The following is a 438,204-nucleotide window of genomic DNA, read 5'->3' as shown; positions in this document are numbered from 1 at the left end:
CAAGGCCAAGGCGGCTGCGGCGTGAGCGCCCAGCCTCCGCGGCACTTCCTCGATCTCTGGAAGCTGGACGCCGCCGACATCCGCGCCATCCTCGACGACGCCCACGCCCGCAAGGCCGCGCGCAAGGGCTGGCCCAAGGGCCGCGTCGACGCCGACCGTCCGGCTGACGGGCGCACGCTGGCGATGATCTTCGAGAAGAACTCCACGCGCACGCGCTTCTCGTTCGACGCCGCCATGCGCCAGCTCGGCGGGTCCGTGATCATCTCCAACGCCGTCGACATGCAGCTGGGCCGCGGGGAGCCGATCGAGGACACGGCCCGCGTCCTGTCGCGAATGGTGGACGCGGTGATGATCCGCGCCAACGTGCACGAGGACATCGAACGCTTCGCCCTGGCCTCGTCCGTTCCGGTGATCAACGGGCTGTCGGACAAGAGTCACCCGTGCCAGATCCTCGCCGATCTGATGACTCTGGAGGAACACCGCGGTCCGCTGGCGGGGAAGACGATCGCCTGGGTCGGCGACGGCAACAACGTCTGCGCCAGCTTCATCCACGCCGCGCCCAAGCTCGGGTTCAGGCTGAAGATCGCCACGCCCGCCATCTACCATCCTGACCTCGTGGACCTCGCCCGCGCGGCCGAGCAGCAGGGGCTGGTGGAAGCCGGCGACGATCCGCACGAGGCTGTCCGCGGCGCCCACTGCGTGGTCACGGACACCTGGGTGTCCATGGGCGACACCGACCACGACGAGCGGTTCGAGGCGCTGGAGCCCTATCAGGTCGACGAGGCGCTGATGGAGGAGGCCGCGTCCGATGCGGTCTTCCTGCACTGCCTGCCCGCTCACCGTGGGGAAGAGGTGACCGACGCCGTCATCGACGGGCCGCAGAGCCTCATCTGGGACGAGGCCGAAAACCGGCTTCACGCCCAGAAGTCGATCCTGGCGTGGTGCTTCGGCGCGATCTAGCCTGAGACCGTGATCGGGGGATCGATGAAGCTGGCCGCTGTCCTTGCCGCCGCGGTGGCGCTTGCGGCCCCGCAGGCTCGCGCCCAGAGCGCGGAGGATCTCGACGGCATATTCCAGCGCTTCTCGCCCGAGACGCCGGGCTGTGCGGCAGCGCTCGATCGCCCGGGCGAGGCGCCGCTGCTGCGCGCCTGGGGCATGGCCGACCTTGAGCACGGCGTCGCGAACACGCCGGAGACCGTCTTCGAGTCCGGCTCGGTGGCGAAACAGTTCACCGCTGCGGCCATCCTCATCTTGGCGCGTGAAGGCCGGCTGAAGCTCACCGACGACGTCCGGACCTATGTGCCCGAGCTCTGGACCTACGCGACATCAGTCTCGATCGAGCAATTGCTGAACCATACCAGCGGTCTGCGCGACTGGGGCGACGTGGCCCAGCTCGGCGGCTGGCCGCGGACGACGCGCGCCTACACCAACGAGGAAGCGCTCTCGATCGCCTTCCGCCAGCGTGCGCTGAACTATGTCCCGGGCGCCGAGTATTCCTACACCAACACCGGCTACGTCCTGGCCGCCGAGGTGGTGCGGCGCGTGAGCGGGCGGACGCTGGCCCAGTTCAGCCAGGAGCGCATCTTCAAGCCCTTGGGCATGACCCACACCCAGTGGCGCGACGACTTCCGGCGCATCGTCCCGGGCCGGGCGGTGGCTTATCGCGCCGGGCCCTACCAGGAGATGCCGTTCGAGAGCACCTACGGGCACGGCGGCCTGCTGACCACCGTCTCGGACCTGCTCATCTGGAACCGCGCCCTCGCCGAGGACCGCCTGCTGCCGGGTCTTTATTCGGAAATGCAGCGACAGGCGGAGCTGACCGGCGGCCGCAAGATTTCCTACGCCCGCGGACTGTTCGTCGAGCAGAGGCTGGGCCGCAGGGAAGTCGCTCATTCCGGCTCCACGGCGGGCTACCGGACCTGGCTCGCCTATTATCCCGAGACGAGCGTCTCCGTGGCGGTGCTGTGCAATACGGCCGAAGCCGACGCCGTCGGCCTCGGTCGCCGCGTCGCGGACTTCTCCATCGTCCCGCCGGCTGTCGCCGAGGAGGTGGCGTCGCCCACGCCGCCTGCGGAGCTGGAGATCCGGCCGGGCGTCTATCTCGACGAGCGCACCGGACAGGTCGGCCGCATCCTGCGTGAAGGGGGGGCCTTGCGCCTCACCGGAGGGCCCTTGGTCTATGCCGAACGCGAGGCGCGCTATCGCCTCGGCTCCGACTGGATCGTCTTCACGCCCGAGGGCTACGAGCGCCGCTTCGCCAACGGCGACGTGTCGCGGTTCCGCCGTCTGACCGCCTATCCGCACACGCCCACGGAACTCTCGGGCGCCGCCGGCGTGTTCGTCAGCGACGAGGCGCAGGCCGGTCTCCGGCTCAGCTACTGGCAGGGCAAGCTCATCCTCCAGCCCACGGACCGGCCCAGCTATCGCCAGACGCTGGAGGCGCTCGACCGCGACACCTTCCTCGTCCAGGGCGGCGTGGTCCGCTTCATCCGAGACCCCCAGGGCAAGGTCGATGCGCTGCGCTTCACCACCGCCCGGGTGCGCGATCTGCGCTTCAAACGCACGCGCTAATCGCCGCGCTCGAAAACCCGTTCTCGCATCCTATATTGGCGGCCATGTCCAATCCTTCCGTTCCCGACGACCTGGTCGGCGCCTTCCAGATCGAAGGCGAGCCCGTGCGTGGCCGCGTGGCGCGCCTGGGCCCGGCGATCGACGAGATCCTCCGCGGCCACGACTATCCCGAGCCCGTCGCCAATCTGCTGGGCGAGGCCTGCGCCCTCGCGGCCCTCGTGGGTTCCAACCTGAAGTTCGACGGTCGCCTGATCGTGGAGGCCCGCGGCTCCGGGGCCGTCCGCTATCTCGTGGCCGACTACGACACCTCGGGCGGCCTGCGCGGCTACTGCCGGTTCGACGCCGAGGAAGTCGCCGCAGCTTCCACGGGGTTCCAGCGCCCCGGCGCCCGCAGCCTGCTGGGCGAGGGCGTGTTCATCATGACGGTCGACCAGGGCGCGGACATGGACCGCTACCAGGGCATCACCGCCATCGAGGGCGAGACCCTTGCGCTCTGCGCCGAGCAATACTTCGCCCAGTCCGAGCAGACGCCGACCCGTGTCCGTCTTGCGGTCGGTCAGGAGGACGGCAAATGGCGCGCCGGCGGCTTCCTGATCCAGTACATCGCCGAGGACGAGAGCCGCGGCTCCACGCTCGAGGCCTGGGAGCGGACGCAGGCGCTGTTCGAAACGCTCGGCGAGGATGAACTGCTCGACGTCGAACTGAACTCGAACACGCTGCTGTGGCGTCTCTTCCACGAGGACGGCGTCCGTGTGTTCGGCTCGAAGATGCTGCGCGCCTTCTGCCGCTGCTCTCAGGACCGCATCGAGACGGTGCTGAAGTCGTTCCCGGCCGAGGACCGCGAGGGCATGGTCGAGCCCGACGGCAAGATCCACGTCACCTGCGAGTACTGCAGCCGCGTGTACGCCGTCGAGCCGGCGTCGCTGGAGCCCGCCGCCTAGGCGGCGTCCAGCGCCCGCGTCACGTCGCGGATCAGATCCTTCGCGCCCTCCAGGCCGACGCTCATCCGCACCCATCCCTGGGTAAGGCCGATCGCCTGGCGCTCTTCCTCCGGCATCGACCGGTGGGTGGTCGTCGACGGGTGCGTGGCCATCGACTTGGCGTCGCCCAGGTTGTTGGAGATGTCGACGATCTCCAGCGCGTCCAGGAACCGCCAGGCGGCCTCACGACTGCCGAGGTCGAAGGCGATGACGTTGCCGCCGCCGGTCATCTGCTTGGCGATGACCGTCGCCTGCGGGTGGTCCTCGCGGCCGCAATAGCGGACGGCCTTCGCCTTCGAGTGCGCGGCGACTGCATCGGCCACCTTGCCGGCGTTCTCGGTCTGGCGACGCACCCGCAGGTCCATGTGCTCCAGGCCTTTCAGCAGCACCCAGGCGTTGAAGGGCGACAGCGCCGGGCCCGTGTGGCGGTGGATGTCCTTGTAGGCGTCCACCAGAAGCTCCTGCGCGCCGAGGATCGCCCCGCCCAGCACGCGTCCCTGGCCGTCGATGTGCTTGGTGGCCGAATAGACCACCACGTCCGCGCCGAGCTGGAGCGGTTTCTGGAAGACCGGCGTGGCGAACACGTTGTCGACGACCAGCTTCGCCCCGGCCGCCTTCGCCACCTCGGCGACTGCGGCGATGTCGGTGACCTCCAGCAGCGGGTTGGCCGGGCTTTCGACCAGGAAGGCCTTGGTGTTGGGCCTGGCCGCGTTCTTCCATGCCTGGATGTCGGTCGCATCGACGTAGGTGGTCTCGACGCCGAAGCGCGGCATCCATTCCGATAGGATCCAGCGACACGAGCCGAACAGCGCGCGGCCGGCGACGATGTGATCGCCGGCGCGCACCAAGCCCATCAGCGCCAGATGCACCGCCGCCATGCCTGAAGCAGTGGCCTTGCAGGCCTCGGCGCCCTCGATGAGCGCCAGGCGCTGCTCGAACATTTCGGTCGTGGGGTTGCCGAAGCGCTGGTAGATGAAGCCCGGCGCCTCGCCGGCGAAGCGCGCGTCCGCCGCGGCGGCGCTGTCGTAAGAAAAGCTCTGGGTCAGGAACAGGGCTTCCGAGATCTCGCCGTGCTCGGTGCGCATGAGGCCGCCGCGCACCGCCTGGGTTTCGATCTCCCAATCGCGCGGGTCTTCCGCCATCATGGCCTCCATCACCTTCAGAAAAGCTGCGGCCACGAACGCCCTTGCGCCCCCGCGGTCAAGGGCCGGTTGAGCAGGTGGCGGCTCCTTCGGCCTGCTAACCCTTGCCACATCGCCGTTCTCGGCTAAGTCTTCGCCGCCCATGAGCGAACTGACCCGCCCGGGCATCCTGCCCTGCCAATCCATCGAGAGCCTGATCGCCGGTGGCGCGATCGCCTCCGAGAGCCCGTTCGACGCCGATCAGGTGCAGCCCGCAAGCCTCGACCTGCGGCTCGGCGCCAAGGCTTGGCGCGTGCGCGCCTCGTTCCTGCCGGGCCGCCACACGGTCCGCGACCGCATCCGCGACGTCGCGATGCACGAGCTCGACCTCACCAAGGGCGCGGTTCTGGAGCGGGGCTGCGTCTATATCGCCGAGCTGCAGGAGCGGCTCGCCCTTCCGCCCGGTGTGTCTGCGCGGGCGAACCCGAAGAGCTCCACTGGCCGGGTCGACGTCTTCGTGCGCCTGCTCACCGACGCTGGCGGGGCCTTCGATGACGTCTCGGAGGGCTACACCGGTCCCACCTACATCGAGATCGCGCCTCAGACCTTCTCGGTCCTGGTGCGCACAGGCACGCGCCTGAATCAGCTGCGCCTGAAGCGCGGCGCCCCCGAGCGGCTGCGCATCGAGAGCGTCGGCGTCGACCTGACCGGAGAGATCGCCGGCTTTCGCGGCCGTCGACACGCCGGGGTGGTCGACCTCGACCATGTGGATGGCCACGACCCGCGCGACTTCTGGGAGCCGCTTATGCCCCGTGACGGCCAGCTTCTGCTGGATCCCGGCGAGTTCTACATCCTGGCGTCAAAGGAGGCGGTTGAGATCCCGGTGCTGGAGGCGGCGGAGATGACGCCGATCGACCCGTCGGTGGGCGAGTTCCGCGTCCACTACGCGGGCTTCTTCGACCCCGGCTTCGGCACCGACGAGGCCCACGGCAAGGGCTCCAAGGGCGTGCTGGAGGTCCGCAGCCACGAGACGCCGTTCATCCTGGAAGACGGGCAGACCGTCGCTCGTCTCGTCTATGAGCCGCTGACCGAGAAGCCGACCCGGCTCTACGGCGACCTCGGGTCGCATTACCAGCGCCAGGGCCTCAAGCTATCCAAGCACTTCAAGGTTTGGGGCGAGTAGCAGGCGGATACGATCCGCCCGCGAGATCGGGGGGATCTTGGGCTGGATGCGTCGGGTCGCGGGGTTCGCGGCCGCGTTTATCCTGGGGGTAGGAGCGGCGGGAGCGGCGGGGGCCGCTCCCGCGCTCTGGAAGATTTCCGACGCCAATTCCGAGATCTACCTGTTCGGCACGCTGCACGCGCTGTCGCCGGCCGCGAAGTGGCGCACGCCGGCCTATGACGCCGCCTACGCGCGGGCCGACACGGTCTGGTTCGAGGCCGACATGGGCCAGCTCGAGCCGACGCGGATCATGGGCATTCTGCAGCGCTACGGCGTCGATCCGGAGAAGCCGCTGTCGCAGAAGCTCGCCCCCGCCGACGTGGCGGTGCTCGCTCGCCAGGCCGACCTGTCTCGCATCGATCACCTGCGACCCTGGGCGGCGGCCATGATGCTGACCATGCAGCCGGTCACCGGCCGCGGCGCGACGCTGGAGGCCGGCGCGGATCTGTCCATGACCCGGGCGACGCTATCCGGCGGCAAGCGGCTGCGCGCCTTCGAGAGCCTGGAGGACCAGGCCCGCATGTTCGCGAGCCTGCCCGAGACGTCCGAGGTGCAGTACCTCACCGAGGTGATCCGTGAGCGCGCCGCTCCGCGCAATCCGCTCGCCGCCCTCTGGCCGAAGCCCGACCTCGAATCCGCCTGGCTGGCCGGCGATCTGGCGCGGCTGGGCCCCGGGCTGGTGGGCGAGATGAAGACCGAGAACCCCGCGTTCTACGAAGCCCTGCTGAAGCGCCGCAACCAGGCCTGGGCCGGCCAGCTCGCAGACGCCATGGCCGGATCCGGCGTCGAACTCGTCAACGTCGGCGCCCTGCATCTGGTCGGCGAGGACGGCCTCCCGGCCCTCATGACCGCCCGCGGCTTCACGGTCACGCGCGTCCAGTAGCAAGCACGGCTGACATTTTGTCATGTGTGCTTGACATTTTGAAGGTGTCATGTTTCCTTGTCCTGCAGACAAGGAGACTTGCAATGATGAAGACGCGAACCGGCCGGGCGTTGCCGATCCTGGGCCTGATCGGCCTCATGGGCGGCGTCGCGGGCTTCACCCTGGCTCGTCTGGCCGGCTGGAACGTGCCGGCCGAGGCGCGCTGGCTCGTGTTCCTGGCCACGGTCGTGCCGGCCGTGTGGCTGACCCGCCTCTACTGGCTGCGGATCGATGAGGCGGCGCGCGAGGCGCAGAAGACCGCCTGGTTCTGGGGCGGCAGCATCGGCGCCGTCGTGGGCTTCGCGCTGATGATGATGCAAGGCGCCCGGGACCTCACCTTCTGGGGCCTGGTCCCGCCCGACGCCTCTCCCATCGTGTTCGTCCAGGCGGGCGCCTTCGGGGTCGTCCTGGGCCAGCTCGCGGGCTTCTTCATCGGCTGGGCCATCTGGTGGTGGAGGATGCGATGAGCGGCCTCGCCACGAACCTCGCGCTCGTGCTCGCCACCCTGGTCATCGGCCTCTTCTGCGCCGGCTACGCCGCCGCCCAGATCGTGCCGCCCCAGGTCCTGCTGGCTGAGGTGCTGCCATGAAGAACCGCCTCAAGGTGCTGCGCGCCGAGCGCGATTGGAGCCAGGGCGACCTTGCCGAGCGGCTGGGCGTCTCCCGCCAGAGCGTCAACGCCATCGAGACCGGCAAGTACGACCCGTCGCTGCCGCTCGCCTTCCGGATCGCCAAGGTCTTCGGCCTGCCGATCGAAGACATCTTCCAGGACGAGGCGGCCTGAAGCCGGCCCGTCACCGCCAAAGGACTCTCATCATGATCGCCAAGCTTTCCCGGCTCGTCCGCCGGGGCCTCGCCGCCGGCTGCGCGCTGGCCGCCCTCGCCGTGGCCGCGCCTGCGGCCGCCGAACCCGCGGTCTGGGTGCTGAAGGACGCAGACTCCACGATCTACCTGTTCGGTACGGTGCACGTGCTACGGCCGGACACCGACTGGCGGTCCGAGAAGATCACGCGCGCCCTGGGCGAGAGCTCGGAGCTGGTGCTGGAGATTGTCGGCATGGACGATCCCAAGACCGTGGCCCCGCTGCTGCAGACCTATGGCCTGGACCGCCAGAGGCCGCTGTCCTCCAAGCTGGACGCCGACGACCGCGAGAAGCTCGCCGCCGCCGCCAAGGTCCTGGGCATGCCGCCGCAGGCGCTGGAGCCGATGAAGCCCTGGCTCGCCGCCATGACCCTGACCCTCGCGCCGATCGTCAAGGCCGGCTTCGACCCGCAGTCAGGCGTCGAGCTGATCCTCACCAAGGAAGCCAAGGCGGCCGGCAAGCCGCTCGGCGCCCTCGAAACCGCCGAGCAGCAGGTCCGCTTCTTCGCCGACATGCCCGAAGCGACCCAGACGGCCTTCCTGTCGGCCACTCTCGATGATGTCGAAGAGGGCGCGGGCCAGCTCGACCATATGGTTTCAGCCTGGCAGGCAGGCGACGTAAAGGCGCTCGAGGCGGCCTTCATCGAGGAGACCCGCCGCGACTATCCGGCGCTCTACGAGGTGGCCGTGGTGAAGCGGAACCGCGACTGGGCCGACCAGCTCAAGGCCAAGCTGGCCGGGTCCGGAGTCAGCTTCGTGGCCGTCGGCGCCGGCCACCTCGTCGGCCCCGACAGCGTCCAGGCCGAACTCGCCAGGCGCGGGGTGACGGTCGAGCGCCGCTAGTCCAGGGCGCGGGCGGCCTCGCAGAACCCCGCGATGTCGTCCGCGTCGTGATAGATGGAGAGCCCAATCCGCAGGACGTCGTCCCGCACATCGACGACGACGTCCTTCTCCATCAGCGCCTGCTTCCACGCGAGCGCCCTCGGATGACGCAACGCCAGGAAGCGCGCCTGCGGGCCGGCGCGCGGCGGGTTGATCGGGACCGCCTCCGCTAGTCGACCGGCCTCGCCGCCTGCGATCCTCGCCAGCAGCGAAGCCTGCAACGCGCCCACGTGCGCCGCTATCGCCGCGGTTGTCAGCCCCTCGGCGGCCAGCATCCGTCCCGCGGCCACGAACCGGTACAGCCCGGACGGATCGAATGTGGCGCCCAGGAAGCGGCTGGCGTCTCGGGTGTAACCCACCCCGCCCGGCGGGCCCTCCAGGTCGCCGAATTCGGCGTACCAGCCGGTCAGCGCCGGCCGACCGCCGAAGCCCGGTGGAGCGTGGAGGAAGGCCGCGCCTTCGCCCGCCATGGCATACTTGTAGCCGCCGGCGACATAGAACACCCGGTCCGCCAGCGCCGACAGGTCCGTCGGTACCGCCCGGAAGCCGTGATAGCCGTCGACCACCACCCACGGACCCTCCGGCCTCGACAGCTCGGCCAGATCCCAGACGTGGTCGAACACGAGGCCGGTCTTGAAGAAGACGTGGCTCACGAAGATCAGGTCGAAGTCGCCAGCGCGCGCCGCCGCCAAGAACCGGGCCGCGAAGTCCGGCCCCTCGCTGGGGATCAGCGTCAACTCGATCTCGCCCGCCTCGGCCCAGCGCGCCGCCTGACGGCGGAACGAGTGGAACTCCCCGTCCGTCGACAGCACCCGGACCGGCCGTCGCGCTATCGCCGATTTCAGGACCATGAGCAGGGTGTGGGTGTTGGGCGCGAAGACCACGGTTTCGGGCGAGGGGAGGGAAAGCTCCTCCGCCGCCAGCGCCTGGGCCGCCGGATAGACCTGCCCGAGCGCCTTGTCCCACTTGCGGTCGGCCAGCGCGGCGGCGTCCGCCCACGCCTCCATCTGGGCGTCGAACGTCACGTCCGGCCAAAGGTGGTGGCTGTGCGCGGCCAGGTGCAGCCGCCCGGGCGCGGCGGCGATGGCCCTCGCGAACAGGTCCTTCCGCGCCCTCACAGCTTGGTCCTCAAGCTCCAGAGCTCGGGGAAGCAGCGCCGCTGCAGAGTCCTGGCCAGATAGCCCACGCCTTCGGTGCCGCCGGTGCCCGGCCGCCCGCCGATGATCCGCTCCACCGTAAGCACGTGCTTGTGCCGCCAGGTGACAAGGGCGTCGTCCAGGTCCACCAGCTTCTCGGCCAGCTGGTAGAGCTCCCAGTAGCGCTTGGTGTCGCGATAGACCTCGAGCCACGCCGCCTCCACCTCGGACGAGGGCGCATAAGCCTGGGCGAAGTCTCGGTTCAGCACCGCGTCGGGAACGGACAGCCCATGCTTCGGCAACTGGGCGATGGCGACGTCGTACAGGCTGGGCGCTTCCAGCGCCGCCTTGAGCTGCGCCAGCGCCTCGGGCCGTTCGGCATGGAAGCGAAGGAAGCTCTCGTCCTTCAATCCGAGCAGGTATTCCAGCGTCCGGAACTGGTGCGACTGGAAGCCCGAACTGGTCCCGAGGGTCTCGCGGAAGCTCAGGTAGTCTGCCGGCGTCATCGTCGCCAGCACGTCCCAGGAGAGTGTCATGATCGTCTGGATGCGCGAGACCCGCGCCAGCGCCTTGTAGGCCGGCTCCAGGTCGCCCGTCTCGATCAGCCGCTTGGCCAGCCCGACTTCGTGAATGATCTCCTTGAGCCACAGCTCCTTGGTCTGGTGGATGACGATGAACAGCAGTTCGTCGTGACGGTCGCTCAGCGGCTTCTGCGCCACGAGCAGTTCGTCCAGCGCGAGATAACGCGCATAGGTCATGGGTTCCGACATGGCGCGGACCCTAGGCTTCCGCCCGTCCCGATTGAAGCGCCGCTTGCAGCCCCTTGGCCCGCCGCCTCCTCGCCGCTATGTTCCGCCGCCCGGCCAGACTGGCCGCGGGCGCGGGTGTAGTTCAGAGGTAGAACGTCAGCTTCCCAAGCTGAATGTCAGGGGTTCGATTCCCCTCACCCGCTCCAACTTTTCCAACGGCCTTTTCGACGAACGCCGCGGCCCTTGCGACGAACGGCGCCGCCGCGTGCGACGAACGCTGCTAGTGTCCGGACCGGGGAGTTGGATAGGACCGGGTGCGGGGGCGCTGCACTCGCGCGCCGTATTTGCGGGTCGCCTGAAGTTGCGTGTGCTTGTTGTCGACGACGAGCCGCTGGCCGCGGATTGGCTGGCGCGCTGTCTGAAGGATATGCCGGGCGTGGAACTCGTCGGCTCCGCGGCCGACGGCGATGAGGCCATGGAGAAGATCGCGGCGGAGCGGCCGGATCTCGTGCTTCTCGACATCCAGATGCCCGGTCGCAGCGGCCTGTCGGTCGCCCGGGCGCTGGAAAACGGTCCGGAGGTGGTGTTCGTCACCGCCTTCGCCGAACACGCCCCCGAGGCCTTCGAGATCGAGGCCGTCGACTACCTTCTGAAGCCAGTGCAGGTGGATCGCCTGGCCGAGGCCGTCCGCCGGGCGCGCCGCCGGCGGGAGATGCGCGAGGCGTACGAGCGGGTGGAGGCCGCCGCCCGGCCGCAGGAGGCGCCTGGCCCTGAGACCGCGGGCTACGACGAAGAGCTCTGGATCCGCCGGCGCGACGGTTACGTGCGGGTCCGCGTGGACCAGATCCGCCGCATTGAGGCGGCGCGGGACTACGCTCTCATTCACACGGCCACCAAGACCTACATCCTGCGCGCAACCATGTCGGAGCTGGCCGAGAGGCTGGACCCCGCGAAGCTGCTGCGCGTACATCGCTCGGCCTTCGTGCGACCGGACGCCGTCGCGCGCGTCGAGCGGTCGGGCCGCAGCGCCATGCGCCTGCACACCGAGGATGGCGCCGCAGTCGAGGTGGGCGTCAGCTACGTCAAGCGCGTGTCCGAAGCGCTGGGACTGGACTGACGCTTCGCCGCATCCGCGGTCAAATTCGTCGCAAACCTTCACCGTACGGACGACCGTCCTGCCAGCCTGCAACCCAGGGGCGACGCCAGAGAGCGCCGCTTGGGGAATGGCGGAGCGTGCGGCCGCGGGACGGCCGCCGCTTTGCGTGGCTGGAGACCAATCAAGTGAAGAGTTCGACCATCCGGGGCCGCCTGCTGGCCTCGACCCTGTACGCGGGCGCCGCCGCGCTCGGCCTCGTCGCGACCGCCGCCCTGCCGGGCGTGGCCGTGGCCCAGGACTACACCTCGGGCAACCTGTCCGGACGGGTGGAAACCGCCGAGGGCGCTCCCGTCGCCGGCGCCACCGTGACGGTGCGCTCTGGCCAGGGCGTGTCGCGCCAGGCGACGACCGACGCCAACGGCCGCTACCAGATCAACGCCCTGCCGGTGGGGCCCTATTCGGCCGAGATCAGCGGCGCGGCGGGCTCGCTCGCCGACCAGCGCGTCAGCGTCCAGCCGGGCGGCTCGTCGTTCAACTTCACCCTGGGCGGCGGCACGGTCGACGAGCTCGTGGTGACCGGCGCGCGCGCCACCCGCGACTTCGCGCGCACCGACACCGGCCAGGTGTTCGACGTGCCGCAACTCGCCGTGCAGGTGCCGGTCAACCGCAGCATCGCCAACGTCGCCCTGCTGACGCCCGGCGTCTCGCGCCCTGACGCGACCATCGACGCCAGCAGCCGGCGCAACCAGTCGACGCTGGTGGTGGGCGGCACCTCGGCGGCCGAGAGCGTCTATTACATCAACGGCTTGAATGTCACCGACCTGCGCAACCTGCTGGGCTACGCGGACCTGCCGTTCGACGCGATCCAGTCGATCGACGTGAAGACCGGCGGCTACCAGGCCGAGTTCGGCCGCGCCACCGGCGGCGTCGTCAACATCGTCACCAAGTCGGGCTCGAACGAGTGGCACGGCGGGATCACGGCCACCTGGTCGCCGTCCAGCCTGCGCAACGAGGTCCCGGTCGCCCACACCGCCGGCGGCAGCGGCGTCTCTGGCGCGCTTGTCTACAACGACCTCTACAAGCTCGATCAGATCGACACCTCGGTCTATCTGAGCGGTCCGATCCTGAAGGACCGGCTCTTCTTCTTCGGCCTCTACAACGTGCGCCGGACGAAGGAAGACTTCGCCATGAGCTCCCAGGGTCTGACGGGCACGACCCAGTACACCGGCGTGCAGAACATCACGCGCTCGGACAGCCCGCGCTGGCTCACCAAGTTCGACCTCAACATCACCGACCGCCAGCGCCTCGAGGCGACGATCTTCTCGGACGAGAACTCGACCGAGCAGCGCTTCCTCAGCCGCGACATGCGCGTCGGCGTCACCGGCGAAGGTCTCGGCTACGACGAGAAGGCCGGCGGGCTGAACCAGATCTACAAGTACACCGGCGCCTTCACCGACTGGTTCACCCTGTCGGCGCTCTACGGCGAGGTGAAGTCGGACCAGCAGGACGAGGGCGAACTCGTGGGCATTCCGAGGGTCGCCGACCGCCGGGGTTCCTCAGTAGTCTTCCTGACCCCCGCCACCACCCTCGCCTCGCTGCAGCCGGTGGGCGAGGATACGCGCAAGACCTACCGCATCGACGCCGACTTCTACGCCAACTTCTTCGGCTCCCACCACATCCGGGTCGGCTACGACCGCGAGGAGCTGCATTCGTCCGACGTGCACGCCTACAACGGCGGCTATTACATGGACATCTTCCATGGCAGCCCGGATGGCGTCCTGCCGGACCAGGACTATGCCAGCGTGACCTACTTCGGGTCGGGCGGCGAATACGACGCCGAGCAGACGGCGTTCTATCTGCAGGACTCCTGGGATGTCACCGACACCCTGACCGTCCAGGCCGGCGTTCGGCTCGACCAGTACGACTACAAGAACCGCGACGGCCAGAGCTACATCAAGCTCGACGACCAGTACGCGCCGCGTCTCGGCTTCACCTGGGACCCACGCGGCGAGGGCCGCGACAAGGTGTACGGCTCGTTTGGCCGCTACTACCTGCCGATCGCGACCAACACCTCGATCCGCGAGGTCTCGGGCGAGGACTACCACCAGGAGTTCCGCGCGCTGACGCTGAATCCCGACGGCTCGCTGCGCCGCGACGCCAGCGGCGTGCCCATCCTCGGCGCCCGTATCGTGCCCGACGCGATCTACGCCCGGCCGATTTCGCCGGCCCCGGCCGAAGCCACCGCCTCCAACATCAAGCCGATGTACGAGGATGAGTTCGTGCTGGGCTACGAGCACGAGTTCGCCGACGGCTACCTCGACGGCTGGCGCGCCGGCGTGCGCTACGTTAACCGCGACCTGAAGTCGACGATCGAGGACACCGACCTCGGCCGCGGGGGCGTGATCGACCGCTACTGCGCCCGCACCCACGCGGCCGGCTGCAACGTCATCACCTACGACAGCGAGGGCAATCCGCTCACGGCCAACGATCGGTTCACCGGCGCCTACATCCTGTTCAATCCGGGCAGCCGCGCCGATCTTATGCTCGACCTGGGCGCCGGGCCGGGCGGCGGCGCCCTCGCCGCCGTCAACCTGACCGCGGAAGACCTCCAACTCACCAAGGCCAAGCGGAAGTACCAGGCCCTGGAGTTCACCTTCGAGCGTCCGTTCGACGGCCGCTGGATGCTGCAGGGCTCCTATGTGCTCGCCAAGTCCAAAGGAAACTACGAAGGTGCGGTGAAGTCGGACGTCGGTCAGATCGACACCTCGATCACCCAAGACTTCGACGCCTGGTTCCAGCAGGAGGGCTCCTACGGCTACCTGCCCAACGACCGCCGCCACACGCTCAAGCTGTTCGGCTCTTACCAGGTCACGGAACAGCTCCGGGTCGGCGCCAACTTCTACGCCCAGTCGGGTCGCCCGTATGGCTGCCTGGCCTACCATCCGGAAGACCCGTCCGCCGGCGCCACGCCGTCGGCCTGGTACTGCCTGCGAAACGGAACCCGCACGCTCACGCCGCGCGGCTCGCTGGGCCGCACCGGCTGGGTGACGAACACCGACCTGAACATCAGCTACGATATCGTGCCTCAGAAGGACGGTTTCGGCGCCGTCACGGCGGCGGTGGACGTGTTCAACGTCTTCAACGAGCAGACCGTCACTCGGGTGGTCGAGCAGAGCGAGACGACCAACCGGATCGGCCGCCCGATCACCGTGGTCGGCAAGGCGCGCTCCTACCAGAGCCCGCGCAGCGTACGCTTCACCCTGCGCTACGCGTTCTAGCCGAGCATCGCTCACTCCGCGCTGCGCTCGCCCCGGACGCAGCGCGGGATGACGGGAGGGCCGTCCGCCCCGAAGGCGGCCCTCCTGATTCTCGGGGCGCGACAGCAATGCGACGAGCCGCGTCTTTCTTGCGACGAACGATGCGTCTCCACCCTTCTGTCGTGGTAGGGTCGCGCTGGCCGGTCATCGCCGGCGTTGAGGATGCCCTGCGCTTGAAAGACGGCCGCGTGCAAGACCGCCAGGGCATTCGCCTCGCTTGGCAGGCCATGCTCTGGTGCGTCGTGCTCTGGGTGATCAATCAGAGCTTCTATCTGGCGCCCGTGCTGAAGACCCGGGGCATAGACGGGATCACGGGTCTCTACTTCGTCGGCTGCGCCGTCCTTGGCGTGATCTTCTGCTTCAGCATCTTCGCGGGCCAGTGGAAGGCCAGGAACCTGCCGCGCGCGGGGCGGGTCGCCGTCGCCATCGCCTCGACCCTGGCCTCGCTGGTCGGCCACACCATCAGCGATTCCATCCTGTTCATGGCGATGCTGGGCCCGGGCACCGCGGCAGGCGCCAAGCACCAGTACGTGCAGCAGTGGGACCTGGTGATCCTCACGAACTTCACGTCACTGGCCGCCGTGCACGTCATCTTCGCCTGCGCGGTGGCCCTGACCCTTGCGAGCATCCAGGCCGAGGAGCGCGAGCGGAGCCTGGCCGCGGCGCGGGCCGCCGCGCAGGAGGCTCAGCTCGCTGCGCTGCGGTTTCAGGTCAATCCGCATTTCCTCTTCAACGCCCTGAACGCGGTCACTTCGCTCGTGGGCTCCGGCCGGAACGCCGAGGCCGTCGCGGTGGTGAGCCGGCTCTCCAGCTTCTTTCGGGCATCCCTCGGCGTGCCCCCCGGCGCATCGGTGCCGCTCCAGGACGAGCTGGATGTCGTAGGATCCTATCTCGACATCGAGGCCGCTCGTTTCGGCGAGCGCCTAGCGATCGAGATCGAGGCGCCTGAGGCGCTCTACAACGCCCTTGTTCCACACTTCCTGCTTCAGCCGCTCGTGGAGAACGCCATCAAACACGGCGTCGCCGCGTCCAAGCGGCGGGTGACGGTGCGGGTCGCCGTTCGAGCCGAGGCGCGGGCCCTGATACTCACCGTCTCCGATGACGCCGCCGTCCTCGCGGGCGGTCCCGCGCCGGCCGGGACCGGGATCGGGCTGGCCAATGTCGCCGCTCGCCTCGCCGCGCTCTTCGGCGACGACGCATCCGTGACCACACGAGCTCTGGAACCCGGGTTCGAGGCCGAGGTGCGTCTTCCGTTGCGCTATCAGACGATCAGCAAGGCCGCCTGATCGGGAGACGCAACGCTGTCGGCGCTGGTATGCCGGCGATGCGCGAAGTGGACGTTGACGCTCCCGCCGCATCCCCCCAAACCCGCGCCGGTGACGTCCACCCATCAGCACGCGCCGCTCCACCGGCCGCTTCTCGGCATCACCCTGCGTGTCGCCGCCATGGCCTGCATGGCGTTGCTCTCGGCGCTGGTGAAATGGTGCGGCGACCGCGGCGTGCCGGTATTCGAGATCATCTTCTTCCGCAACGCCTTCGCGTTCGTGCCGCTCGGCCTCTACATCTGGCGGACGACGGGGTTCGAGGTGCTCCGAACGAAGCGGCCCTTCGGACATCTCGCGCGCTCGGCGGTGGGCCTGACGGGCATGGTCTGCGGATTCTCGGCGGTGCAGCACCTGCCGCTTACGGAGGCGACGGCGCTGCAGTTCGCCTCGCCGCTGTTCATGACCGCCCTGTCCGCCTTGCTGCTGGCCGAACCGGTCGGCCGCCACCGCTGGGCCGCCGTGATCGTGGGCTTCATCGGCGTGATGATCATGGCGCGGCCCGTTCCGGGACACATGAACGTGGTCGGGGTCACGCTCGGGATCCTCAGCGCGCTGGGCGCCGCCGGGGCCATGGTGGCGATCCGCCAGATCGCGGACACCGAGCGCGGGCCCACGATCGTCTTCTACTTCACCCTGGGCGGCACAGTGGTGGGATTGGCGGGCTTCCTCCTCGGCGGCTGGACCATTCCAGACCTGCAGACCCTTGGTCTCCTGGTGCTCGCCGGGCTGATCGGCGGCGTCGGCCAGCTCTTCCTGACCGAGGCGTTGCGGGCCGCCCCGATCGGAGTGGTCGCGCCGTTCGACTACACCCAGCTCGTGTGGGCGACGCTGCTCGGCCTGCTCATCTGGGGAGAATTGCCCCACCCGGCGACCATCGTCGGAGCGGTCATCGTCGCTGCAAGCGGGGTCTACATCCTGCACAGAGAATTGCGGCGCTTCCGGGCGGCCGCCGGCTGATCTCGTTGACAGACCGTGGTTACGGGAGGACGCTTTCAGCCTCTTTCGGAGCCGGTCCGATGCTGAAGGCCTTCACCTTTCCCGCGGCGGCATCGCTCGCCGTCCTGATGCTCGCAGAGACCGCAACCGCTCAGTCGGTGACGGTGTTGGGCGGGGGCATGGCCCGCCAATGCTCCAACGCAGCGCTTGACGGAGAGTCGGACCGCAAGTTCGAGGCGGTCTGCACGATGGCGATTCAGACGGAGATCCTGTCGAACACCGACCGCGCCGGAACGTATGTGAACCGCGGCGTCCTTCGGCTCCGCCGGAGCGAGTATCTGGATGCGCGCGCGGACTTCGACGTGGCGCTCGGCCTGAAGTCGAACCTCGCCGAGGCTTATGTGAACCGCGGCGCTGCGCTCGTGGGCCAGCGTCGCTACGCGGACGGGCTCGCCGACCTCAACAAGGCGCTGGAACTGGGCGTGGATGAGCCCGAGAAGGCCTACTTCAACCGCGCGCTGGCCCACGAGGGTCTCGATGACATGAAGCAGGCTTACTTCGACTATCGGAAGGCGCTCGAGCTCAGCCCCGAGTGGGAAGCTCCCCGGAAGGAGCTCGCCCGCTTCACGGTGCAGATGCGCTGACGCGGCCAAGCTGGCCATCTCGCGCGAGCATCCCCACATGTCCGTGATGCGCGTCGCCATCCTCATCGCCGCTCTTTCCCTGGCCGGGCCGGCGGGCGCCCAGGTGATGGACGCCCAAGACCGCCTCCGGGCTCAGCAGCAGCTCGACGAACTGCGGGCGCAGCAGCAGCTCCTCCAGCAACAGTCGGTCGCCCAGCACAACGAGCTGATGGCGCTGGATGCACGTCTCCGCACCGAGCAGCAGGCGGCCCGTATCCAGGCCGAGCGCCAGCCGACCCGCCTGCCGCAACTGCCCTATCCCGCGCCGGCGGGAAGCATCGACACGTCCAAGCTGCCCTCGATCCCAGACGCCGCCCTGGCCGAGTCCAACCGGCGGGTTCAGGAGATCTCCAAGAACCGCGACTAGCTCCACTGCGTTAGGCCTCCGGATTTTCTGAGGAGGCGTCTCATGCGCTGGGCTGGCGGCCGGGGCTCCGGCAACATCGAGGACCGTCGAGGTCTGGGGCCGGCCGGCGCCGTGGGTGGGCTGGGGGCCGGCGGCGTGATCCTGGCGCTGATCGGCTACTTCGTCTTCGGCATCGATCCCTCGACGACCACGCAGGTGCTCGGCGGCCAGAATGTGCAGCAGCAGGAAGGCGTCCGTGGCGGTCCTGCCGACGAGGCGGGCCGCTTTGTCGACGTGGTGGCCACCAATGTCGACGATGTCTGGAAGAACCAGATCCAGGGCTATCGGCCGCCCGACGCGGTGGTGTTGTACGACCAGGCGACCGGCACCGGTTGCGGCATGGGCCAGGCGGCGATGGGGCCGTTCTATTGTCCCGCCGACCGCAAGGTCTATCTCGACCTCTCGTTCTGGCAGGAGCTGGAACAGAAGTTTGGGGCCGGCGGCGAGGCGGCACGCGCCTATGTCATCGCCCATGAGATCGGCCATCACGTCCAGAACCTGACCGGCGCGGCCGAACAGGCGCAGCGAATGGGCGCCCGGGGCGCCGAGAGCGGATCGGTCCGGCTTGAACTCCAGGCCGACTGCTACGCCGGCGTCTGGGCGGCGCACGCCGCCGCGGTCTCCGGCGGCCAGATCCAGCTCGATCCGCGCGACATCGAGGACGGACTGCGCGCCGCCGCCGCCGTGGGAGACGACACGCTGCAGCGGAAGTCGCAAGGTCAGGTCGTTCCCGACGCCTTCACCCACGGCTCGTCCGAACAACGGATGCGGTGGTTCCGGGTCGGCGTGCAGGCCGGCGATCCCGCCGCTTGCGACACGTTCCGGGCGGCCAGGCTCTAGCCGACGAAGACGGGCGTGGGCTCGTAGCCCAGACAGACCGCAACGCAGCGGCGCGCCAGCAGGTCGCCGGGGTCGGCGAGGTCGACCTTTACGTCCTCGGGATCCAGCACCAGCGGAACTTCCGTGCAGCCGGCCACCAGCACTTCTGCGCCCGCCTTCACCAACTCGTCGGCGAAGCCCTTCATGATCCGCTTCACGTCCGCCCCGTCGTCGCCCGCCTTGATGCGGTAGAGCGCCTCCATGAAGGCCTCCTGACGCCCAGGCGGCAGGCTGACGAGGCCCATGCCACGCGCCGCCAGGTATTCGCGGTAGAGACGCAACGCCCCCTTGGTGCCGAGAACGCCAGCCCGCAGGGCTCCGCTCTCCTGGGCGGCTTGGGCGCCGAGGTCGATCATGTCGATCAGCGGCAGGCCCGAGGCCCGCTGGATGAGGTCCGCGTGCGCGTGCGCTGTATTGCACGGCATGGCCAGCACTTCGGCGCCGGCCCCACGCAAGGCGCCCGCCATCTCGGCGAGCACGGCGCCCGCGTCGCTTCCCGGCGTGTTGCGATCGGGGACGCGGGGATTGATGTCCGCCAGGACGCGGATGTGGTCCTGATCCCGGTCGGCGGGCGTATAGGCCTGGAGCCTCGCCAGGAACTCCAACGTCGCCGCCGGGCCCATGCCGCCCAGCACGCCGAGCGTCAGGGTGTCGGCCTCGTCCGTCACAGCTTGCCGTCCAGCTCGCCGTGGTAGCCGAACAGGCCCTGGGCGCCGCCGGTGTGCAGGAATACGACGGTCTCTCCGTCGAAGGCGCCCGCGCGGGAAAGGGCGATCAGGCCCTTCATCGCCTTCCCCGTATAGACCGGGTCCAGCAGGATGCCGTCGGCCCGCGCCGCCAGCTTCAGCGCATCGATCACGCCGTCGTTGATGAGGCCATAGCCCTCGCCGACGTAGTCGCAGTCGGCGACCACCATGTCGCGCGTGACCCGCTCCTCGAAGCCCAGCAGGGCTGCGGTTTCCTTGGCCAGCTTGAAGACGTTCTCTTCCTGCTTGTCCTTGGGCGCGCGCACGCCGATGCCCAGCACCGGGATGTCTGCGCCCATCACGGCCAGCCCCGCCACAAGCCCGGCGTGGGTGCCCGCGCTGCCCGTGGCGGTGACGATCCGGTCGATCTCCAGCCCAAGCTCGTTGGCTTGGGCCACCAGCTCAAGCGCGCATTCCGCATAGCCGAGGGCGCCGATCGAGTTGGAGCCCCCGCCGGGGATCACGTAGGGCCGGCCGCCGGCGTCGGCGACTTCCTGGGCCACCTCGGCCAGGGCCTGGTTCATGTCGGTCCCGCCGGGAACGTGGCGGATCTTCGCGCCCAGCAGCTCATCCAGCAGGACGTTTCCCGAGCGATTGTAGTCGATGGCTTCGCTCCCGGTGCGGTGCTCCAGGATCACCTCGCACTTGAGGCCGAAACGGGTGGCCGCCGCCGCGGTCTGGCGGACGTGGTTCGACTGCACCGCGCCTTGCGTGACCAAGGTGTCGGCGTCGTTGGCCAGGGCGTCGCCCAGCAGGAACTCCAGCTTGCGGGTCTTGTTGCCGCCGCCGGCCAGGCCCGTGCAGTCGTCGCGCTTGATCCACAGCGTGGGTCCGCCGCCGCCGGGCGTGACCAGCGCCTCGGTCAGGCCGGGCAGGGGCTCCAGCGGCGTGGGGAGGTGGGCGAAGCGGACGGGGTTATATCGGGCGAAATGCATGTCTCGCCCGTAGCCCCTTCAGCCTAAGGCCGCAATCTCCGCGGCAGGGCTTCGACCTCGGCGGGGCTCGCGCGGACGATGGAATCCACGATGCAGCGGGTGTCCATTCCACCCTTGGCCACGCCGATGTCGAGGTCGAGCGGCCGGCAGACGATCGGCGAGCCCGGCGGCTGCCGCATGATCAGCGGGTCGGACGAGATCGCGCCGGCCAGGCACGCGCCCGCCATGGTCACGCGATAGACCTCCCCGCGGTTCACCCGGATCATCAGCGTCTGCGAGTTGACGATGGTGTGGTTGCGGATGTCGCTGGTGCGGAAACAGTCCGCGCCGGCCAGGGCGGCGCCCGACGGCGGCGGCGGGGGCAACGGCGGGCCCGGCTCCGGCGGCGGATAGGCGCTGCAGGCGCTGAGGCCGAGGGCGATCAGGATGGCGGCGGCGGGCTTCATGGCGTTTCTCCTGGCCGGGTAATCTAGTACGGCTACGCCTGTTCCTCATTCTGTCTTTTGAGCCTTCCCCCTAACGTCGTTCGGGCGTAGCGTTCGCGCCAATCCTCGGGGGGCCGCGCTGGAGCGGCTGAGAGGTGGGTGAGCCCACGACCCGTCGAACCTGATCCGGGTCATGCCGGCGAAGGGAAGGGCCCATTCCAGACCCCAACCCACGCCCGTGATCCGTCCATTCGGAGCCACGCGATGAACAAGCCCGCCGGAACCCTGGAAGCCGCCGCGATCCCTACCGGCGAGCGCCCCGGTTCGAAGAAGGTCTACCAGCCCGGCGTCCTCTGGCCCGACATCCGCGTGCCGTTCCGCGAGGTGGCCGTGCACCCGTCGGCGAAGGAGCCGGCGCTGACGCTGTACGACCCCTCGGGCCCCTACACCGACCCCGCGGTCCGCATCGATATCGACAAGGGCCTGCCCAAGACCCGCGAGCCATGGGTCGTCTCGCGCGGCGACGTGGAGATCGTGGAAAACCCCCGGGCGGTGAAGCCCGAAGACAACGGCTTCGCCAGGGGCGAGCACCTCGCGCCCAAGTTCGCTGCGCCTCGCCGGGTCTATCGCGCCCGCCCGGGCCAGACCGTCACCCAGCTCGAATACGCCCGGCGCGGGATCATCACGCCCGAGATGGAATACGTCGCCATCCGCGAGAACCTGCGGCGCCGGGAGACCGACGCCTTCATCCGTGACGGCGAGGACTTCGGCGCCTCCATCCCGGATTTCGTTACGCCCGAATTCGTCCGCGACGAGATCGCCCGCGGCCGCGCGATCATCCCGGCCAACATCAACCACACCGAGCTCGAGCCGATGATCATCGGCCGCAACTTCCTGGTGAAGATCAACGCCAACATCGGCAACTCGGCCGTCCTCAGCCACGTCTCGGACGAAGTGGACAAGATGGTCTGGGCCATCCGCTGCGGGGCTGACACGGTCATGGACCTGTCCACCGGCCGGAACATCCACAACATCCGCGACTGGATCGTCCGCAACAGCCCCGTGCCGATCGGCACCGTCCCGATCTACCAGGCGCTGGAGAAGGTGGGCGGGGTGGCCGAAGACCTGACCTGGGACGTCTTCCGCGACACTCTCATCGAACAGGCCGAGCAGGGCGTCGACTACTTCACCATCCACGCGGGCGTCCGACTGGCCTATGTCCCGCTGACCGCCAACCGTGTCACCGGGATCGTGTCGCGCGGCGGCTCGATCATGGCCAAGTGGTGCCTGGCGCACCACAAGGAGAACTTCCTCTACGAGCACTTCGAAGAGATCTGCGAGATCATGAAGGCGTATGACGTCTCGTTCTCGCTGGGGGACGGCTTGCGTCCCGGCTCCATTGCCGACGCCAACGATGCGGCGCAGTTCGGCGAGCTGGAGACCCTGGGCGAGCTCACCCAGATCGCGTGGAAGCACAATGTCCAGGTGATGATCGAAGGTCCCGGCCACGTGCCGATGCACAAGATCAAGGCCAACATGGACAAGCAGCTCGCGACGTGCGGCGAGGCGCCGTTCTACACGCTGGGCCCGCTCACCACCGACGTGGCTCCTGGCTACGACCACATCACCTCGGCCATCGGGGCCGCCATGATCGGCTGGTTCGGAACGGCGATGCTCTGCTACGTGACGCCCAAGGAGCACCTGGGCCTGCCGAACCGCGAGGACGTCAAGGTCGGCGTAATGACCTACAAGCTCGCCGCCCACGCCGCCGACCTCGCCAAGGGGCACCCCGCCGCCCGGGCCTGGGACGACGCCGTCTCCCGCGCCCGCTTCGAGTTCCGCTGGGAGGACCAGTTCAACCTCGGCATCGATCCCGAGACCGCCCGCGAGTACCACGACGAGAGCCTGCCGAAGGAGGCGTTCAAGTCCGCCCACTTCTGCTCGATGTGCGGCCCCAAGTTCTGCTCGATGAAGATCAGCCAGGACATACGTGAAGCGGCCCGCGGCCAGAACGACGTCGCGGCCGGCATGGACGAGATGTCGAAGAAATTCCGCGAGACGGGCGGCGAAATCCAGGTGCCGCTCGCACCCGCCGAATAGGGTTCCCATCTAGGCGAGCGTGAACACGCTCCGCCTGCTCAAGGTCCAGACGCCGGCGCTTCGTCTCGGAGCCCGGCGGTTCGGCGCCCACACCTTCGTGGCCGTGCAGGATCGGGCCGGCCGCATCGTCCGCGAGCTGCACGGCATCGCCCGCGGGCCGGGCGGCGCGCAGCTGCCGTTCGTGGGCGGGCTGGCGCCCTTCCGCCGCGAGGTGATCTGGGGCGAGGACTATCCTCACCGCACGGGCTTCTATGACGAGGCCCATCCGCAGGGGCCGCTGTTCGAAGGCCTGGAGGCGCAGGTGGCGGAGAAGCTGGCGGCCGCCGAGGCGGCGCGCGCCGCCGTCAACGCTCAGGCGATGCGTTATCCATGGCCGGCCGTCCGAGGGGGCAATTCCAACAGCTACTACGCGACCCTGCTTGCAGCGATGGGGCTGCAGGACGTCCGGCTGCCCGGCGAGTTGTGGGCGCCGGGGCTCGCGCGGCCGCTGCGCCTCAGGCCCGAATCACCACCATCGAGTTGTCGCGAAGCCGCTCCGGCGGCCGGTGCAGGGTGACGATCTCGTAGTTCAGGCTCGTCTTCTTCAAGTAGCCCAGGAGATCGACCATCATGTCGAAAGCCACGTCCTCAATGATGTAGAAGCCGCCGGGCTTCAGCCGTTGCAGCGAGTTTCGCAGTAGGGTGACCGCGGCCTTGGCCGTATGCAGGCCGTCGTCGATCATCAGATCGAACTTCACGTCGCCCACCTGCTCCCATAGCCGGGCGATCGCTTCTGGGTCGGTCTGGTCGCACTGGAAGGTGCGGATGCGTTCCTCGGTGAACAGGATGTCGCCGTCGATGTCGGCCCCCACGATCTCGGCGTTGGGGAAGTAGTCGCGCCACATACGAAGCGATGCGCCCGGCTTGCCGGCCACGCCCATGCTGGAGATCAGCTCGGGATTGTTGGTGCCAAGCCCGCATTCGAAGACGTTGCGCACGTACTCGCGGCAGTGGCCGAAGAAGCGCTCGTAGAAGTCGGCGTAGGTGTGCGGCGGCCACTTGAACGGACGGCCCTTCATGGAGAAGGAGCCCTTGTCGGTGCCGTAGGTCTCGCACAGCGAGGTCAGGTAGCTGTCGCGCTGGACGTTGTAGTGCACCCTGAAATGCCGGTCGAAGTTGTTCTCCAGCGTGTCGCCCACGGCCGAATGCAGCGTGACGCCGCGGACGTTCATCTTGATAAAATCGGCCATGGCCTGGGTGCTTCCTCGTCGGAGCGCGCAGGGTTAGCGCACTCGTCGCCGGCACGCCAACCGCAGATGTTTCCGGTCGCCGCCTGGCCCGCGCTTAGACCTTCACCGCGCCGGTCGAGAGCTTTTCGAAGACGGACTTGGTGATCTTGACGTAGCCCTTCCTGGGATCGTGGAAGAAGAGCGGGCCCTTGATCTTCGCCGGATCGTACGCGTCGGCGACAAGGTCCATCTTGCGCACCTTGAAGGTCCCCGTCGTGTCGATCGCCGGCAGGATGCGGACGAACAGGGGCTGGGCGTACGGCGGCAGCTCTCGGGCGACGTGCTCGCCCAGGAGCTTGATGTCGAACTCGGGACCGACGACGAGCGCCGCCATACCGGCGCGGCCGTCGGCGCCTTCGACGGCGACGCCGTAGACGGTGGCCTGAGCCACGCCCGGAGCGGCCTGCAGGCGCTCGGCCACCTCGTTGGTCGAGACGTTCTCGCCCTTCCAGCGGAAGGTGTCGCCGATGCGGTCGACGAAATAGAGGTAGCCGTCCGCGTCCATCCGCATCAGGTCGCCGGTGGCGAACCAGGCGTCGCCCTTCTGGAAGACGTCGCGGAGGACCTTCTTCTCGGAGGCTTGACGATCGAGGTAGCCGGAGAACTCGGCCCGGGCGTCACCGCCGATCTTGCCGATGCACTCGCCGATCTGGCCGGGTCCGCACTCGATGCAGAAGCCGTCGGCGCCGCGGACCACCTTCTCCTGTTCGACGTCGAACTGGACGAGGCGGATATTGAAGCGGCTGCGGAGCCACTTGGGAGCGCGGCCGATGGCGCCTTCGCGGCCGTCGAAGTTGAAGAGGCTGACGTTGCCTTCGGTGGAGCCGTAGAACTCGAGGATCTCGGGGATCCGGAAGCGCTGCTTCATCATCGGCCAGATGTCGGGACGCAGGCCGTTGCCGAAGGCCAGGCGGATCTTGTGCCGGGTCTCGTCGGGGACCTCCTCGTGGTTGACGAGGTAGCGGCAGAGCTCGCCGATGTAGACGAACATGGTGCAGCCCTCGGCGACCACCTCGGGCCAGAAGTGGGTCGCCGAAAATTTACGGCGTAAGACGATGGAGCCGCCGTTGAGCAGGGCCGCGCCCAGGGCGCAGAGGCCGCCGGTGGCGTGGTAGAGCGGCAGGGCGACGTAGATGCGGTCCGAGGCCTTGGCGCCCGTGGAGCCGGCGAAGCCGCGCATGTAGAGCTGGGCGCGCATGTGGGTGATGCGGGCGGCCTTGGGCATGCCGGTAGTGCCCGAGGTGAAGATGAGCAGGGCTGTGTCGCCGGCCCGCATGTCCTCGCGCACCGAGCGGTCAGGCGGCAGCTGGCTGCAGCTCTTGAGCGCCTGGACGAGGTCGCGCTGGTCGCCGTGGGCGGGGCCCAGCACCCACTGCTGGAGCGGCTTCTCGATCAGGCCCTTGGCCTGCTGGAAGACGGCCGAGGTCTCGGCGTCGACGATGACGTGGCCCGCGCCCGAGATGTTCAGGCAGTGGGCCAGCGGCAGGCCCGAGAGCTGGTTGTTGATCAGGGCGGTGACGACGCCGACCTTGGAGAGGCCGTACCAGACGGCGAAGTACTCCAGCCGGTTGGGCATGAAGAGCGCCACGGTCTGGCCGCGCCTGAGGTTCAGGCCCTTGGCCCAGTGGGCGTAGCGGTTGGCCATGGCGTCGAGCTCGCCATAGGTGACCGTCCGCCCCTCGAAGGTGATCGCGGGGCGGTCGCGCCAGGCCTCGACCGCGGCCTGCAGGTCGTCGCAGATGAGGTTCGGGCTCTCCTTCGAGATCGACTTCACCCGCTTCAGCGTCCGGGTCAGCCCGCGCAGGAAACGCAACTCGCGCTTGAGCCTGGCCTTAAGGCGCATCAATTCCTCCGACTAGACGTGGGGACGAGCTTGGAGAGGAGCCCCCCGAACGGTCAAGCGAGGGCGTGAGATGCGGATGGCCGCACCCCGTTCATAGACGATGTGCGCGGCGTCGATGCAACAGCCGGGGCGCACTGGGCGTTTTTCCGCGTCACGCCGCAATGTGGCGAATCATTGGCGCGTCCGGCCTTGGCCGCGTCAAGCATATACCCGCGGACTTCCGTCGTTCTGAGGAGGATCAACGGAAACCGCAGAAGAATACGGGAGATCTTGTCGACCGTATTCATGAACAACTCTTCGCCACTATTCCGCCACAGCCCAGCTTGGGCGGCCTCTCCTGGGAACCGTAGCCGCGTACCATCGTTTTGACTTCGCGACACTTTCTGGAGGGACTAGAATGTCCATGGACAACACCGGCTCGGGCTTCGGCCCGACGGGCAATGGGGCCCGCACGCCGGACGAAAACCCCGTCACCGACGCCCCGCTGATGGGCGCGACCCCGATCTGGGAAACCCGCGGCAAGAAGCGCCGCGGGGCGGGCCGCTCGAGCGCGGCCGCCGCCGCGCCGACGGCTCCGGTCGCCGCCGAGCCGCGCAGCTTCGAAGCGGATACGACGCTCGACCGTCCCATGACGACGAGCCCCATGACCGAGACGCGGCCGATGACCGATCCGACGCCGGATCGGCTGCACGAGCCGAGCATGGCCTCGGCCGCGGCGGTGACCGACCCGATGACCGGTCGCCCCGACCTGACCGCGCACGACGACATGACGGCGCGCGACGAGGACGCGGGCCTGGTGGCCCCGATCGGCCGCACCCGCACCGCGACCCCCGCCCGCAAGAGCGGCGCCCCGCTCGCGGCGATCGCCGCCGGCGTGGTGGCCCTGGGCGCGGTGGGCGCCGCCGGCTGGTACGCCACGCGCGGCGACGACGGCGTGGCCGAACTGACGCCGGGCGCCGACAGCCTGACGGTGGCCCAGGCCGACACCTCGACCCAGGCCCTGTCCACCGCTACGCCGCCCATGACCGGCGGCGGCGACCCGACCGCCGCGACCGGCGCGACGGCGGCGGCGACCACAGCTCCGGCCGCGACGCGGACCACCGCGCCGAGCGCGGCGAGCGAGCGCACGGCGAGCATCCGCACCGCGTCGCGGGCCCGTCCCGCCTCGGCGGCGGCGACCGGCGGCGCGAGCAGCGCCGCGGAACAGGGCATCGACGCCAGCGGCACGGCCAGCCTGCCGAGCGGTCCGCAGTCGTACTCGACGCTGAACCCCGGCGCCTCGACCGACACGGGCGGCACGGCCACGACGGGCGCCTCGGGCCTCACCACGGCGCCCTCGACGGTCGACCCGGCCCCGATGCCGAGCACGCCCCCGATCGTCTCGCCCCCGGCCGCCACGACGACCCAGCCGTCGCCCGCGCCGACCGAGACCGCGCCGTCCGGCGTGACGCCGCCGCAGTAACCTTCCGCGTTTCCGTTGGGGCCCCTCGCAAGAGGGGATCAGAGAGGGCGGCGCCCAGCCGGGCGCCGCCCTTTCCATGTCAGGGCTCGAAGCGGAGCGGGATGCGGATCTCGCCGCCGATGGTGGGCAGGCCCTCGTCGGTCCAGGTCGTCAGCCGGAACTTCGGGGCGAGCGACAGGGCCGCGGCGCCGACGCCCGCGCCCGCCGGGTCTTCGGCCGCCACCCGGCAATCGCCGACCGTGCCGGTGGGCTGGACGGTGCAGGCGAGCTGGACGCGCACCGGGGCCTTCAGGGCGAGCGGGAGCATGACGGCCTTCATGTCCTCGGCCGTGGGAAGCCCGGCCCACGACGGCTTGCCGACGACCTTGGGCCCCCCGCCCAGCATCGCCGGATCGAAGACGAACGGGAGGTGCACGGACAGGTTCTTGGCGAGCTTGCGGTCCTCGTCCGTGCGGAGCTCGAGGCGGAACTTGCCGGCCAGCGCCTTGGCGGCCGCGCCGAACCCCTCGCCCTTGGGCAGTTCGGAGATGACGTTGCAGCTCCGCAGCCGGCCTTCCGGCGACATGTTGCAGCCGACCGTGGCGCGTCCGGCGAGCGCCGCGCCGCGCGCCTTCTGCGGATAGGCGTCGACGACGTCGGCATAGGAGGGAGCCTCGATCCAGCCGAGTTCGGCGGGCGCGACGCGCCGGCCGGGCATGATGCTGGGCCGGACGAGCCCCGAGCCCGGGAAGGTGAAGTTGATCGGGATGCTCACCGACGACGGGGTGGGCTTTCCCTTGCGCATCGCAGGCTTCATCGTGAACTGCGGCGTGAGCGCAATCGCGGCGCCGCCGAAGCCCATGCCGGCCGGCTTGTCCCAGAGCGCGATGCAGTCGCTGAGGGTCCCGTGCACGGTCGCGGTGCAGGTGATGATGGCCTGGCCGTCCATGCCGCGGATCAGCGCCTCGCGCGGGAACACGGCGGCGAGATCCTCGGGCGACGGCTTCTTGCGCCAGTCGGGCGGGGTGTCGATCTCGTACCAGTCGTGGACGATCACGGCGCGTTCGGCCGGATAGCGCTTCATGTCGCGCCGGTAGAGCGGCGCGAGGCCCACGAGCGCCTTGCCGAAGCCCTGGCCCGACGGCGTCTCCAGCACCACGCGGCAGTCCTTGAGACGCCCGTCGGGCTCGACGGCGCAGCTCGCCGCGGCCTGGCCGCCGATCTCCTGCTTGCGGGCCGCCTCCGGCCAGGCGGCGTCGCCGGCCTCAGGGCTGGGCCGCTCGGCCCACAGCTCGGACGATGACGGATAGCTCTTGGCCGCGGCGGCCCCCGCGGCGGCCCAGGCGCACAGAAACAAGACGGACCGGATCGCACGCACCGGGGAGCCCTCCACACAAAGCCAGGTCAGAGGGGCACAGGGCGGACCGCCCGCGCAAGCTGCAATCCACGAGCGTGACCCGCGCCACGAGAGCATGGCAGCGGCCAAAAAAACGCCCGGCCTCCCTGGGGGGTAGCCGGGCGAGTACCGTTTCGACCCGACCATTTATGCAACCCCGAGTGGCAGAGTCTCTGCGTCCTGCCGTCTCACGGGAAAATACGGGGTCCGGCGCCGGGCCGCCGGCTCCGATGTGCGCTCCGGTCGCATCGCCTCGCGCGCCGTCATGCGGCATTCACGGGACCTGTCCAACCTGCCAGTCACGCGTCCCGGGGAGTTCCGCATGCCCGAACAGATCACCAAGCAGCTCGTGGCCGAATGGGCGTCGGCGGGCCTGGTGCTGCTCTCGGGCGCGACCGCGGGCCACTATGCGGCGGTCGGCATGAACCTGTTCCAGTGGGGCGGCGCGGCCGCAGCGGTCATCGGCTCGATCAGCGTCGCCGTCGCCGTGCGCATCTGGCCGGCCCCGCAGAAGGCCGAAGCCAAGGCCAAGGCCCGGGACTGATTTCCGGAAGGCCTGAGTCTCCGACTTCGGCGAGGCGACGATAGCCCTCAGGCCCTGACGGCCGCTTTAGGCTGTGATCTGCCCGTGAGCCGACGTTGAGATCGTCTGCGATGGGTGGAAAGGGGACGTTTAACGCCCTAGCTTAGCCATATGGGGAACGTCAGCATCTCGCTCGATCCCGCGGGCCAGGGTTGGGTCAATCTCACCTTGTCCATCGGCAGCCACAGCTTCGTCCTGGATGGGCTTAGCGATACGACGGACGTCTTCGGCGATCTGGTTCGTGCTGCAGTCCATATTGCTGCCGGCGGGTTCGATGCCCAGGCGCGCTTCGACTGCGAACCCGTGGAACTCCGCTTGATGCTGGAGCGGCGCTGGGAGGGCGTGCCCCAACAGCAGGTATTCAGGGTCCGGGTCTTCGAATTTGCCGACTACTACGCGGACAGCCCGCTTGAGACGGGTGAGGAGCTCTTCTGTGTTGCCTGCGATCCGGTGGCGTTTGCAGGCGCCGTGCGCCTCGCTGCAGCGCGGCTCCTGGCGGACGTAGACGCTGAGGGCCACCTGGATTGGTGGGGTCTGCCGTTTCCCTTCCGCGCGTTCTCTGCTCTCGAAGCAGCCCTCGCTGAGCGCCGGCCCGAGGTCCGTTAAAGGTCGGACGGCGACGCTCGACGGTTTGTGGCGCGCCCGCTAGCTTGCCCGCATGCCCAAGCTTGTAAGGTACCTCGTGACCGGCGTGGTAGCGGGCCTCTTGTTCTTCGCCGCGCTCATCGCCTTGATACTCGGCGGCTTGCGAGAGCCTTACGTCTCGATCCTCGTTCTCGGTGGCGGAGCCGCAGTTTTCGTGACCGCGTACCTTCGAGCTTCGCGCGCTCGCCGAGGTCACGACGGCGACGCTTAGGGTGAAGGCCTTGAGGGTCGGAAGCCGAAACGGACTTAGGCGCGTTTCCCCACATTGCAGGCCTGGGCGAGGGTTGAACGAGCCTCCCGATCTCCGCATTGGCCCTGCCCAGCCTGAATCCGCCTGCGTTTCTGGGTGGCCGGGACGGGCCCGGCCATGACGGTGGCGGGGAGGGTTGAGGCGCGTTCCCGAGGGCTCCGCGAGCCCTGACAGATCACCGGGCGGGCGGAGCCTAGCGGATGGCGACGGGGTTCACGACCACCTGGACCGTGCCGGCGAACCGCGGCTGAGCCAGGACGAGGAGGAACTCCTGGGCCCCGTCGGCGACCAGTTCGTCGGTGCGGATGTTCTCCAGCACGTGGACGCCGCGCCTGGCCAGCAGCAGCTGGTGCACGGGAAAGGGTCGCTGCGGGTCCACGTAGGGCAGGGGCTCGAGGGCGATGGTGTCGGCGCCGATGGCGACCACCCCCTGGTCCGCCAGCCAGGCGGCGCCGTCTTCGGCGAGGCCGGGTTCGCTCCGGGAATAGAGCGCCTTGTCGGTCTTCAGCATCTGCATCCAGCCCGTGTGGAGCAGAACGACGTCGCCCTTGCCGACCCGTACGCCCTGGGCCTTCATCGCCGCCTCCAGGTCCTTGCGGCCGAAGGCCTGGCCCGCCTCGAGGCGCGGCTTGCCGAAGTGGCGGGCCATGTCGATCAGCACGCCGCGGGTCACGATGGGAGGGCGGTCGGCGAAGTCGAGCTTGGTGAAGCCGCCGGGCTGGTTGAGGTCCTCGCCCTTCAGCCCATTGTAGTAGGTGTGGTCGATGCCGAGATGGCCGAAGCCGTCCATCTGGGTGCCGATCCCCATGCTGGTGGTCACCTTCTCGTCGTGCGCGGTCACCTTGTTCGCGCCGACCGGGGCGGCGGGCCGGCCGGGAGGCGGCGTGATCTCCACGGTGTACTTCCGGCTCCCGTACGCGGGCGCATCCGCGCTGGTGGGAATGGCGAGCGAGTAGACCTTGCCGGTCTTCACGAGGCCTGCGGCCTTGCGGACGCCTTCGGGCGAGAGGTTGTTCAGGGCGCCCAAGGTGTCGTCCGGTCCCCAGGGCGAGGGCTGCGCCTGGGCGGCGAGCGGCAGGGCCAAGGCGAGGCAAAGGGCGGCGGTTCGTAGCATGGTCTCTCTCCCTGCGGCTGAAGCCGCCTGGCGACAGTGCTAATCAGCCCGCGAATGTCGCTCAAGCGACCGCTGAGCCGACGCGACGCGCCCTCCCGCCCGGATCGATCCCAAAGCGCCGGGCGGGGCGCCCTGCGCCCCCGGCGTCCGCCTGCGCCTGTGGGTGCCGGGACCAGCCCGGCCGAGACGGTGGGTGGCAGACGTTCATGTCTTGTTCTTGACTCGCGCGCATTTGTGGGAGAGTTGGGGCAGCGTGAGGCTCTGCGCCCAAGGCCGGCCCGCGTCTCTTTCCGAGGACATCGCGATCATGGACACGAACCTGCCGGCGCGCGCGCCGGAGCAGGCGCGGACGCGCGCCTATGTGCGCTACGCGAAGGCGCTCATCGACGGACTGCTGAAGCGGATCGCGCAGGGCGAGAGCCTCGCCGCCATCTGCCGGGAGCCGGGGATGCCGTCGCGCAACACGGTGATGCGCTGGGCCCGCGAGCGGCCGACGATCCGGCGGGCGATCGACCGGGCGCGGGCGGCGGCGGGGCAGTTCGGCACGGGCGGGCGCAGCACCTATTGCCCCGTGACGGCGCAGGAGATCTTCCGGCGGGTGTCGGAGGGCGAGAGCCTGAGCTCGGTGTGCCGCGACCCGGCGATGCCGGCGATGTCGACGGTGACGCTGTGGCGCCAGCGGCGGCCGGACTTCGACGACGCCATGCTGCTGGCTCGCGAGACCCAGGCCGAACGGCTGTGCGACACCGGCTGGGACATGGCGCTGGGGGCGGACCCCGAGACCGCCTACGTGACCGAGGTGCGCCTGCGGCAACTGCGCTGGATGACGGCGATGATGGCGCCCCGGCGGTTCGGCCGGTTCAAGGCCCAGGAGGCGCCCGGCCGGCCCGAGATGCCGGCGGTGGGGATCAAGGTGTTCCGGCTGGAGACGCGCCGGTCCGACGGGTGGATGCGGATGGTCACCTTCGCGCCGGACCCGGAGACCAACCAGCCCGAGCGGGTGGACGAAGGCCCGTGGAAGTCGCCGCTGCCGGGGGTGGAGGCGGACTGGGAGGTGGAGGGGTAGCTAGCCCGCCGCTTCCGGGGCGGTGCGGGCCGGGCGGGGCAGGCCGGGGAGGCGCAGGCGCAGCAGGACGCGGAGCATCGGCTTCTCGATCCAGCGATGGGCGGCGAGGCCGGCCAGGGTGGACAGGCCGCAGCCCAGGACCATGACCGTGAGGAACTGGGGCCAGCCGGTGAGCGGCAGCTTGCGCGCCTGCCAGACCACCATGGCCAGGATCAGGGTGTGGAAGAGGTAGATGGCGTAGCTGGCGTCGCCGAGGGCCTCGAGAACCTTCGGGCGGCGGGCGCGCAGGGCGGGCTCGAACGCCAGCGTCCCGGCCACGAGGGCCGCGCTGGAGGCCACGACCCAGACCTTGGGAAGATCGACGAGCGGGGTGGCGTGGACGGCGAGGCCCACGGCGCCGGCGATGGCGAGCGGCCAGGCGCGCGCGAAGCTGATCTTGGTGTGGGCCCAGGCGATCCAGACGCCGGCCAGGAAGGCCAGCAGGATCGGGCCGGTGAAGGCGTGCAGCACGGCGCCCGGCGGATCGAACAGGAAGCCCGCCGTGACCAGGGCCACGATCGCCACGGTGGTGACCGGTACGACGCGCCGGACGGCGAGACCCAGGGCGAAGAGCAGGTAGAAGCCCATCTCGAAGGTGAGCGTCCAGCCGGGCACCAGCACCGGCCAGACGGTATTGGCGTGCATCGGGCTCTCGTGCGGGATCATGCCCAGCGACAGCCAGAGGTGGCCGGCGTCGGGCGTCGGCAGGTCGCGGAAGGCGAGCCAGGCCGCCCAGGTCAGGGTGGCGATCCAGTAGAGCGGGGCGATGCGCACCACGCGGCGGCGCATGAACTCGGCCGGCGCCTCGGTGCGTGCGGCGGCGTACATGATGAAGCCGCTGATCACGAAGAAGATGTCGACGCCGGTGGTGAGATTCCAGCCGACCATCGGGTCGAACATCCACGGCCGCGGGTTGCGGGCATGGTGGACCAGCACCATCAGGCAGGCGATCGCCCGCAGGACCTGGATCGAGACGAGCGTGCCCGAAGAGGCCTTGGGACGGTCCTGAGGAGTTGCGGCGGCCGCGGCGTGCATCGAATCCCCCATAGCACGGCCGCGGCGACATCACAGGCCCGTGATGTCGCAAGCGGGCCGGGCGGGGTCAGTTCCGGTAGCGGTTGGCGAGCCTTTGGACATCCTGGGGGCTGAGCCCGGGCGGCCAGGCGAACTGCATGCGCCAGCGCATCCGCGAGCAGGCCGGGCAGTTCCAGCCCACCTTGCGGGCGGCGTCGACGAGGCGGGTGGCGTAGCCGCCGGCGCGCAACTCCCTGAGCCGGTCGATGACGCGCTCGGGATTGTAGTGCTTCGACCAGGAACAGGCGCCGCAGCACAGCAGCAGGCGGCAGCCGGGGTAGCGGCGGAAGTCCCCGACGCTGGTCTCGGCGGAGGCGGGAATGGGGGTGAACTTCCAGGCGGGGTGGGACGGGATCGACGGGGGCATGGCGAATCGAACAAAAGCAGAACCCATCAACGTTCGCCACCATCGCTGGGTTGCGCGTCGCGCTGCGCCCGCGCCAAAGGTGCGACGCCCGCCGGCCCTCTGTTCGTTCGCCGCACTGCCAGCGGGCGCGAACCGGCCTATATCTGTCGCATGCTGGACAACCAGGCGCCGCTGAAGGGCGCCGCGCTCATCAAGGACGAGGTCAAGCGGCTGCCTGACCGGCCCGGCGTCTATCGCATGATCGGCGAGGACGGCGAGGTGCTGTACGTCGGCAAGGCGCGCTCGCTGAAGAAGCGGGTGCTGCAGTACGCCCAAGGGCGGTTCCACACCCAGCGCATCGCCCACATGGTCGACCTGACGCGGTCGATGGAGTTCGTCACCACGCGGACCGAGACGGATGCGCTGCTGCTCGAGATCAACCTGATCAAGCAGCTGAAGCCGCGCTTCAACGTGCTGCTGCGCGACGACAAGAGCTTCCCCGAGATCGTCATCCGGCGCGACCACGCGGCGCCGCAGCTTCGCAAGCACCGGGGCGCGCATTCGATCAGGGGCGACTACTTCGGGCCGTTCGCCAGCGCCTGGGCGGTGAACCGGACGCTCAACACGCTGCAGAAGGCGTTCCTGCTGCGCTCGTGCTCGGACAGCGTGTACGAGACGCGCACGCGGCCCTGCATGCTGCACCAGATCCGCCGCTGCTCGGCGCCCTGCACCGGGCTGATCAGCCTGGAGGACTACAACGGCCTGGTGGACGAGGCGGGGGCCTTCCTGCGCGGCAAGAGCCGGGCGGTGATGGCGCGCATGGCCAGCGAGATGCAGGCGGCCTCCGAGGACCTGGAATTCGAGCGGGCGGCGCGCCTGCGCGACCGCATCCGGGCGCTGGCGTCGGTCGCCCAGGAGCAGCAGATCAATCCCGAGACGGTGGACGAGGCCGACGTCTTCGCCCTGCACGCCGAGGGCGGCCAGGCGTGCGTGCAGGTGTTCTTCTTCCGCGGCGGTCAGAACTGGGGCAACCGCGCCTACTTCCCGCGCGTGGACCGCTCGGACGAGGACGCCGAGGTGATGAGCGCCTTCCTCGGCCAGTTCTACGACGACAAGCCGATCCCCCGGCTGATCCTGGTCAACCTGCTGCCGTCGGAGTGCGAGCTGCTGTCCGAGGCCCTGGCCCAGAAGGCGGAGCGGCGGGTGGAGATCAGCCAGCCGCAGCGGGGCGAGAAGCGGCAGCTGGTGCAGCACGCGCTCACCAACGCCCGCGAGGCGCTGGGGCGGAAGATGGCCGAGAGTTCGGCGCAGTCGAAGCTGCTGGACGGGGTGTGCGAGGCCTTCGGGCTGGAGGCGCGGCCCGAGCGTATCGAGGTCTACGACAACAGCCACATCATGGGCACCAATGCGGTGGGCGGGATGATCGTGGCCGGCCCCGAGGGCTTCCAGAAGAGCCAGTACCGCAAGTTCAACATCAAGGGATCGGACATCACGCCCGGCGACGACTTCGGGATGATGAAGGAGGTGCTGCGCCGCCGCTTCGGCCGCCTGGTGAAGGAAGAGGAGGAGGGCGCCGAGGCCATCCGCCCGGACCTGGTGCTGATCGACGGCGGCCAGGGGCAGGTCTCGGCGGTGATGGAGATCATGGCCGACCTGGGCGTCGACGATATCCCGGTGGTCGGCGTGGCCAAGGGGCCCGACCGGGACGCAGGGCTTGAGCGGTTCTACATCCCCGGCAAGCCGTACTTCATGCTCGAGCCGAAGAGCCCGGTGCTCTACTACCTGCAGCGCCTGCGCGACGAGGCGCACCGCTTCGCCATCGGCAGCCACCGCACGCGCCGCTCGATGGACCTGAAGAAGAACCCGCTGGACGAGATCGACGGCGTGGGGCCGGGGCGCAAGCGGGCGCTGCTGCACACCTTCGGATCGGCGAGGGGCGTCAGCCGGGCCTCGGTGGCGGACCTGGCCAAGGTGGAGGGCGTGTCGGAGGCGCTGGCGCAGCGGATCTACGACCACTTCCACAAGGCCTAGGTTTTACGGCTAAGCTCGCGGGAACGAACCAGCTCACCGGGCGCTCGATTCTGCCATGAAAGCTCTGCCGAACATCCTGACGTCGCTACGCCTCGTGATGGCGCTCTTCATGTTCGTGGCGCTGGCCGCGGCGGTGGGCGGCATCCCCTACGTGTCCGAGCGGCTGGACGCCCCGCAACAGTTCGCCCTGCAGCGGTGGGCGGTGATCGCCTTCGTCGTCGCGGCGATCACGGACTTCTTCGATGGCTGGCTGGCGCGCAAGCTGGACGCCACCAGCGTCTGGGGCGCCATCCTCGACCCGATCGGCGACAAGGTGCTGGTCTGCGGCGCGGTGCTGGGCCTGCTGGCGGCGGGCGACCAGAAGGCCTGGGTGGCTCTGCCGGCCGGCCTCATCCTGTTCCGCGAATTCACCGTCAGCGCCCTGCGCGAGGTGGGGGCCGGCAAGGGCGTGAAGCTGCCGGTCACCCTGCTCGCCAAGTGGAAGACCACGCTGCAGCTGGTGGCGCTGTCGATGGAGCTGATCGTGCTCGCCTGGGGGGCGTTCAGCCTGCCGGAGGACACGGGCGTGCGGGGCGGATTCGCCGCCGTCGCTCATGGCCTCTTCTGGCTGGCCGCGGTGGTCACGCTGATCACCGGCGCCCAGTACTGGGAGCAGACGCGGAAGGCGCTGACCTAGGCCTGGGCCTTGTTCAGCTGGGCCTCGCGCCAGGCGATCTCCTTCTGGATGATCTCCTCGCTGGCGATGCCGGCGAAGTCCTCGGGCTCGAAGAACGGGCGGATGTCGAGCTCGCCCTCCTGGAACGGCGCCTTCTTTAGCCAGGCGACGGCGTCGTCGAGGTCCTTGACCTGCCAGATCCAGTAGCCGGCGATCAGTTCCTTGGTTTCGGTGAAGGGCCCGTCGAGGACCACCGGGCTGGGCCCGTCGAAGCTGACGCGGACACTCCTGCTCATAGGGTGCAGCCCGGCGCCGTCGACCATCACGCCGGCGGCGATCAGTTCGTCGTTGTAGCGGTCCATCTCGGCCAGCATCTCGGGCGAGGGCATCTTGCCGGCTTCGCTGTCGGGGTTGGCCTTCACGATCACCATGACGCGCATTGTCCGTCTCCTGCTTGGGTCCCTACGACCTTATGCCTCGAGGACGAACCGGGCGCGCCGATCCCGACAATGGCGGCTCAGCACTCCGCGAGATTGACGGCGAGGCCGCCCAGCGAGGTCTCCTTGTAGATGGCGCTCATGTCCTCGCCGGTGCGCTTCATGGTGGCGATGACCTTGTCGAGGCTGACGGTGTGCTGGCCATCGCCGAGGAGCGCGAGGCGGGCGGCGTCGATCGCCTTCACCGCGCCCATGGCGTTGCGCTCGATGCACGGGATCTGGACGAGGCCGCCGATGGGGTCGCAGGTGAGGCCGAGGTTGTGCTCCATGGCGATCTCGGCGGCGTTTTCAATCTGGGCGTTGGTGGCGCCGAGCGCGGCGGCGAGGCCCGCAGCCGCCATCGAGCAGGCGACGCCCACCTCGCCCTGGCAGCCCACCTCGGCGCCCGAGATCGAGGCGCGGGTCTTGTAGAGCGCCCCGATGGCGGCGGCCGTGAGCAGGAACGTCCGCCGGCCCTTGGGCGTGCCCTGGTGGAAGCGGTCGTAGTAGCGGAGCACGGCGGGCAGCAGGCCGGCGGCGCCGTTGGTGGGGGCGGTGACGACGCGGCCGCCGGCGGCGTTCTCCTCGTTCACGGCGAGCGCCCAGAGGTTCACCCAGTCGAGGGCGGCGAGCGGATCGGCGATGCGGCGGTCCGCGTCCTCGACGAGGGCGCGCCAGACCTGGTTGGCGCGGCGCTGGACGTTCAGCCCGCCCGGCAGGATGCCCTCGGCGCGCATGCCCCGGTCGATGCAGGCGTACATCGCCTGGGCGATCTCCTCGACGCCGGCCTCCACCTCTTCCTGCGAGCGGCGGACCTTCTCGTTGGCCAGCATCAGCTCGGCGATGGTCAGGCCCGCCGCCTCGGCCATCTCCAGGAGTTCGGCGCCGGAGGTGAAAGGATAGGGCGTCGGCAGGGCGCGGTCGGGGGCGGCGTTGGCGGCCATCTCGCCCTCGTCGCGGACGAAGCCGCCGCCGATGGAGAAGTAGGTCCGCTCGCCCAGCAGTAGGCCCTGGTCGTCGTACGCGGCGAAGCGGAGCGCATTGGGGTGCTGGGGGAGGCGCGTGCGGCCCTCCCACAGGAGGTCGCGCGCCTCGTCGAAGCCGATTTCACGGCGGCCGGCGAGCGGCAGGCGGCCGGTTTCCCGGATGCGGGCGAGCGCCTGGTCGGCAAGGTCCGGATCCATCGTGCGCGGCTCGAAGCCGGCCAGGCCCAGGATCACCGCCCGGTCCGTGGCGTGGCCGCGGCCGGTCAGCGCCAGCGAGGCGTAGAGCGCGGCCTCGACGCGGGCGACGCGGTCCGCCGCCTCGCCGAGCCAGGCGAGGAAGCGGCAGGCTGCGGTCATCGGGCCCATGGTGTGCGAACTGGAGGGGCCGACCCCCAGCTTGAAGAGGTCGAAGACGCTGACTTGCATTTGAAAACCGTCATCCCGGCCAACGGAGCGGTGTGAGCCGCGGAGGCCGAGCCGGGACCCAGAAGCCGTGCGCGCCGCCCTGGGTCCCGGATCGACCCTGCGGGTCGTCCGGGATGACGCCCTTTTCCTTAGCTCATGGGGTTCGGCGGCGGGGCGGGTTCCGGCAGGGGGATGAACTCGTCGTGGTCGGCGTCAGGGAGCTTCATGCGGCCCGCCTTCCAGTCGGCCTTGGCCTGTTCGAGGCGGTCCTTGGACGAAGACACGAAGTTCCACTCGATGAAGCGCGGGCCGATGGGCTCGCCGCCCAGCAGCATGACCATGGCGGGCGTCACGGCGGTGAAGAGCACCGGCTGGCCGGGTTCGAACACCAGCATCTGGCCGGCCTGGAACTGGCGGCCGTCCACCTCGACGACGCCCTGGGCGACATAAGCCGCACGCTCGGGATACTCGGCCGGAAGCTGCGCCTGGGCGCCGGCGTCCAGCCGCCAGTGGACGTAGAACATCGGCGAGTGGGTCTTCACATTGGCCTTGGCTCCGAAGGCTTCGCCAGCGATCAGGCGGGCCCACAGGCCGTTCGCCTCATGGGTCGGCAGGTCGCCCGCCTCGTGGTGGGCGAAGGCGGGGTCGACCTCCTCGAACTCGACGGGGAGCGCACACCAGGCCTGGATGCCGTGCATCTTTCCGCCCTCGGCGCGCAGGGTCTCGAAACGCTCGGAGTGGGTGATGCCCGAGCCGGCGGTCATCCAGTTGACCTCGCCCGGATGGATGCGCTGGGTGACGCCCACGCTGTCGCGATGGGTGATCTCGCCGTCGAAGAGATAGGTGACGGTCGAGAGGCCGATGTGCGGGTGAGGGCGGACGTCCACAGTGCGCGGGAAGCCGGGCGCGAACTCCACCGGGCCCATGTGGTCGAAGAAGATGAAGGGGCCCACGGTGCGGCGCCTGGCGAAGGGCAGCACGCGGCCGACCTCGAAGCCGCCGAGGTCCTTCCGCCGCTGGTCGATGACGAGCTCGATCATGTTTCCTCCTTTGCCTCCCACGCAAGGCGGGGGAGGGGGACGCGCCCCGCAGAGGGCGTGGGGGAGGGGGCGAGGTCAAGCGCCGCGTTTGCGGCCGCCCCTTCCACCACCCGCTCTCCGGCGGGCGGTCCCTCTTCCCCGTGAACGGGGAAGGTAAAAGCTACCCCTGGGCGCTGACGTAGGGGCTGACGAGGCCGAGGGGGGCGGCGGTGGTGTGCTTCACCGAGCGGATGACGATCCGGCTCTCGATGTTGGAAACGAGGCCCAGCGACAGGATCTTCTCGCGCAGGAAGTCGTCGAAGGCGTGCATGTCACGCGTGACGATGCGCAGCTCATAGTCGGCGGCGCCGGTGACGGTGGCGCACTGGACGACCTCGGAGAGCTTGGCGATCGCCGCCTCGAAGGCGTCGAGGTTTTCCTTGGTCGGCAGCGACAGCTTCACGGTGCAATAGACCTCGAAGCCCAGGCCGAGCTTGTCCCGGTCGAGGATGGTGACGCGACGCTGGATGACGCCCGCATCCTCCAGGCGCTTGATGCGGCGCCAGCAGGGGGATGAGGACAGTCCCACCCGATCGGCGATCTCAGCGACCGACAGGCCGGCGTCGTGCTGGATGAGATCCAGAATCTTGGCATCCACGGCGTCGAGGGCCTCAGACAACTTTTCCTCCTTCTCCCGGCGGTCGATGGCGTCGTTCTTGCCCCGGAACCCCAAGGGCGGGGCATGCTTTTGGTAAGCAATTCCTCGGAACCTATATGATCTTGCAGGGCTGGAGGAAGGCCCGAAAGGAATAAAATTGCGATGCGGCACCTGGATGTGACGCTCGACGACAAATTTCTGCTCACCGAGGGTCGAGTTTTCATCACCGGGGTGCAGACCCTGCTGCGCGTGATGATCGACCAGCATCGGCTGGACCAGGCCGCGGGCCTGAACACGGCGGGATTCGTGTCGGGCTACCGCGGTTCGCCGCTCGGCGGGCTGGACCAGCAGGCCGCGCGCGCCGCCAAGCACCTGAAGGCGGCCGAGGTCACCTTCAAGGAAGGGCTCAACGAAGACCTGGCGGCGACCGCCGTCTGGGGCTCGCAACAGGCCAACCTGTTCCCGGGCGCGCGCTACGACGGCGTTTTCGGCATGTGGTACGGCAAGGCCCCGGGCGTGGACCGCACGGGCGACGCCTTCAAGCATGCCAATTTCGCAGGCGTCTGGCCGAAGGGCGGCGTGCTGGCGGTGGCCGGCGACGATCACTCGTGCAAGTCCTCGACCCTGCCGTCGCAGTCGGAATACGCCTTCCAGGACTTCGAAATGCCGGTGCTTTCGCCGGCGGACGTGCAGGAAGTCCTCGATTACGGCCTGCTGGGCTATGCCATGTCGCGCTTTTCGGGCCTGTGGGTGGGCCTGATCGCGCTGGCCGACACCATGGACTCGGGCGCGACGATCGACGTCGGCTTGGACCGGCACAGGTTCGTCCTGCCGGAGAACTTCCGTATCCCGACCGGCGGCCTGGGCATCCGCCTGAAGGACCAGCCGCTGGACAAGGAGCGCCGGCTCCGCACCCAGAAGATCCCCGCCGCTCTGGCGTTCGCCCGCGCCAACCGCATCGACCGCGTCATGCTGGGCGGCAGCCGCCCCAGGCTCGGCATCGTCTGCCAGGGGCAGGCCTACAAGGACGTCATCGAGGCCTTCGCCGCCATGGGCATCAGCCCGGCCGAAGCGCAGTCGCTGGGGGTCGCGATCTACAAGGTCGGCATGCCCTGGCCGCTGGAGCCGCAGGGGCTGCGGGCGTTCGCCGCCGGCCTCGAAACCCTGATGGTCATTGAGCACAAGCGTCCGCTGATCGAGACCCAGGCCCGCGCGGCCCTCTATGACCTGCCTGCGCACGCGCGCCCGAGGATCATCGGCAAGACCGACGAGAACGGCGGCCCCTTGCTGTCGGAACTGGTGTCCCTGTCGGTGGCCGAGATCGCGCTGGCGATCGCCGACCGCCTGCCCGCCGGCCCGCACATGGACCGGGTGCACGACTACCTGAGCCGGGTGTCGGCCGCCTCGATGGCGGCGGTGACCCTGTCGAGCGACCAGCAGCGCAAGCCGTTCTTCTGCTCGGGCTGCCCGCACAATTCATCGACGCGCCTGCCTGAAGGCAGCCGCGCGCTCGCCGGCATCGGCTGCCACTACATGGCCAGCTTCAACGATCCGTCGACGGACCTGACCAGCCACATGGGCGGCGAGGGCCTGACCTGGGTGGGCGCTGCGCCCTTCACCGAGGAGAAGCACGTCTTCGTCAACCTGGGCGACGGGACGTACAACCATTCGGGCTCTCTGGCGATCCGGGCCTCGGTCGCGGCCAGGTCCAACATCACCTACAAGCTGCTGTTCAACGACGCCGTCGCCATGACCGGCGGGCAACAGGCTGAGAGCGGCTTCACCGTGCCGCAGATCACCCGCCAGCTCGCCTCGGAAGGGGTGAAGAAGGTGGTGGTCGTGGCCGCCGAGCCGGAACGCTACGAGGGCGTCCGCGACCTGGCGCCCGGCGTGGAGGTGTTCCCGCGCACCGACCTGATGAAGGTGCAGCGCGAGCTTCGCGAGACGCCCGGCACGACGGTGCTGATCTACGACCAGGTCTGCGCCACCGAGAAGCGCCGCCGGCGCAAGCGCGGCAAGATGGCCGCCGCCCCGCGCCGGGTGATGATCAATCCGCTGGTCTGCGAAGGCTGTGGCGACTGCTCGCGCACCAGCCACTGCGTGTCGGTGGAGCCGCTGAACACCGAGTTCGGCCGCAAGCGGAAGATCAACCAGTCGACTTGCAACCAGGACTATTCGTGCCTGGACGGCTTCTGCCCGTCGTTCATCACCCTGGAGGGCGCCGAGAACGCGCACCGGGAGACGATGGCGGCGCTGACGGCGGACTCGACGCCGCTGCCGACCTTCGAAGAATTCACCGGCGTGAAGAACATCGTCTTCACCGGGGTGGGCGGAACGGGCGTGACGACCGTGGCCTCGATCCTGGCCATGGCCGCCCACGTCGACGGCCGCTCGGCCAGCGTGGTGGACATGACGGGCCTCGCCCAGAAGGGCGGGGCGGTGTTCAGCCACGTGCGCATCGGCGAAAGCGAAGAGACGACGATCGGCGGCCGGGTGCCGGCGGCTTCGGCCCACGTCCTGATCGCCTGCGACATCCTGGTGGCGGCCGGCGCGGACGCGCTGTCGCTCTACGCCAAGGATCGCACCGTGGCGGTGGGCAACGCCGACTTCTCGCCGACGGCGGACTTCATCACCGACCGCGACGTGCGTTTCGACGCCGACGCCCAGGCCCGCCGCATCGCCGCAGCGGTGAAGAGCTATGACGCGGCCCCGGCGCAGCACCTGGCCGAGACCAACCTCGGCGACGCCATCTACGCCAACATGATCATGCTGGGCTTCGCCTGGCAGAAGGGCGTGATCCCGGTGTCGAGCCGGGCGCTGTACCGCGCCATCCGGCTGAACGGGGTGCAGGCGGAAGAGAACCTGCAGGCGTTCGAGCTGGGCCGGAAGGCGGCGTTCGATCCCGCGAGCCGCGGTCCGCGCGAGGACGACGTGGCGACCCCCGAGACCATGCCGCTCGACGCGCTGATCGCACACCGCGCGGGCGAGCTCGAGACGTACCAGAACAAGGCCTACGCCCAGCGCTACCTGGACCGGGTGCGCAAGGTGCAGACGGCCGAGCGGTCGCTGGGCTCCGAGGCGCTGACGCGGGCGGTCGCGATCAGCCTCTACAAGCTGATGGCCTACAAGGACGAGTACGAGGTCGCCCGACTGCACTCGGACGGCCGCTTCGCCGCCTACAAGGCCGAGACCTTCAAGGGCGGGCGGGCGAAGGTGTGGCTGGCGCCGCCGCTGCTGGCCCGCAAGGGGCGCGACGGGAGGCCGAAGAAGATGGCCTTCCCGGGATGGACGCTGGACGTGGCCTTCCCGGTGCTGGCGAGCCTCAAGGGCCTGCGCGGCACGCCCCTCGACGTGTTCGGCCATACCGCCGAGCGCAAGATGGAGCGCGGGCTGATCACGGACTTCGAGGGTCAGGTCGACCGTCTCGTCGAGGGCCTGTCGAAGGATCGGCTGGCCACGGCGGTGAAGATCGCCGCCGTGCCGCAACAGATCCGCGGCTTCGGCCACGTGAAGGACGCTTCCGTCGGCCCGGCCAAGGCCGAGGCCAAGCGGCTGTGGGCGCAGTGGGAGAAGGCCGACGCCCGGGAGACCGTGACGGCCTAGGCCGTCGGGGCCGGCGCGAGCGACGCGGGGCGCCTCAACGAGGTGCGGTGGAGTCGCGTTGCGAGCCTGTACATTCGGTACGTGGCCCGACGTGGGGCGGGGCTTGGACGCTCCGCTCTCGGGATCAGGGCGCGAACACCTCGATCGCCCGGGGCAGGACGCCCAGCTCCAGCGGCGTCTCGGTGACGATGTCGCCATCGACGTTCACGGGCATGGGGCGGTCGGTGCGGAGGGTCATCGCCCGCGCGGTGGCGGTGCGGACCTCGTCCCAGCGGGCGTGGCGGCCGCGGCGGAACAGGGGCGCGAGGAGCGCGACCTTCCAGAGGCTGCCCGGCTCCAGCGAGTAGAGCATGAGCCGGCCGTCGTCGATCTCGGCGTCCTCGCGCACGGCCACGCCGCCGCCGTGGTAGCGGCCGTTGCCGATGGCGACCTGGTAGCTGCGCGTGTGGAGGACGCCGTCGCCGCCCTCGCCATGGGCTTCGATCTCGGCGTGGAACTGGCGGGCGCGGAGCAGCACCCGGGCGGCGGCGGCGGCGTAGGCGAAGCGGCCCAGCGCACGCTTCTCGCCGTCCTGCAGGCTGCGGGCGATGTCGGCGGCGAGGCCGACGCTGGCGACGTTGAAGAAAGGCCGGCCGTTGGCGGTCCCCAGGTCGATGCGGCGGGTCTTGCCCGCGGCGATGATCCCGGCGGCGCGCAGCGGATCGGCCGGGATCGCCAGGGTGCGGGCGAGGTCGTTGGCGGTGCCGAGCGGCAGGACGCCCAGCGGCTTCTTCGCCTCAATCAGCGCCGGCGCGGCGCCCGCCAGGGTTCCGTCGCCGCCGGCCACGATGATGGCGTCGGCGCTCTGGCCCTCGCGTCGTATGGCCTCGCAACAGGCTTCGACGGAGGCGGTGGGGTTGTCGCGGACCGCGACGCCGGCGTCCGCCAGCCGCGCGATCACCGGCGCCAGCCAGTCGGCCGGCTTCCCGCCGTTGCGGACGAGGAGGGCTGTGCGCGTCACCGGATGCTGAACGGCTCAGCCCGCGAAAAGGCTCGGCTAGAGCCCCTTCGCCGCTTCACGGACGCTGTTCAGGAAGGCCGTGCGGGCCATCGAGCGCTCGCGCTTGGTGGCCTCGGGCCAGGCGGCGTTCAGCACGATGACGATGCGGTCCTCGGGGAAGACCGTGACCGACTGGCCGAAGATGCCGCGGCCTTCGAAGGCGCCGGAGACCGGCATCCACCAGAAGTAACCGTAGCCGCGTTCGGGCGCGCCGTTCTTGATCTGGGGCGAGGTGGCCCGGGCCACGAACTCGGGCGGGACGACCTGCTTGCCCGCCGCCTTGCCGCCATCGAGGATGAACTGGCCCAGGCGGCCGTAGTCGCGGAGCGTCATCGAGATGCAGCAGCCGCCGCGCTCATGGCCGGCGAGGTCGGTGACCCAGACGGCGTCGCGCTCCATGCCGTAGGGCTTCCAGATCTTCTCCGAGGCGTACGCCGACAGGCTCTTGCCGACGGCGTTGGAGACCAGGATGCCGACGAGATCGGTCTCGCCGGTGTTGTAGGTGAACTTCGTGCCCGGCTCGTTGGCGCGGGGCAGCTTGCGCATGTAGCTGACCAGCGGATTGACGCCCGGCTCGACGATCGCCGTGCCGGCCCGGGCCACATCGGAGTTGGGGTCGGTGTAATCCTCGTTCCACTTGACGCCCGAGCTCATCATCAGGAGCTGGCGGACCGTGACGCCGTCGTAGCCGGAGCCCTTGAGCTCGGGGATGTAGTCGGTGACGAGGGCGTCCTCGCCCTTGATCTTGCCGTCGGCGATGGCGGCGCCGACCAGGGTCGAGGTCACCGACTTGGCGACCGAGAAGCTGGTCCAGCGATCCTGCGGCTTGCGGTCGAGGCCGTAGCGTTCGGCGACGATCTTGCCGTCCTTGATGACCAGGAAGCCGGAGACGTCGTTCTGCGCCATGTAGGCGTCGGAGAGCGCGTCGGGGAGCTGCTTGGCGGCCTTGGGCAGGGGATGGACCTTGCCGCCCGCCTTGATGGTGTTGACGCGGTAGGCGGTCTCGATGGCCGGGTACCAGGCCTTCTGCTGCTCGGGGCTCCACTGCAGGATGGAGGGGACGCCGGGCTTGACCGCCTGCTGGGCGGCAGCCGGCGCGGCGAGAAGGGCGGCCGCGGCGGCGGCGAGCAGCAGATGACGCATGGTGTTTCCCCCGAAGTTATGGACCGTAAGGTAGAGGCTGCGCCGACAAAGAGAAGCCCTCGGAAAGGGGGGCGGGGACGGACGGCGGGACATCGGGGCAGAGCCGCCGCCCGTCCCCCTGGCTACGCCGCGAGGCGGGCAGCCAGTTCGGGGTGCGGCAGGGCGGCGGCGCGTTCGGCTTCGAGGGCGCGCTTCAGGGCTTGGTCGCCCGAGCGGCCGGCGGCGGCGATCAGGGTCAGGTCGATGACGTCGCGCTGGGCGTGGCTGCCGCCGAAGCGGGCCGACCGGTTGCGAACGCCGCGGAGCAGCTCGCAGGTGCGGGCGTGGTCGCCTTGGGCGAAGGCGAGGTAGGCCTGGCAGAGCGGCTTGCCGACCTCGCGGGCGAAGTAGGCGTTGTCGCCGGGGCCGGAGATCGCCGCGTCCTGGGCCTCGACCACGGCGCGCGCCTCGTCCATCCGGCCGGCCTTGGCGTGGGCCATGACCGCGTGGCTGTCGACGAAGGCCGATGCGCCGAAGGGCTCGGTGGCGAAGGTGTCCGAAACGACGGTCCAGCGGTCGCCGACGTCCACGCCCAGCATGTCCAGGCGCCAGAGCAGGGCTGCGGCGTCCAGCATGTCGAAGGCGCGGTTGGACGGCTGGCCGAAGATCGGGCCGTCGAACAGGCGCAGCACCTCGTCGGTTTCGCCCAAGCCCAGATGGAAGAGCGCCAGGTGCCACCAGTTGTGCACGGCGAGCGTGCTCTCCGGCTGCCAGGCGGTGTTCTCGCGGGTCATCCAGGCGACGCCCTCGGGGCGGCGGTCCTGCATCTCCAGCACGTGGGCGACGCCGTGCTGGGCCCAGTTGTTGGTCGGCTCCAGTGCGACGGCGGCGCGGCCGGCGGCCTCGGCCTGGGCGTAGAGGCCCGTCTCCTCGTAGCCGAACGACAGCATGCCGAGGACGGCGTGGCGGTCGGGCATGCCCTCCGACCAGGCCGGCAGCGCCCGCGTGATCCGGTCGCGGAGCATGCGGGAATCCCCCAGCAGGAAGTCGAAGGTCTGGCCGGCCTGCAGGGCCAGCACGTCGCGGGGGCAGGCGACGGAGACGTCCTCCAGGATCCTCGCGGCGCCCCGCACCTCGCCCGCCAGCAGGCTGCCGATCGCGGCCAAGTGGCCAAGCTCGCGGCTGTTGGCGTTGAGGTCCTTGGCGGCTTCGAAGGCGGCGACGCCCTGCATGGCGGTCGCGGTGTTCTCGCCGATGAGCGTCATATAGGCCTTCAGCACGTGCGCCATCACGAACCGCGGGCTGTCGGCGATCGCCTCGTCGAGCGGGGCCATGCCGTCGCCGTAGAAGCAGTAGTAGGCGTGCAGCGCCTGTTGGAATTTTTCAGCCGCAAACGCGCTGGCGCCGGACAATTCCAGCCCGTGGTGGTCCCTGACCGACATCTTTCATTCTCCTCGCTTTGGGGCGGTGAGGGGTATTTCTTTCGGCCAATCTGCTCTAGGAGATGCGCGGTCGGTTCGCGCTGTTCGCCGATTTGCGTTATTTTTGAAGCCGCTGAGATCTCTAAGGACACGAAGCGCGGGACGATGGACGGCTCCATCGAGATCAAAACTGTACCGGGAGTGCAGTCCGAGCCCCGGACCAAGGGCGAGCGTACGCGCGAGCGGCTGCTGGACCTCGCCCAGGAAGCCGTGATCCGGAAGGGTTTCGGGGCCACGTCGATCGAGGAGCTGGTGGAGGCCGCCGGCATCACCAAGAGCGGCTTCTTCTACCACTTCAAGGACAAGACCGACCTCGCCCGCCAGCTGGTGGAACGCTACATTGCGCGCAATCAGTCGTTCCTCGACGACATGGCCGAACGGGCGCGCGAGCTGTCCGACGACCCGCTGCACAGCTTCCTGATCTTCCTGAAGTTCTATGCCGAGGCCATGGACGAACTGGTCGACGCCCATCCGGGCTGCATGGTCGCCACGATCACCTTCCAGGACCTGATCTGGGACGGCGCGACCCGGGCCATGACGATCGACAGCGTGAAGGCCTGGCGCGGCCTGTTCCGCGCCTGGCTGGAGGAGATCGCCGCGGTGTATCCGCCGAAGGCGAAGGTCGAACTCGCCGACCTGGCCGACAGCCTTCTGACGCTGACCTACGGCGGCATGACGCTGGCGAAGGCGCTGCAGGACGACCGCGCGATCGGCAAGCAGGCGATGATGTTCCGCGAGACGATCCGGCTCTGTTTCGAGGCTCGGTAGCGCAGCGTTCCGTGTCGCCCCGGTTTTCGCGCAAGCGAAAGACCGGGACCCATAGAGGCCGATGTCGGCCGGTAGGCCGGGGCCGTTCAGCGGAACAGCTTCAAGAATCCGGCGCTTATGGGTCCCGGACGGCCGCTGCGCGGCTTCCGGGATGACAATGCGGGGGGCGGCGGCTACCGAGCATCATGGCCGAGTTCGATTTCGATGCGGTGGTCGTCGGCGCGGGCGCCGTGGGGCTGGCATGCGGCTATGCGCTCAGCCGGCGCGGGCTGACCGTGGCGGTGCTGGAACAGGACGCGGCCATCGGCCAGGGCGTCTCCTCGCGCAATTCCGAGGTCATCCACGGCGGCCTCTACTATCCGACGGGCTCCCTGAAGGCGCGGCTGTGCGTGAGCGGCCGGCGGATGCTGTACGCCTTCCTGGACGCCCACCACGTCGCCTACGACCGCTGCGGCAAGCTGGTGGTGGCCACGACCCAGGACGAGATCCCGCGCCTGGAGGCCATCCTGGAGCAGGCGACGACGAACGACGTCGAGGGGATGCGGATGCTGACGCGCGACGAGGCCCTCGCGCTGGAGCCGGAGCTGTCGTGCGCGGCGGCGCTGATCTCACCGGAGAGCGGCGTGTTCGACAGCCACGGCTACATGCTGGCGCTGCAGGGCGAGATCGAGGCGGCCGGCGGGGCCGTGGTGCTGTCGACGCCCTTCGAGAGCGCCGCCCCGCTGGACGACGGGGGCTTCGAGGTGCGCGCTGGCGGCGCCGAGCCGACCACGCTGACCTGCCGCTATCTGGTGACTGCGCCGGGCCTGTCGGCGCAGGGCGTGGCCGCGCATATCGAGGGCTTCCCGGCCGAGGTGATCCCTGAGGCGCACTACGGCAAGGGCATGTACTTCCGGCTCCAGGGCAAGGCGCCGTTCGCCCGCCTGATCTATCCGCCGCCGATTCCGGGCGCGCTCGGCACCCACTACCGCCGCGACCTGGGCGGGCAGGCGGTGTTCGGGCCGGACCTCTCGTACGTGGACGAGCCGGACTACGTCGTCGATCCGGACGCGGCGGAGGGCTTCTATCGCTACATCCGCAAGTTCTGGCCGGGCCTGCCCGAGGGGTCGCTGGCCCCCGACTACGCCGGCGTGCGACCGAAGATCCACGGGCCCGGGGAGCCGCAGGCCGACTTCCGCATCGACGGCGCCGACGTTCATGGCATCGGCGGGCTGATCACCCTGTTCGGGATCGAGAGCCCCGGCCTCACCTCGTCGATGGCGATCGGCGAGGCGGCGGCGGGGCGGCTCGGGCTTTAGCGCTTGGGCGTCACCTTCAGCACGCGGCCATTGTCGCTGTCGGTGGCGACGTAGAGCGCGCCGTCCGGGCCGACGATGACGTCGCGCAGGCGCTCGCCCACTTCCGCCAGCAGGCGCTCCTCGCCCACCACCTTGTCGCCGTCGAGCACGAGGCGGGTCAGTCGCTTGTCGGCGAGGCCGCCGACAAACAGGCTGCCCTTCCAGGCCGGGAACAGGGCGGCGTCGTAGAAGGCCATGCCTGAGGGCGCGATCACGGGGTCCCAGTAGTAGAGCGGCTGCTCCATGCCCTGCTTCTGGGTGATGCCGCCGGTGATCGGGCCGCCGGCGTATTCCACGCCGTAGGCGATGGTCGGCCAGCCGTAGTCGCGGCCCTTGCGGATGATGTTCAGCTCGTCGCCTCCGCGCGTGCCGTGCTCGACCTCCCAGAGCTCGCCGGTGCGCGGATGGAGGGCGGCGGCCTGGCTGTTGCGGATACCGTAGGCGTAGATCTCGGGCAGGGCGTCCTTGCGGTCGACGAAGGGGTTGTCGCGCGGGATCGAACCGTCGGCGTTGATGCGGATGATCTTGCCCAGAGCCATCTGCAGGTTCTGGGCCTGCATGCGGCCGCTCGTGACCGAGCGCTCGCCTGTGGTGACGAACAGCGTGCCGTCACGGGCGAAGACCAGGCGCGACCCGTAGTGCTTTGTGGAATCCCACGACGGCTTCTGCCGCCAGATCACCTGGACGTTCTCCAGGCGCGGCGGCTGGCTCGTCGCGGAGACGAGGCGGCCGCGGGCGACGGCGGTGTTGGTCTTCCCGTCCGGGTGGACCTCGGCGTAGCTCAGATAGACGAGGCCGTTCTTGCCGTAGGCGGGGTCCAGAGCCACGCCCAGCAGGCCGCCCTGGTCGCGCGGGTCGAGGCCGGACGGAAGGCCCGCGACGGGCTCGGAGAGCTTGCCGCCTTCGAAGACGCGCAGTCGGCCGGGCTTCTCGGTGATCAGCAGCCCGCCGTTCGGCAGGAAGGCCAGGCCCCAGGGCTTCTGCAGACCGGTGACGTAGTCCGAGACCTGGTAGGCCACATTCGACTTCGCCTCGGGCGCGCGGGTCTGGCCGGGGAAGGCCGGCTGCTGGCCAGGCGCGTTGGCGGGTTTGGTCTGGACCGGCGACCCGCCCGGGTTCGCGGCCGGCTGTTGGGCGCTGGTGGGCTGGCCGCACGCGGCAAGGACGAGGGCGGCGGCGGCCGCGGACGTCAGGCGGCCTCGGGTTCGGGCGAAGGTCATCAGGCGGGGGCTCCCAGCAAGGAAACGAGCGCGTCTTCAGGAGAAGCGCCCTCGAGATGAATAAGTGCCCACAGCGCGAAGAACAGCAGCGGCCAGCGGCGGGCGCCTTCGCCGTCGCGCATGACCGTGGCGGCGTCCGGGGCGAGGCGGCGGACGGCCTCGACCTGGCCGATGCGGGCGGCGAGGTCGGCGGCGCGCGGGGCGATCCAGGCGTCGACGGGGACGGTGAAGCCCTGCTTCCTGGCCCAGGGGCGGGCGGCGGGGCAGGCGCGCTCCAGCCACCGGCGCAGCAGCCACTTGCCGAAGCCGCCGCGCACCTTGACGCCGTCGGGCAGCGACCAGGCGAAGCGAGCCACCTCGGGGTCGAGGAAGGGCGTGCGGCCCTCCAGGCCGTGAGCCATCAGGCAGCGGTCGAGCTTCAGCAGCAGGTCGTTCGGCAGCCACGTGGCGATGTCGGCCCACTGCGCCTGCTGCAGCGGGCTCAGGCCGGGCGGAGCCTTGGCGGCGGCGCGCCAGGCGGCGAGGGCTTCTTGATCCGCGCCGCGCGGCTCGGCGGGGCGACCGCCCAGCCAGGCGGGCCGCAGGGCGCGGCGATAGCGGCCGTAGCCGGCGAAGAGTTCGTCGCCGCCCTCGCCGGTGAGCACGACGGTCAGCGTGCCCCGGGCGGCCTCCGCGAGCTTGTAGGTGGGCAGAGTGGCGTAGTCGGCGGTGGGATCGTCCAGCGCCCACGCCACCTGAGGCAGGATCCGCCAGAAATCCTCCTCCCCGAAGCGGGTCTCGCGCCAGTCGAGATCGAGCGCCCGCGCCACCGCCTCGGCCTGCGACCGCTCGTCGGCGGCGCCTTCCGAGTCGAAGCCGCAGGTGAAGGCGGTGACGGGTCGCTCGGCCAGGCGGCGCATCAGCGTGGCGATGGCCGCGGAGTCGATCCCGCCCGAGAGGAAGAGGCCGTAGGGCACGTCCGAGCGCTGGTGGACCCTGACGCTGTCCTCGAGGACCGCGTCGAGCTGGGCGATGAGGTCCCGCTCCTCCCCCGCCCTGGCGGGAGTGGGGGACCGCGAAGCGGCGCTGTGGGCGGACGTCCCCTCCGTCGGCTTCGCCGCCACCTCCCCCGTAGCACGGGGGAGGAGCGGAGCATTCCAGCGCCGCCGCCTGCCGCTGACGATGCGGCCGTCGCGGACTTCGAGGATCTCGCCGGGGGCCAAGCGGCGGAGGCCGCGGAACGGCGTGCGTTCGCCGACCGTGTAGTTGAAGCCGAGCAGCTCGCGGGCGGCGGTTTCGTCGAGTTCGGGCCGCATCATTCCGGCGGCGAAGAAGGCGCGGGGTTCGGAGGCGAAGGCGAGGCCGCCGGCATGCTCCATGATGTAGAGCGGCTTGATGCCGAAGGGGTCGCGGGCGAGGAATGCGCGCCCGTCAGGGCCGATCAGGCAGAGCGCGTACATGCCGCGAAGCCGGTCGAAGGCCGCCTCGCCCTCGCGGGCGTAGAGGTGCAGCAGCGGCTCGAAGTCGGAGCCGGTGGCGGGGTCGAGGCCATGATCCCGCACGAGCTCGACGTAGTTGTAGATCTCGCCGTTGCCGATGACCGTCCCGCCCGAGGCGTGCAGCGGCTGCCAGCCGCATTCCAGGTCGATGATCGAGAGGCGGGCGTGGGCGAGCGCGGCGCCCGGCAGCTGCTCCACCCGCACGCCGTCGGGGCCGCGGTGCTTCAGGGCGTCGATCATCGGCCCGGCGGCCGCATCGCCGCCGACCTGGCCCGCGATGCCGCACATCAGAGGGCTCCGAAATCGGCGAAGAGGGCCTTCCAGCGGCCGACCACGGCGGCCTCCGAGAAATCGGCCTGAACGCGCTTCTCGCCGGCCCGAGTCATGCGCGAGGCGAGCACCGGCTCGGACAGCACCTTGCGGACGGCGTGCGCAAGGGCGTCCGGATCGTCGACGGGCACCAGCAGCCCGTCCTTATCCGGCGTGATCAGCGCCTTCGGCCCCTGGCTCTCGGCGGCGACGACCGGCAGGCCGTGGGCCCAGGCCTGGATGACCACATTGCCCAGCGGCTCGTAGCGCGAGGGGAAGACGCAGACGTCGGCCGCGCGATACAGCGCCGAGGCGTCGGTGCGCCAGCCGAGGAAGCGCACGCGGTCGGCGACGCCGAGCGCCGTCGCCATGCCCTGCAGCTTGGCCTCCAAAGGGCCTGCGCCGGCGATCCAGAGGTAGGCGTCGGGCAGCTTCGTCAGCGCCTGGAGCGAGACGTCGTGAGCCTTCGAGTCGTGGAGGCGGCCCATGCCGAGCAGCAGCGGCGCGCCCGCGGGGGTGTCGAGGCTGGCCCGGTCCAGCCCCGGGACGTCGCTGGGCGCCGTCGCGAAGTTGGGGATGCAGGTGACCTTGCCCGCCGGCCAGCCCTGGCTCACGACCCAGTCGGCGATGTCCTCGGTGTTGGCCACCAGGTGGTCGAAGTTCCGATAGTATTTGAGATTGTAGTAGCCGCCGAGACGGCCGATCCGCGCCCATCCTCCCTTTGGGGGTCCACGCGGCGTGTGGCGGGCGGCGCGGTTCATCCAGGCCAGCGCCACCTTCGTCCCGTGAACGGCGGCGAATCCCGAGGCCGCCGTGCGGGTGATCAGGTCTATGGGACCGCCGAAGGGCAGGGTTCGCACCGGCACGCCCGCGGCCTTGAGCCGCGCCTCCCGCTCCGGGTGGCGCCGGATTGCGGCGGCCTGCGGCACGCCCGCGCGCGCCAGCGCCTCGACCAGGCTTACGAAGTAGGTCTCGGCCCCGCCGTCGCCGGCCGTTCCCAGGAGGTGGAGGACGCTCATCGCGGGCGCGACCGTAGAGCGCAAATCGTCGAAGCCCAAGCGCTTGAAGCGGCGAAGGCGAACCCCTATAAGCCCCACCTCGCTTGAGGCGACCGTGGCTGGGTAGCTCAGCTGGTTAGAGCGGTGGATTCATAACCCACAGGTCGGCGGTTCGAGCCCGCCCCCAGCTACCACGGTCCCCTTGGCTTCCCCCAAGGCTTAGCTGTAGGCGTACCGGATGACCGAGACGTTGCGCCTGACGCCGGCGGAGATCCTGCAGCACGACATCGCCAACGAAGCCGCCGCGGCGCTGACGCCGGGCGTGCTGAAGCAGGGCACGGCGGCGCCGCGTCAGACCGCCGTCGCGGGCCTGGACGGGCACCTGTTCGTGGGCCTCGGCACGAACAACTGGGAGAAGCAGTACGCCGGCCGGGTGAACATCGACGATGCCTGGTTCGCGGCGTGGGCGGCGTTGCTGGCCAAGCGCGAGGCCGAAGCCCAGCGGCGAGGCGTGACCCTGTGCAACCTGATCCTGCCCGAGAAGCAGGTTGTGATGCCGGAGATGCGGTGGCGCCAGCCGCCATCCCCCGACCAGCGGCCGCTGATGCAACTGCTGCGCCGGCTCCCGACTGGAGATTCGATCTACTACGCCGCCGATGACCTGATCGCCGCCAAGACCGCTGCACCCATCTGGGCCCGGCGCAACTCGCACTGGACGGCCTCGGGATGCCTGGTCACGGTCGGCGCGCTCGCTGCGCGGCTCGGCGTCGGTGCGGACATCGAGACCCTGCGATTCGCCTGCCGCCGGGTGCGGACGACGCACGACCTGCCGGTGCACTTCTTCGGGGACCCGCCGCTGGTCGACGCCCTGGAGCTGCTGGCAAACGGACCCTATGTCTTCGAACACCACGCCCGGCAAACGACGGGGCGCAACACCGGGAGCGCCTACGGCATCCACAATCCCGACGCACCGGACCAGCGCCGGTTGGTGATCTTCGGCGACAGTTTCTCGTACGAATTCGGTCTCGGCGCCGCGCTCTCGGCCCTCTTTGCCGAGGTGGCGTTCCACTGGGGCAAGAGCATCCAGTGGGACCGCGTGGAGGCGCTGCGGGCCGACATCGTGATCAGCGAAGCCGCCGAGCGCTTCCTCGTCACCCTGCCGAGCGCCTGAGCCGCCCACGGATCCACCGCCCGCTCGCAGAACGCAGATATTCACACTCGCGATAGTGAGTATTGACTCGCGATGAAGCTGCGTCGCATCTTCCCGTCACGGCAGGCGTCAACGACCGGCCGATAGGGAGGGAAGGCTGATGAAGGCGCTTCTACTGGGCTCGGCGTGCGCCGGGTCGCTGCTCGCCGCCGCGCCGGCGCTGGCTCAATCGACGTCGCAGGAGACCCGCGCCGCGCCCGAGGTGGGCGAGGTGATCGTCACGGCGACCCGCCGCACCGAGCGGCTGCAGGACGTTCCGCTGAGCGTCACCGCCTATTCTCAGGAGGCGCTGACCGCCAAGGGCATCGTGGGCTACGAGGGCCTGGCGGTCGAGACGCCCGGCGTGGTGCTGAACCGGCCGTCGGCCAACTTCAACAACTTCACCGCCCGCGGCATCGCCACCAACGGCTACGGCGCCAACCTGCAGAGCACGGTGGCCGTCTATATCGACGAGCTGCCGATCTCGACGATCGGCAACACCACGGTGCTGGACCCCAACCTGTTCGACGTGGAGCGGGTGGAGTTCCTGCGCGGGCCTCAGGGCACGCTGTTCGGCTCGGGCTCGCTGTCGGGCGCGCTGCGCATCCTGACGAAGCGGCCGGACACCAAGGCGTTCGACGCCGCGGCGTTGGTGGACATCGGCCTGACCGGCGACGACAGCGTGCGCCAGCGCTACAACGCCATGGTCAACGTGCCCCTGGTGCAGGACAAGCTGGCCATCCGCGCCGTGGGCTTCGTGCGCAAGGAAGAGGGCTATGTCGACAACATCGGCCTGGCCGCGAAGAAGAACTCGAACGAGCTCGACGCCTTCGGCGGCCGGGTGGCGCTGCTGTGGGAGCCGACCGACCGGCTGTCGGTCAAGCTCATGGCCTCGTACGAGGACAGCGAGCCGCGGGATTCCTCGCTGATCAATCCGGTCCTGGGCCACGACAAGCGGGCGACCGACCGGCTGGACCTCTTCCAGGGGCAACTGGCCAGCTACAACGCGACGGTCGAGTACCAGTTCGACGGCGCCCAGTTCACCAGCTCCTCGACGCTGTCGGGCTTCGACCAGAAGTTCTTCGTCGACCTGGCGGGCACCTTCCTGCCGGTGGGCGCGACGCCGACGCCGACCAGCATCGCCTTCGGCCTCGACGCGACCGCCTACATGGACACCTTCGTCGAGGAAGTCCGGCTGGCCTCGGACCCCGGCGGCCGGTGGGACTGGACGATCGGCGGCTTCTTCCTCGATCGCCGTCTGGACGTCGACTACAACTACCGCTCGCGTCCGGACTACCTGGCCTTCCGTGGCTTCACCGGCCTGCCGGACGAGTACTACCAGCGCCAGTACAACCACACGAAATCGCAGGAACTCGCCGGCTTCGGCGAGGTGACCTACCGCTTCAGCGACCAGCTCTGGGTGACGGGCGGCCTGCGCTACGGCGGGTTCGAAGCGCAGTCGTTCGTCGAGGGCGGTTACACCAGCAACTACCTGGCCCAGGCGCTGACGCCGGGCAACAACCGGGCGCTGACCGTCACCCAGGTGGCCCCGGTCACCGGCGTGAAGGCCAAGGAGACCGGGCCCTCGTACAAGGTCAGCGTCTCGTACAAGCCCGTGCCGAGCCTCACCACCTACGCCACGCTCTCGACGGGCTTCCGCACGCCGGTGGTCAACGGTTTCGCCGGGCGGCCCAGCGTGGTCAACCCGAACGACATCATCATCCCGGCCGGCGCCGACTCCGACGACCTGACGAACTACGAGATCGGGCTGAAGGGCTGCTTCCTCGGCGGCCGCCTGACCGCCAACGTCGCCGCCTACTGGATCGACTGGAAGAACATCCAGGTGCAGGCCAACCGGGTGTCGGACTCGGTGCAGTTCGCCACCAACATCGGGGCGGCGTTCAGCCGGGGCGTCGAGTTCGAGGTCATCGCCCTGCCGATGGAGGGCCTGACCATCGGCGTGAACGGCGCCTTCAACGAAGCCGAGGTCTCCAAGCTGTCGCCCACGGAGGCGGCTATCTCGGGCGCCGGCGAAGGCGTGCGGCTGGCGTCGCCCAGGTTCCAGGGCTCGGCGAACATCAACTACGGCTGGGACCTGACGCCGGAAGCGCGGGCCAACCTGTCGGCGACCGTCTCGCACGTCGGCAAGTTCCCGGGCATGTTCCCGTACATCCCGGGCCGGCCGGGCGTGCTGCAGCCGACCTATGACTACACCGAGGCCTACACCAACGTGAACGCGGCCTTCGCGGTGGCCTTCGACAAGTGGACGGTGGGGGCCTACGTCGAGAACCTCTTCAACAGCCGCAAGGTCACCTACGTGCACCCGGAAGCCTTCCTGGTGAGCCGATACGCCGAGCAGCGGCCGCGCACGGTGGGCGTGCGCGTCGGCTACGACTTCTAGGCCATGGCGCACCCTCCCCGCGCCGCGGCCGAGGCCGGCGCCCAGCGGCCGCTGAAAGGCGGCGGCTGGGTGCTGGGGATCCTCTGCTTCGTCTATGTGCTGAACTTCCTGGACCGGCAGCTCCTGTCGATCCTGGCCAAGCCGATCCAGGACGAGCTGGGCGTCACCGACGGCCAGCTCGGCCTGATCAGCGGCCTCTACTTCGCTCTGTTCTACTGCCTGATCTCGATCCCGGTCGGCTGGCTGGCGGACCGGACGAACCGGACGCGGGTGCTGGCGGCGGCCTGCGGGCTGTGGAGCGCGGCGACCATGGCCTGCGGCCTGTCGGCCAACTATCCGCAGCTCGTGCTGGCGAGGATGACGGTGGGCATCGGCGAGGCGGGCGGCGTGCCGCCGTCCTACGCCATCATCACCGACTACTTCCCGCCCGGCCGCCGGGGTACGGCGCTGGGCCTCTTCAACCTGGGCCCGCCGATCGGCCAAGCGCTGGGCGTGGCGTTCGGGGCGGCGATCGCGGCGGCCTTCAGCTGGCGGGCGGCCTTCCTGCTGATCGGCGCCGTAGGCTTGGTCACGGCGCTCGTCGTGCTGTTCGGGGTGCGCGAGCCCGAACGCGGCGGCCTGGACCGGGCCGCCGGGGCGCCGAAGCCGGCGCCCGCCCGCTTCTGGCCCACCGTCAGGATGTTCTTCGGCACGCCGGCCCTGTTGCTGGCGGCGCTGGCCAGCGCGGCGACCCAGATCGTCACCTACGGCGCGGGCAACTTCACCACGCTGTTCCTGATGCGCGAGAAGGGCATGACCCTGCCCGACGTGTCGCTCTGGTACGCCATCGTCGTGGCGGTCGGCATGGGCGGTGGGATCTTCGCCTCGGGCCGGGTGATCGACCGCTATACGCGCAGGACCAAGGCCGCCTACGCCCTGGTCCCGGCCTTGACCCTGACCCTGGCGATCACGCCCTACCTGGCGTTTGTCTGGGCGCCCGACTGGCCGCTCGCACTGGTCTTCCTGCTGTTCCCGACCTTCCTGAACTACTTCTACCTCTCGTCGGCCGTGGCCCTGGTGCAGGAGGAGGTGGCGCCGGAGCAGCGGGTGCTGTCGGGGGCGCTGCTGCTGCTGGTGATGAACCTGATCGGCATGGGCGTGGGCCCCACCTTGGTGGGCGCGGTCAGCGACGCGATGAAGGCGACCCATCCCGGCAATTCGCTGCAGCTCGCCTTCTACGCCCTGACGCCGATCTACGCCGTGGCCATCGGCCTGTTCCTGGTCCTGGCGCGGGTGCTGAAGCGCGAGGAGGCGCGGGCGTGAGGGCTCTGCTTGGAGCCGTGCTGGCCCTGGTGCTGGGCGCCCCGGCGCTCGCGGCGGGGCCGGTCGTCCAGGCCCCGGCCGGCGCGGTGCGCGGCGAGGCCGCGGGCGGGCTCGGCGTCTTCAAGGGCATCCCCTACGCCGCGCCGCCCACCGGCCAGCGTCGCTGGAAGCCGCCGGCGCCGCTCGCGCCCTGGACCGGCGTGCGCGAGGCCAGGGACTTCGGCCCGGCTTGCCTGCAGCCACGGATGCCGCCGGGCGGGATCTATTCCAGCGACCTGCCGCAGCTCTCCGAGGACTGCCTGACGCTGAACGTCTGGGCGCCGAAGGACGCCAAGGCCGCGCCGGTGATGGTGTGGATCCACGGCGGTTCGCTGGTCACGGGCTCCAGCCGCGAGAGCATGTACGACGGCGCGGCCCTGGCGAAGCGCGGCATCGTCGTGGTCTCGATCAACTATCGCCTGGGCGTGCTGGGCTACCTGGCGCACCCGGCGCTGTCGGCGGAAAGCCCCGACGGCGTCTCGGGCAACTACGGCCTGCTGGACCAGATCGCGGCGCTCACTTGGGTGAAGCGCAACATCGCAGCCTTCGGCGGCGATCCGGCCAAGGTGACCGTCGCCGGCGAATCCGCGGGCGGCCTGAGCGTCATGTACCTGATGGCCTCGCCGCTGGCGCGGGGGCTGTTCGACAAGGCGATCCTGCAGAGCGCCTACATGATCTCGACGCCCGAGCTGAAGGCGAACCGGTTCGGGCTGGAGCCTGCCGAGGCGGCCGGCGCGCGGCTGGCCCAGCAGATCGGCGCCGCCGACCTGGCGGCGCTGCGGGCGATGGACGGCGTTCAGCTGATCGACAAGGCGCCGAAGACGGGCTTCTTCCCGCTGGGGTCCGTGGACGGCAAGGTGCTGAACCAGCCCGTCGAGGCGTTCGACCGGGGTGAGCAGGCGCCGGTCCCGATCCTGGCCGGGTTCAACGCGGGCGAGATCCGCTCCCTGCGCCGCCTGGCGCCGCCGAAGCCCGCGAGCGCGGCCGACTATGAACGCGAGATCCGCGCGCGGTACGGCGACCTCGCCGACGCGTTCCTGCGGCTCTATCCCGCCACCGACATGGGCGAGAGCATCCTGGCGACCACCCGCGACGCGCTCTACGGCTGGACGGCGGAACGGCTGGTGCGCAAGCAGACCGAGCTCGGCCAGCCCGGCTTCCTCTATCTCTTCGACCACGGCTGGCCCGCGGCCAACGCCCTGGACCTGCACGCCTTCCACGCCGCCGAAATCCCCTACGTCTTCGGCACGCACGACCGGACGCCGACGGGTTGGCCGAAGCCCCCCGCCTCCAGCACGGAGACGCGGCTGACGGAGGCGATCCAGGGCGCCTGGGCGAACTTCGTGAAGACGGGCGCGCCCGGCGGCGGCTGGCGGCCTTACGGCGAGACCCGCGCCTACATGGCCTTCGAGGATGCGCCACGGCCCGCCGAGCGGCTGATGCCCGGCATGTACGAACTGAACGAGGCGGTGGTGCGCCGCCGCCGCGTCGAGGGGAAAACCCCCTGGAACTGGAATGTCGGCGTCGTGTCGCCGCCGCTGCCGCCTGAGCCTCCGGAGCGCCGATGATCGACGGAGCCATGCAGCCCTTCGCGCTGACGCTCGACAAGTTCCTGGAGCACGCTGCGAAGTGGCGGCCGACGGCCGAGGTCGTGACCGCCCGCGAGGACGGAAGCGTCGCGCGGATCGGCTATGCCGAGCTCAAGGCCCGCAGCCAGCGGATCTCGGCGGTGCTGGCGGGCATGGGCGTCGGCGTCGGCGGGCGCGTCGCCACGCTGGCCTGGAACACCCAGGCCCACGTCGAGGCCTGGTACGCGATCATGGGCATGGGCGCGGTGTGCCATACGCTGAACCCGCGCCTGACCGCCGCTCACCTGGCGGCGATGGTGGAGCGCTCGGAGGTCGGAATCCTGGTCGCCGGCGCCGACCTCGTGGGGCTGGCCGAGCAGATCGCCGGGCATGTCCCGCAGGACCTCCTGCTGCTGGTCATCGACGGTCCGGCGATGGGCGATGCGCTCGCGCTGGAGCCGCTGATCGCCGGAGCGTCCGACGGCTACGTGTGGGGCGGGTTCGACGAGACCGCGCCCTGCGGCCTCTGCTTCACGTCGGGCACGACCGGCGCCCCCAAGGGCGTGACCTACACCCACCGCGCCAGCTTTCTGCACACGATGCGGGCGCTGCAGGTGGACACCATGGCGCTGTCGGGCGCGGACGCCGTGCTGACGGTGGTGCCCATGTTCCACGCCAACGCCTGGGGCCTGCCGTTCGCGGCGCCGGCGGTGGGGGCCAAGCTGGTCCTGCCCGGCCGCAACGCGGACGGCGCGAGCCTGGCCAAGCTGATCCTCAAGGAGGGGGTGACGGTGGCCGTGGGCGTACCGACCGTCTGGCTCGGCCTGTTGGAGCATGTGGAGGCCGCGGGGCTGGAGCTGCCGAGCCTGAAGCGGATCATCGTCGGCGGCGCGCCGATGCCGCCCGCCCTGATGGCCCGCCTGGAAGAGCGGCTGGGCGTCATCGTCCAGACCAGCTGGGGCATGACCGAGCTGTCGCCGTCCGGCGTCGTAGCCGCGCCGGGCGATCCGGTTCGCGATCCGGCCCTGTCGGGACGTCCCGCCGTGGGCGTCGACCTGATGGTGGCGGACGCCGAGGGCCGGCCGCTGCCGCAGCAGCGCAACGCCGAGGGCCACCTGCACGTGCGCGGCGCCGCAGTCGTGGAGCGCTATTTCGGCGAGACGGCGAAGGCGACCGACGCGGAGGGCTGGTTCGCCACCGGCGACCTGGCGCGGATCGACGACGACGGAAACCTGGCGATAACCGGCCGGGCCAAGGACCTGATCAAGTCCGGCGGCGAGTGGATCAACCCGGCCGAGATCGAGGCCGTGGTCGGCGCCCTTCCGGAGGTGTCGCTGGCGGCGGTGATCGGGCGGATCGACCCGAAGTGGGGCGAGCGGCCGATCCTGCTGGTCGAACTTCGGGAGCCGGGGGCGAGCGACGCCGCCCTGCTGGAGCCGCTCAAGGGCCGGGTGGCGAGCTGGTGGATTCCGGATGCGATTGTGCGTCTTGAAAGCATGCCGCTCGCTGCAACGGGCAAGATCGACAAGCTGCGGCTGCGGGCCGAGTACGGGGCGGGGACGGCGACTTGACGCTGCCCGCGGCGCGCCCGAAAGAACGGGTCGTGCCCGAGACGCCCAAACCCCGGCGGCCGTCCAAGAAGGCGGAACAGCGCGCCGAGTCGATGGAGCAGATCCTCGATGCGGCCGAGCACCTGTTCGCCCGGCACGGCCTCTATGGCGTCACCTTGAAGGACGTGGCCCAGCGGGTGGGCGTGCACCACACGCTGCTGAACTACTATTTCGAGGACAAGAAGAAGCTGTTCGACGCGGTGTTCGCCAGGCGCGCGGCGGTGACGAGCGAGCTGCGCATGAAGGCGCTGGACGACTACGAGGCGGAGGCGGCGGGCAAGCCCACGGTGGAGGGCGCGCTGCACGCCTTCCTCGACACCGACCTCGACCTCTACATCCAGGGCGGCGAGGGCTGGAAGAACTACGGCGCGCTGGGCGCCCAGGCGGCCAACACCACCGAAGGCGCCGAGCTGATGGACAAGCACTTCGATCCGGTGGTGCTGCGTCTCGTCGACATCCTGAAAAAGGCCCTGCCCGAAGCTCCGGAGGAGGACATCTTCTGGGGCTACCACTTCGTGACCGGCGCCCTGATGGTGACGCTGGGCCGGACGGGGCGCATCGACAAGCTGTCGGACGGACTGTGCAAGTCCGACGACTTCCCGGCCATCAAGCAGCGCATGGCCCGATTCATGGCCGCGGGCTTCCTGGAGATCTGCGAGGCGCGGAAGGCCGCGCGAGGCTAGCGCGCCTCCAGCGCCGCCGAGAGCTTCCGCCACAGCGTCTCGTCGAACGTCTTGTCCGGCGCCGCGGCCCCCAGGCGGACGACCACCAGCTTGCGGCCGGGCGAGACGTAGAGCTTGCGGTCGAGGGCGCCCAGCGCGGCCACCAGATCGGCGGGCGCCGAGGGGATCAGAGGGCCGTCAGCGCGCCGGCCGCCGGGGCGGATCGCATAGGCGCCGCCGTTCAGCCACCAGAGCCGGCCGTAGGCCGGGTTGGCCGCCGATCGCTCGAACAGCGCCGCGAGCTGGGCCTCGGAGACCACCCGCCGGCCGTCCGCGGCCCGGCCGCGGTCGAGGACGAGCTGGCCGAAGCGGGCCACGTCGCGCGGCGTGGTGACGAGCCCGGTAGGGTTGCCGACATCGCCAAGGGCGGCGGGGCGTCGGCGCCAGCCGGTGTCGGACATGCCGGCCGGTCCGGTCAGCCATTCGCGGGTGATCTCGTCGAGCGGCCGGCGGACGGCGGCCTCGAGAACCCTCTTGGTCACCGCATAGACAGGCGTGTTGTAGAAGAAGACGCGCCCGGGCGGCGCGACATAGGCGAACCCCTCGTCCAGGCCCGAGCTCATGGTCAGCACGTCGACAACGCGGATGGCGGCTTCCTGCTCGGGCGTCGCCTTAGACCAGCCGGCGCCGAGGTAGCGCGAAACCGGCTGCCCGACATCGAGCAGACCCTTGTCGACGGCGATCGCAGCCAGCACGGCCACGAAGCTCTTCTGCTGGGAGGCGACGTCCTCGAGCAGAGCGCCCGAGGCGGTGGTCCCGTGGACGAAGGCGGCCTGGAAATTCCCCGCCCCGGGCGGCGCGGGCCAGTTGGCCTCGGCCAGCACCTGTCCCTCGCGGATGACGAGGAAGCCGGTGGTGTTCTGGGATCGGACGTAGTCGAGGACGTCCTGCATCGCCGACTGCGCGAACGCCGGGGCGGCCGCACAGACCATGATCAGGGCCGCCAGAACGCCTGCCGTCTTTCGGATATGCCTCATCTGCCTCGCCCCTTCGCCGGGCGCGATGTTAACGCGCTATAGAGTGAACGTGGGAGGTCCGAAGCGAATGATCCTGTCCCGTCGCGAACTGATGGCGGCCGCGCCGGTCGGCGCGGGCCTTGCGGCCGCAGACCCCGCCGAGCCTTGGGTCGGCGTCGACCCGCGCTGGCTGCAGGCGGCGCTGGAGCGGTATGCGGGGTTCGGCGACAAGGCCTCGGGCGGCGCAGGCGACACCGCCTGCGGCGCGTGGCTGGAGGCTGAGCTGTCGGGGCTCGGCTACGTCTGCCGGCGGCAGGGCTTCGAGGTCCCGACGTTCGAGCCGCGCGCCTCCACGCTGTCCATGGTCGGCGCGCGGGCCTCGGTGATCCCCCAGGCGCATGCCGCGCCGACCGGGCCGCAGGGGGTCACCGGACCGCTTCGGCTGGCGGCGTCTGGCGGCGACCTGAACGGGGCGATCGCGCTGATCGTGCTCCCTTACAAGCGATGGGTCAGCCTCGTGGACCCGCTGGCCGCCCGGCCAATGGCCGAGGCGTTCGCTCGCGGCGCGGCCGCGGCGGTGCTGGTGACGACCGGACCCACCGGAGAGGCGGTGGCGCTGAACGTCTCGACGCGCCGACCAGCCTATGCCCGCCCGGCGGCCATCCTGGCGCCGAAGGATGCGGCGCCCTTCCTCGCCGCGGCGGCCGAGGGGCGGGCGGCGACGTTGATCCTGGACGGGATCGGGGACACGCGACAGGCCTTCAACCTCGTCGGCCGCCGAGACCGGAAAGCGGCGAAAACCGTGGTGATATCGACGCCGCGGTCGGGCTGGTTCGGCTGCGCGGCCGAACGCGGCTCGGGCCTGGTCGTCTGGCTCGCCCTGGCCCACTGGCTGGCGCGGGCCGACCTGGGCGTGAACGTGGAGTTGGCCGCCAACAGCGGTCATGAGTACGAATACCTCGGCGGCGAGCACTATCTCGAGACGCTGGCGCCGAAGCCGGCCGATACGCGGCTTTGGCTGCACATCGGCGCCTGCGCTGCGACGCGTGACTGGCACGAGTTCGGTCCCGTGTTGCGCCCCCTGCCCAGCGCCGACGCCCAGCGGGTGCTGACCGCCACGCCCGATCTGATCGGCGCGGTGCGGCCGGCCTTCGCCGGGATCACTGGCCTTGAGGCGACGCTCGAGGCCAACGCCGCGACGGCGGGCGGCGAACTGACCAATGTCCTGAAGGCGGGCTATCGCAGCGCGATCGGCCTCTATGGCGCGCACCGCTTCTTCCACACCCGCGGCGACGACATGCGCTGCACCTCGGGGGACCTCGTGGCGCCCGTGGCCGGCGCTTTCCGCGCCGCGCTGAGCGCCTGCCTGGCCTGAAAACGGAAAACGCCCCCGGGGGTGGGGTCCCCGGAGGCGTTCCTGTCTTCAGAACAGAGCGGCCGCCTTAGCGGATCAGGCCCGCCCCGAAGAGCTTGGCGACCGAGCCGAGCGCGGCGCCCGACTGGTCACGATCCTTGATCGAGCCGCCGAAGGTGTAGCGGCCGCCGATGCGGAAGGTGTCGCTGTCGAGCTGCAGGTCGTTGGAATCGAAGTGGTCGTAGCCGACCACCACCGAGAACGGCGTGCCCGAGAACTGGTACTCGGCCTCGGCGCCCACGTTCCAGCCGTCGGCGTCGCCCAGGTCGGTGTCGGCCTTCAGGAAGCCGGCCGAGCCCTGGAGCTTGAAGTTGTCGCTCAGGTAGTGACGCAGTTCGCCGCGCACCGCCCAGAAGTCGGTGTCGCCGATGTCGTCGGTGTTGCCGTAGCCGGCCTGGCCGTAGACGGTGGTGTTCGGCGCCAGGTTGAACTGGCCGTCGACGCCCACGCCCCAGATGGTCAGGTCGTCCGAGGTCTCGACGCCGGCGAAGCCGCCGATCAGGCCGTCGCCGACCTTGGTGTTCAGGTGGCCGGTGGCGCCGAAGCTGGTGTCGCCGCCTTCGTAGTCGGTGACCGTGCCGTTGATCGAAGCGCCCAGCGAGCCGGCGTCGAAGCGCACGGCGCCTTCGGCCTGGAACACGTCGCCGTCGACGTCGCCCAGCACGGTGTCGACTTCGGCGCGCGAGTAGTTGGCACCCACGTGACCGATGGTCTGGGCGTTGGCGGCCACAGCCGACCCGAGGAAGGCCACGACGGCGGCCGCGGCGAAGAGGTTCTTTTTCATTGTCAGTCCCAATCAACGTCCGGCGCAGCGCCGGGGGAGGCGGCACCTAGGTAGCGCCGGCGGCAGCCTCAAGGCTTGGCTGTGGCGGCGACGGGCATTGCCGGCCGTCTGTGCCATTCATGCAACAATATTTCTCAGGAGAGCTGATAGCGCGCTGAGATTTGCTCGAAACGGAGCATTACCGAAAAATCATGTTCTCGGAAAAGCGCTCAGGCGGCGGCTTCGCCCCACTCGTTCCAGCCGAGCGGCCGGGGCGTCCTGGGCAGGTACATGGTGTCGGTGCGGACGATCCTGAAGCCTGCGGCGGAAATGGCGTCGGTGACCGGACGGGTGAGATGGCAACCGCCGGCGATGCGTTTCCACATCGGCTCGATGCGCCGCTGCCAGGTCTGGACGCCCGGATCGGGCGCGAGGCCGTGCTCGCAGTAGAGGAAGCGGCCGCCGGGCTTCAACACGCGGCGGGCTTCGGACAGGGCGCGGGCCGGCGTCTGCACCGAGCACAGGGTGAAGGTGCAGACCACGCAGTCGAAGCTGGCGTCCGGGAACGGCAGGGCCTCGGCCGCGCCGTCCTCGACACGGACCTCCAGGCCCGGCGCCCGGGGCGCGGCCTGGGCGACGGCGCGGAGTTCGGGGGCGGGATCGACGCCGGTGACGCTTTCGACCTTAGCCGGGTCGTAGAAGGCGAGGTTCAGGCCCATGCCGATGCCCAGCTCCAGCACCTTGCCGGCGGCCTCGGGAACGACCTTCGCCCTCTGTTTGGCGATGGGCGGCGCCGAGCAGGCGCACTTGAGCAGCTTCGGCAGGACCAGCCGTTCGTAGAGCGACGCCATCTCGTTTCCCCCCTTGTCGAGAGCCGAGCTTAGCGCAGCTCGTAGACCTTGGGCGCCGGGCCCAGCGCGACGGGCCCCAAGGTGGTCTGGCCGGCCTGGAAGTTGATGGTGGCCCTGGCCGCATCGCCCGTGCCCTCCCGGGCCGCGGCGACGGCCGCCGCGGCGTCGGCGCGCTCCTGCGGGATGACGCCGGTCTCGCCCATGGCGCCCAGCGCCCGCGGCCCCTGGCGCAGGGTGACGTCCATGACGCCCGAGAGCCGCCCGTCGGAGCCCACGGTGAGCACGCCGGAGTTCGAGCCCAGGACGGCTTCGCCCGCCGTGACGCCGGCTTGGCGCAGGCTCATGCGGCCTCCGGCTGCGGTCCAGCGGCGGACCGCGTCGGCCCAGTCCGAGCCGTTGAACGACCCGATCTTGGCCAGCGTGGCGTTCCAGACGATCGACACCGGCCGTTCGCCGGCGATGCGGCCGAGCAGGCCCGAGAGACGCGCGCGGCCCTCGTCGACGCGGAAGGAGACCAGGCCCTCGTCCAGCTCCTTGTTGCCGCGGAGGTGGAACTCGACCCGCTTGGCCGCCTCGAGGCCAAACGGCTGGGCGCCGGCGCCGGGCTGGAACCTCAGGTCGACGCCCTCGAAGGAGAGGCGCGGCGGAACCTCGGCGGGATGGGTGAGGCTGGCGCGGATCACCTTGCCCTGCACCTGCACCGGCCCCCCGACGGGACGGACGAACGTCAGACCCTGGGGGGCGGCGACGACCCAGCTGGTCGGCGAGGAGATGCGGGCGTCCGCCTCGAGCCTGGGCGCCTCCAGGCCCCAGCCGGAAGGCTCGCGCACCCGCGGCTCCTCCAGCACGACGGACAGGCGGAATGGATAGCCGCCGATGCCGCGCGACTTCCACGAGACGTCGTAGCCGGCCCGGCGCAGCGTCTCGACGCTCGCGTCCATGCGCGTCCGGGCCTCGCCGCGCGCCCAGAGCCAGCCGGCGGTCCAGCCGACGAAGATCAGGATGGCCAGGACCCACGGGATGATCAGGCCGAGGCGGCGGCGTTTGCGGGGCGAGGGCAGATCGTGCAGAGACATGCGGAAAGGGCGGCTTTCAGCTTCGGGTCGGGATGGCGGACGAACGTTGGGTCTTCGGCTACGGGTCGCTGATGTGGCGGCCGGGCTTCCCTTATCAGGAGCGGCGGGCCGCCACCTTACACGGCCGGCGGCGGGCCTTCTGCATCTATTCGGTCCACCATCGCGGCACCTATGAGCGCCCCGGTCTGGTGCTGGGCCTGGCGCCTGGCGGCGCGACGCGGGGCATGGCGTTCCGGGTCGGCGAGGCGGACTGGGAAGAGACCTACGCCTATCTGAAGGAGCGCGAGCAGCCGACCGAGACCTATATCGAGGCGTCCCGAGCGGTGCGGCTGGCCGACGGCCGGCGCGTGGAGGCGCTGGTCTTCCTGTCGGATGTCGCCCATCCCCAGTGGGCGGGAGCGCTCAGCCTGGAGAAGCAGGCCGAGCTGATCGCCGGCGCGCGGGGGCTGTCGGGCCGCAACGTCGACTACCTGCGCGACCTCGTCGGGCACCTGCGTGAGGAGGGCGTCCGCGACGCCAGCCTGGAGCGGCTGCTGGGGTTGGTGGAGGCGCGGGAGCTCGCGGCCTAGAGGCTCATCAACTCGGTCGACTTCGCCTCGATGCGCTCTTCGAGGAGGCGCATGAACTCGGCCCGCTTGAGGCCGGGCGGGATGGGTTCGAGATATTCGAAGACGATCGTGCCCGGCTTGCGGATGAAGCCGTGGGCCGGCCAGTGCACGCCGGCGTTGGTGGCCACGGGACACACCGGCACGTTCAGCTCGCGGTAGAGCGCCGCGATGCCGGGCTTGTAGTCGGGCGGCGCCCCCGGCGCCTTGCGCGTGCCTTCCGGGAAGATCACCACCTGCTGGCCGCGGGCGAAGCGGTCGGTCCCTTCGCGGATCACCTGGCGCATGGTCTTCGCCTGGCCGCCGCGGTCGATGACGATGCAGCCGGCCTTCTTCGCGTACCAGCCGAACCAGGGGATCCAGGCCAGCTCCTGCTTCATGACGAAGGCGGTGCGCGGCAGCCAGGTGAACTGGGCGAAGACGTCCAGCATGCACTGGTGCTTGGGCGCGACGAGGGCGGCGCCGGTCGGGATGAACTCGCGGCCGCGCACCTCCACGCGGATGCCGCAGATGCGCAGCATGGCCGTGACGCCGCGGCCCCAGAAGTGGAACATGGCGAAGGTCCAGCTTCGCGGCCCCAGCAGGATCGGCGTGGCGCCCACCGCGACGATGGCCGTCCAGAGGTAGAAGAGCGCCACATAGGCGAAGGAGCGGAGCGCGATCACGGAGCGGCCTTCTGCGGCGCCGCGTCGAGCGGGGTCTGGCGGGGCCCCAGGCCCAGCACCGCCTCGCGGCCGAGGATCGCCAGATACTTGCAATACTCCACCACCATCAAGCGCGCGGCCCGGGGGCTGCGCCACCAGCGCCTGGCCTTCAGGGAAGGGGTCGGCACCGGATAGGTCTGCAGGCGCACGCCCGAGCCGTGGAAGACGGCGTTCAGCTCCAGCATGGCGCGGGGCATGTGGTAGTCGGTGGTGACCACGATCAGGCTGGCGTAGCGCATGGCCTGGGCCCAGTCGGCGGTCTCGCGGGCGTTGCCGACGGTGTCGGCGGCGGTGAACCCCAGGTCCACGCAGCAGTCGTAGAGACGGCGGACCGCGCGCGAGACGTTGCGGATGTCCTCGCGGCTGGCCTCGCGGTTGACGCCCGAGACGAGAACCCGCTGGCCGTAGCCGTCCTCCAGCAGCCCGACCGCGGCGGCGATGCGCTCGTTGGAGCCGGCGCCCGTCAGCACCACGATGCCCTGGGCCCGTTCCGGCAGCGGAGCCGGCGTCGACTGCTGGACCCGGGCGGCGTAGGCGAAGAGGCCCGCGAACCAGATCAGCGCCAGGACCAGGAAGGCCGCGACCGACTTCATCGGTCAGAGGCCCCGGATCAATGCGCCGGCCGTCAGGCGCGCGGCGACTGCGGCGACCGCGGCGGCGATCAGCGGGCAGGGCAGCACGGCCAGCAGGTCGAGCCAGGCGATCGGCAGGACGGGCGTCACGCCTCCACCTCCGCCGACGAGCCGCAGCATCGCCCCCAGGCCCGCGGCGGCGGCCGCGCCGATGGCGCCGGAGACCGCCGCGATGCCCGCGAAGCGGAGCTGGAACAGCGCGGCGATGTAGCCGTCCTCGGCGCCGGCGAGGTGCAGCACCTCGACCACGTCCCGGCGCGCGGCGAGGCCGGCGCGGGTGGCGAAGGCGACGACGGCTCCGGCGGCGAGCGCGATCAGCAGGAAGACGCCGGCGCCCGTCCAGCGGACCACGCCCGCGGCGCGGCGGATGTCCTTGATCCAGACCGAATGGTCGTCGACGACGATGTCGAGGCCCTGGGCCCGGAGGGCGATGGTGAGCTGTTCGGCCGTGGCCGGCTGCTCGCGCTCGAGGGTGACGGCGACAAGGCGAGGGACCGGCAGGTCGTCGAGGTCTGTGACATCGCCCAGCCAGGGACGGACGAGCTCGTAGGCCTTCTCCCGCTCCAGGGCGCGCGCCTCGGCGACGCCGCGCACGCCCGCCAGGGTCTCGGCGGCCCGGGCGGCGGCGGCGTCGGGCGTCTCGCCTCCGCTGGCGCGGACGATGACGGTGGCTTCGCCGCGGAGCTGGTTCGCCCAGCCGCCGGCGGCGCGGTCGGCGGCGATCACCCCCAGCGCCGTCAGGCAGGCCAGGAAGCAGAGCACCGCCACCACGAAGATCAGCGCCGGGTCGCGGGCGTCCTTCTCCGGCAGGAAGGGCGCCGGGCGCCAGCGGGCGACGTCGAGCGCATCACTCATGCGGGCCTCCGACGCGCGGGCCTTGCGGGCCGAGGGTCGAGATGCGGCCGCCCTCCAGGTGCAGCACCGGCTTGTTGGCGCGGGCGACGAGGTCCTGGTCGTGGGTGGCGATGACCACCGTCGTGCCGAGCCGGTTCAGCTCGACGAACAGCCGGAAGATGCGCAGCGCCATCTCCTGGTCGACGTTGCCGGTGGGCTCGTCGGCCAGCAGGATCTCGGGACGGTTCACGACGGCGCGGGCGATGGCCAGCCGCTGCTTCTCGCCGCCCGCCAGGGTCGGCGGCAGCGCGCTCATGCGCTTGCCGAGGCCGACCCAGGCCAGCAGTTCGGCGACGTCGTTGCGGTAGTCGGCCGGCTTGTGCCCGGCGATGCGCAGGGGCAGCGCGGCGTTGTCGAAGGCGGAGAGATGGTCGAGCAGCAGCAGGTCCTGGAAGACCACGCCGATCCGCTGGCGGAGCCTCGGCAGCTGGGACGGCCGCAGGCCCTGGGCGGGCTCGCCGAACAGGTGGACGGCGCCGGCGGACGGCTTGGCCGCCAGGTAGATCAGCTTGAGCAGCGAGCTCTTGCCCGCGCCCGACGGCCCGGTGACGAAGTGGAACGAGCCGCGCGGCAGGGCGAAATCCAGACCGGACAGCACCTCGGGGCCGCGCCCATAACGCATGGACACGCCGTCGAAGCGTACGATGTCATCGGCGGCCTCTGGGACCGCTGCGCTGTTCGGCTTTCTGGACATGGGGGCCGAAATCGGCGACCTCGGAGTGAGGGTGCTGGAGCGTCCGATTCGGCGTCATGATACTGACCTGTCCAGAGTGCGCCACCAGCTATTTCGTGGACGATGCGCGCATCCCGCCGGAAGGCCGGGTGGTGAAGTGCTCGTCCTGCGGCGGTCGCTGGCGGGCCGAGCGCGAGACGCCGCCGCCGCCGCCGGCGCCTGAACCCGAGCCCGAGATCCTCGCCGAGGCGGCCCCCGAACCTGCGCCGCCGCTGGACGACATCGTGGCCGAACCGGCTATGGCGGCGCCTGCGGCCGAGGACGTGGAGATCATCGCCGAGCCCGCGCCCGCGCCCGAGACGGGCCTGCGCCCGCGCGCCAGCCGGCCGGCGCCCGCGCCCAAGGCCAAGCCGAAGCGCACCGGCGCCGTCGTCGCCTGGACCGCGCTGGCCGTGGGCGTCGCGGCGCTGGCGGGCGTGGTCGTGTTCCGGGCCCAGATCGTGCGCATGGCGCCGGCCAGCGCCGGAGTCTTCGCCGCGGTGGGCCTGCCCGTGGACCGTCTGGGCCTGACGATCGGCGAGGTGCGTTCGGTGGCCACCCTGCAGGGCGGGCGGCCGGTGCTGTCGATCACCGGTGCGATCCACAACACCCGCGACGAGATGGTGACCGTCCCGGCGCTGCGCGTCAGCATCTTGGACCGGGACGGGAAGCCCGTGGCGGTGAGGATCGCCCGGCCGCTGAATCCCGAGGCGCCGGCGGGGGCCAAGCGCTACTTCGCCATCGCCATCCCCGACCCGCCAGCGGGCTCGGCCAGCCTGGACATCGTCTTCGAGGCGCCGGCGACCCATACCGCCGAGGCCGGACCGGCCGTGGACGCGCACATGGGGCCCGAGCCGATGGAGGCCAAGCCCGCGCCCGAAGCCCACGAGGCCCCCGCCGACCATGGCTGAAACCCATTCGCCCGCCGTCCTCCTCTCGGAAGCCGAGATCGCCGAGCGGGTCGAGGCGCTCGCCCGCGCGATCGCGCCGCGCATCGATGACGAGACGGTCGCCGTCTGCCTCCTGACCGGAGGGCTGTGGTTCTGTTCGGACCTGATGCGGGCGCTCGCCCGGCAGGGCCGGTTCGTGCGCTTCGACGCGCTGTGGCTCGCCTCCTACAAGGACGAGCGGCAGTCGAGCGGACGGTGCGAGGTGCGCGCGGACCTGCAGCGGCCGATCGCCGGCCGCAAGGCGCTGGTGGTGGACGACGTGTTCGACACCGGGCTCTCGCTGTCGGAGGCCGCGCGACTGGTGCGAGATTCCGGCGCCACCGAGGTGCTGACGGCGGTGTTCGCCCGCAAGCCCTGGCCGACCGAGCGCGCCATTCAGCCGGACTTCGTGGGCTGGGAAGCGCCGGCCCGGTTCCTGGTGGGCTACGGCATGGACGCCGCGGGGAAGATGCGCGGCCTGCCCTATGTCGGGGCGCTCGACTAGGCGTCCTCAGCGGCCGCGGGCGATCAGTTCGGTCAGCGCCTCGTCCAGGCCCGGCGCGGCGAAGTCCTGGTTGCCGAGAATGACCACGACGTAGCCGCTGTCGAGATAGATGCGGAACCGGGTGCTGACGCCCGAGAAGATGCCGTCGTGTCCCACGACCTTGCCCGCGGCGGTCGTCTCCACCGTGAAGCCGCCGCCGTAATCGTTGGGCGCGTTGTCGCGCCAGAGCACGGCGCGGGAGGCGTCGGAGACAAGGCGGCCCTCCTGCAGGGCGACGGCGAAGCGATGCAGGTCCTCCACCGTGGCGTAGCCGCCGCCGGCGGGTGTTCCGCGGAAGAGCTGGTTCGGCGTGTTCTCGCGCCAGCCGTACGGCGAGCCGGGCGCCGGGCCATAGCCCATGGCCAGGTTTGGGACCGGCTCGTTCATCGCGAGGTAGCCGGCCGAGCTCATGCCGGACGGGGCGAAGACGTGGTCGCGCACATAGTCGAAGTAGCTCTCGCCGGAGACCTTCTCGATCACCGCGCCCAGCAGGAGCATGCCGGTGTTGCTGTACTGGAACGCCGATCCCGGGGCGAAGGCCGGCCGCTCGTCGCGCACCAGGGGCTTGTAGTCGCCGAGGTCGCTGTAGAGGCGGCGCGAACTGCGGTTCCAGGTCTCGTTCAGGAAGCTGCCGAGGCCGCTGGTGTGGGTGAGCAGGTGGCGCAGCGTGATGGTCCGGCCGACATCGGGCGCGATCCAGGTCTCGTCGAGATGACGGCTGAGCGGATCGTCGAGGGATAGCTTGCCCGCCTCTGCGAGCTGCATCACCGCGACCGCGGTGAACATCTTGTTGATCGAAGCCAGGTTGAAGCGGGTGTCGGGGCGGTTCGGGACGTCGTAGCGGCGGTTGGCGTAACCGCAGGCCTCGGTCGCCAGGACGGTCCGGCCACGCGCGACGAGCACCGCGCCGGAGAAGACCTGGGCCTCGCAACCCCGCCGAACGAGCGCGAGCGCGTCCGTGGCGATCTGCGCGGTCGTGCGGTCACGGGGCGCGGGCGGCGCCCAGAGCGGAGCGGGATCGGGATCGAACTCCGAGACGAGCGCCTCGGCCGTGTCGTCGAAGTCCAGCGTGAGGCCGTGGCGGGCGCCGTAGATGCGGTCGCGCAGCAAGGCCTCGGCACGGCGCGGGCTGACGACCCGCACGTCTTCCAACTCCAGGCCGCCGGTGACCCGACGCTGCTGGGCGAAGAAGTCGATGAAGACCTCGCGTGGGACCGAGGCGGCGTAGGCAGGGTTGGTGTGCCGGGTCCGGAACGCCTCGGCGGGCGCCTCGTCGCTGGCGTTCACCGCGGCGACGTAGGCCTCGGCCCGGCGGTGCGCGACGGCGTCGGTCACGGCGGAGGCGGGCGCCGCCCAGGCCGGCAAGGCGAGGAGGCCCGCGGCCATCAAGACGCAACTGAACAGTCGATCCATGCGCACCCCCGCCGGAAGGTGCGCAGTTCAGTTTACATCTGTCAACTGATCGTCAGGCTAGCCAGGGCGCCGGGGCCTCGCGCGCCAGCATGTCGTCGTAGGTGGGCCGGGGCCTCACGACGGCGAACTCGCCGCCCTTCACCAGCACTTCCGGGACCAGAAGGCGCGAGTTGTACTCGCTGGACATGGCCGCGCCGTAGGCGCCGGCGGTCATGAAAGCCACGAGGTCGCCGGGCGCGAGCGGCGGCAGGGCGCGGTCGCGAGTGAAGGTGTCGCCGGTTTCGCAGACGGGGCCGACGACGTCATAGGGGGCCTGTTCGCCGTCACGCGGACGGACGGCGCGAATGTCGTGGTAGGCGTCGTACATGGCCGGCCGCAGCAGGTCGTTCATGGCGGCGTCCAGCACCAGGAAGCGCCGGCCCTCCGGCCGCTGGTGGACGTGGATCACCTGGGCCAGCAGGACGCCGGCGTTGGCGGCGATCATCCGGCCGGGCTCGAAGGCGAGGCCGACGTCCAGGCCCTTGGTCGACCGCGCGATCATGGCGGCATAGTCGGCGGGCGAGGGGGGCTCGGGCTGGTTGAAGTAGGGCACGCCCAGGCCCCCTCCGAGGTCGAGGCGCTCGACGCGCATGCCTTCGGCCTGAAGCCGCTGGACCAGGCCGCGCATCTTGCCGAAGGCCTCATCCATGGGGGCCAGGTCGGTGATCTGGCTGCCGATGTGGCAGGCGACCCCCACGGGCCGGACGCCGGCCATGTTGGACGCCCTGGCGTAGAGCCGCTCGGCTTCCGAGAAGCTGACGCCGAACTTGTTGTCCGACTTGCCGGTCGAGATCTTCGCGTGGCCGCCGGCGCTGACGTCCGGGTTCACGCGGATGGCGATGCCAGCGCGCTTGCCCAGGCGCTGGGCGACGCGGTCGACCAGTTCCAGCTCAGGCTCGGATTCGACGTTGATCTCGGCGACGCCGGCCTCGAGAGCGAAGGCGACCTCGTGTTCGGTCTTGCCGACGCCGGAGAAGACGATGCGCTCAGGCGGAACGCCGGCGGCGAGCGCCCGGCGGACCTCGCCCTCGGAGACCACGTCGGCGCCCGCGCCCAGCCGGGCCAGGGTGCGGACGACGGAGACGTTGGGGTTGGCCTTCAGCGCGAAGGCGATCAGCGGATCCCGCACGCCCGCGGCGGTCAGGGCGTCGCGCAGCACCGTGAAGTGCCGCTCGAGGGTGGCCGAGGAATAGACATAGACGGGCGTGCCCACGGCCTCGGCGATCCGGGCCAGAGGCACGTCCTCGCAGAAGAGCTCGCCGTCGCGCAGCTCGAAGTGATTCATCGGCGCGGTTGGGCGTAGGGATCCGGCAGGGCGCCCTGCGGCGCGGAGCGGGTCGGGTTCGGCGAGGTGCCCTCGATCGGCAGGGTCCGCGGCGGGGCCGGGTCGGTCGAGCGGTCGCGCGGATCGACGGTGTCGACCGGACGGCTGGGGTCCTGCTTGCGCTGGGCGTCGTCGGCGTCCTTGGTGGTGTTGCGCTCGGCGCCGAACAGCGGGCCGGGACGCTCGAGCTGGCCGACCTTGCCGCAGGCGGAGAGCCCGGCCGCAGCGGTCAGGGCGAGGACGAGGGCGGTGCGGCGCTTGAGGCTCATGCCAGGATTTCCTTCCAACGCTTGATCTGGGCCCGGACCTGATCCGGCGCGGTCCCACCGTAGCTCTTGCGGCTGGCGACGGAAGCCTCCGGCGTCAGCACGTCGTAAATTCCGGCTGTGACGCCCGAGTTCAGCTTCCGAAGCTCGTCGAGCGGCAGCCCCGACAGCTCGACGCCAAGCTCCTCGGCCCGCTTCACGGCCGCCCCGGTGACGTGGTGGGCGTCGCGGAACGGCAGGTTCAGTTCACGCACCAGCCAGTCGGCGAGATCGGTGGCGGTGGAGAAGCCGGATCCCGCGGCCTTGGCCATGTTGGCGAGGTTGGGCTGAAGGTCGGCGACCATGCCGGCCATGGCGAGCAGGGAGAGCTCCAGGGCGTCGAAGGCTTCGAAGGTGGGGACCTTGTCCTCCTGCATGTCCTTCGAATAGGTCAGCGGCAGACCCTTCATCACCACGGCGAGCTGCTGGAAGCTGGCCAGCAGGCGGCCGGCCTTGGCGCGGACCAGCTCGGCGGCGTCCGGGTTCTTCTTCTGCGGCATGATCGACGAGCCGGTCGTGAAGGCGTCGGAGAGCTTCACGAAGCCGAACTGAGGCGTCATCCAGATGACGATCTCCTCCGCCAGCCGCGACAGGTGGATGGCGCAGATGCCGCCGGCGGCCAGCGCCTCGAGGGCGAAGTCGCGGTCGGCGGTGCTGTCGAGCGAATTGGCCGTGGGACGGTCGAACCCCAGGGCCTTGGCCGTCATGTGGCGGTCGATGGGGAACGGCGAGCCGGCGAGCGCGGCGGCGCCCAGCGGGCACTCGTTCATCCGGGCGCGCGCGTCGGCGAAGCGGGAGGCGTCGCGGCCGAACATCTCCACATAGGCCATCAGGTGGTGGCCGAAGGTGACGGGCTGGGCCGGCTGCAGATGGGTGAAGCCCGGCATCACGGCGTCGGCGTGGGCCTCGGCCTTGTCGAGCAGGGCGTTCTGAAGCGCACGGAGCTGACCCACAGTCCGGTCACAGGCGTCGCGGACCCACATCCGGAAATCGACGGCCACCTGGTCGTTGCGCGAACGCGCTGTGTGTAGGCGCCCGGCCGGCGGCCCGATCAGCTCGCGCAGGCGCGCCTCCACGTTCATGTGGATGTCCTCGAACTCGTCGCGGAACGGGAAGGTGCCGGCGGCGATCTCGGCCTCGATGGCGGAGAGGCCCTGCTGGATGGCGGCCTCGTCCTCGCTTGAAATCACGCCCGCGCTGCGCAACATCGCGGCGTGCGCGCGGGAGCCGGCGAGGTCCTGCGCCGCCAGGCGCTTGTCGAAGCCGATGGAGACGTTGATCGCCTGCATCAGCTCGGCGGGCTTGCCGGAAAACCGTCCGCCCCACATAGCTTGGCCAACCGGGGCCTGGCCCGCCGATGCGGCGCCGCGCGCAGGAGAGGAGTCGTCGGTCATATGAGCGAAGGTCCAGGGGCCACGAAGCCCAGAGGCATGATGAGGTGGGCCCTCTGGGGCGCAGCCCTGCTGGGCGTCGCCGCGGTTCTCTACATCATCGCTCAGGCTTCCACCAAGCCGGAGCCGCCGGTCGTTTCGACAGGTCCGAAGGCCGAGACGCCGGCCGCCGCGGGCCTGATGAGCAAGTGGAGCACCGAGGCCGCGGGCCAGCCGCCCACGGACTATGTGTTCTACAACGACGCGGGCAAGCCCACGCGCATCGCAGACTTCAAGGGGAAGGTCGTCGTGATGAACGTCTGGGCGACCTGGTGCGCCCCCTGCAAGATCGAGATGCCGACGCTGGCCAAGCTGCAGGCGGCCTACCGGCGCGAGCCGGTCGAGGTGGTGGCGGTCAGCATCGATTCCGAAAGCGCGGCTGCGGCCGCCAAGCTGTTCATCGCCAGCAACGACCCGCTGAAGTTCTACCACGACCGCGAGATGAAGCTGCCGTTCAAGACGACGCCGCCGATCCCGGGGGCGCCCACCACGATCGTCTATGGCAAGGACGGCCGGGAGATCGGCCGCGTGGCCGGCGAGGCGGACTGGGCCGGCCCGGAGGCGCGCGCCCTGATCGACAGGGCGCTGGCCGCGGACTGAGCCGGGTTCAGGCCGCCTCGACGGCCTTGACGCGCGCGTCCGGCGTCAGCGCGCGCAGGAGGCTGACCAGGGACGAACGGGCTTCGGGCGGCAGGCGCTCGTAGGCGGCGAGCAGTTCGAGCGCGCCCGGCGTGCGCATGCGGGTGAGCAGGTCGAGGTCGCGGGCGGTGTCCTTGTCCGGCCCATCGAACACGTCCATCAGGTCGGTGACCCGGCAGCGGAGCGCCCGGGCGATCAGCACCAGCCGCGAGAACGAGATGCGGTTGGCGCCGTTCTCGTACTTCTGGATCTGCTGGAAACTCACCCCGCACTGGTCGGCGAGCGCCTCCTGGGACATGCCGATCGTCCGGCGGCGGATCCTGACGGCCGCGCCGAGTGCGATGTCCATGGGATCCGGCGCCTTCACAGACGTTGCGGGCATACTACCTCCTTGGGCCCTCGGCCTGAGTGCGACCTTCGAGAACCACGTTATGTGAACTGCGTTTCAGTAAAGGCTCTTGTCGCCGGTCTGAAAAGCCCCGCCCGCCTCCGCAAAAATACGGTGCAACCTGAGCCTTGGTCAGGTGTTCCCACCTCATGCCTGGGGCCGCCAACGACGTCTGGTGGGACGATCTGCGACAGGAAGCCGAGCTTCCGCCGCCGCCCCGTTCGCGCTGGCCGATGGCGGCGGGCGTGCTCGCCGCGGCGGCCGTGGCCGGCGGCGTCGGCTGGTGGCTGGCGAGCCCCAGCAAGACCTATTTCGACAATCCTGCCGTGGCGCCTGCGCCCGCCCAGACGGTGCGCGCCGCCGCCCCGGCCGCCGACGCCGAACAGGTGCGGCGCGCCTATGAGGAATTCCGGCTGGTCTACGCCAACAGCGGCGTCGATGGGTTGAACCGCTTCAACGAGAGCTGCGAGGCTTCGCTCCGGGCCGACGCGCGGATCCTCGACTTCTGCCTGGCCTTCGACCTGTTCTCGGCCACGGTGGGCGCATCCGACGCCGAGGCGGCGGGCAAGGCGCAGGCGCGGCGGATGACGATGGTGCAGACGGCCGCTCCCGGCGCCGATCCCGACGCGCGGCTGTCCGAGGTCCGCGGCTTGATGCGCGACGCCGCCGGGATCAGGACCGCCCAGGCCGAGACTGCGGCCCCGGCCGCTTCCGTGGCGGCCGCGGGCTCCACGCCGGCGGCCCCGGCGCCGGTCCAGATGGCGCGAGCCCCGGCCCCTCGGCCTGAGCCGGCCCGGACCGCCGTCGCGGCGACGCCTGCGCCGGTCCGCGCGGCCAGGACAGTCCCGCCGCGCAAGGCCGCGCCCGCCGGCCAGGCCTGCCGGATGAAGTCGACGCCGGCCGAGCGCCTGATGTGCGCCAACCCGGCCCTGCGGGTGCAGGAGCGGCGGATGAAGGCCGCCTACGAGCGGGCGCTGGCGGCCGGCGCCGACCCGCTGGCCGTGGACGCCGGCCAGGCCCAGTGGCGGGCGGAGCGCAACGCCGCCGACAGCCGCGGCGAGCTGGCCGACCTCTATGCCCGGCGGACCCGCGAACTGAACCAGGCGGCCGAGGCCGCCGCCCGGACGCCGCCCACCTGAACCGCCGGACGCGCGCCGTTAACCACGCCGATTAAGCTCTTGGTGACCGAAGCAACGCCGACTCCCTTTCGTCGGGGCAGCAGCTTTTGAGACCAACCGAGTGATCCGTTCACATCCCCCCTTCGATCACGGCGCGGCGTTGCGCGTGCCCCCGCCGCACGACCAGCGGAGCTGGGCCGTGCTGTGGAGCTGGCTCGGCGACGAGGCCCAGGCCGTGGCCGAGGCCGCGGCCGTGCAGGTGCGCACGCCCGACGGCCCGGTGGTCGCCCATTGCGGCGACTGGATCGTGCTGTCCCATTCGGGCCGCTTCCACGTGGCCCACGCCATGAGGTCCTGCGACGCCTGAGGCGTCGACCGGACCGGACGATCAGCCCGGTGTCGCGAAGTAGCGTTCGAGGGCGGCGCGGTCGCTGTAGCCCATGCGCACGGCCTCGGCGATTTCGGTGGTGGTCGCGCCCAGGGCCTCGGCAAGCTCTTCCAGCTCGGCCGGGTTCTCGATGTTGATCACGTGCGGCTCGGCGGGCGGTTGAGCGTCGGTCATGGCGTTGAAATCGCGCAGGCAGATCGAGCGTTCCCGCGTGGCGGCCCGGGAGGGATTCGAACCCCCGACCTTGGCTTTAGGAAAGCCCTGCTCTATCCGGCTGAGCTACCGGGCCGCACGCGGGCCGGGTCTTAAGGCATGAGACGCGGCGGCGCCAGCGTCCGCTCAGCCCCCTTGGCCGGCCAGGACGAGCAGCCCCACCACGCCGATCACGGCCAATACCACAACGACGATCAGGCTGAGCTTCTCGGGGCCGCGCCGCTGGCTGCGCGGGTCCGCGGTCTCGTCCTCGCGCCGTCCTTCGACCTTCGCCATCGCATCCTCCGGATTCCCGGGAGGAGAACCCCCGCGCGGCGGGGCCGTTCCGGAAACGAAAACGCCCGGCGGTGAGGCCGGGCGTATCCGTGTGCTGGCGCGAGGCGCTTAGGCCGCGGCGGCCGTGGCCTTGACCAGCGACTTGTTGAGCATGGCGATGGCCGCGTCGCGGTCGATCCGCTCGATGGCGGCGACTTCGCGGGCCATGCGGTCCAGCGCCGATTCATAGAGCTGGCGCTCGGAATAGGACTGCTCGGGCTGGTTCTCGGCGCGGTGCAGGTCGCGCACCACTTCGGCGATCGAGATCAGGTCGCCCGAGTTGATCTTGGCTTCGTACTCCTGGGCGCGGCGCGACCACATGGTGCGCTTCACCCGGGCGCGGCCCTTCAGGGTCGTCAGCGCCTTGGAGACCAGGCCCGTGTCGGCCAGCGGGCGCAGGCCCGCCGTCTTGGCCTTCGCCGTCGGCACGCGCAGCGTCATCTTCTCGTGATCGAAGGTGATGACATAGACCTCAAGCTTCAGACCGGCGACTTCCTGGGTTTCGATCCCCTGCACCTGACCCACGCCATGGGCCGGGTAGACCACGTGATCGCCAACCGAGAAATCGTGACCGTTCTTGCTCATCGAGAAAATCCTCTCAAAACCATCTGTCCGGGCGCGAGCCGGAACGCCGACGCGAGCAACCGCCAAGCGACAAAGCCACCCTCTCCGCGAAGGACATCGCGGCGGCGTCATCACTCTGAGCGGAAGTAGACCTCTTAAGACACCCTTCGTCCCGCCGGGGGCGAACCGCCGCGGGACTGTTCCGTGTTGTGACGGGCAGGGGACAAGCCTCACCGCCATGTCGTCCATGACAGTATCACAAAATTCAGCGGAATGAAAGGCTTGGGCCGGCGGGCCTCAGGAACCCAGGCTGTAAGGGATCAGGAGCCGCGGCCAGGCTTCTCGGAGAAGTACTTCTCGAACTTGCCCGTTTCGCGCTCGTACTGCTCCTTGTCGGCGGGCGGTTCGCCCTTGACCGTGATGTTTGGCCAGATGCGCGAGTATTCGGAGTTGATCTTCAGCCACTTGCCGTCGGGGTCGTCCTCGGTGTCGGGCTTGATCGCGTCGACCGGGCACTCGGGCTCGCAGACGCCGCAGTCGATGCATTCGTCCGGATTGATGGCGAGGAAGTTCTCGCCTTCGTAGAAGCAGTCGACGGGGCACACCTCCACGCAGTCCATGAACTTACATTTGATGCAGGGATCCATCACGATGTAGGTCATGGCGCGCAGATACTCCGGGCTGCCCCCCTTCGGGCGCGCGGGTTTTCTAAGCCTGAGGGCGCATTGTCAATGCGTTGGCCGCTTGCGGCGGCCGAGGAATTCTGGAAGCCGGCCCAGCCTTTAGCTGAACACCTGCGAAAGCGGGCGCTTGCCGTCGGCGGCGTCGCGGAGCGAGGCGGTCACGGGCGTCGTCTTCGGCTGCACGCCCAGACTGTCAGCCGGCCTCTAACGACGAGTAGAGCGTCCGCGCCTCCTCCGCCGGGCCGCGGCGTTCGCCGAACGCCTCGACCTGGACCGCGATCAGCCGCCCGCCGAGGGCGAAGACGAGCTGGTCGCCGAGCTTCACGGGCCGGGCCGGCTTGTCGAGGCGGCTCTCCTGGCCGAGGCGCGTGAGGCGCACGCGCCCTTCGTCGATGAACTTCGCCGCCAGCGAACGCGTCTTGAAGAAACGCGCACGCCAGAGCCAGACGTCGGCGCGGCAGGACTCGTCGGTCATGCGACCACCTTGGCCGCCTCGACCTTCTTCCTGCGCCGCGGCCGGCGGCGGCGCGCGGGCGGCGGCTGGTCCTTGAGGGCCGCCAACGCGGCGAAGGGCGAGTGGGCCGGGGCCGCCTTAACGGGCTGGCTGGGCCGGCTTTCGCCCCGCCGACGCCAGGCGAGCGGCTCTCCGGCCTTGGGGCGGTTGGCGGGGGCGAAGCCCAGGCCGCGCAGGATGGCCTCGGTCTCGGACGCGCTCCAGCCCAGCGCCTCGCGGGCCTGATCCGAGAGCACGATTCCGCCGTCCTGCTTCACGCCGGCGCGCATGAGGTCGTCCAGCCGTTCGAGCTGCTCCACCGGCACGGCCAGGCCACGGACCGCGCGCAGGCCGCGCGCCGAGAGCGCCCGGGCGGAGACGCCCGGCGGCAGGGCGACGACGGCGCCGGCGACCGGCTTCCAGTCCGGCGTCTGACGCGCGGCGATGGCCTGGGCGAGCGTCCGGGCCTCGGGCCGCAGCAGCCCGGGCATGAAGAGCGAGTAGGCGCCGATGCGGACGCCGAGGCCGCGGAGCACGCGGCGTTCCACCTGGCTGAGCGCGCGGGTCTCCTCGCGCACCTCGGCGCGGTCCAGCACGCCGCCGGCCTCGATCAGGCGATAGGCGACGCCGCGGGCCAGACCCTTCACCTTGCCGTCGGCGACGGCGGTCTCGAGCTTGCGCAACGGCGCGAGCCTGCGGGCCGCCTCCGCGGCGACGAAGGCCTCCAGGCGGCGCTGGGCGCGCTGGCGGGCGGCGTCGTGGCCGAGCTCGCCCAGCAGCCGGACGCGCGGGCTGAAGGGCTCGCCGCCCGTCACCACCCCGGCCGCCTCGCCCTGCCAAAGGACGACGCCGTCGGGCGTCAGCGCAAAGGCCGTGTCCGGGTCGGCCGCGAGCCTGCCCAGCCGCTTGGCGATCTCAGGGGCGACGGCATGGTTGGCGGCGGCGCGCAGCGCCTTGGTCTCCAGCACCGACTGGCCCTCGGCCGGCTCGAACTGCACGCCCGACAGGCGGCCGACATAGTGACCCTCCACCGTGACCGCGCCGTCGGCCGCGACGCCGGCCAGCATCTCCTCGCGCACGTTCAGCGCCCGCATCAGCGCGCTGGTCCGCCGGTCGACGAACCGGGCCATCAGCTTCTCGTGCAGGGTGTCGGAGAGGCGGTCCTCGAGCTGGCGCGTGCGCCCCTGCCAGCCGGCGGCGTCGTGCAGCCAGTCGGGGCGGTTGGCGACGTAGGCCAGGGTGCGGACGGCCGCCAGCCGCTGGGCCAGGCCGTCGATCTCGCCGTCGGTCCGGTCGAGGTGGGCGTACTGGCGGGCGATCCAGTCCTCGGCGATGCGGCGGCCGCCGCCGGTGAGCTGGAAGAAGAAGTCCTTCACCAGCCGCACGTGCTCGTCGGTGGCGGTCTTGCGGAAGTCGGGCGTCTGGCAGACGTCCCACAGCCGCAGAAGGTTGGTCCTGTCGCGGGCGCGGCGGACGACGTCCGGATCGTCGGCGAGCTGGCGCAGCGTCGTCTCGTCCAGGGCCTCCTTGGCGAGCTTGAGGCCCTCGCGATCGGGTGTCTGGGCCAGCGACTTCATCAGGGCGGCGAGGTTGGCGAAGTCGAGCTTGGAGTTCCGCCACTCGGCGCCGGCGACCGGCTCGAAGTGATGGTTCTCGACAGCCTCGACGAGGTCGGGGTCCATGTCCTCGGCCTCGCCGGTGACGCCGAAGGTCCCGTCCTTCTGGTAGCGACCCGCGCGGCCGGCGATCTGGCCGACCTCCTGCGGATAGAGGTAGCGCGTGCGGCGCCCATCGAACTTCCGCAGGCCGGCGAAGGCCACGTGGTCGACGTCCATGTTGAGGCCCATGCCGATGGCGTCGGTGGCCACCAGGAAGTCGACTTCGCCCGACTGGTAGAGGGCGACCTGGGCGTTGCGCGTCCGGGGACTGAGCGAGCCCATCACGACCGCGGCGCCGCCGCGCTGGCGGCGGATCAGTTCGGCGATGGCGTAGACCTGGTCGGCGCTGAAGGCCACGACGGCCGAGCGGCGGGGGAGGCGGGTGAGCTTCTTCGGGCCCGCGTAGGTGAGGGTGGAGAAGCGGTCCCGGGTCTGGATCTCGGCGTGCGGCAGCAGGCGGCGGACCAGGGGCGCCATCGTGCCGGCGCCCAGCAGCATGGTCTCGCGCGTGCCGCGGGCGTGCAGCAGGCGGTGGGTGAACACATGGCCGCGTTCGGGGTCGGCGCAGAGCTGGATCTCGTCGATCGCCAGGAACTCGACCTCGACCGACAGCGGCATGGCCTCGACGGTGCAGACGAAATACTGCGGCCGGGGCGGGACGATCTTCTCCTCGCCGGTGATCAGCGCCACGGCGCGGGCGCCGCGCAGCTTGACGATGCGGTCGTAGATCTCGCGCGCCAGCAGCCGAAGCGGCAGGCCGATCATGCCGGAGTGGTGGCCCAGCATCCGCTCGACCGCGAGGTGGGTCTTGCCGGTGTTGGTAGGGCCGAGCACCGCGACGAGCCGCGGCGGCGCTGCGCCCGACGGACGGTCGCTCATGGCCTTAAGGTGGGTTGCGGGAAAGAGTCGGGCAAGCGAGGCCTTCGGACGTCGTCGCGAGGTGCAGGGAGACCCCGAGAGCCGGCCAACGCTCTGAACTCCTTACGCCAATACCTGCTGAGCTTCTGACGCGCGAAAGGCTGTTCGGTTGCGCGCCTTAGCAATTGCGCACGGCGTCGTGAGGGCTAGGGTCGCGGCCACGCATCAGTTCGGGGATTTCCGCATGCACGCCTCCCGCCGCCAGATCCTGCTCTCGGCCGCCGCCGCCGGCCTTGTCTCCGCCGCCGCGCCGCTGAGGGCGCTCGCCGCCGCCGGGCCGGTGGACGACCCGAGGCTCTCGGCCCTGCTGGACGCCTTCGTCGACGAGATCCTGCGGGAAAGCCCGCAGACCGCCACGGGCCTCGGGCTGGACAAGGGCAAGTACGCGGGCCTGAAGCGGCAGCTCAGCGACCGGTCGGCCGAGGGCCGGCGGCGCGAGATCGCGCTGTACAAGAGCCTGGGCCAGCGGTTGCGCGGCGTGCCGCGCGCCAGCCTCAAGGGCCGCGACCTCACCCTCTACGACACCGTGCTCTATGCGATGGACGTGGGGGCCGAGGGCGGCCGGTTCGCGTACGGCCAGGACTTTGGCAACCCCTACGTGGTCAGCCAGCAGGACGGCTCGGTGGCCAACACGCCCGAGTTCCTGAACTCGCAGCACCTGATCGCCACCGGCGATGACGCCGAGGCCTATCTGGCGCGCCTCGAGCAGCTCGGCCCGGCCATCGACGCCGAGACCGCGCGGATGAACGACGCCGCGGGCCGGGGCGTGATCCCGCCGACCTTCATCCTCGCCACCACGCTGAAGCAGCTGCAGGACGCCCGCGCGCCGGAGCCGGGCGCCACCCGTCTTGTGGGCTCGCTGGTGGAGCGGACGAAGGCGAAGGGCATCGCCGGCGACTGGCAGGGGCGGGCCACGGCCCTGGTCGCGCAGAAGGTCTATCCGGCCATCGACCGGCAGATCGCCGCCGTGAAGGCGCTGCAGCCGCGGTCGACGAACGACGCCGGCGTGTGGAAGTTCAAGGACGGCGCCGACTACTACCGCTGGGCGCTGAAGTACAACACGACGACCGACCTGACGCCGGCCGAAATCCACGAGATCGGCCTGCGCCAGGGGCGCGAGATCGACGCCATCATGGACGGCATCCTGAAGGCCCAGGGCCTGACGCAGGGCACGGTCGGCGAGCGGATGAGCGCGCTCACCAAGGACCCGCGCTTCCTCTATCCCAACACCGACGAGGGCAAGCGGCAGGTCGTCGCCTACATCCAGGGCAAGGTGGACGAGATCCGTCCGCTGCTGCCGAAGCTGTCGAAGCTGGACCTGAAGGCGCCCGTCGAGGTGCGGCCGGTGCCGAAGGAGATCGAGGCGGGGGCTGCGCTGGGCTACATGAACTTCGCCGCCCTCGATGGCTCGCGGCCGGCGATCTATTACGTGAACCTGTCGGACACCGCGAACTGGCCGCGCTACACGCTCGCCAGCCTGACCATGCATGAGGCGCTGCCGGGCCACGCCTGGCAGGGGGCCTACCTCGCCGAGCGGCACGACCAGATCCACACCATCAGCTCCTTGATGGGCTTCGGCGCCTTTGCGGAGGGCTGGGCGCTCTATGCCGAGCAGCTCGCCGACGAGGCCGGGCTCTACAAGGACGATCCTTTCGGCCGGCTGGGCTACCTGCAGGCGATCCGCTTCCGCTGCGCGCGGCTGGTTGTCGACACCGGCCTGCAGGAGAAACGCTGGACGCGGGAAAAGGCGATCCAGGAACTGGCCGGCGCCACCGGCCGCTCGGTGGGCGCGGCGACCAGCGAGGTCGACCGCTATTGCGCCAGTCCCGGCCAGGCCTGCGCCTACAAGGTCGGCCACAACGAGATCGTCCGCCTGCGCGAGAAGGCCAAGGCGGCGCTGGGGCCAAGGTTCGACCTGCGCGATTACAACGACGCCGTGGTGACCACCGGCGGCACGCCGCTGGCGGTGCTGGAGACGGTGGTCGACCGCTACATTGCCGGCGCGAAGGCGGCTTGATCTTCATCGTCATCCCGGCCGCAGCGAAGCGGAGAGCCGGGACCCAGGAGGTTCTGCAGTGCGGCGGCCCTGGGTCCCGGATAGCCGCTGGCGCGGCTTCCGGGATGACGGCTAATTCGGGATGATCTGCAGCAACCGTTTCACGCAGGCGGCGGAGTTCTTCGCCGCCATGGCCTCCATCTCGGTGAAGGTGACCTGGCTCTCCTCGCCGGCCAGGTCGGACAGCGTGCGGATCACATAGAGCGGCGCGCCCCAGGCTTCGGCGACCTGGGCGACCGCGCCGCTTTCCATGTCGATGGCGTCGGCGCCCAGCTGGGCGCGGAGCTCGTCGCGGGTCTGGCCGCAGTTCAGGAAGTAGTCGGCGGTGGTGATGCCGCCGAGCTGGACCGGATGGCCGAGGGTGGGCGCCACCGCGTCGCGCAGGCGGACGAGCGTCTCGCGCACCTGCTGCGAGACGGATTCCAGCGCCGCCGCCGGCGCCCCGAACGGGATCACGCCCGACCGCGTCGCGGTGAACCGCCCGGCCGTGACGATGCCGTAGTCGTGGATCGCCAGCCGCTCGCCGAACAGCACCGATCCGACCGGCAGCTCGGGGTGCAGGCCGCCGGCGACGCCGGAGAAGATGAGCGTCGTCGCCTCGAAGCGGTCCAGCAGGAGGGTGGCGGCGGAAGCGGCGTTCACCTTGCCGAGGCCGCAGCGGGCCAGCGCCAGGCCGTGGCCGGCCCAGACCTCGAAGGGCCCGTGCGTCTCGCCCGGAACATCGAGGTCGAGCACCGCGCGCAGGGCGGCGAGTTCTTCGGGGGTGGCGCAGAGGATGCCGATCATCGGCGCCCTTCTAAGCCCAGTCGCCGGATCTAGTCCAAGGTCCGGCGATAGCGGGCGACGGCGAGCGCGGTGACGACACAGACGAAGGCCGTGAGCGCGGCGAGCTCGCGCCACTGGTCGCCGAGCGCCTGACCCTTCAGCAGCGAGCCGCGGACCACGCGCAGGAAGTGAGTCACCGGGATCACCTCGCCAATCGCCTGGGCCCAGACGGGCATGCCGCGGAACGGGAACATGAAGCCGGACAGCAGGATCGAGGGCAGGATGTAGAAGAAGCTCATCTGCATCGCCTGGAGCTGCGAGCGGGCGAGGGTCGAGATCAGGAAACCCAGCGCCAGCGAGCCCACGATGAAGAGGGTGACGCCTGCCGAAAGGCCCAGCCAGCCGCCCGCCATCGGCACCTGGAACAGCAGCCTGGCGAGGATCAGGATCAGCGCCGTCTGGATCAGGCCCACCAGCACATAGGGCGCGAGCTTGCCGGCCATCACCTCCAGCGGCTCGAGCGGCGTCGACAGCAGGGTCTCCATCGTGCCGCGCTCGGTCTCGCGGGTGACCGACAGCGCGGTCATCATCACCAGCGTCAGCGACAGGATGATGCCCAAGAGACCGGGCACGATGTTGTAGGCGGTGACGGCTTCCGGATTGTAGCGCCGGTGGACGACCACCTCGAACGGCGGGGCGTCCTGGCCGCGGCCGGCCAGCGCTCCCTTCAGGTCGTGGGCGAGCGCGGCGTCGGGCAGGGCGGCCAGGGCCGCGACGGCGCCGCCGGTGGCGGATGGGTCGGTCGCGTCGGCCTCCACCAGGATCTGCGCCCGGTCGCCCCGCGCCACGCGTCGGCTGAAGTCGCCGGGAATGGTGATGGCGAACTGCACGTCGCCCCGGCGGATCATGGCGTCCAGTTCGGCCGGGCTGCGGGCCTGGGCGACGAAGTCGAAGTAGCGCGAGTTCTTCAGGCTGGCGGTGATCGCGCGCGCATAGCGGCTGTCCTCCTGCACCAGGACGGCGGTCGGCAGGTGGCGCGGCTCGGTGTTGATGGCGTAGCCGAAGAGCGTGAGCTGCACGACTGGGATCATCAGCATCATGGCGTAGGTGATGCGGTCGCGGGTGAGCTGCTTGAACTCCTTGATCATCACCGCGGCCACGCGGCTCCAGGACAGGCCCATCATTGGAAGTTGTCCTGCGATCGGCCCATGAGCTGGATGAAGACGTCCTCCAGCGTCGGCGAGACCTCGGTCCAGCGATAGGGTTCGCGGCGCCACGGCGCGATGGCGGCTTCGAGAGCGGCGCGGTCAGAGCCGCTGACGTGCACGGCGGCCCCGAACGGGGCGGCGGTCTCCACGCCGGGCTTTGCGGCGAGCTCGGCCGACAGCCGGTCGACGCCCGGGCCTTCGCCGTGGAAGGTGATCAGGCCCGAGGCCGCCACCACCTCCTGCGCCGTGCCGCGGGCGATCAGCCGGCCGTAGCTGATGTAGGCGATCTCATGACAGCGCTCGGCCTCGTCCATGTAGTGGGTGGAGACCAGCACCGTCAGGCCCTCGGCGGCCAGGGCGTGGATCTCGTCCCAGAAGGTGCGGCGCGCCTTCGGATCGACGCCGGCCGTCGGCTCGTCCAGCAGCAATAGGCGCGGCTCGTGGAGGGTGGCTGCGGCCAGCGCCAGCCGCTGCTTCCAGCCGCCCGACAGCGTGCCGGCGAGCTGGCTCCGGCGGGCGGCGAGGCCCAGGCGGTCGAGCGCGGCGTCCACCCGCTCGCGCCGGCGGTCCAGGCCATAGACCCGGGCCGTGAACTCCAGGTTCTCGGCGATGGTCAGGTCCTCGTAGAGCGAGAACCGCTGGGTCATGTAGCCGGTGCGGCGCTTCACCTCGTCGGCCTGGGCGATGATGTCGTAGCCGAGGGCCGAGCCCGAGCCCGAGTCCGGCGTCAGCAGGCCGCACAGCATGCGCAGCGTCGTGGTCTTGCCCGAGCCGTTGGGGCCCAGGAAGCCGCAGATGCGGCCTTCCTCCACCTGGATGGCGACGTCCTGGACGACGTGCTTGGACCCGAAGCTCTTGTTCAGGCCGCGGACGTCGATAGCGAGCGTCACTTGAGCGGTCCCGCGAGCGGCTCGACGTCCACCGGTTGGCCGGGATTGAGCCGGACGTTCGGCCGAGCCTCGACGAGGTAGACCAGGCGGTCCCGGGCGTCGCGGCTGTAGATCACCGGCGGCGTGAACTCGGGCCTCGGGCTCACGTACTCGATCCGGGCGGTCAGGCCTTTCGCGCAGCCGTCGCAGGAGAAGCGGACGGTGCGGCCAAGGCGGTAGGCGGCGAGTTCGCGCTCGGGCACGAAGAAGCGCACCTTGATCCGGCCGTCGGGCAGCAGGGACAGGATCGGCTGGTTGGCGGGGGCCCATTCGCCGGCCTGGAAGAAGACGTCCTCCACCCGGGCGGCCTCCGGCGCGCGGGGCGCCACATCGTCGAGCCGGGCCTCGGCGCCGGCCACCGCGGCGCCGGCCTGGGCGACCCTGGCGTCGGCGGCGCGGATCTGGTCTTCCCGCGCGCCCAGCAGAGCGGCGTCGCGCTGGCGCCGCGCGGCGCGGACCTGGGCGTCGGCGGCCTGGGCGGCGGACCGGGCGTCGTCAAGCCGGGCGGGCGCATACCAGCCCTGGCGGACCAGGGGCTCGACGCGGCGCAGGTCGGCGTGGGCGTCGCGGGCTCGGGCCTCGGCGGCGGCGATATTGGCTTCGAAGACGGCGACCTCCACCGGACGCTGGCCCTTGCGGACGTCCTGGGCCTGGGCCTGGGCGGCCGCCTGCTCGGCGCCGGCCTGGTCCCGCTGAGCCTGGAGCTGGGACGGATCGACGACGAACAGCGCCTGGCCGGCCTTCACGGCCTGGCCGCGTACCACATGCATGGCCCTGACCGTGCCGGCCACCGGCGCGGCCAGGTACAGCGGCTCGCCCTCGATGTAGCCCGAGAGCGTGCGGGCGGGCCGGAAGCGGGGCGCCAGGACCAGACCCGCCACGATGGCGGCTCCGAGCGCCAGGAGCACGAGCGGCAGGATGCGGCGGCGTGTCATGGGCGCGCGTCCTCCGCGAGCATGCCGTTGAGCAAGGTGTCGAGGTGTTGGCGCATCAGGGCCGAGAGGTCGAACGGCGGCGCGCCCACGGGTACGAACGTCTCGCGCCAGATCACGCCCACCAGCAGGGGCGAGATGAGTTGCAGGGCGAAGCTTCTCGGATCGCCGGGCTTCACCTCGCCGCGGGCCTGGGCGGCCTGGATGGCGCCGGCGACCGCCCCAAGAGCCTGGGAAACCAGGTCGTCGTGCCAGACCCGGGCGAGCTCGGGGAAATTCCGGGCCTCGCCGATCACCATCTTCACGACGCCGCCCACGGGGGTGGTCTGGACCAAGTGGGTCACATGCTGCGCGAGGCCGCGGACGAGGTCCGGAAACGGCCCGGGGTGGGCGGCGGCCATGGCCTTCACCTGGGCGAGGTTGGGGGCCACGACCTGGCCCACGACGGCGCGGAACAGGTCCTCCTTGGTCTCGAAGTAGAGGTAGAGCGCGCCCTTCGACACGCCGGCCCGGGCGGCGATCTCATCCAGACGTGCGGCGGCGAACCCCCTCTCGGCGAACACGGCCATGGCCGCCTGCACGATCTCGCCCGGGCGGTCAGCCTTGCGCCTGCGGAACTTGGGCTCGCCAGGCAGCATCGCGGCTCCTTGATAACTGACCAGTCAGTCACTAGCTTGAACAGGCGCGCCCCGCAAGCCGGCGTTCGACGAACGGCTTGGCGCCCGGGGCGGCCCGATGCCGCATCGTAAATGCGGGTTTGATGCCCATTTTCCGCCCAGGTCGGGGGCGAAACGATCGGAAACAATCGCCGTGATCACGCGGCGCCCATAAGAAGCAACAGCCGATCCCGAAGCCCGGCGGCAGTCCGGGCGCGGTCGGCGCATCGGTGAAAACAAGGGGTCATCGCGATGACGCACGACTGGCGCGCGCGCCTTTCCGAACTGGCCAACGACCGGCCGCTGCAGGCCGTCACCCTGATCGCCGCAGTGTTGGCCACGGCCGCGGCGGCGGCCCCGGTGCGCACGCCCGAGGGGCCGCGCGCCGCGATCATGACCGCCATGGAACGCGCGAGCGCGCCGATCGTGCAGCCGGTGCAGATGGAGCTGGTGTGGCAGGGCGCCGATGTCGACGGCGACGGCCAGGCCGACTTCGCCAACCCAACCGGCAACGAGCCTCGCGAGCATGACGCCTACGGATCGGGCCAGTTCGGCGCCTCCCGCGATGGCGGCGTCCGCCGCCACGAGGGCGTGGACTTCATCGCCGACGCCGGCCAGGCCGTGGTCGCTCCGATCTCCGGCTATGTGACCAAGATCGGCTACGCCTACGCCGGCGACGGAAACCTGAAGTTCGTCGAGATCACCAATCCGGCGCTGAATCTGGAGGCGCGCGCCTTCTACGTGGACCCCGACGTCGAGGTCGGCGACACGGTCCATGTCGGCCAGCCGATCGGCGAGGCTCATACGCTGCAGCGCAAGTACCCGGGCGGCATGACCAACCACGTGCACCTGGAACTGGTCGACAAGCGCGGCCGGCGCATCGACGCCACCAACGTGATCACGGCCGAATATCGCGCCAAGCCTGACACCTACGCCGCCGACTGATCGCGTCCGTTGACAGGCGGGGTTACAGGCGTAATCTCTCCGTCATGCTTCGTATCTCTCCCGCCGAGAGCCAGATCATGTCCGCCCTTTGGCAGGACGGGCCGATGACGGCCGACGAACTGGTGCGCGGGGTCGGCGAGCCGCAGCAGTGGGGCGAGGCCACCGTCAAGACGCTGATCAACCGGCTGCTCAAGAAGAAGGCCCTGAAGTCCGAGCGGATCGAGGGCCGCACGCGCTACCGTCCGCTGGTTTCGCGGGAAGCCTATGTGACCTCCGAAAGCCAGGGGCTGCTGGACCGCCTCTTCTCCGGACAGGTGGCCCCGCTGGTGGCCCACTTCGCCGAGCACCGGGCGCTGACGCCCGACGACGTCGCTCGGCTGAAGCGCCTGATCGCGGAGCTGGAAGATGGCGATTGACCTCCTCGAGGCCCTGGCCCGCGCGAACGTCGCGGGATCGCTCGTCCTTCTGCTGGTGATGCTGCTCCGCGCTCCGGCGCGGCGGCTGTTCGGCCCGGAAGCAGCCTATCTGCTGTGGGCGGCGCCGGTGGGCGCGGCCCTGCTGAGCCTGGCCCCCTGGCCGTTCGGCGCGCCCTGGCCTGGGGCTGAACAGATGACCTTGAGGCCGCTGGTGGAGCAGGCCTGGGATCACCGCCTGACCCTGGCCGTCTGGCTGGCGGGCGCCGCGGCCACCCTGGCCGTGGCCTGGAAGGCGCAGGCCGCGTTCGAGCGCGACGCCCGCACGGGCCGCGCCGGGCCGGCCGTGTCCGGCGTGCTGACGCCCCGGGTGATCATGCCGGCGGCCGATCCCTATTCCGACGACGAGCGGCGCCTGATCCGGGCGCATGAGCGCGAGCACGTCCTGCGCGGCGATCCCAAGTCCAACGCCCTGGCCGCGGCCCTGCAGGTGGTGTTCTGGTTCAACCCGCTGGTCCACCTGGGCGCGAAGCTGATGCGCGTGGACCAGGAGCTGGCCTGCGACGCCGCGGTGCTGCGGCGCTTCCCGCGGTCGCGGCGGGTGTACGCCGAGGCGCTGCTGAAGACCGAGCTCGCGCGTGCGCCGCTGCCGTTCGGCTGCCACTGGGGAAGCGTCCATCCGCTTGAGCTGCGCCTGGCGACCCTGAAGGGCGGCCGCCGCCGCGAGCTGGCCGGGCTTTGGACCGCCGTAGCCTTCACGCTGTGCGCCAGCACGCTCACCTGGGCCGCCAAGCCCGCCGTCCCCGAGCCGCCGCCGCGCGCCCAACCTGTCGACACCCAGCCCTCGATGTCTGTGCTGCTGATCGACGTCCAGCCGCCCGCGGCGAGTCGCTGACGCCCCAGGCGGACTTGCGAGAACGCCGGCGAAACGAAGCGTGTCCGAATCACCGACTCGTCGCGATTCGGCTTTCGTTCCCTACGAGATCTGGTGGTCTCGGCCAGGCTGGGCCACAAGGCAGGAGCTTCGCCGGATGCGGCGGATCGGCTTTCGCCGCCCCTCGCCTTGACGCCGAAGGGCGCCTTCCTCTATATCGCCCGCTCCCCGCGCGGACGGCTGCCGCCCGCGTGTCCTGAAGTTTTTCCGCGAAGGTTCTTTCGCCATGTCGCGCCGCTGCGAAATCACGGGTGTTGGTCCGATGGTCGGCCACAACGTGAGCCACTCGAACATCAAGACCAAGCGTCGGTTCATGCCGAACCTGACCAAGGTGACTGTCCTGTCGGACGCCCTGGGCCAGAACGTGACCCTGCGCATCACCAATGCGGCGCTCCGCACGGTGGACAACAAGGGCGGCCTGGACGCCGTGCTGCTGAAGGCCCGCGACGAGGTGCTCTCGCCCCGCGCCCTGAAGATCAAGCGCCAGATCAAGGCCAAGCTCGCCGAGCAACCGGCGGCCTAAGAGCCCGACACGAGCTGTCGTTCCGGAAAGGCCGCCCCTCGGGGCGGCCTTTTCATTTCCGGGTCCAGTCGAAGGCCAGCAGCAGGGTCCGTTGATCGGTCTTGTGGCCCTCGAAGCTGCCGAAGTTGTCGTCCGAGACGAGATAGAAGCGCACGCGTCCCGCGGCCTGGGCCACGGCCGCCACGCCCTCGATGTTGTCGACGGTGAGCGGCCGGCGGATCTCCAGCACATCGATCGTGCGGCCGCCGCGGTCGGTCAGGCGCAGGCGGATGACGTTGCCGATCAGCGGCGAGTAGCTGCGGAAGAGATAGGCGCGGCCGCCGCCGGGCAGAGCGTCCATTCCCACCAGTTCGGAGCCTTCCAGGTCCACCTGTCCGTCGGGGACGCATCGCGTCGAAAGCCGGCACAGGAAGAGCTGGCCGGTGTTCTCCAGGCCGACGCGATAGGCGTCCGGGCCGGCCTCGGGCGCGGCCATGGCGGCTTCCATGCCCTTGTTGTGCTTGTAGGCGGTCTGTGGCGCCGGTGCGGCGCGCGGCAGGCCGCCATCGGCCGGGAAGGCCAGGACGCGGTCGTGCTGTTCGAAGGTGGCGATCAGCGTTCCGTCGGCCAGGCGCACGACGCCTTCCGAATCGTATTCTTCCTGCCCGCCGGCGTAGAGGTCGGCGCCCGTGACCTCCTTTAGCGCCGTGATCCGGGCCTGCGAGAGCCCGCTCAACCGGCCTTGGCCGTCGAGCACGATCTGCGCCTCCAGCAGGTCGGACTGGTCGCCCAGCGCCGTGAGCCGTCCGTCCGGCGTCACCTTCAGGTCGGAGAGGCCGCCCAGGCGCGAGGTCTGCTGCGAGGTCAGCGCCAGGCCGCCGGCATAGGTGAAGTTCCCGATGCGGGTGCGCGCGGGATCGGTCGGGTCGAGCGGCACGGGCTGGCCGTCGACCACGATGGCCGTGCCATAGGCGACCGGCGCGGGCGGCAGGCGGGCGGGCGGTCCGTCGACGCAGCTCGCCAGGAGCAGGGCCGCCGCGAGACCCGCGAGACGCCTCAAGCGGTCGCCCTCCGGACTTCCTTGAAACTGGAGCGGCGCGGCCCGCCGGCCTGGGGACCCTGGGTCGTCGGCGGCGGCTGGAGCAGGCCCGCCGTCTTGCGGTTCATAGCCCGGGGCTCTTCCTCGAACAGCTCGGCGAGCTGCTCGACCATGGCGCCGGCCAGTTGCTCGACGTCGACGATGGTGACGGCGCGGCGGTAGTAGCGGGTCACGTCGTGGCCGATGCCGATGGCGATGAGCTGCACCGGGCTCTTGGTCTCGATCTCTGTGATCACCTCGCGCAGGTGCCGCTCGAGGTAGTGGCCCGAGTTCACCGACAGCGTGGAGTCGTCCACCGGCGCGCCGTCCGAGATGACCACCAGGATGCGCCGCGCCTCGGGCCGCCCGATCAGGCGCTGGTGCGCCCACATCAGGGCCTCGCCGTCGATGTTCTCCTTCAGCAGCCCCTCGCGCATCATCAGGCCGAGGTTGCGCCGCGCGCGGCGCCACGGCGCGTCGGCCGCCTTGTAGATGATGTGGCGCAGGTCGTTCAGGCGGCCGGGCTGCGGCGGCTTGCCGGCCTTCAGCCAGTCCTCGCGCGAGCTGCCGCCCTTCCAGGCGCGGGTCGTGAAGCCCAGGATCTCCGTCTTCACCCCGCAGCGCTCCAGCGTGCGCGCCAGGATGTCGGCGCACACCGCGGCCACCATGATCGGCCGGCCCCGCATCGAACCCGAGTTGTCGATCAGGATGGTGACCACCGTGTCCCGGAACTCGGTGTCCTCCTCCTCCTTGAAGGAGAGCGGCGCCGTGGGGTCGATGATCACGCGCGTGAGGCGGGCGACGTCGAGGACGCCTTCCTCCAGGTCGAAGGTCCAGGAGCGGTTCTGCTGCGCCAGCAGCTTGCGCTGCAGCCGGTTGGCCAGGCGCGAGACCACGTTCGACACCGAGGCGAGCTGCTGGTCGAGATAGGCGCGCAGGCGCGACAGCTCCTCGCCGTCGCAGAGCTCCTCGGCGGCGACGATCTCGTCGTGCTCGGTGGTGAAGACCTTGTAGGTGATCGCGCGGTTGTCGCCGGAGGGGTCGGGCCGCGCGGGCTGGTCGCCTTCGCCCATCTCGGGAGGCTCTTCGGCGTCCTGGGCGTCGGGGTCCTCCTGGGCCTCCATCATCTGGCTGTCGGCGTCCTCGGCCTCGCGGCTCTGGGACTGGTCCTCGTCCATGGCCGACTGCTGCGGGCTCTGGCTCTCGCCGTCGCCCTCGTCGTCGCTGTCGGAGGCGTCGGGCTCGCCCTCGTCCTCGCCCTGGTCCTCGTTATCCTCCTGCTCCGGCATGTCGGAGAGGTCGTCGCCCATCTTCAGGTCGCGGATGATGGTGCGGGCGATCCTGGCGAAGGCCTGCTGATCGTCGAGGGCGGCCGCCAGCCGGTCGAGGTCGGCGCCGGCCTTCTCCTCCACCTCGGCCCGGAACATGTCGACGAGGGGCTTGGCGCTGGGCGGCGGCGGCTGGCCTGTCAGCCGCTCGCGGGCCATCAGGGCCACGACCTCGGCCATCGGCGGGTTGGCCAGCGCCTCCACCTGGTTGAACAGCCGCCGCGACCAGGCCTGCTCCATGACCGCCGTCAGGTTCTCGCGCACTCCGCCCATGGCGTTGGAGCCGATGGCCTCGATGCGGGCCTGCTCCAGGCCGTCGTACATGGGCTGGCCCAGGGCCGACTGCGGCCGCGAGCGGGCGTGGGTGGCGGCGTCGTGGTGGGCGATGCGCAGCGCCATCTGGTCGGCGAGGCCGCGGATGCGGGCGGCCTCGGCCGGGTTCAGGTCGCGCGGCGGATGCGGCAGGACGGCCCGGTTGCCCTGAAGCTGCGGGCCCTCGCCGGAATAGACGATCTCCAGGTCGGGCCTTTCGGCCAGCGAGCGGGCGGCGTGGGCCAGCGCGCGCTTGAACGGCTCCAGGGGGCTTTCCGGGTTCTTCGCCATCTCGGGTCCGTCTTAGATCAGGCCTGACCCGGCGGGAAACAAGGAAGTGGCGGGAACATCCAAGGCCAAGCCGTGTTCTGAGCGGCGGGCCGCCTGATGGCCCTTAGTCCTGAGGAGAGAGAGCCATGCTTCGCTGGGCTCTGATCTTCGCGGTGGTCGCCATCGTGGCGGCCGTGCTCGGCTTCGGCGGCATCGCCGGCGCCGCGGCCGGCATCGCGAAGTTCCTGTTCTTCCTGTTCGTGGTCGGCTTCCTGATCTTCCTGGTGCTCGGCGTCATGGCCGGCCGGAAGATGACACGCTAGCGACCGCGGCATCCGCGGAAGAAAGAGCGCCCGCCTCCGTCACCGGAGGCGGGCGTTTTCGTCATTTATGGATTGGATCCCGGATCGGCTGCGCCGTCCGGGATGAGTCGCGACGCGCTCACTTCGCCAGATAGGCCTTCGACTGCTGGCCGACGATGTCCACCAGGTTGCCCATGGCGATGTTGGCGTCGATCAGGTGCAGGCCCCAGTCCTTCAGGATCAGGTCGCCCGTGCCGACGTCGCCGTTGACGTCGTCGGTCCGTGGGTCGGCCGGATCGGCGTTGAGGTGCGCCGACAGGTAGGTGAAGCCGTCCTTCGAGACGCACTCGCCGGTGAAGAAGCCGGGCAGGGCGACGAACGGGGTCTTCGGATTAGGCTTGCCCTTCACCCAGGTGGGCGTGGGGCCGGAGGAACTGGCGATGTTCGCGTCGTTCGAAAGGTAGGCCTTCAGCTCGCCCTTGCCGCCGCCCAAGGCGGCCGGGTTCGTGCAGGCGGCCTGCATGCCCGGGGTCTGGACCTTGCCGAACCGGCTGTTGGCCGGCGGCGGGCTGGTCTCGCGGAAGGTGACGTAGCTGATCGCGCAGCCCGTCTGGGTCGCAGACTTGCAGAGCGGGATGGTCTTGAAGGCGCCTGTGTCCTTGCCGGTCTCGACGCCCAGGTTCGAGCCCAGGATCAGGGCCGAGACGAGCTGCTTCTGGACCGGCTTGCCTTCGACCTCGGCGGGGATCAGCCGCTGCAGCACGCCCGAGCCCTGGGAGTGGCCGATCAGCACCACGCCGCGGCCCTTGTTCTCGTGCGTCAGGTAGTAGTTCCAGGCGTCGACCACGTCCTGATAGCCGGTCTGCCGGGTGGCGGGATCGGTCGAGCCGGGCAGCGGCTGGCCGGTCATCATGGCGCGCAGCCCAGCCAGGGTGAACTGGCGGTACATCGGCGCGTAGATCCGGCACTTCGAGCCGAAGCGGGCGAGCTGCTGCTTCACCACGTTGAGTTCGGCCGGGTCGGCCTTCAGGTCCGACAGCACGCCGGGGTCCGTCGAGACGGTGGGATAGACGTAGAAGCAGTCCACCGGCGCCTTCGGGTCGGCCTTGAAGCTCTCCACCCGGCTCGTGCCGTCGGAGTTGATCACCGTGGTGGTGAGGTCGACGGCGCAGGCGTCGCCCGCCTTGCCGGGGAAGCACAGCCAGTTGGCCTTGTCGGCGTAGTCGGTGCGCGTGGGCGCCGCCGTTTCCGCGCTCGCCGTACCGACGGCGAGCATGAGCCCCATGCCGAGCGCAATGCCGCTCGCGAGCGTCCTGATCACTATGAAAATCCTCCCCAGATCGAATTTGCTTTTCGAAGAATGCGTACGATGATTGCGCGAGGAGGCTTCGCCGTCCAGCGGCGCGCGCATCCAAGAAGAAGACCGGGGGGAACATGTCGGAAAAGCGCAAGGGCCTTGGCGGCCTGATCGGCGCCGCCGTGGGCGGCGGCTTCGTGGGCCTCGTGGGGCTCGCCATCCTTGCGGGCGGCGTCCAGCTCGTGAGCCTGGGCGGCTCGCCCTACTACCTGCTGGCCGGCCTGGCGCTGGTGACGACCGCGGCGTTGCTGGTGCTGCGCCGGCCGCAGGCGGGCCTCCTCTATGCGGCGCTGCTCGTCGCAACCCTGGCCTGGGCGCTGTGGGAGGCTGGCTTCCAGTTCTGGCCGCTGCTGCCTCGCCTGTTCGCGCCGGCGGTGCTGGGCCTGATCGTCGCCCTGACCCTGCTGGCGGTCCCGAAGGGCGCCGGCCGCGGCCGCGCGCTGCTGGCGGTGCTCCTGACATCCGTCGCGACCCTCGCCGTGCTGGGCGCGGCGATCCCGGGCGCGTTCAGCCAGGGCCAGGCCACGGCCGCCAAGGCGCCGCTGCCCCAGCCGCTGCCCGCCGCGAGCGGCGCCGACTGGCGCTACTACGGCCGCGATCCCGGCGGTCAGCGCTACGCGCCCTTCGATCAGATCAACGCCGGCAATGTGAAGGACCTGAAGGTCGCCTGGACCGTGCGCACCGGCGCCAAGCCGATGAAGGGCTCGGAGGACCAGAACACGCCGATGCAGGTCGGCGACACCGTCTATCTGTGCACGCCGACGAATGTGGTGATCGCCGTCGACGCCGACACGGGCGCCCAGCGCTGGCGGGCGGACCCGCAGGCCAAGTCGCACTTCTGGAACCGCTGCCGGGGCGTCGGCTACTACGAGACCGCCGCGGCGCGGGCGCTAACGCCCGGCCAGCCAGCCGCGCTCTGCGACCGGCGGATCATCTCGTCCACCATCGACGCGCGGCTGATCGCCTATGACGCCGCGACCGGCGCCCGCTGCCCCGCCTTCGGCCAGGGCGGCGTCGTCGACCTGAAGGCCGGCATGGGCGAGGTCAGCGGCAACTTCTACTTCCAGACCTCGACGCCCACCGTGGCCGGTGACCGGATCATCATCGGCGGCTGGGTGACCGACAACCAGGAGCTCCAGGAGCCGGCGGGCGTGGTCCGCGCCTTCGACGCCGTCACCGGCGAACTGGTCTGGGCCTGGGACCTGGGCAATCCTGCGATCACCAAGCTGCCGCCCGAGGGCCAGAGCTACACCCGCGGCACGCCCAACGTCTGGTCGACGCCGGCCTTCGACGAGGCCCTTGGGCTGGTCTATCTCCCGACCGGCAACGCCACGCCCGACTACTGGGCCTCGCACCGCTCCGAGGCCTCCGACCGCTACAATTCCTCCGTCGTGGCCCTCGACATCGCCACCGGCCGCGAGCGCTGGCGCTTCCAGACCGTCCACCACGACGTCTGGGACTATGATGTGCCGTCCCAGCCGATGCTGGCCGACGTGCCGGTCGCCGGCGGCGGGACGAAGCCGGCGCTGATCCAGCTCACCAAGCGCGGCCAGGTGTTCGTGCTGGACCGCGCCACCGGCCAGCCGATTCATCGGGTCGTGGAGAAGCCCACGCCGCAGAACCCGGCGCCGGGCGAGTGGGTGACGCCGACCCAGCCCTATTCCGTGGACATGCCGACGGTGGGCCTCACGAAGCTCAGCGAGAAGATGATGTGGGGCTCCACCCCCATCGACCAGATGCTGTGCCGGATCAGCTTCAAGAAGGCGCGCTACGACGGCGACTTCACCCCGCCCGGCGTCGACCGGCCCTCGATCCAGTATCCGGGCAACGGCGGCGGCCAGAACTGGGGCTCGGGCGCCTTCGACGCCCGCCGCGGTCTCCTGATCGTGCCCGAGATGCGGATGCCCCAGACGGTGCAGCTCGTCCCCTCGAAGGAAGAGAAGGTCTCCACCGCCCGGATGACAGACCGCCCGCCGCAGAGCCGCGGCGCGATCCCTTACGAGGCCAAGAACGGCTGGATGCTGGGCGCGCTCTTCACGCCCTGCCTGCAGCCGCCCAGCGGCACCCTGACCGCCATCGACCTGACCACCCGCAAGATCGTCTGGCAGGTCCCGGCCGGCACGGCCGAGACCAGCGGCCCGCTGGGCCTCGCCTCGGGTCTGAAGATCCCGGTGGGGACGTTCGGCCTGGGCGGTCCCGTGACCACGGCCGGCGGCGTCACCTTCCATGCCGCCACCACGGACCCGTACCTGCGGGCCTACGACAACGGCACGGGCAAGCTTCTGTGGCAGGCCAAGCTGCCGGTCGGCGTCGGCGGCACGCCGATGACCTATGTCTCGCCGAAGACGGGCAAGCAGTACGTGGTGGTCTCGGCCGGCGGCGCGCGCCTGACGAAGCAGAAGGGCGATTACGTGATCGCCTATGCGCTGCCTTAGGGGGCGGCACTAGCCCCGGCTTCAGGGTGGAGGGCTCGGACTACCAGGCAAAGTCCGGCACGTGTTGCGCGACGTGCCGCTGCGCCAGCTGCTCAAACACTGCAGCCGTACGACGGAAGTTGTTCGAGTAGGTAATCACATCGATGTCAGTAACCGCGGCGTTCATGTCGCCATGAGCGATCTGATTCCGGCGAGCTACGATGGCATCAATCTCATTCTTGAAAGCATGCTGCGGTTCAATCTCGTGAAAGGCCGACCAACAGTCGATCAGTCCTACAGTCTTGAATAAGTCTTTGATCGCTCCTGTGCCTGGGTTTGCGAAACCCTCGGTGTGAAGCCCCGCGTCGAGGACACCAGGCGTGTGAGCTGTGTCATCAGCGAAGAGTGGCGACGCCGCACACTGCCGCATCATCTGCCATCGACGGGCCTGATCGGCGTTAGTCCAGCGCGCTGCGTCTCCAAGTACCTGTCGGACGCGGATGGCTTCGGGAATCGATGCTGGCGTTTGAGCGCCCGCGTCTACAGCCTCGATGATGTCGGTTACGAGTACCGCTCGATCGAGACGCGCGAAAGTCAGCATGATGGCGTCAAAAACGGCACTATTGATCTGGTTCTCCGGAGTGCCATCAGCATCCACCCGCCTGAATGCATCGTCCGCAAAAACTGAATACGCTTTGAGAATGGTTTCATCAAACGCTTCTCTGTGGGAGGCTATTGTTGCCTCATCGAATTTTCGCCCCGAGTCTAGGTATTTATCTAGATGCCTTGTGAATCCGCTGCGAAATTCCGATCCTCCGAAATGGAATGCCAAGAAACGAAGTATAAGTTCGGCGTCTCTCATTCGCTTATCGGGCGTTTCTGCGTTCCGTATCCTCAAGAAGGTTTCGTTTTTGCAGAGCTCAACGATTAACTTATTGAGGTTGCCGCGATAGGTAGAGTTTCTAAGTTCTTGTCTATTGAGGCTCACGGTCGCTGTATTGAGGCGTTCGAAGACATCAAATCTGATGTCCGGATGCGATTCTTTTAGGATTACGATGCATCGGATCGTTCTGGCTCTAATGAGCCTCTGGTCGGCCGGGGGAAGCTGGTGAAAACGCTTTCGGTTTAGATCTGGCCGAACCTTAAGGCCGCGGAGCGAAAACTGATTGTCCAAGTAACGATAAATGGAGGTGAGGCGTTGTTGTCCGTCCACAACGGCATAGGCACCGTCTTCGATCTCGGCAAAATAGCAAACCGGGATCGGGACATTCAGAATCAGAGATTCAATGAGACGGCTCGCCTTCACATCGTTCCATACGCGACGACGTTGAAATTCGTCTTGTAGAACAATCGAGCCGTCCTCGATCTGCGAATTTATCGAACTTACAATGAAGTCGAACGGATTTGTCTGAAGCTTTCGATCGCGGGGGGGAGTGCTCTCATCGAAGAGCGGGCTCTCTTCCTCGGGCTCGTCCGCGATGGACTCATCATTTTGGAGGTCGGTGTCCGCCTCCACATCCTGCTCGTCGACCATGTGTCCCCCTGTGGGAACAACGATAGCGATCAAGGAAGTCCTAGCGCAAGCCAGCGATGCGTTCGGTCGATGATGTACCTAAGCCACCCGCACCCGGGCGGTGCTTTCCGGCAGGTCCTGGCCGAAGGCGCGCTGGTAGAACTCGGCGACGGTGCCGCGCTCCAGCTCGTCGCACTTGTTCAGGAAGGTCATGCGGAAGGCGAGGCCGATGTCGCCGCCGAAGATCTCGGCGTTCTGGGCCCAGGTTATAACCGTCCGCGGGCTCATGACCGTGGAGATGTCGCCGTTCATGAAGGCGTTCCGCGTCATGTCGGCCACCCGGACCATGGCGGCGATGGTCCGCTTGCCCTCGGCATTGTCGTAGGCCGGCGCCTTGGCCAGCACGATGGCGGCTTCCACGTCGTGGCTCAGGTAGTTGAGCGTGGTGACGATCGACCAGCGGTCCATCTGGCCTTGGTTGATCTGCTGCGTGCCGTGGTAGAGGCCCGTCGTGTCGCCGAGACCAATGGTGTTGGTCGTCGAGAACAGCCGGAAGTGCGGGTTCGGGCGGATGACGCGGTTCTGGTCGAGCAGGGTCAGCTTGCCCTGCGCTTCCAGCACGCGCTGGATCACGAACATCACGTCCGGGCGGCCCGCGTCGTACTCGTCGAAGACCAGCGCGATCGGCCGCTGGATGGCCCAGGGCAGGATGCCTTCGCGGAACTCGGTGACCTGCTTGCCTTCCTTCAGGACGATGGCGTCCTTGCCGACCAGGTCGATCCGGCTGACGTGGCTGTCCAGGTTCACCCGGATCAGCGGCCAGTTGAGGCGGGCGGCCACCTGCTCGATGTGGGTCGACTTGCCGGTGCCGTGATAGCCCTGGACCATCACGCGGCGGTCGAACGCGAAGCCGGCGAGGATCGCGCGCGTGGTTTCCGGATCGAAGCGATACGCCTCATCGAGGTCGGGGACGTGCGGGTCGCGCTCGGAGAACGCCGGGACCTGCATGTCGAAGTCGACGCCGAACGTCTCGCGGGCGTTCACCGTCTTGTCCGGGACGAGGGAGATCAGCTTGTCTTCGGTGGTGTCGAAAGCGGCCATGGCAGCCGATTACTCGCTTGCCCGAGCGGAAGCAAACGGGTGTTTGTAGGGCGAGCGCGCCCGTAAGCCTGAGGCGCGCCGGGAGGTCGTCATGCTGGCCGAAGCCGCGCGGGACTACCGCATCATTTCCGTCAGGCCCGAGCCTTCGGGCTTCGGCGCCGAGATCACCGGGGTCGACCTCGCGCGGCCTCTGGCCCCCGAGGCGCTGGCCGAGGTGAAGGCCGCCTGGGCCAGGCACGCGGTCGTGGCCTTCCCCGACCAGCCGCTGACCCTGGACGAGCTCGAGGCCTTCACCCAGCAGATCGGACCGTTCGGCGAGGATCCGTTCATCAAGCCGATGCCCGGCCATCCCAACGTGCTGGAGCTGCGCCGCGAGCCCGACGAGAAGGCCACCAACTTCGGCGCCGGCTGGCACTCGGACTGGAGCTTCCAGCCCGAGCCGCCGGCGGCGACCATCCTGCGCTCGGAGGTCGTCCCGCCGGTGGGCGGCGACACCCTGTTCTGCGACGCCGCGCGGGCGTGGGAGGCGCTGTCGCCGACCATGCAGCGGATGCTGGAGGGCCTGCGCGCGGTCCACTCCGCCACCCGGGCCTACGGGACCAGGGGCGTCTTCGCCCGCGAGACCGAGAAGCGGACGATGGAGATCATCGTCTCGCCCGACGCCGACAGGAGCCTGACGCACCCGCTGGTCCGCACTCATCCCGTGACCGGCCGGAGGGCGCTGTACGTCTCACCGGTCTATACGACGGGCGTGGAAGGCCTGACGGTGGAGGAAAGCCAGGCGCTGCTGGGCTTCCTGTTCAAGCACATGACCCAGGACGCGTTCGTCTATCGCCACAGGTGGCGCGCTGGCATGGTTCTGATGTGGGACAACCGCTGCACCGCCCACTTCGCCGAAGGCGGCTACGACGGCCACCTGCGGGTCATGCACCGGACGACGGTGGCGGGGGAGCGGCCGGTCTAGTCCTCGTGCTTAGGCTTCGTGAGGACCAACCCCGCCAGGCTCAGCACCGCCGCCGCCACGAGGTAGAGCCCCACCGGCGCGAGGCCGCCGCGGTCGGCCAGGGCCTGGGCGGCCATGGGGGCGAGGCCGCCGCCGATGATGCCGCCGACGTTGAAGGCGATGGACGCGCCCGAGTAGCGCACGCGCGGCGGGAAGAGGCTGGGCAGGTAGGCGCCGAGCGGGCCGTACACGAAGCCCATGGCCAGAAGGGCGAGCGACAGCCACAGCCAGATCAGGGTGAGAGAGCCCGAGCCCATCATCGCGCCCATCGACGCGCCCACGGCCAGCGTGCCGAGGCAGCCGGCGATCAGCACCCGGCGCGGATTGGCCTTGTCGGACCACCAGCCGGCGAGCGCGATGCCCAGCGCCAGGAACAGGATCGCGCCGAGCTGGACGCCTAAGAAGGTCTCGCGGCTGTAGGCGAGGGTGGAGGTGCCGTAGCCCAGCGCGAACGCCGTCGCGAGGTAGAAGATGGCGAAGCAGGCCACGACGGCGAAGGTGCCGCCGATCAGTGCGCCCGGATGCCGCTTGATCACCTCGGCCATCGGGACGTGCGCGGGCGGCGCCTCGGCCAGCGCCTTCCGGAACGCCGGGGTTTCGGTCAGCTTCAGGCGGATCCAGAGGCCGAGGATCACCAGCACGGCGCTGAACAGGAACGGCAGCCGCCAGCCCCAGGCGCGGAAGTCCTCGGCGCTGAGCACGAGGCCGAGGATCAGGAACAGGCCGTTGGCGGCGATGAAGCCCACGGGCGCGCCGAGCTGCGGGAACATGCCGAAGCGCGCCCGCCAGCCGGGCGGGGCGTTCTCCACCGCCAGCAGCGCTGCGCCGCCCCATTCGCCGCCGAGCCCGAAGCCCTGGCCAAAGCGCAACAGGCACAGCAGCGCCGGCGCGATCCAGCCGGCGACGGCGTAGCTCGGCAGGAAGGCGATCAGCAGGGTCGAGAGGCCCATGGTCAGCAGCGAGGCGACCAGCGTCGACTTGCGCCCGATGCGGTCGCCGAAATGGCCGAAGAAGGCCGCGCCCACCGGCCGGGCGAAGAACGCCACCGCGAACGTCGCGTAGCTGCTCATGAGCTGGGCGGACGGGGAGGCCTGCGGGAAGAACAGGTGCGGGAACACCAGCGAGGCCGCCGTCGCATAGATGTAGAAGTCGTAGAACTCGACCGCCGTGCCGACCAGGCTGGCGGTGAGGACGCGGCGCGTCGAGTTGGTGGCCGTCACGCTTGTCTCCCCCTGATGCGCCCCGCTTCGCGCCCGGAAGGCTGGAGGTCAAGCCGCATGGCGCGGCGCGCCGTTTTTGGCTAGCCAAGCGTCATGAGCGACGTCGAGCCCTTCTACGCGATCTCCATCTCAGGCCTTGCCCAGAAGCTGAAGGCCGAGGGCCGCTCCATCATCCACATGGAGTTCGGCCAGCCCTCCACCGGCGCGCCCAAGGCCGCCATCGAGCGGGCGCACGCCATCCTCGACGAGGAGGCCATGGGCTACTGGGAGAGCGCGCCGCTGAAGGCCCGCATCTGCCGCCACTACGCCGAGACCTATGGCGTGGGCGTCGAGCCCAGCCAGATCACGCTGACCTGCGGCGCCTCGCCGGCCCTGGTGCTGGCGCTGTCGGCCACCTTCAAGCCGGGCGACGTGATCGCCATGGCGCGGCCGGGATACGTCGCCTATCGCAACACCGTCCGTGCGCTGCGCATGACGCCGCTGGAGATCGCCTGCGGGCACGAGACGCGCTTCCAGCTCACCGCCGAACAGCTCGCGGCCATCGAGCCCGCGCCGGCGGGGGTGATCCTCGCCAGCCCCGCCAACCCGACCGGCACCGTCATTCCGGGCGACGAGCTGGAGGCTATCGCGAAGGTCTGCCGCGAGCGCGGCATCCGCATCGTCTCGGACGAGATCTACCACGGGCTCAGCTACGCCGAGCCGACCCGCTCAATGCTGGAGTTCGAGCCCACGGCCATCGTCGTGAACAGCTTCTCCAAGTACTTCAGCATGGCCGGCTGGCGGCTGGGCTGGCTGGTCGTGCCGAAGGCGGAGGCGTCGCGGGCGGTGGCCTACATGGGCGCGCTGTTCCTGACCGCCCCGGCGCTCGCGCAGCATGCCGGCCTCGTGGCCATGGACTGCCGCGACGAGCTGGAGGGCCACGTCGCCACCTACCGGCGCAACCGCGAGCTGCTGCTGGCGGCGTTGCCGGACCTCGGCCTGGACGAGATTGCCCCGCCCGACGGCGCCTTCTACATCTGGGCCGACGTGGGCGCGCTCACCGACGACAGCCTGGCCTTCTGCAAGCAGCTCCTGCTGGACACCGGCGTCGCCACCGCGCCCGGCATCGACTTCGACCCCGTCGAGGGTCGCCACTTCATCCGCATGAGCTTCGCCGTCTCCACGCCCGAGATCGAGGAAGCGATCCGCCGGATGGTCCCCTGGTTCGCCGCCCGCCGCGGCGGCCGCCACGTCAGGTCCGTGGACGACCTGGACGCCGCGGCCGGCAAGCTGCGCGCGCCAACCGATTGATATCCTGCCCTTTCGGAGCGGCGAACGGTCGCAGGCATCCGACGGCCGCGGCAAGGTGTGGTTAACCGTGGCGGCCCCCTCTTGCGGCGACAAGTAGGGGGAAACCTATGGCTGACGCATACGCCATCCGCGAACGGCTCGACTTCATCGGTATGGACGCCGACGCGCGGAAGGCGCTGGCTGGACTGAAACCTTTCATCGAGGCCCGTATCACGCCCGCCCTGGAGGGATTTTACGGCCGGGTGCGCACGACCCCTTCGGTGCGCAGGTTCTTCAAGGACGAGAGCCATATCGCCATGGCTCAGGGCCGGCAGGGCGGTCATTGGGGCCTGATCGGAGAGGCGACGTTCGACGACGCCTACGTGAAGGGCGTGCGGACCATCGGCGAAACCCACGCCCGTATCGGCCTGGAGCCGCGCTGGTACATCGCGGGCTATGCGCTGATCCTGGAGCGCCTGCTGAAGGACCTCATCACCGAACGCTGGGGCAAACGCGGCCTCTTCTCGGGCGCGAGCGGGGCGGAGGAAACCTCGGCCGCCATCGGCGCTCTGGTGAAGGCGGTCATGCTGGACATGGACTTCGCCATCTCGATCTACCTCGAGAGCCTGGAGGCCGAGCGCCAGCGGCTGGAGGGCCTGCGCCAGGAAAGCGAACGGCGTCAGTCCGAGATGGTGAGCGCCCTGGCGGCCGCCCTGGCCCGTGTCTCGGCCGGCGATCTGCGCGCGCGCATGGACCTCGAGGTCGCGCCCGAGTTCGAGACGCTGAAGAGCGACTTCAACACCGCCATGGCCACGCTGGAGGGCGCCGTCGGCGCCGCGTCCGCAGCCTCGGCCGAGGTGACGGACGGCGTGGAGCAGATCGGCGCCGCCGCCGACCATCTGTCCCGCCGCACCGAGCAACAGGCGGCGAACCTCGAGGAGATCGCCGCGGCCCTGGAGCAGATCACCGTGGCCGTGACCCGCAGCGCGGAGGGCGCTCAGGCCGCCACCCGCTCGGTGGCCGTCGCCAAGTCCGAAGCCGACGCCTCGGCCGAGATCGTGCGGCAGGCCGGGCATGCGATGGACGAGATCTCGGGCTCGTCGCGGCGCATTTCCGAGATCATCGGGGTGATCGACGAGATCGCCTTCCAGACGAACCTGCTGGCCCTCAACGCGGGGGTCGAGGCGGCGCGGGCCGGCGAGGCCGGCAAGGGCTTCGCGGTGGTGGCTTCCGAGGTGCGGGCCCTGGCGCAACGTTCGGCCGAGGCCGCCAAGGAGATCGAGGCCCTGATCGGCGCTTCGACCCGCCAGGTGCAGACCGGCGTGCAACTGGTCGGCCGTACCGGCGAGGCGCTGACCGCTATCGTCCAGAGGATCGGCTCGATCGACAGCGTGGTCGGCGAGGCGGCGGCTTCGGCGCAGGAGCAGGCCCGCGGCCTCGGCGAGGTCAACGTCGCGGTCGGGCAACTGGATCAGATCACCCAGCAGAACGCGGCCATGGTGGAGGAGACCAGCGCCGCGACCCAGTCGCTGGCCGTACAGGCGGATGGGCTGGCCGAGCGGATGAGCGGGTTCATCGTCAGTCGCGGCGTCGACGCCCAGGCGCGGGGCTTGGCGGCGGCCGCCTGATCGCCCCCAGGACCGCGGCCTTGGGGCGGCCGGCTCCGGCTCAGCCGACGGTGACCGGCAGCTTCAGGTAAACGTGTCCGCGGTCGGTCGGGGGCGGAAGGGCGCCCGCGCGGATGTTCACCTGCAGCGACGGCAGGATCAGCGTCGGGGCCGAGAGCGTCGCATCGCGGGCCTCGCGCATGGCGACGAACTCCGCCTCGCCGACGCCGTCATGGACATGCACGTTCCGGGCGCGCTCCTCGGCGACGGTGGTCTCCCACCTGAACTCGCCGCGACCCGCAGGCAGGTAGTCGTGGCCCACGAAGACGCGGGTTTCCGGCGGCAGCGCCAGGATCTTCCGGATCGATCGGTAGAGGGTCGCAGCGTCCCCGCCAGGGAAGTCGGCCCGCGCAGTCCCGTAGTCGGGCATGAACAGCGTGTCGCCGACGAAGGCCGCATCGCCGATCCTGTAGGTGACGCAGGCGGGGGTGTGCCCGGGCGTGTGCAGGACCGACACGGTCAGAGCGCCCAAGGGTAGGGTGTCGCCCTCGTCGATGAGCACGTCGAACACCCGGCCGTCGGCCGCGACGTCGTCGGCCTCGAACAGCGGAATGAAGGTCTTCTGCACCTCCCGGATATGCCCGCCGATGACCACCTTCGCGCCCGTGGCCTTGCGGATGTAGTCGGCGGCCGAGAGATGGTCGGCATGGGCGTGGGTCTCGAGGACATAGGCCAGGTCCAGCTCGAGCTCCCGTGCGGACGCCAGCAGCCGGTCGGCGGATGTCGTCGAGAGCCTGCCGGCCTTGGGGTCGAAATCGAGGACCGGGTCGATCACGGCGGCGACGCGCGACTGCGGATCCCACACCAGGTGCGTGGCGGTGAAGGTGGCCGGGTCGAAGAAGGTCTGAACGGTGGGGTGCATGACGGAGCCTCCAATTCGCCATCCGATATATGAGTACTTGCTAAATTAGCAATACCTAATACATAGGCGGCATGTTCGATCTCACGCGCTTCGACATTACCCGCTTCGAGGAGAGCGCCGCAGAGGCCGCCAAGCTCCTGCGTGCGCTCGGCAACGAGCGGCGTCTGATGATCCTGTGCCAGTTGGTCGACCGGGAACGCTCGGTCGGCGAACTGCAGCCGCTCGTCGGGCTGTCGCAATCGGCGCTCTCGCAGCACCTGGCGGTGCTGCGCGAGGAGGGCGTCGTGGCGACGCGCCGGGACGGCCAGACCATCTGGTACCGGATCGAAGACCCCGCCGCGATCAAGGTGGTGGCGACGCTGGCCGAGATCTTCTGTCCTCCCGAGATGAAGGCGAAGCCATGACCGCTGCACTGGTCCCCCTCAAACCCCAGGATGTCGCCGCGCGGCTGAAGGCCGGGCGCGCTGTCCTGGTCGACATCCGCGAACCCGACGAGTTCGCGCGACGGCACGTGAAGGGCGCATTGCCGCGCCCGCTGTCGGCGTTCGAAGCCGCACGCCTCAAGATCGAGGCGGGCCAGGACGTGATCTTCACGTGCCGCACCGGGATGCGGACCGCGGCCAACTGCGAGCGCTTGGCCGCTCGGGTGGATGGGCCGGCCTATGTGTTGGAAGGCGGCGTCGACGCCTGGGCTCAGGCCGGCCTGCCCGTGGCGGAGGATCGCAAGGCGCCGCTCGAGATCATGCGCCAGGTGCAGATCGCGGCCGGATCGCTGGTGCTGCTGGGCGTGGCGCTGGGCCTGATGGTCCACCCCGGGTTCTTTGCCCTGGCGGCCTTCGTCGGCGCGGGGCTGACCGTCGCCGGCGCGACCGGCTTCTGCGGCATGGCGCGCCTTCTGGCGATCGCGCCGTGGAACCGGCCGCGGAGCGCGTAGGTGCCTGAGACGCTCCCGATGCTGCTGGCCGGCTTGAGCGGCGCGGTCGTCGGACTGCTTCTGACGATGTTCGGCGGCGGCGGCTCCGTCCTGGCCACGCCGCTCCTGATCTATCTGGTTGGCGTACGCGATCCGCATGTCGCCATCGGCACCTCCGCCGCGGCCGTCTCGGTGAACGCCCTGATGGGCCTGTCCGCCCAGGCGCGGGCCGGGCGCGTGAAGTGGCCCTGCGCGATCGTCTTCGGCATCGCCGGGCTCGTGGGCTCGCTCTCCGGCGCGCATCTGGCCAAACAGGTCGACGGCGCGACGCTGCTCGCCTGGTTCGCCCTGGCCATGGCCCTGGTGGGCGGCTCGATGCTGCTGCCGAGGCGCGGAGAGGGAGATCCTTCGGTGCGGCTCAATCCCGGCCTGGTCGCGCGCCTGGCGCCGGTCGGACTGCTGACCGGCCTCGCCGCTGGATTCTTCGGGATCGGCGGCGGCTTCCTGATCGTGCCCGGCCTGATGGCCGCGACCGGCATGACCCTCGCGCACGCGGCGGCCTCTTCGCTCGTGTCGGTGGCCCTCTTCGGCGCGGCGACGAGCGCCAGCTACGCCGCCTCGGGCCTGGTGGACTGGCCGGTCTTCGCCGCCCTCGTCGCGGGCGGTGCGGCCGGAGCCTTGATCGGCGTGCCCGCCGCGCGGCGGCTGGCCGCCCACGCGGAGGCGGCCCGGCGGCTCTTCGCGCTGATGGTGATCGCGACGGCGGCCTATGTCGCCTGGCGCGCGCTCGCCGGCTAGACCATCCCGGCCTTGCGCAGCGCCTGGTAGGCCTTGATCACCCGCTGCAGCTTGTGCTCGCCCGAGCGGTCGCCGTTGTTGGCGTCGGGGTGCAGGCGGCGGACCAGCTCGGTGTAGCGGGTGCGGATCTTGGCGCTGTCGGCGGCTTCGTCGAGGTCGAGGTCGGCCAGCGCATTGCGCTCGATCTTGCCCAGATGACGGCCTTCGGGCTCCGGCGCCCGGCCGTGCCGGGCATGGCCGCCGAACAGCTCGTGGTAGTCCTTGTAGCCGCCCTTGCTGGCCTGGAACTTGTGGGTGAACGAGGCGGCTTCGCGCGACATGCGGCCGGCCTTCATCTCCCAGGTGGGGCGTCCCCCGGTCTTCAGCTCGTCTTCCTGCCGGCGGCGGATCTCGTCCTCGGAGAGGCCGGCGAAGAAGTTCCAGTTGCGATTGTACTCGGCCGCATGCGGCTGACAGAACCAGTAGTGCTCGTTCAGCATCTCGCGCGACTTGGGCGCGCGCGCGGTCGCCGCCTGGCGACAGCCTGGATGGTCGCACGCCCGCTCCCCGGGCTTCAGGGCGTGCACATCCTCGCCGCGTCTGTCCTCCTCATTCGAGGGCGGACGCACGCGGATGTCGACGAACTTGGGCCTGTATTGAAACGCGCCGGGCATGGGCCAAGTATGGGGGCCAAACACTTCCCTTCAAGAATTGAACAGCGGGCTGATGGGCGCCATAATCGAGGCCATCCGAAACAAGCTGACCGACGCGTTCGAGCCCACCCGGCTCGAGGTCGAGGACGACTCCGCCCGGCATAGCGGACATGCCGGCGCGCGACCGGGCGGCGAGAGCCATTTCAACGTCACCATCGAAGCGGCCGCGTTCGCGGGGACGCCGCGTGTGGCGCGCCAGCGGATGGTCTATCGCGCCCTGGCCGAGGAACTGGCGGGGCCGGTGCACGCGCTCTCCGTCAAGGCGCTGGCGCCGGGCGAGGGTTAGGCGCCACACTGTCCTGCAAGAGCTGCCGGGACGTGCAGCCGAAGGACCAGGAGGGGCGGCGCTTGCGGACCATCATCACCGTCAATGGCGAGGCGCGCACGCACGACCTCGATCCCCGCACGACGCTGCTCGACTACCTGCGCGAGACGCTGCGGCTGACGGGCGCCAAGAAGGGCTGCGACCACGGCCAGTGCGGCGCCTGCACCGTCCTGGTGAACGGCGTGCGGATCAACGCCTGCCTGTCGCTGGCGGTCGCGCATGACGGCGACCAGGTGGTCAGCATCGAAGGGCTGGGCGCGCCCGACAACCTGCATCCGATGCAGCAGGCCTTCCTGAAGCACGACGCCTTCCAGTGCGGCTACTGCACGCCGGGCCAGATCTGCTCGGCCGTGGCCATGCTGGAGGAGGTGGCCGCCGGCTGGCCCAGCCAGGAGACGGCGGACCTGGCCGCGCCGCCGGCGCTCACGCCCGACGAACTCCGCGAGCGGATGAGCGGCAACATCTGCCGCTGCTCGGCCTATCCGCAGATCGTCGCCGCCATCCAGGAGGTGGCCGGATGAGGCCGTTCACCTACGAGCGGGCGACCTCGCCGGAGGCCGCCGTGAAGGCCGCCGCCCAAACGCCGGGCGCCCGCTTCATCGCCGGCGGCACCAACCTCCTCGACCTGATGAAGCTCGACATCGAGCGGCCGGCGCACCTGATCGACGTCTCGCGCCTCCCGCTCTCCCGCATCGAGGCGGCCGATGGGGGCCTGCGGATCGGGGCCTGCGCCACCAACAGCCAGGTGGCGGCCGACGCGGACGTCCGGCGGCGGTATCCGGTGCTTGTCCAGGCCATCGTCGCCGGCGGCTCGCCGCAGCTGCGCAACAAGGCGAGCGTGGCGGGCAACCTGCTGCAACGAACCCGCTGCGCCTACTTCTACGACACGTCGAAGCCCTGCAATAAGCGCCAGCCCGCCTCGGGCTGCGGCGCCCTGGAGGGGCTGAACCGCAACGCCGCCATCCTCGGCCAGATCCACGCCTGTATCGCCACCCACCCGTCCGACATGGCCGTGGCGCTGGCGGCGCTGGACGCCGAGGTCGAGACCTTGTCGCCGTCGGGCGAGGCGCGTCGGTTCGCGCTGACCGATCTGCATCGGCTGCCCGGCGAGACGCCGCATGTCGAAACGCACTTGATCGCTGGCGAGCTGATCACCGCCGTCATCCTGCCGCCGCCGCCGGAAGGTGGGCAGGCGTATCGCAAGGCCCGCGATCGCGCCTCCTACGCCGGCGGCCTGGCCAGCGTCGCCGTCGCCGGCGAGCGGATCGCGCTGGGGATGGTCGCCCACAAGCCCTGGCGGGCGCTGCAGGCCGAAGCGGCGCTCACGGTCGGCGCCTCGCCGGCCGAAGCGATCGGGGAAGAGCTGAAGGACGCCGCAACGGCGGGCCGCAACGACTTCAAGGTGACGCTGACGGCGCGGCTCGCCATCGCCACGATCTCGGAAACCAACGGGGGCGCCGCATGAGCTCGGTCCGCGACTGGGAAGCGCCGAACCCCATCAAGGACGGGAAGGGCGGCGTCTTCGGCAAGCCGGTCGACCGGTACGAGGGCCCGCTGAAGGTCACCGGGACCGCGCCCTACGCCTATGAGGTGGAGCCGCCCGCGCTCGCCGCCTACGGCGTGATGATCGGAGCCGAGATCGCCCGCGGCCGGATCGTCGCCGCGGACATCGCCGAGGCCCGGGCTCAACCGGGCGTGCAGCTTGTCTGGACCCACTTCAACGCGCCGGCCCAGGCGCCGAAGGGCGCCCGCCTGCATCCGCGCAGCACCGCGCCGTCGCGGCCGGCCCTGGAGAACGATCGCGTCGCCCACTTCGGGCAGGTCGTCGGCTTCGTGGTCGCCGACACGCTGGAGCAGGCGAGCGCCGCGGCGCACCTCGTGCGTCTGACCTATGCCGAGGAGCCCCAGGCCTCGGACTTCCAGGCCGCGCTGCCGGAAGCCGCCGATCCGCCCGGCGAACAGGACGTGGAGATCGGCGATTTCGACGGCGGCTTCCAGAGCTCTCCGGTGAAGCTGGACGAAACCTGGACGACCCCGATCCAGAACCACATCCAGATGGAGCCCTGCGCCACCACCGCCTGGTGGGAGGGCGGGACCTGCGTGGTTCACACCTCGGTGCAGATGGTGAAGCCCGCCCAGCACGGCTTGGCCGAGACGCTGGGCATCGACCGCGACGCCGTGCGCCTGCTCACCCGCTACATCGGCGGCGGCTTCGGCGGGAAGGGCCAGACCTACGACGACCTGACGCTGGCGGCGCTGGCGGCGCGCGAGCTGGGCCGGCCGGTGAAGGTCGCCTTCACCCGCCGGCAGATGATGCACGGCACGATCCACCGCCCGGCGACGGTGCAGCGGGTGCGGCTGGGCGCCGACGCCGACGGCCGCCTGAACGCCATGTCGATCGTCTCGTGGACCCACTGCCACCGCGACGGCAGTTTCACCGAGCACGCGTCGAACTTCGCCCGCAGCCTCTATGCGGCGCCCAACCGCCTGACCGGCCACCGCCTGGTGAAGCTGGACCTGCCCGGCGCGGGCCCCATGCGGGCGCCGGGCGAGGCCTCCGGCACGCTGGGCCTCGAGTGCGCCATGGACGAGCTGGCCGAACAGCTCGGCCTTGATCCCATCGAACTGCGCATCCGCAACGAGCCGGAGGTCGACCCCGAGACCGGCAAGCCGTTCTCCATGCGCCAGCTCGTGCGCTGCATGCGCGAGGGCGCGGCCCAGTTCGGCTGGGAGCGGCGCAACCCGAAGCCGGGCCAGGTCCGTGACGGCCGCTGGCTGGTCGGGTTCGGAATGGCGGCGGCGATCCGCGGCAACTTCCTGCTGCCCGCCAAGTGCAGCGTCTCTGTCGACGCCGACGGGATCGTCACCGTCCGCCAGGGCATGACCGACATCGGCACCGGCACCTACACGGTGCTGGCCCAGATCGCCGCCGAGACCCTGGGCGTGCCGCTGGAGAACGTCCGCGTCGAGATCGGCGACAGCGAACTGCCGCCGGCGCCGGGCTCGGGCGGCCAGTTCGGCGCGGCCACGGCCGGCTCGGCGGCCCTGGATGCGGGCATGAACCTGCGGAAGGCGCTGGCCGAACTGGCCGTCGGCGATCCCGGCTCGCCCCTCCATCAGGGCGGCGTGGAGGCGGTCGGCTTCCACGACGGCCTGATCGCCATCGAGAACCGCTCGGAGCCGATCGCCGACCTCGTGCGCCGCGCCGCGCCTCAAGGCCTCACGGCGGAGGGAGAGATCCGTCCGGCGGCCGATGCGCGGAACTGGAGCCAGCACACCTACGGCGCCCATTTCTGCGAGGTCGGCGTCGATCCGGTGACGGGCGAGACCCGCGTCCGGCGGATGCTGGGCGTCTTCGCCGCTGGGCGCATCGTCAACGCCAAGACCGCCAGGAGCCAGCTCACCGGCGGGATGATCTGGGGCGTGGCCTCGGCGATCCACGAGGGCAATGCGGTCGATGTGCGCTACGGGTCGCTGATCAATCAGGACCTGGCGCAGTACGTCGTCCCCGTGCAGGCCGACATGGGCGAGCTGGACGCCGTCATGCTCGACGAGGTGGACGACAAGGCCAACCCGCTGGGCATCAAGGGCGTGGGCGAGCTGGGCAACTCCGGCGCCGGCGCGGCCGTGGCCAACGCCATCTACAACGCCTGCGGCGTGCGGGTGCGGGACTATCCGATCACCCCGGACAAGCTGCTGCCGGGGCTGATCCGCAACGGGTTCTAGGGGCGGGCTGGCGAACGGCCAAGCTCGTTCCTATCTCCGACGCACGAGTCGGAGACGGGACGTGAAGCTGCTGCTTTCCATCATGGCGCTGGCCGGGTCCGTGACCTTCCTGGTCCAGGACCTGGCGATCCGCGCGCTGGATTACCTCTAGGCGCGGGCCGCCGCCTGCCGCAGCTCGCCCAGCACGCGCGCCAGGTCGCCCTCGCGGAACGGCTTCTGCAACACGGGGGTGCCCCGGTCGGCGTCGCGCAGGCCGGCGTCGCCATAGCCGGTGGCGAAGGCAAAGGGCGCGCCGCGCTCGCGCAGCAGATCGGCGAGCGGGAAGATCGGCTGTCCGCCCAGGTTCACGTCCAGGACGGCGCAATCCAGATCGGCGGCGCGGGCGAGATCGATGGCCTCGTCCAGGCGCGAGGCCGGACCCACCACTGTGCAGCCCAGGTCCGCCAACATGTCCTCGATCAGCATCGAGACCATCATCTCGTCCTCGACCACGAGGACCTTGAGGCCCTCCAGGCTCGGCATATCGGTCATACTTGCGGCTCCTGCCCCGGGGCGCCTGTGTGTCGTGTCATTCCGCTAAGCACATGCCGGCGCGATTGAACAGCGCCTGAACGGCCTTCCGGAGCATTGTCCGGAGCCCTCGCCAAAGCCCACACCCGAAAACCCCTCAACCGCGCACAAGAAACGGAAACGGCAAGCTCTGCCGTGGGTTCCCTGCGGACGTTCAGTCCTGGTCGTCCAGCGGCTCGGGCGGCGAGATGACGAGCAGGGTGAGCTGGTTGCCGCGACGTTCGGCGACGCGGAAACGGTGGCGGTGGAAGGCGAAGGTCTCGTCGACCTCGGGGATGCGCTGGCACTCGTGGATCAGCAGACCCGCGACGGTCACCGCCTCGTCGTCGGGCAGCTGCCAGTTCAGGGCGCGGTTGAGGTCGCGGATCGTTACCGAGCCCTCCACGGACACCCAGCCGTCGGCCTGCGGCTTGACGCCGGGCGCGACCACGTCGTGCTCGTCTTCGATTTCGCCGACGATCTCCTCGAGGATGTCCTCGAGCGTCACGAGCCCTTCGAGGGCGCCGTATTCGTCCACCACCAGGGCGAAGTGGTTCTGCCGCTTCAGGAAGGCGGCGAGCTGGTCCTTCAGGCTGGTCGTTTCGGGGATGAACCACGGCGTGCGCAGGATCTGGCTCACCTGGATGGCGTCGATGTCGCCGTCCGCCTTGGCGATCGCCTGCAGCAGGTCCTTCACGTGCAGGACGCCGACGACGTTCTCGGGTTCCTCGCGATAGATCGGGATGCGGGTGTGGCCGCAGTCCAGCGCCTCGGCGAGGATCTCGCGGGAGGCCATGTCGCCGTCGATCATCACGATGGAGCGGCGGTGGACCATCACCTCGGCCACGTCCATCTCGGCCAGGTCGAGCACCCCGCCCAGCATCCAGCGGTCGCCGGTCTCCACCAGGCCTTCGGAGTGGTGGTACTCCACCGCCCCGCGTATCTCCTCATGGGCGGCGAGCACGTCGGCGCCGGCGTCCAGCTTGATGCCGAAGGGCTTCAGCGTCTGGCGGACGATCCACTGGGCGCCGTCGGCGAGCGGGCCGAACACGCGCACCACCCAGGTGGTCGGGATGGACAGCGCGCGAGCGGTGTCGTCGGCCCGGGCGATGGCGATGGTCTTGGGCAGGATCTCCGAGAAGATCACCACCAGCACGGTCATCACCGCCGTCGCGATGGCGGCGCCCAACCAGCCGGGGAAGGCGGCGCCCAGCACCTGGGTGGTGACCACCGAGGCGAAGATGTTGATGACGTTGTTCGAGAGCAGGATCGCCCCGATCATCGTCTCCTGGTTGCCGATCAGCCGGTTGACCCGTCGCGCCGCGCCGTCGCCCTCGCGCTCGAGCTGGTGCATGCGACCGCGGCTGGCGGCGGTCATCGAGGTCTCGGCGGCCGAGATCAGTCCCGACATCGTCAGGAGCAGGATCAGCGTCGGCGCGAGCGCCGCGAGAATGGCCCAGATCACGCGCGGGCTCCTTCGGCGACCAGGAAGCGCCGCACGGCCGCGGCGTCCACGTCCTTGGCCACGAAGGCCTCGCCCAGCGCACGGGCCAGGATGAAGGTCAGGCGGCCGCCCTCGGCCTTCTTGTCCTGCGCCATGTGCGACACGAGCCGGTCGGCGTCGAAGGGGTGGCCCGGCACGTCGTCCATCCGGACGGGCAGACCGGCGTCGGCCACGCCGCGGACGCCGCGCTCGGCGTCCTGGCCGCTGCACAGCCCCTGCTGGCTGGAGAAGCGGAAGGCCAGCGCCATGCCGACGCCCACGGCCTCGCCGTGCAGAAGGGCCGCGCCATAGCCGGTCTCGGCCTCCAGCGCATGCGCGAAGGTGTGCCCCAGGTTCAGCAGGGCGCGGCGGCCCTGCTCACGCTCGTCCTCGGCCACGATCTCGGCCTTCATTTCGACGGAACGCGCGACGGCGTGGGTGAGGGCCGAAGGCTCGCGCGCCAGGACCGCCGCCGCGTTGGCCTCCAGCCATTCGAAGAAGTCGCGGTCGCCCAGCAGGCCGTACTTGATCACCTCGGCGTAGCCCGCGCGCATCTCCCGTTCGGGCAGGGTGGTAAGCACCGAGAGGTCGGCCAGCACCAGCTTCGGCTGGTGGAAGGCGCCGACCAGGTTCTTGCCGCGCGGCGTGTCGATGGCCGTCTTGCCGCCGACCGAGCTGTCGACCTGCGCCAGCAGGGTGGTCGGGATCTGCACGAAGTCGATGCCGCGCTTGTAGATCGCGGCCGCGAAGCCCGCGAGGTCGCCCACCACGCCGCCGCCGAAGGCCGTCACCAGGTCGCCGCGATCCAGCTCCAGCGCCAGCAGGCGGTCGGACACGTCGGCCAGGCCCTCGAAGCTCTTGGTCTGTTCGCCGGGGGGCACGATCACCGGATGCGCCTCGATCCCGGCTCTCGCCAGGGCGGCGGACAGGCGCTTGCCGTGCAGGGCCCACACCGTCTCGTCGCTGACCACCGCTGTGCGGCCGCGCTTCAGGAACGGGCGGATATGCTCGCCGGCGGCGTCCAACAGGCCGTCGCCCACGAGGACCTCATAGGCGCGGTCGCCAAGGCCGACCGGAATGCGTCGGGTCACTGGGCGGGCTCCTGCAGGTCGTCCAAAAGCGCCCGGATGATCTGTTCGACGGTCACATGGTGGGCGACATCGCCCGTCTCCACCGTGATGTCGGCCTCGGCATAGACCGGATAGCGGACCTCAGCCTGGGCCTTCAGAACCTCCAGCGGGTCCTTGCCGGCGAGCAGCGGGCGGGTGTCCTTGCGCCCCACACGACGGGCGAGGGTCTCGAGGTCGGTCTTCAGCCAGACGGATACGGCTTTCGACTTGATGAGGCCGCGGGTCTCGGCGTTCATGAACGCCCCGCCGCCGGTGGCCAGCACGTGGGGCGGTTGGTCGAGCAGCCGCGAGATCACCCGCCGCTCCCCGTCGCGGAAGGCGGCCTCGCCCAGGTCCGCAAAGATGTCCGAGATGGAGCGACCGGCCGCGGCCTCCACCTCGGAGTCGGCGTCGCGGAACGGCAGGCCGAGCGCGCTCGCGAGGCGGCGGCCCACGCTGGACTTGCCGGCGCCCATCAGGCCCACGAGGGCGATGGTGCGGCGGCGGAGCGGTTCGTAGCGGTCCATGAACGGCGGAGCCATACACGAGCGCGCGGCCTCGCGCCAATCCGAGCCGCCATGTAGGCTCTCTCCATGTCGCGTTCGCCTCTCCTCTCCGCATCGCTCGCCCTCGCCCTGACGCTGGCCACACCGGCCCAGGCCCAACCCGTGGAAGTGGCCCCGCTCGCGGCCCCCGACGCCTTTTCGACCGCGGGTCGGGACACGGGCCTTCCGACGAACCTCTGGCAGGGGGCCTCGGCGGCGACCTTGGCCAAGGTCCTGCCGCTGCTCGCGACCAAGCCGCTGTCGCCCGCCGCCGCCCAGCTCGCCCGACGGGTGCTGGCCACGGGGGCGGCCGGGCCGGCCGGCGTCGGCGACGACCCGGCCATGATCGGCCAGCGCGCCAATGCCCTGATCGCGCTCGGCGACCCACAGGCCGCCGCGGCCATCCTGGCCCGCGCGCCCGGCCTGGAACGCAGCGCCGAACTCTCGCAGGCCGCCGCCGAGAGCGCCTTGCTCGCCGGCGACGACGCCCGGGCCTGCGCCATCGCCGAGCGGTTGGGCGAGGGCCGGGGACAGACCTACTGGCTGCGCCTGCGGGCCTACTGCCAGGTTCTGGCGGGCGAAAAGGCGGCCGCACAACTCACCTTCGACCTCGCCCAGACCCAGGCGCGGGACGCCATCTACGGCCGGCTGATGGCGGCGAAGCTCGCGGGCGCGGCCCCGGGCGCGGCCTCGCTGCGCAACGGGCTGGACTACGCGCTGTCCCGCAACCTCGGCCTCGATGTCGCGTCGTCGAAACCCGCGCCGGCTGTCGCGGCGGCGATGGCGCCGGCCGAACCCACCTGGACGGCCCCGGAACCGGACCCCAGCGCCCACGGCTTCATGGCGGCCGCCGACCAGGCTCCGGGCCCCACGCCCTGGACGATGGCGCTGATCCATGGCGCTGGGTCTGCCCAGGGCAAGGAGCGGGCGCGGTACGAAGGCGCGGCCCTGCTGATGGCGGCCCTGTCTCCCGACCTGGGCGTCAGCGAAAACGGCGACCTGGCTGGGTTCTCGGTTCCGGCCGGCAAGGCTCCGGCGGGGCGGACCCTGGCGCTCTCCCGGGCCGTGGCGGCCAAGGCCTCGGGCGAGACGGCCTTGCTCGCCCTGTGGACCGCGGCCGAGGCGGGCGCCGGCGGCGTCGCTCTCGGCGACCGGATCCAGATCGTGCAGGCGCTGCGGCTCGTCGGTCTGGCCGACGAGGCGAACGCCTTCGCCGCCGAGGGGCTCGCCGGACTGAAATGAGCAGGGGCGCCGCCTGGGCCGAGGCCTTCCTCGAGATGATGGCCGTCGAGCGCGCCGCGGCGAAGAACACGCTCACGGCCTATCATCGCGATCTCGCCGACGCGTCCGAGTTCCTGGCGGCGCGCGGGCGCGACCTGTCCCAGGCCGCGGCCGAGGACGTGGAAGCCTATTTCCAGGACCTCGGCGCGCGCGGCCTGTCCGCCGCGACGGCCGCCCGCCGCCGGGCGGCGGTGCGGCAGTTCTATCGCTTCGTGCTGGGCGAGGGCTGGCGCGACGACGACCCTTCGCGCCGCGTGGAGGCGCCGAAGCAGGGGCGGAAGCTGCCCAAGGTGCTCACCCGCGCGGAGATGGATCGGCTGATCGCCGCGGCGTCCGCCCGTGACGGGGCTCAGGGCCTCCGGCTGGCCTGCATGGTGGAGCTGGCCTACGCCTCGGGCCTGCGCATCTCGGAGCTCACCGGCCTCAGCTTGGCCGCCCTCGCACGGGATCCCGCATACCTGATCGTCAGGGGCAAGGGCGGCAAGGAGCGGCTGGCGCCGCTCAACGAGGCGGCCCGGTTGGCGGTGAAGGCCTATCTGGACGCGCGCCCCACGTTCCTGCCGAAAGGCGACAAGGCCAATCCGTGGCTGTTCCCCTCGCGCGGCAAGGGCGGACGCCTCACGCCTCGCCGCTTCGCCCAGTTGCTGGACGAGGCCGCGGCCGACGCGGGCATCGATCCGGCCCGGGTGAGCCCGCACGTGCTGCGGCACGCCTTCGCCACCCATCTGCTGGAGGGCGGCGCGGACCTCAGGGTCGTGCAGAAGCTGCTGGGCCATGCCGACGTGGCCACCACCCAGATCTACACCCACGTCGCCCAGGATCGGCTCACCGAGGTCGTCCGCAGCAAGCACCCGCTGGGCCGCAAATAGAAGAAGAGCCGCCCTGGCGGGCGGCCCTTCGAAGTCAGGCGAGGTTCGGCCTAGCCGGTGATGCGGTAGCGGCCGTCGCCGTCCGGGCAGACGCGGACATAGCGGTAGTCGTTGCCGTAGGTGTCGACCGGCGCCGGGGCCAGGCGACAGCGCTGGCGCGTGTAGTAGCTCTGGTCGTAGGAGCCGTAGCGCCACGAGCGGCTTTCCCGATAGGGCACCGTGTCGTTGTACGTGAAGTACGGGCCGCGGCTGTCGCACTTGTACTTGTCGTTGGCGTTGCCGACGGCGGCGCCGAGGCCGCCGCCCACCAGGGCGCCCAGGACGGCGCCTTCGGTGCGGGCGTTGCGGGCGGCCACGTTCGACCCCAGCACGCCGCCGACGATCGCGCCCAGCACCCCGGCCGTCACGGTCGAGTTGTTGTTGCAGCGGACGTTCGTCGAGGCGTTCGAGCCGTAATAGCCGGCGTAGGGGGCGCTACGGCCCGCATAGGGGCCGCTGCGGTTCCAGTAGGCTTCGTCCCACACCGGGCGCGCATAGCGGCGCTCGTACGAGCCGTAGCCGTAGCGGGCGTCGTAGCGGGCGCGGGCGCGCTCCCAGTCCGCCAGGCGGCGATCGTAGTCGGCGCGGGCGGCGCGATAGTCCTGACGGGCCTCGCGATAGGCCTCGCGGCTGTCCTGGTACTGCTCGCGCTGCGCCTCGTATTCGCGCTGGGCGCGCTGGTAGTCGTCGGTCGGACGATAGTATTGGGCGTAGGCGGGGGCCGCGGTGGCAAGCGCCAGCACCGAAGCCATCCCGATCTTCGTGATCTTGTTCATAGCCAAGTCGCTCCGTTTCTCCTCAAGCTCTCCTCGGGGCGCGGGTGCTGTGTCAGGGCAGCCGCGCCTGCGACGAAGACGCGCCGGTCTGCCTCCGGCCCCCCGAAACGGATGCAGGTCTGGCTCGACCTCGGGCCTTCAAACGATCAGGCGATAACCCGGTTGCACCCGGTATCAGGTTCCGGTCTGCGCGTTGGGGGCCGCCACCGGCTTGCTTTCGGGCGAACCCCTCTGGCGCAGCACGATGGCCAGCACGACCAGTACGGCGGTCGAGAGGAACTCGCTCTGCCAGTTCTGGAAGCTCTCGAACCAGAACTGCGGACTGTGCAGGTGTTCGAGCAGACCGGGCGGGGGCTGTCCGTGCATCTGCGCCTCCTCGGCCGCGAGCTGGGCGCTGTGGGTGAAATGCAGGGTGAACGAGATGAGGAAGAGGACCGCCAAGGCCAGGCCCAGCGACTGGCCGTAGAGCGCCCGCACGAAGCCGCCGGCCTTCACCGGCCACGGGGCGTCGGGCTGGTCGGCGTCGAGCGCGGGGTCGCGATCCTGCGGCGCGGGCTTGTCGGGGTCCTTGGATTCCGGCGACCCGCGCTGGAACAGGAAGGCCGTCAGCGTGACATAGGTCCACATTTGCAGGAACTCGCTCTCCCAGTTCTCGAACAGCGCGGAGAGGAACTGGGCGGAGTGCAGGAACTGGGCGAGGCCGATGAGCGGCATCTGGTGCTCGAACCGCTCCTGGTTCTCGACGCCCAGGCCGGACAACATCTGGCCGACCAGGCTGATCAGGAACAGCGTAAGCAACGCCAGCGTCAGGCCGTTGTCGCGGAGGAACGTCTTCATGGCTGCTGAAGCCTGCAACCACGGCCCCGGTTCCCGGCTTGTTAGGTGGGCGGTTCGCGCCTAGTTTCCGCCGCCTCTGGACGACTTGAGGAAGCCCTTCCCGCATGGCCGCGCACTATCTCGAATTCGAGCGTCCGATCGCCGACCTCGAGGCCAAGATCGAGGAACTCTCGCGGCTGTCGGAGACCGCCGCGGCGGGATCGCTGGACGAAGAGATCGAGGCGCTGCGGGCCCGGGCCCAGGAGATGCGCCGCGAGGCCTACGCCAACCTCGACGCCTGGCAGAAGACCCAGGTGGCGCGCCATCCCGAGCGCCCGCACTTCGTCGACTATGTCGGCGCGCTGATCGAGGACTTCCAGGAGCTGCGCGGCGACCGCGCGTTCGCCGACGACCAGGCGGTGATGGGCGGCCTCGGCCGGTTCCGCGGGATGCCGGTGGTGGTGATGGGCCACGAGAAGGGGCGCGACACCGTGGGCCGGGTGAAGCACAACTTCGGCTACGCCCGGCCCGAGGGCTATCGCAAGGCGATCCGGCTGATGGAACTGGCCGAGCGCTTCAACCTGCCGGTGATCAGCTTCGTCGACACCGCCGGCGCCTACCCGGGTGTGGCGTCCGAGGAGCGCGGGGTCGCCGAGGCGATCGCCCGATCCACCGAGAAGTGCCTGATGCTGGAGACGCCCAATGTGGCGGTGATCACCGGCGAGGGCGGGTCGGGCGGGGCGATCGCCATCGCAGCGTGCAGCAAGGTGCTGATCCTGGAACACGCCATCTATTCGGTGATCGCGCCCGAAGGGGCCAATTCGATCCTGTGGCGCGGCGCGCGCACGGCGGGCGAGGCGGCCAAGGCCATGAAGATCACCGCCCAGGATCTGGAGCGGATGAAGATCGTCGATCGCATCATCCCGGAGCCGGCGGGCGGCGCCCATTCCGATCCCGAAGCCGCGATGCGGGCGGTCGGCGACGCCGTCGAAGACGAGCTGAAGGCCATGTCCCAGCTCGACGCCGCGACCCTGAAGAGCCAGCGCGCCGAGCGCTTCTACGCCATCGGCCGCAGCGGGCTGCAGTAGCGGGCGGACAAGCCGGTTGCCTGACGTCGCGTCCGGCGCTTCAGTGTCGGCCAAACAGATGTTTGGAAGGCGGTTCCCATGGCGCTGAAGACGCGGTTCACCGAGACGTTCGGGATCGAGCATCCCATCGTGCAGGGCGGGATGCAGTGGGTCGGCCGCGCCGAGCTGGTCGCGGCCGTGGCCAACGCCGGCGGCCTGGGCTTCATCACCGCCCTGACCCAGCCGACGCCTGACGACCTGCGTCGCGAGATCGACCGCTGCCGCAAGCTGACGGACAAGCCGTTCGGCGTGAACCTGACGATCCTGCCGGCCATCACGCCTCCGCCCTATGCCGAGTACCGGCAGGCGATCATCGACGGCGGCGTGAAGATCGTCGAGACGGCGGGCTACAAGCCCCAGGAGCACGTCGACCACTTCAAGGAGCACGGGATCAAGGTGATCCATAAGTGCACCGCGGTCCGCCACGCGCTGTCGGCCGAGCGCATGGGCGTCGACGCCATCTCCATCGACGGCCTGGAGTGCGCCGGCCATCCGGGCGAGGACGACGTGGGCGGCCTGATCCTGATCCCCGCCGCCGCCGACAAGGTGAAGATCCCGATGATCGCTTCGGGCGGTTTCGGCGACGCCCGCGGCCTGGTGGCGGCGCTGGCCCTGGGCGCCGACGGCGTCAACATGGGCACCCGCTTCATGTGCACGGTCGAGAGCCCGATCCACCAGAAGGTGAAGGAGCAGATCGTCGCTAATGACGAGCGCCAGACCAACCTGATCTTCCGCACGATGCACAACACCGCACGGGTGGCGAAGAACGCCGTCTCGGACGAGGTCGTGGCCATCGAACGCCGCGGGGGCGCCACGTTCGAGGACGTGAAGGACCTTGTGGCCGGCGCCCGCGGGCGGGTCGTCTACGAGCAGGGCGATCCCGACTACGGCATCTGGTCGGCGGGCCAGGTCCAGGGCCTGATCCATGACATCCCGACCTGCGCCGAGCTGATCTCGCGCATGGTGCGCGAGGCCGAGGAGATCATCACCGGACGGCTCGCCGGGGTTGTAACCCAGCGTTCGATGCAGCCCGCCTGATCGCCGCCGACCGGCGGGTGGAGTCGCTTGTTGGATGCAATCCGGGAACCGCGGTCCGGGAACGGCGTGAGAAGAGGCAGATTTTGCCCCTTTGACGTCATGTCGCTGTGACGTTCCTGTCACACTGACGCCACAACTAGAAGCTTAGCCGTAAAGGTTCGGTCGAGGTGCGTTGACCACCTGCGACCGCACCTCGCCTAGTGCCCCGATAACTAGTTCTAGGGGCATCTACGTGAACACCAGGAATGTGCTGCTCGGTTCGAGCGCTCTGATCAGCGCCGCTGTGCTGGGCCTCGCCGCGCCCGCCGCGGCTCAAACGACGAACAACCCGTCCGCCACGGCCGCGCCGTCGGACGTCGCGGTGGAAGAGATCACCGTCACCGGCTCGCGGATCCGCCGCACCGAGTTCAACTCGGCCCAGCCGGTGACCATCCTGACGACGGACGCCGCGGAACTGCGGGGCGCGGTCAACACCGCCCAGGTTCTCCAGACCCTGCCGGTGGGCGCGACCGCCCAGCAGATCAACGACAACTTCACCGGCTTCGTCACCACCGGCGGCGGCGGCGCCAACACCATTTCGCTGCGCGGGCTGGGCGCCCAGCGCACGCTCGCGCTGATCAACGGCCGCCGGGCGGGGCCCGCCGGCGTCGGCGGCACCGTCGGCCCGTTCGACCTGAACACCATCCCCTCGTCGCTGGTCGACCGGATCGAGATCCTCTCGGGCGGCGCCTCGGCGGTCTACGGCTCGGACGCCGTGGCCGGCGTGGTCAACTTCTTCACCGAAGAGGAGGACGATCGCTGGAAGTTCGAACTGTTCGGCTCCGTGCCGCAGAAGTCCGGCGGTGAGGAGTACCGCGCCAGCGTGAGCAAGGGCTTCAAGTTCGACCGCGGCCACCTGCAGGTGGCGGGCGAGTTCTACAAGAACGAAGGTCTCCGCTTCAAAGACCGCAGCTACCTCGAATGCCCGGTCGACTATGTGTCGAGCCCCGAGACGCGCGAGCGCCTCGATCTGCGCGATCCGGCGACGGGTGACTTCAAGTGCCTGAACACGCTGACGGGCATCTACGTCGTCGGCTCGAACCGGTACATTTCCGACCCGACGGCAGTGGCCAATGGGTTCGACCTGAACGGCTTCCGGCGCGTGAACGCCACCGTCACGGCTCTGAACGGCGACATCAACCCGAACGTCGCGGGCGTCCAGCCGATCTACGCGGCCCTGATCCCGGCCTGCGCCGGTCAGAACGTGCCGGCCAACGTCGACGCCAACTGCTCCGCCGCCCGCCTGGCCTTCGCCCGCGCCAACCAGGCGATCCAGCCGACGGACAGCGCCATCCAGGGCTACCGCCACGCGCGTTCGCCGGTCGAGCGCAAGACCCTGTTCGTCAGCGGCGGCTATGACCTGACCGACAGCGTCCAGGCCTACACCGAGCTGCTCTACAGCAACCGCAAGTCTGAGCAGCGCAGCATCCGGCAGGTCGGTCCGACGATTTCGGCCGCCAACCCGAACAACCCGTTCAACGTCGCGAACAACCCGGCCTACAACAACGGCCCCTACGGCCCCCGCGCGGCATCGAGCGCCGCGCCGATCTTCGTGCTGCCGGTCACGCGCGACCAGGACGTCGACTATTATCGCGGCGTGCTGGGGCTGAAGGGCGAACTGCCGGCAAGCGTGCCCTACATCGGCGAGTGGACCTGGGACCTCTACGGCCAGTACTCGCGCTCGGAAGGCACCTACGGTCAGGACTTCTTCTACCTGGACCGCCTGAACGCCGTCGTCGGCCCGCAGATCTGCAACCAGGCGCTCGTCACGATCTCGGCCAACCAGCCGAACGCGACCTGCCCGACGAACGTCAACCTGTTCAAGACCTCGACCGTCGGCGCGAGCATCCTGACGCCGGAAGAGTACGCCTTCCTCAACGGCTATGAGACGGGCGAGACCACCTACGTGCACAAGTACGTGGAAGGCACGCTGTCGGGCGACCTGTTCGACCTGCCGGCCGGCCCGCTCGGCGTGGCCGTCGGCTTCCACATCCGCAAGGAGTCGATCGACGATCTGCCGGGCTACAACTCGCGCAACAGCAACTACTCCGGCGCGGCGGCCGCCGGCGCGACCAAGGGTAACGACACCGTCAAGGAAGTCTTCGGGGAATTGAACATCCCGCTGCTCCGCGACCTGCCGTTCGCGCACCGGGCGGAGCTGAACCTCTCGGGCCGCGTGTCCGACTACAAGAGCTACGGCACCAGCGAGACGTACCGCATCAACGGCACCTGGAACATCACGCCGGAAGTGGCCCTCCGTGGCTCCACCGGCACGAACTTCCGCGCGCCGGCGCTGTACGAGCTGTACCTGGGCGCCTCGACCAGCTTCCAGGCCCAGAACACCGACCCCTGCTACCAGTTCGGTTCGGACCCGGCGGTCACCGAGCGCCAGCGGGCGAACTGCGCCGCGCAGGGCATCACGCCGAACTCCACCTTCGGCGGCGCGGGCTCGTACACGATCTTCGCGCAAGGCGGCCAAGGCTATCTGAAGGCCGAGAAGTCCGACTCCTGGTCGATCGGCGTCGTCTACTCGCCGGAGTGGGCGGCCCTGAACGTCTCGCTCGACTACTCGGAGATCGAGATCAACGACCAGGTGCAGCGGTTCGGATCGGTGAACATCCTCGAGGAGTGCTACGACTCCCCGAACTTCCCGAACGATCCCTACTGCTCGCTGATCACGCGGAACCTCGATGCGAGCTCGCCGACCTTCGGTGAAGTGCTGACGGTCAACGACGCCTACCTGAACGTGTCGAAGCAGTGGAACCACTCGCTCGACCTGAACATCAACTACCGGCACGAGCTGCCGCGCGACCTCGGCCGCCTGACCTTCGCCGGCCAGTTCACCTGGGTGCTCGAGTGGTACACCCAGCTGACCGAGGAGACCGATCCGGAGAAGAACAACGGCTTCACCGGCTATCCGGACTTCGCGGGCAACGTCAGCCTGGTGTGGGACCTGAACGACAAGTGGACCTTCGCCTGGGCCACCCAGATGTTCGGCAAGACGTCTGACGTGGACGACGCGATCAGCGGCTACGGCACGGACATCATCACCTACCGGGATCAGCCGGGTGGTGGCTACGTGAAGCGCCACATCGAGTTCCACGCCCAGCATGACGTGTCGGTGCGCCGGACCTTCGACAACGACCTCGAGATCACCTTCGGCATCAACAACCTCTTCAACGAAGAGCCGCCGTTCATCTCGACCAGCGGCGCGAGCCGCTTCTCGAACCTGCGCCTGACCTCGCAGTACGACGTCGTCGGCCGCCGCGCCTTCGTGAACCTGAAGAAGGCGTTCTAAGGTCCAGGACGACCCGAGGAGTGTTGAGGGCGGCGGGCTTCGGTCCGCCGCCCTTTTCTTTTGCGGATCAGGCCAGGCCGCGCAGGGTCGCGGTCAGTTCCTCGACCGCGGCCTCGGTGGTCGCCCACGAGCACATGAAGCGCACCGAGCCGTCGAGGAACCGGTAGGCGAACCAGCCCGAGGCGTGGAGGCGCGAGAGCGTGGCGTCGTCCATCTCCACGAAGACGCCATTGGCCTCGACCGGGTGGGTCACGCGGAAGGGCATGGCCTCGGCCAGCTTCCGCGCCATGGCGTTGGCGTGGGCCGCATGGCGGAGGAAGGCGCCCGAGCCCAGCATGCCGATGAAAGGCGCGGCGTAGAAGCGACCCTTGGACGGGAGCTGGCCCGCCTGTTTCAGGCGCGCGTCGAAGCGGCGGGCGAGCTGGCGGTCGAAGATCACGACGGCTTCGGTCGGCGGCATGCCGGCCTTGGTGCCGCCGACGACCAGGACGTCGACGCCCAGGTCCTTGATGGCCTTCAGGTCGAACCCGCGCGCCGCCGCATTAGCCAGGCGCGCGCCGTCCAGATGAACGCCGTAGCCCTTGGCCTTCACAGGTGCGGTCAGGGCCTTCAGTTCGGCGGCGGTATAGACCGTGCCGTATTCGGTGGCGTTGGTGAGCGACAGCGCCGCCGCCGGCTGGCGATAGGAGACGTCGGGCGCCTCCAGGGGCGCCTTCAGCTGGCCAGGGTCGATCTTGCCCGAGGCACCGCCCAGGCGGACCAGGCCGACGCCCTGGCCGAAGAAGCCCGGCGCGCCGGTCTCGTCGGTGCAGACGTGGGCGTGCTCGTGGGCCAGCACCGCTTCGAAGGGCCGCGCCAGCGCCGCCAGCGACACCGCGTTGGCCGCCGTGCCTGAGGCCACGAACCGCACCTCGGCGTCGGCGTCCAGGAGTTCGCGCACGAGGTCGGCGGCCTTGGCGCTGACGGGGTCCGTTCCGTAGCCCGACGTGAAGCCGGTATTGGCGGCGACCAGCGCGTCCAGCGCCTCCGGTGCGGCCGGGGCGGTGTTGTCCGAGGCGAAGTCGTAGCGGGCGTGCGTCATGCCCGCCGTTTAGCGGTCAGACCGTGCGGCCCCAAGCCCGGATCTCGTCCACGAAGAGGTCCGGCTCCTCCATGGCCGCGAAGTGGCCGCCGCGCGGCATGTCTGTCCAGCGGACGATGTTGTAGGCCCGCTCGGCCCAGCTTCGGGGCGGCGCGGTGTAGAGCGGCTCGCCGGGGAAGTTGGCGAAGGCGGTCGGCGTCTCGCAGCGCTCGCCGGGCTTCAGCGCCACGCCGCCTTCCTCGATCAGGCCGCGGTAGTACCAGGCCCCCGTCGTGAAGCTGCCGGTCATCACATAGAGCATGATGTTGGTCAGCAGCCGGTCCTTCGGGAACGCCTCGTCCAGGCTCCTGGCCGACAGGTCTGCCCAGTCGTGGAAGCGCTCGGCGATCCACGCCGCCTGGCCTACCGGGTTGCCCACCGCCATCCAGGCGAGCGACTGGGGCTTGGACGCCTGTAGGCGGAAGTAGGCGCCCATCACGTCCATCATGGCCTGCTGGCGCTGGATCCAGGCGACCTCGGCGTCATCCTTCGGACCGCCCGCCGGGCGGAAGCCGATCATGTTCAGGTGGATGGCCTTTGCGCGGGCGCCGTGGTCGTGCCCGAGCCAGGAGGTTACGAGTCCGCCCCAGTCGCCCCCCTGCGCCAGATAGCTGTCGTAGCCCAGCACCTCGGTCATCAGGCTGTTGAACAGGCGCGCCGTGAGCCGCTGGCCGACGGGTCTCGCCGGCTTCGACGAGAAGCCGAAGCCGGGCAGCGACGGAATCACGAGGTCGAACGCGTCCTCCGCATTGCCGCCGTGGCGGCTCGGGAAGGCGAGCTTCTCGGCGGCCTCCCAGAACTCGTAGTGCGACCCCGGCCAGCCGTGCGTCAGGATCAGCGGCCGCCGCCCGCCCGCCTCGCCGACGAGGTGGACGAAATGGATGTCGAACTCCTCGACCCTGGCCGTGAACTGCGGGAAGCGGTTGAGCTCCGCCATCGCGGCCCGCCAATCGTAGGCCTCGGTCCAGTGGCGGCAGAGCGCCTGCAGGTACCGGGCGTCGCATCCGTACGCCCAGCCGTCGTCCACCTGCGGCGCCGGCGGCCAGGGATAGGCGCGCACCTGCGCCAGCACCGCCTCGACCGCCTTGGCGGTCCAGGCGACTTCGAACGGCGCAGGCTTCGGCATGGCGGCTCCTTGCTTCGTCGCATGAACCTCGACGGATGACGTCGCGGCGGTCAAGCTCGCGCCGGAGTCGGGGGCAGGCGGATGGCCGAAGCGGGCAGCGCGAAGATTTGGCGTCGGCTGGCGGCGGCGGCGGTCGACGGCGTGTTCTTCGTCCTGGCGGCCAGCCTGATGTCGGTCGTGCTCTACAGCGCCACCGACGGCCGGTTCCGGGCCTATGTCTTTCAACCGATCGATCGCTGCGAGGCGGCGGCCAGCATCGCGCCGGGCGTAGCCAGGGCCGCCGTTTCGGCGATCCCCGGCGCGACCGCCCGGGTGGTTTCGGCCACGGCCTGCCGGCGGCTGTTCCTCGGCCTGGAGAGCGGCCGCTTCGTTTCGGTGAACGTCGAGGCCCAGCAGGGCGAGACGGTGATGGGCGCAGCGGTGCTGCAGCCCGTGAACCGCAAGGGCGAGCCGGTGCGCCCGCTGTCGCTGGGCTGGGCCTATCCCTTGGCGTTCGTGCTGTGCATGGCTGTGGGCGAGGGCGTGCTGGGCGGCACGCCGGGCAAGGCCGCGTTGGCCCTGCGGGTGGTCGCCGCGAACGGCGGCCGGCTGGGCTTCGCCCGCGCGCTCGCCCGCAACCTCGTGGTCTATGGCTGGCTCGTCGCCGGAGCGCTCCTGGTGGCGGCCCTGCCGCATCTGGGCCGGGCCGCGCCGGGCGTTATGGCCTTCGCTCGGGAGGTCCGCCTGGCCGAGCTGACCGTCGTCGGCGGGCTGGCGCTCCTGGCGCTGGCCCTGCTGCTCGCCGGCCGGCCGGACCCCGCCTATGACCGCTGGACGAGCGCGAGGGTGGTTCGCGTCTAGGCCGCTCCGGGGCGCAGGCCCCGGCTGATCGCTTGGCCGAGCGCGTGGTGCAGGTCCTTGGCCGTGCCCGGCGGGAGCTTGCCGGCCAGCTCCAGCACGACGCAGCCGTGGGCGGCCGCCCAGAACATCGTGCCCACCTCTTCGGCGTCGCCGGCCAACACGCCGTTGGCGATCAGGTCCTGGACGTAGTCCCTCAGCGTGGCGCGGGCGCGGCGTCCGGCCTCGACCAGCTCTGGATACTCGCCCTCGTCCGGCTGGTTCAGGTCGAACATCAGCTTGTACGTATGCGGATGCTCCAGCGCGAAGGTGACATAGGCGTCGCCCACCGCCGCGCCCTTGCGCCGAGCGTCGCCGTCGGTCTGGTCGCGCGCCTTCTCAAGCGCCTCAGCGAAGCGGTTGAACCCGTTGGTCCGCACGGCTGCGAGGATGTCGTTCTTGTCCTGGAAGTAGCGATAGGGCGTCATCGGCGAGACGCCCAGGGCGGCCGCGAGCTGGCGCATCGTCACCGCGTCCGGCCCCCGCTCGGCGAACAATCGCTCGGCAGCGGTGCACAGGCGTCCGCGGAAGTCGGCGACGTCGGTTTCGGTCAGCACACGAGGCATCGGGACTCACGATCGACAAAGCGCTTGCCAAGGCGTAGACCTTACCTCATAAATTTACAACGTAAGTTGTCGCTAAGGCAGCGGGAGGAACGGCCATGGACGGCGATGCGCGCATCAATCCCTATCTGGCGGGCAACTTCGCGCCGATCCGGTCGGAGGACGACTTCGACCTGACGGTGAAGGGCGAGATCACGCGGGAGCTCCGCGGCGCCCTGTTCCGCATCGGCCCCAATCCTCAGTTCGAGCCGCGCGATCCCAACCACCACTGGTTCGGCGGCGACGGCATGGTCCATGGCTTCTACGTCGAGGACGGCCGCGTCTCTTACCGCAACCGCTACGTCCGCACGCCCAAGTGGGAGCTGGAGCACGAGCACGGCCGATCGCTGTTCGGCTCGTTCGGCAATCCGATGACGACCGATCCGATCGCCCTCGGCAACGAGGGCGGCGTGGCCAACACCAACATCGTCTGGCACGCCGGCCGCCTGCTGGCGCTGGAAGAAGGGCACCACCCCTTCGAGATGGGGCCAAGGGACCTGTCGTCGCTGGGCTATGTCCGGCCCTACGGCGGGCGGGTCACGGCTCACCCGAAGATCGATCCCGTCACGGGCGAGATGGTCTGGTTCGCCTATGGCGTCGGCGACATGCCGCTGTCGGCGGGCATGAGTTACGGCGTCACCGATGCGAACGGGCAGGTCGTCCGTCGCGACGAGTTCCAGGCGCCGTACGCCTCGATGGTCCACGACTTCATGGTCACCGAGAACCACGTGCTGTTCCCGGTCCTGCCGCTGACCGGCAGCCTGGAGCGGGCCATGAACGGCAAGCCGGCCTTCGCCTGGGAGCCGGAGAAGGGCGCCTACGTCGGCGTCATGCGCCGCGACGGCGCGGTGGACGACATCCGCTGGTTCAACACCGAGGCCTGCTACGTCTTCCACCCGCTGAACGCCTGGGAGGAAGGCGGCAAGCTCTTCGCCGACGTCATGCGCTACGACCAGGCGCCGCTGTTCCCCAATGCCGACGGCTCGCCGGGCGGCAAGGCGGCGGCGCGGCTGGTGCGCTGGACCTTCGACCTGGACGGCGACAGCGACGCGATCCGGGAAGAGCCCCTGGACGATCTCGACGGCGAGTTCCCCCGCGTCGATCCCCGCGTCGAAACGCGCAAGCACCGCCACGGCTGGTACGCCGCCGACCCGTCAGGCTCCAAGACCGTCAAACAGACCGCCATCGCCCACATCGACCTGCAGACGGGCCGCCGCCAGGCCTATGAGCTCACCGGCGGCGACATGACCTCCGAGCCCGTCTTTGTGCCTCGTTCGGCCGATGGGCCGGAAGGCGACGGCTGGCTGACGGCGGTGGTCTGGCGGGCGGCCGAGAACCGCTCGGACCTGCTGATCTTCGAGGCGCAGGACGTGGCGAAGGGGCCGGTCGCCACGGCCGAGATGCCGCGCCGCGTGCCCTTCGGTTTTCACGGCAACTGGGCGAGCTTCTAGACTCCGCCGCCGGAACATGGTCCTGCGGACGCCGACCAGACGGGGGAGGGGTCCGATGCGGAAGTGGCTTTGCGGCATGGCTGTCGCGGCGGCGGCCGGGAGCGCCGTGGCGGCGCCTGATCTTTCCGACCGCCGGGACTTCGACTTCGCCGACCGCGGCTTCCTGGGCACGCGTGACGATCCGAAGATCACGGCCGCCGACGGCCGGCTCGTCTGGGATCTCTCGGCCTACGACTTCCTGAAGGGCGATGCGCCGCCCAGCGTGAACCCCAGCCTGTGGCGCCAGTCCCAGCTCCTCGCGAAGAATGGCCTGTTCAAAGTCGCCGACGGCGTCTGGCAGGTGCGCGGCTTCGACCTTGCCAACGCCACCTTCATCGCCGGCAAGAGCGGCTGGATCGTCATCGATCCGCTGACCTCGGCCGAGACCGCGAAGGCCGCCCTGGACCTTGCCAACGCCAGGCTGGGCGCGCGTCCCGTCGTGGCGATCATCTACACCCACAGCCACGTGGACCACTTCGGCGGCGCGCGGGGCATCGTGACCCAGGCGGACCTGGACGCCGGCCGGGTCCAGGTGATCGCTCCGGAAGGCTTCCTGGAGCATGCGGTCAGCGAGAACATCATCGCAGGCCCCGCGATGCAGCGCCGCGCTACCTATCAGTTCGGCAGCTTCCTGCCGAAGGGACCGGCCGGGCAGGTCAACGCCGGCATCGGCATGGCGGTGAGCGCCGGAACCCAGACCCTCGTGCCGCCGAACGTCGACGTCGTGCGCACCGGCCAGACCCTGACCGTCGATGGCGTGCGGATGGAGTTCCAGCTCACGCCGAACACCGAGGCGCCGGCGGAGATGAACATCTACCTGCCGGACCTGAAGGCCCTGTGCCTCGCCGAGAACGCCAACGCCACCATGCACAACGTACTGACGCCGCGCGGGGCGCTGGTGCGCGACGCCAAGGTGTGGGCGGACTCGCTCACGGAGTCCCTGCGCCTCTACGGCGACCGGACCGACGTCGTGTTCACCAGCCACGCCTGGCCGCGGTTCGGCCGCGCCGCGATCGCGGACTACGTCGCCAAGCACCGGGACGCCTACAAATACCTGCACGACCAGACCGTCCGCCTGATGAACGACGGCCTGACGGGGGCCGAGATCGCCAATCGCCTCAAGCTGCCCGAGGTCCTGGACCGGGAATGGTACAACCGTGGCTACTACGGGACGGTCAGCTTCAACAGCCGCGCGGTCTACCAGCGCTACATGGGGTGGTACGACGCCAATCCGGTGAACCTCGCGCCGCTGGAGCCGGCTGACGAGAGCGCCCGCTACGTCGCCGCGATGGGCGGCCCGGCGAAGGTGCTGGCCGAGGCGCGGAAGGCCTTCGAGGCCGGGGACGACCGCTGGGCCGCCACGCTCGCCAATCGCCTGGTGCTGGCGGACGCGAAGGATACGGAGGCCCGCGGCCTGCTGGCCCGCATCTACGAGCGGCAGGCGGCCGGGGCGGAGAGCGCGCTGTGGCGGAACATGTACCTGGCTGGCGCCCACGAACTGCGCGAGGGCGTGCCGAAGGCCGGTGGGCGGGGCGCGTCGTCCGAGCTGGTGCGCAACACGCCGACGGGCATGCTGCTCGACCTGCTGTCGGTCCGGCTCGATCCTGCGAAGTCGAAGGGGCAATCCGCCGTGGTCGACCTCATCTTCCCCGAGCGGAAGGAGCGCTTCCGCGTTTCGGTGCGCAACGACGTGCTGACCTGGGAGGCCGATCCGAAGGGCGACGCCGCCGACGGGGCGGTCACCCTGCCGCGGGCCCAGTTCCTGGCTGCGGCCCTGGCCGGCGCGCCGGCGCCCGCCGGAGCCGAGCCGCTGGGACGTCTGCTCGGATGGCTGTCAGCGCCGCGCGCCGACTTCCCGATCGTTACGCGCTGACGCTTCGTCGGGCTTGCACTCGACCTCGTCGACCAGGCGCTCGCCGCGCCAGACTTCGACGAACGGCGCACCGTCCTCGCAGAGCTCCTCGGCCTGCGCCTTGGCGGCGGCGTCGTTGGGCGCCGTGACCCACACGCCGCTGCGGATCTCACGCCTTTTGTCGAGGCGAAACGCTCGATAGGTCGCCATGTTCAGCCTTTCTCCGAGGCTAAACAGAACGAGCTTGGCGGCAATCCGTTGCCACGCTTCAAGCCGCAGCCACGGCTGCGGCCGAGGATGAGACGCCCTCGGCGCGCGGCGGGACGGGCAGGGCGTGGCCGGCTGCGACCGCGCGTTTCGCTCCCCGTTCAATCTCGCGCAGCAGGTCGTGGACGTAGCGCCCGAAGTCCACCTGGATCGTGTGCCGGGCGGACTTGTAGTAGGGGCCGAGGTGGTCGGCCTCGTCCTTCGCCGTGACCGCCCGCATCTCGTCCGCGGCCGGCGGCCGGTAGCGTCCGGTGAGATAGGCGCCGACCAGCTTCGCCTGCTGTTCGGCGAAGTTCACCAGCGTGGGCAGGGGCTGCGCCAGGCCCATGAAGAACAGGTTGGCGACGCCCGGCTGCATCATTCGCTTGAACAGCGGGAAGCGGTTCTCCGCGTCCGGCAGCAGCGCCGGGTCGGAGAAGAACGGGAAACTGATCCGGTAGCCGGTGGCGTAGACGATGGCGTCCACGTCCTCGACGCTGCCGTCCTCGAAGCGCACCTTCCGGCCGATCAGCTCGGCGATGTTCGGCTTGAACTTCACGTCGCCGCAGCCCGCCCGCGTCAGAAACTCGCCCGATACCGAGGGGTGCGCCTCCAGCGGCTCATGGTCGGGCTTCGGGAGGCCGTAGTCCTCCATCGCGCCGATCGTCTTCTTGATCTTCTTGCGGGCCAGGGCCAGGCCCAGCTTGCGCGGGAACCACGGCGGCAGCGCCGCCTTGTCCGCCGGCTTGCCGTCCATGTACTTCGGCAGCACCCAGACGCCGCGGCGGGCGGCAACCCACAGGGTCCTCGCGATCGGCCGCTGGGCGAGCTCGGAGGCGATGTCCATCGCCGAATTACCCATGCCGACGACCACGATGTTCTTGCCGCGCATGTCCACGGGATCGAAGGGGTCGCGGTACTCGTGGGCGTGGAAGTGCGGCCCGTCGAAATGGCCGGGGTAATCCGGGATGCGCGCGTCCCAGTGGTGGCCGTTGCAGACGATGAGGACGTCGTAGAGCCGCCGCTCCCCGGTCGACAGCGTCACCGACCAGAGCCCGTCGCTCGTCCGCTCGGCGTGCGTCACGGCGGTGTTGAAGGTGATCAGCGGCCGCAGCCCGAAATGGTCCACGTAGTCGTGGAAATACTGCAGGAGCTGGCTGTGGTGCGGGAAGTCCGGCCAGTCGGCGGGGACCGGATAGTCTTCGAAGGCCAGGCGCCACTTCGAGGTGTCGATGTGCAGGCTCTCGTAGCAGGCCGACATCCCGTTGGGGTTCTTGAAGTACCAGTTGCCGCCGATGTCGTCCGACATCTCGAAGCAGTCGAACGGCACGCCCAGGTCCTTCAGGCGCTTGGCCGTCGTGAAACCCGAGCAGCCCGCGCCGATGATGCAGGCCTTGGGCAGGGATGCGCCCATCTGTGACCTCCCGATGTGTTCTTCTTCTGCGGCAAGTCTGACGGGGTTACGCGACGGTCGGCAAGCGCTGGCGGAGAACGCCGATTCCGCGCAATGACGGAGCCCGAAAGGTGGGGTGATGGCGGCGCAGGGGCTCGACGGCGAGTACGACTACATCGTGGTCGGGGCGGGCTCGGCGGGCTGCGTCGTGGCCAATCGTCTCTCGGCCGATCCCAGGAACCGCGTGCTGGTCCTGGAGGCCGGCGGCACGGACGACTGGATCTGGTTCCACGTGCCGGTGGGCTACCTCTTCGCCATCGGCAACCCGCGGTCGGACTGGCTGTTCGAGACCGAGCCCGAACCCGGGCTCAACGGGCGGGCGCTGAAGTATCCGCGCGGAAAGGTGATCGGCGGCTCCTCGGCGATCAACGCCATGATCTCGATGCGGGGCCAGGCCGCCGATTACGACCACTGGCGCCAGCTCGGCCTTAGCGGCTGGGGCTGGCAGGACGTGCTGCCGGTCTTCCGCCGGCTCGACGATCATTTCCTGGGAGACGGCGAGCACCATGGCGTCGGCGGCGAATGGCGGGTGGAGCGTCCGCGGGTCCGCTGGGATGTGCTGGACGCCATCGCCCGCGCCGCGGTCGAGATGGGCGTCCCGGCGACCGAGGATTTCAACACCGGCGACAACACCGGCGTCGGCGCCTTCCACGTGAACCAGCGCCGCGGCCTGCGCTGGTCGGCGGCTCGCGCCTTCCTCAAGCCCGCGCTGAAGCGGCCGAACCTGCGGCTGGAGACCGGCGTCACCGTCGAGCGGGTGCTGATCGAAAACGGCCGCGCGGTGGGGGTCGCCTTCTCCCGCGGCGGGGCGCGCTTCGAAGCCCGCGCCCGCGGGGAGGTGATCCTGTCCGCCGGCGCTATCGGCTCCCCCCAGATCTTGCAACTCTCGGGCGTCGGACCCGGCGAGTGGCTGTCCGAACTCGGGCTGCCGGTTGTCGCCGACCGGCCAGGCGTCGGCCGCAATCTTCAGGACCACCTGCAGCAGCGGGCCATCTACAAGGTCAGCGGCGTGCGCACCCTGAACGCGGTCTACCACTCGCTCCTCGGCCGGGGTCTGATGGGCCTGGAGTACGCCCTCCTGAGGACGGGACCCCTGACCATGGCGCCCTCGCAGCTGGGGCTTTTCACGGTCTCCTCGGCCGAGCACGAGCGGCCGAACATCCAGTTCCACGTCCAGCCTCTGTCGCTGGACCGCTTCGGTGAGCCGCTGCACCGCTTCCCGGCGGTCACCGTGGCGGCCTGCAATCTCAGGCCCACCTCACGCGGCACGGTCCGCCTGCGCTCGCCGGACCCGGCCGATGCGCCGAGGATCGCGCCCAACTACCTGGCCACGCCCGAGGATCGCCGGGTCGCCGCTGACGCCATTCGCGTGACGCGCCGCCTGATGAGCCAGTCGGCGCTGAGGCCCTACCGTCCGGAGGAATACCTGCCGGGGCCGGCGGTCGGCGACGACGACGCGGCCCTGGCCAGGGCGGCCGGCGACATCGGCACCACCATCTTCCACCCCGTGGGCACGGCGAAAATGGGCCTGCCGTCCGACCCGCAGGCCGTTGTGGACGACCGGCTGCGGGTGATGGGGGTGGCGGGTCTGAGGGTGATCGACGCCTCGGTGATGCCGACGATCACGTCGGGCAACACCAACACGCCCACGGTCATGATCGGCGACCGGGGCGCGGGGTTCGTACTGGAGGACAGCCGCGCCTAGGCGGCGCCGGTCGTCAGACCAGCGCGCCGTGGCAGTGCTTGAACTTCTTGCCCGAGCCGCAGGGGCAGGGCTGGTTGCGGCCGGTCTCTTCCCAGCCGTCGGGCAGGGCGGTCACCGGCAGCGCCTGGCGCTGCTCGGCCGAGATGTTGTCGGGGATGAAGCTCGCCGCCTCGTTCTCGCCCGTCAGCGGGTCGAGGTGGACCTCGAACATCTCAGGCGCGTGCTGCTGCGGCGGCTCCTCGAACTGGATCTCGACGTTCATCAGCCAGCGCGTGACCGTCTGGCGCAGGTCCACCAGCAGCTTCTCGAACAGCGAGAAGGCCTCGGTCTTGAACTCGTTCAGCGGATCGCGCTGGCCGTAGCCGCGCAGGCCGATCACGTTGCGCAGGTGGTCCAGGTGCATCAGGTGCTCCCGCCACTGCGTGTCGACCACGTTGAGCAGGAAGCTCTTCTCGACCTGGCGCATGCGCTCGGGGCTTAGGAGCTGCTCGCGCTCGGCGGCGCGGACATCGGCGGCCTTCTGGATCCGCTCCTCGATCTCCTCGTTGGCGATGCCTTCCTCGGCCGCCCAGTCGGCGATCGGGAGGTCGAGGCCCAGGTACTCGCGCACCTGGGCGGTCAGCCCCTGGACGTCCCACTGTTCGGCATAGGCCTTGGGCGGGAGGTGACGTTCGACGAGATCCGAAATGGTGTCGCGGCGGAATTCGAGGATCGCCTCCGAGAGGTCCTGCGCATCCAGGAACTCCTGGCGCTGCTCGAACACGGCCTTGCGCTGATCGTTCACGACGTCGTCGTACTTGAGCAGGTTCTTGCGGATCTCGTAGTTCCGCTGCTCGACGCGCTTCTGGGCCGTGGCGATGGCGCTGTTCAGCCACTTGTGGGTGATCGCCTCGCCTTCCTGGACGCCGAAGGTGCGCATGATCGCGTCCAGCCGGTCGCCGGCGAAGATGCGCAGCAGGTCGTCCTCGCACGACAGGAAGAACTTCGAGTGGCCGGGGTCGCCCTGACGGCCGGTCCGGCCGCGAAGCTGGTTGTCGATCCGGCGGCTCTCGTGGCGCTCGGTGCCCAGCACGAAGAGCCCGCCGGCGGCCAGCGCCTGCTCCTTGAGGTCCTTGATCTCGGCTTCGATCTTCTCGCGTTCGGCGAAGGCCTGCTCAGGCGTCGGCTCCACGCCCAGCGCGCGCTGCTCGTCCCGCCACTTGGCCAGGCGCATGTCGACGTTGCCGCCCAGTTGGATGTCGGTGCCGCGGCCGGCCATGTTGGTGGCGATGGTCACGGCCCCGGGCATGCCGGCGTCGGCCACGATCAAAGCTTCCTGCTCGTGATAGCGGGCGTTCAGCACGTTGTGCGGAATGCCGGTCTGGCTCTTGCCGTCCTTCTCGAAGCGGTGGGCCTTCAGCAGGTCCGAGAGCTGCTCCGACTTCTCGATGGAGACCGTGCCGACCAGAATCGGCTGGCCGCGCAGGTAGCACTCCTCGATCTGCTTGATGATCGCCTGGTTCTTCTCGGCGTTGGTCCGATAGACCTCGTCGTCGTCGTCGATCCGCTGGATCGGCCGGTTGGTCGGGATCTCGGCCACGTCCATCCGGTAGATGTCGAGGAACTCCTGCGCCTCGGTGGCCGCGGTGCCGGTCATGCCCGACAGCTTCGAGTAGAGGCGGAAGTAGTTCTGGATCGTCACCGAGGCCAGGGTCTGGTTCTCGGGCTGGATGACCGCGCCTTCCTTCGCCTCGATGGCCTGGTGCAGGCCCTCGGACAGGCGGCGGCCGTGCATCATGCGGCCGGTGAACTCGTCGATCAGGATCACCTCGCCGGCGCGGACGATGTAGTCCTTGTCGCGGGTGTAGAGGACGTTGGCGCGCAGCGCCTGGTTGACGTGGTGCACCACCGAAACATTGGCCGGGTCGTAGAGGCCAGCGCTGTCCTCGGCGAGGTGGCCGGCGGCCTCGAGGATCTGCTCGATCTTCTCCGAACCTTCTTCGGTGAGGATGACCTGCCGCTGCTTCTCGTCGTGGTCGTAGGTGGTCGGGTCCTGGATCAGTTCTTTGATCAGCAGGTCGATGGTCTTGTAGAACTCGGAGCGATCTTCGGTCGGGCCCGAGATGATCAGGGGCGTCCGCGCCTCGTCGATCAGGATCGAGTCCACCTCGTCGACGATCGCGAAGTTGTGGCCGCGCTGGACCATCTCGCCTTTGTCGTAAACGAGGTTGTCCCGGAGGTAGTCGAAGCCGAACTCGTTGTTCGTGCCGTAGGTGATGTCGCTGTTGTAGGCCGCCTGGCGCTGGCCCTGGCTGAGGCCATGGACGATGACGCCGGTGCTGAGGCCCAGGAAGCGATAGACCTGGCCCATCCACTCGCTGTCGCGCTGGGCGAGGTAGTCGTTGACGGTGATGACGTGCACGCCCTTGCCGGCCAGAGCGTTCAGGTAGGTCGGCGCGGTGGCCACCAGCGTCTTGCCTTCGCCGGTCCGCATTTCGGCGATGCCGCCCTCATGCAGGATCATGCCGCCGACCAGCTGCACGTCGTAATGGCGCTGGCCCAGCACGCGCTTGGCCGCCTCGCGGACCACGGCGAAGGCTTCGTCCATGATCTGGTCGAGGGTCTCGCCCTTGGCGAGGCGCGCCTTGAACTCGTCGGTCTTGGCCCGCAGCTCGGCGTCGGAGAGGCCCTGGATCTTGGGCTCCAGCGCATTGATCTTCAGGACGCGCGCCTGGAAGGCCTTGACCTTGCGGTCGTTGGAGGAGCCGAAGAACCGTTGGAAGATGCTCAAGGGAGATGTCCGATCGTCGGCGGCGTCCAGGGCCCTACGCACGCCGAAAAAGCCGCTCTTTTGGGGCGTGCGTGACTTAAGGACTACCCCCGGCCAAGTCAACGCGGCGGCATGGCCGCACCTCTCGGACGGAGGTGCGGCCCGCGGTTCAGATCAGAACACCTCGAAGAGGCCGGCGCCGCCCATGCCGCCGCCGATGCACATCGAGACGACGACGTGCTTGGCGCCGCGGCGCTTGCCTTCCTGCAGGACGTGGCCCGCCAGACGCGCGCCGGTCATGCCGAAGGGGTGGCCGATGGCGATGGAGCCGCCGTTGACGTTGTACTTCTCCGGATCGATGCCGAGCTTGTCGCGGCTGTAGAGGCACTGGGAGGCGAACGCCTCGTTCAGCTCCCACAGGTCGATGTCGTCGATCTTCAGGCCGTGCCGCTCCAGCAGGCGCGGGATGGCGAAGATCGGGCCGATGCCCATCTCGTCAGGCTCGCAGCCGGCGACGGCCCAGCCCTTGAACACGCCCAGCGGGTTCAGGCCGCGACGCTCGGCTTCCTTGGCTTCCATGACCACCACGGCCGCCGCGCCGTCCGAGAGCTGCGAGGCGTTGCCGGCCGTGATGTACTTGCCGGGGCCGCGCACCGGCTGCAGGCCCGAGAGGCCCTCCAGCGTCGTGTCGGGGCGGTTGCACTCGTCGCGATCGACAACGTAGTCGACGACCGACTCCGCCTTCGTCGCCTTGTCGACCACCTTCATCTTGGTCTTCATCGGGACGATCTCGTCGGCGAACTTGTTCGCCTGCTGGGCAGCGGCCATGCGGCGCTGGCTTTCCAGCGAATACTCGTCCTGGGCCTCGCGGCTCACCTTGTAGCGCTCGGCCACGATGTCGGCGGTGTCGATCATCGGCATGAAGATCGCCGGGTACATCTCGGTCAGCTTCGGATCGAAGTTCTCGACGCTGCCGGGGCCCGGGTTCGGCATGGAGATCGACTCCACGCCGCCGGCGACCACCACGTCGGCGCCGCCGTTGCGGATGTAGTCGGCGCCCATGGCGATCGTCTGCAGGCCGGACGAGCAGAAGCGGTTAACCGTCACGCCCGAGGTGGTGATCGGCAGGCCGGCGAGCAGGCCCGCCTGACGGCCCAGGTTCCCGCCGCCATGGGCGACGTTGCCAAGGAAGACGTCCTCGACCTCGGCCGGGGCGATGCCCGAGCGCTCGACCGCGTGCTTCACGGCGTGAGCGGCCATCGAGACGGTGGGCGTCATGTTGAAGCCGCCGCGGGCGGACTTGGCCAGGCCGGTGCGGGCGTACGAGACGATAACGGCTTCGCGCATTCTAAATGATCCTCCGGGAGAATGGTCGGCGCTTTTAAACGATTGTTCTAACTCGGGGGCAACCTTTGCATCCCGCAGCGGAAATGGCTAGGGACGGCCCGCGCCCGCCCGCGTGCGGCGCCGCTCCGGAAAGACGGGTGATCCTCGCATGGCGGCACAGACCCTCCGCACGGCCGGCCTGGTCCTGGCGCTGAGCGCGGCGCTCGTCGCCTGCGGCCGCGGCGGCGACGGCGACCAGCCGCCCGAGCGCGGCGACGTGGCGGTGGCCCGTGTCGATGGCCGGACGGTCTGGACCTCGGACGTGAAGCGCGAGGCGGTGGCTCAGGGCCTGATCGGCGAGGGGGAGCCGCTGGATCCGTCGTCCGACCTGTTCCGCCGGGTGCTGGACGAGGTGGTCGACCAGAAGCTGCTGGCCGCCGAAGCGTTGAAGCGCAAGCTGGACAAGGACCCGGTCGCCCAGCGCCGCCTGGCCGCCGCCCGCGATCGCATCCTGGGTGACATGCTGGTGGAGGACGTCGTGGCCGACGCCGTCACCGAGAACAACATCCGCGGCCTCTATGAAGAGCAGCAGAAGCTGGCCAAACGCTCGGAGGAGATCCGCGCCCGTCAGATCGTGCTCGCCACCGCCGCCGACGCCGAGGCGGTGAAGAAGCTGCTGGCGGCGGGCGCCTCCTTCGAGGCCCTGGCCATGGAGCGGTCGCGCGACGCCGCGACCCGCTTCAACGGGGGAGACCTCGGCTACTTCACGACCGACGTCATGCCGGAGGCCTACGACACGGCCCTCAAGGACGCCAAGGTCGGCCAGATCGTCGGCCCCTTCGCGGTCGAGACCGGCTTCGCCCTGGTGAAGGTGGAGGATCGCCGCCTGGAGCAGCCGATCACGCTCGAGGCCGCGCGGCCGCAGATCGTGCGCTTCCTCACCTACGACCGCATCCGCGACCTGCTGGAAAAGCTGCGCGGCAAGGCCAAGATCGAGACTCTGGTGAAGCCGCAGGAAGGCGCGCCTCAGGCGCCCCCGCCGGCGGACGCGCCCAAAGCCAAGGGGACCCCCTCATGAGCCGCAAGCCCACGAAATCCGACGCGGCCAAGTCGAAGCCGGCCAGCAAGCCGGTCGAGGTGGTCGGCCAGACCCTGGAGCGCGCCTTCGACCCGCTGACCAGCGCGATCAAGCGCGCGGCCCTGAAGCGCGCCGACAAGCTGGCCCACGCCTTCGATCGCGAGCCGCAGCCCGCGGGTTCGGCCGCTCCCGCCAAGGTGGACAAGTCGGCCATGCCGGTCTCCCCCCTGGCCGTGCCGTTCCCCGAGATGAAGCCGATCGCCGGCGTCCAACTCGCCGTGGGCCGCGCGGGTTTCTACAAGCACGAGCGCGACGACCTGATGGTCATGTCCTTCCCGGACGGCGCCAGCGCCGCGGGCGTCTTCACCCGCCACGGCGTAGGCTCGGCGCCCGTCGACTGGTGCAAGCGCCACCTGGAGGCGACGAAGGGCGAGGGCGCGCGGGCCCTGGTGGTCAACGCCGGCTGCGCCAACTCCTTCACCGGCAAGCCCGGCGCCGACGCCGTCCGCCGCGTCGCCGCCGGCGTGGCCAAGCGGTTCGACTGCCGCCAGCGCGACGTGATGGTGGCGTCCACAGGCGTCATCGGCGTGCTGCTGGACGACGCCAAGATCACCCACCGGCTGCCGGACCTGGAGCAGAAGCTCAGCGCCGACAACTGGGCGGCGGCGGCGCGGGCCATCATGACCACCGACACCTTCCCGAAAGGCTCGTACGCCGAGGCCACGATCGACGGGACGACCGTCCGCATCGGCGGCATCTGCAAGGGCTCGGGCATGATCGCGCCCGACATGGCCACCATGCTGGCCTTCGTGGTCACCGACGCGGCGATCTCGCCGGGCGCGCTGCAGAACCTCTGCAACCTCTACACGCGCAATACCTTCAACGCGGTCACGGTGGACGGCGACCGCTCGACCAATGACACCCTGCTGCTGTTCGCCACCGGCCAGTCCGGCGCGCCGAGGATCAGCCGCGCCGGCGACCGCCGCCTGGCCGACTTCCGCGACAAGCTGGAAGGGGTGCTGATGGACCTCGCCCACCAGCTCGTCCGCGACGGCGAGGGGGCGACCAAGTTCATCAAGATCACGGTGACAGGCGCGGAAACCGCCGCCTCGGCCCGCAAGATCGCCAAGTCGATCGCCGACAGCCCGCTGGTGAAGACCGCCTTCGCCGGCGAGGACGCCAACTGGGGCCGGATCGTCATGGCGGTGGGCAAGGCCGACGAGCCGGTCGACCGGGACTCCATCAGCGTCAGGTTCGGCGACCTCTGGGCCGCCCAGGACGGCCTGATCGCGCCCTCGTACAACGAGGCGAAGATGAGCGCCTACATGAAGAAGCCGGAGCTGGAGGTCACCGTTGACGTGGGCGTCGGCCGCGCCAGCTCCACCGTCTGGACCTGCGACCTCACCAAGCGCTACGTCGAGATCAACGGGGACTATCGGTCGTAGGCCGACGTTCCGCGCCTGAAACGACGAAGGGCCGCCCCCGTCTCCGGCGCGACCCCTCTTCCGTCAGCCTGCGGCTGACACCTTCTCCTGCAAGGGGAGAAGGATGACTACCGATTGCTCCAGACGCCGGAACGATTGCCGCCGCCGCCGGAGCGGTTGCCGCCGCCGCGGCGCGGGCCCTTGAAGGCCGGGCGCTCTGCGCCGCCATTGCCGCCTTCGCGCGCCGGGCCGCCCTCGTGACGGTGGCCGGGCTTGGCCTGGCTGTGGTTGCGGTTCGGCTTCTTCTGATGGCCCTGGCGGTGCGGCTGGGCCGCACGTTCCGAGCGCTCCGGCTTGCCGCCCGTTTCGGGCATCGCCGCCGTGGCGGCGCCCAGGTGACGGTCGTTGCGGCGATCGAAGTTCGGGATCCGCTGGCGGGTCACCTTCTCGATGTCCTTCAGCAGGTTCCGCTCGTCGTCGGCGCAGAACGCCACGGCGGAGCCGTCGGCGCCGGCGCGCGCCGTCCGGCCGATCCGGTGGACATAGGCTTCCGGCACGTTCGGCAGCTCGTACTGGACGACGTGGCTGACCGCGTCGATGTCGATGCCGCGGGCGGCGATGTCGGTGGCCACCAGGGCGCGGACCTCGCCCTTCTTGAACGCCGCCAGCGCCCGCTCGCGCTGGCCCTGGCTCTTGTCGCCGTGGATGGCGGCCGCCTCAACGCCCACCTGCTCCAGGCTGCGGGCCACGCGGTCGGCGCCGCGCTTGGTGCGCGTGAAGACGATGACGCGCTTGAAGCTGGCGTCGTCGAACAGTTCGGCCAGCAGGGCGCGCTTGCGCTGCTGCTCGACGAACAGGACGCGCTGGTTGATCCGTTCCACCGTCGTGGACGGCGGCGTGACCGTCACCTTCAGCGGGTTCGGGTTGAGGATCTCGCCGGTCAGCTTCTCGATCTCGGCCGGCATGGTGGCCGAGAAGAACAGGTTCTGGCGCTGCTTGGGCAGGAACTTCACGATGCGCCGGATCGGCACGATGAAGCCCATGTCCAGCATCTGGTCGGCCTCATCCAGGACGAAGGTCTCCACGCCGTCGAGGACGATGGACTTCTCCTGCAAGTGGTCGATGAGGCGGCCGGGGGTGGCCACCAGAACGTCGACGCCGCCGGCCAGGGCGCGCATCTGCGGCCCATGCTTCACGCCGCCGAACACCACGGCGACCGAGACGCCGATCTGCTTGCCATAGGCCTTGAAGCTCTCGGCGATCTGGGTGGCGAGCTCGCGGGTCGGTGAGAGCACGAGGACGCGGGCGCTGCGGCGCGGGGCCGGCTTCCGGTCCTCGGACAGCCGGTGGAGGATCGGCAGGGCGAAGGCCGCGGTCTTGCCGGTCCCCGTCTGGGCGATGCCCAGCAGGTCGCGGCCGCCCATCACGCCCGGGATCGCCTGGGCCTGGATCGGGGTCGGATTGACGTAGCCTTCGTCGGCCAGCGCCTTGAGCAGCGGCTTGGCCAGGCCAAGGTCAGTGAATTGGGTCAAAGAGGTATCTTTCACGTATGCGCCGAGCGCGCCCAGTCGAACGGTTCGAGGGCGCGGACATCGCGGGTCTATGGGGAAGCGCCCCGCGTGATGGGCGAATCTTATGGGTCGGTTGGCTCAACAGGCTGAGCCTCCTTCTGGAGGCCCCACGCGGCTGGAGCGCCGATAGCGCCGTCTCTTAGGCGCGCAGTGGAGATCGGTGTTCGCGAGCGCGAAGTCAACCCAGCGCAACCATTCGGACACCGCCTGTGGCGGATATGGCGCGGTCGCGCTAAGGCCCGTTCATGACCAAGCCGATGCTCCTGGTGGCCGCCGCCGCCCTGATCGACGTCGACGGCCGGGTGCTGATCTGCCAGCGGCCGGAGGGCAAGCAGCTCGCCGGCCTCTGGGAGTTTCCCGGCGGCAAGGTCGAGCCCGGCGAGACGCCCGAGGCCTGCCTGATCCGCGAGCTGGACGAGGAGCTCGGCATCCGGGTGACGAAGTCGTGCCTCGCGCCCTTCGTCTTCGCCAGCCACGAGTACGAGGGCTTCCATCTGCTGATGCCGCTCTACCTGATCCGCCGCTGGGACGGGCAGCCGAGCGCCAAGGAGCACAAGGCGCTGGCTTGGGTGAAACCGGTGAAGCTGGACGACTATCCGATGCCCCCGGCCGACGCGCCGCTGGTGGCCTGGCTCCGGGACCTGATCTGATGCGGCAAGCTTCGCGGACGCTCTCGGTCGCCACGCCCGGCCAGGGCCTGCACGAGATCACCCGCGAGGTCGCGGCCTTCGTGGCGGGCGAGGACATGACGACAGGCCTGCTCACCGTCTTCTGCCGCCACACCTCGGCGAGCCTGCTGATACAGGAGAACGCCGACCCGGATGTGCGCCGGGATCTGGAGGACTGGGTCGCCCGCGTCGCGCCCGAGAGTCCGTCGTATCGGCACCAGGACGAAGGTCCCGACGACATGCCGGCCCACCTGCGGACCGCCCTGACGACCGTGCAGCTCTCCATACCCCTGACGGGCGGCCGTCTGGCGCTGGGGACCTGGCAGGGGATCTACCTCTTCGAGCACCGCACCCGCCCGCAGCGGCGCGAGCTCGTCCTGCACCTGCTGGGGGAGTAGCGCCCTCCTTCTTCAGCTGGGCGGGGCCCAGCCGGTCAGGGTAATGATCTCGAAGGTCGCGGGAATGCGGCCGTCCGCGTCGCGGAAGCGCTCGAAGTAGATCTCGAACGTCCGCTCCAGCAGCGCCCGGGTCAGCCGCTTCGGGTGCCGTTCGGCCAGCACGCTGGTCTCGCCCATCTGGCGCAGGTCGATGAGCAGCTTGAGCGGGTGTTCGTAGGTGACCGTCACCTTGTCCACGTCCGCCACCGGCATCGAGAAGCCCGCCCGCTGCAGCAGGCTCGCCGCATCCTGGGTGTCGGCGAAGGGCGAGACGCGGCTGCCCGCGCCACCCAGGATCTCGCTCTCGGCGGCCACCAGCGACTGGCGGAGTTCCGTCAGGGTCGTCCCGCCCAGGAACGCCCCGATGAAGAGGCCGTCCGGCTTCAGCGCCCGGCGGGCCTGGATCAGCGCGCCCACGACGTCGTTGGTCCAGTGCAGGCCCAACGTCGAGACGATCAGGTCGAGGCTCCCGTCCGCGAACGGCAGCCGCTCCTCGTCCAGCACGACACGGGGGCCGGCGCGCCCCACCAGCATCCGGTAAGACAGGTCGGCCTCGACCAGGAAGCCCACCCGTTCGGGGGCTTCGCCGCCCCTGAGGGCTTCCCGGAACGCGCCCGCCCGGGCCGAGAGGTCGACGGCCACGGGGAAGTTGCGCATGATCGGCGCCAGGCGCTCGGCCACGTCCTCGGCGGCACGGCGCTGCAGGAAGTCGGCGTTCGCGAACGTCCGGGCCGCGCGGTCCAGGCGTTGGCGGTGCAGGGCGCGGTCGAACAGCTTAGGTGGGGCGGACATGGCCGCGGAACATGGCGACTTCACCCGCCGATGGGAACCGGGCCCGCGGCTGAAAGGCCTCTGGCGCGGCGCGCTCGACCTGGTTTTCCCGCCCCAGACGCTCGATGGCGGCCCGCGGCCGCTGGCTGGCGGCCTCTCGACTACGGCCTGGAGCCGCATCCACTTCCTCGACGGGCCGGTGTGCGACGGCTGCGGCGCGCCGTTCGAATACGACCTCGGCGCCCGTTGCCCCGCTTGTCTGGCCAAGCCGCGCGGGTTCGACCGCGCCCGGGCGGCCTGTCTCTACGACGAGACCTCTCGTGAGCCGATCCTGAAGCTGAAGCATGCCGATCGCACCGATCTCGCCCCGCTGATGGCCCGGTGGCTGTCGCGGGCCGCCTGGGAGCTGATCGATGACGCTGACGCCATCGCCCCCGTCCCGCTGCACCGCCTGCGCCTGCTCTCGCGCCGCTACAACCAGGCGGCCGAGATCGCCCGGGCGCTCAGCCGGCTGACCGGAACGCCCTATCTGCCCGACGCGCTGGTCCGCCGCCGCGGGACCGACAGCCAGGCGGGGAAGTCGGGCTCGGGCCGTCGCCGCAATGTCGCGGGGGCCTTCGAGGTCCCGCCGAGCCGGCGCGGCCGCGTGGCCGGCCTGAGGATACTGCTGGTGGACGACGTGCTGACCACCGGCGCCACCGCGGAAGGCTGCGCGCGAGCCCTGAAGGCGGCGGGCGCCTCGGCTGTCGACCTCGCCGTCGTGGCGAGGGTTAAGCAGGCGGCCGGACTCACCATATGAAATGTATGAAGCTTCAGCGGCAGGTCCCTCGTTAAGGCGCAATGGCAAACGTCACGATCTACACCAAGCCCTACTGTCCCTACTGCATCCGGGCCGTCAGCCTGCTCGAGCAGAAGGGCGTCGAGTTCACCGAGATCGAGGCCGCCTTCGATCCCGAGAAGAAGGCCGAGATGGTCCAGCGGTCGGGTCGCATGACCTTCCCGCAGATCTTCATCGGCGACCGCCACATCGGCGGTTGCGACGACATGATGGCGCTCGAACGCGACGGGAAGCTCGACCCGCTGCTGCAGCAGGCGGCTTAAGCTATACCGGGGCCGATGAAAGTCGGCCTGATCCAGACCCGGACGCCCGCGACGCTCGACGCGGCGTTCGCCCATCTCGCGCCGCTGGTGCGGAAGGCCGCCGCCGGCGGCGCCCGGCTGATCGCCACCCCCGAAGGCTCCAACATCCTCCAGAAGGACAAGGCCAGGCTGTTCGCCCAGCTTCGGCCGCTCGACCAGGACCCCGTGGTCCTGGGCCTGCGCGACCTAGCCCGGGAGCTCGGCGTCTGGATTCTTTGCGGTTCGGCGCTGGTGCTGCGCGACGACGGCAAGGCTGCGAACCGGCAGGTGTCGATCAGCCCGGACGGCCAGGTGCGCGCCACCTACGACAAGCTGCACATGTTCGATGTGGACCTTCCCAGCGGGGAGACGGCGCGGGAGTCCGAGACCTACGAGCCCGGCGACCGAGCGGTGGTCAGCGAGGTGGACGGCCTCCAGCTCGGCCACTCCATCTGCTACGACCTGCGCTTTCCGGCGCTGTACCGCGCGCTGGCGCTGGCGGGCGCGGAGGTTCTGGCGATCCCGGCGGCCTTCACCCGCTCGACCGGGGAGGCGCACTGGGAGGTGCTGATGCGCGCCCGGGCCATCGAGACCGGCAGCTACGTCGTCGCACCGGCCCAGGGCGGCTTCCACGAGGACGGCCGCGGCACCTGGGGCCGCTCCATCGTCGTCGGGCCCTGGGGCGAGGTGATCGCCAGGCTTGACCACGACGAGCCGGGCGTGCTTCTCGCCGACCTCGATCCCGCGGCCGTCGCCAAGGCGCGCGCGGCGATCCCCGCGCTGGCCAATGCGCGGGCCTTCACGGGTCCCTAAATCTAGGCGCGATGATCAAATACGCCCTGACCTGCGAGCATGAACACGCCTTCGAAGGCTGGTTCGGCTCCTCGGCCGACTACGACGACCAGCACGCCCGCGGCCTGCTGGAATGTCCGGTCTGCGCCTCGAAGTCGGTGCGCAAGCAGATCATGGCGCCGGCGCTGGCCGGCGTGCGCAAGACCGCCCAGGACGAGGTTCCGGGCCCGCCCCAGGCGATGATGATGGAGGCCATGAGCCGCATCCGCCGCCACGTCGAGGAGAACTTCGACGACGTCGGCGACGCCTTCGCCAAGGAGGCCCGCGCCATCCACGAGGGACGCTCCGAACAGCGCGGCATCTACGGCCAGGCCTCGCCCAAGGAGGTCCGCGACCTCGTCGAGGACGGCGTCCCCGTCGCGCCCCTGCCGCCCGAACCGCCGAAAAAGACCGAGCTCAACTAGCCCGCGCTTGCCGCGCATCGCCCGTTCGCTGCAATCTGCGATGGCAGCGTTCTGGGGGGAAAGCTCGTCGATGGTGTTCGTACGCATCGTGGCCGCGTTGTTCGTGGCTCTCGTCTGTTCGTCCGCCGCCGCGGCCGCCCCGTTGTCGGCATACGGCAAGCTTCCCACCGTCGAGCAGGTGGTGCTCTCGCCCAGCGGAAAACGCCTCGCGGTGGTGGTGACCGACGGCGAGCGGCGCACCGTCACGGTGAAGGACCTTGAGAGCAGCAGGATCCTGATGGTCGCCGAAGGCGGCGACCAGAAGGTGCGGGACATCATGTTCGCCGGCGAGGATCACGTGCTGGTCGTCGCCTCGGTGACCTCCATTGCCACCGGAGTCAGCGCCGGACGGCGCGAGTGGTTGATGGCGCACGACATGGACCTGAAGGCCGGGAAGGTCCGACGCTTGATGTCGGACGCGGCGGAGTCGATGAACACCATCCACGGCTCGCCAATGGTCCGGTTGGTGGAGGGCAAGCCCCAGGTCTTCATCGAGGGCATCTACTTCGGCAACGGCCGGGGCCGGCTCTCGGTCTATCGGATCAATCTGGATCGCGCCCAGAGCCAGCTCGTCGAGCAGGGCGACGAGGACACCATCGACTGGCTGCTGGGCCCGGACGGCGCGCCGATCGCCCAGGAGATCTACGATCAGCAACATGGCCGCTGGTCGCTCAAGCTCAAGGCCAAGGTGGGCTGGCGCGAGACCGAGGCCATCGAGGCCAAGCTGGAAGCGCCCTACCTGATGGGCCTCGGCCGCGACGGCTCCAGTCTGCTGGTCGGGCGCGACGGCAAGTGGTCCGAGGTCGGCGCGGCCGACGGAGTCTGGGGCGAGGGCGTTCCGGTGACCGACAACCAATCGCCGATCTTCGATCCCGTGACCGGCCGGTGGATCGGCCACTACGCCCTGGTCGGCGACGAGGATCGCTACGTCTTCTTCGATCCCAGGGACGCGCGCGTCTGGAAGGCCGTGCAGGCGGCGTTCCCGGAGGATCGCGTCGAGCCCGTCTCCTGGTCCGACGATCGCCAGAAGATCATCGTCCTCTGCGACTCGCCGACAATGGGGCCGGCCTACGCCCTGGTCGACCTGGCGTCCAAGAAGGCCACGTGGCTCGGCGCGCAGTTCACCGAGCTGAAGGAAGCCGACATCTCGCCCAAGCAGGCGATCCGCTACAAGGCCGCCGACGGGCTGGAGCTGACCGGCTACCTCACCCTGCCGCGCGGCAGGGCCGCCAAGAACCTCCCGCTGGTGGTGTTCCCGCACGGCGGGCCGGCCGCCCGCGACACCCCCGGCTTCGACTGGTGGGCCCAGGGCATGGCGTCCCGCGGCTACGCCGTCCTGCAGGTCAACTTCCGCGGCTCCGACGGCCTGGGCGGCGACCTGCTGAAGGCCGGCTACGGCCAGTGGGGCCGCAAGATGCAGACCGACCTCTCGGACGGCGTCCGCCATCTGGCGGCGCAGGGCGTGATCGACGCCAAGCGGGTGTGCATCGTGGGCGCGAGCTACGGCGGCTACGCGGCGCTGGCCGGGGCGACCCACGATCGCGGCGTGTATCGCTGCGCCGCCTCGGTGGCCGGACCGTCCGACCTGCGCCGCATGGTCGACTGGTCCGGCGATCGCAACGGTATCCGCTCCCGGCGCTACTGGATGCGGTTCATGGGCGCGAAGGACCTGCGCGATCCCGTCCTGGGCGAGATATCGCCGGCCGCCTTCGTCGACAAGGTCGAGATCCCGATCCTGCTGATCCACGGCAAGGACGATACCGTGGTGCCTCCGGTGCAGAGCCAGATCATGGCCGACGCCCTCAAGCGCGCGGGCAAGCCCTACGAGCTCGTGATCCAGCCGGGCGCCGATCACTGGCTAAGCCGCGGCGACACCCGGCTGCAGACCCTGGAGGCGACCGTCGCCTTCCTCGAGAAGCACAACCCGCCGAACTGAGGGCGGCTAGAACGTCGCCTTCAGGCCGACCGACATGACGTAGCCCGCGCCCGAGACGTCGCCGCGCAGGCGGGTCGTCGTGGCCGCCGGGGTGCCGGCGTAGAACGTCGTGTCGTGGTTCACCCGGCTGTCCTCGAAGTGGATGTAGGCGGCGCCCAGGTCCATCGAGATGCGCTCGCTCAGCTTGGCCGTCGCGCCCGCGCCGAAGAGCCAGCGGTCGCCGTCCGGCACCCGGGCCGTGCGCTCCTCGTCCGGCGTGGGCGTCGGGTCGTACTGCACGCCGGCCCGCAGGGTGAGCCGCGGGTTGACGGCATAGTCGAGGCCGACCGCGCCGGTGGTGGTGTCCTCGTAGTTCTGAACCAGGCTCTGGGTCCCGGCGGGCGTCTCCACCTCGATCGCGTCGAACTTGCTCCAGCCCAGGCGCTGCACCTGCGCGTTCAGGGTCAGTCGGTCGGTCAGGGCGTAGCGCACGCCGAGCGTCGCCGCCCACGGAGTCGTGAAGCTGGCCGAGCCTGCGGTATCTGCATTCGCCGCGGCGAGAGGACCGAGCAGGCCCCCCACGAAGACCCGCCCGTCCAGGTCGTGGTTCATCTGCGAGCGATAGCTGGCGCCGACCGTCAGCCGGCCCACATGCGCCTGGCCGCCCACCGTCCAGCCGATGTCCCAGCCGTCTCCGGCGAGCTGCGAGACGCCGTCGGGCAGCAGGGGCGAGAGGTTCGGATAGGCGGTCTGCAGCTTGGCGTCGGCATACTGGGCGTTGACGCTGGCGCCCAGGTCCAGCCAGTCGTTCACCCGCATCGCGCCGGTGAGCTGCAGGTCGGCCGTCGTCAGCCGCGAGGTGAGCGCATCGTAGCGGGCCCAGGAGTTGCGACGGTAGCGCGTCTCGAAGTTGTAGGGCGCGGCGACCGAGAACCCTAGGGCGAAGCGGTCGCCCACTGGGGTGGCGATGGCGAAGTTCGGCGCGACGCCGTCCTGGATCGGGTTCAGGCCGCGGGCCTCGCCGCCGACGGGCACGGTCACGCCGCCGGGATAGGTGATGGTGGAGCCGTCGTTCTCGACCTCGGCGTCGATGAAGATCGCGTGCGCGCCCACATAGGCCTCGCGGCCCGAGCGGGCGATCGCGGCGGGGTTCCACCACAGCGACTCCACGCCCTGGTCGGCGACCTCGCCGGAGTAGGCGCGGCCGACGCCGCGCACCGACTGCTCCTGAAGGTAGAAGCCGCCCGCGTTGGCGATGGCAGGGATGGAAATGAGGGCCGTGCTCGCGAGCGCGAGCGTCAGGGACTTGGGCATGGATCCGACTCCGCAAGCGCCGCGCGAAAGGGAGGGGCGGCGCAATCTGGCGTCGGCTATATTGTTGAGGCGGGTTTTGGTTGCGACCAGGGCGGGACCTGACCCACGTCAATTTCGTCCGGTGCAGGCTCTGGTATGCCTTGTGTGGCTGTAATGTCACACTAAATGCGAGGTCTCGACGATCGCGCTTCAGTGAAAGGCGATCGTTGAATTCCGCCTGAGTAGGGGACGCATGAACATCGACATCTATTCCGACCGCGCCAAGCAGGCGATCCAGTCGGCCCAGAGCCTGGCGCTTGCGCGCCGGCATCAGCAGCTCGCTCCCGAGCACATCCTCAAGGTCCTGCTGGAGGAGAAGGACGGCCTGTCGCGCGCCCTCATCCAGAGCGCCGGCGGCCGACCCGACGCCGCCGACCAGAGCGTCGACGAGCTTCTCGGCAAGCTGCCGAAGGTCGAGGGCGGCTCGGGCCAGCTCTACATGAAGCCCGAGACGGCCCGCGTCTTCGTTGAGGCCGAGGCCGGCGCCAAGGCGGCGGGCGACGCCTTCGTCACCACCGAACGCCTGCTGATCGCCATCGCCAAGGAGGGCGGCGAGGCGGCGAACGTGCTCAAGAAGGCCGGCGCCACCGCCAAGGGCCTGGAGGACGCCGCCAACGCCGTCCGCAAGGGCCGCACCGCCGATAGCGCCTCGGCCGAGGAAGGCTACGACGCGCTGAAGCGCTACGCGCGCGACCTGACCCAGGCCGCCCGCGACGGCAAGCTGGACCCGGTGATCGGGCGCGACGAGGAGATCCGCCGGACGATCCAGGTCCTGTCGCGTCGGACCAAGAACAACCCCGTGCTGATCGGCGAGCCCGGCGTCGGCAAGACCGCCATCGTCGAGGGCCTGGCCCTGCGCATCGTCAACGGCGACGTGCCGGAAAGCCTCAAGGACAAGCAGCTCCACGCCCTCGACATGGGCGCGCTCATCGCCGGCGCGAAGTACCGCGGCGAGTTCGAGGAGCGGCTGAAGGCCGTGCTCAACGAGGTCACCCAGGCTGAGGGCTCGATCGTCCTCTTCATCGACGAGATGCACACCTTGGTAGGCGCCGGGAAGAGCGACGGGGCGATGGACGCCTCGAACCTGCTCAAGCCCGCGCTGGCCCGCGGCGAGCTGCACTGCGTGGGCGCGACCACCCTCGACGAGTACCGCAAGCACGTCGAGAAGGACGCGGCGCTCGCGCGGCGCTTCCAGCCCGTCTTCGTCAGCGAGCCCACGGTCGAGGACACCGTCTCGATCCTGCGCGGCCTGAAGGAAAAATACGAGGTGCACCACGGCGTGCGCATCTCCGACAGCGCCATCGTCGCGGCGGCCACGCTCTCGAACCGCTACATCACCGACCGCTTCCTGCCGGACAAGGCGATCGACCTCGTCGACGAGGCCGCCAGCCGCGTGCGCATGGCCGTGGACAGTAAGCCCGAGGAGCTGGACGAGATCGACCGGCGCGTCGTGCAGCTGAAGATCGAGCGCGAGGCGCTGCAGAAGGAGACCGACGCGGCCTCCAAGGCCCGGCTGGAGAAGCTGGAGGAGGAGCTGCGCGAACTCGAGGCCGAATCCGCTGAGATGACCGCCAAGTGGCGCGCCGAGAAGGAGAAGGTCTCCTCCGCGGCCCAGCTGCGCGAGGGTCTCGACCGGCTGCGCGCCGAGCTCGTCGCCGCCCAGCGCCGCGGCGACCTGCAGCGCGCCTCCGAGATCGCCTACGGCGAGATCCCCGGCCTGGAGAAGCGGCTCGAGGAGGCTGAGACCCAGGCCGAGCAGGACACCGTCTCGCCCGAGGTCGTCGACGCCGAGCAGATCGCCGCCGTCGTCTCGCGCTGGACCGGCGTGCCCGTCGAGAAGATGCTCGAGGGGGAGCGCGAGAAGCTCCTGAAGATGGAAGACGGCCTGCGCCGTCGCGTCGTCGGCCAGGAGGAGGCGCTCGTCGCCGTCTCGGACGCGGTCCGCCGCGCCCGCGCGGGCCTGAAGGACCCGAACCGGCCGATCGGCTCGTTCCTGTTCCTGGGCCCCACCGGGGTCGGCAAGACCGAGCTCACGAAAGCCTTGGCCGAGTTCCTGTTCGACGACGAGTCCGCCGTGACCCGCCTCGACATGAGCGAGTACATGGAGAAGCACTCGGTCAGCCGGATGATCGGCGCGCCTCCGGGCTACGTCGGCTACGACGAGGGCGGGGCGCTGACCGAAAGCGTGCGGCGCCGGCCCTACCAGGTCGTGCTGTTCGACGAGGTCGAGAAGGCCCACCCCGACGTTTTCAACGTGCTGCTGCAGGTGCTGGACGACGGCCGGCTGACCGACGGCCAGGGCCGCACGGTCGACTTCCGCAACACGCTGATCATCATGACCTCGAACCTCGGCTCGGAATTCCTGGCCAATCTCGAGGACGGCGACGACGTGGAGAAGGCCCGGCCGGGTGTGATGGAGGTGGTCCGCCGCCACTTCCGGCCCGAGTTCCTGAACCGGATCGACGAGGTGATCCTCTTCAAGCGCCTCGGCCGGGCGGAGATGGACAACATCGTCCGCATCCAGCTCCAGCGGGTCGAGAAGCTGCTCGCCGACCGTCGGATGTCGATCGCGCTCGACCCCGCCGCCATGCACTGGCTGGGCGACAAGGGATACGACCCCGTCTATGGCGCGCGCCCGCTGAAGCGCGTGATCCAGAAGGAGCTGGTCGATCCCATCGCCCGCAAGCTGCTGGCGGGCGAGCTTGAGGACGGCGCGGTCATCGACGTCCACGCCGGCGGCGAAGGCCTCGAGATCGGCCGCGCCAAGGTGCACTAAGGAAAACGCCCGCCGGGTGGTCCGGCGGGCGTTTCTCTGCTACCGGCTCCAGCACTCCCGGCGGGTCGTGTAGCCGCCGTAATAGCTGTCGTAGCTGCGGCGCAGCTTGCATTTGATCCGCCGGCCGTCGGGGCCGATCATGCCGTTCGGGTCGGGGCCGTAGCGGTCCACGGGCACGCCCGAATAGAAGCTCTGCGGATAGCTGAGCCCCAGCACCGAGCCCAGGACCGAGCCCAGCAGGCCCGCCGAGCCCGAGCCGCCGTAGTAGCGGTTGTCGTAGTAGCCGTTCCCATAGCCGTAGGGCTGCTGGTAGGCGGGCGCCCGGTAGTAACCGTCGTAGTAGGGGCTGTAGGACGGGGCCGGCGGGTAATAGTACCGCTGGGCCAGGGCCTGGCCCGCGACGGCGGCGCCGCCGGCGACCGTCGCGCCGGCCAGCGCAGCGGTAAGCCACTTGCGCATCTTCAACGAACTCCGTTCGGCGCATCCCTCGGGGCGGCTAAAGACCCTGTGCGCCGGACGGGTTCCGAAAGCCCCGCTTGTTCCGGAGGCTAGAAGGTCAGCTGGGTCACGCGGCCGTTGCGGGTCGCCACCCGGCGCATCAGGGCGATGGTCGCCCCCTGCGGCTGGGCGGCAGGCCTGGCGATGGTGATCGCATACCAGGAGCCGTTCGGCAGGCCCTGGAACGAGAACCGGCTGTTCGCGTCGCACGTAGTCCGCTTCACATACGGCCCCGCGTCGCCGGCCGGCGCCGACGGGGTCCGCTTGCGCACTTCCTCGGCCGGCAGGGCGGCGCGTTCGGTGGAGCCGTAGAGCGCCGCCATCCGCCGCCGCGACCAGGGCGTCTCCGGCGTCAGCACCACGCCCGAGCCGGCGCAGGTGTAGGCGCCGCCGCCGTTGCGATAGGCCAGCGCGCCCTGGATGCCGGCCCGGCCCGGGGCCTGCGACCAGGCGAAGTCCGCGGCCGAGAAGCTGGCCGGGCCGCCGGGCGGCGGTCCGGGGCGCATCGGCCGGCCAGGCGGGGGCGGGCCGAGGGTCGGCGCGCAGGCGGAGACGGCGAGCGCGGCCAGGCCGCCCAGGATCGCGGGCGCGGAGTACAGGCTGAAGCGTGTCATTGCGGAGCCAGCATATAGTCCAATGCGGCGAAACCTTGCCAGCGGAGACGCAAGAGCAGCGTTAGTCGAACCGCACCTTGCCGCGGCCGGCCTTCACACTCGACCGCTGCGACTTCGCCTTCAGGCGGCGTTCCTTCGAAGCCTTGGTGGGCTTGGTCTTCTTGCGCGGCGGCGGCGGCGGCCGGGCCGCTTCCTGCACCAGCTCGACGAGGCGCTCGATAGCGGCCTGGCGGTTCAGCTCCTGGGAGCGGTGTTCCTGGGCGACCAGCACCAGGACGCCGTCCATGGTCAGGCGGTTGCCGGCAAGCTCATACAGCCTGGCCCGCACCCGCTCGGGCAGCGAGGGCGAGCCGCGCACGTCGAAGCGCAGCTCGATGGCCGTCGAGACCTTGTTCACGTGCTGCCCGCCCGGCCCCGAGGCGCGCACGGCGCGGAGCTGCACCTCCTCTTCCGGGAGCTGGATGGCGGACGTGACCTCGATCATCGCCGAAGCGTTGCCACGGTTCGCGCCGGCGTGTGAATGGGACGCGCGACGGGCGCGACGTCTTTCCCGCCACGGCCATGGGCGGGTTCCCTTGACCGCCGCGCAAAAAACCGCTTCACAGCCCCGGCTTTGCTGCACTGCCGTTGCGCAGGCGCAGCCGATTTGTCGTATCAGGAGAAACAAACATGCGCGTCTACTACGATCGCGACGCCGACCTGTCCCGCATTCTGGACAAGAAGATCGCCATCGTAGGCTATGGCTCGCAAGGCCGTGCGCATGCGCTGAACCTTACCGACTCCGGCGTGAAGAACGTGGCCGTGGCGCTTCGCCCGGGCTCGTCCACCGCCAAGAAGGTCGAGGCCGACGGCCTGAAGGTGATGACGGTGGCCGAGGCCGCCGCCTGGGCCGACGCCATCATGATCCTCGCGCCCGACGAGTTGCAGGCGCAGATCTACCGCGACGAGATCGCCCCGAACATCCGCGACGGCGCGGCCCTGCTGTTCGCCCACGGCCTCAACGTCCACTTCGGTCTCATCGAGCCGAAGAAGACGGTCGACGTGCTGATGGTGGCGCCCAAGGGCCCCGGCCACACCGTGCGCGGCGAGTACCAGAAGGGCGGCGGCGTGCCGTGCCTGATCGCGGTCCACCACGACGCCACCGGCGGCGCCATGGACTTCGGCCTGGCCTACGCCTCGGCCATCGGCGGCGGCCGCTCGGGCGTCATCGAGACCAACTTCCGCGAAGAGTGCGAGACCGACCTCTTCGGCGAACAGGCCGTGCTCTGCGGCGGCCTCGTGGAGCTGATCCGCGCGGGTTTCGAGACCCTGGTCGAGGCGGGCTACGCTCCCGAGATGGCCTATTTCGAGTGCCTGCACGAGGTGAAGCTGATCGTGGACCTGATCTACGAAGGCGGCATCGCCAACATGAACTACTCGATCTCCAACACGGCCGAGTATGGCGAGTACGTGACCGGCCCGCGCATCGTGACGCCCGAAACCAAGGCCGAGATGAAGCGCGTGCTGGAGGACATCCAGTCGGGCAAGTTCGTCCGCGACTTCATGCAGGAGAACGCGGTCGGCGCGCCGTCCTTCAAGGCGACCCGCCGCCGTGGCGCCGAGCACCAGATCGAGGAAGTCGGCCAGCGCCTGCGCGCCATGATGCCCTGGATCACCAAGAACAAGCTGGTCGACGTCGAGCGCAACTGACCGCGCGCCAGCCCTGAAGACCGAAGGCCCCGGAGCGATCCGGGGCCTTTTTCGCGTCCCCTCTCCCCCGACCCGAAGGGCGAGGGGAGAGGGTAGGGTGAGGGGAGGCGCAGGCTGGACCGCCGCCGCTCCGTGATCCTCGACCAGCCGACATACGCGCCCGCTCGTCCGAGCCGCCCCCCTCACCTCGATCCTCTCCCCTCGCGCTGCGCGTCGGGGGCGAGGAGGCCCCTTCACGCCGCGGCGAAGGCCCCCTCCAGCTCCGCGAGCCGCTGCCGCGCCGCGTCCAGCTCGCCCGGGTGGGTCAGGATGTAGAAGTCGTCGCGCGCCACGCCGGCCAGGATGCGTTCGGCGGCCGCGTCGGCGTCCTGCATCCCCCGCTGCATGACCTCGTCGAACACCGGCCGGATCAGCGCCAGCAGCGCCGGGTCCGCGCCCTCCGCCGTCCGGTACGCCGCGGGCCGGCTGCGGTCGGCGGCGTGGATCCGCGAGACGACGTTGCCGGGGCAGGCGACCGACACCTTCACGCCCGAGCCCACGGCGGCGAGCTCGGCCGCCAGGCTCTCGCTCAGGGCCACCACCGCATGCTTCGAGGTCGCGTAGGGCGCCAGGAACGGCGGCGAGGTCAGCCCGGCCAGAGAGGCGATGTTCAGCACATGGCCTGAGCCCCGTCGCAGCATGTCGGGCGCGAAGGCGCGGACGCCGTTGGCCACGCCCATCAGGTTGACGCCCAGCACCCAGGCCCAGTCCTCGGCCGGCGCCGTCCAGATCGGCCCCAAGAGGCCGCCGACGCCGGCGTTGTTGACCAGCAGGTCGGGCGTGCCGAACCGCCCGGTCACGGCCGCCGCCGCGCGGCTCATCTGGGCCGCGTCGCTGACGTCGACGACGTGGGTCAGAGCCGTCGCGCCGTCAGCCCGCAGGCTCTCGGCCGCCGCCTCCAGCGCCTCGCCCTCGACGTCCAGCAGGCAGAGGAAGACGCCCCGCCGCGCCAGCCCCTTCGCCAGCGCCAGGCCGACGCCGCTGGCCGCGCCGGTGACGACGGCCACATGTCCTTCTTCGATCTGCACAGTCGGAATCCCCGCCTCCGCCGACGGGATCGCGGCGGACGCGGCTATTTATATCCGGGTATAATTCAGCGCAAGCCGGGACTCAGTCGTCCGGCCCCTTGCGCTTCTGCTTCACCCAGGCGCGCATCTGCTTCTGCCGGCCGGCCCACAGCTTCTTGTTCTCCTGGGCCGCGCGCGGGTCCTCGCGGCGGTGCTCGAAGGCGAGCTCGGCCTGCAGCTTCTGGAAACTGGCCCAGCGGTCGGGATCGAGGTCGCCGCTTTCCAGCGCCGCCCGCACCGCGCAGCCCGGTTCGGACCCATGGCTGCAGTCCGAGAAGCGGCACTCGGTCACCAGCGCTTCGACGTCCTCGAACGCCTGCGAGACGCCGCTGTCGGCCTCCCAAAGCCCCAGTTCGCGCATGCCCGGCGTGTCCAGGATCAGGCCGCCGGACGGCAGCAGCACGAGTTCGCGGTGCGTGGTCGTGTGCCGGCCGCGCTCGTCGCCCTCGCGGATCTCGCCGGTGGACATGCGCTCGCTGCCGGCCAGCGCGTTGAGCAGGGTCGACTTGCCCGCCCCGGACATCCCCAGCAGCACCGCGGTCCGGCCGGGTTCGAGGTAGGCGGCCACGGCCTCCAGCCCCTCGCCGCGCTTGGCGGCGATCGGCAGCACGGGCGCATCGCCGGCGATGGTCCGCACCTGCGCCACGAAGGCCGCCACATCCGGCGCCAGGTCCGCCTTGGTCAGAACGATCACCGGCTGGGCGCCGCTCTCGTAGGTGGTCGCCAGGTACCGCTCCAAGCGGCGCAGGTTGAGGTCCGAGTTCAGCGAGGTGACGAGGAAGGCGACGTCCACATTGGCCGCCACCACCTGGGCATGGAGGCCGCGGCCGGCCGCCTTGCGCACGAAGGCGGTGGCCCTCGGCAGCACGTGCTGCACGAACAGCGGCTCGGGCGGCTTCCGGGGTTCGAACGCCACCCAATCGCCGGCGACGGGCCGCGCCATCTCGGCCTGGGACCGCATCAGCCGGCTGGCGGCCTTGGCGTCGGCCTCGCCGTCTTCGGTGATCAGGCGATAGCCGCCGCGTTGCTGGACGACGACGCGTCCGGCCTTCAGCCCCTGCGCCGCATAGGGCGCGAAGTCGTGCTGGAGCCGTTCGCTCCAGCCGTATTGGTCTAGCACTGGGAATGTCCTTGAAGTCGATTGCCGATGAGGCGTCGACCGTGGGGACCCATCCTGATCAGGGTGTCCGGAGCTGCACTCACGCAGCCGTCACGGCGACGCAGCGAAGGGCTGCGTGGACAATGGGCGACACGAGCATCCTCCTCTCAGTTTGCGTGGCCGTCGGTGAGGCGGACCTTGGCGGGCGGCCTGCTTCGCGTCAAGAAGACGGCTGAAGCGAAGGAGTGCGCCCGTGTCCGAAGCCCTGAACGTCGTGATGAACGAGGCCGAACAGCAGTTCCAGGTGAAGCTCGACGGCGAAACCGCCTTCGCCGAGTACCGCCTCGTCGACCACGGCATCATCCTGCCGCACACGGTCGTGCCCGAGAGCTTCGAAGGGAAGGGCGTCGGCTCGGCGCTGGCCAGGACCGCCCTCGGCTACGCCCGCGAGCACGGCCTGAAGGTCATCCCCACCTGCACCTTCATGGCCGGCTACATCAAGAAGCACCCCGAGTGGCACGACGTCGTCCACGACGCCTACAAGGCGCAGCTGGGGATCGGTTAGGGGTGGTAGCGAGCGGCAGCCTCTGCCTAACGGTGCCCGCTGCTTCTGCTATGGCCGATGTGGTAGCCAGTCCAATCCCGCCTCGCGAAAGCCGCGCTGTAGAGTTCGGCGAACGCGCATGATATCGCTCGCGACTTGCTCGAAGTGCTCAGGGGAAGCCTCGGTGGTGACGCCTGCGCCTTTTCCACGGTGAGTCTCGATCGTATATTTGCCGTCTTCTTCGAGATACTGGATTCCATGCACAGCCCGATTACGTTGAACGTCTAAGCCGTCTTGTATTGCCTTTCTTGCCGCGACCAGCGCGGCTGTGGCCTCGTGAGGGGCCTTAAGGTGGCGTGCTAGGGCTATCGCCATATTGAAGCGCGGGAGCATATCAAGCCCGCCAGTCACGATCCTGCCTGTGTCAGCATCGGGCAAGTTAAGTAGACGCCAAATGATGATCGCGAGGTTCAACTCCAAGGCGGACCATTCGGCACAGATCCGCCCTATCAGAGCGTGGTTGATAATGCTCGTTGGGACCACGATAGCCTCAGATGGTGGAAGTGTTGAGCCGGCGCAGGCTGCGCTACTGAGCCGGTAGCGTCTGCCTAATCGACTCTGATGAAATCTAATGAAAAGGGGCGCGAACGAAGCCCGCGCCCCAAAGGCCGCTAATGCGTAGTTAACCGTTACGCCGCGTACTTGATCGGCGTGCCGTTGCCAGCACCCGTGTTAGCCACGAGGTTGATGGCAGCAACACAGTCTTGCTTGTTGTTATAGCCCTCGCCGGAGTTGGCGATCTTGCGATTGTTCGCGGCATAGAGGGTCCAACGCCACTGGCGCTGGACGTCGAGATAGACATAGTAATGCATCGTTCCGATTCCTCTGCTGATGCACAAGGCCGGTTTCTCTTCGAGTACCGGCACGAGGGGGCGGAATGGGCCCTTGAGGTGACAGCTCGCGACCTGGATGATGCGAAGGCTCGGCTGCGAACTCTGCCTTTCGCGCAGTTCAGGGGTGAGGTTGCTGCCTCAGGGGTAGTTCCGGCTGCGAGGCTGTTCCCGCAACCCGCGAATGAGCCGTGATTCCCAAGTTCAGCGAATGGCGTTCGCGCCGCGCCCGGCCAACGTTTTCGTGAAGTATTCGTTGGGAGTTCCGCCCCAGGTGAAGGCGGCAAGCACGTGCCTGCTATTCACGCCCACCGCAGCCCCGCCTCGCCCCGAAGCACCGCCTCCGCCTCGGCCGTGTGCTTGGCCCCGCCGCGGTCGTGCAGCACCAGGGGCGGCAGCAGCTTCAGCGGCGCCTTGCCGGTCTTTACCGCCCGCACCAGCACCCGCTTGGCCGGCTCGTCGGCATATGGGTGAACGGGCCGGATCTGGAACGAGCCGGCCTTGGCGCTGAGCAGGTCCAGCAGGTCGGCGAGGCGGTCGGCGCGGTGGATGACAGTGATGGTCCCGCCCTCGCGCACGGCCTTGGTCAGGAACGGCGTCCAGGCGGCGAGACCCCCCTCGGCCATCCAGGCGTTGGTCTTCTCCGGCGCGGGCGCGCGCAGGGCCGCGGGATCGTCGAAGAACGGCGGGTTGGCGATCACCGCGTCGAAGGGTTCGAGCCCCAGCCTGGAGAAGGGGACGTTCACGTCGCCGGCCAGGATCTCGACGCGCTCCGACAGCCCGTTCAGCGCCACGTTCTGCTCCGCCAGCACGCGGGCGGTCTCGTCGCGCTCGACGCCCACGAAGCGCGCCTCCGGCCGCCGCACCGCCGCCGCCAGCAGGGCGCCGCCGGCGCCGCAGCCGGCCTCGATCACCCGCTGGCCGGGAGCCGCGTCGCACGCCGCCGCCAGCAGGGCCGCGTCGAGGCCCGCCCGGTAGCCGCGCGCCGGCTGCAGGAGGCGCACGCGGCCGTCCAGCAGGCGGTCTTCGGTCGTGGCGTCCATACCCGGCCCTTGCTAGAAGGCGTGACCTACGCGTGTGGGTCGCTTGACCGTGACCTACCGCGTCACCATTGTCCCGGCAAACGGCGCACGGCCGGGGCCCGTACGCCTTCGCCGCTAAGGAATTCGTCGTCTTGGAAGCCGCCCAGGCCATCGCCCGACCCACGCCCTCCATCGATGCGCTGCTGGAGCTGGCCGGGCCCGACATGGCGGCGGTCGACGCCCTGATCCGCGCCCACATGGACAGCCCGGTGCCGGTGATCCCGGCGCTGGCCGACCACCTGATCGCCGGCTCCGCCAAGCGGCTTCGGCCCCTGCTGACAGTGGGCGCGGCCCGCCTCGCCGGCGCCCAGGACGACGCCTGCCTCAAGCTCGCCGCCGCCGTGGAGTTCATCCACACCGCCACCCTGCTGCACGACGACGTGGTGGACAGCTCCGAGCTGCGCCGCGGCCGCGTCGCCGCCCACCTGATCTGGGGGGCGCCGTCCAGCGTGCTCGTCGGCGACTTCCTGTTCGCCCGGGCCTTCGAGCTGATGGTGGGCGCGGGCTCGATGCCGGCGCTGGAAGTGCTGGCCCGCGCCAGTCGCGTCATCTCCGAGGGCGAGGTGCTGCAGCTCACCCGCAGCCACGACCTCGACCTTACCCAGGAGGTCTATATCGAGATCATCGGCGCCAAGACCGCCGAGCTGTTCGCCGCCGCCGCCGAGGCCGGCGCCATCTCGGCCGGCGCCTCGCCCGAGCGCTGCCGGGCGCTCCGCAAGTTCGGCCAGGACCTGGGGCTCGCCTTCCAGCTCGTCGACGACGCGCTGGACTATTCCGGCGATGCCGGGACGCTGGGCAAGAACGCCGGCGACGACTTCCGGGAGGGCAAGGTCACGCTGCCGCTGCTCTACGCCATGGCCCGCACGGGCGCGGCCGAGCGCGACTTCTGGGTCCGCACCGTCGACCGGCGCGAGCAGACCGACGCCGATTTCGAGCGGGTCCGTGGCCTGATGGCCGAGACCCGCGCGCTGGACGACACCCTCGCCCTGGCCGCCCGCTACGCCGAAACGGCCAAGGCCGCGCTGGCCGATTTCCCCTCGAACAGCTGGCGTCCCGCGCTCGAGGATCTGGCCGACTTCTCCGTCCGCCGGAAGGCCTGATCCCGGCCAGAGTCCGCCGCCCGACACTGGAACCAGCCTGCCGCTCAAGCGCTCCCCTGCGTCCCTGGGACGGAGGTTATTTGCGCATGTTTCCTGGAACGAGGCTGGCGCGGCTGGGCGCGTTCAATCCCGAGTTCCCCGACGCCGAGGCCCTGCACATCGGCCTCGCCCGCTGGAACCGCGAGCGCCTGGCGCCGCAGACGCCCAAGTCCGACTGGCTGGCGGACCTGAACCGCGACACCCGCATGTTGCGCCTGGAAGGGACCTTCATCGAGGCCTTCCGCGCGCACATCGCGCCGCTCGTGGAGGACGTGCCGGATGACCCCGAGGGCTTCATCGCCTGGTTCGAGGCGCTCAAGGACAACGGCCCCGGCCAGTACGATCCGCTGTTCGACTGGCTGGCGTCCGAAGCCAGCATGGATCAGGTGAAGTGGTTCCTGACCCAGGAGGCGGCGGGCGAGGCCGGCTTCGACGACCTCGTGGCCTACACCCAGGTGAAGCTGCCCGTGCGGCCCAAGCTGGAGCTCGCCCGCAACTACTGGGACGAGATGGGCCGCGGCAACGAGGGCGGCATGCACGGCCCCATGCTGGACCGCACCATCCAGCTCCTAGGCCTGAAGCCGTCGATCGAAGGCACCTGCTGGCAGGCGCTGGCGCTCGCCAACACCATGACCGCGTTCGCCACCACGCGGCGCTATGTCTACCAGTCCGTGGGCGCGCTGGGCGCGGTGGAGCTGACGGCGCCGACGCGCGTGGGCCTGGTCTCGGAAGGCCTGAAGCGCCTGGGCGTCGAGCCCGCCGGCCGCAAGTACTTCCAGCTCCATGCCCAGCTCGACGTCGAGCACTCCAAGGCCTGGAACGCCGAGGCGCTGATCCCGCTGGTCAGCGAGAACCCGGCCTGCGCGCGCTACATCGCCGAGGGCGCGGTGATGCGCCTGGTGCTGGGCGAGCAGTGCTTCGAGAGCTATCGGGCCCATCTGTGGGCCCACCATCACCCGGTGGTCTACGCCGCCGAGTGATCGCGCCCGGCGCGCGCCGCCAGCCAGGGCATGGCCATTCCGCCCAGGACGCCCAGGAAGCCGAGCGGCGCGATCAGCGCGTACAGCGCCGCGCAGGCGACGCTGAGCAGCCAGCGGCGGTCGTTCAACGTGCCGATCAGGCCTGCGGCCACGGCCGGCGCGATCACCGCCCGATCATAGGCCAGGGCGTAGGGCCCTGAGAGCATCGCCGCGCCCGCCACGGCGGCCAGGCGGGCGGTCACGTCCTGAGTTCGGCGGAAGACGATCCACACCAGCACGGCCATGACAGGAACGAGCAGGTAAGCCGGCCAGCCCGGCAGACCCCAGAGCACGAGCACGCCGTAGGGCGTGGCCGCATCCCCGGCCAGCTCCGGGTCGCTGAACACCAGGTCGTGGAAGCGGCCGAGCGAGCCCACCCATTCGAACCACGGCTGCACGCCGAACGCCGCCGCCGAGAGCGCCATCGTCAGCAGACCTGCGGCGGCGGCCCCCGCCAGGCTCCGCCAGCGGCCCTCGGCCAGGAGACCCAGCGGCGCGAACACCAGCATCTGCGGCTTCACGCAGGCCGCCAGGCCCCACAACACGCCGGCCAGCCAGGGGCGGTTCCTCAGCGCCAGGGCGAACAGCATCAGCGCGCCGACCAGGAAGGTCACCTGCCCGGCATAGACCACCAGGGAGACGGGCGCGAAGACCACGAACCACCAGGGCGCCCGCGCTTTCAGTCCCGCCGCGAGGAAGAGGGCGCCGCTCGCGGCCATCCAGAGGCCGTAGGCCGCCAGGAACGGCAGCCCCGCGAAAGGCGCCAGGATCAGGGCCAGCGTGGGCGGATAGGCGAAGGGCCGAAGCTTGTCCGGCCCGAGCGGCCAGCCCTGCAGCTCGGTGACGTACCGAAAATCGTAGAGCCTCGCCGGATCGGAGAGCGCCACGCGAGCGCCCGTCCAGAGCGGCGCGAAGTCGACGCCGGCGGGCTGCAGGCGCGCGAGGCTCCAGACGTAGGCGCTGGCCAGGGCGAACGCGACCAGCACCCCCAGGAGCAGGGGCCGTCGCGTCTTCGCCAGGGCCTCGTCCCTCACCGGCGGATCAGCCCGGGCTGATCATCTTCTCCGGCCGCACCCACTCGTCGAACTCCTCGTTCGTCAGGTAGCCGCCGCCCACGGCCTCCTCGCGGAGCGTGGTGCCGTTCTTGTGCGCCGCCTTGGCGATCTTGGCGCAGTTGTCGTAGCCGAGCTTGCCGTTCAGAGCGGTGACCAGCATCAGCGACCGCTCGAGGTTCTGCCTGATGTTGTCTTCGCGAGCCTCCGTGCCCGCCACCATGTTGTCGGTGAACGAGATCGCCGCGTCCGACAGCAGCCGGCAGGACTGCAGGAAGTTGTAGGCCATCACAGGGTTGAAGACGTTCAGCTCGAAATGGCCCTGGCTGCCGGCGAAGGCCATGGCCGTCTGGTTGCCCATGATGTGGGCGCAGACCATGGTCAGCGCCTCTGCCTGGGTCGGGTTCACCTTGCCCGGCATGATGGAGGAGCCCGGCTCGTTCTCGGGAAGCGCCAGTTCGCCGAGGCCGGCGCGCGGACCCGAGCCCAGGAAGCGCAGGTCGTTGGCGATCTTGAAGAGCGCGCCAGCCGCGGCGGTCAGAGCGCCGTGGCTGAACACCATGGCGTCGTGCGCCGCCAGGGCCTCGAACTTGTTCGGCGCAGTCACGAAGGGCAGCCGGGTGATGTTGGCGATCTTCTCGGCCACCAGTTCAGCGAAACCCACCGGCGCGTTCAGGCCAGTGCCGACGGCGGTCCCGCCTTGGGCGAGCTCGTAGAGGCCGTAGAGGGTCTCCTTGATCCGCCGCACCGACATGGCGACCTGGTGCGCATAGCCGCCGAACTCCTGGCCCAGGGTCAGAGGCGTCGCGTCCTGGGTGTGGGTGCGGCCGATCTTGATGATGTGGCCGAACGCGTCCGACTTGGTCTTCAGCGCCGCGTGCAGGTGCTCCAGCGCCGGCATCACCGAACGCGCCACCTCTTCCGCCGCGGCGATGTGCATGGCCGTCGGGTAGGTGTCGTTCGACGACTGGCTCATGTTGACGTGATCGTTGGGGTGGACGGGCGTCTTCGAGCCCATCACGCCGCCCATCATCTCGATCGCCCGGTTCGAGATCACCTCGTTGGCGTTCATGTTCGACTGGGTGCCCGAGCCCGTTTGCCACACCACAAGGGGGAAGTGGTCGTCCAGCTTGCCGTCGATCACCTCCTGGGCGGCGGCCACGATGGCGGCGCCGATCTGCGGGTCGAGCTTGCCGAGCTCCATGTTGGCCTCGGCCGCCGCGCGCTTCACGACGCCAAGGGCGCGAATCACCGGCTTGGGCTGCTTCTCCCAGCCGATCTTGAAGTTGCCGAGCGAGCGCTGCGTCTGCGCGCCCCAGTACCGGTCGGCGGCGACTTCGATCGGGCCGAAGGTGTCGGTCTCGGTGCGGGTGGCGCTCACGGCGGATCTCCAATGGAACTGGCCGCGCCGGTTTAGCGAGACGGCGCGAGACTGCAAGGCGCCCGAACGGTAGTTTGAGGGGAATGACCGACGCCCAGACCCCGCAAGGGTGGACCCAGCACGGCAAGGTGCGCGCCCGCGAAGCCGACGGCCTGCTCGAGGTCACGGTCGACGGCCTGACCACCCAGGCCAAGTACTACAAGCCGCTGATCTACGAGTTCTTCCGCAAGGCCTGGCGCGGCTCCCGCCCCGCCTGGGGCGAGTTTTCGGTGGAGATCGGCATGGAGTACGTGGGCGACCCGCCCTGGCTGGACCTCGACAACCTGGCCAAGGCCATCCTCGACGCCATCAAGGGCTACGCCTTCCACGACGACGCCCAGGTCGCCCGCCTGCTGGTGGAGCGCAGGCCCGGTGAGCGCGAGCGCATCACGGTGCTCGTGCGGAAGCTGCGCTAGGCGGCCTCGATCGACGAGACGTGGTTCAGGGCGATCACCCAGCGTCCGTCCACCTTGCGCATCAGCCGGGTGTTGATCCCCTCCTGAGCGCGGCGGCCCCCGCTCAGCTTGTAGCGGCTGATCAGCTGGGCCGCGTCCGGGGCCAGCATCTCGACCCGGATGTCGTGGAAGTGGAGCTCGCCCTGCGAGCCCGGCGCGCCGCCGTAGTCGCGGACGTAGTGGTCCAGCGTGCCCTGCCAGCCGTCCTGGAACTTCCCGCGGGAGACGAAGACGACGCCGGGGTTCAGGAAGCCCGCCATGTAGCCCTGGAAGTCGCCGCGGTTCCACGCGGCCTCCATATCGGCGATCACCTTCCGGATGGCTGCGGCTTCCCTCGCGGCGTCCACCGGGGGGCAGGTCGCCGCGCCAGCCGGGCCGGCCAGGGCCGCGGCGGTCAGGGTCAGCAGGTGTCTGCGGGCGGGACGGGGCATTCAGGTCTCCGGACTGTCGCCCGAACCTCTCCTGCGCCGCGCCCCACGCGCAAGCCTAGTGCCGACTGGGCGTGATCGACCCGGCGGCCTCGCGGCAGGCCGCTTCGCACCGGCGACAGGCCTCGGCGCAGATCCGGCAGTGTTCGTGGCGCTCGGCGTGCTTCTCGCATTCCTCGGCGCACATCCGGCAGGCCTGTTCGCAGGTCTGCAGCATCGACACGATCAGCGCCTCGTTCGAACCGGTCCGGCGCGTCGCCACCTTGCCGGTGGCGGCGCAGATGTCGGCGCAGTCCATGTTCAGGCGGATGCACTGGGTCAGCTCGGCGACCATCTCCTCGCCCAGGCAGGCGTCCGCGCAGCTCGTGCAGACCTGGGCGCAGTCGTAGCATTCCTCGATGCAGCGGATCAGGGCGTCGTTCGTGCTTCCGCGGACGTGTGGATGCGTCGAGATCATCTCGTGGGCATGCATGGGGCTATCCCTCGCTTTTCGTGGATGCGGGTCCAACCCGCCCCGGCGAAGGACGTTCCGCCTTCACGCGGAACTGACGGCGGCCGTCAGGGCCAGGGGCCGTCGGGCTCGCCCACGTGCAGGACCACCTCGTCGCGGGGCCCCGCGCACGCCCAACCCGCGCTCGTGGCGGTCTTCCAGCGGTAGCCGTCCCGCGCGCGCCAACATTGCGGCCCCGGCATCTGCGAGACTTCGGCGGCGCCATAGCCCGCGTGCGCGACGGCGCGCGCGACGTTGTCCATCCGCCGATCGACGTTCCAGGCGTGCAGCCCGGCGCCTGCGCCGGCCAGGATCACCAGGCTCGCCGCGCCGATGGTCAGGGGCAGGCGCGCCCTGGGCCCGCGGGTGTTGTCGAGGGGATTGCCACGCATCATCGCGCCTCCCGTGCAGATGACACTTGTCATCTGGCCATGGGTCGACCGGGGTCGTCAAGCGAAAGCGGTCATGAAAACGGCCGCGCCCGGAGGGTTGGGCGCGGCCGGTACTTCGCGAACCTGTCCGGGGGAAGTTGGGTCGGTTCAGCGATACTGTTGCAGGCGGGTGGTCCGGAGGCCGGCCATCCCGTGGCGATCGATCGAGCGTTGCCAGGACAGGAACTCGTCGCTGGTCAGCGAATACCGCTCGAGGGCGTCCTCCAGCGAGATCAGCCCGCCGCGGACGGCGGCGACGACCTCCGCCTTGCGGCGGATCACCCACCGGCCCGTGTTGGGCGGCGGCAGGTCCTTGATCGTCAGAGGCGCGCCCGTCGGACCGATGACATAGCTCTCGCCCCGACTGTTCGTGCGCAGCTGCTGCGTCTGTTGCAACATGGCTCTTATGGCCTTCCCACCATCACTGTTGATGGCGTCCATACGCCGCGCCCGTTACCGGCCGCTGAATCGCTACAGTAAAGAAACACCTAACCATACACTCCCCCGTGTACCAATTTGATACTATTCTAACCGTTTACGGCGGTTAATCTAAGCTAATGGGAAGTTCTAACGCTTGATGTTGATAAGCTCTTCCAGCATCTGATCGGCAGTCGTGATGATCTTCGAGGATGCTGAGTAGGCTTTCTGAGTGGCGATCAGGCCGGTGAACTCGGCCGACAGGTCGACGGTCGAGGCTTCGAGGCTGGACGGCGAGATCGCGCCCGCGCCGCCGACGCCGGGTTCCTTCACCACCATTTCGCCGGCCGGGATCGTGGGCCGGTAGGCGTTGCCGCTCACCGCCCGCAGAGCGTTGGCGTTGGGGAAGGTCGCGATGCCGATCTTGGCGATCTTGCGGATCTGACTGTTGTCGTAGATCGCCGAGACGATCCCGGACTCGTCGACCTCGATGGCGATGACGTTGCCCACGCCGGCGCCGTCGGTGCTGATCGAGTTCACCGTCGAAGTCGAGGCGTACTGGCTGAGCTTCGTCAGATCGATGTCGAGGCTCTGCGCCGCGAGGCCAAGGCCCGGCGCCCAGCGGGCGCCGGTCGCGGCCGTCGAGGCGCCCAGGTTCAGGCTCTTCAGCGCGTTGCTGGTCGCCGTCATGTTGATGGTGCCGTCAGCATTGAACACCACGTTGCCGGTGGCGAGCTGGCCGGCCGGGTCGGTACCGTTCGGCACGATGTCGGTGGCGGGCACCGCATAGATTTCCGCCCGCCAGGTATTGGCGGCGGTGTCCTTCAGCATCGCCATGGCGACCTTGCGCGACCCGCCGGCGGAGTCGACGACGTTCATCTCGATGACGAAGTCCGGCTTCGTGCCGGTCGCGCCGTTGCTGCTCGAGTACAGCGCCATCGAGTTCGTGGCGGCGTTGTAGCCGGCGAGGCCCGACGAGACGGTCGTGCCCTTGTTCACGTTGGCGCTCACGCCCAGCTCGGTCGTCGGGGCAACGGCTGCGCCGAGGTTCTTCACATTGATCGAGCGCATCGCGTTCAGGTCTGACGGATTCACCGCGAAGGAGCCGTCGGCCTGGATCGGCCAGCCCTGAAGATAGAGGTTGGCGTCGTTCACCAGGAAGCCGTCGGAGTCGACTCCGAACGAGCCCGAGCGGGTGAAGCTGCGCGCATCGGCGGGCGTGAGGCCAAGGCCCTTGCCCGCAACCACGAAGAAGCCGTCGCCCGAGATGGCGAGATCCGTGGTCGAGCCGGAGGCCTGGATCAGGCCCTGCTGGCTGACGAACTGCCGGGTGACGCTCTGCACGCCGCCGGCCGCGTACTTGCCCTTCACCGCCTGGGCGGTGACGACATTGGCGAAGTTCACCTGATTGCGCTTGTAGGCGACCGTGTTGACGTTCGCGATGTTGTCCGAGATGGCCGCGAGCGCCGAGGAGTTGGCCACCAACCCCGAGACGCCTGCGAGCATGGCCGAATTGATGCTCATGGCTTAGTTCCGTTCTTCTCCATTGGGTCCGCTTCCTGCGGAGGGTCGGCTCCTGGAGCCGCCGGTGGAGACGACGTTCTGCCGTCCGGGTTGTGGGTTCAGTCCGCGTCCTCCGTCGGCGGCGGATTCGAGGTGTCGTCCTCGGTCTCCGTCGGCGGCGGCGCGGCTTGCGCCTGTTTGATCGTGACGATGTGGTTCCACAGGACCGGAGCCCCGTTGACCGTGATCAGCGTGTCGCCGTTCGACTGCTCCACGCCCGTCACCACGCCTTCGATCGAGACGGTCGTCGGGATGGTGGCGTAGTCGCTGTCCTTGGCCGTGACGCGCAGGCTGTAGATGCCGTCGGGCATCTTCACATTGTTGGCGTCCTTGCCGTCCCACGTGACCTTGTGGTCGCCGGCTTTCAGCCCCTTGGCTTCCTCGGGCGCGAGGACCTTCACGACCTTGCCCTTGGAATCCAGCACCTCGAGCTTCACGTCGTTGGCGTCGCGCGGCAGGGTGTAGATCCACTCGGCCTTGCCGTTCTGCAGCTTGGCGTCGGTGGTGGCCGCGCGGACCTCCTTGCCGATCAGGCTCACGGCCGTCGCCACCCCGTTGGTCGTGTTGGAGACCAGCGACTTCAGCAGGTCGTTGGTCAGCAGCTGCTGCTCGACCCCCGTCATCTGCACGATCTGCTGGGTGAACTGGTTGGAATCCAGCGGCGACAGCGGGTCCTGGTTCTTGAGCTGCGCAGTGAGCAGCGCCAGGAACGTGTCGAAGCTCTCGGCCAGCCGTGTGCGGCCGATGGCGCTGGCGTCTCCCCCTGTTCCGGATACGGCGTCGACCATGTCAGATCCTCACGTCCACGCCGGCCGTCACGCCGCGCCGCAGCCTCAGTTCGCCCGAGGCGGCGGCGAGGTCGGCCTCGTTCGCCGCGTCCATCGCCTGCTGGAAGGCGCGGCCGCGGAAGCCGCCCTGCTGCTGGCCCTCGCCCCAGTCCTGCCGGGCCTGGCCGCGATCGCCGGCCACGTCGAAAGACAAGCCGCCGGACAGATCGAAGCCGGCCTGTTCCAGCGCCTTGTGCAACTCGCCGGATCGCGTTCTCAGCTCGGCGGCGGCCTGCGGGTTCTCGAAGCTGAGCGAAGCCGTCATCCGGCCGTGGGCGCCGATCTCGACCCGCACGTCGACCTTGCCCAGGCCGACCGGATCGAGCTCCAGGTCGAAGCGCGTGGAGCGGGCCTCCAGCTTCTTGACGATCTGGGCCGCGAGGTTCGCGACGGTCTCGGGCGCGCCGCGAACGGGATGGGCTTGGGGCGCCGCGGCCTGTGAGGCCTGGGTGGTCGCCTTCGTCTCGGCGGTCTGTGGCTGCTCGAGCGCCTCCGGCAGGTCGGCCTTGCGGGCTTCCGGCTGGGGCGTGTCGATCTTCGGCGCCTTGGCCGCCGCGTCGCCCTTGCCCGTGGGCGAGGCGGTCGGGTCGGTCGTGGCGCCGCCGCGGGCGTTCAGGGGCTCCGCCTTGGCGTCCTCGGCCTTGGCGCTGCGCTCCGAGACCGAACCCTTCTTGTCCTTCTCCTTCTTGGAAGGGGACATCTGCGGGGGCGCGTCCGCGGCCTTGGTGATCTCTTCACGCGCGCCCGCCTCGGTCATGACCTCCGGCGTCGGGAGCGCGGCTGCGTCCTCGGTCGGCTGCGGGGCGTCGGGGAGGACCGGTGCGGACGTGCCCGCCTGCGGGTTCAGAGCAGCCGTCGGCGGCGGAGTCTGGGGTGCGGTCGCAGCCGTGGCCGGCGTAGGCGCCGCGACCGGGGGCTGGGCGGCGGTCGTGGTGGCGGGCTTTGGCGCCGAGAGGGCCGCCGTGACGGGCGCATTCGAAGCCGCGGGTTCGGACGGCGCCGCTTCCACGCCGCCGGTCGGCGGCGCAACCTGTGCGGCGGGAGCGGGCGAGGAGGCGGTCGCGGGCGGCGCAGCCGTGGTCTCGGCCGGCGACGCGGCTGGCGCGGGTGCGGGAGCGTTCAGGGCCACGAGCAGGGCGTCAGGCGCAGCCGCGTTCGAATCCGGCTGACCGGCCTCGGGCGGGTTGGGCTCGGCGGGAGCGGCGTCTTCAGGGAGCTCGGCGGCGTCCTCGAAGCTCACGAACATGGCGCCCGCGGCGGGAGCGGTCGCGATCGCCTGAGCCGGCGTCGGGACAGTCCCGCCCGCTGGCACGCCCGCGATGTCGGTTTCGCCGAACAGGGCAGCCAGCAGCGCCTCGAATCCCGCCAGCGGACCCACGGCCTGGCCGCTCCCAGCGCCGGTCAGGCCGGGCAGGACGCTCGTTGCGGGATTGATCGCGGCAGCGGTCATGCGGGAGGTTCGAAAAGCCGTGTGACGAGGTTCAGCGCGTGCTGCGCCGGGTCCATTCGACCGTTCCGGAGCAACCTTCGCGCCAATCGGCCAAGTCTCGGAATTCGTTGCGGAATGCCTTGCGGGTGAAGGGTCCCGGATCGCCCGCCCGCGGCGGAATTTGCCGGGCCGGTGGGGCGTTCCCTGCCGCCCTGGGGAACCGTCTCTCGTTCTGGCGCCGGACTTGCGCTGCTTGTTGCGAGCTCACCGGGCCTAGAAGGGCCCATCCTTGAAATTATTAGGTTTTCCCCGGCGCCTTATGCGCGTGTTCACCCTTCTCCCGGCAGAAACCGCCGGGCCGGGGGGTGAGCCTTTGCCGGGTGGAGCGTTAAGCGATGTCGCTGAGCGTCACTCTGAAGACCGGGGCCTCGGGCCTCAACGCCGCCCAGGCCGCCCTGCGCGCGGTGTCGGACAACATCGCCAACGTCAACACGCCCGGCTACGTCCGCAAGGCGGTGGACCAGCAGCCGCTCGTCGTGGACGGCGTCGGCATGGGCGTCCGCGTCCAGGGCGTGAAGCGCATCACCGACGACTATCTGCAGGCCGCCAGCCTGACCGCGGCGTCGGACTCCAACCGTTGGGCGGCGGTTTCACAGTACCTCGACAACGCTCAGAGCCTGTTCGGCAATCCGTCGAGCGAGACCTTCTTCTTCAACCGCCTCGACGCGATCTTCGGCGCCTTCGCCACGGCCGCCGACGATCCTTCGTCCAGCCTGCTGCGCACCCAGGCGCTGTCGAACGTGCAGGACTTCCTCTCCGAGGCCGATCGGATCAACAGCCAGCTCGACGAACTGGGCGACACGGTCGAGACGAAGATCATCGCAGACGTCGACCGCGCCAACAGCCTGCTGTCGCAGATCAACCAGCTGAACGTCGAGATCAGCCGCGCAAAGCTGGTGAACGCCGACGCGTCGGGCTCGGAGAACATCCAGAGCCAGTTGCTCGACGAACTCTCCACCCTGATGAACGTGCGCGTGAACGGGCGCGAGGCCGGGGGAGTGACGGTGCGCTCCACCGAAGGCGTTCTGCTGGCCGGCGACGGCGTGGCCGCCAAGCTCGCCTATGTCCGTAGCGACACCACACCGGGTTACATCACCGCCCAGCCTTCCGAGGGTTCGCCCGCCCAGCCGATCCAGATCACCAGCGGCGAGATCCGCGGCCTGATGGACCTGCGAGACACCGAGCTGCCGGAGCTGTCAGACCAGCTCGGCGAGTTCCTGACCCGGGCCGCCGACCGCATCAATGCCGCCCACAACGCGGCCGTGGCCTATCCCGCGCCCAACATGCTGACCGGCCGCAACACCGGCCTCGACCTGCCGACCGCGATCAGCGGCTTCAGCGGCAGGACCACGATCGCGGTGATGGACGCCGCCGGCGTGCTCGCGCGGCGGGTCGACATCGACTTCACCGCCGGGACCATGAGCGCCAACGGCGGTCCGGCCGTCGCCTTCACCCCAGCGAACTTTCAGACCACCCTGAACAGCCAGCTCGGCGGCCAGGCCACGGTGAACTTCACCAACGGGGCCATGTCGATCGCTGGCGCGGGGTCCAACACCATCGCCGTCGACGAAGGCACATCGCAGAAGTCCGGCCGCGCGTTCTCCCACTTCTTCGGCCTGAACGACCTGATCCGGAACGACGGGTTCGCCAACTACGACACCGGTCTCACAGGCTCGTCGGCGCACGGCTTCACGGCCGGCCAGCAGATATCGCTCCGCCTTTCGGGCCCCGACGGCCAGCCGCTGCGCGACGTCACCGTCACGGTGCCGGCCGCCGGGACGATGAACGACCTGCTGAACGCCCTCAACAACAGCACGACGGGCGTGGGCCTCTACGGCAGCTTCAGCCTGGACGCGAAGGGGAACCTCAGCTTCCAGGGCTCGGGGCCCTCGGACGCCAAGATCTCGGTGATCAGCGATGCGACGCAACGCGGCGTGGGCGGGCCCTCGATGAGTCAGCTCTTCGGCCTGGGCGCGCTCGAGCGCTCCAGCCGCGCGAGCCGGTTCTACGTCGACCCCACGCTGGAGAGCGATCCCACCAGGTTGGCGTTCGGCAAGCTGGACTTCTCCGGCGGCTTCACCCAGCCGCTGATCCGTCCCGGCGACGGCCGCGGCGCCCTGGCGCTGTCCCAGGCCGGCGACGTGGCCACCGGCTTCCAGGCGGCGGGCTCGCTTGGCGACGTGACCATGACCGTCTCGCGCTATGCCTCGGAGTTCGGTGGCTCGATCGGGCGCAACGCCGCCGCGGCCGAGACCCGCAAGGAGAGCGCCGCCGCGGTGATGACCGAGGCCACGGCGCGCCGGCAGTCGGTCGAGGGCGTGAACCTCGACGAAGAGCTGGTGAACATGACGACCTATCAGCAGGCGTTCAACGCCTCGGCCCGCGTGATCCAGGCGGCCAAGGACCTCTACGACGTCCTGCTGGGCATGCTTTGAGGAGCAGCTAGATGGTGACCCGCGTCTCGACACCCGGCAACTACTCGGCCGTCCTCGCCAACCTGCTGGCCGCCCAGCAGCGCCAGATGTCGGCCGGCGAGAAGGTGGCCACGCAGAAGAACGGCTCGGACCTGAAGGACTACGCGCGCGACGCCGAGATGCTGACGGCAATGCGCTCGCTGAAGACGCGCATCGAGACCTACCAGGACCAGAACACCTTCATCTCCGAGCGCCTGGCCACTCAGGACACCGCCCTGAACCAGGTCGCCGACGCCGCCCTCGACGCCCGCCAGGCGATCGCCGACGCCCTGGCCTCGGGCCGCGTCGACACGCTGATGGAGGACCTGCAGGCCCAGTTCCGCAACGCGGTCGAGGGGATGAACGCCCGCTACGGCGGCAAGTACGTCTTCGCCGGCGGCCAGGTGGACACCCGTCCCGTGACCGCCACCGCCCTCGCCGACCTCACCTCGGGGCCCCCGATCGCGAGCTGGTTCAAGAACGACCAGTTCGTCACCAACGCCAAGGTGGACGAGGCGACCTCGGTCCAGGTGGGCCTGCTGGCCGACGACCTCGGCACGGGCCTGCTCACCGCCTTCCAGACCATCCAAGCCTTCCACCAGGGCGGTTCGGGCCCGTTCACCGGCGCCATGACGGCGGCCCAGCGCACCTTCCTTGAAGGCCAGCTCGCCACGTGGGACGGGATTCGCGAGGACCTGACCAACACCACCGCGCGCAACGGCCTGATGCAGAAGCGGGTCGAGAGCGTCCGCGACGACCTGGAGACCCGCGGCAACCAGCTCGCCGGCATGATGGGCGACATCACCGACGCCGACATGCCTGAGGCCGTGGCCCAGCTCGAGCAGGCGCAGATCGCCGTGCAGGCGGCGGCCCACGTCTTCACCGCGTTGCAGGAAAGCTCCCTGCTCAACGTCCTCAAATAGGGCCGGCCTCGAAAACCCGCGCCTCAGCCGCTACATAGGCGGCGATGAGCGTCTGTAGCGCCCCCGTCGCGATCACCGCCGATCGCCTGTCCGACGGCCTCGTCGAGGCCGCCCGCGACGCCGTGCGCCTGCCGCTCGGGACCCGGATCGTCGCGGCCATGTCCGGCGGCGTGGACTCGACCGTCACCGCGGCCCTGCTGGCGCGCGCCGGCTACGATGTCGTCGGGGTGACCCTGCAGCTCTACGATCACGGGGCGGCCGTCCAGAAGAAGGGCGCCTGCTGCGCCGGCCAGGACATCCACGACGCCCGCACGGCGGCCCAGTCGCTGGGCATCCCGCACTACGTCCTCGACTACGAGAGCCGCTTCCGGCAGCAGGTCATCGACGACTTCGCCGACGCCTACCTCCGCGGCGAGACGCCGATCCCCTGCATCCGCTGCAATCAGACGGTGAAGTTCCGCGACCTGCTGGACGTCGCCCGGGAGCTGGGCGCCGAGGCCATGGCCACCGGCCACTACGTCCGCCGGGAAGAAGGGCCGGCCGGGCCCGAGCTGCATCGGGCCGTCGACCCGGCGCGCGACCAGTCCTACTTCCTGTTCGCCACCACGGCCGAACAGCTCGCCTATCTGCGCTTCCCGCTGGGCGGGATGCCGAAGCCCGCCGTGCGCGCGGCCGCCGCCGAGCTGGGCCTCGCCGTCGCCGACAAGCCCGACAGCCAGGACATCTGCTTCGTGCCCGAGGGCAAGTACACCACCCTCATCGACAAGCTCCGGCCCCAGGGCGCCGAGCCCGGCGAGATCGTCCACCTCGACGGCCGGGTGCTGGGCCGCCACGACGGCGTCACCCGCTACACCATCGGCCAGCGCCGGGGGCTGAACGTCGCCGTCGGCGATCCGCTGTTCGTGGTCAGGATCGACGCCGATACGCGACGGGTGATCGTGGGACCGCGCGAGGCGCTGCTCACCCACGCCCTGTCGCTGAAGGAAACCAACTGGCTGGGCGACGAGGCCTCGATCGAGGCCGCCTGCGACGCCGGCCGGCCGGTGCTGGCCCGCGTCCGCTCGACCCGCGAGCCCGCGGCCGGCCGCCTGGCCCTGGTGGACGGCGTACCCGGCGTCGCCTTCGACGCGCCGGAAGAGGGCGTCGCCCCCGGCCAGGCCTGCGTGCTCTATGCCCCGGAAGCGCCCACCCGCGTCCTCGGCGGCGGCTTCATCGCCAGCACGGCCCGCGACGTCTGACCTTCAGTTTCATGGGCCGGTGAATTATCTAAGGCCCATGACCCAATCCTCCGATCCCGTCGTCATCGCTTCCTACGCCCGCACGCCCATGGGCGGCTTCCAGGGCGTGCTCTCGGGCGTGAAGGCCACCGAGCTCGGCGCCGCCGCCGTGCGCGCCGCCGTCGAGCGCGCCAAGGTCGCCCCCGACGCCGTCGAGCAGATCCTGATGGGCTGCGTGCTGCCGGCTGGCCTCGGCCAGGCCCCCGCCCGCCAGGCGGCGCTGGGCGCGGGCCTGCCGAAGTCGGTGGAGGCCACGACGGTCAACAAGATGTGCGGCTCGGGGCTCCAGGCCGCGATCCTCGCCCACGACGCGCTGGCCGCCGGCACCGCCGACGTCATCGTCGCCGGCGGCATGGAGAGCATGACCGGCGCGCCCTACCTGATGACCAAGCACCGTGGCGGCGCCCGCATCGGCCACGACACCCTGTACGACCACATGTACCTGGACGGCCTGGAAGACGCCTACGAGCCCGGCCGGCTGATGGGCTCCTTCGCCGAGGAGACCGCCCGCCAGTACCAGTTCACCCGGGAGGCCCAGGACGAGTACGCCATCGGCTCGCTCACCAAGGCCCGCGCGGCGGTCGAGGGCGGCGCCTTCAAGGCCGAGATCGTCCCGGTCGAGGTGAAGGATCGCCGCGGCGCGGTCACGCTCGTCGAGCACGACGAGCAGCCGCTGAAGGCCGATCCCGCCAAGATCCCGACCCTGAAGCCCGCCTTCGCCAAGGACGGCACGATCACCGCCGCCAACGCCAGCTCCATCTCCGACGGCGCCGCCGCCCTGGTGATGACCCGCGAGAGCGTCGCGCGGACGCTCGGCATGCAGATCGTCGCCCGCGTCGCCGGCCACGGCGCCCACGCCCACGAGCCCGGCCAGTTCACCACGGCCCCGGTGCCCGCCATGCGCAAGGCGCTGAAGCGCGCCGGCTGGAGCGTCGACGACGTGGACCTGTTCGAGGTCAACGAGGCCTTCGCCGTCGTCGCCATGATCGCCGAGCGCGAACTGGGCCTCGACCGCGCGAAGCTGAACGTCAACGGCGGCGCCTGCGCGCTGGGCCACCCCATCGGCGCCTCCGGCGCCCGCATTCTGGCCACCCTGCTCAGCGCCCTCGAGGCCCGCGGCCGGAAGAAGGGCCTGGCCTCGCTCTGCATCGGCGGCGGCGAGGCGGTGGCGATGGCGGTGGAGCTGGCCTGAAGCCGCCTACCGGACGGGACGGGAGTTCAGCACGTTGAACCGCGCGCCGTCGCCCAGCTCCACCTCGCCCGGCCGCCAGCCGGCGGGGCAGGGTCCTTCCAGGACGCCTTCGATCCGCGTCTGATGGCGGCCATTGGCCTTGGCGAATTCCGAGCCCGCGATCAGGGACGTCGCTGTCATCACGAACCGCCGCTTGAGGTCGCCGGTGACATGGCCGGTCACCTCCTGGCGTCCCATGCTCAGCATGTTGCACTGGTGCTCGAACGACCAGCCGTCGCCATCGCGCCAGCTTCGGTTCGCGGGGCACTCGAAGCGGGCCAGCTCGTCGCCCAGCAGGTTCAGCCGCCGGGCCGCCTGATCGTCCAGGCAAATCCGCATCGTCTTGGTCGTGCCGTCCGCGGTCACCGTCTGACGCCAGAGGCCGGCGGCCCGCATCGGCATGATCTCGTCCGGCGCCGGCGTCTGCGCCGCCTCGCGCTGGCACCCGGCCAGCAACAGCCCGCAAAGCACCAGCCCCGCCTGCCACCGCATCTTGCCTTCCCCCGTGCGACGCCCGAGCCTAGGCGGGAGCCGCCGGCCCCGCGAGGGGTTCTATGTAACCGACGTAACAAGGGAGCGCACGGCCATGGCCGACCTTAGGGACACCGGCGACCGCTACGAGATGGACGAGCAGGGCCTCACCAGCCACGCCGACTACCGGCTGAAGGACGGCGTGCTCTACATCGACTACGTCTTCGCCCCGCCGGCGCTGCGCGGCACGGGCGCCTCCGACCGGCTGATGAAGGCCATCGGCGCCGACGCCCGCGCCAAGGGCCTCACCATCACGCCCATCTGCGGCTACGCGGCCACCTGGCTGCGTCGCTCCAGCGAGTTCCGCGACCTGCTGAGCTGAGTTCGCCCCGTACCTCATCTGGGGGAGGCGGGGCCGCCTGGCCCCATGATTAGGTTTGCTCCCGAGGGAGAGCTGTAGGGTCCGACGCCCCCAAGCTTCGGGCCGCAACGGCCGCCCGCGCCGCGCATGCCCCGATACGCGCGGCGCGGGCATGGCTGGGGCGTCAAGCGCCACGGCGTTCGTGCGGCTTCGTGTCTGTTCGTGGTTATCCGATAACCTTGAGGGGCGCAGTTAATGTCCGGCTGCGTCCGGAGGCCTGCGGTCGGGGCGGAGCTCGCGCGCCCGATGGCCAGGATCTTGACCCTTGCGGCCCGCCGGCCGGCCCCTCGCGCGCCGGCCGAAGACGGGTCGTAGGGTCAGGTCACGCCCGTCCCCTTCTGGGACGGCGTGGCCGCGCCGCCTTACGTGCGGGCGACGATCGCTTCCAGGGTCTGGACGCGGCTGTCCATGTCTTCCACCAGGCGGCGGGCCATGTCGCGGACGCCGGGCGGATAGGCTTCGCCGCCCTCGGCGATCTCGGCGGCCATCTCCTCCACGGCCACGATCTGCGCGGTCAGCGCCTTGATGTGGTCCTTGGCGAGCTGCTTGGCTTCTTGCTGCAGGCGCTTCACGCGCTGCGCGACGGTCTCGGTCTTCGAGACGTTCGGACTGATCTTCAGGTCGTTATCGGCGACCACGCTGAGCGACGGTGACATCCTCAAATACCTCAAATCCCAGACCCAGGTTCCTGGAAGATCCGCGGTCCACGATGGCCCGCTGCGGACGATCCTCCGGCCCTGGCTGTCTCAACTTACGCTCATTGACAGCACAGGTTCCCTGTCTCCCGCATGAACGGCGCCGGTTAAGGCTGTTGCCGGGCCGGGTGGGGATTTGTGGTCACGGTGTGTGGTTAGCGGATGTGACTAACGGTTCGGCAGCGGGGGCCTAGCGCCGCAGTCGAGCCGATCGTCGTCGCCCCAAATTGGCGGTTGGCACGAGGCGATCCGAACTTTTAGCTTATGCGAAACGGTGGGGAGCTGCGCCTTGGATGACGCCAAAGAAGATTTGACTCTCACGCAGACTCTTACCGGACGGCTGCGCAACTTTCCCCTAGCGCCGTCCCCAGAGAACGCGATGTACGGCGTCTATGAGGCTGTTTCGAATAGCTTGCACGCTATTCAGGACCAGGGCGACCCGGCGCGTGGTCAGATCGTGGTTTCAGTGTTCCGTAGTGTCGGCGGTGAAGTGGAAGGCTTCTCAGTAGCCGATACTGGGGTTGGTCTGAACGCCGGGAATTTTTCATCATTCCGCCGAATTGACAGCACGACGAAGGCAGTGCGGGGAGGTAAGCTGATTGAGAACAACCGAGTGAGGCATAACGCTCTCTTCGAGAAGCTCGGAATATCCTGAACTGTCCGCCTTTGGGCGTAAAAGGCGTATCGCCTCTCCATCGACTGAGCTGACACCTTCGGCGAAGCGCGTCGCGCTCGCGTTCTTCGCGCCGGCCCCGCCCGTTCTGCTGGTCGCCGTCCTGGCGGGCCTGCTGGGCCTCGCGAGCGGCGGCGTTGCTGGAGCCAGCTTCGCCGGCCTTGTGACGATGACGGGCGCCTTCCTCGGCTGCGGACCGACCCTCGCCGTGGGCGTGCCGCTCTAGCTGATTCTGCGCAGGAGCGTTCGGGCGACGGAGCAGAGCGCGGGCCTTGTGGGCGCACTGCTGGCCGGTATGTGGCCGCTCGCGACGGCCCCGATGCGGTAAGCGCGGGACGGGCCGCTCGACCGCGGGCGACCGTTCACCCTCTTCGGCGGACTCGGCTTCATTGGCGGCCTCGTCTTCTGGGGCATCCCCGAAGGCGTGCGGCGCTCTCGGGCGGAGGCCTCGAGTAGCGGGCCGGTGGCTGGCTAATCCTCCGTCCGCCCCTCGCCCTCGCGGTCCCGCTCATAGCTCCGCTTCAGCGGGAACGCCGGCAGCCAGGCCTCGCGGCGGATGGTCCAGTTCTCGTAGGTCGGGGTGAACCGGTCCGGGGCGTCGAGGGCGCCTAAGTGCACCTCCACCTCGTCGCCGTAGCGGGCGAAGACCGACGAGCCGCAGCGGGGGCAGAAGTGGCGGCCCTTCCAGTCGCGCGTTTCGCCTTGGACGGTGACCGCCCCCTCAGGGAAGATCGCCGCGGCGAAGAAGAGGGCGCCGTGGTGCTTGCGGCAGTCCAGGCAGTGGCAGACGCCGACGCGATACGGCTCGCCCCGCGCCGTCAGGCGGACGTCGCCGCAGAGGCAGCCGCCGGTGATGGGCTCGGACATGGTGGGGCTCCTGGGGCTGGCCGGTCGGGTTCGGGCTTTTAAGTCCTGGCGGGGAGGTTGGCTCCGCCGTGCGGACGCCTCAAGGCGCGGGCTCCGCCCGGCCTTGACCCGCCCACACCGCGCAGCTTGTGGCCTGCCATGGCGCCGGCGCGGCCCTTGTAGCGGCCCATGGACTTCAGGCTTCATAACCTCCGGTAGGGTGGTGTCGGGGCGAGGGGCTTTGGTGGAGAGAAACGACCGCGACGTGGTGCGGGCCATTCGCCGCGCGATCCGGGGCGACAGGCAATCGCCGTGGCTCGGGATTGCCTTCGGAGCCGTGATCGGGGTGGCGCTCGTTGCCGTGCTGGCGAAGTGCCAGCCTGAGCAAGGGCCGCCTGAGAACCTCAAGGGCGAGGTGTTGGCGGTCGAGGTCGTCGTCTCGAAGTTTGGCCACGTCAGCCTGCGGGTCCGTGCGGACACGCCCGACGGCGTCCGCGTGGTGGCGCTTCCGGCTGAGGCCGTTTGCTGGCCGGGAGACCGCATCGAGCTCCGGAAGCGCGGCGCGGTCTACCAGGCTGGGGCGGGCGACTGCTCACCGGGCAGGCGCCGCCGCGCGACCCCTCATCCGTCAGGCTCGGCCTGACACCGTCTCCCGCAGGGGGAGAAGGAGACGGGACACCGTCATCGCCGCCGGGCGCTCGGCACGGAATTTTTGGCGACTGGCGGGCCCCGTGTTACCCTGAACATAACGGGAACGACCCCGCCGCTCTTTCTCAGGTGAATCCGAAGTCCGCAGGCCGCCGAAGGCCTGTGCGCACGTTCGTACGTCTTCCACACGCCCGCGCGCGTGAAAGTCTCCAGCCATACAGGAATATACTGACGGTTCGGCGCTAGCGCCGGCCGCGGCCCTTGCGGAACTGTTCCTGCTTCTCGGCGCGGGCCTCCGCCCGGACGCGCTTGACCGCGTCGCGGTCGCCGGTCTCGCCTTCGCCGGCCAGGGCGTCGGCGGCGAACTCCAGGTCGAGCAGCTTCAGGCGCTTGATCTCGTCCCGCAGCCGCGCGGCCGTCTCGAACTCCAGGTTGGAGGCCGCCTCGCGCATCTGGTTCTCCAGGTCGCGCAGCGTGGTCTTGAAGTTGTCGCCCATGAAGGGCTTGCCGTCCTCGGCGACGCCGACGGGGACGGTGACGCGGTCCTTCTCGTAGGGGCTGGCGAGGATGTCCTTGATCTGGCTCTTCACGCTCTCGGGCGTGATGCCGTGCTCGAGGTTGTAGGCCTGCTGCTTCTCGCGGCGCCGCTGGGTCTCGGCCATGGCGCGTTCCATGGAGCCGGTGATGTGGTCGGCGTAGAGGACGACCTTGCCCTCCACGTTCCGGGCGGCCCGGCCGATGGTCTGGATCAGCGAGGTCTCCGAGCGCAGGAAGCCCTCCTTGTCGGCGTCGAGGATGCCCACGAAGCCGCACTCCGGGATGTCGAGGCCCTCCCGCAGCAGGTTGATACCGACGAGGATGTCGAAGGCGCCAAGCCGCAGGTCACGGATGATCTCGATCCGCTCCAGGGTGTCGACGTCGGAGTGCATGTAGCGCACGCGCAGGCCCTGCTCGTGCATGTACTCGGTCAGGTCCTCGGCCATCTTCTTGGTGAGCACGGTGACCAGGCTGCGGTAGCCCTTGGCGGCCGTCTGGCGGGCCATGTCGATGACGTCGTCCACCTGGCTGAAGCCGTCCTTGGCGACCGGGCGGACCTCAACCGGCGGGTCGATCAGGCCGGTCGGGCGGATGACCTGCTCGGCGAAGACGCCGCCGGTCCGCTCCATCTCCCAGGAGCCCGGGGTGGCCGACACGTGCACCGTGTCGGGCCGCATGGCGTCCCACTCCTCGAACTTCAGCGGCCGGTTGTCGATCGCCGACGGGAGGCGGAAGCCGTACTCGGCGAGCGTGAACTTCCGGCGGTAGTCGCCCCGGTACATGCCGCCGATCTGGGGCACGGTCTGGTGGCTCTCGTCGACGAACAGCAGGGCGTTGTCGGGGATGTATTCGAAGAACGTCGGCGGCGGCTCGCCCGCCCGGCGGCCGGTGAGATAGCGGCTGTAGTTCTCGATGCCGGCGCACGAGCCCGTGGCCTCGATCATCTCGAGGTCGAAGGTGGTGCGCTGTTCGAGACGCTGCGCTTCGAGGAGCTTGCCGTTGGCGACCAGCCAGTCGAGCCGTTCCTTCAGCTCGATCTTGATCTGGTTGATGGCCTGGCGGAGCGTCGGGCGGGGCGTCACGTAGTGGCTGTTGGCGTAGATCTTCACGCCTTCCAGCTCGGCGGTCTTCTTGCCGGTCAGCGGGTCGAACTCGACGATGGCCTCGATCTCGTCGCCGAAGAGGCTGATGCGCCAGGCGCGGTCCTCGTAGTGGGCCGGGAAGATCTCGATGGTGTCGCCGCGCCGCCGGAACGTGCCGCGCTCGAAGGCCTGGTCGTTGCGCTTGTACTGGAGGGCCACGAGGTCGCCGAGCAGCTTCTTCTCGTCGATGCGGTCGCCGGGCTTCAGCTGGAAGGTCATGGCCGAGTAGGTCTCGACCGAGCCGATGCCGTAGATGCACGAGACCGAGGCCACGACGATGACGTCGTCGCGCTCCAGGATCGCCCGGGTGGCCGAGTGGCGCATCCGGTCGATCTGCTCGTTAATCGACGAGTCCTTCTCGATGTAAGTGTCCGTCCGCGGCACGTAGGCCTCGGGCTGGTAGTAGTCGTAGTACGAGACGAAGAACTCGACCGCGTTCTCGGGGAAGAAGCTCTTGAACTCGGAATAGAGCTGCGCGGCCAGGGTCTTGTTGGGGGCGAGGATCAGCGCGGGGCGCTGCGTCTCCTCGATGACCTTGGCCATGGTGAAGGTCTTGCCCGAGCCGGTGACGCCCAGCAGGACCTGGTCGTGCTCGCGGCCTTCGAGACCGGCCACCAGTTCCTTGATCGCCTGGGGCTGGTCGCCGGCCGGCTGGTAGTTGGAGACCAGCTTGAACTTGCGGCCGCCCTCGCTCTTCTGCGGCCGCTCCGGACGGTGCGGCTTCCACAGGAGCGGCATGGTGTTCTCGTCGTAGTCGAACGCGCCGGACATGTCGGCGACGCCGGCTGCGGCGGGGCTCTGGGCGGCTTTGGGCATGGCGTGAACGTAGGTATTTCGGGGCTGTTTCGCTACCTTAACGCACAGGGCTGCTGACAGGAGAGTGGCAGCAGCGGGAGGGCAGATGATCGCACTGGCTTTGGCGGCGGCGCTGGCGGCGCCCTTGGCGGCTTCGGACTTCCGGCCGCTGGACCCGGAGAACACCCTGGTGATCGAGACGACCAAGGGCCGGGTGGTGGTCGAGATGGCGCCGGCGATGGCGCCCAAGGCGGCTGAGCGGGTGAAGCGGCTGGCGCGGGAGGGCGTCTATGACGGCCTGCAGTTCCACCGGGTGATCGACGGCTTCGTCGCCCAGACCGGCAATCCGAACAACCGGGACGGCGGGACTTCAAAGCATCCGGACCTGCCGCCCGAGTTCCAGTTCCGGGCCCCGGCCGAGGCGGTGAGCGTGGCGGTGGAGCGCAGCGACGGGATCGAGGGCCTGCTGGGCGCCACGCCCTTCGCCGGCGTACGGCAGGCGGACGGCAGGGTGCGAGGCTGGGGCGCCTACTGTCCCGGCGTGGTCGGCATGGGGCGGCAGGCCGATCCGGGGACGGCGAACTCGGAGATCTTCTTCATGCGGGCGCCGGCGCGCAGGCTGGACCACGAGTACACGGTCTGGGGCCGGGTGGTGGACGGGCAGGCGGCGGTGAACGCCGTGGCGGTCGGCGAGCCGCCGAAAGTCCCTGACCTGATGCTCAAGGTGCGGGTGGCCGCCGACCTGCCGGACGCCGAGCGGCCGAAGATCCACGTGGCGGACGCGCGGAGCCCGGGCTTCGCCGCCCGGCTGGCGGCGCTGAAGGCCGAGAAGGGCGCGGCCTTCAGCATTTGCGACGTGGAAATCGCCGTTCGCGCGCCAGGGTAATTCTACGCCTGCGACTCTCCGTCCGGTTGTTGTGTCCGCCGGGCGGGCGTAAGCGGCGCCTTATGAAGTACGAAGTGGTCCAGTCCGACGACCAATGGGTCGTCTCCCGCGACGGCCAGGAACTCGCCCGCTTTGCAGGTCAGGACGAGGCGCTGAACGAGGTGGCCGTGCGGCTGCGGGGCGCCGACGCCGACGCACCCACCGCGCTCTGCATGCGCTACGAGCGCCGCGGCTAGGCCGGCTTCGGCTGCCTCCGGGCCTCGGCGGCGGCGGCGGCCAGACGGCGGGCGGACTCCTCGGCGGCCTCGGGCGTCAGCGACACGGCGATCGACTCTGGCCCCAAGACCACGACTTCGCCCTCGACGGCCTGGGCGTTCATCGCCTCGGTAAGCGGCGCACTGTAAGCATTCATGTTTCGGACCCTGCGCCGCGCACAACACGAGGCGAGGGCATGGCGTTCCCGGCGCCGGCGTGAACTGGCTTGGCCGCACCGCGTTCTTGGACGCGTGAGCCGCATCAATCACTTCCTCGACAGCCTGGACGCCCAGGACATGGCCGCGATCGCGCCGCGCCTCGAACGCGTGACGCTGAAGCGGGACGATGTGCTGACGGAGGCCGGCGCGCCGGTGACCCACGTCCATCTTCCGATCGACTGCATCCTGTCGGTGGTGACGGTGATGCTGGACGGCGCCCAGATCGAGAGCCGCACCATCGGCCGCGAGAGCGGCTACGGCCTGCTCCACGCCCTCGGCTCGAGGATCGCCTACGAGACCATGCTGGTGCAGGTGCCGGGCGACGCCTGGCGGATCGCCACCGCGGAACTGCAGGCCGCGGCGGCGAAGAGCCCCGCGCTGACCCGCGCCATTGTCCAGCACGCCCAGGCAAGCCAGGTTCAGGCGGCCCGCGCGGCGGCGTGCAACGCGCTCCATCCGGCCGAGAGGCGCCTGTGCCGCTGGCTGCTCCTGACCCAGGACCGGCTGGACTCGGACCTCGTACCGCTGACCCAGGAGCATCTGTCGATCATGCTGGGCGTGCAGCGGACGACGGTGACGGGCATCGCCACCCAGCTCCAGAGCCGCGGCGCGATCCGCTATTCCCGCGGCCGCATCCGCATCCTGGACCGCGGCGCGCTCGAGACCTGCGCCTGCGAATGCTACGCGGCCATACAGGACACGGTGCGCCGGGTCCTGGAAGACTGATCCCGCTTGCAGCCGTCCCCTGAACCAGGCCACATCGCGCGTTCTTCTTCCGGAGGGTTGGGGTTGCGGCTGCTGAAGTCCCTGAGCGTGCGGGTGCTGCTGGGCCTGATCCTGGGCCTGGGCATCGGGGCCGTCGCCGCGGCCGGCGGCGACCCGACGGTGGCCAAGGTCATCGAAGGCGTCGAGGCGTTCGGCGGCCTCTGGCTCAACGCGCTGCGGATGACCGTCATCCCCCTGATCTTCGCCATCCTCGTGACGGGGATCGCCCAGGTGTCGGACGCCGCGGCGACGGGGCGGCTGGCGCTCCGGGCGCTGGGCTGGTTCCTGGGGCTGCTGCTGCTGGGCTCGCTTTACAGCATCGTCTTCACCAACGGCCTTCTGGCCCTGTGGCCGGTTTCGCCGGAAGGGGCCATGGCGCTGCGAGCCGGTGCGCCCGGCACGTCGATCGAGTCGGCGACGCCCGACTTCGCCGCCTGGATCCGCAGCCTCGCCCCGTCGAACCCGGTGAAGGCGGCGGCGGAGGACGCCGTGCTGCCGCTGGTGGTGTTCGCGATCTTCACGGGCTTCGCCCTCACCCGCCTGCCGCCCGAGCGCGGCCGGCTGCTCGTCGACATCTTCCAGGCGATCGGCGACGCCATGATCATCATCGTCCGCTGGGTGCTCCTGGCCGGCCCCATCGGCGTCTTCTGCCTGGGTCTGGGCGTCGGACTGCGGGCCGGCGTCGGCGCGGCCGGGACGCTCGGCCACTACATCGCGGTTGTCTCCCTGACCGGCCTCGGCATCACCATCATCGGCTACCTGCTGGCGGTGACCGTCGGGCGCGTGCCGCTCGGCCGCTGGGCGCGGGCCACGGGGCCTGTGCTCGCGACGGCCTTCGCCACCCAGTCGTCGCTCGCCTGCCTGCCGGCGATGATCGAGCGCAGCCGCGACGACCTGGGCGTGCCGCAGCGGATCGCGGGCCTGGTGTTGCCGCTGGCCGTCGCCGTCTTCCGGATGACCAGCCCGGTGATGAACCTGGCCGTGGCGATCTTCGTCGCCCACGTCTACGGACTGGAGCCCACGCCGCTGCAGTACGCCGGCGCGGTGCTGGTGGCGCTCGCGGTCAGCGTCGGCTCGGTGGGCCTGCCGGGGCAGGTCTCGTTCATCATCAGCGTCGGCCCGATATGCCTGGCGCTGGGCCTGCCGATCGAGATCCTGCCGATCCTGCTGGCCGTGGAGGTCGCGCCCGACATCTTCCGCACCCTGGGCAACGTGACCGGGGACATGGCGGTGACCTCCATCCTGGCGCGCGACGCGCCCAAGGCGCCCGAACCGGAAGACGCCTGAGCCGGGCGCCGCTCGGCGCCGGCCGCTACCGGCCGAGAGCGATCCAGATGGCGCAGGCGGCCTGGGCCGCGGCGATCGACCAGAGCAGGCTGCGGAACGGCTCCTTGCGGGTCTTGTGGCGCAGCAGCTGCTGGGCGGCGATCGCGCCCGGCGCGCCGCCCGCGGCGGCCAGCAGCAGCAGGGTGGCCTCGGGCGTCCGGCGCTCGCCCGCGACGGCGGCGCGCTTGTCAGCCGCGAAGGCGAACCAGGTGACGAGACTGGCGACGGCGATCCAAGCGAGGAGCATGCCGCTCGCCTAGCGCGTCGACCGCTAACAAATGATCCCACCCGGAACGGCGTCATGGCTGCCCGGTTGAGCCTCCGCACGGAGGGACGCCATGCGGATCCATCACCTCAACTGCGGCACCGACTGCCCGTTCGGCGGCGCCGTCTTCGACGGACGCAGCAAGGGTCCGCTGGGCCACCTCGTCTGCCACTGCCTGCTGGTGGAGACCGACGCCGGTCTGGTGCTGGTGGACACCGGTTATGGCCTGCGCGACGTGCGCGACCCCTTTCCGCGCCTGAGCCGCCCGCTCGCCGCCATGCTGAACATCCGGCTGCGGGAAGAGGAGACGGCGGTGCGCCAGGTCGAGCGGCTTGGCTTCTCGCCGGCCGACGTCCGCCACATTGTCATCACCCACCTGGACTTCGACCATGCCGGCGGGCTGGAGGACTTCCCCAACGCCACGGTGCACCTCACCCGGACCGAGTTCGAAACCTATCGGACCGAGCGCCGGGGCTTCATCATGAAGAACCGCTACCGGCCGATGCAGGTGGACGAGGTGCGGAACTGGCGGACGTATGACGCCGAGGGCGACGGCTGGTTCGGTTTCGACGCGGTGCGGCAGCTCGACGGGCTGCCGCCGGAGATCCTGCTCATCCCGCTGAAGGGCCACACCTGGGGCCACGCGGGCGTCGCCGTCGACACCGACGACGGCTGGCTGCTGCACGCCGGCGACGCCTACTTCTACCGCGACGAGGTGCGCCGTCCCGACCGGCGCTGCACGCCGGGGCTGCGGGGCTACCAGACCATGATGGAGGTCGACCGCGCCTCACGCCTGGCCAACCAGGGTCGGTTGCGGGCGCTGTCGCTGGACCGCGCCGCGGGCGTCAGGATGATCTGCGCCCACGACGTGGTCGAGTTCGAGGCCTGCGCGGGTGGGCGCCCGCTGGCCGCCTAGACGCCGGGCGGGGTTTCGGCCGGCGGAGCCGGTGGCTCGGCCGGCGCGGGATCGGCGGCCGGGACCTCCGGCTCGGCGCCGCGCAGGGTGGCGGCGGCCAGCAGCGAGCGCTGCTCCAGGGCGGAGGCGGTGGTCTCGCACTTGGCCGGCAGGGCCCAGCTCATCCACTCCTGGGCCTTGCGGGCCTTGGTGACCTCCGGGCCGGCGTTCCAGACACTGCGGCCCTGCTTCACGGCCTCGGCGCCGACGGTGTTGATCGGGCGGACGGACGCCTTCTCGGCGGCGGTGAGAGCCGACTGGAACAGCTTCAGCTTGGCGCGGCCGTCCTTCTGCATGTCGGCATAGACCTTCATGTCGTCCTCGAGCTTCGTCCCGGGCTTCCGGAACTGCTTCTCGATGCGGGTGACTTCGGGGATCACCTCGTCGTGCATGTCGAGGTAGCCGCGCAGCGCGCCGTAGCACCAGGCGACGAACTGGTAGTCCTCGCGCGGGGCGCCCGTGGGCCAGCGGTCTTCCGAGGCTGTGGCCGGCGGCGCGGCCTCGGTCGCGGGCGCGGCGGCCGGAGCATCTTGCGCGAAGAGGGCGAGGGCGATGGCAAGCGGGGTCATGCGGAACCTTGTGGTCAGGAATTTAGTCAGCTTCGCGCCGATCGGGCGGGAACGCCGTAACCGCCACCCCCCGGGGTTTCGATCTCGATCACGTCGCCAAGCTTCACCTTAACGGAGAAGCAGCCGGGAAGTTCACTAGCGCCGCCCGTGGCTTCGATCAAACGCTGCCGGCCGGGCAGGCCGGGTTCGCCCCCCGCCAGGCCTTGCGGCGCGTGTTCGCGGCGCGAGGAGAGCAGGGCCGCGTCCATGGGGGCGAGGAAGCGGATGCGGCGGATCGCGCCGTCGCCGCCCCGGCGTTCGCCCGCGCCGCCCGAGCCCTGGCGGACTCCGAAGGCTTCGACTCGCACCGGGAAGCGGCGCTCCAGGATCTCCGGGTCGGTGAGGCGGGAGTTGGTCATGTGCGTATGCACGGCGGCGGCGCCGTCCGCCTCCGGCGTGGCTCCCGCGCCGCCGCAGATGGTCTCGTAGTACTGCCGGGTCTCGTCGCCGAAGGTGAAGTTGTTCATGGAGCCCTGGGCGTTGGCCATGACGCCCAGCGCCGAATAGAGCGCGTCGACCACGTGCTGGCTGGTCTCGACGTTGCCGGCGACGACGGCGGCCGGCGGGCGGGGATCCAGCATCGAGCCTTCGCGGGTGCGGATCTCCAGCGGCTCCAGGCAGCCGGCGTTCAGCGGGATGTCGTCGTCCACCAGGGTGCGGAAGACGTAGAGCGCTGCGGCGTCGACGATAGCCGAGGGCGCGTTGAAGTTCGAGCCGAGCTGATCGGCGCTGCCGGTGAAGTCCAGAACGGCGGTGCGCGCCGCAGCGTCCACGGTCGTGCGCACGACGATCTCGCCGCCGCCGTCCATCGGCACGCGGGCCTCGCCGTTGGACAGCCGGCCCACGGCGCGGCGCACGGCTTCGGCGGCGTTCTCCTGGACGAAGCCCATGTAGCGGGCGACCGCCTCGGCGCCGAAGGTGCGGATCATGCCGGCGACGGCGGAGGCGCCCGCCTGGCAGGCGGCGACCTGGGCCTTCAGGTCGGCCACGTTGCGGTCCGGCGCGCGCGCGGGGTAACGCCCGGCCGCCAGCGCCTGGCGGACCTCCGCGTCGAGGAAGCGGCCGCCGGTCATGATCGGCAGGGCGTCGAGCAGGACGCCCTCCTCGTCGATCGTCTTCGAGAAGGGCGGCATGGAGCCGGGCTGAACGCCGCCGACGTCCGCATGGTGGCCACGGGCGGCGACGTAGAAGGCGGCTTGGGCGTCGGTCTCGGCCATGAAGACCGGCATCACGACGGTGATGTCGGGCAGGTGGGTGCCGCCGGCGTAGGGGTTGTTGAGCGCGAAGGCGTCTCCGGGCCGAAGCGTCGGATGGCGGTCGCGCACGGCGCGGACGCTGGCGCCCATGGAGCCCAGATGCACCGGCATGTGCGGGGCGTTGGCCACCAGCCCGCCGTCCGCGTCGAAGAGGGCGCAGGAGAAATCCAGCCGCTCCTTGATGTTCACCGAGTGCGCGGTGCGCTCCAGCGCCGCGCCCATGGCCTCGGCCACGCCCATGAAGCGACGATTGAAGAGCTCCAGGGTGACCGGATCAGGTCTGTCGAGCGCGATCGCGGTCTGCGTCGCCGCCCCGGTGCGGGTGAGACGGATCAGGCCGTCGCCCTCGCGGGTGGCCCGCCAGCCGGGCAGCACGGCGACCTGGGTGTCGCTACGGACGACCAAGGCCGGGCCGTCGATGGTCGCCAGGGCCTCGGCGTCGACGACGGGAGCGTCGTGCCACGCGCCTTGGGCGAACACCCTGGCCCGCTCGTCCCGGCGGAAGCCGGGATCGCCGCTCACCTCAGGCGCAGCGGAAGCGCTGCTCGGCTGCGGATTCTCGCCAGTCTGGTCGGAGGTCGAAGTCGCCTCGGCCTCCACCGCCGCGATCAGGATCGTCCGGTGGGTTTCGATGAAGCCGAAGAGGCGCTGGTGGGCGGCTTCGAACTCAGCCTTGGGGTCGGCGAGGGAGACGGGCAGTTCGGCGTCGGCGCCGTCGTAGCGGAGGCGCAGCGTGCGGCGGACTTTGCCCTCAGCGGCGCCCTGGTCGGCGAGATCGCGGCGGACGGCGGCCTCGGCCTGCGCGAGCAGGGCCTCGGCCCGCGCGACGCCGTCGGCGTCCAGCGGCGCCTCCAGACCGGCCTGGCGGAGCGCGGCGACCTGGGCCTGGCCGATGCCCCAGGCGGACAGCACGCTGCCGTACCTGGGGCACAGCACCTCGGCGACGCCGAGAGCCTCGGCGGTCTGGCAGGCGACCTGGCCGGCGGCGCCGCCGAAGGCCACCAGGGCGTGTTGGCGCGGGTCGAAACCGCGCTCGGTGGAGATGCGACGCACCGCCTGGGCCATCTGCTCGACGGCGACCGCGACGAAGCCCTCGGCGGCGGCCTCGACGCTTTCGGCGCCCATGGCCTCGGCCAGTTCGGCGAGTCGCGCGTAGGAGGCGGTGGGATCGAGCGGCCCATCGCCGTTCGGGCCGAAGACGTGCGGGAAGGCGCGGGGGTCGATGCGGCCCAGCACTAGATTGGCGTCGGTGACGGCGGCCGGGCCGCCGCGGCCGTAACAGGCGGGTCCCGGAGCGGCGCCGGCGCTGGCGGGGCCCGCGCGCGCGCGCATGCCGTCGAAGGTGAGCACCGAGCCGCCGCCGGCCGCCACCGTCTCGACGTCCAGCATGGGCGCGCGCAGGCGGGCGCCGGCCACGCGGGCGGTATCGCGCCGCTCCAGCGCGCCGGCGAAGCGGCAGACGTCGGTCGAGGTGCCGCCCATGTCGAAGCCCAGCACGGCCTCGGCGCCGGCCGCGTCCGCCGTGCGGGCGACGCCCACCACGCCGCCGGCGGGGCCCGAAACCACGGCGTCGCGACCGCGGAAGGCCTCGGCCCGGACCAAGCCTCCGGCTGAGGTCATGAAGAACAACGGCGCCCCGGCGACCGCATCGGCCACGCGGCGGACGTAGGCCTGCAGCACCGGCGTCAGGTAGGCGTCGGCGACCGTCGTCTCGGCCCGCGGGATGAAGCGCGGCAGGGGCGAGACCTCGGAGCTCAGCGCCACGAACTCGAAGCCTGCCTCGCGGGCGATCTCGCCGGCGGCCCGCTCGTGCGCCGGGGCCAGGTCGGAATGCAGGAAGGCGATGGCCGCCGACGTGAAGCCCTCGGCGACGGCGCGTTCCAGGGCGGCGCGCAGCGCTTCGGCGTCCAGAGGCGTAACGACCGCGCCGTCGGCGGCCAGCCGCTCGTCGGCCTCGACGACGCCGGCGTAGAGCGGCGCGGGCTTGCGGACGACGAGGGCGAAGAGATCGGGTCGCGCCTGATCGCCGATGGCCAGGGCATCGGCGAAGCCCCGCGTGATGACGAGCAGGGTCTTGGCCCCGCGGCGCTCCAGAAGGGCGTTGGTGGCGACGGTGGTGCCCATCTTGATGGCTTCAACCCGCTCGGCCGGGAACGGTGCGCCGGGGCCGACGCCCAGGATCCGACGCATGGCTTCCACCGCGGCGTCGGGATAGGCCGGCGAAGACGAGAGCAGCTTCAGCGAGGTCTCGGACCCGTCTTCCGCGCGCCCGATGACGTCGGTGAAGGTGCCGCCGCGGTCGATCCAGAAACTGAAGCGCATGTCCAAAACTTAACTCAGGCTGTGATTGTCATGGCGCGGCCATAGTCCTAAGGCTTCCGCTTAGTCACATGAGCTTCTGGCGCAAGATAGCTGGGCTCGCCGTCCGCAAGATCGATGAAGCGGAATGCGATCAATGCCCGCCCGGGCTGCCGGGTGAAGACCCCGCGTTCTCGACGGCGGTGACGGCGCTTGGCGCCAAGCTGGCCAAGGCGGACGGCGAGGCGCAGGCCCACGAGTACGACACCTTCGCCAGCGTCTTCCAGTCCGAGCCCGGCAGCGAGGGCAATGTCCGCCGCCTGTACCAGCTTGCCCGGCAGACGACGCGCGGCTTCGAAAGCTACGCGCGGCGGCTGAAGAAGCGCTACGGCGGCTGTCCTCAGCTCCTGGAGGACGTGCTGGACGGGCTGTTCCACATCGCCGCGTCGGACGGCGTGGTGACCGGGGACGAGCTCAAGTACCTGGAACGGGTCTGCGAACTGTTCGGCCTCTCGCCGCTGACGTTCCGCCGGCTGAAGGCCACCCATCTGGGCGCAGCCAACGACGATCCCTACGCGATCCTGGGCGTCGCGCCGGACGCCTCCGACGAGGCGGTGCGGGCGGCGTGGAAGGCCCAGCTTTCGGAAGCCCATCCCGATCGCGCGCGGGCGCGGGGGCTGCCGGCCGAGTTCATCGAGGTGGCAGAGGTCAAGGCTGCGCAGATCAACGCGGCGTTCGACGAGATTCTGCGCGAACGCAAGGCGATGCGGCTCGAAGGCGCGGCATAAGGCCTTGATGTCGCATCGTTCAGCCCGTGTTGAGGTTGACGGCGGGAACCTCAGGCCCGAGATAATGAGTTACAGGCTTCCTGAAGGCCTAGAGGAAGGTCGATGGTGAACCACTTCCGCACCGGATCCGCGCCCAAGGCGTCCGCGATGAGCAGCCTCGCCGCCATCGGCGCGACGCTCGCCACCGCCGCCGCCCTGGTGGTCGGAGCCATCCTGGCGGTGTTCGCCGCGGCCACTGTGGCGGTGATCGCGGTGATGACGTCGGCGCTCCTCGCCTTCGCGGGTCTGGCGCTCCGCGCGCGGCGCGTCCGCTCCCGCCGCCCGGCCGAGCCGGGGATCATCGAGGCCAAGCACCTCGGCGGCCACCATTGGGTCGCCTACGGCTGGAACGAGCGGTCGTGAGCTGACGCCGTCCCGACGGCGGCGTCCCCCACTGTTGCAGGTCCGCAAAGCTTCGACGCTTGCCACCTGCGCCGATCATGCTAATGCGAGGCGTTATTAATTAAAGGCGTCCCCTGCCTTGAACGCGCCCCTGCCCGACGCGGCCTCTGCGGAGGTCGCCGCCGCCGCCCTTGAGCGCGCCCGCGCGAAGAGGCGGGCCCAGACCCGAGCCGCCGTCCTCCGCCAGGTTGTGCAATGGCACTGGATCAGCGCCGCCGTGTGTCTCGCGGGCATGCTGCTGTTCGCGATCACTGGGATCACCCTCAACCACGCCGGCGACATCAAGGCCGAGCCCAAGACCGTGACGCGCGACGGCGAGTTGCCGGCGGACCTGCTCGGCGCGCTCAAGGCGGCCGAGGCGGCAGGGGGCGACCTGCCGGCGCCGGTGCGCGCCTGGCTGGCGTCGGAGCTGAAGGTGAAGGCGCCCGCCGGCCCGGTGGAATGGTCCCCCGGCGAGGCCTATGTTGCACTGCCCGGCCCGGGTTCGGACGGCTGGGTGACGCTGGAGAGCGCAACCGGCGCCGTCGCCTACGAGCGCACCGAGCGCGGCTGGGTCGCCTACCTCAACGATCTGCACAAGGGCCGCAACACCGGCAAGGCCTGGGCCTGGTTCATCGACATCTTCGCGGTGGCCTGCGTGCTGTTCTCGGTCACCGGTCTCCTGCTGCTGCAGCTCCACGCGCACGCGCGGAAGTCTACGTGGCCGCTGGTCGGCCTGGGGCTTCTGGTTCCCGTCCTTCTCGCCCTGTTCCTGATCCACTGAGGAGAGCGCATGCGCGCCAGGTATCCGATCGTCTTCGCCGCCGCCGGAGCGGCCGCCGCGCCCGCCGCCGCGAACGCCGCCGACCTGACGGTCAGCGTGGAGATCCCGAAGCTGAACGTCGCCGAGTATCACCGGCCCTACGTCTCGCTGTGGATCGAGGGGCCGGACCAGCAGGCCGTGAAGACGCTCGCCGTGTGGTACGACGTCAAGAAGGCGAAGAACGAAGGCGCGACCTGGCTCAAGGACATGCGCACCTGGTGGCGCAAGGCCGGCCGCAGCCTGGCCCTGCCGGCCGACGGGGTCAGCGGTCCGACGAAGGCGCCGGGCAAGCACCAGGTCGTGTTCGGCGCCGCCCAGATGGCCGGGGTCGCTCCGGGCCAATACACCCTCGCCGTCGAGGCGGCCCGCGAGGTGGGCGGCCGCGAGGTGGTCCGCGTACCCTTCGCCTGGCCCGCCAAGGGCGGGCCGAAGTCCGCATCGGCCAAGGGCTCGTCCGAGCTCGGCGCCGTCGCCGTCACCGTCAAACCCTGATCGTCCGGAGAGATCGTCCGATGCCGAAAGCCTTCCGCGCCGCCGCGGCCGCCGCCCTCCTGACCCTCGTGGTCGCCCCCGCCGCGCACGCGCACCGCGCGTGGTTCGCCCCATCCGCCACGGTGCTGTCGGGCCAGGACCCGTGGGTGACGATCGACGGGGCGGTTTCGAACGACCTGTTCTACGCCGACCACGTGCCGATGCGGATGGACGGGGTGAAGGCGCTCGGGCCCGACGGACAGCCGGTCGAGCTGAAGAACGTCTCGACGGGCAAGTACCGGTCGACCTTCGATCTCCAGCTCGCGAAACCCGGCACGTACAAGATCGCCAACGTCACCGAGGGGGCGTTCGCCTCCTACAAGCAGGGCGGCGAGACCAAGCGCTGGCGTGGCCGGGCCGAGGAGGTCGCGACAGCGATCCCGAAGGACGCCACCGAGGTGCAGGTGACGCACAACACCCGCCGTGTGGAGACCTTCGTCACCTCCGGGGCGCCCAACGACGCGGCCCTGAAGCCCACGGGCAAGGGCCTCGAGCTCGAGCCGATCACCCACCCCAACGACCTGGTGGCGAGCGAGCCTTCGAAGTTCAGGCTGCTGAACGACGGCAAGCCCGCCGCCGGCGTGGAGGTGGAGGTCGTGCTGGGCGACACCCGCTATCGCGGCAAGGGCGTGGAGCTGAAGGCGACCACGGGCGCCGACGGGACGTTCCAGGTGACCTGGCCCGAGGCCGGGCTCTACTGGCTGGAGGCCACCGTGCAAGGTCAGGAAGCCAACGGCGGCCGCCGCAGCGCGGGCTATGTCGCCACCCTCGAGGTGATGCCCGACTAGCGATGGTCCGGGTCGCCGTCCCGCTGCACGTGACGCGCGAAACCGCCAGGCCACGCGAGGGGCGGGCGGTGCGGCTGAGCGGTCCGACTATGGGCGTGAGTTGGACGCTGCAGGCGCTGGCGCCCTCGGGCCTCGGCGACGAGGCGATCCGCGAGGCGGTGCAGGGCGCCTGTGACCGCGTCGTCGCGCAGATGAGCGACTGGGAGCCCGAGAGCGACCTCTCGCGCTTCAATGTCGCGCCCGCCGGAACCTGGGTGGCGATCCCGCCGGAATTCGCCACGGTGGCGCGCGCCGCCCTGGACCTGGCCGAGGCCAGCGGCGGGGCTTTCGATCCGGGCCTGGGCGACCTGGTGCGGCTGTGGGGCTTCGGTCCGGCGGGTCCCGTCGATGAGCCGCCCGGCGCGGCGGACCTGGCGGCGGCGCGGGCCGGCTGGCGCGATCTTCGGCTGGAGGACGGCAGGCTCCTGCAACCCGGCGGCGTTCGCCTCGATCTCTCCGGCATCGCCAAGGGCTACGGCGTGGACCTGGCCGCCGAGGCGCTGACCGCGCTGGGCGTTCGCGACTACCTGCTGGAGATCGGCGGCGAGTTGCGCGGCGGCGGGGTGAAGGCCAACGGCGAGCCCTGGTGGGTGCAGGTCGAGCGGCCGCCCGAGGCGCGCCTGGACGAGCCGCCGGTGCTGATCGCCCTGCACGAGCTTTCCGTGGCCACGTCCGGGGACTGGCGGCGGACGTTCACGGCGCAGGGCCGCCGATACAGCCATACCCTCCACCCGCTGCATCGGGCGCCCGTGGCCGAGCCGCCAGCGGCCGTCACCGTTCTGCACGAGGGCTGCATGCAGGCCGATGCGCTGTGCACCGCGCTGACGGTGCTGGGGCCTGACGCCGAAGCGTTCGCCGCGCGGCGCGACGTGGCCGCCCTGTTCCTGTGGCGCACGCCCGACGGCTTCGAGGAACGGATGACGCCCGCCTTCCAGCGGCTGCTCGCCTGAAGCGACGCTTGCCGCGCACGTCCGGCGGCTCTACCGTCGGTTCAAACAAGCGTTGGAGGATGTCCAGATGACGATTGGCGTGATCGCGAAGCTGCCGATCCAGGAAGGCAAGACCGCGGAGTTCGAGGCGTTCTTCAACGAACTGGCCAAGCAGGTCCGCGCCAACGAGCCGGGCAACATCGCCTATCAGCTCACCAAGAGCCGGACCGAACCCAACGTCTACAAGGTGCTGGAGCTCTACAAGGACCAGGACGCGCTGACGCACCACGGCGGCACCGACCACTTCAAGGCCGCCGGTCCGAAGTTCGCCGCCGTGCTCGCCGGCCGGCCCGAGATCGAATACCTCGACGGCGTGGGGTGAACCGCCATGGACCTGGATTTCGCCCCTGAGGACCTCGCCTTCCGCGACGAGGTCCGCGCGTTCATCGCCGAGGCCTACGACGAAGACATGCGCGCGCGCATGGCGCAGTCCAAGAACGGCTACCTCGACAAGGCGAGCCAGGTCCGCTGGCTGAAGCGGCTGGGCGACAAGGGCTGGATCGCGCCCGACTGGCCGGTGGAGTACGGCGGCACCGGCTGGTCGCTCGGCAAGAAGTACATCTTCGACATGGAGATGGCGCTCGCCGGCGCGCCTTCGACCTCGAACATGGGGCTGAAGATGTGCGCGCCCGTGGTGATGGCCTTCGGCACCGACGAGCAGAAGCAGCAGCACCTGCCGAAGATCCTGAGCACCGACGTTTGGTGGTGCCAGGGCTATTCCGAGCCGGGCTCGGGGTCGGACCTCGCATCGCTGGCGCTGAAGGCCGAACGCGACGGCGACCACTACATCCTGAACGGCTCCAAGACCTGGACGACGCTGGCGCAGTGGGCCGACTGGATGTTCTGCCTGGTGCGCACCTCGAACGAGGACATCCGCCAGAAGGGCATCAGCTTCCTGCTGATCGACATGAAGACGCCGGGCATCACCATCCGCCCGATCCCGACGCTGGATGGTCCCGTCGAAGGCGAGCAGGAGATCAACGAGACGTTCTTCGACAACGTCCGGGTGCCGGTCTCCAACCGCATCGGCAAGGAAGGCGAGGGCTGGACCTACGCCAAGTACCTGCTGCAGTTCGAGCGCGGCAACGCCTATGCGCCGGGCCTGCAGAACCAGCTCCGCAAGGTGCGCAAGATCGCCAGCCTGGAGCGGTCGGACCGCGGTGGCTCCATGCTTTCCGACCCCGACTTCCGCCGGAAGCTGGCCGAGGTCGAGATCAAGGTCGAGGCGCTGAACGCCACAGAGCTGCGCATCTTCGCCGGCCGCGCCAACGGCGAGGCCATGGGCGCAGTCTCGTCGATGCTGAAGCTGGAAGGCAGCCAGATGCAGCAGGCGATCACCGAACTGGCCCTGGAGGCGGCGGGGGTCTACGCCCAGCCCTTCGTCCGCGACACCTGGGAGATGCTGCGCCCCGAGGGGAACACGTTCCGCGCCGGCCCGGACTACGCGGCCACCGTGGCGCCCCAGTACTTCAACTATCGCAAGACCTCGATCTACGCCGGCTCGAACGAGATCCAGCACAACATCATGGCCAAGATGGTCCTGGGGTTGTGACGGCGCGGATCCGCTGACACCGGCCTGGCCGCGAGCTGGTCGCCGGTCGGCGGCCCCTGGACATCGAGCGTCCTCCGCTATCAATTAGCCTTCTAAGCATTTGCGGAGGGCGACGGATGGCACTCGAAGGCAAGGTCGCGCTGGTGACGGGCGCCGCCCGGTGGCTGGGCCGGGGCTATGCAGAGGCCTTCGCCGCCCGGGGCGCGGCCGTGATCGTCGCCGACATCAACGCCGAGGGCGCCGAGGCGGTGGCCCGGGACATCTGCAACGCCGGGGGCCGGGCTGCGGCCGTGGCGGTGGACGTCGCCTCGGAGAGCTCCGTCGAGGCGGCCTTCGCCGAAGCCCGCAAGCCGTTTGGCGAAATCTCCATCCTGGTGAACAACGCCGGCGGCCTCTTCGCCCCGACGCAAGCGGCCGAAACCTTCTCCCTGGACCAATGGTCGAAGGCGATCGCCGTCAATTTGACGGGCTCGTGGCTCTGCGCGCGGGCGGCGATCCCGGCCATGAAGGCCGCCCGCTGGGGCCGGATCATCAACATCACCTCGACGACGCTGGACTACGGCCTGCCGACCGAGATGGCGCCGTACATCTCGTCCAAGGGCGGCGTCATGGGGTTGACCCGTGCGCTGGCCCGCGAACTCGGCCGCTTCGACATCACGGTCAACGCCGTGGCGCCCGGGCTGATCCAGCCGAAGGTCGGACGCGAGGGACGCGTCAGCCTGTCGGAGGAGAAGCTGAAGAGCATCTTCGACCTGGTCATCGCCAATCAGTGCATCCCGCGGCAGGGCGAGGTGGCGGATCTCGCCGGCGCCGTCGCCTTCCTGGCTTCGGACGACGCCCGCTTCATCACCGGCCAGGTGCTGAATGTGGACGGAGGATGGGCGCTGAAATAGCCCGCCGCGGCGTCTCCGCCGAGTTGCCATCCGCGGGCAACTGCCTTTTAGTTAGAAATCTAAGTGATGAGCCGCGCGCAAGCGGACACGACCGGGAGGAAGATCATGCCGGGCCACGCGTCCGACTACGGGCTGGAGGCGCTCGCCGCCCGCGCCGAGATCACCGACGTGATCTACCGCTACTGCCACGCCACCGACCGCCGGCAGTGGTGGCTGATGGACACCGTTTTCCACGAGGACGCCAGGTGCCAGCTCTCCGTGATCGGCGGCGACTGGCGTGAATTCGTCCGCCAGGGGGAGGCGCTGCTGAAGCCGGTCGGCGTGACCCATCACCAGGTCGGCAACATCCTGATCGCGCTGGACGGCGATGTCGCCCACACCGAAACCTACCTGACCGCTTTCCATCGCGTGCCGGCCGATGCGCCGCCGGGCGGGCCCTTCGGCGGAACGGGCGAGGCCTATGACGCCGTGTTCGGCGCCCGCTACGTGGATCGCTTCGAGAAGCGCGACGGCGTCTGGAAGATCGCCGAGCGGCAGTCGCGGGCGGAGTATCGCCACTACCGCCCGGTCGCCGAGGGCGGGCTGTCCGAGACGGCGGAGCAGTTCCGCGGACAGTGGGGCGACGCCGATGCGGCGCGGCCGCTGAGCGCGCCCTGGCGAGGCCGCCGGTCCGCCGCGCCCACCCTGGAAGTGCTGGCGGCGCGAGCGGAGATCGCCGACGTGGTCAACCGCTTTGCTCACATGGTCGATCGGCATCAGTGGGAGCTGGCGGACGAGGTCTTCCACCGGGACGCCACGTCGCGCTTCCTCGACTCCGTCCGGACCGTCGACCAGTTCCTGGAGAACGGCCGCAACCTACTGGGCCCTCTCAGCGGGACACTCCACCAGACCGGCAACATGCTGATCGAGGTGGAGGGCGACACCGCCTGGTGCGAGACCTACGTCACCGCATTCCACGCTGTCCCCACGACGGCGCCCAGGGGTGCGTTCTGGGGCGGGCGCGACGAACCCTACGAGGGGATCGCCGGCGGCCGCTACGTCGACCGGCTCGAGCGCCGCGACGGGCGCTGGAAGATCGCCGAGCGCCAGACCCTCGTGGAATGGCGCCACGACCAGCCGGTCCGCGACGGCGGCCTGGGCGGCGTCCCGGCCGAGTTCCGCGGCCAGCGGGGTGACGCCGACGTCGCCCGCCCGGTGGTGGCGCGGTTTCTTGATCGCAAGTGACGGGAGTGTAGCCGATGCCAGGCCGCCTTGAAGGCAAGGTCGCAATCATCACCGGAACCGGCAGCGGCATGGGCCGCGCCGCCGCCCGGCTCTTCGCCCGCGAGGGGGCCAAGGTTGTCGGCTGCGATATCAATCCGGCCGGCGGCCGCACCGCCGACGAGGTCAGCGCCGAGGGCGGCGAGATGGTCTCGCTGCAGCCGGTCGACCTGTCGGTCCCGGAAGGCGCCGAACGCCTGGTCGCCTTCGCCATCGAGCACTACGGCGCCATCGACGTGGTCTACAACAACGCCGCGATGGCCTATTTCGCCATGGTCCCGGACATGGACTACGAGACGTTCAACCGGACCCAGCGCGAGGAGGTGGACATCATCTTCCACCTCTGCCGGGCCGCGTGGCCTCACTTGGTCGCCCGCGGCGGCGGCTCGATCATCAACACCGCGTCGACGGCGGCGAAGAAGGGCTCCACCGCTCAGGGCATGCTGGCGCATTCGGCGGCCAAGGGCGCGGTGACGGCCATGACCCGGCAGTACGCCGCCGAAGGCGGCAAGCATCGCATCCGGGCCAACACCATCTCGCCCGGCATGATCCGCTCGGCCCAGACCGAGCCTCTGATGAAGCAGGAGGGATGGACCGAACGCGCCATCGCCCGGCAGCTCATCAAGCGGATCGGCGAGCCCGAAGACGTGGCGCAGGCGGCTCTGTTCCTGGCCTCGGACGAGAGCGGCTTCATCACCGGAGCCGACATCGCCGTCGACGGCGGCGGCATGGCCAACTGAGGAGCGGACGGATGACCAACCTGGAAATGCTGAAGCGCATCTACGCCAAGGACCGCGAGGTCCTCTGGGGCGCCATGCGCGACGACTTCACCGTCCACTCACCGGGTCAGAACATCCTGGCGGGGACATATGTGGGGCCCGAAGCCTTCAAGGCGCACATCGCCCGCATCCACGCCGAGACCAACAACACCTTCCACGAAGAGCTGCAGGGCACGTACTTTGCCGATGACACCTGGGGGCTCGTCGTCCACCGCATGACCGCCGAGCGGAAGGGCAAGACCCTCGACACCTGGGGTTTCGGCCTCTGGCGGTTCGAAGACGGCAAGCTCACCGACCATTGGGAGAGCGTCGGCGACCAGGCGCACTGGGACGACTTCTGGTCCTGACGTCAGGGCCTCAGGCGGCGTCGCGGACCACGGCCTCGGCGTCGCCCACCACATGCCGCAGCTGGGCCAGGTAGCAGAGCGCCGCGATCACCGCGACGGGCGTCACGCCGAGCATCGCGACCCGGAGGGAGTCGGCGACCCCGTCGGCCGCCAGCAGGTCGCTGAGCAGGCCGATCGCGAGCGGCCCGCCGCCTTGCCCCACGATGTTGAAGGCCAGCATCAGCAGGGCGGTCACCGTCGCCCGCGCGGCCACCGGCGAAAGATTCTGCACCAGGGCCAACGCCGGCGCGACGTAGATCGTCGACAGGATCATCGGCACGACCAGCAGGGCCAGCGCGGTCTGCCAGTCGGGAGCGACGAGCGCCAGGGCCAGGGTGGGCGCGGTGAAGAGCATCGAGAGGCCGGGAATCCAGGCGTAGGCCTTGAGGCTGCGCCGCGAGGCCCAGTTCACCAGCGCCCCGCCGCCTGCGATGCCGATGCCGAAGCAGAGGCCCGCCGCCGGGCCGAACCACTTGGCCACCTCGGTCAGGGGCATGCCCTGGACCCGCATCAGATAGGCGGGGATCCAGGCCAGCATCCCCGTGCTGACGAAGGCCGCAAGCGCACTGGAGACCACCAGCCACCGCAGGGTGGGCCGCGAGATGAAGACGCGGGCCGTGGCGCCCAGCGGCTGCGGCTTCACATGTTCGGCGGCGACAGGGTCGAGACCGCCGCGGGCCGGCTCGCGGACCAGGAGCAGCAGCAGCGCGGCGGCGACCGCGCCGACGCCCGCCACCAGCAGGAAGGCCGTGCGCCAGCCGTATTCCGCGGCCGCCCACCCGCCGAAGCTCGCGCCGACGAAGACGCCGAGCGGCCCATTGGCGGTGAAGAGGCCGAAGATCGCCGGGCGCATCCGAGGCGGATAGTAGTCGGCGAGGATCGACAGAGACGGCGCGGTGCCGCCCGCCTCGCCGACCCCGACGCCGAACCGGGCGAGCGCCAGATGCAGGAACGAGCCCGCGAACGCGCAGGCGCCGGTGAACAGGCTCCAGACCACGCAGCACAGACCGACCAGCCGTACGCGGTTGGTGCGGTCGGCGAGCATGGCCGCGGGCACGCCCATGATCGCGTAGAAGAACGCGAAGGCCAGCCCCGTGAGCAGCCCGAGCTGGGTGTCGGTGAGTCCGAGATCCTGGCGGATGGGCTCGGCGAGCACCGACAGGATCTGCCGGTCCATGAAGTTCGTCGTGCCGACCGCCGTCAGCAGCACAAGGGCGAGGACGCGCCCCGGTCTGACGGAAGCGTTCGCGGCCCCTGGGGCGGCCGTGGCGGAAGACGTCATTGGACCCTCATGATGCTTCCGGCCGCGAAACCTGGAGGTCGGGGCCTTGCGGTTCGGCGGCGGGCCTTGTGAGCCCGCCGCCTCCGGATCAGAACTTCACGCCGGCTTCGATCGAGATGTTGCGACCCGGCTCGACCCAGTAGAGCGCGCGAGTCACCGGCGCGACCGGAGCGGGGAGGCGGAAGGAGCCGCTGGTGGTGATCTCGTCGGTGAGGTTGGTGCCGACCAGGGCGACGTGCCACGGACCGTCCTCGGGGGCGAGTTCGATGCGGCCGTCGAGCTTGGAGTAGCCCTTCTGCAGGCCGTAATCGCGGCTCTGGTCGTCGGAGTTGAAGAACTTGGAGCGGCTGTTGACCGACAGCATCGAGGTCAACTGGAGGCCGTTCGGGAGTTCGGCGACGTACTGCACCCGGATCATGCTGCTCCACTTGGAGATGTTCGGCAGCGGATAGCCCTTCAGGTTGTTGGCCAGCACGCTGGCTGGGACCGTCGGGTTGCACACGGTGATCGGCTGGGTGGCGAGGCACTGGGCGCCCGGGTAGTCGTCGTACTTGACGTCCTGGTAGGCGCCGTTGGCCGTCACGGTGAGGTTCCGCACCGGGCTCCACACCACCGAGGCCTCGACGCCGGTGCTGCTCGCCTTCGCGGCGTTGCCGACGATGTAGCTCTGGATGTTCGAGTTGTAGGTCGAGACCTGCAGGTCCTCGAACTTGGTCTTGTAGACCGCGGCGTTGACCACCAGCGTCCCATCGGCGAGGGTGCTCTTCACGCCGGCCTCGATGTTCTCGGACTTCTCGGGCTTGAAGGTGAAGGTCGCGTTGGTCGTGCCGTAGGTGTTCGACACGAAGCCCCCGGATTTCGAGCCCTGGCCATAGGTGGCGTAGACCATCACCCGTGGCGCGACGTCGTACTGGACGGTGACCGACGGGTCGATGTTGCCTTCGGAGATGTTGTTCCGCGCCGAGGTGATCGGCCGGAACGGGAACGGGCCCAGCAGCGACTTGGTCGTGAAATCGCCGCGCTTCTTCGTGTGCGAATAGCGCAGGCTGCCCAGCAGGCGCAGCTGCTCGGAGATGTTGAAGGTGCCCTGACCGAAGACCGACCAGGATTCGGCCTGCTGCTTGAAGTGGCTGTAGGGCATGAAATTGCCCAGGCCGGCGATCGAGTAGTAGTTGTACTGATCGACCATGTATTGCTGGTTGTCGTAGTAGGCGCCCACGATCCAGTCGAGTGTCTGGTCGCCCGGAGATTGCAGGCGCAGTTCCTGCGACCACTGCTGGAAGCGTTCCGGATAGTTGTTCGACACGGTGTGCGGGAAGACGCCGCCCGCCGGGTTGGTCTGGTCGAAGTCGTTGGTGTGCTTGGCCTTGAAGGTCGAGAAGCCCGTCACGGACACCAGGGTCAGGTCGCCGACCTGCAGGTTGCCGGTGCCGGAGACGTTCCAGGCGAAGGTGTCGAACCCGGCTTCGCCGAGCGGGCCGTCGGTGGTGTAGCGGGTCAGCTTCGGCTGCTGGCCGCCGGTCAGCGGGCCGGCGACGGTGACGTTGCCGCGCTGGACCGACTGGCTGTATTCGACCTTGCCCGTGTAATCGAAGACGTCGTTCGGCGCGTAGCGGAGGATCACCCGGGCCAGGGCCTGTTTGTTGCTCGTCTCCTCGCGGCCGTTCTGGCCGGTGTTCTTCACGTAGCCGTCCTTGTCGAGCAGCTTGGCCGCCACGCGGATGCCCAGGCTGTCGTTGATCGGACCGGAGACGTAGCCCCAGGCTTCGGGACCCTTCTCGTCGAAATTGTACACGCCCGTCACCGCGCCTTCGAACTCGCGGGTTGGCATGGCGGAGATGATGGCGATGGCGCCGGCGGCGGTGTTCTTGCCGAACAGCGCCCCTTGGGGACCGCGCAGCACCTCGACCCGCTGCAGGTCGAAGAACGGGGCCATGAACTGCCGGCTGCGCCCGGCGTAGACGCCGTCGACGTAGAGGCTGACCGCCTGGTCGAAAGAATAGTTCTGCGACGGCGAGCCGAAGCCGCGGATGTAGATCACGTCATTGCCGCCGATGTTGCCGACATTGACGTTCGGCACGCTGAGCTGGCGGAAGGTGTCGGTGTGCAGCGCCTCGATGGCCTCGGCGGACACCACCTCCATGGAGATCGGCACGTCCTGCACGTTCTCGGCGCGCTTCTGGGCCGTCACCACGACCTCGCCGATGCTGGTCCCTGCCTGGTCCGCCGCCAGGGCGGCTGTGGCCAGCGCGCTCGCGAGCGCCGTCGTCACGAATAGAATCCGGGCGTTCATTCCGTTGCCTCCCCTGTGCGCCAGCCCGCGTCTACGCGCGACGTCTGGTCGGTTGTGCGAAGGATCGACGCCTCTGGACCGGCCAATCCTTAGACTTAAAATTAGATATCTAAGTTTCTAAGTCAACGGGGGCGCTTCGGCCCCGCCCTTCCGCCTTTAGAGCGCGTCAGACCTTCACCATCAGCTTGCCGACCTGGGCGCCGCCGAACAGCAGCCGGAGGGCCTCGGGGAACCGCTCCAGTCCGTCCTCGACGTGCTCGCGCGCGACGATCGAGCCGTCGGCCAGCCAGTCCGCCAAGGCGTCGCGGGCTTCCAGGAAGCGGGCGCCGTAGTCGTAAACGGAAAAGCCTTCCATCCGGCCGCGGGTCTCGAGCAGCTTCAGGTGGTTCCTGATGCCGATCCGGCCGACGTCGTTGTAGTGAGCCACGCCCCCGCAAAGCGGGACGCGCGCCTTGAACGCCAGGTGCAGCAGCACCTCGTCGAGCACGGCCCCGCCCACATTGTCGAAGAAGACGTCGACGCCTTTCGGCGCCAGCTCGACGAGCCGCTCGCCGATGCTGCCTTCGCGGTAGTCGATGCAGGCGTCGAAGCCGAGGTCGTCGACGACGTGGGCGCACTTCTCCGCGCCGCCGGCGATCCCGACCACGCGGCACCCCTTCAGCCTGGCGATCTGGCCCGCGACGCCGCCGACAGCGCCCGCGGCGGCGGAAACCACGACGGTTTCCCCAGGCTGCGGACGACCGATGTCGAGCAGCCCGAAATAGGCGGTGAAGCCGGTCATGCCGAGGACGCCGAGATAGCGGGGCAGGGGCGCCAGGTGCGGATCGACCTTCATCAGGCCGGCGGCGGGACCGGTGAAATGGCTCTGGACGCCCAGCAGGCCTTCGATGTGGTCGCCCGGCGCGAAGGCGGACGAACGGCTCTCCAGCACCTCGCCCACCGCCCGTGCTCGCGGCGTGTCCCCGAGCTGCAGCGGCGGCAGATAGGCGCCGCCGGCTTCCATCTGGCTGCGCAGCGAGGGGGAGACCGAGACGTAGCGCACGGCCACCAGCACCTCCCCGTCGCCCGGCGGCGCCACGGCTTCTTCGCGGACCTCCCAGTCCGTTGGCTGCGGCAAGCCCGACGGCCGCGCGCGCAGGCGGATGATGGTCTTTTGCACTCTCGCCTCCATCGATTAGATACCAAAGTATCGGGATGCGGAGCGTTGGCCAGCGCCGGGAGGTCGTCTCCGGTCGGCGTGAAGTGAGGACTCCCAGCCGGCGAGCGTCTAAGAGGCCATGAGATCGGCTCCGGAGCCCGTGTCCTTGCCGAGGATTGCGCAGGTCGACGACATCGCTCGCCGCTTCAGCGGGCCGCTGGCGCGCTACTTCGGCGCACGCGCGCGGCGTGGCGCGGACGTGGACGACCTCGTGCAGGAGGTGTTCCTGCGCCTTGCCCGGCGCGCCGACGACGCACCGGTGGAGATGGTCGAGGGCTATATCTTCACCGTGGCGAACAGCGTGCTCATGGACAGCCACCGGCGGGCTGCCCGCCGCCTGCCGGAGGCGTTCGATCCGACCGGCGAGCTGGCCGGGCGCGGGGCTCCCGAGGAACGTTCCCCAGAGCGCATCGTGCTGGGGCAGGAGGAGCTGGCGGCGGTCGAGCGCGCGCTGCTCGAGCTGCCGGAGCGGACCCGTATCGTCTTCGCCCTGAACCGCTACGAGGAGCACACCTATCAGGAGATCGCCCGAAGCCTCGGCGTCTCGGTGAGCGCGGTCGAGAAGCACATGATCCGGGCCCTCGCCCACCTGGCGCGGCGGAGGCGGGAGCTGTGAGCGTGTCCGCCGACCTGCATGACATTGCGGCCGAGTGGTTCGCGCGCAGCCGCGGCGCCGACTGGAGCGCCGCCGAAGCCGAGCGGATGGAGGCTTGGCTCGCCGCCGATCCGCGCCACCGGGCGAGCTACGACGACGTCGCCGAGGCGTGGGCGGCGAGCCGGGAGATCGCCGCCTCGCCGGCGGTGCGTGGCCTGCGCGGTGAGGCGCTCGCGGCCTTCCGCCGTCCGAAGCGCCGGCGCATGCCGGCCTGGCTGCAGCTCGCCGCGGCGGTGCTGGCCTTCGTCGTGCTGGGCGCCGGCGTCCTGACCGCCACACGTTTCACGAGCCCGACGCCGGATGTGCAGGTCTATCGCACCGACGTCGGAGAGCGGGCGACGGTCACCCTCGCCGACGGATCGCAGGCGACCCTGAACACCGCCAGCGCCTTGGCGGTCGAGTACACGCCCACGCGCCGGGGCCTGAGGCTGATCTCGGGCGAAGCCTGGTTCGACGTGGCGAAGAACCCGTCGCGGCCGTTCGTGGTCACCGCAGGCGCCCACACCGTCACCGCCACCGGGACGTCCTTCGATGTGCGCCTGGGAACGGACCGGCTCGCCGTCGCCGTCTCGGAAGGACGGGTGGTCGTCGCCGCGGCGGACGAGACGCCGTTGACGGCGGTGACGGCGGGGCAGCAGGCGCAGGTCGGCGGCGGGCGCGTCACGCTGTCGAGCGGCGGTCCGCTGGCCGGCGACTGGCGCGGCGGACGGCTGCAGTTCGAAGCGGTGACCTTGGCGCAAGCCGTCGCGGAGATGAACCGCTATCGGCGAACGCCCATCGTGCTCGACGACCCGGGCGTGGGCGCACTGCGGGTCAGCGGGGTGTTCGAGGCCGGTGAGGACTCGGGCTTCCTGGACGCGCTGCCTCTGACGCACCCTGTCCGCGTGACGCCGTCGGCCCAGGCGGTGCATCTGGCCTGGCGCGGCGCGAAGAAAAATCCGTCCGGCCCGTGAGGACTTGCGGCGACGCGGCGTCTTTCAGCTGACGACCACGGGGCCGGGGAGAGCGGAATGCGGATCGGGATCAAGGTTTTGGCGCTGGCGAGCGCAGCGGCGGCGGCCTATGCGGCGCCGGCCTGGGCTCAGGCCGGGCGCGCGTCTTTCGACATTCCGGCGCAAGGGCTGGGCGCGGCGCTCCGGCAGTTCGCCATCCAGTCGGGACGGGAAGTGCTGTTCGATCCGGCGCTCGTGGCCGGCCGGCAGGCGCCCGGGCTGAAGGGCGAGCTGGAAGTGTCGACGGCGCTGGATCGGCTGCTCCAGGGCTCGGGCCTCAGAGCTCAGAACGCCGGCCGCACCCTGGTGATCTCGCCGGCGCCGCAGCGGATCTCCGCGCCGGTCGCCCGCGTCGCTGCGCCCGCCGCGGCCGAGGACGCGCTGCCGGCGGCGGCCGTCGACGAGATCGTCGTGGTGGGCAGCAAGATCGCCGGGGCGGACCTGACGGGCGCCCTGCCGGTGTCGGTGGTCGACCAGGCGCAGATCCAGGCGCAGGGCGTGGCCAGCACCGGCGAACTCGTCGGTCGCCTTCCGCAGAGCGGTGCGCAGGCCTTCAACAGCGGCGTGCAGGGGCCGAACAACGCCCGCGGCGACGTGGCCTCGGCCAACCTGCGGGGCCTGGGCTCGGGCAACACCCTCGTCCTGCTCGACGGCCGGCGGATGGTGCTGCACCCCACCAGCCAGCAGGAGGGCGGCGTCGTCCCGGTGCAGATCGTCAACCTGAACGCTCTGCCGTCGTCGGCGCTCCGGCGGGTCGAAGTGCTGCGCGACGGCGCGAGCGCGCTGTACGGTTCGGACGCGACGGCCGGGGTGCTGAATTTCGTGGTCGACCGCGAGTTCGAGGGCGCGCTGGTGACCGCCCGCTACGGCGCATCCGAAGGCACGAACTTTGAGGAGCAGGACGTCTCGTTCAAGGTCGGTGCGCGGCTGAACGGCGGGCGGACCCACGTGGCTGTGTTCGGTCAGATCTTCCACAACTCCGACATGCCGGGCGCCGACCGCGACTATGCGGCCACCGACGATCTGAGCGGCCGGGTCGAAAGCCAGTACGCGGGCTTCTTCAACCGCACCCAGAGCCAGTCGCCCTGGGCCACCGCGCGCGTGGCGACCCCGATCACCGGCCTCGGGGCGAGCTTCACGACCTTCTTCGTGCAGCCCTGCGGCTTCACCGGATCGCGGGCGCAGACCGCGACGCCGGGCGTCTGCCTCTCCGGCGGCTCGTCCACACTGCCGTCGGCCTTGCGGACCGACGAAGCGCCGGTGCGCACGATGATCCCGCGCACGACCCGCGGCAGCGTCATGGGCGTGTTCGACCACGAGCTGACGGATGATGTGACGCTGTTCGGGGACCTGCTCTACTATCGCGCCAGCGCCTATGCCGAACGCGGCGGGAGCACGCTGCTGACCGACGCGCCGCTCGTGGTGTCGCGCAACAATCTCTACAACCCGTTCGGCTCGGGGCCGGGTCGGCTGCCCGGCTACACCGGCCCGGCCCAGGACGTGACCCTGGTCGGCTACAACGTGCTCGACGTCGGCAATCGCAGCTTCGACGTCGACAATCACCAGTACCGCGGCGTGCTGGGTCTTAAGGGACGGGTGGCCGACTGGCGCTGGGAGACCTCTGGGGTCTGGAGCCGGGCCAAGACCATCGACACGGAGCACAACCGGGTCAGCAACACGGCCCTGCAGGCGGCGCTGTCGAGCGCCGACCCCGCCACCGCCTACAATCCGTTCAACGGCGGCGATCCGGCCAATCCGCGGTTCGGCGACGCGACGTTCAACTCGCCCGCCGTCGTGGACAGGCTGCGGATCGACGTCACCCGCCGGAGCGTGACCAAGCTCGGCGTGCTGAGCGCCGAGGTCTCCAATCCGGCGGCCCTGACCCTGGCGGGGCGCGAGATCGGCGTCGCCTCGGGCGTCGAGTGGCGGTACGAGAGCTACGACGACTACCGTGATCCGCGGGTCAACGGCACGATCAACTACGTCACGCCTTCCGGCGCTCGGACCAGCGACGTGGTGGGAACGAGCCCCACGTTCGATACCCATGGGGACCGCGACGTCTTCTCGGCGTACGCGGAACTGCGCTCGCTGCTGGTGCGGCCGGAGGACGGCGTGCCGCTCATGCGGAGCTTCGAGGTGCAGGCGGCGGCCCGGTACGAACGCTACTCCGACACCGGCGACGAGGTTCTGAAGCCGAAGGTGGCGGCCAGCTGGGGCGTGACCGACTTCCTGAAGCTGCGGGCCTCCTACTCCGAGGCGTTCCGCGCGCCGAACCTGGAGCAGATCAACGCCTCGCCGGCCGTGCGGGTGCAGCAGAACCAGACCGACCTCTACCGCTGCGCGCTCGCCCAGGGCGCGACGACCATCGCCGCCATCAACCGCAGCGCCTGCGCCGGCTTCCGCGGCGATGTCTCCGAGGCGCGCTCGGGGAACGACCGCCTGAAGGCGGAGGACAGCAAGACGGTGAGCGTCGGCCTGGTGCTGACGCCGCTGCGCAACCTCACGCTCACCGCCGACTGGTGGCGGATCAAGCAGAAGGGGCTGGTCGGCGTCCTTTCGACCCAGGACCAGATCAACCTGGACGCCATCGGCCGTCTGGAAGGCGGCGGACCCAACCCGCTCGTCACGCGGAACGCCGCCGGCCAGGTGGCGAACGTCCAGGCGATCTTCCAGAACCTCAACGCCCGGACCGTCGAGGCCGCCGACTTCGGCGTCAGCTACCTCGTGCCCACCGACGGCTTCGGCGATTTCCGCTTGAACGCCGAGATGTCGGTGTTCGGGAAGTTCTATCAGAGCCCGTCGCCCGAAGCGGCGGCCCTGGTGGCGGCAGGCCTGTCCACGGCCGCCGGCGGCTCGCAGATCGGCCTGAACGGCAATCCGCGGACGCGGGCGTCGGCCACCGTGATCTGGACAGGCGGCCCCTGGCAGGCGACCGCCAGTGGCGTCCACCTCTCGCGAATCTATGACACCAGCGCGCTGAACTTCCCGGTGTCCTCGTGGACGACCTTCAACGCCTCGGTCCGCTACGCGGCCCAGGAGGGGCGGCTCGAAGGCGCGTCGGTTCGGGTCGGCGTGAACAACCTGACGGACGAGGCGCCGCCGCTCGCGAACCAGCTCTTCGGCTTCTACACCAGCCTGTACAATCCGCGCGGGCGCTTCTGGTACCTCGAAGTCTCGAAGGCGTTCTGATGTTCGGCAAGCGCCTGCGGTCCTTCGCCGGGACCGTGCTGGCGGCGGCTCTGGCCTTCGGCGGCGCGGCTTCGGCCGCTCCGCCGGCGAAGCCCCGCTTCGACTACATCCTCGACTATCCGTCGATCCACCATCCGGTGATCGCGCGCCGCGGGATGGTGGTCAGCCAGAACGCCGTGGCCTCCCGCGTCGGCGCCGACATCCTGGCCCGCGGCGGCAACGCCGTGGACGCCGCGGTCGCCACGGGCCTCGCGCTCTCCGTCACGCTGCCGCAGGCGGGCAATCTCGGCGGCGGCGGTTTCGCCTTGATCTACGTGGCCCGCGAACGCCGCACCGTGGCGCTCGACTACTACCCGCAGGCGCCGGGCGGCACGACCGCCGACCTGCTGCGCGGAGCGGACGGCAAGCTCGATCCCGACAAGCGCTATTCGCACCTGGGCGTCGGCGTCCCGGGCACGGTGCTGGGCCTCAGCGAGATGCACCGGCGCTACGGCCGGCTGCCCTGGCGCACGGTCGCCCAGCCTGCCGTCGACCTTGCCGCGCGAGGCATTCGCGTGACGGACGAACTGGTCTACGGGCTCGACCTCCAGCGGGAGGGCCTCTCGTTGGACGCGCCCACCCGCAGGAGCCTCTTCAAGTCCGATGGCTCTGGCTACCGGCCCGGCGAGACGCTGAGGCAGCCCGACCTCGCCTGGTCGCTGGGCCAGGTGCGCGACCGGGGCGCCGAGGCCTTCTATGGCGGAGAACTGGGTCGGCGCGTGGTCGCCGGCGTGCAGGCGGGCGGCGGCGTCATGACCATGGCGGACCTGAAGGCCTACCGCGTGCGCTGGTCCGACCCCGTGGGCTGCGACTACCGGGGCGTGCAGATCGCCTATGCGCCGCCGCCGTCCGCCGGCGTCCTGCTGTGCGAGCTGATGAACATCCTCGAGCGGTTCCCGATCGCCGAGTACGGCCAGAACAGCACCGAGGCCCTGCATGTGACCGCCGAGGCGATGAAGCTGGTCTTCGCTGATCGGGCGCGCTTCATGGGCGGCTATCCCCAGTACGCTCCGCCCGTCGCCGGCCTCACCAGCAAGGCCTATGCGGCCGAGCGGGCGAAGGCGATCGATCCGCAGAAGGCCATGCCGGCTCAGGCGATGCCGGGCGACCCGCTGCTGTTCGAAAGCCGCGACACCACCCACTTCACGGTCGCCGACGCCGACGGAAACGTCGTGACCAACACCTACACCCTGGGCTCCTCCTATGGGGCGCACGTGATGGCGCCCGGCACCGGGTTCTTCCTCAACGACGCCATGGCCAACTTCAACTGGAGCAGCGACGAGCCGGCGAACCAGCCGGCGCCCGGCAAGCGAGTGGTGACGACGATCACGCCGGTGATCGCATTCCGGGACGGCAGGCCCTGGCTGGCGTCGGGATCGCCCGGCGGCACCCGGATCATCTCGGCGATGGCGCAGCTTCTGATGAACGTGGTCGACCACAAGCTGAACGTCGCCGAGGCCACCGCCAGGCCCCGGATCTTCCAGGCCGCGAGCGACACGCCGGTGGAGTTCGAGCCGGGGTTCCCGCCGGACATGCTGCGGCTGATGGAGGCGCGCGGCCACAAGACCCGCGGGTCGCTGACCATGGGCTCGACGCAGTCGATCCTGATGGAGGCGGGCGTCTTCTACGGAGGTTCCGACAGCCGCCGACCCGACGCCCTCGCCGTCGGGGTCGACTGAGATCGCGCGCCGTCGCGTCTACTTGCCGAGTTGGCCGCGCACGGCGCCGGCCGGGAACTCGGCGTTGTGGACGTTCACGTAGTACATGGCCGGGTTCTGGAGGATGTCCTTCACGACCGCGGCGTCCGCCGTGGCGCAATCCTTGACCTTGCCGTCCGCGGCCGGCGCCTTCAGCGGGACGACCGGCGGGCCGGCGGCGTCGGGGCCGCCCTTGTGGATGTGGGCCGCCGTCGCGACGGCGATCTTCTCGACCGCCAGCTCATAGCAGACCTGGTTCTGGCCGACGTTGACGCGGAAGCTGGCGTGACCCTGGCCGTCGGGATCTCCGGCCTTCGGCTTCTCGGCGGCGCCGGTCAGATGCGCCGACAGCGGACGCCCGCCCTCGACTTCCTGGGCGTAGGCGGCGATGGCGAACAGGCCGACGGCGGTGGCGACCAGGACGGCCGGGGCGTAGCGGATCACTTGCGACATGGGCGTCTCCCCTGAAGGGTTTCGCCCCACCCCGAACTTGAGCGGCCGAACTGAAGCCCAGACGACAGCCTGCGTCAATCGCAGGTCATGCTCCCGGTCGGCCGCCGCTCCGGCCGCTAGTTGCGGGTCGGGATCACCACGGGCAGGTGCTCGTAGCCCTTCACGAACGAGGAGTAGACCCGCTTGGGCGGACCCACGACCTCGATCCTCGGGAACCGCGCCAGGATCTCTTCCCAGATGATCTTGAGCTGGAGCTCGGCCAGGCGGTTGCCCACGCAGCGGTGGATGCCGAAGCCGAACGACAGATGCTGGCGCACCCGCGGCCGCTCGATCCAGTAGTCGTTCGGCCGCTCGATGACCTCGTCATCACGGTTGCCGGACACGTACCACATGGCGACCTTGTCGCCCGCCTTGATGGTCTTGCCGTTCAGTTCGGTGTCCTGCAGCGCGGTGCGGCGCATGTAGGCCAGCGGCGTTTGCCAGCGGATGGTCTCGGAGACCATGTTGGGGATCATGCCGGGATCGGCGCGCAGGATCCGGTCCTGGTCGGGGTTCTGGTGCAGGGCCAGCACCGAGCCGGAGATGGTGTTCCGCGTGGTGTCGTTGCCGCCGACGATCAGCAGGATCAGGTTCCCCAGGTATTCCATGCGGTCCATGTTCCGCGTGGACTCGCCGTGGGCGAGCATGGAGATGAGGTCGGGTTGCGGCGGAGCGTTCACCCGCTCGTTCCAGAGCCGCATGAAGTAGTCGACGCATTCGAACAGCGTCTGGCGGCGGCGTTCCTCATGCTCGTCGGGATCGGTGGTGCCGAGGATGCCGCTCTCCGGAGCCGAGGTGGCGACGTCCGACCAGTGAGTCAGCTTGCGGCGATCCTCCCAGGGGAAGTCGAACAGCGTCGCCAGGGTCATGGTGGTCAGCTCGATCGACACCTTGTCGACCCAGTCGATCTCCTCGCCGATCGGCAGGTCGTCGAGGATCTTGCCCGCCCGCTCACGGATGATCGGCTCGAGATAGGCCAGGTGGTTCGGGGCCACGATCGGCTGGACCGTCTTGCGCTGCACGTCGTGCTTCGGCTGGTCCATGGCGATGAACATCGGCAGCCGGAAGTCGTCGGCGGGGTCGGGCAGGACGATGGTCGGCTCGGACGAGAAGACGCCGTGGTTCGTGTCCACGGCCATGATGTCGTTGTACTTGGTCACCGACCAGTAGCCGCCGACGTCCTCGTAGGGCGACACCGACCAGTGGACCGGGTCTTCCTTCCGCAGGCGCTCGAAGTAGGGCCACATGGTGTCGGTGCGGAAGAGCTCCGGATCGCCCGGATTGATCTCTTCCAGGGGCATCGAGTAGGCCGCGTCGCGCGCCGCGCGCTGCAGGTCGATCGAGGCGTCGTCCATGGGGGTCCTCCTGCTCGCGCGGGTCATGGCTCGGCGCCCGCGGCTTCCGCTGAGTGAACGATGATCCCGAACGCCCGAGGAGTCAACGAAACATGACGCGGGCGTCAACTTCGACGGGCCGGGGAAGCGGCTAGGCGATGAAGTTCAGCTTCAGGCCAGGCCGCGGCCACGTCGCCTTGAACAACCGACCCGTGGAGGAGGCCGTGATCCAGGCGGTGCACATGTCCGGGCCGCCGAAGCAGATGTTGGTCACCACGAGGTCGGGGAAGGCGAAGTGCTCGGTCGAGCCTGACGGGTCGAAGACCGTGATCCCGCCGTTGATGATCGTCGCCACGCAGACCTTGCCTGACGCCTCGACGGCCAGGCTGTCCAGAAGCTGGTAGCCCGGCAGGTTCGCGACCACGCGGCCGGCCCCGAAGGCGGGACCCTTGGCCAGCTCGCCTGGCGAGGCCACGTCCAGGGCCCACAGGCGGCCAACCATGGTGTCGGCCAGGTAGACGACGGTCTCGTCGGGCGAGAGGCCGATCCCGTTCGGCGAGATCAGATGGTCGCGCTGCCGTGTGATGGAGGAGCCGTCCGCCTTCGCATAGTAGACGGCGCCGAACTTGCGGCCGTCCTCGGTGGAGCAGCCGTGATCGCTGAACCAGAAGCCGCCCGACTTGTCGAAGACGATGTCGTTGGGGCCGACCAGGCGCTTGCCGTCGCAAGTCTCATAGATGGTTTCCAGCTTGCCGGTCTTCAGATCGAAGCGCTGGATCATGCCGCCGGTGTGCGTCGGCGGCGTGGGGCCCGGGATGGTCAGGCCGTCCCGCTCGAGCCAGACGAACGAGCCGCCGTTGTTGGTGATCCAGATCGCCCCGTCGGGCCCGATGGCGGCCCCGTTCGGCCCGCCGCCGGTCTCGACCACGGTCTCCTTCGTGCCGTCGGGCGTGATCCGCGTCAGGCGCTGGCCCTTGATCTCGGTCAGGATCACCGAACCATCGGCCATGGCGATCGGGCCTTCCGGGAACTCCAGCCCTTCGGCGACCAGTTCGACGTCCATCCTCGTCCTCCCAGGTTTTGCCGGACTATAGCCACAGCGGGGCCGGGGAGGTGAAGCCGGAACCGGCGGCCGGCCCTTCGCGGAGACGTCCGCGTCAGAGGCGCTCGAGAACCCGCCAGGTGAAGGGGAAGTCGTCGTCGGGCCCCGCCGGATGGTCCTCGCGAGAGACTTCGCGCCACAGGGTCTCGTCGATGGGCGAAAGGGCGACGTCGCCGACCACCTCGGCATCGACCTCGGTGACGTAGAGGCGGGTCGCCTTCTTCAGCGCCAGCTCGAAGAGCGAGGCGCCGCCGATGATGCAGACCTCGCCGACGCCGTCCTCGGCCGCCTGCTCGCGGGCGATCTGGACCGCCTCCGAGAAGTCCTCGACCACCAGCGCGCCGGGCGCCTGGTAGCTCTGGTCGCGGGTGAGCACGATGTTCGTGCGGCCGGGCAGCGGCTTCTTCGGCAGGCTCTCCCAGGTCTTTCGGCCCATGATCACAGGCTTGCCAAGAGTCGTGCGCTTGAAGAGGGCCAGGTCCGACTTCAGCCGCCAGGGCAAGGCGCCGTCCTTGCCAATCACGCCATTGCGGGCGCGGGCGATGGGGCCGGCGGCGAGGATGATCTGCGACATAGTTCCGGTTTAGCGCGACACCGTCGGGCGCGTCACCGGGCCTGTGCGCGCTCGGCCTTCTGCCGGTCGACCATGGCCTTGACGTCGGCCAGCAGGGCGCGGGCGTCGTAGGCCACGCCGCGAACGACGGTCCAGCGGACCCCGCCCACCGTCTCGATGCGGTTGTCGGCGGAAAGCCGCTGATGGCCCGTGCCGTACAGCGTCTTCAGATTGGCCAGCGGGTTCTCGGGCACGATGACCAGGTCCGCGCTCATGCCCGGCCGCACGATGCCGAAGGTGACGGGCGCCTTCTTCGGCGCGGCCAGGGTGCGGGCGCCGTTGCTGGTCGCCGCCTGGATCACCTCCAGCGGCGTGAAACCCGCCTCCTGCAGGAGCTCCAGCTCCTCGATGTAGCCGAAGCCGTACAGCTTCCAGATGAAGCCTGAGTCCGAGCCGGTGGTCACCCGCCCGCCCATGTTCTTGTAGTCGTTCACCAGCCGCATGAAGCGGCCGTAGAAGTTCCGCCAGGCCACCTCGTTGCCGGTGGTCCAGTCGTAGAAATAGCTGCCGTGGTTGTCCCGGGTGGAGACGAAGAAGTCGTTCAGGCTGGGCAGGGTGTAGGTCTGGTGCCAGTCGGCGTTCTTCGCCCGCATCAGGTCGCGGGAGGCGGCATAGATGGTCATCGTAGGATCGAAGGTGACGCCCGCCGCCTTCTGGGCCTCGAGGTAGCCTACCCAGGCGTCCGAGCCCGGCTCCACCTCGTCCCAGATCTCGGCCGCTTCGCCAAAACGCTTGGCCTCGTCGTAGAAGTTGTAGTCGGCCGGGTACTTCTGCAGCCGCCCCTCCTTCAGCATCGACTCGAAGTGGCCGTAGAAGTGGGTGACGGTTCCCAGGCCCGCCTCGCCGTACTGGCGCGCGTTCAGCGAGGCGACGCCCGGCTGGGCGATGTGGGCCACGGTGCCCAGGCCCTGCTTCCTGGCCTCATCCAGCGCCGCGGTGATCACCTCCGGCGTCTCGTCGTTCCAGCCGAAGAACTTGATGCCGTCGACGCCGTTCTTCGACGCCCATTGCACCCACGCCCGCGCCTTGGCAGGCCCGTCGATGCGGCCGCCCGACCAGCCGGAGCCCAGGGTCTGGTAATTGTAGATGCGAGGCGCGACGATCTCGCCGCGCGCGCTGCGGGCCTTCTCCGAGACGGCGATGTCGTGGGGCGCGAGGCTGACGCCGCGCACCGTGGTGACGCCGTGCGCCAGCCACAGCTTGTAGGCGTATTCCAGGTCGGGCGACTTCTTCGGGTCGCCGCCGTGGACGTGCATGTCGACGAAGCCGGGCAGGGCGTACATGCCGGTAGCGTCGATCTCGTGGACCGCATCGCGCGGCGGCCGCTCGCCTTTCAGCGGCAGGCCGGGCCAGCCGGCCTGGACCACGTCGGTGATCGTGTCGCCCTCAATGACGATGTCGACCGGGCCCCGCGGCGGCGCGCCGGTGCCGTCGATCAGCGTCACGCCGCGGATGACCATCTTGCGATAGGGGCCGAACCCCTCGCCCGGACGTCGGGCGGGCGCGGGGTTCATCGCGGGCTTCGCCGCCGGCGCGCCCGCCGCCGTCTGGCCAGCTGCCGACGGCGCGGCGCCCGTCAGCGCGACCGCCATCGCCGCAGCGCCCAGCCGCGTCATCCAAGCCTGCATGCAGATCCCCCAAATCAGCCGCCGCCGATCCTAAGCGCGCCGGCGCACGGGCGCCAGGAAGCAGAGCTAGTGCGCGGCCGGCTCGAGCCACCTCAGCCATTTGGCCTTAACCGCCGCGTCCGGATCGATGCCGAACCGGCGGCAGTAGAGCAGCAGGAAGCAGAGCACGTCGGCGGCTTCGTCGGCGCGGTCCTGTTCCGTGGCCTCGCCGCGGCTGCGGGACGACAGGCGCAGGTGCGCCTGGGCGAGTTCGCCGAGCTCCTCCTGGAGCTTGAGCAGGAACCAGTCGTCGTCGCGCTGGACGCCGTACTTGGCGGCGTAGATGTCAGCGATCTTCTCGGCGGCGTCCGTGACCTCGTCCAGGGTCAGACGCGGCGCCATGGCTAGACGGCGATCGGCGCCGGGATCGAGGCGTGCGCCTGGTAGCCCTCGAGCTTGAAGTCCTCGTAGTCGAAGCCGAACAGGTCGGTCTTCGGCGCGATCGTCAGGCGGGGCAGGGGCAGCGGCTCGCGGGTGAGCTGCAGCCGGGCCTGATCCAGGTGGTTCATGTAGAGGTGGGCGTCGCCCAGGGTGTGGACGAACTCGCCGGGCTCGTAGCCGGCGACCTGAGCCATCATCAGGGTCAGCAGGGCGTAGCTCGCGATGTTGAACGGCACGCCCAGGAAGACGTCGGCCGAGCGCTGGTAGAGCTGGCAGGACAGGCGCTTCACACCGTCCTTGTCCGGCGCGACGAAGAACTGGAACAGGCAGTGGCAGGGCGGCAGGGCCATGTCCTCGACCTCGGCCGGGTTCCAGGCCGAGACGATGTGGCGGCGGCTGTCGGGATTGGTCTTCAGGCTCTGCACGACGGCGGCGATCTGGTCGATCACGCGGCCGTCGGGCGCGGCCCACGAGCGCCATTGCTTGCCATAGACGGGGCCGAGCTCGCCTTCCGCATCGGCCCATTCGTTCCAGATCGAGACCCCGCGCTCCTGCAGCCAGCGCACGTTGGTGTCGCCGCGCAGGAACCACAGCAGCTCCAGGATGATCGACTTGCGGTGCAGCTTCTTGGTCGTGAGGAGCGGGAAACCCTTCGTCAGGTCGAAGCGCATCTGCCGGCCGAACACGCCAAGGGTGCCCGTGCCCGTGCGGTCGCCGCGCTGGGCGCCGTTGGCCAGGATGTCGGCGAGCAGGTCCAGGTACTGCCGTTCCGGGTGGTCGGCGGCGGCCTGGTAGCGGTCGGCGATGGAGACGGGCGCGTTCATGGCAGATCGAAGTTCGCGCACGAAATGATTCGCGAACAGGCGATTCAAGGCGGGCGTCCACAGGCCGCGGGCGACTGTCCCCACATTACCAACTCACAACTTGGCGTAGCGGAGATCTTTGGGTAAGGGCGGCGGTCCAGTTTTTACGAAGGTATCCGTATGATCGTCTCCGCCCTGGCCGCCCTGGCCCTCTTCGCCGCCCAGGAAGCCGCCCCGGCCGCCGCGCCCGCTGCGGACGCCAGCCCGGCTGCGGCCGCCGCGCCGAAGAAGGTCTGCAAGAAGCAGCCGGAAGTTTCGGGCTCACGCCTCGCCAAGAAGGTCTGCGTCACCGAGAAGCCGAAGGCCGAGGCCGCGCCGGCCGAGACGAAGAGCGCCGAGAAGCCCGCCGCCTGAGGCGTCCGCCGGCTCAGCCGGCGAAGCCGCCCTCGTCCAGGAATTGCTGTTCCTCCGGCGTCGTGACCCGGCCCAGCGCCGGGTTGCGGTGCGGGAAGCGCCCGAAGCGGACGATGATGTCCCGGTGGATCTCGGCCCACTTCAGGGTTTCGGGATCGCCCAGCTCGCGGGCCAGTGCGACGGACCGCTCCTGGTCGGCCGGGTCCTCGGAATGCTCGAACGGCAGCAGGAAGAACTGGCCGAACGGCGCCTCGCACGAGAGATGCCAGCCGTTCGCCACGGCCGCCCTGGCGATCTGGCGGGCCTTGCCGTCGGTGGCGAAGGCGTGGCCCGAGCCGCGGTAGAGGTTGCGGGGGAACTGGTCGAGCAGGATCAGCAGGGCCAGCGCCCCTTCGGCCGTCTCGGACCAGGCGTCGTACTCGCCGCGCGCCGCGGCGTGGTGGGTGGGCTCGAACTTCAGCCGGATCGCCTCGTCGAAGGCCGTGCTGCGGGCGTACCATTTGGACGGCCCCGCATTGCGCCAGAAGCCGATGATGTCGTGCGGCGTCGCGACCAAGCTGTGTATCTCCACTCTGATCCGAACCGGGACAGTTGGGCGGCTGCGCCGCTTCGTTCAAGCGCGGTTCAGCCTGCGTACCGCTAGCTGGCGTTCGAGAGGGAAGCCAGCGGCCTGCCGTTTGCAGGTCGGCGCGAGTGATCACCATGAAGACGAAGACGATGACGGCGATCGCCGTCCTGATGCTGGCGGCGGCGGCCATGCCGGCCGCGGCGCAGGAGCGGGGCGAGGGCGGCCGCCACCGCGGCGGCGAGGGCCGGGCGGAATCCCGTTCCGAGTTCCGCCAGGAGCGCGTCCAGCAGCGCCAGGAACGGATGCAGCAGCGGATGGACCGCGTGCAGGAGCGCGCCCGCGCTGCGGAAGCGAGGCCGGCGCCCCAGGCTGGCGAAGCGGCCCGTGCGCCCGAGGCTGCGCCGGCGCCCCGCGCCCGCCGCGCCGGGGGCGACGGCCAGGACATGTGGCGCAGCGACCGCCAGCGGGGCGACCCGCGCGGCGGGCCCGACATGCGCCGGCCCGGCCGATGGACCGACAACGACGGCGACGACCGGACGAACCTGTCGCCCGCCGATCGCGCCGACCGGGAAGACCGCGACGAGGCCCGCGACGCGCGTCGCTGGAACGGCGGCAATGTCCAGTGGGACGGCCGCCAGATTCGCGATGGGCGGCCGGACGGCCGCCGCGACGGCGACCGCAGCTGGGATCGCGAGGGCCGCCGGGATGGCGACCGCCGCTGGGACGGTGATCGCCGCGACGGGGATCGCGACGGCCGCCGGGATGGCGACCGCCGCTGGGACGGTGATCGCCGCGACGGGGATCGGGGTGATCGCCGCGACCGCGACGGCGACCGCCGCAGCTGGGATGGCCGTTGGAGCCGTGACGATCGCGACCGCTGGGACCGCAACGACCGCGACCGCGACCGTCGCCGCGGAGACCGGCCTTACTGGAGCCAGGGCCGCTATCCGTTCAGCTACCACAGCGCCCGCCGCTACCGCGGGCCCGCGTGGATCGCCCCGTCGGGCTTCTACTTCCGGACCTGGTCGATGGGCGACTACCTGCCCTACGGCTGGTACGGCCCCAGCTACCGCCTGAACGACTGGTGGTCGTATGGCCTGCCCTGGCCGCCCCCGGGCTACGACTGGGTCCGCAATGGGCCCGACGTGCTGCTGGTCGACCGCTTCTCCGGCCGCATCGTCCAGGTGGTCCGGATGGTGTTCTGGTAACTAGAGGTAACCAAGCGCCCGGAGCTCTGCGATCGAGCTCCGGGCGTTCTTGTGATGCACGAACTTGCCGCCGGCCGCCTCCCAGAGGTGGCGGTGCTTGTCGCGGTCGTCGACCAGCACGTCGCCCGGGTGGCAGTGCTCGCGCTTCAGGGCGGCCATGGTGGTGATGACGGGCACGCCAGGGAACCAGCGCTCGGCCCATCGGCGCTTCTGCGGCTCTGCCCAGTTCCCGCGCGGAAGACCGGTGAGGATGATCGGGTCCCGCTCCTTCACCGCCTCGTAGAGCTCGAAGGCGTCGGGCATCGGCTCGAGGTTTTCGAAGAAGTCGGGCGCCGTCGCGAGCCGCTTCCAGAAGAGGCCGGGATTGTAGCGCTTCTCGAAGACCCGAGGGGGCATGCCGAGGATGGCCTCGGCCCCCTTGTCGAAGTCGGCGAGCACGCCGTCGCAGTCGAGGTAGATCTGTTTCCGCATCAGGCGGCAGGAACGCTCAGTGCTCCCGGCAGGCTCCGCAGAGGCCGCGCGCCTCGAGCGTAACCGAGCGCACGGCGTAGCCCGCCCGGGCTGCGGCCTCGAGCTGCGGGCCGAAGTCGGGGTCGAACTCCTGGGCCGCGCCGCAGCAGTCGCAGATCAGGAAGGCGGCGGCATGCCCGCCTTCGATCCGGCAGGGGACGTAGGCGTTCAGGCTCTCGATCCGGTGGGCGAAACCCAGCCGCTCCAGGAATTCGAGTGCGCGATAGACGGTGGGCGGCTTGGCCGGCTCGCCCGTCTCGCCGAATGCCGCGATCAGATCGTAGGCCTTCAGCGGTCCGTCCGAGGCCAGCAGCAGCTCCAGCACCCGCCGCCGCGGCGGCGTCAGCCGCTCCTGGGTCTCGGCGCAGCGCGCCTCGGCGGCGCCCAAGGCTTGCCGCAGCGCCGCGCCCTTCAGCGCGTCATGGCTGTCGTGGTGATGCTCGCAGTGGTGCGACATGGCTCTTCAGCTAACCCGGTTCCGGCGGCGCGGCAACGGCTTGACGACCCGTTATGTTATTTCATAACACTAAAGCCTCCTCGCAAGTGCCGGATCGACAAATGTCTCGCGTTCTCCTCCTGGCCACCGCCGCCGCGGTCGCCTGCGTCTCGCCCGCCTTCGCCCAGACCAAGGAGGTGCAGGAGGTGGTGGTGACCGCCGCGCCCTATGCGGTGACCCTGGATTCCGCCACCACCAGCGTGGACATCCTGAAGCGCGACGAACTGGACCAGGCGCCCGCCGGCGGCCTCGGCGACGTTCTGGCCGGCGTCGCGGGAGTGCGCTCCAGCGCCTTCGGTCCGGGCGCGAGCCGGCCGGTCATCCGGGGCCTGTCCGGCCCCCGCGTCCTGGTGCTGTCGAACGGCCTGGGCCAGGTGGACGCGAGCGCGCTGTCGCCCGACCACGCCGTCGCCACCGACCCGCAGGAGGCCGAGCGGATCGAGGTGCTGCGCGGCCCCTCGGCCCTGGCCTATGGCGGCTCGGCGATCGGGGGCGTGGTCAACATCATCGACGACCGGATCGCCGATGCGCCGATCCGGGGCGTGCAGGGCCGGGTGCTGGCCTCGGGCTCGACGGTAGATAATGGTTGGCAAGCCTCGGGCGCGCTGCGCGCCGGCGTCGGGAACTTCGTGCTGAGCCTCGACGGCGTGCGCCGCGAGACCAAGGACTACGACGTGCCGACCTCGCCCGAGTCCCGGCGTATGACCGAGTCCGAGGGCGAGGCCTGGGGCGGCCCGGTCGACAGCAAGGTCGAGAACACCTTCAGCGAGCTCACCGCCTACGGCGCCGGCCTGTCCTACGTCGGCGAGCGAGGCTACCTCGGCGTGTCCGTGAAGCGCACCGAGACCGACTACGGCGTCCCTGGCCATGCGCATGAGCACGACCACGAAGGAGGTGAGGAAGACCACGAGGAAGGCGCCGTCTCCATCGATCTGAAGCAGACCCGCTACGACCTGCGCGGCGAGTACAGGATCGACCTCGGCCCCTTCGAGAAGGTCCGCTTCGCCGGCGGCTACGCCGATTACACCCACAAGGAGCTGGAAGGCGCCGAGATCGGCACCCAGTTCTTCTCGGAAGGCTGGGAAGGGCGGCTGGAGTTGATCCAGCCCGACCGCAACGGCTGGCAGGGCGCGGTGGGCGTGCAGGCCCTCAAGCGCGACTTCGAGGCCGTGGGCGACGAGGCCTTCGTGCCGCCCACCAAGACCACCGAGTTGGGGGTCTTCACGCTACAGCGCTTCGATCGGGAGGCCTGGGGCGTCGAGGGCGGCCTGCGCCTCGAGACTCGCGAACTCGACAGCACCGTAGGCAAGCGCGACTTCACCGGTATCTCGGGTTCGCTGGGCGGCTTCATCCGTCCCGCCGACGGCTGGTTCTTCGCCCTTAGCGGCTCGCGCACCGAACGGGCGCCGTCGCAGGAGGAAATGTTCGCCGACGGGCCGCACCCGGCGACGCGGTCCTACGAGCGGGGCGACGCCGGTCTGGATTCGGAAGTCTCGTACTCGGTCGACCTGACGGGCCACTACGGTTCGGGCCGATGGAACGTGGACGCGCACTTGTTCGCCGCCAAGTACGACGGCTTCATCGACCTGCGTCCGACGGGCGAAGAGGACGAGGAGGCCCACCTGCCGATCCATCAGTTCGTGCAGACCGACGCCACCTTCTACGGCGCCGAACTCGAAGGCTCGTACCGTCTGTGGGAGGAGGGCGATCGGAGCTTCCGTCTGGAGGCCACGGCCGACTACGTGCACGGCAAGACCGACCTGGGAGCGCCGGCGCGCATTCCGCCGTGGTCGGCCACGGGCCGCGGCGTGTTCGAGGGCGGCTGGTGGACGGGCCAGATCGAGGTGCGCCGCGTCGGCGAGCAGGATCGCGTCGCCGCGTTCGAGCTGCCGACCGACGGCTACACGATGCTGAACGCGTCGCTGTCGTTCCGTCCGCTGAAGGACCAGAACGTCAAGGTCTTCGTCGAGGGGCGGAACCTGACCGACGTCGAGGCGCGCGAGCACGCCTCGTTCCTCAAGGACATCGCTCCCCTGCCGGGACGCAATCTGCGGGTCGGCGTCGGTTACCGCTTCTAGCGCCGGGCGCTCCGCCAAAGAGAAAGGGCCGGCGAGATGCTCGCCGGCCCTTTTCGTGTTCGGTGTCGAAGACGCGTCTAGGCTTCTTCGGTCTCGCCGCCGGGCGCCTCGCCGGCTTCGAAGCTGCGCGGTCGACGGCGACGGCGCGCCGGCTTCTCGCCTTCGGCCGTTTCGGCCTTGGGCTCGGCGCGGGCCTGCAGGAAGGCCGGGGCATGGCTCTCGCCGCCCTCGGCGTCGCGCAGCACAGCGCCGCGCTCCTCGCGGGGCTCGGGACGCGCATCGCCTTGCGGTTCGATCACCGTCAGCGGATCCCGCTCGGGACGGTCGCCACGGTCACGGTTGGGCTCGCGTTCGCGGCGTTCGCCGTCACGACGCTCCTCGCCCTCGCCGCGGGGACGGTCGTCGCGGTCGCGGCGGTCGCGCCAGCGGTCGCGGCGGCCCTGGCGGCCTTCGCCGTCGCGGCGTTCCCCGTCCCGGTTACGGTCGTCGCGACGCTCGCCGTCCCGGTCGCGGTCACGGCCCTGCCATTCGCCGCGATCGCGGTTGCCGTCGCGGTCCCGATCCCGGTCCCGGTTGCGGCCCTCGCCATCGCGATTCTCGCCGCGGCTTTCGCCCTGGGTGTCGTTCTCGTCGGCGGCCTCGGCCTGGGCCTGGACGCCTTCGTCCTCGAAATCGATATCGTAGCCCGAGGCGAACTGGTCACGGCCGAGGATCTCGGCGGCCGGGCGCTGGGGCTGGATCGCGCGCAGCAGGCGGAAGTAGTGCTCGGCGTGCTGCAGGTAGTTCTCGGCCAGAACGCGGTCGCCGGCCGACGTCGCGTCCCGGGCGAGCTGCTGGTACTTCTCGAAGACGTGCTGGGCGTTGCCCCGCACCTTCACGCCATCAGGGCCGTTCGAGTCGAACGCGCGGTTGGCGTTGTGCTGCTGCGGCTTCCCGCCGCCGCCCCCGCCGCCGCGATTGCGTCCGCGCTGACGCTTCATACCCTTGAAATCTCTCATATTCGAAACCGTTCGGCTCTTCCCTGAGCGCCCTATCGGCGGCCTTGGCCTTCGGAAACGGGCGTCCGCCCGGTTCGAGTGTCGATGACGCTTGTTTTTCCCCGTCTTCCGCCCGGAAGCTTGTCAGCGAGAGCTGTCTTGCGAAGCGTCGCGCCTGCCGGGGCTGGCGGGCGTCCCGGTAGGGACGCGTCTGCCTTTACACCGGCGATTTGGGTGGAGACATGCAAGGATGTAGCGACTCAAGCCCTAGTTTCCAAGGGGTTTCTTCGCACCTGCGACGACCCGGTCCCGATCGGCCAGGTCGCGGATGGTGCGGACGTCCTCGGCGCCGGCGGCGCGGAACAGCGCCTCGACGGCCTCCTTCTGGTCGTAGCCGATCTCCACGGCGAAGCGTCCGCCGGGCTTCAGCACCCGCATGATCTCGGGCGCGAGGATCCGATAGGCGTCCAAGCCGTCGGCCCCGCCTTCCAGCGCCAGCCGAGGCTCGAAGTCCTTCACCTCGGGCTCGAGGGTCTCCAGCACGTCCGAGGCGATGTAGGGCGGATTGGAGACCACGAGGTCGAATCCGGCATCGCCCAGGCCGGCGGTCCAGTCGCCGCGCAGAAGGGCGGTGCGGCCGGCGAGACCCAGCGCGGCCGCGTTGTCGCGGGCCACCGCGAGCGCCTCTTCCGAGGCGTCGATGCCAAGCCCCTTGGCGGCTGGCCGCTCGGCCAGCAGGGCCAGCAGGATGGCGCCGGAGCCGACGCCCAGGTCCAGGATCGACCACGGCGCGTGTTCGGGAAATTCGCGTAGCGCGACCTCGACCACCGTCTCGGTGTCCGGGCGGGGCGTCAGCACGTCGGGCGTGACGCGCAGCATGATCTTCCAGAAGCCCTTGCGCCCCAGGATGTGGCTGACCGGCTCGCGCCGTTCGCGGCGCGAGAGGTAGTCGTCGAGCGTGGCCTCCTGCTCGGGCGTCAGCGCGCGGTACGGGTCGGTGACGATGTCGGTGCGCGTGGCGTCGGCGGCGGCCTCCACCAGCAGGCGCGCATCGATCACGGGGCCGGCGAGGCCGGCGGCCTCCAGGCGCTTCTTGGCCTGGCCCCAGGCCTGGACGAGGGTCAGGCCCATGCCGGCTCCTTCGCGGGCTCCTCGCGGGTCGGCGCCGTCGCCGCGTCGCCCACCGAGACGCGCCCGCCGGAGGTCACGTGGACGTAGATTCCGCAGTGCATGTGCCCATAGTTGTCGAACAGGGCCTTCACGACGTCGAGGTCCCGCGCGGCGGTCGTCGGATCGACGTGCGTCGCGGCGCAGCGGACGATCGGCTTGAACACCGAGGCCCGGGCGAAGCCGGTCATCAGCGCCTGGCCGGTCCAGTCGTTCTCCACCCAGGCGGGCCAGCCCTCGACATAGAGGTTGGCGCGGAAGCGCAGGGGATCGATGTCGACGCCCATCTTCTGCGAGAGGTCGCGCACGCTGGCCAGGTTGACGATGGAGACCTCGCCTTTCGGATGGTCGGTGAAGCGGAAGTCGCCAGCGGCCTCGACGACGTTCAGCGGGCCGCGGATCTCGTCGGCGCCCAGCAGGTCCGTGAGCCAGGCCGCGAAGGCGGCGCGGCCGGCGTCGGTCTTGAGCGATCCGGAGAAGGCCGGCGCGCCCGCGGCCTCAGCGTGGAGCAGGCCCGAGGCGTCGTCGTAGCGGGTGCGGGCGGCTGCGACCCTGGCCATGTTCATCAGCACCGTGAACTTGGTCTTCGGCAGGAAGGCCGGAGCGGCCGGGTCGTAGCCCGACGGGCCGTTCTCCACGGCGAAGATGCGGTCGCACGGCACGCCCACGCCGGGGGCGAGGTCGACGTGCTCCAGGCGCTCGGGCGTGAAGCCCTTCACAGGATGGCGGTAGATCGCCGCGACATGGCCGGTCATGCGGCCGCTTGTGGCCAGAAGCCCGCCGGCTGGCAAGGCGGAACGGCGTCGCGCCCCCGGTGTTCAGGCTTGGCTTGAGGGAGAACGGCCGGAGTGGCGTTTCAGGAGGCGAAGCCGGGGAAGATCGCTCGGACGGCCGTGGCGCTGGCGCCCTGGGCCGTGACCGCCGCCGTGGCGGCCGCCTGGCTCTCCACCCAGCCGCGCAAGCTTCCGCCGCCGCCTCCGCCGCCAGAGGCGCCGCCGCCTCCGCCCGGCCTGAGCGAGGCCCTTGTCGCCACGCCCGAGCGGTTCGAGGCGCTGGAGCCGGGCCGGGGCCGTAGCGCGCCCGCGCCCCATGGAATCCCCTGGCGCGGCTGGAAGGACGTGCTCTGGCGGACCTATCGCGAGTTCAATGTCGACAACCTGATGTCGGTGGCCGGCGGCATAACCTTCTTCACCCTGCTGGCGATCTTCCCGGCGCTGGGCGTCTTCGTCTCGCTCTACGGCCTGATCGCCGACGTCGCCGCGGTCGAGAAGCAGATGTCGCAGCTCGCCGTCGTCTTCCCGCCCGAGGCCGTGCGGCTGGTGGGCGAGCAGATGATGCGGCTGGCCACCGAGCGGGGCTTCAACCTCTCGGCCGCCTTCCTCGTCAGCTTCGTGTTCTCGACCTGGACGGCCAATGCGGGGATGAAGGCGCTCTTCCAGGGCCTGAACATCGCCTACGACGAGGTGGAAAAGCGCAACTTCTTCTACCGGACGGCGCTCACCTACGCCTTCACCTTCGCCTTCCTGACCTTCCTCACCGCTGTCACGGCGATCATGGTGGCCCTGCCCATCGTCGCGCGGGCCGCAAGGCTGCCGGACTGGGTGCTGGGCGTCCGTTGGCTGCTGCTCTACGCGGTGGTCGCTGCGTCCTTCGCCTTCGCCTATCGCTATGGGCCGTGCCGCAAGCGCGCGCGATGGACATGGATCTATCCCGGCGCCCTCGCCGCGGCTTTGGTCTGGATGGCCGGCTCCGCGGGCTTCTCCTGGTACGTCAACAACGTGGCCCACGTGCAGGTCACCTACGGCTCCCTGGGGGCCGCCATCGGCTTCATGCTGTGGGTCTGGTTTTCGGTGATCATCGTGCTGACCGGCGCCGAGCTGAATGCTGAGATCGAACACCAGACGGCGATCGACTCCACCGTCGGCCCGCCCAAGCCGATGGGGGAGCGCGGCGCCGCCATGGCCGACACCGTGGGCCTCCCGTTCATCGGCGTGCGCAAGGGCGCCAGCCTGCTGTGGGGCGTGTCGCGGCGGCAGGTGGGCAACCTTGTGCGGCGCGGGCGCAAGCCGCCGCGGCAGGGCTAGGCCAGCTCGTCCTCGAGGGCCGCCAGGCGCGCGGCCTGGTCCTCGGCGATCAAGGGATCGATCACGTCGTCCAGCGCCTCGCCCTCCATGATCTTGGGCAGGTTGTAGAGCGTCAGGTTGATGCGGTGGTCGGTCACCCGCCCTTGAGGGAAGTTGTAGGTGCGGATGCGCTCCGAGCGATCGCCCGAGCCCACCTGGCTCTTGCGGCTTTCCGAGCGGGCCGAGTCCAGCGCCTCGCGCTGCATGTCGTACAGCTTGACCTTCAGCGCCTTCATGGCGCGGGCGCGGTTCTGGTGCTGCGACTTCTCGGAGCTGGTCACAACCACGCCGGTGGGCAGGTGGGTGATGCGCACCGCGGAGTCGGTCTTGTTGACGTGCTGGCCGCCCGCGCCTGACGACCGATAGGTGTCGATGCGCAGGTCCTGGTCGCGGATCTCGATCTCCACGTCCTCGGGTTCGGGCAACACGGCCACGGTCGCGGCCGAGGTGTGGATGCGGCCCTGGGCCTCCGTGGCGGGCACGCGCTGCACCCGATGGACGCCGCTCTCGAACTTCAGGCGGCCGAACACGCCCTCGCCGGTGATCGAGGCGATGATCTCCTTGTAGCCGCCGGCGTCGCCCTCGGAGATCGAGTCGATCTCCACCCGCCAGCCGCGGCTCTGGGCGTAGCGCTGGTACATGCGGAAGAGGTCGCCGGCGAACAGCGCCGCCTCGTCGCCGCCGGTGCCGGCGCGGACTTCGAGGATGGCCGAGGCGTTCTCGTCCTTGTCCTTGGGCGCCAGCAGCAGGGCCACCTCGTGCTCCAGCTGGGGCAGGCGCTCCTTCAGGGCCGCCAGCTCGTCGCGGGCCAGCGCGGCCATCTCGGCGTCGCCGCTGTCGGCCATCTCCTGCAGTTCCGGCGCCTCCGCCCGGGCGCGCTCCAGCGCCTGGACGGCGTCGGCGACCGGCTTCAGCTCGGCGTGCTCCTTCGACAGCCGGACGATCTCGGCGCCGTCGGTGGCCGCGCCCATGCGCGCCTCGATCTCGCGGAAGCGGTCGAGCACCTGGTCGAGCCTGGCCTGGGGGAGTCGCAAAGGTCTGGGGTCCCAAATCCGAAGGGCCGCCTCTGTAGCGGAGCCGCGCCGCAAAGCCAAACTGAGCCATGGGGACGGAACGCCGTTCGTCCCTGGCCGTTTGGGCGGCGTGACCTTGAGGAGACTCTGAAAATGGCAACCGAACGAGTCACCGAGCGCAGCGATGGCCTGACCAACGAGCGCGTGGTGGAGCGCGACGGCGGCGGCACGACCTATGTCGAACGCGGCGGCTCGGGCATGGGCGGCGTGATCATCGGCATCGCCGTGCTTGCGCTCGTGGCGATCGTCGCCTTCTTCCTGCTGCAGTCCAGCCGCAACGACGCAATGCGCACCGACGCGGTCGCGGGCGCAGCCTCGAGCGTGGCCGACAGCGCCAGCAGCGCGGCGGACAGCGTGGGCGATGCGGCCCGCAGCGTGACGCCGAACCCCTAAGCTTCCCGCCCGCCACGGGCGGAAAAGAAAAAGCCCCGGCCGCGAGGCCGGGGCTTTCGCACGTCTGAGGCTTGCGTGGCCTAGGCGCGGACGCCCGAGAGCGGCGCGTTGCCGAAGGCGCCCAGCTTCACGTTGCCGGTCATCTTGTCGCCGTCCACCGTGGCGGTGAAGTCGAGCTGCATCGGCATCGGGCTGGTGATGTTGGCGCTCCAGGTCAGGGTGTTCCCGTCGACCTTGCCGGTGATTTCCTGCGAGCCCATCCGGCCTTCGGTCTTGCCGGTGAAGGTGTCGCCGTTGGTGGTGATCGTGGCGTCCACCTCCTGGGCGCCCATCGGCGTGTTGATCGTGATCTTCCAGTTGCCGTCCGCGGACATGTGTCCCTCCCAAGGAAGTGGCCAAAGAAAACTCGGCCGCCACCTAAGCCCGTCAGACGGCCGGCGGCAAGAGTGACGCAGGCGTCAACTTCCGCACGTCTCCGCTCGCGCAGGATGCCGGACGCCTGCGCGCGGCGCGTACAGGCACGCGGCGGCGAGCTTCTGGGGATCGGGAAGCGCCACCTGACCTGGCCGGTAGTTGACGAGGCCATCCTTGCGGAGCTGTTGCAGGGTGCGGTTCACGTGGACGATGCTGAGACCCAGCACATCGGCCAGCGCCTCCTGCGTCAGCGGCAGGTGGAACACGCCGTCGCCGGCCAGGCCGACGCGCATCAGGCGCTCGTGCAGCTCGAGGAGCAGGTGGCCCATCCGTTCGTAGGCGGTCAGGCGGCCCAGCCGCACGATGTGGTCGGCCATGCGCCCCTCTTCCTCGGCCTGGGCGGCGGCCCAGGCCTGGCGCCACGGGTCGAAACGGCCGGACGGGTCCTTTCGCGCGGTCGCCAACGCCGAGGCGTCCACCGTCTGCGCGGAGGTCAGAGCGATTACGTCGCAGGGTTGTGGCGACCACTCGTCGCCGAGAAGGTCGCCCGGGATGCGTAGGGCGGTGATCTGCCGGCGTCCGTCGCTCATCGTCCGCACCTCGGCGATGAAGCCCGACGCTACGAGGCGCAGGCCGGGTCTGTGCCCGTCGGCGCTCGAGAGCTCGGCGCCGGCCGGGTGGGATTGCGCGTCGGTGGTCGCCTCGCCGAACCGGGCGACGTCGTCCGGCCTTAGCCGGCGCGGCACACAGAACCGGCGCAGTAGAAGATCGAGCGGGGTGGCCCCCGGCCGCAATGCGTTGATCATCGAACCTCCCGTCCGGAAGGTGATAGCCGATGGACCGGAGGCGGGTTTATCTCATGGGTTAAGTTGCGCGAAATTGGACAACCACAGGATGTTCCTGGCGAATTAGCGCACGGGAACCGTCTCTGCTGTGGCGGCTTCCCTCCCGATGGAGACCTTCTACTTCCACTCCTCGGGCGCACTTCCTCACCGTGACGACGAGGGCGTGGAACTGCCGAACCGCGGCGCCGCCGAGGTCGAGGCCTTGCGGGTCGTGGGCGAGCTGTTGAAGGACGGCCAGGGTTGGCTATGGGGCCCGGAGCCGCTCGTGCTTCAGGTCACCGACGCCGATGCCGAGGAAATCCTGCGCGTGGAAGTTTCAGCGCGCAGGACGGCTAGGCGGCCCTGAGGTGCAGATAGCCGTCGTTGAATCCGCAGAGCTCCGCGAGGCCGAGGCGGTCGCGCACTTCGATCGCTGACCGTCCCGGGCCGAGAAGACGCCGCTCGCGCAACTCCTTCAGCACGCGGTTCACGTGCACGGGCGAAAGACCGAGCGCATCGGCCAACTGGATCTGCTTCAAGGGCAGGGCCGCCGCCTGGTTCGGCAGGTCGACCGAGCGGAAGCGCGCGACGGTTTCGCTGACGAGGTGGGCCAGCCTCACAATCGCCTCGCGACGTCCGAGCCCGAACAGCCACTCCCGATAGATCGCCGCGTCGACCAGCGTCTCGCGCCACAGGGCGGCCGCTACCGCGGGCCGGGCGGACATCAAGTCGACCAGGTGATTGTGCGCGATCGAAGCGACGCGGCTTGGCCGCAGCGTGGCCAACCCGTGATCCATCGCGACGGTATGGAGGCTCTGGACGTCGGGCATGTCGCTGGGAACGTGCAGCGAAAGGATCTGTCGGCGGCCGTCGTCGGCGAGCTTGTAGCGACAGGCGAAGCCCTCCAGCAACAGCGTGCAGTGGGCGGGCCGCTCTCCCTGGCGGATCAGGTCGGCGTCGGCGCCCACGTCCCGGACCGTGACGGGAAGGGCGACAAGCGCTGCAAGGTCATCTTCAGAGAGTGCTGTGGTCGTCGCGAGCTTGCTGAGCAGGCGCGCGTGGCCTGGATGGCGGCCGAGAGTAGGCATGGTTCGTGTCCCGGTTCAGGGCGGGAGGCACGAAGTCTCTCAGCGCGGTAGCCCGAAAATTCCCGCGATGGTGGAACTATCGCACGCGCCGCACGGCCGAGCCGAAAACATATGTTAATTCGCCGTCGCTATTCCGCAGCTTGCAGAGCAGCGGCCTTGGCGGCCTCGATCTGGCCCGCCCGCGCTTCGACCAGCTCCACGATGTGATCGACCATGCGGTCGTTGTCCATCTTGTGGTCGGGCCTGCCTGCCAGATACACCATGCCCGAGCCCTTGCCGCCGCCGGTGAACCCGACGTCGGTCATCAGCGCCTCGCCTGGGCCGTTCACCACGCACCCGATGATGGACAGGCTCATGGAGGTGGAGATGTGCGCCAGCCGCTGCTCCAGCTTCTCCACCGTCTCGATGACGTTGAACCCCTGACGCGCGCAGGACGGGCAGGCGATGATGTTCACGCCCCGGTGGCGCAGGCCCAGCGACTTCAGGATGTCGAAGCCGACCTTGATCTCCTCGACGGGGTCGGCGGCGAGGCTGACGCGGATGGTGTCGCCGATCCCTGCCCACAGCAGCGAGCCGATGCCGATGGCGCTCTTCACCGTTCCCGTCCGAAGGGCGCCGGCTTCCGTCACGCCCAGGTGCAGCGGACAGTCGATGGCCTCGGCCAGCTGCTGGTAGGCGGCCACCGTCATGAACGGGTCCGAGGCCTTCACGCTGATCTTGAACTCGTGGAAGTCGTGGTCCTGCAGGATGCGCGCGTGGTTCAGGGCGCTCTCGACCATGGCTTCGGGGCAGGGCTCGCCGTAACGCTCCAGAAGGTCCCGCTCCAGCGAGCCGGCGTTGACGCCGATCCGCATCGAGCAGCCGTGGTCGCGGGCCGCCTGGATCACCTCGCGCACCCGGTCGGGCGAGCCGATGTTGCCGGGATTGATCCGCAGGCAGGCGGCGCCGGCTTCGGCCGCCTCGATGCCGCGGCGATAGTGAAAGTGGATATCGGCCACCAGCGGGACCTTGGCGGCCTTGGCGATCGTCCGGAACGCTGCGGTGGACTCCTCGTCCGGACAGGAGACGCGGACGATGTCGGCGCCGGCCTCTTCGAGCTGGCGGATCTGGCCGATGGTGGCGCCGGCGTCGGCGGTGACCGTGTTGGTCATCGACTGCACGGTGATCGGCGCATCGCCACCTACCTCGACCGAGCCCACGCGGATCTTGCGCGAGGGGCGGCGGTGGATCGCCCGCCAGGGCCGGTGATGGTTGGGGTCTTGCGCGCTCATGGCCGCCGGAAAATAGGGGTTTCGGGCCGCGAGCGAAAGCGCGGGCCGCTCAGCCGGCGGGCGGACGCGGCGCCGCAGGCTGGATCGGGGTCGGCGCGGGCGTCGGCGCGATCGGCCGCGGGGCGACCACCACCGGCGCCGACGGCGCGGCGGCCGCCAGCTTGGAGGCCAGCACCTGACGAGCCGGCAGGACTCCCTTCGACTGGCCGTTCACGAACACCTGGAAGTCGTAGGGCACCGAGACGTCGATCGTCAGGCCCGCGATGTTCGGCACCTTGTACGCCTCGCCGGGCGCAAGCTGGCGGGCGAAATAGACCGAGCCGTCGCCGCCCCGCAGGATCAGGCTGGCGCCCTTCAGCGCCTGGATCGTCACGCTGGAGCCCAGGGCGGGATTGCCGCTGTCGTAGACCTTGCCCTTCGGGCGGAAGGTCGGCGGCAGGGCGGCGAGGTCCACCGGCAGTTCGGTCGGCAGCTCGTTGATGTTGGACGGTGGGGCCAGGTTGCCCTTGCCGTCGGCGCCGGCCTCGGCCAGCCCGGGGGTCTCGTACGGCGGCGGGGTGGTGGATTCCACCGGCGCCGGCAGCGGATCGCCCAGCACGACCGGCCCGGTCTTCTCCTGCGCCAGCAGTTTCCGGGCGACATCCTCCGAGGCTTTCGGGGGCGGCGGAGCGCTGGCGTTCATCGCCCGCTGGGCGACGTTCCACAGCACGATCGCGGCGATGATGATGATGGCGCCGGCGATGAACGCGGCGATGCGCGGATCGCGTTCGTCGGGCACGCCGATCGGCGCGCGCAGCGGCTCGTCCAGCACCGGCTCGTCGGTCTTGAAGCGCTCGACCGCGGCTTCGGGGTCGAGGCCCAGCGCCAGGGCGTAGGCGCGAATGTAGCCGATGGTAAAGGGCCGCGACGGCAGGGCGTCGAGGCGCATGTCCTCCAGGGCGTCGAGATAGGAGCGGCGGACCCGGGTCTTCTCGGCGAGCTCGTCGAGCGTCAGGCCGCGGTCCTGGCGCAGGGCGCGCAGGGCGGCGCCGATCGAGGCGTGCGCGTGCAGCGGGTCTCCGCCGCCGCTCGGCCCGGCCTCGGCAAACTCGGGGAATCCTGCCGTGTCGAGCGGCATGGCGGCTCCGGGGTCCGGCTTGCGCCGTCTTCTGAAGGGGATGACTCGAGAGGAGCGTGGCACGCCAGCCGGATACCGCCAATGCGTTGTTCGGTCACGTCGAAGCGACGGTTTCGCCTAGACGGCCAGATACAGTTTACGCGCCAAGGTTTCGATCTCGTTGCGGACCGAGCCGGCGCCGGATTTGAGCAGGGCCGAGACGCCGCGGCGGGCGGCCTCGCGGTCGCACGACAGCACCATCTGTTTCACCGGGCCGATGCCGGCGGGCGACATGGACAGCCGCTCGAAGCCGAGGGCCACCAGGGTGAACGCCTCCAGCGGGCGCCCGGCCAGTTCGCCGCAAATGCTGACGGGGGTGCCGGTTTCGGCGCAGGCGCGCTGGATCGCCTCCAGGGCCCGCAGCGCCGGCGGCGAGAGCATGTCGTAGCGGTCGGCCACACGCGGGTTCCCGCGATCGGCGGCGAACAGATACTGCATCAGGTCGTTCGTCCCGACGCTGACGAAGTCGGTCATCGGCAGCAGGGCGTCGAGGTGCCAGATCAGCGACGGCGCCTCGATCATCGCCCCCACGTCCAGGCGGGACGGCGCCGGGCGGCCGCGGCGCAGCGCCCAGGCGACCTCGGTGTCGACCAGCGCGCGCGCCGCGCGGAACTCGTCGCAGCTCGCCACCAGCGGGAACATGATGCGCAAGGGCCGCCCGCGCGCGGCGGCGATCAGAGCCCGGAGCTGCATGCGCAGCAGGGCAGGGCGGTCGAGGCCCATGCGGATCGCGCGCCAGCCCAGAGCCGGGTTGTCCTCGCGCTCGGCCTCCAGGTACGGCAGCACCTTGTCGCCGCCGAGGTCCAGGGTTCGGAACGTGACCGGACGGTCTCCGGCGGCGTCCATCACGCGGTCGTAGAGTTGGGTCTGGGCCGTGAGCCTCGGCATCTCTTCCGAGACCATGAACTGGAATTCGGTGCGGAACAGGCCGATGCCCTCGGCGCCGGCCTCGTCCATGGCTTCCAGATCGACGTCCAGGCCGGCGTTCATCAGCAGGGTGATCTTCACCCCGTCCCGGGTGAAGGCCGGCGTATCCCGCAGCTTGGCGAATTCCGCCTTCCGCAGGCGCCGCACGTCGATCCGGGTCTGGATGGCCTTCACCACGTCCGGCCGCGGTCGCAGGTAGGCCTCGCCGCTTTCCGCGTCGACGACGACGCTGTCGCCTTCCGACACCCGGTCGCGGAGGCCGGGAAGACGGCCGACGCAGGGAATGTCCAGCGCGCGGGCGACGATGGCGGCGTGGCTGGCGGAGGAGCCTTCCTCCAGCAGCAGGCCCCGCAGCTTAGTGCGGTCGTATTCCAGGAGGTCGGCGGGCCCGAGGTTCCGCGCGATCAGGATGGCGTTCTCGGGCAGCTCCCTGGCCACGTGGCCGTCGCCGGCTAGGTGGCGCAGCAGCCGGTCGTTCAGGTCCTCCAGGTCGTGCAGCCGCTCGCGCAGGTAGGGGTCGCGGGCCTGACCGAGGCGGGCGCGGTGCTCTGAGCGGACGCGCTCGACCGCGGCCTCGGCGGTGAGGCCGTTCTTCACCGCGTCCTCGAGGCTGCGGTTCCAGCCCCGGTCATGGGCGAACATGCGATAGGTCTCGAGCACCTCGTACGAGGCGTCGACCAGGCCGTGCTGGCCCTCCAGCATCTGGTCGATCTGCTGCTTGAGGGCGGCGAGGGCGGCGGCCAGCCGCTGCTCCTCGGCGGCCACGTCGTCGGACAGGAGCTGGGAGGGCGCGACCGGGGGTTCGTGCAGCACCGCGACGCCATAGGCGAGGCCGTCGGCGAACTTCGAGCCCTTCAGGCGGTCCGGGCGGCGGGGCGCGAGCTCCACGCCCTTCATCTCTTCGATGGTGATCAGCTCGCCCGAGCTGACCATCTCGGCCAGGACCATGGCGATGATCTGCAGGTCCTCGACCTCGTCCTCGGTATAGACGCGGGCGGTGCGGTTCTGGACGACGAGCACGCCGATCGCCCGGCCGCCGCGCAGCAGCGGCACGCCCAGGAAGGCGTGGTAGGGGTCTTCGCCGGTTTCCGGGCGGTAGGAGAACGCCGGGTGCTCGGGCGCGTCGGCCAGGTTCAGCGGCCGGCCCAGGCGCATGATCTCGCCGACCAGGCCTTCGCCCGGCTTCATCCGGGTGACGTGAACGGCGCCCGGGTCGAGGCCCTCGGTGGCGAACAGCTCCATCTCGCCGTTGGCGCGGCGCAGATAGATCGAGCAGACCTCGGCCACCATCGACAGCGCGATGATGCGAACGACCATGTCGAGGCGCGCCTGGGCGGGACCGCCGCCCGCCAGCGCTTCGCGGATCTGCCTCAGCAGACTGCGTTGTCCTCGTATGGCCACGTTCGGCGCCGGCATCTGCGCTGACCCGTCCTCCCGTTCCTCAGGCGGCTGACTACCAGCTTTATCTTTCCGTTCCGAGACGGGAAGAGCCGTTTGCGACGAACCGCGCGCGCTGACGCCTAGATAGGCGCCCGATCGGGAAAGCGTAGCCGCCGGCGCCGACAAAGCCTATGTCAGGCGCCCCGTTTTCCGCAGCGCGAGAATCGAGTGGCCGCCGCCCAACAGCCAGAGCAGGGCCCGACGGGCTGGATCGATCTCCTGGCCGGCGGCCGCCTGCCGCAGTTCGCCCTGATCTGCCTGGGCGTGTGGCTGAACGCCGCCGACGCCCTGGTGACGGCCACCATCATGCCCAGCGTCGGCGCCGATCTCGGCGGCTACGCCTACTTCTCTTGGGCCACCGCCGGCTTCCTGGTGGGCGCGATCCTCGCGGGCGCCAGCGCCGGGCGGCTCTCCGAGCTGTTCGGCCTTCGCAGCGCCACGGCGCTCGCGGGCCTCGTCATGCTCGGCGGCTGCGTGCTGAGCGCGGCGGCCCCCAACGTCGAACTGTTCCTGGCCGGGCGGCTGGTCCAGGGGCTCGGCTCGGGCTGGATCTCGGGCTTCGCCATGGTCGCCATCGCGCTGCTGTTCCCGGAGCGGCATCTGGCGCGCGTGTTCGCCAGCGTCACCTTCATCTGGGGTGTCGCCACCCTGCTGGGCCCGCTGTTCGGGGGCCTGGTCGTGGAGCAGGGGCACTGGCGCGACGTCTTCTGGCTGTTTGCGGCCCAGTCGGCGGTGTTCAGCCTCGCCGCGCTTGTCCTGCTGAAGAAGTCGGGCGGCGGCGCGGGCGGGCCGGGCGTCCCGTGGAGCCAGCTGGGCGTGCTGGGCGTCGGCGTCGCCGCCATCGCGGTGGCGGACGTGATCCACATCCCCATGCTGTCGATCGGCCTCGTGGTGGCGGGCCTGGGCATCCTGGCGCTGGTCGTGGTGATCGACCACCGGGCCAGGGTGCGCCTGCTGCCGCACCGGGCGGGCGACCTCACCACCGTCTGCGGCTCGGGCTATTTCGCCATGTTCGCCCTGACGGCGGCGTCGATGGGGTACGCCATCTATGGCCCGCCCATCCTGCAGCAGCTCAGGGGGTTCAGCCCGCTCTGGGCCGGCTACGCCATCGGCGCGGAGTCGCTGGCCTGGACGCTGTCGGCCCTGGCGGTGGCCGGCGCGACAGGTGTCTGGGACGCGCGGTGGGTGCGCTTCGGAGCCGTACTGCTGGTGGCGAGCCTGGTCGTCCTGCCGCTGACCCTCGCCGACGGACCGCTGACGCTCGCCATACTCGGCGGGGCGCTGATGGGCGCGGCGTTCGGCTTCTCCTGGGCTTTCATGAGCCGGCGCGTGCTGGCGGCGCTGTCGGAGGAGGACAAGGCCATCGGCTCGTCGGCCATCATGGCGGTGCGCCAGGCCGGCGCGGCGGCGGGCGCGACCATCTCGGGCGTGGCGGCAAACCTCACCGGATTCTCGGGCGGGCTCACGGACGCCAGCGCCCGGGCGGCGTCGGTCTGGGTGTTCGTCGCCGTGATCCCGCTGGCGCTGGCCGGCGCCTGGGCGGCCTTCCGGCTGACAGGCGGGGCGGAGAAGGCCTGAGCTAGAGCTGGTCCAGGCCGTAGGCGGCGTGCAGGGCGCGGACCGCCAGCTCGGTGTAGGCGGCGTCGATCAGCACGCTGATCTTGATCTCGGACGTCGAGATCACCTGGATGTTCACGCCCTTGTCGGCCAGCGCCTTGAACATCGACTTGGCGACGCCCGCATGGCTGCGCATGCCCACCCCGATGACCGAGACCTTGGCCACGTCCTCGTCGCAGCGCACGTCCTCGAAGCCCACCTGCGGCTGCACCGCACGGATGAGCTCCATCGCCCGCTGGGCGTCGCGCCGGCCGACGGTGAACTCCATGTTGGCGGTGTCGGCGACGCGGGCGTGGCTCTGGACGATCATGTCCACGTTCACGTTCGCATCGGCCAGCGCGCCGAAGATGGTGGACGACACGCCCGGGTGGTCGGGCAGGCCGAAGAGGCTGATCTTCGCCTCGTCGCGGCTGTAGGCCACGCCGCTCACGATCCGCTTCTCCACGATCTCCTCCTCGTCGCAGACGATAGTTCCCTGGCCGGGCGCTTCGCCGGGCTCGACAAAACTGGAAAGCACCCGGACGGGCACATGATAGGCCATGGCCAGCTCGACCGACCGGGTCTGAAGCACCTTGGCGCCGAGCGAGGCCATCTCCAGCATCTCCTCGTAGGAGATCTTGGCCAGCTTCCTCGCTTTGGACTCGATGCGCGGGTCGGTCGTGTAGACGCCGTCCACGTCCGTATAGATGTCGCAGGCCGCGCCGATCGCCGCGGCGATCGCCACCGCCGAGGTGTCCGAGCCGCCCCGGCCCAGCGTGGCGATGCGGCCGTCGCGGGTGACGCCCTGGAAGCCGGCGATCACCGCCACCTGGCCGTCGTCCAGCGCGGCGCCGAGCTTCTCCGGCGGGATGTCGTCGATGCGGGCCTTGCCATGGGCGTCGTCGGCGATGATCGGCACCTGCCAGCCCAGCCAGGACTGCGCCCGTACGCCCATGTTGCGAAGCGTCATCGCCAGCAGGCCTGCGGTCACCTGCTCGCCCGAGGCCACGACCACATCGTATTCGTCGTCCGACGGCTGGATGCCCTGGGCGGCAGGCCCGGCCCCGTCGGTCCAGGCGACCAGCTCGTTGGTCTTGCCGGCCATGGCCGAGACCACCACGGCCACCTGGTGGCCCGCCTCGACCTCGGCCGCCACGAGCCGCGCGACCCGGCGGATACGCTCCAGGTCCGCGACGGACGTACCGCCGAATTTCATCACCAGCCGGGACATGCGCCTGCGCCCGTCGCCCCCGATTTGTTGCGCTGCGGAAGGATCGGCCTTCTAGCGGCGGTTCCCGGGACCCGCAACGGCAAGAGTCTTCCGTTCCGGGGGCGCGGAGCGGTAGAAGGAGGCATGACTTCCCAAACGTCCGCGCGTTCGAGCATCGATCCTGCCGAGGTCGAGCGGTTCTCGCGCATCGCCGCCGAATGGTGGGACCCGAACGGGAAATTTGCGCCGCTGCACAAATTCAATCCCGTGCGCCTGGCCTTCATCCGTGACCACGCGCTCTATCGCTTCGGCCGCGACGGAGCCGAGCGGCGGCCCTTCGAGGGGCTGCGGCTGCTGGACATCGGCTGCGGCGGCGGGTTGCTGTCGGAGCCGATGGCGCGGCTGGGCTTCCAGGTGACGGCGGTCGACGCGTCGGAGCGCAACATCGCCACCGCCAGCACACACGCCGCTGAGCAGGGGCTTTCCATCGACTATCGCTGCGCCACCGCAGAGGCGCTGCTGGCGGCCGGCGAGCCGCCATTCGACATCATCCTAAACATGGAGGTGATCGAGCACGTCGCCGACCCAGGCGAATATCTCAGGACCTGCGCCCGCCTGCTGAAGCCCGGCGGGCTGATGATCGTGGCCACCCTCAATCGGACGATGAAGGCCCTGGCGCTCGCCGTCGTCGGCGCCGAGTACGTCCTGCGCTGGCTGCCGGCCGGCACGCACGACTGGAAGAAGTTCCTCAAGCCCGACGAGATCCGGGGCTTCCTGGACGGCGAGCCGGTGAGCGTGGACGGGCCCTACGGCGTCGTGTTCAATCCGCTCACCGGGCGATGGAGCGAGTCCGTCGACGCCGACGTGAACTACATGATGACGGTCGTTCGCGACGCGGCCTGATGGGAGTGTCGATGCCATCGCTGCGCGTACTGGGTCATGCATTCCGCGCCTGGCGGCGGAACCTCCGCTGGGCCAAGCACGAGCCCGAGACGCCGTACCTCGCCGACCTGCTGTCGGGGGAGCCGGTCTGCCTGCACGTAGGCGCCAGCGACGGTCGCCACTCCTACGTGATGACCCAGGTGGCCCCGAAGGCCCGCATCTTCGCCTTCGAGCCCTCGGCCTTCGCCTATGAGGTCCTGAAGGTGACCACGGCCTGGCACGGCATCCGTCGCCAGGTGACGCCGATCCACGCCGCCGTGGCCGACAAGCCGGGCGAGCTGCTTCTGGTCACGCCGAAGAAGACCTCCGGCCGGATGGGCCGGGCCTACGCCTATGTGGCCGAGCAGGCGCCGCAAGGCCCCGCCCGACCGGACCTGCAGGACCAGGGCATGGACCTGCAGCCGACGCCCGTCGTGACGCTCGACGGCTTCTGCGCCGAGCGCGGCGTGGAGCACGTGGATTTCATCCGGATGGACATCGAGGGCGCCGAGCTGAAGGCCCTGCAGGGCGCCCTGCAGATCCTCGACCGTGACCGGCCCCATGTTCTGATCGAGATCCATCCGCCGATGCTGGAGGCCCGCTTCGGCGCCTCGGGCGACGAGGTGCTGGAGATCTTCCGCAGCCGCGGCTATCGCATGTTCGCCCTCAACGGCGACCGGCTGGAGGAGCGCACCGACCTCGTCGACGGCGTGCCCTGGAAGGACTACTTCCTCATCCACCCCAGCAAGGCCGGCCGCCTCCCGGACGGGGTTTTCAAGGCGCGGATGGCGGCCTAGGCCCCGGTTCGAGGCTCGCGGGCAGCAGGTTCGCCGCGTGGCGCCGATGCACGGGCGCCGCCGTGTCCGCACAATGCCGCGGAGGCGCAGAACCGACCCTTGAACCGTGCGTTTGCCAAACACAGGTGACGAGCAGATCCGAGTAGGAGGCGAAGCGTGCCGCGCAAACGGCCCAAGGGCGTACTGGCGATGGGATGGGCCTGCATCGAGGCGGCCGCGACGGGCCGGACGGAGCATGCGCCGACTTCGGCGGACTATCCCGAAACGGTGGTGCGCCGGACCAGCTTCATCGCCGGCGGCGGACACCGCTGGCGGATCTCGGCGCTGGAGACCCCCCGCGAGACGCCTCAGCCGTGGAAGATCGTGGTGATCACGGGCGCGCCGTCGTGGGCCGAATACTGGGCCGAGACGCTGTCCGAGCTGCCGCAGGACCGCGAGATGATCGTCGTGGACCGGCCGGGCTATGCGGGATCCGAGCCGCTGCATCCGGTGACGGACATCCGCGTCCAGGCCGAGGCGCTCGCGCCGGTGCTGAACGCCGCCCGCGGCCAGAAGGTGCTGCTGGTGGGCCAGAGCTATGGCGCCGCCATCGCCTCGATCATGGCAGACCAGAACCCTGGAAAGGTGGCGGGCCTCGTCCTGCTGTCGGGCTTCTTCGGCGAGGCGGGTCCCACGGCCAAGTGGCTGCTGGACATGGGGGCCAAGGCCCTCAAGGTGATCCCGCGCGACCTGCGCAACGCCGTCATCGAGGTGACGGGGCAGCGGCCGCAGCTGCGCCATGCCAAGCGGGCGCTGGCGCGGGTGAACGTACCGATCCACATGATCCACGGCGACAAGGACGACTTCGCGCCGCTGGAGGTGGCCGAGCGTCTGGCGGCAGAGACCGTGACGCGCCGGCCGATCCGCATCGTGAAGACCGAAGGCGCCAACCACTTCCTGAACGACGGCCCGGCCGAGCAGCTGATCCAGGCCCTGGAGAGCTGCATTCCGGAGAAGACCGCCTGGACCTTCCGGTGGCCCAAGCTGCCGGCGCTGTGGCCGGCCAGGCTGCCGAGGCCGGAGGGCGTGGTGGCCCAGGTCAGGGCGGCCGGCGCCAAGGCGGGTCAGGCGGCCGGCGCGGCCGTGGGCGGCGTGGCCCCCGGACGAAGCGCGGCGGCCTAGGCGAGCATCGCACCCGTCGCCACCGCGAAGCCGATCACCACAAGCCATGGCGGCAGGCGGGCGACCTGCAGGAAGACGAACGCCGCCGCCAGCAGCGCCCAGTCCGACGGACGCTCGATGGTGGTCAGGAGAACCGGGTCCCAGAGGGCGGCGCCGAGGAGACCCACCACCACCGCGCCGACGCCGGCGAGGGCGCCGCGAGCCCAGGGTTCGCGCTTCAGCCGGTCCCAGAACGGCAGGACGCCCACCACCAGCAGCAGGCTGGGGAGGAAGATGGCGAAGAGCGCGATCAGGCCGCCCACGACGCCGGTGGGGCCGAAACGCTGCGAAGCGCCGACGAAGCCCGCGAAGCTGAACAGCGGCCCGGGCAGAGCCTGGACGAGGCCATAGCCCGCGAGGAAGGTGTCCTGGTCGAGCCAGGCGCGGTCGACGATCTCGCGCTCCAGCAGGGGCAGGACCACGTGCCCGCCGCCGAACACCAGCGCGCCCGTGCGGTAGAAGACGGCCGCGAGGCCGAGGCCGGGATTCTGCGACAGCAGGGCCAGCAGGGGGAGGGCGAGCAGCAGGCCCGCGAAGAGGGTGAGCGCGATGACCGCGCTGCCGGTGTCGACCGGCGGCGGCAGGGCGTCGTCGGCGCTCTCGTCACCGAGGGGCTCGCGGAGCAGGGCGAAGCCGAACGCGCCGCCCGCCAGGATGGCGGCGACCTGGGCCACGGCGCCCTGGGCCACCACCAGGCCCACGGCCGCGCCGATCGCCATGCCGGCCCGGACCGGCCCGCGGGCCAGGCTGCGGGCCATCTGCACCAGCGCCTGCAGCACCACGGCCGCCGCGGCGATCTTCAGGCCGTGGATCCAGCCTGAACCCAGCGCCAGCTCCATCTGCGGGGCCAGCGCGGCGAAGGCGATCATCAGGGTGGCCGCCGGCAGGGTGAAGCCGGCGAAGGCGGCGAGCGCGCCGGCCAGCCCCGCCTGACGCAGGCCGATGGCCATGCCGACCTGGCTGGAGGCCGGGCCCGGCAGGAAATGGCAAAGCGCCAGGAGATCTGCGTAGGCGGCTTCCGAGATCCAGCCGCGGCGCTCGACGAACTCGCGCCGGAAATAGCCGAGGTGCGCCACAGGCCCGCCGAAAGCGGTCAGGCCCTGCTTGAGGAAGGCCAGGAACACGTCGACCGGGGTCACCGCCTTCCGCGGCGCAGCAGCGTCCATCGCCCCCTAGATGGAAGGCCGCGAGCGCCCTGTCGACCCGTTTCGCCGACAAGTCGCTTGGCGGCGTGCGCTGAACGGCGATAAGGCTGGTTCAAACACCAGTATGAAGGGGAGACCGCCATGAAGGCCGCCGTGCTTCGGGAAGTGGGCAAGCCGCTCCAGATCGAGGACGTGCAGATCAGCAAGCCCGGCCCGCACGAGGTGCTGATCCGCACCGCCGCCGCCGGCGTCTGCCACTCGGACCTCCACTTCGTCGAGGGCTCGTACCCGCACCCGCTGCCGGCGGTGCTGGGCCACGAGAGCGCCGGGATCGTCGAGGCGGTCGGTTCGGAAGTCCGGACGGTGAAGCCGGGCGACCATGTGATCACCTGCCTCTCGGCCTTCTGCGGCCACTGCAACCACTGCCTCACCGGGCACATGAGCCTGTGCGTGTCGCCCGACACCAAGCGCGGCAAGGACGAGGAGCCGCGCCTGGCCTCGGCGAACGGGCCGATGATGCAGTACCTGAACCTGTCGTCGTTCGCCGAGCAGATGCTGATCCACGAGCACGCCTGCGTGGCCGTCCGCAAGGACATGCCGCTGGATCGCGCCGCCCTCATCGGCTGCTCGGTGATGACCGGCGTAGGCGCGGTGATGCACACCTCGAACGTGCGCCCGGGCGACACCGTGGCGGTCATCGGCTGCGGCGGCGTGGGCCTGTCGGCGATCAACGGCGCGGCGATCGCCGGAGCCGGCCGGATCATCGCCATCGACATCGTCGCCGGTAAGGAGAACTACGCGAAGGCGTTCGGCGCGACCGACTTCGTCAACGCCTCGGAAGTCGATCCCGTGAAGGCGGTGATCGAGATGACCAAGGGCGGCGTCGAGCACAGCTTCGAGGCGCTCGGCCTGGCGAAGACCGCGGAGCAGGCGTTCAACATGCTGGGCCGCGGTGGCACCGCCAACATCATCGGCATGATCCCGGTGGGCCAGTCGATCAACCTGATGGGCGCCGCGTTCCTGGGCGAGAAGCGCATCCAGGGCTCGCTGATGGGCTCGAACCGTTTCCCCGTGGACATGCCGCGGCTCGTCGACATGTACATGGCTGGCAAGCTGAAGCTGGACGACATGGTCTCGCGCCGGCTGAAGCTGGAGCAGGTCAACGAGGCGTTCGAAGAGATGAAGACGGGCTCGATCGCCCGCTCCGTGATCGTCTTCGACGCCTAGGCCCGTTTCGGCCGCATCACCAGCCAGGGCGTCGGGCAGCCGCGCCATTCCCAGACGGCGAGGAGCTGGTCCAGATGGCCCAGCTCCTTGAGCCACGGCGGCAGCTCGGCCGTCTTGGCCTCCGTGTCCACGCGCGTGATCTCGTGCGTGGGCGCGAAGCGCTCGCACAGGGTCTCCAGCTTGCCGGGACCGTGCGTCTCGACGATCAGGCGCATGCCGGCCAGCGACGGCGCCAGGTCCGGGCGCAGCAGGTCGGTCTCGGCCCCTTCGACATCCATGATCACCAGCGGCCGGCGCTCGGCGAACCGCTCGAAGTCCTCGGGCGCGAAGAGCTCGCCCACCACGACCCGGTCTCCGACGCCGTTGCGGGCTGCGAGCTCGGTGCAGACGGCCCGCGCCTTCGGGTCGACGTCATAGGCATGGATGGTCGCGTCCGGCAGCAGCCGGGCCAGGCCCACGGCGTAGAAGCCTTCGGCGCAGCCCACGTCGATGACGCAGTCGACGCCCTCCTGGCGGAACGCCTCCAGGTGCGGGTGCAACTCGGCCTCGTAGGCGCCCAGCAGGCGCGGCATCAGCGCGCCTTCCGTGGCCCGCGTGACGTACTCCATGCCGGCGAAGAGGCCGGTGAGCACGCGCGGTCCGTGGTGGGCGAGGAAGGTGTTCACCAGCATCTGCTGGCGCCAGAACCCGAGCAGTCGAAGCAATTCGTTGGCATGGCGCGCGTCGGCGTCTTCGGGCCACCCGGCGACGTCGTTCTTCACACACTGGATCGTCGCGGCGGTGAGACGCCCCATCGACGTGTCCCCCTGTCCGCGGCATGGAACGCCGCGAGCTCTGGGGAATCAACGCCTTAAGCTTGGCCTTGGTTGCGAAGGACCGTCAGTCGGCGGAGGCAAGCTGGCGCGGGGCTTCAGCGCCGCCGTTGGCCAGCAGGTGCTGGATGCGGTCCTTCTGAGCCCGGAAACGGGCGAGTTCGGCGCCGGCCAGCACGGTGCCCTGCGGCACCTTCGCGCCGACCGGGTTGACCCGTTGCCCGCGCTGCCAGACCTCGTAGTGCAGGTGCGGGCCGGTCGAGAGGCCGGTCGTGCCGACATAGGCCACCACCTGCCCCTGCCGGACCTGCACGCCGGGCCGGATTCCCTTGGCGTAGCGTGAGAGATGGGCGTAGCCGGTGTCCCAGCCGCCCGTGTGGCGGATCTGCAGCCAGTTGCCGTAGCCGCTCCAGCGGCTCGCCTTGACGACCACGCCGTCCCCGGCGGCCAGCACGGGTGTGCCGTGGCCGGCGCCGAAGTCGACGCCCTTGTGCGCGCGGGCATAGCCCAGGATCGGGTGGCGGCGCAGGCCGAAGTTCGAGGTCATCCGGGCGCCGTCGATCGGGGTGCGCAGGAGGAAGCCTTTGATGTTCTTGCCTGTCTCGTCGAAGTACTCGACGCCGCCGCCGGAGCGCTCGAAGCGGTAGAACTTCACGCCCTTCAGCTCGGCGTACTCCAGCGCGCCCACATCGACCGTGCGGCCGCTCTCGGTGACCTTGCGGTCGAAGACCAGCTTGAAATCGTCACCCGCCTGCATCTCGCGGAAGTCGATCTTGTGGGCGAAGAGCTTGGCGACCTGGCTGACGATCTCGGGCGTCGCCCCCAGCTTGGAGGCGCTTTCGTAGAGCGAACCGCGGATCTCACCGTCGGCGACCGTGACCTCGTCGCGGACCTCTTCCTCAAGGGCGCGCAGGCGAAGAGCGCCGTCGAAGCTGCGGGACAGGGTGAGCGCGCTGGCGGGGCCGGTGCGCATGGACAGGCCGATCAGGCGGGCGGGGCCGCGGTCGGCGCGGGGCCTGGCGATGGCCGCGTCGAACGCCATGCCGGCCTTGATGTGGACGGTGTCCATGGCCTGGCCGAGCGCGGCGACGGCCTGGCGGGCTTCTTCCGGCGCGACGCCCGCCCGCTGGACGGCTTCTTCGAGGGTTTCGCCGCGGAGGACCTTCAGCGGCACGTTTTCCGGGCGGTCCCAGCCGGGCTGGTTGACGGCGGCCTGGGTGAAGGCGGTGTGCTGCAGAGCCGCAACGGCCTCGGGAGCCAGGGGCGGAGCCGACGGAGGGGCGGTGGTGTCGGTAAGTTTCCAGGCGGCGAACAGGGCGATCAGCGCCCCGCCGCCTGCGAGCACGCGCGGCGCAATCCGGAACGAGAACCGTCGCGGGTCGAATTCTGCCATTACGCCCCCGTACTGGCCGATGCAGGGTTAAGGCATCGGCTACGCAAAGCCAAAATTGTCAGTGTCCCCCGCGGAGACCCTCATGCGAGGGCTGCTCCCCGGCGCAATCAATACCGGAAAAGCGCCGAAGCGCCACCGGCCGAATTGTCACGGACTCCTTCAGAGCAGCGTCAGGACCAGTTCCGCTGGGCGGCAGAGCGCGGCGCCCTTCGGCGTCACCACGATAGGGCGATTCACCAGGACCGGGTCGATGATCATGGCGGCGATCAGCGCCTCGTCCGAGGCGGCGGGATCCGACAGGCCGAGCTCGTCGGCGCGAGTGCCCTTCACCCGAAGGATGTCGTGGGCCGAGGCGTCCATGCGCTTCAGGAGGTCCTGCAGGCCTTCCTTCGTCCAGCCGGCCTTGAGGTACTCGACGACCTTGGGCTCGACGCCCTTCTCGCGGAGCAGGGCCAGGGTGTTGCGGGACGTTCCGCAGTTCGGGTTGTGGTAGATGGTGACGTCGGTCATGGCCGGCTGGATAGCCCACTGCGGCGCCGATCACCAAACCAACCGCTGGCTCCCTGTGACGAGGGTCGTGCCGGAATTGCCCCAGGCCATGACGTCCGCCGGCATCGGCGGCAGCGGCTTCGCCCCCGCCGGCCATGTGGGCAGGACGGCCGATGCCCCGACCTGCATCGCGCCGGACTTCGTGGGACGCATGACGAGCTCCATCTGCGGCGCGGCCCAGCGGAGGGTGGTCGGCTTGCCGCCCTTGAGGGCGCCCGTGAGTGGTGCGCCATCGACGCTCACCAGGGCCACGTTGGCGTCAGGCGTCACGCGCAGGCCCAGCGTGGCGCCCGGCGGACCCGCGACGCGCAGCGCGACCGTTCCATCGGGGCGTGAGACGAGCGAGACCGTCGGCGGCGGCAGCGTCACGAAAGGCGCGGGCCCGGCGCGATTGGCGGCGGACCAGTACCAGTGGCGCAGCGGCCTCACCGGCCCGCTCGCCGCCATCGCCGCCTCGGACCACGGGACGCGATCGGGCGTGGTGCTGACGAGGCGGCCCCGGCGGGCGTCGTTGTCGACGTGGTAGATCACCGAGGCCGCCTCGGCCGTCCGGGCATCGTAGGGATCGGCGAAACGCACCCAGGTGGTGACCGCGAGGCCCGCCACCAGGAGGGCCGCGCCGAGGCCGCGGCCGGGCGGCGCGCCGTCGGCCGGCTGGGCCAGCGGCCACAGCACGAGCGCCGCGAGCACCGCCGGCAAGGCCAGCAGCGGCATCAGGTCCATGCTCAGGAACGCGCCGTGGGCGAGGTTGCCGAGCCACGCAAGGACGACCGTCGCGATGAGCGCGAGGAGAGCCAGGCTTGGATAGCCACGCCGCACGCCGAAGTCGGTGGCGGCGGCCGCCAACGCGGCGGCCAACAGCGGCCAGGCGAGGACGTGGGCGGCTGGCGGCGCCAGAACCTGGGCGGCGACGGCGAGCGCCAGCCCCGCCAGCAGCACGCCGGCCCAGCCGGCCGGCCGGCTCACCGGCTTGCCGTAGGCCAGCACGCCCACGATCGCGGCCACGACGCCCACCGCCAAGGCGACGAGGTCCAACCTGCCGAACGCAGAGCAGCCGACGCCGGCCAGCAGCGGCACGAGCGCCACGATGCGGCGTCCCCGCGCGAGCTCGGCCGCCGCAAGGAGCAGGACGCCCACGCCGATCAGTGCGACGGCGGCCTCCCAGCGGCCGACCTGAGCCAACAGGAAGCGCTGCTGCATGAAGCCGAAGCCCGCTCCGGTGGCCTCGCGGGCGAACATGAGGACCACGGCGACGCTGAGGCCGGTGAAGATCAGGGCGCCGGCGCCTCGGCCTACGTCGAGCCAGGAGAAACGCTCCGCCTTGCGGGCGCGCTGGAAGGCGAGCGCGCCGAGCGCCAGGGCGGCGGCGAGCAGCAGCCAGCCGAGCCATGGCGGATAGGCGATCACCAGATCGCCGAAGACCTGGCTGTAGACCAGCGAGGGCGCCTTCCCTGGCAGGGCCGGATCGAAGGCTGCCGCCATCGCGACCGCCTGCACCTGGGTCCCCATGTCCTGCAGCGAACCCTTCTCGAGGTTCGCCGGCGTGGAGTTGGGCGAGTGGTACTGGAACTGGCGGCCGATGAAGGCCCAGTTCATGCCCGGAACGCCCGCCCGCAGCGCCTCGGAGAGGTCTGTGTCGTTCGGCATCTGCTCGTAGATGAAGACGGTGAGGGAGGACGAGGACGGCCGCTCGGCCGTCCGACGCAGCAGCCCGACCAACTCGCCGTTGTCGGAGCTCGTCTGGAACATCTGCACGCGGCCGCCGGCGCCGCGGGTCTCCATGTTGAGGACGAGGCCGATGCGCTTGGCGAGCGGGTCGCGGGCGAAGAAGTGGTCGGCGCCCAGCAGCCCCGCCTCCTCGCCGTCGGTGATCACCACCATCACGTCCCGGGCCGGGACGCCGCGGGCCTTGATGGCGCGGACGATCTCAAGGGCCGCGGCCGTGCCCGCCGCGTCGTCCGCGGCGCCGGGCGAGCCGGGCACGCTGTCATAGTGGGCCATCAGGGCGAGCGCCGGGGCGCTGCGGTCCCGGCCAGGCAGAATGCCGACCAGGTTCTCGACCGGTCCGCCGAAGATCGCGTCGTCCCGCTGCTGCACGCCGACGCCAGGCTGCACCTGGGGCGAGAGGCCCAGGTCGCTCATCCGCCGCATCAGGTGGTCGCGGACACGCCGGTTCTCGGGAGAGCCGATAGGGTGCGGCGCGCGCGCCATCGCCTCGACGTCGACCATGGCGCGCGTGGCGGAGAAGGCGGAGGCGGGCGCATCGACCCCCAGCGGCTCCGGAGGCCGCTCGGCCCGCCAGGCTGCGATGACGCCCACGACCAACGCGACGACCAGCGCGACCAGCCTGCCCATGAACGTCCCCTCCCGACGCGATTTGCCCGGAGGCTAGCTGCTGACGGCGGAAACGAAAACGCCCGCCGGTGAGGGCGGGCGCTCCGTAACTCTCCTCGAACTCTAGATCAGGCGGCGATGACGCCTTCCTGCGGATCGCGCAGAACGTAACCGCGGCCCCAGACTGTTTCGATGTGGTGCTTGCCGTCGGCGGCGGCCGCCAGCTTCTTGCGCAGCTTGCAGATGAAGACGTCGATGATCTTCAGCTCCGGCTCGTCCATTCCGCCGTAGAGATGGTTGAGGAACATCTCCTTCGTGAGCGTCGTGCCCTTCCGAAGCGAGAGCAGCTCCAGCATCTGGTATTCCTTGCCGGTCAGGTGAACGCGGATGCCGTTCACCTCGACCGTCTTGGCGTCCAGGTTGACCGTGATGTCGCCGGTCTTGATGACCGACTGCGCGTGGCCCTTGGAGCGGCGGACCACGGCGTGGATGCGGGCGACCAGCTCGTCCTTGTGGAAGGGCTTGGTCATGTAATCGTCGGCGCCGCCGGTGAAGGTCTTAACCTTCGTCTCGATCTCGGCCGTGCCCGACAGGATCATGATCGGGGTATTGATCTTGCCCACGCGCAGGGTGCGCAGCACGTCCATGCCGGACATATCGGGCAGGTTCAGGTCGAGCAGGATCAGGTCGTAGTCGTAGATCTTGCCGAGATCGACGCCTTCCTCACCCAGGTCGGTGGTATAGACGTTGAAACCCTCGGATTTCAGCATCAGCTCGATGCTTTGCGCGGTGGCGCTGTCGTCCTCGATCAACAGTACGCGCATTCGCCTCTCCTAACGACTACCCGCAAATCCCCGCGAATTCTGAGAATCCGCCCCGAAGCTCGCCGTTAACTTGCCAGCGAGTTAATTTAAGACTGGTTAATGAAACTGGCCCGTCTGACCGAATCGTTAATCTGATTTGAGAATCCGACTCAAGCGCCTCGTTCCGGGCTACGGGTCGCACCCCTGTTGAATCTTTTGTGAGTGGACGCGGGCCTCGAAGCAGGGGTGCGGGAACGACACCTTGGCCTTGGCGGTTCTCCCCGAGGAACCGAGGTAAGGAATGATGCAAGACGCCACTCGAAACACCCTGGCCGAAGGTCGGGCGCCGCTCTGGAGCCGTGAGAACCTGAAGCGGGTGACGGCCGCCGCGCCGATCGTACGCCCGATGGTGAAGTACGTGCCGAAGAACCCCGTCTTCCTGCTCGGGGCCATTGCGGTAGGCGTGGTCGGCACGCTGGCCTGGCGCAACCGCCAGAAGATCGCCGAGCGCGCGCGGCCGTTGATCGACGACGCTGCGGCCCGCGCCCGCCCCATGCTGGAAAGCGCGGCCTCGAAAGGCGAGGCGCTCCGCGACAGACTGCCGCTGGGCCGTCGGTCGGAAACGGACCCGGCCTCGTCGATCTGACGGGAACAGCGCCCGCGACCCGGCTGTTGAGAGGGCGATCCCAGCAGCCGGAGTCGTTACATGCGCGCCAAGCTCAAGCCGCTCGACCAGCAGGTCGTCGTCGTCACAGGCGCGAGCTCGGGCATCGGCCTCGCCGCCGCCCGGGCCTTTGCGAAGGCGGGCGCCGCCGTCGTGCTGGTGGCCCGCAACGAAGAGGCGCTGCGGGAGGCCTGCGCGGAGATCGAGGCCGCCGGCGGCCGGGCGCATGTCGTAACCGCCGACGTCGGCTCTCCTGAAGACATGGCGCGCGTGACCCGCGCGGCGGTCGCCCGCTTCGGCGGGTTCGACACCTGGGTGAACGACGCCGGCGTGGGCATCTACGGCGACAGCCTCGAGGTCAGCCTGGAAGACCACCAGCGGCTGTTCCAGACCAACTACTTCGGCGTCGTCCACGGCTCCCTGGAGGCCGCGCGCCACCTGAAGGAACGACCGGGCGGCGGCGTGATCATCAACATCGGCTCGATCCTGGGCGACATGCCCTCGCCGCTGATGGGACCGTATGTCGCGTCCAAGCACGCGGTGAAGGGATTCACCGACACGCTGCGCATCGATCTGCAGCGGCAGGGCGCACCCGTGCAGGTCAGCCTGATCAAGCCGGCGAGCATCGGGACGCCGTTCCCGGACCACGCCAAGAACTACATGGAGACGGCCGCGCGCGTGCCGCCGCCGGTCTATGCGCCGGAAGTGGTGGCCGATGCGATCCTGCACGCGGCGACGCATCCCGTGCGGGCCCTGACCGTCGGGGGCGCGGGCCGGCAGCTCGTGGCCACCTACCACGCGGCTCCGCGGTTCGCGGACCGGCTGTTCGGCGCGGCGATCCCGAGGCTGTCGATACGGAAGGAGCCGAAGCCCGCCGACGACAGCCTGCATTCGCCATCGCAGGACGGCGAAGCCCGGACCGACGCTTATGGAAGCAGGCCGTTCTCGCTCTACACCCAGGCCCACAAGCAGCCGGGCGTGGTCGTAGGCCTGGCCCTGCTGGGACTCGCGGCCGCATTCGCCTGGCGCAATCGGGAGGCGATCCGCGATGGCGCCGGGCCGCTGATGCGCCAGGGCGTCGAGCGCCTGCCGTGGACCCGCCGGACCGGTACGCCGGGCGGCCTCCAGACGACCCTCCACTGAGGCGCAACTAGGCAGATTCTTCACCCCCTCTTAACGGCGAAGCACCGACTCTCACGCCAGTAGCTGAGGGGCGTTCGTGCAGAGCCTTGTCGCCGCCGTTGAGCGGCTGGATCCCTTGACCGTGTCGGGCCGCGTAGCCGCCGTGAACGGCCTCCTCATCGAGGCCCGCGGCGGGCTGACGCGCCTCGCCGTCGGGGCCCGGGCCGAGATCGTCCGGTACGGCCACGAGCCGCTGGCGGCCGAGGTCGTGGGCTTTCGCGACACCCGCGCGCTGCTGATGCCCTTCGGGCCGGTCGAAGGCGTGGCTCCGGGCGCCGAGATCCGGATCGAGCCGCACGGCTCGGCGGTCCGCCCGACCAAGGCCTGGCTCGGCCGCATCGTCGACGCCTTCGGCGCTCCCATCGATGGCAAGGGGCCGCTGCCCGAGGGACTGGCCGCCTATCCGCTGCGCGCGCCGCCGCCCGCCGCCCACGCCCGCGCCAGGGTTGGCGAGCGCCTGGACCTGGGCGTGCGCGCCATGAACGTCTTCACCACCTGCTGCCGCGGCCAGCGCCTGGGCGTGTTCGCGGGCTCGGGCGTCGGCAAGTCGGTGCTGCTGTCGATGCTGGCCAAGAACGCCGACTGCGACGCGGTCGTGGTGGGCCTGATCGGCGAACGGGGCCGCGAGGTCCGGGAGTTCATCGAGGAGACCCTGGGCGAGGAGGGGCTGAAGCGCGCCATCGTGGTGGTCGCCACCTCGGACGAGCCGGCCCTGAAGCGTCGCCAGGCGGCCTATATGACCATGGCCATCGCCGAATACCTGCGCGACCAGGACCTGGAAGTCCTGTGCCTCATGGACAGCGTCACCCGCTTCGCCATGGCCCAGCGCGAGATTGGGCTGGCGGCGGGCGAGCCGCCGACCACCAAGGGCTATACGCCGACGGTCTTCACCGAGCTGCCGAAGCTGCTGGAGCGCGCCGGGCCGGGGCCGATCCGCCCCGACGGCACGCGGGCGGGGCCGATCACCGGCCTATTCACGGTGCTGGTCGACGGCGACGACCACAACGAGCCGATCGCCGACGCGGTCCGAGGCATCCTGGACGGCCACATCGTCATGGAGCGCGCGATCGCCGAGCGTGGCCGCTTCCCGGCCATCAATGTGCTGAAATCGATTAGCCGGACCATGCCGGGTTGCCAGCAGCCGCACGAGCGCGAAGTCGTCAAACAGGCTCGCCAGGCCCTCTCCGCCTACGCCAACATGGAGGAGCTGATCCGCATCGGCGCCTACCGCGCCGGCGCCGATCCGCTGATCGACCGGGCCATCGAGCTCAACCCGTCGCTGGAGGCCTTCCTGAGCCAGGACCCGCACGACGCCACCGGCCTGGAGGAGAGCTTCGCCGGCCTCGCGATGATCCTGGGCGCCGGCGCTGAGGCCCATGCGGCATGAGCAAGTGGGCCCAGTCTCTGATCAAGCTGGCTTCCTATGAGGTCGAGACCCTGCAGAAGCGCCTCTCGGAGGTCGTGAACCGCCGTATGGCCGCCCAGCAGCGGCTGGCGCGGCTGCTGGTCGAGGCCGAGGCCGAGATGCTCAACGCCGCCCAGGACGATGACGCGGCCATGAGCCTGTCCGCCTACCTCGATGGCCTGCGCGTTCGAAAGGCGACCATCCAAGGCGAGATCGAGACGATCCTCATCGAGGAGACGGGCGCCCGGGACGCCCTCGCCGAAGCGTTCGAGGCGCAGAAGAAGTATGAGCAGGTGGCCGAGTCCGCCCGCATCCTCGAGGTCCGGGAGGCCGGCCGCCGTGAGACGGCCGCCCTGGACGAACTCGGCCTGCGCAAGGCGCGCTAGAAGATCCAGCCGTCCGGCAGCGACGAGAGCTGCACGCCCTGCAGGATCATCCGGCCGTCCGCGACGTCGATGGCCACGCCCTGGTCGGCCTGGCTGACCCAATAGCTCCCGGCCACGTCGACGCGGTCGCCTTCCCAGTAGCTGAAGTCCAGCACGAGATCGGCGTTCGAGCCTTCGAACAGATGGAAGGTGTCCGCTCCCGAACCGCCTGAGATCGTGTCCGATCCGCGGTCGCCAGAAAGCCAGTCGTCGCCCGTCCCGCCGGAGAGGCTGTCGTCGCCCTGGCCGCCGCGGACCACATCGTTGCCCGCTCCGCCGTCGGCGCGGTCGGCGCCGAGGTTGCCCAGCACCACGTCGTGGCCGTCGTCGCCGAACAGGAGGTCGTTGTCCTGACCGCCCACGACCCAGTCGTCGCCGCCGCCGCCCGCCACGGTGTCGTTCCCCGTGTTGCCGTGCAGGTCGTCGAACGCCCAGCCGCCCTGCAGGCTGTCGTCGCCCGCCTGGCCGCGGAGCAGGTTCGCGCCCCCGCCGCCGGACAGCGTGTCGGCGCCGGCGCCGCCGTGGAGCTGGTCGGCCCAGTCGCCGCCGACAAGGTTCTGGCCCCCGCCGCTGCTGGGTCCGGGGCCGGCCGCGGGAGCGCCGGAGAAGGGGGTATCGTAGCCGCCGAACTTGCCGACGTACTGCGACACCGGCGTGCCGTAGGGATCACGGGTGTCCACCGCTCCGCCGCTCTCCAGCCACGACTTCAGGTTCCAGACCCCCACCAGGTGCGAGCCAGCCAGGATGCCCGACGCCGTCACCTGGACCCCGCCGACCCACTGGCCGATGTAGCTGGGCAGGTTCAACGCCGTGGCGTCCTGCCAGACCTTCTGGAACCAGGCGTCCTGCGCGGCGTCCTGGGCCGCCGGGGTGGCGAGGAAGCTTCCCTTGTCCCAGACGCCGAGGTTGTGCGCGGCCTCGGTCCAGCTCCCGACGAAATCCAGCGCGTGGGTCCCGTCGCCGTTGTAGAAGCCGATCGCCTTGAGGGCCTCCTCGCTGAACTGGAAGCGGCCCAGGTAGCCCACGCTGCTCACGAAACTGTAGTTGTTGCCGGACTCGTTCTGCCCCAGCGCGCGGAGCAGGTCCGCGTAGGTTCCAACGCTCATGGTGATCGTCCCTGACTTGGACTTCCCACGCCGTCGCCGCGCGCAAGGCGTCGTGCCGCGCCCTCGGTGAGAGGCGGAAGCTCGAGCTTGCGGTGACTGGCTGTGGGTGACGCCCCCGTTGCCGTTCCCGCCCCAACCAAGGCCTGCGTCGGAGGGCGAGAATGCGGCGCGTTTTAGGTCATCCGCGTTCAGCGGAGCCGTAGCGCGCGTGCAGGAAGATCGGCGGTCAGCGACCCTGGCGGGTGCGTTCGTCCTCGACGTCGCGGCGGAGCACGGCGAGGTCTTCGCTGATCCGGAAGACGGTGACGTAGAATTCGCAGAAGGAGCGCCACAGCAGGACCGCGGCGGCGACGCCCAGCATGCCCACGCCCAGAACGGCCAGAGCGAGCAGGATGCCCAGGATGCTGCCTTCCCGGATGGCGACGCCCACGGTCGCGCCCAGCACGCCGAAAGCCATGATCGCGATGACGCCGAGGCCCGCCCAATAGACCAGGTGGATGACCTGGTTGGTCATCAGCCGCTCGAAGGAGAGCAGGTCCCAGAGGAACTGTCCGCCCGCGCCTTGGGGTCGTTCGAGAGGTCTGCGCATCGAACCTGAGAACCTTTTGACTTGGTCGAACCGCTAGCAGCGCCCGCGGCCGGCTGCAACGGGCGAGAGGCCGCGGCTAGATGGAGCCGACGGTGCGCAGCCGCGCCCGGGCGTGGATTTCGTTCTGGCTCATGACGGGGGTCTGGCCGCGGAAGCGCTCGATGATCGAACGGACATAGGGCCGGACGGCCGGGCTGGTCAGCAGGACGGGCGACTCGCCCGCCAGGGCGGCGCGTTCGAAGCTCTCGCGGACGCCGCGGATGAAATCCTGCAGGCGGGACGGCGCCAGGGCGAGCTGCTTCTCCTCGCCGGCGCCGACGAGGGCCTCGGCGAAGGCGTTCTCCCACTCGCCGGACAGGGTGATGATCGGCAGGGCGCCGTCGTCGCTCCGGTAGGCGTAGCAGAGCTGGCGCGCGAGACGGCCGCGGACCTGCTCCACCAGCAGGGTGATCGAGGCCGTATGCGGCGCGGCCTCGCCGACGCCTTCCAGGATGGCGCCCAGGTCGCGGATGGACACGCGCTCGCGCAGCAGCGCCTGCAGGACGCGCTGGATGGTGGTCGTGCTGACGACCGACGGCACCAGGTCCTCGACCAGCTTCTTCTGATGCTGCGGCAGGTCGGCCAGCAGCTTTTGCACCTCCGCATAGGAGAGCAGGTCGGGCATGTTCTCCTTGAGGATCTCGGTCAGGTGGGTGGTGAGCACCGTGGCCGGGTCGACGATGGTATAGCCGCGGAAGGTCGCCTCCTCGCGCAGGCCGTCGTCTATCCAGGTGGCAGGTAGGCCGAAGGCGGGCTCCTTCACGTGCTCGCCGGGCAGTTCCACCTGGCCGCCGCGCGGGTCCATGGCCATGAGCTGGCCCAGGCGCACCTCGCCGGAGCCCGCCTCCATCTCCTTGATGCGGATGCTGTAGCCCTGGGAGGGTAGGCGCATGTTGTCGAGGATGCGCACGGACGGCATGACGAAGCCGAAGTCGGCGGCCAGGGTCTTTCGCAGCGCCTTGATCTGGTCGGTGAGCCGGCGGCCCTCGAGGTCGTTGATCAGCCCCAGCAATCCGTAGCCCAGCTCGATCTTGATCTCGTCGATGGCGAGCGTCGCGGCGATGGGCTCCTCCTCGTCCGCGGGCAGGTCGGCAAGGATCTCGACCGGAGGCGGTTCGGCGGCCTTCTGCGACCGGCGCCAGGCGAGGACGCCCGCTCCGGTGGAGATCAGGGCGAACGGGATGATCGGCATGCCGGGGATGAAGGCGATGACGCCGGCGGCGGCCGAGACCATCCCCAGGCTGACCGGGTTCATGGCCAGCTGGGCGACCAGCGCCTTGTCGGCCGAGCCCTCGACCCCGGCTTTCGAGACCAGCAGGCCGGCGGCGATCGAAATGATGAGGGCGGGGATCTGGCTGACCAGGCCGTCGCCGATCGTCATGATCGTATAGCTGGACGCCGCCTGGCCCAGCGGCACCTTGTGCTGCAGCACGCCGATCAGGATGCCGCCGATGACGTTGATCGCGACGATGATCAGGCCGGCGATGGCGTCGCCGCGCACGAACTTCGAGGCGCCGTCCATGGCCCCGAAGAAGGTGCTTTCCTGCTCCAGCTCCTTGCGGCGCTTCTTGGCCTCCTCCTGGTCGATCAGGCCCGACGACAGATCGGCGTCGATGGCCATCTGCTTGCCCGGCATGGAGTCCAGGGTGAAACGCGCCGACACTTCGGCGATGCGTCCCGAACCCTTGGTGATGACGACGAAGTTCACCAGCACCAGGATCGCGAAGACGATCACCCCGATGGCGAAGTTGCCGCCCATCATCATGCGGCCGAAGGTTTCGATGACCGCGCCCGCGCCGTGCGCCCCCTCGTGGCCGTGACCCAGGATCAGCCGGGTCGACGCGACGTTGAGGCCCAGGCGGTAGAGCGTGGTGACCAGCAGCACGGTCGGGAAGGCCGTGAACTCCAGCGGCTTCTTGATGAGCAGCGAGGTCATCAGGATCAGGACCGCCGAGGTGATCGAGATCGCCAGCAGCACGTCCAGCAGGAAGGCCGGAACCGGCAGGATCAGCAGGACGACGACGCCGACGATGCCGAGCGCCAGTCCGACCTCGCCGCGCGCCACCCAGCTCCACATCTCCTGCGGAGAGGGCGCGTTCGCCAGTCTGCCGGGAACGCCGGTGTCGGCCATCAACTCAGCCCTTCACGGACGATCCGGCCGACCTCGGCATGGACCGCGTTACGCACGTCCATCGGGACGCTGGTCCCGGTGATATACGCCGCCACGTAGATTCGCGGTCCCCTTGGCGGCCAGAACACCGCCACGTCGTTCGACGAGCCGCGGGCGCCGTTTCCGGTCTTGTCGCCGACGCGCCAGCCGGCGGGCGTGTCCTTGCGCAGGCGCTGCAGTCCCGTCGTCGCGCCGACGAGCCAGCTTTCCAGCCGGCGACGCGAGGCCTGGGTCAGAACCTTTCCGTCGAACAGACGGCCGTAGTCGGCGGCCATGGCGCGCGGCGTGGTGGTGTCGCGCGGGTCGCCGGGCAGGGCCTCGTTAAGCTCGAGCTCGAAGCGGTCCAGGCGTGTGGTCTCGTCGCCGATCGACCGCAGCCATGCGGTGAGGCCGGCCGGCCCGCCGATCGTCCTGAGCAGCAGGTTCGCCGCGGGATTGTCGCTGACCTCGACGATGGCCTTGCAGAGCGCCTCGACGCTGAGCGCGCCGTCCTTGAGGTGCGCCTCGGTGACGGGCGCGTGGCTCAGCATGTCGCCGGGACCGTAGGCGATCATCCGGTCGAGCCGCTCTTCGCCGGCGTCCACCCGGGCCAGCACGCAGGCGGCCAGCAGAGCCTTGAAGGTCGAGCACATCGGGAAGCGTTCGTCGGCGCGGTGCGCGAGCGTCGCCCTGCCGCTCCTGGCGAAGACGCCGAGGCGGCCGCCTTCCAGCCGCCTCTCGAGGGCCGCGAACGGCGCGGCCGGGGCGGCGGCGCCCAGGACGACGGCCGCGCCGCCCGCGAGGACGGCGCGTCTGGGGAGGACCTTGGCGGCCCGTCCGCTCACGCCGCGCTCGCGCCCATCTGCGGCGCCGGCACCGAGACGCCCGCCTCGGTGTATTCCTTCAGCTTGTTGCGGAGCGTCCGGATCGAGATGCCCAGGATGTTGGCGGCATGGGTGCGGTTGCCGAAGCAATGCTCCAGCGTGTCGAGGATGAGCTGCTGCTCCATCGCCGCCACGGTCTGGCCGACGAAGGCGCGCGAGGCGGTCTCGGCCGCCAGCGACGCGGCCTGAGCGGCGCGGACGTGCGGATCGGCGGGGGCCAGCGGCTGACCGTCCGGCAGCCGGATCGCGGTCTCGTCGATCTCCGGGCCGACCGCGAGCAGGACCGCGCGGTGGATGGCGTTCTCCAGCTCGCGGACGTTGCCGGGCCAGCGGTGGGCGGCGAGCCGTCGCTTGGCCTCCGCCGACAGCGGCTTCTCGGTCATGCCGTTGGCGGCGGCGTACTTCTTCACGAAGAACTCGGCCAGGGCGACCACGTCGCCGGGACGCTCCCGCAGCGGCGGCAGGCGCAGGTTCACGACGTTCAGCCGGTAGAGCAGGTCCTCGCGGAAGGTCCCGTCCTTCACCGCCTGGGCAAGGTCTCGGTTCGACGTGGCGAGGATGCGGATGTCCACCTTCACGGGCTTTGTGCCGCCGACGCGGTCGATCTCGCGCTCCTGCAGGGCCCGCAGCAGCTTGGCCTGGAGGCGGGCGTCCATCTCCGAGATTTCGTCCAGCAGCAGGGTGCCGCCATTGGCCTCCTCGAACTTGCCGATCCGACGGGCCACGGCGCCGGTGAAGGCCCCTTTCTCATGGCCGAAGAGTTCGCTCTCCAGCAGGTTCTCGGGGATGGCCGCGCAGTTGACGGAAATGAATGGCTTGGCCGCGCGACGGGACTTCTGGTGGACGTAGCGCGCCACGACTTCCTTGCCCGAGCCGCTCTCCCCGGTGATCAGGATCGAAGCGTCGGAGCCCGAAACCTGGTCGGCGAGCTGGAGCACCTGCTGCATCGCCGGATCGCGGACCACCATCGGACGGTTGTCGTCGGAGACCGCCGACAGCACGGCGGCGATCAGTTCCGCCTCGGGCGGCAGCGGGATGAACTCCTTGGCGCCCGCGCGGATGGCGTCGGCCGCCCGCTTGGGGTCGGCGCCCACGCCGCAGGCCACCACCGGCACGCGGATGCGCTCCGCCTCGTTGGCCAGGATGAGCGCCTCGATGTCGAGCTCGTAGTCGACCATCAGGAGGTCGGCGCCCTGGCCGGCGCGCAGCGCGTGCGTCGCCGCCGCGACCGTCTCCACGTGGCTGACCTTGGCGCCCGCGCTCATCGCCATCTTCACGGCGGTGGAGAGCTGTCCGCTCAGTTTTCCGACGACCAGAAGCCGCATCGGCAATCTCCTTCACACGCGCACGGCCTCAGGCCGCGGCGTCACCGTCCTTGATGATTTCCGTCATGGTCACGCCGAGGCGTTCGTCGACGATCACGACCTCGCCGCGCGCCACCAGGCGGTTGTTCACGTAGATGTCGATCGCCTCGCCGACCTTGCGGTCCAGCTCGAGCACGCTGCCCTGGCCGAGCTGCAGGAGCTGGGCGACCGAGAGCGTCGAGCGTCCCAGCACGGCCGAGATGTTGACGGGGACTTCGAACACCGGGGCGAGATCGCCGGCGCTCTTGTCTTCGTCGACCCCGGCGACGTCGGGCAAGCCGCCCTCTTCGGGACCGAACTCGTCGAGCTTCAGATCGTCTTCGGACATGGTTGCGTTCCTGGGCGTCAGCTTTCGCTGCCGGGGATGAGGGGTTCGGCGTGCAGGCCTTCGGCGGCGAGCGCGGCCTCCAGGGCCTCGGTCACGCGCAGGGCGGCCTGGGCGGGGTCGAACGTCGCCGCCCCGTCGCCGAAATCGAGGGTGAAGGCGTGGCGGCCGAAGCCCGGTGCGGGCTTGACCTGGATCGCGCCGTCGAAGCCCACCGCCCGCGCCGCGTCGTCCAGCACGCCCTGGATGGCCTCGCAGAGCTGGGGCTCGGCGGTGAGCGTGAGCCGCGGCTGGGCCTCGATCTCCCGCGCCAGGGCCGAGAGCGCGGCCTGCACCGGGGCCTCGGGGAAGCGGTCGAGGGCGGCGTCGGCGATGGCGCGGGCGCAGCTGAGCGCCAGGACCGCCGAGCCGGTGCGATGTTCATGGGCCACTTCGGCCAGCTTGGGCAGCGCCTGGGCGCAGGCCATGGAGATCACCGACAGCGCCTGGGCCTGCTGGGCGGCGATGCTGGCCATCGCCTGGGCATGGCCCTCTGCGAAGGCCTGCTGGCGCAGCTGTTCCGCCTCGTCGGCGGTGAAGCTGCGCTTCGGCCGCGGCGCGGCGAAGGCGACGCCGCCGCCGGCGTCGAACTCGGTGTCGAAGGTGAATTTCTCGAGGCCGGACATCAGTACACCAGCTCGTCGTCGCCGCCGGCGCCGGCCAGCATGATCTCGCCCTTGTTGGCGAGGTCCTTGGCCACCTGAACGATCGCCATCTGCGCCTGGTCGACGTCGCGCAGGCGGACGGGGCCCATGGTCTCCATGTCCTCGCGCATGATCTTGGCGGCGCGCTCGGACATGTTGGAGAAGAACATCTCGCGCAGGGCGTCGGACGCGCCCTTCAGCGCCAGGCCCAGCTGGTCCTTCTCGACCGAACGCAGCAGCGTCTGGACGCCGCCTGGATCCAGCTTCGACAGGTCCTCGAAGACGAACATCAGGGCCCGGATGCGCTCGGCGGCCTCGCGGTTGCGCTCTTCCAGGGCGGTGATGAAGCGGGACTCGGTCTGCCGATCGAAGGCGTTGAAGATGTCCGCCATCATCTCGTGGCTGTCGCGCTTCGACGTGCGCGCCAGGTTCGACATGAACTCGGTCCGAAGCGTCTGCTCGATCTTGTCGAGGATCTCCCGCTGGACCGGCTCCATGCGGAGCATGCGCATGACGCACTCGAGCGCGAAGTCCTCGGGCAGGGCGGCGAGCACCCGGGCCGCGTGCTCGGACTTGATCTTGGAGAGCACGACCGCGACGGTCTGCGGGTATTCGTTCTTCAGGTAGTTGGCGAGGACGGCCTCGTTCACGTTGCCGAGCTTGTCCCACATGGTCCGGCCGGCGGGCCCACGGATCTCCTCCATGAGCTGGTCGACCTTCTCCTGCGGCATGATCGAGGTCAGCAGGCGCTGGGTCTGCTCGAACGAACCCATGATCGCGCCGGTCGAGGACATGCCCGACACGAACTCGACCAGCAGCTCTTCCACGACGCTGGAGTGAACGGTGCCCAGGCTGGCCATGGCCTGGGAGATTTCCTTGATCTCGTCCTCGTCCAGCTGCTGCCAGACATGGGCGTGCTCTTCGCCGAGGGCCAGCAGGATCACCGCGGCCTTCTCGGGCCCCGTCAGCTTGGACCCGTCGGCGACACCTTTGCCTTTGCCTCGGACCATGGCGTCAGGCCGTCTCGTGCAGCCAGCCGCGGAGGATCGAGACCGACTCCTCCGGATGCTTCTCGACGAACTCCGAGACGCGCTTCACCGAACTGGCCTTCACCTGACCTTCGATGCGCGCGATGTCGATCTTCTGTTCGAGTTCGCTGTGAGTCGGGCCGGGGAGGGCCAACTGGCCCTCGGCGCCGGGCGGAAGCTGCATCTGCTGGCCATCCACCGTGGTCACCACGCGCGTCACCTGCGGGCCGCCCATCATCGCCATCGGCAGGCCGCCGCCACCGCCGCCGCCGCCGCCCGTGGCGCTCTTCAGCAGCGGGCGGGCCACGAACAGCAGCATCAGGATGCCGACGAGGGCCATCACCCCGATCTCCGCGGCGCGCATGATGTCGTTCTTGTCGAAGCCCATCAGCGGGCTCGCGGCCTCGACGCCGCCGGCTTCGTCCGCCGCGGGGAAGCGGACGTTGATCACGCTCACCTGGTCGCCGCGCTCGGCGTTGAAGCCCACGGCCGTGCGGACGAGTTGCTCGATGCGCTGCATCTCCTCGGCCGTGCGCGGCGTGTAGGCGCCGGGCTTGCCGTCCGCGCCGGCGGCCGTGACGCCGTCCACCGCGACCGCCACCGACAGGCGCTTCACCTGTCCGGGCTCCTGCACCTCGGTGCGGGTGGTCTTGGAGATTTCGTAGTTGGTGGTCGATTCCTGCCGCCCGCTTTGCGAGCCCGTCTGGCCGCCGCCCAGCGCCGCGGCGCCGGGGATATTGGCCGCGACGGACGCCTGGCCCGAACCGTCGTCCTGGTTCTCGCGGCTGTTCTCGTCGGTCGTGGACTCCGAGCGGATCACCTGGCCGTCGGGATCGAAGGTCTCCTGCTGGACCGTGACACGGGCCAGTTCCAGATCAGCGCTGACGTTCACCCGCGCCTTGCCGGGTCCCACGATGCCTTCGATCATGGTCTTCACCTGCTTGGCGATGCGGCCCTCGACCTCCGACTTGCGCCCGTCGGCCTCGGCGGCCATGCCGGTCTCACCGCCGGAGAGCGTCTTGGCGTGCTGGTCCACCACCGTCACCCGGTCGGGACGCATGTTGGGCACCGCGCCGGCGACCAGGTTCTGCATGGCGCGGACCTGTTCGGCGGTGGGCTCACGGCCGCCGACGCCGATATTCACCGAGGCGCTAGGCTGCTCGGCTTCTTCCTCGAACAGCTGGCGTTTGGGCAGGACGAGATGCACGCGGGCCGAGGTGATGCCGTCCAGGCTCCGGATCGTGCGGGCCAGTTCGCCCTCCAGCGCCCGCTGGCGGTTCAGTTGCTGGACGAAATCGGTCTGGCCCAGCGAGTTGGCTTCGTCGAAGATCTCGTAGCCGACCGACCCTGCGGTCGGCAGGCCCTTGGACGACAGCATCAGGCGGGTCGAGGCGACCTCGTCCCGCGGCACCATGATGGTCGAGCCGTCGCCCTTCACCTCGTACTTCACGCCGGCCTGGTCGAGCGCCTGGGTGATCGAACCGGCCTCCTTGAGGTCGAGGTTCGAGTAGAGCAGGGCCTTGGGCTCGCCCAGGTTCATGGTCAGAGCGAAGAGTACGGCGGCGACGCCGGCGCCGATGCCCAGGATCGCGGCCAGGCGGCCGATCCCGAATCTCTGGAGTGCCGCGAGCAACTGGTTCAACGCGGGCGTCCCTTCCCCCAAACAGGCAAGGGCGGCGCGGCCTGCAGATCCCGCCCTCAGCTAGGCAGGATTTACCCAGTTGATGGTAAACGCGGCCTTAAGGGTCGCCGCGTCGCCACGGGTTCCTATGCGCTCCAGGGGGCGAGCAGGCCCCACAGGCCCAGGGCGACGCTGAAGGCCGCGTAGATCACGACCGTCGTCGTGAAGGCGGTCTTGCGCAGCAGGCTCCAGGAATCCACCCGGCGTCCGCCCTGCCAGACGGCGGGTAGGACCACGACGGTCACCAATGTCAGCGCGGCGGCGACCAGGGCGCACGCCGAGGCGGTGATCAGCAGAACGCCCGGCCACGCGTAGAACACCGCAGCGACGTCCGCGGCGCGGATGGCCCAGGCGGCGACGAGGGCGAAGGTCGCGAGCCAGAGACCCGCCTGGATGTTCTGAGCCAGGGCGGCGCGGGCCTGGATCTGGTTCTCACGCACGTCGCGGCGATTGCGGAGAATGGCCCCCAGCAGCGTGGCGACGGCAGCGAGACCCGCCAGCAGCGCCAGGCCGCCCAGCAAGAGCGGGTTCATCCAGAACGCCGCGCGTTGCTTACGGTCGGCGTTGAAGGCGTCCGTGAAGCCGGCGGCGCGGCCGTCCTTCATGATGAAGGCGATGCGGCGATCTCCGTCGGCGGCGATGAAGCGGCCGTCCGCAATCGGTCCTTCCGGGACCCACAGGCGCGGGCCGTCCTGCCCGCTGACGAGCAGGCGGCCCTCAGGCGTGACGCGCACCGACGAGCCGCCGATGAGCAGGTTGACGAAGCCCTCCAGGCCCCCGTGTGCGCGACGGGTGGTGACGTAGTAGCCTTCGAAGGCGCCGGCCATGTCGCGGAGCTGCGACGAGCCTGCCCGCGGGAAGGTGACGGGCGGCGCGTAGAACTGGCGAACGAGCGTCTCGACGAAGCGGTTCGACAGCTTGGAGCCCTCGTCGCTGTTCGTGGTGATGAAGACGCCGAGATCGAGTTCGGGGATGACAACCAGGCTGGAGTGGAAGGAGAGGGTCGCGCCGTTGTGGCCGTAGCCCCGCCGACCGCCCGGCAGGTCATAGACGATGAACCCGTGCGCCCAGCCGTTGATCCCCGGCGCGGTCGCCTGGATGGGTTGGCGGAACGCGCGCGCCGCCTGGGGCCCATAGACAGTGACGCCGTTCCAGCTCCCGTTCCCCAGCAGCATCAGCATGTATCGCGCCATGTCGCCGGCGGTCGAGGAGGCGGCCCCGGCCGGCGCGATCTGGCCGATGTACTCGTACGGCCGCGGCTCGTAGCCGGCGCCGGTCCACCAGTAGCCGGTGGCGACATCGCCGCGCAGCGCCTGCGGCATGGCCGCGGGCAGGCCGCGCCGTTCCGGGCGGGGCTCCCGGAAGGTCGTCCGCTGCATGCCGAGGGGCCCGGTGATCTGCTCCTCGACCAGGGTCTCGAAGGGCTTCCGGTTGAGGTTCGCGACGGCGAGGCCGGCCAGGCCCGTGCCGTAGTTGGAGTAGCTGGACAGCACGCCGGCGGCGCGCACCCGCGCAGGCCGCTCCTGGCGCAGGTAGAGGTCCAGCGGCCGCACCCGGGCGGGATCGCGTTCGAAGAGCTGGCCCAGCGCCCGGTCCTCGAACCCCGGCGAATGCGACATCAGCGTCTTCAGGGTGATCGGCCGCCGGTAGCCCTCGTCGCGGACCCGCACCTTGTCGGGCAGATAGGTGTTGATCGGCCGGTCCAGCGCCAGACGGCCCTTCTCCACCTCCTTCATGGCTAGGATCCAGGTGAAGGTCTTGGAGATCGAGCCGACCCGGAAGAGGGTCCGGTCAGGATCGACGGCCTTGCGCGGGCCGAGACCGGCGAAGCCGTAGCCCTTCTTCAGCGTCACCTGTCCGCCCTGGACGACGGAGACCGCCGCCCCGGCGACATGCTCGCGGGCCATGGCGTCCTTCACCCACCCGTCGACGAACGCCTCGAGTTCGGCGGCGGGGATCGGCTGGTTGGACGCCAGTCTCGCGCCGCTCACCTGCGTCGGCAGCGCGGCCGCCGACGGCGGCGCGCCGGCGATGGTCGGAGCCTGCGGCCTGGCCGCGGCGGCGGGCGCACGGGCCGGGGCCGTCGGCGCGGTCCGGGCTTTCGGCTGGGGTCTTTTGGGGCGCACCTGGCTGTAGGGGATCGGCGCGTCGGGCAGGGCGGCGGCGACCGACTGCGGCGCCTCCTGCGCGGCGGCGCAGTTCGCCCAGGTAAGGGACACGAGCGCCGCCAAGGCGGCCATCAAACCGGTTCGCATGGCCACCGCCCCCAAGCTCCAGCCCCACCCGACCCGCCGGTTGTAGGGCCGACATCGAGTCCTTCAAAGCGGGGCCGTTACGTTCCTCGCCCGGATCAAAAGGCGAAGAGCGGCAGGATCGGCCGCAGGGCGGCGCCGACGAACACCTGCGGCTCGGACGGCGGCTCGACCTTCTCGGCGATCTCGCGCCGGCGCACGCACTCCCGCGTCGCCGTGGCCAGCGCCTGGAAGTCGCGCGTCTGACCGATGGCGCTGAGGAAGCAGTCGTCGAAATAGGGGTACTTGTCGGCCTCTCCGCAGCCGAACGAGGTGCGGTCGCGCCTGGCGGCCGTCAGCACCATGCGGTTGGGACCGGAGAGCTGCGGCACGAACACGCCCGAGAAGCAGGCGGAGATCACCACGACGGTCGGCCGCGCGCCGCAGGTGCGGTCCAGCATCGCGCCCAGCACGCCGGGCGGCAGGATGCGCTTGTCCACCACCGCGCCCTGGGGCGTGCCGTGCGTGGTGATGTAGAAGAGGCAGCCGCCGGCGGCGCGGGGCGCCAGATCCTCCATGGCGGCGTAGATCTGTTCCAACTCGGCCTTACCCGGCGCGGCGTCGCGGTATCGCTCGGGGCGGGTGGAGAACTGGCGCAGGTTGGACGGGTGGAAACCGACACGGGTCAGCGCCTGGGCCACGTCGCGACGGGCGTTGTCGAATGCTTCGGTCGGTCCGCCGCCCGAACCGCGCCAGTCCCCCGCGATGATCACCGCCGTCCAGTCCGCGAAGCTTCCGGCGCGCGCGGGCGCGCCGGAAAGCATCAGCAGCAGACCCGTGATCGCGATGATCAGGCGGGCCGGCGGAAGCATCTTATTTCTTGTAGCTGGCGAACGGCGTGGGGATCGCCGTGCCGGTGGCCTTGGCGAGCAACCGGCCCTCCGGATCGAAGAGCTCGCCCTCGGTGAAAGCGACCTGCCGACCCCACTTCACCACCTTGCCCACCCCGCGGATCTTCCCGGGCATGCCGGGGCGGAAGAAGCTGGTCTTCATCTCCAGCGTCGGGGCGACGGCCGTCATGCCGGAGGCGACCATGCAGGCCACGCTCATGCACTCGTCCAGCATGGCGCAGAGGTAGCCGCCCTGGATCTGCTTCATCGGGTTGAGCAGCAGCTCGGCCTTGGCGTCGAACTCGACCTCGACCGACCGTTCAGCTTGGCTTACCGCCACCATGCGGAAGCCCAGGGTCTGCGAGCCGGTCGGCTGGTTCTTGGAACGCAGGAAGCGCTCCAGGATCGCCTCGTCGGTGAGACCCTTCGGCTCTGCGCTCGCGGCTTCGGACATCCGGCTACTTCTTGCGGAACTGGTCGAGCGAGACGACCTTGGGCTCGTCGTCGCTGCCTTCAGGCTTCGGGGCCGGGGCTTCCGCCTTGGCCTCCACTGGCGCCGGAACGGCCTTCGCCTCGGCCGGCGCGGCGGGCGGCGGCTCGAACTGCAGCAGGAACTGCACGGAGGGATCGTAGAAGCGGGTGACGGCCGCGTAGGGGATGCTCAGGCGCTTGGGCTGCCCCCCGAACTGCAGGGTCACCGAGAAGAACGTCTCGCCCGGCGCAAGGTCCCAGTACTGGTGCTGGAGGACGATGGTCATCTCGTCCGGGTACTTCGACAGGAGGTCGACCGGACCGGAAACCCCGGCCGCGTCCGTCTTGAACGTGATGTAGAAGTGGTGGGCCCCAGGCAGGCCGCCCGGCGCCGCCGCGCGCTTCAGCGCAGCCTTCACGACGCCCCGCAGCGCATCCTGCGCCAGGGCCTCGTAGTTCATCATATCCTGGGCCGGCGGCTCCTGGGCCATGCGGTCTCCGAAAACGCGGGGGAACTCGTTGGCTGAAGGTAGCGTCTGGCCGTCCCGAAGCAAGGCGCGAGGCCGACACACATGCCCGGAATCGTCAGGCTGCTGAAGAGGGAAGGTGGGAGGATTCTGTTGGCAGGCTCCTCCCGGGCCCCGCCTAAGGATCTGAACCCCTAGGGCTTAGGTCGGATTTCTACCGGACCGCATTACGCGGCCAGGCGGACTTCCTCAGCGAAGTTATCGTTCGCATTTAGTTTAAGACCCGGAACGGTGGGTCAAGCCGAGAGAAAGCAACGCCTTTACACGTCTGTCGATGCTGATCGGCCCCGCACTTGCCCGGCGATAACCCGGGGGAAGATTTGGTGGAGCCGCCGGGAATCGCACCCGGGTCCAGTCCGCTTATTTCGCGCGCGTTTATCCCCATAGTCGGGCGAACCCGACGCGATGAATATAGGACGCCCGCGCGGCGATTTGAAGGACCTGCCGTTCACGAAGCGCGGATGGACAGCCGCGTTACGCGGATCGCCGCGGAACCTTCGCCAACGGGTTAGGGCCTCCAGTCGCGGCTCGCTAGCCTCACACGCATCGGATTTTTCAGGAGTTTTCCCGATGCGCAATCTCGCCTACGCCATCCGGCCGCTGGCCAACGACCTGGCGTCGAGCCTGTTTTTCGCCCTGCTGCTCATCGCGGGCCTCGACGCGCGGACGGCCACCGTCGTGGCCATGGGCTTCGGGCTCGCCCATGCCGGCGTGTGGCTGGCGCGCCGCAAGGCGATCGCGCCGTTGCAGTGGGCGAGCCTGGGGCTCGTGCTACTGTTCGGCGCCGCGGCCCTGGTCACCCACGATCCGCGCTTCCTGATGGCCAAGCCGACGCTGGTCTATCTGGTGATCGCCGCGGTGATGCTGAAGCGGGGCTGGATGCTGCGCTACCTGCCGCCCATCGCGGCCGAGCACGGCGCCAGCCTGGCCATCGCGTTCGGCTACGCCTGGGCCGGGCTGATGCTGGCGACGGCTGCGGCGAACCTCGTGGTCGCCGTCTGGTTCAGCAGCGCGTGGGCGCTCTTCAGCGCGGTCTTCCCAATCGGTTCGAAGCTGGCCCTCTTCGCCGTCCAGTTCCTCACCATCCGCCACGTGGTGCGGTCGAAGGTCATCGCCCTGGCGCCGGCGTAGCGGCCTCGACCTCGGGCTGCGGCGCGGGCTCCTGGCCGGGCGGGCGGAACCGGCTTTGGGCGTCCGGCTTGAGCTGGCCGCCGCTCTCGATGAGCTGGCGGTAGGCGGTGCGGGCGGCGCTGAAGTCCGCCCCGCCGCGGAAGACCAGGTCGTAGCGCGGGTCCTGGCCCAGGCTCGCGCCGATCACCGCCTCCAGCACCTCGGCGCCTTCGCCCACCTCCGCCAGGTCGCAGGCGCGGCGCACGGTCCGGGCGCCCTTGGCCGTGAGCAGCGTCAGGTCGTAGGCCACGCCCTCGACGCACACCGCCTCGGCCGCGCCGGCCTCCGCGACCCGCACGTCCCGCGGCGACTTCCAGACCCAGTGATCGCGCAAGCTCCGGAAACGATCCGCCGAGCCCGCAGGCAGCTCTCTGTCAAAGCCCAGGCGGCGGCCGATCCCCGCCTCGCAGCAGGCGAGGCCTGCGCGGCCTTGCACGAACACCCGCTCGTCGCCGCGGACCGAGACGCGGGTCACGGTCTGCCGCACGCTGCCCGTGGGCCGCGTCCAGACCTCGAAGATCATCTCGTCGCCGCGCAGGAGCTGCCACTGCAACGGCATCAGGCCCCAGAGGCGATAGGTCGATGCATCCACGCCGTTGTCGATGGTGGGCAGGCGCTCGCCGCGGCGGACGCGCCGGCCGCCGAATGGATCGGCCTCTTCACCGGCCTTGGGCCACTTGTCGTCCCACCAGGCCTTCGGATCGGGCGCCGGGAACGGCCAAACCTCAGCCTCGTAAGGGGTCGCGTCCTTCGGCGGGCCGATCTCCTGCGGCTTGGCCTTGCGCAGCGGGATCGGGATCAAGAGCTGGGCGTCGGCCGGGGTGGCGAGGGCCAGGACCAGCACGGCGAGGATGGCGCGATGGATCGCGGGCAAGCGGCGTCTCCTGCTCACGCCCCCCGCATTCAAAGAGACTATCGCGCCCCGTCGTTCCTTAGAAGACGTCGACGCCGCGCGAGATCGAGAGCACGCCCGTGCGGGACACCTCGACGAGGCCCAGCGGCCGCATCAGGTCCACGAACTTGTCGATCTTTGAGGGCGCGCCCGTCAGCTCGAAGACGAAGCTCTCGTGCGTGGTGTCGATCACCTTGGCGCGGAAGATGTCGGACACGCGCAGCGCCTCCACGCGCTCGGCGCCGGTCCCCTTCACCTTGACCAGAGCCAGCTCGCGCTCCAGGCCGTTGGGGTCGCGGGTCACGTCCTGGACGTGGCGGGTCGAGACCATCTTCTGGAGCTGAGCCTCGATCTGGGCCAGCACCTGGGGCGTGCCGCGGGTGACGATGGTGATGCGGCTGGTGTGCGCCTTGCGGTCCGTCTCTGCGACGGTCAGGCTCTCGATGTTGTAGCCGCGGGCGGCGAACAGGCCCACGACGCGGTGGAGCACGCCCGGCTCGTTGTCGACCAGCACCGCGAAGGTCGCCAGGCTCTCGGGCGCCTCCTCGTGGGCCAGGTCGTAGACGGAAGCGGGCTGGGCGTCGGACATCGGTCGGGCTCCTTGCGGTGGAGACGAGGTGTCACAGGACGGCGGCCGCCGCAACCGCCGTGGCCTCAGCGCCACAGCCGCCCGGCCAATGCCGCGCCGCATAACCTCGGCCTTGCCCGTCGCCATCGGATCGTGAGAGACGAACCGCGTTCTCAAACGAGAGTCACCGAATGACGACGTGCACTGACATGGCCAGCGAGACCCGCCCCTGGGCGGCGGACGCTGCCGTGCGCGTCGGTTCGGATCCGGGCGCACCGACCACCCTCAACGCCTGACGCGCGGACGCTCCCGGAAGGAGGTCCGCTTGTGACCTCCGGGAGCTTTCGATGTTCATTCCCCTGACGGGCGCGGCCCCGGTTCCGAAACGGACCGCCCCCACGTCCCTTCTGAAACTGGTGGCCGGCGAGTTCGCCGAGGCCGTCGCACGCGTGTGGCCCGAGCCTCACGGCGCGTTCCTGGCCGCGCCCGCCGCGCGCCGGCACCTGGCCTGCTTGGGCTTCGCGCTGGGCGTCGACGTGGCGGGGCTTGCGGCCGCGATCCTGGGGGCCCGCCTGCGCCACGCCATCCCCGCGGTGGTCTGCGAAGCGTCGCCCGGCCTGGAGCGCATGCTGAGCCGCATGGGCGAGATCGCCTTCGACGCCGACGCCTACCGGCTGCTGCTGCGGCTGCTCGTCCGCCCGGCGCCCGCCAAGGTGTTGCGCCACGCCGAAACCGTGGACGTGAGCCTGGTGCGTCGGCTGGCGGGCCTGCCCGAGCCGATGGAGCAGGCGGTGCGGCTCGCCCGGGATCTGACGCCTGAGGCTGTCGCGGTCCTGCGCGAAGCCTATGACGCCCTGGCGCTCCGCGACGGGCGCGCCGCGGCCGAGGCGGCGGCGTCCGGCTGGGCGCGTGCAGGGTCGGCCAAGGCGCTGTTCGCCGTGGTGCGGGATGACCTGACGCCCGAGCCGCCGGCGCCGCCGCACCCGGGCACCGCGCGCCTGCGGCCTCTCGCCACCAAGGCCGAGATCCGCGATGCGGCCCGCCGCTATCGGAACTGCCTGGCCGACCGCACGGCCCACGCCGCCGCGGGCTGGTCGGCCTTCTACGAGTGGGATGGTCCGCCTGGCGTGATCGTGGAGGTCAGCCGGGACCATGTGTTCGGCTGGCGCCTCGACCAGGCGCGTGTCGCGGACAACCGCGCCGTGCCGGAGCCGGTCCGCGACCTGCTCGCCTCCGAGCTCGCTCTGATGGGCATGCACGTCGGCCGCTCGGGCTGGCAGCTCGACCGGCTGCTGAACGAGGACGTGGGTCGCGGCTACCGGTTCTGGGCTGTCGATGAGGACGTGGCCGAGGCGTTCGGCGAGGGGTGATCCCCTTCGCCGAACGCTGCGGCGCCTAGGCCGAGACGCCGGCGACGGTCGCCTCCAGCACCCGCACCAGGTCGGCGGGCGCGAGCCTGGCCTGAAGTCCGCGCTGGCCGCCGTTGACGAACACCTGCGGCCTGGCCAGGGCGGCCTCGTCGAGGACGGTGCGGACGCGCCGCTTCTGGCCGAAGGGGCTCACGCCGCCGACCTTGTAGCCCGTGACGCGCTCGGCCTCGGCCGGCTTCATCATCTCGGCCGACTTGCCGCCCAGCGCCGCCGCCAGCTTCTTCATCGAGACCTCGCGGTCCGACGACAGCACGACGCAGGCGGGCTTGCCGTCCACCAGCACCATCAGCGTCTTGAGGACTTCGCCGGCCGCGACGCCCAGCGCCTCGGCGGCCTGCAGTCCCACACGCTCGGCGTCGGGATCGTAGCCGTAGACGGCAAGCTCGTAGGCGACGCCGCAGGCGTCCAGAAAGCGTGTCGCCGGCGTCGCTCGGCTCATCACCTACTCCATGTTAAGTTGGAACAACTGTCGGTTGCCCGACCGACGGCGCCGCAATGCGCTCTATCTTTCGCCGCCGTCTCGGAGTTCAAGTGCTTAATGGTCAGCGTTGTCCACCAGCGCCTGCGTGTCGCCACGCGGGCCGACCACGAGCGCCTGGAGTCTCGAGCGGATCTCATTGAGCGGGTCTCCACGCCCGCCGGCCGGCGTTCGGTTGTCCAGCGCTTTTGGCGCCTCCATGCCGAGGTCGAGGCGGCGGTCGCGCCCTGGCTGGCGGAGCTGGACGGTCTCGACTTCCAGGATCGCCGGCGGACCGAGCGGCTGAGCGCGGACCTGGAAACCCTCGGCCTCGAGGCGCCGAGCGAACATGCGCACGGGCCGGACGTCGGCTCCCTGGCCGAGGCGCTGGGCCACTTGTACGTGCTGGAGGGATCCACGCTCGGCGGACGCACGATCCGCCGCTCGCTCGACGCCCTGGGCTCGGACATGCACGGGCTCAGCTTCCTCGACCCCTATGGCGAGCGGACCGGCGAACGCTGGCGCGCTTTCCTGGACGTGCTCGACCGCCATGCGGCGACGCCGCAGGCCGTGGAGGCGACGGTGCGCGGCGCCGTCGCCGGCTTCCGGCACGCCGAGCGTCGGATCTGTGAAGGCCAGGCTGCATGAGCGAACCCCTCGACCTCGACGCCTGCGCGCGCGAACCGATCCACATCCCGGGCTCCATCCAACCGCACGGCGTAATGCTGGTGGCCGACGCCACCACCCAGGAGGTGAGCCACGCCGCAGGCGACGTCGCGGGGCGGCTTGGGCTGTCGCGGTGGCTCGGAGAAAGCCTCGGCGCCGTCCTTGGCGATCCGCTGGCCGCGCGCGTGGCTCAGGTCACCCAGTCCTCAGCGCCCGGCGGCTATGCGGGCCGGCTGGTCCGCCAAGGCGGGACTTTCGACGTGCTGGCGCACGTCTCCGGCGACTGGCTGATCGTCGAGCTGGAGCCGGCGGAAGGCGAGGGCCTGCCGGCTGCCGCGCTCCTCGCGCAGCTCGAGGCCGCGGCGGCTGCGTTCGAGCGTGCGCCGAACCTGCAGGCGCTTTGCGATCGCGCCGCCATCGAATTCCGGCGGCTGACCGGCTTCGACCGGGTGATGATCTACCGCTTCCTGGAAGAGGACGCCGGCTCCGTCCTGGCCGAGAGCGCGGCCCAGGACATGCCCTCGTTCCTCAATCATCGCTTCCCCGGATCGGACATCCCGGCCCAGGCGCGCGCGCTCTACGTGCGGAACCTGGTGCGCGTGATCCCCGACGTCAGCTACCACCCGGCGCCGCTCATTCCCGCCTGGAACCGGAGTGAGCCGCTCGACATGAGCGACTGCGCGCTGCGCAGCGTCGCGCCAGTGCATATGCAGTACCTGCGCAACATGGGCGTCGGCGCCTCGGCGTCCATCTCCATCGTTCGGGACGGGACGCTCTGGGGCCTGATCGCCTGTCACCACAGGACGCCGATGGCGATGCCCTATGACATCCGCGCCGGAGCCCGGGCGCTGGCAGGGGGGCTGGCGCGTCAGGTGCGGGCGAAGGAAGAGGCGGAAGGCTATCGCGAGCGGATGCGCCTGCGCGGCCTGGAAGACGAGGCCACGGCCCGCTTCGTGCGGATCGGCGGGCTCGAAGCCCATCTGGACGCGGGTCTGGCCGATCTGAAGCGGATGCTGGACTCCGACGGCGTCGCGGCGCTGCGGGGCGAGACGCTGCACCTGGAGGGCGTGTGTCCTCCGCCCGGGGCGGTGCGTTCGCTTGCCCGATGGGCGTTGGCCGAAGCGCCTGAGCTGGTCGTCACGGATCGCCTGCCCACGGTGTTCCCCGAGGCCGAGGCCTACGCGGCCCAGGCCAGCGGCGTCCTGGGCATGGTGGTGGCTTCGGAGGAGCCCTTCGTCCTGCTCTGGTTCCGCGCCGAGCAGCCCGAGGTCGTCAACTGGGCCGGCAACCCGCACAAGGCCGTCGGGCTCGGCCCAGGCGAGGTGCTGACGCCGCGCTCGTCGTTCGAAGCCTGGCGCGAGACGGTGTGCGGCCGCTCGCGCCGCTGGACCCTGGCGGAGATCGATGCGGTGCTGCGCCTGCGCGAGGCCCTGCTCGAGGCGCGCGGCCGGCGGAGGCTGGTCGACCTGAACCGTCAGCTGGGCCATGCGCTGGACGAGAAGGAAGCGCTGTTGCTGCAGAAGGAGGTGCTGCTGCGCGAGGTGAACCACCGCGTGCAGAACAGCCTGCAGCTGGTCTCCAGTTTCCTCGGCCTGCAGTCGCGGGACGCGGGCGACGCCATGCTGACGACGGCCTTCGACGAGGCGCGCCGCCGCCTGAGCGCGGTGGCCCTGGTGCACCGGCGGCTCTATCGCAGCGATCAGATCGAGACCGTCGACCTCGCCCGCTACTTCGAGGAGCTCATCGCCGACATGGCGTCGTCCATGGGCGAGGAGTGGGACGGCGCCATCCATCTGGACGCGCTGCCCATCCTGGCGCCGACCGATCGGGCGGTGACCCTGGGGCTCGTGGTCACCGAGCTGGTGATCAATGCCAACAAGTACGCCTACGGGGGCGCGGCCGGGCGCATCGAGGTGAGCGTGGGCGAGGCGCGCGGCGTGCTCACCGTCTCGGTCGCCGACCACGGCCGTGGCAAGCACACGCCCCGCGAGGGCTTCGGCAGCCGCATGATGTCGGCGATGGTCCGCCAGCTCGGCGGCGAGATCGCCTATCAGGACAACCGTCCGGGGCTGCGGGCGGTGCTGACCGTGCCGGTCGTCGCCCCGCCCGCCAACGCCCGGGTCTGAGCCGTCAGACGAGCCGCTTGCCGGCGTCGTCGATGATCGAGCCCAGGTCGCGGGCTTCCTCGGCCATGATCATCTCGTTGTGCGCCTTGCCGGACGGGATCATCGGGAAGCAGTTCTCCTCCTTGGTGACGCGGCAGTCGAAGATCACCGGCTTGCGCACGTTGATCATCTCGCGGATCGCATCGTCCAGTTCGTCGGGATGCTCGGCGCGCAGGCCCACGCCGCCGTAGGCCTCCGCCAGCTTCACGAAGTCGGGCAGGCTCGACGAATAGGAATGGCTATAGCGCTCGCCGTGCAGCAGTTGCTGCCACTGGCGAACCATGCCCATCCACTCGTTGTTGAGGATGAAGATCTTGATCGGCAGGTCGTACTGCACCGCCGTGGAGATCTCCTGCATGGTCATCTGCACGCTGGCGTCGCCGCCGATGTCGATGACCAGGCTGTCGGGGTGGGCCATCTGCACGCCGACCGCGGCCGGCAGGCCGTAGCCCATGGTGCCCAGGCCGCCCGAGGTCATCCAGCGGTTCGGCTCCTCGAACCTGTAGAACTGGGCCGCCCACATCTGGTGCTGACCGACCTCGGTGGTGATGTAGGTGTCGCGGTCCTTGGTCAGCTCATACAGGCGCTGGATCGCGTACTGCGGCTTGATGAGCTTGGCGTCGGGTCGGTAGCTGAACGAGTTGCGGGCGCGCCAGCCGTCGATCTCCGCCCACCAGGCCTTCAGCGCCGCCTTGTCGACCGACAGGTTCCGCTGCTTCCAGGCGGCGATCATGTCTTCCAGCACGCTGGCCGCGTCGCCCACGACGCCGATGTCGGTGCGGACATTCTTGCCGATCGACGACGGGTCGATGTCGATGTGGATCTTCTGCGAGGTGGGCGCGAAGGCGTCCAGGCGGCCCGTCACGCGGTCGTCGAAGCGGGCGCCGATGGCCACCATCACGTCGCAATCGTGCATGGCGTTGTTGCTCTCGAAGCTGCCGTGCATGCCGACCATGCCCAGCCACTTCGGATCCGAAGCGGGGAAGGCGCCCAGGCCCATCAGGGTGGACGTGACCGGCGCGCCGGTCAGTTCGGCGAACTCGCGCAGCAGGGCCGCGGCGCGGGGCCCGGCGTTGATGACGCCGCCGCCGGTGTAGAGGATCGGCTTGCGGGCGCGGGCGATCATCGCCATCGCCTCGGCGATCTTGGCCGGCTCGGCCTTCACCCGCGGCGCATAGTTGTGGGCGTGCGTGACCTCCTTCGGCCCCTGGTAGGCGGCCTTGCCGAACTGCACGTCCTTGGGGATGTCGATGACGACGGGGCCCGGCCGGCCCGACGTGGCGATGTGGAAGGCCTCGTGGATGATCCGCGGCAGGTCCTCGACCGACTTCACTAGGTAGTTGTGCTTGGTGCACGGCCGGGTGATGCCGATCGTGTCGCATTCCTGGAAGGCGTCGGTGCCGATCAGGTGCGTAGCCACCTGGCCGGTGATCACGACCATCGGGATCGAGTCCATCAGCGCGTCGACGATGCCGGTGACCGCGTTCGTCGCACCGGGGCCCGAGGTGACCAGGACCACGCCCGGCTTGCCGGTCGAGCGGGCGTAGCCTTCGGCGGCGTGGGTCGCCCCCTGCTCGTGGCGCACCAGCACGTGCTTCAGCCGCGGCTCGTTGAAGAGCGCGTCGTAGATCGGCAGCACCGCGCCGCCGGGGTAGCCGAACAGCACCTCGACGCCCTGGTCGATGAGGGCGCGCACCACCATCTCGGCGCCCGAAATGGTGTCGGCTTCGGCTTCGATCGTCTGATGGGCGGTCATGGTGTGGGCTCTGGCTGTCGGGACAATAAAAAAGGCCCGCGAGGGGCCTGGGAACGAGCGACCGGTCGGTGCTGACGCCTATCGTCAGTCCGTTGTCGGCCGCCCGGAGATTACAAGAAGGTTGCGCATGTAACGACCCTGGAGAGAGTGCCCAGGGAAATGACATGCCGGGATCAGGCCGTCAAGGCAGGTGCCTGCGCAAGAAACTGCCTCCACTGTTCGTCAGGTTCGGCAGCCGTCAGCCGTGGCCAGTCCGCCATCTGGCCGCGCATCCAGGTGAGCTGGCGCTTGGCGTACCGGCGGGTCTCCTGCTGGGCGGCGGCGGTCGCCTCCTCAAGGCTCGTTTCACCCCGCAGGTGGGCGGCCAGCTCGCGGACGCCGACCGCCTTCATGGCGGGCAGGGCGGGGTCGAGGTCGCGGGCCATGAGCGCGCGGACCTCCTCCAGCGCGCCGTCGCGCACCATCGCGTGCAGGCGAGCGTCGCAGCGCGCGTAGAGCGCCTCGCGCGGCGGCTCCAGGGCCACGGCCCGCCACTCGGAGATCGCCGGCTCTCCCGTCTGCTGCAGGTCGCTGAGCGCCCGGCCCGTGGCGGCGAACACCTCCCAGGCGCGGGCGAGGCGCTGGCGGTCTCCGGGGGCGATGCGTTGGGCGGCGGCGGCATCGACCTCGGCCAGACGGCGGCGGAAGGCGTCCTCGCCCAGGCGATCAAAGTCGGCCGCGGCTTCGGCGCGGACCTCCGCCGGCACTTCGGGAATCTCGGCGAGGCCTCGCGTCAGCGCGCGGAAGTAAAGTCCGGTGCCGCCGACCACGACCGCAGGCCGCCCGCGTCCCGCGATCTCCTCCAGCACCTCGGTCGCCGCCCGCAGCCATCGTCCCACCGACCATCCATCCGCCGGATCGACCGTTCCGAACAGGTGATGCGGCGCGCGGGCCGCTTCCTCGGGGCTCGGTCCCGCCGTGACGACGCGCAGGCCGGCGTAGAGCTGCATGGAGTCGGCGTTGACGATCTCCGCGCCGACGGTTTCCGCCAGCCGCAGGGCCAGAGCCGACTTGCCGCTTGCCGTCGGCCCGGCGATCAGCCAGATGCGGGGCGCCATGGAGCTCGTCCTCACCACCGTCACGCCGGCCCAGGCCGGATCCCTCTCCATCGGCTACGCCGAAGCCCTCGCGGACCTCGACGTCGAGATCACCGACTCGGTGATGCTTTCGCCCCAGGCTTCGGACCTGGTCTTCGAGGCTGCCAGCTTGGAAGACGTGCGCAAAGCCCTGACCGCCGCCTTCGCCGACGCGCCCTTCGACTGGTGCGTCCAGCCGGTGGAAGGCCGCCGCAAGCGGCTGCTGGTGGCCGACATGGACTCCACGATCATCAATGTCGAGTGCCTGGATGAACTGGCCGACTTCGCCGGCAAGAAGTCCGAGATCGCCGCCATCACCGAGCGCGCCATGCGCGGCGAGCTGGAGTTCGAGGGCGCGCTGCGCGAGCGCGTCGGGATGCTGAAAGGCCTCTCCACCGGCGCGCTCCAGCAGGCTTACGACGAGCGCGTCCGCCTCAACCCCGGCGCCCGGACCCTGGTGCGGACCATGGCCGAGAACGGCGCCCGATGCGTGCTGGTGTCGGGCGGCTTCACCTTCTTCACCTCGCGGGTGGCGCAGGCTGCCGGCTTCCACGACAACCGCGCAAACACCCTTCTCGAAGGCGAGGGCGCTTTGACCGGCCTCGTCGGCGAGCCGATCCTCGGCCGCGAGGCCAAGCTCGCGGCCTTGAAGGAGGAAGCGGCGACCCTCGCCGTTCCGCTATCCGAGACCCTGGCGATCGGCGACGGCGCCAACGACCTGGCGATGATCGAGGCCGCGGGCCTGGGCGTCGCCTACCGCGCCAAGCCGATCGTGGCGGCCCAGGCTGACGCCAAGGTGGACCACGCCGACCTCACCGCGCTGCTCTACTTCCAGGGCTACCGCGCGGACGAGTTCGTGATCGACTGATGGCCCTGCCGCGCCCCGTCAAGGCCGTCGTCTTCGACATGGACGGCCTGCTGATCGACACCGAGACGGTGGTCTACCGCGCCATGCGGCGGACGGCCGACGGTATCGGCCGTGAGATGCCATTCTCCACCTTCCAGCGAATGGTCGGCCTGCAGCATTCGGCCAGCGACCTGATCCTGATGGACCACTTCGGCGAGGGCTTCGACCTTGCGGCGTGGTCGGCCGAGGTCAGCCGGCACTTCCGTGAGGAGCTGGCCGCGGGCATCGCCCTGAAGGCGGGCGCCCTGGAGATCCTGGACCACCTGGACCAGGCGGGCCTTCCCCGGGCCATCGCCACCTCTTCGGGCCTTGAGAGCGTGCGCCTCAGCCTGGGGCCGCACGGCATCGTGGAGCGCTTCCAAGCCCTCATTACCCGGGACGTCCAGACCCAGGGCAAGCCCCATCCGGAGCCGTTCCTGAAGGCGGCGGCCGCCCTCGACGTCGACCCCGCCGACTGCCTGGCCCTGGAGGACAGCCACAACGGCGTCCGCGCCGCCTCGGCCGCCGGCATGATGACCATCATGGTGCCGGACATGCTCGATCCCACCGAGGAGATGGAGACGCTCTGCGTCCGCATCGCCCGCGACCTGCACGAGGTCCGCGAGCTTCTCGCCGCACAGGCGCGATAGAAGGAGGCTCCCCCGCCAGGCGGGAGAGCCCCAGTTAGACCGGGCGTTGGCTTAGGGCTTCACGCCCGGCTCTGCGGTAAGCAGCTCGGCGTAGGCGAGGCGCAGCTCGCGCGTTTCCAGTCTCTCCACCGCCTGCGCCATGGCCTGCGTGCGGCAGCGCCAGGCCAGGCCCGGCGCCCGAGGCAGCAGCGGGCTTGGCGTGAAGGCGCAGAGGTCGCGCGCCGCGGCGTTCAGCCGGTGGAGCATGGCGCGCGCGCCCGCTGCGGTGGAGAGGTCGAGATCGTCCACAGGCACCCTCGCCATCACGAGAGTCCGCCGGGGCTCGGCGGCGGCGGGCGTGGCGAGGACCAGCACCGCAAGTGCGGCGAGCAGGAAACGCTTCGGCATCACGACCTCCGTGACTACAGATGTAATAATGTCAGATTACATCTGTCATATAGAGAGTCAAGCCGTTGGGGATGCGTGCATCAGGCAAGCGAAGACGGAAGGCTAGCGGCGGCTGGCGCCCGCGCCCGAGGGGCCCCGCTCGAAGTAGCGGAAGAACGCGCTGTCCGGAGAGAGCACCATCGTGGTGTCGCCCTGGGCGAGGCTCGCCTCATACGCCTGCATCGAACGCCAGAACGCGGCGAACGACGGGTCCCGCCCGAAGCTCTGGGCGAAGATGCGCGTCCGCTGGGCGTCGCCCTCGCCTCGGATGGTCTCACCCTGCTCCTGAGCCTGAGCCAGGGTGACGGTGACCTCCCGATCGGCCTGGGCGATGATCTCGCGCTTTTGCTGCTCGCCCTCGGCGCGGATGCGCGCGGCGTCCTGCTGACGCGACGTCTGCATGCGCCGGAAGACGTTGGGCTGGTTTTCGTCCGGCAGGTCCGCGCGACGGATCCGCACATCGATCACCTGGATGCCGAAGCGCGAGGCCTGGGCGCGCCGGGCGACGTCGACGCGAGCCAACTGCATGAGCCGGCCCCGGCCGCCGGAGATGATCTCCGTCTGCGGCGCCGAGCCCAGCACCTGCCGAAGCGAGGAGTTCACCAGCCGCTCGATCCGGTCCGTGGCCGTCCGCTCGTCGCGGAGGCTTCGGTAGAACGCCAGCGGATCCGAGATGCGGTAGCGGACGAAGGCGTCGACCACGAGCCGCTGCTGGTCCGCCGTGATGATCTCTTCCTGCTGGCTCTCTAGGGCGAGGTTGCGGCGGTCGAACTTGATCACGTTCTCCCAGAAGGGGAGCTTGGCGTTCAGTCCGGCGCCGGGGCGGCCGGGCGCATTGATCACCCGCACCGGCTCGCCGAAGCGCAGCACCAGCGCCTGCTCGCGCTGGTCGACGATGAAGAGCGTGTTGGCCAGGACCACGAGGATCCCGGCGCCCAAGATCAGATAGGTCCAGAGGCGACGGCTCATTGGGCGACCCTGCCCTGCGCCGACGTGGGCGACTGGACCTCGGGCGACGCCGTGGCCGCCGAGGACCTTGGACGGAAGATGTCGGGCGGCAGGATGATCGGCGCGGTCGCGCCATCGCCGTCGATGATCACCTTGTTGGAGCGCTGGAGCACCCGCTGCATGGTTTCGATGTAGATCCGGTCGCGCGTCGCCCCGGGGGCCCGGCGATACTCGTTGAGGATGGCGTTGAAGCGCGATGCGTCGCCGGTGGCTTCCCGCACCGCCTGCTCGCGATAGGCCTGGGCCGACTGGGTGATGCGCGCGGCGTCGCCCTTGGCCTCGTTGATCACGCGGTTGCGGTAGGCGTTGGCCTCGTTGACGGCCGATTCCTGGTCCTGCTGGGCGCTGACCACGTCGAGGAACGCGGAGCGCACCTGCTGAGGCGGATTGGCGTTGCGGATCTGCACCTCGTCCACGCGGACCCCCGCGCCCCAGCTGTCCAGCGTGCGCTGCATCAGTTCCGCGGCCTCAAGCTGCACCTGGCCGCGGCGGGTGGTCAGGATGTCGAGGAGGGACGTCCGGCCGACGACCTCGCGCATGGCGCTCTCGGCCACGGCCTTCACCGAGCCTTCGGGATCGCGGATGGTGAAGACGAAACGGTCGGCGTCGGAAACCCGCCAGGTGACGCTGAACTGCAGATCGATGATGTTCTCGTCGCCGGTGAGCATCAGGCTCTCCTGCGGCGCCGCGCCGGCGCTGGCGCCGCCCACGTCCAGCCGCTGGAGGCTGGTGACCGGCACCTTCTGAACCCGCTCGATCGGCGTCGGCAGGTGATAGCGCAGGCCGGGACCTTCGTTGCGCGAATAGGCGCCGAGGGTGGTGACGACGGCCTCCTCGTTCGACTGCACCACATAGATGCCCGAGAGGGCCCACAGGCCGAAGGCGGCGCCGACGATGGCCGCGATCGCGCCGGGGCGGACGCCGCCGCCGCCGGGCCCGCCCATGAAGTCGCGCATCCGCCGGCCCAGCCGGTCGAACCCGGCGTTGAGGTCGGGGCCGTCAGGGCGGCGGCCGTCGCCGCCGTTGCGCGGACGCCGGGGCGGCGGGGTGTTGCGGTCGCCGTCGCCCGACGGGGGCGAGCCCCAGGGACCGGGATTGGCGTTGTCGTTCCAGGGCATCAGCCGGGGTCACGTACTCGGTTGGAGGGCCTTAGCGGTCTTCTTGCTTAAAGCCCGGGGCCGGCTTGTAAACCGGGCGGGCTTGTAAACCGGCGCTGTCAGCCGGATATGAGACCCCTTCCAGACCAAAGCAAGACAAAGCGGCATGATCCAACCAGCCGGTCCAGACAGAGCGGTGGTCCTCAAGGCGCTCGACGCCGTGGAGGATCCGAAGTCGGGCCAAGGCCTGGCCGCGGCCGGCCTGGTGCGCGGCCTGGTGATCCGCGGGAGCCGCGCGGCGTTCATGCTGGAGGTCCCCGCCGACGACATCGAGCTCTATCGCGGCGTCCGCGAGGCGGCCGAGCGGGCGCTGGCCGGCGTCGCCGGCGTCGAGACGGCGCAGGTGGTGCTGACCGCCGAGACCGCCGCACCGCAGCTCAAGACCGCCCCGTCACGCAAGGCGCGGGTCGCCGATGATCCGCAGGCGCGCCTCTCGCCGATGACCGAGGCCGAGCGGCCGGCTCATGTGCGGAAGGTCATCGCGGTGGCCAGCGGCAAGGGCGGCGTGGGCAAGTCGACCGTCTCGGTGAACCTCGCGGCGGCCTTTGCGAAGATCGGCCTGCGCGCCGGCCTCTTGGACGCCGACATCTACGGCCCCTCCGCGCCGCACATGCTGGGCGCCGACGGGGAGCCCACCTTCGACGCCGAGAAGCGCCTGAACCCGCTGGAAGCCTGGGGCGTGAAGGTCATGTCGATCGGCTTCATCGTCGAGGAGGGACAGGCCAACATCTGGCGGGGGCCGATGGCGTCTTCGGCCCTGCGCAGCCTGATGAACTCGAACTGGGGAACCGCGGCCGAGCCGCTGGACGTCCTGGTGGTGGACCTGCCGCCCGGCACCGGCGACATCCAGCTCACCCTGGTCCAGAAGCTGAAGCTCGACGGCGTGGTCGTGGTCTCCACGCCCCAGGAGATCGCCCTCATCGACGCGCGCCGCGCGGCCGCCATGTTCGGCAAGACCGGCACGCCGATCCTGGGCGTGGTCGAGAACATGGCCTGGTTCGAAGGGCCGGACGGCTCGCGCACCGCCATCTTCGGCGAGGGCGGGGCGGCCGAGGAGGCGCGGCGCCTGGGCGTGCCGCTGCTGGCCCAGATCCCCATCGAGACCGCGCTTCGCCAGGCCTGCGACGACGGCCGGCCGCTGGTGGCGACCACGCCCGATACGCCCGCCGCCTGGGCCTTCCTGCAGATGGCCGAGAAGCTGAGGCCCTAGGCCTTCGGGACCACGACCATGTCGTCGCCGGTCAGCGAGCCCAGCCCCGGCGCCTCGGCGTAGGCCGCGTCCCGTTCGTCGAGCTGGCGGCGGATCTCGGCATGGCGCTCGGGCGTCAGCTTGTAGCCGAGGAAGCAGAAGCCGGCGGCCATCGAGAGCACGATCGGCCCGATGATGTAGACCAGCTCCAGGGTGCGGATCGCCTCCGGCGAGTTCACCGCGCCCTCGGCGGCCTGATAGCCCAGCGCCGCCAGCAGAACGAAGGTGAGGGCCGATAGGCCCGAGGCGATCTTCGTCGTGCCGATGGTCATCGCATACATCATGCCCATCCATTCGCGACCGTTCGCCAGGCGCAGCTCGTCGGCGATGTCGCCCGTCAGCGCCCGGATCATCACCAGGAAGCCGGCCGCCATAGCGCCGACCAGGAACATGCCGGGCGCAAAGGCCCAGAAATTCCCCGCCGGCAGGAACGGCACGATGATCAGCCCAAGCGAATAGACGGTGGTGGTAACCATCAGCGCCCGGTGCTTGCCGATACGGTTGCCGAGCCACGCCACGAACGGCGCGCCGGCGAAGCCCGCGGCCACATAGATCATCAGCAGGGTGTTGGCGGCGACCACGCCGAAGCCGCGGCTGTCCTGGAAGTAGAAGAGGTAGAGCGCCGCCATCCAGCCCGGCGCGGCCGTCGCGGCGAAGTCGGCGCCCAGCAGGCGCAGCACGTTCCCATGCTTCAGGAGGGTGAGGTAGTCGCGGAAGGCGAACTTCTTGCCCGTCTCAACCGTGATCGGCTCGCGCGTGGTGGCCAGCACCAGCAGCGCCGTGACGGGCAGGGCGGCGATGATGAACCAGACCATGGCCCGCACGCCCTCGGCGTCGGAGGCCCCCTGCTGCTGCATCAGGATCGGGATGACGAGGACCGCCACGGCGCCCGCAACGCCCAGGCCGATCACCGCGCCGAACACGCGGTTGCGCTGTTCGTAGGTCGGCCCCAGCACGCCGCCCCAGGCGAGGTGCGAGAGATAGACCATCGAGTAGCCGATGTAGGTGAAGAGCAGGATTCCAGAAAGCGCGAGCTGGGTTGTGCCCACGTCCGCCTGCAGCATCAGCCACAGCCCGAACATCATCACCGGCACGCCCGCCACCAGCCAGACGCGATAGCGGCCGAACCGTGTCCGGGTCCGGTCCATCGCCATGCCAAGCAGGACGTCGATGGGGATGTCGATCAGCCGGACCATCGCGAAGGCCGCGCCGACCACAGCCAAAGACAGGCCGACGTGCGTCGCGAAATAGCGCGGCAGATGCACCGCGATGGCGATCACCAGGGCCTGGATCGGAATGCTGGCGCTGGCGAAGGCCAGCACGGTAAGCGGACTGAGATGGCCGGCCGAGGTTCCAGACTTCGCCTTCGTCACCAACCATCCTCCTCGACACGGCGTCTCTGCCGGACGCGCCCGTTCAGGTTACGCGCGATCGGTCAGCCGCACGCAAGCTCAAACAGATTACGGTCGCGAAACGGGCGCGGATGTGGCGGAAACGAAAGAGGCCCGCCTCTCGCGAGACGGGCCTCCCAATCTCATGGCTCGCCGAAGCGGGGCTTAGCCGCCCTGCATCTTGCGGAAGAACTTCGCGGTCTGCTCGCCGCCGTTCATGTAGGCCTGCTGGCCGGCCGCGTCGGCGATCTTGGCGAAGTTGTCCCGGACCTGTTCGACGGTGGCCTCGTGGCCGAGGTACAGGCCCTCGGTTTCGACGATCCGGGCCACCGCGAAGGCGCCGGCGCCGGCGGTCAGCACCGTGCCCGTCGGGGCTTCGTCCGAGCACAGGAAGACCACGCCCGGCGTCACGTACTCGGGCTTCAGCTGCTCCAGCACCTGGGGCGGCATCAGGTTCTCGGTCATCCGCGTGGCGGCCACCGGGCTGATGGCGTTGACGTGGATGTTGTTCTTCTGGCCCTCGAGCTTCAGGGTGTTCATGAAGCCCACGAGACCCAGCTTGGCCGCGCCGTAGTTCGCCTGGCCGAAGTTGCCGTACAGGCCGGTCGACGAGGTGGTGACGACGATCCGGCCGTAGTTCTGCTGGCGCATGATCTCCCAGACGGCCTTCGCGGGCTTCACCGTGCCCATCAGGTGGACGTCGACCACCACCTGGAAGTCGGGCAGCTCCATCTTGGCGAAGGTCTTGTCCCGCAGGATGCCGGCGTTGGCGACCAGGATGTCGATCCGGCCCCAGGCGTCCATGGCGTCCTTGACCATCCGCGCCACGCCGGCGTCATCGGTCACCGACGAGCCGTTGGCGATCGCTTCGCCGCCCAGCGCCTTGATCTCTTCCACGACCTTGTTGGCCGCGTCAGAACCGCCGCCCGAGCCGTCGACCGAACCGCCGAGATCGTTGACGACGACCTTCGCGCCGCGCCGAGCGAGCTCCAGGGCGTGCTGGCGGCCGAGGCCCCCGCCTGCGCCCGTGACGATGGCCACTTTGCCGTCGAAGCGGATGTCCGCCATTTGCATGTCCCTCTTGAACAGGTGTTCGCAATTCGGCGCGCGTTGTGCGGCGCGGCGAAGAGGGCGTCAAGCTGACGTGCAGTGCGGTGTAATCGGTAAAAAGGAGGCCTCCCCCGTCACCAGGACGGACGGGGGAGGCGGGCGCGCGGGGGTCAGGGTGCTTGGGGAACCTAGCCCTGCGGCGCCGTCGGGGTGCGCTCGGGCCCTTGGGCCTGTTGCTGACGCATGAACTTAACGAGGACGCGCTGACCGATCAGGAACGGCGCGCCCGAGCTGTCGACCACCACCTCGACCACGCGGTCGTCGGTGCGCTCGTTCGGGTCGTCGGACTGCAGCTTGCGGGCGCCGAACACCGCCGCGCGGCGCAGGACGCGGCCGTTGAACGTCTTGGTCGGGTCGCTCTCGGGCGACATGGTCACCGTCTGGCCGACCGCCACATAGGGCAGGGCGCCTTCGGCGATCTCGGCGCGGACGATGCGGCCGGCCCGGGGCTCCAGGTCGAACATGTTGGAGACGTTCAGCGTCGAGGCGCCGGCGCCGGGATTGGCGTAGCGGCGGACGATCCGGCCGTCGGCCGGGGCGCGGATGATGCTGAGCTCCTGGTCGTAGCGGGCCTCGTTCAGGCGCGCCTCGGCGGTGGCGACCACCGCCTGCTGGGCCATGATCCGGGCCTGGGCCTCGCGCACGCCGTCGCGGGCCTGGTCGAGCTTCTGCGCGGCCACGAAGTTGGAAGGCGCGAGGCCTTGCATCCGGCGTTCCTCACGCTGCGCGGCGGAGAGCTGCACCTCGAGCAGGGCCAGCGCGGCGCGGGCCTGGCGGACTTCGGCCGCCGCGCGCTCGGACTGCAGGCGCGGCTCGTCGTCCTCGAGGCGGGCCAGGATCTGGCCCTTCACCACGTCGTCGCCCTCCTGGGCCAGCACGTCGCGCACGACGCCGGCGCGGCGGGCGGCCACCTGGATGATCCCGCCCTCCACGTCGGCCTTGCCGTTGGCGACGGCGGCGAAGGGGCTGGGCTTCACCTCGGCGGCGGCCTTGGCCTCAGCCTCTTTCTTGGCCTTGGCCTGGCTGGACACGAACATGAAGCCGCCGCCGCCGAGCACGAGGACGAGGACGGCGATCCAGACGAAGCGGTTACGGAAAAGGGCGGGCATGGCTCTCTAGGCTCCAACGAGCTCGGGTTCGGGGCGGGGGTCGGCGACGGGCGCGGCGGCCGGAGCGGCGCGACGGTCTTCGAGGATGTTCCCGTCTTCCAGGTGGATGATGCGGTCGGCGTAGGCTTCCAGGCGCGGGTCGTGGGTCACGCAGATCACGGCGGCGCCGTGCTGCTTGGCGGCGCGCTGCAGCAGGCGGATGACGATCTGGCCGTTCTCGCCGTCGAGGGCCGAGGTCGGCTCGTCGGCGAAGACCAGGCGCGGGTCCTTGGCGAGGGCGCGGGCGATGGCCACCCGCTGCTTCTCGCCCCCCGACATTTCGGCGGGACGCGAGTTGAGCCGCTTGCCAAGGCCGACTTCCTCGAGCGCCAGGGTCGCCTTCTCGCGGGCGACCGCCTTCGGGTGGCCCTGGTACTTCAGGATGATCTCGACCTGCTGCAGCGCGGTCAGCGCCGAGAACAGGTTGAAGCCCTGGAAGATGAAGCCGCAGTGGTCGAGGCGAAAGCGGTCCAGCTTGCCCGAGCGGAGGTTCCAGATGTCGCTGTCGAGGGCGCGGACGCTGCCTTCGTCGGGCTTCAGCAGCCCCGACAGTGCGGCCACCAGCGTCGACTTGCCCGAGCCCGACGGGCCCATGACCATGGTCACCTCGCCGTGCGCGGCGTCGAAGTCGACCCGCTTCAGCACCTCGATGTGCGTGCGGCCCGTCTTGAAGCGCTTGTAGACGCCGTGCGCCTGGATGGCGGTCTTGTTCGAGCTCATCGCAGCAGGTCCGCAGGTTGGCTCTTCTTCAGGACGCCCAGGGCCAGCAGGCCGGACGCGCCAGAGATCACGAGCAGCAGGGTCGAGACGCCGATCACCCAGGGCGCCGGGAAGCCCATGGGCATCCCGCCGTTCTTGGCCAGGAGGTAGACGCCGAAGGTGAAGAGGCCCGTGGCGGCAAGGCCGACGACGCCCACCCACACCGACAGCTCCATGACGATCATCCGGAGCGAACCCATGGAGACGCCCAGCGCCCGGAGGCTCGCGAACTCCTTGATCGAGGACAGGATCGCGCCGCGCAGCGTCTGCGAGGTGATGCCGACCCCGATCAGGAAGCCCAGGAAGACCGAGAAGCCGATGAAGATGCCGATGATCTGCTCCGACATCAGGGCGCCCTCGTTGGCGGCGCGCAGCTCCTCCCGGGTCCAGGCGCGGTAAGCGCCCTTGGCGGTGGCGTTGAGCTGGTCGCGCACGATCACCGCCCGCGACGGATCCTTGATCCGCACCATCAGGGGCCCGGTCTTGGACTGGTCCTTGTTGAAGCCGAGCAGGCGGATGGTGTCGCGCGAGGCCACCACCGCGGCGTTGTTGATGTTCGGATACCCGTCGAGGATCGCCCGCACGCGGACGGTCTTGCCGTTGAGCGAGGCGGAGTCGCCCAGCTTCACGCCCAGCCGCTTGAGCTGGCTGCGGTCGATGGCGACGGCATAGGGCTCCATCAGCGCGAGCCGCGTCGCCTCGGTATAGTCGATCGGCAGGGTCACGGCGCCCGGCCGGGTGTCGACCATGTTGACGTCGACATAGGTGGTGACGGCCTTGCCGCCGTCCTTGGGCTGGTTCACCCAGCGGCCGCCTTCGATATCCCAGGCGGCCACCTCGGTGATCTCGGGATGCAGGTACATCTGCGGCTGCAGGCGCGCCGGCAGGCTGCCGCCGCCGGAGTTGATCAGGCTCTCCATCTTGGCCGGCAGGATCATCAGGTCGGCGCGGCTGCGCTCGAGCGTGGCGGTCACGCCCTTTACGATGCCGACGAACATGCCGACCTGCGCCAGGATCAGCAGCCCCGAGAACGCGAGCGCGACCACGGCGGCGGTGTAGCGCCGCCACTCGTAGATCAGTGTGGCCAAGGCCAGCGACATGGCGGATCCGCCCCTTCCCAAGCTCGGCGCGAATGTCGCGCTTCACGTGAGAAAGAGGCCGCCGCAACCGTGGCCGGATGCGGGCGGGCCGATTAAACCTTCGTAATGCGGCGCCGGGGATTGCCGGAGCTCATCCGCCGCCCCAGATTCAAGCGCGCGGCGGCGCCGCTTCCCCACATCGCGAAGGAGCTTCCCATGCAGACCCGCAAGCTCGGAACTCAAGGTCTCGAGGTCTCGGCCATCGGCTTCGGCTGCATGGGCCTCTCCGGCGTCTACAACGCGCCCCTCGACGAGGCGCAGGCGACGGCGGTCCTGCGGCGCGCGCTGGATCTCGGGATAACCTTCTTCGACACCGCCGAGATCTACGGCATGACCACCAACGAGGTGCTGGTCGGCCAAGGCCTGGGGGACGCCCGCGGCAAGGTCCAGATCGCCACCAAGTTCGGCTTCGACCTGGAGGCGGCCCGCGCGGCCGGTCGTCCGACCGGCACCAACAGCCGCCCGGAGAACATTCGCGCCGTCGCCGACGCCTCTCTGAAGCGGCTGGGGGTGGACGTGATCGACCTCTTCTACCAGCACCGGGTCGATCCCAACGTGCCGATCGAGGATGTCGCCGGCGCGGTGGGCGAGCTCGTGAAGGCGGGCAAGGTCCGCTACTTCGGCCTCTCGGAAGCCGGCCCCGAGACCATCCGCCGGGCGCATGCCGTGCATCCGGTCAGCGCGCTGCAGTCCGAGTATTCGCTGTGGACCCGCGATCCGGAGAAGACCGTTCTGCCGGTGACCCGTGAACTCGGCATCGGCTTCGTGCCCTACAGCCCGCTGGGCCGCGGCTTCCTGGCCGGCGCGGTGACCGGCAAGGACGCCCTCGCCGAGAACGACTTCCGCCGCTTCATGCCGCGCTTCCGCGACGGCGCGCTGGAGAAGAACCTCTCGCTCGTGGAGACGCTGACCGGCCTCGCCCGCGAGAAGGGCGTCACGCCGGCCCAGCTCGCGCTGGCCTGGCTGCTGTCGCGGGCGCCGGACATCGTGCCGATCCCCGGCACGACCAAGCCCTCGCGGCTCGAGGAGAACGTCGGCGCGGTCGACGTCGTGCTCTCGGCCGACGACCTCGCCGCCATCGAGGCGGCGGTGCCGGAGACCGCCGTGGAAGGCGCCCGCTACGACGAGCGCGGCCTCTCCATGGTCAACCTCTAGGGTTCCGGGGCGCCGAGCCGGCTTGCGTCGCGGGCCGTCTGGCGTCTTCTATCGTCCGATGGCCGCCTGACTCGGGAAGCTCCCCGGGGCCGGCGGCGCATCGGGGGGTGCATGTTCAGTCTCGCGAACGCCCAGAGTCTGGTCGGTGTGGCGCTGGTCCTCGGCCTCTGCTGGGCCATCTCTGAGAACCGCCGCAGGTTCCCCTGGAAGCTCGCCGTCGGCGCGATCCTCGTGCAGGGCGTGCTGGTGCTGGCCCTCTTCGGCCTGCCGGCCCTGCGCGTCGCCCTCCAGGGCGTCGGCCAGGCGGTGGACGGCCTCGCCGCCTCGACCCAGGCCGGCGTCGCCTTCGTGTTCGGCTTCCTGGCCGGCACGCCGAACCAGCCCTATCCGCTGACCGACCCCGGCTCGATGTTCGTCTTCGCCTTCCGCGTGCTGCCGGTGATCCTGGTGGTCTGCGCGCTGGCGGCGCTCCTCTGGCACTGGCGCATCCTCGTCTGGGTCACGCGGGGTTTCGGCGTCGTCTTCGAACGCACCATGGGCCTGCGCGGCCCGCCCGCGCTGGCGACTGCCGCCACCGTCTTCATGGGCCAGGTGGAAGGCCCGATCTTCATTCGCAGCTACCTCGCGGGGCTCTCGCGGTCGGAACTGTTCATGCTGATCGCGGTCGGCATGGCCTGCGTCTCGGGCTCGACGATGGTGGCCTACGCCACGATCCTGAAGGACGTCCTGCCGAACGCCGCCGCGCACGTGCTGACCGCCTCCATCGTCTCGGCGCCGGCGGGCGTCCTACTGGCCCGGGTCATCGTGCCGCGCGACCCCGACGTGGAGCAGGCCCAGGCCTACGACCCCGCCGCCGCCAAGCGCTACGAGAGCTCCATCGACGCCCTGATCAAGGGCACCACCGACGGCCTGCAGATCGTGCTGAACGTCGGCGCGACGCTCATCGTCTTCGTGGCCCTCATCGCCATGGTGAACCTGATCCTGGGAGCCTTCCCCGACATCGCCGGCGGCCCCTTGTCGGTCGAGCGGATCCTCGGCTTCATCTTCGCGCCCCTGGCCTGGGCCATCGGCGTGCCGTGGCACGACGCCTCCACCGCCGGTTCGCTGCTGGGCGTGAAGCTGGTGCTGACCGAGTTCACCGCCTTCATCCGGATGGGCGCCATTCCGGTGACCGAGATGGACGAGCGTTCGCGCGTGCTGATGACCTATGCGCTGTGCGGCTTCGCCAACGTCGCCTCCGTGGGCATCAACCTTGCGGGCTATTCGGTGCTCGTGCCCGAACGGCGCAACGAAGTGGTGGGCATGGTCTGGAAAGCGATGTTCGCCGGCTTCCTCGCCACCTGCCTTACCGCCTCCATCGTGGGCCTCCTGCCGACCAACCTGTTCGGCTGATGCAGGCGCGACTTCCGAGCTTGACCGGAAAGTGACCGGGCGTACTCTTTTGGGCTGAAGGCCAAAGGGAGGTCCGCCATGAAGCTTTACGACACGCCGCTTGCGCCCAATCCGCGCCGGGTCCGCTGGTTCATGGCGGAGAAGGGCATCGACGACCTGGAGGTCGTGGTGCTCAACCTCATGGAAGGCCAGCACAAGACGCCGGAGTATCTCTCCAAGGCGGGCCTCGCGAACGTCCCGATGCTCGAGCTGGACGACGGGACCTGCATCACCGAGTCGATCGCCATCTGTCGCTACCTCGAGAGCCGCTATCCGGAGCCGAACCTGTTCGGCCGCACGCCCGAAGAGGTCGCCGTGATCGAGATGTGGATGCGCCGGGCCGAGATGCTGGTCGCGACGCCGATGATGCTGGGCGTGCGCCATACCCATCCCATGATGGGCAAGCTGGAGCAGCAGAACGCCGAGGTGGGGCAGTACAACCTTGACGCCAGCCTCCGCGCCCTGAAGGTGCTGGACCGCCGCCTGGCCGATCAGGAGTGGCTGGCCGTCGACCGCCTGAGCATCGCCGACATCGTCGCCTTCACCGGCCTCGACTTCGGCCGGCTGATCAAGGTGGGGCCGCCGGAAGAGCTGAAGAACGTCGGCCGCTGGCATGCGGCGATGAGGGATCGCCCCGCCGCCGCCGCCGGCATGCCGCAGCGGGCGGCCTGAGGCGAACCGGCGTCCGGCGTCACGCCGGGCGCTTGCCGACCTTCTTCAGCACCGCCGAAAAGCTCATCATCGGATCGCCGCCGCGGGTGGCGTTCACGATCAGCCCCCGCATGAAGATCATGCTGCGGCCGGCCTTCACGACCTCGCCGGTGCACTCGATCAGGTCGCCGATCCCGGCCGAGCCCACGAACTCGCCGTTGAAGGTCGCCGTCACCGCCATGCTGTTCTCCAGCGCGTCGCGGGCCAGCACGAAGAGGGCGAAGTCGGCGAAGGTCATCATGCACCCGCCGTGCAGGAACATGCCCCCGTTCATGTGCTTCTTCTCGGCGCGGAAGGCGCAGACGCGCCCCGTCGGCCGGTCCTGGAAATAGAAGGGCCCCGCGAGGTCTTCGTAAGGATCGCCGCCAGGATAGTAGGACCACCCGGCCCACTCGCCTTCCGTCACCTGCGCCAGGTGCGAGGTGTAGTTGTGCTCTTCGTCGCCGCCGTCCATCGCCCCTCGACCTCGTTCCGAACCGTTTGCAGACCGAACTTTCAAACACTAGTTTGCCGGCCCGCTTACAAGCCTTCCGAGGAGCCAGGATGCAAGGCCGGACCGTCTATCTCTGCACGGGCGCCCGCACGCCCATCGGGCGCTACGGCGGCGCGCTGGCCAAGGTGCGGGCCGACGACCTGGCGGCCCACCCGCTGAAGGTGCTGATGGAGCGCCTGCCCAACCTCGACTGGGAAGCGGTGGACGAGGTGATCTACGGCTGCGTCAACCAGGCCGGCGAGGACAACCGCAACGTCGCGCGCATGGCGCTGCTGCTGGCGGGCCTGCCCGACCGCACGCCCGGCATCACCGTCAACCGCCTCTGCGCCTCGGGCCTGGACGCGACGATCGCCGGCGCCCGGCAGATCGCGGTGGGCGAGGCCGATCTCGTCATCACCGGCGGTGTGGAGAGCATGACCCGCTCGCCATTCGTCATGGGCAAGGCCGACAGCGCGTTCTCGCGCAGCGCCGAGATCTTCGACACCACCATCGGCTGGCGGTTCGTGAACCCGAAGATGCAGAAGGATTACGGCGTCGACTCCATGCCGGAGACCGCGGAGAACGTCGCCACCGACTACCAGATCGAACGTGAGGCGCAGGACGCCTTCGCCTTTCGGAGCCAGCAGCGTGTCGGCGCCGCCCGGGCGCGCGGCTTCTTCGACGGCGAGATCGCGCCGATCACCATCAAGGACCGCAAGGGCGACGTCGTGGTCAGCCAGGACGAGCATCCGCGGCCCGAGACCACCCTCGAGGCGCTGCAGTCGCTGAAGCCCATCGTCCGCCCGGACGGCACCGTCACCGCCGGCAACGCCTCCGGCGTCAACGACGGCGCGGCGGCCCTGGTGCTGGCGTCGGAAGAAGCCGTGAGGAAGTACGGCCTTGAGCCCCTGGCCCGGATCGAGGGCGGCGCGTCCGGCGGCGTCGCGCCGCGGATCATGGGCGTGGGCCCGATCCCGGCGGTCGAGCGGCTGACCGGCCGGCTGGGCGTCAGCGCCCGTGACTTCGACGTGGTCGAGCTGAACGAGGCCTTCGCGGCGCAAGGCCTGGCCTGCACCCGCTCGTGGGGCCTGCCCGACGACGCCGAGCACGTGAACCCGCACGGCGGCGCCATCGCAATCGGCCACCCCCTGGGCGCGTCCGGCGCGCGGCTGGCGCTCACCGCTGCACGGGCGATGAAGGAACGCGGCGGCGAGCGCGCGCTGGCCACCATGTGCGTGGGCGTGGGCCAGGGCTCGGCTCTGGCGCTCGCCAGGGCATGACGCGGGCGGCGGCCGTCCTGCTGGCGGCGCTCGCCGCCACGCCCGCCGCGGCCGAGGTCCGGTCGCAGGTCACGGCCGACGGCGCGCTGCGCCTGTGGGCCGGCGAACGGGTGACGGTCCGCTTCGACGCCGACGGGAGGCCGGAACTGGTGTCCGTCGTCCCGGCTCCCGAGTCCGACGTCCTGCCGCCCAAGCCGGGGCAGGGGAAATTCGACGACCCGCCGCAGGGCGTGGCGATCTTCCTCGTCGGCCGCGAGCGCGACCGCCTCTGGCTGAAGACCGAGAGCGGCCTGGCCCGCGCCTTCGACCTGCGGGCTCAGCTGCTCAGCGGTCCTGCCGCCCGGCCCGACATGCGCCCCGTCAGCGCGTGCACGATCCTGCCGCTGCTCACCGACTATCAGGACTGGCCGGCCAGTGGCGCCGCCGGCGTGCAGCTGTATGAGGTACGCATGCGGGACACCAATGCGGTGACCTGCACCAATCCCGCCCGGCATCCGGGAGCCAAGTAAGCGTGATGATCCTCTCCACCCTCCTCGCCCTCGCCGTGGCCGCGCCGGCTGAGCCCGTTGCGACCGCGCCCAAGGCTCCCGCCGCCAAGGCCGCGCCGACGCAGCCGCTGAGCTTCAAGCCCGAGACCATGGTCGACGGCGAGACCCTGCAGATCGTGCTGGGCCAGCGGGCGCTGTTCCGCCTGGACGACCAGGGGCAGCCGGTGCTGTTCAAGGTCGAGAAGGGCCAGCTCGCCGCGGCGCACCCCGACGGGACCGTGACCGAGACCTTCGCCCCGCCGCCCGAGGGCCAGATCGCCGCCGCCCTGGACGGTTCGGCCGAGAAGCGGGCCACGGTCCTGAAGATCTGGAACCGCACCGGCAAGCCGCTCGACTACCGGGCGATGGCGCTGATCCTGGGGAAGGACAAGACGCTGAACCCGTCGCCCGCGCCCGTCTCCTGTTCGCTGCCCCCGCGTAGCGTGCATATCGAAACCTGGCGCGCGCCGATCGTCGCCGTCGGCCTGGGCCGCTTCAAGGAAGCGGTCGTCACCAAAGCCTGCCAATAGGGGGAACCGCCACATGGCGCTCGACGCCGAGACCCGCGACCAGCTCATCGACACCGTCCGCCGCTTCGTCACCGAACGGCTGCGCCCGCTCGAGGCCAAGGTGGCGGAAGACGACGCCATGCCCGACGACGTCGTCGAGGAGATGAAGGGCCTGGGTCTCTTCGGCCTCTCGATCCCCGAGGAGTACGGCGGCCTCGGCCTCTCCATGGAGGACGAGTGCCTGGTGGTCATCGAACTGGGCCGCACCAGCCCCGCCTTCCGCTCGACCTTCGGCACCAACGTGGGCATCGGCTCGCAGGCGCTGGTGATGTTCGGCACCGAGGATCAGAAGCAGAAGTACCTGCCGGGGATCGCGTCCGGCGAGATCATCACCTCGTTCGCCCTGACCGAACCTGAGGCCGGTTCGGATTCCGCCTCGGTCCAGACCCGCGCGGCGCGCGACGGCGATCACTACGTGCTGAACGGCGCCAAACGCTACATCACCAACGCCAACAAGGCCGACCTCTTCACGGTGATGGCCCGCACCGATGCGTCGAAGCCCGGCGCCGGCGGCGTATCCGCCTTTCTCGTGCCGCGGAACACGCCCGGTCTCAGCGTCGGCAAGCCCGAGAAGAAGATGGGCCAGCAGGGCGCCCACGTCTGCGACGTCGTCTTCGACAACGTCCGCGTGCCCGCCGAGAACCTGATCGGAGCCGAGGGCGAGGGCTTCAAGGTGGCCATGCAGGTGCTGGACAAGGGGCGGCTGCACATCTCCGCCCTGTGCGTCGGCGTCGCCGAGCGGCTGATCGCCGACAGCGTGGCCTATGCCGCCGAGCGCAAGCAGTTCGGCCAAGCGCTGTCGGGCTTCCAGCTCGTCCAGGGGATGATCGCCGACTGCAAGACCGAGGCGCTGGCCGCCCGGGCCCTAACGCTCGAGACCGCCCGCCGTCGCGACGCCGGCCAGAACGTCACCATGGAAGGCGCGGCGGCCAAGTACTTCGCCTCCGAGATGGTCGGGCGCGTGGCCGACAAGGCGGTGCAGATCTTCGGCGGCGCCGGCTACATCACCGAATACGGCATCGAGCGCTTCTACCGCGACGTGCGCATCTTCCGGATCTACGAAGGCACAAGCCAGATCCAGCAGGTGATCATCGCCCGCGAGACCATGAAGCGGGGCGGGTGATGAGCCAGGAGGTCGAGAACGCCATCTTCGACCTGCTGGGCAAGGTCGCGCCTGGGAAGTCGGTCTCGCCCGAGGACGTGGCCAAGGCGGTGGACCCCGCAGGCTGGCGGCGCGAGCTCGGCAAGGTGAAGCCGGTGGCCGTCGGTCTGGCGCGCGCCGACCGTCTGCGGATCCTGCGCCACAACAAGCCCGTGAACCCCGAGAAGTTCAAAGGCGTCTGGCGCATGCGGCTTCCGATGGAGGGCGACCAGATCCCCGCCGCCATCGCCGACACCGACGGGGACGAATAGGCGTTCCTGCCGCCATGACGCGCCTCGCCGCCCTCCTGGTCTCGCTGTTCCTGCTCGGCGCCTGCTCGAGCATGGCGGTGCAGGCGCCGGCCCAGCCGCCGGCCGGCTATCGCGGGCCCTACATCGGCGGCGACGTGGTCGCGAGCTTCGACGGGGCGCTGCTCGGCCTTCGCAAATGGGAGGCGCAGGGCGAACCCTGGGCGGTGATCGTCGCACTCCACGGCATGAACGACTACTCCAACGCCTTCCACCTGGCGGCGCCGTGGTGGGCGGAGCAGGGGGTTACGACCTACGCCTATGACCAGCGCGGCTTCGGCCGCTCCCCCGGCCGCGGCATCTGGGCCGGGGAAGAGCTGATGATGGAGGATCTGCGGACAGTCGTGGCGCTGGCCCGGGCCAGGCATCCAAACGCGCTGATCGCCGTCGCGGGCGAGAGCATGGGCGGCGCGCTGGCCGCCGCGGCGTTCGCCAGCGACCGCCCGCCCGCCGCCGATCGGCTGGTCCTGCTGGCGCCGGCCGTCTGGGGTTGGCGCGACCAGCCGCTGCCGAACAAGACCCTGCTGTGGCTGGCGGCCAACTTCACCGCCTCGAAGGTCTACACCCCGCCGCGCTGGCTCACCTCCAAGATCACGCCAACCGACAACCGCGCGGAACTGATCGCCATGGGCCGCGACCCGCTGATGATCTGGGGCGCCCGTTCCGACACCCTCTATGGGCTCGTGGGGCTGATGGACGACGGCGCCGACAGCGTGGGCGAGGTCCGCGCGCCGACGCTCTACCTGTACGGCGCCAAGGACCAGATCATCCCGAAGAACGCCGCCTTCCGGGCCGCCGCGGCGCTGAAACCCGGCCAGCGGACGGCCTATTACGCCAACGGCCACCACCTGCTGACCCGCGACCTCCAGGGACCGGTGGTCTGGGCCGACATCCTTGCTTTCCTCAGGGACAAGGACGCTCCTCTTCCCTCCGGCGCGCCGCCCATCCCGACGACGGCCGCGGTCCCGAAAGGAGCCGAACGCCACGCTGCGGGGTTGTGAGGTGTGTCGCCAGGGCGTAGAGGCTGGCGCGAAAACATTGCGTCTCAAGGCAAAGAGTGCGGCATGACCTTGTTCGATTCTCCGGCTTTCGAGGGCCATGAAGGCGTCCACGCCTTCTTCGACGAGAAAACCGGCCTGAAGAGCATCATCGCCGTCCACTCCACCGCCCGAGGCCCGGCCGCCGGCGGCTGCCGCATGTGGCCCTACGCCAGCGCCGAGGACGCGCTGACCGACGCGCTGAAGCTGTCGCGCGCCATGTCCTACAAGAACGCCATGGCCGACCTGGAACTGGGCGGCGGCAAGAGCGTGATCATTGGCGACAGCCGCACCCAGAAGACCCCCGCGCTGTTCGAGGCCTTCGGCGCCGCCGTCGAGGCCGTGGGCGGCCGCTACTGGACCGCGGAGGATGTCGGCGTCTCGCCCGCCGACCTGATGCACGCCCGCAAGCACACCCGCTACGTCGCAGGCCTCGAAGGCCACCCGGCCGCCTCGGGCGATCCGAGCCCGGTTACGGCCGAAGGCATCTTCCGCGGCGTACGGCTCTGCGTCCGCCGGGCGCTGGGCCGCGACCTCAACGGCGTGACCGTCGCCATCCAGGGCGTAGGCCACGTCGGCGCCTACCTCGCCGAGAAGCTGCACGCGGCCGGCGCCAAGCTGATCATCGCCGACGTGAACCGCGAGGCGGTGGACCGCGTCGCCGCGGCCACTGGCGCCCAGGCCGTCGCGCCTTCGGCCATCTTCGACGTGCCCGCCGACGTCTTCGCCCCCTGCGCCCTGGGCGGCGCGGTCAGCGTCGACACCCTGGCCCGCCTGCAGGTCCGGGTGATCGCCGGCGGCGCCAACAACCAGCTCGCCGACGCCGAGGCCGGCCGCGCTCTCTTCCAGCGCGGCATCCTCTACGCGCCGGACTACGTCATCAACGGCGGCGGCATCATCAACGTCGCCGGCGAGATCCGCGCCCTCGAGCGCGACGAGGCCTTCGATCCGGCCTGGGTCGACGCCAAGCTCGACCGCCTCGCCCAGACCCTCGAGGAGGTGCTGGAGCAGGCTGCCCACGAACGCCGCCCGACGCACGAGGTCGCGAACGAAATCGCCCGCGCCCGCATCGCCGGCGCCGCCGAGAAGCGCCAGGCGGCCTAGGCCAGCTCGATCTCCATGTGGGCGCCCTGCTCGACGGCGGCGGGGTCCATCCACATGACTTCCAGCACGTGGCCGTCCGGGTCCTGGAAGCTGACCCCGTACATGAAGCCGTGGTCTTGGGCCGGCATCCACTCGGAGCCGCCGTTGGCCAGGGCCTTCTGCAGGAAGCCGTCCACTTCCTCGCGGCCGCTGGCCGAGAGGCAGATCAGGGCCTCCTTGTCCTTCGACACGTCGGCGATCCCGCCCTTCAGGAACTGGCTGAAGTGGTCGTGGGTCAGCATCATGAAGACGATGTTCTCTTCGATGACGACGGCGGCCGACTGGTCGCTGGTGAACTGCGGGTTCAGCTCGAAGCCGAGGCCCGTGTAGAAGCGCTTCGTCGCTTCCAGGTCCTTCACCGGCAGGTTCACGAAGATCATCCGCATGGCGGTCCTCCCTAGGGCGCGGCGTGCGCTTGCCACCCTAGGACGAGCGGCCCCCTCAAATCCCGACAAAGTTCGGTGACGTTTCTGTCGAAGCGCTTACGACACCGGCGCGGCCCGGCTGGAGCGGGCGAGGGGGATGAGGAAGTCGTCCAGGGTCGGCGGGCCCAGGTCGGGCGGGATCGAGGCCTCGATCTCGCAAACCACGCCCTCCGGTCGGTACTCGATGGTCACCTTGCCCTGCAGGTCGGCGCTCAGGCCGCGTTCGATGAGGCGGGTGCCGAAGCCGGTGCGGCGGGGCGGCTCCACGGGCGGACCGCCGCTTTCGCGCCACGACAGGCGGAGCCGGGTTGCGCCGTCTTCCTCTTGCAGATCCCAGTGCAGGTCCACCCGACCGGCGGCGGTGGAGAGGGCGCCGTACTTGGCGGCGTTGGTCGTGAGCTCGTGCAGGGCGAGCGCGATGGCGATAGCGGTCCGCGGCGGCAGGCGCACCGGCGGCCCCCCGAGCCGGAAGCGCGCATCGCCCTCGGTCTGGTAGGGCTCGGCCGCCTGCTGGACGATCTCCCGCAGGTCCGCCCCCGACCACTGCTCGTCGGTGAGCACGTCGTGCGCCTTGCTGAGCGCAAGGATGCGGTTGGTGAGCGTCTCCCGCACCGGGCCCGGCACGGCGACCCCGCGCAGGCTGAGCGCGATGATCGACTGCACCGTGGCCAGCGTGTTCTTCACGCGGTGGTTCAGCTCGTTGACCATCAGCCGCAGCCGTTCCTGGTCCTGAAGCTGGCGCGAGACGTCGGTGTTGGTGCCGAACCAGCGGACGATCTTGCCGGCCTCGTCGCGCAGGGGCGTCACGCGGGTCAGGAACGGGCGGTAGACGCCGTCGGCCCCGCGGATGGGGAAGGTCATCTCGAAGGGCTCGCCCGTCGCCAGCGAGTGGCGCCAGCGGGATTCCACCGCCAGGATGCTGGCGGGGTCCAGGACGGCCGCCCATCCCCAGCCTGCCAAGGTCGGGTGGTCGACGCCCGTGTATTCGTACCAGCGTGGATTGTACCAGAAGACGCTGCCGTCGGGGCCGGCCATCCAGCACAGGATCGGGATGTTCTCGGCCAGCGTGCGGAAGTGAGCCTCGGCCGTGCGGATGGCGTCGATGCGCTCGCGCGCTTCGTACTGGCGCCGCCGGCCGCGCAGGGCGGTTTCGATGACGCTGACCAGCGTCGTCGGATGGAACGGCCGCTCGAGGAAGGTGACGTTGCCCAGCGCCTGGCTGATCCGGCCGGCGGCGGGATTGCGCTCCAGGCCGCCGCCGCGCCGGGACAGGACGACGATTGGGAAATCGGACCAGCTCGGCTGCTCGTCGATCCAGCGCGCCAGGCTGACGTAATCCTGTTCGAGCAGCGATTCCTCGACGATCAGGGCGACGCCGGCGCCGTCGTCCAGCTCCGAGACCAGGCAGGGCAGGTCGCGGCAGACGACGCCCTCGAGTCCGGCCTCTTGCAGGATCGCTGCGGCGACCTGCGCATCCCGGCCGAGCGGCGCGAGGATGAGCGCCCGCTCGGATCCTGAGGCCAGGCGGCCCGTCATTTGGCGGCGCCGATCAGGCCATGCTGCGGTCCGACGAAGTCCGGGACGCCTCGGAGGATGCCCTGGAACTCGGTCAGCGGGGGCCCGACCGAGATTCCCTCGTCGCCGATCTGATACTCGCGGATCGTCTTCTCGTGCTGTCCGCCGCGCTTCTTGATCACCGACACGGCGCGCCGCACCGAGCCCCGCGCCTCGAAGTATCTGAGCAGCAGGACGGTGTCGGCCAGATAGGTCACGTCCACCGGCGACTTCATGTCCCCGACGAGGCCGTGCTGGGCGACGGTGAGGAAGGTGTTGGCCCCCTGGCGGTTCAGGAACTGCAGCAGCTCGTGCATGTGCAGGAGCAGGTAGTGCTCCTCGGGCATGGCCGCCTGATAGCCGTTGAGGCTGTCGATGACGATGGTGCGGACCTGGTGCTTCTCCACGCAGTTGCGCACCCGCGCCGAAAATTCGCCGGGGGACAGCTCGGCCGCGTCGATCTGTTCGATCAGCAGATCGCCCTTGTCGACCAGGGCCTGCAGGTCCATGCCAAGGTGGCGGGTCCGCGCGAACAGGAAGCCCAGTTCCTCGTCGAACACGAAGAGGGCGGTGCGCTCGCCTCGCCGGATCGCCGACATGGCGAAGCAGAGCGTCAGCAGGGACTTGCCGGTGCCGGCGGGCCCCAGGATCAGCGCGCTGGAGCCGCGCTCCAGGCCGCCGCCGAGCAGCTCGTCCAGGCCCTCGACGCCGCTGCTGAGCTGATGGCGATCGAAGCTGGTCTTGTGCTCGGCCGAAACCAGCCGCGGATAGACCTCCAGGCCGCCGGTCTTGATCGTGAAGTCGTGGTAGCCGCCCCGGAACTTGCGTCCCCGGTACTTGATGATGCGCAGCCGCCGGCGCTCGGCGCCATACTCGGGCGCGAGCTCTTCCAGGCGCAGCACGCCGTGCGCCACGCTGTGGACGGTCTTGTCGGGGGAATCGGCGGTCAGGTCGTCCAGCAGCAGCACGGTCGCGCCGTGCTTGGCGAAGTAGTGCTTCAGCGCGAGCACCTGGCGGCGGTAGCGCAGCGAACTCTGGGCCAGCAGCCGGATCTCCGAGAGGCTGTCGATCACCACCCGCGAAGGCTTGAGGCGCTCGAAGGCCTTGAAGATCAGGCGCGTCGTCTCGCCCAACTCCAGGTCGGACGAATAGAGCAGGCTCTGCTGCTGCTGTTCGTCCAGCAGCGCCTCGGGCGGCGTGAGTTCGAAGATGTCGACGCCGTTCAGGTCCCAGCCGTGGTTGGCCGCGCCCTCGCGCAGCTCCGCCTCCGTCTCGGACAGGGTCACGTAGAGCGTGGTCTCGCCGCGCGCCGCGCCCTCAATCAGGAAGCTCAGCGCCGCTGTCGTCTTGCCGGTGCCGGGACTTCCCTCGAACAGGAAGACCCTGTTGGTGGCCAGGCCCCCCGCCAGGATGGCGTCGAGGCCTTCGATGCCCGTAGAGACCTGAGGGGCCTCGGTCGCGGATTTCGTCATTCGGCGGTCTTCAGGTCAGGGTCGGCCCCGCGGGGTTGATGACATGCCTAGAGCCCGGGGTTCGTCGGCTAGGCGACCCTTAAACACGGCCAAGCTTTGAAAGTTTCACCGCCTCGTGCGGGGGTCCTGCACCGCCACCAGCAGGATCAGCAGGGCGGCCGCAAGGAAGCCCAGGGACGCGCCGAACACCACGGTGTAGCCGAAGGCCTCGGCCACGAGGCCGCCGACGAGCGGTCCGGCGGTGGCGGTGATGCTCTCGGCCGTGGCCGAGACGGCGATGCGCATCGGCAGGTCCTCGCGGGCGCCGAACTCCAGGATCATCGTCTGCGCGGCCATCATGTAGCCCGACAGGGCCGCGCCCAGACCCGCGAAGGCCGCGAAGGTCGCGGCGACCTCGTGCACGTTCATCAGCAGCAGGGTGGCCCCGATCCAGGCCACGATCGAGACGATCAGCACCAGCCGGAACCCGGTCTTGTCGCCGAGATAGCCCCAGACCAGGTTCGAGAGCGTGTCGGCGCCCAGGAAGGCGAAGGACAGCAGGCCCAGCGTCGCGCCGTCCGTGCCGACCGTGCGGCCGACGTAGAGGATGTAGAACGGCGTGGCGATCCGGGCCGACGTGGCCAGCATCTGCACCAGCAGGAAGAAGGCGTAGGCTCGGTCCTGGGCGATCAGGGCCGGGAATTCGCGCAGCCGGTCGCGGAAGCGCGACTGCGGCCGCAGCGTCGGGGGCTCAGGCTCCTTCAGCAAGAGCTGCAACGCCCAGAGCCCGGCGCTGGTGAGCAGGAAAGCGAAGGCGAAGGTGGTCGAATAGCCGTTGCCGAACAGGTTCGGCCCGATGAACCAGCGGCCGGCGGCATAGGCCAGAACGGCGGCGATCAGCCCGCCGGTGGCGTTCCGCCAAGCCTGCAGCCGGCCGCGACGGCTGATCGGGATCACCTTGGACATCAGCAGCGAGAAGACCACCCGCTGCGCGCCCATGAAGACGCCGAACATGAAGATGAAGAACAGCAGCGCCCAGACCAGCGGCTGCCCCGACAGCAGCCAGCCGGCGATGGCCATGCCGAGGATCGCGAGCCGGCCCAGGCTGCCCATCAGGACAGCCGCGGGCATCACCGTCTTTCGGTGCTCGACCTTGGTCGCCCCGAAAATCGGCGAGATCACCCCGCCCACCTGCTGGAGCGCGAGGCCCAGGCCGACGATGGCGTTGGAGCCGGAGACCGCGTGCAGGTAGGCCGGCAGGAAAGTCGGCGCGTTGACCAGCCGGAAGCCGGTCATGCCCAGCATGCCGTGCAGATAGTTGCCGAGGTAGTTGCGCTTCAGGTTATCCCAGACGAACCGCTCATAGGCCGCTTCCCGCGCGGCGAGATCGTCCTCGGGAGCCTCGTCGGTCGGCGAGGGGTCGTCCGGCAGGTCCCTGGCGTTCAATCCTCATGGCCGCGCGCTCGGCTGGCGGCGGCTCCCTTTTCGAAGAACCGGAATGGTCCCTGCCGGTCTAGCAGAGTCCGGCGGCCTCGTCAGGGTGTCCGTTCACCTGCCGGGCCGCGGCGTGAAGCTGCGCGGCTCGCGCGACTTCACCGGCTTTTCGGGCGGTTTCTGGCCGTGCTGGGGGCTGGCGGCCGACTTGGGGATGCAGAAGCCGACGAGGGTGTCCTGCTGCTGGAGACCGTGGGTCATGGCGACGTCCTTCGCGCCGGCCCACTCTACCTAGGCTGCGGCCGAGAGCGAGTCCGCCGGCCGCACATCCACGTGAACGGTGAGCGTGGCTTCGCCGCCGTCGCCCAGGATCGCGCCTGAGATCGGCGCCGCTTCGGAGGGGAGGCGCGCCACGGCCACGGGGATCAGGTCTTCGCTCTCGGCGAGGCCGTTCGTCGGATCGAACTCGGTCCAGCCCAGGTCGGGCAGGAAGACCTCGCACCAGGCGTGCGTCGCGCCTGCGCCCCGCACGTCTGTGTGGCCGGGCGAGAAGAGGTAGCCGGTGACGAAGCGGGCGGCGTAGCCCAGCCGCCGCAGCGCCTCGACCATCAGCCAGGCGAAGTCGCGGCAGGTGCCCGAGCCCAGCTGCACGGTAAAATGCGGCTCCTGCGCGGCGCCCAGGTCGCGGGCCTTGTACTCGAACTCGTCGCGGATCGAACGGTTGAGCCGCATCAGGAAATCCAGCGCCGGCTCGTGCGGGCTGCCGACGCGCGCGCGCAGCCACTTCAGCAGGATCCCGTCGGGGTCCTCCGTCGCCGGCTCGACGAATGGCGCCAGCACCGGGCGGTCCGTCGGCGAGTAGACGATCGGCGTCGCCGTCTGCGGATCGCGGACGGGAATGTCCGCCAGCGGGGCGGGGAACCGCTCGATGATGAGCTCGCTGATGATCGACAGCGCCGTGCTCTCGCCGGCGGGCGTGAAGGTGCAGACCGAATTGCCGAGCGCGTCGTAGAGCCAGCGGGTGTCGCCGGGGGGCGAGACCGTCATCACGGCCTCGGCGACGCGGATGGCGTGGCTGTCGCGCGGCCGCAGCAGCAGCCGGTGCGGCGCGAAGCCCACCGGGCGCTCATAGGTGTAGAGCGTCTCGTGACGAATGCGCAGCCGGGTCATGGGGGCGGAACCGGTTTGTCGCACGTCAGTTCCACCCAGCCGTGCTGGACAGAACAAAAGTGGAACTCTAGGGTGCGTTCATGGCGGTACTCGACCTCAAGCGCAAGCTCGCCATCCTTTCCGATGCGGCCAAGTACGACGCGTCCTGCGCCTCCTCCGGGAGCGTGAAGCGCGATTCCGTGGGCGGGAAGGGTGTCGGATCCACGGACGGCGGCATGGGCATCTGCCATGCCTATGCGCCGGACGGCCGGTGCATCAGCCTGCTGAAGATCCTGCTGACCAACTTCTGCATCTACGACTGCGCCTACTGCGTGAACCGGGTCAGCTCGAACACGCCCCGCGCCCGCTTCTCGGCCGAGGAAGTCGTCGACCTCACGCTGGGCTTCTACAAGCGCAACTACATCGAGGGGCTGTTCCTCTCCTCGGGCATCATCCGCAGCGCAGACTACACCATGGAGCAGATGGTGCGGGTGGCGAAGCTGCTTCGCGAGGTCCACGACTTTCGCGGCTACATCCACCTGAAGGTGATCCCCGAGGCGTCGCCGGCCCTGGTGAACGAGGCGGGCCTCTACGCCGACCGGCTCTCCATCAACATCGAGCTGCCAAAAGACGAAAGCCTCGCCGCCTTCGCGCCGGAGAAGGACCTCGCGGGCATCAAGAAGGCGATGGGGGCGGTGCGCGTGGGCGTCGACGCCGCGAAGGAGCCGGCGCGCAAGGCGCGGCCGCCGAAGTTCGCCCCCGCCGGCCAGTCGACCCAGATGATCGTCGGAGCCGACGGCGCCTCCGACGGCGAGATCCTCAAGCGCTCCGAGACGCTGTACGGCGCCTACCGGCTCCGGCGGGTCTACTACTCGGCCTTCTCGCCGATCCCGGATTCGACCGCCCGCCTGCCGCTGCAGCGGCCGCCGCTGGTGCGCGAACACCGGCTCTACCAGGCGGACTGGCTGATGCGCTTCTACGGCTTCGACCGCGCGGAGATCATCGGCGAAGGCGAGGACCTCGACCTCACGGTCGACCCCAAGCTGGCGTGGGCGCTCCGGAACCGCGGCGACTTCCCCGTCGACCTGAACGCCGCCGAGCGCGAGCGCCTGCTGCGGGTGCCGGGCCTCGGCGTCCGCGCCTGCGACCGTATCCTCGACCTGCGGCGGCACAAGCGCATCACGCTCGAGGATCTGAAGCGCCTCTCCCGCGGCGTGGCCAAGCTGAAGCCCTTCGTCGTCACCGACGACTGGCGGCCTGGCGCGCTTATCGACGCGGCCGACCTGAAGGCGCGGCTCGCCCCGCCGCCGAAGCAGCTGGAGCTCTTCTGATGCAGGTCGTTCGGCTGGCGTCCGAAACCGATCTCGCCGGTTGGCGCGCCGCCGCCCGCAACCTGCGCGCCGCGGGCGTGCCTCCGGAAGCCGCCATCTGGACGGTCGACGGCGACGCCAGCCTCTTCGCGGGGGAAGCGGGCCCCGCGCCGACGCCCGGCGACCGCCCCTTCACCGTTCCGCGCGAGTTCGTCGACCTGGCCGGGCAGGTGATCCTGCACCGCTCGGACGAGCGGTTCTCGCTGCTCTACCGGCTGCTCTGGCGCCTGCAGGGCGAGCCGAGCCTGATGAAGATCTCGACCGACCCTGACGTCGACAAGGCGCGGCTGTTCGCCCGCGCGGTTTCCAAGGCCTTCCACAAGATGAAGGCCTTCGTCCGCTTCCGGACGGCGGGGGACGAGCAGGGCGAAGCCTACGTCGCCTGGTTCGAGCCTGCCCATCGGGTGACCGAGGCGACGTCGCCCTTCTTCGTGAAGCGGTTCGCCAACATGCGGTGGTCCATCCTGACACCCGACGTCTGCGCCCATTGGGACACTGAGACCCTGACGTTCACGCCCGGCGCCGACCCCGCCGACGCGCCCCAGGCCGACGCGCTGGAGGATTACTGGCGCACCTACTACGCCTCGATCTTCAATCCTGCCCGGCTGAAGGTGGCCGCGATGCAGAAGGAGATGCCCAAGCGCTACTGGCGGAACCTGCCGGAAGCCGGGCTCATTCCGGAATTGATCGCCAAAGCCGAGGCGAGGACGAGCGAGATGGTCCGCCAAGCCCCGTCAGAACCCGAGCGCCGCATCGTGAAGGCCGCCGTGCGCGCCAGCCGCGACGCGCCCTACGACGGCCAGGCTCCGGGCAGCCTCGCCGAGATCGCCGCCGGCGTGCAGGTTTGCCGGCGCTGCGATCTGTGGCGCGACGCGACTCAGGGCGTTCCGGGCGAAGGGCCCAGGCAGGCCCGGCTGATGTTCGTCGGCGAGCAGCCGGGGGACCAGGAGGACCTGGCCGGCCATCCATTCGTCGGGCCTGCGGGGCAGGTTCTGGACAAGGCTCTTGCGGAGGCCGGCGTCCCGCGCGCCGAGACCTTCGTCACCAACGCGGTCAAGCACTTCAAGCACGAGCTGCGCGGCAAGCGGCGCATCCACCAGACGCCGAACGCCGGCGAGGTCAGCGCCTGCCGCTGGTGGCTGGATCACGAACGCAGCATCGTCCGGCCGCGCGTGGTCGTGGCCCTCGGCGCCACCGCCGGGCTCTCGGTCTTCGGCAAGCCCACCCCAATCGCCAAGTTCCGCCAGCAGGCGCTGCAGCTCCCCGACCAGGCCCAGGGCGTGGTCACCTATCACCCGTCGTACCTGCTGCGCGTGCCCGACGCCGAGGCCAAGGCGAAGGCCTACGCCATGTTCGTCGAGGATTTGAAGTTCGCCTGGACGCTGGCCGCCTGAGGAGCTTGCCATGACCGACCCCACGCCCACCCATATCGACGAGCGCGACCCCGGCAAGCCGTCGGGGCTCTCGATCCGTGAGGAGGCCGACCGCGAGATCGACGCCTACGACGACCTCGCCAACCTGGTGCTGCTACTGCCCGAGGACCGCTGGGCCGAGTTCGTGCGCGACATCGCCGGCGAGGCCGACGAAGCCGCCGGCGAAGTCCGCTATCGCGGCGTGCTGTTCCGCCGGGCGCCGGTCACGGCCGTAGTGGCGCAGGAGGGCTTCTAGACCGAGCCCTAGGCCAGGAAGCCCGCTTCGGCGAAGTCCAGCATCCGCTTCAGCAGCGCCGCCACGTCGCCCTCGCGCGTCGCGCCCCCGGACAGGTGGTGCAGCCGGTCGAACTCGGCGAAGCGGTTGTTGTGGACCATGCCCAGCACGAAGTGCAGCCGCCAGTAGACGTCTTCCTTCGGCAGGTCGGGCCGCGCGGCCAGCAGCGCCTCGGCGAAGCGGGCGAGGTGGCTGACGTCGTTGCGCAGCACCTCGCGCATCTCCTCCGTGCCCTCGGACCGGGCGCGGATGATGAACTGGAGCGAGATGCGGCGTTCGTTGTCCGGCGCCGACCAGCGCAGCGGCGGGGCGAAATAGGCCTCGAGGATCTCGCGCACGGGCGGGCGGCCACCGTGCCGCGCGGCGGCCTCGTGCAGCTGCTTGGCGCGCTCGCGGTTCAGCTCGGCGGTGCGGCGCTTGAAGATCTCGAAGAGCAGCGCGTCCTTGGAGCCGAAGTGATAGTTCACAGACGCGAGGTTCACGCCGGCCTCGGCCGTGATGTCGCGCACCGAGACGTTCTGGAAGCCGTGCAGGGCGAAGAGCCGCTCGGCGGCGTTGAACACCGCCGCCTTGGTGGCGGCCTGGGCCTCCTCCGTGTCGGGGGCGTCCTGGATCAGGGGATCGTTCATGGGAATCCCTTAAGCATCCCGGAAGCTTAGGTCGATCCGGCGCAACCGCACACCCTTAAGCTTCGGCGCCCGTGCCTAGCGCGCGAGCTCCTTCATCGCCTTTTCCAGGCCCTCTATGGTCAGCGGGAACATCCGCTCGCCGACGAGCTGCTTCAGCACGCCGATCGAGGGCGTGTAGTCCCAGTGCCGCTCGGCGGTGGGGTTCAGCCACACCACATGTTCGTAGATCTGGGTGACGCGGTCGATCCAGACGGCGCCGGCCTCCTCGTTCCAGTGCTCCACCGACCCGCCCGGATAGGTGATCTCGTAGGGGCTCATGGTCGCGTCGCCGACGAAGATGATCTTGTAGTCGTGCGGGAACTTGTGGAGCACGTCCCAGGTCGGAATCTTCTCGGCGTGGCGGCGCCGGTTGTCCTTCCACACCGCCTCGTAGAGGCAGTTGTGGAAGTAGTAGAACTCCATGTTCTTGAACTCGGTGCGCGCGGCGCTGAACAGCTCCTCGCAGACCTTGATGTGGCTATCCATCGAGCCGCCGATGTCGAAGAAGATCAGGACGCTGATCTTGTTTCGGCGCTCGGGACGCAGGTGGATGTCGAGATAGCCCTTCTCGGCGGTGCCCTTGATGGTGCCGTCGAGGTCCAGCTCCTCCGGCGCCCCGTCGCGGACCCATTTGCGCAGGCGGCGCAGGGCGACCTTGATGTTGCGCGTGCCGAGCTCGACCTGGTCGTCCAGGTTCTTGTACTCGCGCTGGTCCCAGACCTTCACCGCCTTGCCGTGGCGGCTCTTGTCCTGGCCGATGCGGACGCCCTCGGGATTGTAGCCGTTGGCGCCAAAGGGCGAGGTGCCGCCGGTGCCGATCATCTTGTTGCCGCCCTCGTGGCGCTCCTTCTGCTCCCGGATGCGCTCGGCCAGCGCCTCCATCAGCTTGTCGAAGCCGCCCATGGCCTCGATCTGCGCCTTCTCCTCCTCGGTGAGGAACTTTTCGGACAGCTTCTTCAGCCATTCGGCGGGGATGTCGGCGGCCAGGCCCTCGTCGACGCTCTCCAGGCCCTTGAAGACGTGGCCGAACACCCGGTCGAACTTGTCGAGGTTCTTCTCGTCCTTCACCAGGGCGGCGCGCGACAGGTAGTAGAAGTCGTCCACCGAACGGTCGATGACGCCCTTGTCCAGGCCCTCCATGAGGGCGAGGTACTCCTTCAGCGTCACGGGCACGCGGGCCTCGCGGAGCTCGGTGAAGAAGCGCATGAACATCGGGGAGCCGGCCTTCGAACGTCCGTTTGAACGCCGAGGATGGGGCTCCGGGTCCCCGATGTCTAGTATGCCGAGCGCCCGCTAGCCCTTCTCGCTGTCCAGCATGGCCATCATGGGCGTCGCATAGCGGTCGCCGGCCACGGCGCCCTTCGGCGCGGCGGCCTCGAAGGCGGCGAAGGCCCCCGCGTCCAGCTTGGCGTCAAGCGCGCCCAGCGCCTCGACCAGCCGGTCACGGCGCCGCGCGCCCACCAGCGGGATGATGTCCTCGCCGCGCGACGCCACCCAGGCGATGGCCGCCTGGGCCGGCGTCACCCCGGCCGCCTCGGCCGCCGTCCGCAGCGCCTCGGCGAGTTTTAGGTTCTTCTCCAGGTTCTCGCCCTGGAAGCGGGGGGCGTGGGCCCGGAAGTCCCGGCCCGTCGGCGCCGCGGTCATGTGGCCGCCGATCAGCCCGCGCGACAGGACGCCATAGGCGGTGATGGCGATCCCCAGCTCGCGGCAGGTCTGCAGCACGCCGTCCTCGATGCCCCGCGACAGCAGGCTGTACTCGATCTGCAGATCGGTGATCGGATGGACGGCGGCGGCCCGGCGGATGGTCTCCGATCCCACCTCCGAAAGGCCGATGTGGCGCACGTAGCCCGCCTGCACCATCTCGGCGATGGCGCCGATCGTGTCTTCGATCGGCACGTTCGGATCGAGCCGCGAGGGCCGGTAGACGTCGATGTGGTCCACGTCCAGGCGGCGCAGGGAGTAGGCCAGCGCGCTCTTGGTGGCGATCGGCCGCGCGTCATAGCCCAGGAAGGCGCCGTCGGGCGCGCGCAGGCCGCCGAACTTCACGCTCAGCACCAGGTCGTCGCGGCGGTGGCGCTTCAGCGCCTCGCCGATCAGCATCTCGTTGTGGCCCATGCCGTAGAAGTCGCCGGTGTCGAGCAGGGTGATCCCGGCCTCCACCGCCGCGTCGATGGTCGCCAGGCTCTCGGCCCGATCGGCCGGCCCGTACATGTCGGACATGCCCATGCAGCCCAGGCCCAGGGCCGAGACTTCGGGGCCGGTCTTGCCAAGCTTGCGCGTCTGCATTGTTCGCCTCCTTGCGTTCGCAGCCTCAAAGCTAGGCCTGGGCAATCCCCTCGATAATCGGCATTGTTCCACACGGACTGTGCGGAAATCCGAACAATGGAAAAGCTCGATCTCGACGCGTTGGCCGCCTTCGCCGCAATCGCGCGCCACCGTAACTTCCGTCGGGCGGCCCTGGAGCGCGGGGTCTCGGCCTCGACCCTCAGCGCGGCGCTGCGCGAGTTAGAGGCGCGGATGGGGGTCCGCCTGTTGAACCGCACCACCCGCAGCGTGGCCCTGACGGAGGCGGGCGCGGCCCTGCTGTCGCGCCTGCAGCCGGCGCTGGCCGAGATCGGCGAGGCCGTATCGGAGGCGCGGTCGGCCCAGGCCGAACCCTCCGGCTCGCTCCGGATCAATGCGCCGCAGCCGGCGGTGGACCTGGTGCTGGCCCCGTTGATCGCCCTCTTCCTGAAGGCCTATCCGGCGGTGCGCGTCGAGGTGGTCACCGAGACGGCGCTGGTCGACATCGTCGCCCAAGGCTTCGACGCCGGCGTCCGCTGGGGGGAGAGCCTGGCCCTGGACATGGTGGCGGTGCCGCTCGGCGGGCCGCAGCGCTTCGCCGTCGTAGGCTCGCCCGAGCTGATCGCCCGCGTCGGGCGGCCGGAACATCCGCGCGACCTGCTGCAGATGCCGTGCCTGAAGGTCCGCTTTCCCAGCGGAGCCGAGCCGCCGTGGGAGTTCGAGCGGGCCGGCGAGACGGTGCGGCTTTCGCCGCCCGGTCGGCTGGTGTCGAGCAACACCGCCGTCCTCATGCACGGCGCGCTGGAGGGGCTGGGCTTCGTCTCGGCGTTCGACGGCTATGTGCAGTCGTATGTGGACCGGGGAAAGCTGGTCGAGGTTCTGGCCGACTGGTCCGAGGTCTTCCCGGGACCCTATCTCTACTACCCCAGCCGCCGGACGCTGCCGTCGCCGCTGCGGGCGTTCGTCGATTTCGTGCAGGCCAGCCGCAAGGCCTAGTTGTGCGCGTCGAGCTCGCGCAGCTTGCGCCAGACGGTCATGCGCGAGACGCCGAGGCGCCGGGCGATCTCGACCGGGCCCACGCCCGCGCGCTTGAGGGCCCGGATCTGCTGAACCTCGGCGGGACTGCCGCGGCGGCCGCGGGCGCCCTCGGGCTCCAGCGCGCCGACGGCCTGCAGCACGGCGCGCAGCGCCCGGCCGCCTTCGCCCTGGCTGCTGATTTCGGCGTCGGCCACGTACAGCGTTGCGCCGCGGGCCTCCAGCCGCGCCACGATGTCCAGCAAGGCATGGCTGGTGGTCGCCAGCTCCTCCAGCCGATTGACGACGAGCTGGTCGCCGGCCCCGATGAAGTCGAGGATCGAGATGAGCACCGGAGCCGTCGGCCCCTCGGCCAGAGCCGCCTCCGTGCGCACGACCTGGCAGCCCAGAGCTTCCAGCGCTCGGATCTGCTCGTTCGCGTCCTCGTCGCCCAGTCGAACGTAGCCGATCTTGAGCATGCCGCCCGCCCCTTGAGCACTCCGCCACTCGCAGTTGCAGAGTCCCAGAACCGGCCGTCAAAGTGAAGGCGCCGCTACGTTAAATCGGAGCAATATTCTCCCGGGCCGACGGAGATTACCGGATATTTATGTTCGGCGAACGACAACTATGGCAGAAATGCGGCAAAATTTTCTGCGCTCTTCTTCAGGATGAACTCTGCATCCACGGTTGAGCCCACGACGAAACCATAGTCGCCCACCTTCTCGAACCCGCGCCGGGCGTAGAACCGCTGCGCTCCGTGGTTCTCCGACCAGACCCCGATCCAGACGTTCCGCGGTCCGTCCGCCTGCAGCCAGGCGATCGTCTCGTCGAAAAGGCGTTTGCCGAGCCCGCCGCCCTGCCACGCTTTCAGGAAGTAGATGCGCTTCAGCTCGCCGCAGTCCGGCGTGACGTCAGGGTGCGGCAGGTTGCATGGGCCGGCGAGCGCATAGCCCACCGCCTGGCCGTCCACCTCGACGATCCACGACGCCTTGGCGGGGTCCGCGAGATCGGCTCGCGTCCGCTCCAGTCCATAGGCTTCCGCCAGGAACGCTTCGAGGTCGGCGGCCGGATAGAGGTGGCCGAAGGTGTCGGTGAACGTCCTGGTCCCAAGCGCCGACAGCGTCTTGGCGTCCGCGGACCCGGCGCGCCGGATCACGGGTTCAGTCATGTCGCCCCCCTGCGCGGCGGCCATGCGGACCGCCTCATTTCGAACTCAAGGGCGCCTTGCGATAGGATGCCCCCATGGACGTCGCGCTTTATACCCACGTGGACATGCTGGACCACCGTCCGGGCGACGGCCACCCGGAGCGGCCGGAGCGCCTGCGGGCGGTGATCGACGCCCTGAGCGACGCCACCGACCTGGCGCTGATCCCCAACGACGCCCCACTGGCCGAGGAGGCCGATCTCGCCCGCGTGCACGACCCGGCGCATCTGGAACGGATCTTCCGCCTGGCGCCCACGGAGGAGGTCCATGTCCTGGACGAGGACACCTACATGTCGGCGGGCAGTCTCGTCGCCGCCCGCCGTGCGGCGGGGGCGGCGGTGAAGGCCGTGCGGGATGTGGCGACCGGGCGCGTCCAGCGGGCGTTCTGCGCCGTCCGGCCGCCGGGACACCATGCCGAGCCGGGCCTGCCGATGGGGTTCTGCATCTTCTCCAACGTCGCCGTCGCCGCGAAGGCCGCCCAGGCGGCCGGGCTGAAGCGGATCGCCGTGGTCGACTTCGACATCCACCACGGCAACGGGACCCAGGCGGCGTTCGCCGGCCAGGACGGGCTGTTCCTCGCCTCTATCCAGCAATGGCCGATGTGGCCGGGGACCGGACACCCGTCCGAGAACGTCGCCGGCAACATCGCCAATGCGGTGACCCCGCCGGGCGCCCCGGCCGAGGTCTGGCGCCAGGCGTTCGAGGGACTGCTGGACCAGGTGGACGCTTTCGCGCCGGACCTGATCATCGTCTCGGCCGGCTTCGACGCCCATCGGCGCGACCCGATCGGCGGGGCGGGCCAGAGCCTGGAGGAGGCGGACTTCGCCTGGGCCACCCGCGCCATCGTCTCGGTCGCCGAACGCCGCGCCAAGGGTCGGGTTGTGTCGTCGCTCGAGGGCGGGTACGACCTCGAAGCTCTGGGCCGCTCCGCGCTTGCGCACGTGAGGGCCCTGGCGGACGGGTGAGGGGCTTTCAGTTGCGCGTTGGCGCCAACGGCAAAGGCGTGCGGGTCTGATGGATAAGACCCCCAAAGGGGAAACCCGCGTCGACGACCCCCAGGCGAAACCCGCCGCGATCCGTCATGGCGCGATCATCCTGGCCCGTCACGGCGAGCCCGCGCTGTCGCGCAAGGTGCGCCTGAGGGCGGCCGAGTACCGCGAGTTCTGGGCCAATTACGAGATCCTCGGCCTGCTGCCCGGCCAGACGCCGCCGAAGCAACTCCTCAGCTTCGTGGAGTCCTGCGGCGCGCTGGTCTCCTCGACCCGCCTGCGCTCGATCGAGAGCGCCCAGGCGTTGGCCAAGGACCGTGTCTTCGACCGGCACGATGTCCTGATCGAGGCGCCGCTGCCGCCGCCGAACTGGCCCGACTGGATTCGCATGTCCCCGTCCATGTGGGGGTTCTTCGCCCGCCTCTGGTGGTGGTTCTTCGACCATCACGAGGGCCAGGAAACCCGGTCCCAGGCGGAGGAGCGCGCCGACCGCGCCGCCGCCATGCTGATCGGGCTGGCCGCCGGGGGCGAGAACGTGGTGGTCCTCGCCCACGGCTTCTTCAACTTCATGATCGGCCGCAGCCTGCGGAAGCTCGGCTGGAAGCTCGTGCAGAGCGAAGGCTACAAGTACTGGTCCATGCGCCGCTTCGAGCGCGCCTAGGCCTTCAGCCGGCTCCAGGGCCCGGTGATGGCGATGGTCGTGCCCGGGAAGTAGATGTTCACGAAGCAGGTCGAGCCGTCGGGCGAGAAGCAGACGCCGGCCAGTTCCGTGTTCGGCGCATTCTGAACCGCCGGCTTCGCGGCGTTACGGCCCACGGTGTAGATCTGCCCCTTTGGCGTGACCGCCTTCAGCATGTTGTAGCCGGCGTACTTGTCCTCGCAGAGGAACAGGTGGCCGTTCGGCGCGATGGCCACGTTGTCGGGCATCGAGATGCGCTGCTTGTCGGTGCTCTCGAAGAACAGCTCGATCTCGCCCGGACGGTCCTTCTCGCCCGGCTTGCCCTCCTGCGCGCTCGGCCGATAGCGCATGATCTGGCCGTCGCGCGTCGGCCCGCCGCTCGTGCAGGTGAAGTAGAGCTCGCCGTCGCCGAAATAGATGCCCTCGCCGCGCGCGAAATAGGCCGCGCCCTTGCCGTGGCCGCGATGGCGCAGGTCGTTGTGCGGATTGTCGACGCCGTCCATGTCGATCCAGACCGCCTTCTTGCGGTCGCCCACTTTCCAGAAGGGCTTGTCCCAGTTGCGCGGGTCGGCCGCCGCGCCCTCGCGGAAGCCCAGGGCCTGCAGCCGCCCGCCGGCATGCAGCCTGGCGGGGTCGTTCGGCAGGTACCGGTAGAACAGGCAGAAGCCGTCCGAGAAGTCCTCGGTCAGATAGACCACGCCGGTCCGCGGATCGGTGGCCGTGGCCTCGTGCTTGAAGCGGCCCATGCCCGTGATCGGGACGGGATCGGCCAGGCCGCGCAGGTCGGCCGGCACCTCGAACACCCAGCCGTGGTCCTTGGCCCCGACCTCGCCCGCGCGATATTCGGTCTCCTCGCACGACAGCCACGTCCGCCGAGGCGTGCGTCCGCCCGCGCAGTTCACCGTGGTCCCCGCAAGGCTCAGGTGGTGGGTGACGAGGCGCTGCTGCTTCAGGTCCCAGACCAGCGTCGTCGTGCCGCCGTCCATCGGCAGCCCCGAGGGGATGCGGTCGTAGGCCTGGTCGGCGCCGACCTTCGCGGCCAGGGCGCCGTCCTTGCCGAAGGCGGAGCGGTCGGGTTCGGACGGCCGCTGCTCGTGGTTTCGCACCAGGATGACGCGGTTGGGGTCGCTCGCGTCGGGGAAGCAGGCCATGCCGTCCGCCTTGCCCGGCGTCAGCAGCCCGTCGTCCATCGGCTGGCCGACCTGCGAGACCACCTTGTAGGAGAAGCCTTCGGGCAGGTCGAAGACGCCGGCCGGATCGGGGACCAGGGGCCCGTAGCCGGTGATGTCGTCCCGGTAGTCGCCGACGGATTGGGCGGCCGCGCGGGACAGGCCGGCGAAGGCGGCGGAGGTTGCGGCGAGCGCGAGGAAGCTGCGGCGGCTGACGGACATGATCTTCGGATTGCACCCCTGAAGCCCGCGAGCTATCCGCCGATCATTGCAGGCCTATGACGGCGTCGCGGGACGGACAAGCCTTAGCGGGTGGACCGGCCGGAGCGCCAGTTCTAGGTTCGCCGCACGCCTGGAGAGCGACCTCATGTCCGAGCCCGCCGACATCGCCGCCATGAGCTTCGAGCAGGCGCTCGCCGAACTCGAGCAGATCGTCGGACGGCTGGAGTCCGGCCAGGCGCCGCTCGAGGACTCCATCCGCATGTACGAGCGCGGCGCGGCGCTGAAGGCCCACTGCGAGGCGCGCCTCGAGGCCGCCCGCCTGCGCGTCGAGAAGATCGTCTCGGGCGCGGGCGGCGCTCTGAACGCCGAGCCCGCCGAGTTCGGCTGATGGAGCTGGCCCGGCGCGTGGCCGAGGCCGCCGACCTCGTGACGGTGGCGCTCGACGAACTCCTGCCCCGGGCCGACGGGCCCGAGAGCCGGCTGACTGAGGCCATGCGCTATGCCGTCCTCGGGCCGGGCAAGCGCCTGCGCACCTTCTTCGCCCTCGAGACGGGCCGGATGTTCGATCTGGACGATCGGCCAGTGCTGCGCTCGGCCTGCGCGCTGGAGTGCATCCACGCCTACAGCCTGGTGCACGACGACCTGCCCTGCATGGACGACGACGACGTCCGCCGAGGCCGGCCCACGGTGCACAAGGCGTATGACGAGGCCACGGCCGTGCTGGCCGGCGACGCCCTCCAGACCGCGGCCTTTGAGATCCTTTCCCACCCTGACACCCATCCGGATGGGACGATCCGCAGCGAACTGGTCATGCGCCTGGCGGTGGCGTCGGGCGCGCGGGGCATGGCCGGCGGCCAGATGATCGACATTCTGGGGGTTCGCGAGGACCTGGGCGGCGTCGCCCGCATGCAGCGGCTGAAGACGGGGGCCTTGATCGCCTGCGCCTTCGAGCTGCCGCTTGTGCTCGCCCGCGCCAAGGAGGCCGAACGCCACGCGCTGATGGGGTTCGCCCACGACCTCGGCCTCGCCTACCAGATCGTCGACGACCTGCTGGACGCCGAGGGCGACGCCGAGGAGATGGGCAAGGCGGCGCAGAAGGACGCCGGCAAGGGCAAGGCCAACTTCGTCACCCTGCTGGGCGTCGACGCCGCCCGGGAACGTCTCGGTCTGCTTGAAAAGCAGACGAAATCTCACCTGGATCCGTTCGGGGAACGGGCCGATTTCCTGCGGGCCAGCGTCGATTTCGTGCTAGAGCGCCGGCAGTAATCCGGAAAAAGCTGCCCGCGTTCCCCATGCCTCCTGCAACGCCTCTCCTCGACACCGTCCATGCGCCCGCCGACACGCGTGGGCTGTCCATTCCGCAGCTCCGCCAGCTTGCCGACGAGGTGCGGGCCGAGACCATCGACGCTGTGTCTCAGACGGGCGGACACCTGGGCGCGGGCCTGGGCGTAGTCGAGCTGACGGTGGCCCTGCACCACGTCTACGAGACGCCGAAGGACATCCTGATCTGGGACGTCGGCCACCAGGCTTATCCGCACAAGATCCTCACGGGGCGCCGGGATCGCATCCGCACCCTGCGCCAGGGCGGCGGGCTCTCGGGCTTCACCAAGCGGGCGGAGAGCGAATACGACCCCTTCGGGGCGGCGCACGCCGCCACCTCGATCTCCGCGGCGCTCGGCTTCTGCGCGGCCCGCGATGCGGCCGGCCGCGACAATAAGGTGGTGGCGGTCATCGGCGACGGCTCGATGAGCGCCGGCATGGCCTACGAGGCCATGAACACCGCCTACGACACGACGAAGCAGCTCACCGTCATCCTCAACGACAACGACATGTCGATCGCCCCGCCGGTGGGCGGCATGAGCGCCTACATGGCCAGGCTCGTGTCGGGCGGCGGCTACCAGTCGCTGCGCAACATCGGCAAGGCGGTGTCGAAGGCCTTCCCACGGCCGATCCAGGAAGCCGCCCGCAAGGCCGAGGAATTCGCCCGCGGCATGGTCACCGGCGGCACGTTCTTCGAGGAGCTGGGCTTCTACTACGTGGGCCCGATCGACGGCCACGACATGGACGCCCTGGTCCACGTCCTGCAGAACGCGCGGAAGATCGACGACAAGCCGGTCCTCGTCCACGTCGTCACTCAGAAGGGCAAGGGCTACGCCCCGGCCGAAAACGCCGCCGACAAGTACCACGGCGTGGTCAAGTTCGACGTCGTCACGGGCCAGCAGGCCAAGCCCGCCCAGGCCGGCGCGCCCAGCTACACCAAGGTCTTCGCCCAGGAGCTGATCAAGCACGCCGAGCGCGACGACAAGATCGTGGCCATCACCGCGGCCATGCCGTCGGGCACCGGCCTCGACCTGTTCGGCCAGACGTTCCCCGACCGCACCTTCGACGTCGGCATCGCCGAGCAGCATGCGGTGACCTTCGCCGCCGGCCTCGCCGCCGACGGCATGAAGCCCTTCGCGGCGATCTATTCGACCTTCCTGCAGCGCGGCTACGACCAGGTCGTCCACGACGTGGCGATCCAGGGCCTGCCCGTGCGCTTCGCCATCGACCGCGCCGGGCTCGTGGGCGCCGACGGCCCGACCCACGCCGGCTCCTTCGACGTGGGCTACCTCGGCCAGCTTCCCGGTATGGTCCTCATGGGCCCGTCCGACGAGGCTGAGCTCGCCCGCGCCATCGCCACCGCCGTGGCCATCGACGACCGCCCTTCGGCCTTCCGCTATCCGCGCGGCGAGGGCACAGGTGTCGAGATCCCGCCGCTCGCCGACCCGCTGGAGATCGGCAAGGGCCGCATCGTGCGCGAGGGGTCGGCGGTCGCCATCCTCTCCTTCGGCACGCGTCTCACCGAGAGCCTGCGCGCCGCCGACCTGCTGGCCGCCCGTGGCCTCTCGGCCACCGTGGCCGACGCCCGCTTCGCCAAGCCGTTGGACCTCGACCTCCTGCTCAGGCTCGCCCGCGAACACGAGGCCCTGATCACCGTGGAAGAGGGCGCGATGGGCGGCTTCGGCGCGTTCGTCCTGCATGCGCTGGCCGAGCACGGCGCGCTGGACCGCGGCCTCAAGATCCGGACGCTCACGCTGCCGGACATCTTCCAGGATCAGGACAAGCCCGAGCTCATGTACGCCCAGGCCGGTCTCGACGCCGACGGCATCGTCCGCGCCGCCCTGGGCGCGCTGGGCATCGACAACGCCTCAGCCAAGGGCCGGCGGGCCTAAGCCCCGCGGCAGCTCTCCACGAACCTGCGGCCCTGGTCGTCGGCCGCGGGAAGCTGCGTCCGGCGCCCGCCCACGCGCACGCTCAGCGCGTCGCCATGCCGGAACCGCTCCAGGGCGGGATCCGTGGCGGGCGTCGCGGCCTCGATCAGGTAGCCGCCGGTCATCATGTCGGGCTGGGCTTCCGCCCGGCGCTTGGACGACGCGCGTCCTGCCTGCAGGGTCAGGGCCGGGGCGGCGCGCGCCTCATGCTCGACCAGCGTCACCAGCACTTCGCCCGACCGGGGCTGGCAGGCCAGCATGACGATGACGTTGTCGGTGCCCATCTCGCCGTAGGCGAGCTTGTTCTCGTCCGGGCTCTCGGTGAGGCCCCAGCTCATGGAGGGCCCCTCGGCGACCGGCGTCACCGGATGGGCGCAGGCCGTGACGGCGACGGCGGCGAACAGACTGAAAAGGCTACGGCGGCGCATGACGCTCCCTCCATGGGTTAACGCCAGCGCCGCCGCATTGATCCCGATCAGGTTTAGAAGGGCGAGAACCGCTCGATCAGCGACTGGCCGGCCGGCACTTTCTGCACGCGGCTGATGTCGCCGCGGCCGCCGTAGCTGATGCGCGCCTCCGCGATCTGGGTGTGGCGGATGGTGTTCGCCGCGCTGATGTCCTCGGGGCGCACGACGCCCGCCACGGTGAGCTGGCGGATGTCGGTATTGGTGCGCACCTCCTGGGTGCCCTGAATCGTCATGTTGCCGTTCGGCAGGACGCCGGTGACCACCGCGGCGATGGTCAGGCTGATCTTCTCGGCCCGGTTCACCGCGCCCGCGCCCGTGTTGGCGAACTTGGAACTGGTCTCGATGGCGTTCGACGGGTCGTATTCGCCGGGCAGGATCTTGCCCAGGCTGCTCTCCAGGCCCAGCAGGTGCGGGATGCCGGCCGTCGCGCCCGAGCTGCGCGAGCTGGTGGTGGAGTTGATGGTCTTGGCGCTGTCGTCGATGTCGATCTGCACCGTCAGGATGTCGCCCACCCGGCCGGCCCGCTGGTCGGCGAAGAAGGTGCGCGCGCCCACCCGCCACAGCGAGTTGGCGCTGGCCGGCTGCGGCACGGGCTCGCGCACCGAAACCAGCGGGACGACCTGCTGCTGCACGCCCACGATGGCGGCGGGATAGCCTACAGGGGCCAGCTCGGGGCCGCGCACCGCTTCGGTCACGGTCGAGCAGGCCGCCAGCGGCGCGAGGGCGAGGAGGGCGAGGGGCGCGAGGGCACGGATACGCATGATGGCTTCCTTCAGCGGAGCGCGACGCGGGTGGAGCGGTTGAGCAGTTTCATCTGGTCGGCGGCGGGTCCGACCGCGGCCTGGCCAGGCCCGGTGACGACCGCCTGGACGACCTTCTTCGACGACACGTTCTGGACGTTGATGGTCTCGCCCACGCCGCCGCCGGTCATGGCCTTGGCCTGCAGCGCCAGGCTGATCCCGTCGGCGTCGTAGGTCAGGGTGACGATCTCGCCGGCCTTGACGACCTCGACGGCGGCGACGTCCCGTCCGGCGACCGCCGCGCCCATCCGCAGCGAACGCTTGGCGGCCAGGCCCACGACCACGTCCGGATCGGCCGGAGCATCGGCCGGCGCTGCGGCCGCCTTGCCCCAGACCAGGTCGGCCGGCTGGATCGTCTCGCCCGCCATGATGTTGCGGGCCCAGGTCAGCACCTGGACGTTGCCGCGCTGGGCCGCGGGCGTCCCGCCGCGAACCACGATCTGACGGAGGCCCTGGGCGTTGGCCCAGTCCAGCCCCGCCCGTCGGGCCGCGATCTGCACGGCGGCCGCGCTCAGCATCATCGTCTGGCCCGTGCGGGCCGCCAGCGGCGTGCCGGCCGCGGCGCCCGCGCCGTCGAACAGGTCGCCCAGGGTGACGATTCCGTCGGCGTCGGCGACGTCGGTCTTCAGCGTCACCGGCTGGCCGGCCAGGGCTGGGGAGACCATCAACCCCAACGCCGTCATCCCGGCCGCAGCGAAGCGGAGCGCCGGGACCCAGGGGCCGAGCGCGGTGCGTCCGTCCTGGGTCCCGGATCGGCCTTCGGCCGTCCGGGATGACAGGCTGTTTCCGGAGCGGGTCATCACGCCTTCACCTGGTTGGCCGTGGCCAGCATGTTGTCGGCGGTGGAGATGACCTTGGAGTTCATCTCGTAGGCCCGTTGCGCGACGATCAGGGCGGTGATTTCCGAGACCGCGTCGACGTTCGAGGCTTCGGTGTAGCCCTGGATCAGGCCGCCGACGCCGTTCTCGCCCGGCACGCCGGTGGTGGGCGCGCCCGAGGCGGCGGTTTCCATGAACAGGTTCGAGCCCATGGCCTTCAGGCCGCCCTCGTTCAGGAAGGTGGCGAGCTCAAGCTGACCCACGACCGCCGGCGCCGTCTGGCCGGCCTGGGTCACCTGCACCTGACCGCTCTTGGAGATCGCCACGTCGACCGCGTCCTGCGGGATCGTGATGCCCGGCTGGATCTGGTAGCCGTCCTGGGTGACGAGCTGGCCCTGGTCGTTGACCGCCAGGTTGCCGGCCCGCGTGTAGGCCGTCTCGCCGGAGGGCAGCAGCACCTGCAGGTAGCCGGTGCCGTCGATGGCCATGTCCAGCTTGTTGTCGGTGCGGGTCATTGTGCCCTGGGTCATGATCCGATAGACGCTGCCGGCCTTCACGCCCGCGCCCACCTGCACGCCCGTCGGCACGATGGTGCCCTGGTCGGACGACTGCACGCCGGCGGCTTCGAAGGTCTGGTAGAGCAGGTCCTGGAACTCGGCGCGCTGACGCTTGAAGCCCACCGTGTTCATGTTGGCGATGTTGTTCGAGATGACCTCGACGTTCAGCTGCTGAGCGGCCATGCCGGTGGCCGCGGTGCGGAGCGCTTGCATCGGTCGCTATCCCCTTACTGGACCCGGCCCAGGCGCTCGACGGAGCGGCGCGAGAGGTCGGCTTCGGAATCGATCATCTTGGCGGTGGACTCGTAGGCTCGGCTCACCTCGACCATGCGGGTGATCTCCAGGATCGCCTGCACGTTGGAGCCTTCCAGCATCCCCTGCCGAAGGACGGCTTCGGTGGCCGGCTGGGCGGTCAGGTTCGAGGTGTTGCGGTACTGGTTGTCGCCGGTCTTCTCGAGGGCGGCGAGGCTCTCGAAGGTGAACACGCCTACCTTGCCGATGCGCTCGTTCCCCTGGCTGACCACGCCGTCCTTGGCGATGGAGGCCGGGCCCTTTTCCGGGTCGATGGTGATCTCGCCGCCGCCCTCGTCCAGCACCGGCTGTCCGTTCTGGGTGACCAGTCGGCCGACCTCGTCGGTGCGGAAGCGGCCGTCGCGGGTGTAGCGCTCGCCGTCGTCGCCCTGCACGCGGAAGAAGCCCTGGCCCTCGATAGCCAGGTCGAACTGGCCGCCGGTCTGCCGCAGGGCGCCCTGGCCGAAGTCGCGGGCCACGCCGTCGGCCGAGACGAACTTCACGGGCTTCGGCCCGCCCAGCGTCATGGCCGGCGCCTGCGCGTCGGTCTTCTTCAGCAGCGATTCGACCTTGAACCCGGTGGTGTCCAGGTTGGCGATGTTGTTGGCGATGATGTCCATCTCCTTGCGGAGCACCATCTGGCGGGACAGTCCGATGTAGGTCGCGTTGTCCATCTTAACCGGCAAGCCTTGCAGGGCATGGTTTTCAGCCGTTCGTGCTGCAAGGTTTGGGCCAGTCTGAAAGTCCAGCAAATTCAACGGACAATAAAGTTAACGGGCGCCGGGCGGCGGAAAATGCCGGGCAGGCTTGGCCGTCGTTAAGGTCCGTTAAAAACCGGTTCTTAACCAAACCGGGGTCACACGTGTGCGGGACAGGATTCTAAGGAACGCGCGCGTGGCCAAGGACAAGGTCAAGGAGGCCCCGGAAGGCGAGGCTCCCGCCGAGGGCGAGGAGGGCGAAGCGCCGGCCAAGAAGAAGCTGCCGCTCAAGCTTCTGATCATCGGCGGCGTGGCCGCCGTCCTGGTGCTGGGCGGCGGCGGGACCGCGGCCTTCATGTTCCTCGCGCCCAAGCCCGACGAGGCCGCCGCCCATGGCGAGGCCAAGGCGAAGAAGAAGGAAAAGAAGAAGGAAGAGAAGGGCGAGAAGGGCAAGGAAGGCGAGAAGGGCGCGGCGGTCGTCCGCGAGGGGCCCGACGGCGTCGTCTTCTACACCATGCCCGACGTCGTGGTGAACATGCAGACCGCCGACGGCCGGCCCACCTTCCTGAAGCTGAAGCTCACCCTCGAACTGCCCGACCACGAGGCGGTCGAGACGCTGGATCCGAACATGCCGAGGCTCCAGGACATGTTCCAGAGCTTCCTGCGCGAGCTTCGCCCCGAGGACCTGTCGGGCAGCCAGGGCAGCTATCAGCTGCGCATGGAGATCCTGCGCCGGGTGAACCTCGTGATCGCCCCCTCCAAGGCCAACGCCGTCCTGATCGAGGAGATGCTGATCAACTAGGGCCGCAAGGCCCTGGGCGAGACGCGCCAGTCCCATGAGTGAAGACGCAGACCTTCCCGCCGAACCCGAAGCCGCCGCCGGCGGCGAGGCCGGCTGGACGGAGCCCAAGGGCGGCCCCGACGGCCTGATCGGCTCGGAGCGCATCCTCAATCAGGACGAGATCGACAGCCTGCTGGGCTTCGACCTCTCCGACGACGAGGTCTCCGAGCGCACCGGCATCCGGGCGATCATCAACTCCGCGCTCGTCAGCTACGAGCGCCTGCCGATGCTGGAGATCGTCTTCGACCGCCTGGTGCGGTTGATGACCACCTCCCTGCGGAACTTCACGTCCGACAACGTCGAGGTCAGCCTCGACAACATCAGCTCGATCCGCTTCGGCGACTATCTGAACTCGATCCCGCTGCCGGCGATCCTGTCGGTGTTCCGGGCCGAGGAGCTGAACAACTACGGCCTGCTGACGGTCGACTCGAACCTGATCTACTCGATCGTCGACGTGCTGCTGGGCGGGCGCCGCGGCACGGCGGCCATGCGCATCGAGGGCCGGCCCTACACCACCATCGAGCGCGTGCTGGTCCAGCGGATGGTCGAGGTCGTCCTCGCCGACGCCCGCGAGGCCTTCGAGCCGCTGACCCCGGTCAGCTTCACCCTCGACCGGCTGGAGACGAACCCGCGCTTCGCCGCCATCGCCCGTCCTGCCAATGCGGCGATCCTGGTGAAGCTGCGCATCGACATGGAAGACCGCGGCGGCCGCATCGAGCTGCTGCTGCCCTACGCCACCCTCGAGCCCATCCGGAAGATGCTGCTGCAGCAGTTCATGGGCGAGAAGTTCGGCCGCGACAACATCTGGGAAAGCCACCTCGCCACCGAGCTCTGGACCACCAGCATGGAGGTCCGCGCCGTGCTCGACGAGCAGCAGATCCCGCTCCAGCGCGTCCTCGACCTGAAGGTCGGCGACACCCTGATGCTGAACGCCACGCCCGACAGCCTGATCGAGCTGCGGGCCGGGGCCATCCCGCTCACCCGCGGCCGCATGGGCCGCCGCAACGCCCACATCGCCGTCCGGGTGGAAGCGCCGCTTTCGCCTCACGCCCGCCAAGCCGTCACGAGGACCCAATGAGCCTGATCGGCCTGATCATGAACCTCGTGCTCGCCGGCCTGCTGCTGGCGGCCCTGTCGATGGGCGTGCGGCTGAACCGCCGGCTCAAGGCGCTGCGCGACAGCCAGGACGGCTTCGCCACAGCCGTGGCCGAACTGAACGCGGCGGCGAGCCGCGCCGAGCAGGGGCTCGCCGACCTGCGGGCCGCCACCGACGAGGCCACCGACGAGCTGGCCGACCGGATCGAGAAGGGCCGGGCGCTCGCCGCCAGGCTGGAACGGCTGATGGCCTCCGCGCCCGATCGGGTCCGGGACGCGCCTGAGGAGGGCGACCTCGGCCGCGACGCCGAGCGCCGCCTTGGCGCGCTGCTGGCCGCCGCCCGGGAGGCCCGGACCAAACCCGAGCGCCTGGTGCGAGAGCAGCCGAAGGTCGCCCCGCGGCCGGCGCCCCGGTCGCCGCACGATCCCGACGCCGACCTTTTCGAAGACGAGCCCCTGACCCTCGACGCGCCGTTCGGAGGCCGCCGGTGAAATCCATGCCCCGCATCCTGCCGCTGGTCGGCCTCGCCGCCGGCGGCGTCCTCGCCATCAATGCGCTCGCCGGCGCCCGCGATCTGCCGGGCATGCTGTCCGGCGCCCGCGCTTTCGCCGAGGAGGCCGTGAAGGGCGAGCCCAAGGACAAAAAGGCCGACGAAAAGGCCGAGACCGGCGAGGCCAAGGACGCTGCGGCTCCTGGCCTGCCGCCGCCGACCCTTCAACCGAAGGCCGTCTGTGCGCCCACCGCCGCCGAGCTCGCCAAGCAGGCGGGCTTGTCCCCGGCCGAGCTGCAGGTGCTCCAGAGCCTGGGGGAACGCCGTGGCGTGCTCGACGCCCGCGAGAACGACCTGAACACCCAGCTCGCCCTGATGGCCGCCGCCGAGGCCAAGCTGGACGCCAAGATCAAGGCGCTGACCGGCTTGAAGGGCGAGGTCCAGGGCCTGCTCACCCAGGCCGACGCCAAGCAGGCCGCCGAGATCGATCGCCTCGTGAAGGTGTTCGAGGGCATGAAGGCCAAGGACGCCGCTCCGCGCCTCGCGGCGCTGGACGACGCGGTCCGGCTGCCCATCGCCGCGCGAATGAAGGAGCGTTCGCTCTCCGCCATCGTCGCCCAGATGCCCTCGGCCGAAGCCAAGAAGCTGACCGAGGGCCTCGCCAAGCGGTTCACCGACGCCCAGGCCGCCGCGCTCCGGGCCCAGCAGCTCGCCCAGAACACGGCCGAGCCGCCTGCGGCGGAGCCGGCCGCCGCGCCGCCCGCAAAGGCTGCAGCCCAGCCGCGCCGTCAGCCCGCGCGCACGCCGCCACGCAAGGCTGCGCCCGCCAACCAGCAGGCCGCCAAGCCCGAAGCCGCGCCCCCGGCCGCCGCGGCGGCGCCGAGCGCCGCTCCTCCGGCCAAGGCCGGGTAGCCGATGAGCCTGCGCCAGGCCCTCCGTTCCGGCGTCGCCGCCGCCTGCATCGCCTCCGTGGCGGCGCCGGCGAGCGCCGTTGCGCCTGCGGTGGACGCCCTGGCCAAGGGCCCCCTGGACGTCCGCGTCGCCCAGGCCGAGACGTTCTCGCGCATCGAGTTCCACTGGAAAGGTCAGGCGGCGGTCTCATCGGCGCGCGACGGCCAGCAACTCACCCTGACCTTCAGCCGCGACGCCGACCCGGATATCTCCCGTCTGCGCACTTCGCCGCCGCGCTGGGTGAAGACCGCCGAGAAGCGCCACGCCGGCGGCAAGCTGCAGCTCGTCATCACGCTCGCCGACGACGCCGACGCGAAGGTCGGCTCCGCCGACGGTGCGTCCTACGTCAATATCTTCGAGAAGCCGCCCGCCGCGGAGGCCCCGGCCGAAGTGGCGCAGGCCGAGCCGGAGCCGCCCCGTCCGAACCCGCTGCCGCCGGGCGGCGTGGTCAAGATGGGCGTGCGGGTCGCGTCCGGTCAGGCGCAGCTCTCGTTCGACTGGGCCAACCCGGCCGGCGCCGCCGTCTTCCGCCGCGGCTCGGCAGTCTGGGTGGTGTTCGATGCGCCGGCCAGGCTTGACGTCTCGGCCGCGCCGAAGGGCCTGAAGCAGTTCGGCGCCGTCCAGGCGTTCCGCGGGCCCGACTACGCCGCCCTGCGCATCGAGACGCCGGCCGAGACCCCGATCTTCGCCACCGCCGTCGGCAACACCTGGACCATCAGCTTCGGTCCGGGCGGCCAGGCCCAGCCGGGCATCGTCCGCGTCGGCCGCGACGCGGCCGGCGGTCCGCCCGTGGTGAAGGCGCCTGTCGCCGGCGCCACGCGCGTCGTGCGCTTCAACGATCCGGTCGTCGGCGACGTGGTGACGGCGGTGACGGCCCTCGGCCCGGCCAAGGGCCTGCCCAGCCGCCGCGACTATGTCCAGATGGCGCTGCTGCCCTCGATCCAGGGCCTGGCCGTCGAGAGCTTCGTCGAAGACCTCGACGTGCAGCGCGACGGCGACATCGTCCGCATCGGCCGGCCCCAGGGTCTGACGCTGTCGCCCGCCTGGGCCGTCCGCGACCGCGAGCAGGCCGATCTCGGCGCGCCCAAGCCCGCCGTCATGCCGGCCCTGATCTCCGAGGAATGGGCGCAGACGGGCGAGCACGGCTTCCTCGCGCGCTACAATTCGCTGATGTCGGCCGCGGCGGGCGAGGCCGCCAACGAGGACCGCCAGGCGCCGGTCGCCGCCCGGATGGCCTTGGCCCGCTTCCTCGTCGGTTCCGAGCTGTCGTTCGAAGCCATCGGCGTCCTCAACAACCTCGCCCGCGAGCATCCCGAGATGCTCGACGATCCGGAGTTCCGCGGCCTGCGCGGCGTCGCCCGCGTGCTGGCCCGCCGCTACAAGGAAGCCGAGGCCGACCTCTCGGCCCCGCCGCTCGCCGACGATCCCTCCAGCGCCATGTGGCGCTCCTACGTGGCGACCCAGCTCGCCCGCTGGCCGGACGCCCGCACCGAATTCGGCAAGGGCGCGGAGTCGTTCGCCCTGTTCTCTCCGGCCTGGAAGGCGCGCTTCGCCCGGTCCGAGGCCCAGGCCTCGCTCTACCAGGGCGATCTGGTCGGCGCCGAGGCGCGCATCAAGCTGGCGCTCGCGGAAAAGGCCGGCGCCTCCGAAGAGCTGCAGAGCCGCCTGCTGCAGGCCCGCATCATCGAACTGCAGGGCCACAAGGACCGGGCGCTCAGGATCTACACCGCCATCGCCCGTGCGCCGGTCGACGCCATCGCCGCGCCCGCCCTGCTGCGCGCCACCCAGATCAAGCTGGAAACCGGACAGCTGACGCCGCTCCAGGCGGCCACGGTGTTCGACAACCTGCGCTATCGCTGGCGTGGCGACGCCACCGAGCTCGAGACCATCCGCGCGCTGGGCAATCTCTACCTCGGCCAGGGCCGCTACCGCGAGGCGCTGGAGGCGCTGCGCACCGCCGGCGGCCGGCTGCCCGACCTGCCCGAGGCGCTGCAGCTCCAGGCCGACCTCTCGGCCGCCTTCCGCGCCCTGTTCCTGGACGGCATGGCCGACGGGCTGGAGCCCGTACAGGCGCTGGCCCTGTTCTATGACTTCAAGGAGCTCACGCCCATCGGCGCCGACGGCGACCTGATGGTCCGCAAGCTGGTGCGCCGCCTCGTCGACGTCGACCTCCTGCCCCAGGCCGCCGAGCTCCTGAAGTACCAGGCCGAGAACCGTCTCGAGGGCGTGGCCAAGGCCCAGGTGTCAACGGACCTGGCGCTCATCTACCTGATGGACCGAAAGCCGGAGGCGGCGATCCAGGCGATCAACGCCTCGCGCACCACCGTCCTGCCCAACGCCCTGAGCAGCGAGCGCCGCCTGATCGAGGCCCGCGCCTGGGCCGCCGTGGGCCGCCACGAAAGCGCGCTGGAGATCATCGAGCGCGACGCCTCCAAGGAGGCCCAGGACCTGCGCGCCGAGGTCACCTGGAAGCAGAAGAACTGGGCCGCCGCGGGGCCGCTGTTCGAGAAGGGCCTGGGCGACCGCTGGAAGAAGCCCGACGCGTTGACCGCCGAAGAGGAGGGCAAGCTGCTCCGCGCCGGCGTCGCCTACAGCCTGGCCGGCGACGAGGCCGCGCTTCAGCGGCTGGAGCGCCAGTACGCCGGCTTCTACGACAAGGCGAGCAATCCCGAGGCCCTGAAGATCGCGCTGTCGGGCGAGCCTTCGGGCCGGCTCAGCGTCGGCGACTTCGGCCGCGTCTCCGCCGACAACGAGGCCTTCGCCGGCTGGGTCGCCAAGATGAAGGAGCGCTTCAAGACGCGGCCTTCGCCCAGCGGCAAGCCGGCCGCTCCCGCCGCCGCCACCAAGGCCGCCACGACCTAGCGCTCCTCCCCTGCGAAGCGGGGGAGGGGGACCACGAAGTGGTGGAGGGGGCGTCTTCGGAGGATGGGCTCTACGCCCCCTCCGTCGCATTCGCGACACCTCCCCCGCTTCGCAGGGGAGGAGCTGGGGCGCCTACCCCCCCGCGCCGCGCTGGAAGCTCTCCACCAGGCTGCCGCAGACTAGCCGCCAGCCGTCGACGAGCACGAAGAAGATCAGCTTGAAGGGCAGGCTGACCACCGCCGGCGGCAGCATCATCATGCCCATGCTCATCAGCACGCTGGCGACCACCAGGTCGATGACCAGGAAGGGCACGAACAGCAGGAAGCCGATCTCGAAGGCGCGCTTCAGCTCGCTGATCATGAACGCGGGCGTCACCACGCGCAGCGGCACGGCCTCGGCGGTGGCGGGGCGGGGGATCTTCGACAGCCGGATGAAGAGGCCGAGGTCGTCTTCGTCCACCTGGCTCAGCATGAAGGTCTTCACCGGCCCGCCGGCCCGGTCGAACGCCTCGGGAAGCTCCATCTGCTGGTCGAGGAGCGGCTTCACGCCCTCCTGGTACGACCGCTCGAAGGTCGGTCCCATGACGATCGCGGTCAGGAACAGGGCCAGGGAGATGATCACGGCGTTGGGCGGGCTCTGCTGCACCCCCAGCGCCGTGCGCAGCAGGCTGAGCACCACCACGATGCGCACGAAGGAGGTGGTCATGATCACGATGGAGGGCGCCAGCGACAGGACCGTGAGCAGCCCCACGAGCTGCACGACCCGCTCGGTCAGGCCGGCGCCCGTGCCGAGGTCGATGTTCACCGCCTGGGCCGCCGCCGCGGCCGGGAACACCAGCGCCGCGACCGTGGCGATGACCGACAGCCCCGCGGCCTTGCGCCAGTCCTCGGCGGGGAGGGCGCGGACCGCCTTGAAGAGGTCGCCCAGCATCAGCGGCCGCCCGTCTTGGACTTCAGCTCGCCCAGCATCCGGCCCTCGCCCAGCAGCAGCAGCCGCTCCTCACCGTCGCAGTCGACGATCAGCAGGCGCCGCGCGGGATCGATCACCAGCGTCTCCACCACCTTGAGCCGGCGTTCCTTGCGCTGGGGTTGGCCGAAGCGGGCGAGGGCGTTCGGCCCATAGCGGCGCAGCGCCAGCGCGCCCAGGCCCACGAGGCCCAGGGTGAAGGCCAGCGCGAAGACGGCTTGGATGAAGTCGAGGAAACCCATGGGCGCTTCTGCGGCAGGAGGTGCTTTGTGGCCCCATGACGCCCCGAGTCTCTTAAGAGCCGATTAACCCTGTTTATTCACCATCTTCCGCATGGACTTGGCCCAGATTCCGCTCTTCGCGATGCTCCGCGGCCGGCTCGGCCATCTGTCGGAACGCCAGCGGGTGATCGCGCAGAACGTCGCCAATGCCGACACGCCCGGCTACGTCGCCCAGGACGTCAAGCCCTTCGGCTTCCAGGCCGCGATGCAGGCGCAGGGCGGCGGCGCCCGCGCCACGATGATGGCGGCCACCCAGGCCGGCCACATGCAACCGAAGTCCGAACGCCGGACGGCCGCGGCCGCCAAGGCGGTGGCCGCACCCGGCTCCGAGACCACGCTGAACGGCAACGCCGTGGTGCTCGAGGAGGAGATGCTGAAGATGACCGAGGCGCGGATGAATTACGACGCCGCCATCGGCTTCTACCAGAAGTCCATGAACATCCTCCGGATGGCCACCCGGCCGCCGGGCCGCGGCTGAAGGAGCCCTGACCGATGGCTGTCCGCTCCATGGCCGGGATCGCCCAGGCGATCGCCGCCTCCGCCCTCCGGGCCCAGCAGGCGCGCATGCGTATCATCGCCGAGAACCTGGCGAACGCGAACTCCACGTCCAAGACCCCCGGCGGCGACCCCTACCGCCGCCAGGCGCCCGTCTTCGAGCCGGCCAAGGTGGGCGGCGGGCAGGGCGTCCGCATGGCCAAGGTCGAGGCCGACCAGACCGAGTTCCGTACCGAGTACAACCCGGGCCATCCTTCGGCCGACGCCAAGGGCTATGTGAAGCTGCCGAACGTGAATTCTCTCGTCGAGGCGATGGACATGCGCGAGGCCCAGCGCGCCTACGAGGCCAACCTCAACGTCATCGAGACCGCGCGCGCCATGGAGGCCCGCACCCTCGACCTGCTCAAGAAGTAGGAGGCCTTAAACCGTGATCACGCCGCTCGCCGCCGCCAAGGCCTACGCCGCCGCCCAGAAGGGCATGTCGCTGGACGCCGGCTCCGAGGCCTCGGCGCCCGCCGCCGGTCCCGGCTTCGGCGACATCCTCAAGGCGGCGATGGGCGACGCGGTCCACGCCTCCAGGAACGCTGAGACCCAGATGGCCGCCCAGGTCCAGGGCAAGGCCGAGCTGATCGACGTGGTCACCGCCATCTCCGCCGCCGAGGCCAGCCTGGAGACGGTCATGGCCGTCCGCGACCAGGTGATCAACGCCTATCAGGAAATCATGCGGATGCCGATCTGAGCGCGAAGCGACCCATCCCCGCGAAAGGGATTCAGTCGCTCCGCACGTCGTCCCCTACTTGATGACGGCGCACGCCACGCGCGCGCCCGCGCCGCCGATCGGCTGGGTCGTGTGGTCGTCGGCGTTGGCGTGGATCAGAACCGCCGAGCCGTCCGCGTCGCGGAGCGCCTTCAGCGTCGTCAGGGTCGTATAGACCTCGGCGGCCGCCGCGCCGTCGGCGCCGGCGTGGATGTTCGGCAGGTCGCCCGTCTCGTTGGCCTGCGGGTTCAGCAGGCCGTGGACGCCCTTGGCCTCGCCGTGGCGGGTGTGTGCGCCGGCCGTCGTGAAGTCCGACTTCGAGCAATCCGCCTTCTCGTGGAAGTGCAGGCCGTGCCAGCCCGGCGACAGGCCCTTGGCCTCCACCCGCATCACCACGCCCTTCGGCGCCTCCGTCAGGGTCACGGAGCCCACCGTCTGGCCGGCCCCGTTCTTCAGTTCGGTGGTGACGGTTTCGCCCTGAGCGGACCAGGCGGGGGCGGCGCCCGCTAGGGCGGCGGCGGCGATGGCGATGGCGAACAGTCGGGACATTCGGGAACTCCTTGCACCTGGGGCGTCAGTCATAACGCGCCGGCGGCGGGACCGGGAATGCCGAACCGTGCTAGCGCTTGCGGCGATGCAGCCGGTGATCGAACTTGCCGCCGTCTCCAGGCGCTACGGCGGCCTGGCCGCTCTCGACGCGGTCAGCCTCGCGGTCGCGGCGGGCGAGTTCGTGGCGCTCGTGGGCGGCTCCGGGTCGGGCAAGACCACTCTGCTGAAGACGATCAACGGCCTGGTCCAACCGGACGAAGGCCGTGTGACCGTGCTGGGGCAGGACGCGACCACCGCCTCGCAGGCGCTGCGCCGGCGGATCGGCTACGCCTTCCAGGACGTCGGCCTGTTCCCGCATCGGACGGTGGCCGAGAACATCGCCGTGACGCCCGGCCTGCTGGGGTGGTCGGCCGAGCGCGTCGCCGCGCGGGTCGCCGAACTTCTGGAGCTGATCAGCCTGCCGTTATCCGTGCGCGACCGCCTGCCGGCCGAGCTCTCGGGCGGTCAGCGCCAGCGGGTGGGCCTCGCCCGCGCGCTGGCCGGCGAGCCGCCCCTGGTGCTGATGGACGAGCCCTTCGGCGCCCTCGATCCCGTCACCCGCGACGCGCTCGGCGGCGACTACCGCGCCCTGCACGAACGTCTCGGGCTCACGACCGTCATGGTCACCCACGACATGGCCGAGGCCGCCCTGCTGGCGGACCGCGTCGTGATGCTGAACGCCGGCCGCATCGTCGCCGACGGCGCGCCGGCCGAGCTGCTGGCCGGGACCGCCGATCCGGAGGTGCGGTCGCTGCTCGAAGCGCCGCTGCGCCAGGCCCGCCGCCTGGAGGCCCGGTTCGGAGCATGACCTCACGGTTCGCCGCCGCCTTCGAACGCCTGCCGGAGTACCTGGGCTGGCACGTGCTGCTGAGCGGCAGCGCTCTGGTCCTGGGCGTCGCCGTCAGCCTGCCGCTGGCGATCGCCGCCACCCGCAGCGCCCGCCTGCGCTGGCCGCTCCTGGCGCTGGCGAGCCTGATCCAGACGATACCGAGCCTTGCGCTGCTTGCGCTGTTCTATCCGCTGCTGCTGGCGCTGTCGGCCCTGAGCCTGGCGGCCCTGGGCGTCGGCTTCTCCGCCCTGGGCTTCCTGCCGTCGCTGCTGGCGCTGACGCTCTATTCCGTGCTGCCGATCCTCAGGAACACCGTCGCCGGCATCGGCGGCGTCGACCCTGCGGTCCGCGAGGCGGCGGACGCGCTGGGCATGACCTCGCGCCAGAAGCTCATCCAGGTGGAGCTGCCGCTCGCCGCGCCCGTCATCATGGCCGGCGTGCGGACCGCCGCCGTCTGGACCATCGGCGCGGCGACGCTGTCGACGCCCGTCGGCCAGACCAGCCTCGGCAACTACATCTTCGCCGGCCTCCAGACCGAGAACTGGGTGTTCGTCCTCTTCGGCTGCGGCGCCTCCGCCGCCCTGGCTCTGGCCGCCGATCAGCTCCTGGGCCTCGCCGAGGCGGGGCTGCGCCTGCGCCGCCGCGGGCTGGTCGCCGCCGGCCTCGGCGGCCTGCTCGTGGGTGCGGCGCTCGCGCTGCTGCCGCTCGCGGGCTTCGGCAAGCCCGTGGCCTACGTGGTGGGCGCCAAGAACTTCTCCGAGCAGTACATCCTCGCCGAGCTGATGGCCGAGCGGCTCGAACGCGGCGGCGCCCGCGTCGCGCGCAAGGAGGACCTGGGTTCGGCCGTCGCCTACCGCGCGCTCGCGGCCGGCGAACTGGACGTCTACGTCGACTACTCGGGAACGCTGTGGACCAACGTCCTGCGCCGCACCGACAATCCGGGCCGCCAGGCGGTGCTCGACCAGCTCACAGCCGAGCTCGATCGCCGCGACGGGGTCCGGGTTCTGGGCTCGCTGGGGTTCGAGAACGCCTACGCCTTCGCCATGCGCGCCGACCGGGCCCGCGAGCTGGGCATAGGCTCCATCGCCGACCTGGCGCGCCGGGCGCCCGCCCTGGCGCTGGGCTCCGACCTGGAGTTCCTGTCCCGGCCCGAATGGAAGGCCGTCGAGGGCGCCTATGGCCTGAAGTTCCGCAGCGCCACGGCCTACCAGCCCACCTTCATGTACCGGGCGCTCGCCGGCGGGGAGGCGGACGTCATCTCGGCCTTCTCGTCCGACGGTCGGATCGCCGCGGACAACCTCGTGACGCTCGCCGATCCCAAGGGCGCGATCCCACCCTACGACGCCGTCGTGCTGATCTCGCCCAAGCGGCGGGACGACCCACGCCTGCTGGCGGCGCTGCGCCCGCTGATCGGCAGGATCCCCGTCGAGGCCATGCGCGCCGCCAACTACACCGTCGACCGGGACCAGGGCAAAGCCACGCCTGCCGAAGCCGCCCGGAGGCTGGAATCCGAGCTGGGTCTCTAGGCAATTCCTGCCCACCGGTAGCCGTTCGTTAACCATGCCGGACCGACTCTGCCGCCAGCGGATTCTCCGCGGTTCGAGCGTGTGTGGGCGGGGGATTCGATGAACGGCGCCGAAGTCCTGGATGTCGGGCGCGAGGCCATCTGGCTGACCATCCAGCTTTCCGCGCCCGTGCTGATCGTGGGCCTGATCGTCGGCGTGGGCATCGGCCTGCTGCAGGCGCTCACCCAGATCCAGGAAGCGACGCTGGTCTATGCGCCGAAGATCGTCGCGATCTTCGTCTCGCTGCTCATCTTCCTGCCGCTGATGGGGGCGCTCATGAGCGGCTTCATGCAGCATATCGCCGCCCGCATCGCGGCCATGTGAGCGGGGGCGCGGCCGCCCCCATGGAATCCCCCTGATGGAGTCCTACGCCACAGCCCAGCAGGTGTTCGCCGGCGGCCTGGTCTTCGCGCGGCTGGGGGCGATCATCATGCTGCTGCCGGGCCTGGGCGAGACCTTCATCCCGCCCCGCATCCGGCTGTCGTTCTCGCTGGCTATGGCGCTGATGCTGTTCCCGGTGCTCGGCGCCGCCGCGCCGCCGCTTCCCGGCACGGTCAGCGGCATGGCCGGACAGGTGATCCAGCAGATCTTCATCGGCCTGATGATCGGCGGCATCCTACGGATCTTCATGATGTCGCTGTCGACTGCGGGCGAGCTCGTGTCGCTGGGGACGACGCTGTCGTTCGCCCAGACCGCGAACCCCATGCAGGCCCAGCCCTCGCCCACGCTCGCCACCTTCCTGGGGCTGATGGGGGTGGTGCTGATCATGTCCACCGACCTGCACCACATGTTCCTGGCCGCCATCGTGCGGTCCTTCAGCCTGTTCCCGTTCGGTCGTGACGTGCCGATCGCCGACGCCGGGCAGCTCGCCATCCAAACGGTCAGCAAGTCCTTCGCGCTCGGCCTCCAGCTTGCGGCGCCGGTGCTGGTCTTCTCTCTGATCTTCAACGTGGCGGTGGGCCTCGTCGGCCGCATCATGCCGCAGTTCCAGGTGTTCTTCGTCGCCACCCCGCTGATCGTCCTGCTGGGGCTGGCCGTCTTCGCGCTCAGCCTGGGAACCATCGGCCTCGTCTGGGTCGAGCGGTACCGTGAACTGGTGGGGGCCTTCCTCGGCCGATGAGTGAAGACGCCGCCTCCAAGACAGAAGAACCGACACCGCGAAAACTATCCCAGGCGCGGGAGAAGGGGGACGTTCCCAAGACCCCGGACCTGTCGCCCTTCGCCATCCTCGCCGGCGTCTCGGCGGCGATCATCTTCGCCGGCGACTGGCTGGCCCGCGGCCTGACCGAGAACCTCGTGCCCTATCTGGCCCATCCGCACGAGATCGTCGTGGACGGTCAGGGCGGGGTGGGCGTCATCCGGCATGCGGTGCTGGCCGCGGCGCCGACGCTGGCGCTGGTTTTCGGCGTGGCCTCGATCTGCGGGATCGCCGGAAACCTCTCGCAGACCGGCTTCATGTTCTCGGGCGAGAAGCTGAAGCCCGACCTCTCGAAGTTCAACCTGCTGAAGGGCCTGCAGAAGCTGTTCGGCCCCGACGGCCTCATGCAGTTCGCCAAGTCGGTGCTGAAGGTCTGCGTCACCGGCGCGCTGGGCTGGTGGATCCTCAAGCCCTTCATCCCCCAGCTCGCCAACCTCGCGGCCCTCGATCCGATGGCCATGCTGCCCTTCGCCGTCGACATCCTGAAGCGCCTGCTGTTCGCAGTGGCCGCGCTCTCCCTGGCCGTCGCCGGCGCCGACTGGCTCTGGCAGCGCCAGCGCTTCATGAAGCGCATGCGGATGAGCAAGGAGGAGGTGAAGGAGGACTTCAAGCAGACCGAGGGCGATCCTCACGTGAAGGCGCGCCAGAAGCAGATCCAGTTCGAGCGCGCCAAGCGCCGGATGATGCAGGCCGTGCCCGACGCCACCGTGGTGATCATGAACCCGACCCACTACGCCGTGGCGCTGAAGTACGACGAGGGTGCCTCAGGGGCGCCGCTCTGCGTGGCCAAGGGCCTGGACAGCCTCGCCCTGAAGATCCGCGCCATCGCCGAGGAAGCCGGCGTCCCCGTCATCGAGGACCCGCCGCTGGCCCGCGCCCTCTACGCCGCCGTCGAGGTCGACGACATGATCCCGCCGGCCCACTATGAGGCGGTGGCCAAGATCATCGGCTTCATCCTCAACGCCGCGAACGGCCGCCGCCGTGCGGCCGCTAAGCCCTTGTGACACAATGCCGATGACCGAATCGCCGCCGGAGGCCGCCTTTGGCGGCCGACATGTGGAAAAACCGGAGGCCGCCTTGGCCGAGCCGTCCAATCCGAAGGGCCGCTTCGACCCCCTGACCGGGGCCGCCGTGGTGTTCTTCCTGCTGGCCGTGGCCTTCGCCGCGGCGCCGGCGGTGGACGCCGGCCCGGCCACCCTGGCCAGCATGATGCTGCTGATCGGCCTGGCGGGCGTGTCCTGCCTCGGCCTCTTCGTGCTGCGCACCGGCGCCGACACGCCGGCCGAGACGGACCAGGGGGCCGAGGCTTTCCTCCAGGCCCTGGACGAGCCCGCCGCCATCGCCTCGCCCGACGGCAAGCTGTCCGCGGCCAACGCCGCCTGGCGCACGGCCATGGGGCCGACGATGCGGCTGCCGAAGAACGGCGCGGCCGCCGCCAGCCTGTTCGGCGCCCTCGCCGCCGCGCGCCGCGGGGAACTGGGCCGCGCCCTGCTGAAGGTCGCGGGCGAGGAGCGCAAGGCGCTGATCTCGCCGGTGGGGCCCCGTCGCTACCTCGTCCGCCTGACCGGCTCCGGCGGCGTGCTCGCTCTTCCCTCGGCGGCGATGGAGGTGCTGAACGCCTTCTCGGGGGCCAAGGCCCCGCCGCCCAAGGTGCTGGACGCCTTCGCCGCCGCCTCGCCGTTCGGCGCCGCCCTGCTCGAGGGCGAGGACCCGTTCCTGTCGACCATCGTCGAGGCCAACCCGGCCCTGAAGGCCGTCGCCGGCGACTGGGAGGTCGGCCAGCCCTTCGGTGCGCTCATCGAGCCCGCCAGCCGCGAGGACGCCGCCCGGCGCCTCGCCGACGGCAAGGCCCCGCTGGAAGTCCGGCTGGCGTGCGATACCGCCCGGATCGCGCACCTGTACCTCTCCAAGAGCGACGGCCGCTGGGTGGCCTACCTCGTCGATGTCTCCGAGCAGAAGCAGATCGAGCTGCAGCTCGCCCAGAGCCAGAAGATGCAGGCCATTGGCCAGCTGGCCGGCGGCGTGGCGCACGACTTCAACAACCTGCTCACCGCCATCCTGATGCAGCTCGACGTGCTGGCCACCCGCCACCCGGTGGGCGACCCCTCGTACGAGGGGCTGAACGAGATCAAGCAGACGTCGATGCGGGCCGCGGACCTTGTCCGCAAGCTGCTGGCCTTCTCGCGCAAGCAGACCGTCCAGCGCGAGATCCTCGACGTCGGCGAGATGATCTCGGAGTCCGAGGTGCTGCTGCGCCGCCTGCTGCCGGAAGACATCAAGCTGGTCACCGACTACGGCCGCAACCTGCCGCACGTCCGGGCCGACCGTGGCCAGCTCGACACCGCCATCATGAACCTGGTGGTCAACGCCCGCGACGCGATCCGCAGCCACGGCGGCAGCCGCATCAAGATCAAGACCGGCCGGGTCAGCCAGGAAGAGGCGCGCAACCTCGGCTATCCGACGGCCCAGGGCGACCAGGCGCTGATCCAGGTGTCGGACGACGGCCCCGGCATCGCGCCCGAGGCGCTGGACAAGATCTTCGACCCCTTCTTCACCACCAAGCCGGTGGGCGAGGGGACGGGCCTGGGCCTCGCCACCGTGTACGGGATCGTCAAGCAGTCCGACGGCTGGATCTCGGTCGACAGCCGTCCAGGCAAGGGCGCGGCCTTCCGCATCTTCCTGCCGGTGCATGTGCCGGTGGTCGAGGTCGCCCCGCCGCCCGAGCCTGTGGCCAAGCCCAAGCGCCCGGCGGCGCGCGACCTGTCCGGCGCCGGCCGCATCCTGTTCGTCGAGGACGAGGACGCCGTCCGCGGCGTCGCGGCCAAGCTGCTCCGCGCCCGCGGCTACGAGGTGATGGAGGCGGCCAGCGGCGAGGAGGCCCTTGAGATCGCCGAAACCCACGCGGGCGAGATCGACCTGATGATCTCCGACGTGGTGATGCCGGGCATGCAGGGCCCGGAGCTTCTGAAGCAGGCCCGATCCTACCTGGGCTCGGCCCCGGTGATGTTCATCTCGGGCTACGCCGAGAGCGAGTTCTCGGACCTGCTGGAGGGCGAGAGCAATATCTCGTTCCTGCCCAAGCCCATCGACATCAAGACCCTCGCCGAGCGGGTGAAGCAGGAGCTCCAGAAGGCTGCGTGAGCCGGCGCGCCCGTGGCAAGCGGCAGCATCCGCGCCAACGGGCTTGCCTCGCCGGGCGGGCGCCTCCAAAGATCGCCGCTCCATGGGATTGAAGAGCGCCGGCCTGCAGGACCGGCGCCCGCTACGCTGGATGGGTTACGCCGCATGTCCGCTACTGCCGAAGCTCGCCTGGGACTGGTGAAGGTCTTCGACCTCGCCGCGAAGGCCGCAGCGGAGGATCGGGTCGAGGAAGCCGAGCGCCTCTACCGCCTGCTGATGAAAGGCGGCCCGACGCCCGAGGTGTACCGCAACCTCGCCGTCCTGCTCGATCGCCACGAACGCTACGACGAGGCCGAACAGCTGCTGCGCGAGGCGCACGCGCGCTGGCCGGAGGATCGCCCGACCGCCTGGTTCCTCGGCATCGCGCTCCTGGCGCGGGGCGCCTGGGAGGAGGCCTGGCCGCTCTACCACCAGCAGGAGACCCGCGGCTCGTGGGCGCCGCGCCTCAGCTACCCCGAGTGGGAAGGCGGCCCGGTCAAGTCACTGCTCGTGCTGCCCGACCAGGGCCTGGGCGACCAGATCCAGTTCGCCCGCTTCATCCCGGTCCTCGTCCAGCGGGGCATCGCGGTGACGCTCTTCTGCCAGCCCAAGCTGGCCCGGCTTTTTGCGGGTCTTGGCGCCAAGGTGCTGCCGGCGGAAGGCTCGGCCAGCGTCCCCCGCCACGACGCCTGGACCATCCTGTCGGCCCTGCCGTGGCGCCTCGGCGTCACGCCCGAAACGATCCCGAACGCGCCCTATCTCCCGGGCAAGTCGGGCGGTTCCGGCATCGGCGTCGCCGTGCGCGGCAACCCGATCCACACCCGCGACCGCTGGCGCTCGCTGCCGCCTGACATGGCCGCCGAGCTCCTCGCGCTGCCCGGCGCGCGCAGCCTGCACCCCGAGGATACGGGCGCGCAGGACATGGAGGACACCCGCCGCATCGTCGCCGACCTGGAGCGGGTCATCACCGTCGACACCGCCGTGGCCCACCTCGCGGGCGCCATGGGCAAGCCGGTGTGGCTGCTGTCTCCGGCGGCGGCCGACTGGCGCTGGCTGCGCGGGCGCACCGACAGCCCCTGGTACCCGACCCTGCGGATCTTCCGCCAGCACCGGCCGGGCGACTGGAAGAGCGCACTCGACGACGTGCGCCGCGCCCTCGCCGAAGAAGGCTCCGCCGCGTGAGCCAGACGGCGCTCACCGCCCAGCAGGCGTTCGATCTGGCGCTGGAGAAGAGCCGCGCCGGCGAGCTGGAAACAGCTGAACAGCTCTTTAGGACCGTGCTCACCGCCAGCCGTCACCCGGGCGTGTTCACCAACCTCGCCGTCAACCTGGTCCGCCAGGGGCGGCTCGACGACGCCGAGGCGGCGTTCCAGGAGGGGCTGGCCGGACACCCCCACGACGTCGAGCTCAACTGGCAGCTGGGGCTGCTCCATCTGCTGCGCGGCCGCTACGCCGAGGGCTGGCCGCGTTACGAAGGCCGCCCCGCCCGCCGCCACTGGAGCCAGTCCCTGAGCTTCCCCGAATGGCAGGGCGAGCCGGTCCAAAGCCTGCTCGTGCTTCCCGAACAGGGGTTGGGCGACCAGATCCAGTTCGCCCGCTACGTGCCGGGCCTCGTCGCGCGGGGCGTCAAGGTGACGCTCTACTGCAGCCCCGCGCTCGTGCGACTGTTCTCCGGCCTGGGCGCCGACGTGCGCGCCGCCGAGGGTGCGGTCGACATCCAGCGCCACGACGCCTGGTGCATGGCGGGCTCGCTTCCGTACCGGACCCAGACGACGCTCGAGACGATCCCCAGCGCGCCCTACCTGCCGGGCGGCTTCGGCGGCGGGACAGGCGTCGGGGTGGCCCTGTCCGGCAATCCCGGCCACAAGGACGACGCCAACCGTTCGCTGCCGCTAGAACTGGCGGCCGAGGTGCGCGCCTGGCCGGGCGTCGTCAGCCTTGCGCCCGAGGACACGCGCGCCCGCGATTTCGAGGACACCCGCGGGATCATGGAGGGGCTCGACCTCGTCGTCAGCGTCGACACGGCCGTGGCCCACCTGGCGGGCGCGATGGGTAAGCCGTGCTGGCTGCTGCTGCCGTTCTCGCCCGACTGGCGCTGGATGACCGAGCGCACCGACAGCCCCTGGTATCCCTCGATCCGCATCTTCCGCCAGCCTCGCCGCGGCGACTGGCGGAGCGTGCTGGACGCGGTGAAGGCCGAGCTCGACGCGCGGACGCCGTCTTAAGGCCGGCTGACAGCGCATGCAGTCTTCCGCGGGTGGCGGCCGGCCGCCATCGTAGTAGCGTCGGCTCCAGCAAGGAGCCGCCGATGAGCCAAGCCCTGAACATCCGCCGCGTCGCCGGCGCCCTCGGCGCCGAGATCTCGGGCGTCGATCTCTCGCGGCCGCTTTCCGACGACACGGTGGCCGGGATCCGCCGCGCCCTGGTGGAGCACCAGGTGATCTTCTTCCGCGATCAGGATCTGACGCCGGCCCAGCAGACCGCCTTCGGCGCCCGCTTCGGCCCGCTGAACGTCCACCCGTTCGTCCAGGGCATGGCCGGTCAGCCCGAAGTCATGGAGATCATCAAGGAGCCGTCCGATCGCGTGAACTTCGGCGGCGGCTGGCACTCGGACATGAGCTTCCTGGAGCGGCCCTCCATCGGCTCGATCCTCTATGCGATCGAGATCCCTGAGTTCGGCGGCGATACCCTGTTCGCCAGCCAGGCCGCCGCTTTCGAGGCCCTGTCGCCCGGCCTGCAGAAGACGCTGGAGGGGCTGAACGCCGTCCATTCCGCCAGCCGCGAATACTCGTCCCAAGGCCACTCAGCCCAGAAGCGCGGCTCGATGCAGGTGGCCGAGGCGGACGGCTACGTGGGCGAGTTCGTCCACCCGATGGTGCTGGTTCACCCCGAGACCGGCCGCAAGGCGCTCTACGTCAATCCCGCCTTCACCCTGCGCATCGAGGGGTGGAAGACCCGGGAGTCCAAGGCCCTGCTCGACTTCCTGTTCGAGCACTCGCGCTATGAGGCCTTCACCTGCCGCTTCCAGTGGCGCGAGGGCTCGGTCGCCTTCTGGGACAACCGCTCCGTCTGGCACTTCGCGCTGAACGACTACCCGGGTCAGCGCCGCCACATGCGCCGCGTGACGGTGGACCCGTGGCCGGTGGGCGCCGTGGCGGCGAAAACAGACGAGGCGGTCGCCTGATCGCTCCTCCCCCGCGACGCAGGGGAGGTGGCCCGAAGGGCCGGAGGGGGTGTCCTTCCGCGGGGCCACGCGCCCCCACCGTCTCGCCGCGCTTCGGCGGCGATCCACCTCCCCCGCGACGCGGGGGAGGAGCGGGGTCAGAGGCCGAGACGCTTCAGCACGCCTTGGGCCGCCGCCAGCCCCGTCGCGAAGCTCGCCTGCAGCAGGTAGCCGCCGGTGGGCGCTTCCCAGTCCAGCATCTCTCCGGCCACGAAGACGCCCGGGCGAGACCTCAGCATCAGGTCGCCGTCCACGGCGTCCAGCCGCACGCCGCCGGCCGAGGAGATGGCGCGGTCCAGTCCCTGCACGCCGGAGAGCTTTAGCGGCGCGGCCTTGATGGCGCGGGCCAGCGCCCCGGGTTCGGACGGCAGGTCCTTGCCGTGCGCCTCGCGCAGCAGGTTGGTTTCGAGGGGCGAGAGCTTCAGCGCCTTGCGCAGGTGGTTCGACAGGCTCTGCGCGCCGCGCGGCTTCGCCAGCCGCCCCGTGAGCGCGCCCACGCTCATGTCCGGCCGCAGGTCGACCTCCACCACGGTGGAGCCCTCGGCCGCGATCGCGTCCCGCAGCTCGGCCGACAGCGCATAGACCGCGCCGCCCTCGAGCCCGTAGCGGCTCACCACCGCCTCGCCGCGGACGGTGCGGCCCCGGTGGGTGAGCGCGATCCCCTTCAGCGGCTGGCCGGCGAAGCCCTGCATCACCGCGCTCCAGGCCACGTCCACGCCCATGTTGGCCGGTCGGAAGGGCGCGACGTCGTCCGCCAGGAACCGCGCCCAGCCGCCGTCCGTCCCGAGTTTCGGCCAGGACGCCCCGCCCAGCGCCAGGATCGCCGCGTCCGGCCGCACCTCCTCGTCGCCCAGCAGCAGCGCGCCGTCGGCGGTCCAGCCCCGCCAGTCGGAGCGCGTCCGCACCTCGACTCCCAGCCACGCCAGCCGCGCCAGCCAGGCGCGCAGCAGCGGCGAGGCCTTCAGCGCCCTCGGGAACACGCGGCCTGAGGATCCGACGAACGTCTCCTGGCCGAGGCCTTCGGCCCAGGCGACCAGCGCGGCTGGTGGAAACCGCTCCAGGTGCGGCCGCAACCACTCGGCGGCCGCCCCATAGCGTGCGACGAACGCCTCGAAGTCCTCGGAATGGGTCAGGTTCAGGCCGCCGCGGCCGGCCATCAGGAACTTGCGCGCGACCGACGGCATCCGGTCGAAGACCGTCACCGTCACCCCTGCGCCCGCCAGCCGCTCGGCGGCGAAGAGCCCGGCGGGCCCCGCGCCGACGATCACGACCTGAGCGGGCATCGGGCGTTAGCGGTTCGCCATGGCGATCAGCGCCGCCAGGCCCACGCCCATGCCGCGCAGGCTCTCCGGCTTGGCCACGTCGATCCACTCATCGGGCGCGTGCGCCCGGCCGCCCTTGCCGCCCGAGCCGATGGTGACGGCCGGGATGCCCAGGCTGATCGGCATGTTGGAGTCGGTCGAGCTCGCGCCCAGGATCGGCTGGTAGCCCGCCGCCCGCACCGCCGCGGAGGTGATCTGCACGATCTCGGCGTCCTCGCGGGTCTTGCCCGTCGGCCGGTCGCCGATCAGCTTGACCTCGGCGCTGATCTTGCCGGGCGCGGTCGAGCGCGCCGCGTTCTCGGCGGCGACCGCCTCGTCGACGATCTGCTTGAACTTCGCGTCCACCTTGGCGAGCTCGTCGGGGCTCTCAGAGCGCATGTCGACCTCCAGCCAGATCGCTTCGGGGATCGAGTTCACGCTGGTGCCGCCGCCGACCACGCTCGTCGCATAGGTGGTCTTCGGGGTCTTCGGAACCTCGAGCTTGTTCATCGCCACCACGGCGTTCCCCATGGCCGCCATCGGGTTGACGATGCCGAACGCGCCATAGCTGTGGCCGCCCGGGCCCTTGAAGGTGACGCGGTAGCGCCTGGAGCCGACGGCGCCCGAGACCACCCGGTCGGGGCTGGTCCCGTCCATCGAGAAGAAGGCCGCGACCCGGTCCTTGTAGCGTCCCTTGGTGAAGATGTGCCGCACGCCGCGCAGGTCGCCGGGGCCTTCCTCGCCGACGTTGCCAACGAAGAGGATGTCGCGCTTGGTCTTGATCTTGGCCGCGTCCAGCGCCCGGATATAACCCAGCAGCACCGCCAGCGAGTGGGTGTCGTCGCCGACGCCCGGCGCGAAGAGCTTGGTGCCTTCGCGGCGGACCTTCACATTGGTGCCTTCGGGAAAGACGGTGTCGAGGTGGGCGGCGATCACCACCACCTTGCCGCCGGCTGGGCCGGTCCCGCGGCGCAGGCCCATGACGTTGCCCTCGGCGTCCATCTCGATGTCGGTTAGGCCGTGGGCCTTCAGCATCTCGATGTAGGTCTGGGCGCGCTTCTCCTCCTTGAAGGGCGGCGCCTCGATCTCGGTGAGCGCGATGGTGTCGGCGACGATCCGCTCGTGCTGCGCGTCCAGCGTCGCCATCGCGGCCTTGAAGTCGGCCGAATTGCGAATCTGCTGGATGGTCCTGTCCGCCTGCGCCGGCGTCACCTGGGCGAGTGCGCCCGTCGCGACCGATACGGAAAGAACGGCGGCCAGTCCCAGCCCCGAAACGCGTAACATCGTGATGGAATCCTTGCCTTTGAGCGCGGGCATATCAGCCGATCCCACCGGCTTTTCCTAGGGCGCGCGGCAAGGTCATGCCGCATTACCTGGAATTAATGCGCGCTTTCGTGCGCGTTCGCTTGCCCGGTCGGCGCCGCGGCCTCTAAGCCTTCACGTCTCAGGTTACGAGAATGGGGAGGCGCGCGTGCACAACCGACGCCAGCTGATGATCGCCGCGGGGGGCCTCGCGGCGCTCGCCGCCACCCGGGCCTACGCCCAGTCCGCGCCCTCCGGGGCCGAGGCCCAGCTCGCCCGCCTGCTGGACGAGATCTTCAAGGAGACGCTCGACGACAGCCCTGAGCTGGTCACCTCGCTCGGCCTCGACAAGGGCGAGCGCGCGGCGGCCAAGGCCCGGCTGCACGACGCCTCCCTTGCCGAAATCGCGCGCCAGAAGGCCAAGAACACCGACCAGCTCCGTCGCCTGAAGGCGATCGACCGCAAGCAGCTCTCGGGCATGGCCGCGGTCAACTACGACACCCTGCTGTTCGAGCTGGAGACCACCGAGGAGGGCAACCGCCGCTTCGCCTACCCAGCCGGCGGCAGCCCCTATGTGCTCGCCCAGATCTGCGGCTCCTGGCAGGAGGTGCCCGACTTCCTCGACAGCCAGCACACCGTCGAGACCCGCGCCGACGCCGAGGCCTACATCGCCCGCCTGGAGGCCTTCGCCGCCAACATGGACGCCGAGGTCGAGCGCGTCCGCCATGACGTGGGCCTGGGCGTGATCCCGCCCGACTTCGCCATCAACGGCGCCCTGGCCGGCATGAAGGTGCTGCGCCAGCCGGCCGAAAAGTCGACCCTCGTCACCTCGCTCGTGACCAAGGCCAAGGCTAAGGGCGTCGCCGGCGATTGGCAGACGGCCGCCACGAAGGCCTACGAGGGCAAGGTGATCCCGGCCCTCGATCGCCAGATGGCGCTGCTGGAGAGCCTGAAGCCCCGCGCGACCCACGACGCGGGCGTCTGGAAGCTGACGGACGGCGAGGCCTACTACGCCCACATGCTGAAGGCCCAGACGACCACCGCCATCTCGCCGGACGAGGTGCACAAGCTGGGCCGCGACGTGACCGCCGAGCTGTCGGCGCGGGCCGACGTCCTCTTCAAGCAGCTCGGCTATACGAAGGGCACCGTCGGCGAGCGCTACATCGCCCTCTACGAGAGCAAACAGGGCGTCTATCCCAACACCGACGAGGGCAAGGCCAGGATCATCGCCGACCTCAATCAGGTGGTGAAGACGATCACCGCCCGACTGCCGGAACAGTTCGGCACGCTGCCCAAGGCGCCGCTGGAGATCCGGCGCATCCCGCCGGCCACCGAGGGCGGCGCGTCCACCCACTACGAGGGGCCCAGCCTCGATGGCTCGCGCCCGGGCGTCTACTGGCTGAACCTGCGCGACACGGCCGAGAGCCCGTATTGGTTCCTGCCGACCACGACCTACCACGAGGGCCTGCCGGGCCATCACATGCAGATCTCGATGCAGCTCGAAGCCGACCTGCCGATGATCCGCCGGGTCATGGGCTTCGGCGCTTACGCCGAGGGCTGGGCGCTCTATTCCGAGCAGGTCGTCCAGGAGATGGGCCTCTACAAGGGCGAGCCGCTGAACGAGCTGGGCTACATCCACGACGCCCTGCTGCGCTCGGCGCGTCTCGTCACCGACTCCGGCCTGCACCACCTCAAGTGGACGCGCGAGAAGGCCATCGCCGAGATGCGCGCCATCGAGGGCGATCCCGAGCCGCTCGCCGCCCAGGAGATCGAGCGCTACTCGGTCTGGCCGGGCCAGGCGTGCAGCTACATGGTCGGCAAGGTCACGATCCTGCGCCTGCGCGAGAAGGCGAAGAAGGAACTCGGGCCCAAGTACGACCCGCGCAAGTTCCACGACGCCGTCCTGCTGTCGGGCTCCATGCCGCTGACCGCGCTGGAGAACGTCGTCGACCTCTACATCGCCCGGACCAAAGCCTGATGGACCGCAGAAGCTTCCTCGCCGCCACGGCCGCTGCGGCCATGGCGCCCGCCCTCGCGCGGGCGCAGACCCGCACGCCCGAGGACGCCAGGCTCCGCGTGCTCTTCGACGACATCTTCGAGGAGATCCTCAACCAGTCGCCCGAGACGGTGACGCGCCTGGGCCTGCACAAGGACCGCCGGGTCGAGCAGAAGGCGATGCTGGACGCCCAGTCCATCGCCAGCCTCGAGGCCGACAAGGCTCGCAACGCCCGCAACCTCAAGCTGCTCAGGACCATCGACCGGGCCAAGCTCAGCGACCACGAGGTCCCGCACTACGACGCGGTGATGTTCACCACCGCCGCCAACGACGAGGCGAACGGGCGGTACGTCTACGGCAACGGCGGCGCCGGCCAGCCCTACGTCCTGTCCCAGCTCACCGGCAGCTATCAGGACATCCCCGATTTCCTCGGCACCCAGCACACCATCGAGACCAAGGCCGACGCCGACGCCTACCTCTCGCGCCTGGAAGTCTTCGCCTCGGTGATGGACGAGGAGACCGAGCGCGCCCGCCGGGACGTCGGCCTGGGCGTCGTCCCGCCCGACTTCGTGCTGGAGCGCGCGCTGCATCAGATGGGCAATCTGAAGGTCGATCCGGCCGCCTCGCCGCTGGTCACCTCGGTCGCCACCCGGGCCAGGGAGAAGGGCGTCCCCGGCGACTACGCCGCCCCCGCCGCGAAAATCTATTCCGACAAGGTGGTCCCCGCCCTGGACCGCCAGATCGCGCTCCTCAAGTCGCTCCAGCCCAGGGCCGTGCATGACGCCGGCTGCTGGCGCCTGCCCGACGGCGAGGCCTATTACCGCGACGCGCTCCGCAGCTCGACCACGACGACGCTGACGCCCAAGGAGATCCACGAGCTCGGCCTGGAGCAGGCCAAGGCGCTGTCGGCCCGGGCCGAGGTCATCCTGCGCGGCCAGGGCCTGACCCAAGGGTCGGTCGGCGAGCGCATCCAGCACCTCTTCAAGGACCCGAAGCAGCTCTATCCGAACACCGACGAGGCCAAGGAACAGCTTATCGCCGACCTGAACCGGCTCGTCCGCGACATGCAGCCCCGCCTGTCGCAGATGTTCGGCCAGCTCCCGAAGGCCCCCGTCGAGATCCGCCGGGTGCCCAAGTTCATCGAGGCCGGCGCCCCAGGCGGCTACTACAACCGGCCAGCCCTCGACGGCTCGCGGCCCGGCATCTACTGGATCAATCTCCGCGACAGCGCCGAGAACCCGCGCTGGACGCTCAAGACGCTCACCTACCACGAGGCGATCCCGGGCCATCACCTGCAGCGCTCGCTGCAGCAGGAGGCCGACCTGCCGATGCTCCGCCGCATCGCCGGCTTCTCGCCCTACTCCGAGGGCTGGGCGCTCTATTCCGAGCAGGTCGCGCTGGAGATGGGCGTCTACAAGGACGACCCGCTGGGCGAACTGGGCCAGATCCAGGCCTCGCTGTTCCGCGCGGCGCGCCTCGTCGTCGACACCGGCCTGCACGACATGCGCTGGAGCCGCGAGAAGGCGATCGCGACCATGACCTCCATCGACGGCTCGCCGGCCAGCTCGGCCGCCACCGAGATCGAGCGCTACTGCGTCTGGCCTGGCCAGGCCTGCAGCTACATGGTCGGCAAGCTCACCTGGCTGCGCCTGCGCGAGAAGGCCAAGGCGGCCCTCGGCGGCCGCTTCGACATCCGCAAGTTCCACGACGCCGCCCTGCTCTCGGGCGCCATGCCGCTCACCGTGCTGGAAAGCGTCGTCGACCGCCACATCGCAGCGTCCAAAGCATAACGATCACCGTCATCCCGGCCGCAGCGAAGCGGATAGCCGGGACCCAGGGGCCGTGCGCACTGCAGAACCTCCTGGGTCCCGGATCGGCCTTCGGCCGTCCGGGATGACGGGCATGGGAGAACCAGGATGACCCTTCACCGCCGTCACTTCCTCGCCGCCTCGACGGCCGCCGTCCTCACGCCGGCGCTCAGCCACGCTCAAGGATTGGAAGACGCCAGGCTCCGCGCCCAGCTCGATGCCATGTTCGAGACCCTGGTCGACGAAAGCCCCGAGTTCGCCACCCAGCTCGGCCTCGACAACGGCCGCCGCGCCGCGCTGAAGGCCGAGCTCGACGACAACTCGCTGGCCGACAAGGCTCGTCGCCTCGAGCAGACGCGCGGCTGGGTGAAGGCGCTGAAGACCATCGACCGGTCCAAGCTGTCCGACAGCGCGAAGATCGATCTCGACACGGTCCTCTACGTCCAGGAGCGGGCGGTCTATTCCGGCGACCGCTACAAGTTCGGGAGCGTCGGCCGAAACTACAGCCCGTTCGTGGTCAGCCAGCGGACCGGCTCGTACCAGGACATCCCCGACTTCCTCGACAGCAGCCACAAGGTCGCCAATGCGCAGGACGCCGAGGCGAACCTGTCGCGCATCCGCGCCTTCGCCCGGCAGATGGATCAGGACCTGGAGCGCCTGAACCACGACGTGGCCATGGGCGCCGTCCTGCCGGAGTTCGCCGTGCCGCTGGCCATCGGCCAGATGAAGGCGCTCCGCGATCAGCCGGCCGCCCAGACGGTGCTGGTCACCTCCCTGGTCAAGAAGACGAAGGACGCCAGCATCCCCGGCGACTGGGGCGCGCGCGCCGAGAAGATCGTCCAGGCCGAGGTGTTCCCGGCGCTCGACCGCCAGATCGCCGCCATGGAGGCCCTCAAGGGCAAGGCGCGGCCCGACACCGGCGCCTGGGCGCTGCCGGACGGCGAGGCCTACTATGCCGATGCGGTGAAGAGCTCGACCACCACCGACTACACGCCGGAGCAGGTCCATCAGATGGGCCTCGACCAGGTGGCCGAGTACACCGCCCAGATCGACGCCATCCTGAAGTCGCAGGGCATGACGCAGGGCACGGTCGGCCAGCGGCTCGCCGCGCTCAACAACGACCCCAAGCAGCTCTATCCGAACACCGACGAGGGCCGCGCCCAGATCCTGGCCGACCTGAACAAGCAGATCGCCGACATCTACAAGGACCTGCCGAAGGCCTTCCGCACCATGCCCAAGGCGCCGGTGGAGGTCCGCCGGGTGCCGGTGTTCATCCAGGACGGCGCGTCCAACGGCTACTACCAGTCGCCGGCGCTCGACGGCTCGCGGCCGGGCGCCTTCTACATCAACCTGAAGACCACCGCCGACTGGCCCCGCTACAACCTGCCGACGCTCACCTATCACGAGGCGGCGCCCGGCCATCACATGCAGATCGCCATCGCCCAGGAGAACAAGGCGATCCCGATCCTGCGCCGCACCGGCTTCGGCAACTCGGCCTATTCCGAGGGGTGGGGGCTCTACGCCGAGCAGGTCGCCGACGAGATGGGCGTCTATGCGAACGACCCGCTGGGCCGCGCCGGCTACCTGCAGTCGTTCCTGTTCCGCGCCGCCCGCCTGGTCGTCGACACCGGCATCCACCACAAGCGTTGGACGCGCGCCCAGGCCACCCAGTACATGGTCGACACCATCGGCTATCCGGCGACCCGCTCGCAGCGCGAGGTGGAGCGCTACTTCGTCAGTCCCGGCCAGGCCAACACCTACAAGGTCGGCCACACCGTCTGGGTGAAGGTGCGCGAGGACGCCCGCAAGAAGCTCGGCCCGAAGTTCCAGATCGCCGACTTCCACGACGCGGCGCTGCTCTACGGCAACATGCCCATGACGGTGCTGCAACGGCACATCGCCGACTGGGCGGCCCAGAGAGCCTAGAGGGCGGGCCTAGAACCAGCCGGCGTCCTTCAGCGCCGGCGCCTGGCTGCGGCTGACCGGGACGACGAGCCCGCCCCGCAGCCGCGCCTCGCCCGCGCCCCTGCGCCAGCGGACGTCCTCGATGGCGTCCGCGGCCACCCACCATGACCGGTGCGTCCGGAAGCCCGGCGCCTCCGACAGCTCGGCCAGGGCGTCGGCGAACCGCGCCGTCACCAGCTCGGCGCCGGCATCGGTGTGGACCCGCAGGTAGTGGTCCTCGGCCTCGACCGCGATCAGCGCCGCGGTCCGCCGCTTGGCCGACAGCCGCTGCCGGAAGACGAGCGTCGGGTCGGGTCCATCGCCCGCCGGGGCCGGGGCGGGCTCCAGCTTCGCCAGGACGAGCTGGCGCAGCGCGGTGACGGCCATGGCCAGCAGATAGACCTGGAACGCCAGCCCGGGCAGGTCGAAGACCGCAAGGGGCGCGCCGAACATCAGGTGCGCCACGATGACCACCAGTCCCATGATCGGCGGCGTCATCAGCACGCTCACCGCCGCCAGCCTGGGCCAGAAGCCGTTCAGCCGCCGCCGCACCGCCTCGTCGATGGCGATGCCGAACAGGCCGCCGCCGACGATCAGGATCAGCCAGTAGGCCATGCGCTCGGCGAGCGGCCGCTCCGCCGTCTCGTAGGGGCCGAGGAACGCCACCACCATGCCCGCGGCCACCAGCAGCGAAAGCTCCGTCGCCAGATGTCGGACCAGGGTCGGGGAGGGGGCGGAGGCGACTCGCTTCACAGCCCGACTGTGCCACCGGCGCCGTTCGCGCAGAATTGGCGCCGTTCGCGGATTTGGCTCTTCCGACGCCCGCAAACCTCGGCAGGTTCGCCTCCATTCGACCAGAGGGGCCGATCGATGAAGACCGTTCTCGCCAAGACCGCCTGGGGGCTCGCAGCCTTCCTGAGCGTCGCCGTGGCGCTGTTCTCGTACCGTTATGTGATCTCCGCGGGCCTGCTGGCTCCCAACGTCATGGCGAACCTCATGGCCAGGCCCTGGATCGCCGTGCACGCCGCCGGCGCGTCGACCGCCCTGCTGGTCGGCGCCTTCCAGTTCCTGCCGGGCGTCCGCCGCAGGACGTCGCTGCACCGCTGGCTTGGCCGCATCTACGCCGCCGGCTGTCTGGTCGGCGGGGTTGCGGCCCTCATACTCGCGCCCACCACCACTGCGGGCCCGCTCGCCACCGTGGGCTTCGGCCTGCTGGGCGTCATCTGGATCCATGTCACCGTCCAGGGCTGGCGCACCGCGCGCGCCCGCCGCTTCGACGAGCATCGGCGCTGGATGATCCGCTCCTTCGCGCTCACCTTCGGCGCCGTCACCCTGCGCATCTACCTGCCGATCGGCCCGCTGCTCGGCCTGGACTTCATGCAGACCTATGTCCTGGTCTCGTGGCTGTCGTGGGTTCCGAACCTGGCGATCGCCGAGGCCTGGCTCCGGCGGAATGGCGGGAACCGGTCGCTGCTGACAACCCCTGTCAGCAGCCGGGCGTAGGATCGCGTGCGGTTGGCGAACCCCGCTTATGGAGCGACCCCGATGTCCGACGAACTCGTCTTCTACACGAACCCCATGTCCCGTGGCCGGATCATCCGCTGGATGCTGGAGGAGGTCGGCCAGCCCTATACGACGAAGATCGTCAACTGGGGCGAGAACAAGAGCCCCGAGTACCTGGCGGTCAATCCGATGGGCAAGGTGCCGACGATCGTCCATGGCGGCGTGGTGGTGACCGAATGCGCTGCGATCATCGCCTATCTCGCCGACGCCTTCCCGCAGGCGGGCCTGGCCCCGCCGCCCAGCTCCAAGCTGCGCGGCCCCTATTACCGCTGGCTGTTCTTCGGCGCAGGCCCGATCGAACAGGCCGTCTCCACCAAGTTCCTCGGCGTCGAGCCGAACGAGGAGCAGAAGGGGATGGTCGGCTTCGGCAGCATGCAGGACGTCCTCGACACCCTCGAAGGCGCCCTGAAGGACCGCGAGTACCTGGTGGGCGACAGCTTCACGGCCGCCGACCTCTACATCGCCTCGCACCTCGGCTGGGGCATGCAGTTCGGCACGCTCGAGAAGCGGCCGGTGTTCGAGGCCTACGTCGCCCGCTGCACCGCGCGCCCGGCCGACAAGCGCGCCGTCGAGATCGACGACGCCCTTATCCCCCAGCCCGAGCCGGCTGAATAAGGTCCCAGCCCATCCCGTAGAGGTCCTCGAAGACCGCGACGGTCCCGTACGGCTCTCGTCGCGGCGCCTCGCGGAAACGCACCCCGGCCGCGATCATCCTGCGATGGTCGCGGTCGAAGTCGTCCGTCTCGAGGAACAGGAAGACGCGGCCGCCGGCCTGCTTGCCGACCATGTCGGCCTGGTCGCCTGTCGCCTTCGCCAGCAGCAGGCCCGTCTGGCCGCCCGCCGGCCGCACCACCACCCAGCGCTTGCCGCCGCCCATGTCGGTGTCTTCCACCAGCTCGAAGCCGAGCTTCCCGACAAAGAACGCGATCGCCTCGTCGTAATCGCGAACGAGGTAGCTGAGCTGGGCGAGATGCATGAGTCGCAGCTTAGCTCCTCCCCCGTGCAACGGGGGAGGGGGACCACGAAGTGGTGGAGGGGGCGTCGCCGGCGCACTGCGGCCGTAACGCCCCCTCCGTCAGCTTCGCTGACACCTCCCCCGCGTCGCGGGGGAGGAGCGAGGCCCGCCCCTTACGCCCCTTCGCGCGCCAGCTTGCCGGCTTCCTCGGCCAGCCGGCCGTGCAGTTCGCTCATGTGGTCGAAGTCGGCCTCGAAGGCGCCGAGGCCCTGGGTCAGGCCCCGGAGCTCGGCGATCAGGTCCTGCCGCTCGCTCTGAGGCAGGTAGGCCTCGATCCGCTCCCAGCCCCGCCAGTCTTCCCGGGGCCCGAGGCCCAGGATCTGCCCGCGCCGGGCCGTCAGCGCCGAGGTGACGTTCGAGGCGGCCGGCGAGGGCGAATAGACCACCAGCTTCTCGATCGGCTCCAGCAGGGTCGTGCCGGCCTGCTTCATCGCCTCCTCGATGGCCAGGCGGCCGACGGTCCGGAACGCCATTTCCGAGGAGTCGACGCTATGGGTCTGGCCGTCGATCAGCGTCACCTCGAGGTCCGTCACCGGATAGCCGGAAGGGCCCTTGGCGAGGCCGTCGCGGACGCCGTCCTCCACCGCCGGCACCCACTGCCGGGGCACCGCCCCGCCGACGATCTTCGAGACGAAGACGAAGCCCGACCCGCGGGGCAGGGGTCTCGCTTCGATCGTCACGTCGGCGAACTGGCCGTGGCCGCCCGACTGCTTCTTGTGCCGCGACCGCTGGGTGACGGCCTGGCGCAGGGTCTCGCGGTAGGGCGTCTTCGGCTGCTCGGTGTCGATCTCGACGCCGTAGCGGCGCTTCAGCCGCTCCAGCGCCAGCCGCACATGGCCCTCGCCCTGGCCGGCCAGCAGGATCTGCCGCGCCTCGGGGTCGTGGGTCAGCGAAAGGCCGCGATCCTCCTCGGTCAGCTTCGACAGCGCGCCCGACAGCCGCACGTCGTCGTTGCGGTTCCTGGCGACCAGGGCCACGGCGAACAGCGGCCGCCTGGACCTGCCGTCGGCCTTCCCGCTCTGTGGCTGGCCCGTGGTCGACAGGATCTGGCCGGCGAGGGCCTCCTCGACCTTGCCGATGGCGCAGATGTCGCCAACCGGCGCCTGCGCGATCTTCTTCAGCGCCGCGCCCTGCACCGAGAACAGCCCGCCCGCCCGGCGCTTCTGGCCGTCGGGCAGCACGAACTCGGCGCCGTCGGACAGTCTGGCCCCGAACGTCCGCGCATAGGCGAGCTTGCCGGACTGCCCGGCGTAGGCGGCCTTCAGCACATAGGCGCCCTCGGTGATGCCGATCCGCTCGGCGGCCTGCGAGGTCGGCGGCGCCTCGTGGCGCAGCGCCTTCAGCAGGCGGGTGACTCCGAAGCCGTTGGCGGCCGAGCCGAAGAACACCGGCACGATCAGGCCCTGGTTCATCTCCCGCACGAGGTCGGCGAACACCGCGTCGCGGGTGGGCATGACGTCGGAGAGCAGCTGCTCCAGCAGCTCGTCGTCGAAGTCGGCGATCTGCTCCAGCATGTGGAAGCGGGCCTCGGCCTCGGCGTCGCGCAGGTCCTCGGGGATCTCCGCCTGCAAAGGCTCGCCCGGCCGATAGACGAAGCACCGCTCCAGCGCGAGGTCGATGAAGCCCGAGACCTTGTCGCCGTCCCAGGTGGGGATCTGCCGCGCCACCAGCGGGGCCGACGACACGGGCGCCAGGGCCTCCAGCAGCTCCTGCAGGCTGCCGCGCGCCTGGTCCATCTTGTTGATGAAGAGCGCGTGCGGCACGCCCAGCCGTTCCAGCTCCCGCAGCGTCGGCTGCAGGAGCACCGCCTTGGCCGGGTCGGGCTCGGCCACCACGACGGCCAGGTCCACCGCCGGCAGGGCGGCGTCGAGCTCGGCGCAGAATTCCAGTGATCCGGGGCAGTCGACGACCACGTATCGGTCGCCCATGAAGTCGAAGCCCGCCAGGTTCAGCTCGACGGAATGGCCGCGGGCCTTGGCCTCGGGGCTGCTGTCGCCCACCTCGCCGCGTCGGTCGGCGGCGCCGGTGGCCTGCAGCAAGGCCTCCATCAGGGCGGTCTTGCCGGCGCTTGTGGGGCCCACGAGCGCGAGCGCCCGAACGGACCCCTTTTCCTGGATTGCCATGGTCGCATCTCCCAGCATCAGGAGCGTCTTGGACGCTCCCGATGTCCCCCGGGTGCGAGCCCGTCCAAGGCGCGATGATGGGCGGCCGACGACCAGTCTGGGCTGGCCGACGCCGCCCGATGGCAGAACCCTACGCCTGAGTTTTCGCGGGCGCCGTTCCCGAGTTCGTGATCGACTTACCGCGCGAGCGCCGGCCGCATGCCCGGCGGCTTGATACGCGTCTCCGGCTCGTCGGCGGCGGCGCCGTAGAACCAGCCCTGGGCGTAGTCCACCCCGGCCAGACGGACGGCGCGCTCGGCCTCGGCGGTTTCGACCATCTCCGCCAGCGTCTTCACGCCCAGCTCCCGGCACATGTTGACGAGGTGCCGGATGAAGGTGCTCTCCCGGCCGCCGTGCTGCAGCTCGCGGATGTAGCGACCGTCGATCTTGAGGATGTCGATGGTGAGCTGCTGCAGATAGGCCAGCGACGCCGCGCCGGCTCCGAAGTCGTCGAGGCAAACCTCGCAGCCGGCGGCCCGCAACGCTTGCAGCCTTCGATCGGCGGCGGCCAGGTCGTCGATGGCCGCGCTCTCGGTGATCTCGAGGATCAGCCGGTCCTTGATCCCGGGTCGGGCCTTCAGCATCCCCTCGGCCCGGGCCACGAAGGCGTCCGAGCCGATCGTGCGGCCCGAGATGTTCACCGCCAGCGAAACCTTCGGCTGGGCCTCCAGCACGTCCAGCGCCTCCTCCAGGATCGCCAGGTCCAGAGGCTCGATCAGGTCCATCTCCTCGGCCGCCCGGATCGTCGGGAAGGGGCTCGCCGTCTCGCCGAACCGCACGAGGACTTCATGATGGCTCACGCGGCCGTCCATCAGGCGCACCACGGGCTGGTAGGTCAGGCGGAACTGCCGCTCGCGGATGGTGGCGCCCAGCGCCCGGGCGTCGTCCAGCGCGCCTTCCAGCGCCCCTTCGAGCGCCGCACCCAAGCTTTCGGGGCAGGCTGCGCTCAGGCCGTCCTCCACGAAGCTGTTCAGGGCGAAGCGAAGGGCCTTGATGGCCTGTTTCGAGCCGTCGACGCCGCTCATGGCGACAAGCCCGGCCTCGGCGGCCACCGGGGCCTTGATCAGCTTCGCCAGCCGCGCCTGCAGGCCCCGGGCGTCGTCGCCCTTGGCGCGCACCAGCGCGAAGCGGTCCTCGCCCAGCTCCGTCGCCGCCTCGCCGCGATGGGCCAGCGAGCGCAGCACGCCCGAGAGCTGCTCGGTCAGCGCCCCACGCTCGTCGTCGTTGGCCGCCTCCAGCGCCTGGGACAGGCCGGCGAGCTCCACGAGCGCCAGTTCCAGGCCCGGATCGTCGGCCAGCTTGGCGGCCATCACCTCGAAGTCCGCGCGGCTCAGCAGGCCCTCGCCGGCCGCGCCGCCGGCGCGCGCGAGGGCGCAGGAGATGGCGCCGTCGTTCTGCGGCAGTCGGAACGCCGAGAGGCTGGCGCGTCGCGGGGCTTTCGCAGGATCGGTCGCCAGGCTGACCAGCAGCGGCCCGGCCCGCGACCCCGCCTCCAGGCCGTCGAACAGCGCCGCGACCATCGCGTGGTCGCGACCGTCCACGAACTGCCGCCAGGTGCGTCCGACCAGGGAGCCTTCGGCTTCGCCGGACAGCGTCTCGCTGGCGCCGAGCGCGAACGCGATCCGCCCGTCCGCGCCGATCTCCATCAGGAGGTCGGCCCCGGCGAAGGCGAAGCCGAGCATCCGATGCGACATCAACTCCAAGTGGTCGGAATCCTTCGCGAATGGGGCGGGATCTTAAGCGCGCGCGGCTTAAGCCCCGGTTTCGCAAGGTGGTTGACGGAAGGTTGCTGCCTGCCTCAGGCGGCGGCTCGGCCGCGACGCGGCTTCAGCATGCGCTGGCGGTCCTTCAGCACGGCGTACAGGCGCTCGCGCTGGTGCTCGCCGCCCGGCAGCAGGCTGCGGCTGTTGTGGATCTCGACGTCGTGGGCGGCTTCCCTCGCCACCGCCTCCATCGCCTGGGGATCGACGCGCCAGAGGAGGTCCACCAGGTCGTGGACCAATAGCTCGAGGGTCGCCACCCGCGCGACCAGGTCCCGGCGACTGGTGCGGATATCCTCGGCGGGCGGCATCGCTGGCATCCATCCTTGGGTTACGCTTACGATCCCGGCATGCTGCGTACGCACATCTTAAGGTTTCAATATCGCGCGCCGGCCTCAGCTCCCGGTTTCAGGGGCGGCGCATGAACGGGCTTCCGGAACGGCCCACCGCGCGCGTCGTCCTGCTCGATCGCCAGGATCGCATCCTGCTGATGAAGGGCCGCCTGCCGTCGCGGCCGCAAGGCGAGGGCGCCTGGTTCACCGTCGGCGGCGGCGTGGAGCCCGGCGAGACGATGGCCGAGGCCGCGATCCGGGAAATTCGCGAGGAGACGGGCATCCTCGACTTCGACCTGGGTCCGGTGCTCTGGCGCCGCGAAGGCGTCATGCGGCTGCCGACGCCGACGCTGCTGCGCGAGTGCTACTTCCTGGCCCGCTGCGAGGGCGCCGAACCGGACCGCGCCGGCTGGAACGCGCTCGAGCGTGAGCTGATCGACGACATCCGCTGGTGGCGGCGGCAGGAGCTGCTGACCACGCCGGACCGCGTGTTCCCGCCCGGTCTCGCCCACCTCCTCGAGGACGTGATCGCCGGCCGCCTGCCGGCCGAGCCCGCCGTCCTTCCGTGGATGTGACTGTCGTCCTATCGTCAAGCGCACCCGGTACAGGATCGCCATGCTCAGCCTGATCTTCGCCGCAGCCCTCGCCGGCGTCTCGGCCATCCCCGCCGACTGCGACCTGGAACGGCCCTCCGGCGCCGGCGGCTGCACCCGCGCCGCCGTCGACGCCCTGCCGATGAACGCCCTGCAGGCGATCGGCACCCACAACTCGTACAAGCTGGCGATCGCGCCCAACGAGATGGCCATAGTGCGCGCGGCCGACCCGCGGCAGGCCGACGCCCTTGACTACAGCCACCCGCCTCTCGACGCCCAGCTCGACGCGGGCGCGCGCCAGCTCGAGATCGACATCGCCAATGATCCGCAGGGCGGCCTCTACGCCACGCCGCTCGGCTACCGCATGGCCGGGGCCAAGGCCGAGCCCTACGACCTCACCCCGCTCAAGGCCGCAGGCCTGAAGGTGCTGCACGCCGCCGACGTCGACTACCGCTCGAGCTGCCCGACCTTCGCCGCCTGCCTGAAGACGGTCCGCGCCTGGTCGCAGGCCCATCCCGACCACGTCCCGATCCTGATCCTGCTGAACCTCAAGGAGGGCGGGCTGAAGCTGCCAGGCGCGGTCCAGTCGCCGCCGTTCGACGCTGCGGCCATGGACGCCATCGACGCCGAGATCCGCGACGTCTTCCCGGACGCCGCCCTGATCACACCCGACAAGGTCCAGGGCCGCCATCCCACGCTGCGGGAGGCGGTGGCCGCCGGCGCGTGGCCGAGGCTGAAGGACGCCCGCGGCAAGGTGATGATCGCCTGCGACTGCCCGGCCGGTCAGGTCGCCCTCTACCGCGGCGCCCGGAAGTCGCTGGAGGGCCGCGTCGCCTTCGTGAACGTCGAGGAGACCTCGCCGGCCGCCGCCTACATCACCCTGAACGAGCCGCTCGAACAGGCCGCCCGTATCGCGGCCGCGGTGAAGGCCGGCCTCATCGTCCGCACCCGCGCCGACGCCGACACCTGGGAGGCCCGGTCGAACGACCGCCGCCGTCAGGACGCGGCCTTCGCTTCGGGCGCCCAGTACGTCTCCACCGACTACATGAGGGCCGATCCGCGGCTCGGCCCCTACACGGCCCGCTTGCCGGGCGGCGGGGTCGCGCGGCTCACGCCGGCGCGCTAGACGGGCGGCGTCTCCAGCGCGTCGACCTCGAGTTCGGAGTCCGCGACAGCGGCCGGATCTTCCGCGCTCGGCTGCGCCGCGACAGCCGCAGCGCCGGCCGGGTCGACGACGGGAAGCGGGGACGCCTGGGCCGTCGCGGCCGTGTCCGTGCTGGCGGCTGGAGCTTCGGGCGAGGCGGCGACCTCGACCGGCTGGAGGCCAGGCGCGGTGCCCGGCGGCGGCTCGGGCAGGCGCGGCGGGGGCGCGGCCTGGGCCTGCATCACCGGGACCTCTGCGGGCGGGGCGTCCGTCTTGTCCTTGTCGCCGTCCTTCTTGTCGTCGTTCATCACGGCCTTGCCGATCTGCTTGCCGACGAAGCTGCCGGCGATCTTGCCGATCGGGCCGCCGGCCGCGCCGGCCAGGCCGCCGATGATCCCGCCGACGGTGCTGCCGGCCTTCTCCTTGGTGACGAGCTTCTTCTTTTTCTTCTTGCTCCCGTCGACCTCGGCCGGGGCGACCTCGGTCGCCGGAGCAGGAGCCGGTCCGCCGAGAACGGGTTCCGCCGTGGCGTCGGCGGCCGGCGGCGGGGTCGCGGCGTGCGAAGGCGGCGGGGCGGGCGCGCCCAGCACAGGTCCGCCCTCGACGGGGAACTCGGACGGCGGCGGGAGCTGCGCCCACGCGCTTGCCGGGGCGATCATCGCCCCGCAGATGGCGGTGGTCAGCATGAGACGCATTGCGGTCTCCTCGAAGCGCGGTCCCTCGCAGTCGAGGGCTCTCAACGCCTTGGGAGGGCCAGCGTTTCAGCTTGGCCTTGGGCCGCATCCGCGAGCCGGAAGCCCTGCGGCCAAAGAAAAAGGGGGCCGAAGGCCGCATCGGTGCGGCCCCGACCCCCTCTGTTCTCATCGATCCCCGGGCGGACCCAGGGCTCGCCGTCTTAGCCGGTGACCTTCAGGTTCGTCGCCGAGGTCTTGCCCGACCGACGGTCCTGCTCGAGGTCGAAGTTGACCGTCTGGCCTTCGTTCAGGCCCGACAGGCCGGCCTGCTCGACCGCCGAGATGTGGACGAAGATGTCCTGGCCGCCGCCGTCCGGCTTGATGAAGCCGAAGCCCTTGGTGGGGTTGAACCACTTCACCGAACCCGAGCCCGAGCCGGCCGGTTCGCCGCGCGAACGCTCGCCGCCGCCGAAGCCGCCGCGACCGCCGCCGCCGCCGTAGCCGCCGCCACCGTAGCCGCCGCCGCGGTCACCGTAGCCGCCGCCGCCGCCGTAGCCGCCGCGATCGCCGCGGTCGCCGAAGCCGCCGCCCGACCGACGCGGAGCCGGCGCGCCTTGCGCCGTCACCACGATCGAAGTCGCGGCCAGCTTGCCGGAACGCCGATCCTGCTCGAGTTCGTACTCGACCTGGTCGCCTTCGTTCAGGGCGTCGAGCCCCGCCTGGGCCACCGCCGAGATGTGAACGAAAATATCTTGTCCGCCGTCATCGGGCTGGATGAAACCGAAGCCCTTGGCCGTGTTGAACCACTTGACCGTGCCGCTCGCCATTCGCCGTAACCTACCGAGATAGAAGAGTCTGCGCCGCCGCCCAGGGTGACGCCCGGCCAATCCACGCGACGGGCCGTGTCGACGTTGTAGCTGTGGAAACCCGGCGTGCCTAGCGCCCAAGGGCGGGACCCGTGACATGGGTCTGCAAACAGCCTATCTAGCGCGCCCTTTCGGGCACAGGTGGAGTTGACGGCCTCGTGCAGAGCCTTTGCGTCTATTGCGGATCGTCGCCGGGCAAGGATCCCCGGTTCATGGAAGCGGCGGTCGACGCCGGGACCCTCATCGCCAGGGCGGGCCTGACGCTGGTCTACGGCGGCGGCCGCGTCGGCCTGATGGGCGCGGTGGCCGACGCGGCGCTCGCGGCCGGCGGCAAGGTGGTGGGCGTCATGCCGGCCGACCTCGTCAGCCAGGAGATCGCCCACACCGGCCTCACCGAACTCGTGGTGGTGAACTCCATGCACGAGCGGAAGTGGAAGATGGCCGAGCTCGCCGGCGGCTTCCTCTGCCTGCCGGGCGGCCCCGGCACCTTCGAGGAGATCTTCGAGCAGTGGACCTGGGCCCTGCTGGGCTTCCACGCCAAGCCCTGCGGCTTCGTCAATGTCGGCGGCTACTACGAGCTGCTGCGCCAGACGGTGCAGAACATGGCCGACAACGGTTTCATCGCCCAGCAGTACGTCGACATGCTGATCTATGCCGACACCACCGCCGAGGCCATCGAGCGCTTCCAGGCCTACGTCCCCCCGCCGCCCAAGTGGGGCGTGGCCCCCGTCGAGCAGCGCTACTAGGGCCGGATCGCGTCGCCGGGGGCGTGCACCACGCCGCCTCCGGATCCTGCGCCGGGGACCCACGTCTCCGCCAGCAGCGCCACGCGCACCTCCAGCGGGTGCCTGCCGCGCGCCGGCCAGTAGCAGCCCAGCGGCAGGGGCGTCGCCGCCAGCTGGGTCTTCAGGAGCGTGCCGGCGTACAGTCGGCGTGACTTCGGCCGGCTCAGCATCACCGCGGCGTCGCAGGCCAGTTCCTGGTCCAGCCGCAGCAGCCTGGCCGCCAGGTGGACCAGCGGATTGAACCAGAAGAGGCACTCGGCGGCGGCGACGAAGGCGACGGCGCGCGGGTCCTTTCGGGCGACGTGCGTCCGCTCGTGTGCGCGGATCAGTTCCAGTTCCTCGGCGCTGAAGCGGCCGTCATCCGCCGGCATGACGATCCTGGGCGAGATGAACCCCACGACCGCCGGACCCGCCCGGCCGGCCCGCAACTCGGCCTCGAACCGACGCTGGGCCAGGGCGAAGGCCGCGCCGCTCGCCACGACCCCGGCAAGCCAGGCGCCGAGGCCAAGCCTCGCCGTCGCCGGCGAAGCGAACGGCGGCGCCGCCTCCGCGGTCAGGGTCACGAAGAACAGGGCGAAGCCCGCCAGCGTAACCGTCGGCGGTATCAGCCACAGGTGATAGGCCGCCTGGGCGCCGTAACGCCGCCGCACCGGCAGCCGCAGCGCGACGACCAGCAGGATGGCCGCGGCGCCCGCGAGGTTCGCCTGCAGGCCCGCCGCGGCGAGCGTCAGCACGGGGTCCGGCCCGAGGATTGCGCGCAGCACTTCACCCATGGCCTCAGCCCTCCGTCCCACGCCCGGCCATCATGTTACATCTGTAGCCTTGGGCGCAGGCTACAAGCGTAAACCGACCTGTCAAGCCAATCGGTGGCCGCGTCCGGGCCGACGCGCTAGCCTCGCCGCGAGGGGAGGGGCCATGACCGAAGCAGCCACCGGCCATCACGGCCGCATCGGCGTCCTGGGCGCGACCGCGCTCGTCGCCGGCAGCATGATCGGCTCGGGCGTGTATCTCCTGCCCGCCACCCTCGGCGCGGTGGGGTCGATCTCGATCCTGGGCTGGATCGCGGCCACCGCCGCGGCGCTGGCCATCGCCGGCCTCTTCGCCTGGCTGGGCCCGGCGGCGCCGGAGGCGCGCGGCCTGGCGGGCTATGTCCAGGCGGGCCTCGGCCGTCTCTTCGGCGTCCAGACCACCGTCGTCTACTGGAGCCTCTGCTGGTTCGGCAACGTGGCCATCGCGCTCGCCGTGGCGGGCTACGCCGGCTTCCTTGTCCCGGCGCTGGCCGGGGAGGGCGCCCGGCTGGCCACGACGCTGGCCGTCATCTGGGTCGCCGTGGCGGCCAGCTGGATCGGCCCGCGCACCGTCGCCCGGATCGAGGGCTGGACGCTGGCGCTCGGCCTGCTGCCGGTGCTGCTCGCCGCCACCGCCGGCTGGATCTGGTTCAGGCCCGAGGTCTTCGCCGCCTCCTGGAACCCGCAGGCGCTCAGCATCCCCGCCGCCGTCCAGCAGTCCGGCCTCAACGCGTTCTGGGCCTTCCTGGGCCTTGAGTGCGCCGCCGCCACGGCGGGCGTCGTCCGCGATCCGGCCCGCAACGTGCCCCGCGCCACCCTGTTCGGGGTCCTGGCCGCCGCCCTGATCTACGTCGCCGCCTGCGCCGCGTTGATGGGGCTGATGCCCGCCGCCGAACTCGCGACGTCGGAGGCGCCCTTCGCCGACGCCGCCCGGGTGGGCCTGGGCCTGGGGGGCGGGGCGATCATCGCCTTCTGCGCCTTCCTGCGCACCTCCGGCTGCCTCACCGGCTGGACCCTGGTCGCCGCCGAGACCACCCGCAGCGCCGCCGATGAGGGCGCCTTCCTCCCGTTCTTCCGCACGCACCCCGGCGGGCGGGCTTCGGCGGTCAACCTGCTGGCGGTCGGCGCCCTGATGAGCCTGGTGGCCGTGATGACGGCCACGCCCAGCCTGGGCGAACAGTTCGGCGTCCTGATCAACGTCGCCGTTCTGCTCAGCCTCTACGCCTACATCCTGGCCGCCCTGTCGCTGATCCGCCTGTCGCGCCGGTTCACGCCGGGCAAGCGGGTCGCCGCCATCGTCACCGCGGCCGTCGCCATCGCCTGTTCGGCCGCCCTCATCGCCACGGGCAAGCCCATCGAACTGGCCTACAGCCTGATCCCGATCCTGGCCGGCGCGGCCCTGTATCTTCCCCTCCGGCGGCGCTAGAACGGACCGTCGGATTGGAGGGCCGCCCATGATGCTTCCGGTCGAATTCTATCGCGGTGACGAGGCGCTGAAGGCCGACCGCGCCCGCATCCTGCGCCGCACGTGGCAGTTCGTCGGCCACGTCTCGATGCTCCAGGCCAAGGGCGACTACATCGCCGACGTCGTCGGCGGCGCCCCCGTGGTCGTGGTGCGCGACGATGACGGCCTCAAGGCCTTCCACAACGTCTGCCGCCACCGCGCCGGCGGCCTCGTCGCCGATGGGGCCGGCAACTGCGGCGAGCAGTTCGTCTGCCGATACCACGGCTGGCGCTACCGGCTGGACGGCCGCCTGCGCAGCGCCACCGACTTCGGTCCCGCCGAGGGTTTCGACCCGCGCAACTTCAGCCTCTATCCGATCCGGGTCGACACCTGGCGCGGCATGGTCTTCGTCAACCTGGACATGGCCGCCGCGCCTCTGGCCGATATGATGGCCCCGCTGGACCGCCGCTGGGCCGCCGATCTCCCCGAGTACGGCCTCACCGAGCAGCGCACGCACCACATCGCCTGCAACTGGAAGACCTACGTCGAGAACTACCTCGAGGGCTATCACCTGCCGATGGTCCACCCGGAGTTCGACGACGACATCGTGGTCTCGGACTATTCGGTCGAGATCGAGGGCGACCTCTGCTTCCACGCCGCGCCTGCCCGCGACGGCAGCGTCAACGCCGGCCTCTGGGCCTGGATGTGGCCGAACCTCGCCATCAACACCTACCGCCACGGCTACATGGTCGAGCGGATGACGGCCACGGGCCCGGAGAGCACCCGCCTCGACTACTTCTACTTCTTCGATCCGTCGAAAATGGTCGAGCTCGCCGAGATGTTCGTCGTCTCCGACCGCGTCACCGCCCAGGACAAGGACATCTGCGAGATGGTCCAGCGGAACCTGGACGCCGGCGTCTATCGCCCCGGCGTGCTGTCGCCCAAGCACGAGGCCGGCATCGCCTGGTTCCAGGCGCGCGTGGCCGCGAGCCACGACGGTCCCACCCCGCTCGCCGCCGTCTCCTGAGTATCCGAATGAAGCTTTCCGCCGTCCTCGCCGGCCTGGCGCTCGCCGCCTGCGCCGTCACGTCCGCTGTCGCCGCGCCCGAACTCACCACCCAGGACTACCTGATCCGGGATTTCCGGTTCCGCACCGGCGAGACGCTCCCGGAGCTTCGCCTGCGCTACCACACCCTGGGCCAGCCGCACCGCAACGCGAGGGGCGAGATCGACAACGCCGTCATGGTGCTGCACGGCACCGGCGGTTCGGGGAAACAGTTCCTGGCGCCTCAGTTCGCCGACGTCCTGTTCAGGTCGGGCGGCCTGCTCGACCCGGCCGGGTATTTCATCATCCTGCCCGACAACATCGGCCACGGCGGCTCGTCCAAGCCCTCGGACGGCCTGCGGGCGAAGTTCCCGCGCTACGACTATGCGGACATGGTGGAGGCCCAGCACCGCCTCGTCACCGAGAAGCTGGGCGTGAAGCAGCTCCGCCTGATCATGGGGACGTCCATGGGCTGCATGCACGGCTTCATGTGGGCCGAGCAGTGGCCGCAGGCCGCCAAGGCCCTGATGCCCATGGCCTGCCAGCCGGTGGAGATCGCCGGCCGCAACCGCGTCTGGCGCCAGATGGCCATGACCGCCATTACCTCGGACCCCGCCTACAAGGGCGGCGACTACCAGACCCCGCCCGAGCAGGGCCTCCGCGCCGCCACCATGCTGCTCCTGCTGGCCGGCTCGTCGCCCATCCCCTGGCAGCAGCAGATGCCCACCGGCGCAGCCGCCGACGCCTGGCTGGCCCAGGAGCTGCCCCGCCGGGTGGCGACCATGGACGCCAACGACTTCGTCTGGCAGGTCGCCAGCTCGCGCACCTACGATCCGTCGCGGGATCTCGAGAAGATCACCGCGCCCATGACCTGGGTGAACTCGGCCGACGACTTCATCAACCCGCCCGAGCTCGGCATCGCGGAAGCGGCCGCCCGGCGCCTGAAGACCACGCGCTTCGTCCTGCTGCCCGCCAGCGACAAGACCCGCGGCCACGGCAGCCACACCTGGGCTGTCCTCTGGCAGGACGAACTGGCCGACCTGCTCAAGCGGTCGGAGTAGGGGCTAGTCCTCGAACCCACGGAACACCGCGGCCTCAGCGACGGACTTCCGCTCCGACACCACCGCATTGGCCGGGAAGGTCTCGTCCGGCCAGCCCAGGGCGACGGCCTTCATGATCACCTGGTCGTCAGGGATGCCGGCGTGCTCCCGCACCACCGGCGACTGCATGATCCCCTGGCTGTTGATCACGCAGCCCAGGCCCCGCGACCAGGCGGCGTTGACCAGGCAGTTGGTTACGGCGCCGCAGTCGAACGGCGTGTCGTCGCTGCTGGCCAATACCCGGTCGTAGGTGATGATCACGCACACCGGCGCGTCGAACTGGCGAAAGCCGCGCAGCACCCAGTCCTGCCGGGCGGCCGTGTCCTCGCGGGCGATGCCCATCGCCGCGAACAGCTGCTTGGCCACGCCGATCTGCCGCTCCCGGTGGACCCCCGCGAACGCCTCGCCGGTGCGGAACTCGCGGCTGTGCGGCACGCCGGCCAGGTTGCGCTCGGTGTTGCCGGCCCGGATGCGGTCCAGCGGCTCGCCGGTCAGCACGTAGAAGTTCCACGGCTGGGTGTTCATCGAGGAGGGCGCCCGCATGGCCAGCGCCAGGATCTCCTCGATGAGCGCGCGCGGAACCGGTTCGGGCTTGTAGCCGCGGATGCTGCGGCGGCCGAGGATGACGTCGTCGAATTCCATGGACCCGCTCTTAAGGGCGTTTCCGCGACGGCAGCAAACCGCCGCCCATCGACATCCCGCGCGGGCGCGGCCACGAAGGGCACGTGAGCGACTCCCCGCCCGATTCCGCCGCGCCGTACACGCTCGCCTTCCTCACCAACGAGTGGGAGTGGAAGCAGGACCTCGACGCCGACGGCTTCGAAGCCGCCAAGGCCGCCGCCCGCGAGGCGCTCGAGACGGTGGTCCGCGAGGAGAAGCCCGAACTCGCCTGCGTCACCCTGCTGGAGGGCGGCGTCCGCATCGGCGTCTGGGACTGGGTGCTGCAACGCCCCTACTGGACGCCGCTCTAGCGCCTCTTGCCGCTAGGGGGCGAGATAGTCCGCCAGCTCGTCCGGCTCGCCCCGCGGGAAGGCCGCCTGCAGGTGCCCGAGGAAGGCGGCCACCCTTGCGCTGAGCAGGCGCCGTGACGGGTAGAGCGCCCAGAGCGCGATCTCCGGCCCGTCCACGTCACCCCAGTGCGCCAGTCGGCCCGCCGCGAGGTCGTGGCTTACGAGCGAGATCGGCAACCGCCCCGCGCCGACGCCGGCCCGCACCGCGTCGCGCACCATCATCAGCGACGACAGCGCCAGCACCGGCTCCACTATGATCCGCCGCGGGCCCTCGGGCGTGACCACGTCCCAGGCCGTCTCCGGCCCCGCCGCGCCGCGCACCACCGCCGGGACGGCCGCGCCGTCCCCGGGCGGTGCGGCCGCGGGACTGGCCACGACGACCAGCCGGTCCCGCAGGAAGATCCGCCCGACCAGGCTCTCGTCCGGATCGGGATTGACCCGGATCGCGAGGTCGTAGCCTTCCTCCACCAGGTCGACGGGCCGGTCGTCGGTCGTCACCTCCAGCCGCACCTCCGGGAATTTCAGCGCGAACTCGGCGGCCAGCCGTCCCATGGCCGTCTGCGAGAACAGCAGCGGCGCACTGATCCTCAGACGGCCCCGCGCCCGCTCGCTGCCCGAGGCGATCGCCATCGCCGCCTCGTCCAGTTCGGTCAGCAGCACGCCGGTCCGTTCGAACAGCGCGCGGCCCTCTTCGGTCAGCTTCAGCGTCCGGCCGCCGCGCTCGAACAGGCGCAGCCCCAGCCCAGCCTCCAGCTCGGCCACCCGCCGGGAAAGCGTGGCCTTTGGGCGCCCGGCCGCCCGCGCGGCCCGGCCGAAGCCTCCGTGCCGGGCCACGAGGTTGAAGTCGGCGAGGGCGAGCAGGTCCATCTGTTCCACCAATGAGACGGTGCGTTCAGATATAGCGTCTATTGGCGCGCATGTGGATCGATCATCTCTCCGGTGTCTTCAGACCCCAACCGGAGTGATCCCCATGACTATCCTCGTCACCGGCGCCACCGGCCGCGTCGGCCGCCACCTCGTCCAGCAACTCGTCGCCCGCGGCGCCCCGGTGCGCGCGCTCGTCCGCGATCCCGCCAACGCCGACCTCCCGGCCGGCGTGGAGATCGTCCAGGGCGACCTCCTCGACCTGCCGGCCCTTCGCGCCGCCTTCGACGGCGTCCGGACCCTGTTCCTGCTGAATGCGGTGGCCGGCGACGAATTCACCCAGGCTCTGATCGCGCTCAACGTCGCCCGCGAGGCCGGGGTCGAGCGGCTGGTGTACCTGTCGGTGATGCACGCCGACCGCTGGGTGAACGTGCCCCACTTCGCGGTGAAGTCCGGCGCCGAGCGGATGATCGAGCAGACGGGCTTCGGCGCCACGATCCTGCGCCCGGCCTACTTCATGGACAACGAGCACATGATCAAGGAGGCGATCCTGGGCTACGGCGTCTATCCCATGCCGATCGGCGGCACGGGCCTCGCCATGATCGACGCGCGCGACATCGCCGAGATCGCCGCCGTCGAGCTGATCCGCCGCCACGAGGCGCCCGGCAAGCTGCCGACCGAAATCTTCAATCTGGTGGGGCCTGAGACCCTGACCGGATTCGGGGTGGCCGACATCTGGTCGGACGTGTTGGGCCGTCCCATTGCCTATGGCGGCGACGACCCGAACGGCTTCGAGCAGAACCTCGCCCAATTGATGCCGGGCTGGATGGCCTACGAGATGCGCCTGATGGCCGAACGCTATGTCAGCGACGGCATGCGCCCCGAGCCTGGCGACGTGGAACGGCTCACGGCGCTGCTGGGCCGGCCGTTGCACACCTATCGCGCGTTCGCGACTGAGATCGCCGCTGCGGCGACGCCGGCCTGATCGCGGGCTAGGCGGACGCCCGCGCGGCGTCCGCCGCCTCGAACTGTCTCACCTGCTCGGCGGCGGCCTTCTTGAAGGCGGGCCGGTCCGTGATCCTGGCCACATAGGCCTCGGTCGCCGGCCGGTCGCCGAAGCCGCGAACCTTCGGGACCCGCAGTACGTCTGCCATCAGCAGGTCGGCGACCGTGAAGCGGCCGGCCGCCAGCCACTCACGCTCAGCCAACACCTGCTCCACGTGCGCCAGGCGTTGGGTCATCCAGCCGGTCAGGCCGTTCTGCGGATCGCCGCTGATGTTGAGGAACCACCACGGGACGGTGACCATCTCCAGCGAGTTCAGCGCCGCCACCGTCCACTGCAGCGTCTCGGCCTCGCCCTCCGCATCGCGCGGCATCAGCGCCTCGCTCTTTCGGGCCAGGTGCAGCAGGCAGGCCCCGCTCTCGAAGATCTGCACGCCGCCGTCGTCGAGGAACGGGACCTGGCCGAACGGTTGGCGCGTGAAATGCTCGGCCCCGCGATCGGCGAACGGAACCGTCCGCACCCCGTACGGCAGACCGGCTTCCTCGCAGGCCCAGCGCAGCCGCACGTCGCGAACGAAGCCGCGGGGCCCTTCCGGAACCCAGTCGTAGGTCCAGATGATCAGCTCGCCCATCGCCGTCGGCCCTTCGTTGTGCGTGCCCAGCCTGCCGCCGCCCTTCGGTCTTTGGCAACGCCGTGTTGAGCCGGAACCGCTGCTGGCGTGTTATCCTCGCAGCCAATCAGGGAGGCCCTGCATGAAGCTCTCCGAGGACGACCGCGACCGGCTCGCGCTGCACTCCGCCTTCGCCGTCCACCAGATCGCCCGCTGGATCGCCACGCGCCAGGACGTGCCCAACGACATCCGCGAGCGCCTGCGCGGCCACATCTCGGCGCTGGAAGGCGTGCTGGTCACCAACGGCCACGACTGGATCAAGGACGAGATCGAGGCGACCGAACAGGCGCTCAGCTAGTCCTACCGGACGAAGCTGGCCCCGTTGGCGTCAAGGACCGCGCCGGTCATCGAGGCCGGCGCCTCGAGCGCCAGATAGGCGGCGATGCCGGCGATCTCCTCGGGCGTGGCCACGCGGCCCAGCGGGATGTCCGCGGCCCGGGCGGCCAGGTCGTCGCCGGCCATCCCGGTCATCACGAAGCCCGGGCAGACGGCGAAGGCCAGGATCTCCTCGCCCGCATAGCTCCGGGCGATCGACTTGGTCATGCCCACCATGCCGGCCTTCGAGGCCGCATAGTGCCAGTGCTCCGGGCTGTCGCCGCGATAGGCCGCACGGCTGGCGATGTTGACGATCCGGCCGCCGCTTCCACGCTCGTGGAAGTGCAGCACGGCGCGTCGGCAGAGGTCGGCGGAGGCCTGCAGGTTGATCTGCATCGTCCGTCCCCATGCCGCCCGCCATTCGTCGGCGGGCGCATCCACCGCGACGCCCTCGAACACGCCGGCGTTGTTGACCAGCACGTCGATCCGCCCGTCCAGGGCCTCCAGCGCCTTGTCCCACAGCGCGTCGGCCGCCCCGGCCTGGCCGAGGTCGGCGCCGATCACGCCTTGCCCGTCGCCGCGGCCGTGGCCCACGACCTGCGCGCCCTTGGCCTCGAGGGCGGGCACGATGGCCGCCCCGATGCCCCGCGTCGAGCCGGTGACGAGAATGTGGGCGGGCATGGGCATCTCCAGAACGACCGTCATCCCGGCCGTAGCAAAGCGGAGAGCCGGGACCCAGGGGCTTCTGCAGCGCGTCCGTCCTGGGTCCCGGATCGCCTGCGGCGTCCAGGATGACGATGGAGGCCGGGTCTAGACCGTCGTCGACGTCGGCCGGACGATGATCTCGTTCACGTCCACCTCGGCCGGCTGCTCGATGGCGAACCGCACGGCGCGCGCGATGGCCTCGGCCGGGATCGCCTTCTTGCGGTACTCGTCGATGAAGGCCGCCGTCTCGGCATGGGTGATGGTGTGGGCCAGCTCCGACTCCGTCACCCCCGGCGACACCACCGTCACCCGCACCTTGTCGGTCTCCTGACGCAGCGCCTCCGAGATCACCCGCACGCTGAACTTGGTCGCGCAGTAGACCGCCGCCGTCGCCAGGATCTGGTGCCCGGCGGTCGAGGCGATGTTGATGATCTGGCCCGAGCCCTGCTGCTCCATCACCGGCAGGGCCGCGGCGATCCCGTGCAGCACGCCGCGGATGTTCACGTCGATCATCTGGTCCCACTCGTCGACCTTCAGGGCCGACAGCGGCGAGAGCGGCATGACGCCGGCGTTGTTGACCATCACGTCGATCCGGCCGAACCGCTCGCGGGCGGCGTCGACGAAGGCCTGGACGCTTTGCCTTGAGGTCACGTCCAGCCCGAGCGCCAGCGCCGTTCCGCCGGCCGCCTCGATCTCGGCCTTGAGGGCTTCCAGCCGCTCCACGCGCCGCGCGCCGATCACCACCGTGGCGCCGGCCGCGGCCAGCTCACGGGCCGTGGCCTCGCCGATGCCGCTCGAAGCGCCCGTCACCAGCACCACCTTATTCGCAACTCCAGTCATCGCCGTCTCCTCTTCGATTTGGCGACGACAGGTGTGCGCTTCCTGGAGGATCGTGCGTTAGACCAGTCCTCCGCCGTTCTTGCACGATCCTGCAGAAGGAGGGCGGCAGGGTTGCGCCTCGCGCGCCCGCATGAGAGGCCTGCGTCATGCAAAACTTCGCCGAGATCATCGCCCGCCACGCCCAGCCGGACGGCATGGTCGACATGCCCATTCATGGGCTCGCGCTGTTCCACAGTTCGGCCCCGACCCAGGCCGTGCCGGTGCTGCACAAGCCGGCGGTCTGCATTATCGCGCAAGGCGCCAAGATGGCGACCGTGGGCGAGGAGACCTTCCGCTACGACGCCGCCACCCACCTGGTGGTCTCGGTGGACCTGCCGCTGACGGGGCGCGTGGTCGAGGCCTCCCCCGATCGGCCCTACCTCTGCGTCCGCATCGACCTCGAGCCCACGCTGCTCAGCGAGCTCATGCTGCAGCCGCTCCCTCCGGCGGGGGCCGAGAGCTCACGCGGCCTGCACCTCAGCCGCACCACGCCCGAACTCGTCGACGCCACGGCCCGTCTGGTGGCGCTGCTGGACGCGCCCGCGGACGCCGCCGTGCTGGCGCCCCTCATCCGGCGCGAGATCCACTACCGCCTGCTCACCGGCGACCAGGCCGGCATCGTCCGTCAGATCGGCGCCCCCGACAGCCGGCTCGCCCAGGTCAGCCGCGCCATCGCCTGGATCCGCGAGAACTTCGACCGGCCGTTCAGCATCGAGGCCGTCGCCCGCGCCGCCGGCATGAGCGCCTCGGCCCTGCACCAGCACTTCAAGGCGATCACCACCATGAGCCCGCTGCAGTACCAGAAGCAGATCCGCCTGCAGGAGGCCCGCCGGCTGATGATCGGCGAGGCCCGCGACGCCCAGGCCGCCGCCTTCGAGGTCGGCTACGAAAGCCCCTCGCAGTTCTCCCGCGAGTACGCCCGCCTGTTCGGCGCGCCGCCGGCCCGCGACGCCGCCCGCCTCAGGGCCGAGGCGCCGGCCTTCGCCTAATCGGCGATGCCCAGGACCGTCTTCAGGAACTGCACCTCGACGGTCCGCACCGCCTCCTGGTTGGCCTTCTTGTAGATGCCGTGGCCCTCGTCCTTGGCCAGCACGTACCAGACCTCGGTGCCCTGGGCCCGCAGCTTGGCGACCATCTGCTCGGATTCCGAGCGCGGCACCCTGGGGTCGTTGGCGCCCTGGAAGACCATCATCGGCTTCTTCATCCGGTCGCTCATCCGGATCGGCGCGATCCTGTCGAACACCGCCCGCATCTTCGGGTCGCGCTCGTCGCCGTACTCGGCCCGGCGCAGGTCGCGGCGGTAGCCCTCAGTATTCTGCAGGAAGGTCACCCAGTCCGAGATGCCGTAGAGGTCGATCGCGCCGGCGATCCGGTCGTTGTAGTGGCCGGCCACCGCCAGCACCATGTAGCCGCCGTACGACTGGCCGACGACCGCCACGCGGCTGGCGTCCAGGTCGGGCTGCTTGGCCACCCAGTCCAGCAGGGCGCCGATGTCCTTCACCGAGTCCTCGCGCTTCTCGGCGTTGTCGAGCCCGATGTAGGTCTTGCCGTAGCCGCTCGAGCCGCGCACGTTCGGGATGATCACCGCCGCGCCCAGCTCGTTCACCCACGACTGCCGGCGGGGATTGAAGTTCGGCTGCTCCTGGCCCTCCGGCCCGCCGTGGATCTGGATCACCACCGGCAGCTTCTTGCCGCCCGAGGCCTTCTGGGCCGCATCCTTCGGCCGATAGATGAACGCCGGGATCGTCCGCTTGTCGAAGGTCGGGTAGCGGAAGAGCGTCGGCTCCACGAGGGCCGCGGCGTCCAGCCCGCCCAGCTCGCTCTCGGTCCAGCGCACCAGCGCGCCGCCCGCCAGCTCATAGCTCCAGACATCGCCCGAGCTCGTCGACGTCGACAGCGACAGCCCCAGCTTGGCGCCGTCCGGCGAGAACTTCAGACCCGTCAGCACGCCCATCGGCAGCTTCGGCCCGGCGAGTTCCCTACCGCTGGCGATGTCGCGCAGCACGACCTTGGAGTAGCCCTCCTCGTTCACCGCATAGGCGATCACCTTGCCGTCCGGTGAGACGTCGAAGGCCTCGGCGCCCCACTTCGCGCCGGGGTCGAGGTCGCGGACCTTGCCCGTGGCGACGTCGATCACCACCGGCCGCGCCACCTCCGAGCCGTCGTCCGACAGCGTCACGATGCTGCGGCCGCCGTCCACGAACGCCCCGCCCTGGTAGGCGATCTTGCGGCCCTGCGGGCCGACCGGCGAAAGCTTGCCCGTGGCCACGTCCAGCACGAACAGCTCGCTGTGGGTCGCCGAGTTGTAGCGCGCCGCCAGGATCTTCGCGCCGTCGGCGCTGATGTCCTCCGGGCTGATCGCCCCCGTGCCCTCGTGCACGGTCCGCCGCCCCGCCGGATTGGCCGGATCGGCGACGACGATGTCGTAGTTCGGGTCGCCCGGCGTCACCTGGCTCCAGGCCACGAGCTTGCCATCCTTCGAGAACTTGAAGCCCTGGTTGCGCGTCTTCGGCGCCGTCAGCTGCGCCTCGCGGCCAGAGAGGTCGCGGATGAAGGCCTGGTAGTACTCCGCCCCGCCCGTATCGATCGGATAGAGGTAGCGCTCGCTCCCGGGCTGGACGATCGCGCTGCTCACCGGCTCGTTGAAGAAGGTGAGCTGGGTCCGCGCCGCGCCCGGCGCCTTCACCCGGTGGATCTGCTGGGTGTCGCCGAACCGCGTGCCGATCAGCATCGAGCCGTCCGGCAGCCAGTCCTCGAACACCGCCGAGCGGGCGTTGTAGTAGGGGGCGATGGCGGCCTTCAGGGCCGGCGGCGTCGCCGGCACGCCCTCATAGACGATCTGGCCTTCCTCGCGCTTCGGCGTCTGGGCGGAGGCGCCCGCGACCATCATCAGAGCAACGGCCGTTCCGGCCAGCAACGCACGCGACAGCATCTTCCTGGAAGCCCCCAAACAGAACTGAGCCGCGACCGAAGCGCGGCCCGGCCGCGCCGTCAATCCGCAGTCGTGATACCGCTGCTCTCACAACGAGAGAGTCGGGGAGGGCTCATATGAAACCGCAGGATCTTCTGCCGAGGCTGGTGCTGGCCGCCGCGATCGTGGGGGGCGTGGCCTACGTCTTCACCTGGGACGGCGCGACCTCCGAGGCCGTCTCCACCGCCGTGAAGGGCACGGGCGTCGGCCTGCTCGCCGTCTACTGCGCCATGCTGGCCCGCGAGCTCGACGGCTGGCTGATCGCCGTCGTCATGCTGCTGGGCATGCTGGGCGACGTGCTGCTGAACGCCGTCGGCCTGACGACCGGCGCGCTCGCCTTCCTGGCCGGCCACGTGGTGGCGATCATCCTCTATCGCCGCAACGCCCGCGCGCCGCTCACGCCCCGCACCATTCTCGCCACAGCCCTTTTCGCCGCCGCCGTCGTCGCCTTCGCCGCCTGGCTGCCGCAGGACGCAGCGCAGGCCCCGGGCATCGGCCTCTATTCCGCGGGACTGGCGCTCATGGCCGCCACCGCCTGGCTCAGCCGCTTCCCGCGCGGGCTCGTGGGCCTGGGCGCGCTGCTTTTCCTCGTCTCCGACCTGCTGATCTTCGCCCGCATCGGCCCGCTCCGCGGCCAGCCCCTCGTCGGCTACGGCGTCTGGGGCCTCTACTTCGCGGCCCAGCTCATGATCGCGCTCGGCGTCACCCGCACCCTGGCCCAGCGCGGCTGAGGAGGCTGCGGGCGATCACCGGGCGACCATGTCGGGCCGGAGCCACCGGCAGCTGAGCAGGAAACAGGCCCCCGCCAGGGCGTAGAGCGCCGAGGTGGCGAGCATGGCCTGTTGCAGGCTCTGTGGGTGGGCGATGGCGCAGGCCGCAGCCGATGCGGGCTCAAGCGCCGCCCGCGCGGCGCCTTCGCAGGCCTTCCGGGTGAGCTCCGCCGCGCCGAGGTCGGCGACCTGCAGGTCGAAGATGAGGTCGCTGAGCGCGCCGATGAACAGCGGGCCAAGTCCGTAGCCCAGCAGGTTGATGACGAAGAGCATCACGGCCGTGGAGACCGCGCGGACCTGGCTGGAGACCACGCCTTGTCCGATGGTGTACTGGGCCGCGAGGTAGCCGTACTTGATGGCGCCCCCGGCGCAGAGACCGAACAGACAGGCCCAGAGGTTGTCGGTGGTGAAGGCCCAGACGTAGAGCGGCACGCTGGCGATGAGCCCGAACCCCGGCAGCCAGGCGATGGCGTTGGGATGACGCCGGCCCAGCCGCTCGGCGAGCCAGCCCGTCGTCAGGGTCCCGACCGCCGAGGCCGCTGCGACCGGAGCGTTGATGAGCACGGCCGCGTCGCCGGCCGAGAGGCCGAAGCTCCGGTTGATGAACAGGGACTGGAACGAGGCGATGCCATAGCCGCAGAAGGCGGCCATCGTCGCGCCGGCGGTCATCGCCCAGAATGAAGGCTTGGAGGCGAGTTCGCGCAGTCCGTCGCGGAACCGCGGCCGCTCCCGCCGGGGCGCGCCCGGGGGATCGCTGAAGCCCCGCGGCGGCTCCCGGACCGTCAGCTTGAAGACCGCCGCCACGAGCAGGCCGGGCAGACCCACGACGAGGAAGGCGGTGCGCCAGCCGAAAGCGTCCGTGACGGGACCTCCGATCAGGTTGGCGAGCATGCCGCCGAGGGTGACGCCCATCGCGTAGTAGCCGAGCGCCGTCGAACGCCGGCTGGGCGGATAGTAGTCTGCGATGAGGGAGTTGGCGGGCGGCGTGCACCCGGCCTCGCCGATGCCGACGCCCACCCGGCACGCCAGCAGAATCCAGAAGGCGCCGATGGTGATCGAGCCGATGGCGACGGGCGCGGCGAGGCCGCACAGCGCCGTCATCAGCGACCAGAGCGCCACGCACACGGTCATGATCCACACCCGGTGGCGCGTTTCGGCGAACTGGGCCAGCGGGATGCCGACGACTGTGTAGAGCAGGGCGAAGCCGAAGCCGGTCAGAAGGCCGAAAGCGGTGTCGGAAATGCCGAGTTCCGGCTTCATCTGCGGCGCGACCACGGCCAGCAGCCCCCGGTCGATGAAGTTCAGGATGTACACGAGCAGCAGCGCATTGATCACGTAGCTGCGGTAGCGCCGGGACCCGAACCCGTGCAGGTGGCCTTCGACCGGGGCGTCAGGCTTGCCCATCAGCCGAGGCCGCGCTCGCCCGCAACGTCCGTATGAACATGGAGGACGTCGAGCAGCCTCTGCGGCTGGTGCGGGAAGCGGGCAGGCAGGGCCGACAGGTTGGAAGTTGTCATGACAGGTCCAGATCCTGCGACGCCGGGTTCCAGCGCCTTCGTCCCGACCCTCCGATAGTTTTGACAAAGAGTCCAGATTGGAACTAGATCATATCGCGTCGTTGAGCGACGGGAGGATCTGGGCATGCGCAAGCGTCTTTGGCTGGGCGGGGCCACGCTGGCCGCAATGCTGACCGCGCTCGCGCCGGCAGGCGCCGCCGCGCAGGCGCCGGCGCTGCAGATCACGCCGTTGAAGCCGCTTCCGCCCGCAGGCCGGTTCGACGCGGCCGTGTTCGCCGGGGCCGCGCGCGTCCAGCCCAAGGTCGTCGCCTGGCGGCGGGACATCCATCAGCATCCCGAGCTGGGCAATCGCGAGTTCCGCACCGCGGATCTGGCGGCTGCGCATCTGCGCAAGCTTGGCTTCGAGGTCCGCACGGGCGTCGCCAAGACCGGCGTCGTCGGCGTGCTGAAGGGCGGGCGGCCCGGCGGCGTGGTGGCCCTTCGGGCCGACATGGACGCCCTGCCCGTGGCCGAGCAGACGGGCGCGCCCTACGCGTCCAAGGCCACCGCCGAGTACAACGGCCAGACGGTGCCGGTCATGCACGCCTGCGGCCACGACGCGCATGTGGCGATCCTTATGGGGGCGGCCGAGGTGCTGGCGGGCATGCGCGACCAGATCCCCGGAACCGTGGTGGTGATGTTCCAGCCGGCGGAGGAGGGACCCCCGCCGGGCGAGGACGGGGGCGCCTCCCTCATGGTCCGCGAAGGGGCGATGCAGAACCCGAAGCCCGGCGCCGTGTTCGGGCTGCACGTGGCGCCCGGGCCGGCCGGCGCGCTCTTCTGGCGGCCCGGTCCGATGATGGCCGCCGACGACGCCTTCGAGATCAAGCTTCAGGGGCGGCAGACCCACGGGGCCAACCCGTGGTCCGGCATCGACATCGTGTCGATGGCCGCCGAGATCGTGCAGGCCTTCAACCAGATTGCGGCCCGGCAATTGAAGGTGACCCGTTCGCCGACGATCCTGACGGTCGCCTCCATCCACGGCGGCTTGCGGTACAACATCATCCCCGAGGACCTGACCATGGTGGGGACCTTGCGCTCCTTCGACCCGGAGGTGCGCAAGGAGGCCATCGCGAAAGCCGAAAAGGCCGTGGCCGGAATCGCTGAACGCTATGGCGGCGGGGGCAAGATCGTCTGGGGACCGGCTACGCCCGTCACGCTGAACGACCCGGACCTGACCGCCCGGATGAAGCCCACCCTGGTCCGGGCCGCCCGCGGCCTGGTGAAGGACGACATCGACTTCATCACCGGCGCCGAGGACTTCTCGTTCTACCAGCAGCAGGCGCCGGGCCTGTTCTACGATCTCGGCATCGGCAACCCGCCCGGGCCCAACCATTCGCCGATGTTCAACGTCATGGACGAGAGCGTCCTCGAGGTCGGTGTCCGGGCCCAGGCGCTCACCGCCCTGGACTATCTTTACAGCGTGGCCGTCGCCCGGTGATCGGCGGCCGCGCCGCGCCGCCAACGCCGGGTCAAGCGGATTTCGCCTCCGGCCGCAGATAGATCGACTGCTTCGGACGGGCGAACACGCGCCGCATCATCGGCTCGAAGGCCTCGAGCGGCATCGACTCGTAGCCCGGGTCGAAGCTGTTCTGGTCGTACTGGTGGCAGAACTCCGCGCAGTGCACGAAGTGAGGATGGCCGCGGTACTGCTCGCGCAGATCGCGGTCCAGGCCCAGATGGTGGAAGAAGTAGTAGCCCTGGAAGACGCCGTGCTTGTCGAGCATCCAGTGGTTCGCTTCCGAGACGTAGGGCTTGAGAATCACGGCGCCGATCTCGGCGTGGTTGGCGGGACCCATCAGGTCGCCGATGTCGTGCAGCAGCGCGCAGACGACATATTCCTCGTCGCGGCCGTCCTTGTGAGCCCGTGTCGCCGTCTGCAGGCTGTGCTCCAGCCGTGTCACGGCGTAGCCGTCCAGGCCGCCCTCCAGCATGCGCAGTTGGCCGAGCAGCCGGTCGGTCAGGCCGGCGCGGAACGTGGCCGCGTGCCGGACGATCTCGGCCCACTGCTCCGGCGTCCCTTCGGTCATGGCGTGGAAGCTGGTCTTCTCGGCGTCGTCGTAGGCCATCAGGCGTCCTCCTCGTGCAGGCCGTAACCCTATCGCGTTTTCGGAGCCGGGAATGTCACCGACGCGTCAATTGGGCTGGGCCGTCGTGGAGAGCGGCGGCCGCCTCGAGTCGGGCCTGGTCCCGCACTTCGATCGCCCCATAGCCGAGAGCGATGGCGCCGCGGTCGCGGAGGCTCCGAAGCTGGACGGCCACCGCCTGGCGGGAGACCCCCAGCATGCTCGCCACGTCTTCCTGGCGCACGTACAGGCGGCCGGAGCCGTCACGCCGCCGCGCCTTGCGTGCGAGGCTGAGCAGGGCGTAGGCGACCTGCGCCCCAAGGGGCTGCATCAGAGCGCGCGCCGCGAAGGCGACCGCGGCCCGATGATGCCGGGCCGCGAGGGTGGCCAGCGCGCGCAGGATTTCAGGCTCCTCCCGCATCAGCCGCTCCGCCTCGTCCTGCCGCACATGGGCGATCCGCGTGGGACCCGAACAGATGGCCTCGTTCAGGCGAGGCTGGCGATCGAGCGTCGAGATCTCGCCGAACCAGTCACCCGCCTCGGCCAGATGGTTTAGCAGCGGCTGTCCGGCGGCGGAATGGAGGATGAGCCGAACCTGCCCGTCGATGACGCCGAATAGGCCGTCAGGCGGATCCCCGGCCCGGAACACCGCCTCGCCGTCTTTCAGTTCGCGCAGCCGGGCGGCCGAGGCCAGCCGAGCCCGGGTCTTCAACGGCAGATCGGCGATCCACGCGCCCTGCAGGAGCCTTTCGGCGTCGCCTGAGGTCAAGCTTGCGGGCATCGGGCTGGCGTCCAAAGGGAGCAACATTACTGACATGTCTGAATGCGCCTTATGCCGTGAAAAGCACAACCGTTGACGACATTTCTGCCGATGCTAGCATGTTAGCATTAGACGGGGAGGTGGGGATGAGAGCGTTTCTGAAGGCGGTCGTGGTGTGGGCGGCGCTCGCGTCGCCGGTTGTTTCGGCTCCGGCTCCTGCGGTCGGCACGCTGTTCGAGGTCACGAGCGCACAGAGCCGGTCCATCAGTCCCGAGAACCTGACCGGCGAAAAGGGCGGCGGCGGCCGAACCGAGGTGAAGGACGGCAGTTCCGGCTACGCCGCGGCCGAACTTGGCAAGGGGTGGAAGGTCAACCCCCTCATCAACGTCGCGCCGGGCTCGACCTTCGTCCTCGGTGAGGCGGCCGGCCCGGGGATGATCAATCACATCTGGATGACGCTTGGCGGTCAGGCGGAGTACCGCTCCGCGATCCTCAGGATCTACTGGGACGGCGAGACCACCCCTTCCGTCGAGGTTCCGGTCGGCGACTTCTTCGCCTCGGGCTGGGGGCGGGGGACGGAGCCGGTGATCGATTCGGCGGTCGTGGCCGTGCTTCCGGGCAGCGGCTTCAACAGCTTCTGGCAGATGCCGTTCCGCAAGCGCTTCCGCATGACGCTCGAGAACCGCAGCGCCAAGCCGCTCCGGATCTACTACCAGATCAACTACGCCCTCCAGCCGGTCTCCCAGACGGCGGGCTACTTCCACGCCCAGTTCCGGATGGTGGACCGGCTGAAGGCCAAGGACGTCTATACGATCCTCGATGGCGTTCGCGGCCGCGGCCACTACGTGGGGACGTATCTCGGCCATGCGGCCTTCAGTCCGGGGTGGTGGGGCGAGGGCGAGGTCAAGTTCTACCTCGATGGGGATCGCGACTATCCGACGATCGCCGGCACGGGCGAGGAGGACTACTTCCTCGGGTCGTACATCTACGTGAAGCGCAATGCCGAGGGGCGGCCGCACGAGGTGAACTACTCGTCTGCCTACGCCGGCTTCTACGGCCTGCGTCCGGCCGAGGTGAACGCCGACTATTTCCGCCCGGACGGCGAGCGCCGGTACGGGCAGTACCGCTGGCATGTGCTGGATCCCATCCGCTTCCAGAAGGACCTGAAGGTCACCATCCAGAGCCTGGGTTGGCAGGGCGCCGCTCTGGGCCGCGAGGCCGGCAACGGACGCTACCTCCCGCTGCAGGACGGCCTGGCGTCGGTCGCCTACTGGTACCAGGTCGAGCCACACGCCCCGTTCCCCCGTCTGCCGAGCGACGCCGAGATGGCGATCAAGCCCCTGAAGGGGGCGCTCACGGCGCCGCCGAACGGACGCCCCGGCGCATTCTAGGCCAGATGTTAGACAAAGAGTCCAAGATGGAATAACGTTCCATCTTCTTCAGGTGCGGCGGCGAGGGCAGGGTGATGATGGTGCAGTTCGGCGCGCGCGGCCCAGGCCGCCTGCTCCTGGCGCTGGTGACGATCCTGGCCCTGACCGCGGGTTCCGGCTCGGCCCGCCCGCGGGTCGACGAGCTCTATCGGCTGAGCGACGCCGAAACCCGCTCGATCAGTCCGGAGAACCTGACGGGCGCCAAGGGCGGCGGCTCCCGCACGCCCCTCGAGAAGGGCAGCGCGCGCACCGAGGCGACGGATCTCGGGTTCGGCTGGAAGGTGAACCCGTTCATCGTCATCAAACCCGGCGAGCGGGTGGTGCTCGGCGAGGCCAACGGGCCGGGCGTCATCAACCACATCTGGCTGACGGTGGGCGGCAAGGGCTCCTATCGCTCGATGATCCTGCGCATCTACTGGGACGGCGAGGCGACGCCTTCCGTGGAGGCTCCGGTGGGCGACTTCTTCGCCTCGGCCTTCGGCAAGGAATCGACCTGGCTGATCGACTCGGCTGTGGTGGCGGTCAATCCGGAGAGCGGCCTCAACAGCTTCTGGCAGATGCCGTTCCGCAAGCGCTTCCGCATGGAGCTCGAGAACCGCTCCCAGCATACCAACGAAGTTTACTATCAGATCGACTACGCGCTGCAGAAGGTGCCGGCCGACGCGGCCTACTTCCACGCCCAGTTCCGGATGCTGGACCGGCTGAAGCCGAAGGAGCTCTACACCATCGTCGACGGGATCAGGGGGCGGGGCCACTACGTCGGGACCTACCTGACCCACAACGCCTTCAGCCCCGGCTGGTGGGGCGAGGGCGAGGTCAAGGTCTACCTCGACGGGGACAAGGACTTCCCAACCCTCAACTACACCGGCGAGGAGGACTACTTCCTCGGCTCCTACGGCTACCGCCACCGGGGCGCGGGCAAGCTGGAGGAGACCGACTACTCCACCGCCTACGCCGGCTTCCACGCCCACAACAAGACCGACCTGGCCACCCAGTACTACATGGCCGACCGCGAGCGGCGGATCGCCCAGTACCGCTGGCACATCCTCGACCCGATCCACTTCCGCTCGGACCTGAAGATCACCCTGCAGGGGCTGGGCTGGAAGTCGCCGACCCGTTACCGGCTGCTCGAGGACGGCTATTCGTCGGTGGCCTTCTGGTACCAGGCCGAACCCCACGCCCCGTTCCCCAAGCTGCCCGACGACGCGGCCCTGCAGTTCAAGCCGCTCGTGGAGCCGCCCAGGCCGGCGTTCGTCACCGGCGGGCCGCTGACCCTGGATTCGCCCATCGAGGCGATCATGATGAGCTGGGAAGGCCGCCAGCTGCTCAATCGCGAGCTGCCCACCCTCGGCACGCATCCGTCCTACGACCAGTTCAAGGGCATGCGCCTGAAGGACCTGCAGCCGCTCTCCGAAGGCGTCATCACCGACCAGGCGCTCGCCAACATCGACGCCGGCCTCAAGGCCATGGCGCGGAAGCGCTGAGCCTGAGACGGTGAGCGCGCCGCGCGAAGGCCTGGGCCCCTTCCTCGCCACACTGCTGGTGGCCGGGAGCATGATCGGGTCGGGCGTTTATCTGCTGCCGGCCAGCCTGGGGGAGATCGGGTCGATCAGCATCCTGGCCTGGCTGGCGGCGATCGCCGCGGCCCTGCTGTTCGCCGGGGTGTTCGCCTGGCTGTCCGTCCTGGGGCGCGATGGCGGGCAGGGCTTCATCGGCAGCATCGCGGCGGCGTTCGGCCCCCGGACCGCCTTCGTCGCCGCGGCGCTCTATTGGCTGCAGGGCGTGTTGGGCAATGTGGCGCTCGCCCTGGCTGTGACCGGATACCTCAGCGCCGTGTTCCCGGTCCTGGCCCAGATGCACTACGCCACGGCCTGCACGCTCGCCGTCGTCTGGCTGTTCGTGGGCCTGAACCTGTTCGGTCCGCGGATCGTGGCTCACCTGGAGGGCTGGACCCTTCTCGCCGGCCTGGCCCCAGTGCTGGCGGCGGCGATCTTCGGTTGGTTCTACTTCGACCCCGACGTGTTCCGGGCCTCCTGGAACGTCTCCGGCCGCCCCGCCGCCGAAGTGCTGCCGGGCGCGGTCGTCCTTGTCCTGTGGGCTTTCCTGGGACTGGAGAGCGCCTGCGTCGCCGCCGGTCTGCTGCGCGATCCGACGCGCACGGCGCCGATCGCCACCCTCTGCGGCGTGCTGGTCGCCGCCGTGGTCTACCTGGCCGCATGCACCGCGCTGACCGGCATCCTACCGGCCCAGGCGCTGGCCGCTTCGCCCGCCCCCTTCGCCGACGCCGCCCAACGGATGGCGGGCGGCTCGCTGGCGCTTGCGGTCGCCTTGTGCGCGGCGGTCAAGGCGGCGGGAACCCTGGGCGGGTGGGTGATGCTCACGTCCGCGGCGGGGAGCCTCGCCGTCGGCATCGAGACGGAACCCGAGCCGGCCCGCCCGCCCTCGGTCGGCAACTTCCTGGCGAACGGCGCTCTGCTCACGGCGATCATCGTCCTGATCGCCGAGCCGTCGATCGGGCGTCAGTTCACGATGGTCATCAACGCCGCCGTCGTCGTCATGCTCTGCGTCTATGCGATCGCCGGCGCCGCGCTCGTGCGCGCAAGCGATCGGTCGGTCCCGGCAAGGCGGTGGGCTCGGGCCCTTGGCGGCGGGGCGGTGGTCGTGGTCGGCCTCGTCCTCTCCAGCCAGGGCGCGGCGATGCTGGGCCTCGCAGCGGCGGCCGTGATCGCCGCCTTCGGGGCGGGCGCCGTTCTGGCGCTCCGGCGTCGGCGGGAGGCCAGAGCCGCGACCTGATGCGGGCCGGGACTCCGCCCGCCCGGATAACGCCGTGCTTTGGTGTTGACAAATATTCCAACTTAGACGAATTCAAAACAACCATAACCAGGGGAGGCTGTGATGGAACGGCGACGCGGGCGGATGGCCCATCTCATGTGCGGCGCGGCGATCTCGGTGCTGGCGCTGCCATGCGCCGCATGGGCGCAAGGCGCTGCGACCGGCGGCGGCGAGATCGAGGGGATCATCGTCACGGCTCAGAAGCGGGCGGAGAACCTTCAGGACGTGCCGCTCAGCATCCAGGCGCTGGGCGAGGAGAAGATCGAACGCCTGAACGCCAAGGACTTCGTGGACGTCGCCCGTCACCTGCCCAGCGTCTCGATCCGTCACATCGTGCCGGGCGTGGGCAACATCTTCATCCGCGGCATCTCGAGCGGCCCTGACGGCGGCGCCTCGGGCTCGCTGCCCAGCGTCGGTGTCTATCTCGACGAACAGCCCGTCACCACGATCCAGGGCACGCTCGACATCCAGATGTTCGACATCGCCCGGGTGGAAGCCCTGGCGGGCCCGCAGGGCACCCTCTACGGCGCCAGCTCCCAGTCGGGGACGCTGCGGATCATCACCAACAAGCCCGAACCGGGCGTCTTCCGCGGCCGCCTCGAAACCGAAGGCAACGCGACGTTCAAAGGCGGCCTGGGCTACTCGCTGGCCGGCATGCTCAACGTGCCGCTCGCCGAACGCGTCACGCTGCGCGCGGTGGCGTGGAATCGCCTGGACGCCGGCTACATCGACAACGTCCACGCGACCCGCTTCTACCGGACGTCGGGGGTGACCATCGACAACGCCGCGCTTGCGGACAAGGACTTCAACGACGTCGAGGTTTCAGGCGCGCGCGCGGCCTTGCGGGTCGACCTGGACGACAACTGGACCGTCACGCCGGGCTTCATGATCCAGAAGACCGAGGCCGACGGCAACGGCTACCAGATCCTGGGCCGGGACCTCGAGACCGAACGCTTCTTCCGCGACCACCGCGACGACACCTACTGGCAGGCGGCCCTGACGATCCAGGGCAAGGTGGGCGACCTCGACGTCACCTACGCGGGCGCCTACCTGAACCGGAAGTTCAACACCCACTTCGACTATTCGGACTATTCCTACTTCTACGACACGCTCTTCGGCGCGGGCGCGCTGTGGGTCAACGACGCCGGGACCCCCATCGACCCGTCGCAAACCACGCACTCGGTGAGCCGCTACACGCGTGACAGCCACGAGATCCGGGTGGCGACGCCGCAGGAGCATCGCCTGCGCGCCGTGGGCGGGCTGTTCTATCAGGAGCAGCGGCACGAGCTGCAGAGCCAGTACAGCATCAAGGGCCTCGGCTCGGCGATCTCGGTCTCCGGCTGGCCGAACACCCAGTGGCTCACCGACCAGCAGCGGACGGACCGCGACTACGCCGCCTTCGGCGAGATCTCGTTCGACGTGCTGCCGCGGCTGACGCTGACCGCCGGCGGGCGCCTGTTCGAAGCCAAGCAGCATCTCGTGGGCTTCTTCGGCCTGCGCTCCAGCGAGCGGAACTGCACCGGTCCCACGATCTATGGCGACGGCCCGTGCACCAACGTCAACCGCAGGGCCAAGGGCGACGGCTTCTCGCCGCGCTTCAACGCCACGTGGAAGATCGACGACGACCGGATGGTCTACGTGACCTATTCGGAGGGCTTCCGTCCCGGCGGCATCAACCGGGCGCCGGTCTCCGCCCCTTACGAGCCGGATTACCTCAAGAACTACGAGGCCGGGTGGAAGACCACCTGGGCCGACGGGCGGGTGCGTTTCAACGGCGCGGTCTTCTCGGACAAGTGGGACGACTTCCAGCTCTTCGTGCAGACCACCGCCAACATCGCCGAGGTCCGCAACGTCGGCCAGGCGCGGGTCCGGGGCCTGGAGACCGACTTCGCCGTGCAGCTGATGGACGGCCTGACCGTCAGCGGGGCCGCCTCGTTCCTCGACGCCGAGCTGCTCGAGAACTACTGCGGTCGCATCGACGCCAACGGCAACCCGATCGTGACGTGCGCCTCGCCGATTGCGCTCGAAGGCTCGCGCCTGCCCTTCTCGGCCAAGTTCAAGGGCTCGCTGTCCGTGCGCTACGAGTGGACGATGAACGAGGCCGACATGTTCGTGGAGGCCACGGGGGCGCACCAGGGTTCGAACTGGAGCAGCCTCAGGATCAGCGACCGCATCCGCCAGGGCATCAGTCCCGGGTTCGAAACCCTGGACCTGAGCGCCGGAGCGGCCTGGGACACGTGGCGGCTGAGCGTCTACGCCCGGAACGTTTTCGACAGCCGCGGCGAACTCGCCCGCCTCACCTCCTGTCCGGTGGCGGTGTGCTCCCGCATCTACCAGGTGCCGATCCGACCGCGTAACGTCGGCATCAAGCTGGGATACGAGTTCTAGGAGGCCCGCGACGGACCGAATCCTCCCCACGATCCGTTCAGCGCAGGACGCGCCCGCAGCCGACACGGCTGCGGGCGTTGCCGCGCGCCTGCGTGAGCTGCTGGTCCGCGAGCCGGGGCATCCTCATGCCTGGCGGCGCCTGGGCGATGCGCTCTGGGTCGCCGGCGACCGGGACGCCGCCTCGGAGGCCTACCTGCGCCAGGTCGAGGCGGCTGCGGGCGACCCGGAGATGGTGGCCGCCGCCCAGGCGCTCGCCGCCGGGCGCATCGAGGAGGCCGAGGCCCGGATCCGCGCGATCCTGAAGGCGCGGCCCACCGAAGTCGCGGCGATCCGCATGCTCGCGGAGCTGGCGATCCGCATCGAGCGGCTGCCGGAGGCCGAGGCGCTGCTCGACCGCGCGCTGGAGCTTGCGCCCGGGTTCGACGCCGCCCGTTACAACCGCGCGGTCGCCCGTCATCGTCAGGGGCGCTCGGCGGCCGCGCGGGAGGACATCGAGCGACTGCTCGCCGCCGCGCCCGACAATCTGGGTTACCTTTCGACACGCGCCGCCATCCTCAGCCGCGCCGGCGACTACGACGCGGCGATCGCCGACTACGAGCGCCTCCTGACCCACGAGGCTCCGGGCCGCGACGCCAGGCTGTGGCTCAGCCGCGGCCATGCCCTGAAGACCGTCGGACGCAGCGCCGAAACCATCGCCTCCTACCAGCGCGCCCTGGCGCTGCGCCCGACGCTCGGCGAGGCGTGGTGGAGCCTGGCGAACCTCAAGACCTATCGCTTCACGTCGGACGAGACGCACGCCATGCAGGCGGCTCTCACGGATCCCGCGGCGACTGACGACGATCGCCTGCAACTGCACTTCGCCCTCGGCCGGGCGATGGAGACCCAGGACCGCAACGCCGAGGCCTTCGATCACTACGCCCGCGGCAACGCCATGCGCCACGCCCAGCTCCCGTACGACGCCGACGCCACGAGCGCGCACGTGGCGGAGGTGCGCGCGCGCTTCGACGCCGCCGCGGCGGCCTCGCGAAGCGGCTCGGGAGAGCCGGCGGACGATCCGATCTTCATCGTCGGCCTGCCGAGGTCCGGCTCCACCCTGCTCGAGCAGATCCTGGCGAGCCATCCCGACGTGGAAGGCACGATGGAGCTCCCGGACATCACCGCCATCGCCGGCGAGCTCCAGGCCCAGGCCTCGCGGCAGGGCCGCACCTATGTCGACGAAATGCTGGCCCTCGATCAGGCGCAGCTGTCCGAGCTCGGGCGTCGCTATCTGGCGGACACCCGGCCCCATCGCCGCCTGGGCGCGCGCCGCTTCATCGACAAGATGCCGAACAACTGGCTGCACGTGGCCCTGATCCACCTGATTCTGCCGAACGCGCGGATCGTGGACGCGCGGCGCCATCCGCTGGACTGCGGCGTGTCGTGCTTCGTCCAGCATTTCGCCCGGGGCCAGGCCTTCGCCTACGATCTGAAGGACATCGGCCGCTACTATGCGGACTACGTGACCCTCATGGCGCATGTCGACGAAGTCCTGCCGGGGCGGGTGCATCGCGTGTTCCACGAGCGCCTGGTGGCCGAGCCGGAGGCCGAGATCCGCGCCCTGCTGGACGCCTGCGGCCTCGATTTCCATCCAGGCTGCCTGGAGTTCCACCGCAACGCGCGGCCGGTGCGGACCGCCAGCGCCGAGCAGGTTCGCCGGCCGCTGTCTTCCGACGGGATCGGCCGGTGGCGGCGGTTCGAGCCGTGGCTGGCGCCCCTGCGCGAAGGCCTGGGCTCCGCGCTCGACGAGTATCCCGCCTGAAGGCCGGCTAGGGAGCCGCCGCCTCGGCAGGCCGGCGACCGTCCTCGACCCACGTGCGGAGGCTGTTCAATCCGTTGCGCAGCTCGTCGCGCGTGAAGCCGCAATGATCGTAGCCCTGCCCGCCGATCGGCAGCGGCGCCTTCACGGGCGGCGCGACGAACTGGACGAGATGGGCGTCGTTGCGCGCCTTCCGGACGATGCGTCCCAGGCCTTCCGCCTGGGCATAAGGCACCAGCGAGTCGATGCGGTTGTGGATCGTCACCAGGGGCGTGCGGAAGCGGCCCGTGACCTGCTTCCAGCGCCGGGCCTGCGCGACCGCCGCCGGGTCGGCGGTGAACCGCTGCACGTCGCGATTGAACGCCGCCTGCTCGCGCTCGGTCATCTCGGCCGAGCGGTAGACCTTGCCGACGTTGCCGTAGATCTGTCCGCCGAAGGTCGCTCGCATGTCGTCCGCGCCGAACGACAGGAGCATCAATGGGTAGAAGAAGGAGGCCAGCTCGGGCTCGAACCCGCCGATCGAGGCGACCTGCCGGATGATGCGGGCCTCGGGTCCGTCCGGAGCCTTCTCCGCCGCCTGGAAGAGGGCGGCGATGGGCGCGGTGAGGCGCGTGACCTGCTCCCGCTGGAAGGTGAGATAGGCGACGCCGGGCGGTGGGAGGATCGGCATCGCCGAGCGGGTCGCGTCCTGTCCGCCGGGAAGTGCGTACGGGGTGCCCCGGGTCAGCACGATGTAGGCCGCCCGCATATCCGTCAGCTGCTCGAGTTCACGCTCCCACCCGTCGGTGACGCCGCATTGCGCGAAGGCGCCGTCGAAGGCGTCCGGACGCTCCTCGATCATGGCGAGGACGATGTTGCCGCCCATGGAGGCGCCGCTGGCATAGATCCGCTTCGCGCCGAGGTCCTTCATCAGGTCGCGCAGCCGCAGCGTGCTGACCGCGCCGGCTTCGACGGCCATCCCGGCCTTCTCGTACGAACTGTGCCCGGCGGCGAGCCCGTCTTCATAGGCGATCGACATGATCCCGCTGCCGCCGGAGAAGGGGCTTGACGGGTCCTGATGGACCTCCAGCGGGGTGCCGGGCAGGGTGTAGCCATGGGCGTGGAGCAGCGCCTCGCCTTTCCACTCCGCGGGGATCGCCAGCGCGAACTGCCGGCCCGCCAGCCGGCCGTTGAGGATCAGGCCGCCGCGCGGCCCGGCCTTTGCGGTCAGATCGGTGACCCCCAGGGCCCGCGCGCGTTCGATCAGCGTCGCCTGGGCGGCGCTCGGCTGAAAGGCCTGGGACGGGCTTGCGACCGTCTCGGCCCGGGCAGGCGCTTCGGCGATCGCCGCCGCAAGGATCAGGGAGCAGGCGGTCGAGGCCGCCGATCTGAAGAGCTTCGACAAGGCAGGTCCTCTCACGCGTTGAGGCTGCGCCAGGCCAGTTCCGCGATGGCCGCGTCCTGTGCGCCGATGCCGGTCAGGTCCGCGATCGCCATGGCGTCGGCCGGCAGCCGCGCAGGGGGCTGGGCGAGCGCCTCCCCGATCTCGGTCATTCCCCCTGGCGGCGCCACGCCGGCGCTGTCGCCGTACGCCGCGCACTGGGTTCGGGAGTCCACGAAGAGGTAGTCGGCGGCGCGGACCAGTTCGGGCGCCAGTTCGCGCTTTCCGGAGGCGTCGGCGCCCACCGCGACGATCCGCAGACCGGGGCGCCCCGCCTGCAGGCCGATGAGGGGGGCGCGGGCCGGAGTCGTCGTCACGATGAGGTCGGCTTGGCTGCAAAGCGCCGCCAGATCCTCCACCGCATGGGCGACTTCGCCCTCGGCGCGCAGCCGGCCGGCAAGGTCCTCCGCCCGCGCCGCCGAACGCGCCCAGATGCGGATGTCGCGGGCCCCGGTGCAGCGCTTCACCCACCGCGCCTGGAGCGCGGCCTGGGTTCCGGCGCCCACCACGCCGATGGTGGTGGTCTCGTCAGGCGCGATCAGCCGCGCAGCGATCCCCCCGGCCACAGCGGTCCTGAGATCGGTGAGGGCCCCGTCGTCGGAGAGCACCCCCAGCGGCGCGCCGGTCTCGGCGTCGAAGACCAGCATGAGGCCGTTGCTGGAGGGCAGGCCCCGGGCCGGGTTTTCGTAGAAGCTGCTCGCCATCTTGATCGCGAAGAGCTGCCGGCCGTCGATGTGCGCGCCCTTCACGTGCACGTCGCCCGGCGGCCGATCGAATCTCAGGTGGCCGACCGCGATCGACTGCACGCGCCCCGCGGAGTGATCCCGGAACGCCTGGGCGATCGTCTCGACGGCCTGGTCCGGATCAATCGCCGCGAGGATGGCGTCCTTGCCGAACCATTTCACGCCGACTTCGAATCCTGCCGGAGCGCGCCGAGCTCGTTGTAGACGGTGGCGCGGCTGACGCCGAGAATCCGGGCGACATAGGCCGGAGCCCGGCGCGCTTCGAAGGCGCCGATGCCCTGCAGGCCGCGGATCAGTTCCCGCCGCGACGGCCGGTCGATCTCGGAGATCTGCACCTTCCGTTCCGCGCACCAGTCGGTGACGAACCGGTTGATGCGCTCGTGCCAGTCGTGGACGAACAGCGCGCGGACCCCTTCGTCCTGCGGCGGTGCGCCCAGGAAGCCGTCCAGCGCCCGGCGCACCTGGTCGAAGCTGGAGACGTCGACGTTGATGCACATCAGCCCGATCGGCGCGCCGGCGTCCCGCAGCACCACCGAGACGCACTTCATGCGCCGGCCGTCCCAGTTGGTCTTCTCGTAGGGGCCGATCACCTGCTGCTTCGGATCGAAGTTCAGATCCTCCAGCTGCGAGGGATCGCCGGGGGTGCGCCGCGACTGGGGATTGGCGATATAGGCGACGGACTCGCTGGCGAGGTCGTGGATCGCCACCTCGACAAACGGCGCGAACAGCGCCGCAATGCCCTCTGCGACCGCGAAACTGGGTTCCAGCGCCGGGGTGTAAGCCTGGTTATCGGTCAGCTCGGGCATACCGTCTCCCGGTTGAATTTGACAGTCCGTCTATTCTGGAAATAGCATGCAACCTGACCGGGGGCAATGGGGCGCCGGCAACTCCGGCCCGGGGCGTTCAGGGTGTCTACATCACTGAATATGCACGATTTATCCGCCGGTGTCTTGCCGCGCCTTGCGTCCTCTGCGCGTGACGCCGCCACACGTCTCAGAACGCGAACACCTCCGAGCCCCCTCAGTCACAGCCTCGGCCTGTCGGACCGGTACGGTTGCAGGGTGCTGCTGAAGTGCGAGCATCTTCTGCCCACGGGATCCTTCAAGTTCCGGGGCGGCTTCACCAAGCTGTCGCGTCTGGGCGAAGACGATCGCCGGCGCGGCGTCGTCGCCGCCTCCACCGGCAACCACGGGATGGCGCTGGCCGCGGCGGGCCGGGAGCTCGGCGTTCCGGTGACGGTCCATGCGCCCCGGGCGGCCTCGCCCGCGAAGCTGCAGGCCATGACGGCGCAGGGCGCCCGGCTTGTCCTGCACGACGGCGATTCCCTGGTCGCCGAGGTCGCCGCTCGGGCCGCCGCCGAACGGGAGGGCCTCTGCTACGTCTCCCCGTACAACGATCTCGACGTGATCGCGGGCCAGGGAACGCTGGCGGTGGAATTGCTGGAGCAGAGTCCCGACCTCGACGCAGTGGTGGTGTCGGTGGGCGGCGGCGGACTGTTGAGCGGCGTCGGCGCCGTTCTCGCGAGCGAGCGGCCGCAGGTGGAGCTGATCGGCGCCTGGCCGGCGAACGCGCCCAGCCTGCTGCGCAGCATGGCCGCGGGTCAGGCGATCGAGGTGGAGGAGGGGCCAACCTTGTCCGACGCCACCGCCGGCGGCGTCGAGCCCGGCGCCGTGACCATCGGGCTGGCGCAGGCCCTGGCGCCCACCTGCGTGGAGATTGACGAGCCTCGCATCGCCGCGGGCATGCGGGCGATCGCCGAGCATGAACACTGGATGGTGGAGGGCGCCGCGGGTCTCGCTCTGGCGGGCCTGGAGGCCTGCGCCGGGCGGCTCGCAGGCCGCACGGTCGCGGTCGTGGTGTGCGGACGCAACATCACCCTTCCGCGGTTCCTCGAGGCGATGGGGCGCGGCGAGGCCTAGCTGCGGCATCGCTAACATGTAAGGTGGAATAGTCGTCCGCAAAAACCACTAGAACATCCGCGCTCGACGTGGCACTAACATGTCAATGACGGGGGCCGAACAAAATCCGGATCGCGCGGACGCGGTGTCGCCGCATCCCGACGCGCGGCCTGCCGCCCCGGTCTTGGAGGCCGTCGATCTGCGCAAGAGCTTCGGCCCCACGCCGGTCCTGCGCGGGGTCTCGCTCCAGCTTCGCCCGGGCGAGGTGCTGGCGCTGATGGGCCTCAACGGCGCCGGCAAGAGCACGCTCATGAACATCCTCTGCGGCGCCATCCGGCCGGACGCGGGGAGCCTGCGGGTGTGCGGGCGCGAGCTCGTGATGCGCGGCCCGGCCGACGCGCATGGCGCGGGCCTGGCGATGGTCCATCAGGAGTTGCAGCTCGCGCCCGAGATGACCATCGCCGAGAACATCTTCCTCGGCCGCGAGCCGGTTCGTCGGGGCCTCATCGATCGACGGGCGATGAACGCCGCGGCGAGGGACCTCCTTGCGCGCCTCGGCGTCTCCCGGGCGCCGTCCGAACGCGTGGGATCGCTGTCGATCGGCGAGCGGCAGCTGGTGGAGATCGCGAAAGCCCTCGCCACCGGCGCGCGGGTGCTGATCCTGGACGAGCCGACGGCGGCGCTCTCCGCCGCCGAGGCCGACACCCTCCTGAACCTCGTCGCGGGGCTGAGGGCCGAGGGCGCGGCCTTCATCTTCACCTCCCACCGCCTGGACGAGGTGCTCGCCGTCGCCTCGCACATCCTTGTTCTCCGCGACGGCCGCGTCGTGCGCGACGCGCCGGCGGGCGAGGTGTCCCGGGCCGAGCTCATCCGCGACATGGCCGGGCGCGAGATCGCCGAACCGGATGCGCGCGGCGACCGACGGGACCTGGCGGTCCCCGGCGGCGAAGTCCGCCTCGAGATCTCCGACCTGGCGCGGCGCGGCTCGGGCCCCAGGCCGAAGCTCGAGGGCGTGGCGCTGCGCCTCCACGCCGGCGAGGTGCTCGGCCTTGCGGGCCTCATGGGGTCGGGGCGCACCGAACTGCTCGAGGTGGTGGCGGGCGTCGCCGGTCGGGACTGGAGCGGCGACATGCGCCTGCGCGGCGGGCGCTATCGCCCGCGCGATCCGCGCGACGCCATCGCCGCGGGCATGGCCTATGTGACCGAGGACCGCAAGGCGACCGGCCTGGTGCTCGGCGGATCGATCGCCGGCAACATCGCGCTGGGCTCCTTGGATCGCCTCAGCCGCCTGGGCTGGGTGTCGGGGGGCGGCGAGGCGAAGCTCGCCGAGGAGATGATGCGGCGCCTTTCGGTGCGGGCCACCGGCCCCGGCCAATGCGTCGGCGAGCTTTCCGGCGGCAACCAGCAGAAGGTCGTCATGGCCAAGTGGCTGGCCCGCCGACCCGACCTCCTGCTGCTCGACGAGCCGACGCGCGGGGTCGACGTGGGCGCCAAGTCGGCCTTCTACGGCCTGCTCGAGGAGCTCTCGGCCGCCGGCGTGGCGACCTTGCTGGCGAGTTCCGACTGGCCCGAGCTGCTCGCGCTTTCGCACCGGATCCTGGTGCTGCGGGACGGGCGGCCGACGGCGCTGTTCGGCCGGGGCGAGGCCAACGCCGAGATCCTGCTGGACTATGCTTCGGCTGGCGGCCCCGTGCAGCCGGCCTTCGAATCTCGGGAGGCGGCGTGATGGACGTGCGCGGCGGACGCGTGCTCGCCATGGTGGGCGCGACCAAACTCTACTGGGGCATGCTCCTGGTGGTGGCCGCCGGCGCGGCGATCTCGCCGCTCGATTCCGCCGGCGCGAACATCTTCCTGAGCCTGCCCAACCTCACCGACGTCCTGCGTCAGGTCTCGATCACCGGCATCATCGCGGTGGGCATGACCTTCGTGATCCTCAGCGGCGGGATCGACCTTTCCGTCGGCTCGCTGATGGCGCTCGGCTGCACCCTGACCGCCATGCTGCTGACCCAGGACGGCTGGCACGGGGGCGCCGTCGTCGGCGTCGGCGCGGGCGCCATCGTGGTCGGCGCCGGCGTCTATGCCGCCACGGCGGTCCGGCTGGCGGCGCATCTTCCCCGATGGGCCGCTCATCTGGCCGGGGCCGCGCTCGGGGCGCTCGCCGCCGTCGGGCTCGGCGTCTGGATCGGTCCGGCGCTGACCGGCGGGCTCGGCGTCGCGCAGACCCTCGTCCTCGTCCTCTCCACCGGGCTCCTCGTCGGCGCGCTGAACGGGGCGGTGGTGGCCGTCGGGCGGCTGCAGCCGTTCATCGCCACCCTTGCGACCATGGTGGCGGTCCTGGGCATTGCGCGGCTCACCGCCGGCGCCGACCAGTCCGTCTATCCCGTCTATACGGGCAGCAACGCGTCGCCGACCTTCGAACTCTTCCGGGCGAGTCTGTTCGGGGTCCCGGCCCCGGGACTGATCTTCCTGGCCGTCACCGCGGCCGCCTGGGTCCTCCTCAACCGCTTCCGCTTCGGCCGCGAGGTGTACGCCATCGGCGGCAACGAGCAGGCGGCCCGGCTGGCGGGCATCGCCGTGGGCCGCGCCAAGATCCTGGTCTACGCCATCTCGGGGCTGCTGGCCGCCCTGGCGGGCCTGCTCTATGCGGCCCAGTACCGGCAGGGCAAACCCGACGCCGGGGTCGGTCTGGAGCTGGACGCCATCGCCGCCGTCGTGATCGGCGGCGCCAGCCTCGCGGGCGGGAAGGGCGGCGTGCTGGGCACGCTGGCGGGCGTCCTGATCTTCGGGCTGCTCACCAACATCTTCCAGCTCTGCAACATCGACAGCAATGCGCAGCTCGTCCTGAAGGGCGCGATCATCATCGCCGCCGTCGCCCTCCAGCAGGGCCGGATGCCGGGGCCGCGCCGGTCAGGAGACACCGCGTGATGGACAGACGGTCTTTCGCTTTGGCGTTCGGCGCGGGCCTGGCGGGCCTGACGCTCAGCGGCTGCGGTCGCAAGTCGGACGGCGCGCGCTGGAGGCTGGGCTTCAGCCAGGTGACCACCACCGAGCCGTGGCGGGTGCTCTTCAATCGCGAGATGCGCGAGGCGGCGGCGAAGCATCCCGAGCTGCAGCTGGTGATCGCCGACGGTCAGGATCGGACCGAGAAGCAGGTCTCCGACATCGAGGCTTTCGTCCGCCAGCGCGTCGATCTGATCCTGGTGTCGCCGAAGGAGAGCGCCGGCCTCACCGGCGCCGTGGACGCGGCCGCCGCGGCCGGCATCCCCGTCATCGTGCTCGACCGCGGTGTCGACACCGACGCCTATCGGCAGTTCATCGGCTCCGACAACCTGAAGATCGGCCGGATGGCGGGCGCCTACGCCGTCGATCTGCTGGGCGGCAAGGGCCGCGCCCAGGGCCGCATCGTCGAGATCTGGGGCGGCATGGCCTCGACGCCCGCGCAGGAGCGGCACAAGGGCTTCGCCGAAGCCATCGACGCCGAGCCCGGCGTGACCCGCGTGGTCGACCGGCAGGACGCCGACTGGAAGCAGGACCGCGCCTACAACATCATGGCCTCGGCCCTGAAGGCGCATCCGCGCATCGATCTCGTCTACGGCCACAACGATCCGATGGCCTACGGCGCCTATCTGGCGGCCAAGGACGCCGGGCGACAGGACGAGATCCGCTTCATCGGCATCGACGGTCTGCCCGACGAGGGCGCCAAGTGGGTGAAGGACGGCGCCCTGACCGCCACCTTCGTCTACGAGCCGCCCGGCGCCGAGGCCATCGAGCAGTCGCTGCGCATCCTGAAGGGCGAGCCGGCGCCGAAGCGGATCGAGCTCGGCACCGAGGTCGTGGACGCCCGGACCGTCGACGCCTTCCTGGCGGCCCGGGCCTAGGGATGTCCGAGGCGGTGCGTCACCTGCGCCTGCACGCCAGCGACAACGTCGTCGTCGCGCTCTCGCCGTTCGCGCCGGGCGAGATGGTCGAGGGCGTGACGGTGCGCACCGCCATTCCCGCCGGCCACAAGCTCGCCACGCGGGACCTGTCGCCCGGCGATCCCGTGGTGAAGTACGCGAACACCATCGCGGTGGCGACGGCGCCCATCGCCGCCGGCGACCACGTGCATGTGCATAACGCCGCCATGCCGGGCGCCTTGGGACCGCGGCGCGCGCTCGTCGGCGCGGCGGCGGCCCGGGAGGCTGTGACGCCGCGCACCTTCCCCGGCATCCGGCGCCCCGATGGTCGGGTGGCGACCCGCAACTTCGTGGGCGTCGTCACCACCGTGAACTGTTCGGCGACGGTGGCCCGCGCCATCGCGGACCGCTACCGCGGCGAGGCGCTCCGCCGCTGGCCCGGCGTGGACGGGGTCGTGGCGCTCACCCACGCCTACGGCTGCGCCATGGGACGCGACAGCGAGGGCATCCGCACGCTCCGCCGCACGCTCGCCGGCTACGCCCGCCATCCGAATTTCGCCGGCGTCCTGCTGCTGGGGCTGGGCTGCGAGAGCAACGAACTCTCCGCGCTGGCGCAGGCCTGCCAGGGCGTGGCCCACCTGCGGACCATGGACGTGCAGTCGACGGGCGGGACGCTCGAGACCATCGCGGCGGGAAGCCGGGCGATCGAGGAACTGCTCGACATCGCCGCGGGCGCGGTGCGGACGCCCGAGCCGCTCTCGCACCTCGCGCTCGGGCTGCAGTGCGGCGGCTCCGACGCCTTCTCCGGCGTCACCGCCAATCCCGCGCTGGGCGCCGCGGCCGATCTGCTGGTCGCGCATGGGGCCACGGTCATCCTCAGCGAAACCCCCGAGATCTACGGCGCCGAGCATCTGCTCAAGGCGCGGGCGGCGAAGCCCGAGGTCGCGGACGCCCTGGACGACCGCATCGCCTGGTGGACCGCGCACGCGGCTGCCGACGGCGGCTCGCTCAACGACAATCCCTCGGCCGGAAATATCGCCGGCGGCATCACCACCATCCTCGAGAAGTCCCTCGGCGCTGTCGCAAAGGGCGGCAGCTCTCCCCTCGAGGCGGTGATCGAGTACGCCCAGCCCCTGCCGACCCGGGGTCTCGTCTTCATGGACAGCCCGGGATACGACCCGATGTCGGCGACGGGCCAGGTCGCCTCGGGCGCCAACCTGATCGCCTTCACCACCGGCCGGGGTTCGACCTTCGGCTGCAAGCCCGCGCCCAGCCTGAAGCTCGCCACCAATTCCGACCTCCATCGCCGCATGCCGGGCGATATCGACGTGAACTGCGGCGACATTCTCGAGGCCGGGGTGTCCATCGCCGACAAGGGCCGGGAGATCTTCGAGGCCCTGATCGAGATGGCCAGCGGCGTCCCGAGCGCCAGCGAACGCCACGGTTTCGGGGACGCGGAATTCACGCCGTGGGTCCCCGGCGTCATCACCTGATCGGAGCCGTCAATGAAGCCTCTCCTGATCGGCGGCGCCTGGGTCGATGCGCCGGCCGCCGCTCCCAACATCAATCCGTCCGACACCCGCGACATCGTGGATGAATACGGCCAGGCCGACGCCGCCCTGGCGGCCGATGCGGTCGCCGCCGCCGCGGCCGCCTTCCCGGGCTGGGCGCAGGCCTCGATCCAGCGGCGGAGCGAAATTCTCGACGCCGCCGGCTCGGAGCTGGTCGCGCGGGCAGGCGAACTCGGCCGGCTGTTGGCGCGCGAGGAGGGCAAAACCCTGCCGGAAGGCGTCGCGGAAGCGACCCGGGCCGGCCAGATCTTCAAGTTCTTTGCGGGCGAGGCGCTGCGGGTCTACGGCGACGCCCAGCGGTCGGTGCGGCCGGGCGTCGAGGTCGCCGTGACCCGCGAGCCGCTCGGGGTGACGGCCCTCATCACGCCCTGGAACTTCCCGCTGGCCATCCCCGCGTGGAAAACCGCCGCGGCGCTGGCGTATGGCAACACCGTGGTGCTCAAGCCGGCCGACCTTACTCCCGGCTGCGCCTGGGCGCTGGCCGACATCCTCCAGAGGGCCGGCGCGCCGCCCGGCGTGTTCAACCTGGTCATGGGCCGGGGCGCGGTGATCGGCTCGGCGCTGGTGGAGGATTCTCGCGTCGAGGCCGTGAGCTTCACCGGGTCCACCGCCACCGGGGCGCGGATCGGCGCGGCGTGCATGGCCCGCAACGCTCGGGTCCAGCTGGAGATGGGCGGCAAGAACCCGCTGGTGGTCCTCGACGACGCCGACGTGGAGCTGGCGGCCGACTGCGCCGTGAACGGCGCCTTCTACTCCACCGGCCAGCGCTGCACCGCCTCGTCCCGCCTGATCGTCACGGAAGGAATCCACGATCGGTTCGTGGCCGCGGTGGCGGCGCGGCTGGAGCGGCTGGTGGTCGGCCATGCGCTCGAGGACGGCGTGCAGATCGGGCCGGTGGTGGATGGCCGGCAACTCGATCAGGACTGCGAGTATGTCGAGATCGGACGCAAGGAGGGCGCGCGGCTGCTCATGGGCGGCGAGCGCCTCCAGCGGTCGACGCCGGGCCACTACCTGTCCCCGGCGCTGTTCGTGGACGTCGACAACCGCATGCGGATCGCCCGGGAGGAAATCTTCGGGCCCGTTGCGGCCGTCATCCGGGTGCGGGACTTCGAGGAAGCCCTCGCCGTGGCCAACGACACGCCCTTCGGCCTGTCGGCGGGCATCTGCACGCAGTCGCTGAAGTTCGCGACGGCGTTCCGTGAGCAGGCCAAGGTCGGGATGGTGATGGTGAACCTGCCCACCGCCGGCGTCGATCCCCACGTCCCCTTCGGCGGCCGCAAGGCGTCCAGCTTCGGCCCTCGGGAGCAGGGGCGCCATGCGGCGGAGTTCTATACCGCGGTGAAGACCGCCTACGTCTTCGCAGGCTGAGCAGGAGCGGCTCGCGCGGCGTCCTGCTGCTCGAGCGCGCTCCACAGCGCCGCCGGCAGCGGCGCCTCGAAACCCTTGCTGTTGCGGCTCACCTCGTCGGCGGTCTGCCCGCCGGGGATCACGCTGATCACCGCCGCATGCCGGAGCGGGAACTGCAGGGCCGCATCGGCCAGGCGAACGCCGAACTCCCGGCAGATGGCTTCGAGAGCACGCACGCGCGCGAGGATCTCGGGCGGCGCCGGGGCGTAGTCGAAGCGGGCGCCCGGCACGGCCCCCGTGGCCAGCACGCCGCTGTTGTAGGGTCCGCCGACGACGACCCCGACGCCGCGAGCCTGGCAGGCCGGCAGGAGTTCGGCGGCGGCGCTGCGGTCCAGGAGCGTGAACCGCCCGGCCAGCAGGAACACGTCGGGGTCCGCCGCCTCCAGCAGGATTTCGCAGGGACGGCAGGCGTTGACGCCCGCGCCGATCGCACCCACCGCCCCGGTCCGGCGCAGCTCGTCCAGGGCCCGCCAGCCGCCACGGTCCAGCAGCTCGCGGATGCGCGCCTCGGCGGCCGCCTCCGAGCCGTGGGTGTGGGCGTCCACGTCGTGGACGTAGAGGATGTCGATCCGGTCGAGGCCCAGCCGCTGCAGGCTCCCCTCGAACGCGCGCATCACGCCTTCGTAGGTGTAGTCGAACCGGACGCGGACCGGGGGCACGTCCACATAGATGCCGGCGTCCTGCATTCCGGGCGGGCAGGGCTCCAGCACGCGGCCCACCTTCGAGGAGACCACGAACGCCGCCCGCGGCTGACCTCGCAGGAGGCGGCCGAGCCGGATCTCCGAAAGCCCGTGGCCGTAGAGGGGCGCGGTGTCGAAATAGCGGATACCGGCCGACCAGGCGGCGGAGAGCGCGGCCTCGGCCTCGGCCTCGGTGAGCGCCCGGTTCATGTTGCCGATCGGGGCGGCCCCGAAGCCGAGCGTGGTCAGGGCGGGCAGCCTCGGCGCGCGGGCAAGGCGCCGCGTCGGCAGGGTCACCGGACCCCCTCGGCGTCGCCCGAACGCAGCTGCGCCTCCACCGCCTCGGTCACCTTGTTGAGGTGCGTGCGCATGGCCGCGCCGGCCAGCTCGGGATCGCCCGCCCGGATCGCCTCCACCAGCCAGCGATGCTCGCGCAAGGTGTCCTGCGGGCGCTCGCCCTTCGGCAGCACGAGCCGGCGCATGCGGTCGAGCGGCGCGCGGGCCGACTCCAGGAAGCGCGTGACGCGTGCGAGGCCGAGGGCCTCGAAGATCAGGGCGTGGAGCGCCTCGTCCAGTTCGTAGAATCGCTGAAGGTCGCCGCCGGCGAGCGCCGCCTCCTGCTCGTCGATGTTCGACGCCAGGGCTTCGCCGAGCGCCGGGCTCTTCAGGGCCGCGGCGCGGCGACAGGCTTCGACTTCCAGGCCCGTGCGGATGAACAGGCCTTCGCGCACGTCCGCCGCGCGGATCTCCGCAACGAAGCTCCCGTGTTGCGGGAAGACGTCGACAAGCCCTTCTTCGGCGAGACGGGCGATCGCCTCGCTCACCGGTGCGCGGGAGACCGCGAACTCCGCGGCGATGTCTTCCTTCCGCAGCGGCGCGCCCGGCGCGAGCTCCAGGTCGCGGATGCGACGGCGAAGCGTGAGATAGACGCGGTCTGCCTTGAGAAGATCGCGAGCCTGGGTCTGCAGCGTCATGCGTACATCCATCGCTGGAATGTTAGTTCCTGTCAAACGGACGGGCGCGACGCGGCTCGTGTCTCAGCGCTAGATGCAAAGCGCCGCCTGCGCACACCCAAGAGTGTGATCTAGCACATTCTGGAATGCTAGGTCGCGGCTCCTGCAGCCAAGCTCGGGCTTGCTGCTTGCAGCGGCCTCGGCTACACCCGTCACTAACATGTTTGTTCCTGGTATGTCACAGCTCCTGGGATCGAAGGCGGACGTCCGCTGCGGCGCGCGTCCGGCAGTGCTGGCGTCATGCTGAAGGGCGTCGATCCTCTGCTCGGCCCGGATCTCCTGGGCGTTCTGCGGGCCATGGGGCACGGCGATGAACTGGCCATCGTCGACGCGAACTTTCCCGCGGCGGCGCGGGCACGGCGGCTCTGCCGCAGCGAAGGCGTCGACGCCGTTCGGATGCTGCAGGCGGTCGTCTCGGTCCTGCCGCTCGACGATTTCGAGCCGGTGGCGGTCTGGCGCATGGCCACGGTGAATCCGGCGGACGATCCCCCCGCCATCGCCGCGGCGTTCGAATCGACCCTGCGCGCGGCGGGCTATGGCGCGCCGGTCGGGTTTCTCGAACGCGAGGCCTTCTATAACCGCGCCGGGGCGGCCTTCGCCGTGGCGGCCACGGGCGAGACGCGGCTCTACGGCAACCTGATCCTGAGGAAAGGGGTGATCCGACCCGCCGGGGATCGCCATGCGGATTGACGCGCACCAGCATTTCTGGCGGCCCGCTCGAGGCGACTACGGCTGGCTTGACGATGCGCCCTCGAGCATCGTGCGCGACGTCCTGCCCGCGGACCTGGCGCCGCTTCTCGCCGCCACGAAGATGGACCGGACCATCCTGGTCCAGGCTGCGCCCAGCGAGGCCGAGACCACGTTCCTGCTGGGCTTGATGGCCACGGCTCCGTTCGTGGCGGGCGTGGTCGGCTGGATCGACTTCGAGGCGGAGGATGCGGCCGCCAGGGTCCGGGCCGCATCCGAACGCACCGGCCTGGTGGGCCTCCGTCCGATGGTGCAGGATCTCGCCGACGACCGCTGGCTGGCCCGCGGGGACCTCGATCCGGTGTTCGATGCGCTGGAGGAGACCGGCCTGTGCTTCGACGCCCTGGTCCGTCCTCGGCACCTGCCCGCGCTTTATGAGCGGATGCGCCGGCATCCGCGTCTGCGCGCGGTGATCGATCACGGGGCCAAGCCCGACATCGCCGGCGGGGCGCTGACGGCCTGGCGCAGCTGGATCGCCTGCATCGCCGATGAGACCAAGGCCTGCTGCAAGCTCTCGGGCCTGGTCACCGAGGCGGCGCCTGGCTGGGACGACGCGGTGCTGCGGCCCTACGTCGATGTTCTGGTGGAGGCCTTCGGGGCCGAGCGCCTGATGTGGGGCAGCGACTGGCCGGTGCTCAACCTCAACGGCGACTATCTCGCGTGGTCGGCCGCCGCCGACCGGCTGCTGGCCGGCCTGTCGCCCGCCGACCTGGCGCGGGTCCGCGGGGGGACCGCGGCCGCCTTCTATGGGGTGACCTGATGAACCTGGACCCGAACGACCTCCTGCCCGACGACGCCGCGGCGGCCGTCCTCGTCGGCCGCGTATGGCGCCCGGAACCGCCGTCGGGACCCGTGCTCGTGACGGTTCGCGACGGCGCCCTTTGGGACATCGGCGCGTTGGCGCCTACGATGGCCGACCTGCTGGACCTGCCCGATGTCGCCGCGCGGGTGCGTGACGCGCCGGCCCGCCGTCTCGCGAGCTTGTATGCGGTGGCGGCCGCGACGGCGGGGGAGGGCGAGGGGCCTGTGCTTCTGGCGCCTTGCGACCTTCAGGCCGTGAAGGCGGCCGGCGTGACGTTCGCCGACAGCATGCTCGAGCGCGTTATCGAGGAGCGGGCCGGCGGCTCCGCCGAAGACGCGGCCGCCCTGCGCGACGACCTCACCCGCAACCTCGGAGACGGATGGGCCCGGGTGAAGCCCGGGTCGCCGGAGTCGGCCCGCCTGAAGGAGGTCCTGCAGGCCCAGGGCCTCTGGTCCCAGTACCTGGAGGTCGGCCTCGGCCCCGACGCGGAGATCTTCACCAAGGCCCAGCCCATGGCGGCGGTAGGCTGCGGCGCCGAAGTCGGGGTGCGGCCGGACTCCGTCTGGAACAATCCCGAGCCGGAGGTGGTGCTGGCGTGCGACTCCGCCGGACGACCGGTCGGCGCGACCCTCGGCAACGACGTCAACCTCCGCGACTTCGAGGGCCGCAGCGCGCTGCTGCTCGGGAAGGCCAAGGACAACAACGCGTCCTGCGCCATCGGCCCCTTCATCCGCCTTTTCGACGCCGGCTTCGACATGGACGCGGTCCGCACGGCCGAGCTCGAACTCACGGTGGTCGGCGCCGACGGCTTCCGCCTCGAAGGCGCCAGCAACATGGGGCGGATCAGCCGCGATCCGCTGGAGCTGGTGGCCCAGACCTTCGGACGTCACCATCAATATCCCGACGGCGCGATGCTGTTCCTGGGCACGCTGTTCACGCCGACCCAGGATCGCGAGGCGCCCGGCCGCGGCTTCACCCACAAGGCCGGCGACGTCGTCCGCATCCGCTCGCCGCGCTTCGGCGCCTTGATCAACCGCGTCGTGGCCACCGACGCCGCGCCGCCATGGACCTTCGGCGTCCGGGCTCTCTACCGGACCTTGGCGGCGCAGGCCGCGGCGGCGTCGCCGCCCGCTTGAGGTCCATCGTTCCTCCAGGCCGGGGCGTCGAGCACGGTCCTGTCCCTGCCGCCCGGCTTCGGCCGGGCGGCCTTTTTCGCTGGCACCCGATCACGGCGTGCCGGGCGTCAGCAGTCCCGGCAGGACCAGGCGCTCCTGGGCGTCCAGCTGCGACTTGCGGAAGCCGCGCACCACCCGCACATCGCGGCCGATGTCCAGGAGGGCGTCGCCTTCGGGCGTGTAGGCGGGCCAGGTCACGCCGGGGCCGCAGTCGGGCCTGCCCGCCTTGGCGAAGCTCACCCAGCAGCGGTGCATCTGCGCGGCCTTGGCGCGATCCTCGTCGCTGATGGCCTTGGCCGGCGAGGTGCGGGGATCGAACCAGTCGAACACGAAGTCGATCTCGTCGGCGTGCCAGGCGGTGGGCCGCGGCCGCAGCCGCGTGGCCACATAGCTGAAATAGTAGAGCCACGACGGTTGTCCCGAGGCCGCTCGCGCGGCGATCCAGCGGGCGGGTGCGCCCATGTGGCGATCGGCGAAGTTGGCGCGCGCCAGCACGGTCTCGCCGGCCGCCGCCTCCTCGGGATAGGCCGCGCGGATCTCGGGCGTGACCTGCGTCGCCAGGTGCGGCCGCGAGGGGCTCATCAGCACGTCCTCGCCGGAGTTCCAGCCGATGATCAGCGGCACGTCCGGCATTCGGCCCGCGGCGAAGGTCTGGGTAGGCGTCTCGCGCACCAGAACGCCGTCCACGAAGGGGGAGAATTCGCAGCAGGCCTTGGCAATGAGATCGTCCGCCGGGACGGCGCGAAGCTGATCGGCGGTGGGCGCCTCCAGTCCCAGGGCCGAGGCGATGGTCTTGCCCTGCTCCAGCTTCTCGGACAGGCCCGTCGGCCGGAACCAGCCCGCGCCGGACTGGACGATGGCGCGGCGGAAGAGGCCGCGCGTTTCCGGCGCCGCCATCAGGAACTGGACGCTGACGCCGCCGGCGCTCTCCCCGAACAGCGTGACGTTGTCCGGATCGCCTCCGAAGGCGGCGATGTTGCGGCGGACCCACTTCAGGGCGGCGATCTGGTCCATCAGGCCGTAGTTGCCCGCGGCCCCGCCCGGTCCGGCTTCCCCGGCCAGCGACGGATGGGCGAAGGCGCCCAGCGGGCCCAGCCGGTAGTTGACGCCCACGAGGATCACGCCGTCGCGGGCGAAGGCGGCCCCGCTCGTCACCCAGCCCGCGCCGGTGCGGTGCGATCCCCCATGGATCCAGACCATCACCGGGGCCTTCCGGGCGCGCGGCGGCGCGAACACCGTGAGCTGCAGGCAGTCCTCGTCCGTCCCGCCGCTGATCCCGCCCAGGTTCGGACGACCGTTGCCGGGGACGGGCTGCGGACAGGCCGGACCGGCCAGGCTCGTATCGCGCACGCCTCGCCAGGGTTCGGCGGCGGCGGGGGCGCGCCAGCGGCGTTGGCCGGTCGGCGGCGCGGCGTAGGGGATGCTGTAGAAGGTCGAGGCGCCGCCTTCCACGACGCCGCGCACGAGGCCGCTCTCGGTGCGGACGATCGGGGCCTCGGCGCGCGCCGGCGCGGCCGAGCCGATCCCCAGAGCCATGGCGACGGCGCCCGCGGCGCCCAGCCGCGTGATCTTGGCGATGAACGGACGCATCGGGACCTCGTTGGATAGAATGTCCAACTTAGACGAAGTTGCTGGAACGACCGCGGCAATCTCCCGTGGGGGGCGGTCTCGGTGCCTTCGGCGCACCGCCCACGGCGCCGATTGCCTCTCGTGGATCGCGAGGGCTCATCGTCAGGTGCGAGCCCAGGAGCGTGGACGTTGGCATGAAGATCGGAACCGGCATGGCCGTCGCGGCGACCCTCGCGACCTTGGGCGCTTGGACGGCCGCGACCGCTGGCGCCGCGCCATCTGCGGAGGGCGCTCCTTTCTCGAAGGAGCAGGCAGAGGCGGGGCGCCAGCTCTACGAGACCCAGTGCGTGGAGTGCCACGCGGCCGACCTTTCCGGGGCCAAGGGCACGCCCCTGCGTGGCGAGGCCTTCCAGAGCAAGTGGCATGGCCAGACGATCCGATCCCTCTACGCCAAGATCCGGGCGACCATGCCGCCCGAGGATCCCGGCTCCCTTTCGGAAAGCGAGACGCTGGCGATCACCGCCTATCTGCTCAGCCACCAGGAGAAAGGTCTGAGCGGCGAGCCCGCGACGAGCGCGGCTGATCTCGGTGAGCGGCGTCTGGTCCTCCGCTGAAACGCCTCCGGCCGCTTGATCCTCCGCGTGCGGCGGAGCGGCCGCCCCAGCGCGGGCCAGCGATCACAACAGGTTTGAAGCCGCGGCGACGCGGCCATCCGGGGACCTTGACGATGCGACGACAAACGATGGGCCGAAGCCTGAAGCCGGTGACGCTGGCCGCGCTGATGGCGCTCGTGGCGGCTTCCGCCGCGGCCGCTCGGCCGCGGGTCGACGAGCTCTACCGTCTGAGCGACGCCGAAACCCGCTCGATCAGTCCCGAAAACCTCACCGGCGCCAAGGGCGGCGGCTCCCGCACGCCCCTCGAGAAGGGCAGCGCGACTACGGCTGCGACCGACCTCGGCTTCGGCTGGAAGGTCAATCCCTACATCGTCATCCCGGCGGGCGGACGGGTGGTGCTCGGCGAGGCTGAGGGTCCCGGCGTCATCAACCACATCTGGCTGACCGCGGGCGGCCGCGCGAGCTACCGCTCGATGATCCTGCGCATCTATTGGGACGGCGAGGCGACGCCTTCGGTGGAGGCTCCTTTGGGCGACTTCTTCGCCTCGGCCTTCGGCAAGGAATCGACCTGGCTGATCGACTCGGCGGTGGTGGCGGTCAATCCGGAGAGCGGCCTCAACAGCTTCTGGCAGATGCCGTTCCGCAAACGCTTCCGCATGGAGCTCGAGAACCGGTCGTCCCGCCCGAACAGCCTCTACTATCAGATCGACTACGCGCTGCAGAAGGTGCCGGCCGACGCGGCCTACTTCCACGCCCAGTTCCGGATGCTGGACCGGCTGAAGCCGAAGGAGCTCTACACCATCGTCGACGGGATCAGGGGGCGGGGCCACTACGTCGGGACCTACCTGACCCACAACGCCTTCAGTCCCGGCTGGTGGGGCGAGGGCGAGGTCAAGGTCTACCTCGACGGGGACCAGGACTTCCCGACCCTCAACTACACCGGCGAGGAGGACTACTTCCTCGGCTCCTACGGCTACCGCCACCGGGGCGCGGGCAAGCTGGAGGAGACCGACTACTCCACCGCCTACGCCGGCTTCCACGCCCACAACAAGACCGACCTGGCCACCCAGTACTACATGGCCGACCGCGAACGGCGGATCGCCCAGTACCGCTGGCACATCCTCGACCCGATCCACTTCCGCTCGGACCTGAAGATCACCCTGCAGGGGCTGGGCTGGAAATCGCCGACCCGCTACCGGCTGCTCGAGGACGGCTATTCGTCAGTGGCCTTCTGGTACCAGGCCGAACCCCACGCCCCGTTCCCCAAGCTGCCCGACGACGCCGCCCTGCAGTTCAAGCCGCTCGTGGAGCCGCCCAGGCCGGCCTTCGTCACCGGCGGGCCGCTGACCCTGGATTCGCCCATCGAGGCGATCATGATGAGCTGGGAGGGCCGCCAGCTGCTCAATCGCGAGCTGCCCACCCTCGGCACGCATCCGTCCTACGACCAGTTCAAGGGCATGCGCCTGAAGGACCTGCAGCCGCTCTCCGAAGGCGTCATCACCGACCAGGCGCTCGCCAACATCGACGCCGGCCTCAAGGCCATGGTCCCCCGGCCGCGATAGGGCGAAAACGCTGGTAGCGCGCCGCGACGTCGGCTAGTCTGACGGTTGGTCGAAACTGGAAATTCTGTATGGCGCGGCGCCTCGGCCAGCTGCCGTCAAGGCGTCCTCGCCTCCAGGCGGCGGCGACGTTCCGTCTTGGCTCAGAAGCCTGGGATGGGCCGCAGGCGACGGCGCGCCATCGCCATGGCGTCAGGCGTGCGGGCGCCCAGCCGCCGCTGGCGTGCGATCTCCCGTTCGGTGAAGTCAGGCGCCCGGCGCGCTGGGGCGAGCCGCAGCACCTGGTTCAGCAGTTCGGCGATGTCGGCGTCGGAGAGATGACCGTAGGCCGGCATGACGCTCCGCACGGTTCGGCCATCCACGACGACGGGCCCCGTCAGACCATGGAGCAGCACGCCGGCGACGTAGGCGCGGCCTTCGGTCGTGCTGGCGGCGGCGCCCAAACGGCCGGCAAGTCGCGGAGCGCCGGGCCCGCCGGCGCCCTTCGCCCCGTGACAGCCGCCGCAGGTGAGCGCGTACTCTGCGGCAGAGGCCGGCGTCGCGGCGACCAGCAACGAGGCGAGCAGGCCGACGGTGCGGCCGGTGCGGCGATCCATGGCGTCGGCGAACCTCTCTTGCGCCCGAAGGCGGCGGCGGCCGTCACAGTGGTCGTGCGCACGGGAAGCGCGAAGACGCCTTTAAGGTCCGGGCCGGTGCGTACGGCGCACCGCAGCCCTGCAGGAGCGGCGGACACCACAGGGGGAATTCATGAACCAATTCGCCGGCGGCTCGCCGGGTCACGATCGCCTCGAACTGCCGCCCTTCGCGGCCCTGCGCGCCTTCGAGGCGGTGGGGCGCTGTGGGGGGATAAGGAAGGCCGCCGTGGCCCTGTCCATCGACCACACCGTCGTAAGTCGGCACCTGCGCACGCTCGAGGCCTGGCTCGGCGTGACGCTGTACGACCGAAGCGCCGGGCTGACGGACGCGGGCCGGAGCTACTATGAGCGGGTGTCGCGGGCGATCCATGACATGGCGACCGCCACCGCCGAAACCATCGTCGGCAAGGAGCTGGCGCGGCTGAAGATCTGCTGCGTCCCGGGCTTCGGCTTCCAGTGGCTGGCAGGGCGGCTGGCCGGCTTTCGCGCCCGACATCCTGAGGTGGAGCTGGAGTTCCACCCGACGGACCAGATCCCCGACCTGCTGCGGCATGAAGCCGATATCGACATCCGCTACGCCTCCGACGCCCGTCCTCAGGCGCTGCCGGCGTCCATCCGCAGTCACGAGTTCGCCCGCTCCCGGGCCGTGGCGGTCGCAAGTCCCGACTACCTCGCCAGGGTGCCGCCGGTCCGGGAGCCGCGCGACCTGCTCGGCGTGACGCTGGTGCATGAGGAGAGCAACACGCAGTGGCGGGCCTTCCTCGCCGCCAACGGCGTCGAGGTTCCGGCCGAGCTGAGCGGCCCGCGGATGTGGCATGCGCACGCGACGCTCGAAGCGGCCCGCAGCGCCGAAGGCGTGGTGCTCACCAATCGCTTTCTCCTGCGCGACGACCTCCGGCAGGGACGGCTCGTGCTGGTCGGGCCTCCCGAGGCCGGCGGCTTCGCCCAGAGCCTCGGCGGGTACCGGCTGATGGCCTCGCAAACCCGCTGGCGGCAGCCGACGGTGGAGGCCTTCCGCCGCTGGCTGGCGGCGGAGGTGGAACGCGACACCTCCAGCGCGTCGTAGGGCCGGTCAGGCCGCGGGGGCGAGGAGATGCCCGTAGGTCCCGAGGAAGCCGTCGACCGCGTCAACGTAGCGATCGAGATCCTCCGCCTCGACGGCCAGGGACAGCGCCACGAAACCGCGACGGGCCGTGTAGAGGCCTTCGCCGAGGAGGTGATGGAACAGCAGGTCGCGGGCCTTCATGTCGCCCGCCTGGATGTCGGCGACGCGTCGGATGGGCGCGGCCGTGACGTGGGCGTTCATCAGCGATCCGAGCCCGGTGAACTGCATCGGCGCGTTGCGCGCCCGGCAGACCTCGTTCAGCCGCACACGGAGCTGGTCCCCACGGGCGTTGAGCGTCTCGGCGGCGGCGGGGGTGTAGACTTCGGTCAGCCCCGCGAGTCCCGCGGCCATCGAGATGACGTTGTTGTTGAAGGTGCCGGCGTGCGGCAGCGCGTCGGCGCGGCGCGGATCGAAGAGCGCCATGATGTCGGCGCGCCCGCCGAAGGCGCCGAACGACGACCCGCCGCCGAGGTACTTGCCCAGCGTGGTGATGTCCGCCTGGACGCCCACGAGCGGCTGCAGGCCGCCCGGGCCCAGGCGCGACGTCATCACCTCGTCGAAGATGAGCACCGCGCCGATGCGCGTGGCCTCCGCCCGCAGCATCGCGAGGAACTCCGGCGTCGCCGGCAGGCATCCTCCGGAGCCCATCATGGGCTCGACGATGATGGCGGCCACGTCGTCCGCCGCCTCGCCGATCGCTTCGGCCGCGCCGTCCACATCGTTGTAGTCCACCAGGACATAGGGGAAGGGCGCGTTCAGCGGCGAGGCGGGGTAGCTCAGCGTCATGGCGCCGCCGTGGTAGCCGCCGCGCGCGGCGACCACCCGCGAGCGTCCCGTGAAAGCCTTCGCGAGGCCCACCGCCATCAGGTTCGCCTCGGTGCCGGAGTTCGTGAAGCGGACGAGATCGATGGACGGGAAGCGCTCGACGATCGCGTGCGCAAGCTGCTCCTCGACGAGGTTGTGCCCGCTGAGGCTCAGGCCTGCGTCGAGCGCCCGTCGGATCGCGGCGAGGATCGCGGGGTGGGAATGGCCGTAGATGCCCGCCGTGTATTCTCCGAGCAGGTTCACGTAGGCGTGGCCGTCGAGGTCCCACAGGCGGCTCCCTTCGCCGCGCGCCATGGTCAGCGGGAAGGGCGGATAGTGGAGCACCGTGCGGGTGTTCCCTCCGGGCATCGCTCGGGCTGCGCGCTCCACCTGGGCCAGGCTGCGGGGGTTGCGGCCTTGATACGCTGCGTGGGCGGCGGCGAGCGCGGCCTCGATGTCGGTGACGGGCGACGACGACAGGGCGGGACTGTCCATCCGGAAGCGTACGCCTCTTCTTCTGACCGATTGCACAGGTCGGGCGCGCCCGAACGGGGTGTTCCCAGGCCCGGCAGATGGCGTCGCTCCCGCTCCGGTCGGAAGCTGCGAAAAATGCTCGTCCCGGTGGGCTGCGAGCACCGCACACGCATCGAGGTGGTGTTCTGGGCGCACCGCCGCGGTCGGGATTTGCAGCGCCCCGCCGCCGCGGGACGGCGCCACCTTGGCGACGCTCGGCGACATGGCTGAGGACGCGAGGGAGGGGGGCCGTATGCACTGCGAGGTTCGACGCAGGACGCTTCTGGCGCTGATGGGCGGCGCGGCCGCGTGGCTGGCGGGAACGGCGGCGGGGGCGGCCGAGGTCGTCGAGTGGCCCTATTACGCGGCCGATCCGGGCTACACCCGCTATTCGCCGGCCAATCTCATCACGCCGCGCAACGTGAAGGGCCTGAAGGTGCTCTGGACCCGGCCCGGCGTGGACCCCGCGTTCATGGCGAAGCATCCGGACGCGGAGGCGGGCAAGTACTTCCAGGCGACGCCGCTGATGATCGGCGGCGTGCTCTATGCTCAGAACGCCCTGGGCCTGGTGGAGGCCTTCGACGCGGAGACCGGCCGCACGATCTGGACGCAGGAGCCGCCTTCGACGGCGCTCAGCGACGTGGCGGGCGCGGCCAAGCGCGGGGTGGCGTTCTGGACGGACGGGACACAGAAGCGGATCATCAGCTTCCGGAGCGGCTGGCTCTATTCCCTCGACGCGGCGACCGGGAAGCCGGACCCATCCTTCGGAGAGGGCGGCCGGATTTCGCTCGTGCGCCTCGGCGGCGGCCGCTTCAGCGTCAGCGGTCCCCCCACCGTGGCCAAGGATCTCGTCATCGTCGGCGGGTCCGGTTCGGCGCCGGGGAACGCCGACTACTACCGCCGCATCGCGGGCATCCCGGAGAGCGTGCGCGCCTATGACGTGCGGACCGGCCGGCGGGTCTGGGAATTCAGTCCCGTTCCCGCGGAAGGTGATCCCGCCCGCGCCACCTGGGGCGGCGACTCCGCCCGCGTCGCCGGCAGCATGGGCTCTTATGGGATGATCAGCTACGACCCGGAGCTCGGCTACGCCTATTTCGCCTTCACCGCGGTGAACCCGACCTCCGACGGCACCTGGCGGCCGGGCGACAATCTCTATGCCGACACGCTGATCGCCGTCGAGGCGGCGACCGGCCGCAAGATCTGGCACCAGCAGCTCGTGCGACACGACCTCTGGGACTACGACGTGGCTGCGGCGCCGGTCCTGGGCTACGCGCAGGCGGGCGGCAAGCGGATACCGACCGTCATGGCCACCGGGAAGGTGCCGCTCCTGTTCACCTTCGACAGGCGCACGGGCGAGCCGGTCTGGAAGATCGAGGAGCGCCCCGTTCCGGCGTCGACGGTGCCGGGCGAGCAGGCTGCGCCGACACAGCCGTTTCCCAGCAAGCCCGCGCCCCTGGACCGCGTTGGCATCGGCGAGGACGACCTGATCGATTTCACGCCCGAGCTTCGCCGCGAAGCGCTCGAGATCTTCCGCAAGTACACGCCCGGGCCGATCTATACGCCGCCCAGTCCGGTCTCGGCGACCAACCTCGGCACGCTGACGCTTCCCGGTGTCGATGGCGGCGGCAACTGGAACACCGGGGCGTTCGATCCTGAGACCGGCGTCTACTTCGGCGCCACCCTGACCGCGGTCGCGAGCTACGGCGTGGAGAAGGCTTCGGTCGCCGGCGAAGCGCCGTACAAGGCGGTGGTCAAGTACATCGTCGACGGGCCGCGCGGCCTGCCCCTGGTGAAGCCGCCGTATGGCCGTATCACCGCCGTGGACATGCGCACCGGCGATTTCCGCTGGGTGGCGACGATCGGCGAGGGGCCTCGCGATCATCCCGCGCTCAAGGGGCTGAAGCTGCCCCGCCTGGGGATCCCGTCGCGTGTCGCGGTCGCGGTGACCAAGAGCCTGGTCTTCGCGGGCCAGAGCAGCGACGCGGTCAATCTGGCCGAGATCCAGAAGGGCTATGCGCCCAAGTTCAACGCCTACGACAAGGCGACGGGCCGCGTGCTGGCGGAGGTCGATCTGCCGGCCGGCTCCGGCACGACCGGCGCGCCCATCACCTACGTGGTCAACGGCAAGCAGATCGTGCTCGTCGCGGTCGGCGGCCGCAACGCCACGCCGCAGTGGGTGGCGATGGGTCTCTGACCGATGAAGGGCGGGCGACGCCCGCCTCCGGCCCCGTTCGGCGCGCGGCTTTCCCGCGACGCCAGGAGAAGGCGATGAGCCCCTTGCAGCATGATACCCCGGCCGGCGTCGACGAACTGGCCAAGACGCTCGGATCGCGACATCTCACCATGATCGCCATCGGCGGCATCATCGGCGCAGGGCTGTTCGTCGGCAGCAGCGCCGCCATCGCCCACACCGGTCCTGCGATCCTGATCAGCTACGCGCTGGCGGGCGCGATCATCTTCCTGGTGATGCGGATGCTGGCGGAAATGGTTTCCGCCTCGCCCAAGAACCGGATCTTCACCGAGTGCATCCGCGACGGGCTGGGCCCCTGGGCAGGGTTCATGAGCGGCTGGCTCTACTGGCTAGCCTGGATGGTGACCATCGCCATCGAGGCGATCATCGCCGCCCAGCTGATCCGGCCGTTCGTACCCCTCCCGATCTGGCTGACGGGCTTTGTGATCATCTCCGTGATGGTCGCCACCAACCTGTGGTCGGCCCGCGCCTTCGGCGAGTTCGAGGTGCTCTTCTCGGCGATCAAGGTGGGGGCGATCATCCTCTTCATCCTGCTCGGGGCGGCCTATCTGTCGGGCCTCGCCCCGCTCCCGGGCGCAGGCGGCGGCTTGCAGACCCTGTGGAACGGCGAGGGCGGCTTCCTGCCATTCGGTCCCGTGTCGATCCTGACCGGCGTCGTGACGGTCATGTTCTCCATGCTCGGAGCCGAGATCGCCACGGTGGCGGCGGCCGAGTCCTCGCTCGGGCAGCGCGCGGTGGGGCGGATCGCCGCCTCGCTGGTCGTCCGCATCCTGCTGTTCTACGTCGGCTCCGTCGCGGTCATCCTGAGCATCGTGCCCTGGTCCGAGATCCCCGTGGGCTCGTCGCCGTTCGTGGCGGCTCTCAGCGTGATGCGGGTCCCCGGGGCCGGGCTGATCATGAACGTGATCGTGCTGGTGGCCGTGTTGTCTTGCCTGAACTCGGGCCTCTACGCGAACTCTCGGGTTCTGTTCATCCTCGCGGATCACAAGGACGCGCCGGCGGGCCTGGTCGCCCTGAACCGGCGCAAGGTCCCGGCCCGAGCGATCCTGCTCGGCGGCGCCTTCGGCTACCTCGGCGTGCTGGCGTCGGTGTTCTCGCCGACCGTCGTCTTCGCCTTCCTGGTCAATTCCGTGGGCGCGCTGACCTTCTTCAACTACCTGTTGCTCGGCCTGGCGCATATCCGGACGCGGCGCCGGCTGGAAGCCTCGCGGGCCGAGATGCCGGTGAAGATGTGGCTCTTCCCATGGCTGAGCTACGCCACCCTCGCCGCCATCGTCGGCATCCTGCTCCTTATGACGACCTCGCCGAAGCACGCCGCCGAAGTGATCGGCAGCCTGAGCACCGTCGCCGTCGTCGCGGTGACGTACCTCGTCCGGCAGGCGGTTCGCCGTCGCCGGGCGCAGGTGGCCGTCCCCGGCTGACGCCTCCTCCCCAGCGAAGCCGGCGTGCGCGCCGCGGCCTGCCGCGGCGCGCCTTTTTCTGTGTGTCCACCGTGGCGTCGAGTGGTGCAGGGGACGCACCACGCGCAGCAAGGAAGCCAACTTGTGGGCGCCGCCGCCTCCGACGGAAATGCCCTCAGGCGAGATGCGCGCACCCCTACCGAGGTCGCCGCCGCCGCAGGAGGGGGAAGATGGTCAAAGCAACGAGCGTCCTGTTGGGCGGTGTCTGCGCGGCCGCGCTGTCGAGCGCGACGGCCGCGGCTCAAGGCTCTGCGAGCGAGATCGGCGAGGTGGTGGTCACCGCCACCCGGCGTGCAGAGCGTCTCAGCGACGTTCCGGTGAGCGCCGCCGCCGTGACCGCCGAGACCATCGACCGCAAGGGGATGCGATCGTTCGAGGACATCGCGCGCCTGACGCCCGGCGTCGACTTCTCGCGCGGCTCGAACCTGATCTCCATCCGCGGGATCAGCACCTCGGCCGGAGCGGCGACCACGGGCGTCTACATCGACGAGACGCCGATCCAGACGCGCAACATCGGCACCGGCCGGACCAACGGCTCGCCTCAACTGTTCGATGTCGAGCGCGTCGAGGTGCTGCGGGGACCGCAGGGGACGCTCTTCGGGGCCGGCTCCATGGGCGGAACCGTCCGCTTCATCACGCCCCAGCCCAGCTTGACGGGCTTCAGCTACTACGGGCGGGCGGAAGCCAACGATGTCACGGACGGCGACACGGGCTACGAGGTGGGCGCCGCCGTCGGCGGGCCGATCGTGCAGGACCGCCTCGGGATGCGGGTCAGCGCCTGGTACCGGAAGCAGGCCGGCTGGATCGACCGTATCGACTACCTGAACAGCACCAAGGACGCGCCCATCGTCCTGGACGAGGACTCCAACTGGCAGGAGAACGTGATCCTGCGGGGCGCCTTGCGCTGGGAGCCGGTGGAAGGCCTGGTGGTCAAGCCGTCGGTCCTTTTCCAGGAGACGCACGTCAACAACCAGCCGGTGCTGTCCTCCGGCGTGTGGGAATCCTTCAGCGACGTGAAGAAGGGGCTGTACCGCTCCGGCAATCGGCTGAGTTCGCCCGGCGACGACCGCTACGTGCTTCCGGCTCTCGAGCTCGAGCACGACTTTGGACCCGTCACCCTGATCTCGAACACGTCCTACTTCCGGCGCAATCAGAAGACCGTGGCCGACTACACGACGTATCTCGGCGCCACGACCGGGTTCATCGGCGCGACGGGTCCGCTCTTCCAGCGCCTGCCGAACTACTACGCCTACGCCGACATCGTGAACCGGCAGCGGAACTTCACCCAGGAAGTCCGGCTGCAGTCCAACGGCGACGATCGGCTTCGCTGGGTGGCGGGCGTGTTCTACCAGAAGAACAAGCAGCGCAGCTTCGAGAACATCCACGATCCGCTGATCGAGCCGTTCACGCGGCTGTTCTACAACCAGACTGTCCTGCAGCGGTATCTGGTGCCGGTCATCGCCCCCGACCTCCGCCTGTTCGCGCAGCGCGATTCCACCGATGAGCAGCTGGCGGTGTTCGGCGACCTGACGCTCCAGGTCACGGAAGAGCTCAGCGTGAACGGCGGCCTCCGCTATGCGGACATGGACTTCAAGTTCCACTCGCTGCAGGAGGGGCCGACCCAGCGCGGCCGCACCGAGTTCGACGGTGCGATCGGCGAGAAGCCGCTGACGCCCAAGTTCAACGTCACCTACCAGCCCGCGGAGAACCACATGTTCTACGCGACGGCGGCGAAGGGCTATCGCGCCGGCGGCAGCGTGAGACCCGCGCCCGCCGTCACCTGCGCCGCCGACTTCGCCCTGCTGGGCGTCACAAGCCTTCCGCCCACCTTCAAGTCGGACTCGGTCTGGAGCTACGAGCTCGGCGCGAAGAACAATCTCCTCGACAACCGCCTGCGGGTCGCCGCCAGCGTCTACCACGTGGACTGGAGCGACATCCAAACGGCGATCAGCCTGCCGTCCTGCGGCTTCAACTATGTCGCCAACGCAGGCACGGCGCGCAGCCGCGGCTTCGATGTCCAGGCCGACCTGCAGGTCACCGATCAGCTGCAGCTCAGCCTGGCCGTCGGGCACAACAAGGCCAAGTACACCTCCACCGTGGACGGGCCCGGCGCGACCGCGGGCGGACCGCGCCGGATCATCGTCGCCGACGGCGATACCTTGGGCGGACCGCCGTGGACCATCGCGCTGTCGGCCGACTACCAGTTCGAGGCGTTCGGCGTGCCGGCCTATGTGCGGGGCGACACCTCCTACGCCGCGCGCAACAAGGGGCTGCTGCCGAACCAGGACCCGCGGACCACCTCCTACGACGCCACGGCGATCCAGCCGCCCGCCACCTATCTGACCAACGTGCGGGCCGGCGTCGAAGTGGGCGAGTGGGACCTCTCGGTGTTCGCCGACAACCTGTTCGACAGCCACCCGGTGCTCGCCCGAGGGCGCGAGTCGCGCACCTCGCAGCTCTTCTTCCTGCAGACCTTCCGGCCGCGCACGGTCGGGTTCACCGCCACGATCCGGCGATAGGGGGTCAGGATGGCAGGCCGACCGCCAATGCGCCGCTCCGGCGGCGCGGCCGCCGGCGCCCTGGCGCTGGTCCTGGCGCTGTGGACCGGCGGGAGCGCCCACGCGCTCCCGCTGCCGCAGGACACCCTGGCCCGGGTCACGTCCCTGACGGGGAACGCCTATCCAGAGCTTGAAGCGCTCTATCAGGATCTTCACCGCAATCCCGAGGTCGCCTTCCAGGAAACCCGCACGGCCGAGATCCTCGCCAGGCGGATGGAGGCGCTGGGCTTCGACGTCACCCGGGGCGTCGGGGGGACGGGTTTCGTGGCCATCCTCCGCAACGGCGCGGGCCCGACGGTCATGGTCCGGACGGAGATGGACGGCCTGCCGATGGAGGAGAAGACGGGGCTCCCCTACGCCAGCAAGGCGACGGGCGTCTTCCAGGGCAAGGAGACCCCGACCGCCCACGCCTGCGGCCATGACATCCACATGGCCAGCTGGATCGGCGCCGCCAAGGTGCTTACCCAGCTCAAGGACCGTTGGTCCGGGACCCTGATGTTCGTCGCCCAGCCGGCCGAGGAAGGCGGGCACGGCGCCGAGGCCATGCTCAAGGACGGGATCTTCAAGCGCTTCCCCAAGCCGGATCGGGGATTCGCGCTGCACGTGGGGCCTTCGCCCGCGGGGCAGGTCGTCCTGAAGGACGGGCAGCTGGCCGCCACGGCGGAATTCGTGAACCTGACCTTCAAGGGACGAGGCGCTCACGGTTCGCGGCCGGACGAAGCGATCGATCCGATCATGATCGCGAGCGCCTTCGTCACCAATGTGCAGCCGGTCGTGAGCCGCCAGCGAGAGCCGAACACCCACGGCGTCATCTCCGTGGGCAGCTTCAATGCGGGCTCGACCACCAACATCATCCCCGAAGAGGCGGTTCTCCAACTCACCTTGCGCGCGCTGAACGCCACTGAGATGGAGCGGCTGAAGGCGGGCGTTCGCCGCACCGCCGAGCACGTCGCCGCCATGAACCTTGCGCCGCCGCCGGTTCTGACGTTCCGGAGCGGCGGCCCGCCGCTGACCAATGACCGGGCGGTGGTGGCGCAGGTGACGCCTGCGCTGCGCCAGGCGTTCGGCGACGCCTTCAGGTTCATTCCCGCGGAGGTCCCCGCGACCGGCGGCGCCGACGACTACACCCATTTCGTCGAGGCGGGCGTCCCGTCCGCCTACATCCGGATTGGCGGCGCGGACCCCGCCGTCCTGGCCGCGGCCAGGGCGCGCGGCGAGCCGGCTCCAGCCAACCACTCCCCATTCTTCGCCCCCCTGCCGGAGCCCAGCATCAAGACCGGCGTGCGAGTGCTCTCGGTCGCCGTTCTGGATGCGTTGAAGGTCCGGAAGCCTTAGGCGTGGACACGCTTCTCTACAGCGACAACACGGTCCCCATCGCGCCTGAGATCCTGGAGGCGATCGTCGCGGCCAATGCGGGTCATGTCCGCGGCTACGGCGACGACCACTGGTCGGCCGCGGCGCGTCAGGCGTTCGCCGCGTTCTTCGAGCGGGAGGTGGAGGTCTCGCTCGTCGCCACCGGAACGGCCGCGAACGCCCTGGCGCTCGCCTCGGTCTGCCCGCCGTACGGGGCGGTGATCTGCAGCGACCTCGCCCACATCCACACCGAGGAATGCGGGGCCCCCGAAATGTTCACGGCCGGGTGCAAGATGCTTCCCATTCCAACGGCCGGAACGGCGAGGCTTACGGCGCAGGCCGTGGCGGACACGATCGCCGCTTCGGGCGTCGGCCTGAGCAAGTGCGCCCAGGCGAGCATGGTGAGTCTCAGCCAATGCACCGAACGCGGCGGCGTCTACAGCCTGGACGAGGTGCGCGCGATCGCCGACGCGGCGCACGCGCGGGGACTGAAGGTGCACATGGACGGCGCCCGGCTGGGTTGCGCGCTCGCCAGTCTGCGGTGCTCCCCGGCCGAGGCCACCTGGCGGGCGGGCGTGGATGTCCTGTCGTTCGGCGCCACGAAGAGCGGCGCGATGGCCGCCGAGGCCGTGGTGTACTTCGATCCGGAGGCGGCGGCCGCGGCCCGCTACCGCCAGAAGCGCGCCGGCCAGACGCCATCCAAGATGCGCTACTTCGCCGTGCAATGGAGCGCCTACCTCGGCGACGATCTGTGGCTCCGGCACGCGCGCCACGCCAATGCCGCCGCTGCTGACCTGGCTGTGCGGCTTGCCGCGCTTCCGGGCGTGAGCCTTGCGGCCCCGGTCGAGGCCAATGAGGTGTTCGTGCGCCTCCCCCCTCGGGCGGTTCAGGCCGCCGCCACGGCGCCGGGGGAGGCTGTCTTCCGGGTCGCCGCCGACGTGCTTCGGTTCGTCACCGCCTGGGACACCGGCCCGCAACATATCGCGGCGGCGGTCGCTCGAGTGCGCTCAAGTCTTGGAGGGGCGGATGCGTAGCGGCCCCGCGGTCGCGACGCCATGACCGCCCTTCGCCCCGCGCTGACCAGGGGGCCGGTGCTGATGCTGGCGGCTCTGGCGTCGGGCGTCGCCGCGGGCGCCTGGGCTGCGGGCTCCGACCTGGCGGCGGCAGGGAGCGTCACGTCGGCGGCGGCCTTCGTCGGCGGCGCCTGGATCGATGCGCTCAGGATGACGATCGCGCCGCTCGTCTTTGCGCTCGTGGTGACCGGGTTGAACACCGCTGGCGGACTGGGGGCCGGGACATTCGGGGCCAAGGCGCTGGGCCTGTTCCTCGGCCTGCTTGCCGGCGCGGCGGCCTTGGCCGCGCTCATCGTGCCGAACCTGCTCGCCGCTCTGCCGCCGCCCGCGCTGCCGCCGCTGGCCGGACTGGACGAAGCGCCAGCCGTCGCCGCGCCGACCGCGCTCGGATCCGCCGCGGCGCTCGTTCGGGGCCTGATCCCCGCCAACCCGATACGCGCCGCGGCCGATGGCGCGATGGCGCCGCTCGTCGTGTTCGCGCTGATCTTCGGCTTCGCAGCCCAGCACGTGGCGGCGGTCCACAGGGATCGGGTGGTGGGCCTCTTCGACGCCATCGCCCAGATTCTCCTGAAGATCGTCCGCGGCGTGCTCTGGACGGCGCCGGTCGGCGTCTTCGCCCTGGCGGTCTCTGTCGGCGCCAAGGCCGGCTTCGCCGTCGCGGGCGCGCTCGCCTACTACGTGGTCCTGGTGTGCGGCGTCTGCCTGGCGATCACGGCCGCGGTATATGCCGCCGCCGCCGCCTGGGCCCGCCGTCCCCTGGGCGCCTATGCCCGCGCGATGGCGCCGGCGCAGCTGATCGCCTTCAGCACCCAGTCGTCTCTGGCGGCTATGCCGGCGGTCCTGGTCGGCGCGGAGAGGCTGCGGCTGTCGGCGGGGGTGGTCAAAGTGCTTCCGCCGCTGGCCGTGACGGTGTTCCGCATCACCGCGCCGGCCGCCAATGTCACAGGCGCGCTCTATCTGGCCGCGGCTCTCGGCGTCGTTACGTCGCCGGCCCAGGTGGCCGCGGCCGCCGCCATCGCCGTCGTGACCAGCTTCTCCAGCGTGGGGCTCCCCGTCCAGATCTCGTACCTGGCCATGCTGGGGCCGATCTGCGCGGTGTTGGGAGTCCCGTTCCACTGGCTGCCGCTCTTGCTGGCCGTGGAACCGCTGGTCGACACCTGCCGGACCCTGGGCAACGTCACCGGCCAGTTCGCCTCGATCTGCTTCCTCGGCCGCCGCGAAGATCCGGCCCCGGCGTAGGATAAGCGCCCGCAAGAACGCCGCGTCCGCTTCTGACGTACCCCGCTTCTACACCTCGTTCTCATCGATGCGGACGGGCAGGGCTCGTCCCCGTCGGACAGAGACCGCCGCCGGCCTCGCTTCCGTTCGAAGCGACGGAACATCTTGCGAACCCGGAACGAACCGGGTACGCATGAGTCCTCGGCGCGGGTTTGAGTTCGACGGCCGGGTTGGCGGAATCGTGGGATAGAGAGGGCTCGGAAATGACTCAGTCGGCGTTGAGGCTCGTGGGCAAAGAAGACGGTGAAAAGCAGCGCGCTCTGGAAGCGGCGCTCGCACAGATCGACAGGGCCTTCGGCAAGGGCTCGGTGATGAAGCTGGGCGACAAGGGCAAGGTCGTCGAGATCGAGTCCGTGTCCACCGGCTCGCTCGGCCTCGACATGGCGCTGGGCATCGGCGGCCTGCCCAAGGGCCGGATCATCGAGATCTACGGCCCGGAAAGCTCGGGCAAGACGACGCTGGCCCTGCACGTGGTGTCCGAGGTCCAGAAGGCCGGCGGCACCGCCGCCTTCGTCGACGCCGAACACGCGCTGGACCCGTCCTACGCCCACAAGCTGGGCGTCAACCTGGACGACCTGCTGGTCGCCCAGCCCGACACCGGCGAACAGGCGCTCGAGATCACCGACACGCTGGTCCGCTCCAACGCCGTCGACGTCATCGTCGTCGACTCGGTGGCCGCGCTGACCCCGCGGGCGGAAATCGAAGGCGAGATGGGCGACAGCCTGCCGGGCCTTCAGGCGCGTCTGATGAGCCAGGCGCTGCGCAAGCTCACCGCCTCGATCTCCAAGGCCAAGACCCTGGTCATCTTCATCAACCAGATCCGCATGAAGATCGGCGTCATGTACGGCAGCCCCGAGACCACCACGGGCGGCAACGCGCTGAAGTTCTACGCCTCGGTCCGCCTCGACATCCGCCGCACCGGCTCGGTCAAGATCCGCGACGAGATCGTCGGCAACAACGTCCGCGTGAAGGTGGTCAAGAACAAGGTCGCCCCGCCGTTCCGCGAGGTCGAGTTCGACATCATGTACGGCGAGGGCATCTCCAAGCTGGGCGAGATCATCGACCTGGGCGTGAAGGCCGGGGTGGTCGAGAAGTCGGGCTCCTGGTTCTCCTTCAACTCCCAGCGCATCGGCCAGGGCCGGGACAATGTGCGCGAGTTCCTGAAGCAGAACCCCGACATCGCCGCCCAGATCGAAGCCAAGGTCCGCGGCTCCAAGACCAAGATCGAGGAAGAGCTCCTCGTCGGCCCGACGGAAGGCGAAGCCGACGACGCCGACGGCTCGCTGTAGCCGAACCGCACTTCACCCTGTCATCCCGGAAGCCGCAAAGCGGCTATCCGGGACCCAGCGGGTGCAGAGCGCTTCCAAGTTTCCTCTGAAGCCAGAGCCTGCGCCGGCGTCGGGCCTCCCCGCCAACCCGGCCCGCCGCCACCCACCCTGCGCGCAAGCTCGAAGCGACAGAGGCCGGACGCCTGGGGAGAGCTCCCCCGGGCGTTCTTTCTTTTGCCCGCCTCTTTCCCGTCATCCCGGATAGCCTGCGGCGTCCGGGATGACGGCGAAAACCTCAGCCCCTACAGCCGCCGCTCCATCGCATAGTTGTGGATCGCCACCCCGCGCACCTCGAAGTCGCGCCGCCGCTCCACCGTAAAGCCCTTCCGCGCGAACAGCCCCCGCGCCAGCTCGCTGGCCTCCACGTACAGCCGCGGCATCCCCGCCGCCCGCGCGCCGTCCAGCAGCGCGTCCAGCAGGGCCGAGGCCACGCCCTTTCCCGCCGCGTCCGGCCGGCAGTACAGGTGGTCCACATGCCCGTCCGGCTCCAGGTCGCAGTACCCCAGCACCGCCCCGTCCGCGCCCGCGGCCACCCAGGTCATCCGCCCATCCGCCGCCCGCCGCCGCACCACCTCAGGGTCGACAGGCACGGGCGCCCACGCCGCCACCTGCTCGGCCGAATACCGCCTCGCCCCGATCTCCCGTGCCGAGTCGAAATAAAGCCGCGCCATCTCCGGCGCGTCGGCAGGGTCGTAGGGCCGGATGCTGAAGGCGAGGGCGGTCATGGCCAAGGTTCTAGCCGATCCGGCGCTCGGGGCGAGGCCGCTCGCCGGCTATTTGAGCTGGCTATCCTTGCTGCCGCGTCGGTTGATCGTGGCGTGCACGACCTGGCGATCTCGCGCGGATTGGCAGGCGATGCAGGTGGTCACGCCAGGCAGGGCCTCACGTCGCCGCGCAGGGATTTCCTCGCCGCACTCGACACACTCCAGCGTGCCTTCGCCTCGCGGGAGACGCGCGCGGGCGCCTTGGACGCCATCGATGATGGTGTCGTGAATCTGATCCAGCACCGCGCCCTCATGCGCCCAACCGGTGGCCATTCCGTCCGAATCTCCTCTTGCGACAGACGCCACATAGGACGCGCTCGCTGCCATCCAAGCGCAGCCTGAGGGCCGGGATCTGCGCGCTCACCGGGCGCGGGACCGAGACCTTCGACCAGCTGGCCGGCTGCGCCGTGGACGTGATGTCCGCCGTGGAGAGCTTCAACCACGAACGGATACGAACCCGCACGAACGGGGTTGGTCGTCGTTCAAGCGATCTGAGCGAATAGACCGCGCGCCTGAACGCGGCCTCCTGCCCGACGCGCCGGCGTCCCGGGCCGGCGCCGCATGCGCCGATCCGTTCGTGTGGGTTCGTGTCCGTTCGTGGTTCCCCAAGAAGGCTCCCACGCCCCCCGCGCTTTCCCTTCACCCCCGTCTTCGCGTAAACGAACCGCGCCCCCACATGTGGGGGCCGAAGTTCCTGTTTTCCCAAGACGAGCCCATGCCCAGCCTCAACGAGATCCGCGCGCAGTTCCTGGAGTTCTTCCAGAGCAAGGGGCACACGATCGTCCCGTCGGCTCCGCTGGTGCCGCAGAACGACCCGACCCTGCTGTTCGTCAACGCGGGCATGGTGCCGTTCAAGAACTACTTCACCGGCGCCGAGACGCCGCCCTATCCGCGCGCGGCCAGTTCGCAGAAGGCGGTCCGCGCCGGCGGCAAGCACAACGACCTCGACAACGTCGGCTACACCGCCCGCCACCACACCTTCTTCGAGATGCTGGGCAACTTCTCGTTCGGCGACTACTTCAAGGAAGACGCCATCAGCCACGCCTGGGAGCTGCTCACCAAGGTGTGGGGCCTGCCCCCTGAGAAGCTGCTGGTCACCGTCTATCACACCGACGACGAGGCGGCCGACCTCTGGAAGAAGATCGCGGGCCTGCCCGACGAGAAGATCATCCGCATCGCCACCTCGGACAACTTCTGGTCCATGGGCGACACCGGCCCCTGCGGCCCGTGCTCGGAGATCTTCTACGACCACGGCGACCACATCCCCGGCGGCCCGCCCGGCAGCCCCGACGAGGACGGCGACCGGTTCGTCGAGATCTGGAACCTCGTCTTCATGCAGTTCGAGCAGTTCGCCGACGGCACGCGGACGCCGCTGCCGAAGCCCTCGATCGACACCGGCGCGGGCCTGGAGCGCGTGGCCGCCGTGCTGCAGGGCGTTCACGACAACTACGACGTCGACCTGTTCAAGGACCTGATCGCCTCGATCAAGGCCGAGCTCGGCGCGCCGGAGTCGGAAACCACGCCCTCGCACCGCGTCATCGCCGACCACCTGCGCTCGTCCAGCTTCCTGATCGCCGACGGCGTGCTGCCCTCGAACGAGGGCCGCGGCTACGTGCTGCGCCGGATCATGCGCCGCGCCATGCGCCACGCCCACCTTTTGGGCGCCGAGACGCCGCTGATGCACCGCGTGGCGCCCACGCTGGTGAAGCTGATGGGCGACGCCTATCCCGACCTGCGCCGCGCCGAGGCCAGCATCGTCCACACCCTGAAGGACGAGGAGGAGCGGTTCCGCCGCACCCTGGGCCGCGGCATGGCCCTTCTCGAGGAAGCGACCGCCGGCCTGAAGGAAGGCGACGTGCTCTCGGGCGAGACCGCGTTCAAGCTCTACGACACCTACGGCTTCCCGCTGGACCTCACCCAGGACGCGGTCCGCGCCATGGGGCTGACCGTCAACCTCGACGAGTTCGACGCCGCCATGACCCGCCAGCGCGAGATGGCGCGCGAGGCCTGGACCGGCTCGGGCCAGGTGGCGGCGGCGGCCGAATGGTTCGCCATCCGCGAGCGCCTCGGCCAGACCGACTTCGTGGGCTACGACAACACCGAGGCGACGGCTGAGCTGCTGGTGCTGGTGAAGGACGGCCAGGAGGTGCTTGAGGCGGGCGCCGGCGAGACCGTCCAGGCGCTGTTCGACCGCACGCCCTTCTACGCCGAGAGCGGCGGCCAGGCCGGCGACAAGGGCGAGGTCGAGTGGGACGGCGCCGGAGGCAAGGGGCGCGGGCGTGTCCTCGACGTCCAGAAGCAGGCCGGCGACCTCCACGTCCACGATGTCGAGATCCTCGAGGGCACGCTGGCGCCCGGCGCCCGCGTCCACCTGATCGTCGACGCCCAGAACCGCACGACCACCCGCGCCAACCACTCGGCGACCCACCTGCTGCACGCCGCCCTGCGCAACGTGCTGGGGCCGCACGTGACCCAGAAGGGCCAGATGGTCGACGGCGAGCGCATCCGCTTCGACTTCAGCCACGGCCAGCCGCTGACGGCCGACGAGATCGATCGCATCGAGGCCGAGGTGAATGCGGTGGTGCGCCAGAACCTCGCCGCCGAGACCAAGAACATGAAGCCCGCCGAAGCCATCGAGGCCGGCGCCATGGCCCTGTTCGGCGAGAAGTACGGCGACACCGTGCGCGTGCTGACGCTGGGCAAGGCGCTGACGGGCGAGGGCGACTATTCCGTCGAGCTGTGCGGCGGCACCCACGTCGCGCGCACCGGCGACATCGCGCTCTTCAAGATTGTGTCCGAGCAGGGCATCGCCGCCGGCGTCCGCCGGATCGAGGCCCTGACCGGCGAGGCGGCCCGCCGCTACCTGCTGGAGCAGGCGGCCGTGTCCAAGTCGCTGGCCGAGCAGTTCAAGGCCCCCGTGTCCGAGGTGCTGGCCCGCGTGGAAGGGCTGCAGGCCCAGGCCCGCAAGCTGGAGAAGGAGCTGGCCGACGCCAAGCGCCAGCTGGCCATGGGCGGCGGCGGCGGGGCTGCGGCCGGCCCCGAGGACATCGGCGGCGTGAAGGTGCTGGCCCGCGTCATGGACGGCGTCGGCGGCAAGGACCTGCGCCCCATCGCCGAGGAGTTCAAGAAGCAGCTCCCCGACGGCGTCATCGCGCTGGTCGGCGTGGCCGAGGGCAAGGCGGCCGTGACGGTGGCCCTCACCGGCTCGGCGACCGCGAAGTTCAACGCCGGCGAGCTCGCCAAGGCCGCGGTGCTGGCCATGGGCGGCCAGGGCGCAGGCGGCCGTCCCGACTTCGCCCAGGGCGGCGCGCCGGACGGCTCCAAGGCCCAGGAAGGCCTCGACGCCATCAAGGCGGCGCTGGCGGGCTGACGCCGCGAAGCGGCAAGAAGAAACCGCGGAAAACGCGGAGCAACGCGGAATTGCACCCGTCCTTCCGCGCTCTTCCGCGTTTTCCGCGGTCAAAAAGAAAAGGGCCCCCGCTTTCGCGGAGGCCCTCTTAACGTCGACAGTGGCTGCGCCTTAGGCCGCCAGCGCCTTGTCCAGGTTCGCGGCCACCTTGTCGATGAAGCCCTCGGTGGTCAGCCAGCCTTGCGTGTCGCCGACCAGCAGGGCCAGGTCCTTGGTCATCGAGCCGCTCTCGACGGTGTCGACGCAGACCTGCTCCAGCGTCTTGGCGAAGCGGGCGAGCTCGGCGTTGCCGTCCAGCTTGGCGCGGTGCTCCAGGCCCCGGGTCCAGGCGAAGATCGAAGCGATCGAGTTGGTCGAGGTGCTCTCGCCGCGCTGGTGCTGGCGGTAGTGGCGGGTGACGGTGCCGTGGGCGGCTTCCGCCTCCAGCGTCCGGCCGTCCGGCGTCACCAGCACCGAGGTCATCAGGCCCAGCGAGCCGAAGCCCTGGGCGACCTGGTCCGACTGCACGTCGCCGTCGTAGTTCTTGCACGCCCAGATGAAGGCGCCCGACCACTTCAGCGCCGAGGCCACCATGTCGTCGATCAGGCGGTGCTCGTAGACCAGGCCGGCTTCCTTGTACTGGGCCGCGTACTCGGCCTCGAAGATCTCGGCGAAGATGTCCTTGAAGCGCCCGTCGTAGGCCTTGAGGATCGTGTTCTTCGTCGACAGGTACACCGGGTACTTGCGGTTCAGGCCGTAGGCGAAGCAGGCGTGGGCGAACTCCCGGATGCTTTCATCCAGGTTGTACATGCCCATGGCGACGCCGCCGCCGGGGAAGTCGAACACGTCGTGCTCGATCTTCTGGCCGTCCTCGCCTTCCCACTTGATCGTCAGCTTGCCCTTGCCGGGCACGACGAAGTCGGTGGCCTTGTACTGGTCGCCGAAGGCGTGGCGGCCGACGATGATCGGTTGGGTCCAGCCGGGGATCAGGCGCGGCACGTTCTTGCAGATGATCGGCTCGCGGAAGACGACGCCGCCCAGGATGTTGCGGATCGTGCCGTTCGGCGACTTCCACATCTTCTTGAGGTTGAATTCCTTCACGCGCGCTTCGTCGGGCGTGATGGTCGCGCACTTGATGCCGACGCCGTACTTCTTGATCGCCTCGGCCGCCTCGACCGTCACCTTGTCGTCGGTCGCGTCGCGGTGCTCGATGCCCAGGTCGTAGTACTCGAGCGGCACGTCCACGAACGGGAAGATCAGCTTGTCCTTGATGAGCTTCCAGATGATGCGGGTCATCTCGTCCCCGTCCAGATCGACGACAGGGTTGGCGACTTTGATCTTGGCCATGAGGGGAAGGCGCTCCGGACGGGAATTCGAATGTGGGGGCCGTATAGCCGCCTCACGCAGGGACCGCAAAGGCCTGAAGGCCTCCGGGGGCGCGCCTAACCGACGCTGCCCCGCGCCAGCGCCGTCAGATCGGCGAGCAGCCTTGCCCGGCCCGGCCCGTCCAGCCTGAGCCCCGTCGCGAAGATCGCCAGCGCATAGGCCCGCCGGCCGGGCAGGACGAACACGCCGACGTCGGCCAGCGCCGGCGTGATCCCGAGATCGGGTCTGGCCGTCGAGACGATGTGCGCCCGGCCCTGTCCACGGCGGATCATCCGGAACAGCCGGCGCCCCGCCGCGCCGGAAACCAGCTCTCCGCCGCCCAGCATGCCCAGGAAGTCGAGCATGCCCGTCGGCGTGGCGGTGTCCCGCGGATCGGCCATGTAGCGCTGCATGGCCGCCAGCCGCGCCGCCTGCGGCTGCATCGCGAGCGCCTGGGCGAACACGCCCTCCGTGCGCCACTCCGGCCGGAACGAGGGCAGGCCATGGCGCTCCACCATCACCTCCCGGGCATAGCGGTCGACGCGGATGGACCGCACGCGCTTGGCGTCCAGCCACGCGGTCACCGCGCCGGGGCCGCCGATCCGTTTCATCAGCACGTCGGCCGCCGTGCTGTCGCCGTCGAGCGCCGCCTGCATCAGCTCGCCCGCCGTGAAGTCGCGCCGCGCCGGCCACGCCTGGCCGATCGCCGAGGGCGGCGGCGAGAGCTGCTGCTCGTCCAGCACCAGCCGCTCGTCGGGCCGCAGCCGCCCCGCTTCCATCTCGGCCGTGACCGCCGCCGCCAGGGGCAGCGCGAAGGCGGCCGCCAGGGGGAAAGGCCGGTCGCCGGCGAAGCTGAAGTGCTCGCCGCTCTCCAGGTTGGTGAGGCCCATGCCCAGCGCCGCCGGCCGCACCCGCGCCGCGATCGCGGCCACGCCTGCGTTCAGCCGGTCCATGTCCAGCCGGGGCGTCGTCGACGCCGTCAGGGGCTCGTCGTTGCAACCCGCCAGCAGTCCCGCGCAGGCCCCACCGGCCAGCACGCGCCGACGGCTTGGGGTTGCGTTCCTGCGGGCGTCCTTCTCTAAACGCGGCATGTCCGAAGCTTCGCCTACCGTTCCTGTCGTCATCCTGAACGCGCCACAGCTCGCGGAGAACATCGGCAGCGTGGCGAGGGTGATGGCGAACTTCGGCCTCTCCGAGCTCCGGCTGGTCAATCCGCGGGACGGCTGGCCGCAGGAGCGGGCCTGGGCCTCGGCGTCCGGGGCCGACTGGCCGCTGAACGGCGCCCGGGTGTTCGCAAGCGTCGCCGAGGCCATCGCCGACCTGACGCTGGTGTTCGCCACGACGGCGAGGCCGCGGGAGTTGACCCTGCCGGTCATCACCCCCCGCCAGGGCGCGGCCGAGCTTCACGCCGCCGCCGCCGAGGGCCAGCGCACCGGCCTGCTGTTCGGCGGCGAGCGGGCGGGCCTCGAGACCCAGGACATCGCGCTGTGCCAGGCGGTGGTGACCATCCCGATCGATCCGCGCTTCCGCTCGCTGAACCTCGCCCAGGCCGTCGCCATCAACGCCTACGAGTGGCAGGCCACCGCCGCCGACCGGCCGCCGCCCAACTTCCGCGAGGGGCCGGGCCCCGCCACCGGCGAGGCCCTGCTCGGCCTCTACGAGCACCTGGAGCGCGAGCTGGAGACCGCCGGCTTCTTCCATCCGCCCGAGAAGACGCCCAACATGATCCAGAACCTGCGCTCGGCGCTGGGCAAGGCCCGGTTCACCGACCAGGAGGTCCGCACCCTGCGCGGGGTCGTGACCGCGCTCAGCCGCGGCCGGGGCAAGGTGCTGGAGAAGATCGCGAAGAAGGAAAAGGGGGAGCCGAAATGAACCGTCGAGACCTGCTGCTGGCCGCCGGAGCGGCCGGCCTGGCGCCGCGCCTGGCGAACGCCCAGCCCGCGCCCGGCCTGCGCGCCGCCGCCCGCGAGGCCTGGCTCTACGGCCTGCCGCTGATCGAGATGGCCGGCACCCGCGCGCGCGCCTTCGCGGGCTTGAACCCCGGCGTGAACCGTTTCGGCCACGCCCGCCGCCTCGCCGGGCCGGAGAGCCGCGCCGTCACCGCGCCCAACAACGACACCCTCTACTCCAGCGCCTGGCTCGACCTCACCCAGGGCCCCGTGACGCTGACCATCCCGCCGACCGGCGACCGCTACATCTCGGTGGCGGCCATGAACATGTTCACGGACAACGACGCGGTGCTCGGCACGCGCACGACCGGCCGGAACGGAGGCCGCTTCACCCTGGTCGGCCCCGGCCAGGCCGGCGGCGGACCCGACGTCGTCCGCATCGCCACGCCGCACGCCTGGCTGCTCGCCCGCACGCTGGTCGACGGCGAGGCCGACCTGCCGGCGGTGCACAAGGTGCAGGCTGGGCTCACCCTGGAGGGCCCGACCGGCCAGGCCCTGTCCGCCGCCTGGCCCAAGGTTCCGGGCCGCCAGGCGCCGGCGCTGGACTACTTCGATGGCGTGGCCGCCATGCTGAAGGCCGATCCGCCGCCTGCCACCGACGGGGCGTTCTTCGCCCGGGTCGCGCCGCTGGGCCTCACCGCCGCCGGCCAGTTCGACCGGAGCCGCTTCTCCGGCGCCCAGGTGGCCGAGATCGAGGCCGGGGTCGCCGAGGCCAAGGCCGCCCTGCGCAGCGCCGGCCCCATCGGCGCGGGCGCCGGCCGCCTGGTCGACGGCTGGACCTATCCGCCCAACACGCTCGGCTTCTACAACCAGGCCTACGCCTTCCGCGCCGCCGTGGCGCTGGGCGGGCTCGCGGCGCTGCCGCCGGCCGAGGCCATGTACATGCACCCCGAGGGCGACACCGGGCGGATGTTCACCGGCGCGGGGCCCTACCGCCTGCACTTCCCGGCCGGCAAGCTGCCGCCCGTCGACGGCTTCTGGTCGCTGACCATGTACGAGGGCACGCCCGACGGGCAGTTCTTCCTCGTGGAGAACCCGGCCAGGCGCTACGCCATCGGCGACCGCACGCCGGGCCTGACCCGGAACGCGGATGGCTCTCTGGACATCTGGATCGCCCGCGACGATCCGGGCGGCGCCCGCACCGCCAACTGGCTGCCCGCGCCCAAGACCGGTCCCTTCACGATGAGCCTGCGGGCCTACCTGCCGCGGCAGGAATTGATCGACGGCCGCTGGCGTGCGCCCAAGGTCCAGGCGGTCGCACGCTAGCGGGGAGGGACCGGCGGCGGATCGTCCGGGCTTCCCGGGTAGGCAAGACCGCTCCGCCCCAGCTAGGGTCGTCCCGAATCTCCAGTTTGGGGTCGAGGGGCATGGGGGCGAAGGAAGCGGGCGAGGCGGCCGGCGGGCAGGAGCTGGCGTGCTGGACCCTGTGGCGCAAGCTCAAGAACGAGTTCTCCGCCTGGAGCTTCATGCCGTCGTGGTTCTACACGCCCGGGTCCTACGGCTACATCGGCGTGGATTTCCTCAGCGGCTTCCGCCGCAACCGCTCGACCCAGCGCGCCTTCGCGCTGCTGGAGGACGTCGACGCCAGGACCTTCGACGCCGTCGCCGCCCTGGCCGCGCTGAACGCGCGCCGCCAGGAACAGATGATGCGCGCGGTGGTCATCAGCTACCTGACGGTGCCGGTCACGGTGACCGCCCTGGTCGCCGAGATCCTGGGCGACGACCTCGCGAGCCTCGTGCGCGAGCACATGTTCGACGGCCTGGTCCTGGCCCTGTCCCTGGCGATCGGGCCCGTGGCCTACCTGATCAGCAACTGGCGCGCCCGCCAGATCGTCGGCGTGCTGGAACTGATCCGGATCGAACGCGACGCCCGCGCCTGACCTGCGGCAGAGCTGGGTGTCGTCTCCCGGACCGATTTGATAAGGCTCGCAGCTGTCCGGGCCGCCTTGCCCCGCCTCCAGGCGCGCTCCGGCTCGGCGCCCGCCACAGAACTAGGAAACCCGATGAGCTTCTCGCTGCACGCCGCGACCATCCCGCCCTACCTGCAGATCCTGGGCTCGGTCGCTCGCCTCGTGGACCGCGCGGAGACCTGGTGCGCCGAGACCAACACGCCGGCCGAGGAGGTCATTGGCGCGCGCCTGATCGCCGACATGCTGCCCTTCACCTATCAGGTGAAGTCCACCGCCGAGCATTCCATCGGCGCCGTCCACAGCGTCCGTGAAGGCTTCGCCACGCCCAGCCTGGCGCCCCCGCCGGCCACCTTCGCCGAGCTTCGCGACAAGGTCGCCGCCGCCCGCGCGGACCTGGCGGCCCTGGACCCCGCCGAGATCGACGGCTTCGTCGGCAAGCCGGTCCGCTTCGAGTTCAAGGGCCTGAAGCGCGACTTCACGGCCGAGAACTTCCTCATCGGCTATGCGCTGCCGAACTTCTACTTCCACGCCGTGACGGCGTACGACCTGCTGCGGGCGCGCGGCGTGCAACTGGGCAAGCGCGACTTCCTGGGCGACCTGCCCGCGATCTCCGCCTGATCCAGGCGGCGGGCTCGCCGTGCGTCGGGAGCGGCCGCCGTGCGCCCTCCGGCGCCCGGCGCCCTACTGGGCCCCAGGCTCGCCGGCGCCGTCGTCTTCTCGCACCTCGGCCGCGCCGATGAAGGCGACGCCCGCCTCGTCCAGCACCCACATGCCGACGAAGGTCGGGTCCCGCGGATCGAGCTCGGCGTCGATCTGGTCGCCCTCATAGAGGCTGACGTTGCTGTAGTCGAAGTCGAGGGCGAGCTGCGCGGCCAGGCCCAGCATCTCGTCCGCCATCCGGCGCGAGTACCCGACCGCTTCGCTCTCGTTGCCGAAATCGTCGGCCAGCGTGTTGATCTCGGCCTCGTCGCTGCCTTGCGCCGCGCTGGTGGTGACGATGGTGTAGGCGGGCATGGGCGTCTCTCTGGCTGGGGGAAGCGTCCACCTAGCCCATTCCGCGCCCGAGCGGGGGGAGAAAGTGCGGGAGCGATGCCGCGGGCGTCGGCGGAAGGATGGCGCCGCCCTGCGAGGGCCACCGTGTCGAGGTCGGACGCGCGGAAGGCCTGAGATGCGCCAGCATCTGAATCTCCTTATTGTCATCCAAGGAGATCGCGAGAACCCAGCGGGCCAGCGC

418 protein-coding genes, 3 tRNA genes, 1 other RNA gene, 2 pseudogenes and 1 riboswitch (1 of these 425 only partly in view) are annotated in these 438,204 nt (G+C 70.2%); of the genes and pseudogenes, 217 read left to right on the top strand and 207 right to left on the bottom strand.

Annotation, left to right across the window (positions count from 1 at the left end; genetic code table 11):
• The 4 genes in view from ACO2Q0_RS17395 to ACO2Q0_RS17380 are tightly spaced (at most 44 nt apart) and all read left to right on the top strand, a layout consistent with a single transcriptional unit that may run on beyond the window.
• Positions 1-25, top strand: the 3' portion of a protein-coding gene (locus tag ACO2Q0_RS17395) for an aspartate aminotransferase family protein (protein ID WP_423352851.1). 1,160 nt of this gene lie to the left of the window's left edge; the window shows 25 of its 1,185 coding nt (coding positions 1,161-1,185); its start codon lies off the left edge, out of view; the stop codon is at positions 23-25.
• Entirely contained in the window at positions 22-960 is a 939-nt protein-coding gene (gene argF / locus ACO2Q0_RS17390) for an ornithine carbamoyltransferase (RefSeq protein ID WP_423352781.1), read from the top strand. The genes ACO2Q0_RS17395 and argF overlap by 4 nt, the downstream gene beginning before the upstream one ends.
• A gap of 24 nt (positions 961-984) precedes the next feature.
• Positions 985-2,571 (top strand): serine hydrolase domain-containing protein, encoded by a 1,587-nt coding sequence (locus ACO2Q0_RS17385; RefSeq protein WP_423352780.1) that lies wholly within the window; start codon positions 985-987, stop codon positions 2,569-2,571.
• A 44-nt stretch (positions 2,572-2,615) separates the two neighbouring features.
• Positions 2,616-3,512 carry an Hsp33 family molecular chaperone gene (locus tag ACO2Q0_RS17380; RefSeq protein ID WP_423352779.1) on the top strand — a complete coding sequence of 299 codons (897 nt, stop codon included), beginning with the start codon at positions 2,616-2,618 and terminating at the stop codon, positions 3,510-3,512.
• On the opposite strand, the gene metZ is transcribed toward ACO2Q0_RS17380, so the two are convergent.
• Positions 3,509-4,693, bottom strand: coding sequence for an O-succinylhomoserine sulfhydrylase (gene metZ, locus ACO2Q0_RS17375; RefSeq protein ID WP_423352850.1), 1,185 nt, complete (start codon positions 4,691-4,693; stop codon positions 3,509-3,511). The genes ACO2Q0_RS17380 and metZ overlap by 4 nt on opposite strands.
• A 142-nt stretch (positions 4,694-4,835) precedes the next feature.
• Between metZ and ACO2Q0_RS17370 the strand changes: the two genes are divergently transcribed.
• From ACO2Q0_RS17370 to ACO2Q0_RS17345, 6 genes are all read left to right on the top strand, one after another.
• Entirely contained in the window at positions 4,836-5,855 is a 1,020-nt protein-coding gene (locus ACO2Q0_RS17370; RefSeq protein ID WP_423352778.1) for a 2'-deoxycytidine 5'-triphosphate deaminase, read from the top strand.
• Between the two features lie 46 nt (positions 5,856-5,901).
• The gene (locus ACO2Q0_RS17365; protein ID WP_423352777.1) at positions 5,902-6,777 is read left to right on the top strand and encodes a TraB/GumN family protein; all 876 of its coding nucleotides are present in this window, start codon (positions 5,902-5,904) and stop codon (positions 6,775-6,777) included.
• Positions 6,778-6,863: 86 nt separating this feature from the next.
• Positions 6,864-7,283 carry a hypothetical protein gene (locus ACO2Q0_RS17360; protein WP_423352776.1) on the top strand — a complete coding sequence of 140 codons (420 nt, stop codon included), beginning with the start codon at positions 6,864-6,866 and terminating at the stop codon, positions 7,281-7,283.
• The gene (locus tag ACO2Q0_RS17355; RefSeq protein ID WP_423352775.1) at positions 7,280-7,405 is read left to right on the top strand and encodes a hypothetical protein; all 126 of its coding nucleotides are present in this window, start codon (positions 7,280-7,282) and stop codon (positions 7,403-7,405) included. The genes ACO2Q0_RS17360 and ACO2Q0_RS17355 overlap by 4 nt, the downstream gene beginning before the upstream one ends.
• Positions 7,402-7,599, top strand: coding sequence for a helix-turn-helix transcriptional regulator (locus ACO2Q0_RS17350; protein ID WP_423352774.1), 198 nt, complete (start codon positions 7,402-7,404; stop codon positions 7,597-7,599). The genes ACO2Q0_RS17355 and ACO2Q0_RS17350 overlap by 4 nt, the downstream gene beginning before the upstream one ends.
• 32 nt (positions 7,600-7,631) lie before the next feature.
• Complete coding sequence (locus tag ACO2Q0_RS17345) at positions 7,632-8,519, top strand: TraB/GumN family protein (RefSeq protein WP_423352773.1); 888 nt, start codon at positions 7,632-7,634, stop codon at positions 8,517-8,519.
• Here ACO2Q0_RS17345 and ACO2Q0_RS17340 read toward each other — a convergent pair.
• Entirely contained in the window at positions 8,516-9,697 is a 1,182-nt protein-coding gene (locus tag ACO2Q0_RS17340) for a class V aminotransferase (RefSeq protein WP_423352849.1), read from the bottom strand. The two genes, ACO2Q0_RS17345 and ACO2Q0_RS17340, sit on opposite strands and share 4 nt — an antisense overlap.
• Positions 9,673-10,464, bottom strand: a complete 792-nt coding sequence (locus ACO2Q0_RS17335) for a tryptophan 2,3-dioxygenase (protein WP_423352772.1) — start codon at positions 10,462-10,464, stop codon at positions 9,673-9,675. Before ACO2Q0_RS17335 ends, ACO2Q0_RS17340 begins: the two co-directional genes overlap by 25 nt.
• A 110-nt stretch (positions 10,465-10,574) precedes the next feature.
• Between ACO2Q0_RS17335 and ACO2Q0_RS17330 the strand changes: the two genes are divergently transcribed.
• The 8 genes from ACO2Q0_RS17330 to ypfJ all read left to right on the top strand — a co-directional run bounded on the left by ACO2Q0_RS17330 (position 10,575) and on the right by ypfJ (position 19,046).
• Positions 10,575-10,649, top strand: a tRNA-Gly gene (locus ACO2Q0_RS17330).
• Positions 10,650-10,810: 161 nt separating this feature from the next.
• On the top strand, positions 10,811-11,560 hold the full coding sequence (locus ACO2Q0_RS17325; RefSeq protein WP_423352848.1) for a LytR/AlgR family response regulator transcription factor: 750 nt from the start codon (positions 10,811-10,813) through the stop codon (positions 11,558-11,560).
• 164 nt (positions 11,561-11,724) lie between these two features.
• Positions 11,725-14,817 carry a TonB-dependent receptor gene (locus ACO2Q0_RS17320; protein ID WP_423352771.1) on the top strand — a complete coding sequence of 1,031 codons (3,093 nt, stop codon included), beginning with the start codon at positions 11,725-11,727 and terminating at the stop codon, positions 14,815-14,817.
• A 227-nt stretch (positions 14,818-15,044) separates the two neighbouring features.
• Complete coding sequence (locus tag ACO2Q0_RS17315; protein ID WP_423352770.1) at positions 15,045-16,142, top strand: sensor histidine kinase; 1,098 nt, start codon at positions 15,045-15,047, stop codon at positions 16,140-16,142.
• A 90-nt stretch (positions 16,143-16,232) separates the two neighbouring features.
• On the top strand, positions 16,233-17,138 hold the full coding sequence (locus tag ACO2Q0_RS17310; protein WP_423352769.1) for a DMT family transporter: 906 nt from the start codon (positions 16,233-16,235) through the stop codon (positions 17,136-17,138).
• Positions 17,139-17,197: 59 nt separating this feature from the next.
• Complete coding sequence (locus tag ACO2Q0_RS17305; RefSeq protein WP_423352768.1) at positions 17,198-17,761, top strand: tetratricopeptide repeat protein; 564 nt, start codon at positions 17,198-17,200, stop codon at positions 17,759-17,761.
• A 37-nt stretch (positions 17,762-17,798) separates the two neighbouring features.
• A complete protein-coding gene (locus tag ACO2Q0_RS17300) occupies positions 17,799-18,167 on the top strand; it encodes a hypothetical protein (protein ID WP_423352767.1) in 369 nt (122 codons plus the stop codon).
• Between the two features lie 42 nt (positions 18,168-18,209).
• Complete coding sequence (gene ypfJ / locus ACO2Q0_RS17295) at positions 18,210-19,046, top strand: KPN_02809 family neutral zinc metallopeptidase (RefSeq protein ID WP_423352766.1); 837 nt, start codon at positions 18,210-18,212, stop codon at positions 19,044-19,046.
• Here ypfJ and ACO2Q0_RS17290 read toward each other — a convergent pair.
• From ACO2Q0_RS17290 to ACO2Q0_RS17280, 3 genes are read right to left on the bottom strand one after another with little or no spacing between them, the layout of a single operon-like run.
• On the bottom strand, positions 19,043-19,753 hold the full coding sequence (locus ACO2Q0_RS17290; RefSeq protein ID WP_423352765.1) for an aspartate/glutamate racemase family protein: 711 nt from the start codon (positions 19,751-19,753) through the stop codon (positions 19,043-19,045). The two genes, ypfJ and ACO2Q0_RS17290, sit on opposite strands and share 4 nt — an antisense overlap.
• Positions 19,750-20,766: a D-cysteine desulfhydrase gene (locus tag ACO2Q0_RS17285; RefSeq protein ID WP_423352764.1), complete on the bottom strand. Its 1,017-nt coding sequence runs from the start codon at positions 20,764-20,766 to the stop codon at positions 19,750-19,752. Before ACO2Q0_RS17285 ends, ACO2Q0_RS17290 begins: the two co-directional genes overlap by 4 nt.
• Before the next feature lie 23 nt (positions 20,767-20,789).
• A complete protein-coding gene (locus ACO2Q0_RS17280) occupies positions 20,790-21,212 on the bottom strand; it encodes a hypothetical protein (protein ID WP_423352763.1) in 423 nt (140 codons plus the stop codon).
• A 96-nt stretch (positions 21,213-21,308) separates the two neighbouring features.
• A riboswitch (TPP riboswitch) is annotated at positions 21,309-21,416 on the top strand.
• Between the two features lie 39 nt (positions 21,417-21,455).
• On the opposite strand from ACO2Q0_RS17280, the gene thiC reads away from it, so the two are divergent.
• Both thiC and ACO2Q0_RS17270 read left to right on the top strand, forming a co-directional pair.
• A complete protein-coding gene (gene thiC, locus ACO2Q0_RS17275; RefSeq protein ID WP_423352762.1) occupies positions 21,456-23,291 on the top strand; it encodes a phosphomethylpyrimidine synthase ThiC in 1,836 nt (611 codons plus the stop codon).
• Positions 23,292-23,310: 19 nt separating this feature from the next.
• Positions 23,311-23,847: a hypothetical protein gene (locus ACO2Q0_RS17270; protein ID WP_423352761.1), complete on the top strand. Its 537-nt coding sequence runs from the start codon at positions 23,311-23,313 to the stop codon at positions 23,845-23,847.
• Here the strand turns inward: ACO2Q0_RS17270 and ACO2Q0_RS17265 are convergent.
• Together ACO2Q0_RS17265 and ACO2Q0_RS17260 are read right to left on the bottom strand one after the other, a co-directional pair.
• The gene (locus tag ACO2Q0_RS17265; RefSeq protein WP_423352760.1) at positions 23,786-24,520 is read right to left on the bottom strand and encodes a hypothetical protein; all 735 of its coding nucleotides are present in this window, start codon (positions 24,518-24,520) and stop codon (positions 23,786-23,788) included. The two genes, ACO2Q0_RS17270 and ACO2Q0_RS17265, sit on opposite strands and share 62 nt — an antisense overlap.
• A 94-nt stretch (positions 24,521-24,614) precedes the next feature.
• Complete coding sequence (locus ACO2Q0_RS17260) at positions 24,615-26,402, bottom strand: long-chain-acyl-CoA synthetase (protein WP_423352759.1); 1,788 nt, start codon at positions 26,400-26,402, stop codon at positions 24,615-24,617.
• A 397-nt stretch (positions 26,403-26,799) separates the two neighbouring features.
• Here ACO2Q0_RS17260 and ACO2Q0_RS17255 point away from each other — a divergent pair, with 397 nt between their 5' ends.
• Positions 26,800-27,864, top strand: a complete 1,065-nt coding sequence (locus ACO2Q0_RS17255; protein WP_423352758.1) for a hypothetical protein — start codon at positions 26,800-26,802, stop codon at positions 27,862-27,864.
• 79 nt (positions 27,865-27,943) lie between these two features.
• On the opposite strand, the gene ACO2Q0_RS17250 is transcribed toward ACO2Q0_RS17255, so the two are convergent.
• Positions 27,944-29,200, bottom strand: a complete 1,257-nt coding sequence (locus ACO2Q0_RS17250; RefSeq protein WP_423352757.1) for an energy transducer TonB — start codon at positions 29,198-29,200, stop codon at positions 27,944-27,946.
• A gap of 361 nt (positions 29,201-29,561) precedes the next feature.
• Here ACO2Q0_RS17250 and ACO2Q0_RS17245 point away from each other — a divergent pair, with 361 nt between their 5' ends.
• Both ACO2Q0_RS17245 and ACO2Q0_RS17240 read left to right on the top strand, forming a co-directional pair.
• Positions 29,562-29,783, top strand: a complete 222-nt coding sequence (locus ACO2Q0_RS17245; RefSeq protein ID WP_423352756.1) for a hypothetical protein — start codon at positions 29,562-29,564, stop codon at positions 29,781-29,783.
• A gap of 150 nt (positions 29,784-29,933) precedes the next feature.
• A complete protein-coding gene (locus ACO2Q0_RS17240) occupies positions 29,934-30,428 on the top strand; it encodes a hypothetical protein (RefSeq protein ID WP_423352755.1) in 495 nt (164 codons plus the stop codon).
• 482 nt (positions 30,429-30,910) lie between these two features.
• On the opposite strand, the gene ACO2Q0_RS17235 is transcribed toward ACO2Q0_RS17240, so the two are convergent.
• Positions 30,911-31,831 carry a cyclase family protein gene (locus ACO2Q0_RS17235; RefSeq protein WP_423352754.1) on the bottom strand — a complete coding sequence of 307 codons (921 nt, stop codon included), beginning with the start codon at positions 31,829-31,831 and terminating at the stop codon, positions 30,911-30,913.
• Between the two features lie 253 nt (positions 31,832-32,084).
• On the opposite strand from ACO2Q0_RS17235, the gene ACO2Q0_RS17230 reads away from it, so the two are divergent.
• Complete coding sequence (locus tag ACO2Q0_RS17230) at positions 32,085-32,897, top strand: hypothetical protein (RefSeq protein WP_423352753.1); 813 nt, start codon at positions 32,085-32,087, stop codon at positions 32,895-32,897.
• Here ACO2Q0_RS17230 and ACO2Q0_RS17225 read toward each other — a convergent pair whose 3' ends face one another.
• Both ACO2Q0_RS17225 and ACO2Q0_RS17220 read right to left on the bottom strand, forming a co-directional pair.
• A complete protein-coding gene (locus tag ACO2Q0_RS17225) occupies positions 32,898-33,971 on the bottom strand; it encodes an acyltransferase family protein (RefSeq protein WP_423352752.1) in 1,074 nt (357 codons plus the stop codon).
• 67 nt (positions 33,972-34,038) lie between these two features.
• On the bottom strand, positions 34,039-34,377 hold the full coding sequence (locus tag ACO2Q0_RS17220; protein WP_423352751.1) for a hypothetical protein: 339 nt from the start codon (positions 34,375-34,377) through the stop codon (positions 34,039-34,041).
• Positions 34,378-34,527: 150 nt separating this feature from the next.
• On the opposite strand from ACO2Q0_RS17220, the gene uvrC reads away from it, so the two are divergent.
• Together uvrC and pgsA are read left to right on the top strand one after the other, a co-directional pair.
• Positions 34,528-36,387 (top strand): excinuclease ABC subunit UvrC, encoded by a 1,860-nt coding sequence (uvrC, locus tag ACO2Q0_RS17215; RefSeq protein ID WP_423352750.1) that lies wholly within the window; start codon positions 34,528-34,530, stop codon positions 36,385-36,387.
• Between the two features lie 55 nt (positions 36,388-36,442).
• Positions 36,443-37,063: a CDP-diacylglycerol--glycerol-3-phosphate 3-phosphatidyltransferase gene (gene pgsA / locus ACO2Q0_RS17210; RefSeq protein WP_423352749.1), complete on the top strand. Its 621-nt coding sequence runs from the start codon at positions 36,443-36,445 to the stop codon at positions 37,061-37,063.
• Here the strand turns inward: pgsA and ACO2Q0_RS17205 are convergent.
• From ACO2Q0_RS17205 to ACO2Q0_RS17190, 4 genes are all read right to left on the bottom strand, one after another.
• Positions 37,060-37,482: a YciI family protein gene (locus ACO2Q0_RS17205; RefSeq protein ID WP_423352748.1), complete on the bottom strand. Its 423-nt coding sequence runs from the start codon at positions 37,480-37,482 to the stop codon at positions 37,060-37,062. The two genes, pgsA and ACO2Q0_RS17205, sit on opposite strands and share 4 nt — an antisense overlap.
• A gap of 77 nt (positions 37,483-37,559) precedes the next feature.
• Positions 37,560-38,930 carry an L-serine ammonia-lyase gene (locus tag ACO2Q0_RS17200; protein ID WP_423352747.1) on the bottom strand — a complete coding sequence of 457 codons (1,371 nt, stop codon included), beginning with the start codon at positions 38,928-38,930 and terminating at the stop codon, positions 37,560-37,562.
• 128 nt (positions 38,931-39,058) lie between these two features.
• A complete protein-coding gene (locus ACO2Q0_RS17195; RefSeq protein ID WP_423352746.1) occupies positions 39,059-39,949 on the bottom strand; it encodes a pirin family protein in 891 nt (296 codons plus the stop codon).
• A gap of 160 nt (positions 39,950-40,109) precedes the next feature.
• A complete protein-coding gene (locus ACO2Q0_RS17190; protein ID WP_423352745.1) occupies positions 40,110-40,607 on the bottom strand; it encodes an Lrp/AsnC family transcriptional regulator in 498 nt (165 codons plus the stop codon).
• A gap of 141 nt (positions 40,608-40,748) precedes the next feature.
• Here ACO2Q0_RS17190 and ACO2Q0_RS17185 point away from each other — a divergent pair, with 141 nt between their 5' ends.
• Complete coding sequence (locus ACO2Q0_RS17185; RefSeq protein WP_423352744.1) at positions 40,749-44,189, top strand: indolepyruvate ferredoxin oxidoreductase family protein; 3,441 nt, start codon at positions 40,749-40,751, stop codon at positions 44,187-44,189.
• 124 nt (positions 44,190-44,313) lie between these two features.
• On the opposite strand, the gene ACO2Q0_RS17180 is transcribed toward ACO2Q0_RS17185, so the two are convergent.
• The 3 genes from ACO2Q0_RS17180 to ACO2Q0_RS17170 all read right to left on the bottom strand — a co-directional run bounded on the left by ACO2Q0_RS17180 (position 44,314) and on the right by ACO2Q0_RS17170 (position 47,792).
• Positions 44,314-45,189: a lipid kinase gene (locus ACO2Q0_RS17180; RefSeq protein WP_423352743.1), complete on the bottom strand. Its 876-nt coding sequence runs from the start codon at positions 45,187-45,189 to the stop codon at positions 44,314-44,316.
• A gap of 36 nt (positions 45,190-45,225) precedes the next feature.
• The gene (locus tag ACO2Q0_RS17175; RefSeq protein WP_423352742.1) at positions 45,226-46,371 is read right to left on the bottom strand and encodes a serine hydrolase domain-containing protein; all 1,146 of its coding nucleotides are present in this window, start codon (positions 46,369-46,371) and stop codon (positions 45,226-45,228) included.
• Between the two features lie 122 nt (positions 46,372-46,493).
• Entirely contained in the window at positions 46,494-47,792 is a 1,299-nt protein-coding gene (locus tag ACO2Q0_RS17170; protein ID WP_423352741.1) for a tetratricopeptide repeat protein, read from the bottom strand.
• A 144-nt stretch (positions 47,793-47,936) separates the two neighbouring features.
• Here ACO2Q0_RS17170 and ACO2Q0_RS17165 point away from each other — a divergent pair, with 144 nt between their 5' ends.
• A complete protein-coding gene (locus ACO2Q0_RS17165) occupies positions 47,937-48,599 on the top strand; it encodes a TetR/AcrR family transcriptional regulator (protein WP_423352740.1) in 663 nt (220 codons plus the stop codon).
• A gap of 185 nt (positions 48,600-48,784) precedes the next feature.
• Entirely contained in the window at positions 48,785-49,897 is a 1,113-nt protein-coding gene (locus ACO2Q0_RS17160) for an NAD(P)/FAD-dependent oxidoreductase (protein ID WP_423352739.1), read from the top strand.
• Here ACO2Q0_RS17160 and ACO2Q0_RS17155 read toward each other — a convergent pair.
• From ACO2Q0_RS17155 to ACO2Q0_RS17145, 3 genes are read right to left on the bottom strand one after another with little or no spacing between them, the layout of a single operon-like run.
• The gene (locus ACO2Q0_RS17155; protein ID WP_423352738.1) at positions 49,894-51,156 is read right to left on the bottom strand and encodes a PQQ-dependent sugar dehydrogenase; all 1,263 of its coding nucleotides are present in this window, start codon (positions 51,154-51,156) and stop codon (positions 49,894-49,896) included. The two genes, ACO2Q0_RS17160 and ACO2Q0_RS17155, sit on opposite strands and share 4 nt — an antisense overlap.
• Positions 51,156-52,922: an asparagine synthase (glutamine-hydrolyzing) gene (asnB, locus tag ACO2Q0_RS17150; RefSeq protein WP_423352737.1), complete on the bottom strand. Its 1,767-nt coding sequence runs from the start codon at positions 52,920-52,922 to the stop codon at positions 51,156-51,158. Before asnB ends, ACO2Q0_RS17155 begins: the two co-directional genes overlap by 1 nt.
• Entirely contained in the window at positions 52,922-53,962 is a 1,041-nt protein-coding gene (locus ACO2Q0_RS17145) for a glycosyltransferase (RefSeq protein ID WP_423352736.1), read from the bottom strand. The genes asnB and ACO2Q0_RS17145 overlap by 1 nt, the downstream gene beginning before the upstream one ends.
• 96 nt (positions 53,963-54,058) lie before the next feature.
• Here ACO2Q0_RS17145 and ACO2Q0_RS17140 point away from each other — a divergent pair.
• The 7 genes from ACO2Q0_RS17140 (at position 54,059) to ACO2Q0_RS17110 (ending at position 62,733) form a co-directional block, all read left to right on the top strand.
• A tRNA-Met gene (locus tag ACO2Q0_RS17140) sits at positions 54,059-54,135 on the top strand.
• Positions 54,136-54,179: 44 nt separating this feature from the next.
• Entirely contained in the window at positions 54,180-55,112 is a 933-nt protein-coding gene (locus ACO2Q0_RS17135) for an alginate O-acetyltransferase AlgX-related protein (RefSeq protein WP_423352735.1), read from the top strand.
• Between the two features lie 139 nt (positions 55,113-55,251).
• Positions 55,252-57,531 carry a TonB-dependent receptor gene (locus ACO2Q0_RS17130; RefSeq protein WP_423352734.1) on the top strand — a complete coding sequence of 760 codons (2,280 nt, stop codon included), beginning with the start codon at positions 55,252-55,254 and terminating at the stop codon, positions 57,529-57,531.
• A 3-nt stretch (positions 57,532-57,534) separates the two neighbouring features.
• Entirely contained in the window at positions 57,535-58,833 is a 1,299-nt protein-coding gene (locus ACO2Q0_RS17125) for a spinster family MFS transporter (RefSeq protein ID WP_423352733.1), read from the top strand.
• Positions 58,830-60,440 carry a carboxylesterase/lipase family protein gene (locus ACO2Q0_RS17120; RefSeq protein ID WP_423352732.1) on the top strand — a complete coding sequence of 537 codons (1,611 nt, stop codon included), beginning with the start codon at positions 58,830-58,832 and terminating at the stop codon, positions 60,438-60,440. The genes ACO2Q0_RS17125 and ACO2Q0_RS17120 overlap by 4 nt, the downstream gene beginning before the upstream one ends.
• Positions 60,437-62,011, top strand: a complete 1,575-nt coding sequence (locus ACO2Q0_RS17115) for an AMP-binding protein (RefSeq protein ID WP_423352731.1) — start codon at positions 60,437-60,439, stop codon at positions 62,009-62,011. Before ACO2Q0_RS17120 ends, ACO2Q0_RS17115 begins: the two co-directional genes overlap by 4 nt.
• A 32-nt stretch (positions 62,012-62,043) precedes the next feature.
• On the top strand, positions 62,044-62,733 hold the full coding sequence (locus tag ACO2Q0_RS17110) for a TetR/AcrR family transcriptional regulator (protein WP_423352730.1): 690 nt from the start codon (positions 62,044-62,046) through the stop codon (positions 62,731-62,733).
• Here the strand turns inward: ACO2Q0_RS17110 and ACO2Q0_RS17105 are convergent.
• The gene (locus ACO2Q0_RS17105; protein WP_423352729.1) at positions 62,730-63,749 is read right to left on the bottom strand and encodes a serine hydrolase domain-containing protein; all 1,020 of its coding nucleotides are present in this window, start codon (positions 63,747-63,749) and stop codon (positions 62,730-62,732) included. The genes ACO2Q0_RS17110 and ACO2Q0_RS17105 overlap by 4 nt on opposite strands.
• Before the next feature lie 67 nt (positions 63,750-63,816).
• On the opposite strand from ACO2Q0_RS17105, the gene ACO2Q0_RS17100 reads away from it, so the two are divergent.
• Positions 63,817-65,103, top strand: a complete 1,287-nt coding sequence (locus tag ACO2Q0_RS17100; protein WP_423352728.1) for a hypothetical protein — start codon at positions 63,817-63,819, stop codon at positions 65,101-65,103.
• Positions 65,104-65,170: 67 nt separating this feature from the next.
• Here ACO2Q0_RS17100 and ACO2Q0_RS17095 read toward each other — a convergent pair whose 3' ends face one another.
• The 3 genes from ACO2Q0_RS17095 to ACO2Q0_RS17085 form a co-directional block, all read right to left on the bottom strand.
• Positions 65,171-65,926, bottom strand: a complete 756-nt coding sequence (locus ACO2Q0_RS17095; RefSeq protein WP_423352727.1) for a porin — start codon at positions 65,924-65,926, stop codon at positions 65,171-65,173.
• 209 nt (positions 65,927-66,135) lie between these two features.
• Complete coding sequence (locus ACO2Q0_RS17090) at positions 66,136-66,756, bottom strand: class I SAM-dependent methyltransferase (protein ID WP_423352726.1); 621 nt, start codon at positions 66,754-66,756, stop codon at positions 66,136-66,138.
• Between the two features lie 29 nt (positions 66,757-66,785).
• Entirely contained in the window at positions 66,786-67,832 is a 1,047-nt protein-coding gene (locus ACO2Q0_RS17085) for a DUF2125 domain-containing protein (RefSeq protein WP_423352725.1), read from the bottom strand.
• 32 nt (positions 67,833-67,864) lie between these two features.
• On the opposite strand from ACO2Q0_RS17085, the gene ACO2Q0_RS17080 reads away from it, so the two are divergent.
• On the top strand, positions 67,865-68,401 hold the full coding sequence (locus tag ACO2Q0_RS17080; protein WP_423352724.1) for a gamma-glutamylcyclotransferase: 537 nt from the start codon (positions 67,865-67,867) through the stop codon (positions 68,399-68,401).
• On the opposite strand, the gene ACO2Q0_RS17075 is transcribed toward ACO2Q0_RS17080, so the two are convergent.
• The 4 genes from ACO2Q0_RS17075 to ACO2Q0_RS17060 are packed head-to-tail and all read right to left on the bottom strand — an operon-like array spanning position 68,398 to position 71,361.
• Positions 68,398-69,102: a lysophospholipid acyltransferase family protein gene (locus ACO2Q0_RS17075; RefSeq protein WP_423352723.1), complete on the bottom strand. Its 705-nt coding sequence runs from the start codon at positions 69,100-69,102 to the stop codon at positions 68,398-68,400. The genes ACO2Q0_RS17080 and ACO2Q0_RS17075 overlap by 4 nt on opposite strands.
• Positions 69,099-69,734, bottom strand: coding sequence for a YdcF family protein (locus tag ACO2Q0_RS17070; RefSeq protein ID WP_423352722.1), 636 nt, complete (start codon positions 69,732-69,734; stop codon positions 69,099-69,101). Before ACO2Q0_RS17070 ends, ACO2Q0_RS17075 begins: the two co-directional genes overlap by 4 nt.
• A 3-nt stretch (positions 69,735-69,737) precedes the next feature.
• Positions 69,738-70,628, bottom strand: coding sequence for a cell division protein FtsX (locus ACO2Q0_RS17065; RefSeq protein ID WP_423352721.1), 891 nt, complete (start codon positions 70,626-70,628; stop codon positions 69,738-69,740).
• The gene (locus tag ACO2Q0_RS17060; RefSeq protein ID WP_423352720.1) at positions 70,621-71,361 is read right to left on the bottom strand and encodes a cell division ATP-binding protein FtsE; all 741 of its coding nucleotides are present in this window, start codon (positions 71,359-71,361) and stop codon (positions 70,621-70,623) included. The genes ACO2Q0_RS17065 and ACO2Q0_RS17060 overlap by 8 nt, the downstream gene beginning before the upstream one ends.
• Before the next feature lie 56 nt (positions 71,362-71,417).
• Here ACO2Q0_RS17060 and ACO2Q0_RS17055 point away from each other — a divergent pair, with 56 nt between their 5' ends.
• Together ACO2Q0_RS17055 and ACO2Q0_RS17050 are read left to right on the top strand one after the other, a co-directional pair.
• Positions 71,418-72,290 (top strand): DUF3426 domain-containing protein, encoded by an 873-nt coding sequence (locus ACO2Q0_RS17055; RefSeq protein WP_423352719.1) that lies wholly within the window; start codon positions 71,418-71,420, stop codon positions 72,288-72,290.
• The gene (locus ACO2Q0_RS17050; protein WP_423352718.1) at positions 72,283-72,813 is read left to right on the top strand and encodes a phosphoribosyltransferase; all 531 of its coding nucleotides are present in this window, start codon (positions 72,283-72,285) and stop codon (positions 72,811-72,813) included. Before ACO2Q0_RS17055 ends, ACO2Q0_RS17050 begins: the two co-directional genes overlap by 8 nt.
• A gap of 6 nt (positions 72,814-72,819) precedes the next feature.
• Here ACO2Q0_RS17050 and ACO2Q0_RS17045 read toward each other — a convergent pair whose 3' ends face one another.
• The 4 genes from ACO2Q0_RS17045 to argH form a co-directional block, all read right to left on the bottom strand.
• The gene (locus tag ACO2Q0_RS17045) at positions 72,820-74,187 is read right to left on the bottom strand and encodes a serine hydrolase domain-containing protein (protein WP_423352717.1); all 1,368 of its coding nucleotides are present in this window, start codon (positions 74,185-74,187) and stop codon (positions 72,820-72,822) included.
• Positions 74,188-74,317: 130 nt separating this feature from the next.
• Entirely contained in the window at positions 74,318-75,589 is a 1,272-nt protein-coding gene (gene lysA / locus ACO2Q0_RS17040) for a diaminopimelate decarboxylase (protein WP_423352716.1), read from the bottom strand.
• On the bottom strand, positions 75,586-75,897 hold the full coding sequence (locus tag ACO2Q0_RS17035; RefSeq protein ID WP_423352715.1) for a hypothetical protein: 312 nt from the start codon (positions 75,895-75,897) through the stop codon (positions 75,586-75,588). The genes lysA and ACO2Q0_RS17035 overlap by 4 nt, the downstream gene beginning before the upstream one ends.
• Entirely contained in the window at positions 75,894-77,327 is a 1,434-nt protein-coding gene (gene argH, locus ACO2Q0_RS17030; RefSeq protein ID WP_423352714.1) for an argininosuccinate lyase, read from the bottom strand. The genes ACO2Q0_RS17035 and argH overlap by 4 nt, the downstream gene beginning before the upstream one ends.
• Before the next feature lie 39 nt (positions 77,328-77,366).
• On the opposite strand from argH, the gene ACO2Q0_RS17025 reads away from it, so the two are divergent.
• The gene (locus ACO2Q0_RS17025) at positions 77,367-77,963 is read left to right on the top strand and encodes a TlpA family protein disulfide reductase (protein ID WP_423352713.1); all 597 of its coding nucleotides are present in this window, start codon (positions 77,367-77,369) and stop codon (positions 77,961-77,963) included.
• A 7-nt stretch (positions 77,964-77,970) separates the two neighbouring features.
• Here ACO2Q0_RS17025 and ACO2Q0_RS17020 read toward each other — a convergent pair whose 3' ends face one another.
• Positions 77,971-78,384, bottom strand: coding sequence for a helix-turn-helix domain-containing protein (locus tag ACO2Q0_RS17020; RefSeq protein ID WP_423352712.1), 414 nt, complete (start codon positions 78,382-78,384; stop codon positions 77,971-77,973).
• A 155-nt stretch (positions 78,385-78,539) separates the two neighbouring features.
• Between ACO2Q0_RS17020 and ACO2Q0_RS17015 the strand changes: the two genes are divergently transcribed.
• Positions 78,540-79,529, top strand: a complete 990-nt coding sequence (locus tag ACO2Q0_RS17015) for a hypothetical protein (protein WP_423352711.1) — start codon at positions 78,540-78,542, stop codon at positions 79,527-79,529.
• A gap of 100 nt (positions 79,530-79,629) precedes the next feature.
• Positions 79,630-79,875, top strand: coding sequence for a hypothetical protein (locus tag ACO2Q0_RS17010; RefSeq protein ID WP_423352710.1), 246 nt, complete (start codon positions 79,630-79,632; stop codon positions 79,873-79,875).
• A gap of 21 nt (positions 79,876-79,896) precedes the next feature.
• On the opposite strand, the gene ACO2Q0_RS17005 is transcribed toward ACO2Q0_RS17010, so the two are convergent.
• From ACO2Q0_RS17005 to ACO2Q0_RS16975, 7 genes are all read right to left on the bottom strand, one after another.
• Positions 79,897-80,070 (bottom strand): hypothetical protein, encoded by a 174-nt coding sequence (locus ACO2Q0_RS17005; protein WP_423352709.1) that lies wholly within the window; start codon positions 80,068-80,070, stop codon positions 79,897-79,899.
• A gap of 38 nt (positions 80,071-80,108) precedes the next feature.
• A tRNA-Arg gene (locus ACO2Q0_RS17000) sits at positions 80,109-80,185 on the bottom strand.
• A gap of 50 nt (positions 80,186-80,235) precedes the next feature.
• Complete coding sequence (locus ACO2Q0_RS16995) at positions 80,236-80,385, bottom strand: hypothetical protein (protein ID WP_423352708.1); 150 nt, start codon at positions 80,383-80,385, stop codon at positions 80,236-80,238.
• Positions 80,386-80,493: 108 nt separating this feature from the next.
• Positions 80,494-81,009, bottom strand: a complete 516-nt coding sequence (locus ACO2Q0_RS16990; RefSeq protein WP_423352707.1) for a CarD family transcriptional regulator — start codon at positions 81,007-81,009, stop codon at positions 80,494-80,496.
• 299 nt (positions 81,010-81,308) lie between these two features.
• Entirely contained in the window at positions 81,309-81,650 is a 342-nt protein-coding gene (gene fdxA / locus ACO2Q0_RS16985) for a ferredoxin FdxA (protein WP_423352706.1), read from the bottom strand.
• A 214-nt stretch (positions 81,651-81,864) separates the two neighbouring features.
• Entirely contained in the window at positions 81,865-82,146 is a 282-nt protein-coding gene (locus tag ACO2Q0_RS16980) for an RNA-binding S4 domain-containing protein (protein ID WP_423352705.1), read from the bottom strand.
• Entirely contained in the window at positions 82,143-84,701 is a 2,559-nt protein-coding gene (locus ACO2Q0_RS16975) for a helicase-related protein (RefSeq protein WP_423352704.1), read from the bottom strand. The genes ACO2Q0_RS16980 and ACO2Q0_RS16975 overlap by 4 nt, the downstream gene beginning before the upstream one ends.
• A gap of 223 nt (positions 84,702-84,924) precedes the next feature.
• On the opposite strand from ACO2Q0_RS16975, the gene ACO2Q0_RS16970 reads away from it, so the two are divergent.
• Positions 84,925-86,757, top strand: coding sequence for a DUF885 domain-containing protein (locus tag ACO2Q0_RS16970; RefSeq protein ID WP_423352703.1), 1,833 nt, complete (start codon positions 84,925-84,927; stop codon positions 86,755-86,757).
• A 111-nt stretch (positions 86,758-86,868) separates the two neighbouring features.
• Here the strand turns inward: ACO2Q0_RS16970 and mtnN are convergent, their stop codons facing one another.
• Genes mtnN through ACO2Q0_RS16945 form a run of 5 tightly spaced genes read right to left on the bottom strand, consistent with a single transcriptional unit; the run spans position 86,869 to position 91,268 of the window.
• Positions 86,869-87,582, bottom strand: a complete 714-nt coding sequence (gene mtnN, locus ACO2Q0_RS16965) for a 5'-methylthioadenosine/S-adenosylhomocysteine nucleosidase (RefSeq protein ID WP_423352702.1) — start codon at positions 87,580-87,582, stop codon at positions 86,869-86,871.
• 29 nt (positions 87,583-87,611) lie between these two features.
• The gene (locus ACO2Q0_RS16960) at positions 87,612-88,745 is read right to left on the bottom strand and encodes an ABC transporter permease (protein WP_423352701.1); all 1,134 of its coding nucleotides are present in this window, start codon (positions 88,743-88,745) and stop codon (positions 87,612-87,614) included.
• Positions 88,742-89,659, bottom strand: a complete 918-nt coding sequence (locus tag ACO2Q0_RS16955; protein ID WP_423352700.1) for an ABC transporter ATP-binding protein — start codon at positions 89,657-89,659, stop codon at positions 88,742-88,744. Before ACO2Q0_RS16955 ends, ACO2Q0_RS16960 begins: the two co-directional genes overlap by 4 nt.
• Positions 89,656-90,633 carry an HlyD family secretion protein gene (locus tag ACO2Q0_RS16950; protein ID WP_423352699.1) on the bottom strand — a complete coding sequence of 326 codons (978 nt, stop codon included), beginning with the start codon at positions 90,631-90,633 and terminating at the stop codon, positions 89,656-89,658. Before ACO2Q0_RS16950 ends, ACO2Q0_RS16955 begins: the two co-directional genes overlap by 4 nt.
• The gene (locus ACO2Q0_RS16945) at positions 90,630-91,268 is read right to left on the bottom strand and encodes a TetR/AcrR family transcriptional regulator (RefSeq protein WP_423352698.1); all 639 of its coding nucleotides are present in this window, start codon (positions 91,266-91,268) and stop codon (positions 90,630-90,632) included. Before ACO2Q0_RS16945 ends, ACO2Q0_RS16950 begins: the two co-directional genes overlap by 4 nt.
• A 270-nt stretch (positions 91,269-91,538) precedes the next feature.
• Between ACO2Q0_RS16945 and ACO2Q0_RS16940 the strand changes: the two genes are divergently transcribed.
• The 4 genes from ACO2Q0_RS16940 (at position 91,539) to rpmB (ending at position 94,101) form a co-directional block, all read left to right on the top strand.
• Complete coding sequence (locus ACO2Q0_RS16940; protein WP_423352697.1) at positions 91,539-92,231, top strand: M23 family metallopeptidase; 693 nt, start codon at positions 91,539-91,541, stop codon at positions 92,229-92,231.
• A 44-nt stretch (positions 92,232-92,275) separates the two neighbouring features.
• Positions 92,276-92,647 (top strand): BlaI/MecI/CopY family transcriptional regulator, encoded by a 372-nt coding sequence (locus ACO2Q0_RS16935; RefSeq protein ID WP_423352696.1) that lies wholly within the window; start codon positions 92,276-92,278, stop codon positions 92,645-92,647.
• A complete protein-coding gene (locus ACO2Q0_RS16930) occupies positions 92,637-93,539 on the top strand; it encodes a M56 family metallopeptidase (protein ID WP_423352695.1) in 903 nt (300 codons plus the stop codon). Before ACO2Q0_RS16935 ends, ACO2Q0_RS16930 begins: the two co-directional genes overlap by 11 nt.
• Positions 93,540-93,804: 265 nt before the next feature.
• On the top strand, positions 93,805-94,101 hold the full coding sequence (gene rpmB / locus ACO2Q0_RS16925) for a 50S ribosomal protein L28 (RefSeq protein WP_423352694.1): 297 nt from the start codon (positions 93,805-93,807) through the stop codon (positions 94,099-94,101).
• Positions 94,102-94,153: 52 nt separating this feature from the next.
• Here the strand turns inward: rpmB and ACO2Q0_RS16920 are convergent, their stop codons facing one another.
• Positions 94,154-95,140, bottom strand: a complete 987-nt coding sequence (locus ACO2Q0_RS16920; RefSeq protein WP_423352693.1) for an esterase-like activity of phytase family protein — start codon at positions 95,138-95,140, stop codon at positions 94,154-94,156.
• A complete protein-coding gene (gene cobT / locus ACO2Q0_RS16915) occupies positions 95,137-97,089 on the bottom strand; it encodes a cobaltochelatase subunit CobT (protein WP_423352692.1) in 1,953 nt (650 codons plus the stop codon). Before cobT ends, ACO2Q0_RS16920 begins: the two co-directional genes overlap by 4 nt.
• Before the next feature lie 125 nt (positions 97,090-97,214).
• Here cobT and ACO2Q0_RS16910 point away from each other — a divergent pair, with 125 nt between their 5' ends.
• The gene (locus tag ACO2Q0_RS16910; protein WP_423352691.1) at positions 97,215-97,391 is read left to right on the top strand and encodes a DUF1328 family protein; all 177 of its coding nucleotides are present in this window, start codon (positions 97,215-97,217) and stop codon (positions 97,389-97,391) included.
• A 118-nt stretch (positions 97,392-97,509) separates the two neighbouring features.
• On the opposite strand, the gene ACO2Q0_RS16905 is transcribed toward ACO2Q0_RS16910, so the two are convergent.
• Positions 97,510-98,691, bottom strand: coding sequence for a DUF3089 domain-containing protein (locus tag ACO2Q0_RS16905; RefSeq protein WP_423352690.1), 1,182 nt, complete (start codon positions 98,689-98,691; stop codon positions 97,510-97,512).
• A gap of 113 nt (positions 98,692-98,804) precedes the next feature.
• On the opposite strand from ACO2Q0_RS16905, the gene ACO2Q0_RS16900 reads away from it, so the two are divergent.
• Positions 98,805-101,162 carry a membrane-bound PQQ-dependent dehydrogenase, glucose/quinate/shikimate family gene (locus tag ACO2Q0_RS16900; RefSeq protein WP_423352689.1) on the top strand — a complete coding sequence of 786 codons (2,358 nt, stop codon included), beginning with the start codon at positions 98,805-98,807 and terminating at the stop codon, positions 101,160-101,162.
• Positions 101,163-101,202: 40 nt separating this feature from the next.
• Here the strand turns inward: ACO2Q0_RS16900 and ACO2Q0_RS16895 are convergent, their stop codons facing one another.
• Positions 101,203-102,675, bottom strand: coding sequence for a GmrSD restriction endonuclease domain-containing protein (locus tag ACO2Q0_RS16895; RefSeq protein WP_423352688.1), 1,473 nt, complete (start codon positions 102,673-102,675; stop codon positions 101,203-101,205).
• 78 nt (positions 102,676-102,753) lie between these two features.
• Complete coding sequence (cobS, locus tag ACO2Q0_RS16890) at positions 102,754-103,755, bottom strand: cobaltochelatase subunit CobS (RefSeq protein ID WP_423352687.1); 1,002 nt, start codon at positions 103,753-103,755, stop codon at positions 102,754-102,756.
• Between the two features lie 91 nt (positions 103,756-103,846).
• On the opposite strand from cobS, the gene ACO2Q0_RS16885 reads away from it, so the two are divergent.
• Positions 103,847-104,719 carry a TauD/TfdA dioxygenase family protein gene (locus tag ACO2Q0_RS16885; RefSeq protein ID WP_423352686.1) on the top strand — a complete coding sequence of 291 codons (873 nt, stop codon included), beginning with the start codon at positions 103,847-103,849 and terminating at the stop codon, positions 104,717-104,719.
• On the opposite strand, the gene ACO2Q0_RS16880 is transcribed toward ACO2Q0_RS16885, so the two are convergent.
• On the bottom strand, positions 104,716-105,978 hold the full coding sequence (locus ACO2Q0_RS16880) for an MFS transporter (protein WP_423352685.1): 1,263 nt from the start codon (positions 105,976-105,978) through the stop codon (positions 104,716-104,718). The two genes, ACO2Q0_RS16885 and ACO2Q0_RS16880, sit on opposite strands and share 4 nt — an antisense overlap.
• A 93-nt stretch (positions 105,979-106,071) precedes the next feature.
• On the opposite strand from ACO2Q0_RS16880, the gene ACO2Q0_RS16875 reads away from it, so the two are divergent.
• Together ACO2Q0_RS16875 and ACO2Q0_RS16870 are read left to right on the top strand one after the other, a co-directional pair.
• A complete protein-coding gene (locus ACO2Q0_RS16875; protein ID WP_423352684.1) occupies positions 106,072-107,268 on the top strand; it encodes a pyridoxal phosphate-dependent aminotransferase in 1,197 nt (398 codons plus the stop codon).
• A gap of 107 nt (positions 107,269-107,375) precedes the next feature.
• Positions 107,376-108,875, top strand: coding sequence for a globin-coupled sensor protein (locus ACO2Q0_RS16870; RefSeq protein WP_423352683.1), 1,500 nt, complete (start codon positions 107,376-107,378; stop codon positions 108,873-108,875).
• A 40-nt stretch (positions 108,876-108,915) separates the two neighbouring features.
• Here the strand turns inward: ACO2Q0_RS16870 and ACO2Q0_RS16865 are convergent, their stop codons facing one another.
• Complete coding sequence (locus ACO2Q0_RS16865) at positions 108,916-109,776, bottom strand: MBL fold metallo-hydrolase (protein WP_423352682.1); 861 nt, start codon at positions 109,774-109,776, stop codon at positions 108,916-108,918.
• Between the two features lie 71 nt (positions 109,777-109,847).
• Here ACO2Q0_RS16865 and ACO2Q0_RS16860 point away from each other — a divergent pair, with 71 nt between their 5' ends.
• Genes ACO2Q0_RS16860 through ACO2Q0_RS16850 form a run of 3 tightly spaced genes read left to right on the top strand, consistent with a single transcriptional unit; the run spans position 109,848 to position 111,487 of the window.
• Complete coding sequence (locus ACO2Q0_RS16860; RefSeq protein WP_423352681.1) at positions 109,848-110,180, top strand: ArsR/SmtB family transcription factor; 333 nt, start codon at positions 109,848-109,850, stop codon at positions 110,178-110,180.
• Positions 110,177-110,710 (top strand): rhodanese family protein, encoded by a 534-nt coding sequence (locus tag ACO2Q0_RS16855; protein ID WP_423352680.1) that lies wholly within the window; start codon positions 110,177-110,179, stop codon positions 110,708-110,710. Before ACO2Q0_RS16860 ends, ACO2Q0_RS16855 begins: the two co-directional genes overlap by 4 nt.
• An 18-nt stretch (positions 110,711-110,728) precedes the next feature.
• Positions 110,729-111,487, top strand: coding sequence for a sulfite exporter TauE/SafE family protein (locus tag ACO2Q0_RS16850; protein ID WP_423352847.1), 759 nt, complete (start codon positions 110,729-110,731; stop codon positions 111,485-111,487).
• Here ACO2Q0_RS16850 and ACO2Q0_RS16845 read toward each other — a convergent pair.
• The gene (locus tag ACO2Q0_RS16845; RefSeq protein ID WP_423352679.1) at positions 111,484-112,140 is read right to left on the bottom strand and encodes a J domain-containing protein; all 657 of its coding nucleotides are present in this window, start codon (positions 112,138-112,140) and stop codon (positions 111,484-111,486) included. The two genes, ACO2Q0_RS16850 and ACO2Q0_RS16845, sit on opposite strands and share 4 nt — an antisense overlap.
• 52 nt (positions 112,141-112,192) lie before the next feature.
• Between ACO2Q0_RS16845 and ACO2Q0_RS16840 the strand changes: the two genes are divergently transcribed.
• The 4 genes from ACO2Q0_RS16840 to ACO2Q0_RS16825 all read left to right on the top strand — a co-directional run bounded on the left by ACO2Q0_RS16840 (position 112,193) and on the right by ACO2Q0_RS16825 (position 116,230).
• Complete coding sequence (locus ACO2Q0_RS16840; protein ID WP_423352678.1) at positions 112,193-112,465, top strand: BolA family protein; 273 nt, start codon at positions 112,193-112,195, stop codon at positions 112,463-112,465.
• Between the two features lie 62 nt (positions 112,466-112,527).
• Complete coding sequence (locus ACO2Q0_RS16835) at positions 112,528-113,025, top strand: 2Fe-2S iron-sulfur cluster-binding protein (RefSeq protein ID WP_423352677.1); 498 nt, start codon at positions 112,528-112,530, stop codon at positions 113,023-113,025.
• On the top strand, positions 113,022-113,969 hold the full coding sequence (locus ACO2Q0_RS16830; RefSeq protein ID WP_423352676.1) for an FAD binding domain-containing protein: 948 nt from the start codon (positions 113,022-113,024) through the stop codon (positions 113,967-113,969). The genes ACO2Q0_RS16835 and ACO2Q0_RS16830 overlap by 4 nt, the downstream gene beginning before the upstream one ends.
• Positions 113,966-116,230: a molybdopterin cofactor-binding domain-containing protein gene (locus ACO2Q0_RS16825; RefSeq protein ID WP_423352675.1), complete on the top strand. Its 2,265-nt coding sequence runs from the start codon at positions 113,966-113,968 to the stop codon at positions 116,228-116,230. Before ACO2Q0_RS16830 ends, ACO2Q0_RS16825 begins: the two co-directional genes overlap by 4 nt.
• 147 nt (positions 116,231-116,377) lie before the next feature.
• Here ACO2Q0_RS16825 and ACO2Q0_RS16820 read toward each other — a convergent pair whose 3' ends face one another.
• From ACO2Q0_RS16820 to ACO2Q0_RS16805, 4 genes are all read right to left on the bottom strand, one after another.
• Entirely contained in the window at positions 116,378-116,752 is a 375-nt protein-coding gene (locus tag ACO2Q0_RS16820) for a response regulator (protein WP_423352846.1), read from the bottom strand.
• Positions 116,753-116,954: 202 nt separating this feature from the next.
• Positions 116,955-118,244, bottom strand: a complete 1,290-nt coding sequence (locus ACO2Q0_RS16815; RefSeq protein ID WP_423352674.1) for an HlyC/CorC family transporter — start codon at positions 118,242-118,244, stop codon at positions 116,955-116,957.
• Positions 118,241-119,353, bottom strand: coding sequence for a 3-dehydroquinate synthase (gene aroB / locus ACO2Q0_RS16810; protein WP_423352673.1), 1,113 nt, complete (start codon positions 119,351-119,353; stop codon positions 118,241-118,243). The genes ACO2Q0_RS16815 and aroB overlap by 4 nt, the downstream gene beginning before the upstream one ends.
• Complete coding sequence (locus ACO2Q0_RS16805; protein ID WP_423352672.1) at positions 119,350-119,913, bottom strand: shikimate kinase; 564 nt, start codon at positions 119,911-119,913, stop codon at positions 119,350-119,352. Before ACO2Q0_RS16805 ends, aroB begins: the two co-directional genes overlap by 4 nt.
• Positions 119,914-119,964: 51 nt before the next feature.
• Here ACO2Q0_RS16805 and ACO2Q0_RS16800 point away from each other — a divergent pair, with 51 nt between their 5' ends.
• On the top strand, positions 119,965-121,158 hold the full coding sequence (locus tag ACO2Q0_RS16800; RefSeq protein WP_423352671.1) for a hypothetical protein: 1,194 nt from the start codon (positions 119,965-119,967) through the stop codon (positions 121,156-121,158).
• Complete coding sequence (locus ACO2Q0_RS16795; protein ID WP_423352670.1) at positions 121,155-122,066, top strand: site-specific tyrosine recombinase XerD; 912 nt, start codon at positions 121,155-121,157, stop codon at positions 122,064-122,066. Before ACO2Q0_RS16800 ends, ACO2Q0_RS16795 begins: the two co-directional genes overlap by 4 nt.
• A gap of 50 nt (positions 122,067-122,116) precedes the next feature.
• Here ACO2Q0_RS16795 and ACO2Q0_RS16790 read toward each other — a convergent pair whose 3' ends face one another.
• Both ACO2Q0_RS16790 and ACO2Q0_RS16785 read right to left on the bottom strand, forming a co-directional pair.
• Entirely contained in the window at positions 122,117-122,881 is a 765-nt protein-coding gene (locus ACO2Q0_RS16790; protein ID WP_423352669.1) for a glycine zipper 2TM domain-containing protein, read from the bottom strand.
• A gap of 174 nt (positions 122,882-123,055) precedes the next feature.
• Positions 123,056-123,718, bottom strand: a complete 663-nt coding sequence (locus tag ACO2Q0_RS16785; RefSeq protein ID WP_423352668.1) for a DUF6766 family protein — start codon at positions 123,716-123,718, stop codon at positions 123,056-123,058.
• 104 nt (positions 123,719-123,822) lie between these two features.
• Here ACO2Q0_RS16785 and ACO2Q0_RS16780 point away from each other — a divergent pair, with 104 nt between their 5' ends.
• The 3 genes from ACO2Q0_RS16780 to ACO2Q0_RS16770 all read left to right on the top strand — a co-directional run bounded on the left by ACO2Q0_RS16780 (position 123,823) and on the right by ACO2Q0_RS16770 (position 129,199).
• On the top strand, positions 123,823-124,785 hold the full coding sequence (locus ACO2Q0_RS16780) for an acetyl-CoA carboxylase carboxyltransferase subunit alpha (RefSeq protein ID WP_423352667.1): 963 nt from the start codon (positions 123,823-123,825) through the stop codon (positions 124,783-124,785).
• A gap of 78 nt (positions 124,786-124,863) precedes the next feature.
• Positions 124,864-125,862: an NAD(P)H-dependent flavin oxidoreductase gene (locus ACO2Q0_RS16775; protein WP_423352666.1), complete on the top strand. Its 999-nt coding sequence runs from the start codon at positions 124,864-124,866 to the stop codon at positions 125,860-125,862.
• Between the two features lie 232 nt (positions 125,863-126,094).
• Positions 126,095-129,199, top strand: a complete 3,105-nt coding sequence (locus ACO2Q0_RS16770) for a TonB-dependent receptor plug domain-containing protein (protein WP_423352665.1) — start codon at positions 126,095-126,097, stop codon at positions 129,197-129,199.
• A 67-nt stretch (positions 129,200-129,266) separates the two neighbouring features.
• On the opposite strand, the gene ACO2Q0_RS16765 is transcribed toward ACO2Q0_RS16770, so the two are convergent.
• A complete protein-coding gene (locus ACO2Q0_RS16765) occupies positions 129,267-130,280 on the bottom strand; it encodes a threonine aldolase family protein (protein WP_423352664.1) in 1,014 nt (337 codons plus the stop codon).
• Between the two features lie 16 nt (positions 130,281-130,296).
• Positions 130,297-131,445, bottom strand: coding sequence for an epoxide hydrolase family protein (locus ACO2Q0_RS16760; RefSeq protein ID WP_423352663.1), 1,149 nt, complete (start codon positions 131,443-131,445; stop codon positions 130,297-130,299).
• Positions 131,446-131,526: 81 nt separating this feature from the next.
• Here ACO2Q0_RS16760 and ACO2Q0_RS16755 point away from each other — a divergent pair, with 81 nt between their 5' ends.
• Positions 131,527-132,285 (top strand): RDD family protein, encoded by a 759-nt coding sequence (locus ACO2Q0_RS16755; protein WP_423352662.1) that lies wholly within the window; start codon positions 131,527-131,529, stop codon positions 132,283-132,285.
• Here the strand turns inward: ACO2Q0_RS16755 and ACO2Q0_RS16750 are convergent.
• Positions 132,282-132,887, bottom strand: a complete 606-nt coding sequence (locus ACO2Q0_RS16750) for a TetR/AcrR family transcriptional regulator (protein ID WP_423352661.1) — start codon at positions 132,885-132,887, stop codon at positions 132,282-132,284. The two genes, ACO2Q0_RS16755 and ACO2Q0_RS16750, sit on opposite strands and share 4 nt — an antisense overlap.
• A 95-nt stretch (positions 132,888-132,982) precedes the next feature.
• On the opposite strand from ACO2Q0_RS16750, the gene ACO2Q0_RS16745 reads away from it, so the two are divergent.
• Positions 132,983-134,374, top strand: coding sequence for a carotenoid oxygenase family protein (locus ACO2Q0_RS16745; RefSeq protein ID WP_423352660.1), 1,392 nt, complete (start codon positions 132,983-132,985; stop codon positions 134,372-134,374).
• 55 nt (positions 134,375-134,429) lie between these two features.
• Entirely contained in the window at positions 134,430-136,286 is a 1,857-nt protein-coding gene (locus ACO2Q0_RS16740) for an alkyl/aryl-sulfatase (RefSeq protein WP_423352659.1), read from the top strand.
• On the opposite strand, the gene ACO2Q0_RS16735 is transcribed toward ACO2Q0_RS16740, so the two are convergent.
• On the bottom strand, positions 136,248-136,475 hold the full coding sequence (locus ACO2Q0_RS16735) for a hypothetical protein (RefSeq protein WP_423352658.1): 228 nt from the start codon (positions 136,473-136,475) through the stop codon (positions 136,248-136,250). The two genes, ACO2Q0_RS16740 and ACO2Q0_RS16735, sit on opposite strands and share 39 nt — an antisense overlap.
• 58 nt (positions 136,476-136,533) lie before the next feature.
• A complete protein-coding gene (locus ACO2Q0_RS16730; RefSeq protein ID WP_423352657.1) occupies positions 136,534-137,925 on the bottom strand; it encodes a flavin-containing monooxygenase in 1,392 nt (463 codons plus the stop codon).
• A gap of 118 nt (positions 137,926-138,043) precedes the next feature.
• Between ACO2Q0_RS16730 and ACO2Q0_RS16725 the strand changes: the two genes are divergently transcribed.
• Entirely contained in the window at positions 138,044-139,669 is a 1,626-nt protein-coding gene (locus ACO2Q0_RS16725) for a GMC family oxidoreductase (RefSeq protein ID WP_423352656.1), read from the top strand.
• A gap of 13 nt (positions 139,670-139,682) precedes the next feature.
• Here ACO2Q0_RS16725 and secA read toward each other — a convergent pair whose 3' ends face one another.
• A complete protein-coding gene (gene secA, locus ACO2Q0_RS16720; protein ID WP_423352655.1) occupies positions 139,683-142,439 on the bottom strand; it encodes a preprotein translocase subunit SecA in 2,757 nt (918 codons plus the stop codon).
• Positions 142,440-142,592: 153 nt separating this feature from the next.
• Positions 142,593-143,765, bottom strand: coding sequence for an acetyl-CoA C-acyltransferase (locus ACO2Q0_RS16715; protein WP_423352654.1), 1,173 nt, complete (start codon positions 143,763-143,765; stop codon positions 142,593-142,595).
• Between the two features lie 148 nt (positions 143,766-143,913).
• Here ACO2Q0_RS16715 and ACO2Q0_RS16710 point away from each other — a divergent pair, with 148 nt between their 5' ends.
• Positions 143,914-144,822 (top strand): peptidylprolyl isomerase, encoded by a 909-nt coding sequence (locus ACO2Q0_RS16710; protein ID WP_423352653.1) that lies wholly within the window; start codon positions 143,914-143,916, stop codon positions 144,820-144,822.
• Positions 144,819-146,267, top strand: a complete 1,449-nt coding sequence (gene argJ, locus ACO2Q0_RS16705) for a bifunctional glutamate N-acetyltransferase/amino-acid acetyltransferase ArgJ (protein WP_423352652.1) — start codon at positions 144,819-144,821, stop codon at positions 146,265-146,267. Before ACO2Q0_RS16710 ends, argJ begins: the two co-directional genes overlap by 4 nt.
• A gap of 107 nt (positions 146,268-146,374) precedes the next feature.
• On the opposite strand, the gene ACO2Q0_RS16700 is transcribed toward argJ, so the two are convergent.
• The gene (locus tag ACO2Q0_RS16700) at positions 146,375-147,778 is read right to left on the bottom strand and encodes a DEAD/DEAH box helicase (protein WP_423352651.1); all 1,404 of its coding nucleotides are present in this window, start codon (positions 147,776-147,778) and stop codon (positions 146,375-146,377) included.
• 284 nt (positions 147,779-148,062) lie between these two features.
• Between ACO2Q0_RS16700 and mutT the strand changes: the two genes are divergently transcribed.
• Together mutT and ACO2Q0_RS16690 are read left to right on the top strand one after the other, a co-directional pair.
• On the top strand, positions 148,063-148,467 hold the full coding sequence (gene mutT / locus ACO2Q0_RS16695; protein WP_423352650.1) for an 8-oxo-dGTP diphosphatase MutT: 405 nt from the start codon (positions 148,063-148,065) through the stop codon (positions 148,465-148,467).
• Positions 148,467-148,883 (top strand): secondary thiamine-phosphate synthase enzyme YjbQ, encoded by a 417-nt coding sequence (locus tag ACO2Q0_RS16690; RefSeq protein WP_423352649.1) that lies wholly within the window; start codon positions 148,467-148,469, stop codon positions 148,881-148,883. Before mutT ends, ACO2Q0_RS16690 begins: the two co-directional genes overlap by 1 nt.
• Positions 148,884-148,895: 12 nt before the next feature.
• On the opposite strand, the gene ACO2Q0_RS16685 is transcribed toward ACO2Q0_RS16690, so the two are convergent.
• A complete protein-coding gene (locus tag ACO2Q0_RS16685; RefSeq protein ID WP_423352648.1) occupies positions 148,896-149,714 on the bottom strand; it encodes a methyltransferase domain-containing protein in 819 nt (272 codons plus the stop codon).
• Here ACO2Q0_RS16685 and ACO2Q0_RS16680 point away from each other — a divergent pair.
• The 5 genes from ACO2Q0_RS16680 to ACO2Q0_RS16660 are packed head-to-tail and all read left to right on the top strand — an operon-like array spanning position 149,713 to position 154,043.
• Positions 149,713-150,492, top strand: a complete 780-nt coding sequence (locus ACO2Q0_RS16680; protein WP_423352647.1) for a ComF family protein — start codon at positions 149,713-149,715, stop codon at positions 150,490-150,492. The two genes, ACO2Q0_RS16685 and ACO2Q0_RS16680, sit on opposite strands and share 2 nt — an antisense overlap.
• 41 nt (positions 150,493-150,533) lie before the next feature.
• On the top strand, positions 150,534-150,794 hold the full coding sequence (gene grxC, locus ACO2Q0_RS16675; protein WP_423352646.1) for a glutaredoxin 3: 261 nt from the start codon (positions 150,534-150,536) through the stop codon (positions 150,792-150,794).
• A 15-nt stretch (positions 150,795-150,809) separates the two neighbouring features.
• Complete coding sequence (locus ACO2Q0_RS16670; protein ID WP_423352645.1) at positions 150,810-151,625, top strand: carbon-nitrogen hydrolase family protein; 816 nt, start codon at positions 150,810-150,812, stop codon at positions 151,623-151,625.
• A gap of 11 nt (positions 151,626-151,636) precedes the next feature.
• On the top strand, positions 151,637-152,068 hold the full coding sequence (locus tag ACO2Q0_RS16665; RefSeq protein ID WP_423352644.1) for a DUF1178 family protein: 432 nt from the start codon (positions 151,637-151,639) through the stop codon (positions 152,066-152,068).
• Between the two features lie 40 nt (positions 152,069-152,108).
• Positions 152,109-154,043, top strand: coding sequence for an alpha/beta hydrolase family protein (locus tag ACO2Q0_RS16660; protein WP_423352643.1), 1,935 nt, complete (start codon positions 152,109-152,111; stop codon positions 154,041-154,043).
• A 6-nt stretch (positions 154,044-154,049) separates the two neighbouring features.
• Here the strand turns inward: ACO2Q0_RS16660 and ACO2Q0_RS16655 are convergent, their stop codons facing one another.
• On the bottom strand, positions 154,050-155,336 hold the full coding sequence (locus tag ACO2Q0_RS16655) for an OmpP1/FadL family transporter (protein ID WP_423352642.1): 1,287 nt from the start codon (positions 155,334-155,336) through the stop codon (positions 154,050-154,052).
• Between the two features lie 232 nt (positions 155,337-155,568).
• Here ACO2Q0_RS16655 and clpB point away from each other — a divergent pair, with 232 nt between their 5' ends.
• On the top strand, positions 155,569-158,151 hold the full coding sequence (gene clpB, locus ACO2Q0_RS16650; RefSeq protein WP_423352641.1) for an ATP-dependent chaperone ClpB: 2,583 nt from the start codon (positions 155,569-155,571) through the stop codon (positions 158,149-158,151).
• A 39-nt stretch (positions 158,152-158,190) separates the two neighbouring features.
• Here the strand turns inward: clpB and ACO2Q0_RS16645 are convergent, their stop codons facing one another.
• The 3 genes from ACO2Q0_RS16645 to arfB form a co-directional block, all read right to left on the bottom strand.
• Complete coding sequence (locus tag ACO2Q0_RS16645) at positions 158,191-158,610, bottom strand: hypothetical protein (RefSeq protein WP_423352640.1); 420 nt, start codon at positions 158,608-158,610, stop codon at positions 158,191-158,193.
• An 89-nt stretch (positions 158,611-158,699) separates the two neighbouring features.
• Positions 158,700-159,263, bottom strand: coding sequence for a hypothetical protein (locus ACO2Q0_RS16640; protein ID WP_423352639.1), 564 nt, complete (start codon positions 159,261-159,263; stop codon positions 158,700-158,702).
• Positions 159,264-159,324: 61 nt separating this feature from the next.
• The gene (gene arfB, locus ACO2Q0_RS16635; RefSeq protein ID WP_423352638.1) at positions 159,325-159,747 is read right to left on the bottom strand and encodes an alternative ribosome rescue aminoacyl-tRNA hydrolase ArfB; all 423 of its coding nucleotides are present in this window, start codon (positions 159,745-159,747) and stop codon (positions 159,325-159,327) included.
• Between the two features lie 185 nt (positions 159,748-159,932).
• Between arfB and ilvC the strand changes: the two genes are divergently transcribed.
• Positions 159,933-160,952 carry a ketol-acid reductoisomerase gene (gene ilvC, locus ACO2Q0_RS16630; protein ID WP_423352637.1) on the top strand — a complete coding sequence of 340 codons (1,020 nt, stop codon included), beginning with the start codon at positions 159,933-159,935 and terminating at the stop codon, positions 160,950-160,952.
• 233 nt (positions 160,953-161,185) lie between these two features.
• On the opposite strand, the gene ACO2Q0_RS16625 is transcribed toward ilvC, so the two are convergent.
• Positions 161,186-162,019, bottom strand: a complete 834-nt coding sequence (locus tag ACO2Q0_RS16625; protein ID WP_423352636.1) for an SDR family NAD(P)-dependent oxidoreductase — start codon at positions 162,017-162,019, stop codon at positions 161,186-161,188.
• A gap of 82 nt (positions 162,020-162,101) precedes the next feature.
• The gene (rsgA, locus tag ACO2Q0_RS16620) at positions 162,102-163,178 is read right to left on the bottom strand and encodes a ribosome small subunit-dependent GTPase A (protein ID WP_423352635.1); all 1,077 of its coding nucleotides are present in this window, start codon (positions 163,176-163,178) and stop codon (positions 162,102-162,104) included.
• A gap of 232 nt (positions 163,179-163,410) precedes the next feature.
• Here rsgA and ACO2Q0_RS16615 point away from each other — a divergent pair, with 232 nt between their 5' ends.
• Positions 163,411-163,722: a GNAT family N-acetyltransferase gene (locus tag ACO2Q0_RS16615; RefSeq protein WP_423352634.1), complete on the top strand. Its 312-nt coding sequence runs from the start codon at positions 163,411-163,413 to the stop codon at positions 163,720-163,722.
• Positions 163,723-163,770: 48 nt separating this feature from the next.
• Here ACO2Q0_RS16615 and ACO2Q0_RS16610 read toward each other — a convergent pair whose 3' ends face one another.
• The 3 genes from ACO2Q0_RS16610 to ACO2Q0_RS16600 all read right to left on the bottom strand — a co-directional run bounded on the left by ACO2Q0_RS16610 (position 163,771) and on the right by ACO2Q0_RS16600 (position 165,634).
• Positions 163,771-164,175 (bottom strand): hypothetical protein, encoded by a 405-nt coding sequence (locus ACO2Q0_RS16610; RefSeq protein WP_423352633.1) that lies wholly within the window; start codon positions 164,173-164,175, stop codon positions 163,771-163,773.
• 215 nt (positions 164,176-164,390) lie between these two features.
• Positions 164,391-164,573, bottom strand: a complete 183-nt coding sequence (locus tag ACO2Q0_RS16605; RefSeq protein ID WP_423352632.1) for a YegP family protein — start codon at positions 164,571-164,573, stop codon at positions 164,391-164,393.
• A 320-nt stretch (positions 164,574-164,893) separates the two neighbouring features.
• The gene (locus ACO2Q0_RS16600) at positions 164,894-165,634 is read right to left on the bottom strand and encodes a methyltransferase (protein WP_423352631.1); all 741 of its coding nucleotides are present in this window, start codon (positions 165,632-165,634) and stop codon (positions 164,894-164,896) included.
• A 170-nt stretch (positions 165,635-165,804) separates the two neighbouring features.
• Between ACO2Q0_RS16600 and ACO2Q0_RS16595 the strand changes: the two genes are divergently transcribed.
• The gene (locus tag ACO2Q0_RS16595; RefSeq protein WP_423352845.1) at positions 165,805-166,773 is read left to right on the top strand and encodes a polyprenyl synthetase family protein; all 969 of its coding nucleotides are present in this window, start codon (positions 165,805-165,807) and stop codon (positions 166,771-166,773) included.
• Between the two features lie 86 nt (positions 166,774-166,859).
• Positions 166,860-167,792 carry an iron-containing redox enzyme family protein gene (locus ACO2Q0_RS16590; RefSeq protein WP_423352630.1) on the top strand — a complete coding sequence of 311 codons (933 nt, stop codon included), beginning with the start codon at positions 166,860-166,862 and terminating at the stop codon, positions 167,790-167,792.
• Here ACO2Q0_RS16590 and ACO2Q0_RS16585 read toward each other — a convergent pair.
• Positions 167,777-168,865, bottom strand: coding sequence for a glycosyltransferase family 87 protein (locus ACO2Q0_RS16585; RefSeq protein ID WP_423352629.1), 1,089 nt, complete (start codon positions 168,863-168,865; stop codon positions 167,777-167,779). The genes ACO2Q0_RS16590 and ACO2Q0_RS16585 overlap by 16 nt on opposite strands.
• A gap of 7 nt (positions 168,866-168,872) precedes the next feature.
• Positions 168,873-170,264, bottom strand: coding sequence for a class II fumarate hydratase (fumC, locus tag ACO2Q0_RS16580; RefSeq protein WP_423352628.1), 1,392 nt, complete (start codon positions 170,262-170,264; stop codon positions 168,873-168,875).
• 83 nt (positions 170,265-170,347) lie between these two features.
• Between fumC and ACO2Q0_RS16575 the strand changes: the two genes are divergently transcribed.
• Entirely contained in the window at positions 170,348-170,719 is a 372-nt protein-coding gene (locus ACO2Q0_RS16575) for a RusA family crossover junction endodeoxyribonuclease (RefSeq protein ID WP_423352627.1), read from the top strand.
• On the opposite strand, the gene ACO2Q0_RS16570 is transcribed toward ACO2Q0_RS16575, so the two are convergent.
• The 7 genes from ACO2Q0_RS16570 to ACO2Q0_RS16540 all read right to left on the bottom strand — a co-directional run bounded on the left by ACO2Q0_RS16570 (position 170,716) and on the right by ACO2Q0_RS16540 (position 176,364).
• Positions 170,716-171,189, bottom strand: a complete 474-nt coding sequence (locus tag ACO2Q0_RS16570; RefSeq protein ID WP_423352626.1) for a YybH family protein — start codon at positions 171,187-171,189, stop codon at positions 170,716-170,718. The genes ACO2Q0_RS16575 and ACO2Q0_RS16570 overlap by 4 nt on opposite strands.
• A 55-nt stretch (positions 171,190-171,244) precedes the next feature.
• A complete protein-coding gene (locus ACO2Q0_RS16565; protein WP_423352625.1) occupies positions 171,245-171,658 on the bottom strand; it encodes a four-helix bundle copper-binding protein in 414 nt (137 codons plus the stop codon).
• A gap of 86 nt (positions 171,659-171,744) precedes the next feature.
• Complete coding sequence (locus ACO2Q0_RS16560) at positions 171,745-172,068, bottom strand: hypothetical protein (protein ID WP_423352624.1); 324 nt, start codon at positions 172,066-172,068, stop codon at positions 171,745-171,747.
• Between the two features lie 147 nt (positions 172,069-172,215).
• Entirely contained in the window at positions 172,216-172,506 is a 291-nt protein-coding gene (locus ACO2Q0_RS16555; RefSeq protein WP_257837393.1) for a DUF1153 domain-containing protein, read from the bottom strand.
• A 168-nt stretch (positions 172,507-172,674) separates the two neighbouring features.
• On the bottom strand, positions 172,675-174,048 hold the full coding sequence (locus ACO2Q0_RS16550; RefSeq protein ID WP_423352623.1) for a flagellar hook protein FlgE: 1,374 nt from the start codon (positions 174,046-174,048) through the stop codon (positions 172,675-172,677).
• 98 nt (positions 174,049-174,146) lie between these two features.
• Positions 174,147-174,875, bottom strand: coding sequence for a flagellar hook assembly protein FlgD (locus ACO2Q0_RS16545; RefSeq protein WP_423352622.1), 729 nt, complete (start codon positions 174,873-174,875; stop codon positions 174,147-174,149).
• Between the two features lies 1 nt (position 174,876).
• Entirely contained in the window at positions 174,877-176,364 is a 1,488-nt protein-coding gene (locus tag ACO2Q0_RS16540) for a flagellar hook-length control protein FliK (protein WP_423352621.1), read from the bottom strand.
• 374 nt (positions 176,365-176,738) lie between these two features.
• Here ACO2Q0_RS16540 and flgK point away from each other — a divergent pair, with 374 nt between their 5' ends.
• Genes flgK through ACO2Q0_RS16520 form a run of 4 tightly spaced genes read left to right on the top strand, consistent with a single transcriptional unit; the run spans position 176,739 to position 182,248 of the window.
• Positions 176,739-178,838, top strand: a complete 2,100-nt coding sequence (flgK, locus tag ACO2Q0_RS16535; protein ID WP_423352620.1) for a flagellar hook-associated protein FlgK — start codon at positions 176,739-176,741, stop codon at positions 178,836-178,838.
• An 11-nt stretch (positions 178,839-178,849) separates the two neighbouring features.
• On the top strand, positions 178,850-179,779 hold the full coding sequence (locus tag ACO2Q0_RS16530) for a flagellin (RefSeq protein ID WP_423352619.1): 930 nt from the start codon (positions 178,850-178,852) through the stop codon (positions 179,777-179,779).
• Positions 179,780-179,823: 44 nt separating this feature from the next.
• Positions 179,824-181,017, top strand: coding sequence for a tRNA 2-thiouridine(34) synthase MnmA (mnmA, locus tag ACO2Q0_RS16525; RefSeq protein ID WP_423352618.1), 1,194 nt, complete (start codon positions 179,824-179,826; stop codon positions 181,015-181,017).
• Positions 181,018-181,054: 37 nt separating this feature from the next.
• Positions 181,055-182,248 (top strand): acetyl-CoA C-acyltransferase, encoded by a 1,194-nt coding sequence (locus tag ACO2Q0_RS16520; protein ID WP_423352617.1) that lies wholly within the window; start codon positions 181,055-181,057, stop codon positions 182,246-182,248.
• A 6-nt stretch (positions 182,249-182,254) separates the two neighbouring features.
• Here ACO2Q0_RS16520 and ACO2Q0_RS16515 read toward each other — a convergent pair whose 3' ends face one another.
• Positions 182,255-182,779, bottom strand: a complete 525-nt coding sequence (locus ACO2Q0_RS16515) for a DUF3617 domain-containing protein (RefSeq protein WP_423352616.1) — start codon at positions 182,777-182,779, stop codon at positions 182,255-182,257.
• A gap of 94 nt (positions 182,780-182,873) precedes the next feature.
• On the opposite strand from ACO2Q0_RS16515, the gene ACO2Q0_RS16510 reads away from it, so the two are divergent.
• A complete protein-coding gene (locus ACO2Q0_RS16510; RefSeq protein WP_423352615.1) occupies positions 182,874-183,140 on the top strand; it encodes a GNAT family N-acetyltransferase in 267 nt (88 codons plus the stop codon).
• Between the two features lie 401 nt (positions 183,141-183,541).
• Here ACO2Q0_RS16510 and ACO2Q0_RS16505 read toward each other — a convergent pair whose 3' ends face one another.
• The gene (locus tag ACO2Q0_RS16505) at positions 183,542-183,835 is read right to left on the bottom strand and encodes a hypothetical protein (protein WP_423352614.1); all 294 of its coding nucleotides are present in this window, start codon (positions 183,833-183,835) and stop codon (positions 183,542-183,544) included.
• A 328-nt stretch (positions 183,836-184,163) separates the two neighbouring features.
• On the opposite strand from ACO2Q0_RS16505, the gene ACO2Q0_RS16500 reads away from it, so the two are divergent.
• The gene (locus ACO2Q0_RS16500; RefSeq protein ID WP_423352613.1) at positions 184,164-184,529 is read left to right on the top strand and encodes a hypothetical protein; all 366 of its coding nucleotides are present in this window, start codon (positions 184,164-184,166) and stop codon (positions 184,527-184,529) included.
• Between the two features lie 489 nt (positions 184,530-185,018).
• Here ACO2Q0_RS16500 and ACO2Q0_RS16495 read toward each other — a convergent pair whose 3' ends face one another.
• Positions 185,019-185,414 carry a GFA family protein gene (locus ACO2Q0_RS16495; protein WP_423352612.1) on the bottom strand — a complete coding sequence of 132 codons (396 nt, stop codon included), beginning with the start codon at positions 185,412-185,414 and terminating at the stop codon, positions 185,019-185,021.
• Positions 185,415-185,739: 325 nt separating this feature from the next.
• On the opposite strand from ACO2Q0_RS16495, the gene ACO2Q0_RS16490 reads away from it, so the two are divergent.
• Positions 185,740-186,036, top strand: coding sequence for a hypothetical protein (locus ACO2Q0_RS16490; RefSeq protein WP_423352611.1), 297 nt, complete (start codon positions 185,740-185,742; stop codon positions 186,034-186,036).
• A gap of 247 nt (positions 186,037-186,283) precedes the next feature.
• Here the strand turns inward: ACO2Q0_RS16490 and uvrB are convergent, their stop codons facing one another.
• The gene (gene uvrB, locus ACO2Q0_RS16485; RefSeq protein ID WP_423352610.1) at positions 186,284-188,536 is read right to left on the bottom strand and encodes an excinuclease ABC subunit UvrB; all 2,253 of its coding nucleotides are present in this window, start codon (positions 188,534-188,536) and stop codon (positions 186,284-186,286) included.
• Positions 188,537-188,621: 85 nt separating this feature from the next.
• On the opposite strand from uvrB, the gene ACO2Q0_RS16480 reads away from it, so the two are divergent.
• The gene (locus ACO2Q0_RS16480; RefSeq protein ID WP_423352609.1) at positions 188,622-189,401 is read left to right on the top strand and encodes a peptidylprolyl isomerase; all 780 of its coding nucleotides are present in this window, start codon (positions 188,622-188,624) and stop codon (positions 189,399-189,401) included.
• A 62-nt stretch (positions 189,402-189,463) separates the two neighbouring features.
• Positions 189,464-189,637 carry a hypothetical protein gene (locus ACO2Q0_RS16475; protein WP_423352608.1) on the top strand — a complete coding sequence of 58 codons (174 nt, stop codon included), beginning with the start codon at positions 189,464-189,466 and terminating at the stop codon, positions 189,635-189,637.
• Here the strand turns inward: ACO2Q0_RS16475 and ACO2Q0_RS16470 are convergent.
• On the bottom strand, positions 189,634-189,813 hold the full coding sequence (locus tag ACO2Q0_RS16470) for a hypothetical protein (protein ID WP_423352607.1): 180 nt from the start codon (positions 189,811-189,813) through the stop codon (positions 189,634-189,636). The two genes, ACO2Q0_RS16475 and ACO2Q0_RS16470, sit on opposite strands and share 4 nt — an antisense overlap.
• Before the next feature lie 94 nt (positions 189,814-189,907).
• Between ACO2Q0_RS16470 and ACO2Q0_RS16465 the strand changes: the two genes are divergently transcribed.
• Both ACO2Q0_RS16465 and ACO2Q0_RS16460 read left to right on the top strand, forming a co-directional pair.
• A complete protein-coding gene (locus ACO2Q0_RS16465; protein WP_423352606.1) occupies positions 189,908-190,600 on the top strand; it encodes a Crp/Fnr family transcriptional regulator in 693 nt (230 codons plus the stop codon).
• A 63-nt stretch (positions 190,601-190,663) separates the two neighbouring features.
• The gene (locus tag ACO2Q0_RS16460; protein ID WP_423352605.1) at positions 190,664-191,926 is read left to right on the top strand and encodes a dicarboxylate/amino acid:cation symporter; all 1,263 of its coding nucleotides are present in this window, start codon (positions 190,664-190,666) and stop codon (positions 191,924-191,926) included.
• A 25-nt stretch (positions 191,927-191,951) separates the two neighbouring features.
• On the opposite strand, the gene ACO2Q0_RS16455 is transcribed toward ACO2Q0_RS16460, so the two are convergent.
• Positions 191,952-192,212 carry a DUF1294 domain-containing protein gene (locus tag ACO2Q0_RS16455; protein WP_423352604.1) on the bottom strand — a complete coding sequence of 87 codons (261 nt, stop codon included), beginning with the start codon at positions 192,210-192,212 and terminating at the stop codon, positions 191,952-191,954.
• A 91-nt stretch (positions 192,213-192,303) separates the two neighbouring features.
• Here ACO2Q0_RS16455 and ACO2Q0_RS16450 point away from each other — a divergent pair, with 91 nt between their 5' ends.
• Entirely contained in the window at positions 192,304-193,146 is an 843-nt protein-coding gene (locus tag ACO2Q0_RS16450) for an MBL fold metallo-hydrolase (RefSeq protein WP_423352603.1), read from the top strand.
• Here the strand turns inward: ACO2Q0_RS16450 and ACO2Q0_RS16445 are convergent.
• Entirely contained in the window at positions 193,143-193,754 is a 612-nt protein-coding gene (locus ACO2Q0_RS16445; protein WP_423352602.1) for a hypothetical protein, read from the bottom strand. The two genes, ACO2Q0_RS16450 and ACO2Q0_RS16445, sit on opposite strands and share 4 nt — an antisense overlap.
• Positions 193,755-193,780: 26 nt before the next feature.
• Positions 193,781-197,371: a hydantoinase B/oxoprolinase family protein gene (locus ACO2Q0_RS16440; RefSeq protein ID WP_423352601.1), complete on the bottom strand. Its 3,591-nt coding sequence runs from the start codon at positions 197,369-197,371 to the stop codon at positions 193,781-193,783.
• A 68-nt stretch (positions 197,372-197,439) separates the two neighbouring features.
• Between ACO2Q0_RS16440 and ACO2Q0_RS16435 the strand changes: the two genes are divergently transcribed.
• From ACO2Q0_RS16435 to ACO2Q0_RS16380, 12 genes are all read left to right on the top strand, one after another.
• Positions 197,440-198,135 (top strand): TerB family tellurite resistance protein, encoded by a 696-nt coding sequence (locus ACO2Q0_RS16435; protein WP_423352600.1) that lies wholly within the window; start codon positions 197,440-197,442, stop codon positions 198,133-198,135.
• A gap of 147 nt (positions 198,136-198,282) precedes the next feature.
• A complete protein-coding gene (locus ACO2Q0_RS16430) occupies positions 198,283-198,537 on the top strand; it encodes a hypothetical protein (RefSeq protein WP_423352599.1) in 255 nt (84 codons plus the stop codon).
• A 118-nt stretch (positions 198,538-198,655) separates the two neighbouring features.
• The gene (locus ACO2Q0_RS16425) at positions 198,656-199,339 is read left to right on the top strand and encodes a PepSY-associated TM helix domain-containing protein (RefSeq protein ID WP_423352598.1); all 684 of its coding nucleotides are present in this window, start codon (positions 198,656-198,658) and stop codon (positions 199,337-199,339) included.
• A 9-nt stretch (positions 199,340-199,348) separates the two neighbouring features.
• Complete coding sequence (locus ACO2Q0_RS16420; protein ID WP_423352597.1) at positions 199,349-199,870, top strand: DUF2271 domain-containing protein; 522 nt, start codon at positions 199,349-199,351, stop codon at positions 199,868-199,870.
• A 20-nt stretch (positions 199,871-199,890) separates the two neighbouring features.
• Entirely contained in the window at positions 199,891-200,697 is an 807-nt protein-coding gene (locus ACO2Q0_RS16415; protein WP_423352596.1) for a DUF4198 domain-containing protein, read from the top strand.
• 2 nt (positions 200,698-200,699) lie between these two features.
• Entirely contained in the window at positions 200,700-201,686 is a 987-nt protein-coding gene (locus ACO2Q0_RS16410; protein WP_423352595.1) for an FAD:protein FMN transferase, read from the top strand.
• Positions 201,687-201,753: 67 nt separating this feature from the next.
• Positions 201,754-202,047, top strand: a complete 294-nt coding sequence (locus ACO2Q0_RS16405; protein ID WP_423352594.1) for a putative quinol monooxygenase — start codon at positions 201,754-201,756, stop codon at positions 202,045-202,047.
• A 6-nt stretch (positions 202,048-202,053) separates the two neighbouring features.
• Positions 202,054-203,277: an acyl-CoA dehydrogenase family protein gene (locus ACO2Q0_RS16400; RefSeq protein WP_423352593.1), complete on the top strand. Its 1,224-nt coding sequence runs from the start codon at positions 202,054-202,056 to the stop codon at positions 203,275-203,277.
• 116 nt (positions 203,278-203,393) lie between these two features.
• Complete coding sequence (locus ACO2Q0_RS16395; RefSeq protein WP_423352592.1) at positions 203,394-204,170, top strand: SDR family NAD(P)-dependent oxidoreductase; 777 nt, start codon at positions 203,394-203,396, stop codon at positions 204,168-204,170.
• Between the two features lie 105 nt (positions 204,171-204,275).
• Positions 204,276-205,394 (top strand): nuclear transport factor 2 family protein, encoded by a 1,119-nt coding sequence (locus tag ACO2Q0_RS16390; RefSeq protein ID WP_423352591.1) that lies wholly within the window; start codon positions 204,276-204,278, stop codon positions 205,392-205,394.
• A 14-nt stretch (positions 205,395-205,408) separates the two neighbouring features.
• A complete protein-coding gene (locus ACO2Q0_RS16385; protein ID WP_423352590.1) occupies positions 205,409-206,170 on the top strand; it encodes an SDR family NAD(P)-dependent oxidoreductase in 762 nt (253 codons plus the stop codon).
• An 11-nt stretch (positions 206,171-206,181) separates the two neighbouring features.
• On the top strand, positions 206,182-206,556 hold the full coding sequence (locus tag ACO2Q0_RS16380; RefSeq protein WP_423352589.1) for a nuclear transport factor 2 family protein: 375 nt from the start codon (positions 206,182-206,184) through the stop codon (positions 206,554-206,556).
• A 10-nt stretch (positions 206,557-206,566) separates the two neighbouring features.
• Here ACO2Q0_RS16380 and ACO2Q0_RS16375 read toward each other — a convergent pair whose 3' ends face one another.
• The 3 genes from ACO2Q0_RS16375 to ACO2Q0_RS16365 all read right to left on the bottom strand — a co-directional run bounded on the left by ACO2Q0_RS16375 (position 206,567) and on the right by ACO2Q0_RS16365 (position 211,329).
• Complete coding sequence (locus ACO2Q0_RS16375) at positions 206,567-207,877, bottom strand: spinster family MFS transporter (RefSeq protein ID WP_423352588.1); 1,311 nt, start codon at positions 207,875-207,877, stop codon at positions 206,567-206,569.
• An 88-nt stretch (positions 207,878-207,965) separates the two neighbouring features.
• Positions 207,966-210,170 carry a TonB-dependent receptor gene (locus tag ACO2Q0_RS16370; RefSeq protein WP_423352587.1) on the bottom strand — a complete coding sequence of 735 codons (2,205 nt, stop codon included), beginning with the start codon at positions 210,168-210,170 and terminating at the stop codon, positions 207,966-207,968.
• A 166-nt stretch (positions 210,171-210,336) separates the two neighbouring features.
• Complete coding sequence (locus ACO2Q0_RS16365; RefSeq protein ID WP_423352586.1) at positions 210,337-211,329, bottom strand: NADP-dependent oxidoreductase; 993 nt, start codon at positions 211,327-211,329, stop codon at positions 210,337-210,339.
• Positions 211,330-211,447: 118 nt separating this feature from the next.
• Here ACO2Q0_RS16365 and ACO2Q0_RS16360 point away from each other — a divergent pair, with 118 nt between their 5' ends.
• Genes ACO2Q0_RS16360 through ggt form a run of 4 tightly spaced genes read left to right on the top strand, consistent with a single transcriptional unit; the run spans position 211,448 to position 217,922 of the window.
• On the top strand, positions 211,448-211,984 hold the full coding sequence (locus ACO2Q0_RS16360) for an RNA polymerase sigma factor (RefSeq protein ID WP_423352585.1): 537 nt from the start codon (positions 211,448-211,450) through the stop codon (positions 211,982-211,984).
• 2 nt (positions 211,985-211,986) lie between these two features.
• A complete protein-coding gene (locus ACO2Q0_RS16355) occupies positions 211,987-212,976 on the top strand; it encodes a FecR family protein (RefSeq protein WP_423352584.1) in 990 nt (329 codons plus the stop codon).
• Positions 212,977-213,033: 57 nt separating this feature from the next.
• On the top strand, positions 213,034-216,204 hold the full coding sequence (locus tag ACO2Q0_RS16350; RefSeq protein WP_423352583.1) for a TonB-dependent receptor: 3,171 nt from the start codon (positions 213,034-213,036) through the stop codon (positions 216,202-216,204).
• Positions 216,204-217,922, top strand: coding sequence for a gamma-glutamyltransferase (ggt, locus tag ACO2Q0_RS16345; protein ID WP_423352582.1), 1,719 nt, complete (start codon positions 216,204-216,206; stop codon positions 217,920-217,922). Before ACO2Q0_RS16350 ends, ggt begins: the two co-directional genes overlap by 1 nt.
• Positions 217,923-217,940: 18 nt before the next feature.
• Here the strand turns inward: ggt and ACO2Q0_RS16340 are convergent, their stop codons facing one another.
• From ACO2Q0_RS16340 to ACO2Q0_RS16310, 7 genes are all read right to left on the bottom strand, one after another.
• On the bottom strand, positions 217,941-218,393 hold the full coding sequence (locus tag ACO2Q0_RS16340) for a CHRD domain-containing protein (RefSeq protein ID WP_423352581.1): 453 nt from the start codon (positions 218,391-218,393) through the stop codon (positions 217,941-217,943).
• Positions 218,394-218,509: 116 nt separating this feature from the next.
• Positions 218,510-219,787 carry a cytochrome P450 gene (locus ACO2Q0_RS16335; RefSeq protein WP_423352580.1) on the bottom strand — a complete coding sequence of 426 codons (1,278 nt, stop codon included), beginning with the start codon at positions 219,785-219,787 and terminating at the stop codon, positions 218,510-218,512.
• Positions 219,788-219,917: 130 nt separating this feature from the next.
• Positions 219,918-220,829, bottom strand: a complete 912-nt coding sequence (locus ACO2Q0_RS16330) for an SMP-30/gluconolactonase/LRE family protein (RefSeq protein ID WP_423352579.1) — start codon at positions 220,827-220,829, stop codon at positions 219,918-219,920.
• A 94-nt stretch (positions 220,830-220,923) separates the two neighbouring features.
• Entirely contained in the window at positions 220,924-221,442 is a 519-nt protein-coding gene (locus ACO2Q0_RS16325; protein ID WP_423352578.1) for a dihydrofolate reductase, read from the bottom strand.
• A gap of 32 nt (positions 221,443-221,474) precedes the next feature.
• Positions 221,475-223,109: an amidohydrolase family protein gene (locus ACO2Q0_RS16320; RefSeq protein ID WP_423352577.1), complete on the bottom strand. Its 1,635-nt coding sequence runs from the start codon at positions 223,107-223,109 to the stop codon at positions 221,475-221,477.
• Positions 223,110-223,175: 66 nt separating this feature from the next.
• Positions 223,176-223,490, bottom strand: coding sequence for a phosphoribosyl-ATP pyrophosphohydrolase (locus ACO2Q0_RS16315; protein ID WP_423352576.1), 315 nt, complete (start codon positions 223,488-223,490; stop codon positions 223,176-223,178).
• Between the two features lie 2 nt (positions 223,491-223,492).
• Positions 223,493-224,353, bottom strand: coding sequence for a thymidylate synthase (locus tag ACO2Q0_RS16310; RefSeq protein WP_423352575.1), 861 nt, complete (start codon positions 224,351-224,353; stop codon positions 223,493-223,495).
• Positions 224,354-224,512: 159 nt separating this feature from the next.
• On the opposite strand from ACO2Q0_RS16310, the gene ACO2Q0_RS16305 reads away from it, so the two are divergent.
• Positions 224,513-224,746: a hypothetical protein gene (locus ACO2Q0_RS16305; RefSeq protein WP_423352574.1), complete on the top strand. Its 234-nt coding sequence runs from the start codon at positions 224,513-224,515 to the stop codon at positions 224,744-224,746.
• A gap of 13 nt (positions 224,747-224,759) precedes the next feature.
• On the opposite strand, the gene ACO2Q0_RS16300 is transcribed toward ACO2Q0_RS16305, so the two are convergent.
• On the bottom strand, positions 224,760-225,302 hold the full coding sequence (locus ACO2Q0_RS16300; protein ID WP_423352573.1) for a DUF924 family protein: 543 nt from the start codon (positions 225,300-225,302) through the stop codon (positions 224,760-224,762).
• A gap of 146 nt (positions 225,303-225,448) precedes the next feature.
• Here ACO2Q0_RS16300 and ACO2Q0_RS16295 point away from each other — a divergent pair, with 146 nt between their 5' ends.
• Entirely contained in the window at positions 225,449-226,522 is a 1,074-nt protein-coding gene (locus tag ACO2Q0_RS16295; RefSeq protein ID WP_423352572.1) for an RcnB family protein, read from the top strand.
• On the opposite strand, the gene ACO2Q0_RS16290 is transcribed toward ACO2Q0_RS16295, so the two are convergent.
• Together ACO2Q0_RS16290 and ACO2Q0_RS16285 are read right to left on the bottom strand one after the other, a co-directional pair.
• On the bottom strand, positions 226,523-226,993 hold the full coding sequence (locus tag ACO2Q0_RS16290) for a 5' nucleotidase, NT5C type (RefSeq protein WP_423352571.1): 471 nt from the start codon (positions 226,991-226,993) through the stop codon (positions 226,523-226,525).
• A 16-nt stretch (positions 226,994-227,009) separates the two neighbouring features.
• Positions 227,010-227,489, bottom strand: a complete 480-nt coding sequence (locus ACO2Q0_RS16285; RefSeq protein ID WP_423352570.1) for a Fur family transcriptional regulator — start codon at positions 227,487-227,489, stop codon at positions 227,010-227,012.
• Positions 227,490-227,590: 101 nt separating this feature from the next.
• On the opposite strand from ACO2Q0_RS16285, the gene ACO2Q0_RS16280 reads away from it, so the two are divergent.
• The gene (locus ACO2Q0_RS16280) at positions 227,591-229,606 is read left to right on the top strand and encodes a TonB-dependent receptor (RefSeq protein WP_423352569.1); all 2,016 of its coding nucleotides are present in this window, start codon (positions 227,591-227,593) and stop codon (positions 229,604-229,606) included.
• Positions 229,607-229,683: 77 nt separating this feature from the next.
• Here the strand turns inward: ACO2Q0_RS16280 and ACO2Q0_RS16275 are convergent, their stop codons facing one another.
• The 3 genes from ACO2Q0_RS16275 to ACO2Q0_RS16265 form a co-directional block, all read right to left on the bottom strand.
• On the bottom strand, positions 229,684-230,586 hold the full coding sequence (locus ACO2Q0_RS16275) for a DUF4167 domain-containing protein (RefSeq protein WP_423352568.1): 903 nt from the start codon (positions 230,584-230,586) through the stop codon (positions 229,684-229,686).
• 264 nt (positions 230,587-230,850) lie between these two features.
• Complete coding sequence (gene prmC / locus ACO2Q0_RS16270) at positions 230,851-231,714, bottom strand: peptide chain release factor N(5)-glutamine methyltransferase (protein WP_423352567.1); 864 nt, start codon at positions 231,712-231,714, stop codon at positions 230,851-230,853.
• Complete coding sequence (locus tag ACO2Q0_RS16265) at positions 231,705-232,505, bottom strand: MOSC domain-containing protein (RefSeq protein ID WP_423352566.1); 801 nt, start codon at positions 232,503-232,505, stop codon at positions 231,705-231,707. Before ACO2Q0_RS16265 ends, prmC begins: the two co-directional genes overlap by 10 nt.
• A 93-nt stretch (positions 232,506-232,598) precedes the next feature.
• On the opposite strand from ACO2Q0_RS16265, the gene ACO2Q0_RS16260 reads away from it, so the two are divergent.
• Positions 232,599-233,834 (top strand): YihY/virulence factor BrkB family protein, encoded by a 1,236-nt coding sequence (locus ACO2Q0_RS16260; protein WP_423352565.1) that lies wholly within the window; start codon positions 232,599-232,601, stop codon positions 233,832-233,834.
• On the opposite strand, the gene prfA is transcribed toward ACO2Q0_RS16260, so the two are convergent.
• On the bottom strand, positions 233,831-234,907 hold the full coding sequence (prfA, locus tag ACO2Q0_RS16255) for a peptide chain release factor 1 (RefSeq protein ID WP_423352564.1): 1,077 nt from the start codon (positions 234,905-234,907) through the stop codon (positions 233,831-233,833). The two genes, ACO2Q0_RS16260 and prfA, sit on opposite strands and share 4 nt — an antisense overlap.
• Positions 234,908-235,039: 132 nt before the next feature.
• Between prfA and ACO2Q0_RS16250 the strand changes: the two genes are divergently transcribed.
• Positions 235,040-235,339 (top strand): hypothetical protein, encoded by a 300-nt coding sequence (locus tag ACO2Q0_RS16250; RefSeq protein WP_423352563.1) that lies wholly within the window; start codon positions 235,040-235,042, stop codon positions 235,337-235,339.
• An 80-nt stretch (positions 235,340-235,419) separates the two neighbouring features.
• Here ACO2Q0_RS16250 and ACO2Q0_RS16245 read toward each other — a convergent pair whose 3' ends face one another.
• Positions 235,420-235,713 (bottom strand): hypothetical protein, encoded by a 294-nt coding sequence (locus tag ACO2Q0_RS16245; protein WP_423352562.1) that lies wholly within the window; start codon positions 235,711-235,713, stop codon positions 235,420-235,422.
• A gap of 84 nt (positions 235,714-235,797) precedes the next feature.
• Positions 235,798-236,559, bottom strand: coding sequence for a Crp/Fnr family transcriptional regulator (locus ACO2Q0_RS16240; RefSeq protein WP_423352561.1), 762 nt, complete (start codon positions 236,557-236,559; stop codon positions 235,798-235,800).
• A gap of 127 nt (positions 236,560-236,686) precedes the next feature.
• Here ACO2Q0_RS16240 and ACO2Q0_RS16235 point away from each other — a divergent pair, with 127 nt between their 5' ends.
• Positions 236,687-236,944, top strand: a complete 258-nt coding sequence (locus ACO2Q0_RS16235) for a DUF6894 family protein (RefSeq protein ID WP_423352560.1) — start codon at positions 236,687-236,689, stop codon at positions 236,942-236,944.
• Here ACO2Q0_RS16235 and ACO2Q0_RS16230 read toward each other — a convergent pair.
• The 4 genes from ACO2Q0_RS16230 to ptsP form a co-directional block, all read right to left on the bottom strand.
• Positions 236,931-237,665, bottom strand: a complete 735-nt coding sequence (locus ACO2Q0_RS16230) for a Crp/Fnr family transcriptional regulator (RefSeq protein WP_423352559.1) — start codon at positions 237,663-237,665, stop codon at positions 236,931-236,933. The two genes, ACO2Q0_RS16235 and ACO2Q0_RS16230, sit on opposite strands and share 14 nt — an antisense overlap.
• A gap of 128 nt (positions 237,666-237,793) precedes the next feature.
• Positions 237,794-238,936, bottom strand: a complete 1,143-nt coding sequence (ispG, locus tag ACO2Q0_RS16225) for a flavodoxin-dependent (E)-4-hydroxy-3-methylbut-2-enyl-diphosphate synthase (RefSeq protein ID WP_423352558.1) — start codon at positions 238,934-238,936, stop codon at positions 237,794-237,796.
• A gap of 49 nt (positions 238,937-238,985) precedes the next feature.
• Positions 238,986-240,053, bottom strand: a complete 1,068-nt coding sequence (locus ACO2Q0_RS16220) for a helix-turn-helix domain-containing protein (RefSeq protein ID WP_423352557.1) — start codon at positions 240,051-240,053, stop codon at positions 238,986-238,988.
• A gap of 117 nt (positions 240,054-240,170) precedes the next feature.
• On the bottom strand, positions 240,171-242,435 hold the full coding sequence (gene ptsP / locus ACO2Q0_RS16215; RefSeq protein ID WP_423352556.1) for a phosphoenolpyruvate--protein phosphotransferase: 2,265 nt from the start codon (positions 242,433-242,435) through the stop codon (positions 240,171-240,173).
• Between the two features lie 192 nt (positions 242,436-242,627).
• On the opposite strand from ptsP, the gene ACO2Q0_RS16210 reads away from it, so the two are divergent.
• A complete protein-coding gene (locus tag ACO2Q0_RS16210; protein ID WP_423352555.1) occupies positions 242,628-244,037 on the top strand; it encodes an MFS transporter in 1,410 nt (469 codons plus the stop codon).
• A gap of 1 nt (position 244,038) precedes the next feature.
• Here ACO2Q0_RS16210 and ACO2Q0_RS16205 read toward each other — a convergent pair whose 3' ends face one another.
• Positions 244,039-245,286 carry an aspartate kinase gene (locus tag ACO2Q0_RS16205; protein WP_423352554.1) on the bottom strand — a complete coding sequence of 416 codons (1,248 nt, stop codon included), beginning with the start codon at positions 245,284-245,286 and terminating at the stop codon, positions 244,039-244,041.
• Positions 245,287-245,409: 123 nt separating this feature from the next.
• On the opposite strand from ACO2Q0_RS16205, the gene ubiG reads away from it, so the two are divergent.
• From ubiG to ACO2Q0_RS16190, 3 genes are all read left to right on the top strand, one after another.
• Positions 245,410-246,168, top strand: coding sequence for a bifunctional 2-polyprenyl-6-hydroxyphenol methylase/3-demethylubiquinol 3-O-methyltransferase UbiG (gene ubiG / locus ACO2Q0_RS16200; protein WP_423352553.1), 759 nt, complete (start codon positions 245,410-245,412; stop codon positions 246,166-246,168).
• Positions 246,169-246,179: 11 nt separating this feature from the next.
• Positions 246,180-246,983 (top strand): FkbM family methyltransferase, encoded by an 804-nt coding sequence (locus ACO2Q0_RS16195; protein WP_423352552.1) that lies wholly within the window; start codon positions 246,180-246,182, stop codon positions 246,981-246,983.
• 156 nt (positions 246,984-247,139) lie between these two features.
• Entirely contained in the window at positions 247,140-248,144 is a 1,005-nt protein-coding gene (locus ACO2Q0_RS16190) for an alpha/beta fold hydrolase (protein ID WP_423352551.1), read from the top strand.
• Here ACO2Q0_RS16190 and chrA read toward each other — a convergent pair.
• The gene (gene chrA, locus ACO2Q0_RS16185; protein ID WP_423352550.1) at positions 248,141-249,349 is read right to left on the bottom strand and encodes a chromate efflux transporter; all 1,209 of its coding nucleotides are present in this window, start codon (positions 249,347-249,349) and stop codon (positions 248,141-248,143) included. The genes ACO2Q0_RS16190 and chrA overlap by 4 nt on opposite strands.
• Before the next feature lie 120 nt (positions 249,350-249,469).
• Here chrA and ACO2Q0_RS16180 point away from each other — a divergent pair, with 120 nt between their 5' ends.
• Positions 249,470-250,555: a Zn-dependent alcohol dehydrogenase gene (locus tag ACO2Q0_RS16180; protein ID WP_423352549.1), complete on the top strand. Its 1,086-nt coding sequence runs from the start codon at positions 249,470-249,472 to the stop codon at positions 250,553-250,555.
• Here the strand turns inward: ACO2Q0_RS16180 and ACO2Q0_RS16175 are convergent.
• From ACO2Q0_RS16175 to ctrA, 5 genes are all read right to left on the bottom strand, one after another.
• On the bottom strand, positions 250,552-251,349 hold the full coding sequence (locus ACO2Q0_RS16175; protein WP_423352548.1) for a 50S ribosomal protein L11 methyltransferase: 798 nt from the start codon (positions 251,347-251,349) through the stop codon (positions 250,552-250,554). The two genes, ACO2Q0_RS16180 and ACO2Q0_RS16175, sit on opposite strands and share 4 nt — an antisense overlap.
• Positions 251,350-251,434: 85 nt before the next feature.
• Positions 251,435-252,760, bottom strand: coding sequence for a peptidoglycan DD-metalloendopeptidase family protein (locus tag ACO2Q0_RS16170; protein ID WP_423352547.1), 1,326 nt, complete (start codon positions 252,758-252,760; stop codon positions 251,435-251,437).
• A gap of 159 nt (positions 252,761-252,919) precedes the next feature.
• Complete coding sequence (arsC, locus tag ACO2Q0_RS16165; RefSeq protein WP_423352546.1) at positions 252,920-253,270, bottom strand: arsenate reductase (glutaredoxin); 351 nt, start codon at positions 253,268-253,270, stop codon at positions 252,920-252,922.
• Positions 253,271-253,300: 30 nt separating this feature from the next.
• On the bottom strand, positions 253,301-255,664 hold the full coding sequence (locus ACO2Q0_RS16160) for a M20/M25/M40 family metallo-hydrolase (RefSeq protein WP_423352545.1): 2,364 nt from the start codon (positions 255,662-255,664) through the stop codon (positions 253,301-253,303).
• Positions 255,665-255,771: 107 nt separating this feature from the next.
• Positions 255,772-256,467, bottom strand: a complete 696-nt coding sequence (ctrA, locus tag ACO2Q0_RS16155; RefSeq protein ID WP_012521413.1) for a response regulator transcription factor CtrA — start codon at positions 256,465-256,467, stop codon at positions 255,772-255,774.
• A gap of 283 nt (positions 256,468-256,750) precedes the next feature.
• On the opposite strand from ctrA, the gene ACO2Q0_RS16150 reads away from it, so the two are divergent.
• From ACO2Q0_RS16150 to ACO2Q0_RS16135, 4 genes are all read left to right on the top strand, one after another.
• Complete coding sequence (locus ACO2Q0_RS16150) at positions 256,751-257,092, top strand: hypothetical protein (protein ID WP_423352544.1); 342 nt, start codon at positions 256,751-256,753, stop codon at positions 257,090-257,092.
• A gap of 60 nt (positions 257,093-257,152) precedes the next feature.
• Positions 257,153-258,253, top strand: a complete 1,101-nt coding sequence (locus ACO2Q0_RS16145) for an SDR family oxidoreductase (RefSeq protein ID WP_423352543.1) — start codon at positions 257,153-257,155, stop codon at positions 258,251-258,253.
• A 76-nt stretch (positions 258,254-258,329) separates the two neighbouring features.
• The gene (gene fliI / locus ACO2Q0_RS16140; RefSeq protein WP_423352542.1) at positions 258,330-259,679 is read left to right on the top strand and encodes a flagellar protein export ATPase FliI; all 1,350 of its coding nucleotides are present in this window, start codon (positions 258,330-258,332) and stop codon (positions 259,677-259,679) included.
• Positions 259,676-260,083, top strand: coding sequence for a flagellar export protein FliJ (locus ACO2Q0_RS16135; RefSeq protein WP_423352541.1), 408 nt, complete (start codon positions 259,676-259,678; stop codon positions 260,081-260,083). The genes fliI and ACO2Q0_RS16135 overlap by 4 nt, the downstream gene beginning before the upstream one ends.
• On the opposite strand, the gene ACO2Q0_RS16130 is transcribed toward ACO2Q0_RS16135, so the two are convergent.
• The 14 genes from ACO2Q0_RS16130 to ssrA all read right to left on the bottom strand — a co-directional run bounded on the left by ACO2Q0_RS16130 (position 260,080) and on the right by ssrA (position 274,530).
• On the bottom strand, positions 260,080-261,228 hold the full coding sequence (locus ACO2Q0_RS16130) for a calcium-binding protein (RefSeq protein ID WP_423352540.1): 1,149 nt from the start codon (positions 261,226-261,228) through the stop codon (positions 260,080-260,082). The genes ACO2Q0_RS16135 and ACO2Q0_RS16130 overlap by 4 nt on opposite strands.
• Before the next feature lie 226 nt (positions 261,229-261,454).
• A complete protein-coding gene (locus tag ACO2Q0_RS16125) occupies positions 261,455-261,817 on the bottom strand; it encodes a DUF4282 domain-containing protein (RefSeq protein ID WP_423352539.1) in 363 nt (120 codons plus the stop codon).
• 76 nt (positions 261,818-261,893) lie between these two features.
• On the bottom strand, positions 261,894-263,933 hold the full coding sequence (flhA, locus tag ACO2Q0_RS16120) for a flagellar biosynthesis protein FlhA (protein WP_423352844.1): 2,040 nt from the start codon (positions 263,931-263,933) through the stop codon (positions 261,894-261,896).
• A gap of 53 nt (positions 263,934-263,986) precedes the next feature.
• Positions 263,987-264,850, bottom strand: coding sequence for a class A beta-lactamase (gene bla / locus ACO2Q0_RS16115; RefSeq protein ID WP_423352538.1), 864 nt, complete (start codon positions 264,848-264,850; stop codon positions 263,987-263,989).
• On the bottom strand, positions 264,847-266,214 hold the full coding sequence (locus ACO2Q0_RS16110) for a sigma-54 interaction domain-containing protein (protein WP_423352537.1): 1,368 nt from the start codon (positions 266,212-266,214) through the stop codon (positions 264,847-264,849). Before ACO2Q0_RS16110 ends, bla begins: the two co-directional genes overlap by 4 nt.
• 28 nt (positions 266,215-266,242) lie before the next feature.
• The gene (gene fliN / locus ACO2Q0_RS16105) at positions 266,243-266,581 is read right to left on the bottom strand and encodes a flagellar motor switch protein FliN (protein WP_423352536.1); all 339 of its coding nucleotides are present in this window, start codon (positions 266,579-266,581) and stop codon (positions 266,243-266,245) included.
• A 17-nt stretch (positions 266,582-266,598) separates the two neighbouring features.
• Positions 266,599-267,243, bottom strand: coding sequence for a flagellar assembly protein FliH (locus tag ACO2Q0_RS16100; RefSeq protein WP_423352535.1), 645 nt, complete (start codon positions 267,241-267,243; stop codon positions 266,599-266,601).
• Complete coding sequence (gene fliG / locus ACO2Q0_RS16095) at positions 267,243-268,271, bottom strand: flagellar motor switch protein FliG (protein ID WP_423352534.1); 1,029 nt, start codon at positions 268,269-268,271, stop codon at positions 267,243-267,245. Before fliG ends, ACO2Q0_RS16100 begins: the two co-directional genes overlap by 1 nt.
• A gap of 4 nt (positions 268,272-268,275) precedes the next feature.
• Complete coding sequence (fliF, locus tag ACO2Q0_RS16090) at positions 268,276-269,931, bottom strand: flagellar basal-body MS-ring/collar protein FliF (protein WP_423352533.1); 1,656 nt, start codon at positions 269,929-269,931, stop codon at positions 268,276-268,278.
• Positions 269,932-270,056: 125 nt separating this feature from the next.
• Complete coding sequence (locus ACO2Q0_RS16085) at positions 270,057-272,210, bottom strand: serine hydrolase domain-containing protein (protein WP_423352532.1); 2,154 nt, start codon at positions 272,208-272,210, stop codon at positions 270,057-270,059.
• A 110-nt stretch (positions 272,211-272,320) separates the two neighbouring features.
• Positions 272,321-273,073 carry a C13 family peptidase gene (locus tag ACO2Q0_RS16080; RefSeq protein ID WP_423352531.1) on the bottom strand — a complete coding sequence of 251 codons (753 nt, stop codon included), beginning with the start codon at positions 273,071-273,073 and terminating at the stop codon, positions 272,321-272,323.
• Between the two features lies 1 nt (position 273,074).
• Positions 273,075-273,545, bottom strand: coding sequence for a PaaI family thioesterase (locus ACO2Q0_RS16075; RefSeq protein WP_423352530.1), 471 nt, complete (start codon positions 273,543-273,545; stop codon positions 273,075-273,077).
• 4 nt (positions 273,546-273,549) lie between these two features.
• On the bottom strand, positions 273,550-274,053 hold the full coding sequence (locus tag ACO2Q0_RS16070) for an SspB family protein (protein WP_423352529.1): 504 nt from the start codon (positions 274,051-274,053) through the stop codon (positions 273,550-273,552).
• 114 nt (positions 274,054-274,167) lie between these two features.
• Positions 274,168-274,530, bottom strand: a transfer-messenger RNA (tmRNA) gene (gene ssrA, locus ACO2Q0_RS16065).
• 129 nt (positions 274,531-274,659) lie between these two features.
• Between ssrA and ACO2Q0_RS16060 the strand changes: the two genes are divergently transcribed.
• Complete coding sequence (locus tag ACO2Q0_RS16060; RefSeq protein WP_423352528.1) at positions 274,660-275,220, top strand: inner membrane-spanning protein YciB; 561 nt, start codon at positions 274,660-274,662, stop codon at positions 275,218-275,220.
• Here the strand turns inward: ACO2Q0_RS16060 and ACO2Q0_RS16055 are convergent.
• Together ACO2Q0_RS16055 and ilvN are read right to left on the bottom strand one after the other, a co-directional pair.
• A complete protein-coding gene (locus ACO2Q0_RS16055) occupies positions 275,198-276,133 on the bottom strand; it encodes a hypothetical protein (protein ID WP_423352527.1) in 936 nt (311 codons plus the stop codon). The genes ACO2Q0_RS16060 and ACO2Q0_RS16055 overlap by 23 nt on opposite strands.
• A 58-nt stretch (positions 276,134-276,191) precedes the next feature.
• Positions 276,192-276,740 (bottom strand): acetolactate synthase small subunit, encoded by a 549-nt coding sequence (ilvN, locus tag ACO2Q0_RS16050; RefSeq protein ID WP_423352526.1) that lies wholly within the window; start codon positions 276,738-276,740, stop codon positions 276,192-276,194.
• Between the two features lie 326 nt (positions 276,741-277,066).
• Here ilvN and ACO2Q0_RS16045 point away from each other — a divergent pair, with 326 nt between their 5' ends.
• A complete protein-coding gene (locus ACO2Q0_RS16045) occupies positions 277,067-278,089 on the top strand; it encodes a hypothetical protein (protein WP_423352525.1) in 1,023 nt (340 codons plus the stop codon).
• 25 nt (positions 278,090-278,114) lie between these two features.
• Here ACO2Q0_RS16045 and ybaK read toward each other — a convergent pair whose 3' ends face one another.
• On the bottom strand, positions 278,115-278,588 hold the full coding sequence (gene ybaK, locus ACO2Q0_RS16040; RefSeq protein ID WP_423352524.1) for a Cys-tRNA(Pro) deacylase: 474 nt from the start codon (positions 278,586-278,588) through the stop codon (positions 278,115-278,117).
• Positions 278,589-278,687: 99 nt separating this feature from the next.
• Between ybaK and ACO2Q0_RS16035 the strand changes: the two genes are divergently transcribed.
• Positions 278,688-279,254 carry a biliverdin-producing heme oxygenase gene (locus tag ACO2Q0_RS16035; RefSeq protein WP_423352523.1) on the top strand — a complete coding sequence of 189 codons (567 nt, stop codon included), beginning with the start codon at positions 278,688-278,690 and terminating at the stop codon, positions 279,252-279,254.
• Positions 279,251-281,398, top strand: a complete 2,148-nt coding sequence (locus tag ACO2Q0_RS16030; protein WP_423352522.1) for a histidine kinase dimerization/phosphoacceptor domain -containing protein — start codon at positions 279,251-279,253, stop codon at positions 281,396-281,398. The genes ACO2Q0_RS16035 and ACO2Q0_RS16030 overlap by 4 nt, the downstream gene beginning before the upstream one ends.
• 4 nt (positions 281,399-281,402) lie before the next feature.
• Here the strand turns inward: ACO2Q0_RS16030 and ACO2Q0_RS16025 are convergent, their stop codons facing one another.
• Both ACO2Q0_RS16025 and miaA read right to left on the bottom strand, forming a co-directional pair.
• Positions 281,403-283,193: an acetolactate synthase 3 large subunit gene (locus tag ACO2Q0_RS16025; RefSeq protein WP_423352521.1), complete on the bottom strand. Its 1,791-nt coding sequence runs from the start codon at positions 283,191-283,193 to the stop codon at positions 281,403-281,405.
• Positions 283,194-283,366: 173 nt separating this feature from the next.
• Positions 283,367-284,290: a tRNA (adenosine(37)-N6)-dimethylallyltransferase MiaA gene (gene miaA / locus ACO2Q0_RS16020; RefSeq protein ID WP_423352520.1), complete on the bottom strand. Its 924-nt coding sequence runs from the start codon at positions 284,288-284,290 to the stop codon at positions 283,367-283,369.
• Here miaA and serB point away from each other — a divergent pair.
• Positions 284,289-285,176, top strand: coding sequence for a phosphoserine phosphatase SerB (gene serB, locus ACO2Q0_RS16015; RefSeq protein ID WP_423352519.1), 888 nt, complete (start codon positions 284,289-284,291; stop codon positions 285,174-285,176). The two genes, miaA and serB, sit on opposite strands and share 2 nt — an antisense overlap.
• Positions 285,176-285,844 carry an HAD family hydrolase gene (locus tag ACO2Q0_RS16010; RefSeq protein ID WP_423352518.1) on the top strand — a complete coding sequence of 223 codons (669 nt, stop codon included), beginning with the start codon at positions 285,176-285,178 and terminating at the stop codon, positions 285,842-285,844. Before serB ends, ACO2Q0_RS16010 begins: the two co-directional genes overlap by 1 nt.
• Before the next feature lie 51 nt (positions 285,845-285,895).
• On the opposite strand, the gene ACO2Q0_RS16005 is transcribed toward ACO2Q0_RS16010, so the two are convergent.
• The 3 genes from ACO2Q0_RS16005 to hflK form a co-directional block, all read right to left on the bottom strand.
• Positions 285,896-286,231, bottom strand: a complete 336-nt coding sequence (locus tag ACO2Q0_RS16005) for a UrcA family protein (RefSeq protein WP_423352517.1) — start codon at positions 286,229-286,231, stop codon at positions 285,896-285,898.
• Between the two features lie 102 nt (positions 286,232-286,333).
• Positions 286,334-287,239 carry a protease modulator HflC gene (gene hflC, locus ACO2Q0_RS16000; RefSeq protein WP_423352516.1) on the bottom strand — a complete coding sequence of 302 codons (906 nt, stop codon included), beginning with the start codon at positions 287,237-287,239 and terminating at the stop codon, positions 286,334-286,336.
• Positions 287,236-288,396 (bottom strand): FtsH protease activity modulator HflK, encoded by a 1,161-nt coding sequence (gene hflK, locus ACO2Q0_RS15995; RefSeq protein ID WP_423352515.1) that lies wholly within the window; start codon positions 288,394-288,396, stop codon positions 287,236-287,238. Before hflK ends, hflC begins: the two co-directional genes overlap by 4 nt.
• Positions 288,397-288,541: 145 nt before the next feature.
• On the opposite strand from hflK, the gene ACO2Q0_RS15990 reads away from it, so the two are divergent.
• Positions 288,542-289,645, top strand: a complete 1,104-nt coding sequence (locus ACO2Q0_RS15990) for an Mrp/NBP35 family ATP-binding protein (RefSeq protein WP_423352514.1) — start codon at positions 288,542-288,544, stop codon at positions 289,643-289,645.
• Here ACO2Q0_RS15990 and ACO2Q0_RS15985 read toward each other — a convergent pair.
• From ACO2Q0_RS15985 to ACO2Q0_RS15965, 5 genes are all read right to left on the bottom strand, one after another.
• Positions 289,642-291,057, bottom strand: a complete 1,416-nt coding sequence (locus ACO2Q0_RS15985; RefSeq protein WP_423352513.1) for an MFS transporter — start codon at positions 291,055-291,057, stop codon at positions 289,642-289,644. The genes ACO2Q0_RS15990 and ACO2Q0_RS15985 overlap by 4 nt on opposite strands.
• A 183-nt stretch (positions 291,058-291,240) precedes the next feature.
• The gene (locus ACO2Q0_RS15980; RefSeq protein ID WP_423352512.1) at positions 291,241-292,143 is read right to left on the bottom strand and encodes an SDR family NAD(P)-dependent oxidoreductase; all 903 of its coding nucleotides are present in this window, start codon (positions 292,141-292,143) and stop codon (positions 291,241-291,243) included.
• Between the two features lie 170 nt (positions 292,144-292,313).
• Positions 292,314-293,294 carry an efflux RND transporter periplasmic adaptor subunit gene (locus tag ACO2Q0_RS15975; RefSeq protein WP_423352511.1) on the bottom strand — a complete coding sequence of 327 codons (981 nt, stop codon included), beginning with the start codon at positions 293,292-293,294 and terminating at the stop codon, positions 292,314-292,316.
• A 6-nt stretch (positions 293,295-293,300) separates the two neighbouring features.
• Complete coding sequence (locus ACO2Q0_RS15970) at positions 293,301-294,053, bottom strand: ABC transporter ATP-binding protein (RefSeq protein ID WP_423352510.1); 753 nt, start codon at positions 294,051-294,053, stop codon at positions 293,301-293,303.
• The gene (locus ACO2Q0_RS15965; protein ID WP_423352509.1) at positions 294,050-295,192 is read right to left on the bottom strand and encodes an ABC transporter permease; all 1,143 of its coding nucleotides are present in this window, start codon (positions 295,190-295,192) and stop codon (positions 294,050-294,052) included. Before ACO2Q0_RS15965 ends, ACO2Q0_RS15970 begins: the two co-directional genes overlap by 4 nt.
• Before the next feature lie 195 nt (positions 295,193-295,387).
• On the opposite strand from ACO2Q0_RS15965, the gene ACO2Q0_RS15960 reads away from it, so the two are divergent.
• From ACO2Q0_RS15960 to ACO2Q0_RS15950, 3 genes are all read left to right on the top strand, one after another.
• Positions 295,388-296,386, top strand: a complete 999-nt coding sequence (locus ACO2Q0_RS15960) for an aldo/keto reductase (protein WP_423352508.1) — start codon at positions 295,388-295,390, stop codon at positions 296,384-296,386.
• Between the two features lie 111 nt (positions 296,387-296,497).
• Complete coding sequence (locus tag ACO2Q0_RS15955) at positions 296,498-297,778, top strand: NupC/NupG family nucleoside CNT transporter (RefSeq protein ID WP_423352507.1); 1,281 nt, start codon at positions 296,498-296,500, stop codon at positions 297,776-297,778.
• Between the two features lie 78 nt (positions 297,779-297,856).
• Entirely contained in the window at positions 297,857-298,489 is a 633-nt protein-coding gene (locus tag ACO2Q0_RS15950) for a glutathione S-transferase family protein (protein ID WP_423352506.1), read from the top strand.
• A gap of 19 nt (positions 298,490-298,508) precedes the next feature.
• Here ACO2Q0_RS15950 and ACO2Q0_RS15945 read toward each other — a convergent pair whose 3' ends face one another.
• Positions 298,509-298,982, bottom strand: coding sequence for a PaaI family thioesterase (locus ACO2Q0_RS15945; protein WP_423352505.1), 474 nt, complete (start codon positions 298,980-298,982; stop codon positions 298,509-298,511).
• A gap of 89 nt (positions 298,983-299,071) precedes the next feature.
• Here ACO2Q0_RS15945 and pcaF point away from each other — a divergent pair, with 89 nt between their 5' ends.
• From pcaF to ACO2Q0_RS15910, 7 genes are all read left to right on the top strand, one after another.
• Positions 299,072-300,280, top strand: a complete 1,209-nt coding sequence (pcaF, locus tag ACO2Q0_RS15940; RefSeq protein ID WP_423352504.1) for a 3-oxoadipyl-CoA thiolase — start codon at positions 299,072-299,074, stop codon at positions 300,278-300,280.
• Positions 300,277-300,789 (top strand): hypothetical protein, encoded by a 513-nt coding sequence (locus ACO2Q0_RS15935; protein ID WP_423352503.1) that lies wholly within the window; start codon positions 300,277-300,279, stop codon positions 300,787-300,789. Before pcaF ends, ACO2Q0_RS15935 begins: the two co-directional genes overlap by 4 nt.
• A 5-nt stretch (positions 300,790-300,794) precedes the next feature.
• Positions 300,795-301,337 (top strand): hypothetical protein, encoded by a 543-nt coding sequence (locus ACO2Q0_RS15930; protein WP_423352502.1) that lies wholly within the window; start codon positions 300,795-300,797, stop codon positions 301,335-301,337.
• Positions 301,338-301,350: 13 nt separating this feature from the next.
• Positions 301,351-302,499: an acyl-CoA dehydrogenase family protein gene (locus ACO2Q0_RS15925; RefSeq protein WP_423352501.1), complete on the top strand. Its 1,149-nt coding sequence runs from the start codon at positions 301,351-301,353 to the stop codon at positions 302,497-302,499.
• A complete protein-coding gene (locus ACO2Q0_RS15920; RefSeq protein WP_423352500.1) occupies positions 302,499-302,789 on the top strand; it encodes a DUF3253 domain-containing protein in 291 nt (96 codons plus the stop codon). Before ACO2Q0_RS15925 ends, ACO2Q0_RS15920 begins: the two co-directional genes overlap by 1 nt.
• 14 nt (positions 302,790-302,803) lie before the next feature.
• Complete coding sequence (locus ACO2Q0_RS15915) at positions 302,804-303,826, top strand: alpha/beta fold hydrolase (protein WP_423352499.1); 1,023 nt, start codon at positions 302,804-302,806, stop codon at positions 303,824-303,826.
• 63 nt (positions 303,827-303,889) lie between these two features.
• Complete coding sequence (locus ACO2Q0_RS15910; RefSeq protein WP_423352498.1) at positions 303,890-304,966, top strand: Glu/Leu/Phe/Val dehydrogenase dimerization domain-containing protein; 1,077 nt, start codon at positions 303,890-303,892, stop codon at positions 304,964-304,966.
• Here ACO2Q0_RS15910 and ACO2Q0_RS15905 read toward each other — a convergent pair.
• The 6 genes from ACO2Q0_RS15905 to ACO2Q0_RS15880 all read right to left on the bottom strand — a co-directional run bounded on the left by ACO2Q0_RS15905 (position 304,963) and on the right by ACO2Q0_RS15880 (position 311,039).
• Complete coding sequence (locus ACO2Q0_RS15905) at positions 304,963-305,391, bottom strand: VOC family protein (protein ID WP_423352497.1); 429 nt, start codon at positions 305,389-305,391, stop codon at positions 304,963-304,965. The two genes, ACO2Q0_RS15910 and ACO2Q0_RS15905, sit on opposite strands and share 4 nt — an antisense overlap.
• A gap of 96 nt (positions 305,392-305,487) precedes the next feature.
• Positions 305,488-306,966 carry a sensor histidine kinase gene (locus ACO2Q0_RS15900; RefSeq protein WP_423352496.1) on the bottom strand — a complete coding sequence of 493 codons (1,479 nt, stop codon included), beginning with the start codon at positions 306,964-306,966 and terminating at the stop codon, positions 305,488-305,490.
• Positions 306,963-308,456 carry an ATPase domain-containing protein gene (locus ACO2Q0_RS15895; RefSeq protein WP_423352495.1) on the bottom strand — a complete coding sequence of 498 codons (1,494 nt, stop codon included), beginning with the start codon at positions 308,454-308,456 and terminating at the stop codon, positions 306,963-306,965. The genes ACO2Q0_RS15900 and ACO2Q0_RS15895 overlap by 4 nt, the downstream gene beginning before the upstream one ends.
• A gap of 105 nt (positions 308,457-308,561) precedes the next feature.
• Complete coding sequence (locus tag ACO2Q0_RS15890) at positions 308,562-309,881, bottom strand: MFS transporter (protein WP_423352494.1); 1,320 nt, start codon at positions 309,879-309,881, stop codon at positions 308,562-308,564.
• A 102-nt stretch (positions 309,882-309,983) separates the two neighbouring features.
• Positions 309,984-310,130 (bottom strand): hypothetical protein, encoded by a 147-nt coding sequence (locus ACO2Q0_RS15885; RefSeq protein WP_423352493.1) that lies wholly within the window; start codon positions 310,128-310,130, stop codon positions 309,984-309,986.
• Positions 310,131-310,160: 30 nt separating this feature from the next.
• Positions 310,161-311,039, bottom strand: coding sequence for a transglutaminase family protein (locus ACO2Q0_RS15880; RefSeq protein WP_423352492.1), 879 nt, complete (start codon positions 311,037-311,039; stop codon positions 310,161-310,163).
• Between the two features lie 80 nt (positions 311,040-311,119).
• Between ACO2Q0_RS15880 and ACO2Q0_RS15875 the strand changes: the two genes are divergently transcribed.
• Genes ACO2Q0_RS15875 through ACO2Q0_RS15865 form a run of 3 tightly spaced genes read left to right on the top strand, consistent with a single transcriptional unit; the run spans position 311,120 to position 314,056 of the window.
• Positions 311,120-312,349, top strand: a complete 1,230-nt coding sequence (locus ACO2Q0_RS15875; RefSeq protein WP_423352491.1) for a putative DNA modification/repair radical SAM protein — start codon at positions 311,120-311,122, stop codon at positions 312,347-312,349.
• Entirely contained in the window at positions 312,349-313,782 is a 1,434-nt protein-coding gene (locus tag ACO2Q0_RS15870) for a UdgX family uracil-DNA binding protein (RefSeq protein WP_423352490.1), read from the top strand. The genes ACO2Q0_RS15875 and ACO2Q0_RS15870 overlap by 1 nt, the downstream gene beginning before the upstream one ends.
• Positions 313,783-313,792: 10 nt before the next feature.
• On the top strand, positions 313,793-314,056 hold the full coding sequence (locus ACO2Q0_RS15865) for a hypothetical protein (RefSeq protein WP_423352489.1): 264 nt from the start codon (positions 313,793-313,795) through the stop codon (positions 314,054-314,056).
• 8 nt (positions 314,057-314,064) lie between these two features.
• On the opposite strand, the gene ACO2Q0_RS15860 is transcribed toward ACO2Q0_RS15865, so the two are convergent.
• The 3 genes from ACO2Q0_RS15860 to ACO2Q0_RS15850 all read right to left on the bottom strand — a co-directional run bounded on the left by ACO2Q0_RS15860 (position 314,065) and on the right by ACO2Q0_RS15850 (position 317,049).
• Entirely contained in the window at positions 314,065-314,724 is a 660-nt protein-coding gene (locus ACO2Q0_RS15860; protein WP_423352488.1) for a TetR/AcrR family transcriptional regulator, read from the bottom strand.
• 75 nt (positions 314,725-314,799) lie between these two features.
• Complete coding sequence (locus ACO2Q0_RS15855; protein WP_423352487.1) at positions 314,800-315,975, bottom strand: vWA domain-containing protein; 1,176 nt, start codon at positions 315,973-315,975, stop codon at positions 314,800-314,802.
• Between the two features lie 81 nt (positions 315,976-316,056).
• Positions 316,057-317,049: an aldo/keto reductase gene (locus tag ACO2Q0_RS15850; protein WP_423352486.1), complete on the bottom strand. Its 993-nt coding sequence runs from the start codon at positions 317,047-317,049 to the stop codon at positions 316,057-316,059.
• Between the two features lie 96 nt (positions 317,050-317,145).
• Here ACO2Q0_RS15850 and ACO2Q0_RS15845 point away from each other — a divergent pair, with 96 nt between their 5' ends.
• Positions 317,146-318,042: a LysR substrate-binding domain-containing protein gene (locus ACO2Q0_RS15845; protein WP_423352485.1), complete on the top strand. Its 897-nt coding sequence runs from the start codon at positions 317,146-317,148 to the stop codon at positions 318,040-318,042.
• Here ACO2Q0_RS15845 and ACO2Q0_RS15840 read toward each other — a convergent pair.
• Together ACO2Q0_RS15840 and ACO2Q0_RS15835 are read right to left on the bottom strand one after the other, a co-directional pair.
• A complete protein-coding gene (locus ACO2Q0_RS15840; RefSeq protein WP_423352484.1) occupies positions 318,039-318,539 on the bottom strand; it encodes a recombinase family protein in 501 nt (166 codons plus the stop codon). The genes ACO2Q0_RS15845 and ACO2Q0_RS15840 overlap by 4 nt on opposite strands.
• Positions 318,540-318,685: 146 nt before the next feature.
• Positions 318,686-319,228 (bottom strand): GNAT family N-acetyltransferase, encoded by a 543-nt coding sequence (locus ACO2Q0_RS15835; protein WP_423352483.1) that lies wholly within the window; start codon positions 319,226-319,228, stop codon positions 318,686-318,688.
• 74 nt (positions 319,229-319,302) lie between these two features.
• Between ACO2Q0_RS15835 and ACO2Q0_RS15830 the strand changes: the two genes are divergently transcribed.
• Both ACO2Q0_RS15830 and ACO2Q0_RS15825 read left to right on the top strand, forming a co-directional pair.
• Entirely contained in the window at positions 319,303-320,229 is a 927-nt protein-coding gene (locus tag ACO2Q0_RS15830) for a histone deacetylase family protein (RefSeq protein WP_423352482.1), read from the top strand.
• A 49-nt stretch (positions 320,230-320,278) separates the two neighbouring features.
• Entirely contained in the window at positions 320,279-320,914 is a 636-nt protein-coding gene (locus ACO2Q0_RS15825; RefSeq protein ID WP_423352481.1) for a histidine phosphatase family protein, read from the top strand.
• Here the strand turns inward: ACO2Q0_RS15825 and ACO2Q0_RS15820 are convergent.
• Positions 320,911-322,323 (bottom strand): alkaline phosphatase PhoX, encoded by a 1,413-nt coding sequence (locus ACO2Q0_RS15820; protein WP_423352480.1) that lies wholly within the window; start codon positions 322,321-322,323, stop codon positions 320,911-320,913. The genes ACO2Q0_RS15825 and ACO2Q0_RS15820 overlap by 4 nt on opposite strands.
• A gap of 145 nt (positions 322,324-322,468) precedes the next feature.
• Here ACO2Q0_RS15820 and ACO2Q0_RS15815 point away from each other — a divergent pair, with 145 nt between their 5' ends.
• From ACO2Q0_RS15815 to dxs, 3 genes are read left to right on the top strand one after another with little or no spacing between them, the layout of a single operon-like run.
• Positions 322,469-322,711, top strand: coding sequence for an exodeoxyribonuclease VII small subunit (locus tag ACO2Q0_RS15815; protein ID WP_423352479.1), 243 nt, complete (start codon positions 322,469-322,471; stop codon positions 322,709-322,711).
• Positions 322,708-323,589 (top strand): polyprenyl synthetase family protein, encoded by an 882-nt coding sequence (locus ACO2Q0_RS15810; protein WP_423352843.1) that lies wholly within the window; start codon positions 322,708-322,710, stop codon positions 323,587-323,589. The genes ACO2Q0_RS15815 and ACO2Q0_RS15810 overlap by 4 nt, the downstream gene beginning before the upstream one ends.
• 26 nt (positions 323,590-323,615) lie before the next feature.
• On the top strand, positions 323,616-325,535 hold the full coding sequence (dxs, locus tag ACO2Q0_RS15805) for a 1-deoxy-D-xylulose-5-phosphate synthase (protein ID WP_423352478.1): 1,920 nt from the start codon (positions 323,616-323,618) through the stop codon (positions 325,533-325,535).
• On the opposite strand, the gene ACO2Q0_RS15800 is transcribed toward dxs, so the two are convergent.
• The 5 genes from ACO2Q0_RS15800 to flgF form a co-directional block, all read right to left on the bottom strand.
• Entirely contained in the window at positions 325,532-326,002 is a 471-nt protein-coding gene (locus ACO2Q0_RS15800; protein WP_423352477.1) for a hypothetical protein, read from the bottom strand. The genes dxs and ACO2Q0_RS15800 overlap by 4 nt on opposite strands.
• A gap of 53 nt (positions 326,003-326,055) precedes the next feature.
• Positions 326,056-326,802, bottom strand: coding sequence for a flagellar basal body L-ring protein FlgH (gene flgH, locus ACO2Q0_RS15795; RefSeq protein ID WP_423352476.1), 747 nt, complete (start codon positions 326,800-326,802; stop codon positions 326,056-326,058).
• Positions 326,803-326,813: 11 nt separating this feature from the next.
• A complete protein-coding gene (gene flgA, locus ACO2Q0_RS15790; RefSeq protein ID WP_423352842.1) occupies positions 326,814-327,524 on the bottom strand; it encodes a flagellar basal body P-ring formation chaperone FlgA in 711 nt (236 codons plus the stop codon).
• Between the two features lie 116 nt (positions 327,525-327,640).
• Entirely contained in the window at positions 327,641-328,429 is a 789-nt protein-coding gene (flgG, locus tag ACO2Q0_RS15785; RefSeq protein WP_423352475.1) for a flagellar basal-body rod protein FlgG, read from the bottom strand.
• 14 nt (positions 328,430-328,443) lie between these two features.
• The gene (flgF, locus tag ACO2Q0_RS15780; protein WP_423352474.1) at positions 328,444-329,181 is read right to left on the bottom strand and encodes a flagellar basal-body rod protein FlgF; all 738 of its coding nucleotides are present in this window, start codon (positions 329,179-329,181) and stop codon (positions 328,444-328,446) included.
• A 220-nt stretch (positions 329,182-329,401) separates the two neighbouring features.
• Between flgF and ACO2Q0_RS15775 the strand changes: the two genes are divergently transcribed.
• Genes ACO2Q0_RS15775 through ACO2Q0_RS15755 form a run of 5 tightly spaced genes read left to right on the top strand, consistent with a single transcriptional unit; the run spans position 329,402 to position 335,445 of the window.
• Positions 329,402-330,007, top strand: coding sequence for a flagellar basal body-associated FliL family protein (locus tag ACO2Q0_RS15775; protein ID WP_423352473.1), 606 nt, complete (start codon positions 329,402-329,404; stop codon positions 330,005-330,007).
• Positions 330,008-330,041: 34 nt separating this feature from the next.
• Positions 330,042-331,124, top strand: coding sequence for a flagellar motor switch protein FliM (fliM, locus tag ACO2Q0_RS15770; RefSeq protein ID WP_423352472.1), 1,083 nt, complete (start codon positions 330,042-330,044; stop codon positions 331,122-331,124).
• Complete coding sequence (locus ACO2Q0_RS15765) at positions 331,121-331,633, top strand: DUF6468 domain-containing protein (protein ID WP_423352471.1); 513 nt, start codon at positions 331,121-331,123, stop codon at positions 331,631-331,633. Before fliM ends, ACO2Q0_RS15765 begins: the two co-directional genes overlap by 4 nt.
• Positions 331,634-331,638: 5 nt before the next feature.
• Positions 331,639-332,544, top strand: coding sequence for a MotE family protein (locus tag ACO2Q0_RS15760; protein WP_423352470.1), 906 nt, complete (start codon positions 331,639-331,641; stop codon positions 332,542-332,544).
• Between the two features lie 3 nt (positions 332,545-332,547).
• Complete coding sequence (locus tag ACO2Q0_RS15755; protein WP_423352469.1) at positions 332,548-335,445, top strand: endoglucanase; 2,898 nt, start codon at positions 332,548-332,550, stop codon at positions 335,443-335,445.
• Positions 335,446-335,577: 132 nt separating this feature from the next.
• Here the strand turns inward: ACO2Q0_RS15755 and fliP are convergent, their stop codons facing one another.
• Together fliP and ACO2Q0_RS15745 are read right to left on the bottom strand one after the other, a co-directional pair.
• The gene (gene fliP / locus ACO2Q0_RS15750) at positions 335,578-336,375 is read right to left on the bottom strand and encodes a flagellar type III secretion system pore protein FliP (RefSeq protein WP_423352468.1); all 798 of its coding nucleotides are present in this window, start codon (positions 336,373-336,375) and stop codon (positions 335,578-335,580) included.
• A complete protein-coding gene (locus tag ACO2Q0_RS15745) occupies positions 336,375-336,653 on the bottom strand; it encodes a flagellar biosynthetic protein FliO (RefSeq protein WP_423352467.1) in 279 nt (92 codons plus the stop codon). Before ACO2Q0_RS15745 ends, fliP begins: the two co-directional genes overlap by 1 nt.
• A gap of 91 nt (positions 336,654-336,744) precedes the next feature.
• On the opposite strand from ACO2Q0_RS15745, the gene flgB reads away from it, so the two are divergent.
• Genes flgB through fliE form a run of 3 tightly spaced genes read left to right on the top strand, consistent with a single transcriptional unit; the run spans position 336,745 to position 337,926 of the window.
• Complete coding sequence (flgB, locus tag ACO2Q0_RS15740; RefSeq protein ID WP_423352466.1) at positions 336,745-337,170, top strand: flagellar basal body rod protein FlgB; 426 nt, start codon at positions 336,745-336,747, stop codon at positions 337,168-337,170.
• A gap of 14 nt (positions 337,171-337,184) precedes the next feature.
• On the top strand, positions 337,185-337,601 hold the full coding sequence (gene flgC, locus ACO2Q0_RS15735) for a flagellar basal body rod protein FlgC (RefSeq protein ID WP_423352465.1): 417 nt from the start codon (positions 337,185-337,187) through the stop codon (positions 337,599-337,601).
• Between the two features lie 13 nt (positions 337,602-337,614).
• Entirely contained in the window at positions 337,615-337,926 is a 312-nt protein-coding gene (fliE, locus tag ACO2Q0_RS15730) for a flagellar hook-basal body complex protein FliE (protein ID WP_423352464.1), read from the top strand.
• A gap of 54 nt (positions 337,927-337,980) precedes the next feature.
• Here the strand turns inward: fliE and ACO2Q0_RS15725 are convergent, their stop codons facing one another.
• Positions 337,981-338,493 carry a superoxide dismutase family protein gene (locus tag ACO2Q0_RS15725; protein WP_423352463.1) on the bottom strand — a complete coding sequence of 171 codons (513 nt, stop codon included), beginning with the start codon at positions 338,491-338,493 and terminating at the stop codon, positions 337,981-337,983.
• A 67-nt stretch (positions 338,494-338,560) separates the two neighbouring features.
• Between ACO2Q0_RS15725 and ACO2Q0_RS15720 the strand changes: the two genes are divergently transcribed.
• The 9 genes from ACO2Q0_RS15720 to ACO2Q0_RS15680 all read left to right on the top strand — a co-directional run bounded on the left by ACO2Q0_RS15720 (position 338,561) and on the right by ACO2Q0_RS15680 (position 348,467).
• Positions 338,561-339,340, top strand: a complete 780-nt coding sequence (locus ACO2Q0_RS15720) for an ATP-binding cassette domain-containing protein (RefSeq protein ID WP_423352462.1) — start codon at positions 338,561-338,563, stop codon at positions 339,338-339,340.
• Positions 339,337-340,887 carry a glycine betaine ABC transporter substrate-binding protein gene (locus ACO2Q0_RS15715; RefSeq protein ID WP_423352461.1) on the top strand — a complete coding sequence of 517 codons (1,551 nt, stop codon included), beginning with the start codon at positions 339,337-339,339 and terminating at the stop codon, positions 340,885-340,887. Before ACO2Q0_RS15720 ends, ACO2Q0_RS15715 begins: the two co-directional genes overlap by 4 nt.
• Positions 340,888-340,986: 99 nt before the next feature.
• Positions 340,987-341,250 carry a flagellar biosynthesis protein FliQ gene (gene fliQ, locus ACO2Q0_RS15710; protein ID WP_423352460.1) on the top strand — a complete coding sequence of 88 codons (264 nt, stop codon included), beginning with the start codon at positions 340,987-340,989 and terminating at the stop codon, positions 341,248-341,250.
• 34 nt (positions 341,251-341,284) lie between these two features.
• On the top strand, positions 341,285-342,046 hold the full coding sequence (fliR, locus tag ACO2Q0_RS15705; RefSeq protein ID WP_423352459.1) for a flagellar biosynthetic protein FliR: 762 nt from the start codon (positions 341,285-341,287) through the stop codon (positions 342,044-342,046).
• On the top strand, positions 342,043-343,128 hold the full coding sequence (gene flhB / locus ACO2Q0_RS15700) for a flagellar biosynthesis protein FlhB (RefSeq protein WP_423352458.1): 1,086 nt from the start codon (positions 342,043-342,045) through the stop codon (positions 343,126-343,128). The genes fliR and flhB overlap by 4 nt, the downstream gene beginning before the upstream one ends.
• A gap of 10 nt (positions 343,129-343,138) precedes the next feature.
• Positions 343,139-345,265, top strand: coding sequence for a cell cycle histidine kinase CckA (cckA, locus tag ACO2Q0_RS15695; protein WP_423352841.1), 2,127 nt, complete (start codon positions 343,139-343,141; stop codon positions 345,263-345,265).
• Positions 345,266-345,409: 144 nt separating this feature from the next.
• Positions 345,410-346,465: a hypothetical protein gene (locus ACO2Q0_RS15690; RefSeq protein WP_423352457.1), complete on the top strand. Its 1,056-nt coding sequence runs from the start codon at positions 345,410-345,412 to the stop codon at positions 346,463-346,465.
• Entirely contained in the window at positions 346,462-347,508 is a 1,047-nt protein-coding gene (locus tag ACO2Q0_RS15685; protein ID WP_423352456.1) for a tetratricopeptide repeat protein, read from the top strand. Before ACO2Q0_RS15690 ends, ACO2Q0_RS15685 begins: the two co-directional genes overlap by 4 nt.
• Positions 347,509-347,591: 83 nt before the next feature.
• Positions 347,592-348,467 carry a TauD/TfdA dioxygenase family protein gene (locus ACO2Q0_RS15680; RefSeq protein ID WP_423352455.1) on the top strand — a complete coding sequence of 292 codons (876 nt, stop codon included), beginning with the start codon at positions 347,592-347,594 and terminating at the stop codon, positions 348,465-348,467.
• A gap of 137 nt (positions 348,468-348,604) precedes the next feature.
• Here the strand turns inward: ACO2Q0_RS15680 and ACO2Q0_RS15675 are convergent, their stop codons facing one another.
• Positions 348,605-349,789, bottom strand: coding sequence for a TIGR03862 family flavoprotein (locus ACO2Q0_RS15675; protein ID WP_423352454.1), 1,185 nt, complete (start codon positions 349,787-349,789; stop codon positions 348,605-348,607).
• Between the two features lie 6 nt (positions 349,790-349,795).
• Positions 349,796-351,091, bottom strand: coding sequence for a M20/M25/M40 family metallo-hydrolase (locus tag ACO2Q0_RS15670; protein WP_423352453.1), 1,296 nt, complete (start codon positions 351,089-351,091; stop codon positions 349,796-349,798).
• A gap of 208 nt (positions 351,092-351,299) precedes the next feature.
• Here ACO2Q0_RS15670 and ACO2Q0_RS15665 point away from each other — a divergent pair, with 208 nt between their 5' ends.
• The 3 genes from ACO2Q0_RS15665 to ACO2Q0_RS15655 all read left to right on the top strand — a co-directional run bounded on the left by ACO2Q0_RS15665 (position 351,300) and on the right by ACO2Q0_RS15655 (position 356,839).
• Positions 351,300-353,087 carry a DUF885 domain-containing protein gene (locus tag ACO2Q0_RS15665; protein ID WP_423352840.1) on the top strand — a complete coding sequence of 596 codons (1,788 nt, stop codon included), beginning with the start codon at positions 351,300-351,302 and terminating at the stop codon, positions 353,085-353,087.
• Positions 353,087-354,895, top strand: coding sequence for a DUF885 domain-containing protein (locus ACO2Q0_RS15660; RefSeq protein WP_423352452.1), 1,809 nt, complete (start codon positions 353,087-353,089; stop codon positions 354,893-354,895). Before ACO2Q0_RS15665 ends, ACO2Q0_RS15660 begins: the two co-directional genes overlap by 1 nt.
• 126 nt (positions 354,896-355,021) lie before the next feature.
• Positions 355,022-356,839, top strand: coding sequence for a DUF885 domain-containing protein (locus tag ACO2Q0_RS15655; RefSeq protein WP_423352451.1), 1,818 nt, complete (start codon positions 355,022-355,024; stop codon positions 356,837-356,839).
• A gap of 9 nt (positions 356,840-356,848) precedes the next feature.
• Here the strand turns inward: ACO2Q0_RS15655 and ACO2Q0_RS15650 are convergent, their stop codons facing one another.
• Positions 356,849-357,610: a LytTR family DNA-binding domain-containing protein gene (locus ACO2Q0_RS15650; RefSeq protein WP_423352450.1), complete on the bottom strand. Its 762-nt coding sequence runs from the start codon at positions 357,608-357,610 to the stop codon at positions 356,849-356,851.
• A gap of 117 nt (positions 357,611-357,727) precedes the next feature.
• On the opposite strand from ACO2Q0_RS15650, the gene ACO2Q0_RS15645 reads away from it, so the two are divergent.
• Together ACO2Q0_RS15645 and ACO2Q0_RS15640 are read left to right on the top strand one after the other, a co-directional pair.
• Positions 357,728-358,360, top strand: a complete 633-nt coding sequence (locus tag ACO2Q0_RS15645) for a DUF2306 domain-containing protein (protein ID WP_423352449.1) — start codon at positions 357,728-357,730, stop codon at positions 358,358-358,360.
• Positions 358,361-358,402: 42 nt separating this feature from the next.
• The gene (locus tag ACO2Q0_RS15640; RefSeq protein WP_423352448.1) at positions 358,403-359,035 is read left to right on the top strand and encodes a glutathione S-transferase family protein; all 633 of its coding nucleotides are present in this window, start codon (positions 358,403-358,405) and stop codon (positions 359,033-359,035) included.
• Here ACO2Q0_RS15640 and ACO2Q0_RS15635 read toward each other — a convergent pair.
• The 4 genes from ACO2Q0_RS15635 to ACO2Q0_RS15620 all read right to left on the bottom strand — a co-directional run bounded on the left by ACO2Q0_RS15635 (position 359,007) and on the right by ACO2Q0_RS15620 (position 363,668).
• On the bottom strand, positions 359,007-359,396 hold the full coding sequence (locus ACO2Q0_RS15635) for a VOC family protein (protein WP_423352447.1): 390 nt from the start codon (positions 359,394-359,396) through the stop codon (positions 359,007-359,009). The two genes, ACO2Q0_RS15640 and ACO2Q0_RS15635, sit on opposite strands and share 29 nt — an antisense overlap.
• Positions 359,397-359,548: 152 nt before the next feature.
• Positions 359,549-361,558, bottom strand: a complete 2,010-nt coding sequence (locus ACO2Q0_RS15630; protein WP_423352446.1) for an elongation factor G — start codon at positions 361,556-361,558, stop codon at positions 359,549-359,551.
• A gap of 176 nt (positions 361,559-361,734) precedes the next feature.
• Entirely contained in the window at positions 361,735-363,291 is a 1,557-nt protein-coding gene (locus tag ACO2Q0_RS15625; protein ID WP_423352445.1) for an EAL domain-containing protein, read from the bottom strand.
• Positions 363,292-363,395: 104 nt separating this feature from the next.
• On the bottom strand, positions 363,396-363,668 hold the full coding sequence (locus ACO2Q0_RS15620) for a hypothetical protein (protein ID WP_423352444.1): 273 nt from the start codon (positions 363,666-363,668) through the stop codon (positions 363,396-363,398).
• A 110-nt stretch (positions 363,669-363,778) separates the two neighbouring features.
• On the opposite strand from ACO2Q0_RS15620, the gene ACO2Q0_RS15615 reads away from it, so the two are divergent.
• Both ACO2Q0_RS15615 and ACO2Q0_RS15610 read left to right on the top strand, forming a co-directional pair.
• Positions 363,779-364,264, top strand: coding sequence for an NUDIX hydrolase (locus ACO2Q0_RS15615; protein WP_423352443.1), 486 nt, complete (start codon positions 363,779-363,781; stop codon positions 364,262-364,264).
• Between the two features lie 40 nt (positions 364,265-364,304).
• On the top strand, positions 364,305-365,408 hold the full coding sequence (locus ACO2Q0_RS15610) for a Ca2+-dependent phosphoinositide-specific phospholipase C (protein ID WP_423352442.1): 1,104 nt from the start codon (positions 364,305-364,307) through the stop codon (positions 365,406-365,408).
• Here ACO2Q0_RS15610 and ACO2Q0_RS15605 read toward each other — a convergent pair.
• From ACO2Q0_RS15605 to ACO2Q0_RS15595, 3 genes and pseudogenes are all read right to left on the bottom strand, one after another.
• A complete protein-coding gene (locus tag ACO2Q0_RS15605) occupies positions 365,405-366,121 on the bottom strand; it encodes a hypothetical protein (protein ID WP_423352441.1) in 717 nt (238 codons plus the stop codon). The two genes, ACO2Q0_RS15610 and ACO2Q0_RS15605, sit on opposite strands and share 4 nt — an antisense overlap.
• Before the next feature lie 200 nt (positions 366,122-366,321).
• Complete coding sequence (locus ACO2Q0_RS15600) at positions 366,322-366,519, bottom strand: cold-shock protein (protein WP_240606517.1); 198 nt, start codon at positions 366,517-366,519, stop codon at positions 366,322-366,324.
• A 219-nt stretch (positions 366,520-366,738) separates the two neighbouring features.
• Positions 366,739-366,927: pseudogene (locus ACO2Q0_RS15595) on the bottom strand (cold-shock protein); the annotation flags it as partial.
• 197 nt (positions 366,928-367,124) lie between these two features.
• On the opposite strand from ACO2Q0_RS15595, the gene ACO2Q0_RS15590 reads away from it, so the two are divergent.
• Positions 367,125-367,712, top strand: a complete 588-nt coding sequence (locus ACO2Q0_RS15590) for a TIGR00730 family Rossman fold protein (protein WP_423352440.1) — start codon at positions 367,125-367,127, stop codon at positions 367,710-367,712.
• Here ACO2Q0_RS15590 and ACO2Q0_RS15585 read toward each other — a convergent pair.
• Positions 367,709-368,524 (bottom strand): M56 family metallopeptidase, encoded by an 816-nt coding sequence (locus ACO2Q0_RS15585; RefSeq protein ID WP_423352439.1) that lies wholly within the window; start codon positions 368,522-368,524, stop codon positions 367,709-367,711. The genes ACO2Q0_RS15590 and ACO2Q0_RS15585 overlap by 4 nt on opposite strands.
• A gap of 142 nt (positions 368,525-368,666) precedes the next feature.
• Between ACO2Q0_RS15585 and ACO2Q0_RS15580 the strand changes: the two genes are divergently transcribed.
• The 3 genes from ACO2Q0_RS15580 to ACO2Q0_RS15570 are packed head-to-tail and all read left to right on the top strand — an operon-like array spanning position 368,667 to position 372,089.
• Entirely contained in the window at positions 368,667-369,965 is a 1,299-nt protein-coding gene (locus ACO2Q0_RS15580) for an amino acid permease (RefSeq protein ID WP_423352438.1), read from the top strand.
• 28 nt (positions 369,966-369,993) lie between these two features.
• On the top strand, positions 369,994-371,010 hold the full coding sequence (locus tag ACO2Q0_RS15575; RefSeq protein ID WP_423352437.1) for an aromatic ring-hydroxylating oxygenase subunit alpha: 1,017 nt from the start codon (positions 369,994-369,996) through the stop codon (positions 371,008-371,010).
• Positions 371,011-371,018: 8 nt separating this feature from the next.
• Entirely contained in the window at positions 371,019-372,089 is a 1,071-nt protein-coding gene (locus ACO2Q0_RS15570) for an alpha/beta fold hydrolase (protein WP_423352436.1), read from the top strand.
• 3 nt (positions 372,090-372,092) lie between these two features.
• On the opposite strand, the gene ACO2Q0_RS15565 is transcribed toward ACO2Q0_RS15570, so the two are convergent.
• Positions 372,093-372,770 (bottom strand): nitroreductase, encoded by a 678-nt coding sequence (locus ACO2Q0_RS15565; protein WP_423352435.1) that lies wholly within the window; start codon positions 372,768-372,770, stop codon positions 372,093-372,095.
• An 83-nt stretch (positions 372,771-372,853) separates the two neighbouring features.
• Between ACO2Q0_RS15565 and ACO2Q0_RS15560 the strand changes: the two genes are divergently transcribed.
• Complete coding sequence (locus ACO2Q0_RS15560) at positions 372,854-373,099, top strand: hypothetical protein (protein ID WP_423352434.1); 246 nt, start codon at positions 372,854-372,856, stop codon at positions 373,097-373,099.
• A gap of 12 nt (positions 373,100-373,111) precedes the next feature.
• Here the strand turns inward: ACO2Q0_RS15560 and ACO2Q0_RS15555 are convergent, their stop codons facing one another.
• Positions 373,112-374,005, bottom strand: coding sequence for a LysR family transcriptional regulator (locus ACO2Q0_RS15555; protein WP_423352433.1), 894 nt, complete (start codon positions 374,003-374,005; stop codon positions 373,112-373,114).
• A 103-nt stretch (positions 374,006-374,108) separates the two neighbouring features.
• Here ACO2Q0_RS15555 and ACO2Q0_RS15550 point away from each other — a divergent pair, with 103 nt between their 5' ends.
• Positions 374,109-374,987 (top strand): SDR family oxidoreductase, encoded by an 879-nt coding sequence (locus ACO2Q0_RS15550; protein WP_423352432.1) that lies wholly within the window; start codon positions 374,109-374,111, stop codon positions 374,985-374,987.
• A 7-nt stretch (positions 374,988-374,994) separates the two neighbouring features.
• Here ACO2Q0_RS15550 and ACO2Q0_RS15545 read toward each other — a convergent pair whose 3' ends face one another.
• Positions 374,995-375,636, bottom strand: a complete 642-nt coding sequence (locus ACO2Q0_RS15545) for a glutathione S-transferase family protein (protein ID WP_423352431.1) — start codon at positions 375,634-375,636, stop codon at positions 374,995-374,997.
• Between the two features lie 121 nt (positions 375,637-375,757).
• On the opposite strand from ACO2Q0_RS15545, the gene ACO2Q0_RS15540 reads away from it, so the two are divergent.
• A complete protein-coding gene (locus ACO2Q0_RS15540) occupies positions 375,758-375,973 on the top strand; it encodes a hypothetical protein (protein ID WP_423352430.1) in 216 nt (71 codons plus the stop codon).
• Between the two features lie 2 nt (positions 375,974-375,975).
• Here ACO2Q0_RS15540 and ACO2Q0_RS15535 read toward each other — a convergent pair whose 3' ends face one another.
• Positions 375,976-376,671, bottom strand: coding sequence for an SDR family NAD(P)-dependent oxidoreductase (locus ACO2Q0_RS15535; protein WP_423352429.1), 696 nt, complete (start codon positions 376,669-376,671; stop codon positions 375,976-375,978).
• A 129-nt stretch (positions 376,672-376,800) separates the two neighbouring features.
• Positions 376,801-377,535, bottom strand: coding sequence for an SDR family oxidoreductase (locus tag ACO2Q0_RS15530; RefSeq protein ID WP_423352428.1), 735 nt, complete (start codon positions 377,533-377,535; stop codon positions 376,801-376,803).
• A gap of 146 nt (positions 377,536-377,681) precedes the next feature.
• On the opposite strand from ACO2Q0_RS15530, the gene ACO2Q0_RS15525 reads away from it, so the two are divergent.
• The gene (locus tag ACO2Q0_RS15525; RefSeq protein WP_423352427.1) at positions 377,682-378,563 is read left to right on the top strand and encodes an AraC family transcriptional regulator N-terminal domain-containing protein; all 882 of its coding nucleotides are present in this window, start codon (positions 377,682-377,684) and stop codon (positions 378,561-378,563) included.
• Here ACO2Q0_RS15525 and ACO2Q0_RS15520 read toward each other — a convergent pair.
• The gene (locus tag ACO2Q0_RS15520) at positions 378,560-380,506 is read right to left on the bottom strand and encodes a S9 family peptidase (RefSeq protein ID WP_423352426.1); all 1,947 of its coding nucleotides are present in this window, start codon (positions 380,504-380,506) and stop codon (positions 378,560-378,562) included. The genes ACO2Q0_RS15525 and ACO2Q0_RS15520 overlap by 4 nt on opposite strands.
• Positions 380,507-380,622: 116 nt before the next feature.
• On the opposite strand from ACO2Q0_RS15520, the gene ACO2Q0_RS15515 reads away from it, so the two are divergent.
• A complete protein-coding gene (locus ACO2Q0_RS15515) occupies positions 380,623-381,276 on the top strand; it encodes a lysoplasmalogenase family protein (protein WP_423352425.1) in 654 nt (217 codons plus the stop codon).
• Positions 381,277-381,291: 15 nt separating this feature from the next.
• Here ACO2Q0_RS15515 and ACO2Q0_RS15510 read toward each other — a convergent pair whose 3' ends face one another.
• Positions 381,292-382,719, bottom strand: coding sequence for a spinster family MFS transporter (locus ACO2Q0_RS15510; RefSeq protein ID WP_423352424.1), 1,428 nt, complete (start codon positions 382,717-382,719; stop codon positions 381,292-381,294).
• Positions 382,720-382,956: 237 nt separating this feature from the next.
• On the opposite strand from ACO2Q0_RS15510, the gene ACO2Q0_RS15505 reads away from it, so the two are divergent.
• A complete protein-coding gene (locus ACO2Q0_RS15505; protein ID WP_423352423.1) occupies positions 382,957-384,312 on the top strand; it encodes an amidohydrolase in 1,356 nt (451 codons plus the stop codon).
• Between the two features lie 31 nt (positions 384,313-384,343).
• Here the strand turns inward: ACO2Q0_RS15505 and ACO2Q0_RS15500 are convergent, their stop codons facing one another.
• Complete coding sequence (locus ACO2Q0_RS15500) at positions 384,344-384,940, bottom strand: HD domain-containing protein (protein WP_423352422.1); 597 nt, start codon at positions 384,938-384,940, stop codon at positions 384,344-384,346.
• Positions 384,941-384,995: 55 nt separating this feature from the next.
• On the bottom strand, positions 384,996-385,706 hold the full coding sequence (locus ACO2Q0_RS15495) for a Crp/Fnr family transcriptional regulator (protein WP_423352421.1): 711 nt from the start codon (positions 385,704-385,706) through the stop codon (positions 384,996-384,998).
• 137 nt (positions 385,707-385,843) lie between these two features.
• Between ACO2Q0_RS15495 and ACO2Q0_RS15490 the strand changes: the two genes are divergently transcribed.
• From ACO2Q0_RS15490 to ACO2Q0_RS15465, 6 genes and pseudogenes are all read left to right on the top strand, one after another.
• Positions 385,844-387,088, top strand: coding sequence for a glycoside hydrolase family 172 protein (locus tag ACO2Q0_RS15490; protein WP_423352420.1), 1,245 nt, complete (start codon positions 385,844-385,846; stop codon positions 387,086-387,088).
• A 74-nt stretch (positions 387,089-387,162) separates the two neighbouring features.
• A complete protein-coding gene (locus tag ACO2Q0_RS15485) occupies positions 387,163-388,611 on the top strand; it encodes a glycoside hydrolase family 172 protein (RefSeq protein ID WP_423352419.1) in 1,449 nt (482 codons plus the stop codon).
• A 10-nt stretch (positions 388,612-388,621) separates the two neighbouring features.
• Positions 388,622-389,920, top strand: a complete 1,299-nt coding sequence (locus ACO2Q0_RS15480) for an amino acid permease (RefSeq protein ID WP_423352418.1) — start codon at positions 388,622-388,624, stop codon at positions 389,918-389,920.
• A gap of 102 nt (positions 389,921-390,022) precedes the next feature.
• A complete protein-coding gene (locus ACO2Q0_RS15475; protein ID WP_423352417.1) occupies positions 390,023-392,347 on the top strand; it encodes a TonB-dependent receptor in 2,325 nt (774 codons plus the stop codon).
• A 19-nt stretch (positions 392,348-392,366) separates the two neighbouring features.
• Positions 392,367-392,561 (top strand): annotated as a pseudogene (locus ACO2Q0_RS15470) (hypothetical protein); the annotation flags it as partial.
• Positions 392,562-392,576: 15 nt separating this feature from the next.
• A complete protein-coding gene (locus ACO2Q0_RS15465; protein WP_423352416.1) occupies positions 392,577-394,145 on the top strand; it encodes a sulfotransferase in 1,569 nt (522 codons plus the stop codon).
• Between the two features lie 7 nt (positions 394,146-394,152).
• On the opposite strand, the gene ACO2Q0_RS15460 is transcribed toward ACO2Q0_RS15465, so the two are convergent.
• Genes ACO2Q0_RS15460 through ACO2Q0_RS15450 form a run of 3 tightly spaced genes read right to left on the bottom strand, consistent with a single transcriptional unit; the run spans position 394,153 to position 397,111 of the window.
• A complete protein-coding gene (locus ACO2Q0_RS15460) occupies positions 394,153-395,526 on the bottom strand; it encodes an alpha/beta hydrolase family protein (protein WP_423352415.1) in 1,374 nt (457 codons plus the stop codon).
• A gap of 11 nt (positions 395,527-395,537) precedes the next feature.
• Positions 395,538-396,467, bottom strand: coding sequence for a hypothetical protein (locus tag ACO2Q0_RS15455; RefSeq protein WP_423352414.1), 930 nt, complete (start codon positions 396,465-396,467; stop codon positions 395,538-395,540).
• Positions 396,464-397,111 carry a helix-turn-helix transcriptional regulator gene (locus tag ACO2Q0_RS15450; RefSeq protein WP_423352413.1) on the bottom strand — a complete coding sequence of 216 codons (648 nt, stop codon included), beginning with the start codon at positions 397,109-397,111 and terminating at the stop codon, positions 396,464-396,466. The genes ACO2Q0_RS15455 and ACO2Q0_RS15450 overlap by 4 nt, the downstream gene beginning before the upstream one ends.
• A gap of 66 nt (positions 397,112-397,177) precedes the next feature.
• Here ACO2Q0_RS15450 and ACO2Q0_RS15445 point away from each other — a divergent pair, with 66 nt between their 5' ends.
• From ACO2Q0_RS15445 to ACO2Q0_RS15420, 6 genes are all read left to right on the top strand, one after another.
• The gene (locus tag ACO2Q0_RS15445; protein WP_423352412.1) at positions 397,178-398,224 is read left to right on the top strand and encodes a threonine/serine dehydratase; all 1,047 of its coding nucleotides are present in this window, start codon (positions 397,178-397,180) and stop codon (positions 398,222-398,224) included.
• A gap of 163 nt (positions 398,225-398,387) precedes the next feature.
• Positions 398,388-399,929, top strand: coding sequence for a sugar ABC transporter ATP-binding protein (locus ACO2Q0_RS15440; RefSeq protein ID WP_423352411.1), 1,542 nt, complete (start codon positions 398,388-398,390; stop codon positions 399,927-399,929).
• The gene (locus ACO2Q0_RS15435) at positions 399,929-401,128 is read left to right on the top strand and encodes an ABC transporter permease (protein WP_423352410.1); all 1,200 of its coding nucleotides are present in this window, start codon (positions 399,929-399,931) and stop codon (positions 401,126-401,128) included. Before ACO2Q0_RS15440 ends, ACO2Q0_RS15435 begins: the two co-directional genes overlap by 1 nt.
• Positions 401,128-402,081: a substrate-binding domain-containing protein gene (locus tag ACO2Q0_RS15430; RefSeq protein WP_423352409.1), complete on the top strand. Its 954-nt coding sequence runs from the start codon at positions 401,128-401,130 to the stop codon at positions 402,079-402,081. The genes ACO2Q0_RS15435 and ACO2Q0_RS15430 overlap by 1 nt, the downstream gene beginning before the upstream one ends.
• 2 nt (positions 402,082-402,083) lie before the next feature.
• Complete coding sequence (locus tag ACO2Q0_RS15425; RefSeq protein ID WP_423352408.1) at positions 402,084-403,592, top strand: UxaA family hydrolase; 1,509 nt, start codon at positions 402,084-402,086, stop codon at positions 403,590-403,592.
• 12 nt (positions 403,593-403,604) lie between these two features.
• Entirely contained in the window at positions 403,605-405,038 is a 1,434-nt protein-coding gene (locus ACO2Q0_RS15420) for an aldehyde dehydrogenase family protein (protein ID WP_423352407.1), read from the top strand.
• Here ACO2Q0_RS15420 and ACO2Q0_RS15415 read toward each other — a convergent pair.
• Positions 405,020-406,054, bottom strand: a complete 1,035-nt coding sequence (locus ACO2Q0_RS15415) for an aldo/keto reductase (protein ID WP_423352406.1) — start codon at positions 406,052-406,054, stop codon at positions 405,020-405,022. The genes ACO2Q0_RS15420 and ACO2Q0_RS15415 overlap by 19 nt on opposite strands.
• The gene (locus ACO2Q0_RS15410) at positions 406,051-406,731 is read right to left on the bottom strand and encodes a GntR family transcriptional regulator (RefSeq protein WP_423352405.1); all 681 of its coding nucleotides are present in this window, start codon (positions 406,729-406,731) and stop codon (positions 406,051-406,053) included. The genes ACO2Q0_RS15415 and ACO2Q0_RS15410 overlap by 4 nt, the downstream gene beginning before the upstream one ends.
• Before the next feature lie 279 nt (positions 406,732-407,010).
• On the opposite strand from ACO2Q0_RS15410, the gene ACO2Q0_RS15405 reads away from it, so the two are divergent.
• Genes ACO2Q0_RS15405 through ACO2Q0_RS15395 form a run of 3 tightly spaced genes read left to right on the top strand, consistent with a single transcriptional unit; the run spans position 407,011 to position 409,455 of the window.
• Positions 407,011-407,460: an RbsD/FucU family protein gene (locus tag ACO2Q0_RS15405; protein WP_423352404.1), complete on the top strand. Its 450-nt coding sequence runs from the start codon at positions 407,011-407,013 to the stop codon at positions 407,458-407,460.
• Positions 407,450-408,277, top strand: coding sequence for an amidohydrolase family protein (locus ACO2Q0_RS15400; RefSeq protein ID WP_423352403.1), 828 nt, complete (start codon positions 407,450-407,452; stop codon positions 408,275-408,277). Before ACO2Q0_RS15405 ends, ACO2Q0_RS15400 begins: the two co-directional genes overlap by 11 nt.
• Positions 408,277-409,455, top strand: a complete 1,179-nt coding sequence (locus ACO2Q0_RS15395; RefSeq protein WP_423352402.1) for a fumarylacetoacetate hydrolase family protein — start codon at positions 408,277-408,279, stop codon at positions 409,453-409,455. The genes ACO2Q0_RS15400 and ACO2Q0_RS15395 overlap by 1 nt, the downstream gene beginning before the upstream one ends.
• 90 nt (positions 409,456-409,545) lie before the next feature.
• On the opposite strand, the gene ACO2Q0_RS15390 is transcribed toward ACO2Q0_RS15395, so the two are convergent.
• Positions 409,546-411,084, bottom strand: coding sequence for a carboxylesterase/lipase family protein (locus ACO2Q0_RS15390; protein WP_423352401.1), 1,539 nt, complete (start codon positions 411,082-411,084; stop codon positions 409,546-409,548).
• A 173-nt stretch (positions 411,085-411,257) separates the two neighbouring features.
• Here ACO2Q0_RS15390 and ACO2Q0_RS15385 point away from each other — a divergent pair, with 173 nt between their 5' ends.
• Together ACO2Q0_RS15385 and ACO2Q0_RS15380 are read left to right on the top strand one after the other, a co-directional pair.
• Complete coding sequence (locus ACO2Q0_RS15385) at positions 411,258-411,677, top strand: c-type cytochrome (RefSeq protein WP_423352400.1); 420 nt, start codon at positions 411,258-411,260, stop codon at positions 411,675-411,677.
• Between the two features lie 128 nt (positions 411,678-411,805).
• Positions 411,806-413,239: a glycoside hydrolase family 172 protein gene (locus ACO2Q0_RS15380; protein ID WP_423352399.1), complete on the top strand. Its 1,434-nt coding sequence runs from the start codon at positions 411,806-411,808 to the stop codon at positions 413,237-413,239.
• Positions 413,240-413,379: 140 nt separating this feature from the next.
• On the opposite strand, the gene ACO2Q0_RS15375 is transcribed toward ACO2Q0_RS15380, so the two are convergent.
• Positions 413,380-413,832 carry a c-type cytochrome gene (locus ACO2Q0_RS15375; RefSeq protein WP_423352398.1) on the bottom strand — a complete coding sequence of 151 codons (453 nt, stop codon included), beginning with the start codon at positions 413,830-413,832 and terminating at the stop codon, positions 413,380-413,382.
• A 151-nt stretch (positions 413,833-413,983) separates the two neighbouring features.
• Here ACO2Q0_RS15375 and ACO2Q0_RS15370 point away from each other — a divergent pair, with 151 nt between their 5' ends.
• Entirely contained in the window at positions 413,984-414,937 is a 954-nt protein-coding gene (locus ACO2Q0_RS15370; protein ID WP_423352397.1) for a LysR substrate-binding domain-containing protein, read from the top strand.
• 6 nt (positions 414,938-414,943) lie between these two features.
• Here the strand turns inward: ACO2Q0_RS15370 and ACO2Q0_RS15365 are convergent, their stop codons facing one another.
• Entirely contained in the window at positions 414,944-416,275 is a 1,332-nt protein-coding gene (locus tag ACO2Q0_RS15365; RefSeq protein ID WP_423352396.1) for an aspartate aminotransferase family protein, read from the bottom strand.
• A gap of 271 nt (positions 416,276-416,546) precedes the next feature.
• Here ACO2Q0_RS15365 and ACO2Q0_RS15360 point away from each other — a divergent pair, with 271 nt between their 5' ends.
• The 7 genes from ACO2Q0_RS15360 to recA all read left to right on the top strand — a co-directional run bounded on the left by ACO2Q0_RS15360 (position 416,547) and on the right by recA (position 427,555).
• Positions 416,547-418,487 (top strand): PQQ-binding-like beta-propeller repeat protein, encoded by a 1,941-nt coding sequence (locus ACO2Q0_RS15360; protein ID WP_423352395.1) that lies wholly within the window; start codon positions 416,547-416,549, stop codon positions 418,485-418,487.
• A 74-nt stretch (positions 418,488-418,561) separates the two neighbouring features.
• A complete protein-coding gene (locus tag ACO2Q0_RS15355) occupies positions 418,562-419,965 on the top strand; it encodes an amino acid permease (RefSeq protein WP_423352394.1) in 1,404 nt (467 codons plus the stop codon).
• A 209-nt stretch (positions 419,966-420,174) separates the two neighbouring features.
• Complete coding sequence (locus tag ACO2Q0_RS15350) at positions 420,175-422,523, top strand: TonB-dependent receptor (RefSeq protein ID WP_423352393.1); 2,349 nt, start codon at positions 420,175-420,177, stop codon at positions 422,521-422,523.
• Positions 422,524-422,550: 27 nt separating this feature from the next.
• Positions 422,551-423,897 (top strand): amidohydrolase, encoded by a 1,347-nt coding sequence (locus tag ACO2Q0_RS15345; RefSeq protein WP_423352392.1) that lies wholly within the window; start codon positions 422,551-422,553, stop codon positions 423,895-423,897.
• Between the two features lie 2 nt (positions 423,898-423,899).
• The gene (locus ACO2Q0_RS15340) at positions 423,900-424,949 is read left to right on the top strand and encodes a threonine aldolase family protein (RefSeq protein WP_423352391.1); all 1,050 of its coding nucleotides are present in this window, start codon (positions 423,900-423,902) and stop codon (positions 424,947-424,949) included.
• Between the two features lie 21 nt (positions 424,950-424,970).
• Entirely contained in the window at positions 424,971-426,227 is a 1,257-nt protein-coding gene (locus tag ACO2Q0_RS15335) for a dicarboxylate/amino acid:cation symporter (protein ID WP_423352390.1), read from the top strand.
• A gap of 242 nt (positions 426,228-426,469) precedes the next feature.
• Entirely contained in the window at positions 426,470-427,555 is a 1,086-nt protein-coding gene (gene recA, locus ACO2Q0_RS15330; RefSeq protein WP_423352389.1) for a recombinase RecA, read from the top strand.
• Between the two features lie 281 nt (positions 427,556-427,836).
• Here the strand turns inward: recA and ACO2Q0_RS15325 are convergent, their stop codons facing one another.
• Positions 427,837-428,319, bottom strand: a complete 483-nt coding sequence (locus tag ACO2Q0_RS15325; RefSeq protein ID WP_423352388.1) for a GNAT family N-acetyltransferase — start codon at positions 428,317-428,319, stop codon at positions 427,837-427,839.
• A 48-nt stretch (positions 428,320-428,367) separates the two neighbouring features.
• Positions 428,368-428,631 carry a DksA/TraR family C4-type zinc finger protein gene (locus ACO2Q0_RS15320; protein ID WP_423352387.1) on the bottom strand — a complete coding sequence of 88 codons (264 nt, stop codon included), beginning with the start codon at positions 428,629-428,631 and terminating at the stop codon, positions 428,368-428,370.
• 442 nt (positions 428,632-429,073) lie between these two features.
• On the opposite strand from ACO2Q0_RS15320, the gene alaS reads away from it, so the two are divergent.
• The gene (gene alaS, locus ACO2Q0_RS15315) at positions 429,074-431,728 is read left to right on the top strand and encodes an alanine--tRNA ligase (RefSeq protein WP_423352386.1); all 2,655 of its coding nucleotides are present in this window, start codon (positions 429,074-429,076) and stop codon (positions 431,726-431,728) included.
• Positions 431,729-431,878: 150 nt separating this feature from the next.
• Here the strand turns inward: alaS and ACO2Q0_RS15310 are convergent, their stop codons facing one another.
• Together ACO2Q0_RS15310 and ACO2Q0_RS15305 are read right to left on the bottom strand one after the other, a co-directional pair.
• Positions 431,879-433,093 carry an NADP-dependent isocitrate dehydrogenase gene (locus tag ACO2Q0_RS15310; RefSeq protein ID WP_423352385.1) on the bottom strand — a complete coding sequence of 405 codons (1,215 nt, stop codon included), beginning with the start codon at positions 433,091-433,093 and terminating at the stop codon, positions 431,879-431,881.
• A 95-nt stretch (positions 433,094-433,188) separates the two neighbouring features.
• Entirely contained in the window at positions 433,189-434,148 is a 960-nt protein-coding gene (locus tag ACO2Q0_RS15305) for a serine hydrolase (protein ID WP_423352384.1), read from the bottom strand.
• A 52-nt stretch (positions 434,149-434,200) separates the two neighbouring features.
• On the opposite strand from ACO2Q0_RS15305, the gene ACO2Q0_RS15300 reads away from it, so the two are divergent.
• The 4 genes from ACO2Q0_RS15300 (at position 434,201) to ACO2Q0_RS15285 (ending at position 437,588) form a co-directional block, all read left to right on the top strand.
• A complete protein-coding gene (locus ACO2Q0_RS15300) occupies positions 434,201-434,983 on the top strand; it encodes an RNA methyltransferase (RefSeq protein WP_423352383.1) in 783 nt (260 codons plus the stop codon).
• Positions 434,980-436,326: a DUF1254 domain-containing protein gene (locus ACO2Q0_RS15295; protein WP_423352382.1), complete on the top strand. Its 1,347-nt coding sequence runs from the start codon at positions 434,980-434,982 to the stop codon at positions 436,324-436,326. Before ACO2Q0_RS15300 ends, ACO2Q0_RS15295 begins: the two co-directional genes overlap by 4 nt.
• Positions 436,327-436,427: 101 nt before the next feature.
• On the top strand, positions 436,428-436,940 hold the full coding sequence (locus tag ACO2Q0_RS15290) for a hypothetical protein (protein WP_423352381.1): 513 nt from the start codon (positions 436,428-436,430) through the stop codon (positions 436,938-436,940).
• A 123-nt stretch (positions 436,941-437,063) separates the two neighbouring features.
• On the top strand, positions 437,064-437,588 hold the full coding sequence (locus ACO2Q0_RS15285; protein WP_423352380.1) for a DUF1993 domain-containing protein: 525 nt from the start codon (positions 437,064-437,066) through the stop codon (positions 437,586-437,588).
• Between the two features lie 63 nt (positions 437,589-437,651).
• Here the strand turns inward: ACO2Q0_RS15285 and ACO2Q0_RS15280 are convergent, their stop codons facing one another.
• Positions 437,652-437,984 (bottom strand): hypothetical protein, encoded by a 333-nt coding sequence (locus ACO2Q0_RS15280; RefSeq protein WP_423352379.1) that lies wholly within the window; start codon positions 437,982-437,984, stop codon positions 437,652-437,654.
• Positions 437,985-438,204 lie beyond the last annotated feature (220 nt).

Origin of the sequence: Phenylobacterium sp. VNQ135 (genome assembly GCF_049445735.1) — a bacterium.
GTDB lineage: Bacteria > Pseudomonadota > Alphaproteobacteria > Caulobacterales > Caulobacteraceae > Phenylobacterium.
Note: the sequence above shows the minus strand (reverse complement) of the source record. Positions and strands in the feature narration are given on the sequence as shown.

Excerpts from the sequence above, each read along its gene's own strand:
- ACO2Q0_RS15465 (WP_423352416.1), top strand. The coding sequence starts at position 392,577 with ATGGTGGCCGCCGCCCAGGCGCTCGCCGCCGGGCGCATCGAGGAGGCC.
- ACO2Q0_RS15405 (WP_423352404.1), top strand. The coding sequence starts at position 407,011 with ATGCTGAAGGGCGTCGATCCTCTGCTCGGCCCGGATCTCCTGGGCGTT.
- ACO2Q0_RS16315 (WP_423352576.1), bottom strand. The coding sequence starts at position 223,490 with ATGGCGCCGCGTCTGACCCTGGACGAGGTCACGGACGCCGCCGAGAAG.
- fliP (WP_423352468.1), bottom strand. The coding sequence starts at position 336,375 with ATGCTGGGCGACCTCTTCAAGGCGGTCCGCGCCCTCCCCGCCGAGGAC.
- ACO2Q0_RS15580 (WP_423352438.1), top strand. The coding sequence starts at position 368,667 with ATGACCGAAGCAGCCACCGGCCATCACGGCCGCATCGGCGTCCTGGGC.
- ACO2Q0_RS15280 (WP_423352379.1), bottom strand. The coding sequence starts at position 437,984 with ATGCCCGCCTACACCATCGTCACCACCAGCGCGGCGCAAGGCAGCGAC.
- ACO2Q0_RS17020 (WP_423352712.1), bottom strand. The coding sequence starts at position 78,384 with ATGCCCGCAACGTCTGTGAAGGCGCCGGATCCCATGGACATCGCACTC.
- ACO2Q0_RS15635 (WP_423352447.1), bottom strand. The coding sequence starts at position 359,396 with ATGCATCTCGCCCAGCTCAGCTACCTCGTTCGCGATTACGACGAGGCG.
- ACO2Q0_RS17380 (WP_423352779.1), top strand. The coding sequence starts at position 2,616 with ATGTCCAATCCTTCCGTTCCCGACGACCTGGTCGGCGCCTTCCAGATC.
- ACO2Q0_RS16665 (WP_423352644.1), top strand. The coding sequence starts at position 151,637 with ATGATCAAATACGCCCTGACCTGCGAGCATGAACACGCCTTCGAAGGC.
- ACO2Q0_RS15820 (WP_423352480.1), bottom strand. The coding sequence starts at position 322,323 with ATGTCCGTCAGCCGCCGCAGCTTCCTCGCGCTCGCCGCAACCTCCGCC.
- ACO2Q0_RS16135 (WP_423352541.1), top strand. The coding sequence starts at position 259,676 with ATGAGCAAGTGGGCCCAGTCTCTGATCAAGCTGGCTTCCTATGAGGTC.
- ilvC (WP_423352637.1), top strand. The coding sequence starts at position 159,933 with ATGCGCGTCTACTACGATCGCGACGCCGACCTGTCCCGCATTCTGGAC.
- ACO2Q0_RS16380 (WP_423352589.1), top strand. The coding sequence starts at position 206,182 with ATGACCAACCTGGAAATGCTGAAGCGCATCTACGCCAAGGACCGCGAG.
- ACO2Q0_RS16755 (WP_423352662.1), top strand. The coding sequence starts at position 131,527 with ATGGCCGAAGCGGGCAGCGCGAAGATTTGGCGTCGGCTGGCGGCGGCG.
- ACO2Q0_RS16850 (WP_423352847.1), top strand. The coding sequence starts at position 110,729 with ATGCTGCTGGCCGGCTTGAGCGGCGCGGTCGTCGGACTGCTTCTGACG.
- ACO2Q0_RS16150 (WP_423352544.1), top strand. The coding sequence starts at position 256,751 with ATGCAAGACGCCACTCGAAACACCCTGGCCGAAGGTCGGGCGCCGCTC.
- ACO2Q0_RS17170 (WP_423352741.1), bottom strand. The coding sequence starts at position 47,792 with ATGTCGGTCAGGGACCACCACGGGCTGGAATTGTCCGGCGCCAGCGCG.
- ACO2Q0_RS15285 (WP_423352380.1), top strand. The coding sequence starts at position 437,064 with ATGAGCTTCTCGCTGCACGCCGCGACCATCCCGCCCTACCTGCAGATC.
- ACO2Q0_RS15905 (WP_423352497.1), bottom strand. The coding sequence starts at position 305,391 with ATGCGGATGATCTTCGTGAACCTGCCGGTGAAGGACCTGGAAGCGACG.
- ACO2Q0_RS15965 (WP_423352509.1), bottom strand. The coding sequence starts at position 295,192 with ATGTCGCTGGCCTTGGCCACACTGATCTACGAGTGGCGGCGCTACACC.
- ACO2Q0_RS16175 (WP_423352548.1), bottom strand. The coding sequence starts at position 251,349 with ATGGGGCGTCTCACCGCCGCGACGATCCAGTGTGTGAAGAACGACGTC.
- ACO2Q0_RS16375 (WP_423352588.1), bottom strand. The coding sequence starts at position 207,877 with ATGACGTCTTCCGCCACGGCCGCCCCAGGGGCCGCGAACGCTTCCGTC.
- flgB (WP_423352466.1), top strand. The coding sequence starts at position 336,745 with ATGGACTTGGCCCAGATTCCGCTCTTCGCGATGCTCCGCGGCCGGCTC.
- ACO2Q0_RS16560 (WP_423352624.1), bottom strand. The coding sequence starts at position 172,068 with ATGCGTGGCAATCCCCTCGACAACACCCGCGGGCCCAGGGCGCGCCTG.
- ACO2Q0_RS16710 (WP_423352653.1), top strand. The coding sequence starts at position 143,914 with ATGGCGGCACAGACCCTCCGCACGGCCGGCCTGGTCCTGGCGCTGAGC.
- ACO2Q0_RS15290 (WP_423352381.1), top strand. The coding sequence starts at position 436,428 with ATGGGGGCGAAGGAAGCGGGCGAGGCGGCCGGCGGGCAGGAGCTGGCG.
- ACO2Q0_RS15630 (WP_423352446.1), bottom strand. The coding sequence starts at position 361,558 with ATGGCAATCCAGGAAAAGGGGTCCGTTCGGGCGCTCGCGCTCGTGGGC.
- ACO2Q0_RS16440 (WP_423352601.1), bottom strand. The coding sequence starts at position 197,371 with ATGCGCTTCAGTTTCTGGATCGACCGCGGCGGCACCTTCACCGACGTC.
- ACO2Q0_RS17115 (WP_423352731.1), top strand. The coding sequence starts at position 60,437 with ATGATCGACGGAGCCATGCAGCCCTTCGCGCTGACGCTCGACAAGTTC.
- ACO2Q0_RS15300 (WP_423352383.1), top strand. The coding sequence starts at position 434,201 with ATGTCCGAAGCTTCGCCTACCGTTCCTGTCGTCATCCTGAACGCGCCA.
- ACO2Q0_RS16865 (WP_423352682.1), bottom strand. The coding sequence starts at position 109,776 with ATGCACCCCACCGTTCAGACCTTCTTCGACCCGGCCACCTTCACCGCC.
- ACO2Q0_RS16130 (WP_423352540.1), bottom strand. The coding sequence starts at position 261,228 with ATGAGCGTTGGAACCTACGCGGACCTGCTCCGCGCGCTGGGGCAGAAC.
- ACO2Q0_RS15625 (WP_423352445.1), bottom strand. The coding sequence starts at position 363,291 with ATGTCGCATCGGATGCTCGGCTTCGCCTTCGCCGGGGCCGACCTCCTG.
- ACO2Q0_RS16960 (WP_423352701.1), bottom strand. The coding sequence starts at position 88,745 with ATGATGGGCCTGTCCTGGAGCCGCGTGGCCGCGGTGATGATCAAGGAG.
- ACO2Q0_RS15835 (WP_423352483.1), bottom strand. The coding sequence starts at position 319,228 with ATGACTGAACCCGTGATCCGGCGCGCCGGGTCCGCGGACGCCAAGACG.
- ACO2Q0_RS17200 (WP_423352747.1), bottom strand. The coding sequence starts at position 38,930 with ATGCAAGTCAGCGTCTTCGACCTCTTCAAGCTGGGGGTCGGCCCCTCC.
- ACO2Q0_RS16430 (WP_423352599.1), top strand. The coding sequence starts at position 198,283 with ATGAGCAGCCTCGCCGCCATCGGCGCGACGCTCGCCACCGCCGCCGCC.
- ACO2Q0_RS17245 (WP_423352756.1), top strand. The coding sequence starts at position 29,562 with ATGCCCGAACAGATCACCAAGCAGCTCGTGGCCGAATGGGCGTCGGCG.
- ACO2Q0_RS15715 (WP_423352461.1), top strand. The coding sequence starts at position 339,337 with ATGACCTCACGGTTCGCCGCCGCCTTCGAACGCCTGCCGGAGTACCTG.
- ACO2Q0_RS17205 (WP_423352748.1), bottom strand. The coding sequence starts at position 37,482 with ATGCGCGTCATGGTGATCGTGAAGGCCAACCCCGACAGCGAAGCCGGC.
- ACO2Q0_RS16575 (WP_423352627.1), top strand. The coding sequence starts at position 170,348 with ATGACCGACGCCCAGACCCCGCAAGGGTGGACCCAGCACGGCAAGGTG.
- ACO2Q0_RS15475 (WP_423352417.1), top strand. The coding sequence starts at position 390,023 with ATGGAACGGCGACGCGGGCGGATGGCCCATCTCATGTGCGGCGCGGCG.
- ACO2Q0_RS16405 (WP_423352594.1), top strand. The coding sequence starts at position 201,754 with ATGACGATTGGCGTGATCGCGAAGCTGCCGATCCAGGAAGGCAAGACC.
- ypfJ (WP_423352766.1), top strand. The coding sequence starts at position 18,210 with ATGCGCTGGGCTGGCGGCCGGGGCTCCGGCAACATCGAGGACCGTCGA.
- ybaK (WP_423352524.1), bottom strand. The coding sequence starts at position 278,588 with ATGAGCCGAGCGACGCCGGCGACACGCTTTCTGGACGCCTGCGGCGTC.
- ACO2Q0_RS15390 (WP_423352401.1), bottom strand. The coding sequence starts at position 411,084 with ATGCGTCCGTTCATCGCCAAGATCACGCGGCTGGGCGCCGCGGGCGCC.
- ACO2Q0_RS16990 (WP_423352707.1), bottom strand. The coding sequence starts at position 81,009 with ATGAGCAAGAACGGTCACGATTTCTCGGTTGGCGATCACGTGGTCTAC.
- ACO2Q0_RS17055 (WP_423352719.1), top strand. The coding sequence starts at position 71,418 with ATGATACTGACCTGTCCAGAGTGCGCCACCAGCTATTTCGTGGACGAT.
- ACO2Q0_RS15935 (WP_423352503.1), top strand. The coding sequence starts at position 300,277 with ATGACGCGGGCGGCGGCCGTCCTGCTGGCGGCGCTCGCCGCCACGCCC.
- ACO2Q0_RS16205 (WP_423352554.1), bottom strand. The coding sequence starts at position 245,286 with ATGTCCCGGCTGGTGATGAAATTCGGCGGTACGTCCGTCGCGGACCTG.
- miaA (WP_423352520.1), bottom strand. The coding sequence starts at position 284,290 with ATGGCGCCCCGCATCTGGCTGATCGCCGGGCCGACGGCAAGCGGCAAG.
- ACO2Q0_RS17360 (WP_423352776.1), top strand. The coding sequence starts at position 6,864 with ATGAAGACGCGAACCGGCCGGGCGTTGCCGATCCTGGGCCTGATCGGC.
- ACO2Q0_RS17285 (WP_423352764.1), bottom strand. The coding sequence starts at position 20,766 with ATGCATTTCGCCCGATATAACCCCGTCCGCTTCGCCCACCTCCCCACG.
- ACO2Q0_RS17050 (WP_423352718.1), top strand. The coding sequence starts at position 72,283 with ATGGCTGAAACCCATTCGCCCGCCGTCCTCCTCTCGGAAGCCGAGATC.
- ACO2Q0_RS16515 (WP_423352616.1), bottom strand. The coding sequence starts at position 182,779 with ATGCGGTGGCAGGCGGGGCTGGTGCTTTGCGGGCTGTTGCTGGCCGGG.
- ACO2Q0_RS15605 (WP_423352441.1), bottom strand. The coding sequence starts at position 366,121 with ATGCGTCTCATGCTGACCACCGCCATCTGCGGGGCGATGATCGCCCCG.
- thiC (WP_423352762.1), top strand. The coding sequence starts at position 21,456 with ATGAACAAGCCCGCCGGAACCCTGGAAGCCGCCGCGATCCCTACCGGC.
- ACO2Q0_RS16825 (WP_423352675.1), top strand. The coding sequence starts at position 113,966 with ATGAGCTCGGTCCGCGACTGGGAAGCGCCGAACCCCATCAAGGACGGG.
- ACO2Q0_RS16335 (WP_423352580.1), bottom strand. The coding sequence starts at position 219,787 with ATGGACGACGCCTCGATCGACCTGCAGCGCGCGGCGCGCGACGCGGCC.
- ptsP (WP_423352556.1), bottom strand. The coding sequence starts at position 242,435 with ATGCCGGCGCCGAACGTGGCCATACGAGGACAACGCAGTCTGCTGAGG.
- ACO2Q0_RS16025 (WP_423352521.1), bottom strand. The coding sequence starts at position 283,193 with ATGACCGCCCATCAGACGATCGAAGCCGAAGCCGACACCATTTCGGGC.
- ACO2Q0_RS15420 (WP_423352407.1), top strand. The coding sequence starts at position 403,605 with ATGAAGCCTCTCCTGATCGGCGGCGCCTGGGTCGATGCGCCGGCCGCC.
- flgC (WP_423352465.1), top strand. The coding sequence starts at position 337,185 with ATGGCTGTCCGCTCCATGGCCGGGATCGCCCAGGCGATCGCCGCCTCC.
- ACO2Q0_RS16600 (WP_423352631.1), bottom strand. The coding sequence starts at position 165,634 with ATGGACGCCACGACCGAAGACCGCCTGCTGGACGGCCGCGTGCGCCTC.
- ACO2Q0_RS17370 (WP_423352778.1), top strand. The coding sequence starts at position 4,836 with ATGAGCGAACTGACCCGCCCGGGCATCCTGCCCTGCCAATCCATCGAG.
- ACO2Q0_RS16780 (WP_423352667.1), top strand. The coding sequence starts at position 123,823 with ATGGCCGCGCACTATCTCGAATTCGAGCGTCCGATCGCCGACCTCGAG.
- ACO2Q0_RS16285 (WP_423352570.1), bottom strand. The coding sequence starts at position 227,489 with ATGTCGCACCACTGCGAGCATCACCACGACAGCCATGACGCGCTGAAG.
- flhA (WP_423352844.1), bottom strand. The coding sequence starts at position 263,933 with ATGTGGAGCTGGGTGGCGCGCGGCGAGGTCGGACTGGCGCTCGGCATC.
- ACO2Q0_RS16935 (WP_423352696.1), top strand. The coding sequence starts at position 92,276 with ATGCTTCGTATCTCTCCCGCCGAGAGCCAGATCATGTCCGCCCTTTGG.
- ispG (WP_423352558.1), bottom strand. The coding sequence starts at position 238,936 with ATGAGCGCGCAAGACCCCAACCATCACCGGCCCTGGCGGGCGATCCAC.
- ACO2Q0_RS16970 (WP_423352703.1), top strand. The coding sequence starts at position 84,925 with ATGCACGCCTCCCGCCGCCAGATCCTGCTCTCGGCCGCCGCCGCCGGC.
- fdxA (WP_423352706.1), bottom strand. The coding sequence starts at position 81,650 with ATGACCTACATCGTGATGGATCCCTGCATCAAATGTAAGTTCATGGAC.
- ACO2Q0_RS16975 (WP_423352704.1), bottom strand. The coding sequence starts at position 84,701 with ATGAGCGACCGTCCGTCGGGCGCAGCGCCGCCGCGGCTCGTCGCGGTG.
- ACO2Q0_RS15960 (WP_423352508.1), top strand. The coding sequence starts at position 295,388 with ATGCAGACCCGCAAGCTCGGAACTCAAGGTCTCGAGGTCTCGGCCATC.
- ACO2Q0_RS16370 (WP_423352587.1), bottom strand. The coding sequence starts at position 210,170 with ATGAACGCCCGGATTCTATTCGTGACGACGGCGCTCGCGAGCGCGCTG.
- ACO2Q0_RS15445 (WP_423352412.1), top strand. The coding sequence starts at position 397,178 with ATGGGGCGCCGGCAACTCCGGCCCGGGGCGTTCAGGGTGTCTACATCA.
- ACO2Q0_RS17195 (WP_423352746.1), bottom strand. The coding sequence starts at position 39,949 with ATGATCGAGCTCGTCATCGACCAGCGGCGGAAGGACCTCGGCGGCTTC.
- argH (WP_423352714.1), bottom strand. The coding sequence starts at position 77,327 with ATGACCGACGACTCCTCTCCTGCGCGCGGCGCCGCATCGGCGGGCCAG.
- ACO2Q0_RS15355 (WP_423352394.1), top strand. The coding sequence starts at position 418,562 with ATGAGCCCCTTGCAGCATGATACCCCGGCCGGCGTCGACGAACTGGCC.
- ACO2Q0_RS17175 (WP_423352742.1), bottom strand. The coding sequence starts at position 46,371 with ATGCGTCATCTGCTGCTCGCCGCCGCCGCGGCCGCCCTTCTCGCCGCG.
- ACO2Q0_RS16450 (WP_423352603.1), top strand. The coding sequence starts at position 192,304 with ATGCGGATCCATCACCTCAACTGCGGCACCGACTGCCCGTTCGGCGGC.
- ACO2Q0_RS17220 (WP_423352751.1), bottom strand. The coding sequence starts at position 34,377 with ATGCCCCCGTCGATCCCGTCCCACCCCGCCTGGAAGTTCACCCCCATT.
- ACO2Q0_RS16045 (WP_423352525.1), top strand. The coding sequence starts at position 277,067 with ATGTTCATTCCCCTGACGGGCGCGGCCCCGGTTCCGAAACGGACCGCC.
- arfB (WP_423352638.1), bottom strand. The coding sequence starts at position 159,747 with ATGATCGAGGTCACGTCCGCCATCCAGCTCCCGGAAGAGGAGGTGCAG.
- ACO2Q0_RS17365 (WP_423352777.1), top strand. The coding sequence starts at position 5,902 with ATGCGTCGGGTCGCGGGGTTCGCGGCCGCGTTTATCCTGGGGGTAGGA.
- ACO2Q0_RS17265 (WP_423352760.1), bottom strand. The coding sequence starts at position 24,520 with ATGGCCGATTTTATCAAGATGAACGTCCGCGGCGTCACGCTGCATTCG.
- ACO2Q0_RS15845 (WP_423352485.1), top strand. The coding sequence starts at position 317,146 with ATGGAAAAGCTCGATCTCGACGCGTTGGCCGCCTTCGCCGCAATCGCG.
- ACO2Q0_RS15485 (WP_423352419.1), top strand. The coding sequence starts at position 387,163 with ATGATGGTGCAGTTCGGCGCGCGCGGCCCAGGCCGCCTGCTCCTGGCG.
- ACO2Q0_RS17305 (WP_423352768.1), top strand. The coding sequence starts at position 17,198 with ATGCTGAAGGCCTTCACCTTTCCCGCGGCGGCATCGCTCGCCGTCCTG.
- ACO2Q0_RS16070 (WP_423352529.1), bottom strand. The coding sequence starts at position 274,053 with ATGGCCCAGGAGCCGCCGGCCCAGGATATGATGAACTACGAGGCCCTG.
- ACO2Q0_RS16830 (WP_423352676.1), top strand. The coding sequence starts at position 113,022 with ATGAGGCCGTTCACCTACGAGCGGGCGACCTCGCCGGAGGCCGCCGTG.
- ACO2Q0_RS15515 (WP_423352425.1), top strand. The coding sequence starts at position 380,623 with ATGAAACCGCAGGATCTTCTGCCGAGGCTGGTGCTGGCCGCCGCGATC.
- ACO2Q0_RS15450 (WP_423352413.1), bottom strand. The coding sequence starts at position 397,111 with ATGCCCGAGCTGACCGATAACCAGGCTTACACCCCGGCGCTGGAACCC.
- hflK (WP_423352515.1), bottom strand. The coding sequence starts at position 288,396 with ATGCCCTGGAACGACAACGCCAATCCCGGTCCCTGGGGCTCGCCCCCG.
- cobT (WP_423352692.1), bottom strand. The coding sequence starts at position 97,089 with ATGGCGAAGAACCCGGAAAGCCCCCTGGAGCCGTTCAAGCGCGCGCTG.
- ACO2Q0_RS15490 (WP_423352420.1), top strand. The coding sequence starts at position 385,844 with ATGAGAGCGTTTCTGAAGGCGGTCGTGGTGTGGGCGGCGCTCGCGTCG.
- ACO2Q0_RS15545 (WP_423352431.1), bottom strand. The coding sequence starts at position 375,636 with ATGGGCGAGCTGATCATCTGGACCTACGACTGGGTTCCGGAAGGGCCC.
- fliN (WP_423352536.1), bottom strand. The coding sequence starts at position 266,581 with ATGTCCGAAGACGATCTGAAGCTCGACGAGTTCGGTCCCGAAGAGGGC.
- ACO2Q0_RS16030 (WP_423352522.1), top strand. The coding sequence starts at position 279,251 with ATGAGCGAACCCCTCGACCTCGACGCCTGCGCGCGCGAACCGATCCAC.
- ACO2Q0_RS16540 (WP_423352621.1), bottom strand. The coding sequence starts at position 176,364 with ATGACCGCTGCCGCGATCAATCCCGCAACGAGCGTCCTGCCCGGCCTG.
- ACO2Q0_RS17350 (WP_423352774.1), top strand. The coding sequence starts at position 7,402 with ATGAAGAACCGCCTCAAGGTGCTGCGCGCCGAGCGCGATTGGAGCCAG.
- ACO2Q0_RS17105 (WP_423352729.1), bottom strand. The coding sequence starts at position 63,749 with ATGAGGCATATCCGAAAGACGGCAGGCGTTCTGGCGGCCCTGATCATG.
- ACO2Q0_RS16290 (WP_423352571.1), bottom strand. The coding sequence starts at position 226,993 with ATGCGGAAACAGATCTACCTCGACTGCGACGGCGTGCTCGCCGACTTC.
- ACO2Q0_RS15850 (WP_423352486.1), bottom strand. The coding sequence starts at position 317,049 with ATGCAGACGCGCAAGCTTGGCAAGACCGGCCCCGAAGTCTCGGCCCTG.
- ACO2Q0_RS15655 (WP_423352451.1), top strand. The coding sequence starts at position 355,022 with ATGACCCTTCACCGCCGTCACTTCCTCGCCGCCTCGACGGCCGCCGTC.
- ACO2Q0_RS15320 (WP_423352387.1), bottom strand. The coding sequence starts at position 428,631 with ATGGCCACCGGTTGGGCGCATGAGGGCGCGGTGCTGGATCAGATTCAC.
- ACO2Q0_RS17125 (WP_423352733.1), top strand. The coding sequence starts at position 57,535 with ATGGCGCACCCTCCCCGCGCCGCGGCCGAGGCCGGCGCCCAGCGGCCG.
- hflC (WP_423352516.1), bottom strand. The coding sequence starts at position 287,239 with ATGAGCCGTCGCCTCTGGACCTATCTGATCTTGGGCGCCGGGATCCTC.
- cckA (WP_423352841.1), top strand. The coding sequence starts at position 343,139 with ATGACCGAATCGCCGCCGGAGGCCGCCTTTGGCGGCCGACATGTGGAA.
- ACO2Q0_RS16900 (WP_423352689.1), top strand. The coding sequence starts at position 98,805 with ATGTCGGAAAAGCGCAAGGGCCTTGGCGGCCTGATCGGCGCCGCCGTG.
- ACO2Q0_RS16800 (WP_423352671.1), top strand. The coding sequence starts at position 119,965 with ATGTCGCGTTCGCCTCTCCTCTCCGCATCGCTCGCCCTCGCCCTGACG.
- ACO2Q0_RS16280 (WP_423352569.1), top strand. The coding sequence starts at position 227,591 with ATGTCTCGCGTTCTCCTCCTGGCCACCGCCGCCGCGGTCGCCTGCGTC.
- ACO2Q0_RS17165 (WP_423352740.1), top strand. The coding sequence starts at position 47,937 with ATGGACGGCTCCATCGAGATCAAAACTGTACCGGGAGTGCAGTCCGAG.
- ACO2Q0_RS16565 (WP_423352625.1), bottom strand. The coding sequence starts at position 171,658 with ATGCATGCCCACGAGATGATCTCGACGCATCCACACGTCCGCGGAAGC.
- ACO2Q0_RS16995 (WP_423352708.1), bottom strand. The coding sequence starts at position 80,385 with ATGGCGAAGGTCGAAGGACGGCGCGAGGACGAGACCGCGGACCCGCGC.
- ACO2Q0_RS16110 (WP_423352537.1), bottom strand. The coding sequence starts at position 266,214 with ATGCGGCTTCTGGTCGTCGGAAAACTGAGCGGACAGCTCTCCACCGCC.
- ACO2Q0_RS16035 (WP_423352523.1), top strand. The coding sequence starts at position 278,688 with ATGGTCAGCGTTGTCCACCAGCGCCTGCGTGTCGCCACGCGGGCCGAC.
- ACO2Q0_RS15335 (WP_423352390.1), top strand. The coding sequence starts at position 424,971 with ATGACCGCCCTTCGCCCCGCGCTGACCAGGGGGCCGGTGCTGATGCTG.
- ACO2Q0_RS16775 (WP_423352666.1), top strand. The coding sequence starts at position 124,864 with ATGGCGCTGAAGACGCGGTTCACCGAGACGTTCGGGATCGAGCATCCC.
- ACO2Q0_RS16555 (WP_257837393.1), bottom strand. The coding sequence starts at position 172,506 with ATGTTGCAACAGACGCAGCAGCTGCGCACGAACAGTCGGGGCGAGAGC.
- ACO2Q0_RS16480 (WP_423352609.1), top strand. The coding sequence starts at position 188,622 with ATGATCGCACTGGCTTTGGCGGCGGCGCTGGCGGCGCCCTTGGCGGCT.
- argJ (WP_423352652.1), top strand. The coding sequence starts at position 144,819 with ATGAGCCGCAAGCCCACGAAATCCGACGCGGCCAAGTCGAAGCCGGCC.
- flgF (WP_423352474.1), bottom strand. The coding sequence starts at position 329,181 with ATGGACAACGCGACCTACATCGGACTGTCCCGCCAGATGGTGCTCCGC.
- ACO2Q0_RS15570 (WP_423352436.1), top strand. The coding sequence starts at position 371,019 with ATGAAGCTTTCCGCCGTCCTCGCCGGCCTGGCGCTCGCCGCCTGCGCC.
- ACO2Q0_RS17260 (WP_423352759.1), bottom strand. The coding sequence starts at position 26,402 with ATGCGCCTTAAGGCCAGGCTCAAGCGCGAGTTGCGTTTCCTGCGCGGG.
- ACO2Q0_RS16945 (WP_423352698.1), bottom strand. The coding sequence starts at position 91,268 with ATGCTGCCTGGCGAGCCCAAGTTCCGCAGGCGCAAGGCTGACCGCCCG.
- ACO2Q0_RS16340 (WP_423352581.1), bottom strand. The coding sequence starts at position 218,393 with ATGTCGCAAGTGATCCGCTACGCCCCGGCCGTCCTGGTCGCCACCGCC.
- ACO2Q0_RS16005 (WP_423352517.1), bottom strand. The coding sequence starts at position 286,231 with ATGCCGAAGCGTTTCCTGCTCGCCGCACTTGCGGTGCTGGTCCTCGCC.
- ACO2Q0_RS16075 (WP_423352530.1), bottom strand. The coding sequence starts at position 273,545 with ATGTCCGAAGCCGCGAGCGCAGAGCCGAAGGGTCTCACCGACGAGGCG.
- ACO2Q0_RS15915 (WP_423352499.1), top strand. The coding sequence starts at position 302,804 with ATGACGCGCCTCGCCGCCCTCCTGGTCTCGCTGTTCCTGCTCGGCGCC.
- ACO2Q0_RS15540 (WP_423352430.1), top strand. The coding sequence starts at position 375,758 with ATGAAGCTCTCCGAGGACGACCGCGACCGGCTCGCGCTGCACTCCGCC.
- ACO2Q0_RS16530 (WP_423352619.1), top strand. The coding sequence starts at position 178,850 with ATGGTGACCCGCGTCTCGACACCCGGCAACTACTCGGCCGTCCTCGCC.
- cobS (WP_423352687.1), bottom strand. The coding sequence starts at position 103,755 with ATGGCCGCTTTCGACACCACCGAAGACAAGCTGATCTCCCTCGTCCCG.
- ACO2Q0_RS15860 (WP_423352488.1), bottom strand. The coding sequence starts at position 314,724 with ATGAACGATCCCCTGATCCAGGACGCCCCCGACACGGAGGAGGCCCAG.
- ACO2Q0_RS15865 (WP_423352489.1), top strand. The coding sequence starts at position 313,793 with ATGACCGACCCCACGCCCACCCATATCGACGAGCGCGACCCCGGCAAG.
- ACO2Q0_RS17005 (WP_423352709.1), bottom strand. The coding sequence starts at position 80,070 with ATGACCGACGCTCAACCGCCCGCCGAGCCGCACGTGATCAACATCGAG.
- ACO2Q0_RS16360 (WP_423352585.1), top strand. The coding sequence starts at position 211,448 with ATGAGATCGGCTCCGGAGCCCGTGTCCTTGCCGAGGATTGCGCAGGTC.
- flgA (WP_423352842.1), bottom strand. The coding sequence starts at position 327,524 with ATGACGGCGTTGGGGTTGATGGTCTCCCCAGCCCTGGCCGGCCAGCCG.
- flgH (WP_423352476.1), bottom strand. The coding sequence starts at position 326,802 with ATGCGTATCCGTGCCCTCGCGCCCCTCGCCCTCCTCGCCCTCGCGCCG.
- ACO2Q0_RS15670 (WP_423352453.1), bottom strand. The coding sequence starts at position 351,091 with ATGTTACGCGTTTCGGGGCTGGGACTGGCCGCCGTTCTTTCCGTATCG.
- ACO2Q0_RS17155 (WP_423352738.1), bottom strand. The coding sequence starts at position 51,156 with ATGACCTTCGCCCGAACCCGAGGCCGCCTGACGTCCGCGGCCGCCGCC.
- ACO2Q0_RS16655 (WP_423352642.1), bottom strand. The coding sequence starts at position 155,336 with ATGCCCAAGTCCCTGACGCTCGCGCTCGCGAGCACGGCCCTCATTTCC.
- ACO2Q0_RS16725 (WP_423352656.1), top strand. The coding sequence starts at position 138,044 with ATGGCGGCGCAGGGGCTCGACGGCGAGTACGACTACATCGTGGTCGGG.
- ACO2Q0_RS15500 (WP_423352422.1), bottom strand. The coding sequence starts at position 384,940 with ATGGCCTACGACGACGCCGAGAAGACCAGCTTCCACGCCATGACCGAA.
- ACO2Q0_RS15950 (WP_423352506.1), top strand. The coding sequence starts at position 297,857 with ATGAAGCTTTACGACACGCCGCTTGCGCCCAATCCGCGCCGGGTCCGC.
- ACO2Q0_RS15400 (WP_423352403.1), top strand. The coding sequence starts at position 407,450 with ATGCGGATTGACGCGCACCAGCATTTCTGGCGGCCCGCTCGAGGCGAC.
- ACO2Q0_RS16510 (WP_423352615.1), top strand. The coding sequence starts at position 182,874 with ATGGCCGACCTTAGGGACACCGGCGACCGCTACGAGATGGACGAGCAG.
- ACO2Q0_RS15840 (WP_423352484.1), bottom strand. The coding sequence starts at position 318,539 with ATGCTCAAGATCGGCTACGTTCGACTGGGCGACGAGGACGCGAACGAG.
- ilvN (WP_423352526.1), bottom strand. The coding sequence starts at position 276,740 with ATGTCCGACGCCCAGCCCGCTTCCGTCTACGACCTGGCCCACGAGGAG.
- ACO2Q0_RS16415 (WP_423352596.1), top strand. The coding sequence starts at position 199,891 with ATGCCGAAAGCCTTCCGCGCCGCCGCGGCCGCCGCCCTCCTGACCCTC.
- ACO2Q0_RS17300 (WP_423352767.1), top strand. The coding sequence starts at position 17,799 with ATGTCCGTGATGCGCGTCGCCATCCTCATCGCCGCTCTTTCCCTGGCC.
- ACO2Q0_RS16445 (WP_423352602.1), bottom strand. The coding sequence starts at position 193,754 with ATGACCCCGCTTGCCATCGCCCTCGCCCTCTTCGCGCAAGATGCTCCG.
- ACO2Q0_RS16910 (WP_423352691.1), top strand. The coding sequence starts at position 97,215 with ATGCTTCGCTGGGCTCTGATCTTCGCGGTGGTCGCCATCGTGGCGGCC.
- prmC (WP_423352567.1), bottom strand. The coding sequence starts at position 231,714 with ATGGGCCTGACCCTCGTCCAGGCCTGGGGCCAGGCCAAGAAGCGCCTG.
- ACO2Q0_RS16545 (WP_423352622.1), bottom strand. The coding sequence starts at position 174,875 with ATGGTCGACGCCGTATCCGGAACAGGGGGAGACGCCAGCGCCATCGGC.
- ACO2Q0_RS15310 (WP_423352385.1), bottom strand. The coding sequence starts at position 433,093 with ATGGCCAAGATCAAAGTCGCCAACCCTGTCGTCGATCTGGACGGGGAC.
- ACO2Q0_RS15360 (WP_423352395.1), top strand. The coding sequence starts at position 416,547 with ATGCACTGCGAGGTTCGACGCAGGACGCTTCTGGCGCTGATGGGCGGC.
- ACO2Q0_RS15975 (WP_423352511.1), bottom strand. The coding sequence starts at position 293,294 with ATGCCCGCCCTTTTCCGTAACCGCTTCGTCTGGATCGCCGTCCTCGTC.
- ACO2Q0_RS16690 (WP_423352649.1), top strand. The coding sequence starts at position 148,467 with ATGCGGCAAGCTTCGCGGACGCTCTCGGTCGCCACGCCCGGCCAGGGC.
- ACO2Q0_RS15880 (WP_423352492.1), bottom strand. The coding sequence starts at position 311,039 with ATGACCCGGCTGCGCATTCGTCACGAGACGCTCTACACCTATGAGCGC.
- ACO2Q0_RS15855 (WP_423352487.1), bottom strand. The coding sequence starts at position 315,975 with ATGTTCATGCGCTTCTTCACCGAGCTCCGCGAGGCCCGCGTGCCCGTG.
- ACO2Q0_RS16180 (WP_423352549.1), top strand. The coding sequence starts at position 249,470 with ATGAAGGCCGCCGTGCTTCGGGAAGTGGGCAAGCCGCTCCAGATCGAG.
- pcaF (WP_423352504.1), top strand. The coding sequence starts at position 299,072 with ATGCAAGGCCGGACCGTCTATCTCTGCACGGGCGCCCGCACGCCCATC.
- ACO2Q0_RS16785 (WP_423352668.1), bottom strand. The coding sequence starts at position 123,718 with ATGAAGACGTTCCTCCGCGACAACGGCCTGACGCTGGCGTTGCTTACG.
- ACO2Q0_RS15520 (WP_423352426.1), bottom strand. The coding sequence starts at position 380,506 with ATGCTGTCGCGTGCGTTGCTGGCCGGAACGGCCGTTGCTCTGATGATG.
- ACO2Q0_RS16435 (WP_423352600.1), top strand. The coding sequence starts at position 197,440 with ATGAGCTTCTGGCGCAAGATAGCTGGGCTCGCCGTCCGCAAGATCGAT.
- metZ (WP_423352850.1), bottom strand. The coding sequence starts at position 4,693 with ATGGCGGAAGACCCGCGCGATTGGGAGATCGAAACCCAGGCGGTGCGC.
- ACO2Q0_RS15725 (WP_423352463.1), bottom strand. The coding sequence starts at position 338,493 with ATGTCCCGACTGTTCGCCATCGCCATCGCCGCCGCCGCCCTAGCGGGC.
- ACO2Q0_RS15990 (WP_423352514.1), top strand. The coding sequence starts at position 288,542 with ATGATCCAACCAGCCGGTCCAGACAGAGCGGTGGTCCTCAAGGCGCTC.
- ACO2Q0_RS16590 (WP_423352630.1), top strand. The coding sequence starts at position 166,860 with ATGTTTCCTGGAACGAGGCTGGCGCGGCTGGGCGCGTTCAATCCCGAG.
- ACO2Q0_RS16570 (WP_423352626.1), bottom strand. The coding sequence starts at position 171,189 with ATGCCCCGTCCCGCCCGCAGACACCTGCTGACCCTGACCGCCGCGGCC.
- ACO2Q0_RS17035 (WP_423352715.1), bottom strand. The coding sequence starts at position 75,897 with ATGAGCCTCAAGCGCCGCACCGCCCTCGTCCTCGCCCTGACCGCTGCG.
- ACO2Q0_RS16385 (WP_423352590.1), top strand. The coding sequence starts at position 205,409 with ATGCCAGGCCGCCTTGAAGGCAAGGTCGCAATCATCACCGGAACCGGC.
- ACO2Q0_RS17015 (WP_423352711.1), top strand. The coding sequence starts at position 78,540 with ATGCCTGGGGCCGCCAACGACGTCTGGTGGGACGATCTGCGACAGGAA.
- ACO2Q0_RS16520 (WP_423352617.1), top strand. The coding sequence starts at position 181,055 with ATGACCCAATCCTCCGATCCCGTCGTCATCGCTTCCTACGCCCGCACG.
- ACO2Q0_RS15575 (WP_423352437.1), top strand. The coding sequence starts at position 369,994 with ATGATGCTTCCGGTCGAATTCTATCGCGGTGACGAGGCGCTGAAGGCC.
- ACO2Q0_RS16550 (WP_423352623.1), bottom strand. The coding sequence starts at position 174,048 with ATGAGCATCAATTCGGCCATGCTCGCAGGCGTCTCGGGGTTGGTGGCC.
- grxC (WP_423352646.1), top strand. The coding sequence starts at position 150,534 with ATGGCAAACGTCACGATCTACACCAAGCCCTACTGTCCCTACTGCATC.
- ACO2Q0_RS17235 (WP_423352754.1), bottom strand. The coding sequence starts at position 31,831 with ATGCTACGAACCGCCGCCCTTTGCCTCGCCTTGGCCCTGCCGCTCGCC.
- ACO2Q0_RS16320 (WP_423352577.1), bottom strand. The coding sequence starts at position 223,109 with ATGCAGGCTTGGATGACGCGGCTGGGCGCTGCGGCGATGGCGGTCGCG.
- ACO2Q0_RS16735 (WP_423352658.1), bottom strand. The coding sequence starts at position 136,475 with ATGGCGACCTATCGAGCGTTTCGCCTCGACAAAAGGCGTGAGATCCGC.
- ACO2Q0_RS16060 (WP_423352528.1), top strand. The coding sequence starts at position 274,660 with ATGCGCAATCTCGCCTACGCCATCCGGCCGCTGGCCAACGACCTGGCG.
- ACO2Q0_RS16240 (WP_423352561.1), bottom strand. The coding sequence starts at position 236,559 with ATGATCAACGCATTGCGGCCGGGGGCCACCCCGCTCGATCTTCTACTG.
- ACO2Q0_RS15745 (WP_423352467.1), bottom strand. The coding sequence starts at position 336,653 with ATGGGTTTCCTCGACTTCATCCAAGCCGTCTTCGCGCTGGCCTTCACC.
- ACO2Q0_RS16730 (WP_423352657.1), bottom strand. The coding sequence starts at position 137,925 with ATGGGCGCATCCCTGCCCAAGGCCTGCATCATCGGCGCGGGCTGCTCG.
- ACO2Q0_RS15380 (WP_423352399.1), top strand. The coding sequence starts at position 411,806 with ATGGGCCGAAGCCTGAAGCCGGTGACGCTGGCCGCGCTGATGGCGCTC.
- ACO2Q0_RS15535 (WP_423352429.1), bottom strand. The coding sequence starts at position 376,671 with ATGCCCGCCCACATTCTCGTCACCGGCTCGACGCGGGGCATCGGGGCG.
- ACO2Q0_RS16660 (WP_423352643.1), top strand. The coding sequence starts at position 152,109 with ATGGCAGCGTTCTGGGGGGAAAGCTCGTCGATGGTGTTCGTACGCATC.
- ACO2Q0_RS16640 (WP_423352639.1), bottom strand. The coding sequence starts at position 159,263 with ATGACACGCTTCAGCCTGTACTCCGCGCCCGCGATCCTGGGCGGCCTG.
- mutT (WP_423352650.1), top strand. The coding sequence starts at position 148,063 with ATGACCAAGCCGATGCTCCTGGTGGCCGCCGCCGCCCTGATCGACGTC.
- ACO2Q0_RS15325 (WP_423352388.1), bottom strand. The coding sequence starts at position 428,319 with ATGACCGCCCTCGCCTTCAGCATCCGGCCCTACGACCCTGCCGACGCG.
- ACO2Q0_RS15870 (WP_423352490.1), top strand. The coding sequence starts at position 312,349 with ATGCAGGTCGTTCGGCTGGCGTCCGAAACCGATCTCGCCGGTTGGCGC.
- ACO2Q0_RS16715 (WP_423352654.1), bottom strand. The coding sequence starts at position 143,765 with ATGCGCGAAGCCGTTATCGTCTCGTACGCCCGCACCGGCCTGGCCAAG.
- ggt (WP_423352582.1), top strand. The coding sequence starts at position 216,204 with ATGTTCGGCAAGCGCCTGCGGTCCTTCGCCGGGACCGTGCTGGCGGCG.
- ACO2Q0_RS16080 (WP_423352531.1), bottom strand. The coding sequence starts at position 273,073 with ATGCTTCCGCCGGCCCGCCTGATCATCGCGATCACGGGTCTGCTGCTG.
- ACO2Q0_RS16250 (WP_423352563.1), top strand. The coding sequence starts at position 235,040 with ATGGCAACCGAACGAGTCACCGAGCGCAGCGATGGCCTGACCAACGAG.
- ACO2Q0_RS16685 (WP_423352648.1), bottom strand. The coding sequence starts at position 149,714 with ATGTCCGCCCCACCTAAGCTGTTCGACCGCGCCCTGCACCGCCAACGC.
- ACO2Q0_RS16350 (WP_423352583.1), top strand. The coding sequence starts at position 213,034 with ATGCGGATCGGGATCAAGGTTTTGGCGCTGGCGAGCGCAGCGGCGGCG.
- mnmA (WP_423352618.1), top strand. The coding sequence starts at position 179,824 with ATGAGCGTCTGTAGCGCCCCCGTCGCGATCACCGCCGATCGCCTGTCC.
- ACO2Q0_RS16750 (WP_423352661.1), bottom strand. The coding sequence starts at position 132,887 with ATGCCTCGTGTGCTGACCGAAACCGACGTCGCCGACTTCCGCGGACGC.
- ACO2Q0_RS15350 (WP_423352393.1), top strand. The coding sequence starts at position 420,175 with ATGGTCAAAGCAACGAGCGTCCTGTTGGGCGGTGTCTGCGCGGCCGCG.
- serB (WP_423352519.1), top strand. The coding sequence starts at position 284,289 with ATGGAGCTCGTCCTCACCACCGTCACGCCGGCCCAGGCCGGATCCCTC.
- ACO2Q0_RS16100 (WP_423352535.1), bottom strand. The coding sequence starts at position 267,243 with ATGTCCGGCCTCGAGAAATTCACCTTCGACACCGAGTTCGACGCCGGC.
- ACO2Q0_RS16145 (WP_423352543.1), top strand. The coding sequence starts at position 257,153 with ATGCGCGCCAAGCTCAAGCCGCTCGACCAGCAGGTCGTCGTCGTCACA.
- ACO2Q0_RS15875 (WP_423352491.1), top strand. The coding sequence starts at position 311,120 with ATGGCGGTACTCGACCTCAAGCGCAAGCTCGCCATCCTTTCCGATGCG.
- ACO2Q0_RS15800 (WP_423352477.1), bottom strand. The coding sequence starts at position 326,002 with ATGCGCCGCCGTAGCCTTTTCAGTCTGTTCGCCGCCGTCGCCGTCACG.
- ACO2Q0_RS16400 (WP_423352593.1), top strand. The coding sequence starts at position 202,054 with ATGGACCTGGATTTCGCCCCTGAGGACCTCGCCTTCCGCGACGAGGTC.
- ACO2Q0_RS16330 (WP_423352579.1), bottom strand. The coding sequence starts at position 220,829 with ATGGACGTCGAACTGGTCGCCGAAGGGCTGGAGTTCCCGGAAGGCCCG.
- fliR (WP_423352459.1), top strand. The coding sequence starts at position 341,285 with ATGGAGTCCTACGCCACAGCCCAGCAGGTGTTCGCCGGCGGCCTGGTC.
- ACO2Q0_RS16275 (WP_423352568.1), bottom strand. The coding sequence starts at position 230,586 with ATGAAGCGTCAGCGCGGACGCAATCGCGGCGGCGGGGGCGGCGGCGGG.
- ACO2Q0_RS17385 (WP_423352780.1), top strand. The coding sequence starts at position 985 with ATGAAGCTGGCCGCTGTCCTTGCCGCCGCGGTGGCGCTTGCGGCCCCG.
- ACO2Q0_RS16760 (WP_423352663.1), bottom strand. The coding sequence starts at position 131,445 with ATGCCGAAGCCTGCGCCGTTCGAAGTCGCCTGGACCGCCAAGGCGGTC.
- ACO2Q0_RS15825 (WP_423352481.1), top strand. The coding sequence starts at position 320,279 with ATGGATAAGACCCCCAAAGGGGAAACCCGCGTCGACGACCCCCAGGCG.
- ACO2Q0_RS15510 (WP_423352424.1), bottom strand. The coding sequence starts at position 382,719 with ATGGGCAAGCCTGACGCCCCGGTCGAAGGCCACCTGCACGGGTTCGGG.
- ACO2Q0_RS16845 (WP_423352679.1), bottom strand. The coding sequence starts at position 112,140 with ATGCCCGGCGCGTTTCAATACAGGCCCAAGTTCGTCGACATCCGCGTG.
- ACO2Q0_RS15370 (WP_423352397.1), top strand. The coding sequence starts at position 413,984 with ATGAACCAATTCGCCGGCGGCTCGCCGGGTCACGATCGCCTCGAACTG.
- ACO2Q0_RS17185 (WP_423352744.1), top strand. The coding sequence starts at position 40,749 with ATGCGGCACCTGGATGTGACGCTCGACGACAAATTTCTGCTCACCGAG.
- ACO2Q0_RS15955 (WP_423352507.1), top strand. The coding sequence starts at position 296,498 with ATGTTCAGTCTCGCGAACGCCCAGAGTCTGGTCGGTGTGGCGCTGGTC.
- ctrA (WP_012521413.1), bottom strand. The coding sequence starts at position 256,467 with ATGCGCGTACTGTTGATCGAGGACGACAGCGCCACCGCGCAAAGCATC.
- ACO2Q0_RS16195 (WP_423352552.1), top strand. The coding sequence starts at position 246,180 with ATGCCATCGCTGCGCGTACTGGGTCATGCATTCCGCGCCTGGCGGCGG.
- ACO2Q0_RS15345 (WP_423352392.1), top strand. The coding sequence starts at position 422,551 with ATGCGCCGCTCCGGCGGCGCGGCCGCCGGCGCCCTGGCGCTGGTCCTG.
- ACO2Q0_RS15435 (WP_423352410.1), top strand. The coding sequence starts at position 399,929 with ATGGACGTGCGCGGCGGACGCGTGCTCGCCATGGTGGGCGCGACCAAA.
- ACO2Q0_RS17090 (WP_423352726.1), bottom strand. The coding sequence starts at position 66,756 with ATGGCGTCGCTCTACGAACGGCTGGTCCTGCCGAAGCTGCTCAAGTGC.
- ACO2Q0_RS15295 (WP_423352382.1), top strand. The coding sequence starts at position 434,980 with ATGAACCGTCGAGACCTGCTGCTGGCCGCCGGAGCGGCCGGCCTGGCG.
- ACO2Q0_RS15395 (WP_423352402.1), top strand. The coding sequence starts at position 408,277 with ATGAACCTGGACCCGAACGACCTCCTGCCCGACGACGCCGCGGCGGCC.
- ACO2Q0_RS16820 (WP_423352846.1), bottom strand. The coding sequence starts at position 116,752 with ATGCCGAGCCTGGAGGGCCTCAAGGTCCTCGTGGTCGAGGACGAGATG.
- ACO2Q0_RS16310 (WP_423352575.1), bottom strand. The coding sequence starts at position 224,353 with ATGAACGCGCCCGTCTCCATCGCCGACCGCTACCAGGCCGCCGCCGAC.
- ACO2Q0_RS16940 (WP_423352697.1), top strand. The coding sequence starts at position 91,539 with ATGACGCACGACTGGCGCGCGCGCCTTTCCGAACTGGCCAACGACCGG.
- ACO2Q0_RS17070 (WP_423352722.1), bottom strand. The coding sequence starts at position 69,734 with ATGAAGTCGGTCGCGGCCTTCCTGGTCCTGGCGCTGATCTGGTTCGCG.
- ACO2Q0_RS16010 (WP_423352518.1), top strand. The coding sequence starts at position 285,176 with ATGGCCCTGCCGCGCCCCGTCAAGGCCGTCGTCTTCGACATGGACGGC.
- ACO2Q0_RS16680 (WP_423352647.1), top strand. The coding sequence starts at position 149,713 with ATGGCCGCGGAACATGGCGACTTCACCCGCCGATGGGAACCGGGCCCG.
- ACO2Q0_RS15690 (WP_423352457.1), top strand. The coding sequence starts at position 345,410 with ATGTCCGCTACTGCCGAAGCTCGCCTGGGACTGGTGAAGGTCTTCGAC.
- ACO2Q0_RS17130 (WP_423352734.1), top strand. The coding sequence starts at position 55,252 with ATGAAGGCGCTTCTACTGGGCTCGGCGTGCGCCGGGTCGCTGCTCGCC.
- dxs (WP_423352478.1), top strand. The coding sequence starts at position 323,616 with ATGCCTCCTGCAACGCCTCTCCTCGACACCGTCCATGCGCCCGCCGAC.
- ACO2Q0_RS16170 (WP_423352547.1), bottom strand. The coding sequence starts at position 252,760 with ATGGCAGAATTCGACCCGCGACGGTTCTCGTTCCGGATTGCGCCGCGC.
- ACO2Q0_RS17280 (WP_423352763.1), bottom strand. The coding sequence starts at position 21,212 with ATGAAGCCCGCCGCCGCCATCCTGATCGCCCTCGGCCTCAGCGCCTGC.
- ACO2Q0_RS15980 (WP_423352512.1), bottom strand. The coding sequence starts at position 292,143 with ATGGCGGACATCCGCTTCGACGGCAAAGTGGCCATCGTCACGGGCGCA.
- ACO2Q0_RS15550 (WP_423352432.1), top strand. The coding sequence starts at position 374,109 with ATGACTATCCTCGTCACCGGCGCCACCGGCCGCGTCGGCCGCCACCTC.
- fliM (WP_423352472.1), top strand. The coding sequence starts at position 330,042 with ATGAGTGAAGACGCAGACCTTCCCGCCGAACCCGAAGCCGCCGCCGGC.
- ACO2Q0_RS16790 (WP_423352669.1), bottom strand. The coding sequence starts at position 122,881 with ATGAACAAGATCACGAAGATCGGGATGGCTTCGGTGCTGGCGCTTGCC.
- ACO2Q0_RS15430 (WP_423352409.1), top strand. The coding sequence starts at position 401,128 with ATGGACAGACGGTCTTTCGCTTTGGCGTTCGGCGCGGGCCTGGCGGGC.
- ACO2Q0_RS16220 (WP_423352557.1), bottom strand. The coding sequence starts at position 240,053 with ATGCCGCTCGACACGGCAGGATTCCCCGAGTTTGCCGAGGCCGGGCCG.
- clpB (WP_423352641.1), top strand. The coding sequence starts at position 155,569 with ATGAACATCGACATCTATTCCGACCGCGCCAAGCAGGCGATCCAGTCG.
- ACO2Q0_RS15530 (WP_423352428.1), bottom strand. The coding sequence starts at position 377,535 with ATGACTGGAGTTGCGAATAAGGTGGTGCTGGTGACGGGCGCTTCGAGC.
- ACO2Q0_RS16605 (WP_423352632.1), bottom strand. The coding sequence starts at position 164,573 with ATGCATTACTATGTCTATCTCGACGTCCAGCGCCAGTGGCGTTGGACC.
- ACO2Q0_RS17060 (WP_423352720.1), bottom strand. The coding sequence starts at position 71,361 with ATGTCCAGAAAGCCGAACAGCGCAGCGGTCCCAGAGGCCGCCGATGAC.
- recA (WP_423352389.1), top strand. The coding sequence starts at position 426,470 with ATGACTCAGTCGGCGTTGAGGCTCGTGGGCAAAGAAGACGGTGAAAAG.
- ACO2Q0_RS15920 (WP_423352500.1), top strand. The coding sequence starts at position 302,499 with ATGAGCCAGGAGGTCGAGAACGCCATCTTCGACCTGCTGGGCAAGGTC.
- ACO2Q0_RS16885 (WP_423352686.1), top strand. The coding sequence starts at position 103,847 with ATGCTGGCCGAAGCCGCGCGGGACTACCGCATCATTTCCGTCAGGCCC.
- ACO2Q0_RS16505 (WP_423352614.1), bottom strand. The coding sequence starts at position 183,835 with ATGTCACCGTCGCTCAGCGTGGTCGCCGATAACGACCTGAAGATCAGT.
- ACO2Q0_RS15645 (WP_423352449.1), top strand. The coding sequence starts at position 357,728 with ATGAAGACCGTTCTCGCCAAGACCGCCTGGGGGCTCGCAGCCTTCCTG.
- ACO2Q0_RS16745 (WP_423352660.1), top strand. The coding sequence starts at position 132,983 with ATGGACGGCGATGCGCGCATCAATCCCTATCTGGCGGGCAACTTCGCG.
- ACO2Q0_RS17065 (WP_423352721.1), bottom strand. The coding sequence starts at position 70,628 with ATGAGTGATGCGCTCGACGTCGCCCGCTGGCGCCCGGCGCCCTTCCTG.
- ACO2Q0_RS15585 (WP_423352439.1), bottom strand. The coding sequence starts at position 368,524 with ATGGGTGAAGTGCTGCGCGCAATCCTCGGGCCGGACCCCGTGCTGACG.
- ACO2Q0_RS15815 (WP_423352479.1), top strand. The coding sequence starts at position 322,469 with ATGTCCGAGCCCGCCGACATCGCCGCCATGAGCTTCGAGCAGGCGCTC.
- ACO2Q0_RS16325 (WP_423352578.1), bottom strand. The coding sequence starts at position 221,442 with ATGTCGCAGATCATCCTCGCCGCCGGCCCCATCGCCCGCGCCCGCAAT.
- ACO2Q0_RS17145 (WP_423352736.1), bottom strand. The coding sequence starts at position 53,962 with ATGAGCGTCCTCCACCTCCTGGGAACGGCCGGCGACGGCGGGGCCGAG.
- ACO2Q0_RS16875 (WP_423352684.1), top strand. The coding sequence starts at position 106,072 with ATGAGCGACGTCGAGCCCTTCTACGCGATCTCCATCTCAGGCCTTGCC.
- ACO2Q0_RS15665 (WP_423352840.1), top strand. The coding sequence starts at position 351,300 with ATGATCGCCGCGGGGGGCCTCGCGGCGCTCGCCGCCACCCGGGCCTAC.
- pgsA (WP_423352749.1), top strand. The coding sequence starts at position 36,443 with ATGAAAGCTCTGCCGAACATCCTGACGTCGCTACGCCTCGTGATGGCG.
- ACO2Q0_RS16160 (WP_423352545.1), bottom strand. The coding sequence starts at position 255,664 with ATGGGCAGGCTGGTCGCGCTGGTCGTCGCGTTGGTCGTGGGCGTCATC.
- ACO2Q0_RS15885 (WP_423352493.1), bottom strand. The coding sequence starts at position 310,130 with ATGACCCACGGTCTCCAGCAGCAGGACACCCTCGTCGGCTTCTGCATC.
- ACO2Q0_RS15375 (WP_423352398.1), bottom strand. The coding sequence starts at position 413,832 with ATGGATCGCCGCACCGGCCGCACCGTCGGCCTGCTCGCCTCGTTGCTG.
- ACO2Q0_RS15930 (WP_423352502.1), top strand. The coding sequence starts at position 300,795 with ATGATCCTCTCCACCCTCCTCGCCCTCGCCGTGGCCGCGCCGGCTGAG.
- flhB (WP_423352458.1), top strand. The coding sequence starts at position 342,043 with ATGAGTGAAGACGCCGCCTCCAAGACAGAAGAACCGACACCGCGAAAA.
- ACO2Q0_RS15945 (WP_423352505.1), bottom strand. The coding sequence starts at position 298,982 with ATGGACGGCGGCGACGAAGAGCACAACTACACCTCGCACCTGGCGCAG.
- ACO2Q0_RS16670 (WP_423352645.1), top strand. The coding sequence starts at position 150,810 with ATGAAAGTCGGCCTGATCCAGACCCGGACGCCCGCGACGCTCGACGCG.
- ACO2Q0_RS16495 (WP_423352612.1), bottom strand. The coding sequence starts at position 185,414 with ATGTCCGAGCCCATCACCGGCGGCTGCCTCTGCGGCGACGTCCGCCTG.
- ACO2Q0_RS16410 (WP_423352595.1), top strand. The coding sequence starts at position 200,700 with ATGGTCCGGGTCGCCGTCCCGCTGCACGTGACGCGCGAAACCGCCAGG.
- ACO2Q0_RS15895 (WP_423352495.1), bottom strand. The coding sequence starts at position 308,456 with ATGACGAAATCCGCGACCGAGGCCCCTCAGGTCTCTACGGGCATCGAA.
- ACO2Q0_RS15925 (WP_423352501.1), top strand. The coding sequence starts at position 301,351 with ATGGCGCTCGACGCCGAGACCCGCGACCAGCTCATCGACACCGTCCGC.
- fliQ (WP_423352460.1), top strand. The coding sequence starts at position 340,987 with ATGAACGGCGCCGAAGTCCTGGATGTCGGGCGCGAGGCCATCTGGCTG.
- ACO2Q0_RS17240 (WP_423352755.1), top strand. The coding sequence starts at position 29,934 with ATGGGGAACGTCAGCATCTCGCTCGATCCCGCGGGCCAGGGTTGGGTC.
- ACO2Q0_RS15660 (WP_423352452.1), top strand. The coding sequence starts at position 353,087 with ATGGACCGCAGAAGCTTCCTCGCCGCCACGGCCGCTGCGGCCATGGCG.
- ACO2Q0_RS15680 (WP_423352455.1), top strand. The coding sequence starts at position 347,592 with ATGAGCCAAGCCCTGAACATCCGCCGCGTCGCCGGCGCCCTCGGCGCC.
- ACO2Q0_RS17345 (WP_423352773.1), top strand. The coding sequence starts at position 7,632 with ATGATCGCCAAGCTTTCCCGGCTCGTCCGCCGGGGCCTCGCCGCCGGC.
- ACO2Q0_RS16085 (WP_423352532.1), bottom strand. The coding sequence starts at position 272,210 with ATGGCCGCCTTGGCGGCGCTCGTGTCCCTTACCTGGGCGAACTGCGCC.
- ACO2Q0_RS15640 (WP_423352448.1), top strand. The coding sequence starts at position 358,403 with ATGTCCGACGAACTCGTCTTCTACACGAACCCCATGTCCCGTGGCCGG.
- ACO2Q0_RS16475 (WP_423352608.1), top strand. The coding sequence starts at position 189,464 with ATGAAGTACGAAGTGGTCCAGTCCGACGACCAATGGGTCGTCTCCCGC.
- chrA (WP_423352550.1), bottom strand. The coding sequence starts at position 249,349 with ATGGACGCTGCTGCGCCGCGGAAGGCGGTGACCCCGGTCGACGTGTTC.
- ACO2Q0_RS16125 (WP_423352539.1), bottom strand. The coding sequence starts at position 261,817 with ATGCGCAGACCTCTCGAACGACCCCAAGGCGCGGGCGGACAGTTCCTC.
- ACO2Q0_RS16395 (WP_423352592.1), top strand. The coding sequence starts at position 203,394 with ATGGCACTCGAAGGCAAGGTCGCGCTGGTGACGGGCGCCGCCCGGTGG.
- ACO2Q0_RS15615 (WP_423352443.1), top strand. The coding sequence starts at position 363,779 with ATGAACGGGCTTCCGGAACGGCCCACCGCGCGCGTCGTCCTGCTCGAT.
- ACO2Q0_RS16455 (WP_423352604.1), bottom strand. The coding sequence starts at position 192,212 with ATGCTCCTCGCTTGGATCGCCGTCGCCAGTCTCGTCACCTGGTTCGCC.
- ACO2Q0_RS15425 (WP_423352408.1), top strand. The coding sequence starts at position 402,084 with ATGTCCGAGGCGGTGCGTCACCTGCGCCTGCACGCCAGCGACAACGTC.
- uvrB (WP_423352610.1), bottom strand. The coding sequence starts at position 188,536 with ATGCCCAAAGCCGCCCAGAGCCCCGCCGCAGCCGGCGTCGCCGACATG.
- ACO2Q0_RS16390 (WP_423352591.1), top strand. The coding sequence starts at position 204,276 with ATGCCGGGCCACGCGTCCGACTACGGGCTGGAGGCGCTCGCCGCCCGC.
- ACO2Q0_RS16860 (WP_423352681.1), top strand. The coding sequence starts at position 109,848 with ATGTTCGATCTCACGCGCTTCGACATTACCCGCTTCGAGGAGAGCGCC.
- ACO2Q0_RS15830 (WP_423352482.1), top strand. The coding sequence starts at position 319,303 with ATGGACGTCGCGCTTTATACCCACGTGGACATGCTGGACCACCGTCCG.
- ACO2Q0_RS15620 (WP_423352444.1), bottom strand. The coding sequence starts at position 363,668 with ATGCCGCCCGCCGAGGATATCCGCACCAGTCGCCGGGACCTGGTCGCG.
- alaS (WP_423352386.1), top strand. The coding sequence starts at position 429,074 with ATGCCCAGCCTCAACGAGATCCGCGCGCAGTTCCTGGAGTTCTTCCAG.
- ACO2Q0_RS17160 (WP_423352739.1), top strand. The coding sequence starts at position 48,785 with ATGGCCGAGTTCGATTTCGATGCGGTGGTCGTCGGCGCGGGCGCCGTG.
- ACO2Q0_RS15505 (WP_423352423.1), top strand. The coding sequence starts at position 382,957 with ATGCGCAAGCGTCTTTGGCTGGGCGGGGCCACGCTGGCCGCAATGCTG.
- ACO2Q0_RS16765 (WP_423352664.1), bottom strand. The coding sequence starts at position 130,280 with ATGACGCACGCCCGCTACGACTTCGCCTCGGACAACACCGCCCCGGCC.
- ACO2Q0_RS16855 (WP_423352680.1), top strand. The coding sequence starts at position 110,177 with ATGACCGCTGCACTGGTCCCCCTCAAACCCCAGGATGTCGCCGCGCGG.
- ACO2Q0_RS16230 (WP_423352559.1), bottom strand. The coding sequence starts at position 237,665 with ATGCCTACTCTCGGCCGCCATCCAGGCCACGCGCGCCTGCTCAGCAAG.
- ACO2Q0_RS16930 (WP_423352695.1), top strand. The coding sequence starts at position 92,637 with ATGGCGATTGACCTCCTCGAGGCCCTGGCCCGCGCGAACGTCGCGGGA.
- flgG (WP_423352475.1), bottom strand. The coding sequence starts at position 328,429 with ATGCAAGCGCTCCGCACCGCGGCCACCGGCATGGCCGCTCAGCAGCTG.
- ACO2Q0_RS17255 (WP_423352758.1), top strand. The coding sequence starts at position 26,800 with ATGTCCATGGACAACACCGGCTCGGGCTTCGGCCCGACGGGCAATGGG.
- ubiG (WP_423352553.1), top strand. The coding sequence starts at position 245,410 with ATGACTTCCCAAACGTCCGCGCGTTCGAGCATCGATCCTGCCGAGGTC.
- fliG (WP_423352534.1), bottom strand. The coding sequence starts at position 268,271 with ATGGTCCGAGGCAAAGGCAAAGGTGTCGCCGACGGGTCCAAGCTGACG.
- ACO2Q0_RS15555 (WP_423352433.1), bottom strand. The coding sequence starts at position 374,005 with ATGGACCTGCTCGCCCTCGCCGACTTCAACCTCGTGGCCCGGCACGGA.
- ACO2Q0_RS17085 (WP_423352725.1), bottom strand. The coding sequence starts at position 67,832 with ATGTCTCTGCACGATCTGCCCTCGCCCCGCAAACGCCGCCGCCTCGGC.
- ACO2Q0_RS15900 (WP_423352496.1), bottom strand. The coding sequence starts at position 306,966 with ATGACGGGCCGCCTGGCCTCAGGATCCGAGCGGGCGCTCATCCTCGCG.
- ACO2Q0_RS17335 (WP_423352772.1), bottom strand. The coding sequence starts at position 10,464 with ATGTCGGAACCCATGACCTATGCGCGTTATCTCGCGCTGGACGAACTG.
- ACO2Q0_RS16420 (WP_423352597.1), top strand. The coding sequence starts at position 199,349 with ATGCGCGCCAGGTATCCGATCGTCTTCGCCGCCGCCGGAGCGGCCGCC.
- ACO2Q0_RS16245 (WP_423352562.1), bottom strand. The coding sequence starts at position 235,713 with ATGTCCGCGGACGGCAACTGGAAGATCACGATCAACACGCCGATGGGC.
- ACO2Q0_RS17355 (WP_423352775.1), top strand. The coding sequence starts at position 7,280 with ATGAGCGGCCTCGCCACGAACCTCGCGCTCGTGCTCGCCACCCTGGTC.
- ACO2Q0_RS15675 (WP_423352454.1), bottom strand. The coding sequence starts at position 349,789 with ATGCCCGCTCAGGTCGTGATCGTCGGCGCGGGGCCCGCCGGGCTCTTC.
- ACO2Q0_RS17135 (WP_423352735.1), top strand. The coding sequence starts at position 54,180 with ATGACCGAGACGTTGCGCCTGACGCCGGCGGAGATCCTGCAGCACGAC.
- ACO2Q0_RS15610 (WP_423352442.1), top strand. The coding sequence starts at position 364,305 with ATGCTCAGCCTGATCTTCGCCGCAGCCCTCGCCGGCGTCTCGGCCATC.
- rpmB (WP_423352694.1), top strand. The coding sequence starts at position 93,805 with ATGTCGCGCCGCTGCGAAATCACGGGTGTTGGTCCGATGGTCGGCCAC.
- ACO2Q0_RS15365 (WP_423352396.1), bottom strand. The coding sequence starts at position 416,275 with ATGGACAGTCCCGCCCTGTCGTCGTCGCCCGTCACCGACATCGAGGCC.
- ACO2Q0_RS17095 (WP_423352727.1), bottom strand. The coding sequence starts at position 65,926 with ATGAAAAAGAACCTCTTCGCCGCGGCCGCCGTCGTGGCCTTCCTCGGG.
- ACO2Q0_RS16950 (WP_423352699.1), bottom strand. The coding sequence starts at position 90,633 with ATGACACGCCGCCGCATCCTGCCGCTCGTGCTCCTGGCGCTCGGAGCC.
- lysA (WP_423352716.1), bottom strand. The coding sequence starts at position 75,589 with ATGAATCACTTCGAGCTGCGCGACGGCGAGCTCTTCTGCGAGGACGTG.
- flgK (WP_423352620.1), top strand. The coding sequence starts at position 176,739 with ATGTCGCTGAGCGTCACTCTGAAGACCGGGGCCTCGGGCCTCAACGCC.
- ACO2Q0_RS15970 (WP_423352510.1), bottom strand. The coding sequence starts at position 294,053 with ATGAGCTCGAACAAGACCGCCATCCAGGCGCACGGCGTCTACAAGCGC.
- ACO2Q0_RS16805 (WP_423352672.1), bottom strand. The coding sequence starts at position 119,913 with ATGGCTCCGCCGTTCATGGACCGCTACGAACCGCTCCGCCGCCGCACC.
- arsC (WP_423352546.1), bottom strand. The coding sequence starts at position 253,270 with ATGACCGACGTCACCATCTACCACAACCCGAACTGCGGAACGTCCCGC.
- ACO2Q0_RS16470 (WP_423352607.1), bottom strand. The coding sequence starts at position 189,813 with ATGAATGCTTACAGTGCGCCGCTTACCGAGGCGATGAACGCCCAGGCC.
- ACO2Q0_RS16870 (WP_423352683.1), top strand. The coding sequence starts at position 107,376 with ATGGCTGACGCATACGCCATCCGCGAACGGCTCGACTTCATCGGTATG.
- ACO2Q0_RS16795 (WP_423352670.1), top strand. The coding sequence starts at position 121,155 with ATGAGCAGGGGCGCCGCCTGGGCCGAGGCCTTCCTCGAGATGATGGCC.
- ACO2Q0_RS16895 (WP_423352688.1), bottom strand. The coding sequence starts at position 102,675 with ATGGTCGACGAGCAGGATGTGGAGGCGGACACCGACCTCCAAAATGAT.
- ACO2Q0_RS17100 (WP_423352728.1), top strand. The coding sequence starts at position 63,817 with ATGATCCTGTCCCGTCGCGAACTGATGGCGGCCGCGCCGGTCGGCGCG.
- ACO2Q0_RS15525 (WP_423352427.1), top strand. The coding sequence starts at position 377,682 with ATGCAAAACTTCGCCGAGATCATCGCCCGCCACGCCCAGCCGGACGGC.
- ACO2Q0_RS16840 (WP_423352678.1), top strand. The coding sequence starts at position 112,193 with ATGGGCGCCATAATCGAGGCCATCCGAAACAAGCTGACCGACGCGTTC.
- ACO2Q0_RS17025 (WP_423352713.1), top strand. The coding sequence starts at position 77,367 with ATGAGGTGGGCCCTCTGGGGCGCAGCCCTGCTGGGCGTCGCCGCGGTT.
- uvrC (WP_423352750.1), top strand. The coding sequence starts at position 34,528 with ATGCTGGACAACCAGGCGCCGCTGAAGGGCGCCGCGCTCATCAAGGAC.
- asnB (WP_423352737.1), bottom strand. The coding sequence starts at position 52,922 with ATGTGCGGCATCGCGGGCCAGGTCGGCGGCGATGCGGCCGCCGGGCCG.
- ACO2Q0_RS15760 (WP_423352470.1), top strand. The coding sequence starts at position 331,639 with ATGCCCCGCATCCTGCCGCTGGTCGGCCTCGCCGCCGGCGGCGTCCTC.
- ACO2Q0_RS16305 (WP_423352574.1), top strand. The coding sequence starts at position 224,513 with ATGATCGTCTCCGCCCTGGCCGCCCTGGCCCTCTTCGCCGCCCAGGAA.
- ACO2Q0_RS15385 (WP_423352400.1), top strand. The coding sequence starts at position 411,258 with ATGAAGATCGGAACCGGCATGGCCGTCGCGGCGACCCTCGCGACCTTG.
- ACO2Q0_RS16740 (WP_423352659.1), top strand. The coding sequence starts at position 134,430 with ATGCGGAAGTGGCTTTGCGGCATGGCTGTCGCGGCGGCGGCCGGGAGC.
- ACO2Q0_RS15755 (WP_423352469.1), top strand. The coding sequence starts at position 332,548 with ATGAGCCTGCGCCAGGCCCTCCGTTCCGGCGTCGCCGCCGCCTGCATC.
- mtnN (WP_423352702.1), bottom strand. The coding sequence starts at position 87,582 with ATGATCGGCATCCTCTGCGCCACCCCCGAAGAACTCGCCGCCCTGCGC.
- ACO2Q0_RS17225 (WP_423352752.1), bottom strand. The coding sequence starts at position 33,971 with ATGCACGCCGCGGCCGCCGCAACTCCTCAGGACCGTCCCAAGGCCTCT.
- ACO2Q0_RS15565 (WP_423352435.1), bottom strand. The coding sequence starts at position 372,770 with ATGGAATTCGACGACGTCATCCTCGGCCGCCGCAGCATCCGCGGCTAC.
- ACO2Q0_RS16645 (WP_423352640.1), bottom strand. The coding sequence starts at position 158,610 with ATGCGCAAGTGGCTTACCGCTGCGCTGGCCGGCGCGACGGTCGCCGGC.
- ACO2Q0_RS15765 (WP_423352471.1), top strand. The coding sequence starts at position 331,121 with ATGAGCCTGATCGGCCTGATCATGAACCTCGTGCTCGCCGGCCTGCTG.
- ACO2Q0_RS16980 (WP_423352705.1), bottom strand. The coding sequence starts at position 82,146 with ATGACCGACGAGTCCTGCCGCGCCGACGTCTGGCTCTGGCGTGCGCGT.
- ACO2Q0_RS16295 (WP_423352572.1), top strand. The coding sequence starts at position 225,449 with ATGAAGACGAAGACGATGACGGCGATCGCCGTCCTGATGCTGGCGGCG.
- ACO2Q0_RS15410 (WP_423352405.1), bottom strand. The coding sequence starts at position 406,731 with ATGACGCTGCAGACCCAGGCTCGCGATCTTCTCAAGGCAGACCGCGTC.
- ACO2Q0_RS17080 (WP_423352724.1), top strand. The coding sequence starts at position 67,865 with ATGGCGGACGAACGTTGGGTCTTCGGCTACGGGTCGCTGATGTGGCGG.
- ACO2Q0_RS16265 (WP_423352566.1), bottom strand. The coding sequence starts at position 232,505 with ATGACCGGCCATGTCGCGGCGATCTACCGCCATCCTGTGAAGGGCTTC.
- ACO2Q0_RS15910 (WP_423352498.1), top strand. The coding sequence starts at position 303,890 with ATGACCTTGTTCGATTCTCCGGCTTTCGAGGGCCATGAAGGCGTCCAC.